342 protein-coding genes, 3 tRNA genes and 4 pseudogenes (2 of these 349 only partly in view) are annotated in these 461,373 nt (G+C 47.4%); 171 read left to right on the top strand and 178 right to left on the bottom strand.

The window, feature by feature from the left end; all coding sequences use genetic code 11:
- From BQ5591_RS18955 to hemW, 3 genes are all read right to left on the bottom strand, one after another.
- Nucleotides 1-319 carry the 5' portion of a hypothetical protein gene (locus tag BQ5591_RS18955; RefSeq protein ID WP_022162094.1) on the bottom strand. Its footprint begins 107 nt before the window's first position, so the window shows 319 of its 426 coding nt (coding positions 1-319); it begins with the start codon at nucleotides 317-319; the stop codon falls past the left edge of the window.
- 314 nt (nucleotides 320-633) lie between these two features.
- Nucleotides 634-1,191, bottom strand: coding sequence for an RNA polymerase sigma-70 factor (locus BQ5591_RS18950; protein ID WP_071150515.1), 558 nt, complete (start codon nucleotides 1,189-1,191; stop codon nucleotides 634-636).
- A gap of 116 nt (nucleotides 1,192-1,307) precedes the next feature.
- Nucleotides 1,308-2,444 (bottom strand): radical SAM family heme chaperone HemW, encoded by a 1,137-nt coding sequence (gene hemW, locus BQ5591_RS18945; protein WP_071150514.1) that lies wholly within the window; start codon nucleotides 2,442-2,444, stop codon nucleotides 1,308-1,310.
- Nucleotides 2,445-2,604: 160 nt separating this feature from the next.
- On the opposite strand from hemW, the gene BQ5591_RS18940 reads away from it, so the two are divergent.
- The 15 genes from BQ5591_RS18940 (at nucleotide 2,605) to BQ5591_RS18870 (ending at nucleotide 34,037) form a co-directional block, all read left to right on the top strand.
- A complete protein-coding gene (locus tag BQ5591_RS18940; protein ID WP_071150513.1) occupies nucleotides 2,605-6,786 on the top strand; it encodes a two-component regulator propeller domain-containing protein in 4,182 nt (1,393 codons plus the stop codon).
- A gap of 837 nt (nucleotides 6,787-7,623) precedes the next feature.
- Nucleotides 7,624-10,773, top strand: a complete 3,150-nt coding sequence (locus tag BQ5591_RS18935) for a SusC/RagA family TonB-linked outer membrane protein (RefSeq protein ID WP_071150512.1) — start codon at nucleotides 7,624-7,626, stop codon at nucleotides 10,771-10,773.
- A 26-nt stretch (nucleotides 10,774-10,799) separates the two neighbouring features.
- Nucleotides 10,800-12,713, top strand: a complete 1,914-nt coding sequence (locus BQ5591_RS18930) for a RagB/SusD family nutrient uptake outer membrane protein (RefSeq protein ID WP_071150511.1) — start codon at nucleotides 10,800-10,802, stop codon at nucleotides 12,711-12,713.
- Nucleotides 12,714-12,753: 40 nt separating this feature from the next.
- Nucleotides 12,754-15,792, top strand: a complete 3,039-nt coding sequence (locus tag BQ5591_RS18925; RefSeq protein ID WP_071150510.1) for a SusC/RagA family TonB-linked outer membrane protein — start codon at nucleotides 12,754-12,756, stop codon at nucleotides 15,790-15,792.
- A gap of 40 nt (nucleotides 15,793-15,832) precedes the next feature.
- Nucleotides 15,833-17,497, top strand: a complete 1,665-nt coding sequence (locus tag BQ5591_RS18920) for a RagB/SusD family nutrient uptake outer membrane protein (RefSeq protein ID WP_071150509.1) — start codon at nucleotides 15,833-15,835, stop codon at nucleotides 17,495-17,497.
- A 44-nt stretch (nucleotides 17,498-17,541) separates the two neighbouring features.
- Entirely contained in the window at nucleotides 17,542-18,435 is an 894-nt protein-coding gene (locus BQ5591_RS18915; protein WP_071150508.1) for a discoidin domain-containing protein, read from the top strand.
- A 20-nt stretch (nucleotides 18,436-18,455) separates the two neighbouring features.
- Nucleotides 18,456-19,970 (top strand): family 16 glycosylhydrolase, encoded by a 1,515-nt coding sequence (locus BQ5591_RS18910; RefSeq protein ID WP_071150507.1) that lies wholly within the window; start codon nucleotides 18,456-18,458, stop codon nucleotides 19,968-19,970.
- A 176-nt stretch (nucleotides 19,971-20,146) separates the two neighbouring features.
- Complete coding sequence (locus BQ5591_RS18905) at nucleotides 20,147-21,007, top strand: glycoside hydrolase family 16 protein (RefSeq protein ID WP_083381034.1); 861 nt, start codon at nucleotides 20,147-20,149, stop codon at nucleotides 21,005-21,007.
- 42 nt (nucleotides 21,008-21,049) lie between these two features.
- Nucleotides 21,050-22,303: a DUF2264 domain-containing protein gene (locus BQ5591_RS18900; RefSeq protein WP_071150506.1), complete on the top strand. Its 1,254-nt coding sequence runs from the start codon at nucleotides 21,050-21,052 to the stop codon at nucleotides 22,301-22,303.
- 38 nt (nucleotides 22,304-22,341) lie between these two features.
- Entirely contained in the window at nucleotides 22,342-23,649 is a 1,308-nt protein-coding gene (locus BQ5591_RS18895; RefSeq protein ID WP_071150505.1) for an alpha-l-rhamnosidase, read from the top strand.
- 52 nt (nucleotides 23,650-23,701) lie between these two features.
- Nucleotides 23,702-24,823: a glycoside hydrolase family 88/105 protein gene (locus BQ5591_RS18890; RefSeq protein ID WP_071150504.1), complete on the top strand. Its 1,122-nt coding sequence runs from the start codon at nucleotides 23,702-23,704 to the stop codon at nucleotides 24,821-24,823.
- 670 nt (nucleotides 24,824-25,493) lie between these two features.
- Nucleotides 25,494-27,425 (top strand): glycoside hydrolase family 43 protein, encoded by a 1,932-nt coding sequence (locus BQ5591_RS18885; protein WP_071150503.1) that lies wholly within the window; start codon nucleotides 25,494-25,496, stop codon nucleotides 27,423-27,425.
- A 39-nt stretch (nucleotides 27,426-27,464) separates the two neighbouring features.
- Entirely contained in the window at nucleotides 27,465-29,408 is a 1,944-nt protein-coding gene (locus tag BQ5591_RS18880) for a glycoside hydrolase family 97 protein (protein ID WP_071150502.1), read from the top strand.
- 29 nt (nucleotides 29,409-29,437) lie between these two features.
- On the top strand, nucleotides 29,438-31,954 hold the full coding sequence (locus tag BQ5591_RS18875; protein ID WP_071150501.1) for an alpha-L-arabinofuranosidase C-terminal domain-containing protein: 2,517 nt from the start codon (nucleotides 29,438-29,440) through the stop codon (nucleotides 31,952-31,954).
- A 148-nt stretch (nucleotides 31,955-32,102) separates the two neighbouring features.
- On the top strand, nucleotides 32,103-34,037 hold the full coding sequence (locus tag BQ5591_RS18870; RefSeq protein ID WP_071150837.1) for an alpha-L-arabinofuranosidase C-terminal domain-containing protein: 1,935 nt from the start codon (nucleotides 32,103-32,105) through the stop codon (nucleotides 34,035-34,037).
- Between the two features lie 225 nt (nucleotides 34,038-34,262).
- On the opposite strand, the gene BQ5591_RS18865 is transcribed toward BQ5591_RS18870, so the two are convergent.
- Nucleotides 34,263-35,549, bottom strand: a complete 1,287-nt coding sequence (locus tag BQ5591_RS18865) for an IS1380 family transposase (RefSeq protein ID WP_071147970.1) — start codon at nucleotides 35,547-35,549, stop codon at nucleotides 34,263-34,265.
- A 200-nt stretch (nucleotides 35,550-35,749) separates the two neighbouring features.
- On the opposite strand from BQ5591_RS18865, the gene BQ5591_RS18860 reads away from it, so the two are divergent.
- From BQ5591_RS18860 to BQ5591_RS18840, 5 genes are all read left to right on the top strand, one after another.
- Nucleotides 35,750-38,848 (top strand): beta-galactosidase, LacZ type, encoded by a 3,099-nt coding sequence (locus tag BQ5591_RS18860; RefSeq protein WP_071150500.1) that lies wholly within the window; start codon nucleotides 35,750-35,752, stop codon nucleotides 38,846-38,848.
- 150 nt (nucleotides 38,849-38,998) lie between these two features.
- Nucleotides 38,999-41,242 carry a S9 family peptidase gene (locus tag BQ5591_RS18855; RefSeq protein WP_071150499.1) on the top strand — a complete coding sequence of 748 codons (2,244 nt, stop codon included), beginning with the start codon at nucleotides 38,999-39,001 and terminating at the stop codon, nucleotides 41,240-41,242.
- Between the two features lie 117 nt (nucleotides 41,243-41,359).
- A complete protein-coding gene (locus BQ5591_RS18850; RefSeq protein ID WP_071150836.1) occupies nucleotides 41,360-42,499 on the top strand; it encodes a glycoside hydrolase family 43 protein in 1,140 nt (379 codons plus the stop codon).
- 552 nt (nucleotides 42,500-43,051) lie between these two features.
- On the top strand, nucleotides 43,052-45,856 hold the full coding sequence (locus BQ5591_RS18845) for a TonB-dependent receptor (protein ID WP_071150498.1): 2,805 nt from the start codon (nucleotides 43,052-43,054) through the stop codon (nucleotides 45,854-45,856).
- A gap of 223 nt (nucleotides 45,857-46,079) precedes the next feature.
- The gene (locus BQ5591_RS18840; RefSeq protein WP_071150835.1) at nucleotides 46,080-47,012 is read left to right on the top strand and encodes a metallophosphoesterase; all 933 of its coding nucleotides are present in this window, start codon (nucleotides 46,080-46,082) and stop codon (nucleotides 47,010-47,012) included.
- 419 nt (nucleotides 47,013-47,431) lie between these two features.
- Here BQ5591_RS18840 and BQ5591_RS18835 read toward each other — a convergent pair whose 3' ends face one another.
- Complete coding sequence (locus tag BQ5591_RS18835; RefSeq protein WP_071150497.1) at nucleotides 47,432-50,743, bottom strand: beta-galactosidase; 3,312 nt, start codon at nucleotides 50,741-50,743, stop codon at nucleotides 47,432-47,434.
- 315 nt (nucleotides 50,744-51,058) lie between these two features.
- On the opposite strand from BQ5591_RS18835, the gene BQ5591_RS18830 reads away from it, so the two are divergent.
- The 3 genes from BQ5591_RS18830 to rprY all read left to right on the top strand — a co-directional run bounded on the left by BQ5591_RS18830 (nucleotide 51,059) and on the right by rprY (nucleotide 55,993).
- Entirely contained in the window at nucleotides 51,059-53,215 is a 2,157-nt protein-coding gene (locus tag BQ5591_RS18830; RefSeq protein WP_022163957.1) for an elongation factor G, read from the top strand.
- A gap of 538 nt (nucleotides 53,216-53,753) precedes the next feature.
- Nucleotides 53,754-55,286, top strand: coding sequence for a sensor histidine kinase (locus tag BQ5591_RS18825; protein ID WP_022163956.1), 1,533 nt, complete (start codon nucleotides 53,754-53,756; stop codon nucleotides 55,284-55,286).
- Between the two features lie 5 nt (nucleotides 55,287-55,291).
- Nucleotides 55,292-55,993 (top strand): response regulator transcription factor RprY, encoded by a 702-nt coding sequence (gene rprY / locus BQ5591_RS18820; RefSeq protein ID WP_022163955.1) that lies wholly within the window; start codon nucleotides 55,292-55,294, stop codon nucleotides 55,991-55,993.
- An 84-nt stretch (nucleotides 55,994-56,077) separates the two neighbouring features.
- Here the strand turns inward: rprY and BQ5591_RS21635 are convergent, their stop codons facing one another.
- Both BQ5591_RS21635 and BQ5591_RS18815 read right to left on the bottom strand, forming a co-directional pair.
- Nucleotides 56,078-56,254 (bottom strand): hypothetical protein, encoded by a 177-nt coding sequence (locus BQ5591_RS21635; RefSeq protein WP_022163954.1) that lies wholly within the window; start codon nucleotides 56,252-56,254, stop codon nucleotides 56,078-56,080.
- Nucleotides 56,255-56,401: 147 nt separating this feature from the next.
- Complete coding sequence (locus BQ5591_RS18815; RefSeq protein WP_022163953.1) at nucleotides 56,402-56,848, bottom strand: MarR family winged helix-turn-helix transcriptional regulator; 447 nt, start codon at nucleotides 56,846-56,848, stop codon at nucleotides 56,402-56,404.
- Between the two features lie 159 nt (nucleotides 56,849-57,007).
- Between BQ5591_RS18815 and rpsF the strand changes: the two genes are divergently transcribed.
- From rpsF to rplI, 3 genes are read left to right on the top strand one after another with little or no spacing between them, the layout of a single operon-like run.
- Nucleotides 57,008-57,352: a 30S ribosomal protein S6 gene (rpsF, locus tag BQ5591_RS18810; RefSeq protein WP_005657357.1), complete on the top strand. Its 345-nt coding sequence runs from the start codon at nucleotides 57,008-57,010 to the stop codon at nucleotides 57,350-57,352.
- 2 nt (nucleotides 57,353-57,354) lie between these two features.
- Nucleotides 57,355-57,627: a 30S ribosomal protein S18 gene (rpsR, locus tag BQ5591_RS18805; RefSeq protein ID WP_022020414.1), complete on the top strand. Its 273-nt coding sequence runs from the start codon at nucleotides 57,355-57,357 to the stop codon at nucleotides 57,625-57,627.
- 15 nt (nucleotides 57,628-57,642) lie between these two features.
- Nucleotides 57,643-58,092 (top strand): 50S ribosomal protein L9, encoded by a 450-nt coding sequence (gene rplI, locus BQ5591_RS18800; RefSeq protein ID WP_022163952.1) that lies wholly within the window; start codon nucleotides 57,643-57,645, stop codon nucleotides 58,090-58,092.
- Between the two features lie 200 nt (nucleotides 58,093-58,292).
- Here rplI and BQ5591_RS18795 read toward each other — a convergent pair.
- Nucleotides 58,293-58,364 (bottom strand) — tRNA-Arg (locus BQ5591_RS18795).
- A gap of 253 nt (nucleotides 58,365-58,617) precedes the next feature.
- On the opposite strand from BQ5591_RS18795, the gene asnA reads away from it, so the two are divergent.
- Both asnA and ung read left to right on the top strand, forming a co-directional pair.
- Nucleotides 58,618-59,655 (top strand): aspartate--ammonia ligase, encoded by a 1,038-nt coding sequence (gene asnA, locus BQ5591_RS18790; RefSeq protein ID WP_022163951.1) that lies wholly within the window; start codon nucleotides 58,618-58,620, stop codon nucleotides 59,653-59,655.
- 51 nt (nucleotides 59,656-59,706) lie between these two features.
- Nucleotides 59,707-60,369 carry a uracil-DNA glycosylase gene (gene ung / locus BQ5591_RS18785; RefSeq protein WP_022163950.1) on the top strand — a complete coding sequence of 221 codons (663 nt, stop codon included), beginning with the start codon at nucleotides 59,707-59,709 and terminating at the stop codon, nucleotides 60,367-60,369.
- A 327-nt stretch (nucleotides 60,370-60,696) separates the two neighbouring features.
- Here ung and BQ5591_RS18780 read toward each other — a convergent pair whose 3' ends face one another.
- From BQ5591_RS18780 to BQ5591_RS18770, 3 genes are all read right to left on the bottom strand, one after another.
- Nucleotides 60,697-63,516, bottom strand: a complete 2,820-nt coding sequence (locus tag BQ5591_RS18780) for a putative LPS assembly protein LptD (protein WP_071150496.1) — start codon at nucleotides 63,514-63,516, stop codon at nucleotides 60,697-60,699.
- 81 nt (nucleotides 63,517-63,597) lie between these two features.
- A complete protein-coding gene (locus BQ5591_RS18775) occupies nucleotides 63,598-64,134 on the bottom strand; it encodes an HD domain-containing protein (protein ID WP_071150834.1) in 537 nt (178 codons plus the stop codon).
- Nucleotides 64,135-64,154: 20 nt separating this feature from the next.
- Entirely contained in the window at nucleotides 64,155-65,876 is a 1,722-nt protein-coding gene (locus tag BQ5591_RS18770) for an ArnT family glycosyltransferase (RefSeq protein ID WP_071150495.1), read from the bottom strand.
- Nucleotides 65,877-65,974: 98 nt separating this feature from the next.
- Between BQ5591_RS18770 and BQ5591_RS18765 the strand changes: the two genes are divergently transcribed.
- The 3 genes from BQ5591_RS18765 to BQ5591_RS18755 all read left to right on the top strand — a co-directional run bounded on the left by BQ5591_RS18765 (nucleotide 65,975) and on the right by BQ5591_RS18755 (nucleotide 68,717).
- A complete protein-coding gene (locus BQ5591_RS18765) occupies nucleotides 65,975-66,373 on the top strand; it encodes a GtrA family protein (RefSeq protein ID WP_394331813.1) in 399 nt (132 codons plus the stop codon).
- An 87-nt stretch (nucleotides 66,374-66,460) separates the two neighbouring features.
- Complete coding sequence (locus tag BQ5591_RS18760; RefSeq protein WP_071150494.1) at nucleotides 66,461-67,423, top strand: glycosyltransferase family 2 protein; 963 nt, start codon at nucleotides 66,461-66,463, stop codon at nucleotides 67,421-67,423.
- A gap of 202 nt (nucleotides 67,424-67,625) precedes the next feature.
- Nucleotides 67,626-68,717: a linear amide C-N hydrolase gene (locus BQ5591_RS18755; RefSeq protein WP_071150493.1), complete on the top strand. Its 1,092-nt coding sequence runs from the start codon at nucleotides 67,626-67,628 to the stop codon at nucleotides 68,715-68,717.
- Nucleotides 68,718-69,061: 344 nt separating this feature from the next.
- Here the strand turns inward: BQ5591_RS18755 and BQ5591_RS18750 are convergent, their stop codons facing one another.
- Both BQ5591_RS18750 and BQ5591_RS18745 read right to left on the bottom strand, forming a co-directional pair.
- Nucleotides 69,062-71,464 (bottom strand): TonB-dependent receptor, encoded by a 2,403-nt coding sequence (locus BQ5591_RS18750; RefSeq protein ID WP_083381033.1) that lies wholly within the window; start codon nucleotides 71,462-71,464, stop codon nucleotides 69,062-69,064.
- Between the two features lie 238 nt (nucleotides 71,465-71,702).
- Nucleotides 71,703-72,668 carry a transporter gene (locus BQ5591_RS18745; protein ID WP_071150492.1) on the bottom strand — a complete coding sequence of 322 codons (966 nt, stop codon included), beginning with the start codon at nucleotides 72,666-72,668 and terminating at the stop codon, nucleotides 71,703-71,705.
- 165 nt (nucleotides 72,669-72,833) lie between these two features.
- On the opposite strand from BQ5591_RS18745, the gene BQ5591_RS18740 reads away from it, so the two are divergent.
- The 3 genes from BQ5591_RS18740 to dnaA all read left to right on the top strand — a co-directional run bounded on the left by BQ5591_RS18740 (nucleotide 72,834) and on the right by dnaA (nucleotide 76,717).
- Nucleotides 72,834-74,060, top strand: coding sequence for an N-acetylmuramoyl-L-alanine amidase family protein (locus tag BQ5591_RS18740; protein ID WP_022163941.1), 1,227 nt, complete (start codon nucleotides 72,834-72,836; stop codon nucleotides 74,058-74,060).
- A gap of 16 nt (nucleotides 74,061-74,076) precedes the next feature.
- The gene (locus BQ5591_RS18735) at nucleotides 74,077-74,970 is read left to right on the top strand and encodes an MlaD family protein (RefSeq protein WP_071150491.1); all 894 of its coding nucleotides are present in this window, start codon (nucleotides 74,077-74,079) and stop codon (nucleotides 74,968-74,970) included.
- A 352-nt stretch (nucleotides 74,971-75,322) separates the two neighbouring features.
- Complete coding sequence (gene dnaA / locus BQ5591_RS18730; RefSeq protein WP_022163939.1) at nucleotides 75,323-76,717, top strand: chromosomal replication initiator protein DnaA; 1,395 nt, start codon at nucleotides 75,323-75,325, stop codon at nucleotides 76,715-76,717.
- 48 nt (nucleotides 76,718-76,765) lie between these two features.
- On the opposite strand, the pseudogene BQ5591_RS18725 reads toward dnaA, so the two are convergent.
- A pseudogene (locus BQ5591_RS18725) lies at nucleotides 76,766-77,670 on the bottom strand (IS982 family transposase).
- A 218-nt stretch (nucleotides 77,671-77,888) separates the two neighbouring features.
- Nucleotides 77,889-78,623, bottom strand: coding sequence for an NADPH-dependent oxidoreductase (locus BQ5591_RS18720; protein ID WP_071150490.1), 735 nt, complete (start codon nucleotides 78,621-78,623; stop codon nucleotides 77,889-77,891).
- A 342-nt stretch (nucleotides 78,624-78,965) separates the two neighbouring features.
- On the opposite strand from BQ5591_RS18720, the gene BQ5591_RS18715 reads away from it, so the two are divergent.
- The 3 genes from BQ5591_RS18715 to folB all read left to right on the top strand — a co-directional run bounded on the left by BQ5591_RS18715 (nucleotide 78,966) and on the right by folB (nucleotide 84,717).
- Nucleotides 78,966-81,503, top strand: a complete 2,538-nt coding sequence (locus BQ5591_RS18715; protein ID WP_071150489.1) for an adenosylcobalamin-dependent ribonucleoside-diphosphate reductase — start codon at nucleotides 78,966-78,968, stop codon at nucleotides 81,501-81,503.
- A gap of 132 nt (nucleotides 81,504-81,635) precedes the next feature.
- The gene (locus tag BQ5591_RS18710) at nucleotides 81,636-84,338 is read left to right on the top strand and encodes a 4-alpha-glucanotransferase (RefSeq protein WP_071150488.1); all 2,703 of its coding nucleotides are present in this window, start codon (nucleotides 81,636-81,638) and stop codon (nucleotides 84,336-84,338) included.
- A 1-nt stretch (nucleotide 84,339) separates the two neighbouring features.
- Complete coding sequence (gene folB, locus BQ5591_RS18705; protein WP_071150487.1) at nucleotides 84,340-84,717, top strand: dihydroneopterin aldolase; 378 nt, start codon at nucleotides 84,340-84,342, stop codon at nucleotides 84,715-84,717.
- 237 nt (nucleotides 84,718-84,954) lie between these two features.
- Here folB and BQ5591_RS18700 read toward each other — a convergent pair whose 3' ends face one another.
- Genes BQ5591_RS18700 through mtaB form a run of 3 tightly spaced genes read right to left on the bottom strand, consistent with a single transcriptional unit; the run spans nucleotide 84,955 to nucleotide 88,257 of the window.
- Nucleotides 84,955-85,992, bottom strand: a complete 1,038-nt coding sequence (locus tag BQ5591_RS18700) for a glycosyltransferase (protein ID WP_071150486.1) — start codon at nucleotides 85,990-85,992, stop codon at nucleotides 84,955-84,957.
- Nucleotides 85,985-86,884 (bottom strand): lysophospholipid acyltransferase family protein, encoded by a 900-nt coding sequence (locus BQ5591_RS18695; protein WP_022163933.1) that lies wholly within the window; start codon nucleotides 86,882-86,884, stop codon nucleotides 85,985-85,987. The genes BQ5591_RS18700 and BQ5591_RS18695 overlap by 8 nt, the downstream gene beginning before the upstream one ends.
- Before the next feature lie 53 nt (nucleotides 86,885-86,937).
- The gene (mtaB, locus tag BQ5591_RS18690) at nucleotides 86,938-88,257 is read right to left on the bottom strand and encodes a tRNA (N(6)-L-threonylcarbamoyladenosine(37)-C(2))-methylthiotransferase MtaB (protein WP_071150831.1); all 1,320 of its coding nucleotides are present in this window, start codon (nucleotides 88,255-88,257) and stop codon (nucleotides 86,938-86,940) included.
- An 89-nt stretch (nucleotides 88,258-88,346) separates the two neighbouring features.
- Between mtaB and BQ5591_RS18685 the strand changes: the two genes are divergently transcribed.
- On the top strand, nucleotides 88,347-90,020 hold the full coding sequence (locus BQ5591_RS18685; protein ID WP_022163931.1) for a long-chain fatty acid--CoA ligase: 1,674 nt from the start codon (nucleotides 88,347-88,349) through the stop codon (nucleotides 90,018-90,020).
- Between the two features lie 181 nt (nucleotides 90,021-90,201).
- Nucleotides 90,202-90,393: a PG1828 family lipoprotein gene (locus tag BQ5591_RS18680; protein ID WP_071150485.1), complete on the top strand. Its 192-nt coding sequence runs from the start codon at nucleotides 90,202-90,204 to the stop codon at nucleotides 90,391-90,393.
- A 264-nt stretch (nucleotides 90,394-90,657) separates the two neighbouring features.
- Here BQ5591_RS18680 and BQ5591_RS18675 read toward each other — a convergent pair whose 3' ends face one another.
- From BQ5591_RS18675 to BQ5591_RS18645, 7 genes are all read right to left on the bottom strand, one after another.
- Complete coding sequence (locus BQ5591_RS18675) at nucleotides 90,658-90,873, bottom strand: immunity 17 family protein (RefSeq protein WP_022163930.1); 216 nt, start codon at nucleotides 90,871-90,873, stop codon at nucleotides 90,658-90,660.
- A gap of 11 nt (nucleotides 90,874-90,884) precedes the next feature.
- On the bottom strand, nucleotides 90,885-91,310 hold the full coding sequence (gene tsaE / locus BQ5591_RS18670; protein ID WP_071150484.1) for a tRNA (adenosine(37)-N6)-threonylcarbamoyltransferase complex ATPase subunit type 1 TsaE: 426 nt from the start codon (nucleotides 91,308-91,310) through the stop codon (nucleotides 90,885-90,887).
- Between the two features lie 66 nt (nucleotides 91,311-91,376).
- Nucleotides 91,377-92,225, bottom strand: a complete 849-nt coding sequence (locus BQ5591_RS18665; protein ID WP_071150483.1) for a metal ABC transporter permease — start codon at nucleotides 92,223-92,225, stop codon at nucleotides 91,377-91,379.
- A gap of 97 nt (nucleotides 92,226-92,322) precedes the next feature.
- The gene (locus BQ5591_RS18660; protein WP_071150482.1) at nucleotides 92,323-92,754 is read right to left on the bottom strand and encodes a phospholipase; all 432 of its coding nucleotides are present in this window, start codon (nucleotides 92,752-92,754) and stop codon (nucleotides 92,323-92,325) included.
- Nucleotides 92,755-92,847: 93 nt separating this feature from the next.
- Nucleotides 92,848-94,107 carry a 3-phosphoshikimate 1-carboxyvinyltransferase gene (locus BQ5591_RS18655; RefSeq protein ID WP_071150481.1) on the bottom strand — a complete coding sequence of 420 codons (1,260 nt, stop codon included), beginning with the start codon at nucleotides 94,105-94,107 and terminating at the stop codon, nucleotides 92,848-92,850.
- A gap of 52 nt (nucleotides 94,108-94,159) precedes the next feature.
- Nucleotides 94,160-94,558 carry an A1S_2505 family phage non-structural protein gene (locus tag BQ5591_RS18650; protein ID WP_071150480.1) on the bottom strand — a complete coding sequence of 133 codons (399 nt, stop codon included), beginning with the start codon at nucleotides 94,556-94,558 and terminating at the stop codon, nucleotides 94,160-94,162.
- Nucleotides 94,559-94,582: 24 nt separating this feature from the next.
- Nucleotides 94,583-95,368 carry a TerB family tellurite resistance protein gene (locus tag BQ5591_RS18645; RefSeq protein ID WP_071150479.1) on the bottom strand — a complete coding sequence of 262 codons (786 nt, stop codon included), beginning with the start codon at nucleotides 95,366-95,368 and terminating at the stop codon, nucleotides 94,583-94,585.
- A 439-nt stretch (nucleotides 95,369-95,807) separates the two neighbouring features.
- On the opposite strand from BQ5591_RS18645, the gene tpx reads away from it, so the two are divergent.
- On the top strand, nucleotides 95,808-96,359 hold the full coding sequence (gene tpx / locus BQ5591_RS18640) for a thiol peroxidase (RefSeq protein WP_205410656.1): 552 nt from the start codon (nucleotides 95,808-95,810) through the stop codon (nucleotides 96,357-96,359).
- 23 nt (nucleotides 96,360-96,382) lie between these two features.
- Here tpx and BQ5591_RS21960 read toward each other — a convergent pair whose 3' ends face one another.
- A complete protein-coding gene (locus BQ5591_RS21960) occupies nucleotides 96,383-97,603 on the bottom strand; it encodes a transglutaminase domain-containing protein (protein ID WP_071150477.1) in 1,221 nt (406 codons plus the stop codon).
- 192 nt (nucleotides 97,604-97,795) lie between these two features.
- Here BQ5591_RS21960 and BQ5591_RS18630 point away from each other — a divergent pair, with 192 nt between their 5' ends.
- Nucleotides 97,796-98,599: an EFR1 family ferrodoxin gene (locus BQ5591_RS18630; RefSeq protein WP_071150476.1), complete on the top strand. Its 804-nt coding sequence runs from the start codon at nucleotides 97,796-97,798 to the stop codon at nucleotides 98,597-98,599.
- 84 nt (nucleotides 98,600-98,683) lie between these two features.
- Here the strand turns inward: BQ5591_RS18630 and BQ5591_RS18625 are convergent, their stop codons facing one another.
- Both BQ5591_RS18625 and BQ5591_RS18620 read right to left on the bottom strand, forming a co-directional pair.
- Nucleotides 98,684-99,385: a response regulator transcription factor gene (locus BQ5591_RS18625; protein ID WP_071150475.1), complete on the bottom strand. Its 702-nt coding sequence runs from the start codon at nucleotides 99,383-99,385 to the stop codon at nucleotides 98,684-98,686.
- On the bottom strand, nucleotides 99,382-100,725 hold the full coding sequence (locus BQ5591_RS18620; protein WP_071150474.1) for a sensor histidine kinase: 1,344 nt from the start codon (nucleotides 100,723-100,725) through the stop codon (nucleotides 99,382-99,384). Before BQ5591_RS18620 ends, BQ5591_RS18625 begins: the two co-directional genes overlap by 4 nt.
- A gap of 153 nt (nucleotides 100,726-100,878) precedes the next feature.
- Here BQ5591_RS18620 and BQ5591_RS18615 point away from each other — a divergent pair, with 153 nt between their 5' ends.
- Nucleotides 100,879-103,170 carry a TonB-dependent receptor gene (locus BQ5591_RS18615; protein ID WP_071150473.1) on the top strand — a complete coding sequence of 764 codons (2,292 nt, stop codon included), beginning with the start codon at nucleotides 100,879-100,881 and terminating at the stop codon, nucleotides 103,168-103,170.
- A gap of 267 nt (nucleotides 103,171-103,437) precedes the next feature.
- Here BQ5591_RS18615 and BQ5591_RS18610 read toward each other — a convergent pair whose 3' ends face one another.
- Together BQ5591_RS18610 and BQ5591_RS18605 are read right to left on the bottom strand one after the other, a co-directional pair.
- On the bottom strand, nucleotides 103,438-103,713 hold the full coding sequence (locus BQ5591_RS18610; protein ID WP_022161662.1) for a Txe/YoeB family addiction module toxin: 276 nt from the start codon (nucleotides 103,711-103,713) through the stop codon (nucleotides 103,438-103,440).
- Nucleotides 103,701-103,991 (bottom strand): type II toxin-antitoxin system Phd/YefM family antitoxin, encoded by a 291-nt coding sequence (locus BQ5591_RS18605; protein ID WP_071150472.1) that lies wholly within the window; start codon nucleotides 103,989-103,991, stop codon nucleotides 103,701-103,703. Before BQ5591_RS18605 ends, BQ5591_RS18610 begins: the two co-directional genes overlap by 13 nt.
- 418 nt (nucleotides 103,992-104,409) lie before the next feature.
- On the opposite strand from BQ5591_RS18605, the gene BQ5591_RS18600 reads away from it, so the two are divergent.
- From BQ5591_RS18600 to BQ5591_RS18555, 10 genes are all read left to right on the top strand, one after another.
- Nucleotides 104,410-105,660, top strand: a complete 1,251-nt coding sequence (locus tag BQ5591_RS18600) for a site-specific integrase (protein WP_071150471.1) — start codon at nucleotides 104,410-104,412, stop codon at nucleotides 105,658-105,660.
- 10 nt (nucleotides 105,661-105,670) lie between these two features.
- On the top strand, nucleotides 105,671-107,227 hold the full coding sequence (locus BQ5591_RS18595) for an RNA-binding domain-containing protein (protein ID WP_071150470.1): 1,557 nt from the start codon (nucleotides 105,671-105,673) through the stop codon (nucleotides 107,225-107,227).
- Entirely contained in the window at nucleotides 107,206-107,613 is a 408-nt protein-coding gene (locus BQ5591_RS18590) for a hypothetical protein (RefSeq protein ID WP_022352892.1), read from the top strand. The genes BQ5591_RS18595 and BQ5591_RS18590 overlap by 22 nt, the downstream gene beginning before the upstream one ends.
- A 244-nt stretch (nucleotides 107,614-107,857) precedes the next feature.
- On the top strand, nucleotides 107,858-108,208 hold the full coding sequence (locus BQ5591_RS18585) for a helix-turn-helix domain-containing protein (protein WP_022352893.1): 351 nt from the start codon (nucleotides 107,858-107,860) through the stop codon (nucleotides 108,206-108,208).
- Between the two features lie 3 nt (nucleotides 108,209-108,211).
- The gene (locus tag BQ5591_RS18580; protein WP_071150469.1) at nucleotides 108,212-109,423 is read left to right on the top strand and encodes a primase-helicase family protein; all 1,212 of its coding nucleotides are present in this window, start codon (nucleotides 108,212-108,214) and stop codon (nucleotides 109,421-109,423) included.
- 231 nt (nucleotides 109,424-109,654) lie between these two features.
- On the top strand, nucleotides 109,655-110,599 hold the full coding sequence (locus BQ5591_RS18575; protein ID WP_071150468.1) for a toprim domain-containing protein: 945 nt from the start codon (nucleotides 109,655-109,657) through the stop codon (nucleotides 110,597-110,599).
- 146 nt (nucleotides 110,600-110,745) lie between these two features.
- Nucleotides 110,746-111,099: a MobC family plasmid mobilization relaxosome protein gene (locus BQ5591_RS18570; protein WP_071150830.1), complete on the top strand. Its 354-nt coding sequence runs from the start codon at nucleotides 110,746-110,748 to the stop codon at nucleotides 111,097-111,099.
- The gene (locus BQ5591_RS18565; protein WP_071150467.1) at nucleotides 111,080-112,021 is read left to right on the top strand and encodes a relaxase/mobilization nuclease domain-containing protein; all 942 of its coding nucleotides are present in this window, start codon (nucleotides 111,080-111,082) and stop codon (nucleotides 112,019-112,021) included. Before BQ5591_RS18570 ends, BQ5591_RS18565 begins: the two co-directional genes overlap by 20 nt.
- Nucleotides 112,022-112,043: 22 nt before the next feature.
- Nucleotides 112,044-112,742, top strand: coding sequence for a hypothetical protein (locus BQ5591_RS18560; protein WP_071150466.1), 699 nt, complete (start codon nucleotides 112,044-112,046; stop codon nucleotides 112,740-112,742).
- A gap of 130 nt (nucleotides 112,743-112,872) precedes the next feature.
- Complete coding sequence (locus BQ5591_RS18555) at nucleotides 112,873-116,589, top strand: type IIG restriction enzyme/methyltransferase (protein ID WP_071150465.1); 3,717 nt, start codon at nucleotides 112,873-112,875, stop codon at nucleotides 116,587-116,589.
- Here the strand turns inward: BQ5591_RS18555 and BQ5591_RS18550 are convergent.
- The 4 genes from BQ5591_RS18550 to aroB form a co-directional block, all read right to left on the bottom strand.
- Entirely contained in the window at nucleotides 116,567-117,478 is a 912-nt protein-coding gene (locus BQ5591_RS18550) for a TaqI-like C-terminal specificity domain-containing protein (RefSeq protein ID WP_071150464.1), read from the bottom strand. The genes BQ5591_RS18555 and BQ5591_RS18550 overlap by 23 nt on opposite strands.
- Nucleotides 117,479-117,489: 11 nt before the next feature.
- The gene (locus tag BQ5591_RS18545) at nucleotides 117,490-118,098 is read right to left on the bottom strand and encodes a master DNA invertase Mpi family serine-type recombinase (protein ID WP_071150463.1); all 609 of its coding nucleotides are present in this window, start codon (nucleotides 118,096-118,098) and stop codon (nucleotides 117,490-117,492) included.
- Nucleotides 118,099-118,319: 221 nt separating this feature from the next.
- Nucleotides 118,320-118,394 (bottom strand) — tRNA-Pro (locus BQ5591_RS18540).
- 287 nt (nucleotides 118,395-118,681) lie between these two features.
- On the bottom strand, nucleotides 118,682-119,743 hold the full coding sequence (gene aroB, locus BQ5591_RS18535; RefSeq protein ID WP_071150462.1) for a 3-dehydroquinate synthase: 1,062 nt from the start codon (nucleotides 119,741-119,743) through the stop codon (nucleotides 118,682-118,684).
- A gap of 184 nt (nucleotides 119,744-119,927) precedes the next feature.
- On the opposite strand from aroB, the gene BQ5591_RS18530 reads away from it, so the two are divergent.
- From BQ5591_RS18530 to cls, 3 genes are all read left to right on the top strand, one after another.
- Nucleotides 119,928-120,341, top strand: coding sequence for a hypothetical protein (locus BQ5591_RS18530; RefSeq protein ID WP_071150461.1), 414 nt, complete (start codon nucleotides 119,928-119,930; stop codon nucleotides 120,339-120,341).
- A gap of 104 nt (nucleotides 120,342-120,445) precedes the next feature.
- Nucleotides 120,446-123,385 carry a TonB-dependent receptor gene (locus BQ5591_RS18525; RefSeq protein WP_071150460.1) on the top strand — a complete coding sequence of 980 codons (2,940 nt, stop codon included), beginning with the start codon at nucleotides 120,446-120,448 and terminating at the stop codon, nucleotides 123,383-123,385.
- 181 nt (nucleotides 123,386-123,566) lie between these two features.
- Complete coding sequence (cls, locus tag BQ5591_RS18520; RefSeq protein WP_071150459.1) at nucleotides 123,567-125,006, top strand: cardiolipin synthase; 1,440 nt, start codon at nucleotides 123,567-123,569, stop codon at nucleotides 125,004-125,006.
- Nucleotides 125,007-125,016: 10 nt separating this feature from the next.
- Here cls and rsmD read toward each other — a convergent pair whose 3' ends face one another.
- The 3 genes from rsmD to BQ5591_RS18505 are packed head-to-tail and all read right to left on the bottom strand — an operon-like array spanning nucleotide 125,017 to nucleotide 127,024.
- Nucleotides 125,017-125,553 (bottom strand): 16S rRNA (guanine(966)-N(2))-methyltransferase RsmD, encoded by a 537-nt coding sequence (rsmD, locus tag BQ5591_RS18515; protein WP_022162073.1) that lies wholly within the window; start codon nucleotides 125,551-125,553, stop codon nucleotides 125,017-125,019.
- The gene (locus tag BQ5591_RS18510; protein WP_071150458.1) at nucleotides 125,544-126,323 is read right to left on the bottom strand and encodes a DUF3822 family protein; all 780 of its coding nucleotides are present in this window, start codon (nucleotides 126,321-126,323) and stop codon (nucleotides 125,544-125,546) included. The genes rsmD and BQ5591_RS18510 overlap by 10 nt, the downstream gene beginning before the upstream one ends.
- 14 nt (nucleotides 126,324-126,337) lie before the next feature.
- On the bottom strand, nucleotides 126,338-127,024 hold the full coding sequence (locus BQ5591_RS18505; RefSeq protein WP_071150457.1) for a hypothetical protein: 687 nt from the start codon (nucleotides 127,022-127,024) through the stop codon (nucleotides 126,338-126,340).
- Between the two features lie 95 nt (nucleotides 127,025-127,119).
- Between BQ5591_RS18505 and BQ5591_RS18500 the strand changes: the two genes are divergently transcribed.
- Complete coding sequence (locus BQ5591_RS18500) at nucleotides 127,120-128,538, top strand: ATP-dependent DNA helicase (protein ID WP_071150456.1); 1,419 nt, start codon at nucleotides 127,120-127,122, stop codon at nucleotides 128,536-128,538.
- A 472-nt stretch (nucleotides 128,539-129,010) separates the two neighbouring features.
- Here the strand turns inward: BQ5591_RS18500 and alaS are convergent, their stop codons facing one another.
- Nucleotides 129,011-131,632, bottom strand: a complete 2,622-nt coding sequence (gene alaS, locus BQ5591_RS18495; RefSeq protein ID WP_071150455.1) for an alanine--tRNA ligase — start codon at nucleotides 131,630-131,632, stop codon at nucleotides 129,011-129,013.
- Nucleotides 131,633-131,866: 234 nt separating this feature from the next.
- Here alaS and BQ5591_RS18490 point away from each other — a divergent pair, with 234 nt between their 5' ends.
- Nucleotides 131,867-132,835 (top strand): M23 family metallopeptidase, encoded by a 969-nt coding sequence (locus BQ5591_RS18490; protein WP_071150454.1) that lies wholly within the window; start codon nucleotides 131,867-131,869, stop codon nucleotides 132,833-132,835.
- A 43-nt stretch (nucleotides 132,836-132,878) separates the two neighbouring features.
- Nucleotides 132,879-133,256, top strand: coding sequence for a MerR family transcriptional regulator (locus BQ5591_RS18485; RefSeq protein ID WP_022162067.1), 378 nt, complete (start codon nucleotides 132,879-132,881; stop codon nucleotides 133,254-133,256).
- On the opposite strand, the gene BQ5591_RS18480 is transcribed toward BQ5591_RS18485, so the two are convergent.
- The 8 genes from BQ5591_RS18480 to BQ5591_RS18445 form a co-directional block, all read right to left on the bottom strand.
- Nucleotides 133,253-135,511 carry a RelA/SpoT family protein gene (locus BQ5591_RS18480; RefSeq protein ID WP_071150453.1) on the bottom strand — a complete coding sequence of 753 codons (2,259 nt, stop codon included), beginning with the start codon at nucleotides 135,509-135,511 and terminating at the stop codon, nucleotides 133,253-133,255. The two genes, BQ5591_RS18485 and BQ5591_RS18480, sit on opposite strands and share 4 nt — an antisense overlap.
- Nucleotides 135,512-135,708: 197 nt before the next feature.
- Complete coding sequence (locus BQ5591_RS18475) at nucleotides 135,709-137,016, bottom strand: lytic transglycosylase domain-containing protein (protein WP_071150452.1); 1,308 nt, start codon at nucleotides 137,014-137,016, stop codon at nucleotides 135,709-135,711.
- 39 nt (nucleotides 137,017-137,055) lie between these two features.
- A complete protein-coding gene (locus BQ5591_RS18470; protein ID WP_022162064.1) occupies nucleotides 137,056-137,919 on the bottom strand; it encodes a DUF5683 domain-containing protein in 864 nt (287 codons plus the stop codon).
- Entirely contained in the window at nucleotides 137,916-138,806 is an 891-nt protein-coding gene (locus tag BQ5591_RS18465; RefSeq protein ID WP_022162063.1) for a ParB/RepB/Spo0J family partition protein, read from the bottom strand. Before BQ5591_RS18465 ends, BQ5591_RS18470 begins: the two co-directional genes overlap by 4 nt.
- 23 nt (nucleotides 138,807-138,829) lie before the next feature.
- Nucleotides 138,830-139,594: a ParA family protein gene (locus BQ5591_RS18460; protein WP_022162062.1), complete on the bottom strand. Its 765-nt coding sequence runs from the start codon at nucleotides 139,592-139,594 to the stop codon at nucleotides 138,830-138,832.
- A 276-nt stretch (nucleotides 139,595-139,870) separates the two neighbouring features.
- Entirely contained in the window at nucleotides 139,871-140,347 is a 477-nt protein-coding gene (locus BQ5591_RS18455) for a DUF456 domain-containing protein (RefSeq protein WP_113740932.1), read from the bottom strand.
- A gap of 168 nt (nucleotides 140,348-140,515) precedes the next feature.
- Nucleotides 140,516-140,716, bottom strand: a complete 201-nt coding sequence (locus BQ5591_RS18450) for a helix-turn-helix transcriptional regulator (RefSeq protein ID WP_071150450.1) — start codon at nucleotides 140,714-140,716, stop codon at nucleotides 140,516-140,518.
- Nucleotides 140,709-141,134: a hypothetical protein gene (locus BQ5591_RS18445; protein WP_071150829.1), complete on the bottom strand. Its 426-nt coding sequence runs from the start codon at nucleotides 141,132-141,134 to the stop codon at nucleotides 140,709-140,711. Before BQ5591_RS18445 ends, BQ5591_RS18450 begins: the two co-directional genes overlap by 8 nt.
- 206 nt (nucleotides 141,135-141,340) lie before the next feature.
- Between BQ5591_RS18445 and surE the strand changes: the two genes are divergently transcribed.
- The 3 genes from surE to BQ5591_RS18430 all read left to right on the top strand — a co-directional run bounded on the left by surE (nucleotide 141,341) and on the right by BQ5591_RS18430 (nucleotide 144,203).
- Entirely contained in the window at nucleotides 141,341-142,105 is a 765-nt protein-coding gene (surE, locus tag BQ5591_RS18440; RefSeq protein WP_071150449.1) for a 5'/3'-nucleotidase SurE, read from the top strand.
- A 69-nt stretch (nucleotides 142,106-142,174) separates the two neighbouring features.
- Nucleotides 142,175-143,317 carry a lipid-A-disaccharide synthase gene (gene lpxB / locus BQ5591_RS18435; RefSeq protein WP_071150448.1) on the top strand — a complete coding sequence of 381 codons (1,143 nt, stop codon included), beginning with the start codon at nucleotides 142,175-142,177 and terminating at the stop codon, nucleotides 143,315-143,317.
- Nucleotides 143,318-143,444: 127 nt separating this feature from the next.
- Entirely contained in the window at nucleotides 143,445-144,203 is a 759-nt protein-coding gene (locus tag BQ5591_RS18430) for a NigD1/NigD2 family lipoprotein (RefSeq protein ID WP_071150447.1), read from the top strand.
- A gap of 284 nt (nucleotides 144,204-144,487) precedes the next feature.
- On the opposite strand, the gene BQ5591_RS18425 is transcribed toward BQ5591_RS18430, so the two are convergent.
- From BQ5591_RS18425 to rsfS, 3 genes are read right to left on the bottom strand one after another with little or no spacing between them, the layout of a single operon-like run.
- Complete coding sequence (locus tag BQ5591_RS18425; RefSeq protein WP_071150446.1) at nucleotides 144,488-145,327, bottom strand: phosphatidate cytidylyltransferase; 840 nt, start codon at nucleotides 145,325-145,327, stop codon at nucleotides 144,488-144,490.
- 33 nt (nucleotides 145,328-145,360) lie between these two features.
- Entirely contained in the window at nucleotides 145,361-147,430 is a 2,070-nt protein-coding gene (gene ftsH, locus BQ5591_RS18420; protein WP_071150445.1) for an ATP-dependent zinc metalloprotease FtsH, read from the bottom strand.
- 15 nt (nucleotides 147,431-147,445) lie between these two features.
- Nucleotides 147,446-147,805, bottom strand: coding sequence for a ribosome silencing factor (gene rsfS / locus BQ5591_RS18415; protein ID WP_022162053.1), 360 nt, complete (start codon nucleotides 147,803-147,805; stop codon nucleotides 147,446-147,448).
- 218 nt (nucleotides 147,806-148,023) lie between these two features.
- Here rsfS and BQ5591_RS18410 point away from each other — a divergent pair.
- Nucleotides 148,024-148,097: transfer RNA gene (locus tag BQ5591_RS18410), tRNA-Gln, on the top strand.
- 313 nt (nucleotides 148,098-148,410) lie between these two features.
- Here BQ5591_RS18410 and BQ5591_RS18405 read toward each other — a convergent pair.
- The 3 genes from BQ5591_RS18405 to rsmA form a co-directional block, all read right to left on the bottom strand.
- A complete protein-coding gene (locus BQ5591_RS18405) occupies nucleotides 148,411-150,267 on the bottom strand; it encodes a DUF349 domain-containing protein (RefSeq protein ID WP_071150444.1) in 1,857 nt (618 codons plus the stop codon).
- A gap of 155 nt (nucleotides 150,268-150,422) precedes the next feature.
- Nucleotides 150,423-151,769 (bottom strand): magnesium transporter, encoded by a 1,347-nt coding sequence (gene mgtE / locus BQ5591_RS18400; protein WP_022162051.1) that lies wholly within the window; start codon nucleotides 151,767-151,769, stop codon nucleotides 150,423-150,425.
- Between the two features lie 60 nt (nucleotides 151,770-151,829).
- The gene (gene rsmA / locus BQ5591_RS18395) at nucleotides 151,830-152,624 is read right to left on the bottom strand and encodes a 16S rRNA (adenine(1518)-N(6)/adenine(1519)-N(6))-dimethyltransferase RsmA (RefSeq protein WP_071150443.1); all 795 of its coding nucleotides are present in this window, start codon (nucleotides 152,622-152,624) and stop codon (nucleotides 151,830-151,832) included.
- Between the two features lie 70 nt (nucleotides 152,625-152,694).
- On the opposite strand from rsmA, the gene BQ5591_RS18390 reads away from it, so the two are divergent.
- The 5 genes from BQ5591_RS18390 to meaB all read left to right on the top strand — a co-directional run bounded on the left by BQ5591_RS18390 (nucleotide 152,695) and on the right by meaB (nucleotide 164,943).
- Nucleotides 152,695-153,690 (top strand): lysylphosphatidylglycerol synthase transmembrane domain-containing protein, encoded by a 996-nt coding sequence (locus BQ5591_RS18390; protein WP_071150828.1) that lies wholly within the window; start codon nucleotides 152,695-152,697, stop codon nucleotides 153,688-153,690.
- A 509-nt stretch (nucleotides 153,691-154,199) separates the two neighbouring features.
- Nucleotides 154,200-155,657 (top strand): aminoacyl-histidine dipeptidase, encoded by a 1,458-nt coding sequence (locus BQ5591_RS18385; protein ID WP_071150827.1) that lies wholly within the window; start codon nucleotides 154,200-154,202, stop codon nucleotides 155,655-155,657.
- 1,036 nt (nucleotides 155,658-156,693) lie between these two features.
- A complete protein-coding gene (locus BQ5591_RS18380; protein WP_071150442.1) occupies nucleotides 156,694-162,426 on the top strand; it encodes an alpha-2-macroglobulin family protein in 5,733 nt (1,910 codons plus the stop codon).
- Between the two features lie 343 nt (nucleotides 162,427-162,769).
- Nucleotides 162,770-163,837: a DUF1573 domain-containing protein gene (locus BQ5591_RS18375; RefSeq protein ID WP_022162042.1), complete on the top strand. Its 1,068-nt coding sequence runs from the start codon at nucleotides 162,770-162,772 to the stop codon at nucleotides 163,835-163,837.
- A gap of 2 nt (nucleotides 163,838-163,839) precedes the next feature.
- A complete protein-coding gene (gene meaB, locus BQ5591_RS18370) occupies nucleotides 163,840-164,943 on the top strand; it encodes a methylmalonyl Co-A mutase-associated GTPase MeaB (RefSeq protein ID WP_022162041.1) in 1,104 nt (367 codons plus the stop codon).
- Between the two features lie 14 nt (nucleotides 164,944-164,957).
- Here the strand turns inward: meaB and BQ5591_RS18365 are convergent, their stop codons facing one another.
- The 8 genes from BQ5591_RS18365 to BQ5591_RS22065 form a co-directional block, all read right to left on the bottom strand.
- A complete protein-coding gene (locus BQ5591_RS18365; RefSeq protein WP_159434520.1) occupies nucleotides 164,958-166,463 on the bottom strand; it encodes a tetratricopeptide repeat protein in 1,506 nt (501 codons plus the stop codon).
- 196 nt (nucleotides 166,464-166,659) lie between these two features.
- Nucleotides 166,660-168,930: a hypothetical protein gene (locus BQ5591_RS18355; RefSeq protein WP_071150439.1), complete on the bottom strand. Its 2,271-nt coding sequence runs from the start codon at nucleotides 168,928-168,930 to the stop codon at nucleotides 166,660-166,662.
- A gap of 908 nt (nucleotides 168,931-169,838) precedes the next feature.
- Entirely contained in the window at nucleotides 169,839-171,587 is a 1,749-nt protein-coding gene (locus BQ5591_RS18350) for an ATP-binding protein (RefSeq protein ID WP_071150438.1), read from the bottom strand.
- Between the two features lie 94 nt (nucleotides 171,588-171,681).
- Nucleotides 171,682-171,975, bottom strand: a complete 294-nt coding sequence (gene tnpB, locus BQ5591_RS18345; protein WP_071150437.1) for an IS66 family insertion sequence element accessory protein TnpB — start codon at nucleotides 171,973-171,975, stop codon at nucleotides 171,682-171,684.
- Nucleotides 171,976-172,140: 165 nt separating this feature from the next.
- Nucleotides 172,141-175,416 (bottom strand): hypothetical protein, encoded by a 3,276-nt coding sequence (locus BQ5591_RS18340; RefSeq protein WP_159434519.1) that lies wholly within the window; start codon nucleotides 175,414-175,416, stop codon nucleotides 172,141-172,143.
- Nucleotides 175,417-175,464: 48 nt separating this feature from the next.
- Nucleotides 175,465-175,599, bottom strand: a complete 135-nt coding sequence (locus BQ5591_RS22070; protein ID WP_262483124.1) for a hypothetical protein — start codon at nucleotides 175,597-175,599, stop codon at nucleotides 175,465-175,467.
- Between the two features lie 1,433 nt (nucleotides 175,600-177,032).
- Complete coding sequence (locus BQ5591_RS18335; protein WP_159434518.1) at nucleotides 177,033-179,855, bottom strand: autotransporter outer membrane beta-barrel domain-containing protein; 2,823 nt, start codon at nucleotides 179,853-179,855, stop codon at nucleotides 177,033-177,035.
- A 65-nt stretch (nucleotides 179,856-179,920) separates the two neighbouring features.
- Entirely contained in the window at nucleotides 179,921-180,043 is a 123-nt protein-coding gene (locus tag BQ5591_RS22065) for a hypothetical protein (protein WP_262483123.1), read from the bottom strand.
- Nucleotides 180,044-181,247: 1,204 nt separating this feature from the next.
- On the opposite strand from BQ5591_RS22065, the gene BQ5591_RS18325 reads away from it, so the two are divergent.
- From BQ5591_RS18325 to BQ5591_RS18305, 5 genes are all read left to right on the top strand, one after another.
- Nucleotides 181,248-184,511 carry a SusC/RagA family TonB-linked outer membrane protein gene (locus BQ5591_RS18325; protein ID WP_071150433.1) on the top strand — a complete coding sequence of 1,088 codons (3,264 nt, stop codon included), beginning with the start codon at nucleotides 181,248-181,250 and terminating at the stop codon, nucleotides 184,509-184,511.
- Nucleotides 184,512-184,644: 133 nt separating this feature from the next.
- Nucleotides 184,645-186,201, top strand: coding sequence for a RagB/SusD family nutrient uptake outer membrane protein (locus BQ5591_RS18320; protein WP_071150432.1), 1,557 nt, complete (start codon nucleotides 184,645-184,647; stop codon nucleotides 186,199-186,201).
- A gap of 280 nt (nucleotides 186,202-186,481) precedes the next feature.
- Nucleotides 186,482-187,318, top strand: coding sequence for an AAA family ATPase (locus BQ5591_RS18315; RefSeq protein ID WP_071150826.1), 837 nt, complete (start codon nucleotides 186,482-186,484; stop codon nucleotides 187,316-187,318).
- 4 nt (nucleotides 187,319-187,322) lie between these two features.
- Nucleotides 187,323-188,327, top strand: coding sequence for a DUF4435 domain-containing protein (locus tag BQ5591_RS18310; RefSeq protein WP_071150431.1), 1,005 nt, complete (start codon nucleotides 187,323-187,325; stop codon nucleotides 188,325-188,327).
- Between the two features lie 28 nt (nucleotides 188,328-188,355).
- Nucleotides 188,356-189,615: a mechanosensitive ion channel family protein gene (locus BQ5591_RS18305; RefSeq protein ID WP_071150430.1), complete on the top strand. Its 1,260-nt coding sequence runs from the start codon at nucleotides 188,356-188,358 to the stop codon at nucleotides 189,613-189,615.
- Between the two features lie 150 nt (nucleotides 189,616-189,765).
- On the opposite strand, the gene BQ5591_RS18300 is transcribed toward BQ5591_RS18305, so the two are convergent.
- From BQ5591_RS18300 to BQ5591_RS18285, 4 genes are all read right to left on the bottom strand, one after another.
- Nucleotides 189,766-190,212: a hypothetical protein gene (locus BQ5591_RS18300; RefSeq protein ID WP_071150429.1), complete on the bottom strand. Its 447-nt coding sequence runs from the start codon at nucleotides 190,210-190,212 to the stop codon at nucleotides 189,766-189,768.
- Nucleotides 190,209-191,066: a hypothetical protein gene (locus BQ5591_RS18295; protein WP_071150428.1), complete on the bottom strand. Its 858-nt coding sequence runs from the start codon at nucleotides 191,064-191,066 to the stop codon at nucleotides 190,209-190,211. Before BQ5591_RS18295 ends, BQ5591_RS18300 begins: the two co-directional genes overlap by 4 nt.
- Before the next feature lie 83 nt (nucleotides 191,067-191,149).
- Nucleotides 191,150-192,802, bottom strand: coding sequence for an ABC transporter ATP-binding protein (locus tag BQ5591_RS18290; RefSeq protein ID WP_071150427.1), 1,653 nt, complete (start codon nucleotides 192,800-192,802; stop codon nucleotides 191,150-191,152).
- A gap of 325 nt (nucleotides 192,803-193,127) precedes the next feature.
- Nucleotides 193,128-196,286, bottom strand: a complete 3,159-nt coding sequence (locus BQ5591_RS18285) for a hypothetical protein (protein WP_159434517.1) — start codon at nucleotides 196,284-196,286, stop codon at nucleotides 193,128-193,130.
- A gap of 1,476 nt (nucleotides 196,287-197,762) precedes the next feature.
- On the opposite strand from BQ5591_RS18285, the gene BQ5591_RS22060 reads away from it, so the two are divergent.
- Nucleotides 197,763-197,897 (top strand): hypothetical protein, encoded by a 135-nt coding sequence (locus BQ5591_RS22060; protein ID WP_262483122.1) that lies wholly within the window; start codon nucleotides 197,763-197,765, stop codon nucleotides 197,895-197,897.
- Between the two features lie 63 nt (nucleotides 197,898-197,960).
- Nucleotides 197,961-201,089 (top strand): autotransporter outer membrane beta-barrel domain-containing protein, encoded by a 3,129-nt coding sequence (locus BQ5591_RS18280; protein WP_159434516.1) that lies wholly within the window; start codon nucleotides 197,961-197,963, stop codon nucleotides 201,087-201,089.
- 91 nt (nucleotides 201,090-201,180) lie between these two features.
- On the opposite strand, the gene BQ5591_RS18275 is transcribed toward BQ5591_RS18280, so the two are convergent.
- Nucleotides 201,181-202,563: a phage integrase SAM-like domain-containing protein gene (locus BQ5591_RS18275; RefSeq protein WP_083381030.1), complete on the bottom strand. Its 1,383-nt coding sequence runs from the start codon at nucleotides 202,561-202,563 to the stop codon at nucleotides 201,181-201,183.
- Nucleotides 202,564-204,225: 1,662 nt separating this feature from the next.
- Between BQ5591_RS18275 and BQ5591_RS22055 the strand changes: the two genes are divergently transcribed.
- From BQ5591_RS22055 to BQ5591_RS18265, 3 genes are all read left to right on the top strand, one after another.
- On the top strand, nucleotides 204,226-204,354 hold the full coding sequence (locus BQ5591_RS22055; RefSeq protein WP_262483121.1) for a hypothetical protein: 129 nt from the start codon (nucleotides 204,226-204,228) through the stop codon (nucleotides 204,352-204,354).
- 55 nt (nucleotides 204,355-204,409) lie between these two features.
- Nucleotides 204,410-207,340: a hypothetical protein gene (locus BQ5591_RS18270; protein ID WP_159434515.1), complete on the top strand. Its 2,931-nt coding sequence runs from the start codon at nucleotides 204,410-204,412 to the stop codon at nucleotides 207,338-207,340.
- A gap of 1,120 nt (nucleotides 207,341-208,460) precedes the next feature.
- Nucleotides 208,461-211,463, top strand: coding sequence for a hypothetical protein (locus BQ5591_RS18265; RefSeq protein ID WP_159434514.1), 3,003 nt, complete (start codon nucleotides 208,461-208,463; stop codon nucleotides 211,461-211,463).
- A gap of 95 nt (nucleotides 211,464-211,558) precedes the next feature.
- Here BQ5591_RS18265 and BQ5591_RS18260 read toward each other — a convergent pair whose 3' ends face one another.
- From BQ5591_RS18260 to BQ5591_RS18250, 4 genes are all read right to left on the bottom strand, one after another.
- Nucleotides 211,559-214,873, bottom strand: coding sequence for a hypothetical protein (locus BQ5591_RS18260; protein WP_159434513.1), 3,315 nt, complete (start codon nucleotides 214,871-214,873; stop codon nucleotides 211,559-211,561).
- A 56-nt stretch (nucleotides 214,874-214,929) separates the two neighbouring features.
- Nucleotides 214,930-215,055: a hypothetical protein gene (locus BQ5591_RS22050; RefSeq protein ID WP_262483120.1), complete on the bottom strand. Its 126-nt coding sequence runs from the start codon at nucleotides 215,053-215,055 to the stop codon at nucleotides 214,930-214,932.
- 628 nt (nucleotides 215,056-215,683) lie between these two features.
- Nucleotides 215,684-217,432 carry an ATP-binding protein gene (locus tag BQ5591_RS18255; RefSeq protein WP_071150420.1) on the bottom strand — a complete coding sequence of 583 codons (1,749 nt, stop codon included), beginning with the start codon at nucleotides 217,430-217,432 and terminating at the stop codon, nucleotides 215,684-215,686.
- Nucleotides 217,433-217,562: 130 nt separating this feature from the next.
- Nucleotides 217,563-217,832, bottom strand: a complete 270-nt coding sequence (locus BQ5591_RS18250; RefSeq protein WP_022161597.1) for a PqqD family protein — start codon at nucleotides 217,830-217,832, stop codon at nucleotides 217,563-217,565.
- Nucleotides 217,833-217,977: 145 nt separating this feature from the next.
- Here BQ5591_RS18250 and BQ5591_RS18245 point away from each other — a divergent pair, with 145 nt between their 5' ends.
- Nucleotides 217,978-219,114, top strand: coding sequence for a nucleotidyltransferase domain-containing protein (locus BQ5591_RS18245; RefSeq protein WP_071150419.1), 1,137 nt, complete (start codon nucleotides 217,978-217,980; stop codon nucleotides 219,112-219,114).
- Between the two features lie 970 nt (nucleotides 219,115-220,084).
- A complete protein-coding gene (locus tag BQ5591_RS18235) occupies nucleotides 220,085-222,685 on the top strand; it encodes a hypothetical protein (RefSeq protein ID WP_071150417.1) in 2,601 nt (866 codons plus the stop codon).
- Here the strand turns inward: BQ5591_RS18235 and tnpC are convergent.
- The 18 genes and pseudogenes from tnpC to dxs all read right to left on the bottom strand — a co-directional run bounded on the left by tnpC (nucleotide 222,651) and on the right by dxs (nucleotide 245,520).
- The gene (tnpC, locus tag BQ5591_RS18230) at nucleotides 222,651-223,592 is read right to left on the bottom strand and encodes an IS66 family transposase (RefSeq protein WP_262483134.1); all 942 of its coding nucleotides are present in this window, start codon (nucleotides 223,590-223,592) and stop codon (nucleotides 222,651-222,653) included. The two genes, BQ5591_RS18235 and tnpC, sit on opposite strands and share 35 nt — an antisense overlap.
- A 708-nt stretch (nucleotides 223,593-224,300) precedes the next feature.
- The gene (locus BQ5591_RS21955) at nucleotides 224,301-225,356 is read right to left on the bottom strand and encodes a hypothetical protein (protein ID WP_235817143.1); all 1,056 of its coding nucleotides are present in this window, start codon (nucleotides 225,354-225,356) and stop codon (nucleotides 224,301-224,303) included.
- A gap of 24 nt (nucleotides 225,357-225,380) precedes the next feature.
- Nucleotides 225,381-226,523: pseudogene (locus BQ5591_RS22125) on the bottom strand (hypothetical protein); the annotation flags it as partial.
- Between the two features lie 349 nt (nucleotides 226,524-226,872).
- A complete protein-coding gene (locus tag BQ5591_RS18220) occupies nucleotides 226,873-229,572 on the bottom strand; it encodes a TonB-dependent receptor (protein ID WP_205410649.1) in 2,700 nt (899 codons plus the stop codon).
- 511 nt (nucleotides 229,573-230,083) lie between these two features.
- Complete coding sequence (locus BQ5591_RS18215; RefSeq protein WP_022164100.1) at nucleotides 230,084-231,523, bottom strand: NADH-quinone oxidoreductase subunit N; 1,440 nt, start codon at nucleotides 231,521-231,523, stop codon at nucleotides 230,084-230,086.
- A gap of 58 nt (nucleotides 231,524-231,581) precedes the next feature.
- Nucleotides 231,582-233,060, bottom strand: coding sequence for a complex I subunit 4 family protein (locus BQ5591_RS18210; protein ID WP_022164099.1), 1,479 nt, complete (start codon nucleotides 233,058-233,060; stop codon nucleotides 231,582-231,584).
- Between the two features lie 27 nt (nucleotides 233,061-233,087).
- Nucleotides 233,088-234,974 carry an NADH-quinone oxidoreductase subunit L gene (nuoL, locus tag BQ5591_RS18205; RefSeq protein ID WP_071150415.1) on the bottom strand — a complete coding sequence of 629 codons (1,887 nt, stop codon included), beginning with the start codon at nucleotides 234,972-234,974 and terminating at the stop codon, nucleotides 233,088-233,090.
- Nucleotides 234,975-235,004: 30 nt separating this feature from the next.
- A complete protein-coding gene (nuoK, locus tag BQ5591_RS18200) occupies nucleotides 235,005-235,313 on the bottom strand; it encodes an NADH-quinone oxidoreductase subunit NuoK (RefSeq protein ID WP_022164097.1) in 309 nt (102 codons plus the stop codon).
- A 37-nt stretch (nucleotides 235,314-235,350) separates the two neighbouring features.
- Nucleotides 235,351-235,863, bottom strand: a complete 513-nt coding sequence (locus BQ5591_RS18195; protein WP_022164096.1) for an NADH-quinone oxidoreductase subunit J family protein — start codon at nucleotides 235,861-235,863, stop codon at nucleotides 235,351-235,353.
- A gap of 35 nt (nucleotides 235,864-235,898) precedes the next feature.
- The gene (locus BQ5591_RS18190; RefSeq protein ID WP_071150414.1) at nucleotides 235,899-236,432 is read right to left on the bottom strand and encodes a 4Fe-4S binding protein; all 534 of its coding nucleotides are present in this window, start codon (nucleotides 236,430-236,432) and stop codon (nucleotides 235,899-235,901) included.
- Nucleotides 236,433-236,460: 28 nt separating this feature from the next.
- Complete coding sequence (gene nuoH / locus BQ5591_RS18185; protein WP_071150413.1) at nucleotides 236,461-237,537, bottom strand: NADH-quinone oxidoreductase subunit NuoH; 1,077 nt, start codon at nucleotides 237,535-237,537, stop codon at nucleotides 236,461-236,463.
- Nucleotides 237,538-237,623: 86 nt separating this feature from the next.
- Nucleotides 237,624-239,219: an NADH-quinone oxidoreductase subunit D gene (locus BQ5591_RS18180; protein WP_071150412.1), complete on the bottom strand. Its 1,596-nt coding sequence runs from the start codon at nucleotides 239,217-239,219 to the stop codon at nucleotides 237,624-237,626.
- Nucleotides 239,220-239,244: 25 nt separating this feature from the next.
- Nucleotides 239,245-239,847, bottom strand: coding sequence for an NADH-quinone oxidoreductase subunit B (locus BQ5591_RS18175; RefSeq protein ID WP_022164092.1), 603 nt, complete (start codon nucleotides 239,845-239,847; stop codon nucleotides 239,245-239,247).
- Nucleotides 239,838-240,188, bottom strand: a complete 351-nt coding sequence (locus BQ5591_RS18170; protein ID WP_022164091.1) for an NADH-quinone oxidoreductase subunit A — start codon at nucleotides 240,186-240,188, stop codon at nucleotides 239,838-239,840. Before BQ5591_RS18170 ends, BQ5591_RS18175 begins: the two co-directional genes overlap by 10 nt.
- Before the next feature lie 158 nt (nucleotides 240,189-240,346).
- Nucleotides 240,347-240,715, bottom strand: a complete 369-nt coding sequence (locus BQ5591_RS18165; protein ID WP_071150411.1) for a hypothetical protein — start codon at nucleotides 240,713-240,715, stop codon at nucleotides 240,347-240,349.
- Nucleotides 240,716-240,830: 115 nt separating this feature from the next.
- The gene (locus BQ5591_RS18160; protein ID WP_071150410.1) at nucleotides 240,831-242,282 is read right to left on the bottom strand and encodes a TrkH family potassium uptake protein; all 1,452 of its coding nucleotides are present in this window, start codon (nucleotides 242,280-242,282) and stop codon (nucleotides 240,831-240,833) included.
- Nucleotides 242,282-243,622, bottom strand: a complete 1,341-nt coding sequence (trkA, locus tag BQ5591_RS18155; RefSeq protein WP_071150409.1) for a Trk system potassium transporter TrkA — start codon at nucleotides 243,620-243,622, stop codon at nucleotides 242,282-242,284. The genes BQ5591_RS18160 and trkA overlap by 1 nt, the downstream gene beginning before the upstream one ends.
- The gene (gene dxs, locus BQ5591_RS18150) at nucleotides 243,619-245,520 is read right to left on the bottom strand and encodes a 1-deoxy-D-xylulose-5-phosphate synthase (RefSeq protein WP_235817117.1); all 1,902 of its coding nucleotides are present in this window, start codon (nucleotides 245,518-245,520) and stop codon (nucleotides 243,619-243,621) included. The genes trkA and dxs overlap by 4 nt, the downstream gene beginning before the upstream one ends.
- A gap of 382 nt (nucleotides 245,521-245,902) precedes the next feature.
- Between dxs and BQ5591_RS18145 the strand changes: the two genes are divergently transcribed.
- The 14 genes and pseudogenes from BQ5591_RS18145 (at nucleotide 245,903) to BQ5591_RS18085 (ending at nucleotide 259,212) form a co-directional block, all read left to right on the top strand.
- Nucleotides 245,903-247,030: a BF3164 family lipoprotein gene (locus BQ5591_RS18145; RefSeq protein ID WP_083381028.1), complete on the top strand. Its 1,128-nt coding sequence runs from the start codon at nucleotides 245,903-245,905 to the stop codon at nucleotides 247,028-247,030.
- A gap of 26 nt (nucleotides 247,031-247,056) precedes the next feature.
- Entirely contained in the window at nucleotides 247,057-248,235 is a 1,179-nt protein-coding gene (locus BQ5591_RS18140) for a helix-turn-helix domain-containing protein (RefSeq protein WP_083381027.1), read from the top strand.
- 388 nt (nucleotides 248,236-248,623) lie between these two features.
- Nucleotides 248,624-248,857, top strand: coding sequence for a hypothetical protein (locus BQ5591_RS18135; RefSeq protein WP_071150822.1), 234 nt, complete (start codon nucleotides 248,624-248,626; stop codon nucleotides 248,855-248,857).
- Nucleotides 248,858-249,171: 314 nt separating this feature from the next.
- A complete protein-coding gene (locus BQ5591_RS20980; RefSeq protein WP_083381063.1) occupies nucleotides 249,172-249,438 on the top strand; it encodes an NVEALA domain-containing protein in 267 nt (88 codons plus the stop codon).
- A gap of 144 nt (nucleotides 249,439-249,582) precedes the next feature.
- Nucleotides 249,583-250,581 (top strand): hypothetical protein, encoded by a 999-nt coding sequence (locus BQ5591_RS18125; protein WP_071150406.1) that lies wholly within the window; start codon nucleotides 249,583-249,585, stop codon nucleotides 250,579-250,581.
- Complete coding sequence (locus tag BQ5591_RS18120) at nucleotides 250,571-251,581, top strand: BF3164 family lipoprotein (RefSeq protein ID WP_071150405.1); 1,011 nt, start codon at nucleotides 250,571-250,573, stop codon at nucleotides 251,579-251,581. The genes BQ5591_RS18125 and BQ5591_RS18120 overlap by 11 nt, the downstream gene beginning before the upstream one ends.
- Nucleotides 251,582-251,585: 4 nt before the next feature.
- The gene (locus BQ5591_RS18115) at nucleotides 251,586-252,455 is read left to right on the top strand and encodes a DUF1573 domain-containing protein (protein WP_071150404.1); all 870 of its coding nucleotides are present in this window, start codon (nucleotides 251,586-251,588) and stop codon (nucleotides 252,453-252,455) included.
- 141 nt (nucleotides 252,456-252,596) lie between these two features.
- Nucleotides 252,597-253,487: a hypothetical protein gene (locus tag BQ5591_RS21950; RefSeq protein ID WP_235817116.1), complete on the top strand. Its 891-nt coding sequence runs from the start codon at nucleotides 252,597-252,599 to the stop codon at nucleotides 253,485-253,487.
- A gap of 179 nt (nucleotides 253,488-253,666) precedes the next feature.
- Nucleotides 253,667-254,425 (top strand): hypothetical protein, encoded by a 759-nt coding sequence (locus BQ5591_RS21945; protein WP_235817115.1) that lies wholly within the window; start codon nucleotides 253,667-253,669, stop codon nucleotides 254,423-254,425.
- Nucleotides 254,426-254,431: 6 nt separating this feature from the next.
- Nucleotides 254,432-255,322, top strand: a complete 891-nt coding sequence (gene lepB / locus BQ5591_RS18105; protein WP_071150403.1) for a signal peptidase I — start codon at nucleotides 254,432-254,434, stop codon at nucleotides 255,320-255,322.
- 35 nt (nucleotides 255,323-255,357) lie between these two features.
- Nucleotides 255,358-257,070, top strand: coding sequence for an O-antigen ligase family protein (locus BQ5591_RS18100; protein ID WP_071150821.1), 1,713 nt, complete (start codon nucleotides 255,358-255,360; stop codon nucleotides 257,068-257,070).
- Between the two features lie 173 nt (nucleotides 257,071-257,243).
- Complete coding sequence (locus tag BQ5591_RS22120) at nucleotides 257,244-257,585, top strand: site-specific integrase (protein ID WP_071150402.1); 342 nt, start codon at nucleotides 257,244-257,246, stop codon at nucleotides 257,583-257,585.
- A gap of 80 nt (nucleotides 257,586-257,665) precedes the next feature.
- Nucleotides 257,666-258,070, top strand: a pseudogene (locus BQ5591_RS18090) (DUF1016 N-terminal domain-containing protein); the annotation flags it as partial.
- A gap of 80 nt (nucleotides 258,071-258,150) precedes the next feature.
- The gene (locus tag BQ5591_RS18085) at nucleotides 258,151-259,212 is read left to right on the top strand and encodes a DUF5700 domain-containing putative Zn-dependent protease (protein WP_071150401.1); all 1,062 of its coding nucleotides are present in this window, start codon (nucleotides 258,151-258,153) and stop codon (nucleotides 259,210-259,212) included.
- Nucleotides 259,213-259,309: 97 nt separating this feature from the next.
- Here the strand turns inward: BQ5591_RS18085 and BQ5591_RS21935 are convergent.
- Nucleotides 259,310-259,390 (bottom strand): annotated as a pseudogene (locus tag BQ5591_RS21935) (glycoside hydrolase family protein); the annotation flags it as partial.
- 999 nt (nucleotides 259,391-260,389) lie between these two features.
- Here BQ5591_RS21935 and BQ5591_RS18075 point away from each other — a divergent pair.
- The 6 genes from BQ5591_RS18075 to BQ5591_RS18045 all read left to right on the top strand — a co-directional run bounded on the left by BQ5591_RS18075 (nucleotide 260,390) and on the right by BQ5591_RS18045 (nucleotide 270,665).
- Nucleotides 260,390-262,012 carry a VapE domain-containing protein gene (locus BQ5591_RS18075; RefSeq protein WP_071150399.1) on the top strand — a complete coding sequence of 541 codons (1,623 nt, stop codon included), beginning with the start codon at nucleotides 260,390-260,392 and terminating at the stop codon, nucleotides 262,010-262,012.
- Nucleotides 262,013-262,176: 164 nt separating this feature from the next.
- Nucleotides 262,177-263,166 carry a GSCFA domain-containing protein gene (locus tag BQ5591_RS18070; protein ID WP_071150820.1) on the top strand — a complete coding sequence of 330 codons (990 nt, stop codon included), beginning with the start codon at nucleotides 262,177-262,179 and terminating at the stop codon, nucleotides 263,164-263,166.
- Nucleotides 263,142-265,640 carry a bifunctional UDP-N-acetylmuramoyl-tripeptide:D-alanyl-D-alanine ligase/alanine racemase gene (locus BQ5591_RS18065; protein ID WP_071150398.1) on the top strand — a complete coding sequence of 833 codons (2,499 nt, stop codon included), beginning with the start codon at nucleotides 263,142-263,144 and terminating at the stop codon, nucleotides 265,638-265,640. The genes BQ5591_RS18070 and BQ5591_RS18065 overlap by 25 nt, the downstream gene beginning before the upstream one ends.
- 311 nt (nucleotides 265,641-265,951) lie before the next feature.
- The gene (locus BQ5591_RS18060; protein WP_071150397.1) at nucleotides 265,952-266,176 is read left to right on the top strand and encodes a Sec-independent protein translocase subunit TatA/TatB; all 225 of its coding nucleotides are present in this window, start codon (nucleotides 265,952-265,954) and stop codon (nucleotides 266,174-266,176) included.
- 36 nt (nucleotides 266,177-266,212) lie between these two features.
- The gene (tatC, locus tag BQ5591_RS18055) at nucleotides 266,213-267,001 is read left to right on the top strand and encodes a twin-arginine translocase subunit TatC (RefSeq protein WP_071150396.1); all 789 of its coding nucleotides are present in this window, start codon (nucleotides 266,213-266,215) and stop codon (nucleotides 266,999-267,001) included.
- Nucleotides 267,002-267,248: 247 nt separating this feature from the next.
- A complete protein-coding gene (locus tag BQ5591_RS18045; RefSeq protein WP_071150394.1) occupies nucleotides 267,249-270,665 on the top strand; it encodes an AAA domain-containing protein in 3,417 nt (1,138 codons plus the stop codon).
- 243 nt (nucleotides 270,666-270,908) lie between these two features.
- Here the strand turns inward: BQ5591_RS18045 and BQ5591_RS18040 are convergent, their stop codons facing one another.
- The 3 genes from BQ5591_RS18040 to BQ5591_RS18030 form a co-directional block, all read right to left on the bottom strand.
- The gene (locus tag BQ5591_RS18040; protein ID WP_071150819.1) at nucleotides 270,909-272,456 is read right to left on the bottom strand and encodes an MFS transporter; all 1,548 of its coding nucleotides are present in this window, start codon (nucleotides 272,454-272,456) and stop codon (nucleotides 270,909-270,911) included.
- Between the two features lie 146 nt (nucleotides 272,457-272,602).
- The gene (gene kduI, locus BQ5591_RS18035) at nucleotides 272,603-273,559 is read right to left on the bottom strand and encodes a 5-dehydro-4-deoxy-D-glucuronate isomerase (RefSeq protein ID WP_022161843.1); all 957 of its coding nucleotides are present in this window, start codon (nucleotides 273,557-273,559) and stop codon (nucleotides 272,603-272,605) included.
- Between the two features lie 35 nt (nucleotides 273,560-273,594).
- Nucleotides 273,595-275,016 carry a PTS galactitol transporter subunit IIC gene (locus BQ5591_RS18030; protein WP_071150393.1) on the bottom strand — a complete coding sequence of 474 codons (1,422 nt, stop codon included), beginning with the start codon at nucleotides 275,014-275,016 and terminating at the stop codon, nucleotides 273,595-273,597.
- Between the two features lie 290 nt (nucleotides 275,017-275,306).
- On the opposite strand from BQ5591_RS18030, the gene BQ5591_RS18025 reads away from it, so the two are divergent.
- The 4 genes from BQ5591_RS18025 to BQ5591_RS18010 all read left to right on the top strand — a co-directional run bounded on the left by BQ5591_RS18025 (nucleotide 275,307) and on the right by BQ5591_RS18010 (nucleotide 280,812).
- Nucleotides 275,307-276,524, top strand: coding sequence for a glycoside hydrolase family 88/105 protein (locus BQ5591_RS18025; RefSeq protein WP_071150818.1), 1,218 nt, complete (start codon nucleotides 275,307-275,309; stop codon nucleotides 276,522-276,524).
- Between the two features lie 12 nt (nucleotides 276,525-276,536).
- Nucleotides 276,537-277,520 (top strand): pectinesterase family protein, encoded by a 984-nt coding sequence (locus tag BQ5591_RS18020; protein ID WP_071150392.1) that lies wholly within the window; start codon nucleotides 276,537-276,539, stop codon nucleotides 277,518-277,520.
- A 203-nt stretch (nucleotides 277,521-277,723) separates the two neighbouring features.
- The gene (locus BQ5591_RS18015) at nucleotides 277,724-279,493 is read left to right on the top strand and encodes a pectinesterase family protein (RefSeq protein WP_071150391.1); all 1,770 of its coding nucleotides are present in this window, start codon (nucleotides 277,724-277,726) and stop codon (nucleotides 279,491-279,493) included.
- Between the two features lie 8 nt (nucleotides 279,494-279,501).
- Nucleotides 279,502-280,812: an acetylxylan esterase gene (locus BQ5591_RS18010; RefSeq protein WP_071150817.1), complete on the top strand. Its 1,311-nt coding sequence runs from the start codon at nucleotides 279,502-279,504 to the stop codon at nucleotides 280,810-280,812.
- Nucleotides 280,813-280,846: 34 nt separating this feature from the next.
- Here BQ5591_RS18010 and BQ5591_RS18005 read toward each other — a convergent pair whose 3' ends face one another.
- Nucleotides 280,847-281,965 carry a dienelactone hydrolase family protein gene (locus BQ5591_RS18005; protein ID WP_235817142.1) on the bottom strand — a complete coding sequence of 373 codons (1,119 nt, stop codon included), beginning with the start codon at nucleotides 281,963-281,965 and terminating at the stop codon, nucleotides 280,847-280,849.
- A 273-nt stretch (nucleotides 281,966-282,238) separates the two neighbouring features.
- Between BQ5591_RS18005 and BQ5591_RS18000 the strand changes: the two genes are divergently transcribed.
- Complete coding sequence (locus BQ5591_RS18000) at nucleotides 282,239-286,726, top strand: hybrid sensor histidine kinase/response regulator transcription factor (protein WP_071150389.1); 4,488 nt, start codon at nucleotides 282,239-282,241, stop codon at nucleotides 286,724-286,726.
- 423 nt (nucleotides 286,727-287,149) lie between these two features.
- Here BQ5591_RS18000 and BQ5591_RS17995 read toward each other — a convergent pair whose 3' ends face one another.
- From BQ5591_RS17995 to BQ5591_RS17960, 8 genes are all read right to left on the bottom strand, one after another.
- Nucleotides 287,150-288,724 carry a DUF4957 domain-containing protein gene (locus BQ5591_RS17995; protein ID WP_071150388.1) on the bottom strand — a complete coding sequence of 525 codons (1,575 nt, stop codon included), beginning with the start codon at nucleotides 288,722-288,724 and terminating at the stop codon, nucleotides 287,150-287,152.
- Nucleotides 288,725-288,753: 29 nt separating this feature from the next.
- Nucleotides 288,754-290,631, bottom strand: a complete 1,878-nt coding sequence (locus BQ5591_RS17990; protein ID WP_071150387.1) for a RagB/SusD family nutrient uptake outer membrane protein — start codon at nucleotides 290,629-290,631, stop codon at nucleotides 288,754-288,756.
- 13 nt (nucleotides 290,632-290,644) lie between these two features.
- The gene (locus BQ5591_RS17985) at nucleotides 290,645-293,860 is read right to left on the bottom strand and encodes a SusC/RagA family TonB-linked outer membrane protein (RefSeq protein WP_083381024.1); all 3,216 of its coding nucleotides are present in this window, start codon (nucleotides 293,858-293,860) and stop codon (nucleotides 290,645-290,647) included.
- A gap of 244 nt (nucleotides 293,861-294,104) precedes the next feature.
- Nucleotides 294,105-295,652 (bottom strand): pectate lyase, encoded by a 1,548-nt coding sequence (locus BQ5591_RS17980; protein WP_113740900.1) that lies wholly within the window; start codon nucleotides 295,650-295,652, stop codon nucleotides 294,105-294,107.
- Between the two features lie 104 nt (nucleotides 295,653-295,756).
- Nucleotides 295,757-297,403: a glycoside hydrolase family 28 protein gene (locus tag BQ5591_RS17975; RefSeq protein ID WP_235817114.1), complete on the bottom strand. Its 1,647-nt coding sequence runs from the start codon at nucleotides 297,401-297,403 to the stop codon at nucleotides 295,757-295,759.
- 257 nt (nucleotides 297,404-297,660) lie between these two features.
- The gene (locus BQ5591_RS17970) at nucleotides 297,661-298,314 is read right to left on the bottom strand and encodes an HAD family hydrolase (protein ID WP_071150385.1); all 654 of its coding nucleotides are present in this window, start codon (nucleotides 298,312-298,314) and stop codon (nucleotides 297,661-297,663) included.
- 300 nt (nucleotides 298,315-298,614) lie between these two features.
- On the bottom strand, nucleotides 298,615-300,291 hold the full coding sequence (locus tag BQ5591_RS17965; protein ID WP_071150384.1) for a glycoside hydrolase family 43 protein: 1,677 nt from the start codon (nucleotides 300,289-300,291) through the stop codon (nucleotides 298,615-298,617).
- A 95-nt stretch (nucleotides 300,292-300,386) separates the two neighbouring features.
- Nucleotides 300,387-301,613 carry a DUF4861 domain-containing protein gene (locus BQ5591_RS17960; protein ID WP_071150383.1) on the bottom strand — a complete coding sequence of 409 codons (1,227 nt, stop codon included), beginning with the start codon at nucleotides 301,611-301,613 and terminating at the stop codon, nucleotides 300,387-300,389.
- A 255-nt stretch (nucleotides 301,614-301,868) separates the two neighbouring features.
- Here BQ5591_RS17960 and BQ5591_RS17955 point away from each other — a divergent pair, with 255 nt between their 5' ends.
- Complete coding sequence (locus tag BQ5591_RS17955) at nucleotides 301,869-302,726, top strand: enoyl-ACP reductase FabI (RefSeq protein ID WP_071150382.1); 858 nt, start codon at nucleotides 301,869-301,871, stop codon at nucleotides 302,724-302,726.
- Between the two features lie 113 nt (nucleotides 302,727-302,839).
- A complete protein-coding gene (locus BQ5591_RS17950) occupies nucleotides 302,840-303,544 on the top strand; it encodes an SAM-dependent methyltransferase (protein ID WP_022164223.1) in 705 nt (234 codons plus the stop codon).
- On the opposite strand, the gene BQ5591_RS17945 is transcribed toward BQ5591_RS17950, so the two are convergent.
- Nucleotides 303,510-304,628, bottom strand: a complete 1,119-nt coding sequence (locus tag BQ5591_RS17945; protein ID WP_071150381.1) for a hypothetical protein — start codon at nucleotides 304,626-304,628, stop codon at nucleotides 303,510-303,512. The two genes, BQ5591_RS17950 and BQ5591_RS17945, sit on opposite strands and share 35 nt — an antisense overlap.
- A gap of 301 nt (nucleotides 304,629-304,929) precedes the next feature.
- Between BQ5591_RS17945 and BQ5591_RS17940 the strand changes: the two genes are divergently transcribed.
- On the top strand, nucleotides 304,930-306,162 hold the full coding sequence (locus BQ5591_RS17940) for an MFS transporter (RefSeq protein ID WP_205410648.1): 1,233 nt from the start codon (nucleotides 304,930-304,932) through the stop codon (nucleotides 306,160-306,162).
- Nucleotides 306,163-306,230: 68 nt separating this feature from the next.
- Complete coding sequence (locus BQ5591_RS17935; RefSeq protein WP_071150380.1) at nucleotides 306,231-307,130, top strand: YncE family protein; 900 nt, start codon at nucleotides 306,231-306,233, stop codon at nucleotides 307,128-307,130.
- 32 nt (nucleotides 307,131-307,162) lie between these two features.
- On the opposite strand, the gene lipA is transcribed toward BQ5591_RS17935, so the two are convergent.
- The 3 genes from lipA to BQ5591_RS17920 form a co-directional block, all read right to left on the bottom strand.
- Nucleotides 307,163-308,023, bottom strand: a complete 861-nt coding sequence (lipA, locus tag BQ5591_RS17930; protein ID WP_022164220.1) for a lipoyl synthase — start codon at nucleotides 308,021-308,023, stop codon at nucleotides 307,163-307,165.
- A 55-nt stretch (nucleotides 308,024-308,078) separates the two neighbouring features.
- Entirely contained in the window at nucleotides 308,079-310,292 is a 2,214-nt protein-coding gene (locus BQ5591_RS17925; RefSeq protein WP_071150379.1) for a S9 family peptidase, read from the bottom strand.
- A gap of 193 nt (nucleotides 310,293-310,485) precedes the next feature.
- Nucleotides 310,486-311,427 carry a PD-(D/E)XK nuclease family transposase gene (locus BQ5591_RS17920; RefSeq protein WP_071150378.1) on the bottom strand — a complete coding sequence of 314 codons (942 nt, stop codon included), beginning with the start codon at nucleotides 311,425-311,427 and terminating at the stop codon, nucleotides 310,486-310,488.
- Between the two features lie 147 nt (nucleotides 311,428-311,574).
- Here BQ5591_RS17920 and BQ5591_RS17915 point away from each other — a divergent pair, with 147 nt between their 5' ends.
- From BQ5591_RS17915 to nagB, 3 genes are all read left to right on the top strand, one after another.
- Complete coding sequence (locus BQ5591_RS17915; protein WP_071150813.1) at nucleotides 311,575-312,513, top strand: tRNA modification radical SAM protein MnmL/YtqA; 939 nt, start codon at nucleotides 311,575-311,577, stop codon at nucleotides 312,511-312,513.
- A gap of 59 nt (nucleotides 312,514-312,572) precedes the next feature.
- Nucleotides 312,573-313,772 carry an FprA family A-type flavoprotein gene (locus BQ5591_RS17910; RefSeq protein ID WP_022164217.1) on the top strand — a complete coding sequence of 400 codons (1,200 nt, stop codon included), beginning with the start codon at nucleotides 312,573-312,575 and terminating at the stop codon, nucleotides 313,770-313,772.
- 153 nt (nucleotides 313,773-313,925) lie between these two features.
- Nucleotides 313,926-314,738: a glucosamine-6-phosphate deaminase gene (gene nagB / locus BQ5591_RS17905; protein WP_022164216.1), complete on the top strand. Its 813-nt coding sequence runs from the start codon at nucleotides 313,926-313,928 to the stop codon at nucleotides 314,736-314,738.
- Between the two features lie 116 nt (nucleotides 314,739-314,854).
- Here the strand turns inward: nagB and BQ5591_RS17900 are convergent, their stop codons facing one another.
- The 3 genes from BQ5591_RS17900 to BQ5591_RS17890 form a co-directional block, all read right to left on the bottom strand.
- Nucleotides 314,855-315,469 (bottom strand): L-threonylcarbamoyladenylate synthase, encoded by a 615-nt coding sequence (locus BQ5591_RS17900; protein ID WP_022164215.1) that lies wholly within the window; start codon nucleotides 315,467-315,469, stop codon nucleotides 314,855-314,857.
- Nucleotides 315,470-315,687: 218 nt separating this feature from the next.
- Nucleotides 315,688-317,448: an ATP-dependent DNA helicase gene (locus BQ5591_RS17895; RefSeq protein WP_071150377.1), complete on the bottom strand. Its 1,761-nt coding sequence runs from the start codon at nucleotides 317,446-317,448 to the stop codon at nucleotides 315,688-315,690.
- 75 nt (nucleotides 317,449-317,523) lie between these two features.
- Nucleotides 317,524-318,324, bottom strand: a complete 801-nt coding sequence (locus BQ5591_RS17890) for a Cof-type HAD-IIB family hydrolase (protein ID WP_071150376.1) — start codon at nucleotides 318,322-318,324, stop codon at nucleotides 317,524-317,526.
- Between the two features lie 103 nt (nucleotides 318,325-318,427).
- Between BQ5591_RS17890 and BQ5591_RS17885 the strand changes: the two genes are divergently transcribed.
- The 3 genes from BQ5591_RS17885 (at nucleotide 318,428) to BQ5591_RS17875 (ending at nucleotide 321,299) form a co-directional block, all read left to right on the top strand.
- Complete coding sequence (locus BQ5591_RS17885) at nucleotides 318,428-319,321, top strand: prenyltransferase (protein ID WP_022164211.1); 894 nt, start codon at nucleotides 318,428-318,430, stop codon at nucleotides 319,319-319,321.
- On the top strand, nucleotides 319,318-319,932 hold the full coding sequence (locus BQ5591_RS17880; RefSeq protein WP_022164210.1) for a CPBP family intramembrane glutamic endopeptidase: 615 nt from the start codon (nucleotides 319,318-319,320) through the stop codon (nucleotides 319,930-319,932). Before BQ5591_RS17885 ends, BQ5591_RS17880 begins: the two co-directional genes overlap by 4 nt.
- A gap of 200 nt (nucleotides 319,933-320,132) precedes the next feature.
- A complete protein-coding gene (locus tag BQ5591_RS17875; RefSeq protein ID WP_071150375.1) occupies nucleotides 320,133-321,299 on the top strand; it encodes a MalY/PatB family protein in 1,167 nt (388 codons plus the stop codon).
- A gap of 128 nt (nucleotides 321,300-321,427) precedes the next feature.
- Here the strand turns inward: BQ5591_RS17875 and BQ5591_RS17870 are convergent, their stop codons facing one another.
- The gene (locus BQ5591_RS17870; RefSeq protein ID WP_071150374.1) at nucleotides 321,428-321,616 is read right to left on the bottom strand and encodes a hypothetical protein; all 189 of its coding nucleotides are present in this window, start codon (nucleotides 321,614-321,616) and stop codon (nucleotides 321,428-321,430) included.
- A 96-nt stretch (nucleotides 321,617-321,712) separates the two neighbouring features.
- On the opposite strand from BQ5591_RS17870, the gene BQ5591_RS17865 reads away from it, so the two are divergent.
- Entirely contained in the window at nucleotides 321,713-323,842 is a 2,130-nt protein-coding gene (locus BQ5591_RS17865; RefSeq protein WP_071150373.1) for a cation:proton antiporter, read from the top strand.
- Nucleotides 323,843-324,322: 480 nt separating this feature from the next.
- Here the strand turns inward: BQ5591_RS17865 and BQ5591_RS17860 are convergent, their stop codons facing one another.
- The 20 genes from BQ5591_RS17860 to BQ5591_RS17765 form a co-directional block, all read right to left on the bottom strand.
- Nucleotides 324,323-325,507, bottom strand: a complete 1,185-nt coding sequence (locus tag BQ5591_RS17860) for a carboxypeptidase-like regulatory domain-containing protein (RefSeq protein ID WP_071150372.1) — start codon at nucleotides 325,505-325,507, stop codon at nucleotides 324,323-324,325.
- A 295-nt stretch (nucleotides 325,508-325,802) separates the two neighbouring features.
- On the bottom strand, nucleotides 325,803-326,534 hold the full coding sequence (locus tag BQ5591_RS17855; protein WP_071150812.1) for a YjbH domain-containing protein: 732 nt from the start codon (nucleotides 326,532-326,534) through the stop codon (nucleotides 325,803-325,805).
- A gap of 279 nt (nucleotides 326,535-326,813) precedes the next feature.
- Nucleotides 326,814-327,641 (bottom strand): YjbH domain-containing protein, encoded by an 828-nt coding sequence (locus tag BQ5591_RS17850; RefSeq protein WP_235817140.1) that lies wholly within the window; start codon nucleotides 327,639-327,641, stop codon nucleotides 326,814-326,816.
- Between the two features lie 56 nt (nucleotides 327,642-327,697).
- A complete protein-coding gene (locus BQ5591_RS17845; RefSeq protein ID WP_071150370.1) occupies nucleotides 327,698-328,450 on the bottom strand; it encodes a WecB/TagA/CpsF family glycosyltransferase in 753 nt (250 codons plus the stop codon).
- A gap of 7 nt (nucleotides 328,451-328,457) precedes the next feature.
- The gene (locus BQ5591_RS17840; protein ID WP_071150369.1) at nucleotides 328,458-329,429 is read right to left on the bottom strand and encodes an acyltransferase family protein; all 972 of its coding nucleotides are present in this window, start codon (nucleotides 329,427-329,429) and stop codon (nucleotides 328,458-328,460) included.
- Between the two features lie 49 nt (nucleotides 329,430-329,478).
- Entirely contained in the window at nucleotides 329,479-330,546 is a 1,068-nt protein-coding gene (locus BQ5591_RS17835) for an acyltransferase (protein ID WP_083381023.1), read from the bottom strand.
- 235 nt (nucleotides 330,547-330,781) lie between these two features.
- Nucleotides 330,782-331,948, bottom strand: coding sequence for a glycosyltransferase family 4 protein (locus tag BQ5591_RS17830; RefSeq protein WP_071150368.1), 1,167 nt, complete (start codon nucleotides 331,946-331,948; stop codon nucleotides 330,782-330,784).
- A gap of 209 nt (nucleotides 331,949-332,157) precedes the next feature.
- The gene (locus tag BQ5591_RS17825) at nucleotides 332,158-333,114 is read right to left on the bottom strand and encodes a DUF6625 family protein (RefSeq protein WP_071150367.1); all 957 of its coding nucleotides are present in this window, start codon (nucleotides 333,112-333,114) and stop codon (nucleotides 332,158-332,160) included.
- A gap of 446 nt (nucleotides 333,115-333,560) precedes the next feature.
- The gene (locus tag BQ5591_RS17820) at nucleotides 333,561-334,817 is read right to left on the bottom strand and encodes a nucleotide sugar dehydrogenase (protein WP_071150366.1); all 1,257 of its coding nucleotides are present in this window, start codon (nucleotides 334,815-334,817) and stop codon (nucleotides 333,561-333,563) included.
- 37 nt (nucleotides 334,818-334,854) lie between these two features.
- Nucleotides 334,855-335,739 carry a glycosyltransferase gene (locus BQ5591_RS17815; protein ID WP_071150365.1) on the bottom strand — a complete coding sequence of 295 codons (885 nt, stop codon included), beginning with the start codon at nucleotides 335,737-335,739 and terminating at the stop codon, nucleotides 334,855-334,857.
- Between the two features lie 10 nt (nucleotides 335,740-335,749).
- Nucleotides 335,750-336,640, bottom strand: coding sequence for a glycosyltransferase family 2 protein (locus BQ5591_RS17810; RefSeq protein ID WP_071150364.1), 891 nt, complete (start codon nucleotides 336,638-336,640; stop codon nucleotides 335,750-335,752).
- Nucleotides 336,637-337,926 carry an O-antigen ligase family protein gene (locus BQ5591_RS17805; protein WP_071150363.1) on the bottom strand — a complete coding sequence of 430 codons (1,290 nt, stop codon included), beginning with the start codon at nucleotides 337,924-337,926 and terminating at the stop codon, nucleotides 336,637-336,639. The genes BQ5591_RS17810 and BQ5591_RS17805 overlap by 4 nt, the downstream gene beginning before the upstream one ends.
- 89 nt (nucleotides 337,927-338,015) lie before the next feature.
- Complete coding sequence (locus tag BQ5591_RS17800) at nucleotides 338,016-339,140, bottom strand: glycosyltransferase family 4 protein (RefSeq protein ID WP_071150362.1); 1,125 nt, start codon at nucleotides 339,138-339,140, stop codon at nucleotides 338,016-338,018.
- Entirely contained in the window at nucleotides 339,137-340,282 is a 1,146-nt protein-coding gene (locus tag BQ5591_RS17795; protein ID WP_159434512.1) for a glycosyltransferase family protein, read from the bottom strand. The genes BQ5591_RS17800 and BQ5591_RS17795 overlap by 4 nt, the downstream gene beginning before the upstream one ends.
- Nucleotides 340,258-341,421: a glycosyltransferase gene (locus tag BQ5591_RS17790; protein WP_071150360.1), complete on the bottom strand. Its 1,164-nt coding sequence runs from the start codon at nucleotides 341,419-341,421 to the stop codon at nucleotides 340,258-340,260. Before BQ5591_RS17790 ends, BQ5591_RS17795 begins: the two co-directional genes overlap by 25 nt.
- The gene (locus BQ5591_RS17785) at nucleotides 341,418-342,626 is read right to left on the bottom strand and encodes a glycosyltransferase family 4 protein (protein WP_071150359.1); all 1,209 of its coding nucleotides are present in this window, start codon (nucleotides 342,624-342,626) and stop codon (nucleotides 341,418-341,420) included. The genes BQ5591_RS17790 and BQ5591_RS17785 overlap by 4 nt, the downstream gene beginning before the upstream one ends.
- A 4-nt stretch (nucleotides 342,627-342,630) precedes the next feature.
- The gene (locus tag BQ5591_RS17780) at nucleotides 342,631-343,356 is read right to left on the bottom strand and encodes a glycosyltransferase family 32 protein (RefSeq protein ID WP_071150358.1); all 726 of its coding nucleotides are present in this window, start codon (nucleotides 343,354-343,356) and stop codon (nucleotides 342,631-342,633) included.
- Nucleotides 343,357-343,359: 3 nt separating this feature from the next.
- Nucleotides 343,360-343,920 (bottom strand): serine O-acetyltransferase, encoded by a 561-nt coding sequence (locus tag BQ5591_RS17775; RefSeq protein WP_071150357.1) that lies wholly within the window; start codon nucleotides 343,918-343,920, stop codon nucleotides 343,360-343,362.
- Nucleotides 343,907-345,448, bottom strand: a complete 1,542-nt coding sequence (locus BQ5591_RS17770) for a lipopolysaccharide biosynthesis protein (protein WP_071150356.1) — start codon at nucleotides 345,446-345,448, stop codon at nucleotides 343,907-343,909. The genes BQ5591_RS17775 and BQ5591_RS17770 overlap by 14 nt, the downstream gene beginning before the upstream one ends.
- A gap of 234 nt (nucleotides 345,449-345,682) precedes the next feature.
- Nucleotides 345,683-346,660, bottom strand: coding sequence for a ComEC/Rec2 family competence protein (locus BQ5591_RS17765; protein WP_071150355.1), 978 nt, complete (start codon nucleotides 346,658-346,660; stop codon nucleotides 345,683-345,685).
- Between BQ5591_RS17765 and BQ5591_RS21485 the strand changes: the two genes are divergently transcribed.
- Entirely contained in the window at nucleotides 346,646-346,828 is a 183-nt protein-coding gene (locus BQ5591_RS21485; protein WP_159434511.1) for a hypothetical protein, read from the top strand. The genes BQ5591_RS17765 and BQ5591_RS21485 overlap by 15 nt on opposite strands.
- 10 nt (nucleotides 346,829-346,838) lie before the next feature.
- On the opposite strand, the gene BQ5591_RS17760 is transcribed toward BQ5591_RS21485, so the two are convergent.
- Nucleotides 346,839-347,591: a hypothetical protein gene (locus BQ5591_RS17760; protein ID WP_071150354.1), complete on the bottom strand. Its 753-nt coding sequence runs from the start codon at nucleotides 347,589-347,591 to the stop codon at nucleotides 346,839-346,841.
- A 424-nt stretch (nucleotides 347,592-348,015) separates the two neighbouring features.
- Between BQ5591_RS17760 and BQ5591_RS17755 the strand changes: the two genes are divergently transcribed.
- The 6 genes from BQ5591_RS17755 (at nucleotide 348,016) to BQ5591_RS17735 (ending at nucleotide 352,940) form a co-directional block, all read left to right on the top strand.
- Nucleotides 348,016-348,579: a BT4734/BF3469 family protein gene (locus tag BQ5591_RS17755; RefSeq protein ID WP_071150353.1), complete on the top strand. Its 564-nt coding sequence runs from the start codon at nucleotides 348,016-348,018 to the stop codon at nucleotides 348,577-348,579.
- A 279-nt stretch (nucleotides 348,580-348,858) separates the two neighbouring features.
- Complete coding sequence (locus BQ5591_RS17750; RefSeq protein ID WP_071150352.1) at nucleotides 348,859-350,736, top strand: DUF3987 domain-containing protein; 1,878 nt, start codon at nucleotides 348,859-348,861, stop codon at nucleotides 350,734-350,736.
- A gap of 206 nt (nucleotides 350,737-350,942) precedes the next feature.
- On the top strand, nucleotides 350,943-351,155 hold the full coding sequence (locus BQ5591_RS17745) for a DUF4248 domain-containing protein (RefSeq protein ID WP_071150351.1): 213 nt from the start codon (nucleotides 350,943-350,945) through the stop codon (nucleotides 351,153-351,155).
- A 347-nt stretch (nucleotides 351,156-351,502) separates the two neighbouring features.
- A complete protein-coding gene (locus tag BQ5591_RS17740; protein ID WP_071150350.1) occupies nucleotides 351,503-352,009 on the top strand; it encodes an HU family DNA-binding protein in 507 nt (168 codons plus the stop codon).
- A 287-nt stretch (nucleotides 352,010-352,296) separates the two neighbouring features.
- On the top strand, nucleotides 352,297-352,410 hold the full coding sequence (locus BQ5591_RS21480) for a smalltalk protein (protein WP_022162981.1): 114 nt from the start codon (nucleotides 352,297-352,299) through the stop codon (nucleotides 352,408-352,410).
- A 14-nt stretch (nucleotides 352,411-352,424) separates the two neighbouring features.
- Nucleotides 352,425-352,940, top strand: a complete 516-nt coding sequence (locus BQ5591_RS17735) for an N-acetylmuramoyl-L-alanine amidase (RefSeq protein ID WP_071150349.1) — start codon at nucleotides 352,425-352,427, stop codon at nucleotides 352,938-352,940.
- A gap of 135 nt (nucleotides 352,941-353,075) precedes the next feature.
- On the opposite strand, the gene BQ5591_RS17730 is transcribed toward BQ5591_RS17735, so the two are convergent.
- The 7 genes from BQ5591_RS17730 to BQ5591_RS17700 form a co-directional block, all read right to left on the bottom strand.
- On the bottom strand, nucleotides 353,076-353,762 hold the full coding sequence (locus tag BQ5591_RS17730; protein ID WP_071150348.1) for a tyrosine-protein phosphatase: 687 nt from the start codon (nucleotides 353,760-353,762) through the stop codon (nucleotides 353,076-353,078).
- Nucleotides 353,763-354,166: 404 nt separating this feature from the next.
- Nucleotides 354,167-356,563: a GumC family protein gene (locus BQ5591_RS17725; RefSeq protein WP_071150347.1), complete on the bottom strand. Its 2,397-nt coding sequence runs from the start codon at nucleotides 356,561-356,563 to the stop codon at nucleotides 354,167-354,169.
- Nucleotides 356,564-356,979: 416 nt separating this feature from the next.
- Entirely contained in the window at nucleotides 356,980-357,813 is an 834-nt protein-coding gene (locus BQ5591_RS17720) for a polysaccharide biosynthesis/export family protein (RefSeq protein WP_022163008.1), read from the bottom strand.
- A gap of 163 nt (nucleotides 357,814-357,976) precedes the next feature.
- A complete protein-coding gene (locus BQ5591_RS17715; protein WP_071150346.1) occupies nucleotides 357,977-359,104 on the bottom strand; it encodes an MraY family glycosyltransferase in 1,128 nt (375 codons plus the stop codon).
- A 399-nt stretch (nucleotides 359,105-359,503) separates the two neighbouring features.
- Nucleotides 359,504-360,061, bottom strand: a complete 558-nt coding sequence (locus tag BQ5591_RS17710) for a UpxY family transcription antiterminator (protein WP_071150345.1) — start codon at nucleotides 360,059-360,061, stop codon at nucleotides 359,504-359,506.
- A gap of 554 nt (nucleotides 360,062-360,615) precedes the next feature.
- Nucleotides 360,616-361,839, bottom strand: coding sequence for a tyrosine-type recombinase/integrase (locus BQ5591_RS17705; RefSeq protein WP_071150344.1), 1,224 nt, complete (start codon nucleotides 361,837-361,839; stop codon nucleotides 360,616-360,618).
- Between the two features lie 275 nt (nucleotides 361,840-362,114).
- Complete coding sequence (locus BQ5591_RS17700) at nucleotides 362,115-364,832, bottom strand: two-component regulator propeller domain-containing protein (protein WP_159434510.1); 2,718 nt, start codon at nucleotides 364,830-364,832, stop codon at nucleotides 362,115-362,117.
- 223 nt (nucleotides 364,833-365,055) lie between these two features.
- On the opposite strand from BQ5591_RS17700, the gene BQ5591_RS17695 reads away from it, so the two are divergent.
- The 16 genes from BQ5591_RS17695 to ccsA all read left to right on the top strand — a co-directional run bounded on the left by BQ5591_RS17695 (nucleotide 365,056) and on the right by ccsA (nucleotide 389,422).
- The gene (locus tag BQ5591_RS17695; protein WP_071150342.1) at nucleotides 365,056-368,019 is read left to right on the top strand and encodes a SusC/RagA family TonB-linked outer membrane protein; all 2,964 of its coding nucleotides are present in this window, start codon (nucleotides 365,056-365,058) and stop codon (nucleotides 368,017-368,019) included.
- Nucleotides 368,020-368,041: 22 nt separating this feature from the next.
- Nucleotides 368,042-369,673 (top strand): RagB/SusD family nutrient uptake outer membrane protein, encoded by a 1,632-nt coding sequence (locus BQ5591_RS17690; RefSeq protein ID WP_071150341.1) that lies wholly within the window; start codon nucleotides 368,042-368,044, stop codon nucleotides 369,671-369,673.
- 18 nt (nucleotides 369,674-369,691) lie between these two features.
- Nucleotides 369,692-371,965: a BACON domain-containing protein gene (locus tag BQ5591_RS17685; RefSeq protein ID WP_071150340.1), complete on the top strand. Its 2,274-nt coding sequence runs from the start codon at nucleotides 369,692-369,694 to the stop codon at nucleotides 371,963-371,965.
- 160 nt (nucleotides 371,966-372,125) lie between these two features.
- On the top strand, nucleotides 372,126-373,097 hold the full coding sequence (locus BQ5591_RS17680; protein WP_394331823.1) for a glycosyl hydrolase family 18 protein: 972 nt from the start codon (nucleotides 372,126-372,128) through the stop codon (nucleotides 373,095-373,097).
- A 120-nt stretch (nucleotides 373,098-373,217) separates the two neighbouring features.
- Nucleotides 373,218-373,898, top strand: a complete 681-nt coding sequence (locus BQ5591_RS17675; protein ID WP_148330942.1) for a hypothetical protein — start codon at nucleotides 373,218-373,220, stop codon at nucleotides 373,896-373,898.
- Nucleotides 373,899-373,913: 15 nt separating this feature from the next.
- On the top strand, nucleotides 373,914-376,421 hold the full coding sequence (locus BQ5591_RS17670; RefSeq protein WP_071150338.1) for a glycosyl hydrolase family 95 catalytic domain-containing protein: 2,508 nt from the start codon (nucleotides 373,914-373,916) through the stop codon (nucleotides 376,419-376,421).
- A 466-nt stretch (nucleotides 376,422-376,887) separates the two neighbouring features.
- Nucleotides 376,888-377,847: an SPFH domain-containing protein gene (locus BQ5591_RS17665; RefSeq protein ID WP_071150337.1), complete on the top strand. Its 960-nt coding sequence runs from the start codon at nucleotides 376,888-376,890 to the stop codon at nucleotides 377,845-377,847.
- 353 nt (nucleotides 377,848-378,200) lie between these two features.
- The gene (locus BQ5591_RS17660) at nucleotides 378,201-379,535 is read left to right on the top strand and encodes an alpha/beta hydrolase (protein WP_113740899.1); all 1,335 of its coding nucleotides are present in this window, start codon (nucleotides 378,201-378,203) and stop codon (nucleotides 379,533-379,535) included.
- Between the two features lie 24 nt (nucleotides 379,536-379,559).
- Nucleotides 379,560-379,790: a type II toxin-antitoxin system antitoxin gene (locus BQ5591_RS17655; protein ID WP_071150808.1), complete on the top strand. Its 231-nt coding sequence runs from the start codon at nucleotides 379,560-379,562 to the stop codon at nucleotides 379,788-379,790.
- Nucleotides 379,791-379,806: 16 nt separating this feature from the next.
- Complete coding sequence (locus BQ5591_RS17650) at nucleotides 379,807-381,072, top strand: S41 family peptidase (protein ID WP_159434509.1); 1,266 nt, start codon at nucleotides 379,807-379,809, stop codon at nucleotides 381,070-381,072.
- 94 nt (nucleotides 381,073-381,166) lie between these two features.
- Nucleotides 381,167-381,622, top strand: coding sequence for a hypothetical protein (locus BQ5591_RS17645; protein ID WP_022163131.1), 456 nt, complete (start codon nucleotides 381,167-381,169; stop codon nucleotides 381,620-381,622).
- Between the two features lie 46 nt (nucleotides 381,623-381,668).
- Nucleotides 381,669-382,439 carry a glycoside hydrolase family 16 protein gene (locus tag BQ5591_RS17640; RefSeq protein ID WP_071150335.1) on the top strand — a complete coding sequence of 257 codons (771 nt, stop codon included), beginning with the start codon at nucleotides 381,669-381,671 and terminating at the stop codon, nucleotides 382,437-382,439.
- Between the two features lie 309 nt (nucleotides 382,440-382,748).
- A complete protein-coding gene (locus BQ5591_RS17635) occupies nucleotides 382,749-384,110 on the top strand; it encodes a hypothetical protein (RefSeq protein WP_071150334.1) in 1,362 nt (453 codons plus the stop codon).
- A gap of 102 nt (nucleotides 384,111-384,212) precedes the next feature.
- Nucleotides 384,213-385,457 (top strand): imelysin family protein, encoded by a 1,245-nt coding sequence (locus BQ5591_RS17630; protein ID WP_071150333.1) that lies wholly within the window; start codon nucleotides 384,213-384,215, stop codon nucleotides 385,455-385,457.
- 52 nt (nucleotides 385,458-385,509) lie between these two features.
- Nucleotides 385,510-387,156, top strand: coding sequence for a di-heme oxidoredictase family protein (locus BQ5591_RS17625; protein ID WP_071150332.1), 1,647 nt, complete (start codon nucleotides 385,510-385,512; stop codon nucleotides 387,154-387,156).
- Nucleotides 387,157-387,178: 22 nt separating this feature from the next.
- Complete coding sequence (ccsA, locus tag BQ5591_RS17620) at nucleotides 387,179-389,422, top strand: cytochrome c biogenesis protein CcsA (RefSeq protein ID WP_071150331.1); 2,244 nt, start codon at nucleotides 387,179-387,181, stop codon at nucleotides 389,420-389,422.
- Nucleotides 389,423-389,897: 475 nt separating this feature from the next.
- On the opposite strand, the gene BQ5591_RS17615 is transcribed toward ccsA, so the two are convergent.
- The gene (locus BQ5591_RS17615) at nucleotides 389,898-390,524 is read right to left on the bottom strand and encodes a response regulator transcription factor (RefSeq protein WP_071150330.1); all 627 of its coding nucleotides are present in this window, start codon (nucleotides 390,522-390,524) and stop codon (nucleotides 389,898-389,900) included.
- Nucleotides 390,511-391,218, bottom strand: a complete 708-nt coding sequence (locus BQ5591_RS17610) for a hemerythrin domain-containing protein (RefSeq protein WP_071150329.1) — start codon at nucleotides 391,216-391,218, stop codon at nucleotides 390,511-390,513. Before BQ5591_RS17610 ends, BQ5591_RS17615 begins: the two co-directional genes overlap by 14 nt.
- Before the next feature lie 515 nt (nucleotides 391,219-391,733).
- Here BQ5591_RS17610 and BQ5591_RS17605 point away from each other — a divergent pair.
- The 9 genes from BQ5591_RS17605 (at nucleotide 391,734) to BQ5591_RS17565 (ending at nucleotide 402,944) form a co-directional block, all read left to right on the top strand.
- Nucleotides 391,734-392,096, top strand: coding sequence for a BlaI/MecI/CopY family transcriptional regulator (locus tag BQ5591_RS17605; protein WP_071150328.1), 363 nt, complete (start codon nucleotides 391,734-391,736; stop codon nucleotides 392,094-392,096).
- Nucleotides 392,093-392,854 (top strand): TlpA family protein disulfide reductase, encoded by a 762-nt coding sequence (locus BQ5591_RS17600; RefSeq protein WP_071150327.1) that lies wholly within the window; start codon nucleotides 392,093-392,095, stop codon nucleotides 392,852-392,854. The genes BQ5591_RS17605 and BQ5591_RS17600 overlap by 4 nt, the downstream gene beginning before the upstream one ends.
- 26 nt (nucleotides 392,855-392,880) lie before the next feature.
- Entirely contained in the window at nucleotides 392,881-394,722 is a 1,842-nt protein-coding gene (locus BQ5591_RS17595) for a TlpA family protein disulfide reductase (protein ID WP_083381022.1), read from the top strand.
- Between the two features lie 24 nt (nucleotides 394,723-394,746).
- Nucleotides 394,747-396,825: a M56 family metallopeptidase gene (locus tag BQ5591_RS17590; RefSeq protein WP_071150325.1), complete on the top strand. Its 2,079-nt coding sequence runs from the start codon at nucleotides 394,747-394,749 to the stop codon at nucleotides 396,823-396,825.
- A gap of 2 nt (nucleotides 396,826-396,827) precedes the next feature.
- A complete protein-coding gene (locus BQ5591_RS17585) occupies nucleotides 396,828-397,973 on the top strand; it encodes a TlpA family protein disulfide reductase (protein ID WP_071150324.1) in 1,146 nt (381 codons plus the stop codon).
- Nucleotides 397,974-398,737: 764 nt separating this feature from the next.
- Nucleotides 398,738-399,343, top strand: a complete 606-nt coding sequence (locus BQ5591_RS17580) for a hypothetical protein (protein WP_071150323.1) — start codon at nucleotides 398,738-398,740, stop codon at nucleotides 399,341-399,343.
- 5 nt (nucleotides 399,344-399,348) lie between these two features.
- The gene (locus tag BQ5591_RS17575; protein ID WP_071150322.1) at nucleotides 399,349-399,870 is read left to right on the top strand and encodes a hypothetical protein; all 522 of its coding nucleotides are present in this window, start codon (nucleotides 399,349-399,351) and stop codon (nucleotides 399,868-399,870) included.
- A gap of 28 nt (nucleotides 399,871-399,898) precedes the next feature.
- Nucleotides 399,899-401,611, top strand: a complete 1,713-nt coding sequence (locus BQ5591_RS17570; protein WP_071150321.1) for a M64 family metallopeptidase — start codon at nucleotides 399,899-399,901, stop codon at nucleotides 401,609-401,611.
- Nucleotides 401,612-401,738: 127 nt separating this feature from the next.
- Nucleotides 401,739-402,944: a hypothetical protein gene (locus BQ5591_RS17565; protein ID WP_071150807.1), complete on the top strand. Its 1,206-nt coding sequence runs from the start codon at nucleotides 401,739-401,741 to the stop codon at nucleotides 402,942-402,944.
- Nucleotides 402,945-403,014: 70 nt separating this feature from the next.
- On the opposite strand, the gene miaA is transcribed toward BQ5591_RS17565, so the two are convergent.
- The 6 genes from miaA to BQ5591_RS17535 all read right to left on the bottom strand — a co-directional run bounded on the left by miaA (nucleotide 403,015) and on the right by BQ5591_RS17535 (nucleotide 409,238).
- On the bottom strand, nucleotides 403,015-403,914 hold the full coding sequence (gene miaA, locus BQ5591_RS17560) for a tRNA (adenosine(37)-N6)-dimethylallyltransferase MiaA (protein ID WP_113740898.1): 900 nt from the start codon (nucleotides 403,912-403,914) through the stop codon (nucleotides 403,015-403,017).
- Between the two features lie 124 nt (nucleotides 403,915-404,038).
- Entirely contained in the window at nucleotides 404,039-404,602 is a 564-nt protein-coding gene (locus BQ5591_RS17555) for an IS1096 element passenger TnpR family protein (protein WP_022163148.1), read from the bottom strand.
- A 15-nt stretch (nucleotides 404,603-404,617) separates the two neighbouring features.
- Nucleotides 404,618-405,394 (bottom strand): acyl-ACP--UDP-N-acetylglucosamine O-acyltransferase, encoded by a 777-nt coding sequence (gene lpxA / locus BQ5591_RS17550; protein WP_022163149.1) that lies wholly within the window; start codon nucleotides 405,392-405,394, stop codon nucleotides 404,618-404,620.
- Between the two features lie 99 nt (nucleotides 405,395-405,493).
- A complete protein-coding gene (locus BQ5591_RS17545; RefSeq protein WP_071150319.1) occupies nucleotides 405,494-406,879 on the bottom strand; it encodes a bifunctional UDP-3-O-[3-hydroxymyristoyl] N-acetylglucosamine deacetylase/3-hydroxyacyl-ACP dehydratase in 1,386 nt (461 codons plus the stop codon).
- A 3-nt stretch (nucleotides 406,880-406,882) separates the two neighbouring features.
- Nucleotides 406,883-407,923, bottom strand: coding sequence for a UDP-3-O-(3-hydroxymyristoyl)glucosamine N-acyltransferase (gene lpxD / locus BQ5591_RS17540; protein WP_071150318.1), 1,041 nt, complete (start codon nucleotides 407,921-407,923; stop codon nucleotides 406,883-406,885).
- 85 nt (nucleotides 407,924-408,008) lie between these two features.
- On the bottom strand, nucleotides 408,009-409,238 hold the full coding sequence (locus BQ5591_RS17535) for an HD domain-containing protein (protein ID WP_071150317.1): 1,230 nt from the start codon (nucleotides 409,236-409,238) through the stop codon (nucleotides 408,009-408,011).
- 308 nt (nucleotides 409,239-409,546) lie between these two features.
- Here BQ5591_RS17535 and BQ5591_RS17530 point away from each other — a divergent pair, with 308 nt between their 5' ends.
- The gene (locus tag BQ5591_RS17530) at nucleotides 409,547-410,629 is read left to right on the top strand and encodes an alpha/beta hydrolase (RefSeq protein WP_083381020.1); all 1,083 of its coding nucleotides are present in this window, start codon (nucleotides 409,547-409,549) and stop codon (nucleotides 410,627-410,629) included.
- 113 nt (nucleotides 410,630-410,742) lie between these two features.
- Here the strand turns inward: BQ5591_RS17530 and pyrF are convergent, their stop codons facing one another.
- The 15 genes from pyrF to ubiE form a co-directional block, all read right to left on the bottom strand.
- Entirely contained in the window at nucleotides 410,743-411,570 is an 828-nt protein-coding gene (gene pyrF, locus BQ5591_RS17525) for an orotidine-5'-phosphate decarboxylase (RefSeq protein ID WP_071150316.1), read from the bottom strand.
- A 277-nt stretch (nucleotides 411,571-411,847) separates the two neighbouring features.
- Nucleotides 411,848-412,960 (bottom strand): peptide chain release factor 1, encoded by a 1,113-nt coding sequence (gene prfA, locus BQ5591_RS17520; protein WP_071150315.1) that lies wholly within the window; start codon nucleotides 412,958-412,960, stop codon nucleotides 411,848-411,850.
- 123 nt (nucleotides 412,961-413,083) lie between these two features.
- The gene (locus BQ5591_RS17515) at nucleotides 413,084-414,232 is read right to left on the bottom strand and encodes a Fic family protein (protein ID WP_071150314.1); all 1,149 of its coding nucleotides are present in this window, start codon (nucleotides 414,230-414,232) and stop codon (nucleotides 413,084-413,086) included.
- Nucleotides 414,233-414,257: 25 nt separating this feature from the next.
- Nucleotides 414,258-414,536 (bottom strand): hypothetical protein, encoded by a 279-nt coding sequence (locus BQ5591_RS17510; RefSeq protein WP_071150313.1) that lies wholly within the window; start codon nucleotides 414,534-414,536, stop codon nucleotides 414,258-414,260.
- Nucleotides 414,537-414,554: 18 nt separating this feature from the next.
- Complete coding sequence (locus BQ5591_RS17505; protein ID WP_159434508.1) at nucleotides 414,555-414,767, bottom strand: hypothetical protein; 213 nt, start codon at nucleotides 414,765-414,767, stop codon at nucleotides 414,555-414,557.
- Nucleotides 414,768-414,958: 191 nt separating this feature from the next.
- Nucleotides 414,959-416,128 (bottom strand): AIR synthase-related protein, encoded by a 1,170-nt coding sequence (locus tag BQ5591_RS17500; RefSeq protein ID WP_071150311.1) that lies wholly within the window; start codon nucleotides 416,126-416,128, stop codon nucleotides 414,959-414,961.
- A 107-nt stretch (nucleotides 416,129-416,235) separates the two neighbouring features.
- Complete coding sequence (locus BQ5591_RS17495) at nucleotides 416,236-416,916, bottom strand: CPBP family glutamic-type intramembrane protease (protein WP_071150310.1); 681 nt, start codon at nucleotides 416,914-416,916, stop codon at nucleotides 416,236-416,238.
- A gap of 326 nt (nucleotides 416,917-417,242) precedes the next feature.
- A complete protein-coding gene (locus BQ5591_RS17490) occupies nucleotides 417,243-417,830 on the bottom strand; it encodes a LemA family protein (RefSeq protein WP_071150309.1) in 588 nt (195 codons plus the stop codon).
- A 27-nt stretch (nucleotides 417,831-417,857) separates the two neighbouring features.
- Entirely contained in the window at nucleotides 417,858-420,539 is a 2,682-nt protein-coding gene (locus BQ5591_RS17485; protein WP_159434507.1) for a TonB-dependent receptor, read from the bottom strand.
- Nucleotides 420,540-420,667: 128 nt separating this feature from the next.
- Nucleotides 420,668-421,576, bottom strand: a complete 909-nt coding sequence (locus BQ5591_RS17480; protein ID WP_071150307.1) for a TPM domain-containing protein — start codon at nucleotides 421,574-421,576, stop codon at nucleotides 420,668-420,670.
- An 18-nt stretch (nucleotides 421,577-421,594) separates the two neighbouring features.
- Nucleotides 421,595-422,563 carry an alpha/beta hydrolase gene (locus tag BQ5591_RS17475; protein WP_071150306.1) on the bottom strand — a complete coding sequence of 323 codons (969 nt, stop codon included), beginning with the start codon at nucleotides 422,561-422,563 and terminating at the stop codon, nucleotides 421,595-421,597.
- Between the two features lie 55 nt (nucleotides 422,564-422,618).
- Entirely contained in the window at nucleotides 422,619-424,058 is a 1,440-nt protein-coding gene (locus tag BQ5591_RS17470) for a vWA domain-containing protein (RefSeq protein ID WP_235817111.1), read from the bottom strand.
- Nucleotides 424,048-425,634 (bottom strand): AAA family ATPase, encoded by a 1,587-nt coding sequence (locus BQ5591_RS17465; RefSeq protein ID WP_235817110.1) that lies wholly within the window; start codon nucleotides 425,632-425,634, stop codon nucleotides 424,048-424,050. The genes BQ5591_RS17470 and BQ5591_RS17465 overlap by 11 nt, the downstream gene beginning before the upstream one ends.
- Entirely contained in the window at nucleotides 425,613-426,359 is a 747-nt protein-coding gene (locus BQ5591_RS17460; RefSeq protein ID WP_071150304.1) for a shikimate dehydrogenase family protein, read from the bottom strand. The genes BQ5591_RS17465 and BQ5591_RS17460 overlap by 22 nt, the downstream gene beginning before the upstream one ends.
- Nucleotides 426,360-426,372: 13 nt before the next feature.
- Nucleotides 426,373-427,110 (bottom strand): bifunctional demethylmenaquinone methyltransferase/2-methoxy-6-polyprenyl-1,4-benzoquinol methylase UbiE, encoded by a 738-nt coding sequence (gene ubiE / locus BQ5591_RS17455; protein ID WP_071150303.1) that lies wholly within the window; start codon nucleotides 427,108-427,110, stop codon nucleotides 426,373-426,375.
- Nucleotides 427,111-427,351: 241 nt separating this feature from the next.
- Between ubiE and BQ5591_RS17450 the strand changes: the two genes are divergently transcribed.
- From BQ5591_RS17450 to BQ5591_RS17440, 3 genes are read left to right on the top strand one after another with little or no spacing between them, the layout of a single operon-like run.
- Nucleotides 427,352-427,579 (top strand): helix-turn-helix transcriptional regulator, encoded by a 228-nt coding sequence (locus tag BQ5591_RS17450; RefSeq protein ID WP_022161524.1) that lies wholly within the window; start codon nucleotides 427,352-427,354, stop codon nucleotides 427,577-427,579.
- The gene (locus BQ5591_RS17445) at nucleotides 427,576-427,914 is read left to right on the top strand and encodes a HipA N-terminal domain-containing protein (protein ID WP_071150302.1); all 339 of its coding nucleotides are present in this window, start codon (nucleotides 427,576-427,578) and stop codon (nucleotides 427,912-427,914) included. The genes BQ5591_RS17450 and BQ5591_RS17445 overlap by 4 nt, the downstream gene beginning before the upstream one ends.
- The gene (locus BQ5591_RS17440; protein ID WP_022161522.1) at nucleotides 427,911-428,849 is read left to right on the top strand and encodes a HipA domain-containing protein; all 939 of its coding nucleotides are present in this window, start codon (nucleotides 427,911-427,913) and stop codon (nucleotides 428,847-428,849) included. The genes BQ5591_RS17445 and BQ5591_RS17440 overlap by 4 nt, the downstream gene beginning before the upstream one ends.
- A 125-nt stretch (nucleotides 428,850-428,974) precedes the next feature.
- Here the strand turns inward: BQ5591_RS17440 and BQ5591_RS17435 are convergent, their stop codons facing one another.
- From BQ5591_RS17435 to BQ5591_RS17390, 10 genes are all read right to left on the bottom strand, one after another.
- Nucleotides 428,975-429,919 (bottom strand): phosphoribosylaminoimidazolesuccinocarboxamide synthase, encoded by a 945-nt coding sequence (locus BQ5591_RS17435; RefSeq protein WP_071150301.1) that lies wholly within the window; start codon nucleotides 429,917-429,919, stop codon nucleotides 428,975-428,977.
- A 70-nt stretch (nucleotides 429,920-429,989) separates the two neighbouring features.
- The gene (locus tag BQ5591_RS17430) at nucleotides 429,990-430,373 is read right to left on the bottom strand and encodes a four helix bundle protein (RefSeq protein ID WP_317042587.1); all 384 of its coding nucleotides are present in this window, start codon (nucleotides 430,371-430,373) and stop codon (nucleotides 429,990-429,992) included.
- A gap of 13 nt (nucleotides 430,374-430,386) precedes the next feature.
- On the bottom strand, nucleotides 430,387-431,421 hold the full coding sequence (locus tag BQ5591_RS17425; protein ID WP_071150300.1) for a PhoH family protein: 1,035 nt from the start codon (nucleotides 431,419-431,421) through the stop codon (nucleotides 430,387-430,389).
- A 61-nt stretch (nucleotides 431,422-431,482) separates the two neighbouring features.
- Nucleotides 431,483-432,115 (bottom strand): M23 family metallopeptidase, encoded by a 633-nt coding sequence (locus tag BQ5591_RS17420; RefSeq protein WP_071150299.1) that lies wholly within the window; start codon nucleotides 432,113-432,115, stop codon nucleotides 431,483-431,485.
- Nucleotides 432,112-432,780 carry a B3/B4 domain-containing protein gene (locus BQ5591_RS17415; protein ID WP_071150298.1) on the bottom strand — a complete coding sequence of 223 codons (669 nt, stop codon included), beginning with the start codon at nucleotides 432,778-432,780 and terminating at the stop codon, nucleotides 432,112-432,114. The genes BQ5591_RS17420 and BQ5591_RS17415 overlap by 4 nt, the downstream gene beginning before the upstream one ends.
- Nucleotides 432,781-432,877: 97 nt before the next feature.
- Nucleotides 432,878-434,146, bottom strand: a complete 1,269-nt coding sequence (locus BQ5591_RS17410; protein ID WP_113740897.1) for an acyloxyacyl hydrolase — start codon at nucleotides 434,144-434,146, stop codon at nucleotides 432,878-432,880.
- Between the two features lie 217 nt (nucleotides 434,147-434,363).
- Entirely contained in the window at nucleotides 434,364-435,176 is an 813-nt protein-coding gene (gene pgeF, locus BQ5591_RS17405; protein WP_071150296.1) for a peptidoglycan editing factor PgeF, read from the bottom strand.
- Complete coding sequence (gene obgE / locus BQ5591_RS17400) at nucleotides 435,173-436,354, bottom strand: GTPase ObgE (RefSeq protein WP_071150295.1); 1,182 nt, start codon at nucleotides 436,352-436,354, stop codon at nucleotides 435,173-435,175. The genes pgeF and obgE overlap by 4 nt, the downstream gene beginning before the upstream one ends.
- Nucleotides 436,355-436,384: 30 nt before the next feature.
- Nucleotides 436,385-436,999 carry a nucleotidyl transferase AbiEii/AbiGii toxin family protein gene (locus BQ5591_RS17395; protein WP_071150294.1) on the bottom strand — a complete coding sequence of 205 codons (615 nt, stop codon included), beginning with the start codon at nucleotides 436,997-436,999 and terminating at the stop codon, nucleotides 436,385-436,387.
- Complete coding sequence (locus tag BQ5591_RS17390; protein WP_022164306.1) at nucleotides 436,954-437,259, bottom strand: DUF6922 domain-containing protein; 306 nt, start codon at nucleotides 437,257-437,259, stop codon at nucleotides 436,954-436,956. The genes BQ5591_RS17395 and BQ5591_RS17390 overlap by 46 nt, the downstream gene beginning before the upstream one ends.
- Nucleotides 437,260-437,535: 276 nt before the next feature.
- On the opposite strand from BQ5591_RS17390, the gene BQ5591_RS17385 reads away from it, so the two are divergent.
- On the top strand, nucleotides 437,536-437,943 hold the full coding sequence (locus BQ5591_RS17385; protein WP_071150293.1) for an HU family DNA-binding protein: 408 nt from the start codon (nucleotides 437,536-437,538) through the stop codon (nucleotides 437,941-437,943).
- The gene (locus BQ5591_RS17380; RefSeq protein WP_071150292.1) at nucleotides 437,940-438,731 is read left to right on the top strand and encodes a hypothetical protein; all 792 of its coding nucleotides are present in this window, start codon (nucleotides 437,940-437,942) and stop codon (nucleotides 438,729-438,731) included. Before BQ5591_RS17385 ends, BQ5591_RS17380 begins: the two co-directional genes overlap by 4 nt.
- A 59-nt stretch (nucleotides 438,732-438,790) precedes the next feature.
- On the opposite strand, the gene BQ5591_RS17375 is transcribed toward BQ5591_RS17380, so the two are convergent.
- Genes BQ5591_RS17375 through BQ5591_RS17360 form a run of 4 tightly spaced genes read right to left on the bottom strand, consistent with a single transcriptional unit; the run spans nucleotide 438,791 to nucleotide 441,832 of the window.
- Nucleotides 438,791-439,363, bottom strand: coding sequence for an adenylate kinase (locus BQ5591_RS17375; protein WP_071150291.1), 573 nt, complete (start codon nucleotides 439,361-439,363; stop codon nucleotides 438,791-438,793).
- Between the two features lie 44 nt (nucleotides 439,364-439,407).
- Complete coding sequence (locus tag BQ5591_RS17370; RefSeq protein WP_235817109.1) at nucleotides 439,408-439,713, bottom strand: DUF2442 domain-containing protein; 306 nt, start codon at nucleotides 439,711-439,713, stop codon at nucleotides 439,408-439,410.
- 4 nt (nucleotides 439,714-439,717) lie between these two features.
- A complete protein-coding gene (hpt, locus tag BQ5591_RS17365; RefSeq protein ID WP_071150290.1) occupies nucleotides 439,718-440,257 on the bottom strand; it encodes a hypoxanthine phosphoribosyltransferase in 540 nt (179 codons plus the stop codon).
- Between the two features lie 39 nt (nucleotides 440,258-440,296).
- Nucleotides 440,297-441,832 (bottom strand): peptide MFS transporter, encoded by a 1,536-nt coding sequence (locus tag BQ5591_RS17360; RefSeq protein ID WP_071150289.1) that lies wholly within the window; start codon nucleotides 441,830-441,832, stop codon nucleotides 440,297-440,299.
- A gap of 361 nt (nucleotides 441,833-442,193) precedes the next feature.
- Between BQ5591_RS17360 and dnaK the strand changes: the two genes are divergently transcribed.
- The 11 genes from dnaK to BQ5591_RS17300 all read left to right on the top strand — a co-directional run bounded on the left by dnaK (nucleotide 442,194) and on the right by BQ5591_RS17300 (nucleotide 451,107).
- On the top strand, nucleotides 442,194-444,125 hold the full coding sequence (gene dnaK, locus BQ5591_RS17350; protein ID WP_071150287.1) for a molecular chaperone DnaK: 1,932 nt from the start codon (nucleotides 442,194-442,196) through the stop codon (nucleotides 444,123-444,125).
- A 209-nt stretch (nucleotides 444,126-444,334) separates the two neighbouring features.
- Nucleotides 444,335-444,895 (top strand): helix-turn-helix domain-containing protein, encoded by a 561-nt coding sequence (locus BQ5591_RS17345; protein WP_071150286.1) that lies wholly within the window; start codon nucleotides 444,335-444,337, stop codon nucleotides 444,893-444,895.
- On the top strand, nucleotides 444,892-446,148 hold the full coding sequence (locus tag BQ5591_RS17340; RefSeq protein ID WP_071150285.1) for a site-specific integrase: 1,257 nt from the start codon (nucleotides 444,892-444,894) through the stop codon (nucleotides 446,146-446,148). The genes BQ5591_RS17345 and BQ5591_RS17340 overlap by 4 nt, the downstream gene beginning before the upstream one ends.
- Nucleotides 446,149-446,431: 283 nt before the next feature.
- On the top strand, nucleotides 446,432-446,794 hold the full coding sequence (locus BQ5591_RS17335; RefSeq protein WP_071150284.1) for a helix-turn-helix domain-containing protein: 363 nt from the start codon (nucleotides 446,432-446,434) through the stop codon (nucleotides 446,792-446,794).
- 501 nt (nucleotides 446,795-447,295) lie between these two features.
- Entirely contained in the window at nucleotides 447,296-447,472 is a 177-nt protein-coding gene (locus BQ5591_RS17330; protein ID WP_071150283.1) for a ribonuclease P, read from the top strand.
- Between the two features lie 31 nt (nucleotides 447,473-447,503).
- The gene (locus tag BQ5591_RS17325; protein ID WP_071150282.1) at nucleotides 447,504-447,803 is read left to right on the top strand and encodes a hypothetical protein; all 300 of its coding nucleotides are present in this window, start codon (nucleotides 447,504-447,506) and stop codon (nucleotides 447,801-447,803) included.
- Between the two features lie 13 nt (nucleotides 447,804-447,816).
- Nucleotides 447,817-448,074: a hypothetical protein gene (locus tag BQ5591_RS17320; RefSeq protein ID WP_071150802.1), complete on the top strand. Its 258-nt coding sequence runs from the start codon at nucleotides 447,817-447,819 to the stop codon at nucleotides 448,072-448,074.
- Between the two features lie 741 nt (nucleotides 448,075-448,815).
- Nucleotides 448,816-449,196, top strand: a complete 381-nt coding sequence (locus tag BQ5591_RS17315; RefSeq protein WP_071150281.1) for a single-stranded DNA-binding protein — start codon at nucleotides 448,816-448,818, stop codon at nucleotides 449,194-449,196.
- A gap of 368 nt (nucleotides 449,197-449,564) precedes the next feature.
- Nucleotides 449,565-450,086: a hypothetical protein gene (locus tag BQ5591_RS17310; protein ID WP_071150801.1), complete on the top strand. Its 522-nt coding sequence runs from the start codon at nucleotides 449,565-449,567 to the stop codon at nucleotides 450,084-450,086.
- Nucleotides 450,087-450,487: 401 nt separating this feature from the next.
- Nucleotides 450,488-450,802 (top strand): hypothetical protein, encoded by a 315-nt coding sequence (locus BQ5591_RS17305; RefSeq protein WP_071150280.1) that lies wholly within the window; start codon nucleotides 450,488-450,490, stop codon nucleotides 450,800-450,802.
- Nucleotides 450,803-450,813: 11 nt separating this feature from the next.
- Entirely contained in the window at nucleotides 450,814-451,107 is a 294-nt protein-coding gene (locus tag BQ5591_RS17300; protein WP_071150279.1) for an LPD11 domain-containing protein, read from the top strand.
- A gap of 371 nt (nucleotides 451,108-451,478) precedes the next feature.
- Here the strand turns inward: BQ5591_RS17300 and BQ5591_RS17295 are convergent, their stop codons facing one another.
- Together BQ5591_RS17295 and BQ5591_RS17290 are read right to left on the bottom strand one after the other, a co-directional pair.
- Entirely contained in the window at nucleotides 451,479-451,847 is a 369-nt protein-coding gene (locus tag BQ5591_RS17295) for a hypothetical protein (protein ID WP_071150278.1), read from the bottom strand.
- 9 nt (nucleotides 451,848-451,856) lie between these two features.
- A complete protein-coding gene (locus tag BQ5591_RS17290; protein ID WP_071150277.1) occupies nucleotides 451,857-452,504 on the bottom strand; it encodes a ParA family protein in 648 nt (215 codons plus the stop codon).
- Between the two features lie 630 nt (nucleotides 452,505-453,134).
- Here BQ5591_RS17290 and BQ5591_RS17285 point away from each other — a divergent pair.
- The 4 genes from BQ5591_RS17285 (at nucleotide 453,135) to BQ5591_RS17270 (ending at nucleotide 456,170) form a co-directional block, all read left to right on the top strand.
- Nucleotides 453,135-453,365: a hypothetical protein gene (locus BQ5591_RS17285; protein WP_071150276.1), complete on the top strand. Its 231-nt coding sequence runs from the start codon at nucleotides 453,135-453,137 to the stop codon at nucleotides 453,363-453,365.
- 49 nt (nucleotides 453,366-453,414) lie between these two features.
- Nucleotides 453,415-454,248 (top strand): hypothetical protein, encoded by an 834-nt coding sequence (locus BQ5591_RS17280; protein ID WP_071150275.1) that lies wholly within the window; start codon nucleotides 453,415-453,417, stop codon nucleotides 454,246-454,248.
- A gap of 204 nt (nucleotides 454,249-454,452) precedes the next feature.
- On the top strand, nucleotides 454,453-455,301 hold the full coding sequence (locus BQ5591_RS17275) for a hypothetical protein (RefSeq protein WP_071150274.1): 849 nt from the start codon (nucleotides 454,453-454,455) through the stop codon (nucleotides 455,299-455,301).
- A 449-nt stretch (nucleotides 455,302-455,750) separates the two neighbouring features.
- The gene (locus tag BQ5591_RS17270; protein WP_071150273.1) at nucleotides 455,751-456,170 is read left to right on the top strand and encodes a DUF4313 domain-containing protein; all 420 of its coding nucleotides are present in this window, start codon (nucleotides 455,751-455,753) and stop codon (nucleotides 456,168-456,170) included.
- 349 nt (nucleotides 456,171-456,519) lie between these two features.
- Here BQ5591_RS17270 and BQ5591_RS17265 read toward each other — a convergent pair whose 3' ends face one another.
- Nucleotides 456,520-457,239: a TetR/AcrR family transcriptional regulator gene (locus BQ5591_RS17265; RefSeq protein WP_071150272.1), complete on the bottom strand. Its 720-nt coding sequence runs from the start codon at nucleotides 457,237-457,239 to the stop codon at nucleotides 456,520-456,522.
- A gap of 1 nt (nucleotide 457,240) precedes the next feature.
- Nucleotides 457,241-458,479: an aminotransferase class I/II-fold pyridoxal phosphate-dependent enzyme gene (locus tag BQ5591_RS17260; protein WP_071150271.1), complete on the bottom strand. Its 1,239-nt coding sequence runs from the start codon at nucleotides 458,477-458,479 to the stop codon at nucleotides 457,241-457,243.
- Between the two features lie 141 nt (nucleotides 458,480-458,620).
- Here BQ5591_RS17260 and BQ5591_RS17255 point away from each other — a divergent pair, with 141 nt between their 5' ends.
- The 3 genes from BQ5591_RS17255 (at nucleotide 458,621) to BQ5591_RS17245 (ending at nucleotide 461,036) form a co-directional block, all read left to right on the top strand.
- On the top strand, nucleotides 458,621-458,992 hold the full coding sequence (locus BQ5591_RS17255) for a DUF4377 domain-containing protein (protein ID WP_071150270.1): 372 nt from the start codon (nucleotides 458,621-458,623) through the stop codon (nucleotides 458,990-458,992).
- A gap of 41 nt (nucleotides 458,993-459,033) precedes the next feature.
- Nucleotides 459,034-460,146, top strand: coding sequence for a M12 family metallopeptidase (locus tag BQ5591_RS17250; protein WP_083381018.1), 1,113 nt, complete (start codon nucleotides 459,034-459,036; stop codon nucleotides 460,144-460,146).
- 470 nt (nucleotides 460,147-460,616) lie between these two features.
- Nucleotides 460,617-461,036, top strand: coding sequence for a DUF4313 domain-containing protein (locus BQ5591_RS17245; RefSeq protein ID WP_071150268.1), 420 nt, complete (start codon nucleotides 460,617-460,619; stop codon nucleotides 461,034-461,036).
- Between the two features lie 240 nt (nucleotides 461,037-461,276).
- Here the strand turns inward: BQ5591_RS17245 and BQ5591_RS17240 are convergent, their stop codons facing one another.
- Nucleotides 461,277-461,373, bottom strand: partial view of a hypothetical protein gene (locus tag BQ5591_RS17240; RefSeq protein ID WP_071150267.1) — the 3' portion only. 248 nt of this gene lie beyond the right edge of the window; only the last 97 of its 345 coding nucleotides appear in the window; the start codon falls outside the window, past its right edge; the stop codon is at nucleotides 461,277-461,279.

The raw sequence follows: 461,373 nt of genomic DNA, 5'->3' as shown, positions 1-461,373 counted from the left end.
CGGGATAGATTTTGATGCGTACGTTGGCCGACTTCTTTTTGGCACGAATCACCACCTTCTTTTCGGGGATGCTGAATACGGGTTTCTTGCCGGGAGGCGTTACGCCCTCGATTGTCACTTCGCGGTCCTGATCTTTCTTGTCGGCGGCGATGATTTTCACATCCAGTTCTTCGCTGCTCCTTCCCGGGTCGAAGGCATAGTCGAAGCTATGCTTTTCGAATCCGATGTAATCGTGTGGATACTTGGAGTCTTTGCTGCACGAGGCAAGCACGGACAGGAGCAACATGGCTCCGGTAGTCAGTTGGCAGATTGTTTTCATGTTGTTTATAAATATGTAAAAGAAACATTAAATGTATAGTCAGGCGAATCGGAGCAATCTGACTCCTCTTCTGGTTTTATCTAAATAGCTGTTTATCTGCTTGTTATTAAATATCTTTTCGCTTGATTACGGGGCCTTTGAGAGACACTTGCACGGCTCGCGAGCAACACTTGTACGGCTCGCGTTCGACACTTGTACGGCTCACGAGCCACACTTGCACGGCTCAAAGCCCCCGTAAGCTTGTTTGCTATAAAGACGTGAGTTGTCAGGAAATCCCCTACTGGAGATGTGGTAATAAAAGTTAATTTAGCGTATTATTCATCGCCTTCGTCGGGCAACAGCATCTTTCTGAGGCGGGTGGTGGCTTTTTGCAGTTGTGCGTCCACTGTCTTTACGCTGATGCCCAATGCCTCGGCCACTTGTGCATAGCTTTGCCGCTCTTCGCGGATGCGGATAAAGACTTCGCGGCAACGCTGAGGCAGGCGGTCCAATGCCTTGACGTAGCGGGCAAAAAGTTCTTCGCTGATCAGTGTTTCTTCGGGCGATGAGGCTGTGTCGGCCGGTTCGGGCAGGTGTTCGGCAGGCAAGGGGCTTTGCCGGTTTTCACGCTCCAGATAGTTGAGCGAGGCGTTCTTGGTGAGGATGAAGCAGTAGTCTTCGATGCTGTTCACTGCGGGCAGGCGGTCGCGCATCTGCCACAGGCGCATGAAGACGTCGAGCACTATCTCCTGTGCGGCGTCTTCGTCGCGGACATAGTAGTAGGCTATGCGGAACAGGCGGTCGTAAGTCAGGTCGTAGAAGCCCTTGAAGGCTCGTTCGGAGTCTTCTTCCTTCATCTGTCTCAAATAGCGTCTGACTTCCTGTTCGGTCATGGTCGGTTGGTTGGTTCGGACGCAAAGGTAATTGTTTTTGCGAACATCGGGCAACTGTCCGTTCGGAAAATGCGTGTGGCGTGTGCGGAGTCCAGGGTGACGACGAAAAACAGGATTCAGTCGTCCACATACATCAGGTCGCTCATGATGCCGTCCGAAACGAAGATGCCCCGACGCGTCAGCCGCAGAAAGCCGTCTTTCAGTTCCAGCTTGCCGTCAGTCAGGTAGGGAGCGGCCATGTCGAGGCAATATCGGTACAGCTTTTCGCCGTATTCCTGCCGTAACTGCTCCATCGGAATGCCCCACATGGTGCGTAGTGCGGTCATGACGCACTCGTTGTAGCGGGTGGCGGTGTCGCGGTATTCCGTTTCGAACGGACGGTTGCCGCTTTCCATGCCTTCAATATACTGCGTCAGCGACGATACGTTCCATTCGCGGCCGACGCCGTCGAACGAGTGAGCCGACGGGCCACAACCCAGATAGGGAATGCCTTGCCAGTAGGAAGTGTTGTGGCGCGAGTGCCGGCCGGGTTTGCAGAAGTTGGATATTTCGTAGTGCACGTATCCCGCTTTGCCCAGTGTATCTGTCAGGGCAGAGAAGAAACGCAGGCTGCTGTCCTCGTCCACCTGGCTGACGCGGTGAGCCTGTAGCATGTCGTACAGCGGTGTACCTTCTTCGTAGGTCAGGTGGTAGGCCGAGATGTGTTCCACGTCCAGAGCTACAGCCTGTTGCAGATCGTCTTGCCAGCGGCGGTCCGTCTCGCCCGGCAACCCGTAGATGAGGTCGATGCTGATGTTTCCGAATCCTGCCCGCCGGCAGCGTCCGACGGCTTCAATGGCCTGGCTGGCGTTGTGGCGGCGGTTCAGCAGACGCAGCATTTCGTCGTCGAACGTCTGTATGCCCATGCTGATGCGGTTGAAGGGGAGCCGGTCGTGCAGCATGGCGACATAGTCGTCAGTCAGATCGTCGGGGTTGGCTTCGAGGGTTGTCTCTTCGCAGGCTCCCAGCCCGTATACTTCTTCGAGGGTTTCGAATACAAGGGCAAAGTCTTCTTCGTTGAGTTGCGAGGGAGTTCCGCCGCCAAAGTAGACGGTTCGCACCGGTTCGCCTTTCAGGTACTCCTTTCGCGAGCGCAGTTCCTGACACAGGGCCCGGATGTAGCGTTTCTTCAGTTGGCTTTGGGTGGTGGAGTAGAAGTCGCAGTAGACGCATCGCGTCTTGCAGAACGGGATATGTATGTAGATGCCGGCCATGATGAGTATTTTATTGATTTATGGGACAAAGTTAGGGAAAAAATAACGATTTTTCCGACTTTATTCTCCTGCATCTTTGGAGCGACAGTTTTAGGTATTCATTTTTTTTATGTACATTTGCGCCATACATGAGAATAACAATAATTTAAGGAGACAGAAAATGCTTCACCGATTCATCCTCATTCTTTTCTGGTTTCTTATTCCCTTTATGTGCCGGGCAGCCGAGCCTGTAAGGGCTCCTTTGTCTTTTGAGTTATCTTTCATCCTGAACACTTTGCCAAACAAGGAAGTACAGTCCATTTATCAGGACCGTGACGGTTATCTGTGGATTGCAACGCGGAACGGTTTGTTTCAGTACGATGGTTACTCCATCGTAGCTTACAAATCCAATTTCGCCAATCCCGATCTGCTGACCAGTAACAATATCCTTTGTGTGGCCGAAGACAATAAGCACAATCTCTGGATCGGTACGTATAGCGGACTGAACGTGCTGGATAAGCGTACGGGGCAGATGAGTAAGATAAACAATCCTGAAATGAACGGAAATACGATTCCGCAGATTCTGGTAACGAAAAAAGGACGCATTCTGTTTGCAACAGACTGGGGACTGTACGAATATGATGAAAAAGCAAATACTTTCCGTTCTTTCGGTTATCCGGAAACCGCTAATGTGATGCCGAAAACTACGGTAAAAGCGTTGCTCGAAGACGACAGAGGGGATATCTGGATTGGGACTTGGGATCGTGGTCTTTATCGCTACGAGACTGCTACAGGCAAGTATTTTGCTTATCCGCGCCTGAACGAACAGAATTCGGCGCACGTCTTGTTTCAGGACAGTTATAAGAATATCTGGGTGGGTACGTGGCGTGGCGGATTGATGTTGCTGAAAGACGCTTACGAGCCGACTCGTACAACATGGGTCACCTATCGGAGCAATCCGGCCGATCCGACTGCTATTTCGGACGACATTATCTATAGCATAGCCGAAGATATCAATACCGGATCACTTTGGGTAGGTACCCGACGTGGGCTGAGTGTGCTGTCTCTGCATGGAGGCGACTATACCGGCCGTGAAGTTTTCAGCAATTACTATCCGGACGATTCCGAATACTCCATTGCCAGCGATGAAGTGACGTCGGTGCTGTGCGACCGCCAGGGACTGATGTGGATGGGGATGATTGGTGGCGGCATCACCAAGGCCAATACCCGCAAAGCAGATTTCGTATGGGATGGATTGCAGGAGTTGAAGCGTGTGATGAAAACCACTTCGGTACGCAGCATGCTGATCGATCGTGATAACTGCTTGTGGTTGGGGATGGGATCCTATGGGTTGGCCGTCAAGGACCGTAATATCGGGAAAACCGTTTATTATACCCAATTGCCGGATACGCATGGGTATCGCGATATTACTACAGTGATGTCCATTATGCAGAGCTCGCTCGACGGGCACATCTGGCTTGCTGCCTACGACGATGGTGCCTACGAAATAGAGAAAAAGGGGCTGGAACAATGGCATATAAAGCATTATTCTCCGCAGGAAGCGCCTTGGCTGGCCGGACATTGTGTCTATCATGTTTACGAAGATTCCAAGCACAATCTGTGGTTCTCTACCCGCAACGGTGTATCCATGCGCCGGGCCGACGGAAAGGCGGTCCGCTTCGATTCGCTTATGGTGGAGAATGACGCTATGCGTAGTGTTGTGACATTGGGTGTGGTAGAGGGGAGCGACGGTGACATCTGGGTAGCTTCGGGTACGCATGGGGTCATCAGGCTGCATTGTGATGCTTCGTCCGGCGAATGGAAGTTACAGGCCTATTCTTCCCGCAATCATAAACTGAACAATGATTATGTAGACTGTCTGCATCGTGACGCACACGGGCGCCTTTGGGCCGGTACGGGAGGCAGCGGACTTAACTATTATGACAAGGAAAGCGATTCTTTTTTACCGATGCATGCCCGATGGAATCTTCCGGGCGATGCTGTTGCCAGCATCAGGGACGATCAGGAAGGCAACCTTTGGTTGGGGACGAATGCCGGGCTTGTCCGACTTACGGTTCCTGACAATCTGAAAGATAATGCTTCTTTCCGTCTTTATACTACGATAGACGGCTTGCAGGATAACATCTTCCTGCGGGGAGCCGTGACGGTGGCCGGTAACGGAGAAATGTTTTTCGGCGGACACCAGGGTTATAACAGTTTCTATCCAGACAGTCTGGAGGTGCAGGTGCCACCTCCGGCAGTGAAGGTAACGGACATTAAAGTCTATAACCAGTCGTGGAAGTTGTTGCCCGATGCGGAACGCACGGACATCTCTCCTCTTTCGCCGAGTTTTGCCGAAGAAATCAGACTGGACTACCAGCACAACAACTTCAGTATCGAGTTCTCGGCGCTAGACTATGCTTCCCCCCAGCGGAACAACTATGCCTACAAGCTCGAAGGATTCGATGATGACTGGCAGTATACCGATGCTTCCAAACGTTTCGCTTATTATAACAATCTGGAACCGGGTACTTACACGTTTCTTCTGAAAGCTTCCAATTCAAACGGTGTTTGGAGCAAGGAACCCTATCGGATGAAAGTTGTGATATTGCCTCCGCCTTGGGAGACGTGGTGGGCTTACACCCTGTATGTCTTGCTGATAGTTGCTGCTGCATATGGCACATATAGGCAGGTACGCAACCGCATCCGCCTGCGCAACGCGCTCCATCTGCGCGAAATGGAAAAGGCCAAGGTCGAAGAAGTGAACCATGCCAAGTTGCAGTTCTTCACCAACATCACTCATGAGTTGCTTACACCGTTGACCATTCTTTCGGCTTCGGTGGACGAACTGAAGCGTGTAGCGCCCGAATACAAGGACCAGTATCGCGTGATGAACAACAACATTAATCGTCTGATAAGGCTGTTGCAACAGATACTGGAGTTCCGTAAGGCTGAGAGCGGTAACCTGAAACTGAAGGTTTCGCGTGCCGATCTGGCTTTGTTTGTACGTCGGAGCCTTGACAGCTTCCGGCCTTTGATGTCGCGTAAGGATATGCACTTCAGTTTGTCCTGCTCGCCCGAGCCAATGTCGGTCTATTTCGACCCGGACAAGCTGGACAAGATTCTTTATAACCTCTTTTCGAATGCTTCAAAGTACAATCGTCCCGGCGGCACCGTCAGTGTAACGCTGGAAGGCCGGACAGACGATACAGTGTGCCTCATTGTAAAGGACGACGGGGCAGGTATCCCGAAAGATGCGCAGAAGGAACTTTTCAAACGCTTTTATGAGGGTGACTACCGGAAGTTCAAGACCATTGGTACTGGTATTGGTTTGTCGTTGGTACGCGACTTGGTTGTGCTGCATCACGGAACCATCGAGGTAGAGAGTGAGGAGGGAAAAGGAACTGCCTTTATCGTAACTTTCCCTGCACGGCGAGATGCTTATGCCGAAGAAGAAATAGATGATTCGCTGTCGGAAGATACAGAGCGTCAGGAAGTAACGCCTCAGACTGATATCGTAGAGCCAGACGCTTCCGAAACGGCTGCTGAGGAGGAAACGGAACCTCTGTCGCCTGCCGTACGCCGTACGTTGCTGATTGTGGAAGACAGTGAGGACTTGCTGCAACTGATGACGAAGCTGTTGGGTACCGATTATAACATCTGTACGGCTGCCAACGGTAAGGAAGCTGTTGAGATAGTGGGCAACAGAGAAGTAGACCTGATTGTATCCGACGTCATGATGCCCGAAATGGACGGTATCGAGTTGTGTCGCTATATCAAGGGGCATTTTGAGACTTCGCATATTCCTATCATCCTGCTTACGGCAAAGAATAAGGAAGAAGACCGGGTAGAGGCTTACGAATCGGGAGCCGATGCCTTTATTTCCAAGCCTTTCAGCCTGAGTGTGCTGCATGCCCGTATCAGTAACCTGCTCCGTACACGCGAGCGGCGCAGCATGGACTTCAAGAAGCAATTGGTGTTCGAAGTAAAGGACTTGGACTATACAAGCATCGACGAAGACTTCCTGCAACGGGCCATCGACTGCGTGAACCGCCATCTGGCCGATGCCGACTTCGATCAGTCGGACTTCTTGGAAGAGATGCACACCAGCAAGTCTACCTGTTTCCGCAAGTTGAAGTCGCTTACAGGACAGACTTACGTATCGTTTGTCCGTAATATCCGCATGAAGGCTGCCTGCCGCATCATGGAAGAAAAGAAAAACATCCGAATTTCCGATTTGGCTTATGCTGTGGGTTACAACGACCCACGCTATTTCAGCAGCAGTTTCAAGAAAGAAATTGGTATGCAGCCCACCGAGTATATGGAACGCTTCACGCAGGGAGGCGGAGTAATCGAGGAATAATCTTGCTTGTTCGTCACTTGCATGGCTTGCGAGCCGTGCAAGTGTTGTTCGCGAGCCACACTTGTGTTGCTCGTGAGCCGTGCTTGTGTCGCTCGCGGACATTGCTTGTTACCTTTCGTGACATTGTTTGTTAAGGTTTCGAGCATTACTTGTTATGCGCTCCAGCTAACGTAGGTGTTTACGTTCACCATGTACTACTTGATGCTCGTAAAGTGATACTTTAGAATTGTACTGATGGATTGTAGGCAGACTATAGTCAGGTGAAACCTTCGCAGATGGTGAACAGAATTCCGGAAATAGCCTTCACGCTTTCACCCCTATCCTTTAATTGTTGATATACAGTGGCATACGGTGAAAGCTGAGACTTTACGGATGTTTCACCGTTTTCCCGCATACAGTGTGTACCGGATGCTTATCTTTCAACGTAATGTGTTTATATCGAACGATTTACGGTGAAACTTCACCAGGAAACTTGCTGCCGAACAGAGCAGTAGCCGGTGAAACATCCGTCAATCACTTTCTGTGCGGTTGGACTTCTCCGGTTGGATTTTGAAACGGAGGAGCATTTATCTTGCATTTTTCGACTGCATTTCGTTCAATTCTTAATTTATATGTTTTGTAACATTGTTTAAGTAAAAAGGAATATATCTACATGTTGAATAATGTTTCATTTCTTGTTGAATATTGTTTCATGGAACTAAATTCAACCTCTTTGGACCCTTTCAGAAGGTTTTTTGCATAGGGTAGGAATATTTTTGTAGCTGAATTCGATTGTGAAGAAACGCAAACAAATTCATTTTTTTTAATAATACATGTTTAATCTTAAAATTATTGCTAATGGAAAAGCAAGAAAACTTCTCAGGATGGCGAAATCCTAACGTTCGCCGATTGCTTCCAGCCGCAATTTTATTGTGCCTTTTCCTCTCGGCTCCGATAAAAGGATATGCAGAGGATAGACCTATGCCGGAGACGGTGCAGCAGGGTACGGTGAGAGTGACGGGTGTAGTGAAGGATATCAATGGTGAACCTGTGATTGGTGCCAACGTAATGGCTGTAGGTACGACGGTGGGTGTGATTACCGATTTGGATGGTAAGTTTACGCTTGATGTTCCTGCAGGAAGTAAGTTGAAGATTAGCTTTATCGGTTACAAAGATCAGGTGGTGACTTTGAAGAAAGCTGGCGCTACATTGAACATTGTGCTTGAAGAAGATTCGCAGATGCTTGGCGAAGTAGAGGTTGTGGCCTACGGTGTGCAGAAGAAAGTATCTGTGACCGGTGCCATTTCTTCAATGAAGGGTGACGATTTGCTGAAGACGCCGGCCGGATCGGTGAACAATATTCTTTCCGGTCAGGTGACAGGTGTATCTTCTGTACAATATTCCGGTGAGCCGGGTGCCGATGCGGCAGAGGTTTATGTACGTGGTATTGCAACATATGCCGATGGTGCTTCTACAACGCCGCTGATTCAGGTGGACGGCGTGGAACGTGACATGTCTCAGATTGACCCGAATGAAATTGAAAGTGTGACAGTGTTGAAAGATGCTTCGGCAACAGCCGTGTTCGGTGTACGCGGTGCCAACGGTGTTATCTTGATTACGACCAAACGCGGTGCCGAAGGTAAGGCTAAGATTTCATTTTCGACTTCGGTAGGTGTAAATGTCCGTACAAAGGATTTGGACTTTGCCAATTCTTATCAGTATGCCGATTATTACAATATGATGAGCATTAACGACGGTGGTTCGCAGATATTTACTGACGAGCAGCTTGCCGCTTTCCGCGATCATACCAATCCGATTCTTTATCCGGATATCAACTGGATTGATTACTGTATGAACAAAGCTTCTATCCAGTCGCAGCACAATGTGAACATTTCGGGTGGTACGGACAAGATGCGATATTTCGTTTCAGCTGGTATGTTCTCGCAGAACGGTATGTTCAAGCAGTTCAAGGCAGCCGATGACTTTAACTTTGATTACAAGCGTTACAACTATCGTGCCAACCTGGACTTTGACATTACAAAGACGACGTTGCTTTCGGTAAACATCGGTGGTCGTGTGGAAGTGAAACGCACGCCCGAGTCGGACGAAGACCAGAACCAGTTGTTCCGTAAGTTGTATTGGGCTGTTCCTTTTGCCAGTGCAGGTATTGTGAATGGCATGTATATCAAGTCGAACGGCGATTACCTGCCGTTTACGGGGACCGATGGTTTGGCTTCTTATTATGGCAAAGGTGCCCGTGTAAAAACCAACAATGTGTTGAACGTCGACTTGGTACTCGACCAAAAACTGGATTTCATTACAAAAGGACTTTCTGTCAAGTTGAAAGGTTCTTATAATTCGGCATACTCTAATGTAAAAAGATCGTATGCTTCGGTAGCCAGCTATACTCCGATTGTGGCTGACGACGGTTCTATTTCTTTCCGCAAATCAGGATCGGACAGCCAGTTGAGTTATAGCGACGGAGACTTTGGGAAGGCTCGTGACTGGTACATGGAGTTGGCTTTGAATTATAACCGTAAGTTTGGCGATCACAACGTTTCGGCTCTGGCTCTTTACAATCAGTCGAAGAAATACTATCCGGGTGGTGTTTATAACTACATACCTTCGGGTTACGTTGGTTTTGTAGGACGTGTGACCTACGACTGGAAGACTCGTTATATGGCCGAGTTCAACGTGGGGTACAACGGTTCTGAAAACTTTGCTCCGGGTAACCGATATGGTCTGTTCCCAGCCGGTTCGTTAGGATGGGTAATCAGCGAAGAACCTTTCTTTGAACCTTTGAAGGATGTTGTCGGCTATCTGAAAGTACGTGCATCATTAGGTTTGGTAGGTAACGATAAGAACGGTTCGGAACGTTTCATTTATTTACCTGGCAAATACGGATTTGGTCAGTATGACGGATATTATTTCGGCCAGAATGTAGGGAATAAGAAACCGGGTGCTTGGGAAGCTTCTCAAACCAATCCGGAGTCTAAATGGGAGACCTCGCTGAAACAGAACTACGGTATCGATTTCAATATTCTGAAAGACCGCCTGAGTGTTTCGGTAGACTATTTTATCGAACACCGTAAAGATATTCTGACCAAGCCCGATTACTTGCCCGGTATTTTGGGTATGGTGCTTCCTCCCGTCAATGTAGGTGAGGTGGAAAACAAAGGTTACGAATTGCAGTTGAAATGGAATGACCAGTTGAGTGAGGATTTTCGTTACTGGGCAACTTTCAATATGTCATATGCTACTAATAAGATTGTTTATATGAACGAGGTGAAACAGAATGAACCTTGGTTGTACGAAACAGGCCGACGTATTAATTCTCGTTTGATGTATAAATTCTGGGGATTCTACGATGAGACTGCCGATGCCCGCTATCAGGAGGAGTTTGGCCGTCCCATTGCCGACCATGGTATTACGTTGGCTCCTGGTGATGCAGTGTACGTCGACCTGAACGGTGACGGCAAGTTGGATGGTAACGATGCTACCCGCGATATCGGTTTTACCGATATACCAGAATATACAGCCGGTCTGACAGCAGGATTTGCTTGGGGCAAGTTCGACTTCTCTATGCAATGGACCGGTGCTTGGAATGTGGATCGTATGTTAAGCGAATTCCGTCGTCCGTTGGGTGATACCAACCAAAAGGGTTTGCTGCTCTATCAATATGAAAATACTTGGCGTTCTTCGGCCGATTCGTTTACGGCTAAGTTTCCGCGTGCATCGAGCAGTCATGCCAACAATAACTATGCCCAGAGCGACCTGTATTTGGTTAATGCCAGCTACTTGCGCTTGAAGAATGTGGAAATCGGTTATAACATGGATTTCCCCTTCTTGAAAAAAATAAAGGTAAACAACTGCCGTCTCTATGTGAACGGTTACAATCTGCTGACGTTCACGAACTTTATGTGGGGTGATCCGGAATCTCGTCAGAGCGACCGCCCTAACTATCCTTTGACGCGAGTATTTAACATAGGTTTGAAAGTAGGTTTCTAATCCTTTCATACGTAAATAGAAATAATATGAAAAAACTGACTAAATGGTTTATTGCGGCATTTGCAGGAGGCATGTTGTTGTTCTCCTCGTGTGTCGATCAGATAAAGTTCGGCGATAGCTTTCTGGAGAAAGCTCCGAGTACCGGTGATATGAACCAGGACACTATTTTTTCTAAGGCCGAATATGCACGTGCTTTTTTGTGGAAGACGTATAGCTATCTGTATTATGGTTTGGCAACAAACTGGAATGCTGTGGATGGGAAGATGAACACAGGTATGTTTGAAGTTCTGTCCGATTGCTGGCACAGCCACAATTCGTGGGATGGAGTGAACCGTAAATATTATTCGGGTGCTTACAAGGCAAGCGACGAAGATACGGGCGATGACACTCGTTTCAATTATACAAAAGAGAACTGTTGGGAAGCAATCCGGGCTGCATGGATGTTTATTGAAAACGTAGACCGTGTTCCTGATATGGATGGCGCTGAGAAATCACGTCTTGCTGCCGAAGCGAAAGTTATAATTGCATCACGCTATTTCGATCTTTTCCGTCATTTGGGAGGACTTCCACTTGTGAAACAGACATATGGCATCGAGGCTTCGTATGAGGTGCCTCGTGCAACAGCTGAGGAAACAGTGAATTACATGGTTGGCTTGTTGGATGAAGCTGCCGCCGTGCTTCCTTGGGATTTGGGTAGCGACGATGTCAACTGGCAAGGCCGCTTTACCAAAGCCGCAGCTATGGGGCTGAAGTGTAAGATTCTGTTGTTTGCAGCCAGTCCGTTGTTCAATGATAATGAACCTTATTGTACTGAGAATCCTCAAATTGCGGTCGAAAGCAAACAAGTTTGGTATGGGGGATATAGTGCAGATTGGTGGAACCGCTGCTGGACAGCTTGCAATGAATTTTTCACTGAACTGGAAAATAAAGGATATTATTCATTGATTGAGTCCCAATCGGCTACGTCTTCAGGCTATCGTTCTGCTTTCAACAAAGCTTATTTTATTCGTGAAAACAATACAGAATTGTTGATTTCTACCCGTATTATTGGTAAATACAATTGGGATTGGTGGTATTATTGGGGTGAATGGGTGACATTCGGCGGTTATACTCCTACTTTGGAATATATGAAGATGTTCCCTATGAGCGATGGAAAACCCTTTACCGAAGACTATCTGAAAGACGGTGCACACCCTTTCTTTGAAAATAATGATTACGACCAGCCTAACCGTGACCCTCGCTTGTATGAGACAATGTTGGTAAACGGCGCACGTTATGGCGACCATGCGGCAGAATTATGGGTTGGCGGACGTGAGAACATTGATGGTTCTCGTCTTGAAACTGGCGAGACTGCTACAGGTTTCCGTTGCTACAAGTTTTTCAAGGAAGGAAAAGGTAGTTTGGCAGGTAACTATTTGGAATGGCCTTATTTGCGGTTGGCAGAGATGTATCTGATTTATGCTGAAGCATGTCTGCAGGCAAAGGGCGATTTTGCAGGTGCTATAGCCAATGTTAACAAAGTGCGTGCACGTGTTGGATTGGGTGATCTGGATGCTTGCAATCCAGGTAAGAACCTGACAAGCAATAAAGAAGCTTTGCTTGAAGAAATTCTTCGTGAACGTGCTTGTGAATTGGGTTTGGAAGATGTTCGTTTCTTCGACCTGATCCGCTACAAACGTGCAGACTTGTTTAAACAGCCGTTGCATGGTTTACGTATTTATCGTAACGATGGTGGTGGTGATAAACCTTGGAGCGGAACCGATGGAAATAGGGATGAGTTCCCTGAAAAACCGGCTCAATTCCGTTATGAGATATTTACTTTGGGAAATATAGCACGCTCTTGGTGGACAAACTTCAGTACAAAATGGTATTTGTCTGCTTTCCCGCCATCCGAGGTGAATAAAGAGTATGGATTGACTCAAAACCCGGGGTGGAATTAATGTTTGTGTAGAAATATACAATTAATGAAGAAATAAAGATATGAAAAAATACAAGATATTAGCTTTGGCCATGTTGTCTTGTGTTGCCATGAAAGGCTTTGCACAAGGAAACAATGTGACCGGTAAAATTGTAGACAAGCAGGGCAATCCGGTAGAAGGTGCGTTGGTGTTTGTTGAAGCCAACCCGTTGGTACAGGTCGCCACAGATCGGAACGGATTGTTTGAGATAGCTGCCGAGCAAGGAAGTACCTTGAAAATACAGACTTGGAATGATGCAACCAAAGTGGTTCCGGTGGGCAAGAACGATAATAAGGTAATAACCATCGTCATGGATTTCTCTACTGAAGCTGTGAATTACGGTTTCGGTTTGAAGCAAACAAATGCCGAATCTACCGGAGCGGCATCAACTGTTTATGCCGATCAGATTGACAATCGTTCTTCCTTTAATATCGGTAATTCGTTGTATGGAAATGTTACAGGTTTGACGACCATGCAGAATACCGGTTCTGTATGGGATCAGATTCCTTCCATGTATGTCCGTGGACTTAAGACCCTGAACGGTAATAACGGAGTATTGTTAGTCGTAGATGGACTGGAACGGGATAACAATTGGAACGCCTTGAATTATATTACTCCAGAGGAAGTAGAGTCTGTAACCGTGTTGCGTGATGCGGCTGCTGTGGCTCTTTATGGTTATAGGGGCGTGAATGGTGTGATTAATATTGTAACTAAACGTGGTAAATACAGGACGCGTGAGATAAATTTCTCTTATGACCATGCATTCAATTCTCAGACTGATATTCCTGAGATGGCTGACTCTTATACCTATGCGAATGCTATTAACGAAGCATTGGCCAATGATGGCAGAACAGCACGCTATTCCCAAAATGAACTGAATGCTTTTCAGAGTGGAAAATATCCTTATCTTTATCCAAATGTCAATTGGGCAGATGAAGTATTTCGTGACAGGGGAACATCTGACATCGCTACGTTGACATTCCGTGGAGGTTCCTCAAAAATGCGTTATTTTACGATGATGAACCTGCAAAATAATCGCGGTTTTATCAATAATGCTAATTCAAATGCCGGATATTCAACCCAAGAAAAATATTCGAAGGCAAACTTCCGTTCGAATCTGGATATTGATTTGACTTCTACCACACGCATGCAAGCCAATATCATGGGTGTTTTGAATGAGTTTAGCCGTCCTGCATCAAGTGGAGAGAATCTGATATACAAGACTTTTATGGTTCCTTCTGCAGCTTTCCCCATCAGAACAGAGAGTGGTTTGTGGGGAGGTAATGCTACTTGGGGAGAAGGTTATAATCCTGTATATTTGGCTCAAGGACGTGGCTATACGAAAGGACATACCCGTGCTTTGTATGCCGATATGGCTTTACAACAAGATTTATCTTCAATTACTAAAGGTTTAGGAGCTACTCTGCGCATCGGTTACGATAACATTGCTTCTTATTGGGAGGATTACAGACAACGTGCCAAGTATGGTATGCAGACTGTTACCAAGTGGGAAAATGGTGAACCGATAGAATTCTCTAATTTTGAGGGCGGTGTTAATGACGGTTCTATTGATGCCAATAATTATTCAAAACTGGATTGGCAGCATCGTTCTTTTAATTTTCAAGCAAATGTTGATTGGAAACGTAGTTTTGGAGTACACGACATCTATACTATGTTGTTATATACTTATAAATACGACAATAAAAATGGTGTAGGTAATACTTTGTTTACACAAAGCGCATCGTGGTATACTCACTATGGTTATAAGAATCGCTATTTTGCAGATTTCACGTTGACTTCTTCTGCTTCTAACCGTTTGGATCCCGATAGCCGTTGGGGATTGGCGCCTACTATTGGTTTGGCATGGGTCATTTCTAATGAAAGTTTTATGAAAAATCAGAATGTGATTGATTTTATGAAGTTACGTGGTTCGTTTGGTATCATTCAGACAGACAATATTCCATCTAATGGATATTGGAATGAAACTGTAGTAGGTGGTAACAGCTATCCTATCAAGGACAACCATACGGGAAGTGATGGTGGTTGGCAGGAAGGGCGTTTGCCTTCTTTGAATGGAACGACAGAAAAGGCATATAAGTACAACCTTGGTTTGGATATGTCTATGCTGAAAGGACTTACATTGACTATTGATGGCTTTTATGAAAGGCGTTCGGATATTTGGGTAAGTTCAGCTGGACAGGTATCTTCTATCATTGGCGTTTCTGCTCCGTATGTGAATGGTGGTATTGTGGATAGCTGGGGCACAGAAATCGGTTTGGATTATAATAAGAATTTTGGTGACTTCCGCATTCGTTTAGGAGGTAATTTCTCTTATTATACCAGTGAAATCAAAGAGCAGATGGAAACTCCCCAAGCTTATGATTATCTTTATGCCAAGGGCAAACCTGTAGGACAGATTTGGGGATTGCAGGCTGTCGGCTTCTTTATTGATGATGCAGATATTGCCAACAGCATTCCGCAACAGTTTGGACCTGTAAAACCTGGTGATATTAAATATAAAGATGTCAATGGTGACGGTGTGGTTAATTCGAACGATGTGATTCCGATGGGGTATAATACAACCTGTCCTGAAATATATTATGGTTTCAATGTAGGCTTTGAGTGGAAAGGATTGGGCATTGACGCTTATTTTCAGGGTGTAAGTAATTATACGGCTGCCTTGAACTCATATGCTTTTTATTTGCCATTGATTGATAACACATCTATTGCAAACTATTATTATGAGAACCGTTGGACACCTGAAACTCCGAATGCTCGTTTTCCGCGTTTGAGTACAGAGCGTGTGGATAATAACTACAATTATAATAGTTCGATATGGTTGCAGGATCGTTCGTTCTTGAAATTGCGTAATTGCGAAGTTTATTACAAGATTCCTCAGGCATGGCTAAGTAAGATTAAGATGAAAACAGCCAAGGTGTATGTACGTGGTGTTGATCTTTTCTCGATAGATAACATCGAAATAACTGATCCTGAGGCGATGTCTCCTTACGATCATCCGGCAACTCGTTCTATCCATGTTGGTGTGTCACTTGGACTTTAATAATGGCTTATAAATATTGAACCAATAAACTAATAAATATATGAGATTGAAAAATATATGTTTGGTTTTCGCTTGTGTAGCAGGTTTATCGGCATGTACCGATAAAATGGACTATCATGAGTATACCAATTATAACAAAGACTATGTATTTTCGGATTTCGGACGTACAGCCGGTTTTGTGAACAATATCTATTCTTGGCTGGATTCGGATATGCCCAGTCTCACCTCGTTGGCTTCAGCTTGTGACGAGGCAGAAATGGCATTGACATATTCTTCGGTGCTTGATTTTACGAACGGAAACAGGACAGCACTTTATACAACTTCTTATTTTGGTTATTATACGCCTATCCGTGCATGTAACTATTTCCTGAAAGAAACTAAGAATCTGGATTTTTATGATTTGCGTTTTACGCAAGATTATCAAGAGCAGATGAAACGTTTCAATCGTTATCAGTATGAAGTGCGTTTGTTGCGGGCTTACTATTATTTCTTGCTTGTTCGTGCTTATGGTGATGTCCCTTTCACCACTGAAGTATTGACAGAAGAAGAGGCCAATTCTTTGGGACGTACTTCAGCTGACGAAGTTTTTGATTTTATTATTTCTGAATGTGATGCTGTTGCATCTGAGTTGCCGGTTTCCTATTATGGCCTGGAAGATGCAGCCGGTGGTGTGAGCAATCCGGAAACGGGACGTGTAAATCGGGGTACCGCTTTGGCGTTAAAGGCTCGCGCAGCACTTTATCGTGCTAGTAAGCTTTTTAACAAGAGTGGTGATAAACAACTTTGGAAAGAAGCAGCTTTGGCTAATCAGGAGGTAATTGATTATTGTGCAATGAACGACATTACATTGGGAAAATATACCGACCTTTGGGGAACTGATAATTACAAGGCTGGTGAAGTGATTTTTGCTCGCCGTTTAGGAGATATTAATTCTCCAGAGTATTATAATTTCCCTATTGGTATGGAGAACGGTCAATCTGGTAACTGTCCTACACAAACTTTAGTTGATGCTTATGAGATGAAGAATGGTGGTGAACCGGATCCACGTAATCCGTATGAAGGAAGAGATCCTCGTTTTAAGATGACTATTGCTTGTAATGGTGATGAGTGGCCTAATACAAATCCATTTCCGTTGGAAACCTATATAGGAGGACGTAATGGTGCTCCGATTTCATATGCGACTCCTACAGGTTATTATCTGAAAAAGTATTTGGATGGCACTATTGATATCAGTTCTGGTGAAGGTACAGGTGGAAAACGTCACAGTTGGATTACCTTCCGACTTGGGGAATTTTATCTGAACTATGCCGAGGCTCTTTATCAATATATAGGTTCTCCTGAACAAGTAACAGATGAGTTTTTTCTGACTGCTCGTGATGCTGTAAACAAAATTCGTACCCGTTCGGATGTGAATATGCCTCTTTTGCCAAAAGGATTGAGTGGAGCGGAATTTTGGGAACGTTATAAACGCGAACGTATGGTAGAACTAGCTTTTGAAGGGCACCGCTTTTGGGATGTACGCCGTTGGAAAGAAGGTGGATTTACAAGTATTTCACGTATGGAGATTACAAAGACAGGTGACAATATCTTTTCGTATAAGAAGACTACGAAGTCTTTAGTATGGGATGATAAGATGTATTTGTTCCCTATACCGGATAGTGAGATTCGTTTAAATCCGAATCTTACCCAAAATCCCGGCTGGTAATTATTATGATAATAATGTAGGATTCTTTTATAAAAACTAAGCATATGAGATATAGTTTAAAATATATGGTTGCATTGGCTTGTGCATTGGTTTGTACAGTTGGATGTGACGATAAATTAGAAGTGTTTGAATTGGAAGGCTCTTCGGCAGCTCCTATATCGTTCGATGTTTCCAAAGTGAAGGCAGAGGCTTTGCCGGGTTCGATTCAGTTGACATGGCCAGCAACGGAAGAAGGTTTTTCTTATATGAAGATTCGTTATACTGATCCTTTGCAGAAGAAAGAGGTTTGCAAATTGGTATCAAAAGGAGCAACTGGGTTGTTGGTAGAAGATACTCGTGCACGTTTTGGTGACTATACTTTTTCTTTTCAGACTTTCAACGCAGCTCATGAGGCGGGTATTGTAACAGAGATGAAGGCTAAATCAGGTCCGGCACCGGCTACCTTGACAGAAAAGAACCGGACAAAGGTAACAATTACCGAAGATCAACTTAGTACGGATAATCAAGAACCTTCTGAAGGACCTATCAAAAACTTGATAGATGGAGATGTGAACACTTTTTTCCATACTCGTTGGAGTCAGCCGCAGGTTGACCTTCCCCAGTATATCCAAATTGATTTCAGGGAAGAACATGAAAACTTTGCTATCAAGTATACTACTCGTAGCACAAGTAATACGGATGGATACCCTACTTCTGCTGATTTGCAGATTAGTGCAGATGGCGAAGTGTGGGAAACAGTGGCTTCTTTGGTGGGATTACCTGCTACAAGTGCAACTGATTATTCCTCAGATTTTGTAGCTCCTGGCAAAAAGTTTAAACATTTTCGCTTCAGTGTGACCACATCTTCACAGAATAAGAAATATTTCCATATGTCGGAGTTCTCTTTTTATGATGTGGATGTGGAAGTCTATGATCCTGAAACAGTTCCTTTGGATTAATTTAAAGAAAATAGTTTGTTATGAAAAATAATATGAAATGGATAGCGGTCTGTTGTATGACTGTCTTTTCTATCGGATTTTATAGCTGTAACAAAGAATATGTAGATTTGGAATATAAAGGCAATATAGATCTGAATCAACTGAATTTGGTACAGGCACGTGAGGTTTGGAACGGAGCCGAATGCAATATTAATGTTCCGGAACTTAAATATGACCCTGAAAAAACTTCAGAGAATTATTCCTATGCTTTAAGTGCTGCTCTTTATCAGGAGCGTGTAGCCGGGCAAGAAAATACTGTAGACTTAATAATAGATGCAGATTCATTAAATACGGCAATCGCTAAATCTTTGGAGGGAGGACTTTATGCGAAATATGTTGATGTGGAACTGTTACCGGAAGAGTTTTACCAATTGTCGGCCGATAAGTTGACATTATTTGCAGGTAATGTATTTTCAGAAGAGGCTTCCCTTTTGATATTTTCGCAAAATTTGGTCGATTACATTCAGAAAGAGTTAAAGCAATCTAAAACGTATGTATTGCCTGTTAGAATATTAAATTCTACTTTTTATCAGATCAATTCGAAAGTAAATACATTGATGTATTTTATAACTGTGACTTACGTGAAGGAAGAAGAGGAAGGACCGGAATATTTTCCTGTGACGGATGTTCCTGAAATAGGTGACGCATATGGGGAAACTGATCTGAAATTGGTATGGCATGATGAGTTCAATGGTACTGGTGCTCCCGATTTGGAGAAATGGCGTTTCGAGGAAGGATTTCAACGTAATGAAGAATTGCAGTGGTATTCCGATCAGAATGCGGTTTGCCAAGATGGTGCTTTGGTTATTACTGGAAAACGTCAACGTGTGGACAATCCAAATTATGAAGAAGGTAGCAGTGATTGGAAGAAGAATCGTGAATATGCCGAGTACACTTCGAGTAGTATTGTTTCTAAATTCCGTTTCCGTTATGGAACTATGGAAGTTCGTGCTAAGATTCCTACAACCAGAGGAGCTTGGCCTGCTATTTGGACAACTGGCATTAGTAATGATAGCTGGTGTTGGGAATGGCCGCTCGGAGGTGAAATAGATTTACTGGAATATTATTTGGTAAGCGGTACTCCGAGTATTCATGCTAATGCTTGTTGGGGAAGTGACACTCGTTGGAGTGCAAAATGGGATTCATATAATCGTCCTTTGAGCGACTTTACGAATAAAGATTCGAAATGGGCAAGCAAATATCATGTTTGGCGGATGGATTGGGATGATCAGTACATTAAATTGTATTTAGATGGAGAACTGATGAATGAGATTGATTTAAACAATACTTCTAATGGATCTGGTGGTCTGAATGATTGGTGGAGAGGATCTTGGCGTAATCCGTTCCGTGATGCAGGAAATAGTGGTGACGGAGGTTTAGGCCAGCAGATTTTCTTGAATTTGGCAATGGGAGGAAATGGAGGGGCGCCAGACCTTTCAAATCTGCCTATGGAATACCATATCGACTACGTACGGGTATATCAGAAAGCTGAATAAGGCCAACGCTTGATTTTCTATAATTCCCGTATTATTTATTCCTGTCAAGGGATTGAATAATACGGGATATTTTTTCTCTTTTGACTGATTCTTGCCCTTTTTTGGCTTATTTATGGCAGGTTTTATAGGGCTGAATGACGTATATTTGCAATAAATACGTAAACAAACATAAAGATATGCTGATACAATATTGTAAAAAAGGTGTTTTGTCGGTGCTTCTCGTTTGCGGAGCATGGGCAGGAGGATTTGCACAGGAGTGGAATCTGGTATGGAGTGAGGAGTTCGACCGTGACGGAAAACTGGACGAAGCGGTGTGGAATTACGAGAACGGTTTTGCACGCAACGAGGAAGCGCAGTGGTACCAGCCTGACAATGCTTATTGCAAGGATGGAAAACTGGTGATCGAAGCCCGCAAAGTGGAAGGACGGAAGAACCCTTTGTACGAGGCGGGCAGTAAGGACTGGCGCAAGAAACGTGAGTTCATCGAATATACGTCCTCATCGGTTACGACTGCCGGGAAGAAGGAATTCCTTTACGGACGCTTCGAAGTGTATGCCAAGATTCCTACAGCCGGAGGGGCATGGCCGGCTATCTGGTTGCTGGGAAAAGGGGTACAGTGGCCTTCGTGCGGTGAGATTGATGTGATGGAGTATTACCGCATCAAGGGTGTGCCACATATTCTGGCCAATGCCTGCTGGGGTACCGACCGTCCATATCATGCCAAATGGAACAGTGCCAAGATTCCTTTTACTCATTTTACTGACCGTGATGTCAACTGGGCCGACAAGTTCCACTTGTGGCGTATGGATTGGGACGAAACAAGCATCAAGCTTTATTTGGACGATGAACTGCTGAACGAGATTCCTTTGAGCGAGACAATAAACGGTAAGATAGGCCAGGGAAGCAATCCTTTCCGCAAGCCGATGTATCTGTTGCTGAATCTTGCCATCGGAGGCATCAACGGCGGACCGATAGACGATGCTGCTCTGCCAATGAAATACGAGATAGACTACGTGCGTGTCTATCAGAAGAAATAACTTATTATAATATGTAATCAATAAACCATTATACAAAATATCATGAAGACAAGAAAAAGCTTATGGCTACTCCTGGTAGTAGCTTTGTTGTTGCCGGCTCAGCTTGTTTCGGCAAAGAAGAAGAAAGAAAAAGAAATGACCGACCGCGAACTGTGGTGCGACGTGATGTACCGTATGGCGGCTCCTGTACTGAGTAACATGAGCGAAGGCCGCCTGCAGGAAAATATGCTGGTAGAGCTCAGTCCTACATGGGACGGACGCAATAAGAAGGTAACTTACATGGAATGCTTCGGCCGTCTGATGGCCGGTCTGGCACCGTGGCTTTCGTTGCCCGATGATGATACGGCTGAAGGTAAACAGCGCAAGCAGTTGCGCGAATGGGCACTGAAGAGCTATGCTCAGGCCGTTGATCCACAGGGTAAGGATTACCTGTTGTGGCGCAAGGAAGGACAGACACTGGTCGATGCCGCTTACGTGGCCGAAAGTTTCTTGCGTGGATACGATGCTTTGTGGATGCCGCTCGACAGCCTGACGAAGCAACGCTACATCGAAGAGTTCAGCCAATTACGCCGTGTCGATCCGCCTTATACCAACTGGTTGCTGTTTTCATCGACGGTAGAGTGCTTTTTGCGTAAGGCAGGAGCCAAGAGCGATACGTACCGCATTGTCTCTTCACTTCGCAAGGTCGAAGAGTGGTATGTAGGCGACGGTTTCTACAGTGACGGACCGGGCTTTGCCTTCGACTACTACAACAGCTTCGTGCTGCATCCTATGTACGTTGAGTGTCTTGAAGTATTCACCAACAGTGGCAAAAATAAGGTTTGGAATGCGCCCGATTGCAACTTCCAGCGTGCCCAGAAGCGTATGCAGCGCTATGGTTCTATTCTGGAACGTCTGATTTCGCCCGAAGGTACTTTCCCCGTATACGGCCGTTCCATTACTTACCGCACCGGTACGCTTCAGCCTCTGGCCTTGCTGGCATGGCGCGGATGGTTGCCGAAGGAACTGTCGAACGGACAGGTGCGTGCCGCCATGACGGCTGTCATCAAGCGCATGTTCAGCGACAACCGCAACTTCAACGAAAAGGGATTCCTCACACTCGGCTTCAACGGTTCGCAACCCAATATCTCCGACTGGTATACCAATAACGGTAGCCTTTACATGGCTTCATTGGCTTTCCTGCCGCTGGGATTGCCGGCCGATCATCCTTTCTGGACCGACGCTCCGCAAAGCTGGACCAGCAAGAAGGCTTGGGAGGGCGAAGATTTCCCGAAAGATCATGCTTATTATGAATAATTTTTCCGGTTTCTCTGTTTACAACCCTTATTCCTGATATGAGAAACTTACGAAATACATGTCTGCTGCTGGCATTGGCTTGCCTGCCCCTTGGAACAAAGGCGCAGGAGGCCGTGCCTGCCGCGAGGCTGGTGGAGGTAGGCGAGGGGTACAGCCAGACGTCGGTCAATACGGCGGTGTTCCGCAACAACTCGTTAGTGACCAGTGGCGACGGGCAGTACATAGCCTATTACGATGCCGACGGCTATCTGATGTTGGGCAAACGCAAGTTCGGTTCCGACCGTTGGACACTGCACCGCACACAGTACAAGGGAAATGTGAAGGATGCCCACAACGTCATCAGCATGATGATCGATGGTAAGGGCTATCTGCACGTGGCTTTCGACCATCACGGCCATCCGCTGAACTATTGTCGCAGCCTGAAGCCTTATTCGCTCGAACTGGGCGAGAAGGAACCGATGACCGGTGTCGACGAAGGCAACGTGACTTATCCGGAGTTCTACCTGCTGTCGGGCGGCGATTTGCTGTTTGCCTACCGTTCCGGTTCGTCGGGGCGGGGTAACTTAGTGCTGAACCGTTACGACGTGAAGACCGGACGATGGCATCGGGTGCAGGATGTGCTGATTGACGGCGAGGACAAGCGTAACGCTTACTGGCAGCTCTACGTGGACGAGCAGGGCACCATCCACTTGTCGTGGGTGTGGCGCGAAACGTGGCACGTAGAGACCAATCACGACCTTTGCTACGCCCGTTCCTACGACAATGGCGTCACTTGGTACAAGGCCAACGGGCGGAAGTACGACTTGCCCATCCGTCTGGGCAACGCCGAGTATGCCTGCCGCATTTCGCAGAATTCGGAACTGATCAACCAGACCAGCATGAGTGCCGATGCCGGAGGCAATCCGTACATCGCTACCTACTGGCGCGACCCTGACAGCGACGTGCCCCAGTATCGCATTGTGTGGCACGACGGGCTGGAGTGGCACAGCCGTCAGGTAGGCGAGCGCACTGCACCGTTCTCGCTCAAGGGCGGAGGCACGAAGATGATTCCCATTGCGCGTCCGCGTATCGTGGTGGATGGCGGCGAGATATATTACGTCTTTCGTGACGAAGAGCGGGGCAGCAAGGTATCGGTGGCCCATACTACTGATGTGGCCAACGGCAAGTGGCAGTTTGCCGACCTGACCGACTTCGCCGTAGATGCCTGGGAACCTTCGCACGACACTGAACTGTGGAAGAAACAGCATCGTCTGCACCTCTTCGTACAGCATACCCGCCAGGGCGACGGCGAACGTACCGTCGAATTTGCTCCGCAACCGGTCTACGTGCTGGAAGTCGGCCGCTGACCTGTTGCGTATCACATGAAATCATAAAACAACTCAAAGACATACAGACATTATGAAGAAAATTATTTTTGCATTGCTGGCTTTGGCTTTCTGCCTGGGAGGAACACCGTGCCTGGCACAGCGACCGAACGCGAAGAACGTGGTCAAGATAATCGACAAAGTGAACCGTCACTGGCAGGAGATGCATCCGAAGCACGGACGTGCTTTCTGGGACAACGCCGCCTATCACACCGGCAACATGGAAGCCTTTTTCCTGACCGGCAACCGCGATTACTACAACTATTCCGAAGCCTGGGCCAAACACAACGAGTGGAAGGGAGCCAAGAGCGACGACAAATCGAAGTGGAAATACAGCTACGGCGAGAGCGACGAGTATGTCCTCTTCGGCGACTATCAGATCTGTTTCCAGACTTACGTCGACCTGTACAACGTGGAACCGGCCGACTACAAAGTAGCCCGTGCCCGCGAGGTGATGGAATATCAGATGAGTACCGACAAGAACGACTACTGGTGGTGGGCCGACGGTTTGTACATGGTGATGCCCGTGATGACCAAAATGTATAAGCTGACCAACAATCCGCTTTATCTGGAAAAACTGCACGAATACTGGGAATACGCCAACAGCATCATGTACGATGCCGAAGAAGGCCTGTACTATCGCGACGGCAAGTACGTCTATCCCAAACACAAGAGTCTGAACGGAAAGAAAGACTTCTGGGCACGTGGCGACGGCTGGGTGCTTGCCGCACTGGCCAAGGTGCTGAAAGACCTGCCCGAAACCGACCGCTACCGTCAGGAGTACATCGACCGCTTTCAGACCATGGCCAAGGCCGTGGCTGCCTGTCAGCAATCCAAAGGCTACTGGACACGCAGTATGCTCGATCCTGAACATGCGCCGGGTCCTGAAACCAGCGGAACGGCATTCTTCACCTACGGCTTGCTGTGGGGTATGAACAACGGCCTGCTGGACAAGGCTACCTACGAACCCGTAGTGATGAAAGCCTGGAAATACCTGTCTACCGTGGCTTTGCAGCCCGATGGCAGTGTGGGCTATGTACAGCCCATCGGCGAAAAAGCCATACCGGGTCAGGTAGTCGATGCCAAGTCTACCTCCAACTTTGGAGTCGGAGCATTCCTGCTGGCCGCTTGCGAGATGGTGCGCTATCTGATGTAAATATTGTTTGTAGCCGCAAGGCTGTACCGACAACGATTTCTCGAATTTTTCTTTATTCTCGGACGTCCGCAGCCGCTTTTTTCGAAGGTGGTCTGCGGACTCTTTTTTATTCGGAAAACAGTTCTTTTATGGATTTACTATTCTTTTGGTAATCAGTGTTTTGTGAATATGTGGATTACCCGCTTGTTCTACACTTGTGTTGCTCGTGAGCCGTGCAAGTGTGGCTCGCGAGCCGTACAAGTGTTGCTCACGAGCCACACAAGTGTTGTTCGCGAACCACGCAAGTGTCTGTCTCGGACATTGCATCCGTGTGTTTCGAAATGGGCTTTCGCGCGGTGGACAAAGAGCTTTTTCTCTTTTTCTCAGTGTCAAAATAAAGTGATTCGTCGTGGATTGTGTGTCAGGATGAAATGCTGTGGCGGAAGGGGGGACGTCTCTTGTCGATTTCGGTAGAAAGTCAGGGCGAGGACGATGGGCATGCCAGAAGAAAAAAACGGTACTATTTGACTCGTCTGACAGGCTTGTGCATGGGGTACGACAGATTTTTATGCCAAATGAACCATTTCTGCCCCCATTTTGATTGATTTGTAGTTGCATATGTCTGTCTGATTGTGTATTTTTGACACCAAATAAAAATGTAAAAAATCCACTTAACAAAAGCGTCGTAACCATGAGAAGCACTTTTAAATCCATTGCAGTAGCAATCAGTCTGATTTTCTCAGTAGTTTTGTCTGCTTTTTCCCAGCAGAAAGAAGTTCAGGAAAAAGATTATGTAGCTTATTTATTCACTTATTTCACCGGCAATCACATCAGTGAAGAGGCCGTATGCTATGCCGTCAGCATGGACGGATATTCTTATTGGGCACTCAACGGTGGCAAGCCGGTGCTCGATTCCAAAGTTATCAGTTCGACGGGCGGCGTGCGCGATCCTCACATCCTTCGTGGCGAGGACGGCAAAACGTTCTATATGGTACTGACCGATATGGTATCGGCCAACGGCTGGGACTCCAACCGCGCCATGGTGCTGCTTAAGTCCAACGATTTGGTCAACTGGACTCATACCGTCATCAACATGCAGAAGAAGTACGAAGGTCAGGAGTCGCTGAAGCGCGTATGGGCGCCGCAGACCATCTTCGATCCGGAAGCCGGAAAATACATGGTCTACTGGTCCATGCAGTATGCAGGCGGTCCGGACGTTATCTATTATGCCTATGCCAACGACGATTTCACCGACTTGGAAGGCGAGCCCAAAGTCCTCTTCTTGCCCGAGAACCGCAAGTCGTGCATCGATGGTGACATTGTGTATAAGGATGGCGTGTTCCACCTGTTCTACAAGACCGAGGGACACGGCAACGGCATTAAAGTGGCCACTACCCGTTCGCTGACTTCTGGACAGTGGACCGAAGAGCCCGACTACAAGCAGCAGACCACCGATGCTGTCGAAGGCGCAGGAACCTTCAAACTGATAGGGCAGGACAAGTACATCCTGATGTACGACGTCTATATGAAAGGCCGTTACCAGTTCACCGAAACTACCGATCTGAAAAACTTCAAGGTGATAGATAACGACGTGAAGATGAACTTTCACCCGCGTCATGGTACCATCATCCCCATCACTCGCGACGAACTATTGCGCATCACCGAGAAGTGGGGCAAGCCTGCCGAGTTGGGACAGCTTCCCAACAACCCCGTGTTGCCAGGCTTCCATGCCGATCCCGAAATCGTTTACTCGCATCAGACGAAGAAATACTACATCTACTCCACCACCGACGGACAGCCGGGTTGGGGAGGCTGGTACTTCACAGCCTATTCGTCGGATGATCTCAAACACTGGACGTATGAGGGCGTCATTCTCGATTTGAAATCTGAACAGGTTCCCTGGGCCAACGGTAACGCCTGGGCACCCTGCATCGAAGAAAAACTGGTGAAGGGTAAGTATAAGTACTACTTCTATTACAGCGGTAATCCCAAGAACGGTCAGGGCAAGCAGATCGGCGTAGCCGTGGCCGACTCGCCCACAGGCCCGTTTGTCGATCTGGGTCATCCCATTATCACCGAGTCGCCCGTGGGTGGTGGCCAGCAGATTGATGTAGATGTGTTCACCGACCCCGTTTCGGGCAAGACTTACCTGTATTGGGGCAACGGCTACATGGCCGGAGCCGAACTGAACAAAGACATGGTATCCATCAAGAAGAAAACCCTCACCGTGATGACCCCCAAAGGTGGTACGTTGCAGGACTATGCCTATCGCGAAGCTCCTTACGTGTTCTATCGCAACGGACTGTATTATTTCATGTGGTCGGTTGACGATACGGGTTCGCCCAACTATCATGTGGCTTACGGCACATCCAAGTCGCCCTTGGGTCCCATCGAAGTCGCAGCGCAGCCCGTTGTGCTGAAGCAGAATCCCGAACAGCAGATTTACGGTACCGCCCATAATTCCGTACTGCAAATTCCCGGTACTGATGAGTGGATGATCGTTTATCATCGTATTAATAAATGGTATCTCAAAGATGCCCCGGGCGTACACCGTGAAGTGTGCATCGATCGTCTGCAGTTCAACGACGACGGTACCATTCAACCGGTAGTGCCCACTTTTTAAACATTATCCAAATCACAAACAAACATAATATTTTATACCATGAAACTAAAACTGATACCGGCTCTTTTCCTGTGTATGGCAACTTTGCCGGTAGTTGCACAAGATGCGACGGTAGCCGGCCCCGACGGTAAGTTGCAGCTTGCTGTCAATTGTTCGGGAGACAAAGGTGCTTCGTATTCCGTAACCTACAACGGCAAAGTGATGCTGCTCGACTCTCCTTTGGGGCTGAAAACCAATATGGGCGATTTTGCCGGACAACTGAAACTGACCGGACATTCAACAACGGCCATCGACACCGTTTATCAGCAGTCGCGCATCAAGGCTTCAAACATTCATTATCAGGCCAATCAGTTGGTCTGTTCATTCGAGACAGCTGAAGGAAAGAAGATGTCGGTCACTTTCCGCGTCAGCAACAACGATGTCGCTTTCCGCTATACGCTTCCCCGACAGAACGGTACGGGCAGTGTGCGCGTCATGTCCGAAGCCACCGGATTCCGCTTCCCCGAACAGACCACAACATTCCTCTGTCCGCAGAGTGATGCCATGATTGGCTGGAAACGTACCAAGCCCAGTTACGAAGAAGAGTATAAAGCCGATGCGCCGATGGATGTACGTTCGCAGTATGGTCACGGTTATACATTCCCCTGTCTGTTCCGTGTGGGCGAAGACGGCTGGGTATTGCTCAGCGAGACGGGTGTGGACAGTCGTTATTGCGGTTCCCGTCTGGGCGACTTCAAGGATGGCATGTATCAGATTGCTTTCCCTATGCCCGAGGAGAACAATGGCAACGGTACTGCCGAACCTGCTTTTTCCCTGCCCGGCAGCACTCCCTGGCGCACGATTACTGTGGGCGAAAGCCTGAAACCGATTGTCGAGACTACCGTTCCTTGGGATGTGGTGGAGCCGCGCTACGCCACGCAGCACGACTATCGCATGGGCCGTGGCACCTGGAGCTGGATTCTGTGGCAGGATGGCAGTATCAATTACGACGATCAGGTCCGCTACATCGACCTGGCTGCAGCAATGGGCTACGAATACGTGCTGATAGATAACTGGTGGGATACCTATATCGGTCGCGAACGGATGGAAGACCTGATCAAATATGCTCATAGCAAAAAAGTTGATGTATTCCTGTGGTACAGCTCCAGCGGTTATTGGAACGACATCGAACAAGGACCTATCAATCGAATGGACAACGCTATTCTTCGCAAACAGGAGATGCGCTGGATGCAGAGCCAGGGAGTGAAAGGTATCAAGGTAGACTTCTGGGGCGGTGACAAACAGGAAACGATGCGTCTGTACGAAGACTTGCTGAGCGATGCAGACGACCACGGACTGATGGTTATCTTCCACGGCTGCACCTTGCCCCGTGGATGGGAGCGTATGTATCCTAACTATGTGGGTAGCGAAGCGGTACTGGCTTCTGAGAACCTGATATTCAACCAACATTTCTGCGATAACGAGGCATTTAATGCCTGCTTGCATCCGTTTATCCGCAATACGGTAGGTTGCATGGAGTTTGGCGGTACGTTCCTCAACAAACGTCTGAATCGTGGTAACGACGGTGGTACTACCCGTCGCACGACCGATGTCTTCCAGCTGGCTACTGCCGTGCTGTTCCAGAATCCGATCCAGAACTTTGCATTGGCTCCCAACAATCTGACAGATGCTCCGCAGCTGTGCATCGACTTTATGAAGCAGGTGCCTACTACGTGGGATGAAGTCCGCTTCATCGATGGTTATCCGGGTAAGTACGTTGTGTTGGCACGCCGTCATGGTGATGCGTGGTACGTGGCTGGTATCAATGCCACACAAGAACCGCTGAAGCTGAAGTTATCGTTGCCGATGTTCGAAGGCCGCAAAACAGTTTCTTTCTACACGGACGACAAACAACTGGCACCGGTGCAGAAAGAACTGAAACTGAAGAAAGGTTCCGTGGCCGAAGTAACCATCGCGCCGCAAGGAGGAATCATTTGCATGTAATAATCTGATAAACTGATACCATTTGAAAAATGAAGAAGATTTTATTTTCATGTCTTCTGGCTATGGGAAGCGTTTCCCTGCATGCCGGAATCACAGGAGTAGCCAATGTGCCCGACTCGGTATACCTCTTTTCGTATGCTGATGCCAACGGTCAAAGTGGCTTGAAATTTGCCTGGAGTGGCGACCGTCAGTACTGGACGCCGGTGGCTGGAGGTTATAATTATGTAAGGTCGGACTTCGGCCCGTGGGGTAGTGGAAAGAAGATGTTCCGTCCCCGTCTGGTGCAGGGTAAAGCCGATGGAAAATGGCACTGCACGTGGGAGGCCACCCAAAGCGGTCAGGTAGTGGCACATGCCGCTTCGTCCGACTTGCTGAAGTGGGAGCGTCAGAGTTATTTTGTGCCTGCCGAACGCGCCCAGCATGTTCCGGCCGAGACATTTCCTGTTGCCGAGGCAAAGGCTACAATCGGCGGACGGGAAGAAAGCGGCTACGTACAACGCGTGCCCTATGCTTTGATCGAAGAAATGCAACGCTATGCCGATCACAAGAACTTCCGTGGCATGCTTTACGACGAACGCACCGAACAGGATGCTGTCCGTTTTGCCGGACTGAAGCCCGTTGAGGCCACCATTACCGTACAGACCGATCAGAAGAAAGCTATCAGCGAGCATCTCATCGGTATCTTCTTTGAAGACATCAACTACGGAGCCGACGGCGGACTGTATGCCGAATTGGTACAGAACCGCGACTTTGAATACTCGGAGAAAGATAAAGCCCATCAGCGCTGGGATCACAGCTATGCCTGGACAGTGCAGGGAGGCGATGCGGCTGCCAGCCTGGCCATTGCAACCGATGATCCCATCCATGCGAACAATGCCCACTATGCCGTACTCGACGTGAAGCAGGCGGGTGCTTCTTTGCAGAACAGCGGTTACGACGGCATTGCCCTGAAGCAGGGCGAGAAGTACGACCTCTCTCTCTTTGCCCGTGTGGCGCAGGGCAGTAAAGGCGGCAAGTTTGTGGTACGCCTGCTCGACGAGAAGGGCAATGAAGCAGCACGGACAACTGTAAACGTTTCGTCGAAAGACTGGAAGCAGCTGAAAGGTGTACTGAAAGTAACGGCCGACGTACGTGCCGGTGTGTTGTCGCTCGAACCTCTGTCAGCTGGTACTTATCATCTGGACATGGTTTCCTTGTTCCCGCAAAATACATTCAAAGGGCGGAAGAACGGTCTGCGTGCCGATTTGGCGCAAACATTGGCCGACCTGAAGCCGCGTTTTGTCCGCTTCCCTGGCGGATGTGTGGCACACGGCGACGGTGTAGACAACATCTACGACTGGAAAGGCTCCATCGGTCCGCTGGAAGCCCGCAAGCCTTTGCGCAATCTGTGGGGCTATCATCAGACGCGCGGACTGGGCTACTTCGAATACTTCCAGTTCTGCGAAGACATTGGCGCAGAGCCGGTACCGGTTTTGGCCGCAGGTGTGCCTTGCCAGAATTCGGGTACATGCAGCCATCATTCGAAAGGCGAACTGGGATGCAGCGGACAGCAGGGCGGTGTTCCGATGGAGGAAATGGATGCCTACGTGCAGGACGTGCTCGACCTGATAGAATATGCCAACGGCGATGCCAAGAAGACGGAGTGGGGACGGAAGCGTGCCGAAGCCGGACATCCGAAACCCTTCGGACTGAAATACATCGGGATTGGAAACGAAGACCTGATTACCGACGTGTTCGAGGAACGCTTTACCATGATATACAATGCCGTGCGTGCTAAGTACCCCGACATTACTGTCATTGGTACGGTAGGCCCCTTCTACGAAGGTACCGACTATGATGAAGGCTGGAAGCTGGCTTCCAAACTGGATATTCCGATGGTGGACGAACACTATTACGTGGCTCCGGGCTGGCTGATTCACAATCAGGACTATTACGACCGTTACGACCGCAGCAAGTCGAAGGTATATCTGGGCGAGTATGCAGCTCATTTACCGGGACGTCCCAACAACATCGAGACTGCATTGGCCGAAGCCCTCTACCTGACAGGCGTGGAACGCAACGCTGACGTGGTGACCATGACTTCGTATGCGCCTCTGCTGGCCAAAGAGGGACATACGCAATGGAATCCGGACCTGATCTACTTCAACAATACGGAAGTGAAACCTACCGTGGGTTACTATACCCAACAGATGTACGGACAGAATGCCGGAGACGAATACATCACCTCGACTGTGCAGCTGAACAACTGGCAGGACGGTGTGAAGAAGCGTGTCGGCGTATCGGTGGTGAAGGACAACGCAACGGGCGACTACATCGTGAAGCTGGTTAACATGCTTCCCGTCGAAGTAAATTCGAAAGTGAAGCTGGATGGCGTGACGCTGACAGCTCCTACTGCTGTGAAGACCGTCCTGACGGGCGATCCGAAGGATAAGACGGCGCGTCCCGTGACTTCCGACTTCGAACTGACGGGCAGCGATTTTGCTTACAGCATGCCTGCCTATTCGTTCACGGTAATCAGAATCCACCAGAATCTGGAAAAGAAATAATAAAGATGTGTCCGCAACAGGCAAAAAGGGGGCATTTGTCCCCCTTTTGTAGGACACTTGTACGGCTCGCGAGCAACACTTGCACGGCTCACGCCCCTTGCAAAACGTGCTTTTACAGAATGAACAACCGAAACTTAATATAAAGAAAATGAAACGATTGACTGCATTATTAGCTTTGTCATTGGCTTTGGGCGTACAGGCTCAGCACACAATGACGGTGGATGTCGCCAAACCGACAGCCAAGATACAGCCTACCATGTACGGTGTCTTTTTCGAGGACATCAATTTCGGAGCCGACGGAGGCTTGTATGCCGAACTGGTGAAGAACCGTTCGTTCGAGTTCCCGCAACCGTTTGTTGGGTGGGTTCCCTTCGGACAAGTAACGGTAGAAGACGAGAAACCTTGCTTCGACCGCAATCCGCACTACATCCGTATTGTCAACGACGGTCGCCTGCTGCGTGCCGGCATCGATAATGAAGGCTACCGTGGCATCGGCCTGAAGCAGGGCGAGGAATACCGCTTCTCGGTCTATGCCCGCACACCCGATGCTACGCCGGTGAAGTTGTCTGTCGAGCTGGTCAACTCCAATGCTGAAAACCCCGTAAAGAAGGAAATCGAAATCAAGGGACAGGAGTGGCAGAAGGTAGCAGTCGTGCTGAAGTCTTCCTTTACCGATGCTCATTCGCGCCTACGCATTGTGGTGCAGAGCAAAGGTACGGTCGATTTGGACCATATCTCCCTCTTCCCGGTTAATACTTGGAAGCAACGTGAAAACGGTTTGCGTGCCGATCTGGTACAGGCACTGTACGACCTGAATCCGGGTGTCTTCCGTTTCCCCGGTGGATGTATCATCGAGGGTAACAGTCTGGCTACGCGCTATCAGTGGAAGAACTCGGTCGGTCCGGTCGAAAACCGTCCGCTGAACGAGAACCGCTGGAACTATACATTCAAGCACAAGGCTTTCCCCGACTATTTCCAAAGCCTGGGTCTGGGCTTCTACGAATACTTCCTGCTGAGCGAGGATATCGGTGCCGAACCGCTTCCGGTAGTGAGCTGTGGCCTTTCGTGCCAGTACGAGAGCAACGAAATCGTTTCCCTCGACCAGCTTGATCCCTACGTGCAGGATGCGCTTGACCTGATAGAGTTTGCCAACGGTGATGTGAATACCACCTGGGGTAAGGTACGTGCTGACATGGGCCACCCTGCTCCCTTCAACCTGAAAATGATTGCCGTCGGCAACGAGCAGTGGGGCGAAGTCTATCCCGAACGGCTCGAAGTCTTTACGAAAGCCATCCGTGCCAAGTATCCCGACATTAAGGTTGTTGGCTCTTCCGGCCCCAGTGCAGGTGGCGAACAGTTCGACTATCTGTGGCCCGAAATGAAGCGTATCGGTGTCGATCTGGTGGACGAACACTATTACATGGCTCCCGATTGGTTCCTGACCAACGCAGCCCGTTACGACAGTTACGACCGTAAAGGTCCGAAAGTGTTTGCCGGCGAATATGCCGCACACGACCATGCCAGCGGTAAGGCTAACAATCTGTATGCCGCACTTTCCGAAGCAGCCTTCATGACCGGACTGGAACGCAATGCCGACGTGGTTCATCTGGCCACTTACGCTCCGTTGTTTGCACACGTGGATGCCTGGCAGTGGAATCCGGACCTTATCTGGTTCGACAACCTGCGTATGATGCGCACCCCCAACTACTACGTGCAGCAGATGTACGGCATGAATACCGGAACCGATGTGCTGAAGTTGCAGATGGACGGCAAGCCCGTCACCGGGCAGGACAGCCTTTACGCGACAGCGGCTTGGGACGAACCGACAGGCGAAATCATCGTCAAGTTGGTGAATGTGGCAAGTCATCCTGCCGAGGTGAAGATAGACTTTACCGGTTTGAAGAAGCGTCAGCTCGTTTCGGGTACTTGCACTTATCTGCACGACGGCGACTTGAAGACGGTCAATACACTGGAACAGGAAACACTTGTTCCGCGCGTTCGTCCGGTACAAGTGAAAGGTCAGACGCTCGAATTGCAGCTTCCGGAACACTTTTTTGGGGTCTATCGTTTGCAATTGAATTAAATTGCCCCTATTTTGAAACATATTTTTCCTGTTTGTAACAGCATTTCCCTTATCCCTCAAATCCGCAACCGCCCTCATAAGATGACACAGAGGTCAAAAAGGTAGCGACACTGTGGCAAAAGAGGGTGCAACGCAGCAAAAATCGCCACAAAGACGCATTAAATCCCCTTACCCCACCATGCGACTTGAGGCAATACGCAAAATCACGACCATAAGTTGTCGGTGTCATCCAAAGTCATTCTGGAACACATCAGCATAAGCGTTGTTGCATGAATAGATATTCAGCACATACTGCCTTGATGTCCTGACCCATTTGGCTGGCACAGAGATGAACTTGAAGACAAACGCCTTGATGCGGCTTGTTGCTTTGAGTCCGAACCTCTTCACGTCAAGCCTCGCCATGATGAATTTATAGAAGTTGCGTATGAGTGCCGTAAGCAGAAGAAACACCGTGTTTTCTCCCATGAAGGATTTTGGAAGCCTGTTCCAGCCGAATCCGTTATTCATGTCATCGAAGATGCGTTCCTTCCCTCCACGGAGGTTATAGAATTCGACAATCTCTTTCTCGGAAGACTCGTAGTCATTTGTAAGGATGCAGCGGTAGGTGTATTCTCCTTCCCACAGGTCGAGTTCGCCGTCTATCCGCTTCTGTCTTTGAATCACAAGACGGTATGCCTTCCCTTTCCATTTCTCGATGAGAATGGAGGCCAGCTCAAACTCAATGCCGCCCAATTCCACTTTCTTCCAACCTCTGAGGGCAAAGATGTCATTGTAGAGCGAACTGCATCGGTTGGCACGGATATAGAAGGTCTTGCAGTGTTTAGCAATCTCTTCCACTATCTCTTCAGAACACGAGCCGCAATCAGCTCTGAAACGGTTGATCATAAGCTTGTTCTTTTCAAACCTTTCAAAGAACCTCTTCAGCGTGTCCTTCTGGTGGAAACGGACATTTGTGTTGCCGTCGCTGTTCTCAATGCCGACAATCAAGTCGCCAATAACCGCCACGCCAGGACGGTATCCGAGAAACTTCTTGTATGTGGGTTTCGCATCAAACTTCTCAGCCTCTATGAACTGGTGGTCGAAGTCAACGTCATACCCCTCGCCATCTTTCAGCTGCCCTGTGGACAATAGGCAATTGAGGAGCAGTGTATTCAGCATGTCTGCCGTGTTTAAGTCGTAGGTCTTGCCAGTGTCGGATGTGTAGGAAATGTTATCCTGGGTCAGTTCCTTTATGGCTCTGAGAATCGTGTCGGCACTGCATGTGCGAAGTGTCGGATGAAGCGAGAGGTGATACATCAGATGAGTGGTGACATCCTCTATGCATGAGCCGCCACAGAAATAAACGCTCATAAGCGAACGGATGATTTCGCTGTATTGATAACCATACAGCCTACATCTCATACCGAGGGTTGAGTCGATTACAGATGAGAGATTGGAGTCAAATTGCTCCATTATTGAAAAAATTCCTCCAAAAGGAGAGAGTTTCTCAGATTTTATTGCTACCTTTGCCATGTCTGTCGGGTTTGATACATATTTTGATTTGCAACACTAAGATAGGTGAAAAATCTGACATGGCAAAATCCTGAGCAACTTTTTGTTGCTCAGGTACTTATAAAATAAGTTAAACTAAAATGCTGCGGAATTTAGGTTATCTTTGTAGCGGCGTGGAAAGAAAAACACTCCATGCTGCTACAAACATAAAAAATTATATCATGAAGAAACAACTTATTACAGGACTGTTTGCCGCCTTGGCCGTGAGCGGCAGTGCACAGTCTTTCAAGGAATGGCAGGATCCGCAGGTGAATGCAGTGAACCGTGCTCCGATGCACGCCAACTATTTTGCTTACGAGTCGGCCGACGCGGCAGCTAAGGAAAACATGAAGCAGTCTTCCAACTATATGACCATGAATGGGCTGTGGAAGTTCTTCTGGGTGAAAGATGCCGATGCTCGTCCTACAGACTTCTGGAAAGTCGGTTTTAACGACAAAGGCTGGGATGACATGCGAGTGCCTGCCATGTGGGAACTGAACGGTTATGGCGACCCCATTTACGTCAATGTAGGCTATGCTTGGCGCAATCAGTACAAAAACAATCCTCCCGAAGTTCCTACTGCTAATAATCACGTAGGTTCGTATCGTCGCGAATTTGTTATTCCCGCTTCGTGGAAAGGAAAGGACATTATTGCACACTTCGGTTCCGTTACTTCCAACATGTATTTGTGGGTAAACGGTAAGTACGTAGGCTATAGCGAAGACAGCAAGCTGGAAGCCGAATTCGACCTGACTTCTTATCTGAAGCCCGGTCAGAAAAACCTGATTGCTTTCCAGGTATTCCGCTGGTGCGACGGTACTTATCTTGAAGATCAGGACTTCTTCCGTTATAGCGGTGTAGGTCGCGACTGTTATTTCTACGCTCGCGACAAGAAACGTATTCAGGACATCCGTGTCACTCCCGACCTTGATGCCGAATACAAGAACGGTTCTCTGTCTGTTAAGCTTGACCTGAAGGGCAGCGGAACAGTCAATCTGGAACTGCTCGATGCAGCAGGTAAGCAAGTGGCTACAGCAACAGCCAAAGGTAGCTCGACCACAGTGCTCAATGTTGAGAACCCCAATAAGTGGAGTGCCGAGACACCTTATTTATATACATTGCGTGCCACACTTCAGGGCAGCAACGAAGTAATTCCCGTAAAAGTAGGTTTCCGTAAGATCGAACAGAAGAACGGACAGATTCTGGTCAACGGTCAGGCAGTGCTGTTCAAGGGTGCCAACCGTCATGAAATGGACCCCGATGGCGGATATGTCGTATCGCCCGAGCGTATGTTGCAGGACATCCAGATGATGAAGAAATTCAATATCAATGCTGTACGTACGTGTCACTATCCCGATGCCAATCTGTGGTACGATCTGTGCGACAAGTACGGTATCTACGTAGTAGCCGAGGCCAATATCGAATCTCACGGTATGGGATATGGTGAATCTACACTGGCTAAACGTGCCGATTATGCCAAGGCCCACATGGAACGTAACCAGCGTAACGTGCAACGTGGCTTCAATCACCCCAGTATCATCTTCTGGTCACTTGGTAATGAAGCAGGCTTCGGCCCGAACTTTGAAGCTGCCTATCGCTGGATCAAGTCGGAAGACACCAGCCGTCCCGTACAGTACGAGCAGGCACATGGTAATGAATTTACCGATGTTTACTGTCCGATGTATGCCGACTACAGACATATGGAAGAATACGCTAAGCGCAACGATCTGACAAAGCCGTTGATACAGTGTGAATATGCACACGCTATGGGTAACTCGCAAGGCGGATTCAAGGAATATTGGGACCTCATCCGCAAATATCCTCACTTGCAGGGTGGTTTCATTTGGGACTTTGTCGATCAGTCTGTACGTTGGAAAGGTAAAGATGGCGTATCCATCTATGCTTACGGAGGCGACTTTAACCGTTTCGATGCTTCCGACAACAACTTCTGCGACAACGGACTTATCAGCCCCGACCGTGTGCCCAATCCGCACATGTATGAAGTAGGTTACTACTATCAGAACATCTGGACCACACCGGCCAACCTTGCACAGGGCGAAATCAATGTCTACAACGAAAACTTCTTCCGCGACCTTTCTGCCTACTACATGGAGTGGGTTGTATTGGCCAACGGAAAAGCCGTTCGCAGCGGACGTGTCGAGAACCTGAACGTTGCACCTCACCAGACAGCTAAGATTAAGCTTGACCTGGGTAAGGTTTGTGAGTGCAAAGAGTGGCTCTTGAACGTGACTTATCGCCTGAAACAAAAAGAAGGTGTATTGCCTGCCGGATATGCTGTAGCTAAAGACCAGCTCGTGTTGAATGCTTACAAGGCTCCTGCGCTTGAACTGAAAAACGTAGAAACCGTCAATGTAGAAACCGTTGTTCCCCAAGTTCAGGAAAACGATTGGAATTATCTGATTGTAAACGGTGAAGACTTCCGCATGGAATTCAATAAACACAGCGGTTACTTGAGCCGCTACCGTGTAGCAGGTTTGGAACTGATGAACGAGGGCGCTGCACTTACTCCTAACTTCTGGCGTGCTCCGACCGATAATGATATGGGTGCAGGTTTGCAGCATAAATATGCTGTATGGAAGAACCCGGAACTGAAGCTGATTTCTTTCAAATGGGAAAGCAAGGACGGACAGATCGTGGTATATGCCGACTATGATATGAAGCAAGTATCTGCTAAGTTGAACCTGACTTATGTCATCAATAACAAGGGAGCTGTTAAAGTTACTCAGAAGATGACAGTAGATCCGCAGGCAAAAGTATCTCCGATGTTCCGTTTCGGAATGCAGATGCAGATGCCGAAGTCGTTCGAGACAGTTGAATACTATGGTCGTGGTCCGATTGAGAACTACAGCGACCGTAACCATAGCACCGATCTGGGCATTTACCGCCAGTCGGTAGACGAACAGTTCTATTCTTACATTCGTCCGCAGGAGAACGGAACAAAGACTGATATCCGTTGGTGGAAGCAGTTGAATGCAGCCAACCGTGGTTTGCAGATTGTAGCCGACGCACCTTTCTCGGCTTCTGCACTGCATTATACCATCGAATCGCTTGACGATGGTTGGGGTAAAGACCAGCGTCACTCTCCCGAAGTGGAAGAAGCTGACCTGACCAACCTCTGTATCGATAAAGCACAGATGGGCTTGGGCTGTGTAAACAGCTGGGGAGCATGGCCATTGCCGCAGTATCAGGTTCCTTATGCAGACTATGAGTTCTCGTTTGTACTGACTCCGGTGTGCAACAGTGTGAAAATGGATTATTAATAGCAGACTCTGATACAGAATAAGATCGTATCACCTGTTAACGTATAGTTTGAGGCACGGATCATACGGCATTTCACAGAATGGTTGATTGATACTTCTGTGGCATTCCGTAACATCCGTGCCTCTTTTTTATGTATAACGTATCTTTCTATGAAGTTATTTCGATTAATTTTATGGTTGCTCGGGGTGATGTGCTGTTGCGGCACAGCTCTGGCACAGGGTACGGCTGAGGACTATCGCCGTGCCTATTCGTTGAGGGAGAAATATAGTGCTAACAAAGTGTATTACTCCAACGTGGTTCCCAGCTGGATAGACGGGACTCACAGTTTCTGGTATGTGCGTCGTACGCCTGAAGGACGTATATATGTTCTGGTAAATGCCGATAAAAGCTCGCGTAAAGATTTATTCGACCATAAACGGCTGGCCGAAGCTCTTTCTGCTTCTTCCGGGCAGAAAGTCGAATCGACTGCTCTTTCGCTGGAACGGCTTTCGGTAAACAGTGGACTGGATACGCTTCGGTTTGCTTTTGCCGGACACAAGTGGATGTATGCTGTGCGGAAGAATCGTCTGACGGACCAAGGGGCTGTGCCTGCGCCGGGCAAACAGCGTCACTGGATGGAGGTAGACGATGAGAAAACGGCTGCTCCGGTAGTATCGCCGGATGGTAAGTATACTGCTTTCATCAAGAACCATAATATATATGTAAAAGAACAGGCCACCGGAAAGGAACGTCAGCTTAGTATAGACGGAACGCTGGGCAATTATTATTCAGCCTACATTCGCTGGTCGCCCGACAGCAAGAAGGTGGCTGCCTGCAAGATACGGCCTGTGGAGAAACGCTACGTTTACTACGTAGAATCATCACCTAAGGACCAGTTGCAACCCCGTTTGCATAAACAGGAGTATGCCAAACCCGGCGACGAACTGCCTTTCAAGGTGCCTTGTATCTACGAAGTGGAAACTGGGAAGGTCATACAGCCTTCGACCGAACTGTTCGATCGCCAGTACGACTTGTGGGGACCGCAGTGGGACAATGACAGCCGGGCAGTGACTTTTGAGTATAATCAGCGTGGACATCAGGTGTATCGCGTGTTGGAGCTTTCGGCCGAAACTGGAAAAGTGCGTCCGCTAATTGAGGAAACCAGTGAGAAGTACGTGAATTATCCCTTGCGCTACCGTTATGACTTGCAGGATGGCAAACACATCATTTGGGCAAGCGAGCGGGACAACTGGAATCACCTGTACATGTACGACCGTACAACGGGAAAAGTTGTCAACCAGATAACGAAAGGCGAATGGTATGTTCGCCAGGTAGTGCGGGTGGACGAGGCAAACCGTCAGATTTATTTTTCGGCCAACGGTGTACAGCCCGACGAAGACCCCTATCTGATACGCTATTATCGCATCGGTTTCGATGGTACAGGACTGACTTGCCTGACACCCGACGAGGGAATGCATCAGGCCTGGTTCTCGGACGATATGCGCTACCTGGTTGATGTGTATTCGATGGTAGATAAAGCTCCGGTGGCTGTGTTGCGTAGTGCAGCCGACGGTCGTGTAGTGATGCCGCTCGAACAGGCCGACATCAGCCGTCTTGTTGCTGAGGGCTGGAAGGCTCCAGAAGTGTTTACGGCAAAGGGACGTGACGGAAAGACCGACATGTGGGGCATTATCATCCGACCTACGAACTTCGACCCCAATAAGAAATATCCGGTACTGGAATACATCTATCAGGGACCGGGCAGCCAGTATGTGCCCAAGACATTTACTCCCTACAACTGGTACATGACCTCGATTGCCGAATTGGGTTTCATTGTGGTGATGGTGGACGGTATGGGTACTTCGTTCCGTTCACGCAGCTTCGAAAACGTCTGCTACAAGAACCTGAAGGATGCCGGACTGCCCGATCACATAGCTTGGATAAAGGCTGCTGCCGCAAAGTATCCTTATATGGACATCGATCGCGTGGGCATCTATGGCTGTTCGGCCGGTGGACAGGAGTCGATGACGGCTGTACTGTTCCATCCGGAGTTCTATAAAGCCGCTTACTCGGCCTGTGGCTGCCACGATAACCGCATGGATAAAATCTGGTGGAACGAACTGTGGCTGGGCTATCCTGTAGGCGAACAGTATCGGGAAGGCTCAAACGTTGAGAATGCCCACCTGTTGACCCGTCCGCTGATGCTAGTAGTGGGCGAGATGGACGACAACGTAGATCCGGCTTCGACCATGCAGGTGGTGAATGCGCTGATCAAGGCGAACAAAGACTTTGAACTGGTTGTCATTCCCGGAGCACGACATACGATGGGCGAGGATTTCGGCGAGCACAAACGTTACGATTTCTTTGTAAGGAACCTGCTCAAGGTAAATCCGCCTGCGTGGGACGAACTTTGAAACATTTCTTCGTATTTATGACACAATCCTATACCTCGAAATAAGGCATTTACAGCTAACTTTGTCCATGGTTATTGAAAAACATAAAGAAACTGAATGACAAAGACTGAAGTGCTTATGAAGAAGTATCTGTTATCCGTATGGATGTTGCTGGCCTGCCTGCTGGGCAGCTGCGCTCACACAAAAAACGGCAAAGCCGACGCAGCAGGCGGCACCATTGTGCCTGCCGGAGTTTGGAACGATGTGGACGGAACCTATATTAACGCTCATGGCGGCGGGGTTCTCTATTACGAGGGAAAATATTATTGGTTTGGCGAACACCGGCCGGACGAAGGATTCTCGACCAAAGTGGGCGTGAACTGCTATTCGTCCGATGATTTGTGTCACTGGAAGTACGAAGGCGTAGCTCTTGCTGTTTCCGACAAGGCAGGCGACGACATCGAGGTGGGTTGCATCATGGAGCGTCCCAAGGTGATATACAATGCGCGTACGAAGAAGTTTGTCATGTGGTTCCACCTTGAACTGAAAGGAAAAGGTTACGAGGCTGCCCGTGCCGCACTGGCTGTCAGCGATACGCCTGCGGGACCATATCGCTACGTCGGTTCCGGCCGTGTGAATCCCGGCATCTATCCGGAAAACATGACAGACGAAGAACGTGCGACGGAATGGAACATGGACGAATATAAAGAATGGTGGACACCCCGCTGGCGCGAGGCCGTGAACAAAGGACTGTTTGTGAAGCGCGACCTGGCTGGCGGACAAATGTCGCGCGACATGACTCTTTTTGTCGATGACGACGGAAAGGCGTATCACATCTATTCGTCCGAGGAGAACCTGACTTTGCAGATAGCCGAATTGACAGACGACTACCAAGGACATACGGGTCGGTATATCCGTATCTTCCCCGGCGGACACAACGAGGCGCCTGCCATCTTCAAGCACGATGGCCTGTATTGGATGATTACTTCGGGCTGTACGGGTTGGGATCCGAACGAGGCGCGTATGTTTTCGGCCACTTCCATCTGGGGACCGTGGACGCAGCATCCCAGTCCGATGGTGGGTCCGGATGCAGAGAAAACCTTCGGCGGACAGAGTACTTTCGTGTTGCCGGTAGGCGAAGGACAGTATATTTTCATGGCCGATGTATGGAAACCGAAGAGTCTGATGTATTCTGCTTACATCTGGTTGCCGATTCGCTTCAACGAGGCCGGAATGCCTGTAATTGAGTGGAAAGATCGTTGGAATTTGCAATTTTGAATGATTTTTGCCATAATCTGACCGATTTATGCTACTTTCGAATGAATAGTATATGTATATTTGCATAGTCTAAAGACATTAATACTGTATAGTTAAGATTGTATTTCATATAGGAATTAGTGATAAGGAAAAAGACTGTTAGTTTTAAGTAATCGTTTTTAATAGGTATTTTTAACTAAGGCAGGGCTGTCTCTCCCGCGAGGGGTTGAGACGGCCTTTTTTTATGCCCTTTTTTCTCCCTTTGTTCGACACAAGTGTTGCTCGCGAGCCGTGCAAGTGTTGCTCGCGAGCCGTGCAAGTGTCTCTCACGAGCCGTACAAGTGTCTCTCGCGAGCCATACAAGTGCCTCTCACAAGCCGTACAAGTGTCTCTCACGAGCCGTATAGGACCTCTTCCCGAAGGGGAGGAAATCGCAGGTTCGTGCATCTTCTCCGGCTGGATTGTCTGTAACGTTTTTGTCATATATTTGTTACCTTATCTTCAATGTTTCGCAAGATGCACGTAACGGAGTCCCTCTACTTTTGCGGCAAAATATTAACAGCGAAAACAAGTATGAAACAGATTGTAAAAGCGTGCTTATTTTTATTTATGTTTATGGGCGTCAGCAACGTGAGTTGGGCTGACGGAAAAGCAAATGAAACGAAACAAGGGACCATTCGCGGCCGTATCGTCGATGCGTCCAAACAAATTCTTCCGGGTGCTTCTGTCTATATTGAGAAACTGCACACAGGTGTGACGAGCGACGTCAACGGATTCTACACATTCTCCAACCTTGACCCGGGAACTTATACTGTCAAGGTGACCTACGTAGGCTATTCGCCGGTAGAACTGAACATCACCATTCCCGAAGGCAAGACTTTAGACCGGGACGTAGTGCTGCAGGAAGGAGTCGAACTGCAGGAAGTTGTCGTAGGTGGTGCCTTCCACGGACAACGCCGTGCCATGAGTTCGCAGAAGAACAGTTTGGGTATCACCAACGTCGTATCGGCCGACCAGGTGGGCAAGTTTCCCGACTCGAACATCGGCGACGCGCTGAAGCGCATCAGCGGCATCAACGTTCAGTACGACCAGGGCGAGGCCCGCTTCGGACAGGTACGCGGAACGAGTGCCGACCTCAGCTCGGTCACTATCAACGGCAACCGCATCCCCTCGGCGGAGGGCGACACGCGCAACGTCCAGCTCGACCTGATACCTTCGGACATGATTCAGACCATCGAAGTGAACAAGGTAGTGACTCCCGATATGGATGCCGACGCCATCGGCGGCAGCATCAACCTCGTCACCAAGAACTCGCCCTACAAACGCACCATTGCCGCTACGGCCGGAACCGGCTACAACTGGGTGAGCGGTAAGGCTGCCTTAAATCTGGGCTTTACTTATGGCGACCGTTTCTTCAACGACAAGCTTGGACTGATGCTTTCTGCTTCTTATCAGAACAATCCTGCCGGCAGCGACGACGTGGAGATGGCTTACAAGCGGAACGACAACGGCGATGTGGTCATCGACGAATACGAAATACGTCAGTACTACGTCACCCGCGAACGCCAGAGTTATTCGCTGGCTTTGGACTGGGAAATTAATGCCAACCACAAGATAGACTTCAAGGGAATCTTCAACAACCGTAACGACTGGGAGAACCGCTACCGCGTCACCTACAAGTGGGACGACGACACACCCAACGAATACGAAGTCATCTATCAGACCAAGGGTGGTACGCCCGACAACCGCAATGCCCGTCTGGAGCAACAGCGCACCATGGACTTCACCCTCGGTGGTGAACACCTCTTCGGTCGGCTGAAGATGGACTGGAAAGCCTCTTATGCACAGGCCGGTGAAAAACGTCCCAACGAACGATACATTGGCTTCAACCGCGAAGGCGTAGCCATGAATACCGACTGGAGCGACATCCGCCGTCCGTACATGTCGGCTGTGAATGCCGACGATCTGATTATGAACGCCGACGATTACGGGTTGGACGAACTGACCGAAAGCTTCGAAGACATCAAGGAGAAAGACCTGAAGTTCAGCCTGAACTTCGAGTTGCCGATGGCCAAAGGAAAGTATGCCAACAAGCTGAAGTTTGGAGCAAAAGTCGTTGACAAGGACAAGAAGAAAGACATCACTTTCTTCGACTACGAACCCGTAGGCGACTACGAAAGCACATTCATGACCGAAGCACTGGCCAACCTGAAGAACCAGAATCGCGACGGATACATGGCCGGCGACCGCTATAAAGTGGGCGATGCCTTTACCAAGGAATACTTGGGCAGCCTGCCTTTCGGTGACAGCAGCAAGTTCGAAGGCGAAGAAAACCTGGAAGAAGAAGGCGGAAACTTCAAGGCGCACGAAACCGTCAGTGCCGGATACATCCGCTTCGACCAGCAGCTGGGCAAACGCTGGAACCTGATGGCCGGTGTACGTCTGGAAAATACACACTTGAGATACAGCGGATGGGTCTATACCGAAAAGGATAAAGACCAGGGCATCAAGGAAAGCCTCGACCCCACGGGCGACTACACCGACAGCTACATCAACGTCCTGCCCTCCATCCTGCTGAAGTACGACGTCAACGACGACCTTAAGCTGCGTGCCTCGTTCACCAACACCATTGCACGTCCCAAATACTCCAACCTGATTCCGAACGTAGTGGTGAAGAGCAGTGACAACGAACTGGAGATGGGTAACCCCAATCTGACTCCGACCCTGTCCTACAACTTCGACCTCAGTGCCGAGTACTACTTCAAAAGTGTAGGTCTGGTCAGCGCAGGTCTGTTCTACAAGAAGATCAACGACTTCATCGTCGATCAGCGCATCACCAACTATACTTACAACAATCATACGTATGACGTTCTGACCCAACCCCGCAACGCCGGCGATGCTGACGTACTGGGCATCGAACTGGCTTATCAGCGCGACTTCGGCTTCATAGCTCCCGCACTGAAGTGCATCGGATTCTACGGCAACTACACCTATACCTACAGTAAGGTGAAGAACTTCAACTTCGAAGGCCGTGAGAACGAAGACCTCCGCATGCCCGGTTCGCCCGAGCACACGGCCAACGCTTCGCTCTACTTCGACAAGGCAGGATTCAACATCCGTCTGAGCTATAACTTTGCCAGCGACTTCATCGACGAAGTAGGCGAGGAAGCCTTCTACGACCGCTACTACGACAAGGTGAACTACCTGGACGTGAACGCCAGCTACACCTTTGGCAAGAAACTGAAGACTACCTTCTATGCCGAAGCTACCAATCTGCTGAACCAGCCCTTGCGCTACTATCAGGGAACTTCCGACCGCTCCATGCAGGCCGAATACTATGGAGTACGTGTCAATGCCGGTTTCAAAATCAATTTCTGATTCAGATAAGATTGAAAGATGACTCTATATCGCTCATTTGTTAAATAATTGCAGTTCAAGAAAGAGGGGGGAGGTGTCTGTGCTTTGACACGATTCCCTTTCTTTCTCGTTAAGCTGATATTATCCAGAATTCTTCCCAAAAATGGAATTATTTTTGCACTAACAAAAAGCGATAAAAAATGTGTTTAACCAGAATTATAAACTTTAAAGCAAAATGATGAAAATGAAGAAACTATTTCTGCTGTTTACTCTTGCCCTGTTGGGCCAGTGGGCCATTGCCCAAAACAAGATAGACTATTCGGTTTACGACGATAAGTTCAACATCTATGTAGCCAACGACCTGGGCCGTAACGGCTACTACGACCAGAAACCCATTGCCGAACTGATGGGCGAGATGGCCGAAGAAGTGGGACCTGAATTTGTGATTGCTGCCGGTGACGTACACCACTTCGAAGGCGTACGTTCGGTGAACGACCCTTTGTGGATGACCAATTACGAACTTATCTACAGCCATCCCGAACTGATGATCGACTGGTTCCCCATTTGTGGTAATCACGAATACCGCGGCAATACGCAGGCCGTGCTCGACTATGCTCGCGTAAGCCGTCGCTGGACGATGCCTGCCCGTTACTACACCAAGGCTTTCAACGAAGAAGGTACTACTGTGCGTATAGTATGGATAGATACTACTCCGCTCATCGACAAGTATCGTCAGGAGAACGACAAGTATCCCGATGCCTGTCTGCAAAACGTTGATGACCAATTGCAATGGCTGGACGGTGTTTTAGCTGCAGCCAAAGAAGACTGGGTGATTGTAGTCGGTCACCATCCCATCTATGCCGAGACGCCGAAAGACGAAATCGAGCGTCAGAACATGCAGCAGCGTGTCGACCCCATTCTGCGCCGTCATCATGTAGATATGTATGTATGTGGTCACATCCACAACTTCCAGCATGTGCGTGTCAATGGCAGCAACATCGACTATGTGACCAACTCCAGCGGTTCGCTCAGCCGTAAGGTGAACCCCATCGAAGGTACAGTATTCTGTAGCCCCGAACCGGGATTCTCCATCATCTCGGCCACGCCCAAGACGCTTGAACTGCGTATGATTGACAAAACGGGCAAAGTGTTGCATACCGTTACGCGCAACAAATGATGTAAGATTGACTTATCTCTTTCGTGTAATCTTTTTCTTTCAAAGGTGTACTTTCCTGTAATGGAGAGTGCACCTTTCCTGTTTTCATATATATAATGGTTTGCTGCGATGGAAGGAGGTAATAATGAAGTTTCTGTATCTTTTTACTGCTTGAATGCTAGGAGGAATGTACAGGCACGCTGTCGCTTATCAGAAATAAACAGTCTGTTTATTCGCAATAAACTGATAGTTTGATCAGGTTAAAGCAATATGAAACAGAAAACAGAGCTAACAACGGATAAGATATGGGGAATTTTCAAGCGACGGCAGGATGAAGGAAAGGAAAAAAAGAGAGTCCCGCAGAACTTCTGACGTAGCGGCAAGATGCTGCTGATCGGAGAAGTGTTCTGGGGGACTCGCTGTCTTTATTAGGGAAGTATTCAGTATTTGAATGTTTCTTTCTTCACGTAAACTTTGAAATCCTTAATGCCGCCCGGCACTTCGCTCTCCATGCGAGGCAAGTACTGGATGCCGCTTACGGTGTGGGTGGCGCCAAGGTCGATGACTACCGAGTGCGGGTAGGCTGTGCCCGGCGTCGTACTCCAGTAGGTAGATTCCTGCAGGTCGAACAGTTTGTCGGCCGAACGGTTGACGTGAGCTACGTCTTCGCTGTCGGCATACTTCACAATCCAGGGCTCACGCGACAGGCGTTCGCCATCCTTGTCGAGTACATACATTTCGGCAATGCAGGCCAGGTCTTTTCCGTCTTGCGAGCTGAGTGCTTCCAGACAGATGTAACGTCCGCTGACAGGCTGGTCGAATTTAACTTCCTGCCATCCGTTGCCGGGTTTGAAGCTGCCACTGAGTACGGGCTTCTCGGCCGTGAGGTCCAGATTCTGTCCTTCGGTGCGGTGAGTCAGCGGTTTGCTGACCTGCAACTGGTCGAGCAGTGGCTCGCGCAGACCTTCGCTCTTAGCTTCCTTCGGACCTACGATGTCGAATACCAGGATTTCGTTTTCGCCTTTCTTCAGCCAGCATCCCGGTACGTAGAGAGTCTGTTGCGGACCGATTTCCCAGATACGTCCCAATGCATATCCGTTCACGTAAACCAATCCTTTGCCCCATGTCTCGAAGTTCAGGAAAGTGTCGCTGGGCTTCTTCACGTTGAAAGTAGCGCGGTAGCAGCCCGGAATGCGTTGTCCCTGTTCGTCCTTCAGCGAGCGGATGGGTTCGAACTTCATGCCTTTGTAGAATTCGTACGTATCTTCGATGTTGAATACTTCCCAGTTCTTCAGGTCGCAGACGAAGGGATAACCGTTCATGTCGATGGTCAGTTCTACGTTCTTCGTGATGCCTTTGAAGTCTTTGATGGCACGTCCGAAGTTGATACGTCCCATGGCCTCTACCAGGATGTCGAGCTGTGCTCCCTTGCGGCAGGCGGGCAGGGTAATCTGCTTTTCGCCGTTGCGGCGGTCCAGCTTGCCGATGCACTTGCCGTCGATAAAGATTTGTGCATAGTCGTGCGCTTCGTTTACGGTGAGCAGTGCTGGAGCTTTGGTCTCAGGCAATGTAGTGCGGTACAGAATGCTGCCGAAGCCCTGGTCGTACTCTTCCATCGTGCGGATGTTTTCGTCTTTCTTGGCAGCAGGCAGGTTGGCGAAAAGCGGTGCCATCTCAGTGAACTGGAAGGCAGGAATGCTGATAGGCTTGATGAGGGCAGGAACTTTGGCCTGTTTCTCACCGTCCATGTATTTCTCCAGTGTCTTGCGCAGTTCCCAGTATTTGGGGGTAGTCTGTCCTGATTCACTGATGGGGGCGTCATAGTCGTACGATGTCACGTCGGGAGCAAAGCCCGGAGAGTTGGCTCCGGCCCAATGTCCCCAGTTGGTACCTCCGTGAGTCATGTAAAGGCTGAACGAAATGCCTTTGGACAACATTTCATCAATTCCGGCAATCATGTCGGCAGCTGGTCGTGTCTCGTGGTTGGCTCCCCACTTGTCGAACCACCCGCTCCAGAACTCACTACACATCAGCGGACTGTTGGGGCGCAGTCTTTTCAGGCGGGCAAACTGCTGATCGATGTTGGCACCCGTACCGAAGTTCATGGTCCAGATGAGATCGTGCAGTCCGTTCTTGGTGAAGTTGGAAGCCCAGTCGCATTGGAACAGGGTGACATTGCCGAAGTTCTTGCGTACGATGTCGCGTATCTGCGATACATATTGCTTGCTCTCGCCGTAAGAACCGTATTCGTTTTCGACTTGTACCATGATGATGGGGCCACCATTGGCGATGGTCAGGTCTTTCACTTCGTTGGCTACAGCTTCTTCGAAGATGGCTACACGTTCCAGGAAGTAAGGATCGGATTCGCGCAGGCGGATATCTTTCTTTTTAAGTAACCACCAAGGCAGTCCGCCCATTTCCCATTCGGCACAAACGTAGGGACCGGGACGCAGGATGACGTACATATCGTTCTGCTGGCACAGGCGGCAGAATTCGGCCAGGTCGTTCTGGCCTTCAAAGTTGAATACGCCCGGTTGCGATTCGTGCGCATTCCAGAATACGTACAGACAGATGGTATTCATGCCCAAAGCTTTGCACAGCTTGATGCGTTGATCCCAATAAGGTTTGGGGATACGAGGGTAGTGCAGTTCGGCTGCTTTCACGATGAATGATTTTCCGTTCAGCAGGAAAGTTCCTTTTCCAGCTTCGAAGCGTGGTTGCTGGGCAAATGAGTCAAAATTCCATTGGTCACGCCAGGGAATAGTGATTTTTCCGTTTTCGAACGAAATGGGTAACCATACGTATCGTGAGTTTTCCAGATCTTTCTTATTCCAGCGGTCGAACATGGCGATGTAACAGTCCTTCTTGCCCATGACTTGTTGTACGTAGGTGCTTTGGGCGTAGAACGTCTTATCGGCATCGGGGCCGGTGCAGGGATTGCCGATTACTTTCCACGGTCCCATGATGGAGTCTGCTACAGCCAGTTCAGCCTGATTGGGATCCCATCCTGTACAGCCTGACGACAGCATATAGTACTTACCGTTGTGTTTGAATACTGCCGGTGCTTCGCGGCTCTGCCCTATGAAGTTGCGGGTAAAGCGTCCGCTGGGACGCAGGTAGTCGTCGGTAAGTTCACTTATATATAAGGTAGCATTGTTCTCGGACGAATAGAACTGGTAGGCGCGTCCGTTGTCGTCGACAAATACGGTCTGGTCGCGGCTCATGGCATTGTTGGGGCGGAAGCTGCCGAGATAGGTGAACGGACCAGTGGGCGAGTCGCTGACGGCTACTCCGGCACAAGCCTTGCTGTAGTCGGCACTTTCTACATGAGCCCACATGACGAACTTGCCGGTTCGTTGGTTATAGATGACTTTCGGACGTTCCAGAACTTTGCTGGGATGCAGGTCGTGGCTGCTGTCGTCTTTTACGGCCGGTAGGACGATACCTTCGAACTTCCAGTTCATCAGGTCTTGCGAGGAATAACAACTTACGCCGGTCACGTCGGTGCGATAACATTCCCAAGTGGCCCATTTGGGCAAGATGGTTTTTCCTTTTTTGTACTCACCGTACCAGTAGTAGGTACCTTCATGGTAGAGGATTCCGCCTCCATGGGCGTTGATAGGGTTGCCTTCGGTGTCGTTCCATACTTCACCCGGCACAATGGCATTGTTCGTCGTTGCGGGTTGGGCTTTCAGCGAAGCCGAACAAACAATTCCGATAAACAGAGCCAAACTCCAAAATAACTTTTTCATCTTTGGTATTGTAGTATCAGATATTAATAAAATAAAGTTTCACTGCTACAAAGATAGCTGAAATAATGTGGAATGGGGGTAGACAAATCTGTCAAAGAATGACGAATTTTAGACCAAAATCCTCTTTATAACTAGTTTCTGGACGCTTTGGGAGGCTTTTATAAGTGGTGAAAGAAAAATGGTATGTTTCAAAACATAGTTTAGTAACACTGCCCGAATCGTTGTTTTTCTTTTTTATAATGCCTAATTTGCGCCACACAAAAAAACAAAGGCTTGCGGAAGCAGCTGATTTATTCACTTTAAATTCTATATATCATGAAAGTATATCAGACGAATGAAATTAAGAACATTGCTCTTCTTGGCAATGACGGCTCGGGTAAAACCACTCTCACGGAAGCGCTGCTCTATGAGAGTGGTATTATAAAACGTCGTGGCAGAATTACTGCCAAGAATACAGTCAGCGATTACTTCCCGGTGGAGCAGGAATATGGCTATTCAGTGTTCTCCACCGTTTTCCATGTAGAGTGGAACGGAAAGAAACTTAATATTATCGACTGCCCGGGTAGTGATGATTTTGTTGGTGCTGCTATGACAGCGTTGAACGTAACCGATACGGCCATTTTATTGTTGAACGGACAATATGGACCGGAAGTAGGTACACAGAATCATTTCCGTTATACAGAAAAGTTAGGTAAACCGGTCATTTTCCTGGTGAACCAGTTGGATAGCGAGAAGTGCGATTATGATATGGTTCTGGAGCAGTTGAGGTCTATTTACGGTTCGAAGGTAGTTCCTGTACAATATCCTTTGGCCACTGGTCCGAACTTTAATTCGTTGATTGATGTACTTCTGATGAAAAAATATTCGTGGGCTCCCGAAGGTGGTGCTCCCACTATCGAAGATATCCCGGCCGAAGAAATGGAAAAAGCTACCGAATGGCATAAAGCATTGGTAGAAGCTGCGGCTGAACATGATGAAACTTTGATGGAGAAATTCTTCGAAATGGATTCGCTGACAGAAGACGAAATGCGTGAGGGTATCCGTAAGGGATTGGCTTCTCGCGGCATGTTCCCTGTGTTCTGCGTATGTGCAGGCAAGGACATGGGTGTTCGTCGTCTGATGGAATTCTTGGGTAATGTCGTTCCGTTTGTTGATGAAATGCCTCCGGTACATAATACTCGTGGTGAAATTGTGAAGCCGGATCCTAACGGCCCGACATCACTTTATTTCTTTAAGACGGCTGTTGAGCCGCACATTGGTGATGTGCAGTATTTTAAGGTAATGAGTGGAAAGGTGCACGAAGGTGATGATTTCTCGAATGCCGATCGTGGTTCGAAAGAACGTATTGCTCAGATTTACGCTTGTGCAGGTGCCAACCGTATTAAGGTAGAGGAAATGGTGGCCGGTGATATAGGTTGTACTGTCAAATTGAAAGATGTACATACCGGAAATACTCTGAATGGCAAGGGAGCTGAAAACCGTTTCAACTTTATCAAATATCCGAACTCCAAGTACTCACGTGCCATTAAACCGGTGAACGAAGCGGATACTGAAAAGATGATGGCTATTCTGAACCGTATGCATGAAGAAGATCCGACTTGGGTGATCGACCAGTCCAAAGAATTACGTCAGACTATTGTTCACGGTCAGGGTGAATTCCATTTGCGTACTTTGAAGTGGCGTCTCGAAAATAATGAAAAACTGCAAGTGAAGTTTGAAGAACCTCGCATTCCGTATCGTGAAACTATTACAAAGGCTGCACGTGCCGACTACCGTCATAAGAAACAGTCGGGTGGTGCCGGACAGTTTGGTGAAGTTCATTTGATCGTTGAACCTTATTACGAAGGTATGCCTGCTCCGGATACTTACCGTTTCGGTGGTCAGGAATTCAAGATGAATGTGAAAGGAACCGAAGAGATTCCTTTGGAATGGGGCGGTAAACTGGTGTTCGTCAACTGTGTGGTTGGTGGTGCCATCGATGCCCGCTTCATGCCGGCAATCCTTAAGGGTGTAATGTCGCGTATGGAACAGGGACCGTTGACAGGTTCTTATGCCCGTGACGTACGTGTTATCGTTTACGATGGAAAGATGCACCCGGTAGATTCCAATGAAATCTCGTTCATGCTGGCCGGACGTAATGCTTTTAGTGAAGCCTTTAAGAATGCGGGTCCGAAGATTCTGGAACCGATTTATGACGTAGAAGTATTTGTTCCTTCTGATAAGATGGGTGATGTAATGAGCGACTTGCAAGGACGTCGTGCCATGATTATGGGTATGAGCAGCGAAGCCGGTTATGAAAAACTGGTAGCGAAAGTTCCTTTGAAGGAAATGTCTTCATATTCTACGGCTTTAAGTTCATTGACAGGTGGACGTGCTTCTTTCATTATGAAGTTTGCCAGCTACGAACTTGTTCCGGGCGATGTACAGGATAAGCTTATTAAGGAATTTGAGGCTAAACAAACTGAAGAATAATTGATGGACTGCATTCATTTTACGTAATAAGTAGGATGTACTGAATGAAATTATTATGTTCAGGGTTCCGATTGTGATAATTTTAGTTTGTCTTAGTCGTAACGGATGAACTGATAATATTAAAGTATATCTTAGCTGGATTTCGTTTACTGCTTTAGAGCACGAGTTATACAGACTTTAACAGATATGTTCTATCTGCTAGTTTTGTATGATTCGTGCTCTAACATTTATATGGATACCGATGGAGAATGTTAAAAATATCTGTGTAAGAGGCAGTATTTTTTTTCTTAGTTGGAGAAAAATATTTTCCCAAGTAGGAAAAAATATTTCTTCAGTTAGTCTTGAGGCACGATTATATGGGGAAATGTGAATATGAATATTTAATTTTTTATTAAATTTGCAAACAGAAGACCACTTTTGGTGTTGTAGTGTATATAGTGTAACTTAAAAAAACGCTTACGGTTAATTAACGAGAATGCCCGGTTAAATCAGGTTAACGAGTTAGGAATGTTAATTAGGGAGTGTTAATTTTGTCGCTATGAAAAAGTCTACGATATGGATATTGAGTGCCGTAATGGGTCTTGCTTTTCTCAGTTTGCTGTTTCTGCAGATCAGCTATATTGAGGAAATGGTGAAGATGCGTAACGAGCAGTTTGATGAATCCGTGAAGCGTGCTTTGATGGCAGCTTCAAAGGATGTGGAATCTGCGGAGGTTGAACGCTGGATACGTGAAGATATCTCCGAAGCTGAAAAGAAAGCGTGGGAACAGAGCTCGCAGGGAGCGATGGTGCAGACACAACGTTTTATGATTACTTCGCCGGATGGTTCGAAGATTGAGTTGAAGACGTTTACCAATAAGCCGTCGGAGTTACCCAGAGCTATGATTTCGCGCAAGCATGGTACGAAAACCATTCCACAGACATCGCGTTCGCTGGTAGATGCTGTAAAGAACAGATATTTGTATCAGCGTGCCTTAATGGATGATGTGGTTTGGCAAATGATCTATCACGCCAGTAATAAGCCGATTGCTGAGCGTGTCAATTTCAAGAACTTGGATCAATATTTGAAATCAGGTTTGATTGATAACGGCATTGATCTGGATTATCATTTCAAGGTAATAGACAGAGATGGCAGGGAAGTGTACCGTTGTTCGGACTATAGCGACGAAGGCAGTGAGAGTTCGTATGCGCAGCCATTGTTCTTGAACGATCCGCCGGCACGCATGAGCATTGTGAAGATTCATTTCCCAGGGAAGAATAGTTATATTTTCGATTCGGTCAGTTTCTTTATGATCCCGTCGATGATATTTACTTTTGTGTTGCTGATAACTTTTGTCTTTACCATATATATAGTCTTCAGGCAGAAAAAGCTGACGGAAATGAAGAATGACTTTGTCAATAACATGACACATGAATTCAAGACTCCGATTTCTACTATTTCGTTGGCGGCTCAGATGCTGAAGGATCCGGCTGTAGCAAAATCGCCTGCCATGTTTCAGCATATCTCTGGAGTGATTAATGATGAGACGAAGCGTTTGCGCTTTCAGGTCGAGAAGGTGTTGCAGATGTCTATGTTTGACCGCCAGAAGGCTGTCTTGAAGATGAAGGACTTGGATGTCAACGAAATGATAACAAGTGTTATCAATACCTTTGCTTTAAAGGTAGAGCGTTATAATGGTAAGATTGATTCCGAATTGGAAGCAACCGATGCGGTGGTTTCTGCTGACGAAATGCACTTGACCAATGTGATATTCAATCTGATGGACAATGCCGTGAAGTACAAACGTCCGGATGTGGATTTGCAACTGATGGTAAGGACTTGGAATGAATCGGGTAAGCTGATGATTTCGGTACAGGACAACGGTATCGGAATTAAGAAGGAGAATTTAAAGAAGATATTTGATAAGTTCTATCGCGTGCATACGGGTAATCTGCACGATGTGAAAGGTTTTGGCCTGGGTTTGGCTTATGTGAAGAAAATTATCACAGACCATAAGGGAACGATAAGGGCTGAGAGTGAAATGAATGTGGGAACTAAATTTATTATTGCATTACCTTTACTTAAAAAATGATTAATATGGACGAGAAATTGCGTATTTTGCTGTGCGAGGATGATGAAAATCTTGGCATGCTTTTGAGAGAATACTTACAGGCAAAGGGGTATGCTGCTGAATTGTACCCTGATGGAGAGGCTGGTTATAAGGCTTTCCTGAAGAATAAATATGATTTGTGTGTGTTTGACGTAATGATGCCTAAGAAGGATGGCTTTACGTTAGCCCAGGAAGTTCGTGCGGCTAATGCCGAGATTCCTATCATCTTCCTGACTGCCAAAACACTGAAGGAAGATATTCTGGAAGGTTTCAAGATTGGTGCTGATGATTATATTACCAAGCCTTTCAGCATGGAAGAGTTGACTTTCAGAATTGAGGCTATCCTGCGTCGTGTGCGTGGAAAGAAAAACAAGGAAAGCAATATCTATAAGATAGGTAAGTTTACGTTTGATACTCAGAAGCAGATCCTTTCTACTCCGGAGAAACAGACGAAGCTGACAACCAAGGAATCTGAATTGCTGGGCTTGTTGTGTGCTCATGCCAATGAGATTCTGCAGCGCGATTTTGCTTTGAAGACAATATGGATTGACGATAACTATTTCAATGCACGCAGCATGGATGTGTATATCACAAAGTTGCGTAAGCATCTGAAGGAAGATGACTCGATCGAGATTATCAATATTCATGGTAAAGGCTATAAGCTGATTACTCCCGAAGTTGAGTCTTGATGGCGTGTCTGCCAGAAGAGGGCAGAAACAAAAAGGGCGGTTGTTTATGCAACCGCCCTTTTTGTTTACCATTTTATTCTGATGTTAATCTGTAACTCGTTTATTGATGGCAATATAGGAAACCAGACCTATTACAATCAGCACTGCTGATGTGCCCAATATGGCATTGTTGTTAACATTGCCGGTGAAGGAGCAGGCAATCAGGATGACAACTCCTATCAAGATTAATATCAGTCCCAGACTTTTTAATAAACCTTTCATGTGTGTGTATTTTTAATAGATTATTATATGCTGTGTATTCTTGCTACAAAGAAAAGCATAATTCTTTAACAAGCGAAATTATTTGTGCAAAAAAACTATATTTTAATAAAGAATGAACGGTAAAGGGATGAAAAGAAAGCTTTTTGGTCAGTCTTTTGTATTGAAAAATATCTTTTTCAGCACTTCTTGCCCGATGCTGAGTTCTTCGACAGTGACTCCGTTCAAGGCTTCTCTCAGCGTTTTGCCTGCTATGATGCGTGCCTGTTCTTCCAGTTCCTTACCGTCTTTGGTCAGATGGATGAGGTTGGTGCGCCGGTCTCTTTTGTCGGAGATACGTACTACCAGATGCTGCCGTTCCATGTTGTCTATCAGGCGGGTCATGCTGGGCTTGTCCTTGAAGGTTGCATTGCATAGTTCCTGCTGGGTGACGCCGTCCTTTTCCCACAGGAAGATGAGGACAGTCCATTGCTCCGGAGTGATCTCCAGGCCGTTCTGACGGAAGTTGCGTGATAATTTGCGGTTGATGGCGGCAGATACTTTACCGTTTAAGATTGCAAAGATGAGGCGGATGTCGAAATTGAATTGTTCTATCATGAAATTATTGTTTAAACAACTTGGCAAAGATACTTCACTTCGGCGATAAATCCTATATCGACACATAAAAAAACATTAAATGTTTGTAGTTCAAAATAAAATGCCTACCTTTGCGCCGCATTTTTAAAACAAATAAATTATTTATTTAATTAAACGAGTATGAATCAATACGAAACCGTTTTCATTTTAACTCCCGTTTTGTCTGATGTTCAGATGAAGGAAGCGGTAGAGAAATTCAAAGGCATCCTTACTGCTGAAGGTGCTGAGATTGTAAATGAAGAAAACTGGGGACTGAAAAAGCTGGCTTATCCTATTCAGAAGAAGTCTACAGGTTTCTATCAGCTGATTGAGTTCAATGCAGAACCGACTGTTATTGAGAAACTGGAAATCAACTTCCGTCGTGACGAGCGTGTGATCCGCTTCTTGACTTTCAAACAAGACAAGTATGCTGCTGAATACGCTGCAAAAAGAAGAAGTGTAAAATCAACTAAAAAGGAGGATTAATCATGGCACAACAAGTTCAATCAGAAATCAGATATTTAACTCCGCCCTCAGTAGACGTTAAGAAGAAAAAATACTGTCGTTTCAAAAAGAGCGGTATCAAGTACATCGACTACAAAGATCCCGAGTTCCTGAAGAAATTCCTGAACGAGCAGGGTAAGATCCTTCCCCGTCGCATTACAGGTACTTCACTGAAGTATCAGCGTCGCGTGGCTCAGGCCGTTAAGAGAGCACGTCACTTGGCATTGCTGCCTTATGTAACCGATATGATGAAATAATAAGGAGGAGACAGTATGGAAATTATTTTGAAAGAAGACGTTATCAACTTGGGTTATAAGAACGACATCGTGACTGTTAAGTCTGGTTATGGTCGTAACTACCTCATTCCGACAGGTAAAGCTGTCATTGCTTCTCCTGCTGCCAAGAAAATGCTGGCTGAAGAGCTGAAACAACGTGCTCACAAACTGGAGAAAATCAAAAAAGATGCTGAAGAACTGGCTGCTAAGCTGGAAGGCGTATCATTGAAGATTGCTACAAAGGTAAGCTCTACTGGTACTATCTTCGGTTCTGTAGGCAGCATTCAGATTGCTGACGAGCTGGCTAAGCTGGGTCACAACATCGACCGCAAGATTATCGTTGTGAAAGATGCTGTGAAAGAAGTTGGCAACTACAAGGCTATCGTTAAGCTTCACAAGGAAGTTTCTGTAGAAATTCCTTTCGAAGTGGTAGCTGAAGAGGCTTAATCGCAGAAAGTTTATCTGAAACATATGTAAGAAAGGCGCATCGGCAACGATGTGCCTTTTTTTGTTTCTTTTCGTCGTAAGGTAAAGTGGGGGCTGTTGGTGTACCGGTCTGTAGCTGAAGGCAGGACACAATACTATAGCAGGACTTGAAAGCCTTGCACGTCAATAAGTCTGTAACGGGAAAATGTGAGGGGAAGTAGTACACCCGAAGGGAATCGAACCCTTATCATTGGAACCGGAATCCAGTATTCTATCCATTGAACTACAGGTGCTTGATACCTTGACGGCAGACACGGTGGTATTACCGGCGCCGTTTGCAGGGCAAAAGTATAAAAAATCTCTGCATAATCCTAACAATTTTCTTTTTTTATGTCGTTCTTTTTGTCTGCTTATGCTGTTATTTTGGAATGTATACAGCTAAATGTGTTTCATTTTGCTGTTTTTCTTGTGTAAATTGTAGCATGTATCAATATTATTTTTACCTTTGCCGGACAAATTTACAATTAAAGAAAGATATAAATAGTCATGAGTTACTTGATAAAACCTGAGGGCTATACTCCCTTGCTCGATTTGAAGCAGACGGAGCTTGGCATTAAACAGATTAAGGACTTCTTTCAGATGAACCTTTCGTCTGAATTGCGTTTGCGCCGTGTCACGGCACCGTTGTTTGTACTGAAGGGAATGGGTATCAACGACGACCTGAATGGTGTGGAGCGTGCTGTGTCCTTCCCGATAAAAGACTTGGGCGATGCGCAGGCCGAAGTGGTGCATTCGCTTGCGAAGTGGAAGCGCCTGACGCTGGCCGAATATTGCATTGAGCCGGGATATGGCATCTACACAGACATGAACGCTATTCGGGCCGACGAAGAGCTGGGCAATCTGCACTCGCTGTACGTCGACCAGTGGGACTGGGAACGTGTCATCACCGAGGCCGACCGCAACGTGGATTTCTTGAAAGAAATCGTTACCCGCATTTATGCTGCCATGGTGCGTACGGAATACATGGTGTACGAGATGTATCCGCAAATCAAGCCCTGCCTGCCGCAGAAGCTGCACTTCATACATGCCGAGGAATTGCGCCGTCTGTATCCGGACATGGAACCCAAGTGTCGCGAGCATGCCATCACGAAGAAGTACGGAGCGGTGTTCATCATCGGTATCGGTTGCAAACTGGGCGACGGGAAGAAGCACGACGGACGTGCTCCGGACTACGACGACTATACGACGCCGGGCCTGAACGACCTGCCGGGCCTGAACGGCGACCTGGTGTTGTGGGACGACGTGTTGCAACGCAGCATCGAACTGTCATCGATGGGTATCCGTGTGGACAAGAAGGCACTGCTGCAACAGCTGAAGGAAGAGGGACAGGAACAACGCCTGGAACTTTACTTCCACAAACGACTGATGGACGACACACTGCCGCTGTCTATCGGTGGTGGTATCGGGCAGTCGCGTCTGTGTATGTTCTACTTGCGGAAGGCGCACATTGGCGAAATTCAGGCAAGTATCTGGCCCGAATCCATGCGTCAGGAGTGCAAGGCTTGCGGCATACACCTGATTTGATGAAAAATATTTGTATCTTAGCTGCCGAAATGCTAATCGTACAAATATATTATGAATGTTCAGATAGAAGAGAGCTGGAAGGCGCGTTTGCAGCCTGAGTTCGAAAAAGATTACTTTCGCACGCTGACCGAATTCGTGCGCCAGGAATATGCCCATGGGCCTGTCTATCCTCCGGGAAAGCTGATTTTCAATGCTTTCAATCTTTGCCCCTTCGATAAAGTGAAGGTCGTTATCATCGGGCAAGATCCTTATCACGGACCGGGACAGGCCCATGGTCTTTGCTTTTCGGTGAACGACGGTATTCCTTTTCCGCCGTCGTTGGTGAATATCTTCAAGGAAATCAAGGATGACATAGGAACCGATATTCCTGCCACGGGCAATCTGACCCGCTGGGCTCAGCAGGGCGTACTGCTGCTCAATGCCACGCTGACTGTGCGGGCGCATCAGGCGGGTTCGCATCAGAACCGCGGTTGGGAAACCTTTACCGATGCTGTCATACGCCTGCTGGCCGAGCAGCGCGAGCATCTGGTGTTCATCCTGTGGGGAGCTTATGCGCAGCGAAAAGGTGCCTTTATCGACCGTAGCAGGCATCTTGTGCTTACTTCGGCGCATCCTTCGCCCCTTTCTGCTTATCACGGCTTTTTCGGAAACCACCACTTCAGTCAGGCCAATGCCTATCTGCGCGAGCATGGCGAGGCGGAAATCGTGTGGTAACATCAAGTATCTTTTGTGGAAACTGCTGACTGCAGAACTGCTGCACGCGGGTTGCAGTGTTACTGCAAGCCTGTTTGCAGCGTTACTGCACACCGCTTTGCAGCGATACTGCAAGCTTGTTTGCAGTGATACTGCAACCCGTTTGCAGTGACTCTGCAACCAGTGTGCAGCGTTGCTGCAACTTGTGTGCAGTGAGTTTGCAGCAAGTCATCAGGAGGCCGGTAACCCGTGTTACCGGCCTTTATGATAGGTGTGTATCCGATTTCTTCCGTATGTGTGCTGCCAGAGGGGCAGGCTGAAAGAATGCGCCGGAGCCTGTTGGCGGGATTAATACCACTGTATGTTGCTCTGCGTCTGGCTGCGTTGCTCCCACTTCAGGTCTTGCAGGATGCTGGCGTTGGCACGTATCGTGAAGTTGTAGTACTTCCAGCGTCCGAAGGGCGAGAGGCTGGCCGACATGCTGAAGCAGTGCAGGTCGCGCGTGATGTTGAAGGCCGTCTGTACGATTTCTTTGCTTTCGAAGTCGTAACCCGAGTTGAAGTTGATGGCCCACTTATTGGAGATCTTGATGTTTCCGTTGATGTTCAGCGCGTTCAGGCTTATCTTGTACGGGTAGCGCATGGTGTTGCGGTTGATAGGCTTGCTGGTATCCTCGCTGATGTTGAAACCGGTGCTGAGGTTGATGGACCACGGCATCTTGAACACCTGGTAGCCGTCGCTGTCGGCAGCGGCCTTTTCGGTCTTCTTTTCGTTGCGGCTGGATGTGTTTGCCTCGTTGCTGGCATCTCCGTCGGTGGTGTTGTCGCCTTGTCCCTCGCCGTTCTTGTTTTCGCCTTCATCGGCTTTTTCGCCGGTGAACAGGGCTCTCAGTTTCTTCCACGTGTCGTTGTTCAGGGTGTAGCTGAACGATGTACCATATCCCTGGAATCGTCCGAATCGTCCGTACGACCATTCGGTACGGTCGCTCTGCACCACGTTACCGTTCTTGTCGAAGGCATAGGCGTAGGTGGCGAAGGTGGAGCTCATACTGAATGTATAGTTCTTGCTGAGTTTCAGACGCAGGTTCAGGTTCAGGTTACTCCACGGACGTACTTTGGCAGCCGTGTTGTACGAGATGCTGGCACCCAGTTCGTCTATCAGACTGATCTTACGGATGGAGTCATTCTTATCCTTGAACTTCATTTCGATGTTGTTCGAAACGCTGAAGGAGATGTTTCCCGAACGTCCTTGGCTAGGTGGGCTGAAGGCCTGTCCGGCATAGGGTGAGTAGACTACGGTGTCCTGACGACCGTCCGAATTAGGCTTGATGTACGATGTCCAGTATCCGTAACGCTCGGCTCCGAAGTCGGGCGATGCACTGAACGAGATGGACGGCGTGATGACGTGACGTATCTGTATGGCTTTCTTCGGGAAGATGAGCGGTTTGTACATGCCGTATATCTTGGTGTTGACGCTCATGCTGGCGCTATAGTTGTACACGCGGTTGAAGCCATATATCGTATCGCTCACTTCTGCTCCGGTGCCGTTGGTTCCGGCTGTCGGGTCCCAGTCTTTCATCACTTTACGCGTGTACCAGCGTTCGGTGTAGTTCACGCTGGGAGTCACGTTGAAGTACTTGAACAGGGTAAAGGTGGCGCTGATGGGAATTTCGTGCTGCATACCGTTCTCCCAGTCTCTGATCAAGTTCGACTTGAAGAGCAGGTTGTCCTTGGTCTGTATGCTGTTCTTCAATCGTCCGGTGTAGCGTACTGAAATCTTTTCGTACCATTTCTCTTCGCCCACAGCTTTCTTTCTTTTGAAAGGGAAGATAGTGGTCAGCGAAATGTTCAAGTCGGGCAAAGTTACGTTGATCGACGAGTCGCGCATGTTCTGTGCAATGTTCGATGTAGCCGACAGCGTCAGTTTCTTGTCGAACAGGTAGCGTGTATAGCTGATACTGGAGGTCTTGGTGTTCTGCGACATGGCCTGCGAGTTGTACATGTTGTCGATGTTGGTACGCTCGTAGCTACTGGTGGCGAAGTTCACACTGGCCGAGAATGTCTGGTTGGGGTTGGCTTTGGCATCCTGGCGGTGCGACCACACAATCTTGAAGTCCTTGGCCACCGAATAGTCCGGCAGTCCCTTGTCGCCCGTCTTGGTCACCTGATAGCTGGCCTGCAACAGACCGGAGTATTTGTATCGCTTGATGTAGTTGGACTCTGCATTCAGTGCCCACGAACCTTTGGTGAAGATGTCTCCCCGTACTTTCAGGTCCATCTGGTCGCTGATGGCAAAATAGTAACCTCCGTCGGTCAGACCGAAACCACGGTTAGAGTCGTCCATATAAGTCGGCATCAGGAATCCCGACTGATAACTGCTTGAGAATGGGAAGAAGAAGAACGGAACGGCCAACGGCAGGGGTACATCCTCTACTACCAGATAGGCAGGACCGGTTACGACGTTCTTCTTGGGTCGTACCTTGGCATAGGTCATCTGCATGTAGAAGTGCGGATGCTCGTGGTTGTCGCACGTCGTGTAGCGTCCTTTCTTCATGTAAAGTTCGTCGTTGGTTCCTTTCTTGGCATTGTTTCCGGTCACGTATCCTTCGCCCTGCTGGCTCACCACGTTACTGATGAGTCCCTTCTTGCTCTTGAAGTTGTAGCGTATGGTGTTTGTCTCGTAGGGCGTTTCTCCGTCTTTGAAGACCGGCGTACCCGATACGTTTCCCAACGAGTCTTCCACGCCGTGGGCATACACCGTGCTGCTGTCCATGTTCATGGTGATGACATCGGCAGTCAGTTCGATAGGTTTGCGGGGCTGCTGATAGACCACTTTTCCTTCGCCGTACAGATGAGCGAATCCGCTTTGGGTGAATACGATGGAGTCGGTAGCTTCGTAGGTGACAGGCGCGTCCAGTCCTTCCTTCTTGGGAGCGACGGGTACACTGTCTGCTGCCAGCGAGTCTTTTCCGGAAAGGCCTGCAGTCAGCGAATCTGTTCTGAGAGAATCTGTCGTCAGCGAGTCGCCTGCAGCCTGCGAAGAGGTTGTCTGGCTCTTGGGGGGGATCATTTTTCCCCGGCGTCGTTGCGACACGGCCTCACCCGAGAGGAAAAGCAAGACGAACAGCAGTACGAACGATATGATTATTCTTGGTTTCAATGACGTTATTTACTAATTAGTTTCCGCTTTGAAGGGGCAAAAGTACGTATTTTATGCGTATAATTCTCTTTTTTAAAGAAATTTAGATTGCTACAAGAAGAGTTCGCACCAGCGGTCGAAGCGTTGCAGTCCGGCTTCGCCGTAGCGTTCAAGGCTCTTCCGGGCCTTTTCCACTGTCTTTTCTTTGTCCAGATGCGTCTTCGAATAGAATTTGTCGGCAAAGCAGATAATCTGTTCTTCCAGGCTGACGGGCACCATTTCCCGATGGGGCACAGGCAGGTTGTCGGCAATGATTCTGTCCAGCGACAGGCCGGCTCCCGTATGCCGTTCGCACACCAGAGCATGCTGCGGGAAGCCTTCGGCGCGTACCAGGTCGGCTCCCAGATAGCCGTGGCAGATGTAGGGCTTGTCGCCGAAGCAGTAAATGCTGTCGGCGTCTGTCAGGAAGATGCCTATGTCGTGCAGCATGGCTGCTTCGTAGATAAATTCTTTGTCCAGCTTCAGTTCCGGATGCTTCTCGGCCATTTGCAAGGCTTTGTCGGCTACCGAATGGCTGTGAGTCAGTAAGATATGTTTCAGTTCGTTCGGTTCAGGATAATATTTGTCAATCAACAGTTCGGGAGACATCATAAATCACTGTATAAATGTTATTGTTTCGAAAACTTGTAAATCAGTATTTCGGCCCGAAGGTCGCAACTGCGGTAGGGCGTATGGTATACTTCTTCTACCTGGTACGTACCGTTGCAGTAGTTCAGGAAGGATTCCTGGTCTTTGACCGACACGGCCACATAGCCTTCGCCTTCGGGATTTTCCAGGGTGAAGTTGCGCATACGGTCGTTCAGGTAGTAGTTGGCGCCGTAGAAACGTATCATGCGGTCGGTGTACGAGTAGATGTAGCCTTGGGGTACATACTGGTTGAAACATTCGGCCAGTTTCTTGTCCGACTTCTCGGCCAGCACCACAGGTTGGTAAACACCGTCAAGCGATACGAACAGGCATAGCATACAGCCTGCAGTGGCGTAGAGCAGCGAGCGCCCGTCAGCTTTTTTTGCCAATGCACGCAAGGTGCAGATGCCGGCCACAACAGGCAGGGCAACGATAAGCCACTTCACTACGGGCAGTGAGACGTTTTCGAGTGCGTGCATGAAGCCTATGTTTTCGGCTGCATGACGGCCACTTCCCCACACGCTGTCGGGGATCAGTCCCAGACGGACAGCAGCAAAGACCACTGTCAGCAGGAAGCACAACGAAGCAAAGATGTAGGCTGATATCTTGAACGCCTTGGCCCAGCGGCTTGTCAGCGCCAGCAGGTACTGGGCAATGAGCAGAGCCATAAACGGATAGATGGGCAGCAGGTATACACTGCGTTTGCTCTTGGGGATGCAGTAGAAGATAAAGATGAACAGAATCACCACCCATGTGAACAGTTGCAGAGGCGACTGGTTACGGAAAGCACTCCAAGCCTTGGCAAGGCGCTGCTTCAGCGAGTCACCGGCCGGCAGCAGGCGGATGCCTTTCCAGTTGAGGCCGAAGAGCGAAATAACCAGTACCAGCGTCCAGGGAATCCATCCCCAAATGATGGTCAGGAAGTTATACCACACGGGATTATAGTGTGATTCGTACGACATCGTTCCGGTAAATCGTCCGGTATTCTCTTCCAGCATCAGATCAACGAACGGTTGTCCGCCTTGCAGATAAGCGGCATAGAACCAGATGGCCATTGGGATAAGCGTCAGCAGGCCGATGACAAACAGCGAACCGAACGTTTTGAAGAATGCCCGTCCGCGCAGCAATTGGAAGATACCGATGCAAGTGCAGGGAAAGATGGAGCCGATAGGCCCTTTGGTCAGAGTGGCACAGCCCATCAGTAACACAGCCACCCAAGGTATTCCTTTTGCTCCTTTCTCATCCCAACGGAAGAGCAGGCACAACGAAATAACGATAAGTGATACCTGAAGCATATCAATCCGGCAGGCTACTGCCGCACGGTGAACTTCGAACGAAGTGAGTAGAAGCAATGAGGTAAGTACGGCCGTCCGTGTATCTTTCCGCTTGGCTACGAACCAGAAGAAGACCATTTGCATGGCCAGAAACGACAAGGCAGACGGTAGGCGTGACGTAAATTCGGTTACTTCGCCCGGTATCAGCGAAAAGGCTGCGATGCACCAGTACAGGAAGGGCGGTTTATAGGCAATGTCAGTGCCATAGTTCACGGGGAGTATCCAGTTTCCGCTTTCGAGCATGGAAACGGCCACGATGGCTTCACGCGGTTCTCCTTTGGAGTAGAAAATGGTTTCGCCAATGAAGGGGAGTATCACCAGAATGCTCAGTAGGGCGATAAACCAGAACGCTTGCTTTTTGTCCAGCATAATCTTTGTCTCTTATTTACGTTTTCCAGCCGCAAAAGTACGAATAATTCTGAAACAATACCTAACTTTGTACCAGCAATGATAGCATGAACCGAAATATGGATATAAAGAAGCTGAGACAATTACCCGAATTCTTTCGTTTTGTGATGGTGGGCGTGTTTGCCACAGCCTTGCATTACGGTGTTTATTTTGTCTTGCAGTGGGTCATCAATGTCAATGTGGCCTATACGCTGGGTTATGCCATCAGTTTTGTAGCTAACTTCTATCTGACGGCTTATTTCACGTTCGGACAAAAGCCTTCGTGGAGCAAAGCTTTCGGTTTTGGTGGTGCGCATCTGGTCAATTACCTGCTTCACATGGGGCTGCTGAATCTGTTTCTGTGGCTGGGCATTTCCAAAACGTTGGCGCCTGTGCCGGTGTTTGCCATTGCTATTCCGGTCAATTTTCTGCTCGTAAGGTTCGTCTTTAAAAATAAGCGGCTGGACGGAAAGTCGTAGGAAGCCTAAAAAGCGGCGGCGATAATTTGCAAATCTCATGTTTTCTTACGAATATTGCAGAAAGTAATATAAACTCTTGGTTTTGGTATGAAAGAAATCCCCTGCCTGGCGATTGTTGTGCCTTGCTATAAAGAAGAGGCTGTGTTGCATGAAACCCACAAAAGGCTGAGTCAGTTGCTTGACCAGCTGATAGAAGAAAAGCAGATAGCGTCTGACAGTTATGTATTGTATGTGAACGATGGTAGTACCGACCAGACCTGGCCCATCATTCAAGACCTGTATCAGCACGAATCTTATGCGTGCGGACTGAATCTGGCCGGAAATGTGGGACATCAGAATGCTTTGATGGCAGGACTTGATCTGGTGAAGGACTATTGTGATATTGCCGTTTCCATTGATGCAGACTTGCAGGACGACATCCTTGTCATTGCGGAGATGGTTCGCCGGTATAAGGAAGGCTATGACATTGTTTACGGAGTACGTAAGGAACGGAAAACCGATACCTGGTTCAAACGTGAAACGGCACAGGCTTTTTATCGGCTGATGAACATGATGGGCGTAAAGACGGTCTATAACCATGCCGATTATCGTCTGATGAGTAAGAGGGCGTTACAGCAGTTGGCCCGTTTCCGTGAGCGTAACCTTTTTCTTCGTGGTTTGGTTCCGTTGATAGGTTATCAGACTACGTGCGTCTATTATAACCGATCCAAGCGTTGGGCTGGAGAGTCTAAATATCCGCTAAAGAAGATGCTCGACTTCGCTATCGACGGAATAACTTCTTTTTCCGTCAAGCCGGTACGCATGATTTTCTGGCTAGGCTGTGTCTTTATACTTATCGGGATTGGGGTGACGATATGGACGCTGTACACTCATTACATTCACGATACGGTACCTGGCTGGGCTTCACTGATTATTTCAATCTGGTTAGTAGGCGGTTTTATCTTGGCTGCATTGGGGATTGTCGGCGAATATATTGGAAAAATATATATCGAAGTAAAAGACCGACCCCGATACAATATCGAAAGAACGCTTATGCGCAAAGATGCCTGATGCTTGTCGGCTCTCGGAATAAAGCCGCTGGTTTGTTGAAATGACTGAACATATTCTATTCTGATTTTGTTTCTTCTCAAATGACTTAAAACTGCACGAAGGGCAGAGGAAAACAGAACAGTAGCGATTTGAAAAAGTTGTATGTTTGTTTTCTGTCGATAAGGCATGGATAAAGTTTTAATATATAAATAAGTATAAGAGTATGAAATCAAGGATTTTGTTGGCAATTGCAATGGGCATAGGAAGCATGTTTGCCTATCCTTTACCTGCCGAGGCTTGCACGGGCATTACCCTGAAAAGTAAAGATAGTGTCACTGTCGTGGCACGAACCATCGAGTGGGGCGGAAGCGACCTCAACAGTCAATACGTCATTGTGCCCCGCGGCTATGAGCAGCGTTCATATACGCCTGCGGGTATAACGGGCATGACCTTCAAGGCGCGTTACGGATACGTGGGACTGGCTGTAGAACAGAAAGACTTTGTGGCCGAGGGGCTGAACGAAGCGGGACTTTCGGCCGGATTGTTCTACTTCCCCAATTATGGTGAGTACGAGAAGTTTGACGAGGCATTGCAGGACAAGAGTATTGCCGACCTGCAATTGGTTTCGTGGATACTGGGCCAGTGTGCCACCGTGGACGAAGTGAAACAGGCGGTGAGCGAGGTACACATTATTAATATAGATCCGCGTGCCTCTACCGTTCACTGGCGTTTTACCGAACCGTCGGGACGTCAGATTGTGCTGGAAATGATTGATGGAAAGCCCAAGTTCTATGAGAATCCGCTGGGTGTGCTGACCAATTCGCCCAGTTTCGACTGGCAGCTTACCAACCTGAACAATTACGTCAACCTTTATCCGGGTACGGCTCCGGCTCAGTCGTTGGGCGGTGCAAAGCTTGCTTCGTTTGGTGCGGGCAGCGGTTTTCTGGGTATACCGGGCGACGTGACACCTCCTTCACGTTTTGTGCGGGCAGCTTTCTATCAGGCTACGGCACCGGTGCAGGACACGGCACTGAAGACGGTGCTTCAAGGTTTCCAGATACTGAATAACTTCGATATTCCCGTGGGCATCGAGTTTCAGGCGGGCAAGATACCTGCCGACATTCCGAGCGCTACGCAGTGGACATCGGCAACGGACATGGCCGACCGCATCATCTACTACCGCACGATGTACAACAGCGCCATCCGCAGCATCGACCTGAAGACGATTGACTTCGGCAAAGTGAAGTATCGCGCCGTTCCGCTGGATGCGGAAAAGCAACAACCGGTGGTACCGGTGAAGATCGCCAATAAATAACCGGAGGCGATATTATACTGAAAAGTGTCGGAACTGGCTACAGATCAGACCGACAAATACAGATTCCCTTTTTCGGTCCTCTGTACCGAAAAAGGGAATCTGCTGTTATTGGATGGTTACTTTTTCGGAGGTTTGCAGGGTGAAGTTTCACCGTAATATTGGGATGGGGACGCACGCATTTTTTCTCAGTTAGGAAAAAATAACTATCCAGTTAGGAAAAAATATTTTCTTAACTATGAAAAAACGAAGGGCTGTACAACCTATTTTAGCCGCGTAACATAGGCAGTTGGTTGTTGCGAGGCAGGCGGATTGTGACGGCCGCCCCTGACGAAGAGCGGCTGTTGTCAGAACTCAAGCGTTACACCCAGTGTAGGCAGCAGGGTGCCGCTTTCCTGTTTCAGATACTTCATCTTGTAACGTTGTTCGGAAGCAGGTGCCGACGGATTCTCTATCACACCCGTGCTCATGATGACGTCGGGTTGCTTCAGCTTGTTGCCGGTGATGTTCTGGATGTCAAGGTAGAGGCCTAACATACAGCGGCGGAAGTAGAATGACTTATCCACACGCACGTCCAGCTGGGCAAACGAGGGCAGTCGTTCGGTGTTGTAGCGGCTGTAGTCGTAGTAGGGTTGTCCTTTGGCATCCCAGGCTTCGACGAGCGAGGACTTGTCTTCGTCGTAAGGCGTGTAGGGCGAACCACCGATGTAGCTCAGCTTGCCTCCGATGCTCCAGCGGCGAGGCAGGTTGTAGGTGCCGCTTAGGTTCAGGATGAAGCGGTTGTCCCAGGCCGAGGGAATGTAGGCATCGTTCTGTCCGTTGCGGTATTCGCTTTTGAAGAGGGTGAACGAAGATACTACATTGAAGCGACCGGGCACTTGCCAGCGGAACATGGTCTCCACACCATAGGCGCGGCCTTGGGCAGTGGAGGTCAGGGCTTCGTTGCCCACTACACCGTAGTCGTTGCCCTTGCACAGCAGGGGAATATCGTCGGTCAGCGAATAAGGTATCTGTCCGTAACGCTTGAAGAAGCCTTCGACCGACACCATGAAGCGGTCTTGCAGATGCCAGTCTACACCAAGAGCCGTTTCGCCTACCTGCATGTATTTAAATTGCTTGTTGATATAGGCACCGTCGTTGTCTTTATATCCCATCGAGGTGTAGGGCGGTAACTGGTAGTACAATCCGGCGTTGGCGCTCAGGCTCCATTGGTCGGTCAGGTTGTACGAGGCCGACAGCCGGGGCGAGAACTGCTTCCACAGTTGTTTCATGTCGCTATTGTAGTTGCTGCCGTCCATGCGCACGCCTGCCGAGAGGGAGAAACGCTTGTCGGGCGTGGTATAGTTGCCGGTGACGAAAGCACCGAAGCTGAAGATGCGCAGCCAGGTGTCGTATGTCAGCAGCTGTGCGGCGTTGGTGTAGAACCGTTGGCGCGAGTCGTTGCTGTAGGTGATGTGGTTCAGTTCGGCTCCGGCTTTCAGGGTCCACAGGTTCAGGTTGGTCTGGTTCTCGAAGCGGAGGGTTGTCTTTTGCTCGATGGAACGCAGGCGCAGCGTCAGGTTATCTTCCGACGAGTTGTCGTTGTTGCGATACTTCAGGTTGCGGTTGTTCAGGTAGTTGTGGCTCAGGGTCAGGGTCTGTACGTGCTGGCCGCTGTAGTGCTTGTAGGTAGCACCCAGCGTGAAGGTCTCCTGATTGATGGTAGGCAGGTAGCTCAGCAGGTATTTGGCATCCTCGCCTTTCTCGTCGGTATTCAGCTTCATCTTGTCGATGCCCACCAGACCGAGCAAGGTCAGCTCGTCGTGGTCGGAGAAGCGGGTCTTCACCTTGAACTGTCCGTCGATGAAGTTGGGCAGGAAGGGCAGCCCCAGCACTTTGAACAGCATTTGCAGGTACGACTGCCGTGCCGAGAAGAGGTAAGTGGTGCGTTTGCTCAGGTGTCCGGCACCGCTGAGCGAGACTTCCGAAGCACCCAGTGTGGCCTTGAACGTCTGCTTGTCGGGGTTGCCGTCTTTCAGCTGGAAGTCGAGCACCGAACTGAGGGCTCCCGAGCGGTTGGCGGGGAAAGCACCGGTATAGAAGGTAATCTCGCGTATCAGGTCGGCGTTGACAATGCTGACGGGGCCGCCCGAAGCGCCTTGTGTGGCAAAGTGGTTGATGTTGGGTATCTCGATGCCGTCCATGTAGAAACGGTTTTCCGAGGGCGAACCGCCTCGCACAATGAGGTCGTTGCGATAGCCGATGGGCGAGAACGACACACCGGGATAGGCACGCACGATGCGCGACACGTCGCGGTTGGCTCCCGGGCTTTTCTCGATCTCCTGCAGGCCGATGATGCGCATTCCCACGGGACTTTCGATGCTCTTGCGGAAGGGCGAGGGTTTGACGACGACGGCTTCGAGCAGATTGGCGTCTTCTTCCATTTCGATTTCGACGAAGGGAGTCGAGGCCGATACGATGTATTCGGGGGTAAGCACCGTCAGGTAGCCGATGCATGAGGCTTGCAGGCGGTAGATGCCCGGCGGCACCTGTTCGATGCGGAACATGCCGAGCGAGTCGGTCGATGCCCCTTTGCCCGGCAGGCCGTTGACGGAGACGTTGGCGTAGGCCACGGGCTGGCGCGAATTCTTGTCGATTACTTTACCGCTGACTGGGTAGGACACATTGCGCTGCTGGGGAGCGGCGGATAAAGAACCGGCGCACAGGTACAGGCCGGCAAGCAGTAGGACGATCCAAAGGTTTCTGGGCATGGCGTCAGAATTTTTGTGTATAGTTGTTTTCTACAAAGGTAACGGTTTTGTTTTATTTGCGGCACAAGGCGGTTCAAGAAATGAAAAGTCCCCCTTCAGAAGCCTTCTGGAGGGGGTGTTGAGAAACACTTGCACGGCTCGTGTTCGACACTTGTACGGCTCGCGAGCCACACTTGTGTTGTTCGCGAGCCGTGCAAGTGTCCCAGAAACGGGTTGCAGGCAATGTTTCGGAAGCCTTTCAGCAGGCTTGTTCTGCCTCTTCTTTTTTCCTCTTTTTCCAGAGCTGCCAGGAGTTGATGATGTTTTGCCACAGCACGTACGAGCCCGGACCTACCGACGACAATGGGTTCAGGTAGGTGTAGGCCATCCAGATGGCAAGCACGGTATTCTTCTGTCCCAATGCCTGTCCGCCGCTGATGCGTTCGTGGTAGTGTCCGCCTATGCGTTTGCCCAGATAGAACTGTACGCAACAGGTGATCAGTCCGGCAACGGCTATTAATATTTCTACAAAGACGGGTGCGTCACTGTTGACCAGCGAACGTACCGTCTGGCCCGAAACGATGGCCAGCGCTACGGCCCACAAGTAGAAGGCGGCATCGCGGAAGCCCAGCAGAATTTGGTGTACCTTCGGCACGAAAGCCCGCAGGAACCAGGCCAGGAAGAAAGGGCAGAGCAGCAACGGGAACACCTTGCCCAATATCTTCAGGAAAGCCGAAAAGAAGCTGATGTCGGCATGAGGCTCGACCAGCGGAAAGACCAGCGGCACGGCAACGGCAGCCAGCAGATTGGAGAGCAGCGTATACGTAGTCAGGCTTGAAGCACTTCCACCCAACTTGCCGGTGATAACAGCAGCGGCAGTGGCCGTGGGGCAGATGAGGCAGACCATGGCACCCTCGAACACTTCGCGGTAGACTTCGTCCATCGGACAACAGATGAGCAGAGCCGCTACCGCCAGACACGACGCCGTCTGAAACAGCAGCAACCATCCGTGCCATGCTTTCGGCTTCAGTTTGTGCACTTCTACCTTACAGAAAGTAAGCAGCAGTTGGGCAAAAATCAGGAAAGGAGTCAGGAAGGCAATCATGCCATTTACCACAGGTTTGGTGGGGGCTAGTAGGGGCACTCTGGCAAGGATGAAATACCCTATCGTTCCTGCCAACATTGCAACGGGCAGTGTCCAGTTCTTTAAAAAGCGGATAATCATAGTGCTTGCATTTCGATTTTCGGACGGCAAAATTACTGCCAATTTGCGTAAATTGTTCTTTTATACCCGAAAAACTGTGCTAAAAAGCTGTCTTCCTGATAAAACTTAAGCGAAAGAGTGAGTTTTCTCCAAATTTCCACTACCTTTGCAAACGATAGTTTATATATGAACGCATATCGACGATACATATTATTTATAGGTATTTGCCTAAGCCTGTTGTTTTTCCCCTTCTGCATCGGCAATGCGGAAGCGAAGGATTTTGTGGTAGTGATTGATGCCGGACACGGTGGTCACGACCCCGGAGCCGTAGGGCGCATCTCCAAAGAGAAAAACATCAACCTGAATGTTGCCCTTAAGTTGGGCAAACTGATTCAGAAGAACTGTTCCGACGTCAAGGTGATCTATACCCGCAACCGTGATGTGTTTATCCCCCTCGACCGCCGTGCCGAGATAGCCAATAATGCCAAGGCGGATCTTTTCATTTCGATACATACCAATGCGCTGGCCAACAACCGTACCGCCAAGGGTGCTTCGACGTGGACGCTGGGTTTGGCCAAGTCGGATGCCAATCTGGAAGTGGCTAAACGTGAAAACTCCGTCATCCTGTACGAAAGCGACTATCAGACACGTTATGCGGGGTTCAATCCTAACTCTTCCGAGTCGTACATCATCTTCGAGTTCATGCAAGACAAATATATGTCGCAAAGTGTACATCTGGCATCGCTCGTGCAGAAGCAGTTCCGTAATACTTGCAAGCGCAGCGACCGTGGTGTGCACCAGGCCGGTTTTCTGGTGCTCAAGGCAAGTGCCATGCCCAGCATTCTGGTGGAACTGGGTTTCATTTCCACTCCCGAAGAAGAACGTTATCTGAATTCAGAAACTGGTGCTTCCTCGCTGGCAGAAGGCATCTATCGTGCCTTCCTTACATATAAGCGCGAACAGGAAATACGTCTGAACGGTACTTCGGATACCGTTGTACCCGAAGCGCAGCCGCAGCCCGCGGTTGAAAAGCCTGCACTGGATGCGGCAGCCGACTTGAAAGAGAAAGTAGAAGAACCGGCGCAGCATCGTCCACGTCCGCGGGAAGCCATGCAGCCCGAGAAAACCAAAAGCAACGGAATTGTGTTTAAAATACAGATACTGACATCTTCGAAGCTCCTGAACAAGAACGATAAGCGTTTGAAGGGGTTGAAAGATGTAGGTCATTATAAAGAAAAAGGTCTGTATAAGTATACGTACGGTGATTCGCCGGATTATAATAAGGTGTTGCGTACCAAGCGCGCCATATCCGCGAAGTTTAAGGACGCCTTTATCATAGCCTTCCGCGACGGAGAAAAGATGGACGTCAATGCCGCTATTAAAGAATTCAAGCAAAATAGAAACAAAAAATAAGAAATCATCAAACGTCATGAAGTATATAACCAAAGAAGTCAGGATAGGTATTGCCGGTATTGCAGCGCTTTGCATACTGGTGTATGGCATCAATTATCTGAAAGGTATTCACATGTTCAAGCCGTCGAACTATTTTTATGTACAGTTTCAGAATATCAACGGACTGACTAAATCGAGCCCTGTCTTTGCCGACGGTTTCCGGGTGGGAATTGTGCGTGAGTTATATTACGATTACAATCAGGCTGGCAAGGTGGTGGCCGAAATTGATGTGGACCCTGAATTGCGTATTCCCAAGGGAAGTTCGGCTGAGTTGACTTCCGATATGCTGGGAGGCATCAAGATGACCCTGCTGTTGGTCAACAATCCGCGCGAGCGTCACGAAGTTGGTGATACCATTCCCGGACGGTTGAACAACGGCATAATGGAACAGGCTGCCGCCATGGTGCCGCAAATCGAGAAGATGTTGCCTAAGCTCGACTCCATATTGGCATCGTTGAATGCAGTATTGGCCGATCCGGCACTGCCTGCAACGCTGCACAATGTTCGCGATCTGACGGCCAGTATGGCTGTTACAAGCCGTCATCTGGAGACGCTGATGAGTAAGGATATTCCGCAACTGACCGGCAAACTGAATACCATTGGTGATAATTTTGCCCAAATCAGCAATAATCTGAAAGATATAGATTATGCGGCTGCCATGCAGCGTGTAGACTCTACGCTTGCCAACGTAAAAATGATTACAGACAAGCTGGGACGTACTGACAATACGGTAGGACTGCTGTTCAACGATCCTACCCTTTACAATAATTTGAGTGCCACTACGGCCAATGCAGCCAGCCTGTTGGAAGACCTGAAGGCGCATCCGAAGCGTTACGTTCACTTCTCTCTGTTTGGTAAGAAGGATAAGTGAAAAATAGTCACTATATAGATTTTGTCTAAATAGAGACGCTGCTTGCTCAGTATAAAACAGAAGCTCTGATATGCCTATAAAAGAACGCTAAACCCTTATTTACGGGTTTCTTTTCCGATAGTCGGATATACTGTCGGTAAGCATGTAAGCGTAGTGATTATCAGAAAGTTGAATATAAACAATAGCCTCTTTACGGAGGCTATTTTTATGCTTTTCTATAAGTGCCTGAAAGTAAAGTGTTTATTGTCCGATTGAAAAAAGCAAGAAAAAAGTGATTTGTTTTTCTCAAATAAGATTGCGAATTTTGCAATCGTAGAAGTTTCGCTTAATCAATAAATGTTTAGAAGCCGTTATGAGTGTAGTTGATCATGTCGGACTGTGGAACCGCTGTCTTGAAATTATCAGAGACAATGTTCCGGAGCAGACGTACAAAACCTGGTTCCTGCCTATTGTCCCATTGAAATATGAGGACAAGACTTTGGTTGTACAGGTTCCCAGCCAGTTCTTTTATGAGTTTCTGGAAGACAAGTTTGTAGACTTGCTGAGAAAGACTCTTTATAAAGTAATAGGTGAGGGGACAAAGCTGATGTATAATGTAATGGTAGACAGAAGTTCCCGTCCGCCTAAAACGGTGGAGTTGGAATCGACTCATCGTACCATTATTCCTCAGAAGCCTGTTGTAAACAAGCAGATTCCGCAGGTGCCTGTGTCCGACTTGGATCCACATCTGAATCCGGAGTATAATTTCGAGACTTTTATTGAGGGCGGAAGCAATAAGCTGTCGCGCAGTGTAGCCGAAGCAGTTGCACTCAATCCGGCTAAGACTATCTTTAATCCGTTGTTCTTCTACGGTGCGTCGGGAGTAGGAAAAACCCATCTGGCCAATGCCATTGGAACAAAGATTAAAGAACTGTATCCTGAAAAACGTGTGCTGTATGTGTCGGCTCATTTGTTTCAGGTGCAATACACTGATTCGGTGCGAAACAATACTACAAACGACTTTATAAACTTCTACCAGACAATTGATGTATTGATTATTGATGATATTCAGGAATTTGCCGGCGTTACCAAGACGCAGAATACTTTCTTCCATATCTTTAATCATCTGCATCAGAACGGCAAACAATTGATTTTGACTTCCGATAGAGCGCCTGTGTTATTGCAGGGTATGGAAGAACGTCTGATAACCCGTTTTAAATGGGGAATGGTGGCGGAACTGGAAAAACCGACGGTTGAATTGCGGAAGGATATTCTGCGTAACAAAATTCATCGCGATGGCTTGAAGTTCCCGCCCGAAGTAATCGACTACATTGCAGAGAACGTAAGCGACAGTGTTCGTGATTTGGAAGGTATTGTGATTTCCATCATGGCGCACTCTACAATCTATAATAAGGAGATTGACTTGGAGTTGGCTCAGCGCATCGTTCGCAAAGTGGTGAATTGTGAAAGCAAGGCAGTTACGGTGGATGATATTATCACGACTGTTTGTCGCCACTTTAATCTGGATGCTTCTGTGATTCATACGAAGTCCAGAAAGCGTGAGGTGGTACAGGCGCGTCAAATAGCCATGTATCTGGCTAAGAAGAATACGGATTTCTCTACGGCGAAGATTGGTACGCTGATAGGTAATAAGGATCATGCAACCGTGCTTCATGCCTGCAAGACGATAAAGGAACTGACGGAAGTAGATAAGTCTTTCCGTGCTGAAATCGATGAAATACAGGCAGACTTGAAACGGGGAAACTGATTGAAACGGAATATTCTTGATTCTTAATAACGTGAGCTCGATATAAAATTAGAAAATAGAAAGTTGTCCGTCATTGACAAAATTCACGTCAATGGCGGGCTTCTTTTCAAAAAAGCAGTATGCTGCGATAGCCGACAAAGAGTTGGCTATAAAATTATTGAAAGAACGATGTCTGGAGTGTTCTATCTGTGCAATATTCTTCAATTCGTCATTGACTGTTTCAATCAAGGCTCTTTTCTGAGCAGAATTTTGTCGGCAATACTCATCAGTGAGTTCTTCATGTTGTTTTTAACTTTAGTGACAAGTTGTATACCATTAAGGAAGAGGTTCTCAAACAGAGCCTGACCGATATACCCCTTGTCTGCACATAGCTTTCCTTTTATGTTCTCCAGAAACTTATCCTGCTTCAACGGTTCACGATCATCCACATTTCCAGGCGTGAACATAAAATTGAGAATCTCACCCTTGTCATTGATTATCAGATGCAGCTTGAATCCGAAGAACCATCCCATTGAACATTTTCCACGCTCGGCAAGTCCCTCAAATGTCTTATGAATAAGGATTCTTTGATTACGACAGACGCGTAAAGGAGTAGAGTCAACAAAACTGATACCGGTACAGGTTCCCAACAGTACTTTTTTGATAAAAATGGTCATGGGAAGCAATACTTCCTTCTCCAGTTCTACAAAACGGGTTATAGGAAACCTGACGCGGAAAAAGGTGTTTCAGATGTTTACAGACATATTCCTTGTAGTAATGTTTAAAACAACGGAAACCACCGGAGTGAAACAGGATTAGAATAACCATAATTTCAGCATCACTTATACGGTTGGGCTTGTTACGATGTCTGGTCTTCTTATCCTCAATCATATATTTTTCTGTTGCAACGCAAATTCCTTGCAAAAATCATCGGCCATACAATAAATCTCTGTAACTTTAGACTCTGGAAACATAGTGATAATCGTTTAAATGTTATAATTGGACACTATAAATTTAATGATTTTATCGCTATGTTTCTAATTTTCAACAAAATATATTTATTCTTATTTCGAACTCACGTTAATAAATTAATTCCCGCAAATTGCGATGAAAGTTATTGAAACTGTCTAAGCGTGATTTGCGGGAATTTGTTTTTCCTTCTTGTAAGAAGTTTGAAGAGAGTAATAGAAGTTTAGAAACCTTGTTGTTTCATTACTTCCCAAAGTTTTTTAGACATAGCTTCGGCGTCTTTCTTAGTGTAGCGTACGTCTGTAAATACTTGAGCCAGGGTTTCTTTTTTGTTTTCTTCTATATATTTTTTGTTCTCGTCCAGCGATTCCTTGTAGGCATACAGGCGGTCAATGTCGGAAGGAGTATAATCGTGGTAGACTTCTTCGTGTACGATGGCTTCGAGTGGCAGACGGTCGGTTTGTGCAGGCGTTTCGTCGGGCCAGCCTACAGTAATAGTAGTAAGCGGGAATACTAATTCCGGTAATTCTAAGGCTTCTACAATCATGTCGGGGTTGTAGGTTGTGGTTCCCAGATAGCAGATACCTAGGTCTTTTTCTTCGGCGGCTACACAAAAAGTCTGTGCTGCGAGCAGAGTGTCGACGGCTCCGGTTATAAACCATTCGAAGTTGTTGTAGCCAGGTTGTGCTTTGCGTTGCTCGCACCATTTGCTGAAACGGCGTAAGTCGATGCAGAAAGTTAGTACGACGGGTGCGTTTTGCACCATAGGTTGGTTGAAATGTGCCGGTGCCAGACGGGCTTTCCGCTCAGCGTCTCTTGTTACAATTACGCTGTAGACTTGCATGTTTCCAACAGTAGAGGCTCGAAAGGCTGTTTCGAGTAAATCATTTAACAATTCGGCGGGAATATCCTTTGGCTGGTATTTCCGTATTGTTCTTCTTTCTTTTAGGCTTTCCATATTTTGTCTTTTTTCTGCAAATATAAGAAAAGAATTATAGAAGTTGTTCACAGCTCCTGTTAATATCTTCCTCCTTTTTTAGAAAAGTATAATTATTCTTTGGCTTTATACATATATCTTTTCCTTTTTTGAAAACTTTTCTTCTTGTTGAAAAAGATAAGTTGTTTATAATCAGATGTGATTCTTCTCTAAATGGAAAACTTTTATTCTGTTGATAAAATGTTCGTTTTTTATTTTGCTGAATAGAAAAACATTCATAGCTTTGCATCCGCATTTGTTGACGATAAGTACGACTTCTACACAAATACTTATAGCAGATAAATCTAAGAAAATACAAATATAGTGGAAAAGAAAGTTTATTCTTATGAAGAAGCTTTTGAAGAATCTTTACGATACTTCCAAGGTGATGAGTTGGCTGCCAGAGTTTGGGTAAACAAATACGCAGTCAAGGACTCTTTCGGTAATATTTACGAAAAATCTCCGGAAGACATGCATTGGCGTATAGCTAATGAGGTGGCTCGTATTGAGGCCAAATATCCGAATGCGTTAAGTTTAGAGGAACTGTTCGCTTTATTCGATCATTTCAGATATATTGTTCCTCAGGGAAGCCCGATGACTGGTATTGGCAATAACTATCAGGTTGCTTCTTTGTCCAATTGCTTTGTGATTGGTGTGGATGGAGAGGCTGATTCTTATGGAGCTATTTTTAAGATTGATGAAGAGCAGGTTCAGCTGATGAAACGTCGTGGTGGTGTGGGACATGATTTATCACATATTCGTCCGAAAGGTTCACCGGTTAAAAACTCTGCTTTGACTTCTACGGGTTTGGTTCCTTTTATGGAACGTTACTCAAACTCTACACGTGAAGTTGCTCAAGACGGACGCCGGGGAGCCTTGATGTTGAGTGTCTCTATCAAGCATCCTGATTCGGAAGCATTTATAGATGCTAAGATGACCGAAGGTAAAGTAACAGGTGCTAATGTGTCTGTGAAGTTGGATGATGCTTTCATGGAGGCTGCTATTGAAGGAAAACCTTATGTTCAGCAATATCCTATAGACTCGGTTAATCCTATATTTAAGAAAGAAATCGATGCTTCGGCGTTGTGGAAGAAGATTGTGCACAATGCATGGAAGTCGGCTGAGCCTGGTGTGCTTTTCTGGGATACTATTTTGCGGGAATCGGTTCCCGATTGCTATGCAGACTTGGGTTATCGTACAGTATCGACCAATCCGTGTGGAGAGATTCCGTTGTGTCCCTATGATTCTTGCCGTTTGCTTGCCATCAACCTGTATTCGTACGTGGTGAATCCGTTTAAGCCTGATGCTTATTTTGATTTTGAATTGTTTAAGAAGCACGTGGCTTTGGCGCAACGCATTATGGACGATATTATCGATCTGGAGTTAGAGAAGATCGAAAAGATTTTGGCTAAGGTAGATTCAGATCCTGAATCGGATGATGTGAAGCGTACGGAGCGTGTGTTGTGGGAGAAGATTTATAAGAAGAGTGGACAGGGACGTCGTACCGGAGTAGGTATAACGGCTGAAGGTGATATGCTCGCAGCTTTGGGATTGCGTTACGGAACTGAAGAAGCTACCGAATTCTCGGAAAAAGTTCATAAGACTATTGCTCTGAGTGCTTATCGCTCTTCTGTTGAGATGGCAAAAGAACGTGGAGCTTTCGAAATATACGATACTGAACGCGAGAAGAATAATCCGTTTATCAGTCGTTTGCGTGAGGCTGATCCTGAATTGTATGAGGAGATGGCTAAATATGGCCGTCGTAACATTGCCTGTCTGACGATTGCTCCTACAGGAACAACCAGCTTGATGACGCAGACCACTTCGGGCATCGAACCGGTATTCCTTCCCGTTTATAAACGCCGTCGTAAAGTAAATCCTAATGATACGAATGTTCGTGTCGACTTTATTGACGAAACAGGTGATGCTTTCGAGGAATACATTGTTTTCCATCCCAAGTTTGTAACATGGATGGAAGCACAAGGATATAATCCGGCAAAAAGATATACGCAGGATGAGATTGATGCTTTGGTTGCCAAGTCTCCTTATTATAAGGCTACTTCTAACGATGTAGACTGGCTGATGAAGGTCAAGATGCAGGGACGCATTCAGAAATGGGTAGACCACTCTATCAGTGTAACCATCAATTTGCCCAGCGATGTAGATGAGGAACTTGTCAATCGTCTGTATGTAGAGGCATGGCGTTCCGGTTGTAAGGGATGTACGGTTTACCGTGATGGCTCTCGTTCGGGTGTGCTGATTTCTACAAAGAGCGATAAGAAAGAAGAACTTCCTCCTTGCAAACCGCCTACGGTTGTCGAAACGCGTCCTAAAGTGTTGTATGCCGATGTTGTACGTTTCCAGAACAACAAGGAAAAATGGGTGGCATTTGTCGGTTTGCTCGACGGGCATCCTTACGAAATCTTTACCGGTGTGCTGGACGATGATGAAGGAATTATTTTGCCGAAGAACGTTGTTTCGGGACATATTATAAAGAATGTCGATGAAAACGGAGTGAAACGTTACGACTTCCAGTTTGAGAACAAACGGGGATACAAAGTTACAATTGAAGGTTTGTCCGAGAAGTTTAATAAAGAGTATTGGAACTATGCCAAACTGATATCTGGTGTGCTCCGCTATCGTATGCCAATTGAACAGGTGATGAAACTTGTCAGCTCGTTGCAACTGGATAGTGAAAGCATCAATACCTGGAAGAACGGTGTGGAACGTGCTTTGAAGAAGTACGTAACTGACGGCACGGAAGCCAAAGGCAAGAAATGTCCGAACTGCGGTAATGAAACACTTGTTTATCAGGAAGGCTGTCTGATTTGTAAAACTTGCGGCGCATCGCGTTGCGGATAAAGAACCGGAATGAAGCAAACGTTTGCATAGGATTTTAAAAGGCTTGGATAACAATAGCTGCATGATTATGATTTATAATTTTTATACTTGCATAATCGAATGCAGCTATTGTCGTTTCTAAATCTAATATATATGACGCTATCATTTAATATTGAGTATCGCACCAATTGGGGAGAAGAAATCAGAGTCCTGGGCTCTGTCCCCGAACTGGGTGAAAACCGGCCAGAAGGAGCAATTCCCTTGAGCACGGTTGACGGCATTCATTGGACGGCAGAAATAGAAATCCGGATGCCGGAAAATGGCAGCGTGCAGTATGGCTATCATGTATATCGTGAGGGTAAGTCTGTACGTGCCGAATGGAACAGTCTGCCGCGTGTGTTACACGTGTCGGGCGCTGTTGCCGAAAAAGTTTATAATTTGTATGACTGTTGGAAGGATCTGCCCGAACAACAGTATTTTTATACTTCTGCATTTACCGAATCTTTGCTGGCACACAGAGAGCGTCAGGCTGCTGTAACAAGTCACGAGCGCAGTATCCTGATCAAGGCTTATGCGCCTTGTATCGATGCCGACCATTGCTTGGGTATTTGCGGCAATCAGAAAGCATTGGGCAATTGGGATCCTGATAAGGCTATCCTGATGACTGATGCTGATTTTCCCGAATGGCAGATTGACTTGGATGTCGAAAAGCTGACTTTCCCTTTGGAATACAAGTTTATTTTGTACAATAAGAAAGAACAGCGTGCTGTAGCCTGGGAAAATAATCCGAACCGCTATCAGGCCAATCCGAAGCTGGGACCGTGCGAGACATTGGTTGTAGGCGACCGTTACGTTTACTTCAACCTTCCGGCATGGAAGGGAGCAGGCGTAGCTGTGCCCGTATTCTCGCTTCGTTCCGAGCAGAGTTTTGGTGTGGGTGACTTCGGTGACCTGAAACGTATGATAGACTGGGTTGTAAAGACCAGTCAGAAGGTTGTGCAGATTTTGCCTATCAATGATACAACCATGACGCATACGTGGGTCGACTCTTATCCTTATAACAGCATCTCCATTTATGCTTTCCATCCGATGTATACTGACCTGAAGCAGTTGGGTAGTCTGGAGGATGCCGGACTGATGGCCGACTTCGAAAGACGGCAGAAAGAACTCAACGCTTTGCCTGCTGTGGACTACGAGGCCGTAAACCGTGCCAAGTGGGACTACTTCCGTCTGATATTCAAGCAGGAAGGCGAGAAGGTTTTGGCTTCGGACGAATTCAAATGTTTCTTCGAGGCCAACCGTGAGTGGTTGCTTCCTTATGCAGCATTTAGCTATCTGCGCGATACGTACGGCACACCGAACTTCCGCGAATGGCCCCGTTATCAGGTGTACAAGGCCGATGAAATCGAGGCGCTTTGCGATCCTGCTTCCGAGGTGTATGCAAGCATTGCCATCTATTATTACATACAGTTCAATCTGCATAAGCAATTGCTGGCAGCTACCGAGCACGCCCGTGCACATGGTGTAGTGCTGAAAGGTGACATTCCTATCGGCATCAGCCGCAACAGTGTGGAAGCCTGGAAAGAACCTCACTATTTCAATCTGAACGGACAGGCCGGTGCTCCGCCCGATGATTTTTCGGTGAACGGGCAGAACTGGGGATTCCCGACTTACAATTGGGATGTGATGGAGAAGGACGGTTATGCATGGTGGATGAAACGTTTCCGCAAGATGTCCGAGTACTTCGACGCCTATCGCATTGACCATATTCTTGGCTTCTTCCGCATCTGGGAGATACCGATGCATGCCGTACACGGGCTGTTGGGCCAGTTTGTGCCTGCCCTGCCTATGTCGCGCGAAGAAATCGAAAGCTACGGTCTGCCTTTCCGCGAGGATTTCTTCCTGAAACCTTATATACACGAGTATTTCTTAGGTCAGGTGTTCGGTCCGCATACCGATTATGTGAAGCAGACCTTCATCGAACCGACTGATACGTTCGAGATATATCGCATGCGTCCTGAGTTTGATACTCAGCGCAAGGTCGAAGCTTACTTTGCCGGAAAGACCGATGCCGACAGCATTTGGATACGCGACGGACTTTATTCGCTGATTAGCGACGTACTTTTTGTCCCCGACCGTAACGATCCGTATAAGTATCATCCGCGTATCGGCGTGCAGCACGATTTCGTTTACCGTGCACTGAACGATTGGGAGAAAGCTGCTTTCAACCGTCTGTACGACCAGTATTATTATCGCCGTCACAACGAGTTCTGGCATCAGCAGGCTATGAAGAAGTTGCCGCAACTGACGCAGTCGACCCGTATGCTGGTTTGTGGCGAGGACTTGGGTATGATTCCCGATTGCGTAGCCTGGGTAATGAACGACTTGCGTATCCTTTCGCTCGAAATACAGCGCATGCCGAAAGATCCGGCACAGGAGTTCGGACGTCCCGACTGGTATCCTTACCGTTCGGTATGTACCATTTCGACCCACGACATGTCCACCCTGCGTGGCTGGTGGGAGGAGAACAGCCAACAGACGCAACGCTACTTCAACTCCGTGTTGGGACGGTATGGCACGGCACCGGCCGAAGCTACACCGGAAATCTGCGAGGAGATAGTGTGCAACCATCTGTACGGCAACTCCATTCTTTGCATCCTTTCTTTGCAAGACTGGTTGTCGATAGACGGCAAGTTGCGTAACCCCAATGCGCAGGAAGAGCGCATCAACGTGCCGGCCAATCCGCGTCATTACTGGCGCTATCGCATGCATCTGACGCTGGAACAGCTGATGCAGGCCGACGGACTGAACGAGAAGATTAAGAGTCTGATTGCCAATACTGGTAGAAACTGTTAAGATGAAAAGTTATATTTTTCTCGACGACCTTTGCTTTTATGCCCATCACGGTGTGGGCGGACAGGAAACTTTGGTGGGCAATGAGTTCACTGTGAGTTTGCGTCTGAAAGTAGACATTACCCGTGCGGCAGCTACCGACGAGGTGGACGATACGGTCAGCTATGCCGACGTTTATCAGTCGGTGAAGGCCGAGATGGATGTCCCTTCCAAACTGTTGGAACACGTGGCAGGCCGGATTATAAAGCGGCTGTTTGCCGATTTTCCGCAGGTGGAGCAGATTGAACTGAAACTCGCCAAACGCAATCCGCCGATGGGTGCCGACATCAAGGCAGCAGGTGTGGAGCTGGAGTGCGGACGCGCTGACTGCCCGCTGCTCTGAGTGTTCAGAGGCTGGCTTTGAATGCCTGGAGAAAGCTATATCAGACTTTGTTTTTCAACCTATAAATACGGCTCGTGAACCATGCAAGTGTGGTTCGCGAGCCGTACTTGTGTCGCTCGTGAGCCGTGCAAGTGTCTCTCGCGAGCCGTACTTGTGTTTCTCGCGAGCCATGCAAGTGTCTCTCACGACCGTGTAAAACAGCCCCTGTACGTCGTGTCAGGAAGGGTAAGAACGCCCTTATGCCGGGTGGATATTCATCAGTCGGGCGAAGGTCTTTTTGCCTTGCAGGTAGAAGGCTTTCAGAATGCTCTGACCAATCCGTTCGTGAATCTGTGTCAGCACGGCTTTCTGCTGGTTCTCTTCGCGCGAAGCAGCAAAATCCTTGCGCAGGGCGTGGTAGGCACGGCGGGCACGGAGGACGGCCATTGCGTTGGGACCCTGCAGTTTCAGCAGGAAGTTCAGTGCGGCTACATAGTCGAGTAGGGTGCGGATGCGCATTATGTTCTTCAGTTCGCCTTCGGGCAGGTTCTTGTAAAGCATCAGCAGGTTGTTGCGGAAGTTCAGGAAGGTTTTGCGCGGGTTTTCCTTGGTCAGCGTGGCACCTCCAAGGTGGTAGACTACGCTCTGGGGGATACATACCAGTTCCCGGCCACGTGCACGTAGTCGCCAGCACAGGTCTATCTCTTCCATGTGGGCAAAGAACCGTCCATCCAGTCCGCCGGCTTCGCGGTAATCCTTCAAACGGATGAACAGGGCGGCACCGGTAGCCCAGAATACGGGAGCGATGGTATCGTACTGACCGTAGTCGGCCTCGACTGCCCCCATGATGCGACCTCGGCAGAAGGGGTAACCGTACTTGTCGATGTATCCGCCGGCGGCTCCAGCGTATTCGAACAGGTCTTTCTGCCGCAGACTCCTGATTTTAGGTTGGCAGCCCGCTACTTCGGGGTGGGCGTCCATGTACTCGGCCAGCAGGGCAAGCCAGTGTTCGGTGACTTCGACGTCGGAGTTCAGCAGGACGACGTATTCAGCCTTCACCTGCTTCAAGGCTTGGTTGTAACCGTCGGCAAAACCGTAGTTGCGGTCCAGCGTGATGAGGCGGACGGTGGGAAATTCGCGGCGTACCGTCTCAACGGAATCGTCCGTCGATCCATTGTCGGCCACGTAGACTGTGGCTCCGTCGGCCTCGGAATAGGACACTACGGAGGGCAGGTAGGAGCGGAGCATCCCGCATCCGTTCCAGTTCAGAATGACGACTGCTATTTTCTTATCCATGTTGTATGACGTCTTCACGTTTCAGTTTCCAGCGTTTGTGCGACCAGAACCAGTAGGGCGGGTCGCGTCGGATGGTTTGCTCCAGCCTTCGGGCGAAGCATTCGGTTATCTCGCCGTCGGCAGTTTGCTTGGGCGTTTCGGTGATCAGGTCGAAGATAACCCGGCAGTGTCCCCGCTTCTGGCGTATCAGTTCGCAATAGAAGACGGGAAAGCCCATCATCCGGGCAATACGTTCGGCTCCGTCCATGAACACGGTGTCCTGATGGAGGAACGTAGTCCAGTAGTGCGCTTCGCTGCGGTTGGGCGACTGGTCGGTAATCAGTCCCACGGCCATGCGCTTGTGTTCGCGGCGCAGCTTTATCATTTCGCGCGCCGTGGAGTGTTTGGGCACGTTGTATCCGCCGAAGCGCGAGCGGATGCGTTTGAACATTTCGTCCAGATAGGGATTGTGCAGAGGTTTGTATACTTGTACCGGAAGGTCGCCGGGTTGCATGATGGCTCCCATTCCGATAATCCATTCGAAGTTGGCGTAGTGGGGAATCAGGAGCACAATGCCTCCGTATTTGTCTATCATGTTAAGGTACTCTTCCTTGTTTTCGTAAGTCATGCGCCGGGTCAGCTCTTCGAAGGAGATTCGCAGGGTTTTCACTTCTTCGAGCATGTAGTCGCAGATGTAGTGGTAGAATTTGTTTTCTATCTCTTTCAGCTCTTCGGCGCTTTTTTCAGGGAAGGAGTTGCGCAGGTTGGTGCGGACCACCTTCCGCCGGTAGTGGATGACGTGCTGCATCAGGAAGGCAAGTCCGTCGGACAGAACGTAGATGGCTCTGAAAGGAAGCAGGGCCAGCAGCCACATTCCAGCATAGGTCAGCAGATATATAAGCTTCGATTTCACGGTTGGATGTTTCAGTTGTTCTTAAAATTCAGGTTCGAAAGCTGGCGGTTGGTTTAAAGTTTGATTTGTCCCAGCAAGGCGGTACCGTCTTCGTTGAAGTTGCCCAGCGTGATGGGAATCACCTGATTGTCGAGGCGATCGTCGTGGGGCACTTCCACACGTATGTAGTTGGCCGTGAAGCCATGCATGGGGGCACCGGCCTTGGAACGTTCCAGCAATACGGGCAGGGTTTGTCCGATGTGGCGTGCGTAGAAGGCATGCGTCTTTTCGTCCGACAGCTCCAGAAGTCGTTGGCTGCGGCGGTGTTTCTCCTCGGGCGGGACGATGTAGTCTATCTTCAAGGCCTGTGTGCCGGGGCGCTCGGAGTAGCTGAATACATGCAGCTGGGTGACGTCCAGACTACGGATAAACTCGTACGCGCGTTCGAAGTACTCTTCGGTTTCGCCACGCGTACCTACTATTACGTCCACACCGATGAAAGCATCGGGCATCACTTCCTTTATTTTCCGTACTTTGGCGGCAAACAAGGCGGTGTCGTAGCGTCGGCGCATCAGCTTCAGCACTTCGTCGCAACCCGATTGCAAGGGAATGTGGAAGTGAGGCATGAAGCGTTTCGAACGCGATACAAAGTCGATGATCTCATCGGTCAGCAGGTTGGGTTCGATGGAGGAGATGCGGTAGCGTTCGATGCCCTCTACTTCGTCCAGCGCTTTCACCAAGTCGAAGAAAGTTTCACCGGTCGACTTCCCGAAGTCGCCAATGTTGACACCGGTCAGCACTATTTCACGTCCGCCCTCGGCAGCGGCCTGGCGTGCCTGCTCCACCAGCGATGCGATGCTGCCATTGCGGCTGCGTCCGCGTGCAAAGGGGATGGTGCAGTACGAACAGTAATAGTCGCATCCGTCCTGTACCTTGAGGAAGAAGCGTGTGCGGTCGCCCCGCGAGCAGGAAGGGGCAAACGTGCGGATGTCTTTCAGTGCCGAGGTATGGGCTTCGCCGTGTGCATGTTTTTGCAGGTCACCCAGATAGTTCAGCACGTCTTTCTTCTGTTCGGCACCCAGCACTACGTCCACACCTTCGATGTCGGCCACGGTGTCGGGTTTCAGCTGCGCGTAGCATCCGGTCACCACCACAAAGGCACCCGGGTGCTGCTTGATGAGCCGGTGGATGGCCTGCCGGCATTTTTTGTCGGCCACTTCCGTCACCGAACAGGTATTCACTACACAGATGTCGGCCTTTTCCCCCTTGCGTGCGGTGCGTATGCCCGCTTCGCGCAAGATGCGGCCGATGGTCGATGTTTCGGAAAAGTTCAGTTTACAGCCCAGTGTATAGTAAACTGCTGTCTTATCCTGAAATATAGTTGTATCTATCATAAACTTATAAAAAATCACTTTCAGGTCGCAAATATACATATTATTCATCTAAAATCCCTATTTTTGCACACTCATCAATTATCTGTGCAATGATACAAGAAAATTTCATCAAGCTGTACGAACGCAGCTTCCGCGAGAACTGGGATCTTCCGTGCTACACCGATTATGGTGAAGACACAACTTATTCGTATGGCGACGTGGCTCGCGAGATAGCTCGTCTGCATCTGTTGTTCAAGTATTGCCAGCTGAGGCGTGGCGATAAAATAGCCATCATCGGAAAGAACAATTCGCGTTGGTGCATTGCCTATATGGCCGTCATTACCTACGGAGGAATTGTGGTGCCCATTCTGCAAGACTTCAGTCCGAACGATGTACATCACATTGTCAATCACTCCGAGTCGGTCTTCCTTTTCACAAGCGACCTTATTTGGGAACATCTGGAGGAAGAACGTCTGGCAGGGCTTCGGGGTGTTTTTTCACTTACCGACTTCCGGTGCCTGTACCAGCGCGATGGCGAAACCATCCAGCTCTTCCTTAAACATCAGAACGAAGAGATGGACAAACACTATCCTAATGGTTTTCATAAAGAAGATGTCATTTACACAGAATTGAGTAATGACAAGGTGATGTTGCTCAACTATACTTCGGGTACAACCGGCTTTAGCAAAGGAGTGATGCTGACGGGTAACAATCTGGCAGGCAACGTGACTTTCGGTATCCGTTCACAGCTGTTGAAGAAAGGCGACAGGGTATTGTCGTTCTTGCCCTTGGCACATGCTTACGGCTGTGCATTCGACTTCCTGACGGCTACGGCTGTCGGAACCCACATCACACTGCTGGGTAAGATTCCTTCACCGAAGATCCTGATGAAAGCATTCGAAGAAGTGAAGCCCAATCTGATCATTACCGTGCCGTTGGTCATCGAGAAGATTTATAAGAATGTCATTCAGCCCATCATCAATCGCCGCAGTATGCGTTGGGCACTTAACATTCCCTTGCTGGATAGTCAGATTTATGGCCAGATCCGTAAGAAGCTGGTCGATGCGCTGGGAGGACGTTTCAAGGAAGTCATCATCGGTGGTGCTGCCATGAATCCCGAGGTGGAAGAATTTTTCCATCGCATTAAGTTTCCTTTCACCATCGGCTACGGTATGACCGAGTGTGCGCCGCTCATCAGTTATGCCCCGTGCGAAGAATTTGTTCCGACCTCATCGGGCCGGGTACTCGATATTATGGAAGCCCGTATCTGGAAGGAAGATCCGGAGGCTAAATACGGAGAAATCCAGGTGCGTGGCGAAAACGTAATGGTGGGCTATTACAAGAACCCCGAAGCTACCCGCGAGGCATTTACCGAAGACGGCTGGTTGCGTACCGGCGACCTTGGTTTGCTCGACGAAAAGGGCAACCTTTACATTCGCGGCCGCAGCAAGACGATGATTCTGGGTTCGAACGGGCAGAATATCTTCCCCGAAGAGATAGAAGCACGCCTTAACAACCTGCCTTTCGTGTTGGAGAGTCTTGTAATAGAGCGCAACAAGAAACTGGTTGCACTGGTTTATGCCGACTACGAAGCACTCGACTCGTTGGGACTGAACCAACCGGATAACCTGAAAGCCATTATGGACGAAAATCTGAAGAGTCTGAACGAAAGCGTAGCCGCTTACGAGAAGGTCAGCCAAATCCAGCTTTACCCGACCGAATTCGAGAAAACACCCAAGCGAAGTATTAAAAGATACCTCTATAATAGCATTGCTGTAGAGTAATATGTTTTTTAACATATAAAGAATATCCTCATATACAGTCATTTGCGAAAAGTTACAGAAAAACTTCAAAAAAAACTCTAAAAAAAATGGGTGTTTGGAGAACAACATATTTAAAAAGTGCATACCTTTGCAGCGTTTTAATAAAGCAAATGATTGTATTACGTTTTAAAAAGTAAAGGAAATGAAAAAATTAGTTTTGATGGCAGCAGCTATCGTAGCAGTATCTTTCGCATCTTGTGGTAACAAAGCAGCTAACGCTGAACAAGCAGCAGCTGATTCTATCCGTATCGCTGATTCAATCGCAGCTGTTGAAGCAGCCGCAGCAGCCGCTGACACTACTGCTCAAGATAGCGCAGCAGTTGTAGCTGAATAATTTTAGCGCAACCTTAAGAGAGAATTGAAAGTCTGACGTGCGAAAGCACACCAGACTTTTTTTATTTTATATATCCTCGATGTAGCCCTGTCGGGACGATGCGGCGAAAAGGGCATATTTTTTCCCAGTTAGGAAAGTTTTTTTTCCTAACTGGGAAAAATTTTTTTTCTAACTGGGGAATTTTTTTTCTCTAACTGGGGAAAAAACGGGGGATTTCAGGGACGGGAACCGCACCGATAAAGAGGAACATCCTCAACCGGTTGGTCAGACCGCAGGCGTGTTCAGGTAGAAGAATACGGCAGTACCTATCAGGATGAGGCCCAATACTCCGTAGAACCAGCGTGCCTGTCGGCGTCCGACGTTGTTGACGATGAACTGCGTGTTGCGCGCCGTGAAGAACCAGTCCCAATTGAAAAGAGCAGCCAGCAGAGCTGTAACTCCGGCGGCCGCAAAAATGCCTTGTATGATGTATTGACTCATGGTGCGCGGTTTTATCCGAGTTCTTCCATGGTCACTTTACGGGCACCGTTTTCTACCTCTTCGATGGTGACTTTGATGGTGTTGCCGGGCAGCAACTCTTCGATGAGTTCGGGCCATTCGATGAAGCAGAGCGCACCGCTGTAGAAATAGTCTTCGTATCCCATGTCGTATACCTCTTCGAGCTTCTTGATGCGATAGAAGTCGAAATGGTAGATCAGTTCACCGGCAATGTCTGAACGGTATTCGTTGACAATGGCAAAGGTGGGCGATGTGATGACGTCCGATACTCCCAGCTCTTCGCAAATGGCTTTGATGAAAGTGGTTTTTCCTGCTCCCATTTTCCCGTAGAGGGCAAAGACGGTGTTGTCGCCCATGGCACTGATGAACTGACGGGCGGCGTCATGAATCTGATCTAATGACTGAATTGTTATTTCCATATCTGATATGTTTTAATTGAACGATGTATGTTTCCCGCCCTCTCGCTTTTGCTTCCGGCAACAGACTTACTGCTTTTTGCCTTGCGATGCGGCGGGTGTAGCTTTCTTCCGCAAATATAGCCAAAAACTCTTTCCTGCCTTGCAAAGTGCATAGATAATAATGGAAAAGAAGATGATGGAGGCTCCCGACGGCACGTTGAGGTAGAACGAAATCAGCAGTCCGCCCAAGCAGCTGAGGTAACCTATACCGATGGACAGCCAGATTATCTGGTGAAAGCGGTACGAAAACAGATTGGCCGTCATCTGCGGAATGGTGAGCAGCGAGATGACAAGCACAATGCCCACCATGCGCAGGCAGGCTACGATGGACAGGGCGATGAACATCATCATTGCGTATTCGAACAGTTGCACGGGGATGCCTTGTGAGCGGGCGAACTCGCGGTCGAAGGCTACGTAAACAATGGGCCGCAGGTAGAGCACAAAAAACAGCGTGAGCACGGCGGCCAGTGCTGCCAGCAGGGCTATGTCGGCCAGCGTGATGGTGAGGATGTTGCCAAACAGGTAGGCCGAGAGGTCGGGGGCAAAACCGGGCGAAAGGAAGGTGAATATGATGCCCAGCGCCATGCCCAGTGTCCAGAAGACGGCAATGGCCGAGTCTTCGCGCATGTCTTTCCGCTTGCTGAGCCATTCGACACCGAAGGCCGACAGCACTGCAAACAAGGCGGCGGAAAGGATAGGCGGGAAGCCGGTGTACAGCCCCAGTCCGATGCCTCCGAACGAGGCGTGGGTCAGACCACCGCTGATGAAAACCAGCCGACGGGTGACGATGTACGTGCCCACCATGCCGCAGACAATGCTTGCCAGCAGGCTGCCGATGAGGGCATGTTGGAAGAAGGTGTATTGCAACAGATCCATGATTTTTAATGGTAAATGATGAATGGTAAATGGTTGATGGTGAAGGTCTGTATTGGCTTTCGGTTCCTTCTTGTTCCATTTGCCTCCTTTTAACTCTTTACTTCTTGTGCGGGTTGGCTCTCAGTTCGCCGACAACGAGGAATACTTCGTCCTTCAGGTTGTCCGGCAGGGCGATGCCGCGCAGTTGCAGGCTGCGTACCCAGCCGGCCACGTCTTCGTCCTGCATGGTGTAGAAGATGTCGCGGAATTCATCTTCCTGCTGAGGCGTATAGGAGTCGGGTGCCACGCCGGCGTACTTGTCCAGTTCTTCGTCGTCGTAGTATTCTATTTTCCGGCTGACGGCTGCCAGCAGGCTTTCTTTCTCGCAGACTTCGTGCTGTCCGCAGCATTCACTGTCCACCTCGACCACTTCGGGCATGGCTTCGAGTTCTCCGCTTTCTAACTGACGGCGCAGGCGGCGGTTGCGTATCATTCCGGCTACGGCTGCTACCACGGCCAGGACTATCAGACTAACAATCAGTATCCACATACCTTATTCATATATAGAGTGCCGCAAAGATACATAGAATTTGGGTATGAAGAGGCATGACGGCCTTAAAAAAGCGGAAACACACCGGCCTTTTCAGCTTTCCGTGCCTTCGGTGATGCGGAAACCTGCCACTTGCAGGTCTTTCCAGTAGTTGGGGTACGACTTGGACACTACCTGCGGATTGTTGATGCGGATGTCGGGACGCACCAGGCAGGCCGGGGCAAAGGCCATGGCCATGCGATGGTCTTCGTAGGTGTCGATGGCGGGAGCGTCGGAGGCGGGGCAGCGTTCGCCGTCCCATGTCAGGATGCTGTCTTGCTCGGAGCGTACCACGTAACCCAGTTTGCGCAACTCGGTGATGAGGGCGCAGATGCGGTCGGTTTCCTTGATTTTCAGGGTTTGCAGACCTGTGAAGCGGAAGGTGATACCTTTCAGACAGCAGGTCACGACGAAGGTTTGTGCCAGGTCGGGGATGTCGGTCATGTCTTCGTCGAGGCGGTCGGCACAGGTGGATGTACGGGTCAGGCGTACGCCTTGTGCCGTGTATTCAGTGTGGATGCCCAGTCGGGCAAAGACTTCGGCTCCGCGACTGTCGCCCTGATGGCTGTGTGGCAGCAGGCCGGGCAGTTCGATGCAGGGGGCGGCGACGGAGTCGTCGGCATCACTACTCCAAAGGGCCAGCATTTCGTACCAGTAGGAAGCGGCGCTCCAGTCGCTTTCTACCGTGAAGGGGACGTCCTGGTAACTGCCCGGCTCTACCTTGATGCGGTCGGGGGCGGTCCATTGGGCGTTGGCTCCGAAGCTGTGCATCAGTTGCAGGGTCAGGTTGATGTAGGGGCGCGAGATGATGTCGCCCGTCAGGTGCAGTTCCAGTCCGCGGGGCAGTACGGGGCCTATCATCAACAGGGCCGATATGTATTGCGAGCTGACGTTTCCAGCCAGTTCGATTTCGTGTCCTTGCAGGCGGCTGCCGGTAATGCGCAGGGGCGGAAATCCTTCGTTGCCGATGTAATCGATTTGTGCTCCCAGTGTGCGCAGGGCGTCCACCAAGATGCGGATGGGACGTTGCTGCATACGCTCGGTGCCGGTGATGACACGTGTGCCGGGCGTCACACTGAGGTAAGCGGTGAGGAAGCGCATGGCGGTTCCGGCAGCCATGATGTCGATGTGTTGGGGATGTCCGTCGAGGGCACGAACCATGACGCGCGTGTCGTCGCAGTCGCTCAGATTGGCGGGCAGTGTCGTGCCGCCCGAGAGGGCGTGCAGGATAAGGGCACGGTTGCTGATGCTTTTCGAAGCAGGCAGCTGTATGGTGGCGTTCAGGCTGTCGGGGCGGGTCAGTAGGTATTGCATAGGGTTGTATTTGCTAAAGGGTTATCGTATAAAATGAGTGTTCGTTTGCGGATTACTGTGCGGCAGGTTGTAGCACCTCCCAAAACCTCTGTGGCAAGTGTATGTTTTCTACATCGACAGCATCACGGAACAGCGGAGCTATTTCGGCAGGACGGAATCCGGCAATGCCGCAGCCTATTTCGGTGACGAGGAATGTCAGTTCGGGATGTTGGCGGGCGAAGCTGATGAATTCGTCCACATAAGGCTTGATGCGGTCGGGGCCTCCGTGCATGGTCGGGATGCCGTAGGTCTGTCCTTGCAGGCCGGCGCCCTGACCCCAGATGGCTCCCCACTTTTTCCAGGCCAGCAGTGCGGCACCTCCGCCGTGGTGGCCTTCGAGGTTGCTTCCGAAAACGAATATTTCACCGGGCTGCAACTCGGTGATGCGGGGTGACGTGATTCTTCCGTTCATGGCGATTGTTTTTAAGGGTGTTGCTTATTTCATGCCTCGGGCTTTGTAAATCAGTTCCTTGGCATTGTTGATACTTTGGAATTTCTCTTCGGCTGCCTTCTTGATGTCTTCGCCCAGCGTAGCTACGCGGTCGGGGTGGTGCTTCAGGGCAAGGCGGCGATACGCGGCACGTACTTCGTCGTTGGAGGCCGATGGATCGATTTCGAGCACTTTGTAGGCTTCTTCCAGCGAAGTGCCGCCCATGTTGAGCATCGACTCCACTTCTTTCGCCGACAGTCCCATGTAAATGGCTACTTCCTTCAGTGCCTCTAACTCTGCCGTGCAGACGTGGCCGTCACTTTTGGCAATATTGGCCAGGAAGGCGAGCAGTTGCAACCGTTCTTCATAGCTCAGGTTAGCGGCTATCTGCTGTCCGCAGTCGTGTATCGTATTCTTGAAGGCCATCGGATCCTGACTGTCCATACGCTTGCGCTGTTCGAAGAGGTTCAGCAGAATCTGCTGTCCTTCGCTGACGGCTGCTTCGCCGAAATTGGTGCGCAGAAAGTTGCGTACGTACTCCATTTCGCTGTGCATGATGCGACCGTCGGCCTTGATGATGTACGACGCCATGACAAGCATGGAGAAGAGAAAGCTGTTGCGCTGTCCCCGGTATGTGTCGTTGGCCGTCTGATATTCGTCACCGTAATAACTGCCTTGTGTGGCGGGGCGGTCGAGGTCGAACAACGACCCTACTGCAAATCCTGCCAGTGCGCCCAGCGGTCCTCCGGCCATAAAGCCGATGATGCCGCCAATCCATTTTCCTGCTCCCATAGTTCTTTCTGATGTTTTTTAAATGTTCATTTTTCCTGTTTTCCGGTTCCGTTTCCCGATTCTTGCTTGATAGGACGTATTTAGTTGGTAAACAATCTGTTAACAACCTTGTCCTAGTACTTCCCTATAGGCCTTCTGAGCCGTGCAAGTGTTGCTCGTGAGCCGTGCAAGTGTTGCTCGCGAGCCGTGCAAGTGTCTCTCGTGAGCCGTGCAAGCGTCGTATATCGGCCTTTCGGGCGAGGGAATTTCGACTACGTTCCGTTGTCCCTTTTTCGGGTACGGGCGAACCGGTTTCTTGCTTTTTATTTTTGCAAATGTAGGTATTTCCTTTGTGGCATGCAACCAAATGGCGGGTGAGATTGTTGATAAAGGAAAAAACTATTTTATGAATATCTTTCAATTTATCGTAAGTATGGGAACAGCTTTTACATTGGCTTCAATGCCAGTTGATACTACAGCCGGAGTTAGAAATGGAAATCCGGAGGGAGAAAAAAGAGAAATTGTGATTTGTCGTGGGTTCGAGGCTCATACCTGTGGGCCGATGGTGGAAGTAGGTCAGGAGGCACCCGACTTCCGGGCGGTGAATGCTGCGCTGGAGGAAGTCGGCCTGTCGTCTTATCGCGGGAAACGTGTGATACTGAATATCTTCCCCAGCCTCGACACGCCGACGTGTGCCATGTCCGTCCGTCAGTTCAACGCTCGCGCTTCGGAACTGGAGAACACCGTGGTACTCTGTCTGTCGATGGACTTGCCCTTTGCACAGTCACGCTTCTGCACCACCGAGGGGCTGGAAAACGTAGTGCCGCTCTCGTTGTTCCGCAGCCATGATTTTGTAGAAGGCTATGGCCTTCGCCTGGCCGACGGTCCGCTGGAAGGGCTGATGGCCCGTGCAGTCGTGGTGATAGGCGAGGACGGCAAGGTGCGCTACACGCAGCTGGTCAAAGTGATTTCTGACGAACCTGACTACGAGGCTGCTCTGAAGGCGTTGTAGCGATAGGCACTTGAGCCTTCTTTTTATCGGGGAGCCTGCCAGAAGTACTGGTCGTCGTTGACGGACAGGTTCCTCGAATTCCGTTGACTGCTGTCGCAGCCGGTGGGTTGCAGGAAGATGTAGTTGATGAGATTCTCATAGTCGCTTTCCGTATTGAACCCGTAGCGTGTCCAGCTTTCCAGATAGAACAGGTTCTTGGCCATGTATTCGTACAGATAGTCTTCTGTCGTAGTCTTCTTTTCATTGTTCCAGTTGGCCTCTTCGTTCACCCGGACGGGCTGCCCACTTCTGAGGCGTGCACGCACTTCCTGCACGCTCAGCAGGTTGCCCTGTTCGTCGGTCACCCAAGCGTTGTTCGTGGGGTCTATCCAAAGCCACTTGCCGAGGGTGGACGAATAAACGGCGTTGATGACATGGCAGTCGCTGATGTACGTCTTCGGCATGCAGGTGATGACGCGCGATGGGATACCCATCGACAGGTAACACTCGTTCAGCACCGTGGCCAGTCCGCGGCAGTTCAGGCCCCGGCTGCCGTCCTTGCAGGCCTCGGCAAAGTTGATGGAGTTGTTTCCACCTGTCGGATTGCCGTTCCCGCCGTCGTGGCGTATCTTGTCGTGGATATAGGTCAGGATACCTTTGATGGTGGCCAGTTCGTCGCCCGCCACGGCCACGCTGTCCAGCCGGAAATAGTTACGGACGCGCTTCAAGTCGGGTTCGTCGGCCTGCGCATAGACAATCCGGGGCAGGCTGTCGGCCGGCTGCGTGCGGGTGTATTCCGGCGCATTTTGCAGGATATAGAGGTAATCGGTGGTCTCTTTCAGTCGCTGCAGGGCGGGCTGTAGTTCAGGTGCGTCCAGAATGTCTTTCAGGTCCTCATCATTGACTACCCTGTTGTAGCTGACTTCCATCTTATTGCTGTTCAGGGATTTGAGCAGGCTGCTGACGGCTTCTTGCTTTTTCCCCCGTATTGCCTGGACGCTGGCCATGTTATAGTAATAGGAGTATTTGACGTAAGCATAGCCTTCGGCCAGTTGCGACGCATGTGCGTCGTAGAGGTCAATAACCTTTTGGCAGAGGGCTTCGGCAGCCGGATAGTCCTTCCCGGTATATGCGTTGATAAACTGTGTGTTCAGCGAGTCGGTAGAGGCCAGAAACTTCCGTTCGGCATCGGTTTGTGCCGACAGGCTTGTGAAGCAGGCTAAACTTAAAAGTAAAATCAACAGGTTTCCTTTCAGTCTTTTCATTGTGGGTTCTGTTAAAAAATGGTTGTAAATAGGATTGTTCAGGCTACAAAGTAATCGATAATAAATGAAATGTTCAAGTATTCAGATGGATTAAAACTTGTTGGATATGTTTCTACAAGAATTAATCCTTATTTTTGTCGGCAGAAGTCCCGCGGATGAACGAACGGGGCATGTTGTTGTTATAGAAACGTTATGATACTCTATTTTTCTGCAACAGGAAACAGCCGTTATGTGGCGGCTATGCTGGCCCGGGAGTTGGGCGGTCAGCCGGTGATGGATATGGGCCTGTACATGAGGCCGGGAGCAGAACGGCTGACGGTGACGTTGGCTGAGGGCGAACCGCTGTTCTTCGTCTTCCCCGTGCATTCGTGGGGACTTCCCAAGTATCTGGCGGGCGTGCTGGCGTCGATGGACGTGCAGGGCTATGTGCCCGGGCGAAACTACGTCGGCCTGCTGGCAACCTGTGGCGACGATGCAGGCCGCCTGTACCGCATGTGGGGTGAAACGGTGAGTCGGGCAGGACTACGGGCTGATGCCGGCTTCACAGTCTTCATGCCCAATACGTACGTCCTCTTTCCCGGCTTCGATGTAGACAAGGCAGAAGTGCGCGACCGCAAGCTGGCTGCCGCTCCAGCCGCCGTCCGACAGGTAGCGGAGCAAATCAAGGCGGGAGTGCGGGGCGATTTTACCTGGAGAGGTACGTTGCCGGGACTGAAAAACAACGTAATTTATCCGCTGTTCGCCCGCTTCATGACGTCGGACAAGGCGTTCCGTGCCGACGCAGACGCCTGTATCGGTTGCGGCCGTTGCGCGGAGATTTGTCCCGTGGATAACATTATGCTGACGGCTGTGCATCCCCGTCGTGAGGGCAAACACATGCCCGTCTGGAACGGTCGGTGCCTCAACTGCCTGGCTTGTTACCATTATTGCCCCACGCATGCCATTGCCTACGGCTCGAAGACTCAGGGCAAAGGCTATTACACGTGCCCTAAATAGAGGTGTACAGTTCCTGTTCTTTATGTTTTCCTGACACAGTGTTTCGTGATCCTCATGCCGTACTTCGTTGAAGGGTGACGAGGCTTAGTCTTCTAGGCAGACACCAACACCTTTCAGCGATTTGAGTGTGACGGTGGAGTCTTGGGAAAGATACTTGCGGAGCTTGGTGATGAAGACGTCCAGGCTGCGCGAAGAGTAGAAGTCGGCTGTTTCCCATACGGTGGTCAGGATGTCGTCGCGCTGGACTACTTGTCCTTTTCGGCGGCAGAGCATTTCGAGTATTTTTGCTTCTTTGGGTGTCAACGCCTGGCGCTTCGTGCCGTGGCAGAGCAGGTGTTGCGAGGGCAGGAAACGATAACTGCCGATGGCATATCCTTCTTCTGCGGGAACGTCCACGGTCTGTGGGGCAGGGGCACTCTGTTTTATCTTCAGCACAGCCCGGATATGGGCATTCAGCTCTTCGGGCAGGAAAGGCTTCTTGATGTAGAAGTCGGCGCCCGACTGATAGCCGTTGATGACGTCGCGTGCAGTCGTCAGTCCCGTGATGAAGATGACGGCCAGCCGGGGATAGCGCTGACGGATGTGCTGCACCATGGTCATGCCGTCCATGACCGGCATCTCTACGTCGGACACAATCACGTCGAACTCCTTCTGCTCCAGCAGTTCCAGCCCCTCCCGGCCGTTGGGGGCGGTGGCTACTTCGTAACCGCCTATCATCTGCTCCAGGCTGCTCTTCAGGATGAAGCACAGATTCTTGTCGTCTTCTACCAGCAATACTCGTATCATAATTTCTTGTCTTGAACAGGCAGCGTCAGTGTGAATTCACTGAACTTGCCTTCTATACTGTTTACCGAAACGCTTCCGCCCATGGCCGTGATGACTTTGTAGACAAAGTTCAGCCCCAGGCCGAAGCCGGACACTTTCTTCTCTTTCTTGTATTCCAGTCCGCCGCGGTCGAACTTTTCAAAGATGTGCTTCTGCTGTTTCAGCGGAATGCCCCAGCCGTTATCCCACACCCGGATGAGGACGTGGCGGTTTTGCTCTTCGGCAGAGAGGCGGATGGTGACACATTCGTCGGAATACTTCAGCGAATTGTCTATCAGGTTGCTAAGGGCTTCCTTCAGGTATTCGGCATCGGCTGTTACCATGAGGGAGTCCGGGCAATGGGTTTCAAGGGGTACTTCCTTGTCGGTCTGGATCCGGTATTTCTGTGTCAGCTCGTCGAACAGGGCAGACAGGTTGACCGGCTCTTGTGCCAACTTCAGGCGCGACTGCTCCAGCTTGGCGATGGTCAGAATTTTCTCGGACAGATCGAGCAGGTGGGCACTCTCTTCGTGCAGGATGGAGAAATACTGTTTCTTCAGTTCGGGATTCCGGTCCAACAGACCGCTTTCCAACGTATGTCCGGTCATGGAGATGGTGGTGATGGGCGTCTTCATGTCGTGAATCATGGCGTAGGTGAAGTCCTGCCGCAGGCGGGCTATCCGGTCTTGGCGAATGATGATGCGTATCTGATAGACGATGCATCCGGCCACGAATACCAGCAGCAGGGCGGTAGCTACGAGCAGGACGCCCATCTGCCGGAAGGCAATCCAATAAGGGTTCAGGATGGTGGCCCGGACGGCTTGTGTATGTTCCCTGTTCAAATAGACAGGATTAGTCTGAAGCACCTTGAACGGATGTTTCCAGGCAGAAGCAATCTTTTCCTGAAGAGGCGCACCAAGAGAGTCGACCAGCTGGCATTTCACTTGGGCCTGATACCCTTCTTGCGCCAGACGGGCTGTAAAGATGGAGTCGGCCAGCGGCAAGGAGATGGATGAGTGGTAAATGGAGTCGGCATAATGGTTGGTGAGTACCGCCAGATATTCGAACAGCGTCTGGTCGATTTCTCTTTCATAGTCGAAATTCGTAGAAAAACTGAGGGTGATATCTTCATCTTGGGTATCGCTTAGCCGGTCAAGACGTGTTTTGGCCTCGTCTACAACAGCCTGCGGGAACAGACGGTTGCTGACCTGCAACAGTTCTGCTTCTATCATCCGGTAAGTGTGGACCAGCCACGAGCCTTGGATGGCTACGATGATAATCAGGCTCAGAAAGGTGAGTATTTTGATGTATTTGCCGGGCATAAGTGTCTTGATTTGTCGGCAAAGATATAACAATCTCTTAACAATCGGGTGTTTCCTAACAATAATATAAGGAAAGCATAACGAAGCCATAACCAGCTTTCTGCCGTAAAGGCCGTTACTTTGCGGCATGAAAACAAAATAAATGAATGCTTTATGAAACAGATTGTTATTCTGACGGTAAGTTTGATCGTGGCAGCTACTCGCTTGGCTGCGCAAGAGATAAGAGGAAGTGTGGCGGATAAGGACCAATGTCCGATTGAGGGTGCAACGGTAGTGATGCAGACACCGGACTCTGTATTTGTTGATGGCGTAACTACCGATTCGTTGGGCCGTTTCGTCTTTCATCGGGAAATGAAGCAATACCGCTTGATTTTCCAACACCTGCTTTATAAGAGTGTGGTGAAGGATTATGACTCGTCGGGCAATGTCGGCACGGTAACCATGGACGAACAGGATGCCTATGCCTTGAATGAAGTGGTGGTCAGTGCCCAACGCCCTTTGGTGAAAGCGGAGAACGGTGCCTTGACCTACGATGTGGAAGCCTTGGCCGAAAAGACGACGGCAAACAATGCCTACGAAGCCTTGACTCGCCTGCCGGGCGTATTGGAGCAGGGCGGAAGCCTGAGCCTGATTGGAGCAGGAAGCGTGACGGTGATACTGAACGGGCACCCCTCGTCCATGTCAAGCGAGCAACTGGTAAGTCTGCTGAAAAGTACGCCTGTCAGCAATGTGGAGAAGGCAGAGGTGATGTACAGCGCGCCAGCCAAATACCGGGTGCGAGGGGCGGTTATCAATCTGGTGCTGAAGGACCGGAAGTCCGAAGACACTTTCCTGCGCGGGGAAGTCGGAGCCGACTTTACACAAGCTCGCTATACGCAGGGCAACGGGCGCATGAACTTTTCCTTCGGAGGGCGAAAGGTGACGGCGGATGTACTTTATGCTGCTGACTATACCAAACGGCGGACGGGGTACGATTTTATCTCCCACCATACGCTGGACAACGTGGTACACGATGTGGAGCAATACAACACCGGGTTGAGAAGAAAGCTGACCCACAACGTCCGCACTTCCTTGGAGTACCGGATAACCGAGAACGATCATTTGAATATGGCTTATACGGCAGCCATTACTCCCAGTCTGCGGACGGTTGAAAACTCGGAGGGCATCTTGTCGGAATCGTCCAACGTCCGGAAAGGAGACGAGCAGATGCACAACTTTACCCTCTACTATACAGCACGTTGGGGAATGAACATTGGCGTGGATTACACCTGTTATTCCTATCCAAGTGTGCAGGAGTTCAGCAATCGGACAAGTGAGGACGAACAGAACTTTTCGGCCGACAGCCGTCAGCGCATCAACCGATGGAATGTCTATGCAGGCCAGACGCACGTCCTGCCCCAGGATTGGAGTCTGAACTACGGCATCAACTTTTCTTTTGCCAACGACGAAAGCTCCCAGTTCTATCACGCCCAGGAAGGAGGGGACATGTCACCACTGAATTCTGAGACGAAGCTGGACGAACGGACCTACAACTTCTATGCCGGGCTGGAGAAAGCCTTTGGCGAGCGTCTGTCGCTCTCTCTGTCCGCTGCCGGGGAATATTACCGCTTGGCCGATTACAAGCAGTGGGCTGTTTATCCCTCCATGCAGCTGAACTATATCCCGTCAAGTTCCCACATCTTCCAGCTTTCTTTCTCTTCAGATAAGGCCTATCCCGACTATTGGAGTATGCAGGACGCCACGAGTTACCTCAACGGTTATGCTAAGGTTGTAGGAAATCCCGGCCTGCGCCCTTCGACGGACTATACTGCCGACCTGACCTACATCCTGAAAAGCAAATACATCTTCAGCCTGTATTATACCCATGTAAAAGACTTGTTTGCCCAGTTGGCCTACCAAAGCCCCGACGAACTGACGATGATTTATCAGACGGTGAATTACGATTACGAGCAGAGCTTCGGTCTTTCGGTGATTGTTCCGTTCACGGTCGGCAACGTTTGGAACTCCCGTCTTACGCTGAACGGCTCCTACCTCAGGGATGCCTGCAAGGATTATCATGCCATCGGTTTCGATAACCGCATTTGGCGAGGAATCGTGATGCTGAACAATACCTTCCGGCTATCCTCAAAGCCGGCCATCAGTCTGGAGTTGAACGGATTGTATGTCAGTCCTTCCGTTCAGGGGAATTACGATTTGTCTTCTGTTTGGAAAGTCGATGCCGGACTGAAATGGACCTCTGCCGACCAGAAAGCCGAACTCCGCCTGACGGGTAACGACCTGTTCAACAGTGCGACACCTAATGCCCGTGTGAATGACAGAGGGCAACGGTTCGAGATAAACCAGCACGCGGACAGTCGCTTCCTATCCCTTTCGTTTACTTATAAATTCGGTGGCTACAAGGCGAAGGAACACAAGGATGTGGATACGTCGCGCTTCGGCTATTGAGAAGTTAAAGAGTGATTTTTCCTTGGCAGCTATGTTAGCAATATTTTCCCTTTTGTCTTCTCTGTTTCTCATAGTTGTGAGAAAGCCATTCTCATAGGTATGAGAAAACTCTTCTCACAGTTATGAGAATGCTCTTCTCATAGTTAGAGAATAAACGGAAATCTATTAAGAAAGTATTTGGGCTCAGTATAAAATCTTGAGGGTGTCAAAATGTACATGAACATACATTTTGACACCCTCTTTCTTTAATTGGAATATGTCTTGTTTCTATTTCTTTGTGTAATGATATCTCATGGAGAATATATAAACCTCTATTATATCATCATGCACGGAGTAAACAATTCTATGCTCGGCATTGATTCTTCTTGACCATTTTCCAGCCAGTTCATATTTAAGTGGTTCTGGTTTTCCTATCCCGGTATAAGGGTGTTCGGCTATATCTTCCAATAGGGTTTGAATTTTATTCAAGATAACCTTGTTGCCACTTTGCGTGAAGTATAGATATTCTTTCCGTGCCTGTTCTGACAATGTTATTCTGTACATGCTGCCCGTTTTAAGAAATCTTCTATGCTTTCACCTTCATTCTGGGATATAGAATTACCGTTTTTAATATCCTCTTCACCTTTATGTATTGCTTCCATTGTATCGGGCGACGACATAAGGTATTCTGTTTCTTTTAGCGAATTATATTCATCCAAAGAAATCATCACTACCCCTTTACCATTCCCGCGATTGATAACTACGGTATCATAATCATCAATGACTGCATCAATGTAGCTTTTCAGGTTGGCTCTTAAATCTGTGAAATTGGCTGTCCTCATAAATTCTCCTTTGTAAGTACGCAAAGATATGTACTTATTTGCGTACTTACAAATATAAATAGTTAATTATTAGATATAAAGAAAGAACACCTTTTTATCAGATCTCCCTTTCCTCGATTAAACCGCCGCTTACAGCAATATGCCTAAAAACAAAAAAGCATCGACAATCATCAGATTATCAATGCTTTTTTACCAGTCGGGGTGACTGGATTCGAACCAGCGACCACACGCCCCCCAGGAGCCGATTTTAAATCTTCATATTTTTCTATCTCTTTGATTTTCAGAACTTATACTACTGAGCATCAAATGCTTATTTTCTATTGATTTTCTTCTTTTTGTTGGTAGTTTCGGAAAAATGTGTCATATTTGTGTCATTCAAACAAAAGCAAAATCAATGAAACGCTAAAAGTATTGGAGTATGGCACATTATAAATTCATGTTGTTAGAGTATAATGCAGGCAAGGATGGAAAAACGGCTGTAACTTTACGCATTACTAAAGACAGAAAGCGAAAGTACATTAAAACAGGTTTGCTTGCAACTCCTGAGCAGTGGAATACTGCCAACGATCGTTTTGTTACAGACAAGAAACTTGTGCCTAAATACAAGGAGTATAATGCGAAGCTGTCTGAAATAGAAACTCGTGTAAATGCGGTCTTTCGTGATTTTGAGGTTGATGGTATTGACTGGACCTTGAATCAATTTGAAGATGCTTTTGTGGGGAAAATTTCGAAAGGAAATGTGAAAGATTATTTCAATACAGTGATAACTACATTGAAAGAAACGGGACATGTGGGTAATTCTGTTTGTTATAGTCGCACCCTGCATATGCTTGAATTGTTTGATAATAAGTTTGATAAGAAAGTATTTTCTGAGATTGACATTAAATATGTAAAGGCTTTCGATGTGTTTCTTCAGAAACGGGAATGTAAGGGAAATACCCGGAAATTTTATTTCAAAGCTCTGCGTGCAATCTTAAACAAGGCTATTCAAGATAAAGAAGCGTCGGAAAGCACTTATCCTTTTGGAAAAGGAGGTTTCAATGTGGCTGCTTTGGAAGAAGAAACAGCAAAGCGGTATTTGCCACATGAGGATATGGATAAATTGAAACACACGGTAGTTGAAAGTCCTGCCCAGGAACTGGCCAGACGTCTGTTCCTTTTTTCCTATTATTGCTATGGCATATCGTTTATAGATGCAGCATTGCTGACTAAGAAGAATATTGTCCGTTATAATGGTGGAAATTATATTGTCTATAAGCGGAATAAAACAAAAGAAGCCAAGAAAGTCAAACCTATCCAGATTAAGATAACTCCTGAAATTCAGGAATTGATGGATTGGTTTGCTGCTCATACTATATTAGTGGAAGATTATTTGTTGCCGATTGTTTCCATTGCCGGGTACAAGGGGGAACGACTATATAATCATATTCGTAGCCGTTTTGGACGTAATAACAAGAATTTGGCTAACTTAGCGCAGACTTTGGGGATTACGGACATGAAGCTGACCAGCTATGTGAGTCGTCATACAATGGCTATGACTTTACAGGACAATCAAGTACCACGTGAAGTTATCTCACAGATATTAGGTCACAGTGATTTGGCAACGACCAATACTTATTTGGATAGTTTTGCCAGTAGTGTAATAGACGAAGCGGTAAAAGTATTATAAAAGAAACTGTATGTTATCAACAGATAAAATAAAGGACTTGCTTTCGCATGGTGAGAATAAGCAAGTAGAATTTAAGAAATGCACGGATAAGGTTTCGGCTTCCGTGTATGAAACGGTATGTTCTTTTCTGAATGCAGAGGGAGGATATATCTTTTTAGGGGTGGATGATGATGGTACAATATTGGGAATTAACCCTAAATGCGTAACAGATATGACCAAAAGTATTATCAATACGCTGAATAATCCTGAACAGTTTCTTCCTCCAATGCCAATCACGCCAGAGCAAACAGAGATAGACGGTAAGATTATCTTGTATCTGAATGTGCCGGAGAGTGAACAGGTACATAGATATAAGAACCGTTTTTTTGACCGTTGGGGTGATGCAGACAATGATGTGTCAAAGCATACTTATCTGGTTAAGAACATGTTCATGCGAAAAGAAAAGGAATCTTCCGAGAATGAAGTATTTCCCGATGTAACATTGGAAGATATGGATGAAGAATCGTTCAAGATTATGCGCAGCCACATTTCCATTCATAACTCCAATCATCCGTGGCTGAGCATGACAAATGAAGAATTCCTGAAAAGTCTGTTTTGGGGTAAACAACGGGGAACAAACAGAGAAGGATATAAGTTGGCTGCCATTCTTTTATTTGGTAAGGAACAGACTATTCTAAATTGTTGTCCGTGGCATCGTACGGATGCCATTTACCGTAGCATATCTTACGAGCGTTTCTTGCATCCGCTTCCGACTGACCCTGATATCCGTTACAATGACCGGGATATGATATGCGTAAATTTGATTCAGTCATATATCCGTTTGCTGAATTTTGTGCAACGCAACATGCCTGATAAGTTCCGTTTGGCAGATAATGGTATAGACCGTTTGGATTTACGGGTAATGATATTCAGAGAAGTAATTTCAAATACCCTTCTGCACCGTGAATATATCAGTTCATATACCAATAAGTTTCTCATATTCCGTGACCGGGTCATAACGGAGAATTGGACAAAACCTTTCCAAACAGGGGATATAGATATAAATGACTGGCGTACCCGTACAAAGAATCCGCTAATAACAAAGGTATTCCGTGAAATGAAATGGGCTGAGGAGCTTGGATCTGGACAGAAAAATATTCGGAAATATGCTCCGTTATACTTTGAAAACTCTGAAATAGAGATTCATAGTGGAGAGGAGTTTGTCTTTTCCATTACTTATCGCGACCCTAAAGAATTTGAGTTTGCAGAAAATATACCGACAAGTCACCGACAAGTCGGCACTAAGTCGGCACTAAGTTGGCAGCAAGTCGGCACTAAGTTAGCATTAAGTCAAAAGGAGATAAAAACTATATTGGAAGCATGCTTGCTTGAAAATTCTTTAACTCAGATTATTGCTTTATTCAATTTTAGTGATAGAACAAAGTTTAAGAGGAAATATATAAATCCTTTGATTGCTGAAGGATTGTTGGCAATGACTGTTCCTGATAAGCCTAACAGCCGTTTGCAGAAATATTATACCACAGAAAAAGGAAAATCATTATTACTATGCCAAGACGGAAGCAATTAACATTCCATATTCAAGATTTGCGATGTGCTGGTCATATCATCGAAGAGTTATCCAAACTACCACAGTTGGCAAACTTCGACATGAATTCTATTGAACTGACCATCAAAGAAAACAGACCAGCACCTAAAATCATTAAAAAAGATATTGATATGTTGATAGACCGTTTACAGCGTGGCTTTTCAGCAAATAAACATACTGTTACGCAATTAAACGGATGTTACCTGATTACAAATGTTCATTTAGCCAAATGGATGAAGACAACCCAAGCATCCGTCAATAAATGGATAAAGGACGGTCTGATAAAGCCCAGCAAGAAATCATTCACCAATCTGGAATTCTTCGATATAGACGAGGTAATTGACCAGCTTCGCAAACAAAAACAATAAAATCACATTTTCTTTTATCATCTATATTAACTGTGCCAATTAGTGCCAATTCGAGCCATTTGTTGCCAAGCCTTGAAATGCTGTCTGGCAAATGTCTTCAAATGACATCAAATGTCCGCTGTTGGCATAGCTGATATAGATATTATCCTGTTTTATAAGCTCTTATTTTTATATTTCCTTTGCCATATCAACGTTGAGATAGCTGTGACGACAGCTTATTGTTTAACCCCTAAAATGTTTGATTATGGCAAATATCATTGTCGCAACAGAGGAGCAGATTCAAGAAGCTGTATTCAATGCGGTTTCAAAATTCTTTTCAGGAAATCAACAAGCAATATCCAGTTCCGATTTACCTGATACGTTAAGTATGCCCAATGCCTTGAAAGTGCTGGAGGATAACGGCTTTCCGACTTCAAAAGCGAAATTATACAAAATGACTTCGCAGGAACAGATACCCTTTATGAAGTATGGAAACAAACTTGTTTTTTCTCGGAAGGCTCTTATTGAATGGGCACACAAGCAATTGGTTTCTAACAGCAGTGAAGGTTGTGATTCAGCGACCAATATTCAGAAATGTTTTAAACGTAAACGCTAAGGTATGAGTACGGATGAAACATTGAGAAATGAGAGCCCGTTTGTTCGGGTTGGTACGACACTCTACAAAATAGTGAACCAACCTCGTTTGAACGGTGGTTACGTAAAGAAGCGTATTGTCTGGAACAATGAAACACTTCGTCAGGATTATGGTAAAGATTATCTGGCAAATGTCCCAAAGTATGACGGCTTTTGTACTGTACCTGATCATGTGAACTACCGTCAAGTGATTGATAATTTTCTGAATCTGTATGAACCGATAGGACACCAGCCAAAAGAAGGAGATTTCTCTCATATTCAAGCTTTACTGCACCATATTTTCGGTGAGCAATACGAATTGGGAATGGATTATTTGCAACTCCTTTATTTGCAGCCTGTTCAGAAATTGCCGATTCTGTTGTTAGTATCGGAAGAACGAAATACGGGAAAGAGTACGTTCCTAAACTTCCTGAAAGCTATGTTCCGCAATAATGTAACCTTTAATACGAATGAAGATTTCCGCAGTCAGTTCAATTCGGATTGGGCAGGGAAACTCATCATTGTAGTGGATGAGGTATTGCTGAACCGCAGGGAGGATTCGGAACGGTTGAAAAATCTGAGTACAACTTTATCCTATAAAGTGGAAGCAAAAGGCAAAGACCGTGACGAGATTGCCTTCTTTGCCAAGTTTGTGCTTTGTTCAAATAACGAAAGACTTCCTGTAATTATCGATCCGGGAGAAACACGGTATTGGGTAAGGAAGATTCATCATCTGGAAAATGACGATACACACTTCTTACAGAAACTGATTGAGGAGATTCCGGCATTCCTTTACTTTTTGCAGCATCGGACATTGACCACTCAAAATGTGAGTCGTATGTGGTTTTCACCGAAACAGACGGAAACAGCAGCCTTATTGAAAATTATACGCTGCAACAAAAGTAAATACGAGGTGGAAGCTGCAGAGCTGATAAAGGAAATCATGGAGTGTATGGAAATAGACAGTTTTTCTTTTTGTCTTAATGACTTGCTTATCCTGCTGAATCTTTCCCAAGTCAGAATTGACAAGCATTGGTTAAGGAAAATTGTGACCGAGGACTGGAAACTGGCTCCAGCTCCGAACGGATTGACTTATACCACTTATCTGTTTGCCTGTAACAAAGAAAGGAGATTTGAACCAATCAGACGGGTAGGACGCTATTACACCATTACCAGAAAACAACTGGATGAATTCTAATTCTTTTGTTGAATTGTTGAAAGATAATACTAACTTGCTGAGTATAAGAGAATAATATTCTCAACAAACATTCAACTTTTTAAAAGCACTGTTGAAAAGAGAAATAGTTATTTCTTTTTTCATCGGTCTTTGTTGAGTTGATGTTGAAGTGTCATTCTGTTGTTTTTCAGTAAGATAAGTTCGTCACTCAACAAATCAACACATTTCATTCACATTCAAATTCATAAGAAAATGACAATAGAAGAAGCAAAGAATATTAAACTGGAAGATTATCTGCATAGTTTGGGGTATAATCCGGTCAAACGACAGGGAATGAACCTTTGGTATAAATCACCATTTAGAGAGGAAGCAGACGCATCATTTAAGGTGAATACCGAAATCAATAAATGGTATGATTTCGGGCTTGGTAAGGGAGGTAATATACTTACCTTGGCTTCGGTACTGTATTGTTCTGAAAGCTTACCTTACATTTTGCATCAAATTGAGGAGCAGGCTCCGCATATTTGCCCCGTTTCCTTTTCTTTTCAGAAGCAGTCTCCTACAGAGCCGAGTTTTCAACGTATGGAAGTGAAACCTTTGGAATCACCAGTTCTGCTTTCCTATCTGCGTGAAAGGGGGATTAATACGGAACTTGCGAAAAGAGAATGTTGCGAAGTACATTTCGAGAACAACGGTAAGCATTACTATGCAGTCGGGTTCCCTAATGTGCGTGGAGGGTATGAAATACGGAACAAGTATTTCAAGGGGTGTATTGCTCCCAAGGACATCAGTCATATTCGGCATACGAACAGGCAGAATGAAGTCTGTTATGTCTTTGAAGGATTTATGGATTATCTTTCTTTCTTGACACTGAGATTGGACAGTTGTCCTCAATATCCGGAATTTGACAAACAAGACTATATGGTACTGAATTCTGTATCGAATGTTTCCAAGGCTCTTTATCCGTTGGGAAATTATCTGCGCATTCATTGCTTTTTTGATAACGACCGTGCAGGGATGGAAGCCATTCTGCAAATCCGAAAAGAGTATGGTAGTACCATCAATATCCGTGACGCATCACATCTGTATAGTGGATGCAAGGATTTGAATGAGTACTTGTGTAAACGGAATCCTCTCCGAGAAAAGAAATTCATACAAACATCAGTGCCCAAGAAGTCGAAAGGCAGGAGTCTGTAGTATTAATCAAGTAACATTGCTGTAGCAACGGAATATGTGCAGGCTAAGAAAGCAAGGTAATGGAAATGTATACATTTCCGCCCTTGCTTTGCCAGAAGGCAAAGACAACCTGCTCCCGTTGGTTGCAGTCCAAAACGAATTTCAGAATGGAAAAAGATAAACAACAATCACTGCAGACCAGGCGCAACAAGGTGCGTGTGGTTAGCGCAAGATTTACAGATATTGAGTACCAAGCGGTAGAGAAACGCAGGAAAGATGCAGGAGTTTCACTCAGTAGGTTCGTCCACTCCGTATTGCTTACGGGTAAAGTAGTACGGCGCATCAGCAAGGCGGATGCGGACGTGTTGCGGAAACTTGCCGGAGAAGCCAATAACATCAACCAGCTTGCCCATAAAGCCAATGCCGGAGGATTTGCTGGCGTAGCAACAGAACTTATGCTGTTGAAGAAAAAGATAGTACAAATCATTAAACAGTTGTCCGATGATTGGAAAAATAAGTAAGGGAGCGGGATTCAAAGGATGTGTCAATTATGTATTGGGTAAGCCGGAAGCAAGACTTCTGGCTGCCGAAGGAGTATTAACGGACAGCATTCAGACCATTACGGACTGTTTTCAAGCTCAGCGGATGATGAAACCGAATATTCGTCAGCCTGTGGGACATATCTCGCTCAGTTACGCACCTGAGGACGCTCCGAGAATGACGGATGAGATGCTGGTAAGTCTAGCAAAGGAGTATATGCAGAAAATGGGAATCAAAGATACCCAATATATCATTGCCCGGCACAATGACCAGAAGCATCCGCATGTTCACATTGTTTTCAACCGAGTGAATAACAACGGACGCACGATCAATGACAAGAACGACTGTTATCGGAATGTCAAAGTCTGCAAGGAACTGAAAGAGAAGTATGGACTTTATTTTGGTAAAGGAAAGGATAGAGTACGGACTCACCGTCTGAAAGGAAATGATAAGACGAAGTATGAGATTTACCATGCGGTCAAGAACTCGTTAAACAAATCCAATAGCTGGAAGCAGTTCATATCGGAATTATCCAGACAGGGAATAAAAACGGAGTTCAAGTATAGAGGCAGAAGCAATGTCATACAGGGCTTGTCATTGACTAAAGACGGTATTACGTTCAAGGCTTCGGACATTGATAGGAGTTTCAGTTATTCCAAGTTGGACAGAATGTTGGGAGAAACCAATAACCAATATCAACAGAATATCGGAATGGTAACTAACGGCAACCAACCTGTGATGCAGTATGAGAATACCTATAATTCAGGCAGCAATGTAGTAGAAAGCATTGTCGGGGCATTGGGCGGATTGTTCAACCCTACCCCCAATTATACCGATGAAAATGCGGAAGCAGCCTTTCAGCGGAAATTGAAAAAGAATAAAAAGAGAAGGATAAACTGGTAATAACTCAAAAACAGATACGAAAATGAAAGAAATGGAGAACAATGATTTTGTCCACACGCTGGATGCGGTATATAACCTTTGTTCCGAAATCAAGGAACATATAACTTCGGTTGAAACGACTGATGAAGAAGAAAACAATGAGGGACTTGTCCTGCTTTCCGACAATTTGCAACGGCTTCAAGCGGAGATTGCTGGAATGAAGTCCCAGCTTTCAGCCGGAAGAAATGAGTGGGAGCAGTTCCGTGAACTGACACTGGTTCATGTCAAGGAGATGCACAACCTATATGCCAACCTATGTGCCATTAACAAGGACATATTCTCGGAACAGGAACGCATCGCCAACGAGTTGCAGAGAATACAGCAGTTGGAAGTTCATCACACCAACAATCATATTTTGGACTTTAAAGCCTCACGGCCATTCTTGTGGCAGGTTGTTCTGTTGGGGATAATTCTGCTTCTTTTGGTCGGCAATGCTTGTCAGTTTAAACGGAATATGCAACTTTCTGACAATGATTTGAAGTACCGCCTTATCAAAATGTATGGTGGTATTTCAGGAAATGAATTGGATACATTGGAAGTGGTATTCCATCGTGACAGAGATAAAACTGTCATTAGGAATATCCGTAATGAGGTAGAAGATTTTGAATATCGTACACGGGTAAGGGCTGAGAAACTGGAAAAGGCAAGACTGTTGCAGCAGGAAGCGCAAGAACTTGAATAAAGAAGTTTTTTATATGCGAAAGGAAGTATAATCTGCAATATAGGGTTATACTTCCTTTTTTTATTGGTTATGAGGTATATATCAACAAATTAGATTACTTTTGCTTGTGATTTTATTAAAAAAGGACATTATGGGACAATTAAAGCCTAATCAAATATTGAATAAAGCGTATAGGCAGGTAGCAATAGAAACTGAAGATTTCAATCGTTTTAAAAAAGCTCTTCATACTTTATTATCTACCATATCAGATGGTCAAAGAGAAGAAACCCAAAAGGAACACTTAAGGAATTTCCTAAGTGATACTTTTTATAAACCATACTATATGGCTCCAGAAGAAGATATAGATTTGGCTGTAAGATTAGATAAAACAAGTAAGTCAAATATTGGTTTATTAATTGAGGTAAAGAGTACAACCAACAGAAACGAAATGATTTCTGTTGGTAACTTAAATAGGAAAGCTCTGCAGGAACTCTTGCTCTATTATTTAAGAGAAAGAATATCCAAGAAAAATTCAGATATTAAATATCTGATAGCTACCAATGTATATGAATATTTTATCTTTGATGCCCAAGAGTTTGAGCAAAAATTTTATCAAAATAAGAAACTGAAAAAAGAGTTTCAGGATTTTGAGGATGGTAGGAAAACAAGTCGCAAAACAGACTTCTTTTATTCTGAGATAGCTTCTTCATTTATCGAAGAAGTTGCAGATAGTCTTGACTATACCTATTTTGACATCCGCTCTTACGCTAAATATTTAGGTGAGAATACTGCTTCAAAAAAACTTATCGAATTGTATAAGGTATTCAGTGATGTGCATTTGCTGAAACTGCCCTTCCAAAATGACAGTAACTCTTTGAATAAGAAGTTTTATGCAGAGTTGTTGCATATTCTGGGTATTGAAGAGAAAAAGGAAAACAATAAGATTGTCATTGTACGTAAAGCTGTTGGACGGCGTAATGAAGCTTCTTTGTTGGAGAATACAATCAACCAACTTGATGCAGAAGACTGCTTGCGAAAAGTTCCCAATATCGCAATTTATGGAAGTGCCCAAGAAGAACGTTTGTTCAATGTGGCTATGGAGTTATGCATTACTTGGATTAATCGAATCTTATTCTTGAAATTGCTGGAAGCTCAAATGTTGAAATACCACAACGGAGAGCAATGTTACAAATTTCTTTCTATACAGAAAATACGTGATTTCGATGATTTAAACACTTTATTTTTTCAAGTTCTAGCACGAAGTGTTAATCAAAGAACGGCTTCCATATTGAAAGATTTCGAGTATGTCCCTTATTTGAATAGTTCACTCTTTGAAGTTACTGAACTGGAAAGCAATACAATAAAGATAAATAGTTTGTCACAGCGGTCTGAATTACCACTATTTACTAATAGTGTATTAATCAATCGTAAGGAAAAACAACAGTTCAGTAGCCTTCCGACTTTGAATTATTTATTTGCGTTTTTAGATGCATATAATTTTGCAAGCGAGGGAAGTGAGGAAGTACAAGAAGAAGCCAAAACTTTGATTAATGCTTCTGTTCTAGGACTTATATTTGAAAAAATTAACGGACATAAAGATGGTTCGGTGTTTACTCCCGGATTTATCACAATGTATATGTGCCGTGAAGCCGTTGCTAATTCTGTCTTGACTAAATTTAATAATTTTTACAATTGGAATTGTGCGTCTGTTGCAGATTTATACAATAAAATAGAAGATATATCACAAGCTAACCGGATTATAAACAGTATCACAATTTGTGATCCGGCAGTGGGGTCAGGGCACTTTTTGGTATCCGCTTTAAACGAGCTAATATGTTTGAAATATGAACTAGGGATTTTAGTAGATTCCGAAGGTAAGCGTATTAAAAAGTCAGATTACACATTCTCTATTGAAAACGATGAACTGATTGTAACGGATGCGGACAACAATTTGTTTGCGTATAATCCATTGAATGAGGAAAGCCGACGCATACAAGAAACATTGTTCAAAGAGAAAAAGATAATCATTGAGAATTGTTTATTTGGCGTTGATATTAATCCAAACTCTGTGAAAATATGCCGGTTGCGTTTGTGGATTGAATTGCTTAAGAATGCTTACTATACAGCAGAAAGTGATTATAAACAATTGGAAACCTTACCTAATATTGATATAAATATCAAATGTGGGAACTCTCTTTTGCACCGTTTTGATTTAACGGATAGTATTAAGTCCGTATTAAAAGAAACAGGTATTTCTATTAGCCAGTATAGAAATGCTGTGAGCAAGTATAAGAATGCTCAAGATAAAGCTGAAAAGCGGGAGTTGGATTCAATGATAGCTGAAATTAAATCTAAACTTACCACTGAAATCGGTGCAAAAGACCCTAAAAAACTTAGATTAAATAAGCGTAGGGCAGAACTGGTGAATTTACTTGCACCGCAGCTGTTTGAAATGAGTAAAAAAGAACAAAAGGATTGGCAGAAACGTGTGGATGCTGTTAAAAGGGAAATAGCAGAACTTGAAAGTTATTTTGAGGAAATCAATTCCAATAAGATTTATTTGGGTGCTTTTGAATGGCGTATAGAGTTTCCAGAATTATTGGATACAGATGGCAATTTTATAGGATTTGATTGTATTATTGGCAATCCTCCTTATATTCAACTGCAATCTATGGGAACAGATGCTGATGTCTTAGAGCGAATGAAGTATAAAACTTATGTTCGTACAGGGGATATTTATTGTTTATTCTACGAGCATGGGATGAATTTGCTTAAACCTAATGGCTGCCTATGTTACATTACTTCCAATAAGTGGATGAGAGCCGGATATGGAAAAGAATTACGCCAATATTTTATTGCAAAAACAAATCCTGTTTTGTTAATTGATTTTGCAGGGATAAAGATATTTGATGCAGCAACTGTTGAAACTAATATTTTGATAGCAAAGAAGGAAAGTTATACTCAAAATACATTAGCTTGTATTATTTCTAATACAGATGACTTAAATAAATTGAGCATTTTAGTGCAGCAACAGGCTGTGGAGTGTAATTTCGCTTCTTCTGATTCATGGGTGATACTTTCACCTATTGAGCAAAGTATCAAACAAAAAATAGATACTATAGGTACTCCACTCAAAAACTGGAATATTAACATATATCGTGGAGTCCTTACTGGATATAATGACGCTTTCATTATATCTACAGAGAAGAGAAATGAGATATTGGCAAATTGTCAAACAGAAGACGAACGTACCAGAACAGCTGAATTAATACGACCGATTTTAAGAGGACGTGATATAAAGCGATATAGTTACGACTGGGCGAATTTGTGGCTAATTAATACTCATAACGGCATAAAAGGTAAAATACCTCGCATTCAAATAGAGAATTATCCAGCTATAAAGGCTCATTTAGACCAATATTGGGAGAAAATCTCTACAAGAGCTGATAAAGGTGATACTCCTTACAATCTGCGTAATTGCGCATATATGGAGGATTTTTCTAAGCCAAAAATCGTATGGGGTAATCTGAACTTGACTCCTAATTATGCTTTAGTAGAAAATAATAGTTTTATTAACGCACCATCTTCCATGATTGTTCCAGCAAGTAAATATTTATTAGCTATTCTTAATTCCAAAATAGCAGATTTTTATATTAAGCTACTTGGAGTCACTCGTAATGGGGGATATTTTGAATATAAACCAATGTTTATTGAGCAGCTTCCTATTCCACAATTAAAAATCGAAAATAAGGAGCTGGCTCAAATTGAACGGTTAATCGATAATAATAATTATACGGAAATTGAATATATCGTATATAATTTATATGGCTTAACACAAGACGAAATTAATTATATAAATTCTCTATAGCACGTATTTCTTCATTAGTTAATTCATAAATCTTGTACATCAATTTATTGCTAAAATCTTTAAAATCAGAGACAGACATCTTGCCAGCCTTTAAATTTTCAAAGGCGGCAAGGTGTTCTTTCTGTTGCTCATAGTTGGGTTTTGCTACAATTAATTGTTCTATTGTGTATTTTTTCCATCGAATTGTACCAACACCTGTAGTTGTTCCTGTTTTAGAGAACAACCATTCTGAAACAGATGAGTTTAAGGCTGTTAATAAATATTCTATATATTCTCCATTAAGATAAAATGTAGTAGCTTCTGGTATATATTCACCTGAAAAGTCAAAAGCAAATTTTGATTTATCGGAGATTTCACCCCATACGATTTTTGGCTTAGAAAAATCCTCCCAATAGCTGATACTATCTTGAATTTCAAACCACTTGTTATTAGTCTTTTTACGAGCCTTAATTTTTTCACCATTAACGATATAGGTCTTTCCAGTCTGTTCAAGCTTTTCAATACCAAATGTCAAAAGATACTGTTTAACCGCTGGATACATTTCTATGTCATAGTGGCGGGAAGGAAAAGTCGCAATAAGATATAAACCAGCCCAATTATAAGCATAACGTTTAATATCACGTCCTCTTAAAATCGGTCGTATTAATTCAGCTGTTCTGGTACGTTCGTCTTCTGTTTGACAATTTGCCAATATTTCATTACGCTTGTCGGTAGTGATAACAAACGCTTCATTAAAGCCTGTTTTTATTCCGTAGTTAATTCGAATATCCCAATCTTTAAGTGGAGTGCCAACTGCTTCTATTTTACGCTTAATACTTTGTTCAATCGCAGATAATATAATCCAGCTATCATTCTCAGCGAAGTTACACTCCACAGCCTGTTGCTGCACTAAAACGCTCGTTATGTTTCTACCAAAAAGGTTTTGATATAGCGTGCTAATGTATTTCTATCAACTTTACATATTACAGCAATTTTCCGCTTAGATATATTTGCATTTAAAAGTTCCTGAATCAAGTTCCTTTTTTTATATAATTTGTATTTTTCAGGGGAGCTTTTCTTTCCTTTTGGACGGCCTAAAATTACACCCTCTGCTTTTTTTCGTGATAATGCTTCTTTGGTGCGTTGGCTAATTAGATTACGTTCAATTTCTGCCGATAAGCCAAAGGCAAATGCTAATACTTTGCTTTGAATATCCTCGCCTAAACGATAATTGTCTTTGATTGTCCAGACCCTACATTCTTTACTCATGCAAAGGTTAAGAATTTCCATTATCATAAAAAGATTTCTTCCTAAGCGTGAAAGTTCTGCACAAATTATAAGATCGTCCTTTTGGATTTGCTTGAGTAGTTTACCTAACTCTCTTTTGCTATAGGATTTTGTACCGCTGATGGTTTCTTCTATCCAACCATCAATTTTTAAATTTTCACGTTCGCAGAAATTATTAATTTCGAAACGTTGGTTTTCTACAGTCTGTTTGTCACTGCTTACTCTAATGTATCCGTAAATCATATTAAATTGTTTTATTCAATATGCTACGAAAGTATGTTATATGTTGAATAAAACTATGGTAAACCTAAATAAAGAAAAATAAATAATCCCCAGTTATTTTATTTTTGTTTCTTAATCGAAGTGATATAGTGATGGAAAACATCTTGATTTGTGTCATAAATGTGTCATATATAAAAGAAAAAGGAGCTAAGTTTGTCACTTAACTCCTTGATTTTCACCAGTCGGGGTGACTGGATTCGAACCAGCGACCACACGCCCCCCAGACGCGTACTCTAACCGGGCTGAGCTACACCCCGAATTGCGGATGCAAAGGTAGCGCTTTATTTTGAATTGGCAAGCGTTTCGGCAACTTTTTATTGAATTATTTTCTATTTCCTTTATTGATAGCGAGTTACGAAAACACTTTTTTATTGGCTTACGTGTCGGGGACACTGCGCGGGCAGAAGAGGGGATGGAAAAGACTGTTTGCGGGCCTTCTGAACCATACAAGTATGGCTCGCGAGCCGTGCAAGTGTTTCTCGTGAGCCGTACAAGTGTCTCTCACGAGCCGTGCAAGCATGCTTCTGAGAGGGTATGGAAGGGGTCAGAGCCCCATGCACTCCCGATAGAAGTCGAGGGTTTCGAAGATGGTGTCCTTGTCAGCAGTCTGGTTCAGGCAGATGTCGCCCACGTCTTTCAGCAGGGTAAAGTTGATGATGCCTGCGGTGTTCTTCTTGTCGTGCAGCATCAACTCGTAGAGGCGGTCGTACTGCTTGCAGGTGAAGGAGAAAGCACCGTAGTTCTGGCGGACAAACTGAACTACCTGGCGCATGCGTTCCTTGGGGAAGCCGGTCTTGAGGTGAGACAGGTAAAGTTCGCACACCAGTCCCCACGCCACGGCGTAACCGTGTAGCACGGGGCGGTTCTCGGCCAGGGCCAGGCTTTCGAAAGCGTGTCCGATGGTGTGGCCCAGGTTGAGGGCTTTGCGGATGCCATGCTCCTGCGGGTCTTGGGCTACGATGTCTTCTTTGACCTGCACGGAGCGGCCTACCATCTCCTTCAGCAGGCGGTAGTCGGGGCATTCGGTGTCGAAAGCCAACAATTCGTCAAGATGTTGCGGGGTACTGATGAGGCCGTGCTTCAGCATTTCGGCATAGCCGGAGAAGAAGTTGTGGGCGTCGAGGCTTCGTAGAAACTCTGTTTCGAGCAGCACACTGGCTGCGGGTGCGAAGGCTCCGATTTCGTTCTTCAGTCCGTTGAAGTTGATCCCCGTTTTTCCGCCTACCGAGGCATCGACCATCGCCAGCAGTGTGGTAGGAATGTTGATGTAGGCGATGCCGCGTTTGAAGGTGGCAGCAGCAAAACCGCCGAGGTCAGTCACCATGCCTCCGCCCAGATTGATGAGGAGCGAGTGGCGGGTAGCACCTTGTTGGCTCAGAGCTTGCCACACCGAGGCCAGCGTTTCCAGTGTTTTGTGCACGTCTTCGGCGCCAATTGTGATTTCGGTGGCTTCCTTCAGGGCTTTAATGTCGGCCAGCAGCGGTAGGCACAAGCGGTGGGTATGTTCATCGGTCAGGATGAAAAGTCGGTCGTGCGGACATTTTTCGATGGCGCCAGTCAGTGCGCCGTTCAGTTCTTCGCAGAGGATAACTTCTTGTTTGTTCATACGTTGATTTGTAATGGTTGATTGCTAATATCAGGTGGCAAAGATACTTTTTTGAGTGGACAAAGCATCGGTTTGCAGAGGGAAAAGCGGTTTTCCCCGACATTTTTTGAGCGGAATACGAAGAAAATGCGTAAGTTTGTCCACGGAAAACTCTATTATACTTACTTAAAAACAAAAATACGCTATGAAAGCTTTGCTGCCCGTGTTCTGTCGCCCGTTGGGCTACTTTGTGATTGCCCTTGCCTTGTTTCTGCCTTTCCTGATGCTGATGATGGGGCGCGTGACCGATGCTAACCTGCTCTTTTACAAGGAGTGTGCCAAACTGCTGATGATGATGGGCTGTCTGATGATCATCTTCGCCCTGACAAAGAACGAAACAGAAGAAACTGTTCGTGTGCGCAACCAGGCTACACGCAATGCCATGTTTCTGACTGTGCTTTTCATCTTTGGCGGCATGCTCTACCGTGTGGCCAAAGGCGACATTGCTTCGGTCGATACTTCCTCTTTTCTGATCTTTTTGATACTGAATGTGCTTTGCCTGGAATTTGGTATAAAAAAAGCGGCAGTTGATAGATTATTTAAGCGGAATAGTCGATAAAATCGAAAATCAGCGTGTCACGCATTAAACCTTTTGCCTATTATTCTGTCAAATGAAGCAGTGTAAAAAAAGACATTGTTTACATTTAGAAGAAGAATAGACACATGAAAAGAATTATCATTGGTGCGGTGCTGTTGCTGACAACAGCTGTGACCGCATTTTCGCAAACAAGAAGCATTACCGTGTCGGGCCGTGTGATGGAAGACGATACCAAGCAACCGGCTATGCAGGCTACTGTGCAGTTACTTTCTCTGCCCGACAGTGCGCAGGCGGCTGGTGTCGCAAGTTCCAATCAGGGATACTTTAAACTGCCCAAGGTGAAACCGGGCAAGTACACCCTGCGTATTTCTTACATCGGCTATAAGAGTAAGTTCATTCCCATGATTCTTACAGCCGCCGTTCCCGAGAAAAACATCGGTACAGTAACGCTAGAGTCGGATGCCGTGATGTTGTCCGAAGCTGTAGTCGTGGCTGAAGCTCCCCAAGTGCAGGTAGTTGAGGATACCGTTGCATTCAACTCGTCGGCCTATCGTACGCCCGAAGGAGCCATGCTTGAAGAATTGGTTAAAAAGTTGCCAGGTGCTGAGATTGACGAAGATGGAAATGTGAAAATCAACGGAAAAGATGTGAAGAAGATTATGGTGAACGGAAAAGAGTTCTTTGGCGGTGACGTGAAAACTGGTTTGAAGAACCTTCCGGTAGACATGATCGAGAAGTTGAAGACATATGATAAGCAGTCCGACTTGGCGCGGGTAACCGGTATTGATGACGGTGAAGAAGAAACTGTGCTCGACCTTACAGTGAAGAAGGGTATGAACAAAGGTATTTTTGGAAACGTAGACCTGTCGGGTGGTACGGAAGACCGTTATATGGGACGTGCCATGATGAACTACTTTAACGATAATACGCAGGTGACCTTCATTGCCGGCGCCAATAACGTGAACGATCAGGGTTTCTCGGGCGGTGGAGGCGGTCCCCGCTGGCGTAGGAACAACGGTTTAACAGCTTCTAAAAATATCGGTCTGACTTTCGCTACTGAAACTGAGAAATTGGAATTGGGAGGTAGTGTACGTTACAACTATAGAGGTAATGCCGCTTACAGCGACGGATATACCGAGAACTTCCTTTCAAGTGGGGCAAGTTCGTCGTTCAACAATTCACGTTCGCTCAATAAGAGTAGTAATCAGAATATCAATGCAGATTTTCGTCTGGAATGGAAGCCTGACACACTAACAAACATTATTTTCCGTCCTAACCTTAGTTATGGTAAGACTTGGAGTGCTTCGAATTCTATGTCCGGAACTTTTAACAGCGATCCTTATGCGATCGTTGAACGTCCGAACGACTATCTGGATATTACTCAACTGGCAAAACTCGATTTGTCGAGTGAAACTTTTGATGGTGAAATAAATGATCCGTTGCAAGACATTCGTGTCAATACATCGAACAACCTTTCCAGCAGCGATGGTAATTCGCTGTCGGCCAATGCCACTTTGCAAATCAACCGTCGGCTCAGTTCGAACGGACGTAATATTACTTTCCGTGGAACGGCTGGTTACAATGACTCGGAAAACGACCAGTACAGTGCTTCGAACACTCGTTACTTCCAGGCCGGAGAAGACGGCACTGTCAAGCCCGAGGATATCATTCGTCGCTATATGACTACTCCTACCGATGGTTATAACTACAGCCTGGAACTGACTTACAGCGAGCCGCTTTGGAAGGCTACTTTCCTGCAGTTCCGCTATCGTTTCAGCTACAGCAACAGTAAGAGTGATAAGAAGACTTTCAATTTGGGTAACGATTGGAACATGGGCGATATGTTGCCCAGTGATTATGAAGACGGTTATGATGCTGAGCAAAGTAAGTATGCTGAATATGAAACTTATACTCATCGATTCAGTCCCAGTTTGCTCTTCAATCGTGAAAAGTATCGTCTGAGTGTTGGTGCCGATTTCGAGCCACAAAACACTTCGTTGTCCTATGAAAAAGGTTCGTATGTGACCGATACGACGCGTAGTGTGTTCAATGTAGCTCCGAGCATCGACTTCCGTTATCGCTTCTCGAAGGTAAGCCAGTTGCGTATCACTTACCGCGGACGTAGTTCGCAGCCTGGTATGGAGAACCTGTTGGATATAACCGATGACTCTAATCCGTTGAATATTACTAAAGGTAATCCGGGTTTGAAGCCTTCATTCAATCATAACTTCCGTATGTTCTACAATACTTATGATCCCGATCGTCAGCGAGGTATTTTTACTCATGCTAACTTCCAGATGACGCAAAACAGCATCAGCAGTATGAGAACTTACAATGAACAGACCGGTGGTTGGGTAACCAAGCCTGAAAATATTAATGGCAACTGGAGTGCAATGGGTATGTTCGGTATCAATTCGGCGTTGAAGAATAAGAAGTTCAATATCGGTTCGTTTAGTAATGTGTCTTATAATAATAATGTAGGTTATCTTTCGGTAGGTGAAGTTTCTCAGAAAAATACAACTACTAACTTGAGTTTGCAAGAGCGTCTGACCGGTACTTATCGTAACGACTGGTTTGAATTCGGCTTGAACGGCTCTTTTGCTTATTCAATCGAAAAGGACAAGTTGACTCCTACTAACAATCAGAAGCCTTACAACTTCTCGTATGGTGCTACTACGACCATGACAGCACCTTGGAATATGACCCTTTCTACCAACATAGCTAACCAAAGCCGTCGTGGCTATCTTGACAGTAGCATGAACCGTGACGAGCTTATCTGGAATGCCCAGCTTTCGCAGACTTTCCTGAAAGGTGCCGCTACTATCAGTTTCGAAATGTACGACATCTTGAAGCAGCAGAGCAATATCAGCCGTTCGCTGACAGCGAGTGGACGTTCGGTATATACCTATAATGGTGTCAACAGCTATTGCATGCTTCACTTCATTTATCGTCTGAATATCTTCGGAGGTAAGAATGCCCGTCGTGATAGAGGTCCCGGTATGGGATTTGGCCCTGGTCCTGGTCACGGTCCTGGTGGATTTGGCGGCGGTCGCCCCCGTTTCTAATGTTTTTAGAATATAACAGGTATAAGTTTTATTATGCAAGCCTGAGGCGGAATGCTTTCCGCCTTGGGCTTGTGTCTTTTATGTAATATGGTTGCCGGTAATATGCAGAAGCTGTCCTTTTTCAATACATTTTCTGCTGGAAGAAGAAGAGTATTCTGAAAAAAGCTTTATATTTGTTTGCATGATTGACTGGAACCTTATAGCAGGACAGATAGCCACGGTAGCATTCGACATTGTTTATTTTGGCGCAATTATCGGTACGATTATCGTCATAGTGCTCGACAATCGTAATCCGGTAAAGACTATTGCGTGGATACTGATTCTGATGTTTTTGCCCGTGGTGGGTCTGGTATTCTATTTCTTTTTCGGGCGCAGCCAGCGGCGTGAACGTATTATCGGGAAGAAACTGTATAGTCGCCTGATGAAGAAATCGATGGCTGAATACATGGCGCAAGGTTCATGTCGTCTTCCGTTGCACTACAGCAGGCTGATTTCGCTGTTTCGTAATGCCAATCAGGCGTTTCCTTTCGACGGCAATCGGGTGTTGGTGTACACCGAGGGGCTTTCTATGCTGCAGGCTTTATTGCGCGAGTTGCAGAAGGCTACGCAACATATTCACATGGAATTCTATATCTTCGAGGATGATGCCATCGGCCGGCTGGTGCGTGATGTGTTGATAGACAAGGCGCGTTCGGGCGTCGAAGTAAGGGTGCTTTACGACGACGTAGGTTGTTGGCATGTTCCCAACCGTTTTTTCGATCAGATGCGTGAGGCGGGCATTGAGGTACGTAGTTTCCTGAAAGTCCGTTTCCCATTGTTCACCAGTAAGGTGAACTATCGTAATCACCGCAAGATTGTTGTCATCGACGGGCGCGTAGGTTTTGTAGGTGGCATGAATCTGGCCGAGCGCTATATGCGCGGTGTTGCGTGGGGCATTTGGCGCGATACACACCTGTTGCTGGAGGGGAAGGCTGTACACGGTTTACAGACGGCTTTCCTGCTCGACTGGTATTTTGTAGACCGTACACTGATAACTTCGGCGCGTTATTTCCCTAAGATAGATTGTGCGGGATCGGCTTTAGCACAGATTGTGACGAGTGAACCTGTGGGTCCTTGGCGGGAAATCATGCAGGGGCTTTGCATGGCTTTGATGGGGGCGCGTAAGTATTTCTACATGCAGACGCCTTATTTCCTGCCTACCGAGTCGGTATTGGTGGCTATGCGTACGGCTGCACTTGCCGGGGTAGATGTACGGTTGATGATTCCGATGCGTGCCGACAGCCGCCTGACGCATCTGGCTTCGTGCTCTTATCTGGCTGATGTGTTGCAGGCGGGTGTGAAAGTCTATTTCTACAAGAAAGGTTTTCTTCACTCCAAGCTGATGGTTTCGGATGATGAACTGTCGACGGTAGGGTCTACTAATATCGATTTCCGCAGCTTTGAGCACAATTTTGAGGTAAATGCATTTGTCTACGACGTAGAGACGGCGTTGCAGATGCGTGAGATTTTTCTGCAAGACCAGCGCGACTGTGTACAGGTATTCCTGAAGAACTGGGTAAAGCGTCCGTGGCACCGGAAGGCAGCCGAAAGTGTAGTCCGTCTCTTCTCGCCGGTGCTATAACCGGAAACGTTCAACGGAAGAAGCTGAAGTTGACGCTGCCGTATACTCTTCTTTCCACAAAGTGTGGATGTGTTTCGAAGTTGTTTTTCTTGCCGTGTTCAAGCACGAACAGGCAGTCTTCTTTCAGCAGGTTGTTTTCGAAGATGAGGTCGGGGAGAGTCTCCAGACCGGGCAGTTCGTAGGGAGGGTCGGCAAAGATGAAGTCGAACTGTTCACGGCTTCCCTGAATGTACTTGAATACGTCGCCACGAACGGGGAAACAGCGGTCAGTCTTGACTTCTTGCATGATTTTGCAGATGAAAGCGTAGTGGTCGCGGTCTTTCTCGACGCTGACTACCTGGTCGCATCCTCTGGACAGCAGTTCGATACTGATGCTTCCTGTGCCTGCAAAGAGGTCGAGGGCACGTATGCCGCCTTCTTCAAAGTCGATGTAGTTGGACAGGACGTTAAACAGGTTTTCTTTGGCAAAGTCTGTAGTAGGACGTGCCTTGAACGTGCGTGGCACGTCGAAGCGTCTTCTTTTGTATATTCCGCTGATTACTCGCATAAGTTGATGGTTTGCAGGTCTAAGTTGTTGGCCGGATTCATGACGAATACCCGGCTGATGAATTTTCGCAGTTCGGCCAGTAGGTCTTTCTTTTCGTTCAGGTTACCGCTCAGGTGCAACTCGTCGCGTTCCTGGTCCAGACCAAGTTCTTTCCAGATGTAAAGAAGGTAATAGATACGGTCGGCATTGACTTTGCAGTCGAAAGAGTTGGCCAGTAGCAGGCGTCCGCGTTCGTATGCATATACGTTTAGACTGCCGGTTTGCAGGTAAACGTACATCTTCCGGTTGTTGCCCAACCGACTCTTGGCGGCATAGTACTCGATAAGCGGGCTGGACTGTGCGTGAAACTTGATGTCGGCATACTGTTCGCGCAGGAAGGTGAAACTGGTTTTGTCGACACCGTACAGCACGACGATGTTATTGTTGTGCAGGATGTCGTATTGCACCAGCTCGTTGTCTTTTTTCGTCAGATTGTGGTAGAATACGGTTTCGGCCTGTTCGTCTTCGAAGAATTCGAGTGGCACGAAGGTGAAACGTTTGTTGGCTATCAGTGCATTGACTCGCCTGTAGGGGCGGTTCAGCCATTCTACCTCGCGGAAGGTTTGTTTCAGGTTGGCGGTCAGCGAGAGCGACTCGTCTACCTGCCGGTCGTAGAAGGAGTATTCCCCTTCTCCCAGAGGGTTGAATACAGAAAAAGAAAATCCATCCGTACTAAGACGGATGGATAATGTATACTGTTCCGATTTGTTGAAATCAGTGTTTTCTATCATTTAAACTCAACGTATTATTCCCAGTTACCGGCATTGTTGTTAGCTGTTTCCAAGCTACCGATCATCAGACCGCAGTACTTGTTCAGCTTAGTCTGTACGTCTTTCAGGTTAGCAATTTCTTGCTTGTCCAGACCGTTCAGATAAATGTCGTACGGAGCCTTAACTTCGAGCAGGCAGAAAGGAGCACCAGACTTGGCTGTATCGTTCTTGATAGCCATTTCGAACTGTGCACCGTTTCCGTAAGGAATGTATCTCAGAGAATCGGCATTGAAGCCTTTCGGGAAGATAGTATCCAATACGGCTATCCACAAAGTATCACGCTTGAAGTTTTCCAAACCCCATTTCTTTACTTCAGCATAGTTACCGCTTTTCTTTGCTTTTTCGATGATGTTGATGGCTTTCTTTTCAGTCAAACCGTCTTCCAACTGCTTGTCGGTCAACTCGCCTTGCTTGTAGATGAAGGGGAGCTTCTGGTTCTTGACGAAGTCAATCAGCGTATCGAAGCTGGCCGTGTACTGCTGGTTGTTCAAGTTACGATACTCACTTTGAGCCTTGCGGATGTCAATCAGACGGGCAATGACCGCTGCATCTCTCTGTTTCTTGGCATTCTCAAAATCGATAGGCCCCATGATGCTGGCGTAGCAGATGTAAACCAACGCTATAATGCACAAGCCTAAAACGATATTAAATACTGTTTTCATGATAAATATGTTTTTTAGTTGTTATATTCGCACCGCAAAAATAAAAGAAATAAATTTAAAAATGACTGTTCCTCTTACTTTTTTCTGTTACAAAAATGATAAATAACTATTTAGAAAGGCAAATTAAGGAAAATTTTCCTTATCAACCAACTTCGGAGCAGGAAAATGCAATAAAATATTTGTCGGAATTCCTTTGTTCGGCCTCGTCCGATGTGGTTTTCCTGTTGCGGGGATACGCGGGAACCGGAAAGACTTCGCTGGTGGGAGCACTGGTGCGTACCCTCGACAAGCTGCAGCAGAAGTCGGTGCTGATGGCTCCGACCGGGCGGGCGGCTAAAGTCTTTGCCGGCTATGCCGGCCACGCGGCCTTTACCATTCATAAGAAGATATACAGGCAGCAGGCTTTTTCGAACGAGATGAGCAATTTTGCGCTGAACGACAACCTGACGACGCATACTTTATATATAGTGGACGAAGCTTCGATGATAGCAAACGACGGACTGTCGGGGTCGGCTTTCGGTACGGGCCGTTTGCTCGACGACTTGGTGCAGTTTGTCTATTCGGGCATGGGATGCCGCCTGCTGCTGTTGGGCGACACGGCACAGCTTCCGCCGGTGGGCGAGGAGCAGAGTCCGGCGCTCTGTGCCGATGCGTTGCGGGGGTACGGGCTGGAGGTGATGGAGACGGACCTGACGCAGGTGGTCAGGCAGGAGCAGCAGTCGGGCATCTTGTGGAATGCTACCCGCCTGCGTCAGCTGATTGCAGAGGACGATTGCTTCAGTCTGCCCAAAATCCGTGTGAGTGCTTTTCCCGACATCCGGGTGCTGCCCGGAAGCGAACTGATAGAAGCACTGGAGACTTGCTACGGTCGAGACGGAATGGACGAGACCATCGTCGTGTGCCGCAGCAACAAGCGTGCCAACCTTTATAATAAGGGCATACGGGCACAGATTCTGTGGCGTGAGGAGGAACTGGAGTCGGGCGACTGGCTGATGGTGGCCAAGAACAACTATTATTGGACGGAGAAGAACAAGACGATGGATTTCATTGCCAACGGCGAGACGGCCGTAGTGCGGCGTGTACGTCGTACACGCGAGATGTACGGATTCCGTTTTGCAGACGTTACGCTAGCCTTTCCCGATTACGACGATTTCGAGCTCGAAGTGAACCTGCTGCTCGACACCTTGCACAGCGATGCTCCGGCTCTGCCGAAGGCCGACAACGACCGCCTGTTCTACACCGTGCTCGAAGACTATGCCGACATCCCGCTGAAGCGCGACCGCATGAAGAAGATGAAGGCCGATCCTTACTACAATGCCTTGCAGGTGAAGTATGCCTACGCCGTCACCTGCCACAAGGCGCAGGGCGGACAGTGGAAAAACGTATTTCTGGATCAGGGTTACCTGTCGGACGAGTATCTGACGCCCGATTATTTCCGCTGGCTATACACTGCCTTTACCCGTGCCACAGGCACGCTTTATCTGGTAAACTATCCCGAAGAACAAGTGGAATAAGTAGGGTTGGCCGAGGGAATCACAAGTCTTCCTTTCGGCCATAACCTGACTGCAAAGTACTGCATACTTGTTGCAGCGTTACTGCAAACAAGTGTGCAGTGCTGCTGCAAACGCCTTTGCAGTGCCGCTGCAACGGGCTTGCAGTACGTCTGCAACCAGCTTGCAGTAACACTGCAACAAGTTTGCAGCGACAGTGCAGCCTGCTTGCAGTCGTTACGACGCCTGCATCCGTCGTTTTTCTCCCGATATAATTGTACGCTTTTGAGCTTTGTAGACTGCCACGATAGACAGTTGTCGGGAACTGTTCCAGCTTAGCTATACACTTTGTTAAATGCTCTTCTGGCTTGCTTGTCTGTTCTCGGTGTGCCAGGTATACATGATGTTCTTGTATCAATAGATACAAAAAAACAGGAAGTACGGCCCTGTATAGCCGACTTCCTGTTTCGGGAATATTTTTTCAGAATGCTTGTAATCAGATGCCAGCCAGTTCCAGCACTTTGTCTACAGCGGCACTTACGCCGTCGGGGTTCTTACCGCCGGCAGTTGCGAAGTGAGGCTGTCCGCCGCCACCGCCCAGCATCAGTTTGGCAGCTTCTTTCACCAGTGCACCAGCTTTCAGTCCGCCGGCAACCAGATTGTCGCTCAGCATGACGGTCAGTGTAGGTCTGCCTTCGAAGACGGTTCCAGCTACGAAGAACAGGTTTTCTGTCACTTCGCCGCGCAGCTGGAAGGCGATGTTCTTCACCGTTTCGGGCGGAGTCATGGTAGCACAGAACTTGATGACTTTCACGCCGTTCACTTCCTTCATGCTTTGCAGCAGTCGTTCCTTCAGTTGGGCTTCCTTCTCCTTCATGTACTCTTCGATCTGCTTCTTCAGTCCGGCATTCTCTTCGATGTACTTGCGGATGGCGCCAGCCAGGTCGGGAGCATTGTTGAACAATGACTTCAGGTCGCGCATAGTGTCCTGGAAGCTGTCAATCATTTCTTCTACCTTGGCTCCGGTTACAGCCTCGATGCGTCGTACGCCGGCAGCAACGGAACTTTCGGACAGAATCTTCACCATACCGATGTTACCCGTAGCGGCTACGTGCGTTCCGCCGCAGAACTCGATGGACGAACCAAACTGGATGACACGTACGTGGTCGCCGTACTTTTCACCAAACAGGGCGATGGCACCCAGCTCTTTGGCCTCTTCAATAGGTATATTGCGGTATTCTTTCAACGGAATATTAGCGCGTATCTTGGCGTTGACCAGATGCTCTACCTGACGCAACTGTTCGTCGGTCACCTTCTGGAAGTGCGAGAAGTCGAAACGCAGCGAGTCGGGTGTCACAAGCGAACCCTTCTGCTCTACGTGGTCGCCCAGTACGGTACGCAAAGCCTCGTCCAGCAAGTGTGTGCACGAGTGGTTGGCAGCACAGGCTGCACGCTTGTCGGTATCTACGCAAGCCATCATCGGTGCGTCGAGGTGTTCGGGCAGCTTCTTTGTCAGATGGATGGGGAGGTTGTTCTCCTTCTTGGTGTCGATGATTTCGATAGTCTCGAATTCGTTGACCAGCACACCGGTGTCGCCCACCTGACCACCGCTTTCGGCATAGAACGGAGTCTTGTCCAGCACAATTTGGTAAAGAGTCTGGTTCTTTTGTTTGATTTGGCGATAGCGCAGGATGCTTGTTTCGTATTCGGTATAGTCGTAACCTACAAACTCGGTAGTGCCTTCTTTCAGCGTAATCCAGTCGCCGGTCTCAACGGCGGCGGCGTTGCGGGCACGCTGCTTCTGCTGCTGCATTTCGGCATCGAACTCCTTCAGGTCGGCAGTCATACCGTTTTCGCGCAGAATCAGTTCGGTCAGGTCGAGTGGGAATCCGAACGTGTCATACAGGGTGAAGGCATCTTTTCCGCTGATTTCAGTCTTGCCTGCTGCTTTGGTGTCGGCCATGGTCTTGTCCAGCAGACGGATGCCGGTTTCGAGCGTGCGCAGGAATGCTTCTTCCTCTTCCTTGATGACTTTGACAATCAGTTCTTTTTGTGCCTTCAGTTCGGGATAGGCTTCGCCCATGTTGTCTATCAGCACGGGGATGAGCTTGTACATGAAGGCTTGCTTCTGTCCCAGGAACGTGTAACCGTAGCGTACAGCACGGCGCAGGATACGGCGGATGACGTAACCTGCCTTGGCATTGCTGGGCAGCTGGCCGTCGGTGATAGAGAAGGCGATGGTACGGATGTGGTCGGCAACGACGCGCATGGCGATGTCCGACTTCTCATCGGTGCCGTATGCCTTTCCAGCCATGTCGCCTACGGCTTTCAGGATGGGTTGGAAGACGTCGGTGTCATAGTTGGACGTCTTGCCCTGCAAGGTACGTACCAGACGCTCGAAGCCCATACCGGTGTCGATCACCTTGGCGGGAAGCGGTTCGAGGCTGCCGTCGGCCTTGCGGTTGTATTGCATGAACACGAGGTTCCATATTTCGATAACTTGCGGATGGTCCTTATTTACCAGCTCACGTCCGGGCACTTTGGCTTTCTCCTCTTCCGAGCGCGAGTCGATATGTATCTCCGAGCACGGTCCGCAGGGGCCTGTATCGCCCATCTCCCAGAAGTTGTCGTGCTTGTTTCCGTTCAGGATGTGGTCTTTCGGCAAGAACTGCTCCCAGTACGAGGCAGCTTCGTTGTCGCGTTCGAGTCCTTCCTCGGCACTTCCTTCGAAGACGGTGGCATAAAGGTTTTCAGGATTGATTTTCAGTACATCTACCAGGTATTCCCAAGCCCACGAAATGGCTTCTTTTTTGAAGTAGTCGCCAAACGACCAGTTGCCCAGCATCTCGAACATGGTGTGGTGGTACGTGTCGTGTCCCACTTCTTCCAAGTCGTTATGCTTACCGCTTACACGGAGGCACTTCTGCGAGTCCGCGACTCTTTTGTTTTTGGCCGGGTGGTTGCCCAGGATAATGTCTTTGAACTGGTTCATGCCCGCGTTGGTAAACATCAGCGTGGGGTCGTCTTTTATCACCATCGGGGCCGAAGGAACAATCAGGTGTCCTTTGCTCGCAAAGAAACTCTTGAATGAGTCTCTGATTTCGTTTGCTGTCAACATATTCTATTCGAGTTTTTTAATATCCGGATTTATAAGTTTTGAGTTTTCAGTCTGCCTTTTGTCCGGCAGTAGCACCTGCCCGACGAACCCACTACTGAGGAACATCAGCTTCGTTTGTCGGCTAAAACAAACAAAGTCAAAAGACTAAAGAACTTAAAAACTCAAAAAAACAGCGCAAAGATAGCTTGTTTTTATTACTTTTGCCCCATCGACCAGCGAAAATATTTCCAAAAGATGCGCAAAGTATACTACATATATAATCCTCGGACACAGACGTACGACCGTATTTATCCTACTGTCCGCCAGCGGATGATGAGTTATGCCCGTCGTCTGTTTATCGGCATGGGGCTTGGGGCAGGTTGCTTCATTGTTCTGTTACTGATTTTTGGTTCTCCCTCCGAGAAAGAGTTACGCCAGGAAAACAGCCGTTTGCAGGCACAGTACAATGTGCTTTCGCATCGGATAAACGAGGCGATGGGCGTGCTTCAGGACATTCAGCAGCGCGATGACAACCTGTATCGTGTTATCTTTCAGGCCGACCCCATTCCTTCAGCCATTCGTCAGGCCGGTTATGGCGGTACCAACCGCTACGAGCATCTGATGGGGATGGCCAGCTCTGAACTCGTTATCAATACCACGCAGAAGCTCGACATGCTGACCAAGCAGCTCTACATCCAGTCGCGCTCGTTCGACGATGTGGTGGAGATGTGCAAGCAGCACGATGAAATGCTGAAGTGTATTCCGGCCATTCAGCCCATATCCAATAAGAACCTGAAACAGACAGCTTCGGGTTATGGTACACGTATTGACCCTATCTATGGTACTACCCGTTTCCATGCGGGCATGGACTTTTCGGCTAATCCGGGTACGGATGTATACGCTACGGGCGACGGTACGGTGGTAAAGATGGGCTGGGAAACGGGATACGGCAATACGATTGTCATTGACCACGGTTTCGGTTATCAGACGTGGTACGCTCATCTGAAAGAGTTCCGTACCAAGCTGGGCAAGCGTGTAGTGCGTGGCGAAGTGATTGGAGGTGTGGGCAATACGGGTAAAAGTACCGGTCCGCATCTGCATTACGAAGTCCACGTGAAAGGTCAGGTGGTGAATCCTGTCAACTACTACTTCATGGATCTTAGTGCTGAAGATTACGACCGTATGATTCAGATAGCCGAAAATCATGGAAAGATGATGGATTGATGGCTAAACAGGTTTTGTTGTATGCTAAATTGAGGAACAAATCATGCTGAATACCGATAAGAATCTGAAATTGTATTATTCCATTGGCGAAGTAGCCGAGATGTTTGGAGTCAATGAGTCGTTGCTCCGTTTCTGGGAACGCGAATTTCCGCAACTCAATCCCAAAAAGGCAGGACGCGGCATACGTCAGTATCGCAAGGAAGACATCGAGACACTGAAACTGATTTATTATTTGGTCAAAGAAAGAGGTATGACCTTGCCTGGTGCCCGTCAGCGAATGAAAGACCGGCGCGAATCGACCTTGCGCAATTTTGAAACTGTAGAGCGTCTGAAGGCTATCCGTGAAGAACTGATAGGCATGCGCGATGCCCTCGATGCTTTCACCGAGGGGCAGACGGATATGCAAAAGGATAATGACTAGTCCTCGATGCGCGATACCTGCTTGATGTTCTTTACTTGTTTCAGGTTGTTACAGATGGTGCGTACGTCGTCTACATCGTGTACGTAAAGTTGTATTTTTCCTTCGAAGATGCCGTCGTTGGTTTCAATATTCAGTTTGCGGATATTCACGTTCAGTTGGCGCGAGATGATTTGCGTCACTTCGTTCAGCAATCCTACGGCATCTATACCTTTTATATATATAGTTACCAGGAAAGAGAGTTCTTTGTGGGTGTCCCATTGGGTAGCAATGATGCGGTTTCCATAGCTGCTTTTCAGCTTGATGGCGATGGGGCACTGCCGTTTGTGGATGATGACCTGATTGTTTTCGTTGATATAGCCAAGCACGTCATCGCCCGGTATGGGGTGGCAGCAGGGAGCCATGAGGTATTCTTTGGAGATGGCCTCTTCGGTCAGCTTCAGAATCTTTTTGGTATCGATCTTTTCCTGCGTATTCTTTTCGGCAGATTTTTCCTCATTAGGCTCTTTTTCTTCTTTACTACCTCCAAACGAGAAGGAGAGTAGCTTCTTCCAACTCTTTCCTTGTTTTGCTTTGAATACGTTTCTGTCGGCATCGCCCAGTATCAGCTTTTTGCTTCCGATGGCAATAAACAGTTCCTCCCGATTGTGGAAGTTGTGCAGATGGGTTAGCTTGTCGATGGCAGAATCGTCCATACGTACGTCTTCTGCTTTCAGGAAATCGGCCAGAATGGCTTCTCCGGCTTTTTGATTGGCTTTCGCTTCTTTACGCAGGATAGAAGCTATCTTGGAGCGTGCACGTGCAGTGGTAGCAAAGTTCATCCATTCGGCTTGTACACGCTGGGCTTTGGACGTCAGAATCTCTACCTGGTCACCGCTTTGCAGTTTGTGGCTTAACGGTACCAGTTTGTGGTTCACCTTGGCTCCGATGCAATGGCTTCCTATGTCGGTATGCAGGGAGAAGGCAAAGTCGAGTGCCGTACAGTTCTGCGGCATGGTTTTGAGTTCTCCCTTGGGGGTGAATACGAATATCTCCGAAGCAAAAAGGTTCAGTTTGATGGTATCGAGAAAGTCGATGGCGTCCGGCTGAGGGTCGTCGAGAATTTCCTTGATGGTACGCAACCATTTTTCCAGTTCGCCTTCGTCTTCGCTACCTCCGCCTTCTTTGTACTTCCAATGGGCGGCGAAACCTTGTTCGGCAACATCGTTCATCCGTTCGCTTCGTATCTGTACTTCAATCCATTGGCCGTTGTTGCCCATTAGGGTGACGTGAAGTGCCTGATAGCCGTTGGCTTTGGGATGGCTTACCCAGTCGCGCAGGCGGTCGGGATGAGGCTTGTATATCTTCGAGATAGCTACATAGATGTCGAAGCAGTCGTTCAACTCTTCATCCATATTGCGGGGAGTGAAGATGATACGCACGGCCAGCAGATCGTAGATTTCCTCGAAAGGAACATGCTTGGTCTGCATCTTATTCCAAATGGAGTAAATGGACTTGACGCGTGCCAGAATGCGGTATTTCAGCCCCATCTTGTCCAACTGTGCGCGGATAGGGGTGGTAAATTCCTTGAATACCTTGTCGCGTTCGGCAGCTGTAGCGGCAAGCTTGTCTTCTATTTCCTTGTATTCTTCTGGATGTTCGTATTTGAAGCTTAGATTTTCGAGTTCGGTTTTGATTTTGTACAATCCCAATCGATTGGCCAATGGAGCATAGATGTAGAGGGTTTCACCTGCAATCTTGTATTGTTTGTTGGGCAGCATGGAGCCCAGTGTACGCATGTTGTGCAGTCGGTCGGCTATTTTGATGAGAATGACGCGTATGTCGTTGCTCATGGTAAGCAGCAACTTCTTGAAGTTTTCGGCTTGTGCCGAAGCCTGGTCACCGAAAATACCGCCTGATATTTTGGTCAGACCGTCTACGATCTGGGCTATTTTGGGGCCGAATATGTTTTCGATGTCTTCTACCGTGTAGTCGGTGTCTTCTACGACATCGTGCAGCAAAGCGGCACAGATGGACGTGGAGCCAAGTCCTATTTCATTACACACAATTTTGGCTACGGCTATGGGGTGCATAATGTATGGCTCTCCCGAACGCCGTTTAATGCCTTTGTGTGCTTGATTGGCAAAATTGAAAGCTTTGGTGATGATTTCGACTCGTTTGCGGTGTTTGGTTGCCAGATAGTCGTTCAGCAACTCTTGAAACGCCTGTTCAATCATTTCATCCTGTGCTTTTTCTTTCATGGTTGTATTTTCGTCCATACAGTGTTCCTCCTTGTTTCACTCTCTTTTTTGCAAAAATAAGTATTTTTCAAAAGCTTGCAAGTGTTTTGGTTGTTAAAACACGAATATTTGCAAATGACGAGTTAAAGGTAAGTGCTTTCGGTCGCTTAATTGTAGGTTAGAAAGTATTGGGATAAAATAGTTCAAGTTTCTCATTTGAGAAACTTGAACAAGATTTATTTGTATATCTTCAGGGTCTTCCCAGCTCGTATATTGTTGTTCCTGAGTCCATTCCATTCTCTCAACCGTTTTACACTTACTCCGTACCGCTCAGCTATACCTCCCAGGGTATCACCGTTTTTGATGCGGTAGTAGGTCACGTCTCCATTGGCTGTACTGCTGCTCTTTGATGAACGGCTGGTGCTGGCTACAGATACAGTACGGCGATTTTTGAACAGTTCTGCCTGGCGGTGTGTGTAGATGGTGTCCTGACGGTCAATGAATGTACTGATGGCAGTAACAGGCAGGCGCAGGGTTTGAGGTTTGCTTTCGCCGGGGATAATGCTACGTTTGTATTGAGGATTCAGACTTTTTATTTCATCCAGCGGCACGCCACAAATATCGGCTATCTGTTCAAAGTGCAGATTGCGGCTTACTTGCACGGTGTCGGTGGCATCAGGAATGTTGGTCTCCATGGGACAGATGTTGTGCTTGCAATAGTAAGTCATCACATAATTGGCTGCAATAAAGGCGGGTACATATCCGCGTGTTTCGCGAGGCAAATAGTTGTAGATGGCCCAGTAGTCGGTTTGACCTCCCGAACGACGGATAGCTTTGTTGATAGTGCCGGGACCGCAGTTATAAGCGGCTATGACCAGATTCCAGTCTTTATAGATGTCGTACATGTCTTTCAGGTAGCGGGCGGCGGCCCAAGTTGCTTTGATGGGGTCACGGCGTTCGTCTACTAGGCTGTTACTCTCCAAACCGTAGAGTTTGCCTGTACTGATCATGAATTGCCATAGGCCTGCTGCACCTGCACGCGATACGGCCGAAGGGTTGAGGGCTGACTCGATGATGGGCAGGTAGCGCAGTTCTAACGGTAAGTTATAGGCATCGAGTGCTTCTTCGAAAATGGGCATGTAGAAATTGCAGGCACTGAGCATAAAAGCTACTTGTGAACGCAGGCGGCTGGTGTACATGTCGATGAACTTGCGTACGATTTCATTGTAAGGCATCTCCATAATAGTTGGCATCTTGGCCAAACGATCCATGTATACAGAATCGCTGAACAGCGGATTGTCTGGTGAAGTGCTGCAATCCTTTCCTAAGTCGATGTATGTTTTGGCTTTCCAGTCGTTTAACAGGCTGTCTAGCGGATAGGTCATACTTACAGGCAAATCAATTGTTTCCTTACGCTCGGTCCCGTTCTCGTGTATCAGCACGTCTACGCTATTCTGTGCGTGGGTGGTGGTAGGCAGCAGGGTGCATAGAAGCAAGGCGGAAGTTGCTATGATTTGCTTCAGACGTATATTTTTTGTTATCATGGTTATCATTATAATGTGCTTTAATAAGATTGTCTTTTCTTAGAATCGGAAGCTGCATTGTACTCCAAGCGATTTGCTGGAGAAACTACTGCTCTGATTGTTGTTGATGATGGCCGGTTCGACACGCATGCTCAGGTCGGGGCTGATGTCGAAGTTGGACAATTCGGCGTCGACGTATGCATCGACTACCGATAGCAGATATACTCCGATAAATGCAAAGATACTCATATCACGGTATCGGCGGAAGGTGTCTTTTCGTTTCCGGAGGGTTTCTGTCAATTGGGTTTTCGAAACGCGGTCCAAATATCCTGGTGGCAATAAGTCCAAAATGCTGTTCGAATCCCATTTTTCGTTGACGGCGTCTTTATAGGCATTCGAATAGTCTTTGTACATCTTGCTGTTCCATGTCAAGGCATAGGCACATCCGGCAAATCCTCCATAGAAGATGGGGAGTTTCCAGAATTTTCGGTTGTATATCTGTCCGCCACCTGGGATGACAAGGGCAAGCCATGTAGCTTTGGTCGGATTGGGAACCCAAACTTTTCGGTTGAGGTCTTGTTGCAGGCTGTCGGTTGGGGTGGGCTTGACCTGCGGGCTGGTAGCCGAAGTCATTTCAAGCATTTTTCTTCTGTTTTCGGCAGCGATACTGTCTGCTACGGATAATGAGTCGGGGGTATCGGCCACTTCGGTCAGTGTGGAGTCTGTCGGTACGATGCTCAGACTGTCTGCTGCTAATCCGATGGCCTGTGGACGTACTGAATTGGTGGTATCAGCTGTCAGTGAGTGCATTCTTTTGGAAGCGGCTCGCGGACGGTTTTGCCCATACACGGCAATCCCCGCCATTTGCAGGGTGCAAAAGAGCAGGGCAATAATCACGTGATATGTAGTATTTCTTCTTGTCATTTATTTTTTAGAGTATCAAGAATACCGATGATGCGTTCCAGTTCTTCTTCGTTGTTGAACGGGATGCTGATTTTCCCTTTTCCTTTCTCTGAACAGGTCAACTGCACTTTGGTATTGAAGAAGCCGGACAGTTGCTGTTTCAGCATGTTGAATTCTTCGGGCAGCTTGGCTCGTTTGGGGGCTATTTTGCGACTTCCGCTTTTGACGGTTTCGCCTTCGCTGAGCGATTTTACAATTTCTTCGACTTTGCGTACGGAGTAGCCATGTTCCAGTATTTCTTCGAATATCTTGACTTGTAACTTCGGGTCGCCCAAGGTTACCAGTGCACGGGCATGCCCCATGTCTATCAACTTGTTTTGCAATCCTATCTGTACAGGGGCAGGTAGTTTCAGAAGTCGCAGGTAATTGGCTATGGTGGTACGCTTCTTGCCGACGCGTTCGCTGAGACGCTCTTGTGTCAGCCCGTATTGTTCGAGCAGGTGCTGATAGGCCAAGGCTATTTCGACGGAATTCAGGTCCTCACGTTGGATGTTCTCAATGAGGGCCATTTCCATTACATTTTCGTCGTCGGCAGTACGGATGTAGGCGGGTATGCTGGTGAGGCCTGCCATCTGTGAAGCGCGAAAACGACGTTCGCCGGCGATGATTTGATATTCGTCGTCGGATAGCTTACGCAGGGTGATAGGCTGGATGATACCTATTTCGGCGATGGAGTCGGCCAGTTCCTGCAAGGCTACGGGGTCGAATTCGCGTCGCGGCTGGTTGGGGTTGACGACGATTTTCGACAGCTCGATCTCGTTGATGGAGGAGGAGCCTTCAGTCTTTACGTCGTCCATGGAGAGCAAGGCGTCCAGGCCGCGTCCTAATGCATTTCTTTTTTGTGCCATATTTTACAAATTCTCTTTTCCTGTTATTTTTCTCTTTCTATCAGCTCTTTGGCCAATGCCATGTGATTTTTGGCTCCGGTCGAGTCGGCATCGTAAAGGATAGTTGGCAAGCCATAACTGGGTGCTTCGCTCAGTTTGACGTTGCGTTGTATGACGGTTTTGAATACCAGTTCTTGGAAATGGCGTTTAACTTCGTCATATATCTGGTTGGCCTGTCGTAGACGTGAGTCGTACATGGTCAGCAAGAAACCTTCTATTTCCAAGGCCGGATTCAGTTTCGACTTGATGATTTTAATAGTGTTCAGCAGTTTACTGATTCCTTCCAGCGCGAAATATTCGGCTTGCACGGGGATGATGACCGAGTCGGCAGCGGTAAGTGCGTTCACAGTAATCAGTCCCAGCGAAGGAGAACAGTCGATTAAAATATAATCAAATTCATTCTTTAGTGGTGAAAGCACTTCCTTCAGTATCCGTTCGCGGTTCTTCAGGTTGAGCATTTCGATTTCGGCGCCTACTAAATTGATGTGAGAAGAGATAACCTTGAGCGTTTCAATCTCGGTGTCATGGATTGCTTCACGCACATTGGCACGATCGATAATGCACTCGTAGATAGTGCATTCGGCTTGTTTGATGTCTACTCCAAGTCCCGAAGAGGCGTTGGCCTGCGGGTCGGCGTCTACAACGAGCACTTTTTTCTCAAGGGTGGCCAGCGATGCCGCCAGATTGATGGTGGTAGTTGTTTTGCCTACTCCACCCTTTTGGTTTGCCATTGCAATAATTTTTCCCATATTCTCAATATTTTTATCGGCGGCGAAATAAGTGATTATTTCTGATAGCGCCTGCAAAAATCCGGAGGAGATTGCAAAAACGGTTGATAAGTCGCCCTTTTTGTTAATAACTTCGGAGGTACTTGAAATGATTTTGTCAAGCCTGCCGCTTTCGTCGAGTACTTTTCTCCATCAGGGGGCAAATATACGGAATTATATTGGAAATCTTTGAGTTTTGCCTTTGCGCTTGGTGAAGATTAAGATTTATTTGAATGCTTGCAGGGAGGATTGAGGGAATCAGAGCAGGGCTATGGTAAACTTCCAGATGAAGTATCCGCACAGGGCGCACTTCAGGGCAGTGCCGAGCAGAAAACCTATCAGAGAGCCAAGGCCTGAACGTAAGGCGTCTTTGGTTTCGCGCCCTCCCAGCAATTCGCCTACAAATGCGCCTAAAAACGGACCAAGGATAATTCCCCAAGGCATGAAAAATAGGCCGACAAGGGTACCTGCCAGACAGCCACGTGTGCCCCAACGTGTGCCTCCGCTATATTTAGCACCTAATAGGGGCACGAAATAGTCGAGTACTTGGATGAGGATGACCAGCACGAGCCACACTACTAGCTCGATGGTGCTGAACTGGGCACGATCGGTGAAATGGAGCAGAAGCATGCCGATATAAGCCAACGGAGGGCCTGGTAAGGCAGGAAGAATACAGCCGGCCAAGCCTACCAGCAGGCAGATGATGCCGAAGACGATGAGTAGAATGTCTGCTATCATTTGACTTGTATATTTTTAGATCGTTGCGAAGATAGTAAAAATCATGTTTGCAGACAAATTCGGATGTTTACATCTCCATAAGCAGACAGAAAGCCGAGGACAAAGCGCGGCTTATTCGAGACTTTGTCTTCGGTTATCTGGGGCATAGGTACTGAAGAGGGGAGATTATTCACCTTCTTCAAGTTGAAATACTTCCTCAACAGGTTTGCCAAATGTACGGGCTATTTTTAAGGCCAGTACGGTAGAGGGGACGTATTTTTTGGTTTCGATGGCATTGATGGTCTGCCGGCTTACGCCGACCGCTTCAGCCAGCTGCTGTTGGGTCATGCCTATGATGGCACGTTGCACTTTTAAGGTATTATTCATGGTTGTCCTTTCTGAAACGATAAAGTTTCCATTGGAAGATAAACAGAAAAAGCACGGGTATCGTAAACATGTTGATGAATACGAACGAGAGATACTCCGAACTGTAGAGGCTGAGTGTGCCTACTATCAGTATCAGGTAGTTGACGGCAATGGCAAGTGTCCAGGCTTGCATACGTAGGTGGGCGATGCACTCGTCTTCGTCTTTTTCGCGCGAAAAGGCTGTTAGCAACAGGCTGGCAGACAGGCCTATGATACAAATTTCGTCGAAAGCATTGTTGATGCCCATCTTGTACAGGAGTTCTCCGAAGAGGTCGTTTTGTTCGCTGAACAATACGTAGAGGCAGCCACATGCAAAGAGCAGGCTCAATACCATTCCTGGTGTTTTGTAGGATGGCGGTAACAAATAGTTTGTTTTCATAATATATATGTATTGGTTGATGATTGCAAAAGTAATGTATACTTTACATTTATGCAAGGTTATAAGATTAAAAGTAATGTATACTTTACATGATTTAACGAAAGAAACTATTTGTAGAATAAGAAATGTATTTACTTCCGTTTTTTAATTTTACTTTTCCATACGAAATCATTATTTTTGCGTCATTGTTTTAATAAGGAATAAGTATGGAAAATCAAAGACCTTTAATATTGATTTCGAATGATGACGGCATCATGTCGAAAGGAATCAGCGAGTTGATAAAGTTTCTTCGTCCGTTGGGCGAGATTGTGGTGATGGCTCCCGATGCTCCACGTTCGGGCACGGCTTGTGCGCTGACAACAAATGAACCTATTCACTATCAAATTGTTCGCAAGGATGTCGGCCTGACTGTTTATAAATGTTCGGGTACGCCGACCGATTGTGTGAAACTGGCTTTCGAGACTGTACTCGACCGTAAGCCCGATCTGGTAGTAGGTGGTATCAATCATGGTGATAATTCGGCTACCAATGTTCATTACTCAGGCACAATGGGCGTTGTGATTGAAGGATGTCTGAAGGGAGTACCCGCTATCGGTTTCTCCTTGTGCAGTCACGAACCCGATGCTGATTTCACTGCTGCAGGACCTTACGTGCGCGACATTGCCCGCATGGTGCTGGAGAAAGGCTTGCCGGCGCTGACCTGTCTGAATGTGAACTTCCCCGATGCGAAAGAACTGAAAGGAGTGCGCATCTGCGAACAGGCTAAGGGGCAGTGGACAAACGAGTGGGAGAATTTTGCCCATCGCGGTGATAGCCACTACTATTGGCTGACAGGCGAATTTGTTGATACTGACGCCGATAACGAAAAGAACGATCATTGGGCGCTGGCCAACGGCTATGTAGCCATAACTCCTATTACTGTCGACGTGACAGCTTATGGTCTGATTGACGAACTGAAAACCTGGTTTTAATATTTAATGCGGAGGATGAAGAGTGGATGCCATTGATAGCCTCCATTCTTTATCCTTTATTCTTCATTTATGAAGTATTATCTGATCGTTGGTGAAGCCTCGGGCGACCTTCATGCGTCGCACTTGATGGCGGCTTTGAAGCAAGAAGACGCGCAGGCTGAATTCCGTTTTTTTGGCGGTGACCTGATGTCGGCAGTGGGCGGTACGCGGGTGAAGCACTATCGCGAGTTGGCTTACATGGGTTTTATACCCGTACTGATGCACCTGCGCACTATCTTTGCCAACATGAAGCGTTGTAAGGATGACATTGTGGCCTGGCAGCCCGATGTGGTGATATTGGTCGACTATCCAGGTTTCAATCTGAACATCGCCAAGTTTGTGCGTGCGCATACGCATATCCCTGTTTATTACTACATTTCTCCCAAAATTTGGGCATGGAAGGAGTATCGCATCAAGAATATCAAGCGCGATGTAGACGAACTGTTTTCCATTCTGCCCTTCGAAGTCGATTTTTTTGAGGGGAAACACCAATATCCTATTCATTATGTTGGGAATCCTACGGTCGATGAAGTAAGTTCGTTTTGCAAGGGCTATACTGAAAGTCACGAAGCCTTTTTGCAGAAGAATGGCCTTGATGCCCGTCCCATTATAGCTTTGCTGGCTGGTAGCCGTCGTCAGGAGATAAAAGATAATCTGCCCGATATGCTTCGGGCAGCCTCTGATTTTCCTGAGTATCAGTTGGTATTGGCAGGAGCACCAGGCATTTCGCCCGACTACTATGCGCAATACATAGGCGGGGAGAAAGTGAAAGTCATTTTCAATCAGACATATCCTTTGCTTCGTCATGCGCAGGCGGCATTAGTTACTTCGGGTACAGCTACGCTCGAAACAGCATTGTTGCGTGTTCCCCAGGCTGTGTGCTATCATACACCTATCGGCAAGGTGATAGCCTTTTTGAAGCGGCATGTGCTGAAGGTACCTTACATTTCGCTGGTTAACCTGATAGCCAATCGCGAAGTCGTGAAAGAACTCGTGGCCGACCTGATGACTGTCGATCAGATTAGAGAAGAGTTGCATCGTATTTTGTACGACGAAACATATCGCAACCAGATGCTTGCAGGTTATGATTATATGGCATCACGATTGGGTGAGCCAGGGGCGCCTGCACGAGCTGCTCACCTGATGGTGAAGTTATTGAAGCAGAAAGGATAATTGTCGCAGATGTTTAGAATTTGTTAAAAAGTACGGGAGCTGGTGCAGTAAATAGCCGGCTCCCGTATTTTTATGAGTGAACGTCCGTTGATAAAAAGACTTTTTAGAAACTTAATAAACTTTGATTATGAAAAAGATACATTGGTTGCTACTTTCATTGTGTATGGCCCTGATGCCCATACTCCAATCGTGCGATGATGATGAGGGGTATTCAGTTGGCGATTTTACTCCACCCCTGTGGGCCACTGTGCGTACTACGGGAAATGCTTTTTACTTGGATTGTGATGTGTGGGGCACGTTGTGGCCTGTCAACGTAGATTTAGGTTGGTATGAAGCGGTGGATGGGCAGCGGGTAATAACTGTTTTCAACCCCTTGTCCGATGAATATGCAGGTTATGACCATGCGGTGAAAATTTTGAGTATGACAGAAGTTCTGACCAAGAGTGTGGAAGTGCTTACCCCCGAGAATGAGGAAGAATTCGGTAACGATCCTCTTCTTATATATAAAGGTGATATCGGAGTGAGCGGTGGTTATCTCAATCTTTTTTTCTACCAAATACTGCCGAAGGATGATACCAAGCATCGCATCAGTCTGGTAAGACCTCAAGATGATGCCGAGTACTACGACGAAGAAGGCTATATTCACTTACAATTGCGTTACAACGACTACGATAACCTGTCGGGCTATCGTAATCCTTATCCCAGCATTGTGTCCTTTAGTTTGCAAAGTCTGGATATACCTTCCGAAGCCAAAGGTATGAAACTGACTTTAAACTCGGAGGTGAACGGTGAAGTGGAGCTGACATGTGATTTTTCTACTCCTCAGGCGGTTACAGTACCTGATAATTTTGAGCAAAAGAGTTTAGAAGAGGTTCAGCTACGTTAATTCTTTTAATTGAGTCCCTTGTATTTATTTCCGAAGCCATCCTATTGTAACTTTGTCTGTGATAGGCAAAGAGTGTAGAATGACTCCACTTTATTTATGGAGAATCGATGAATATATACTCCAAGCAGATGGCGTAATGGAAAGCGCAGATTGTCACGGAGCTAAAATGCTTTTGTGCTAATCTGCGCTTATTTTTTGTTATTTTCTTTGGAGCAGTTTTTTCTTCTTTGAGGAAGTTCTTAGGCAAAAAGGGTGGATGCTTTGTTATGTTGGCTCCTCTCTTGTCAGCAGATAGTCAGTATGTAGAGGTAGACGACACTGGCCGGTATTGCCATCAGCGCACTGTCGAAACGGTCGAGCATACCACCATGTCCGGGCAAAATGTTGCCCGAATCCTTTACGCCCAGTTGGCGTTTCATTAACGACTCTGTCAAGTCACCCCACGTGCCGAATACAACGACCACCAATGCAAGTCCGATCCATTGCCATACCGACATGAAGGAGAAATAGTGGGCAAAAACCAGCGATGAGGCTATGGAGAAAACTCCGCCGCCGATGCTGCCTTCCCAGGACTTTTTAGGCGAGATGCGCTCGAAAAGCCGATGCTTTCCTATTAGCGAACCGACACAATAAGCTCCTGTGTCGCTTAGCCAGATGAATACAAAGATAGAAAGGGGCAGGATGGGGTTATAGCTGACGCTACTTGTTGTAGGCGAATTATGATAGGCCAGCACACTAAGCAAGGCGAAAGGCAAAGCTATGTAAAGTTGGCTCAGCATGGAGCAGGCCCAATTGCCGATGGGGTTCTCCTTTTTCAGATACAACTCGGTTATCATCAGATACAGCAACAGTCCCAAGTAGGGGAGGAACACGTAGGTACCGGCCGCCTGTGTGCAAAAGCTCATCAAGGCCAGAACCAGATAGGCGGCGCCCAGCGAGGTAATGGTGCGGTTGATGCTGACTTTACCGCTTTGGTTAAGCAGGTATCCGAACTCGTGCACGCTAAGTGCGGCAATCAATGTAAACAACAAGCCAAACGTAAGAGGGCTGTAAAGGATACAGCCCACTAATACGATGACGAATAACGCGCCTGTGACAGCACGTTGGATGAAATTGCTTTTCACAACGTTTTTCGTTTAAGTGATTAGATCTTTTAGTTATTTGTCCGAAGAAGAGTTGTTTTCCGAAGCATTGTTTTCTTTCTCTTCCTTATTTTTGTTTTCTTCGGCTTCTTTCTCTACTTCTTTTTTAGCTTCCAAGGCTTTTTGTGCTTCTTCTTCCTCGGCTTTCTTCAGCTCGTCGGCACGCTTGGCGTTGATGATTTCTTCCGAGCGCGAAGCCCACGGGCGTTTTCCGAAGATGGCTTCTACGTCCTCGGCAAAGATGACTTCTTTGTCGATCAATATTTGCGCCAGGCGGTTGTGTCCTTCCTTGTGCTCGGAGAGGATGCGTTTGGCACGTTCATACTGTTCGTTCACCATGTTCTTCACTTCTTCGTCGATCAGTTCGGCTGTCTTCTCACTATAGGGACGATTGAAGGAATATTCTTCGTTGTTGTAGTAGCACAAGTTGGGCAGTTTTTCGCTCATACCCAAGTAAGCTATCATGCCATAGGCCTGCTTGGTTACACGCTCCAAGTCGTTCATGGCGCCTGTCGAAATTCTTCCGAGGAAAAGGTCTTCGGCAGCACGGCCGCCCAGTGTGGCACACATCTCGTCGAGCATTTGCTCTTTAGTCGTGATCTGTCGTTCTTCGGGCAGATACCAGGCGGCGCCCAAGGCACGTCCGCGAGGCACGATGGTAACTTTAATCAGTGGGTTGGCATACTCCAACAGCCATGAGATACTGGCGTGTCCGGCTTCGTGGATAGCGATAGAACGACGTTCGGCTTCGGTAGTAATCTTGGTCTTTTTCTCCAATCCACCTACAATACGGTCGACAGCATCGAGGAAATCCTGCTTGCCTACAAACTTCTTACCGTGGCGGGCTGCTATCAGGGCAGCTTCGTTGCATACGTTGGCAATGTCGGCTCCAGAAAAGCCTGGTGTCTGACGAGCCAGCAGATCAACGTCAACCGTATCGTCTATCTTGATGGGGCGCAGGTGTACGCCAAATACTTCTTTGCGTTCGTTCAAGTCGGGCAGGTCGACGTGTATCTGACGGTCGAAACGTCCTGCACGCAACAAGGCTTTGTCGAGCACATCAACACGGTTGGTAGCTGCCAGAATGATGACACCGCTGTTCGAACCAAATCCGTCCATTTCGGTGAGGAGCTGATTCAGGGTGTTCTCGCGTTCGTCGTTGCCTCCCATGGCGGCGGCTTTGGCGCGTGCGCGTCCTACGGCGTCAATCTCATCGATGAATACGATGCAAGGGGCTTTCTCTTTGGCCTGGCGGAAAAGGTCACGTACGCGCGATGCTCCTACGCCGACAAACATTTCGACGAAGTCGGAACCTGCCAGTGAGAAGAAAGGCACGTTAGCTTCACCAGCCACAGCCTTGGCCAGCAGGGTTTTACCTGTGCCCGGAGGGCCTACAAGAAGAGCTCCCTTGGGGATTTTTCCTCCCAGGTCGGTATATTTCTGAGGTTGTTTCAGGAATTCAACAATTTCTTCTACTTCCTGTTTGGCTTCGGCCAGTCCTGCTACATCCTTGAAGGTGACCCGTGTAGACGAACCTTTTTCGAAAAGCTGTGCTTTCGACTTGCCCACGCTGAAGATGCCTCCTCCGCCTGCACCTCCGCCACCGCTCAGACGGCGAGACATGAAAATCCAGAAGCCGATGAGGAATGCAAACGGCAATACCTGCCAGAAGAAAGCCAGCAAGAAGTTGCCTTTCTTTTCTTCGTACTTGACAGTGCCGTCGAAGTGTAGTTCGTCCTTCTCTTTTTGCAGGAAGGCGTCCATGCTTTCGAGCGAAGGCACTTTGGTGGTGATGACGGGAGTCTTGCCTACGCTATTTGAGTCTTCCTTAAAGACGTCGGCTACGTGTTGAGGCTTGATGTAGACTTCGATGGAGTTGTCGTCGTAGCCTACTACTTTGCTGACGTAGCCGTTGCGTACGTATTGCTGAAATTCGTCGTAGCTCAGGTCCTTGGTTGGGGTTGTGCTCTCGTTGGTGAGGTACAGTCCCAGCAAAGCCATGGCAATAAGCATGTACAGCCAGTTCAGGTTGAACTTGGGTACATTCATTTTTGGTTTTTTATCAGTATTATTGTTATTGTCCATACGTTTGTTTGCTTGTTAATCGAGGTCGGGGATTTGGGTTAGTTTGGCATCGGCCCACAAATGCTCCAGGTTGTAGAATTCTCGGGCTTCGGGCAAGAATACATGTACCAGTACGTCGGCATAGTCCATGGCTACCCATTCGGCGTTGCGCAGTCCGTCTACAGCAAAGGGGCGTGCGTTGGCTCCCTTGCGTGCGAATTCTCTGACAGATTCTACGATGGCTGTCACTTGGCTGGGTGAATTGCCCTGGCAGATGACGAAATAGTTGCATATTGTATCGTCTATCTGGGTGAGGTCGGCGATGACGATTTTCTTTCCTTTCTTATCTTGGATACCTTCTGTAATTTGCTGAATTAGATTTTTTGCTTCGTTCATTATACATTATTATATTAAAACTGTTGACAAATATACGGTGATTTCTTCTATCAAACACGCAAAAGGGGAAAAAGTCTTTCATTTTTGATGTTTTTTAGGTATATAATTGGGGTGAAATGGGGATTTTACCATTTTTTCGAAAAAAAATATTCGTTTTTTGTTTGCGATTAAAAAAAAGTCCGTATCTTTGCAACCGCAAAAAGGAAATAAAGTTCCACTGGGCTATGGTGTAATGGTAACACTACAGATTCTGGTCCTGTCATTCCTGGTTCGAATCCAGGTAGCCCAACCAAAGAAAATGAGATCCTGTCAGACGATGATGTCCGGCAGGATTTTTTTATGCTTTCTTTTTTTTCTGTAGGGGCGCGGGGCTGGCTCAGATTGCTGTTAATAAGGCTGCTTCATCTCCCCATTTTTTCCCTAGTTAGGAAAAAATTTTTTGTTAACTGGGAAAAACTTTTTTCCTAACTGGGGAAAAATTATTCTCTAACTGGAGAAAAACAGAAGAGGTTGTATCTGGAAGTATGCTCCTGTCTGTGTAATGACGGGAGGCTTCCGGATACAACCTCTTTCAGTTTGTCTTTATCGGTCGGTTGGTGAGAGGGTTAATCGCCGTTCTTGATGTTTTCGTCGATCACTTTGATTTTTTGCTTCACCAGTTCGATGTCGTTTTTCAGTTTTTCTACCTTGCGGTTCAGTTCAGTCAGCAGGCTGTTTCCTTTCTTCGACGATGCGTTCAGGAAGCCCAAATTGTTCTCGTAGGTTTGCAGTTCGGCCTTCATGTTGTCGCAGGTGCGTACAAGTTTCTCGCGTTCGCGGTAGAGGGCTTGTGAATTGCCTTCGGAGATGCTGCTGATGCTCGTCTTGAAGTTGCTCAACTTCTTGTTGGAGGCGCTGATGTCGAAGCGGTCGAACAGCTTGTCTATCTGGGCATGATATTGCTTGTATATCTTGTCCTTATCTTTGAAGGGCACAAAACCGATGGCGTTCCATTCCTTCATCAGGTCTTTGACGAGCTGAGAAGCTTCGTCTGTATCCATATCTTCGCCGATGGCGTCCAGTTTGGCGATGATTTCTTTCTTCTTTTCGAGGTTCTCCAGCTCGACGGTGCGTTGCGAGGAGGTTGCCTTGTTCTTTTGCTCGAAGAAGTAGTCGCATGCGCCGATGAAGCGTTTCCATACGGCATCGGAGTATTTCTTGGCCACGGGACCGATGGTTTTCCATTCTTTCTGCAGTTTGGTCAGCTCGTCGGCTGTTTTCTTCCAGTCGGTGCTGTCCTTCAGGGCTTCGGCTTTTTCGCAAAGGGCACGTTTCTTTTCGAGGTTCTCGCTCATGCCTTCTTTCAGCGACTTGAAGAATTCGGCTTTTTTCTTGAAGAATTCGTCGCATGCCTTGCGGAAGCGTTCGAAGATTTTCACGTTCATCTTCTGGGGAGCGAAGCCGATGGTTTTCCACTTGCTTTGCAGGGCAAGGATTTCCTGTGTCTTGTTGTCCCATGCGGCAAAGCTGGTCAGTTCGTTGAAGTCGATGGCTTCGACGATCTCGCAGATGACGGTCTTTTGGTCAAGGTTGTTCTGTTCAGTCTCTTTCAGGGCTTCGAAGTGCTGCTGGTGACGTCGGTTGACAGCTGTCGAGGCGGTCTTGAAGCGTGTCCAGATCTCTTCGCGCAGTTCTTTGGCTACGGGGCCTGTATCGCGGAATTCCTGATGCAGTTTTTGCAGTTGGTGGAAGGCCGATACAACGTCTGGTTCGTCGGCCAGCTTTTCGGCAGCCTCGCACAGGTGTGTCTTGATTTCGAGGTTTTTCTTGAAATCGTATTCACGGAACTCGTTGTTCAGCTTGAGCAGGTCGTAGAATTTTTCGACGTAGAGCTGGTAGTTCTTCCAGAGTTCGTTGATTTTGCCCTGCGGCACGAGTTTCACTTCGTTCCATTGCTGTTGCAGGCGTTTGAATTCGGCGTACGATTTGTTGGCGTCGTCGGGCGAGTCGATGAGGTCTTTCAGTTCTTCGATGATAGATAGTTTGACCTGCAGGTTCATTTCCTTCTGTTTTTCGAGCTCGGCGTTGGCGGCGCTTCTTTTTTCTTTGATGACGGACATGGCGTTTTTGAATTCTTCTTCCACGGTGTCGGTTTGCGGCACAAAGTCCTCTGCGGCTCCACCATTTTCGATGAATTGCTTTTTAGCGGCTTCCTGCTCGGCGTTGTGCAGCTTGTAGAATGCCTGCTTTAATCCGTCGATTTCTGTTTTGGCTACGTTTTCCACATCCGTGGCAAGTTCTTTCAGTCGGGCCAGTATTTCTTCCTTGGTCAGTAGTTTCGGGGTTGTTTCTGCCGGCTTTACCGAAACGTTTTCTTCAGCGGGAGTTTCTGTTGTCGCCGGTTCAAAAACCTCTGCTGCTTTTTTTTCTTCTTCTAATTCCACGGTTTTTTCGGGGAGATTAGTGTCATGAGTGTCCGTCATTGTATTTACTTTTTTAGAAACGGGTTGTTCCCGTCGGTTTTACACATTAGGCTACAAATAAATGAAATAAAAAGGTTATTTCATACTTTTTTGCTGATTTTTTTTTGTTTTTATGGCATTTTTTTACCGATTGTACGGTTAGTTTGTTTCTGTTGTCAGGCCAGCAGCACGGTTATTCCCATGTAGAGCATCATGCCGATGATGTCGTTGGTGATGGAGATAAAGGGACCTGTGGCGATGGCGGGGTCTACCTTCAGCTTTTCGAGCGTCATGGGCACCAGGGTGCCGAAGATGGAGGCGAACATCACGACGGCAAACAGACTGATGGACACCGAGTAGGTGACGGTGGCGGCGCTGCCGAAGCGGATGAAGTTGTACAGGTAGACCAGCAGCGAGATGATGGTGGCGTTGATGCTGGCCACGACGGCTTCTTTGGCTACTTGCTTCAGGGTGTCTTTGGCGTCGAGCGAGCTGTTGGCCAGGCCTTGTACGATGATGGCGGACGACTGTGTACCGACGTTTCCGCCCGTACCACCGATCAGGGGGATGTAGAGGGCCATTTCGGGGTGTGCGGCAAAGGTGGCGTCGAAGTTGCCCAATATCATGGAGTTGCCGATACCGCCCAGCATGCCGATGAGCAGCCAGGGCAGGCGGGCGCTGGTTTGGCGCACAAGGTTATCGTCAGTTTCGACGTCTTGCGAAAGACCCGAAGCCAACTGGTAGTCGCGTTCGGACTGCTCGCGCACTTCGTCCATGACGTCGTCGACGGTGATCTGGCCGACAAGTCGTCCGATGCTGTCGACTACGGGGACGGCCACGAGGTCGTACTTCTCGATGATCTGTACCACTTCGTCGATAGGTGTGTCGACATGTACCGAGATGGGGTCTTTCTTCATCACGTGCTTCACTTTCGATACCGAAGGCGAGGTAATCATCTTCTTCAGCGGGAAGACGCCTTGCAGACGCTCGTCGTCGTCGATGACGTAGACGTAGTAGATTTCGTCGAGCTGTTCGGCTTGCAGGCGCATCTCCTTCAGGCATTCGGGCATACTCCAGTTTTCGTTGACGGTTACCATTTCGGTACCCATCAGACCGCCGGCGGTATCTTCGTCGTACTTCAGCAGGTCGACGATGTCGCCCGCCTGTTCGATGTCTTCGATGTGCGACAGGACTTCTTCCTGCTTGTCTTCGTCGAGGTCGCGCATCAGGTCGACGGCATCGTCGGTGTCCATGTAGTCGACGAACTTCTTGGCGATGGTTTCCGAGGGGAGCAGTTCGAGGAACTCTTTACGGACGTCCTCGTCCATTTCTACGAGCACGTCGGCCGCCGTTTCGTTGTCGAGCAGGCGGTAGACGAAGCGTGCCTTTTCGGGTTCAAGGTCGTTGCACAGCTCGGCTATGTCGGCGGGGTGCAGGTCGGCCAGCAGGACTTTGACGTTGTCGGCGTCTTTCTGTTCGATCAGACTTTTGACTTTGTCGATATATTCTTCGTCTATTTCCATTATTTTGATTGATAATTGATAATTGGTAATTGAAAATTCTTCGTTCTCGGTTAATGAACATTATTCATTTTCCATTCTCAATTCTCCATTTACTAAGTTTGTCAGCTCTACGAACTCCTGAACGGAGAGCTGTTCGGGTCGGCGGTCGAAGAGAGGATCGGCCGTCAGGGGACAGTCTTTTCCGACGAGGGGTTTGATGGAGTTACGCAGGGTCTTGCGCCGCTGGTTGAAGGTGGTTTTCACCACTTGCTTGAACAGGTGTTCGTCGCATCCCAGGTCCCGGGTATCGTTGCGGGTCATGCGGATGACGGCGCTTTTCACCTTGGGCGGCGGGTTGAAGACGTGCTCGTGGACGGTGAAAAGGTATTCAACGTCGTACCACGCCTGTATCAGCACGCTCAGTATGCCGTAAGTCTTGCTGCCGGGACCGGCGGCGATGCGTTCGGCCACTTCTTTCTGTATCATGCCCGTACAGCAGGGGATGAGGTCTTTGTTGTCGAGCATCTTGAAGAAGATCTGGCTCGATATGTTGTAGGGATAGTTGCCGGTCAGCACGAAGGGGTTTCCGTCGAACACGCGCCGCAGGTTCATCTTCAGGAAGTCGTCTTCGATGATGTCGTCTTCCAGTTGCGGGTAGGCTTCGCGCAGGTAGGCCACGGATTCGTAGTCTACTTCGACCACCTTCACCGGCCTCTCCTTGGATAGCAGGAATTGGGTGAGTACTCCCATGCCGGGTCCTACTTCGAGTATGGGCAGGGCGGGGCAGGCGTCGACGGTGTCGGCGATGTCCTGTGCTACTTTCAGGTCTTTCAGGAAGTGCTGTCCCAGAAACTTTTTAGGCTTTACTAATCTCATGTATCAAGTTTATTGTTACTTTTGTGCTCCACAAAGGTAGTTCTTTTTAATGAAGAATGAAGAAGGAAGAATGAAGAATTTTAGCTCTCGATTGATAAGAATCCTGTTGCCCCTGCTGTTGGGGGCTTTTATCCTATATTGGGTCTATCGCGATTTCGATTTCGAACGTGCTTTCCAGGTGCTTCGTCACGGCTTGCGCTGGGATTGGATGGCGTTGTCGCTCTTTTTCGGTGTGTGGAGCCATGTGGAGCGCGGTTTGCGCTGGCGTCAGACGCTCGACCCGCTGGGTGTGTATCCGCGTAAAAGCCATCTGGTCGATGCCATCTACCTGTCTTACGCCACCAGTCTGGTGGTGCCCCGGCTGGGCGAGGTGTCGCGTTGCGGGGTGCTGTCGCGCTACGACGGGGTGCCGTTTTCGAAGTCGTTGGGTACGGTCGTTACCGAGCGCATGGTCGACGCACTGTGCATGCTGCTCATTGCGGGTGTGACGTTGCTGCTCGAACTGCCTGTCTTTCTCACCTTTTTCCATCAGACGGGGACGAAGGTGCCTTCGCTGGTGCATCTGTTTTCCTCGCCGTGGTTCTACGTGGCGCTGTTCAGCGTGGTAGGCGTCGTGGTGGTGCTGGTGTGGATGGTGCGTGCGCTGTCCGTGTTCGAGCGGGTGCGCGGGGTAGTGCTCGACGTGTGGCAGGGCATCATGTCGCTGCGTCGGGTGCGCAATGTGCCGCTTTTCGTGCTTCACACGGTGCTGATGTGGCTTTGCTATTTTCTTCACTTCTATCTGACTTTCTTCTGCTTCCCCTTTACGGAGGGGCTGAGCATTGAGGCTGGTCTGGTGATGTTCGTGGCGGGTACGTTTGCCGTCATTGTGCCTACGCCCAACGGGGCGGGTCCGTGGCATTTCGCGGTCATTACGATGATGATGCTCTACGGGGTCGACGCGGTCGATGCCAGTACGTTTGCCCTCCTGGTGCATGGGGTGCAGACGCTGCTTGTCGTGGTGCTGGGCTTGTGGGGCTGGGGGCATCTGGCGATTGGCGGTAGGAGTGGCAGGACGGCCGCCTGACGTCGGCAGGCAGGTGCTTTTCTTCCTCCTGAGTGTGGCCTGTGCATGAATGAATCAGTATTTCAAATATCGCTTTCCCTGTTTTTCGTTTTTCTTTTGCTGTCTATTTGCTGCTCGTGTTTTGCGCATCTCGCGTGCTACGTTAGCAAAGGTAGGGCATCGCTTCGAGGCGGCCAAAAACGGGGTATGTTGAAATGGTGAAAATATGTTAATGAAATACGAATTATGTGTTAATAAACCTAGCTTGTTGTTGCTCAGGCGGAAATAGCGCATTTTCAGAAGTCAGTGTAGTTCCTTCTTTAGGGCGTTTATGTGGCTAGTGTCCGACGAGCCTCTATCTTGTGTCTGTAATGTAACGCCATAATTGCCGAAAAACGGCCTGTCCGTAGATTGTCCGGCATGTGAAAAACAGCGTTTGTTGCAGTGTCGAAAAACCGTGCAAGGGGGTATTGTTTTTCAGGAAGTTTTTTATTATCTTTGCAGAAACCAATTTTTCGTTTTATACTGCTATGAGTGATATCTTACAACTTGCTCCACAGAACGTGTGGAAGCATTTCTATTCGTTGACTCAAATCCCCCGTCCTTCCGGACATATAGAAAAGGTGACCGAATTTCTGGTCAATTTCGGTAAGGGGCTGGGGCTGGAGTCCTTTGTCGATGAAATAGGCAACGTCATCATCCGCAAGCCGGCCACGCCGGGCATGGAGAACCGCAGGGGCGTCATCCTGCAAGCCCACATGGACATGGTACCCCAGAAAAACAATGATACGGTACACGATTTTACGAAAGACCCTATTGAAACCCGCGTCGACGGCGACTGGGTGAAGGCTAAAGGAACAACCCTTGGTGCCGACAACGGTCTGGGCGTGGCAGCCGCCATGGCTGTGCTCGAAGCCACCGACCTGAAGCACGGACCGCTGGAAGTGCTCATCACCAAAGACGAGGAAACGGGCATGGTAGGTGCTTTCGGGCTGAAACCCGGAACCTTGGAGGGCGACATCCTGCTGAACCTCGACTCCGAGGAAGAAGGCGAACTGTACATCGGTTGCGCCGGCGGTATCGACTTCACCGCTACGCTGGAATATAAGGAAGAAGCGCCCGCCGAAGGCTTCGTAGCACGCAAGCTGACGCTGAAAGGACTGCGCGGCGGACACTCAGGCCTCGAAATAAACGAAGGCCGCGGCAATGCCAACAAGCTGCTGGTGCGCGTCGTTCACGACCTGCTGCTTGAGTTCGATTGCCAGTTGGCTTCGTTCGAAGGCGGTAACATGCGCAACGCCATCCCGCGCGAGGCTCATGCCGTGATGCTGTTCAACCCCGAAGATATGGACGGTCTGGACGACTACATCCGCGAGTACGAAGCACAGATCGCTGCCGAATACGCACCCATCGAGCAGGGTATCAGCCTGAAGATGGAAGAAGTTGACGTGCCCGCTACCGTTGTGCCCGAAGAGATTCAGGACAGCATGGTCAATGTGCTGATGGCCTGTCAGGACGGCGTGATGCGAATGATTCCTACCGTGCCCGATACGGTCGAGACTTCGTCCAATCTGGCCATCGTCCTCATCGGAGGCGGAAAGGCCGACGTACGCATCCTGGCGCGCAGCTCGTGCGACACGATGAAAGACTTCTTGGCCGACAGCCTGACCGCTTGCTTCTCGATGGCAGGTATGAAGGTCGAACTGAGCGGCAATTATTCTGGCTGGCAGCCCAATGTCGACTCGCCCATCCTGCATGCCATGAAGCTGTCCTACAAGGAACAGTTTGGCACGGAACCGGCCGTCAAGGTGATACACGCCGGCTTGGAGTGCGGCATCATCGGAGCCATCTACAAGAATCTCGATATGATTTCCTTTGGCCCCACCTTGCGCTCGCCCCATTCGCCCGACGAACGTGCCTACATTCCTTCGGTCGGCAAGTTCTACGACTTCCTGGTGGCTACGCTTGAGAAGACGCCCGAAAAGTGAAAAAGACGGCGGTAATAGAAAAGAAAGACTAATACTTCAAGACAACGGGGACAGGCTACGGTCTGCCCCGTTTTTTTGTACCCGTACTTCTGCCATTTTGTCCGTACGGACATTCTCGCAACACGCTTGTCAGTACAATATGGCAGTCTTTTAATGTCCGAACTTACGAAAAATTGACCCATATCAAGAAATATGTTATATAACATGTTTTTCTACCTTCAATCGCTTGCCATCTCAAATAATGGCTCTATTTTTGTGCTGTAAAACATGAATTCAATGAGAATTCAACAGGATAACACATTATTTATAGGAGGATAACAAAATGAAAATGTTAAAGAAAATCATGAATCGACTCGGCCAGAACAATGCCGATGTTTGGGGCTACGTGATGCTGGGTGCACACAAGTTCTAAGATTCGAAAAAGCAAAGAGAGAAGAGAAACAAATTAGGTTTTCAGGTATTAGTTTTTATTTGATTTTTCAAGTTTCGCGGAGGCGGAATTTTTCGGAAGTCCGTTCTCGGACGGAACTTGAACTAAACTTTTAAAGCAATGAAACAGAAATTTGTTAGTACACTGAAGCACATTCTTGCCGAGATGGGAAGAAGCGAGATGCAGAAAAGAGGGGTTTATCTTTCTTGAAAAAGAAAGGATCACCCTCTCACCACAGAGAGAGAAAACTGAAGACGGAAACACCGCGTATACATCCGTACGTTTTTAGGATAACGTTTTAATTTTTAAGGTTATGAAAAAGAAGATTGTTAATTCATTTAAGCGCGCCATGCTGTTGGCTGGCAAAAACTGGATGGAGGCAATGCGATATTATAGCCTTCAGATGTAAAGCACAGTAATTATTAGTTAATCATACACACCAGGGGGATATCTCTTTTCATTGAGGGATATCCCTCTTTTTTTGTCCGTGCAATATTTTTTCAGTTAAAAGATACGCCCGTTAACATTTTATTCTCTTATTTTGTTATAAAGGAAGAATCGAACCTTCGATTCGGCATAATGAAACCTACAAATAGAGAGAAGAATATGAAAACAATCCGAAGAATTTGCACCGTTATGTTGCTCGTGCTGATGGCTTTTCCAGCCCTCCACGCGCAATCGTACGACAACCTCTGGAAGCAGCTCGAAGAAGCACGCGAGAAGAGTTTGCCGCAAACCGTGATTCGACTGGCCGACCAGATCTGGCAGAAGGCCCAAACCGAGAAAAACGCTCCGCAGATGCTGAAAGCCTACGTCTGTCGGCAGGCCTGCCAGAAACGTATTACGCCCGACAGCCTTTACACCAGTCTGGCCGCAATGGAGCGCTGGGCGCAGGAAGAGGCAGACGAGACGAATCGCGCCATTCTGCACTCGCTCTTGGCGCGTCAGTATGCCGACTTGCTCAGCACCAACCGCCGCACGCTGCTCAACTCTCCCTCGCTCCTTGTCGACGAGGCTCCTGCCGACGTGCGCGAGTGGAGCCTTAACCTCTTCATCGACCGCATCGACGCCCACCTGCAAGCCTCTTTGCAACCCGTCGAAGCCCTGCTGCGTACTACCGCTGCCGACTACGACCCCTTCGTCATCCAGCAGGATGGCAGCCGATTCTATGCCCACGACCTCTACCATCTGCTGGCTTGCCGTGCCGTCGATACGTATCAAGGGTGGAGGGGTTTCAACGTCGATTCGCTGATGGATCGCCGCATCAAAAATGTCTATCAGACGATGATTGCCACCTATCGCCAACGCCCCAATGCGGAAGATGCTGTCGTAATGGCCACCCTCGACTACGAGCAATGGCGTGCCGATATGCAGTCGCCCGACGGCTATCTGCAAACCCTCGACAGCCTCATCGCCGCCTATGGCACACGCGACGTCTGCGGCGAAGTCTACATCCGCAAGGCTCAGTGGCTGAACGACAAGCGGCGCTACGCCCAAGCCCTGCGCGTATGCGACGAAGGTTTAAAGCGCTATGCTACCTACAAGCGCATCGGCGAACTGAAGAACATCCGTGCACGGATCCTGCAACCGGCTCTCAACATCTATACAGCCGAAGGCTATCCGTCCGATTCGGTCAGCATGCGGGTCAACTATCGCAACCTCAGTGGCTTCACCCTCAACGTCTATGCCACCGACTACGACGAACGCCCCTGGCTGGACGATGGCCTCACGTCCGCCGTCTGCCGCCGCCACGGTCGTCTGCTGGCTTCGCACCGCTTTGCTCTCCGTCCGCTGCCGGGTAAGGATAAGGCCGCTGAAGACGTGCCCTACCATTCTTGTGATACTACGTTGCACTTCCGTCTGCCTGATGACGTAGGCGTATATATTCTTCAGGCAGTGCCCGAAGGTGAAAAGACGCTTCACCAGTCATACAATTTTCTGTGTGTCAGCCGCTTTAAGGTACTTTCGCTGAACGTCGACGAACAGACTACCGAATTCATCACCCTCGACGCCCTTACCGGCCATCCGATAGCAGGTGTACAGCTCAGCTTCTATTCCGACGATAGCAAAAATCGCCGTCTGCTGACTCAGCTGACCACCGACTCCGAAGGCAAAGCTCTGCTCACTGGCCAGCCCAATGCACGCTATTACGTGGCGCGCAAGGGTGACGACCGCGCCATGACGCCTCAGTATTTTCGTCAGGGCATCTCCAGAATCGTTGATTCTGATACAGCACAGAAAATGCTGACCCTGCTCATCGACCGCGCCATCTATCGCCCGGGGCAGACAGTTTATGTGAAAGGTATCGCCTACGAACAGACAACCGATGCCGCTCGTGTGCTCGAAGGTGCCGACTACGAACTGCTTCTGCTCGACGCCAACCGCAAGGAGCTGGCCTCCCGCAAGGTGCGCACCAACGACTTCGGTTCCTTCTCAGCCGAGTTCGTGCTGCCTTCGGCATGTCTCAACGGTGCTTTCTCCATCACCACCCGCAAACACGAGGACTCAGCTTCGTTCCGGGTCGAAGAGTATAAGCGGCCGACGTTCGAAATCAGTTTCACCCCCGTGGCCGAAGCCTATCGCCTGGGCGACCGTGTGATGCTGCGTGGTAACGTCAAGTCCTTCAACGGCATGTCCGTGCAAGACGTTCCTCTGGCTTTTACCGTGACGCGCCACGATCTGCTGAGAAGCTATTTTGTTCCTTCGACGAAACCTTTGCTGGCCGATACCGTCCGGCTCGATGCCGAGGGTAATTTCTGCATTCCTCTGACGTTAGAGGCTCCTGCCGATACTTCAATGGGAGGCTATCGTTATTATCATTATCAGGTCGAAGCCTCCGTAACCGATGATGCGGGCGAGACACAGACAGCTTCCTATGGCATTCAGGCAACGACAAAGGCCTATTCTTTTATGGCTGACATGCCGCAGGTGATTTGCAAGGAAGACAGTTTGCTCTTCACCATTAGCGTTGCCAACGGCGTACAGCAGCCTCAGGCAGTGAAAGGCCGCTACCTGCTTCGCCCAGCCGATGCCGATCGCATTGTCCTCGAAGGCGATTTCGTGGCCAACCAACGTCAGGACTTCTCCTCCTTGAGGTCAATCCCCTCGGGCAAGTACCGCATGACCTTTGTCGTGACCGATAGCCTGGGGCGTGAAGAGAATAGCGATATACAGACTCATTCGATCGTGAACTTCACCCTCTTCTCGGAGCACGACACACGCCTGTCTCAATTCACCGAGCTGTTCGTACATCAACCCCTCGATGAGTTCGACGAAACGCAACCCGCCGATTTCTTCTTCGGCACCTCCTTCAAGGATGCTTATGTGCTGATGGACGTTTTCACTGGTCGCCGCCGCATCGAGGCCCGTGTACTTCAGCTCAGCGATAGCCTGATGCACTTCACTTTGCCCTACCGCCCCGAGTATGGCGAAGGGGTGACGCTGACTTTCAACTTCGTGAAACAGGGCTTACACTACTCTCACCAGCTATTCTTTAAGAAGCGCCAACCCAACCGCACCCTCGACCTGAAGTGGGAAGTCTTCCGCGACCGCTTGCGCCCGGGGCAGGAAGAAGAGTGGAAGCTCGTTATCAAGACACCTCAGGGTTTGCCTGCTTCGGCCGAAATGCTGGCTACGATGTACGATGCCTCGCTCGATAAGCTTTTCCGCCACAATCAGTTATTGAATATATATTTCAGCAGTCGTCTGTATAGCAGCTATCGCAATGCCAGTCGCTATGCCGATGCCTACTTCAATCTTCGCTTTCCGCTCGATAGCAAGTGGGTACCTGCGTGGGCATACGACTACTTCTATACTTATTTCTCCGCTGTTGGCGAAGTCTTGTCCATTAGCGAAAATAGCCTGGTACTGAGACAGAAAACTGCTGATGCCCCCATGGCTCGTGGAGTGGAAGAGAGTGCTGATGCGGTCGAAGTGAAATATGTACCGGCAGCTGTGTTCGAAGAAGATCGTGAAGAATCGTTCATCACAGGTGCTTTGCCGGAGGCTCAGTCCGAGCTTCGCACCAATTTTGCAGAAACAGCCTTCTTCTATCCGCACTTGCGCACTAACGAGCAGGGCGAAGTAACCATTGCTTTCACCATGCCTCAAAGTCTGACTCGCTGGCGTTTCCGTGGTTATGCCCACACCAAAGATATGCTGACTGGCCAGTTGGAAGCATCGGTCATTACATCTAAGGAGTTTATGCTGACGCCTAATCTGCCGCGTTTTGTGCGGGTGGGCGACCATACTCAGATAGCTGCTACCATCGCCAATCAGACAGACAAGGCTGTGAAAGGCACTGTTCGTTTCGTCTTGTTCGATCCCCTGACGGAGAAGGTCATCGACAGTCAGAAGCAGAAGTTTACAGCCGATGCCCGTCGGACCACTTCCGTATCGTTCGCTTTCGACGTGGACGAGCGCTACAGCCTGCTGGGTGTGCGTATCGTAGCCGATGGCGATTCGTTCAGCGATGGTGAGCAACACCTTGTTCCTGTGCTCAGCAACAAGCAGTACATTACCGAAACGTTGGCTATGCCTATCCGTGGTGGAGAGAGTCGCACCTTCGACCTTAGCCACCTGTTCAACGGCGACAGTTCCACGGCTACCGACCGCCGTCTGACGGTTGAGTTTACCTCTAACCCAGCCTGGTATGCTGTTCAGGCGTTGCCGGTGCTGGCTCAACCTACTACCGACAATGCTATCGACTGGGCTTCTGCTTTCTATGCCAATTCGCTGGCGGGCTTCATCGCAGGTAGTCAGCCGCGTATCAAGGCTGTGTTCGACGCCTGGATGGCCGATGGTGGCAATAAGGAAACTTTCCTCAGCCAACTGGAGAAGAATCAGGAAGTGAAGAACATTCTCTTGTCTGAGTCGCCTTGGGTACTCGAAGCCGCTACCGAAAGCGAGCAACGTAGTCGTATAGCCACACTGTTCGACCTCAATCAGCTGAACAACCGCAATCTTTCAGCTTTGACCAAACTGAAAGAGCTGCAAGGCACCGACGGTTCGTGGAGCTGGTACAAAGGTATGTCGGGTAGTTCCTACATCACCAGCTACGTGGCCGAATTACTTGTCCGCCTGCCACAGTTGACTGGCCAGCCCCTCGCAGCCGACGCACAGACCATGAAGCAAGCAGCTTTCGGCTATTTGAACAACCATGCGCTGGAGGCTTACCGCTCGATGCTGAAGGCCGAAAAGCAGGGTAGCAAGGTATCTTCCTTGTCCGACGACCTTGTACAGTACCTCTACCTCGTAGCTTTGTCCGGTGAAAAACTACCCGATGCGAACCGCAAGGCGCAGGCTTACTTCCTGACGAAGATAGGCGGTAATCTGACGACTGCCTCCGTCTCGTGCAAGGCGCGTGCGGCCATCATCCTTCTGTCCGCAGGCAAGAAGACCGAAGCCGACCGCTTCATAGCCTCGTTGAAGGAGCACCTGGTGCAAGAAGACGAGATGGGTGCCCACTTTGCTTTTCTCGACGCTCCCTACAGTTGGTCGATGATGCCCGTGCCCGCCCATGTCAAAGCGATGGAAGCCTTGCGTAAGGCTGGCGGTAACGATGCTTTGGTCGAGGAGATGAAACTCTGGCTGTTGAAGCAGAAGCAAACCACTTGTTGGAAATCATCGGTCGAGACAGCCGATGCCATCTATGCCTTGTTGTGTCAGGGCAATGATTTGCTGGCTACGGCAGGCGATGTGCGTATCACTTTGGGGCGTGAAGTCATCGAAACCACTTCGCCCGCTGCCGATGCTACACCTGCTTTGGGCTATGTGAAGGAAACCTTTACTGAAGATCATCAGGCGCTGAAAGCCCGTCAGGTAACCGTTGAAAAGCGTGATGCAGGCATCGCTTGGGGAGCCGTGTATGCCCAATATCTGTCGCCCATCGCCGATGTGAAGCAGCAGGGCGGCGAACTGAATGTGGAGAAACGCCTCTATGTAGAGCGCTTGTCAGCCGATGGCCAACGTTCGTTGCAGCCCCTTGGTCAGGGTGAAGCCCTGACGGTGGGCGATAAGGTTGTATCGCGTCTCACCATCCGTTTGGATCGAGCCATGGATTTTGTTCAGCTGAAAGACCAGCGTGGCGCTTGTTTCGAGCCGCTCAGTGCCTTCTCAGGCTATCGTTGGAGCAATGGCTTCGGCTATTATGTCGAGGTGGAAGATGCCGCAACCAACTTCTTCTTCGACCACTTGGGCAAAGGCGTCTATGTGCTCGAATATAGTTACCGTGTGGCTCGTGGAGGTACCTACGAGGCCGGACTTGCTACGCTGCAATGTGCTTACGCGCCCGAATATGCTTCGCATTCGGCAGGAAGAAAATTAATAATTAAAAATTAAAAATGAATAGTTGGAGTGGGGTGAGGAGAGTTAGAGGTAATCTTGTTTGATGCTCCCATCTTCCTCCCACACCCTCTAACTATTAATTATTAATTATTAATTATTAATTTTTAATTCTAAAGAAATCGCCCTACATTTGCCCTTGTAATTTAGAATCCCAACTTTCGCAAGCTCAAGTTGCAGTTGACAAGCAACAAGTTGACGAGTTAACAAGGCGTTTGTAGCGAGCCGTTTCAAACGGCATTTTATCAAACAGGGTGTTCCAGCCTAGTAGACTTGTTAACTGAAGCCTTGTCAACTAATAAGTTGAGCACTTGCGAAACTTAAGTTAGAATTAAAATAAATGAAGCGAATCATAACCACTTTATATGTATGTATGGCGGCTTTGGGAGCTTTGGCTCAGCCGCGTTTTACGTCCAATACCGAGATGCACAGCTTAGGGCAAATCGAGTGGAAACACCCGGCCACCGTGCAATACACCATCACCAACACCGGCGATGAGCCGCTGGTGCTGACTGATGTAGAGCCCGATTGTGCCTGTACGGTAGCCCAGTGGACACAGACGCCGATAGCCCCCGGGGCGAAAGGTATGGTCAACGTCACCTTCGATGCCGAAGCGTTGGGTACCTTTCAGAAGTCGGTAGCTATCTACACCAATGCCGAACCTCATATTGTCTACTTGCGTTTCAACGGTGAAGTGGTGCAGGAAATCAAGGATTATACCAAGACTCATCCCTACTTGATCGGCCAGATACGTATCGACAAGAATACGCTCGACTTCCCCGATGTCCACTTGGGTGAGCATCCGGTGATGCATGTCGGCGTGGTAAACTTGTCCGACCGCCCCTACGAACCCGTGCTGATGCACCTGCCTCCCTATCTGGATATGGAGGTGAAGCCCAATGTGCTTCAGAAAGGTGAAAAGGGCATTATCACTCTGACACTGAACCCTGAAAAACTGACCGACCTTGGTTTGACGCAGGCTTCCGTCTATCTGTCGCGTTTTGCAGGCGATAAGGTGACCGATGAAAGCGAAATACCTGTATCGGCCATTCTCTTGCCCGACTTTTCAGACATGACCGAAGCCCAAATGCAAAACGCACCTGGTATCCAGCTTTCGGCTACCGACATCGATCTGAGCAAGGTGCTGGCCAAACGCAAGAAAGCCAAACAGGATATTGTAGTAACTAATACCGGACGTTCACCCTTGCAGATCAGTAAGTTGCAGGTATTTCATCCGGCTGTGGGCGTCAGCCTGAAGAAGACCGTGTTGCTGCCGGGCGAATCGACCCGTTTGCGTGTGACTGTCAATAAGAAAAATATCGGTACCCGTCGGCGTCATTTGCGTCTGCTTATGATCACCAACGACCCGATGAGACCCAAAGTAGAAATTAACATTAAAGCCAAATAATCATGGAACATCCCGAGAATAACGAAGCATACAAAGGATTGGTAGTCAACGCCGGAGTCGAACAACCTTCGACCGTAAGTCCTTATTTGAAGAATCGTCCGAAACGTAAGAAACGCGAACTGACGGTAGCGGAGTATGTGGACGGCATTGTGAAAGGTGACGTGACGATACTCAGTCAGGCCGTGACGCTGGTCGAAAGCGTACGCCCCGAACACCAGGTCATCGCTCAGGAGGTCATCGAAAAATGTCTGCCCTATTCGGGAAGCTCCATCCGTGTGGGCATCAGTGGTGTGCCGGGGGCAGGAAAGAGTACTTCGATTGATGTCTTTGGCTTGCACGTGCTCGAACAGTATGGCGGCAAGTTGGCTGTATTGGCTATCGACCCCAGTAGTGAGCGCAGCAAGGGTAGTATATTGGGCGACAAGACACGTATGGAGAAACTGTCCGTACATCCCAAGTCGTTCATTCGTCCTAGTCCATCGGCTGGTTCGTTAGGAGGCGTGGCCCGCAAGACGCGCGAGACCATCATCTTGTGCGAAGCCGCCGGCTATGACAAGATCTTTGTCGAAACGGTCGGAGTAGGGCAGAGCGAGACGGCCGTACACTCTATGGTCGATTTCTTCCTCCTCATTCAGTTGGCAGGTACGGGCGACGAGCTTCAGGGCATCAAGCGTGGCATTATGGAGATGGCCGACGGCATCGTTATCAACAAGGCCGATGGCGACAACCTGGAGCGTGCCAAGCTGGCAGCAGCCCAGTTCCGCAATGCCTTACACCTGTTTCCTGCGCCCGAAAGCGGCTGGACACCTCAGGTGCTGACCTATTCGGGCTTCTACAACCTGGGTGTGAAGGAAATCTGGGACATGATTTACCAATACATGGACTTTGTGAAAGCGAACGGCTATTTCGAGTACCGTCGCAACGAACAAAGCAAATACTGGATGTACGAAAGCATTAACGAACAGTTGCGCGACAGCTTCTATCACAATCCGAAGATCGAAGCCATGCTGGCCGGTCAGGAACAACAGGTGCTGCAAGGCAATCTGACTTCGTTTGTAGCGGCCAAGTCGCTGCTTGACACCTACTTCGACGATATGAAACGTTGAGGCTGCCCGTTGCGTCAGAAGGAGGCGACAAAGTCGTCGAAGCTGAGGTCGGTGATTCCTATCTTTTCTTTTAGACGCATCTTTTTGCGCGATATGCTTCCCTTGGCTATGTGGTAGATTTCTGCCAGTATGGCCAAGGGAAGTTCCATTTTCACCAGGCAGCAGAAGTCTATTTCTTCATCGCTCAGCTGGGGATAGGCGGTTTTCAGCCGTCGGGTAAAGTTGTCGAAGCAGGCGTCAGTGTTGTTGCGCAGCGTTTGCCAGTCCTCGGGCGAGAGGTGCAGGGCGCCTGCCTGATTGCGGCTTCGCATCAGTAGGGGGATGGTGATTTCGTTCAGTTGCTTGAAGTATTCCAGACGCTGGTTGAGTTGGGCGTTTTCAAGCTGTTCTTTGGCTTCCTGCTCGCGCAGGTAGCGTATCTCCATCTCCTGCTTCGAAAGCTGGGCTTGCATCAGGTCACGGTTGAGCAGCGCCTGGCGGCGGCGTGTGTAGATGTAGTAAGCACCCCACAGAATGATGAGTGCGCATACCACTGCCGCGAGTCTGTACACCTGAAGCATCCGGTGGGTCAGCTGACGTTCGCTGTCTTCGATCTGTTGCTGTTGCTTGCGATATTCGCGTATGGCATGTACTTTCTCCAGCAGTTCAGCTTTCTTGTCTGCATCGAGCGAGTCGCGGTAGCGCACGTGTTCGCGCAGGAAGTCAATAGCTTTATCATACTGTCCGCGGCGGTTGAGCACTTCGGCCATGTAGCGGTAAGCATCCGTCTTGCGGGCCAGAGGAAACATCTCGGCTATGCGGCGGAAGTAGGGAAGGGCCGAGTCGTTGCGGGCAATGTGATAGCGCACACCTTGGCGTAGGGCATGGTAGTATTCTTGTCGACCGGCTTGGGTGGCAATGGCACGGTCAAGGTGGAGTAGGGCAGAGTCAGGCTGTTGCAGGTATAGGTGTACGACAGCCATTTCAGCTTGCAGTTCGGCACGCCGTTCGGGCGTTATGGCGTAGGCATAGCGATAGGCCGTGTGCAGTTCGTCGAGGGCTCGGGCGAAATCCTTTTTGCTTTTCTCCCGCTGGCAGCGGAGGAGGCAGATGCGTATCAGCATCAGGCTGTCCTGCTGTTCGGTGGCCAGTTGTTGGGCATTGTCCAGCAACTGGTTTTCTCGTTTCTCAAAATGATTGAAGCGACAAAGGTCAGCTTGTGCAATGTCCAGTTCCATGCGGAGTCGTGGGGGCGCCTGGGCAGGCAGATAGCGCTGTGCCTTTTCGTAACGCTCTTGTGCACGAAGCAAGAAATACCCCTGATGAAGTTTCTTCCCCTGAAAAAAACAGATCATGCTGACATGCAGCGAGTCATCAGCTTCGATGGCCTGCTGGAGGCCGGTTTGAAGCAAGCTGTCGGACAGGTGAACAGAGTCGTGCAAGGCGATGCTGTCCCAAACTTCATTCGGGATGTCGTCGTGGCGCTGGGTGCACGCGGTGAGCCACGAGGCAAGCAGGAGGAACAAAAAGGCGTATTTCATATGTAAATTGCAAATATAAGCAAAGGAAACCGCCGCAACAAATGAAAATCTTGTTTTCTAATGGGAGGAGGATAAAGAGGAGGGATTTTTTCCTAACTGGGAAAAAATATTATTGTTAGTTAGAATTAGTTGATAATAAAAAAAGAGGATGTATCACATCTGATACATCCTCTTTTTTTATTAATTTAAACCCTATTTATTGTCCGGAATAGATCACATTTGCATTATCAGTAGCTGCACCACCCAAATAACCATCATAGTCAGTTGTTGTTAACGTTCCAGCATTGTAGATTCTACCTTTGAGGTAAGTAGTCGTTGCAGTTAATGTCTTACCTTTAGGAATATTAATGGAGTAACCTTCATCAATAACAAGTCCTTTAATAGTTATATTTGTATTAAATACAACGCGCTTATTGCTTTGAACTTCAATGTATTTATTAGCGTCACCAGCATAAGTACATTCTGTACAATCACCAGCAATTACCACATAGTTAGCAAAATCACCAACTTTATCTTTATCAACTTTAGCTGCTGTAGTAATGACTTTGATAAAGCCTTGATTATTCTTAACTACAGTATTGTAATTACCTGTTTCAAATAACAAGATAGTACCAATCTTATTGTTGGATTTATTGAATGCAGCTGTAAAACCAGTACCTGTTGCATTATTTGTTACATAGGTATAAGCATTGGCATTCATCTGCTGGATAAATCCATAGTTTCTAATTTCACCAGTTGAACCTTGACGGATACCTAAGTTGCCTGCATTGTAAATCTTACCATATTCTTCCAAGGAAGTTGCTTCATTAGTCAAATTAACTGCTCCATTAACAAAGAATTCTGCACCTTCTGGAATATTGATAGTTCCGTTATTAGTCAAAGGTAACTTCATTTCTACAGTTCCTTCTACATTAACAGTACCATTATTGATGATAGAGAATCCATTAGAAGATGTGAGTTTTGCATCCACAGTACCAGCTAATTTCATAGTAGCATTTTTATCAACGATCAGATTGCTAATCAATTCGTAGTTGTTCTTAGCTGTGAACTTCCAAGAACCAACAAGTTTAACATCAACTTTGTCTGTTCCAGTGGCAGTAGCTACAGGTTTCATGATTACTGATGGAACTTCTGTTTCTACTGTGCTGACAAATTTCAAAGTTGTACATACAGTTCCTGTTTCTTGACTACGCTTAAAGCTAATGTTATTGTCTTCATCTGCAATACGAGCTTCATAAGCAGCTGCAGCATCAGCATTCAATACAAATTCACCATTCTTATCACCATCCAAATAGAAAGTAACTTCTGCATCATCTGCAATAGCATCATATACAGTCAAAGCATCCATCAGGTGTTGTTCGTCTGTAATGTGCAATCCATCCATATCGATATTTTTAACATCTACATCAATAGAACGTTGTGCATAACCTGCTACTTTTTGACCAGCAAAAACAGAAGTAGCAGGAGCATCAGTCAGTGTATTTGCCAAAATGAAGTTGATTCCTTCAAGTACCTTTTGTGCAGTAGCGCCAGACTTACTCCAAACTTCAGCATCTTTATTCAAAGTTACTGTACCATAATTGGTGTAGACTGTTACATTAGCCTCATCTGCTTGTTGAGCTACGCTTGTTTCAGTTTTTGTTGGAAGCAATGTGAAAATAGCAGCATTGTCAGTGATATCAGTAGTTGATAGAGTTTCAGACTGTGCACTCACATTTTCTTGGTCAACAGTAGATTGATATTTCCATAATGGATATTCTGTTTTGTTTATTTGTGTTGCAGGGTTAGCAACAGAAATTTTTGTTGTAAACAATCCATTACCAGTTTTTGTAGCCTTTAACTCTACCTTAGCTACCTTTAAAGGTGTTACATTTAAGCTGTTGATATCATTTGTGTTTTTAAGATTAGAAGTCAATTTCAAAGTTGTACCAACACGCTTTAAAATGATTTCATAATTCTTACCATATCCAGCTGTATTATCTTCGTTTGCATCATAAGTCGGAATACTTAATATTTCTGACATGTGCGGTGTCAATTCTTTGGTTTGAGCATTCTGTGCAACTGGAATTTCTAATACAGGAGCAGCGTTTCCTTTATTTGCAAATGTTGTATCTGCTGGATAAACCATGATGGCACCACCCTCTAAAACCATTGATTTGGTTGTAAATGTAAAAGCTTGTCCATCTTTTGCAGAACCTTCATAAATGGCATTTTGATAGCTAGTAAAGCCAGACGTAATATTACTCCAATTAACTCCATGAAATAAAGACATTAAATCGCCAGCTTCAAAATTCACTTTCATATTAGAAGTGATTTCTGCTCTTGTTGCTTTATTAGTTTCATCAAATGCTACAGAAAATTGAATAGGTGATTCTTGAGAGAGCGGTTGTGTTATTTCCTCATCAGCTGTACAGGATGCTAAAGCTAACCCACCCATTAAAGCTGTAAATAAAAATTTAGATCTCATACTTATTTTTTTTAAATGTTTGATAATAATAATGTTTTTTTAAATCTCAGGTGGAACTTCGGTCCATTCATCTCCGCCACTTCCTGCGAAGCCCTTCTCTACTTCCACCTCCAGAACTTCCACTTCCGGAGCTACATAAAACTTTTCCATTTCCATAATTTTAGTTTTTAATTGTTAGTAAATAAATTAATGTTTATTAGTATTTCGTTCTCGTTTTTCATTCAGTTGTCATCGTATGTGGTGCGACATACCTTATTATAAAATTAACTCTTTTTAGCGTATCGCACGCTGTATATTGTTAAGCCATGAAAATTATCGTAAATCCTTTCTTCTTGTATCGAGCCATGCTCTATATATAATAAGGTGTAAATTCCAACCTCTTTTTACTGTTTGATTTATCTTCGGATTTTATTCGTTTATTATATGCTAATTTGTTGTATATCTGTATATTATAATACTACACAACAGCGCATAATTCAGGCTGCAAAGTAACTAACTTATTTCCTAAATAGGTTTCAGGCGTATTCTGCTGATAATCAATAGAATATAAATAGGGAAGGAGAGAATAAACGGGAAATATGCGCGTATAGTGTGTTTAAGGAGGATGACGTAATCCGTTTATAATTAGTGAATTAGAGTGTCCTTCATTATAGAGCCTGATCAATCCCAAGTACATTTAACACCACTTCATGACACCAGACAGGAATATTGTAAAACGTTGATTCTGAGTATAAATAGAAGGGAAAAGAGCAGTGGATGCGATGGTGTTGACACCTATAATTGATACTTTTGGGTAAAAAAGTGTAAGGAAATTAGATAAAAAATTCCCGCTTACCGATGAAGCATCAGTAAACGGGAAAATATGAAGTTTAATGCTATACAATGGTAAACTGGATTAGGAAACAGCTTTACAACCTTACTTCAAAGCATTCCAGTTCCCATCCATGGAAGATTAAAGTGATAAGACGTAACTCTGTATTCCCCTTCGTTTTCTGCACTTTCTCATCCGCAGCATACTGATGAAGTTGTTCGGCAGCTTGTGTTTTCAGATTGGCTATTTCGACATCCGTGGCATTGCGACGGGCATATTTTACTTCTACAATGTAGCTGTAGGCTATTTCCGGCTGGCGAACCAGATCAGGCATCATGTAGAAATCGGCATAGCCTTTCGAGGATTCGTGCTCGGGGAAAATGATATATCCTTTGGTCAGTCCTAAGTATGCCAACAGGAAACCTTTTATGTGCGCTTCTCCTTCAATAAATTCACGGATGGCACTTTGACGTTCCAGTTCTTTGGCAAAGTACTGAAAAACCGGTTGCCAATCACCGTTGTAAGCCATCTCTTCCACCAGATAGGAGAAATGCTCCATATCCACATTGAAAATGGACGAATTGCGATACGCTTCTATCAAGTAGGTGTACAGTTGTTCGCGCACTGTTAAATTAGGAATGCCAAGCAGAATGCTGCCGCGGTATACACCTTGTATAGACAGCATTCCGAAATAGAAGAGCAAGCTCTTGAAATTCTCCGTGTCGACCATTCGTTCAGCAGGGAAAGATTGCGCAATGTTGGCCGTCACCTTTCCCTCCGCCACTAATTGCTGAATGACAGAAGTATTAACACCTAACCGTTTGTCTATCTGCACTAAGTGGCGAAGTTTGTTGTAGTCGGTGCGGATGTTGGTATCGACCATAGTATCCGGAGGAAGCTGTTGCTGCACATAGTTGTTGAGAAAATACAGTGCCATGTCCGAATTGAACATGTGCTCATCTAATTTACGTGAAGAAAAGCAGTAGTTGTCGTACCACGGCCGCATCTCTTCTAACAGATCATCCACCGTAACTTTTTCCGGAAGTGCCCCTTCTGACTTGTAGTAACCAAGCATCTGACGTACTTCTTCCGTGCTGAAACCGATAATGCTGTTGAATTCCGGTTTCATGCTGATGTTTGTCCCGATATTGAATCCGCTGGTTACGTCATCCATCGTAACGGGGCTGACACCGGTAATGAACAAACGGTCAATCGCCGCATCGGGTCCGGTAGTAGCTGCTTTGATGACATTGAAAAATTCACGGATGAAACCTTCGCCATGTGTCGTCTTGCGGTAACGCTCCGTGCCGTAAGTGGCCAGCAGGGTATTGGTGAAGTTGTCGTACTCGTCAATCAGCAGGTAGATATGCGGGCAGTTGTTGTCGCTGATATAGCGGGCAAGCGCATCCAACATCAGACCGGGAGAATCATTGGAAATACTCAATTCACTCCAAATCTCACTACCCAACAGATACTCGTATTTCTTCACAAAACGAGTGATTGTGGAACTACAGTAGGTTTTAAACGATTGTTCCATTTCATCAGGATTGGAACTGACAATGGAGAAATTGAATCTGAGCACCAGATACTTATTATGCGCCTTTGTGGCATGCTTTCCGATATACAGTTCACCGAACAGTTCTTCGAAGCGGTCGGCATAATCTATGCTGTAATATGTCTCCAGCATGGCCAGAAACAGCGACTTGCCGAAACGGCGGGGACGAAGCAGGAAAAGGTAATTCGGCTGGTTTTCCAGTAACTCTATGTAACGGGTTTTGTCCACATAGTAATAGTCCTCCGAGATAAGCCGGGGGAAGTCCGATAATCCGTATGGCAGCTTCTTCATGACGATGATGTTTTATCTGATTGATGCAGAAGCAAAGATAGTGGAAAGAAAGGGAAGTTCAAAGGGGAAACGAGTTTTTTGGTTTATAAGCCATTCAAAGCATAAGTTCATCCCAGCGCAAAGAACGGAAGCCGATTCCTTCACGCAGAAAGATTTTAGGATGGAAACGCTCTATGGCCAAACGTTTATAATATAAGGTATAACCGCCGCGCTCCCAATGGAGAAGCTTCAACACAGTACGGTTCCGGTTGGAAAACACATAAACATCTCCGTTTGAGGGATCCAAATGACAGGAACGGATAGCGCCATACCGGCTGTCGACGCCCTTGCGCTGGTCTATGGGATTGCAGCTCATCACAAAACGGGTGATTTCATTCAAGTTAAACATGGCTTTTTTGAAGCAAAGGTCGGAACTTTTGCTAATATAAGAAACACGGCTGATTTCGGATGGTTACGTTACGAATTATCGTTGTGTTGTAAAAAAAGAGGGTATGCATTGGGCATACCCTCTTTGACTATTAAACTCTAATTAGTTGATAAGCTATCCTAATTATTAAAGGCTTACCCATTTAAAGTTCTGGGCATCCCATTTTAACAAAGCATCATCTCCACCAGTCTTATCTTTGTTGGTGGTTACAATAGCACCACCGCCAAGACTCTCGTAGTTATCTTTGTTACCTCTAATCTTTGTAGAACCAGCACCTATTTGTGCTTCACCGGTCAGTTGGATATAGCCATTGGAAATATACAGAAGTCCGGCTGTATAATCAATCTCATCAACTGTTAAGATAGTAACATTCGGCTGATTTGTATCACCCTTAATATAGCTTTTGCTTGTATCCCTACTGTTCTTCATTGTCAGCTTGCCGAATGCCATTCCCATTGAGCTCTTAAGTTCAGCAATCAGACCATCACCCAGAATGACTTCCTTACCGGCAGCCAGATTTTTCAGGTATACATAGTAGAAATCGCTATCCTTTGTCTCTTTCACCCAAATCGCTCTACTGATAGTAATGCTTTCCTTAATTGAACGGTCTGTATTATTTTCATTCATATAATTATACATCGCTTTCAGAGTAGTGAACTGACGGGTTCCACCAACCTCTTGTCCTTCGGCAGTAACACTTGAAACCAATTCTACATTAAATGATTCCGGTGTCGGTTTTACAGGATCAGCAGGCTTCGGAGTATAAGGATTTCCGGATGTCTTTACACCATTAGCATCGGTATTTTCCAAAGTAATAACACCTTGGTTCTCTACTTCAGCATTACCAACCTTCAAACCGCTGGCTTTAGTGATTTCTTTCGCATACAATTTGTCTGTTGAAGACAAAAGTTGAAGCTTTGCATCATAAGTTACATACTTCTTGTCATCGTAGCTGGCCAATGTGATAGTAGAGTTTTCTGCATCTACTGTACCCTTGATGGTAGTAGTTCCGGCTTTCACTTCAATGTTACCACCGATAGTCAAATTCTGCAATGTGGCATCGCCATTGATTTCAAACTTGGCAACAGTGAATGCACTTGCAACGTCACCACCTATGTTGGCGCCATTCTCGGTTACAATAACTTTTAATACGCTAGTAGCTGTTGCAGCAGTTGCGGTTGTTGCGGAAGTTACATTACCGCCGTCTACGGTCAGATCAGTAATCTTGGCATCAGCAACAGCTTTCATGGTTACAGCTGCAGCTTTGGCTACTGTATAGGCAATTGTACCCTCTTTCTTATTCAAGTCAGCCTTGATGTTAGCTGAGATGTCGATGATACCGGCATTGCTATTTACATTTGTAACGATACCTTCTTCTTTACCTACGATAACTTTACCATAATAGTTGTTCTTAAGGTTGTAAATCTTACCGTTGTTGTAGATAACTGCGTATTCTTCTACCTCATCAACTTTTTTTCCTTCATTGGTCAAGTTGCCTGCACAAGCCAGATTACCATTAGCACCAATAGTCAAAGTTGCGTTCTGCATATTTGTGCTGGAAGCTACAAGAGTTACGGCAGCATTAACTTCCATTTCGCCTCTGTTAGTTCCGGCATCCAGCTTGTTGACATTGGCATTGATGATAAATTTGCCCTTGTTTTCCTTAACTGTCAATTGCTTATTCAGGTGATTGCCAGTTGTCTTATTTTCGATGGCGCTTGATACGGTTATGGAAGCATTTTCGGCAATCTTGATTTCCTGTTTATCAATCGTAACACTGCCTGCAATCCAGTCAAATCCCTTGAATTCACCGTTAACATAAGAGTTGGAACCGAGTACCAGGTCGTTTTCAACTACCACTGTTCCGTTTACCATTACGTAGTCAAGGATATTGGCTGCAGCATCGCTGGCAATAGTCAGTTTCTTAGTATCGGTCGTAATCATCAACGTAGTTCTAGCCCATTCACCAGCAGTCAGCATGTCACTCATTTCCTTGGTCAGGGTGATGTCGTTCATCAGAGTAGCTGTGTATTGACGACTCATACCCTTATTCCACTCAATAAGTTGTACAAGATCTTCCTCATTGTAGATGCTCATAACATCCGGATCCTGAACTGAGTTATCATCAATTTCCAATGTAACCTTGTTCATCTTGTCAGGAGCGATGTTGACAATCGGGTTCTCAGAGATAACAGTAACGCCCTGATTTGAAACTTCACCCTTTACATTTGAAATGACAACGCCATTAACAAGACCTCTATCAGTATAAATATAAGCAGTAATTGCTGCATTATTTTTAGCGTACTCATAAATGTTGGTCATAATGATGAAATTGGCGGACTGCTGGGTCTTCAATACGGGTGAATTCTCTACAGTCAGTTCAACGCGATGGTCTGTTCCGTCAACCGGATTGATGACAGCGCGAAGAGCGTTATCACGGTTATAGTTTACAGACTTTTCTGTATTGTTAACCAACGCACCATCCTGCTCATATCTTTCTGTGAACTTGTCGTTATAATTCCATGCTGATCCGTCGAAGTTCATTTCCTCATAGTTGGCATAGTTGAAGTAATAATTGAGAGGCCAACCAGCTTCAGTTACATCAACATTATAATATGGGAGTTGCATGGTGTTAGCAATATTATCATCCTCACCCTTGTATTCAGCCTTCGTCGGATCCACTTTGATGACAGTTGAGAAATCATCAGATTCCAGTACAATCTTCTTTACGCTGAATTCGCCCGTACCGACATTCTTCACTGTAATACCTACAGCACCCAGAACCGGAGTCATTTTCAAGTTGGCGCTTACTACATCTTCGCTTTCAGTACCCGCTTTAATTCTTGCATAGCCGATGAAGAAATTATTCTTGGCGTATGCTTCCTGCAAAGACTCTGTAGTAACACCGTCCTGAACCTGTTCGCTGAGGTTGTGCAGAGCCTCACGCTTTCCGTCATAAGAAGTGAAGGGGAATACAAAGAAGTAGTTACCTTCCTGCATCTTGGTATCACAGCTCCAAGTGCCGTCATCCTGGCGTTTGAAAGGATAGTCAGTATGAATCTGGTCAGAAAGAACATATCTTTGAGTCCATGAGTAATCCGCCCATTCTTCTTTATGATTCACCTTACTTGGACGGTCACCATTCAATTTATTATCATTCCAATCATCCATCAGCAATGCGCCGAGCACATCATCTTTTTCCCATACATAGCCGCCCAGACCATAGCCAAGACGAGTCTCTGCGCCATCTTCAACAAGGTTCAGAACCACATTGTCCACAGTGGGGCGTTGTGCATCCTGTGTACCAGCCACGTTTTGTACATTGTCTAAGAAGTCCTCGTTAGAACAAGCCGCAAACAGCGCAGCAAACGCTGTCGTCATTAGTACATGTTTTGTTCTCATTTTAAAAATAATTAATTAATTGTTTAGTGTTTCATTGTTTATCCAGCATCAGAAGGGGAATCCGCTTGTACCGTCATCACTGAATCCCGGATCGTTATCAGTGTTGCTTCCTGCGAAGCCCTTTTCTACTTCTACCTCCAGAACTTCCACTTCCGGAGCTACATAAAACTTTTCCATTTCCATAATTTTAGTTTTTAATTGTTAGTAAATAAATTAATGTTTATTAGTATTTCGTTCTCGTTTTTCGTTTAGTTGCTGTTGCATGTAGTGCGACATACCTTATTATAAAATTAAGTTTCTTTAGCGTATCGCACGCTGTATATTGTTAAGCCATGAAAATTATCGTAAGTCCTTTCTTCTTGTATCGAGCCATGCTCTATATATAATAAGGTGTAAATTCCAACCTCTTTTTGCTGTTTGATTTATCTTCAGATTTATTCGTTTATATTATGCTAATTTCTTGTATTTCTGCATATTAGAATACCATACAACAGCGCATAATTCAGGCTGCAAAGTAACTAACTTATTTCCTAAATAGGTTTCGATTATATTTTACTGATAATCAATAGAATAAAAATCAAAGAAAAGAATGTAAACGAGAAAACATGTGCGTGTGGTGCGATTAAGGGAAATAATATAATCTATTTATACTTAGAGGATTAATACATTTCGTATTATAGAGTTTGATCAATCAAAAGTTCAATTAACACCACTTCATGACACCGGACGGGAGTATTATAAAGCGCTGATTTTGAGTATAAATAGAAGGATAAAAAGTAGTGGATACGATAGTGTTGACACCCATAATTGATACTTTGGGGTAAAAAGGTGTAAGGATATGAGAGAGGAAATTTCCGTTTTCAAGTTGATGGTTGAGAAACAGGAATGTATGTTGTTGAGGGATATATTGAGGGATGAAGAGTAAAATGATCCTTTACAAAGGGGGGGGGTAATAAGGAGGTTAACAGAATAAGAATAGGGATATTAATCCGTTAGTTATTCACTTGTCGAGCCGTTAACTAACGAGTAGTACAAGCCGTTAACTGTTCAGTTGACAAGCCGTTAGTTATTCAGTTGGTAAGGCGATAATTGGAACTCATTTAGGGATAGATAGTGAATACCAAAGTCAAAATTGTTAAATCAGTAAGAGAAAAATAGAGAACTTTCTCATATTATCATTAGAGTTTATACAGAATAATAAACAGGGCTATTGGTTATCAGTACCCTAAAATCTTATTCTATATAATGTCTATTTTTCCTGTTGCCCATATAGAAGTTATGCAGCTTAGTATATCTGCATGTATTTAATGTCGTTTTGTAAACATCTCTGTTTAAGGAGACTAAATGGAGGAATGGATAGTGCCACACAGGTTGTCAACGCCCTTGCACAAGTTTATAGGACTACGGCTCATCACAAAATGGTTACTGTCATTCAAGTTAAACATGACTTTTTTGAAGCAAATATCAGAACTTGGTCAAATACAAAGAACACGGATGATTTCGGATGGTAACGTTAGAAGACGTTCGTGCTGAGGGAAAACTAAAAGACGGTGTAAAACCCGCTTGGTATTTTACACCGTCTATCTTTTGATATAGTTAGCTAATTGTTCTGACCATTATTTGATAGTACCACCGGAAACAACGATGTATGTAGCATCGTACTTGTCAGAAACTTCAGTAGCAGTTATAGTAGCACCTGTCTTAATCTTGATAGTGCTGCTGACTTTCTGATCTGCAGTAAACTTCTTAACTTGTACTGCTGCATTGTTATCCGCAGTCAATGTTACGGCATTCAAATCTACAATTGCATACCCATTCGTTGAATTGTTGTAAAGACGAACATCTTCTGAGAAGGTTATGTCTTTTTCGCCTTTATAACTTTCAAGATAAACACAAGTTACGTCAGATGTATTATTCAATACAGGAACAGAATTCTTAACGGTTGAATTTCCAAGAATCTTGATAGTGTTATTTTTACCGTTATTCCAAGCTGCGCTTGCAACAGTTCCACTAGCTGGACTTGCAAATGTGAGGCGACTTTCTGTATTAGTAGAAGTTGTACCATCCAATGTAGCTTTAATCATTGTCAAGTGACGAAGAGTAGTAGTTTCATCTTTTGTAAAGCTCAATGTAGCTCCTGTGATGACAAAGTCTGTTACATGTGCTTTAGTCAAAGCGGCAACAGTTGTGTTAGAAGTTGCACTGTACTCAAACATACCCTGTACATAATCATCATCACTGACTACTACGGCTTCTGTAGGAAGTACATCATAAATAACCTTACCTGCGTTGGTAGACAAAATAGTCTGAGCTTTTACATCCGTAATCTGAATACGTCCCGGTACTATATTTGCCACCTGATTTGAGTTTGCAGCCAAATTATTGTTGACATTGTACAATTCTCCGGCATTGTTAATAACACCATAGTTGTCAATGTTTGCATTGGTAGTTCCAGACAATTCACCACCATTTGCTACAACAATTGTACCCTTAATGGTATTCTTGCTGTTAGGAGCCAGAATAATCTGTGCACCGTTTTCTACATTAAATGTACCTTCTTCGTTAGTCAGTCTGATACCTGCATTCTTGGACACTTCAGCTTTCACATTTACTGCACCATTGTTGGTCAGAAGAACATCGCAATATTTGCTCAGGTCAGCCGAACCCCAGCCGCCAACACCGGGTTTGTTGGAGTCAACAATATTCAACACACCACCTTTGTCAACCAAAATATTCAGCTTGTTCTTTTGGCTTGTGCCTGCATTCACAGCTTTGTAATTGTGTGCAGCTTGTGTCAAAGATACGGTAGATCCTGCTACAATTTCTACTAATGTGTTTTCGCTGGCGTCAATGAATTCCAGAATGTCAGCCTGTTCTTCTGTCTGGATGTCAAGTCGGATATTTTTTGTTTCATCACTGCTTCCTTCAATGTACAGGATAGCATTGTCAACACCGGCATCTTTTTTCATCAATTTGATTTTTGCAGCCAAATCATCATTGATTGTAACATCATTGGTCAATGTTACAATCAACTCTGTGGAAGTTGAGTTCTTGGTTGCCCAATCTACATAGTTTACCAAATCGTCTGTGTTGTTGACCTTCATTCCTGAAGGAAGAATCTGCAAAGCATCATCACTGAATTGAACAGTAACAGTCTGCATTTTCTTGGTCGGATCTGCACTTTTAATCTCATCCGTGGTAATTACACCACCCTTATCAAGTTTAGTGCCAAGATCTACCGGACCTACAACACCGCGGTTTGTGTAGATGTATAAGTTCAAATCACCTGTAGTAAAAGAAGGTACCATAGCGATAACGCCAAGAGTATTATCATCTCCACTTTCTAATGTATAAGGAGTTTTTCCGTCTTCATTATAAGTATAAACTTCCACATAATTTGTAGTATTTTCTGTGTAGTTATCCTTATTCAGCGGTTTTACTGTGGCACGGATAGCATCATCAAAATAGTATGTATCTGTAGCTCGTTGATCTCTGTGCAACAGATAGTTTCCGTCGTTCTTTTCTGCATTGAATACATAGTGTGCAGCATTCACAGAACCGAAATGATTGTTGTTGTAAAGTTCTTTTCTCCAATCTATTGAAGCTGTAATAGGCTGTACTGCCAAATAGTTGGCATAATTGAAGTATGTAGAAGGATTTACTGTTTGATCATTGGCATCATTAACCATCTTGGTCAGATTCCATTGTCCATAAGTTGCTTCTGTCGGATCAATGGTGTATTGAGATGTAAAATCATCATGCATCAGAACAATTTTGGTAATCTGCAATCCTTCCTGCCCCGCATTGTTGATTTGGCTGCGTACATTAATACGTACCGGTGCCAAAACTTCCATCATATTGACTTGCAATTTTGATTCTCCAGCTGTCGCATCGAGTTTTGCATAACCAATAAAACGTTGGTTTTTAGCATAGGCCGTGCGTCTTGATTCAGCTGTATTACCGACTTGTGACTGCTTGGAAATATCAAAATAGGCCTGACGTTGTCCTGTGAATGAAGCATACGGATAAGCTAAGAAATAGTTACCTTCCAACATGTTGGCAGCAGTAACGAAGCTTCCGCTGGATTTTTCGTATACGAACGGATAGTTCGTATGTACATAATCCACTAAATGGTATCTCTGCAGCCAACTTAATGCATTCCAATCTTCGGTTTGGTCTGCAGAACCATAACGTACACCTGTGTTATTCTCATCCATCAACATAACGCACAAGCTATCGCCTTCTTCCCAAACAAAGCTTCCTGCATTATTAAATTCCAAACGTGTATTAGCTTCGCCCATTTCAATAGAGACATTTGCCAATGTAGGTCTGTCTGCATTTTGAGCCGATTGAGCAATACCGTTTACATACTCTTCGTCGGTACAAGCCGCGAACAATCCGGCCAGTGCCACACTGTAAAGTAAATGTTTTGTTTTCATTTCGGTTAAATAGTTAAATGATTAAATAGTTAATAATCCTATTGATAGTAAGTTAATGGTTGGGCTTATTCAAAAGCACCAGGATCTTGTGGTGATTCAGGAGCTGTTATACTACCTGCAAAACCTCTTTCAATTTCTACCTCCAGAACTTCCACTTCCGGAGCTACATAAAACTTTTCCATTTCCATAATTAATTGTTTTTAATTGTTAGTAAAATAAGTGTTATTAGTATTTCGTTTTATTTTTCGTTCTGAATCGCTATATATAATAAGGTGTAAATTCCAACCTCTTTTTACTGTTTGATTTATCTTCGGATTTCATTTGTTTATATTGTGCTAATTCGCTGTATTTCTGCATATTAACATACTATACAACAGTGCATAATTCAGGCTGCAAAGTAACTAACTTATTTCCTAAATAGGTTTCGATGGTATTTTGTTGATAATCAGTAGAATATAATTATGCAGAAAGAGATTCTAGTAAGTGTGTTGTAGAAAAAATAGATTTGAGCCAATGAGTAAGTGTTTAATATTCAAAGCATTCTATTTTTACTGAAAGAAATAGAAATAGTGCAGAACTGTATCTGACACCACTTTCCGATACCAGTAAAGAAGAACGTAAAGTATTCATTATCTGTGAGGATAAGTACTAAAAAGAAGGGTAATATAATGTGATTGACACTTCAAATTAACACCAATACCTAAAAGGATGTAAGGATATAGGATGAAGAGTTCGTTTGTTTGCAGACTCTCTATCGGAATGATAGCTAAAAAGAAGAATGTAGTAATATTCTTTGCATAGCCTAACTGGTTGGACTTATAAATTTAGGGAGGGGTAACAGGAGTAAACGATGTTATTGGACAGTTACCATTCAATGCTTTGATGAATGTATTTGTGATGAACCTTGTTCTCCTTTTTAGTTTCTCAGTAGAGAGATTTGCAGAATATCCGGCTTTATATTTATATAATGAAAAGAGTAGATTCTCCAATCTGGCCGGGCATCTTGAAAAGAAGAGAAATGTCGATAAGCAGAAGGTGATATCAATGGCTTTGTCGGGTCTTTAACTGCGTTTGTACATGGTGTGTACATCTGTTTTTTATTTTAAACCATTGATTATTAGATTGTTTACGACTTGCTTGATGTACATCAAGTATCCTTGGTGTCTTGTGCTTTATACCCTATTTTTGCCACCGAAAATTGCTACTGCATACATGGCTTGTGAACAACACTTGCACGGCTCGCGAACAACACTTGTACGGCTCGCGAGCGACACTTGCACGGCTCACGAGCGACACTTGCACGGCTCAAACCACTTACAGACATCGTAAAACAGGGACAAACAAGGGCATGGAAAACATACTAATTAACCATTATACGTTATGTGATTTTTTATGAAAGAGAGAGTTTTGTTATTGATCCTGTTTGTATGCCTGGGAGCGGGAATGCTTCGGGCACAAACTAAGCAGGTGACGGGTATTGTCACCTCGGCCGAGGACGGACAACCGGTAATCGGCGCTTCGGTATTGGTGAAAGGAACTTCGCAAGGGTCTATTACCAATGTGGAAGGAAAATTTCAGTTGGACGGCGTATCTGCATCAGCACAGACGCTGGTCGTTTCGTTTGTGGGCATGAAGACGCGCGAAGTGCCTGTAAGTGAGTATGTAGAAGTGGTTTTGGAAAGCGATCAGCAAGTACTGGACGAAGTACTTGTCACCGTGGCCTATGGCACCGCCAAACGTTCGTCGCTGACGGGAGCTATCTCGTCCGTCGACCAGAAACAGATTGAAATGCGTCCTACGTCGAGCGTCACTTCGGCACTCGAAGGAAGCACTTCGGGAGTGCAAATCAACAGCACGTACGGCGCACCGGGCAGTACGCCCGACATCCGCATCCGAGGCATCGGAACGGTGAACGGCTCCAGTTTGCCCCTCTATGTGGTGGATGGAGTACCCTTCAGCGGAAGCATTGCCGACATCAATCCTGCTGATATTGAAAGCCTTTCGGTGCTAAAGGACGCTGCTTCGTGCGCCCTCTATGGTAACCGTGCTTCGAATGGAGTCATTCTGATTACCACCAAACGGGGCACAGCTGGCAAACTGAGTTTCGAGCTGAAAGTCAATCAGGGTATTTACTCGCGGGGCATCAAGGAATATGCCCGCACCGATGTCCGCCAGTTTATGGAAGCCAGTTGGCAAAACCTGCGCAATGCACGTATTTCGGCTGGCGACGATCCGGCCAAAGCAGCACGCTATGCCAGCGAAAACCTGATCAGCGAGCAACTTTACCTGAATATTTTCAATAAACCCGATAAGGAACTGTTTGACGCATCGGGCCGTCTGGCCGAAGGCGTACAGATGCTTCCCGGCTATGCCGACGACCTTGATTGGTATAAAGCAGCCATTCGCAACGGTTACCGTCAGGAGTATATGTTCAGCGGAAACGCTGCCGGCGAAAAGAGCGACTATTACTTCTCACTGGGCTATCTGGACGAAGAAGGCTATGTGCGCAATTCAAGTTTCGACCGCCTTTCGGCACGCGTATCGGTTAATCTGAATCCGGTAGAATGGCTTAAAGCTGGTGTTAACCTGTCGGGCAGCCATCAGAATTCGAAGATTACCACAGGCGACGAAGGTGCCTCTTTTACAAACGCCTTTATGTATTGCCGTCAGATAGCCCCCATCTATCCCGTACATCTGCACAACCCTGACGGCTCCTACCGCCTGGTCAATGGTCAGCGCCAGTACGATCCCGGTTATTATACCAACGAGCAGGATGTGGAAATAGCCACACGCAATCAGTACCAGGACCGTCATGTGGTATGGGAAAACGAGCTGGACAAGAATCAGACAGTACGCAACACCCTGCAGGGCATCGCCTATATGGATGTCAAGTTCCTGCGCGACTTTACTTTCACCGTAAAAGGGGACATGAGTCTGAACCATTCGGAAAACAGTTCGTACGATAATGCCATCATCGGTAACGGAAAAGGCAGTAACGGACGTGCCAAGCGTAAATCTTATCGTTACAAGAGCTACACCTTCCAGCAGCAACTGAAGTGGACTCACCTTTTCGGCGCGCATCTGTTCGATGTGCTGGTGGCTCACGAAAATTTCTCGTATAACTACGATTATACTTATGGCTTCAAGACATCGCAGATATTCCCCGACCGTCCCAACTACAGTAATTTTACCGAAATCACCAGTCTCGATGGTTACGAAAACAATTATCGTACAGAGAGTTATCTGGGACGTATCCGCTATAACTTCCGCGACCGCTACAACCTGGAAGTATCCTTCCGTCGCGATGGTTCCTCACGCTTCCATCCCGATAACCGTTGGGGTAACTTCGGCAGTGTGGGAGCCAACTGGATAATCAGCGAAGAAGACTTTATGAAAGACGTACGCTGGGTAAACGACCTGAAGCTGCGTGCCAACTACGGTCAGGTAGGTAACGATGCAGGAGCCGGCTACTATGGCTACATGAGCCTTTATTCGGTAGCGCAGAATGCTCACAAAGGAGCCCTTTTCCTGAGCCAGAACGACTCTTACGACCTGAAGTGGGAGACGGGCGAGGCCTATGGCGTGGCTGTCGAGACACGTTTGTTCGACCGTTGGAACCTGAGCGTAGAGTACTTTGACAAGCGAAACAAAGACCTATTGTTCGACATTTATCTGCCCCTTTCGGCAGGAGCCACCTCTTCATCGGCAGCCGAAGCTACCGTGACGCGCAATCTGGGTACTATCTCCAACCGTGGTGTTGAGATCAATACTGATGTTGACGTCTTCCGTAACAAGAACTGGACCGTTAACCTGGCTGCCAATGCCACCTTCCTGAAGAACGAGATTGTGAAACTGCCCGACCAGAACAAGGACGGTATCATATCGGGTGCATACAAGATTGTGGAAGGGCGCAGCCGTTACGAGTTCTACACTTATACATTCGAAGGAGTAGACCAATTGACCGGTAATTCCCTCTACAAAGCCAATCTGGAGGACTATTACGTCAAACTGTCCGACGGTACTACACTGGGTAACAAGCAGACCGGTACTGACATTACCAGCAAGGTAACTGTGATAAACGGAGTGCCTTATGTCACCAACACCACTTACGGTCAGCGCGAATTTCACGGTTCAGCTCTGCCTACCGTATATGGCAGCTTCACGGGTACGGTCAGCTACAAGTCGCTCACGCTTTCAGCCCTCTTCACCTATTCGTTGGGAGGTAAGACGATGGATAGCGTTTACCAGTCGCTGATGAGCACCGGTACCAGCCCCAGCAACTACCACTCTGATATCATGAAGTCGTGGACACAAGCGCCCGAAGGCATGGACGAAAATTCGCCCAACCGTATTCGGAAAGACGGTATACCGCAGATCAACAGCATGTTGAGTTCGGACAACAACGCCGTTTCTTCCCGCTGGCTTACTTCGGCCGACTATCTGGTAGTGAAGAATCTGACCCTGTCTTACCGCTTGCCGCAGGCTTGGGTCGATCATATCGGCCTGCAGGCTGTAGGGTTGAACGTGACTTGTGAAAATCTCTGGACCTTTACCGCCCGTCAGGGTATGAATCCTCAGCAGTCGTTCTCCGGCGGACAAGGTAACTACCTGGTAACGCCGCGTATCTTCTCGGTAGGAGTAAGTGTGAAACTTTAATAATGTATATTCATTACACAGAAGATGAGTTAAGGAGTCGGGCCTTTACATCCTTGATTGATAATTTCTTATTGCTTTTTGAAAACAGCCGGCTTGACTTCTTAACCTTCTTCAGATAAAAAACATATACGATATGAAACTGAAAAATATTCTCTGCATATCCGTAGCTTCGGCCCTGCTTACCGCTTGTTCGGCCGACTACCTCGACACGTTGCCCCAGTCGTCTACCGATACGGGCACCGTCTTCGAAACGACCGAAAATGCCCGTATGGCCGTTAACGGTCTTTGCCTGATGATGACCCAACAGTACCTGGGTCAGCAAGGAGTCAACGGCGAAGGTACTATCAAAACCTGGTATGGCAACTATCCGGGCAACGACTTCCAGAAGTGTAACCTGACGGGCTGGGCCGACATCATCAACGCTACCTATATGGAGCGCAGTACTTCGCTCTATTGCTACTATCCCTGGTTCTATTATTATAAGCTGATAGGCAATGCCAACCGCATCATTGTCAACATAGGCAATGCTGCCGGTACAGATGCCGAACGCGACTTTATCCGCGCACAGGCACTCACCATACGGGCTTACTCGTATCTGATGCTCAGCCAGCTCTATTGCCACCGCTGGGCCGACAGTAATCAGGGAGCTTCGCGTGGACTACCATTGAGGCTCGATACGTCCGACGGCGATCTGCCAGCATCAACCCTGGCACAGGTTTATCAGCAGATATACACCGATCTCGATGCCGCTATCGACGCTTATACCCGCAGCAAGCTGACGCGCGACCGTGGCGACAACCATAGTCCTGACCTTGCGGTAGCTTATGCTGTCTATGCCCGTGCTGCTCTGACGCGTGAAGACTGGGCTTCGGCTGCCAAGTATGCTCCACTGGCCCGTAAAGACTATCCGCTGATGAACAATGCCGACTATGTGGACGGCGGCTTCAGCACCCCCAACAGTGAGTGGATATGGAGTAGCTATAGTGCTCCCGACCAGACACTTTACTATTTTTCTTTCTTTGCTTTCCAGGGCAGTAATTCCAGTGCCAGCATTTGCCGTGCATACCCTTGTGCCATCAGTAAAGAGCTCTACGACCGCATCCCCGAAACCGATGTACGCCGTAACATGTTCCTTGCTCCCCGCGAGGGCGATGTTTACAATACAGCCAACGGCAGCGCCACCAGCGGACCTATGCTGGAACGTGCCCGCAAGGAGTATGCCGACAAAATCTACTCTACCAGCCAGATATTTGCCTATATGCAGTTCAAGTTTCTTTGTACAAGTCAGCCCGGAGTGGGACAACTCAACCATTTCCGTTCGGCAGAGATGTATCTTATTGAAGCCGAGGCTAATTGTCATCTGGGAGGAAAAGATAAAGAGACACAAGCCCTTCTGCAAGCCTTGATAAAGGACAGTGGCCGCAATCCGCAATACACCTGCGACAAAAGCGGTGACCAATTACTCGAAGAGGTGAAACTTTATCGCCGCATTGAGCTTTGGGGCGAAGGCTTCGACTGGTTCGACCATAAGCGCTGGCGTCAGCCGGTAGTGCGCCATGCCTATCCCGAAGGCAGCTTCTATGCTCAGTTTGCCATAACTCTGAAGCCCGAAGACAGCAACAACTGGACGTGGGTCTATCCGGCCAAAGAAGTGGACTACAACGGTGCACTGGACAGCTACATCGAATAAATCTTATACTTTAACCAATTCATATTCTTTACCTACAATTCTCTCTGAAGTCTGTTCGGGAGGCTCGGTTTCTTCGGAGGCCGTTGCCTCCCGGCTTTCGTTGTATATAGGGCATCCGGACATCTTTTCTCAATAAAATCATTGTCAGGTTAATAACTTTATTAATCTCTTTCATTATCTTTAGGTAAGTTAGGATGCGTTTCTGTAAAAAAATCGAGCAAGCTTGTTTTTTCTGTATTCGACTTTCACTATCTTTGTTTGCAATAAAACAGAGAATATCATGGAAATACCTGCTGACTATATACGACGTATCGAAATCCACGGCCTGTGGCACCGTTACGACATTGCCTGGGACCTTCGTCCCGATGTCAATATCCTTTCGGGCATCAACGGTGTAGGGAAAACGACCATCCTGAACCGTTCGGTAGGCTATCTGGAGCAAACCTCCGGAGCCATGAAGACGGACGAAAAGAATGGAGTGCGCGTCATTTTCGACAATCCCGAAGCTACTTACATCCCCTACGACGTCATCCGCAGCTACGACCGCCCGCTCATCATGGGCGACTTCACCGCACGGATGGCCGACCCGAATGTGAGGTCTGAACTCGACTGGCAGCTGTATCTGCTGCAACGCCGCTACCTGGACTATCAGGTAAATGTGGGCAATAAGATGATCGAACTGCTGAGCAGTGACAACGAGCAGCAGCGCAACCAGGCTTCCCTCCTGTCGGTGCCCAAACGTAAGTTTCAGGACCTGATAGACGAACTGTTCAGCTATACCCGAAAGAAGATCGACCGTAAAAGCAATGAAATCGTGTTCTATCAGGACGGCGAACGGCTTTTGCCTTACAAGCTGTCTTCCGGCGAGAAACAGATGCTGGTCATCCTGCTGACGGTATTGGTGCGTGGAGGCAGCCATTGTGTGCTGTTCATGGACGAGCCCGAAGCTTCGTTGCACGTAGAGTGGCAACAGAAACTCATCGGAATGATCCGTGCGCTGAATCCCAACGTACAGCTGATTCTTACCACCCATTCGCCTGCCGTCATCATGGAAGGCTGGCTGGATGCCGTGACCGAAGTGAGCGAGATATCTACCGAAACCCATCAAAACAGTTGAGACCGTGGCTACTTCGTTACGACATAATCTGACTTCCGCCTATCTGGATGCAGCCACGCGGCTTTCGCCTAAAAAGAAACGCCGCCGCATTGTGGCCTATGTCGAAAGTTACGATGATGTAGCTTTCTGGCGTACCCTGCTTTCGGAGTTCGAGGACGATGAGCACTATTTCCAGGTGATGTTGCCCTCGCAAACGTCTTTGTCGAAAGGGAAAAAGATGGTGCTGCTCAATACGCTCAATGCCGACGAACTGGGTCGGAGCCTGATAGCCTGCGTAGACAGCGATTACGACTTCCTGATGCAAGGCAATACGGCTGTGTCGCGCCGCATCAATAAAAATCCGTTTGTGCTGCAAACCTATGTTTATGCCATCGAGAACTACCTGTGCTATGCCGAGAGTTTGCACGAAGTCTGTGTGCAGGCCACGCTGAACGACCGTGTGCTGATCGACTTTCCCGAGTTTCTGAAGCGCTATTCACGCATTGCTTACCCGCTGTTCTTGTGGAATATCTGGTTTTATCGTCAACACGATACCAAAACATTTCCGATGCACGAGTTCAACCAGTGTGTACGCATTCAGGACGTTACGTTACACCAGCCTTACCGTTGTTTGGACGAAATGAGGCAACGTGTAGACAAGAAACTGAGCGAACTGGGCACCCGTTTTCCGCAACTCATTGAGCAGGTTGATGCGTTGCGCGAAGAACTGGAGCCTTTGGGCGTAACTCCCGACACCACTTACCTTTATATACAAGGACATCACATTATGGACAATGTCGTGATGAGGCTGCTTACTCCGGTTTGTACCCAGCTCCGTCGCGAACGCGAGAAAGAGATCAAGCGGCTGGCACGTCACGACGAACAGTTCCGCAACGAACTGACCAGTTACGAGAACAGTCAGGCCGCTGTGCAACTGATGTTGAAAAAGAACGAAGGTTACAAGTCACTCTGGCACTACCAGTGGATGCGCGAGGACGTGGAAAGGATATTGGCGGCCTCCTCCTTCTGATTTCCCTAACTCCTTTAACTTAAACAAAATGGATTTACTGAATAATATTGATAAATTGCTGGTAAGCTGGGGCATGAATCCGCAGACGGCCGACTGGCTGGATCAGTTCATCGCTTTTGCCCTGGTGCTGATATTGGCTTTTGCTGCTGATCTGATTTGCCGTAAGGTGTTGCTCAGAGCTATTGCCCGCCTGGTTGCAAAGACCAAAGCGACGTGGGACGATATTCTGTTCAACCGTAACGTAATGGTCTACCTGAGCCACATGGTGGCACCTGTTGTCATCTATCTGTTCATACCGATCGCTTTTGCACAAACCGATTCGGTGACTTTAAGTTTCATCCGGCGTTTGTGCTTCATTTATATTATATTTGCTTTCTTGCTGTTTATCAACTCTTTCCTGAAAGCTGCCTATGCAGTATACAGCGAGAAAGAGTCCATGCGCGACCGTCCGCTAAAAGGCTTGCTTCAGACGTTGCAGGTATCTTTATGGTCCATCGGTATCATTATTGTGGTAGCCGAACTGTTGGGTAAATCGCCTTTCTCACTGTTGGCAGGTCTGGGTGCGTCGGCAGCCATTCTGATGCTGGTGTTCAAGGACAGTATCATGGGCTTTGTCAGCGGTGTGCAACTTTCGGCCAACGACATGCTGAAGGTAGGCGACTGGATTACCATGCCCAAGTACGGTGCCGACGGCATAGTCATCGAGGTGACATTAAACACAGTAAAGGTTCGTAATTTTGATAATACCATCACTACCATACCTCCCTACCTGCTGGTGAGCGACTCTTTCCAGAACTGGCGCGGCATGCGCGAGAGCGGCGGGCGACGGGTGAAACGAAGCATCAACATCGACATGACCAGCGTACGCTTCTGTACTCCCGAAATGCTCGAAAAGTATCGTAAGATTCAGCTGTTGAAAGACTACATCGAACAGACCGAAGCTGTAGTCGAAGCATATAACAAGGAGAACGGCATCGACAACGAAGTGTTGGTAAACGGTCGCCGGCAGACCAATCTCGGTGTGTTCCGTGCTTATCTGACTGCCTATCTGAAGAGTCTCCCTGTAGTAAACACCGAACTGAACTGCATGGTACGCCATTTGCAGCCTACCGACCACGGCTTGCCTGTCGAACTTTATTTCTTTTCCACCATCAAGGATTGGATTCCTTACGAGGGCGTACAGGCCGATGTATTCGACCACGTGTTGGCTATCATTCCCGAATTCGACTTGCGTGTCTTCCAGTCTCCTTCCGGAGCCGATTTGCGCCGGCTGACGGAAAGCAACTAAAGAATCGTACGTTTATGGGAGATTCATACATGGATGATACCGAAACTACAGATGGTTTTATTCGGACAAAAAGCAAGTTGACAAAACTACAGATACTCCTTTGTTGTCTGTAGCCTTGTCAACTTGTTAACTAAACATTCAGAAAAATGCTTATCTGATTATTCTGAACAGCGGCAGCAATATCCTTCTGATCGGCTTCAGCTTATACCACAAAGCCCCGCGCTTCAGCCATCGGCTGTCGGTACAGTCCTGCACACTGCCGTCGGGACGATAGATGTAGCGCAACAGTCCCAGTACCTCGCTACGCTTCACACGCTCTATCCGGTACAGATTGCCGTCGCCCAGCATCAGACATTCGTCGCCTTCACGTCCGATGTAGCGATGCACCATGTATTTTCCTTCCCACTGGTAGAAAGGGCAGCACCAGGCAGGCAGTTCGCTGTCGGCAGGCAGTGGATCAATCTCTACCACATCTTTCCCGCCGATGATGAAGGGGAACATGCTTTGTCCGTCGATGCGTACTTTCACCCTCTTTCCCTGTCGCAGCACTTCGGCGGCTTCGGCCAGAAAATCGTTGGCTACAACCAGTTTCCTCATACTCCGAAGATGGTTTTACACGACAGGTGGGCAGCTTCGGCATTGGGCAGGCAAGCCAGGTGGTAAACCGGTACCTTGACCAGTATGTCGTTCAGTATCTGGCTGATACAGTCGTACAGTTTCTCGTCGTAAGCAAAGTCGGGCGGGCACGAGGGGTGAAGGGCAGCATAGGCTTGCATCACCTTCAGTTTCTTTATTTCGTTGTAAGGAGCCTGCGACAGGCGCACACAGCCCACCAGTTCGTACGAGTTCGTCTTGTAGCACGGTGTCTTTCCGCTCCACGGACTGCCATATACGTAGGGGATTCCGTTGTGTATGCGCACGATGGGGCTATCGTCGTTCAGCAGTGTAGCACCTTCAATATTTTCGCGCCACAGGCGGGTGTGGGTGCTCTTTCCGGTACCGCTCTCGCCCAGGAAGATGACAGCTTTGTCGTGGAAGACAATGGTGCTGGTGTGGATAGCCACAGCCTTCTGGGGAGCAATCAGCACACCGAAAGCAATCCAGCAGGCAAAACGCAGCAGACTGACATCGAGGTTTCCGCTGAAATAGGCGGTACGTGATCCTTCGGCTATCCAGACTGTGAGTGTCTGATCGCTACCGATGTAAGCTGTTTCGAATATATATCCTTTTTCGTAACGTCCGAAACGGTTGTGTGTCAGTACCGGATCGTTACGGTATAGCTCGGCAGTAAAGGCAGGAGCCTTTTCTTCGCTCCATACGAAGCGGAAATTAGGTTCGGCAGTCGAGTCGATAGCAAATACACCGAATCCGCCGATGTTAGCCACAGCCTTCACCAGTGGCTCACCTTCCATACGCAGGCGAAACCCTGCAATCATATAGTCTTGTTCCATAATTAAATATGTATTGTTTTCATTTCCAAATCTATATACCCTCAAGCTTAAACCCTCAGCTCTAAACCCTGAATCCACCTTCATCACGCTCCTCCCCTCTCATTCGGAGAGGGGTCGGGGGTGAGGCCCCATATCCTATCGCACACCCGCAGCGATGTCTCCCTGTGGGCAATGATAATCATGGTCAGTTCGCGGCACTGTTCGGACAGTTCCTCCAGTGCGCGGTTTATCTCGCTTTCCGTGCGGCTGTCCAATGCCGACGTGGCTTCGTCGAAGAACAGCACTTCCGCCTCTTTGTACAAGGCACGGGCTATGCCGATGCGTTGCTTCTGTCCGCCCGACAAGCGACTGCCATATTCACCCAGCGGTGTGTCCAGTCCTTGCGGAAGCGTCTCCAGCCAGTCTTTTAGGCGTACTTGTTCCAGTACTTCCATCACTCGCTGACGGTCGGGAGAGGGATGTCCCAAGGCAACGTTGTCGAGCAGCGAACCTTCTACGATGAAGATTTCCTGCGCCACGTAGCCCACCAGTTTGTGCCAGCGGTTGCGGTTGGCAGTTGTCAGCCGGCGTCCGTCTACTAATATTTCGCCTTCGGTCGGTGTCAGGAAACCCAATAGGAGATTGAACAGTGTCGATTTGCCCGATCCGCTGGGGCCGCGTATACCGATGCGTTCGCCCCGGTGGATGGTCAGGTTCAGGTGACTGAACAGCTGTTCTCCGTCGGGGAAAGCAAATCCCAAGTCTTTCAGTTCCAGTGTGTGCTTGAAGGTAAAGGGCTGTTCGCTGCTGTCATCAGCCGTTTGGCTTTCGGTCAGTCCTTCGGTCACCACCTGTATCGAGTGCGAAGCGTTCTGCAGAGTCACCCAACTGTTCAGGATGCTACGCATGGCAGGAATCAGACGAAACGCCGCTACGGCAAACACACCGCTCACGATACTCAGGTCACCACGTCCGGCTCCTATCAGCAGGGCTATACCCACTACGATGGCAGCTTCGCTCAAAAACTGCGGAAACAGCTGGTAGCGCTCCATGCGCTGACGGCTGTGTACGATGCTGTCCATGCCTTGGTCGAACGAGGCAAGCGAGGTGCCGAATGCCTGAGCTATCTCCAGTTCGGCATAGCCGCGGAAAGCTTCTACCACCGTACGGCTCTGCTTGCGGCGTGCTTCCAGTTCCTCCTGGCCATACTTGCGCAGACGACGGCGCACGGCTACCGTGTAAATCAGTGACAACGGCACGAAAGCAGCACACAGCAACAGACCGGCCAGTGGCTCCCAGATCACGAGGGCAGCCATCATGAAAAGGATGAGCACAGCATCGCCCACAATGCGGAACAGCGGGGCAAGCACACAGAGGCAGAAGGTGTAGCACACGTAGTTCACCTCGTGCCCCAGCTGCACACTGCTTTTACTCTTCAGGAACAGCAGTCCGCGCCGGTAGTAATTGACAAACATACGCCGGCTGAAGTCGCGATATATTTCCAGTTGAAAGGTGCTTTCCACCCGTGCCAGGGCCACTACCAATGCATTCTTCAGCACCACAAAGCCCATCACAGCTCCGCAGAGCAGCAACATCTCGCCTCGCGAACCTCCGGGGCGCAATACAGCCAGCAACAACGGTATCAGTGCGGCCACACCTGCAAAGTCGAGTACAGCGCGCACCAGTACGGCCAGTGCCACGCGCCAACTGCGGCGGCGGGCCTGCGGGGGAAGCAGAGAAATGATTTCCTTTACCATATCGGTGGGCAAAGGTAGTGCAGCCGTGCGGTTTATGCAAATTTGGCAGGATTTTTTTACAGGGAAAATGGAGAGAGGGAGAAGGGGAGGATTTTTGCCTAGTTAGGGAGGAATTTTTTCCTAACTGGGAAAAAATATTTTGGTAACTGGGGAGGAAATTTTTGGTAACTGGAAAATAGTAGTGTTTTACGTAAAATAAGTACGAGTATAGATAACAAAAAGTTCTCTAGGCAGTTATGTTTGGTAAAATTATCGTTGTATTGTAAAAAAAAGGGTGTGCACTTCAAAATGCACACCCTTTTTTATATTATCTCAGTAATCTATATTATTTAAGATTAGCCCATTTCTGATTAGCAAAATCCCATTCAAGGAGCTCACCAGAAGAACCTAATTTAGTAATAACAAGTTTACCGTTAGTTCCACTAATTGATGTAATATTATTGGTTACACCGACACCATTCTTTCCGTTTAATTGAGCTGTACCGGCTACTTGTATATAACCATTATTTATTGTCAATGTAGAACTTGCTTCCATACCAGAATAATCAAACTTGCTTACATTCAAGAATGTCTTAATGTTAGCACTATCACCACTACCGATTGTAACAGTGGTACCCTTCACATACAGCTCACCCATGCTGATACCATAAGAGGAATTGCAACCTATTAATTTTGCATTTTCCAAAGTCACTTTCTTGTTAGCAACAACAGCCTTGAAGTCATCGTGACGGTATTTGGTTACTTTGTTTTCTGTATATGATACACCGAACAGATTCGTGTTATTCAGATCTGACTTAATAGTAATATCTTTAATGGTATAACTATAGTCTACATCATCATCTGTATCAGGATCTGCTAATCCTTTAGCTAATGTTGTCCAGCCTGCTGCGTCTTTAATAGTATAAGTAATTGTTTCTTTACCATTATTATCACTATCAGCTGGCTCTAAGCCATTTGTTCCCATAAATGTTGCATCAAATACAACATTAACCTCTACTGATACTTTCTTATTAGGAGTAGGATCTGTCGGTTTTTGCTTGATAGGATTACCAGCAATTACTGTATAATTGGTGTTCGAACTAGTTACATATTGGAACGTACCCAAGTTAGTGATATTATTAGCATTCCAAGTCACATTGTCCACTGTTACAGTTGCACCATTAGCTACGTTAACGGTTGCACCCTTGATAAAGGTTACATCGTTGAAGTTAACCTCTTTGTTGAAGCTCAATGCACTTTCAGCTTCGAATGTTACATCAGAAGAACCTTCAATACCAGCGTTAGTGAATGTCACATTACCATTGATAGAAGCTTCTGTTACACCTGTAAACTTATGGTAAGTAGATACACGCGGAGTTGCATTGTTCCAGCCTTCAACAGATACAGTACCATTAATTGTCAGTTCTACAACAGAGTTGTTGTCACAGTTGTCGAAATCAATGGTACCACCTGTTACCAGCAGTTTAGTAACACCGACAGTTCTCTTGTTCTTAACAGAATTAAGATCACTTACTTTCACACCTTCGGCAGTCTCAAAGTAAATGGTACCACCGCTAACGCTACCAGTTACTTCGTCTTCGATATTCATCAGCTGGATAGTAGCATCAGCAGCATTGCTAGCAAAGTGGTTCTTCTTACCAGTCTTCACCCAACCCTTGGATTCACGGTCTGCATCCACTTTGTTGTTCAGGTTGTAGAATTCACCATCGTTTACTACCGTGCCATAGTTGTAAAGTTTAGTGTTGCTAGAAGTACCATTCAGCTTAGCGCTTTCTGCAATATTGATAGTACCGTAGTTATTCAACTCAACATATGTAGTTACGTCTTCGTTAATAGCCATTGTACCGATGTTTTCAATGGTCAAACCACCGTTTTTCAGCTTGTCAGCGATATCCTTGGTCAGTTCACGTTCACCATCCAATACAACAACTATGTCAGTCGCGTTCAGATCAAGAACATTCAAAACATCTGTCGGTACATCATTATCAACGAGAAGTTTAGCCTTGTTCTTATCAGATCCTGTATATTTGATAGCAAGTCTACCCTTATAGCTATCAGCAGTCAAAGCATCGTACATTTCTTTAGTGAAGCGTACATCTCTTTGCAACGTTGCAGTGTTCAGACGAGTATTTTCGGCATTCCAGTTGATGAAAGCCAACAGTTCATCCTCGTCTTGAATGTTCTTCGTAGAAGACTTCACTACAGAGTTGTTATCGAATTGGATGATCAGTTCGTTCTTTGTACCCGGTTTCAAAGAAGTGACAGCCTTATTCAGCAATACAGTATTGGGATCGAGTCCTGCTGCACCAACTTCCTCTTCTTTAGCTGTAGTCAAATCGATATTTGTAATTTGACCTTGAGTAGTGATGATATCCATTGTTAAATTTTCAGAACCCTCGATCTTTTCTAAAGTATTAACCATTACAGCAAAATGGATTTCACCACCATTAGGATTAACCTTTACTGGAGAAGTGAAAGATAATACTGCTTGCTTCTCATACTCAGGTGCAGCTGCGGCTGTAGATTCTGAATAACTGGGGTGTACAATTTGGCGTAAAGCATCGCCTTTATTGTAATCTGTTGCTCCAGATGCAATGTTATATACAAACTGCTTTCCAGCTACTGTATATACATCTTCTTCAGCATCAATCAAGTTAGCATAATTAAAGTTATTATCGTTCGTAATCCAGCTAACACTTTTGCCTGTTTCAAGATTATAAGCATTACCTGCTTTAATAGAACCATCTTCGTTAGTACCACCATACTGTGCATCAGTCGGATTTACAGTCAAAGCTGTAGCTACATTAGTACCACGGATAATGATTTTTTCTACATCTTTAGCTAATGTACCAATGTTACGCAGAGTAACTTTTACCGGAGCCAAAACTGGAGTCATAATTACGCTCTTTAACGCTTCTTTATTTCCGGTACCTGCCTTTACTTGTGCATAACCAATGAAATATTGGTTCTTAGAGATGGCTTCATTCATACTTTCAACACTACCACCGGTCTGAGTTTGACCATCAATATAGTGTACCAATTGACGTTCACCATTATATGTTTCATAAGGTGCAGCAAAGAAGTAGTTACCTTCTTGCAGTTTGGAAGGTGCTACCCATGCATTTTCAGTTGTACTCCATGAGAAAGGATAGTCTGTATGGATATAATTCACTAGTTTATAGTGTTCCAACCAAGTTTCTTTTTTCCAAGCCTCTGCAGTAGAGCCAAAAGGACGGTTACTAGAAGCTATTTCATCCATCAGGAATGCGCCGATTGAATCAGTGCTTTCCCAAGAATACTTAGTGCCATCATAATCGACACGAGTATTGGCATCTCCCTTTTGGAAATCCAATTTTACTTCAACGAGGGGACGTTGATCGCCACCAATCTCGGGTTGCCCGTTCATGGATTCGAAATCCTCGTTTGTACAAGCAGCAAATGCCAGAGGCAAAGCTGCCGCAAAAAACAAATGTTTTGTCTTCATAAATAAATATTAATTAATTAATAATGTTAAGAAATGCATTGTTGTTTTCACCATTCTTATTTTCCATGGTGATAATAGCATTATGCCTATTACATCACAATTTCAGGTCCATCTTCATTAGGACTTGCAGCAAACCCATTTTCAACTTCTACCTCCAGAACTTCCACTTCCGGAGCTACATAAAACTTTTCCATTTCCATAATTTTAGTTTTTAATTGTTAGTAAATAAATTAATGTTTATTAGTATTTCGTTCTCGTTTTTCGTTTAGTTGCTGTTGCATGTAGTGCGACATACCTTATTATAAAATTAAGTTTCTTTAGCGTATCGCACGCTGTATATTGTTAAGCCATGAAAATTATCGTAAGTCCTTTCTTCTTGTATCGAACCATTCCCTATATATAATAAGGTGTAAATTCCAACCTCTTTTTGCTGTTTGATTTATCTTCGGATTTATTCGTTTATATTATGCTAATTTCTTGTATTTCTGCATATTAGAATACCATACAACAGTGCATAATTCAGGCTGCAAAGTAACTAACTTATTTCCTAAATAGGTTTCGGGTGTATTCTATTGATAATCAATATATTAATTAAATGAGATAAATAGGTTGAAAAACCGGAAATTGAAGGATAAGACAGTTGAATATTATGTAAATGTCATGAAATCAATTAGTTAATAAATCTATGCTATGATAAAGAATTGAATCAAATAATAGTAAGCACTATTTTTTGACACCAATTCTGAGTAACATAATGTATTGATGCTATGTATATATGATATACAAGAAAGTAATAATTATAGCATATATGACACCACAAACAGACACTAGTACTTGAAAATGTGTAAGAAAATATAACTCAGAAGTTTTACTATACAATTCTTGGATTTCACTTAGTTCATTGCTCTTCCAATATGTCTTTACTTACTCTTCTTATTCTTTACATATCTTTACTTACTTTTATGTACTAGTGTCAATTTTCAGTGTCTTGAATATTGCAAATATTATTTTTCAATGTCTTATCAATACTCAATACCAATATGTTATTATATTTTTTACTAGTGTCAGAATATGGTGTCTGACCATTTCTTTAAAAAAGTCATTCTACTACAAAGTGGAGTATAATATATTGAATATAAGTAGATTATGATAAAACGATAAATCCTTTAGTTTTTCCTTTCCAAATTCAATATTGATCTTTATTGAATATATAACTTTGATAATCAAATAGATAGCATCGAAACCTATTTAGGAAATAAGTTAGTTACTTTGCAGCCTGAATTATGCGTTGTTGTATAATATGTTAATATGCAGAAATACAAGTAATTAGCATAATATAAACGAATAAATCCGAAGATAAATCAAACAGCAAAAAGAGGTTGGAATTTACACCTTATTATATATAGCGATTCAGAACGAAAAATAAAACGAAATACTAATAACACTTATTTTACTAACAATTAAAAACAATTAATTATGGAAATGGAAAAGTTTTATGTAGCTCCGGAAGTGGAAGTTCTGGAGGTAGCTATTGAAAAGGGCTTCGCAGGAAGTACTGTAGAAGGACCGGATTTCGGTGATGATGGTACAGGTGGTGTTGATCTGCCGTAAGGATGAAACATTTGCCTGAAAACTGATTAGTAATTAAAATCCAATAATTAATTAATTATTAAAATGAGAACAAAACATTTACTTTACACAGCTGCAATTGCAGCAATGTTTTCTGCTTGTACCAATGATGACTTCATGTTGGATACACCGCAGAATAATGTAGCTAACGAAGGAAGACCTACCGTTAGTGATGTAAGACTTAACTTCATCGGAGACGATGCAGAAACCCGTGTGGTATTTGGCAAGAACGGTTATGCCTGGGAAGCCAACGATACTATCGGCGCACTGTTGATGGATAATGTTAAGCAGACATCAGGAACATGGCTTGAGAAGTATAGCTTGCTTTCTAATATCCATACTTCTTATCCATTCACTTACAGTACTGCAGACGAAACTTGGGGATGCAATACCAAAATGCTTGAAGGTAACTACTTCTTCGCTTATCCTTGGGAAAACTACGACGGACGTCGTGAAGTAGTTCATTCTCTGTTGAACCAGCAACAGGAAGGTGTGGCTAGTAATGTTGTGGCACAGTCATATGCTGATAACCAATTCTTTATCGGTTATTCTCAAATCATGGCCGGTACACACAATACAGATGTGCTGAACGACGTCGAAATGGTTCCTGTTTTGGGTGCTATCCAATTACGTATCACTAATACTGGTACACAAACTTACCATATTAATAAAGTTGTTCTGAGTGGTAATGATAACATTGCTTCTGTATTAACTTTTGATCCGACAAAAGCTGTATATGGTAATAACGGAAAGTGGAATCTGACAACAGACAACACTTCATTCAATTACGCTAACTATACCGGTAATCAGGAAGATTTATATGCCGCTGGTGGAGATTATGTTTACAATATTGAAGAAGGTGACAATTACGACCGTATCGAAGCTTTACGTGCTGTAGTTAAAGAACATTCTACACTCAGCATTGAGAACTCAGCCCAGCTGACTATCAATGGTAGCAAGGAAGATAGAGCTTTGACCAAGGATAAGGTAGCATATGTATTGATCATGTGTAATCCTTTTGAAATTGGTGTTGACAAACTGAATCTCTCTATCTATACAGATGAAGGTATGGTAAGCGGTGTTGATTTGTCTAAAATCCATGCTGAATCTACCGGTTATTCTGTAGTTACAGATTCTAAGGTAGTGAAGATTGCTCCGAATGTAACAAATACTATTGGTATCCAGATTGATGATAACTCATTCGTGGTTCCTGAAGAAATGGAGATCTTCAATGCTTCCGACCTGTTACAGTATATCAAGTGGAATACGCAGATTGCTGGTGCACGTGATGTAAAAGCTGTATTGAAACAGGACGTTACCTTTACGAAGGAAATGCTTGATATGCTTCAGACTAATAGCAAGACTATTCTGGAAATTACCAATTATGATGGTACAAATTATTCTAATGTGAAGCTGACTCTTGCCAAGGATGTACCTGCTACAGTATTGGACGATGCACAGCTGACAATTGCAAACACAATTCCAGTTGTGGTTGAAGGTGAACTTGCATTGACAGAAAAATCTGACAAGGTAGCTTCTATCACTGTTGCCGAAGGTGCTAAGCTGACAATCAACGATGCCAAGGCTGTATTGCCGACTACCATTAAAAACAACGGTACACTGGAAATCGGTGAAAATGCAGCTATCGCAAAAGGTTCTACTGCTATTACTAACTATGCCGTAATCAACGTTGCTAAGGATGCAGATAGCAAGGCTGCTATCACCAACGAAGCTAATGCTGTGATCAACAACAACGGTTATATGCAGAATGTAACTAACGAAGAAGACGGACAGATTGTTATGGGTACAGGTGCAATCCTGATGGACGTAACAAACAGTGGTTTGATTCAGACTGCAGCCAATGCACAGGTAAGTGGTACAAATAACGGTGAAATCATTTACGTAAACGGTGCAAAGATTGTAGCTGGCGGTACTATCTCTTATGAAGTATCTGGAGCTACTATCAACGATGCTACAGTAAAAACTCTGACTGAGGCCAAAGTTAATAAGTTGGTTGTGAAGAAAGGCATCTCTGAAATCACTACATCACAAAGTGCGGGCGCTACTGTTAGCTTATTCAAGACAATTGTTGCCGAAGATGGTTCAAGCCTGAGCGTTGGTAACAAGGTTACTTTGAACGTTACAGACCTCGTTGTTGAAGGTGCAACTACATTGGATGGTGATATCACTGTTACGAATGTGGTAGTTAAGAAAGAAGGTGTGCTGACCAACAATGGTGACATCTATGCTTCTGCTAAATTCGAGAACAACGGTACAGTTAATAACAACGGAAGTGTAACACTGGCTTATGGTGTAAGTGTTACTGGTAACAATGGTACTTGGAAATATAATGAAGCCGTAAAAGAAGAAGCACCTCAAGTCCCTGATACTTCTAAGCAAGATACAATGAATGACGCTGTTGCTCAATGGGCTAATTATTGGGGTAGCTATTTAGCTTTAGGTACTTATTATAATGCTAATCCTTACGATGTGGACAAGTTTATTGCAACTGTAACAGCTTGGGCTGCTCTTCCAACAGACGAAGCTTATGTGAAGGCTGCTAAAGCTCTTGAAACAGTTTGGATTGCCAACACAGGTAAAACTTTTGCTGAAGTTCTGAAGTCAGGCAATAACGCTGTAAGTGAATTCACAACTGCTGTTGATGCTATTCTGAATGCCAATGTTGCTACTCTGAAAAAGACTATCATTGCTACTAACGGAGGTTTCCGAGGTGTTACTATATCTCAAGAAGCTACGCTTTTTGATACAGAGGCTAAAGCATACGATGATTTACGTAAAGTACTGGCTGGAGAAATGTCTTTGGATGCAAAGGTTGCAGCTGCTGCTTGGAAGCTTTCTGACTCTGAAATTGCTACTGCATTGAGCAAGTCTGCAGATGCTACTCCTTACGCATACATCTGGGTAGGCTGTAAGCTGGATGAAGTGATGACAGTTTATCGCAATGGCGAAGGTAGTTGGAATGCTACCCTTGGAACTTCTGATATACGAGAAGTTAAGAATATGGATACCCTCAAAGCATGGATGAAGGCTATTGCAACTACTACAAAAGAAAGCTTGTTGATCCAAAGTGCTCAGGAAGTAGTTAAGAAATATCTGACTGAGTACCAAAGCTGGCAATATACTGATGGTCAGATTGCAAACTGCGGTAATTAATTGAAATTCTACAATTAACTATTGCTATATAATAAAAGAGAGGGTATGTCACGAAGACGTACCCTCTCTTCATTTATAGGTAAAATGTTGATTACTTATTATAAGCCTGATCAGCTACAATAGCCTTAATAATCTTATCATCATATGTCCAAGACTTGCTTACAGAAAGCAGATTGTTGTCTGTGATAAACTTCTTAGCAGCATCCAGAATCAAGGTTGATTTAGTGCTAAGAGATACAGCATTAATCCAATTCTGTACTGTATTTAACGTCCAATTTTCAGCATTTCCATCAGTTGCATAACGTTGATTAAGCAATGACGACCAATCCTGTGTCAAAGCAATAGCATCTTCACTAAAGATTGTGTAGATAACATCAGTTACAAATACTTGGCTACATGCAGGAGCATAGTTGGTAGAAGATGTGCAGAGTGTAACTTTATCCAATGTATTAGCAACTGAAATTGTTCCATCTGCTACAGCAGCTTTAAAGTCATTCAATGCGGCAGTTTCTGCAGAAACATTACCTTCTTGTGTATAGATACGCTTACTACCATCTGTTACAGTCCATGTCAACCCTTTCACTACAGTTTGGAAAGCAGTTGCCTTTTCATTTTCAGCAACAACAGCTTTCACAGCATCTGTATAATAATCAAGAATGTCTGCTGTGGTTACTACCGCTTGATAATCATTGAATGCGTTAGTCAAAGCTACTTGTTCTGTAGTTGTTAAATTGGCCTCACGATATTGTCCGAACAGCTCTTTTGCAGTTGTCTCACCTTTCTTACCGTTCAACAAATCGTAATTCAAATTATTAACTGTCAGAACTTTCAGCGTGTTGACAACCGTATTCTGGGTGTAGTTCTTTTCCAGTTTCTTTCCGAACCTGTAATTGTAAAGATAATTAGTAAAGTCGATAAAAAATCTTCGGTCGAAATCATTGAACGATGTGATCGGCACCTTTCGCGTCCGATTATAGTCTTCCAGACGGGCTACGGCTGTCAGATAGGTATTCTTCGAACTCTCGTTGCCATGCTTTCCCCGACGGTTGATTTCGTTCATGTAGTCTTGGGCCAACCGACGGAGGTATTGCAACGGATGTTCGCTGGTGAACGACTCCGACCGCACTTCGTCTATCACCCGCCGCAGCACACTTTCCGTCAGATACTCGCCACAAGTAGCCAGGTGTTCGTCCGCGTCGCTCAGCGCCCGTTCCATCCGGTTGATCTGCCGGTTGATGTTTTCCAGCCCCAAGCGGTCGCGCTTAGTGATTCGTCCCTCGGTCACGCAGCGGTACGATTCCTTGTCCCAAAAGCGCGGCTTCACCCGCAATCCTGTATACATCCTGACTCTGCGTCTGTTCAATGTCATCACCAGCATGATCTGAGTCAGCTGATCTTTCTCTCTCATTTGCTTCAAATTGAAATGCACCTTCAATTCATCGCTACATTTCAGATACAAGAAGTTTTTCTTCATGGCATTTGAATTTAGAGTTAATATAATAAGGTATGCCTGCAGCTCAAAACCTGCTCCGTTAGAACCCGATTACAACTCAGGTCGCTAGTCCGGGAGACAGGCCGCCAGGCATAATCCAAAGACAAAGATAAATAGGCAAGTTTATTCGTTTGTACGTTTTTTAGTATTTAAGTTAAAGTAAGACAATTACTTATGGCTTCACAGACTTATGAACTCAAAAACCGAAGAACTCATCACGGTGTCATCATACAGAAAACATCTATCAGTGGAAGTGAAGATTTACCGACGTTTACAAGGTCGAAATAACCTTTCACCAGCCGAAAGCGTGAAACATTTTGCCCCGTTCACGGAGCCTTAAACCTTTCACAAAGAATAAACACATCTTCCATCGGTGAAGTTTCATCGTAAAGCACTTACCGTTAACCTGTTACGGTGAAAGATGTAAATCAGTCATTATTTGCTTTCACCTATAGTGAACCGTGCTTGAAGCCTTATCTTTCACCGTATCTATCTGTCATTCAGGTGACTTCTTCAGAGGTGAAGGCGTGAAGCCGAATTCGCACAAACCAATTCTAATGATTGCTTGTTCAGGTTATCTATCCGGACCATAAACAGATATTGCACTTCACCAGGTGGCACATTACGTCCGTCAAGTGGCACTTGGCGAACAAAAACATCTACATTAGACAGAAAAAGTAGGTAGTTAGCACGTCATAATGAAATACTGCTCTCTCCCCAAATCGCCGAATTACTAAAAATCGACATGGAGATTGCGGTCAATCGCCGGATTCAGCTCTCAAAGTCGATTCGGGTATCCATCCCCCTAAAGCCAGCATGACTCGTGAGCGACACAAGTGTGGCTCATGAGCCGTGCAAGTGTTGCTCGCGAGCCACACAAGTGTTGTTCCGCAACCATACAAGCGTTACCCGTATAAGAAATCTACTTAACAAATACCATATCTTGACAAGAAGAAAAAATCGGGTTACATTTGTGTTACAAAACTGGAAGAAGTCAGTAATCGGAATATTTGGGCGACAAAATGAAGGGTAAACCCAAAGAAATGAGTCAAAAAGACGAAGCAAAAAATGCACAAAATCCCGTTAGGAAGCTTTAGATACGCCTAAAACAGTCTTCACACAAAACATTTTTTAGACTTTCAAAAGAAAAAACCACAAAAATGTTTGTAGTTAATGAGAAAAGCCCTATCTTTGACCCTGAAAAAGCATAAATATTTTGACGAAAGATATAAGAAAGGAGTAAATAACAACCATGACAGGAGGAAGGTCGTTGAAAGAAACTAGTCCAGCAAGGTTGAAAAAGCTTAGGAAGAGTAATCTTGGAGGGCTTAAAAGTGACTTTAACTTTTCGATGAGTACAAAAAATACGAAATTTATTTTGTATTTAGGAAATAAGTTAGTTACTTTGCAGCCTGAATTATGCGCTATTGTATAGTATGTTAATATGCAGAAATACAGTAAGTTAGATGATTTTAGGCGAATGAATCCAAAAGTAAAATTGAACACCAAAATGGAGATATCAAAATTTACACCTTATTATATTATATAACTATTCGAAACGAAGAATAAACTGAAAGGCTCATAGCACTAATTTTACTAATAGCACTTATTTTATTAACTATTAACAATTAAAAAATTAAATTTATGGAAATGGAAAAGTTTTATGTAGCTCCGGATGTGGAAATTCTGGAGGTAGAAGTAGAGAAGGGGTTTGCTGCAAGCCCTGGTGATGGAAGTGATCCTGACTTCGGAGGTGGAGATCAAGAAGTTTGATGATTATTATTTGTAGACGAATAACTTTATTTTTAATTAATTAACTAAAACAAGAATGAAAACAGGTAGATTTTTATCAACTATGGCTATCACAGCATTATTGGCTGCTTGTTCTAATGAAGATTTTCTGAATGAACAGGCTCCGGTGGTGGTTGATGGCAACAGACCAACTGCTAAGGTTGCTTTGGCATTTGACGAAGCAAATACCCGTTTGGAGTATGACAAGGGGGGCGATGGTTGGCAATGGTATTTCGCTGATGGCGATAAGATTGGCGCTTTACTGATGGATACATGGGACGAAGTAGCAGACGGTATCGATCATTATACGTTTACAGATTATGTACACACTAACTATCCGTTTGTTCGTACTACAAAAGACGGTGTGACTACATGGAATACACCCGAAGATGCGGCAGTTTGCGAAGGTAACTATTTCTTCTACTTCCCTTACGATAAGAAGTTTACTCATCGCGGTCTTGTCGGATGGAGCGTAAATCCCGTACAGAAGAATTACGACCCTGCAACTGGCAAGTATTTCCAAATGCAGTCTATCAAAGACAACCAAAAATGGTTGGGCTATAAGTTTATTGAGGCAACAGACGAAGGCGTAAATAAAATTGGTTTCGATTTTGTACCTTTGTTCGCGACTCCTGCCTTCAAGATAGCCAATATGACTGGTATGAAACTGAAAGTTACTAGAATGGTAGTTCGTACCAATAGTAATCCGGATAATGATGGAATCGACTTGGATGGTACTTCTCATCTGATGGCTACAACAATGATGTTAGCGCCAAAAACTGCTAAATTTGACAAAGTCAATAAGTCATGGGAAAGTATGAATTTTACAGAACATACTCGTGACATGTGGTTGCGTGCTCAACGTTATATCGGTGTAGATGGTGCTACTCCAGAAGAAAAAATTGATCCGCGTAAAGCTGATGGAAGCTCTCTGCTTATAGATCCGTCTACTACAGTTCACGGATTGTCATCAGAATTCTGGAAAACAGACATGGAGATTGCCCCGACTTATGAGTATGAAGTTCAGTTTGGTAACGAATACATTGTAGAAGGTGGCGATTACGCAGTAGGCCGTATTGTAATGCCTGGTGGCGTTTATAACCACGATATGCCTGAAACTTTTGAAGTATTGATCTTTGTCGAAAAAGTAACTTCTGGTAACGGTAACGGAGAACAGATGGTAGCTCGCATCGATATGGGCAGACCTCAAACTCAAGGTGGCATTGATGGCTCAGTTTGGGATGACGTGGTTAGTGATGCTGCTCATAAGTTCCTGAAGCCTGGTGCAACACAAGTATTCCAAGCAAATCTTGATGCAGCTGCTCTGCAAAGCTATAGCATCAGTGACTTCAAGATTTCATCTACCGAAAGACTGGAATGGATATTGGCTCAGGCTAATAGCGAAACCGGCGTGAAGGATGTTACACTGAAAACTATTGGCAAACGTGTAGAATTGAGTAAAGCCGCTTATGACATGTTAAAAGCTAAACCTAACATTCGTTTGCATATCAATGGCTACATCACTTTGCCAGCAGGATTGCCAGCAAATGCTATCAACAAACTTTATTTCCACTATCCGATAGGCGATCCTACAAGTGCTAAGACTATCTTGAATATCGAAAGCAAGCAAGTGAAAGCAGAAGAAAAATTGGCGAACTATGTAGATCCAAGTAGTCCATATAAGTATAAAGTACTTGAAAATTGCGAAATTATCGTTGCCAAAGGTGGTGAACTTGACACTAAGACTAATGATATTACAATTAAGTCTAAGATAATGAATGCAGGTACAGTCAATGCTGCCGATGTTGAAGGCACTATTGAAAACAGTGGTGATTTCACAGCTGATAATGTAGACGGTCTTGTAAATAATACCGCTACTGGTAACTACACCGTTAAGCTTCTGCAAAAGCAAAAGGTAACTAACGCCGGAACTGCTACTATCGCAAATGCTGATGATGAGTTGTTGAACAATGGTACTATGACATTAACTGGTACATTATACAAGGAGAAAGTTACCAATAATGGTGTCATGAACATTAATGGTGATTCTGAGTTTGCATATGAGAATACAGCTATGACTGAAGGCGAGCAAGCGTTGAACAATCATGGAACATTGAACATCAATGCAAATGCTATAGCAACCGGTATGCAACGTCGCTTCTACAATGATGGAACCGTAATTATAGCTGAAGGCAAGACTGTTAACTTCTCGTATATTAGAAACTATCTTGGTGGTAAGATTACTGTAAAAGATAACGCCATCATGATAACGAAGCAGAATACACTTGGAGGTGTTGTAAATGAAATTGAATCTACCATTGAAAACGCCGGAACTATTCATAATGTCAATAACAATGGCTTTATCAAGGTTCTGGATGAAGTATCTGTTACTAATGTGACATCAGGTGAAGGTATTATCGACAATTCAGAAATGGGTGACGTTTCTTATAATAACGATCAGACTTGTCAATATATTGAAAACAATATCTCTGATATGACTTTGGAACAATTGAACGACAATGTGAAGAAAGCTGACGCTAATCAATTGATTATCAATGGCGGAACATTGAAGTTCGAAGATACATTCAGCTTGAATGGTGGTTCTATCACATGCGAAAATAGAGGCTACTTCGGTAAAGGTGTTGTATTGAATGGAGTTAATTTGGAAGGAACGATAGGCAAATATCTCATCCTTTACACAAGTACCTTGAGCATCGAAGGTGTAACTACAATCAATCACGGTGAATTGGCTGTATTGCAACAAAATACTACCAGCGCTACTGCTACAGTTAATGGAGAACTGAATGTTAGCAATTATGGAACATTCCGTGGAGGAAACAGTGCTAAATTGACATTGAATGTACCGGGTTATGTACACAACAGTGGTACGATCAAAAACATTCAGAACTACACTGATTGCTCAACTGCTGCTAATAATCACTGGACTGGTAATGCTGCTCAGAATTAAGTAGTTCTATAATTAATTAAAGAAGGTGAAGCTTTATGCTTCACCTTTTTTATTGTCAATAGAGAGGGGAAGGTGAACGAACGTATTATCTCATTGTAATACCATAAAGTATACAGCCAAATACAATCACCTTCTTATTAGAATAAGGTATTTTGATTCTATATCTACATATCCTATCCCAAATGAGCTTTATTTATCGCCTTACAAACTGAATAACTAATAGTTTGTCAATAAAATAATTTACGACTTATATTACTCGTTAGTTAACGGTTCAGACAGTGAATAACTAATGACTTATTACATCCAATTCTGATTCTATATCTGCCCCTATTTTCAATCTCTTTGTAAAGGACCATTTTTACTCTCCATTCCTTAACTCATCCCTCAACGATATATATTCTGCTTCTCAACTATCAGTTAGAAAGTAAGATTTTCTATCTTATATTCTTACACCTTTTTACTCCTAAGTATCAATTATAGGTGCCAACACCACCGCATCCACTACTTTTTCCCTTCTATATACACTCAGAATCAACGTTTTATAATACTACCTTCAGGTGTCATGAAGTGGTGTTAATTGAACTTTTGATTGATTAAACTCTATAATGCGGAATGTATTAATCTGCTAATTATAAATAAATTACAGAATTTCCCTTAATCGCACTATACGCATATATTATCTCGTTTACGTTCTTTTCTTTAGCATGTATTCTATTGATTATCAATAAAATACCATCGAAACCTATTTAGGAAATAAGTTAGTTACTTTGCAGCCTGAATTATGCGCTATTGTATGATATGTTAATATACAGAAATACAGCGAATTAGCGCAATATAAACGAATAAATCTGAAGATAAATCAAACAGCAAAAAGAGGTTGGAATTTACACCTTATTATATATGACAACTTATGACGAAAGATTAAATGAAAAACTAATAACACTTATTTTACTAACAATTAAAAACTAAAATTATGGAAATGGAAAAGTTTTATGTAGCTCCAGAAGTGGAAGTTCTGGAGGTGGAAATTGAGAAGGGCTTCGAAGGAAGTGTAGATTTTGGTGGTGATGTACCAGCTTAATTAAGTTTGGATGTATCTATTAACATTAAATTATTAAAAATGAAAACAAAGTATTTGTTGATGACAGCTGCATTGTCTGGATTGTTTGCAGCTTGTACACAAGAAGATTATCTTAATGCACCTTCTTCTACAACAAATGATCCGTTAGCCGGACGTCCTGTTGTGGGAGTTGTGGATTTTGTGACAGGTGAGCCTGAAACACGTTACAATCCTGAAACTGCTACACCTGATGCCGGTGATAACTTGGGACTCTATCTGATGGACGAGTTCAGAGGCGGAAATGATGGTAATACTGTCGGTGAATTGGATAATGCCAATGAAACCCTCTGGAAATACCAAAGTAATTGGTGGCAGATGTATGAGCCAACCAATAATATTCAGTCTAATTACGGTTATGAGCTGCAAGAAAATGGCAAGTGGATTAACCGTGCTTCGCAGTTGGTTGAAGGAAACTATATGATTATGTTCCCCAAAAACGAAAAGGCTACTAACCGACGTGACTTGTGGTACTACATTAATCCGAATGTTACGATGGAAAAACATAGTGATGCTTCCAAAGGTAATTACTATGTAAACCGCGAAAACCAGTTCATGCTGAGTTACAAGCAGATTTATCGTGATCAAAAGAAAGATGGCGAAAACCTGACTATTGATGTTAAACTGTGGCCTATTCTTTCGTATGCAAAATTTGTATTCGAAAATGTTGCTACTAATCCTTTCATCGCTGAAAAGATCGTTTTTAAAGCACACGAAGGGCAACCGTTACCAACTGTAGCTTATGTAAAACCTGACGTAAGAGAAAAAACTTGGTGGCCTGTTGAAGATCTTAAGGCAACATATACTTATCAGGCACCCGGATTTATTGCCGATTCACTCCAACAGCTAGTTAATGATAAGATGTTCGAAGATCAAATCGTATATGATGAATGTGGCGAAAAGATTCTCGGTGCAGGTCTCTATAACGATGCATGGTTCACACAGGGAATTGCCCGTAGCATGGTTCATTACGAAACTACCCAAGAGCGTGTTCCTTATGGATTAAACGATTCAGAAGCTACAGTAGCTTATGAATATGTGTTCAACTTCCCAGAAGGTGGCGTTCGTTTGGAAGGTAACGAGACTTCAGGCGGTGACTATCAGAAAAGAATTGCAACCGCTTCGATTGCTTTGCCTGCATTTGAAGGATGGAAAGAATTGGAAGTTGTAGTTTATGGTAAGATGTTTGATCCAAAAGTAGGAGCATGGCGTAACGGCGTTATGAGAAAACTGGGTAAAGATAATGCGGATTTCAAACTTGATCAGTTGATGTTGTGGGAAAGCGGCAAAGAAATCCCGACAGCAACCTTGACCTTTGATGACCAATACTTCTATCAAGAAGAAGAAGTACGTGTATCAACGACAGAAGACCTGTTGAAACTGATTTCCGCAAGACTTACATCTGCCACTACAACCGAAGATATTCAGTTCAATGTAACAGCTTATGGAAATGGTCTGGAAATTACAGATGACGTGGTTAGCCTGATTAAGAACTACACTGACAAGCAAAATGTAGAAGTAGGTGTAACATTCTCTGCTGAACAAGAAACTCCGATTATTTTGAAGGCTGCAAACAGCATCAACATGTTCAATTACAACGGTGTAAATGTTGTTTTGGAAGCTGACCAGACATCAGATGAGGCAGTACGTGGGATCAAGGATTTGAATATCTTTAATACATTGACACTCAAAGCTGATTTAAACGTTGCCGGCACAATTACAGTTGAAGAAACTGGTGTATTGGATGTACAAGGTGGTGAATGGGATAAACCGGCTATTAACTTGGATGCTACTAAGATCGTAAATGAAAACATCTTAGCGTTTGTCAAGAATGTAGCAGTAGATGCAAATATCGAGAATGCCAAGAATATGTCTGTAACGGGTGATGCAGACCTTGAAAAGGAAACTGCAACAACTGTTGATGGAAACATCATAAATAGCAACGACTGTGTAAATTGTGGAAAAGAAGCTGCAACATTGACAATTAACGAGAATGCCACGTTGACCGTAAGCGGAGATTTGACGAATACTGATTCGGTTATCAATAACGGAACATTAAATGTTGAGGGTACATTCACCAACAAAGATTATCAGACTAAGAGAGCTGGTAACTTCACAACAGAAGGTGAAGCTACGATTGCTAAACTTATCAATAACCGATTTGATAGTGGTGAAGTAGATGCAGATAACAATAGTATTTACAAGGATTGCTACATCTATATCAATGGTGGCTCTGTTGTACTCACAGAAGTTAATGGCAGCGTTAATGATGGTTATATTAATATTGCTGCCGGTGCCAAATTAATAGGTACTAATAATGATACTTATAGTGTGTATATCTATAATCAGTTTGGAACTATTGGCAACTTCGGAACATTGCATCAAGTAAGAAATGATGGATTTATTGTAACCGGTGCCGGTTCTTATACAAGAGAATTGAATGGTAATGGTGTTATTAACAATAGTTCTAAGGCAGATGTTGTTTATGGAGCAGCTCAGACATGCCAATATGTAGTAGATGATGTTACAGGCAAGAAGATTGCAGATTTGAATGCCGATATCGCAAAAGCTAAGGCAAATCAGCTGATAATCATGAAGGGCACATTGGCTCCTGAAACTGACGGTCTTTCACTTGTTGGTGTAGGTGGTAAATTCTCGAAAGGTGTTGGATTGGGTGCTGTTGCATTTGCGGGCAAACGACTGAATGTATATACCAACACATTGAGCGTAGGCCAACCTTCTACTATCAAGAGTGGTGAATTGGTAATAGTAGATCTTGAAGATAATAATGGTGCATTGAAAGGTGCAACACTCATCGTAGCAAAGACTGGTGATCTTACTATAGAACAAGGTGCCACATTGAGAGGTTCTAGTGATGCAAAATTGACAATTACAAATTATGGTACTATTCATAATAGTGGTAATGCAACTGCCATTGCAAATGTTGATGATTGCAAGGAATCAACCAATGGAAGTCACTGGAGTGGAAATGACGCTACTAACTAAAGAAATATTATTCTGAGTAGTTTAATACGAAAGAGGGTATGCCTTGGTGGCATACCCTCTTTACTTATTAACTTACAACTTATTAACTTACAGGATTATTGAATCTTTACCCATTTAGCATTTGTGAAGTCCCATTCAAGCAGTTCGCTTGTATTTACTTTATTGGTAATGACAAGCTTACCATTACCTGCCTTCGTTACAGCTTTATTGTAAGTAACACCACCAGAAAGACCTACTTGAGATTCACCAACAATTTGAATATTACCAGAATTGATAGTGAGTGTTGTGGTAACCTTAGAATAGTCAATGCTATTTACAGTCAAGAAGGTTCTTGTTTGATTCTGATTTCCGCTTCCAATTTTGATGTCAGTACCTTCTAAAATCAGATCACCCATGCTGATATTATAAGCAGGATCGCAGTATATAAGGTTATTTTTCAATGTAACTTTCTGACCAGCTACAAGAGTTCTGAATTGAGCGGCATTAGTTGCATCATTGTTAAATGACAATTCGTTTTCAATAACAACCTCTTTAACCACATACTTATAATTTATCTTATTGCTCTCGTCTTTCCAACCTTTTGCAACAAGTGAATTTAAAGTCTTAAACCCAGCATTACCTGTAATGATGTAATTGCCATCAGATGTGGGGTTACCTGTAGTAGCGGTAGAACCAGTATTGTATACTACAATTAAGTTCACTGTTTTATCTGTATAAACAGCATCTTGATTAGTTGCGTTGTTACCAGTCCATACTACAGTACTAACATTAGTATTAGCCAGTTTCACAGAACCTTGGTTGCTAACCTTAGCTTCACCAGCTTTAGGCTGACCTGAAACCTTAGCAATAGAAGCTGCAATCAAAGTATCAGTAGAAGTTGCGACGTTGAGGGTAGCATCGTAAGATACATACTTCTTGTCATCATAGCTAGCCAAAGTGATATCGCTATCCTTAGCGTTTACAGTACCTCTGATGGTAGTTGTGCCGGCTTTCACTTTAATGTTCTTACCGATAGTCAGATTGTACAGAGTAACGTCACCGTTGATTTCGAATGCGGCATTAGAGAATGTGCTTCCAATCTCTTTGATGCCCATAGCACCACCGTTTTCTGTTACAATTACTTTCTTTACAGTTGTAGCATCAACAACTCCGTCAGTTTTTACAGAAGTTACGCTACCGCCATCTACTGTCAGCTCAGTGATTTTAGCTTCCTTAATAGACTTCATAGTTACGGCTGCATCTTTAGCTACAGTATAGGCAATTGTACCTTCATCTTTCTTGTTGATATCAGCTTCAATGTTGGCAGAGATGTCAATGATACCTGCATTGCTGTTTACATTTGTAACGATACCTTTTTCTTCGCCTACAATAACTTTACCATAAGCAGCATTTACAAGATTGTAAATCTTACCGTTGTTGTAGATAACAGCGTATTCTTCTTGTGCAGCTAAACCTTGGTTGGTCAATTTTCCAGCACATGCCAGATTACCGTTTGCACCAATTGTCAGAGTTGCATTTTGCTTGTTTGCGCTTTGACCTGCAATTGTTACAACAGCATTTACCTCCATTGTACCTCTATTCTCTGTAACAGTCAGTTTGTTTACATCAGCGTTGATGGTAAGTGCACCCTTGTTTTCGCTGATTACCAGTTCTTTCTCTTTCTGTTCACCAGTAGACTTGTATTCGATAGCGCCAGATACAGTTACAGAAGCGTTTTCTGCGATCTTGATCTTTTGGTTCTTTGTAGAATGGCTATCTGTAGAACCGATTAATCCGGTATATGTACCCTTTACATAAGACTTAGAGCCAAGTACCAGAGCGTTTTCAACTACTATTTCACCGTCTACCAGAACATAGTTAAGGATATTGGTTGCGGCATCCTTAGCGATAGTCAGTTTCTTAGCAGGATTTGCATTTTCATCATTCTTTATAATCAATGTAGAGTTTACACCTTCTTTAGTCAGAAGATCGCTCATTTCCTTAGTCAGGGTAATGTTATTCTTCAGTGTTGCAGTGTAAGGACGACGCATCGTCTGGTTCCATTCAATGAACTGTACCAAGTCTTCTTCGTTGAAGATGTTCATTTCATGCGGAGCCTGAACAGAGTTGTTATCAATTTCCAAAGTCACCTTGTTCACTTTATTCGGAGCGATTTCTACGATCGGGTTTTCAGAAATAACAGTTACACCCTTGCCAGCAACCTCGCCTTTTACATTGGAAATTTCCACATCCTTAATCATACCTCTATCAGTATAAATGTCAGCTGTAATGGTATTATCCTCATTAACAGCATCATATTTATAGATATTAGTCATAATAATAAAGTTTGCAGACTGTGTGCTCTTCAATACCGGAGAGTTTGTTACTGTCAGTTCTACGCGGTGATCAGTTTTTTCAACCGGATTGATGATGGCACGTAAAGCATTGTCACGGTTGTAGTTAAGAGACTTTTCAGTGTTGTTTACTAACTCACCATCCTTGGTATATCTTTCGGTAAACTTATCGTTATAATTCCATGCTGTTCCATCGAAAGTCATTTCTTCATAGTTAGCATAGTTAAAATAAGTTCCTAAAGTTGAATTAGCCCATTGTGCTGTTTTCTCGTTAACATTATAATATGGTGATGTCATGGCTATAGAAGCATCCTCACCTTTGTATGTAGCTTTTGTCGGATCAATCTTAATAATCGTACTGAAACCGTCATCAGCAGTATCAGGAGTTTTCAGAACAATTTTCTTAACAGTAAATGATTCAACACCTACGTTCTTCACTGTGATACCTACTGCACCCAAAACTGGAGTCATCTTCAGGTTGGTGCTTACTACATCATCACTTTCTGTACCGGCCTTAATGCGTGCATAACCAATGAAGAAATTATTCTTAGCGTATGCTTCCTGCAGAGATTCAGTTGTAACACCGTCCTGAACCTGTTCGCTGAGGTCGTGCAGCGCCTCACGCTTTCCTTGGTATGAAGCAAATGGGAAAGCAAAGAAATAGTTACCTTCCTGCATCTTGGTACCACAAGTCCAAGAACCGTCTTCCTGACGGGTGAAAGGATAGTCCGTATGGATCTGATCTGAAAGGATATATCTTTCAGTCCATGTGAAATCAGCCCATTTTTCCTGATCTACAGTACTGGGACGAACCCCTCTAAGTACATTATCGTTCCAGTCATCCATCAACAAGGCTCCGATAACGTCACCTTCTTCCCATGCATAGCCATTTAATCCAAATCCCAAGCGGGTTTCAGCATTGTCTTCCACGAGATTCAGGAAAACATTATCCACAGTGGGGCGTTGCGCATCCTGAGTACTTGGTACATTTTGTACGTTATCCAAGAAGTCCTCATTAGAACAAGCCGCAAACAGCGCAGCAAACGCTGTCGTCATTAATACATGTTTTGTTCTCATTTTAAATTAATTAATTTAAGTAATTGTTTAATGTTCATTCTTTTGTTTCGTTCACATCAATTGAAAGGGAATCCACCTGTTCCATCATCGCTGAATCCAGGATCACTACCAGCAAATCCCTTCTCAATTTCCACCTCCAGAACTTCCACTTCCGGAGCTACATAAAACTTTTCCATTTCCATAATTTTAGTTTTTAATTGTTAGTAAAATAAGTGTTATTAGTTTTTCATTTATTCTTTCGTCATGAGTTGTTATATATAATAAGGTGTAAATTCCAACATCTTTTTGCTGTTTGATTTTATCTTCGGATTTATTCGTTTATATTATGCTAATTCGCTGTATTTATGTACATTAACATACTATACAATAGCGCATAATTCAGGCTGCAAAGTAACTAACTTATTTCCTAAATAGGTTTCGATGGTATTTTATTGATAATCAATAGAATACATAATAAGAAAAGAACGTAAACGAGAAAACATGTGTGAATGGTGCGATTAAGAAAGAAAATGTAAATTATTTATAATCAGAATATTATCTGATTTTGCATTATAGAGTATTATCAACCAAAAGTTCAATTAACACCACTTCATGACACTGGACGGGAGTATTATAAAACACTGATTTTAAGTACAAATAGAAGGAAGAAAAGTAGCTGATGCAATGGTGTTGACACCTATAATTGATACTTTTGGGTAAAAAGGTGTAAGGAAATTAGATAAAAAATTCCCGCTTACCGATGAAGTATCAGTAAACGGGAAAATATGAAGCTTAATGCTATACAATGGTAAACTGGATTAGGAAACAGATTTACAACCTCACTTCAAAGCATTCCAGCTCCCATCCACGAAAGATTAGAGTGATAAGACGCAATTCTGTATTACCTTTCGTTTTCTGCACTTTCTCATCCGCAGCATACTGATGAAGTTGTTCGGCAGCTTGTGCTTTCAGACTGGCTATTTCGACATCCGTGGCATTGCGACGGGCATATTTTACTTCTACAATGTAACTGTAGGCTATTTCCGGCTGGCGAACCAGATCGGGCATCATGTAGAAATCGGCATAGCCTTTCGAGGATTCGTGCTCGGGGAAAATGATATATCCTTTGGTCAGTCCTAAGTATGCTAACAGGAAACCTTTTATGTGCGCTTCTCCTTCAATAAATTCACGGATGGCGCTTTGACGTTCCAGTTCTTTGGCAAAGTACTGGAAAACAGGTTGCCAGTCACCTTGTAAAGCCATTCCTTTAACAAGCATAGAAAGCTGTGACATGTCCATATCAAAAACTGAAGCATTGCGGTAGGCTTCAATTAGGTAGGTATACAGCTGTTCGCGAACAGTCAGGTTGGGAATGCCTAAAATAGGACTACCAAAATCCGTCCCTTGTATAGACAACATACCGAAATAGAACAGCAGACTCTTGAAATTCTCCGTGTCGACCATCCGTTCGGCAGGGAAAGATTGTGCGATGTTGGCCGTCACCTTTCCCTCTACTACCAGTTGCTGGATAACGGAAGTATTAACACCTAATCGTTTGTCTATCTGCACCAAGTGGCGAAGTTTGTTGTAGTCTGTGCGGATGTTGGTATCGACCATCATCTTAGGCGGTTTATGCCGTTGCATATATTCATTAAGAAAGTATAATGTCATGTCTGAGTTGAACATGTGCTCGTCTGACATATCCTCTGAGAAACAGTAGTTGTCATACCATGGCCGCATCTCTTCTAACAGATCATCCACCGTAACCTCTTCCGGTAATGCTCCTTCTGACTTGTAGTAACTGATCATCTGACGTACTTCTTCCGTGCTGAAACCGATGATACTATTGAATTCCGGCTTCATGCTGATGTTTGTCCCGATATTGAATCCGCTGGTTACGTCATCCATCGTAACGGGGCTGACACCGGTAATGAACATACGGTCAATTGCTGCATCGGGTCCGGTAGTGGCTGCTTTGATGACATTGAAGAACTCACGGATAAATCCTTCGCCATGTGTCGTCTTACGGTAGCGTTCCGTGCCGTAAGTGGCCAGCAGGGTATTGGTGAAGTTATCGTACTCGTCAATCAGCAGATAGATGTGCGGGCAGTTGTTATCGCTGATATAGCGGGCAAGCGCATCCAACATCAGACCGGGAGAATCATTGAAAATGCTCAATTCACTCCAGATCTCACTACCCAACAAATACTCGTATTTCTTCACAAAACGAGTGATTGTAGAACTACAGTAGGTTTTAAACGATTGTTCCATTTCATCAGGATTGGAACTAACAATGGAGAAATTGAATCTGAGCACCAAATACTTATTATGCACCTTTGTGGCATGCTTCCCGATATACAGTTCACCGAAAAGTTCTTCGAAGCGGTCGGCATAATCTACGCTGTAATATGTCTCCAACATGGCCAGAAACAACGACTTGCCGAAACGGCGGGGACGGAGCAGGAAAAGATAATTCGGCTGGTTTTCCAGTAACTCTATGTAACGGGTTTTGTCCACATAGTAATAGTCCTCCGATATAAGCCGGGGGAAGTCCGATAATCCGTATGGCAGCTTCTTCATGACGATGATGTTTTATCTGATTGATGCAGAAGCAAAGATAGTGGAAAGCATGGGAAAAACAAAACTGAAAATAAAAAAGCCACTCCTATAGGAATGGCTTTCTTGCAGATGGAATGGAAAAGGGGGGAGCTTATTCGGCAATCACACCGCAACCGACCAAGCGCTCTACCCACGAACGAGCGTCGGCTTCGGCACGGGAACGGTCAATTCCAAAATGAGTCACCAATACTGAAGCAGCATCCGCCAATGTAAAATCGCGTCCCTGCAACTCGTTCCATAACAGCAGTGCTGTAGAATTGAGTGAAATCACTTTGGTCATGTCGGCATGTATGGCACCTTGCCCCACAATAATGTTTTCGCCAGCTATTTGGCGAACTTTATACGTGTCTTTTATGTGCATAATTCAATAATAATCATTTGTATATATTCAGCGGACAAAAATACAGATATTTTTTTATAATCGAACGTTATTTCGAAAAAAGAATTGATAAAACATGCACTTTATGCTATATTTGCACCCCAAACTGAAATAATCGACTGCTAATATGACCATATTACAAAAACAATTCTTTGCATTGGTACGTTCGGGACTGTGGGGAAACGAGGTTGACGCCACATTGTTTGATGCTTCAACTGATTGGGCTAAAATCTACCAGTCGGCACGTAAGCAAGCACTGTTGGGCATTGTGTTCGACGGTGTACAAACTTTGCCTAAAGAAAAACAGCCCCCTCGTAATATCTATTTGCAATGGTGTAATGCGATGCTGCATATCGAAGAAAACAACCGTGTGCTAAATCGCGAATTAGCCAATGTATATGCCCTGATGCGTGAAAATGGTATAGAACCGGTACTAATGAAAGGACAAGGTGTGGCGCAGAATTATCGCTATCCATTGCATCGGCATTGTGGTGATATTGATTTGTATATCGGTCCCGAGAATTATGAAAAAGCTAATGCACTGTTGCGAAAGGAATCAACATGCGAGCATGAAGAGAACTATAAACATACCAGTTTAACTTGGCATGGCATAACGATAGAAAATCATCAAATTTTAACACAACTCAGTGCACCAGCAGCAGATCGGCGTTTACAAGCAGAAATCAATCGGTGGCACGAAACCTCTGAATGTCGTAAAAGGTTAATTGGTAATGTTGAAGTAACGCTTGCTCCTTTACCTTTTGATACTGCTTTTGTGTTAATCCATTCAGTACAACATTTCTTGAACGAAGGAATTGGACTTCGCCAAATATGTGATTGGGCTTGTATGCTTCATGCTCAACGTGATTTACCAGGAAAAGAAGAAATTGCATTGCTACTTAAAAGTTTTGGTTTAGAAAAAGCTGCAAGAGTGTTCGGAGCATTAGCTGTACGTTATTTAGGACTCTCTATAGACGTTCTTCCTATTGTATATCAACAGAAGGATATACAAACTGCAGATTGGCTGCTCAATGACGTTTGGCAAGGTGGGAACTTTGGACAATATGATGAGGAACGTAAAAAAAGACCAAAAGGTTATTGGCAAGGAAAATGGTATACTTTTTCACGTGCACTTAGTCGTTGCCGTGAGTTAGGTGCTTTAGCGCCAGGAGAGGCACGTTGGTATCCATTAATATTGATGAAGCATTCTATGCAGATGCAGTGGAAGAAACGTTTTTCGGGAAATTCTTCACCGCATGACTAAAGAAATCATGTAAAGTCGTTATTTATTTTTAATTGTAAAAATCCATTTATTTCCTAACTGAGATATTGGAATATATTTAATAATCTTTTCCCCGTTTCTTGATGAAAATCTAGAGTCGGGGATTTTTATTTATATATCTTGACATACTCTGAGATATTGGTGTCAATTTGAAGTGTCATAGTCACTCTGTTTGTCGCCCTTTTGTATTCCATTTATTCATAATATCAATCTTTTACGACATTTGCTATTGGTGACAAGTTTCAGTGTCAATCTGTTTTATATTGTTAGAGATTTACGCTAGTTGGATATATAATTATTTATATATCAGAATATTATATCCTATTCAAACACTTTTCTATTACTCCTATATTTCATCTTATATAGAATCATTGGACTTATATAGATCTGATTATCAACAAAATACCATCGAAACCTATTTAGGAAATAAGTTTGTTACTTTGTAGCCCGAACTATGTTCTGTTGTGATGTGCGCTAAGTTGCAGATATACAACGATTTAAGCAAATGAAAGAAACAGAATCTGCAGCAACAAAATGGGTCACAAAAATGAATGGATTTACACCTTATTATATATAGGCACACGCAAAAAGAAAAAGGAAAAAGAAAGGAGATACAAAAGACAGAAAGAACTTCATGGATTGGGTCAGGCTTGCAACGTACGGATCGTCGGTCACAAGCGGTTCGGCAGGAAGCGAGCCAGACAAATGATAATATAAAAAGGAAAAGGGAAGAAAGATACAAAAGAGAAATATTAATAATCAATTTTATTTATTAACAATTAAAAACTAAAATTATGGAAATGGAAAAGTTTTATGTAGCTCCGGAAGTGGAAATTCTGGAGGTGGAAGTAGAGAAGGGATTCGCTGCAAGTCCTAACAGTGAAGGACCAGTTCTTGAATAACGGATTGGACTGAAAAAACTAACGAACTATTAAATTAAAAATTTTATTAGATGAAAACAAAATTTTTATTTTCGGCAGCATTGGTCACTACAATGTTAGCCGCTTGTACAAACGAAGACTTTGTTGAAAGTAGCAAAGTTAACGTAGTGAACGATGGAAGACCTGTTGCGGGAAAAGTCGTATTGGATTTTGGTGATGCAAACACCCGTATGGATTATGATTCTGAAACTGACAAATTTACTTGGGATGGTAGCGAAACTATAGCTGCACTTCTTATGGATGAAGTAGATGGCACAGATAACAACTATCGCCCTTATAATAATCCAGAAGAATGGGCTAACTTGACTTGGTATCAGAAATACAAATTGGTGAACTACATTAACACCAACTATCCTTTCACATGGGATGAAGAAAGAGGTGCATGGACAACTCCTGCTAAGATGCTGGAAGGTAACTACTTTTTTGCCTATCCCCGCGAAACTTACAATGGCGAACGCCAATTAATACATTCGCTGGCTAATCAGGTGCAAGAAGGTAGCTCGAAAGAGGCTATGGAAAAAGCTTACGCACGTAACCAATACTGGATTGGTTATTCACAGATTAAAGCTGGTGCCGAAAACGAAGAAGTGTTAGCTAGCGTGAAGATGGCACGTACACTTTCTCCTATCAAGTTCAAAATAACCACAGTAAGTACCCAGACAGAATACACAGTTGAAAAGGTAACCGTACAAGGTACTGACTTGAAGACTCTTCTGACAATTGATCCTACCAAAGCAGGATACAATGGTAAAGCAGAACCCAAAGCTAATAATCAGAATGGCATTTACAATTTGAAGAATGGCTCAAGTTTAGATGCAAGTACTACAGTGTTTAATTATGCCAACTTCATCGAAGCAAAAGATGATTTGTACAATAACGCTAATAGTGCTACTGCAGAAAACACTGTCTATAATATTGAAGAAGGCAATGAAAGCAATTATTCTTGGGGTGATGCTATCCGTGCAACGGTACATGCAGGAAATCAGCTGAGTGCCGATAAAGAATATGCAGAGTTGTACATCAAAGATGCAACTCCTATCAGCGGTCAAAACCAAAAAGCTGTTTGGGGAGTAGTATTTGTAAACCTTGACGATCAAGTTACTGAAGGACAGCTGACTATGAGCATCTATACAGATAAAGGTATAGTGAAAGATATTGACTTGACTAAAGTAAACGATGGAAGCGGCAGCAAGTATGCAGTAATAACAGACCATGCTATCACTTCATTGACATCGACAGGTAATGCCAAGGAAATCACCATCCAGATTGATGATAACTCGTTCGACATTCCGCAGGAAATGACAGTAAACAACGTAGATGATTTGGAACGTTTCATTACATGGAATAGTACCAAAAATCGTGTTAACACAGTTACATTGGCCAACAACGACACATTGACTGCTGATATGGCAAATACCTTGATTGCTTCTCAAAATGCAATAGCTACATCTGAAAACAGACTTAAAGTAAAAGCAGAAAGCAATCAAAAACTGTTTATCGAAGCTGGTGTAAATTCAGATATCTTTAATTACATTGATGTCAAGGAAACAGATGTTGTCGTATTGGGTGAACTTAACCTGAACGAAGAGAAGCTGAAAGAAAATACCGGTCTGCCCGCAGGTACAAAAGGAATTACTGTAGCGGAAGGCGGTAAACTCAACATCGAAGCATGGTCGGAAGCAGCTCTGGCTGTAGATAACTACGGTACTTTGGAAGTCAAAGGTGAGACTTCTAATATTAAAGTGGTGAACAAAAAGAATGCAGAGCTGAATGTTAACAGCACTTTAACAGTTAATGCAGGTAGTGAAAATGAAGCCGAAGGTACAGTTAATGTTAATGGCATCCTCAGAGGTACAACTGATAAGAACTTTACCAATAAGGGTATGCTGGTTAACAACGGTGAGATCTACAATATGAAAAATGACGGAGAAGACGCTGTTATCAAAACATCCGACAAGATCAACCATATTGAAGAAAACAGCAATGATGCTACTATCTTAAAGACCAATATTGATGATCCGATTTCAGGTATCGATTTGTCTGCGGGTGACCAAGGTGTTGTTAAATATGCATCAACAACAAATGTTGATATGAGTGACGTTACTTCAAACTTCATTACAGCACTCGAGATTAATGGTGCCGACTTGCGTGTAGAAGGTGGTGCTTCAGTTTTGAAGAAACTGGAAATTAAGAATGGTAGAATTGAAGGTGGTTCTTATATTGCAAAAGTTTGGACTCCTTCTTCTAAGTTACTGAATATGGCTGATGGTGCAGAAGTAGAAATGTCTGGCGAGATGGAACTCAATTGGGTAACAATTAAAGCTACTGCCGGAGTTAAAATATTGGATGGCGTAGTAACAATGACAAACAAGGTTCAAATTGCCAATGACGGAACTGCCACTAATAAATATGCTTTGACCTTGGGTTCTATTGATGGATATAAGAAGTATAGCGTAACTATCCGGAATTCGGGAAATGTTGTCGTTGGTACTTTGACTACGGTTGCAGGTACTCCCAAATCTACAATCTATAACAATGGAACATTCAAATGTTCAAACGATAGTGATTTAAGTAATATTAATGTAAATGGTACTGGATTAGTACAGGAATAAATAATATACTATCAAGAAAGATGAGGGTGAGCTCAAATGGCTCACCCTCTTTTGTGTATGCTCGGCATGAATATCGTAACCATTCGAAATCCGCCGTGTTTCCTACGAAGTTACAAGGCAGTAACTTTGCAAGTTCATCTTCCGGGTTCTCTGTTTTTAGATTGGTGAGTGCGTATTCTAACCATTTGACCGGATTCGCCCCTACGATTTCACAACTTCCCAGAAGGAAGTATATGACTGCATTGTCTTCAGCTCCCTCATTGGTCTTGCTGAAGAGAAAGTTCTTCCGCCCCATAACGGTGGGTCTCTGTCCCCGTTCCACAGGATTATTGTCAAGCTGGTACCTTCCGTCATCGGCATACCTTCTGATTCTCGGCCAAAGCTTGTAGGCATAGTCCAGTGCCCTGCCCAACGGGGCATCCGGTGTGCACTGGTTCTGTATGCTTATCATCCAGGCCTCCATCACATCCAGCACAGGTAGTGCTTTCTCACGCCGCTGCACACGGATCTCTTCCTCAGAAGCCCCACGGCTTCTGAGGTTCTCTTCCAGCATGTACAATGTTACAATGTCTTCGAGCGCCTTCGCGGCGTGTCGAGGATGACTCTTCTGTGCTTCAATGAACTTACGCCTGATATGTGCCATACAGGCTAAAGTCACAATGCCGGGAACGGATTCGAAATAGTCGTACACCTTGTAACCGTCAGTCTGAACGGCTCCCTTGAAATGCCTCAGCTGAGCCCTGGGGATCTCACCGGCCCGGCTCCCTTTCAGATAATAAAAGTAGGTACCGTGGCTTTGCGGGCGGGCGTCCCTGAACTGCCAGGCGTATCCGTGGCGGCAGCTTTGTCCCGGGCGGTCGGCTATGCGCCAGAGGACTTCATCCACCTGCAGGTAATCACTTTGCAGGATATCTACACCTGTTATTTTTCCCCAGTTAGGAAAAAATTCCTTCCCAGTTACCCAAAAACTTTTCCCCAGTTAGGGAAAAATCCACGTCCAATAGGCTATGAAAAAGGGGCAAAACAAAAGTATCTGAAACCCTCCTTCTTCCTGTAGGTTGTTCTTCTTTGATAACGGTGGGGTTTAGAGTGGGAGAAGAACCGAAGGTGACGGTGATAGGTAATATATAAGGTGTTGATTATGGAATGTCGTAAAACCTACCACCCCGCCCGTTGGGCATTTACCCCCTCTTAACTCCCCCGTTATCGGGGGAGAACAACCTTCAAGAAGGAGGAGAGTTTCAGCTACTTTTATTTCGACACACCCTCAGTCAGATACTATCACTGAGTTTTGATGCTGCTTCTTGTTTCCTATTCACCACCTTTTTATGCTTTTGTAGCCCTATGCCGTACATACGAGATGTTTAGTCTCCGCTTTGCTCCATTCAACATGACAGGATGAAAACGGCAGTTTTCCTTTGCTACGGGTTGATAGTCAACTTTTGATTGGATGAGAATGGTCGGTGTTGTTCGTATTAGCGCATCACTGAAACCAACAAAAAAAACTGTACCGGAATCAGGTCCTTCGTCTTCCCTCTACAGAGGGAAGCGATCAGGAAACCTGTTCCGGTACAGTCTGTTATGGTGATGGCTGTGCGTCAGCCGGCGGGGTAGGTTAGTCCACCCAGCTGCCGGTCATCCAGTCGCAAGCCTTTTTGATGTCTTCCAGTGAAGCGTAAGACAGGTTGGCGTCTACCTTGTTGCCTGTGGCGGCAGCGAAGACGTCGTTGGTGTAGATGCCTTTTTCGCTGTTCACGTTGTTGCTGATGGTGGTGTTGGTGATGCTGGAAGTGCCGTTGACCAGTGCGTTTTCTGTTTCAGTGCTTTCTACCGTCAGTGCCTTGCCTTTGCCGCAGATCTGTGCGTTGTCCATTGTCACCTGAGTACCGCGACGCAGACGTACACCTTGTTTTGAGCCGCCGTTACCTACCAGAATCAGGTTTTTCAGCGTGGGGTGAGCCACCGGAGTAGCTTCGTAATTGTTTTCGTTGTTGTCGGCTTCGATCAGGCAGTCGCAGTCGTAACCCAGTGTGGCTTCGGGTTCCTGATAGGCTACGATGTCGGTAGCTGTACCGTTCCAACCTTCAGTCCAGTCGAAAGAGTCGTCGCTGCAGCTGATGACTACCATGTTGCTGACGTTGACCGATCCGCCGAAGAACTCGAAACCGTCGTCCGAACCCTGATAGGCTACACAGTGGTCAACCGTTGTTCCGCTGCCTACACCGTAGAAGCTGATACCGTTGGCTTCGTGCTCTTCGTCGAAGGCATAACCGGTGTATTCCAGACGTACGTATTGCAGAACGCCCGAGTTGTCTTTGTCGTCGCTGCCACCGTATTCGGCACCGCCAATTTCAGAACTTCCTTTACCGCCCTCGGCGTTGGTATGAGCGCGTCCGCAGATGTGGATACCGCCCCATGCGCCGGCCGACTGTTTTTCGGCAGTCATTACGATCGGTGCGTCGGCTGTACCGGTAGCGTTGATTTTGGCTCCCTGCTTGATGAGGATGTAGTCTACGTTGTCATCGTATTTGGAGATGATCTTCACACCTGCCTGAATGTGCAGGGTAGCTCCGGCTTCTACTGTATAGGCACCGCTCAGATAGTAAGTGTTGCCGGCTCCCAGCGTGATGTCGTTGGTGATGGTTCCTTGCAGGGTGCTTTCGTTGGCCAGTACGTTGTCGCTTTCGCTCCAGTTCTTGGTCCATCCGGCAGCCCAGGGACATTTGGCAATGATGTCTTCGTACGAAGTGTAGGGGTTGGCCTGATTGGCTTTGTTGCCGTCGGCTTCGAATTCGGCATTGGTATAGATGCCTTCTTTGCTGGTCAGGATTCCGCTGATGCTTACGTTGCTCATGCTCGATGTTCCGTTGACCAATGCGTTTTCTGTTTCAGCGCTTTCTACGTAGATAGCGTTCTGCTTGCCGTAGATTTCGGCATTTTCGATGGTTACCTGAGTACCGCGGCGCAGGTGTACACCTTTACCGGCTGCACCGTTACCTACAAGGATGAGGTTCTTCAGCGTAGGATGTGCTACAGGAGTGGCGCTGTAGTTGTTTTCGTTGTTGTCGGCTTCGATCAGACAGTCGCAGGCATAGCCCAGTGTTTCTTCGGCTTCCTGAATGGCGATGAGGTCGGTAGCCGTACCGTTCCAGCCTTCGGTCCAGTCGAAAGAGTCGTCGCTACAGCTGGTGACAACCATGTTGCTGACGTTGACCGATCCGCCGAAGAATTCGAAACCGTCGTCCGATCCTTGGTAAGCCTGGCAGTGGTCAACCGTTGTTCCGCTACCCACGCCGTAGAAGCTGATACCGTTGGCTTCGTGCTCCTCGTCGAAAGCATAGCCGGTGTATTCCAGACGTACGTATTGCAGAACACCCGAGTTGTCCTTGTCGTCGTTGCCACCGTATTCGGCACCGCCGATTTCAGAGCTTCCCTTGCCGCCCTCGGCATTGGTGTGGGCACGTCCGCAGATGTGGATACCGCCCCAGGCACCCGATTCTTCTTTTTCGGAAGTCATGATGATGGGAGCCGATGCCGTACCTTTGGCGTTGATTTTGGCTCCTTGCTTTATCAGGATGTAGTCTACATTGTCATCGTAAACGGCTACAATCTTTACACCCGGTTCGATGTTCAAGGTAGCGCCTTCTTCTACGGTGTAGGCACCGCTCAGCTTGTAGGTGTTGCCCGATTTCAGGGTTACGTCTTCGGTGATTGTACCGCTCAGCGTAGTGCCGTCGGCTATTCCGCCGTCGTTGTTTGTTGTTTCGTCATCGCTGCATGATGCACTGAGAAGTGCCATGCCGGCCAAAAGGGCCATTGAAAACAATTTTCTGCTCATAATTTAAGTTTTAAGTTTAGTGTTTTGTTGACAAGGAACAAGGCTTCAGACCACGAGGCTTACCCTGTCCTCTTGTCAACTATTGGATTATTACTCTTTATTTTATTGGGTTTACTTTAAACAAGTCTGTTTCCTATGAGTTTCTTTATAGTTACTATCACTTTGCTTTGTCATCCTGAACGAAGTGAAGGGTCTGTTATCACATAGCCTTCGAAAGAGATCCTTCACTACGTTCAGGATGACAGAATGATAACTATGTTATGTACTAAGACAAAAAGTGTACTTTTTAAAGCGGACTCAGTTATTTTCTTATTAACTTGTCCCCTCGTCAACTTGTCAACTTGTTAACTCAAAAATTATAGCTGACGCCCACTTCGAAACCCGTACCTTCCTTGAAGCGTTCCACTTCGATGTATTCGCCCGTCTTGGGCACTTCCTGTTTGAATACTACGGCGCGGTTCAGCAGGTCGGTCACCTGAAGCTTGGCGCTGAAGTGGCGGCTGAAGTTGTAGCTGGCGTTGAAGTTCAGCGTGTGGACAGCCATCTGGTCGATGTCGCCCAGCTGTGATACGCCGACGGCATGGATGCGTTTGCCCTGCAGGTTGTAGAGGAGCGACAGGTTCAGCTGGCGTTCTTCGCCGAAGCGGGGCGAGTAGGTGAGGTCGGCATTCAGCAGGATGGGCGAGGCGCCTTGCAGCGAACGGTCCTTGTTGGTGTAGGCACCGCCTTCGGGCAGCTTCACGTTGGTGTACATGTAGGAGACGTTGGCTCCCAGTCGCAGGTCGCGTATCAGCTGTTTGCGCAGTTCTACTTCTATACCGGCTGCCATACCCTGGTCGGCATTCTGGAAGGAGTGCATCGTGGCACCGCCTTGCAGCTTCTGGATGCGTTCGATGGGTTTGTCGAGGAACTTATAGTAGACCGTTGCCGAGAGCATGTCGCCGTTGGGGCTGAAGCGTTCGTAGCGCAGGTCGAAGTTGTAGTTGTAGCCGTTCTGCAACTCTTCGTTACCACGGATCTGTGCCGAACCGTAGGATTCCTGATAGAGGAAAGGAGCCATTTCGATGAACGAGGGACGGGTGATGGTGCGCGACAGTGACATACGCAGGTTGTTCCGGTCGTTCATGGAGTATTTCAGGTTGACGGTGGGGAAGATGTCATTCTTGTTCAGGTCGCGGCGGCGCTGGTATTTCTGGTCGCCCTCGATGGCATATTCTACCCACTGTTTGGTCATTTCGTAGCGCAGGCCGACGTTGACAAGCAGGGAGCTGAGCGGATAGAAGTCCGTCTGTGCGTAGGCAGCGTAGATGTCCATTCCGGCACGGTAGGTGTCGTGGGGTTGCATCTTGCGTTCGATGACGATGTTGCCGTTCTCTACGTTCTCCTGGTTGAGGAAGCCGTCGGTGTCGTAAATGTTGTCGATGGTGGGGTTCAGCTTGTTTACGTTGTAGTAGAAGCGGGTACCCATGTAGTCGCGGTCCTTGTTCTTGTAAGCCAGACCCATCTTGACGAAGTTCTGTTCCGACCAGTTGTATTTCAGGTCGAGGTTGCCCACCCATTCTTCTTCGTTCAGTTCGCCGAAGTAGCGCATGGTTTCCTGTCGGTTCAGCTTGAAGAGTTGCAGGTTGCCAGCATCGTCCTTGGTGAACATTACCTGACGGCGGTCGGGCTCTTCGCTGCCTGTCTTGCCGTAGGAACCTGCCCAGTTCAGCTGCCAGCGGGTGCCGAACTCATGGTGTCCGTTCAGCTGATGGTTTTGCAGGGTGTAGATGTGCGTGATGTCGTTGCTGCCCCACAGGTTGTGGCCTTCAGCGTCTATACCTTCGCGGCTCTGGTACGAGTCGCTGGCGTTGCGGGCATAGAAGAAGGTGTAGCCGATGCGGTCGTGCTGGCGCAGGGTGTAGCCTACGGATGCCAGTGCGGCCATCTTCAGCGTAGCGGTATATTCGTCGTAAGTAAAGTCGTTCTGTACGTTGCCTGTGGCTTCGAGCGTTTTATAGAAAGCATCGTCCATGCGTTGCGTTTCGTTGCTGAGGCTCAGCGAGGCCAGCAGGCTCAGGGTCTGGTCGCCAATGCCGAAGTTGCGTCCGAAACCCAGGTTTCCGCCAAATTCGGGCAGGGCAGTACGCTTGTCCACATCGAAGGTGGTACGGAAGATATTGTTCTTGGTGACGTACTCGTCGAAGTCGAGCAACGGCATGTCGTATATCTTTTCGTCGAGCGAGGGTGTCTTGAACAGGGTTCCGTCGCGGTCCATCTGGTAGAAGTCGCGTCCCAGTGTGTTGAACCGTCCTCCTACGTTGAAGCTGACGTTCAGGAACTCGTCCGTCACGTTCTCCTTGGTACTGATGTCGATGTGCGCGCCGCTATAGTCGGCAAAGGCGCTGGCATCGTACACCTTGCTGACGGTGATGTTCTGTACCGTGCTCGAAGGGAAGAGGTCGAGTGGAATCAGTTTATTGTCCGGGTTGGGCGAGGCGATGGGCAGTCCGTTCAGCGTAGTGCTGCTGTAGCGGTCGCCCAGTCCGCGAACGATGAGCTGGCCCGATTCGGCAATGGAGATACCGGTCAGTTTCTTAACTCCTTCCTGCACGTTGCCGATACCTTTGATACCCATTTCCTTGGCACCCAGGTTCTCGATGGCCAGTGTGGCTTTTTGTCTTTCTACCTGCAGGGCGCGTTCGCCTTCCAGGTTCTTCTTGGCTACTACCGATACTTCGCCCAGTGTCTGCGCATCGGTTTCCATTTCGAAGTTCAGTACGGTTTCTCCGCTCACCTTTACCTGGCGGGCGTTGATGTCCACGTAGCCTACGTAGCGTACTACGAGGTCGTACGTGCCGTCGGGCACACTGAGCGTGTAGTTGCCGTCAATGTCGGCTACGGCTCCCGACGTACTGCCGGCTACCTGTACGGTGGCTCCGGTCAGCGGTTCTTTAGTCTGTTTGTCAGTAACTGTTCCCTTGATAGTGCCTGCCAAGGCAGTCATGGCAGATAGGGTAAGGAATAAAACAAGGAAGAGAATCTTTCCTAAATCTACTTTCATACTCATCTTTTATGCATTTCTTTTTTCCGCTGCAAAGGTGAGAATAGGGCGTTACATGCGTGTGTCGTCCAAAGTACATGTCTGTTTCGGAAACGTTACGTAGGTATTACAGAAGATGAGGGAAAGTGGGGAGTATACCTCGCTCCAGAAGGCTCTGTACGGGGGCTTTGAGAGACACTTGCACGGCTCGTGAGCGACACTTGTACGGCTCGTGAGCCACACTTGCATTCCAGACGAGCCGTACAAGTGTTGTTCAGAAGGGGAAGAAGCAGGGGGATTGGGAGGGTTGGGAGTGCGGTAAGTTAGGGGGATATAAAACACAGATTCGCGCAGACCTCCGCCAAGACTTGTGTACGGTTTCACTTCCGTAGGAATAAAGTCTGCGCGGGTCTGCGCGAATCTGTGTTTCGGTGACTTGTTATTTTTCAGGCACGGATTACATGGAAGTTCACAGATAATAATTCTTCTTTCTCTGCGTTTTCCGTGTAATCCGTGCCTAAAAGAAAGTGCTTCCTTTTTACATGCCGAAAGCGTAGTTGCCAATCGACTCGTAAGAGGCGCTGACGATGCTAAGCACGGTGATACCCAGCGTACAGATGAGCAGGGCGGCACGCGTATAGTTGTCGCTTTGGAAAGGGGCAATCGGCTCGTCGCTCTTGTTGATGTACATGGCCTTTACGATCTTCAGGTAGTAGAACAGGGAGATGACTGTGTTGAGCAAGGCGATGAATACCAGCAGGTGGAAACCACTGTGGAAAGCGGCGGCGAAGATGAAGAACTTCGAGAAGAAACCTGCGAACGGCGGAATACCGGCCAGCGAGAACAGAGCCAGCGTCATCAGGAAGGCCAGACGCGGATTGGTGCTGTAGAGGCCGTTGTACTCGGTCAGCGTGAACTTATGCGAACGGATGGCCACGATGGTGATGATGGCAAACACACTGAGGTTGGCAAACATGTAGATAAGCACGTAGTAGACCAATGCCGTCATACCCTGTGCCGTACCGCTGATGACACCCAGCATGATGTAGCCTGCCTGCGAGATACTGGAGTAGGCCATCAGACGCTTCAGGTTCTCCTGACGTATGGCAAAGATGTTGGCAACAGTGATAGAAGCGATGATGACCCAGTAGAGGGCTTCCTGCCATTGGTCGACCATCGGAGCGAACACCTTGAACACGGTAGTCATCAGCACGAATGCTGCCGCACCTTTCGAAATGACACTGAGGTAGGCGGTTACCGTACTCGGTGCGCCCTGATAAACATCGGCTGTCCACAAGTGGAAAGGAACCAGTGAAATCTTGAAGCCCATGCCCGCAAAGAAGAACACGAAAGCCATCACCTGCATGGGGTTACCCTCCAGATGAGCGGGAATGTCTTCGAAGTAGAGCGTACCTACCGTACCGTAGATCAGTGACACGCCGTAAAGCAGCAGACCGCTGGCAAACAGGGCAGTCAGAATGTATTTGGCTCCGGCCTCGGCCGAGTAGTGACGGTATTTGTCGAATGCCACCAGGGCAGCCATCGGGATACTGGCAGTCTCCAGTCCGATGAAGAACATCAGGAAGTGTCCGGCCGAAATCATCAGGTACATACCCAGCAGCGTACACAGCGTGAGGAAATAGAATTCGCCCTGCTTGATAAACGTGTCGGGCAGCTTCATCCATTCGTGAGCCATCATGAACACAATCAGCGTACCGATGCTGAGGATGGACTTCATGATGTGCTGTATCGGCGAGTTGTGGTACATGCCTCCGAAAGCGTCGGCAACCGGACCGGGAACGATGGTGATTATGGTATGGATAGCCAGCAGGATAACCGGGAACATGGTGTTCAGCACCGGCTTTCCGCCTTCCTTATGTGCGTCGGGGCTCATGAAGAGGTCGGCAATAAACAGTATGATGATGACTGCTATCAGCGAGAGCTCTTCTTTCATCAGTAGGAATTGAGAATAATCCATTTTATCTATTAAAAGTTAAAAGTTAAAAAATAAAAGTTGGAGCGTGCTTGGTTTCATATTAAAACACACTGACTATTGGCAAAACACTTTCGCTGATCATGCCGCTGATCCACCACGGAGCCATACCCAGTGCAGCTACACAGACAATCAGGATGATCACTGCCGTACGTTCGTCCCACGTAGCGTCGGTCAAGGCCAGGTGATGTTCGTTCGTGCAGGTGCCGTACAGAATCTTTCCGACCAGTCGCAGGATGTAGACTGCCGTAATGACGATGCTGCAGCAGGCAATCACCGTCCATACACGGTGGAAGGTGTCAGGTTCCTGGAACGAACCGGTGAAGATGGTCATTTCGGCTACGAATCCGCTCAGACCCGGCAAACCGAGGTTGGCAAGACCGGCAATGACGTAGCATACCGAGAGGAAAGGCATGATTTTCATCAGTCCTCTCAGTTCGCGGATGTCGCGGGTGTGTGTACGTCCGTATATCATACCGATCAGCGCGAAGAAGAGGGCCGTCATCAGACCGTGGCTCAACATCTGCAGCACAGCACCCGTGCAGGCCGTCTGATTCATCATCAGGATGGCAAAGAGCACCAGTCCACAGTGGCTCACACTGGAGTAGGCGTTGATGTATTTCAAGTCGGTCTGTACACAAGCCGAGAAGGCACCGTAGACTACCGAGATACCTGTCAGAACGAGGAAGATCCATCCCAGTTCGTTGGCAGCTTCGGGCATCAGGAACATGGCAATGCGGAAACAACCGTAACCTCCCAGTTTCATCAGCACACCGGCGTGAAGCATGGACACAGCTGTCGGTGCCGAAGCATGACCGTCGGGGCTCCATGTATGGAAGGGGAACAAGGCACCCAGCACACCGAATCCCAGGAAGGTGAGCGGGAACCAGATGCGTTGCTGCTCAATGGGGATGTTGTGCATTTGGGCAATTTCGAGCAGATTCATGGTCGTTCCGCCCGAACCGTAGAAGATACCCAGGATGCCAATCAGCAGGAAGGCTGAACCACCCATCAGCATCAGTGTCAGCTTCATGGCCGAGTATTCCTTGCGGCCGCTGCCCCATACGCCGATAAGCAGATACATTGGGATCAAGGCTACTTCGTAGAACATGAACATGGTGAACAGGTCGGTCGAGATGAAGAATCCGAACACACCCAGCGAAAGCAGCGTGAACCACAGGAAGTACTCCTTGGTAAGCGGTTGCAGGCGCCAGGAAGCGAAGGTACCTGTGAATACGATGATGGCCGAAAGCAGCAGCATGGCTACGGAGATGCCGTCCACGCCTACTGAATAGTGTATGTGAAGTGCCGGATACCAGGCAACATCGGCGCAGAACAACATTTCGTCCGTGGCACCGGCCTGCCGTGCATTGAGGTAGGCTATCGTCAGCCCTATGGCCGTAATCAGCAAAGCCGAAGCTCCGGTTACCATCACCGCACGTATCTGTGCGATGTTCCGGCTCAGCCAGAGGCCGAGGAGCATCAGCAATGGAATCAGAACAAATAATGATAAGAAATTCATTTTATTTAATGGATAATTGAATTTGAATTATATAGTTAACATAAGTATCAGTATCAATGCTCCCAGCAGGAATACCAAGGCGTATTGCTGTACACGTCCGCTTTGCAGGCCACGGATTTCGTCGCTTGTGGCATCGGTGCTCCAGGCCAGGAAGTTGAAGAAGCCGTCTACTACGTGACGGTCCCACCAGGCAATGGGGCGGCTGATGCAGCCGAAGATAATCTTGTGGGTGATGAACTGATAGATTTCATCGATGTAGAAGCGGTGGTAGGCTGCTGTCCACAAGCCGCGGAAACGGCTGGCCAGTGCATCGGCTACCGGCTGCTTGCTGCGTGCATAGATGCTGACAGCCAGTGCAATGGCTATTACGGCAATGACGATGCTGGTCAGCATGACTTGCGTATCCAGATGGATGTCGTAAGCATGTCCGTTGGACGAAACGAAGTGACCGAAGGGGATGAATCCGGCTACTACCGTAACGGCAGCCAGGAACATCAGCGGGAAGGTCATGGCCAGCGGGCTTTCGTGCGGTGTGTGTGCGGCGTGAAGTTCTTTGTTCTCCTTACCCCAGAAGATGCCGCAGTAGAGGCGGAACATATAGAAAGCTGTCATGGCTGCAATGATTGTCATGATCCATCCCATCGCGGGGCTGAACTGGAAGCAGGCAGTCAGAATCTCATCCTTCGAGAAGAATCCCGAGAACGGAGGAATACCCGCAATGGCCAGACAGGCGATGAGGAAGGTCCAGTGAGTGATAGGCATATACTTGCGCAGACCACCCATGGCCGACATCTCGTTGCTGTGTACGGCGTGGATGATGCTACCGGCACCCAGGAAGAGCAATGCCTTGAACATGGCGTGAGTGAACAGGTGGAACATACCGGCCATGTAGCCCAGTCCGCCTTCGTGCGGGTCGCTCGACGTACATACGCCCAGGGCAACCATCATGAAGCCGATCTGCGAAATGGTCGAGAATGCCAGCACACGCTTGATGTCGCTCTGTACGCAGGCTACGCTGGCTGCATAGAATGCTGTGAAGGCACCTACGTAGGCCACAATGTGAAGCACGTCGGGAGCAAAGCTGATGAACAGCGGGAACATGCGCGCTACCAGATAGACACCGGCTACGACCATGGTTGCCGCATGGATCAGGGCGCTGACGGGTGTCGGGCCTTCCATGGCATCGGGCAGCCAGATGTGCAGGGGGAACATGGCACTCTTACCGGCACCACCGATGAACATCAGTCCCAAGGCCAGCGGAATCATGGCACTGCCTTTCATCAGGGTCATTTCATCGGGAGTGAAGGTATAGGTTCCGGCGTAGTAGCCATAGATCAGGATACCAATCAGGAAGCCCAGGTCGGCAAAACGCGTCACGATGAATGCTTTCTTCGAAGCGGCAATGGCGGCCGGCTTGGTGTAATAGAAACCGATCAGCAGGTAAGAAGATACACCCACCAGCTCCCAAAACAGATACATCTGGAAGATGTTGGTAGCTACGACCAGTCCCAGCATGGACATGGTGAAGAGCGAAAGGAAAGCGTAGTAGCGCTGGAATCCGCGTTCGCCTTTCATGTAGCCGAAGGAGTAAATGTGTACCATCAGTGATACGGTGCTGATGACGATAAGCATCATTACCGAGATGGGATCGAGCAGGATGCCCATGTCAATGCTCAGGTTCTGTGTGAAGGGCAACCAGCGGAAGTTGTAAGGCATCAGTGTTTCGTAAGTGCCGTCGGCCAGACGGGGAGCGGTGAAGTAGCTCCATGCGGTGGCGTAGGAAAGGATGGTGACCAGTCCCAGCCCGATGCTTCCGATGAGTCCGGCCGTGCGGTGTGACATCCATTTGCCTCCGATTCCTGTGATGAGGAAGGAGAGGAACGGAATGAGTAGGATGAGAATCGTAAGTTCCATTATCGTTTGTTTTTTAGTTTTTTCTGTTTATTACCATTTCAGTTGGTCTATTCTGTTGACCTGGATGCTCCGTATGTTACGGTAGATGTTGATCATGATAGCGATGGCTACTGCCGTCTCGGCTGCCGAAATGGCGATGGAGAACAGGGCGAAGAAATAGCCTTCCAGTGCGCCGGGGAACAGGAAACGGTTGAATACGGCAAAGTTGATATCGGTGGCGTTCAGTATCAGCTCAATCGAAATCAGGATGGCCAGTGTGTTGCGGCGGGTGAAGAACCCGTACATGCCGGCGAAAAACATGATAGCCGAAACTATCAGATAATATTCCATGTGAATCATAACTAGTTCAGATTTCAGTGTTCGTAATTGATGTTTCCTATCGCTTGCGGGCTATCAGCAGACCTCCGACGATGCACGCCAGCAGCAGTATGCTGACAGCTTCGAATGGCAGCAGATAACCGTACTTGTCACCGCTCAGCAGGTGGTTCCCGATAGTGTTGATATTGATCTCTACCGGATTGACGTCGGTCGTGGCAAGGAATTTATGTTTCAGGGTGATGAACAACACGATGATGGCACCTGCCACAGTCGTTCCAAGTCCAGCCAGGAACTTGCTGCGTTTCAGTTTGGCTGCTTTGTCGCCTTCGCCGCTGGTCAGCAGGATGGAGAATACATAGAGCACGACGATACCTCCGGCGTAGACCATAATCTGAACGGAACCGAGGAAGGTGTAGCCCAGCAGAAAATAGATGCCTGCCGTACCGAAGAGGACGAACAGGAGGTACGTGGCCGAGCGTACCATGCGGGTTGTAGTCACCGTAAGCAAGGAGAATACGGTGATGAAAGCCGCTAAAAAGTAGAATACTACTGTTTCGAGAGTTATTTCCATATATTTTCTTTAATGAGTGGTTACGATTAATTTGATTATTCAGCCTTTTCTTTAGGGGCAGCCGCTTTGTCGGATGCCGGTTTCTCGGCCGCAGGGGCTTTCTTGGCTTCGGCTACATGACTGCCCGGATGATTGAGCGTCAGGAAAAGCTTGGAGCGGTCGAAGACTGCATGTTCGAAGTTCTGGTCGAAAGTGATGGCACCGTGCGGGCAGGCATTGACGCAAAGCTGGCAGAACATGCACGATCCCAGGTTGTATTCGTACTTGGCCAGTATTTTCTTTTTCTTCCCTTCTTCGGTCGTGATGGTTTCCGATGTCACTTTGATGGTGCCGTTGGGGCAAGCCATCTGGCAGAGTCCGCAGGCCACACAGTGATGCTCGTTCTGTTCGTTATGGGGCATTACAAGCGTGCCGCGGAAACGGTCGAACATCTTGAGCTCTTTCCGGTTTTCGGGATATTGCTCTGTGATTTTCGGGGTGAAGAACTCTTTCATGGTGGTCTTTAAGCCAGTGGTCAGACTGGCCAGACCTTTGAAAAAGCCTCCGAAGTATGTGTTCTTTTCTTCCATGTCTCTTATAAGAATTAAAAATTAAAAATTAGAAGTGCAGTCCGAAGGCCACAATCAGGCTCATCAGCACCAGGTTCACCATCGACAGCGGTACGAGGTATTTCCATTCCAGTATCAGTATCTGGTCGATACGGAGACGGGGGAAGGTCCATCGCATCCACATCATGAGGAATACTACAAAGAAAGCCTTTGCAAAGAACCAGACAAAGCCGGGAATATAGTCCATGACCATGTTGAAACCGTCAAGTCCCGGTATGTGGAGCGGCATCCAGCCTCCTAAGAATACGGTGGCTGCTACGGCTGCTACAATGAACAGGTTCAGGTATTCGGCCAGGTAGTAGAAACCGAAGTGCATACCACTGTATTCCGTGTGGTATCCGGCGGTAAGCTCGCTTTCTGCCTCTGGAAGGTCGAAGGGGCCACGGTTACACTCGGCGTTACCGGCTATCAGGTAAATGATGAAAGCAATGATAGCGGGGATGTGGCCTTTAAAGATGAACCATCCGTCGGCCTGTCCTTCTACAATCTGCGAAATTTGCATGGTGCCTGTCAGCACTACCATGGTAAGAATGCTGAGGCCGACAGAGAGCTCGTAACTGATGATCTGTGCACCGCTTCGCATGGCACCGATCAGCGAGAACTTGTTGTTGGAGCTCCATCCGGCCAGCAGGATTCCCACTACGCCGATACTACTTGCCGAAAGCAGGAAGAAGATGCCGACATTGAAGTCGAGCACTTCCATACCTTTATTAATAGGAAGGCAGGCAAACGTAAGGAAAGAAGCGATCAGCACCATGAACGGAGCCAGGTTATAGAGAAACTGGTCGGCGCCTTTGGGGTTGAATATTTCCTTGGTGAGCATTTTGAACACGTCGCAGAATACTTGCAGCGTTCCGTAGGGACCCACGCGGTTCGGGCCCAGACGGCATTGGAAGAATCCGCAGACCTTTCGTTCCATATAGATAAGTATGATGGCCAGAATGGCATACATCAATACGATACATACGCCTATGACGACACACTCGATGAACACGGCAAGTCCTTCGGGCATGACCGATGTCAGCATTTGGTGTATCCAGTTTGTTGCAATACTAAAGTCAAACATTTATTTAATTGATAATTGATGATTGATAATTGAGAATGGACAACAGGCAAATCATTTTCCATTCTCCATTTCCCATTTTCCATTGATTATCTGTCGATGTCAGGTACGACATAGTCCAGCGTTCCGCCTATCGCGATGAGGTCGGCAATCTTGGCTCCCCGGGTGATGGTGTTGATGGTTCCCACAAGCGGCAGTCCGGTAGCACGGTAGTGCAGGCGGTAAGGTGTCTTGTCGCCACGGCTTTCCAGATAGACTCCGAATTCGCCACGGCTTCCTTCGACGGCAGCGTAGTAAGAACCTTCGGGAACGCGGATGATAGGCTTCATCTTTTCCTGATAAGGACCTTCCGGAATGTTGTCGATCAATTGTTCGATGATGTGCAGACTTTCGAGGATTTCGTCCATACGCACCAGATAACGGGCCATACAGTCACCCTCGGTACGTACTATTTCGCGGAACTCTACCTTGTCGTAGGCTGCATACGGCATACGCTTGCGCACGTCGCAAGCCCATCCGCTGGCACGTCCGGTACCGCCGGTAGCTCCGAACGAGATGGCTTCTTCGCGGCTCAGCACACCGATGCCTTTCAGACGCTGTTGAGCGATGATGTTTCCGGTAAATATGTCGTGATATTCTTTCAGGTTGCGGCGCATGTAGGGGATGAATTCTTTTACCCGATGCACAAAGTTGGGATGCAGGTCGGCCTGAACACCGCCGATGGTGTTGTAGTTCAGGATGAGGCGTCCTCCGCATGTCTCTTCGAAAATGTCGAGCAGCTTTTCACGGTCGCGGAATCCATAGAGGAAAGCGGTCGTGGCACCGAGGTCCTGACAGAGGCAGGAGAAGAACAGAATGTGCGAGTCGATGCGTTGCAGCTCGTCCATGATGGTACGTATTACCTGTACACGGGGGCTGACTTCTACGCCCATGGCCTTTTCGATGCACATGCACAAGGCATGGCGGTTCTGCATCGCTCCCAGATAGTCCAGACGGTCGGTCAGTGCCAGTGTCTGCGGGTAAGTGAGGCTTTCGTTCATTTTCTCGATGCCCCGGTGGATATATCCGCAATTCACATCGATTTTGTGAATATTCTCACCTTCCAGTGATACGCGGAAGCGGAGCACACCGTGTGTGGCAGGGTGTTGGGGGCCGATGTTGACAACGTATTCATCGTCGCCGAACAGCACTGTTTCACGTTCTTGATAATCGCCTTCGGGAGTAATTTCTACTTCGCGGGTAGTGTCGAGTGTTTCTTCGTTGCTCATGCGCAGCGGATTTTCTTTTTCCGGGTCGTTGTCCTTGCGCAACGGATATCCTACCCAGTCGTTACGCAGAAACAGACGGCGCATATCCGGATGTCCGGTAAACACGATGCCGAAGAAGTCATAGACTTCGCGTTCCGGCAGTTCGGCGCCTTTCCAGATCGGAGTTACGGAAGGCAACTGGGGGTGTTCGCGGTCCAGTGTCGAGGTCGTTACCACCAGCCGTTTACCGCTGACGGTCGATTCCAGATGATATACCACTCCTAAGCCTCTCAGTTGGTCGGGGGTATCATTTTCAGCAGGTTCGCCCCAGTCCATACCTGTCAGGCTTTCGAGGAAGTCCATCTGTTCATCCTCCCGCAGGCGGCGCATTTCGTCACTCAGCTGTTGTGGGGCTATGTATATTGTTTTTGTTTCCATTTGCAGTTCTCTTTTTTAGGGAAAGTCACTTTTGGTCCGTTTCGTCTTTGGGAGCTTTCTCCTTGCGGTTTACACCTCCAAAGAATTTTTCAATCTTCACTTTACGTTGCAGTTGCATCATGCCATAAAGGAATGCTTCGGGGCGTGGAGGACAACCTGGAACGTAAACGTCGACAGGCAGAATCTGGTCTACGCCCTGCACTACGTGATAGGATTTGCGGAACGGGCCGCCGCTGACGGCACATCCTCCTACTGCTACTACATACTTCGGATCGGGCATCTGGTCGTAAAGACGCTTTAATACGGGAGCCATTTTGTGGGTGATGGTACCGCTTACCAGAATAACATCGGCCTGACGGGGACTGTTACGCGTTACTTCGAAGCCGAAGCGCGCAATGTCATAGCGTGCGGCACATACGGCCATAAATTCAATACCACAGCAGCTGGTTGCAAACGTCAATGGCCAAAGGGAATTGCTGCGTCCCCAGTCTATCAGGTCGTCCAGAGCGGCTACAATGACATTGGTACCACCAGCATTCAGTTCCTGTACCAGCTTTTCAAGAGTCTCGTTGTCGGTGAATTCCTCGTAAGGAATCGACTTAATCCGGGGTTTCTTGTTTATTTCCATTCCAACGCTCCTTTCCGCCAGGCATAAGCAAGTCCCAGCACAAGAATGAATAAGAAAAAGGCTACGCCAAGCAATGCGGAAACGCCAGACTGGCGAACACTGATAGCCCACGGAAAGAGGAATACCGTTTCTACCTCGAACATGAGGAAGAGGATGGCAAACAGGTAGTAACCAACACGGAATTGCATCCATGAACGTCCCCGTGTAGGAATACCGCATTCGTAAGGCTCCATCTTTTGTGGGTTGTACGAACGTGGAGAAATGGCATGCGAGATGGCAATGACCAGACCCACGAAGATAATTGCCGTCAACAAGACGGTCACTAAAAGAGTAAAGTTCATAAAATAAAGAGATTTTTTACGATCAAGTATATAAAGGGGAAACTCTATTTCCCGCAAAATTTCTGTTCTCTCTGTGCAGAAAATGTATGTAGAACATTTACGAAGAAAACGGTTTATGTGCTATTATTAAGGTATTCCGGCACACAAACCGGCAGACTTTATACTACAATTTTCCGTAGCCCGTAGACGTAATAATCCACTGAGTGTGATAAGGCATTCGGGGCAGACCATCCTTTATGGAAGGTTGCTTTATGAGTAGTTTCCGGTCGTATCCGATTGATGGGGAGCGTGACTGATTTACAGCCGGGAACAGAATTCTGACCGATATAGTCAGCACAAAAAGGTAGAGATAGCAGATAATCGTAAAGATGATGAATGAGATGGGTCGTTTCTGTCGTTTGTGCTTGAAAAGCAGATTCGGTATAATCGATATTTTTGGTGCATAATTCGCTTGCCGCTTCGAGGACACCACTGTGTAACGATGCGGCCAGCAGGATGATCATTAAATATTTTATGCACTGTTTCATATAACGATTCTCTCAATCTCTCTTTTTCGGACGTGCAAAGGTACAATAAATAATTCTGCTTTTTGTTAGGTGGAGATTACAAAAAACAGCCGTTTTAGCACTTTTTTGCCATTAATCAATTCTTTTTCCAGAAATCGGGAGTGAAGAGCAGCAAAACAGTGAACAATTCCAGACGTCCCAGCAACATCAGAAGAGAGAGCAGCCATTTGGCTGCATCGGGCAGTGCGTTCCACGAATAAGCGGGACCGGTATCTCCCAGGCCGGGGCCCATGTTGCCGATACTTGAGATGACACATCCTATTGATTCTTCGAATCCTACTCCCATAGCCATCATAAGCAATATACTGATAATGATAATGACCAGATAGAGGAAACTGAATGCCAATACGGTAGAAACAATGGAGGTGGACAATACCTGCTTGTTGATACGTACCGGAAGCACTGCATTGGGATGGAGAATATGCTTAAATTCGTTTTTCGACACTTTGCTCAGAATGACCAGACGGATGCACTTCAGACCGCCGGTGGTACTGCCGGCGCAGGCTCCTATCACCATGACGATTGTCAGCAACCCCCAGGTGACCGATGGCCATAGCATATAGTCGTCGGTAGCAAAACCTGTTGACGTATGAAGACTGGTGACCTGAAACAGCGATTTGCGGAAAGCTTCTTCCGCATCCATCGGGCTGGTATAGTAAAGGATGGTTGCTATTATTCCGGTGAACAGTATTACTGACCAGAAATACCATTTCAGCTCTACATCATGAAACGCTTTCTTGAATTTCCGGTTGACAAGAAGTAGCAGCAGTGTAAAGTTGATACCGGAAATGAACATAAAGGTAGATATGACGTATTCTATATAGGGCGAATGATAATAGGCTATGCTTGCCTGTTTGGTTGAAAATCCGCCTGTTCCCGTAGTGGCAAAAGCGTGGCAGATGCTGTCGAACCAGCTCATCCCCCCCAGCATAAGCAGTCCGACGAGTGTTGCCGTAATCCCGGTGTATACCGACCATATCCATTTGGCTGTGATGCCGATGCGGGGGTGTACTTTGTCGTGCGTAGGTCCGCTGGCTTCGGCGGCGAATACCTGCAGACCGCTGACACCGAAAATGGGGAGGACGGCAATGGTGAACATGATAATTCCCAATCCTCCAATCCATTGGGTCATACTCCGCCAGAAGAGCAGTCCGTGCGGCAGAGACTCTATGTTGTCCAATATCGTCGCCCCCGTACTGGTAAAGCCCGACATGGTTTCGAAAAAGGCATTGGTGATGTCGGGAATGTAGCCGCTGATGTAGAAGGGCAGCATTCCGAAGAAAGAAAACGCTATCCAGGCAAGGCTGACCAGCACATAGCCGTCGCGGCGTGTCAGCACACCGTCGCTTCCTTTACCTAAAAGGAACAGCAGGATACCTACACCCGCTGCGATTCCGGCCGATTTCCAGAAATCGGTCAATGCTTCGTCCTGATAATATAAAGATATGCCGGAACATGCCAGCAGCATGGCGGTCTCCAGTAGCAGGAGGATGCCGATAATTCGCGTAATCGTTTTAAAATTGACCATTAACTAAAGTATTTCTCAATCTTTTTGATCATCATGCTTAAACAGAATACCACTACATGGTCGCCCGGCTGTATGAGTGTGTTACCGGTCACCACGACACCTTCTCCTTGCCTGATCAGTCCTCCGATTGTGGTTCCTTTGGGCAATCCCAGGTCCTTTACCGGATGTTTGGTGATTTTTGAGTCAGCTTTTACCGTAAATTCAGCCACATCGGCGTTGGCCAGTGTCAGGCATTTCACGTTGCTTACGTCGGCATCGAGCATCATTTGGTAAATATGGCTGGCGGCGATCATTTTTTTGTTGATCACAGTCCCGATGTCCAGGCTTTCAGCCATACCGATGTAGTCGATGTTTTCGACTTCGGCCACGGTTTTGCTCACTCCCATACGTTTGGCAGCGAGGCAGGCCAGAATGTTGGTTTCGGAACTTCCGGTCAGGGCGACGAAAGCTTCGGTGTTCTTCAGTCCTTCCTCGATGAGCAGGTCCATGTCGCGTCCGTCTCCGTTGATAATCATGGTCTTGTCATCCAGCAACTCTGTCAGCCGGTTGCATCGTGCCAGGTCGTTGTCGATGATTTTCACCTGCATGTAGTCGGGTACGTATTGGGCTGTGCGCACGGCAATCCGGCTTCCGCCCATAATCATGACGTTGCGCACGTCGGCATAATCTTCTTTTCCGGCTATCTTTCGGATGTAGGGTATGTACTTTCGGGTTGTCGTAAAGTATACAATGTCATGCAGCTTGATACTGTCGTCTCCCCGTGGAATCAGCGTTTCACTTCCCCGTTTGATGGCTACCACGTGATAGGGCAGTTCCGGTCCGCCCAACTGGTAGAGCGGAATGTCCAGTATTTCGGCTTTTTCGCGCATTTTGGTACCTATCAGTATCAGGGCACCTCCGCAAAACTCCCACCATTGGCGTACCCAGCTCATACGGACAGAGGAGACAATCTCTTTGGCAGCCAGCATCTCAGGATAAATCAGCGAGTCTACCCCCAGCTTCTGGAAAAACTCTTTGTGCTTGGGCAGCAGGTATTCGTAGTTGTCGATACGTGCTACCGTTTTTTTTGCACCCAGATTGCTGGCCAGCATACAGGCTGTCATGTTGCGGCTTTCGTCGGGGGTAACGGCTATGAACAGGTCGGCCGCACCCGCACCTACTTCTTTCAGTCCACGGATGGAGGTAGGTGATGCTGTGACTGTCATCAAATCGAAGTTGGAGCTGAGTGTGCTCAACTTCTCTTCGTTGTCGTCCAGCAGAATGATGTCCTGCTTTTCGCGCGACAACAATTTGGCTAAATGTGTGCCTACTGCACCGGCACCGGCAATAACTATTTTCACTTTATTAATTGACTATATATTCCTTCTTCATCCATTCCGCACAGGTGGTATAGTTCCTGTACGCTTCCATGTTCTATAAACTGGTCGGGCACTCCGATACGTCTGACGTTTGGCGTATAGTTGTGGTCGGCCATAAACTCCAGCACGGCACTTCCCATTCCTCCTTTTATCACTCCGTCTTCCACTGTAACGATTCGCTTGAATGTCTGCCCTATTTCGTGCAGCATTTCTTCGTCTATCGGTTTGACGAAGCGCAGGTCATAGTGGGCGATGGAGAGTCCTTTGTCTTTTTCGGCACGCCTGATGGCCTGTGCGGCAATGTTCCCTATCGGTCCCAGGCTGATGACAGCCATGTCGGTACCGTCTTTCAGTTTGCGTCCTTTGCCTACGGGGATTTCCTTCAACGGACACCGCCAGTCTACCAGTACCCCGCGTCCGCGTGGATAGCGGATGACGAACGGCCCTTTGTCCGGCAGTTGTGCCGTATACATCAGGCAACGCAGTTCGTGCTCGTTCATGGGCGACGACAGGGTCAGGTTGGGGATGGGGCGGAAATAGGCCACGTCGAATATGCCGTGATGCGTGGGGCCGTCTTCACCTACCAGTCCGGCACGGTCAAGGCAGAGCACTACCGGCAGTTTCAGCAAGGCAATGTCGTGTATCACGTTGTCGTAGGCACGCTGCATGAAGCTCGAATAGATATTGCAGAATGGTTGCAATCCCTCTTTGGCCATTCCTCCGGAGAAGGTGGCTGCGTGTCCTTCGGCTATGCCTACGTCGAATGCCCGTTGCGGCATGGCCTGCATCAGTTTGATCATGGAGCAGCCTGTAGGCATAGCGGGGGTCACTCCCACAATACGGGGATTCTTTTGGGCCAGTTCGACCAGTGTCTCGCCGAAGACGTCCTGATAGAGCGGAGGCATATTGTGTGTATCTACCGTAAAGCGTTCTCCTGTTTCGGGATCGAACTTGCCGGGGGCATGCCAGATTCCCGGTGCCTTTTCGGCCGGTTCGAATCCTTTGCCTTTGACGGTATGCAAGTGCAGAATCTTGGGTCCCTGCATGTCTTTGATGTCCTTCAGCACACGTGCCAGATTCTTTACGTCGTGCCCGTCTATGGGGCCGAAGTAGCGGATGTTCATTCCTTCGAAGATGTTTTGCTGCTGGGCGGCTATCGACTTCAGGCTGTTGCCGAAGCGGATGAGAGCCTTGCGGCGTTCTTCGTTCAGAATCCCCATCTTGAACAGAAGGCGCGATGCCTTGAACCGCAGTTGGTTATAGCGGTTGGAAGTAGTCAGGTTGAACAGATATTGCTTCATGCCTCCCACGCTGCGGTCGATGGACATATCGTTGTCGTTCAGGATGATAAGCAGGTTGTTGGGGGTGGATGAAGCATTGTTCAGCCCTTCGAAGGCCAGTCCGCCACTCATGCTTCCGTCGCCGATGACGGCTACTACATGTCGCTGCTGTTCGCCTTTGAGCGATGCCGACACTGCCATTCCCAAGGCTGCGGAAATCGAGTTCGAGGCATGTCCGCAGGCGAAAGTGTCGTATTCGCTTTCTTCGGGCGAGGGGAAGGGGCGTATACCTTTGAATTTACGGTTGGTGGAAAAGGCTTCGCGCCGTCCGGTCAGTATCTTGTGGCCGTAAGCCTGATGGCCCACATCCCAGACGATGCGGTCGTAGGGAGTGTTGTAGACGTAGTGCAGGGCGACAGTCAATTCCACAGTTCCGAGGCTGGCTGCGAAGTGCCCCGGATTGCGGGATACTTCTTTAATGATGTCTTGCCGCAATTCTTTGCAGACTTCCGGCAGTTGGTCTACGCTCAGACGTCGTAAATCGTTGGGGGTAGAAATCGAGTTCAGCAAGCTATATGTCGTTATTTCTGTTTTTTCCATCTTACGTCTGGTAATTACAAAATGCAAAAATAGCAAAAATAAAGTGGATGGGTGCATGTTTTCGGGGAAAACTGTGCTGAATTGTATAAAAGTGAGTAAAAAATGAGGCCTTAAATGGAATTTATGATTGCGGGAAGAGGTTGTTTGGTGATTCCTCAGTTACGTTTGTATTTCATTCTATTGACCTTTAACTACTAAGAGGCTGTCAAAACGAAGAAGTATGAATTTCATTTTACAACACTACAAATTTGATTTTTTAAACATTATCCTTAATTTTGCTTCGTTAATCTTAGAAACATTTACTGCATCCCTTCACCATAGAGAGAGTACACAGAATTTCATGGAGCAGAGGAGTGCAATTTATTCTTAAATAAGAAACGCGATGAAAACTATTATTTTAATCTCTTTTCATCGGACTTTCGCCTTTCCGGCGTTTCTGTCCCGACTGTCTGGCGGTTTGTCCGCTGTGTTTGTCCTTTTATGGCTCGCTGCCTGTTCCCGTCCTCTACGCGAGGGGGTGACTGTTTACGACGGGTTCCCGCAGACGGTGGAACTTGCAGGCACACCGCTGCCTCTCGATACCGCTGTGTTCCGCTATCCCTTCCGCATCCGCGTGCAGACAGACCGTGCCGTGGTGATGGATCTTCATGGTACGGACCATTTCTTCCACGCCTTCAGCCTTCCCGACTTCCGTCATCTGGCTTCTTTCGGTCGCCGTGGCGATGGTCCTGACGACCTGATTTCCGCCGAAAACATGCGTTGGACAGGCGACACGCTCCATGTCCTCGATTCCGGCAAGTCGCAGGTCGCGCATTTCGTGTTTGCTCCTGCTGCCGACTCGCTGCTTCGCGTAGGTACGGTCAGCCTCGACCGTCAACTGCTCCGTGTGCTCGATTTTGTCAGCATCAGCGACTCCACCTGCCTCGTTCCCGACTACTCGGGCGACAGCCGCTTCTGCGTGGTGAACCGCGACGGCCGCCTGTTACGCCGGTTCGGCTCCATCCCCACGGCCAACGAGGATGCTTTGCTCCACTCCCGTCCGGCGTTGGCACAAGCCTGGCGCAGCTTCATCGACTACAATCCCCGTAACGGTGTGTTGGCTGCCGCCACCCAGTTGGGCGAGGTGCTTGAGTTGTGGAACCTGCGCGACAGTACGCATACGGTGCTCATGGGTCCCGGTGGCGAACCGCAGTTTCAGGTGCGTCAGGGGTATGGTATCCCTACGGGCATCATGGGATTCATCGACGTACAGGTGGCAGACAGTGTCGTCTATGCTGTTTTCCAGGGAACTTCGTTCAAGGAAATTGGCCGAAGCATCCAGCAAGGCAAAAGTCTGCCGGATGGTGGCCGTTACCTTTATGTGTTCAGCCTGACAGGGAAACCCTTGCGCGGTTATGTACTTGACCGTCATGTGTGTGGCATTGCGGTGGACGAAAAGCGGAGGATATTATGGACTACAGATGTAAACAGTGATGAACCGTTAGTGAAGTTTAATCTATGGCAGAAATAAATTAGTTTAAGAAAGTGACATTCATTATGAAATACGACTATCAAAAGGAAATTATTATGAATTGGATAAATAGAATAATAAGGAGGCCTTTGAACGTGAAAAAAATAAATCCAAAAGTATGGATATTGTTTGTTGGCACATTTTTAACTGCAATGTGTGCTGTCCATTTATGGAAAGCATATTCACAACAGAAGCAAAATTGGAATGAACAGGCAAAAACAGCTTTTTTTCATGCGATAAATTTAGAAGTGGAGCAGATAACGCTCCCTCTTCATTATACTCCAATTCCTGCTCAACGGCAGATATCTGTAAAATCCTCCATACCGGATTCGATAAAACTGATAACAGAGAATGGGGTGCAAGTTTTCCATCTTCCTACGTACAAGCGCAAACATGCCTATGTGAATGATGGCACGAAAAATGCGCTTCTAAGTTTGTCTCTGAGGGAGCAGCCACTTCTTCCAGAACCGTTGCAAGCTACTTGGGATAGTTTGCTGGTTGCTCATGACATAAAAGCTGATACAAGAGTGTTTTGCAGAACGACAGATATGTCCGGGCATATCAATGCTGTCTGTTCTGAAACCGAGGGAATGACGCAAAAAGCCGATAGCTTGGTTTCTACTTATTTAGGCTATCGTCTGGAATTAGAAATAGCCGGCTATATTTCATATAATTGGTGGAGCCTTGTATCATCAGGTCAAAATATATTGTGCATATTGTTAGTTTGTATCGTATGGTTTTCCTTATTATACCGCAAACTATTCCATTTTTTACTTCCAGATGCCAATGAAACAAAGAATAACGAAAGGACAACACGCAAGCGTATAGTGTGTAAACCTCAAGTACGAGGTAGAAACGATCGGCTTTACAATTTGGGTATGGAAATCTATTTTGACGCTGAGCAAAACGTACTCTGTAATGAGAATGACAAGACGATTGTTACCCTGTCTGCAACCATGTCTAATTTGTTAGAATGTTTTCTTAAATCTCCTCATCACACTTTGTCTAAACATGATATTTATCTGGCTATCGGAAAAGAGCTTGAAACCTACTCTTTGGATAGTTTTTATAAGATGATAGGACGCCTTCGGGATAAGCTCGAAAGCGTATCGCCTGCTACTATATCTAATGATAGAAATGGCTTTTATCAGCTTGTTCTGCCTTCTTCGATAAACAAAACAGAAAAGAATGAATCATTCGGATGAAAACTCCAACTGATATCAACTGACATTTTTCGATTTATAATATTATGATAGACAGTTGTTTACAATTAATGTCAGTTGATGTCAGTTGACATGATGGTTTATTTCGATGGTATTTTTTTAATTTTATCGGCAAATTGAAATGCAGACAATCTGAACTTGGAGGAACTATAAATAAAAGTTTTAAGTTTCGCAAGTGCTCAACTTACCAGTTAACAAGGCTTCAGTCAACAAGTCCACAAGGTTGGAATGTCCTGTTTAATAAAGTGCTGCTTGAAACGGCTCGCTACAAACGCCTTGTCAACTCGTCAACTGCAACTTGAGCTTGCGAACTGAAAATCGACGAAGTCAAAGTTGAGGTATTAATAAATAACAACTAATGAAATTGAAAATGAAAAGAAAAAGAATCTTATTGATCGGAAGCATTGTATGTGCCTGTGGAATGTGGATGGGGTTACATTCTAAAACGGAAATAGAAGATGATCTTCTGCTGTTAAATGCGGAAGCTCTGGCAGATGATGAATATGTAGAAGTTGGACATTGCCTTGAAGTGGGGAATGTCCCATGTCCATTAACGAATATAAAAGTAAAATACGTATTTATGGGATGGAGTCTGAATGAATAATAATAGCAGGAATGAGGGGAAAATGCCCTGTGTTAGAGAGCGAGGCATCCCCGCTCATTCCCTAACCCACTTAAAAGAAAGGAGGTCAAGGAACAAAGATAGCAAAAGTCTCAGCAAAAAAATAAGCTTGCTTAATTTTTTTGCTAAGGCGCATCCTATCTTATTTAAAGCTACAAATTATTATTTTGCGGCTATACGTTTGCCGCATCCGTTGAAAGGATAAATACGGAACAAAGGTATTATACTCTTCTTCTGTATCCCTGAGGAGGAGGGCATATATAGATAATAGAACAGGGAATAAAATGATTAAAACCATGAAACATAATTTTTTTAAAATAGCCCTTGTGGCAGCTGTTGTAGTAACAGTCGGTTATGGCGTTTATGAGAATCAAAGACAAAATTTGGTGTCTAATATTATGTTAGCGAATGTAGAAGCATTGGCTGATGATGAATTATCAAATGGTAGATGCTGGGCATCGTGGTATAATGAATGCTGTGTATGTGGAAACGCTCATTTTACTTATGCATATCCTACATCAGGTGGAGGTTGTGATTATAGATATGGTTGTTCACATTATTAATTAATAATGTAGATTTGTACAATAAATTTATAGCATTTTTCAGACGCAGATGACGAAGGATTTTTGTATAAATCCGTGTCTTCTGTGTCTTTTAATGCTAAGATTTTGTAACCATTAATTTTTTATCACTTAATTCTTATTCGCATGAACAGAAGCTTTATTTATTTATTTTTCCTTTTATTTTTATACGGTTGTCAGTCCGTGAAAAAAAGGGAGGTTGTCCGTGAAAAAGCAACAGCCCAAATATTACACAACGACATCATGACCCGTATGCCGGGTACGATGATAATCGTTGGAAATTATGTGGTATGGGAAGATCCGTTTGCCCGTGATTATTTTGTGAATGTACACGATGCTGTAACTGGAAAATTGGTTGGTAAGATGGGAAAAGTTGGCGAAGGTCCTAATGAATTTGTGACAGGCAGCCTTAGTTCGCATTGTGTAGGAAACCGTCTTTTTGTTTCAGATTTGAATGGGAAAAGTAAAGGGTATCTCTCTATTGACAGTCTGGTAGCAGGGATGGAACCTTTTAGTCCCTTAAGTTCGTTAGAAAAGGAAAATCGTCCGTCAATGATTGAATTGCAGCATGATGTCTTTGTTCAGCAAACGGCAGATGGGGATGAAAATTATTTTAATGCTCGCATATATGGCCGTGAAAAGAAATTTGGTGTTTATCCGGTGAAGGACGTACGTGAACATTTAGGTATGACGTTGGTATACGACTCCATCAGTGGCATGCTGGCATGTAGTTCTTTCCACATTCCTTATTTAGCTTTATACCAGAAAGAAAACGATAATTTTAAGTTGTGTTGGGAGAAAGAAGCCGATACCGGATACGAGGTTTCCCGGGGACGTATCGTGCCTGATGCACGTATAGGTGGCATTTTTGGCCTTTCAATCTGTAAGGATTATATCGTTTCACTGCATCGTGATTGGGAGAACGAACCACTTGATGCCCCTATTCGAGGCAGGGATGAACGGCTTCTTCCTCATTTGGTTTATCTTTATGACTACGATTCTTCTTTGGTGAAAGTTGTCGATCTGGGCATGCCGGTTGTTCGTATTGCTTCAGATACCCGTACCAATACACTTTATGCTTTAGTGTTGAATCCTGATTACATGTTGGTAAAGTATGAGTTGTAAAGGGTTCGGAATTTGTGCAGCGTGGATATTTCTCCTTTTATTGGCTGCCTGCCAGCAACCAGGCACGGAAGAGGTTAAGTTAAAATATAAACAGGGTTTTCTTGTTGACACGGTTGTTTCTCCTTCGGAAATAACGATGGGGATTAGTGTCCGTCCCGCTTTCCCCTTACGCTTAGATGACCGTTTAGTCGTGTTTGGCAGTTATGATATGGTTCATATTTATTCATACCCTCAATTGCAGTATCTTCACAGCCAACAGCTTCCTCGGTATGTTTCGCAAGAGGTTGTAAACGGTGAATTGTTTCTGGAGTATCAAGGCAAGGTTGATGTTTATCGGTTAGACAAAGCAGACTCGCTTTATCAGTCACGTTCGTTTCGGGTGGCAACTGTTCCTTATACTACAGGGAGAGTGCAATCGTTGGGGGAAGATGAATATATTTTCCCCGACAACTACGATATGAATGGTCTCTGTGAGTTCCATCGGGTTTTTCCGGGAACAGGGCGCTGGAGTTCTGGCGGACAATATCCGGAAACTCCGGAGCGTTTCAAGCGTTTGCGTGATTTCAAGTTGGCTTATGCGCACATTCTTGCTGTCAGACCCGATAAAACGGCTTTCGTGGTGGCTTATTGTAATTTACGTCGTATTCATATCTATAATAAGAAAGGGCAGTTACTTCATGCCTTGCAACTTGACTATTCTCCCGGCAATAATCATTTGGTAGAACCAAAGTTTGAATCTCGTTTGTCTCATTGCAGCGGTGTGATTGCCACAGATCATTATATATATACTGTCAATCCCGAACAGTCTATGGAGCGTGCGGTGCCTCATGGCGATATATTGGTACTGGATTGGGAGGGGAACCTGAAAGCACGGTACCGATTGGATATGTACATAGATGGCATTGTTGTAGATGAAGAGAGAAAAATGATAGTGGGGTGTGGTGACAAAGGGAAAGGAAGAGGAAGACAGTTTTTTAAATTGAAACTTATAAATGAGTAGTGGTATGAGATTATTTTATGGCTTAATCTTTTTATTGTTTTTATTTTTGTTTTCATGTCAGAGAACAGGGAAGGTAGAATTGATCTTGCAGAAATGGCAAGGGAAAGAAATCTTATTTCCTGATTCAATGGTGTTTACTATTCGTGGTAATGATACAGTAGACTTTTTATTTTCAAATGAGTATAAAATATTATCATATATTGATTCTACCGGATGTACCAGTTGTAAATTGAGATTGGGCGATTGGAAAGAATATATATCGGAAATGGATTCTTTACTTTCAGATTCAGTTAAATTTTTGTTTTTTTTCTTTCCAAAAGACGGTATGGAAATATATCAAACGCTACGGATTAATAGGTTTGGGTATCCTATTTGTATGGATTGTAACGATGAATTAAACCGGCTGAATCATTTTCCCTCCGATGAAAGATTCCAGACTTTCCTCCTCGACAAGGACAACCGTGTGCTGGCCGTCGGCAATCCCATCCACAATCCGAAGATAAAGGAACTTTACCTGAAAATCATTCGGGGAGAAACGGTGCAGAAGGAAACGGGTACTTCCGAGCCACTGACCAGCATACAAGCTGACCGGACGTCGGCTGACCTGGACAGTTTTGCACGGAGCGAGGAGCAAAAGGTCGTCTTCAACCTGAAGAATACGGGCAGGCATCTGCTCGTGGTTCACGACGTGACTACTTCCTGCGGCTGCATCACGGTGGACTATCCCAAGGAACCGGTCCGTCCGGGCGACGTGCTGCCACTGACCGTGACCTATCGCGCCGATGAGGCCGGCTATTTCAGCAAGACGGCTACGGTACACTGCAATGCGGAAGGGGCACCGTTTGTTCTGAATGTGAAAGGATTTGCGGAATAAAAATACTGTAAAATAAGTGATAATAATGGAAGTATGGCAAATAATGTGAAGAATAAGTTAAGGACCTGTATATTTTACGTATGTAATTTACTTCTCCTGTTTCACTGTATTTCTTGTGTGCAGGGAAATTTGCAAAATCGTGTGGAGACAGTTTTGGAGCAAGCTGGGAAAAATAAATGTGAGTTGGAGAAAGTGCTGTCCCATTATCAAGGAGAAAAAGAAAAGTTGGCAGCTGCTCGGTTCTTGATAGCCAACATGCTTCCACATCATTCGTTTATAGGAAAAGAATTGGACAGTTTGAAACGTTTGAAAAAGGAAAGCATCCTGAAGGGAAGAATATCCGATGAGGTTGTGAAACAATGGAAATCATTTGATTATAGAAATTTACATAAAATAAAAGATGTAGAAGTTATAAAAGCGGAAATGTTGATAGATAATATAGACTTAGCTTTTGACGTATGGGAAAAGAGGAGCTGGAGTAAATATTATTCTTTTGAAGATTTCTGTGAATATATTTTACCTTATAGGGTCGGCAACGAACCTCTCGAAAATTGGCGTAGAGTTTATTATGAACGTTATGCTCCGGTTCTTGATTCATTGTATCGGGGTAATGATGTCGTAAAAGCAGCCCAGGTTCTTTCCATGTATTTAAAGAAAGAGGGTTTTGCTAATTATACAGATTTTAATCTTCCTCACTTAGGGGCTTTGTTCTTGCTGGAAAACAGGGTGGGATATTGTCGAGAAAATTGCGACATTGTTACTTATGTAATGCGTGCTTTGGGCATTCCGGTCGCAATGGATTTTTATGAAGTGTCGCCAAGTTATAATAGTAGGCATTTTTGGTCGGCGTTACTTGACACTACAGGTTTGGCCATTCCTTTCAATTACACGGAGCAGGTTCCTTCGCGACACCCTGAAGGGTTACGTAAAATGGGAAAAGTATATCGTAGCTGTTATGGAATTCAGCTAGAAAAATATGTAGGACTTTACGCTGATAGGCAGGTGCCTCATTTTTTTGACATCCTTTACTGAAAGATGTTGGCAATGAATATTTTCCTAATAATTCGATTAAGTTACATTTAGCGGATATTTCAGGAGATTGGGCATATTTATGTGTTTATACAGGACGCGAGCTGTATCCGATTGATATTTCGAAGATTCTAGGTGATGAAGTGGTCTTTTATAATGTAGAACCGGAACTTATTTATTTTGTGGCATTTTGCTGGGATGGAAATATGGTGCCGGCAGATTATCCTTTCTTTTTCACAGGAGAAGTCGTGAATTTTCTGATACCCAATGAACAGGAGCGTGAAGAAGTGGTACTGACCCGTAAATATCCGATTGGGAAAAATCCGCTTTTTCTGTCAAGCGCTGTGGGAGTGAAGATTGAAGGTGCCAACCGGCCAGATTTTAAGGATGCAGAGTTATTATATATGGTGGCTGATACTCCAACAGTTAATTACAATGTACTATATCCATTGCGAACAAAGAAATATAGGTATGTTGCCTATTCTTCACCACAGGACAAACGAATACAATTGGCCGAATGGCATATGTATGGCTTGGGGGATTATCCACTTATGCCTGAAAGAATTTGGGCAAACCATGCTTTAAGTAAAACACATCGGGGTATTCTTGATTTGATGAATGATGGGGATTGGAGCTCTTTTTATATGTCGGCTGTGGAGGGGGAAAAGCTCTATTTTGATTTAGGAAAGCCGCAAGTACTGACGAAGTTTACGCTTATTCCCCGGAATGACGACAATTATATTCATTTGGGTGATGAGTACGAATTGTATTATCATGGAGGCATTGCCGGTTGGAAGTCATTAGGAAGGAGAGTAGCAGAAAGAACAGAACTGCATTATGATAATGTTCCGCAAGGAGCTTTGTTATGGTTGCGTAATCATACGAGAGGAAAGGAGGAGCGTTGTTTTTATATAGCAGCTGGCAAACAAATATTTCAATAAAAGGGTATGAGAAAAGAGATTGTACAATTGAAGAAATGGCTGGGATATATACTAAACATAATGTTCATCCTTTGTATAATCGTGTTACTGATGGTGTTGTTGCAATTGTTTGTATTTGCTTCGTTTAAGATTCCCACCGATTCCATGGAACCTATACTAGTATCAGGAGATTATATTTTAGTTGATAAATGTTCTACTGGAGCAAGAATTTTCAATGTCATGAAAGCATTAGATGATAAAGAAGTGTCAATTTATCGTATGCCTGGCTGGAGAGATTTCGAACGGAATGACATAATTGTTTTCAACTTTCCCTATCCGAGAAAAAAGGATAGTATAGGTTTTAATGTAATGAAATATTATGTGAAGCGTTGCGTTGCCTTACCGGGAGATACTTTTGAGATAAAAGATGCGACTTATTCAGTACGCGGATATAAAGGCTTTTTAGGAAATGTACGTTCGCAAGGAATATTAAAAAATATAATAGAAAGAGGTGATGAAAACTATTATGGAATAGTTTTTAAGGGACGCATGTTTGGATCATTAGGATGGAGTATTGCAAATTTTGGTCCTTTTTACGTCCCGAAAAAAGGGGATTGTATACCAATGTTCGGCAAACATGCGCTGCTCTACCGCAACCTGATCGAGTGGGAACAGCGGAAGAAGTTGGTATGCCGGGGCGATACGGTGTGGTTGGGCGACAGCATCATCCGCCGTTACCGTTTCCGCGAGAACTATTATTTTGTGGCGGGCGACCGTGTGGCGAACTCGCAGGACTCCCGCTACTGGGGCCTGCTGCCCGAACCCTTCATCGTGGGCAAGGCGGTCAGAATCTGGAAATCGGTCGATCCGCTGACGGGCAAGGTGCGCTGGGATAGGGTGTGGAAAAGGATAGAGTGAAAACTTAAAAAGTATATTGGAACAAAATGCAGCGTATGAAAACACAGGAAGAGAACAGAACAGAGAAACCTGGAAAGGTTTACGTCCAGATATGGCGGGAACAGGTGGCACAGGGCGTGCTGTACGTGTCGCTCTGCCTGTTTCTGAGCGTGGTGTGCATCAGTACGCCCGAACTGCCCGAGGGCACGACGGCGGGGCAGTGGCTGGCATGGAGGATTCCGGCCTGCGTGTCGGCGGCGGGCATCGTGCTTGCCTTGCTGATACAGGCTTCCTGCAACGGCTGTCAGCGGTCGTACTTCGTTTACGGCGGGATGGAAACGGCTGTTCCGTGGGCGTTGATAACGATGGGCGTGATACAGGCCGTGTGGGGGCTCTGCCAGATGTTCGGCCTTCTGCCGTCGGGACACTCGCACTATGCGCTGACCGGCTCGTTCGCCAACCCCGGCCCGTATGGGGGCTACCTTGCCTTAGTGTTGCCGCTTTGCCTGAACCGCTATTTAGACCTGTTTCCGGCTTACATGAGCGCAGGATTCATGACCGACGCAAAGCGGCGTGGCAGGAAGCTGGCCGGGGCGGCGGGACTGCTGATACTGATGGTGCTGCCTGCCACGATGAGCCGCAGCGCCTGGCTGGCTGCCGCCGTAGGGTGCGGCTGGGTAGGATGGTGGTGGTTCTCCTGGTACCTGGTGCGGTGGTGGCAGGTCGTGTGGCGGCGCTGGCGCGGCAGGTGCATTGCCTGGTGTGGGGTGGCCGTGGCAGTCGTGGTAGTTGCCGGGGTGGGCATCTTCCTGCTGAAACCCGATTCGGCGCTGGGGCGCCTGTTCATCTGGAAGATGACGTGCCGCGCCATCGCCTCGCATCCCTTCATGAACTTCGACGGTTTCCCCGCCTTGTACGGCGAGGCGCAGAGCAGCTATTTCGCTTCCGGCGACTATGCTGCCTGGGAGGAGCGTGTGGCGGGTACTCCGGAGTATGCCTTCAACGACTATCTGGACTTTACCGTCATGCTGGGTATTCCTTTCCTCGTGGTGCTGCTGGCCGTTTTGTCTTACCTGCTCTGGCGCGGCAGGTATGTGTCGCTGACGGGACATAACGGGGCGTTGCTTTCGCTGATAGTCTTCGCCTTCTCTTCCTATCCGATGCATCTGCCGGCCTTCATCGTGGCGGGTTTCCTGCTGGTGATGTCCTATTTCCCCGGACGGATCCCCATGGTTTTGGTCATCCTGATGGCGATGTGGCAGTGCTTTGGGATGGGTAACGACTGGAAAAGGCAGACGGACGATTGCCGTTTGTGGGCGGAAGCCCGTATGCTCTACCGCATGGGAGCCGACGAAGCAGCCGCCGAGAAGTACAACGCGATTTGGCGTTCGGAAGGTTTGCAGGACGAGGGCGCCTTTTACTTTGAGTACGGCCATTGCCTGCACCGCCTCAAGGAACATACGTGGTCGAACTACATGCTGAAGGAGGCCGCCCGTCTGACGGCCGACCCGATGGTGCTGAACATCATGGGGAAGAACTGGCAGGCGGTGAAGGAGTACCGGAAAGCGGAGGAATGCTTCTGGCAGGCCGTCCACCGGTTGCCGGGCCGCATCTATCCTTACTACCTGCTGGCAAAGCTCTATGCTCTGCCCGATTACCGTCATCCGGACAAGTTGGAGGAGATGAAGCGGATTGTGCTGACGAAGGAGCCCAAGGTGATGTCGACCGCCATCCGCGAGATGCGCGAGGAGGTGGAGAAACTGGAGTGAGCGGTGCTTGTTGCGCCGGCTAACTGCCCATATTACGCGGCTAAAGTAGAGATGAAAAAACTGTTGGTTTTATTCTCTGGTGACTCTTAGATTTTGTCTTTTTAATCAGAAAAAGTATTTTTCTACTTTCTGTGTCCTTGTTTACTATGCTTGTTGTTAGATGGGAAAAATGTATGCAGGAGCTTGTCGGCAAGTATTCGGAAGACAGCCCCAGTCCTTGTCTTTTGCCGGTATTGAAATATCTTTTAAGGATACGCACAAGCATTACAGGAAGAATAAACCGGAACTTGAAAGAGATAGCCAAACTGGCCGATATATCCGTTCTTCTAAGCATGTGCTGTGTCCGTCATTCATGGGCAAGTACGGCCAAAGGCAAGAACATTCTGATTTCGGTAATAAGTGAAGGAATGGGACATGATTTCGAAGCGACCACGCAAATTTATCAGGCTTCGTTGGACAATGTGGCAGTAGGTAAGGGTAACTATCAGATATTGAAGGATTTGTTGGGCTTTTAAAACATAATCATCTTAATATTATATGAATTTGATGTACAATCGAATAAAAAACGTAACTTTGTGAATATATCAAAGTGACTATGGCTAAAAATACAGATAAACAGACAATTGATAAATTGGCAGATGATTTTCGTGGCTATGCGGCATTGCTTCGCAAAATCAAGCAACGGGTACTGATAGCTCAACAACGGGCGATTTATGCTGCTAATGAAGAAATGCTTAGGATGTATTGGGATATTGGTGGCATGTTGCAACAAAGCCAGGATGCAGACGGTTGGGGCAAGAAAACCTTGCAACGGCTGGCAGCGGATTTGAAGAACGATTATTCCGAAATAAAAGGATTTACTGTACGCAATATGCAATATATGGTGCAGTTCTTCAACGAGTACAACCAAGAGCTTACGATGGTAAAAGGGGGTGTTTCTCCAATTGCGAAATCACTGATTTCGCAATTGGAGGAATATAATTTCACCCTTTCCATCAAGCTATAGATAAAATATGAATCTATTCATAGCAATAATTGTATTTTTCTCTTAGAAGAAGTATCAGTTTTATATCAATAGTCATGAAGAAAATATTAGTCTTTCTGTTTTTAATAAAATGCTCATTTTCGTTTGCACAAAATGTTGATTTAACATCAGTAGATGAGTTTTTCAAAATAGCCGATTGCCTTAAAAATGGCAAGGAGGTCAATATGGAACAATGGCATCGGTTTAATAGTTCTGCTGCATATTCTATCTTTTCCGATTACAAAGACAATAGGATTAGCAATATAGTAAAGTCAACCATGCAGAGTGTTTTTGGGGATCTGAATAGAGATAAGGAATCAGAGAACATCATTTCACTGGAATCATTGGTAAGAGCCAACTATGAAGAAATAAACGAGAATTACTTGAAAATAAAGGAATTTCGTCATAGCTATGACTTCGGATCATTGATTTCAAATGCAAAATCGAGACTCCAGTCTTTCTTGGGATGTGATAGTCTGGATACATCGGTGAAATGGAAACCTGTCTATTTCCTGTTTCTCAGTGCTGACGGAAAGGATATGGACGATGCCCTTGTGATTGATTTCAATCTGATTTATAAAATGACTGAAGAACAGAGAATCAATTTTCTGGCACACGAGTTCTTTCATGTATATAGAGGGCACTTTGAAAACCATGAGTTCAACTATGCAAATGACATCAACTTTGCGATTGATATGATAGCGAATGAGGGGATAGCTGACCAAATCGATAAATATATGGGTTATAGAGAATATTATTCGAGTATAATCGGTTCAAAAGAACTTGCTGAAGAGTTTGTATCACTTTATAGTAAAGCTGAACAGGATATCACCACTCTTCAGACAATACTGTTGCAGTATGCGGATAAACAAATAGATAAGAATACATGTATTGATAAATTGCTTGAAATCTATAAATATAACGGCCACGCACTTGGATTTTACATGTCCAACCAAATCATACTTGCCGGACTTAAGCAGGAAATGCTAAAATCATTCCACAATCCGTATGAATTTTACAGGCTGTATCTTTTGGCTACCAATAAAAATAATGATAAACTGTTAAGTAGGAAATTTTTGAACTATTTGAAAAAGACTACGGAACAATACTATCAGTAAGAGTCGTATATGAAAGCTGTTTTGATATTATTATTTATTGCGATAGAATTTAAGAGGAAACCTGACGATGATGTACCGAAAGATTCTTCCTTTTCTTTTACTCTTCAAAAAGTAACAGATATTCCACCTTTCTTCTCCACTCGATGCTCGGAACTACTTTACCTTTATATATTGAATAATGTAAGCAAAATATGCAACCTTTGCTATCGGCTTAAACAACGTACTAAAACAAGAAGTGGAATATTGGATACGAATAGTAGACTTGTCATATTCAAGTGGATATAAAATATCTGATTATATAGGATCTATCAGTTATAAATGGGGATTGACTGATTGGAAAGTTTGTGCTGACGAAAGAGCCCAAGGTGATGTCAACCGCCATCCGCGAGATGCGCGGGGAGGTGGAGAAACTGGAGTGAGCGGTGCTTGCACGGCTCGCGAGAGACACAAGCACGGCTCGCGAGCAACGCTTGCAATACTCGTGGGAGTTGCAAGCAATACTCACGGACTTTACTTACCCAACCCGTGGACTTTGCAAACAAAACCTGACAGGATTGCTTGTAAAACTCGGTGACATTGCTTGTTATACTCGGCGGGATTGCTTGTTACGTCGGCTAACTACCGATGTTACGCTGCTAAAGTAGGTGGTTACGAATGAAAAGTGAATAATGAAAAATGAAAAACGGGTGAGGGATGGATACGCGGACGACGCGGAGAGGACGGACGAACACGGATGAAAAGGAGAAAAGGAGAAATTGGGTTCACGCTTTCAACAAGGAAAATTAGTGCTGAAAATCAGACGGATGTGGTGAAAGATAAAGCTTCACGTTGGTTCAATGAAAAATTAAAAATGAATAATTAAAATCCGCGTTCATCCGCTCATTCCGTGTATTCCGCGTATCCATCTTTCACCACAAATAGTTCACCCACAGAATATTACGGTGAAACTTCACCCTGCAAACTGCTGAAAACTCTGTGTCCTTCCGTGGTGATTGAAAAAGAAGTTGATTTTTGTTGATTATTTCACCCTTATCCACTTGACAAAGGCCTTCCGATTTTGTATCTTTGGGGAACAGTTAATGAGTTGACAAGTTGACGAGTTAACAAGGGAACAAGGTGCCTCGGAGTCTGTAGCCGCGTCCCTCGTCCCTATTCACACTTAAACCCAAAAATCGCTATGAACCTGATTACGAACCTGAAAAGCTGGTTCCTTCCGTGGAACGCACGCAAGGACAACACGACAAACGAGACAACTAACACGACTGGCACAACGACAGCCGCCTCTGCCGCTTCCACTTACGAACAACTGTTTACCGACCTGCAACACGTCTGTACCCGCCTGCCCGGAGGTGAAATATTCGTAGTGATGGGCGGCGGCGAATTCAGTGTCCGCATGACGTGGACACCCGACGACCGTGCCAAAGGTGAACAGAAACGCATGTTCAGCCTGAACGGCGGGAACGAAATCATTGAATGGGTAGATGCGCAACCCGAAGAAGCCGATGAAGCACGCATCCGGACAATGGAGCAACAACCTGTCATTGAAAAGGATACGGTGAAGGATGCGCTAAAAAACACACCCAAAGAAGAGGTCGCTGCACCTGCTGAAGAATCTCCTGCCCAACCCGAAAAGCCCTCGCGCCAGCAACAGATGATGCAACGCCTGACGCGCTACCTGAAGCTGCACTACGCCTTCCGCTACAACCTGCTGACGGAACGCACGGAGTGCGCTCGTGTGAATAACGACCTAACGAACGATCCGCACCACCTTATTTATACCCCCGTGGACAGCCGCACGCTGAACGGCATCGCCCTCGACGCCATCGACAGCGGCGTAGACTGCTGGGACCGTGACGTGAAACGTTACGTGGAGTCCGACCACGTGCAGGCCTATCACCCGTTCGACCTCTACTTCAAGCACCTTCCTGCATGGGACGGCACCGACCGGGTGACAGAACTGGCCAAGCGGGTGTCCGACAACGACCTTTGGACACGCGCCTTCCACCGCTGGATGCTGGCCGTCACCGCCCAGTGGACGGGCCGTGGCGGAGAGGGACGCCGTGCCAACAGTGTGGCGCCGCTACTAGTCAGCACCGCACAGGGTTTGGGAAAATCTACCTTCTGCCGCCTGCTGCTCCCGCCCCAGCTGCGTGACTACTTTACCGAAAGTTTTGACCTGACCAACGCCACGGCGGCGGAGAACAAATTAGCTTCGTACGGACTCATCAACCTGGACGAGTTCGACCGTCTGCCTGCCAGCCGGATGCCCCAATTGAAGAACCTGATGCAGATGGAAGCCTTACGCGTGCGCCGTGCCTATCGTCGCACGGCAGAGCCGCTGCCCCGCATCGCCTCCTTCATCGGTACCAGCAACCGCCGCGACCTGCTGACCGACCTTTCGGGCAGCCGTCGCTTTATCTGTGTGGAGGTGGAACGCCCCATCGACTGCACCACGCCGATAGATTATGAACAGCTTTATGCCCAGCTGCTGCACGAGTTGGAGAACGGCGAACGCTGCTGGTTCAGCAAGGAAGAGGAAAACGAAATCCAGCAGGCCAATCGCCCGTTCTACCGCGTCACGCCTGCCGAAGAACTGGTCAGCTCGTGCTTCCGCTTCGCCGAGCCGGGCGAGCAGGGTGCAAGATTAATGTCGGCGGCGGATATCTATGCAACTGTGAAGAAGAAGAATCCTGCTGCTCTGAAGGACTGTTCGTGTACGTCGTTCGCCCGCCTGCTGGCGCAGTTGGGGCGCAGGGTACATACGAAGTATGGGAATGGGTATTGGGTGGGGCAGGAGTAAATCTGGCTGGGGAATATTTGCCTCTGCTCTCACCTTTCGCTATCTTTACATAATATAGGATTCGGTTCGGCATAGTCAAATTGAAAACTTTGGTTTTCCATTTGCCTCTGCTCTCACCTTTCACTATCTTTGCATCGTTTATGTTTTTTGTCAGATAGAACATGATGAATTTGTATACTCCGGTAGAGATACCGTCCGACTGGCCCCGGCTGACCCATCGGGACCACCTGATGCTGATGGGTTCGTGCTTTGCTTCGAACATTGGTGCAAGGCTGTTGCAGGCTAAGTTCGCTTGCGAAGTCAATCCGTATGGCGTACTTTACAATCCGCTTTCCATCTCGGCCGCTTTGCGTGAGATTGGTTCCGGCAAGCAATATACCGGAGACGATTTGTTTCGGGCAGGCGGTTGCTGGCACAGCCCCATGCACCATAGCGACTTTTCGGCTGCCGATCCGGACGAAGTATTGCACAATATCAATGCCCGGCTGTCTGTCGCCCGCCAGTGGCTGTCTTCGCTCGACGTACTGCTGCTGACGTTCGGCACTTCGTGGGTGTACGAGGACGGGCAGACGGGGGGCATTGTAGGCAACTGTCACAAGCTGCCGGAAAGCTGTTTCCGCCGTCGCCGGCTGTCGGTGGAGGAGATTGTGGACGACTATGTGGACCTGTTGACAACTTTGTGGAAGCAGCGTCCCGGGCTGCGGGTGATTCTGACGGTCAGTCCCATCCGCCACGTGCGCGACGGCCTGCATGCCAACCAGCTCAGCAAGGCAACCTTGCTGCTGGCCATCGACGCTTTGCAACAGCGGTTTGCCGGACGCATCTTCTATTTTCCGGCTTACGAATTGCTGAACGACGAGTTGCGCGATTACCGTTTCTATGCCGACGATCTGGTCCATCCGTCCGACCTGGCGGTGGGCTACGTGTGGCAACGTTTTTCGGAAGCCTGCTTTGCAAAGGAAACGTTACAGATTATAGAAGAAAGTGAAAATATCGGCAAGATGCTGCAACATAAGCCTTTCCGTCCCGAGTCTGAAGAGTATAAGCGTTTTTTAGGACAAATTGTGTTAAAAATAGACCGACTTAACAGAAAATATCCGTACTTAGACTTCAAAAATGAAAGAGAGATATGTCATACACGATTGAAAATATAGCAGAGGTGACAGGTGCCAGACGCGTAGGAGACGTGCCTGCCACCATTGACTGGCTGTTGACAGACAGCCGTTCGCTGAGTTTTCCCGAAGAAACTTTGTTCTTTGCACTTACTACCAAACGGAACGACGGTACGCGTTACATTCCCGAACTGTATGCACGGGGCGTGCGCAATTTTGTGGTCAGCGAAGAGAAGTTTCAGCAACTCGAAAGCGAAAAACTGGCGGGATGTAATTTTCTGGTGGTTCCGAATACGCTGAAGGCGCTTCAGAAGCTGGCAGAAGTGCATCGCGACCGTTTCCAGATTCCGGTGATAGGCATAACGGGCAGTAACGGAAAGACGGTAGTCAAGGAGTGGTTGCACCAGTTGCTCAGTCCCGAGCGTGCCATTGTGCGTTCGCCGCGCAGTTATAATTCGCAGATCGGTGTACCTTTGTCGGTATGGCAGATGCACGAGGCTGCCGACCTGGCCATTTTCGAGGCCGGTATTTCCGAACCGGGCGAAATGCGTGCCTTGCAGAACATGATTAAGCCTACCATCGGCATTCTGACCAATATCGGAGGGGCGCATCAGGAGAATTTCTTCTCTTTGCAGGAAAAGTGCATGGAAAAGCTGACCCTGTTTAAGGACTGCGATGTAGTGATATACAATGGTGATGACGAGTTTATCTGCAACTGCGTGGCCAAGTCGATGCTGTCGGCCCGTGAGATAGCCTGGAGTTGCAAGGACATGGAGCGTCCGCTATACGTCAGCAAGATTGAGAAGAAAGACAACTGTACAGTGATTTCCTACCGTTACCTGGATATGGATAACAGCTTTACGCTGCCTTTCATCGACGATGCGTCGATCGAGAACTCGCTGAACTGTCTGGCTGCCTGTCTGTACCTGATGCTTCCGGCCGAACAGATTACCGAGCGTATGGCAAGGCTGGAGCCGGTGGCCATGCGTCTGGAGGTGAAAGAAGGTAAAAACGGTTGCCTGCTGATTAACGACAGTTACAACAGCGACTTGAGCTCGCTGGACATCGCCCTCGACTTTTTGGACCGTCGTTGCGCCGTCAGTGGTGGGGAAAAAGGAACACCGCTGAAGAAAACCCTTATCCTGTCGGACATACTGGAGACGGGACAGAATACGCCTACGCTGTACAGGCAGGTTGCCCAGTTGGTAAACCGGCGTGGCATTGAACGCATCATCGGGGTAGGAAACGACATTTCTTTGTCGGCCGACCGCTTTAACGTGGAAAAAGCTTTCTATCCCGATACGCAATCGCTGATAAAGGCTGTCGGCCAACGCGAACTCCGTCTGGAAAATGAAATCATACTGATAAAGGGAGCGCGGAAGTTTGGCTTCGACGCACTGACCGAAGTGCTGGAGAAGAAGGTGCACGAAACCATTCTGGAAGTTAACCTCGGAGCAATGGTGGCCAACTTGAATCATTATCGTAGTTTCCTGAAGCCTGAGACGAAAATGGTCTGCATGGTGAAAGCCTCGGCCTATGGTGCCGGGTCGTACGAAATAGCCAAGACCTTGCAGGAACATCACGTCGACTACCTGGCTGTAGCTGTGGCCGACGAAGGTTCCGACTTGCGCAAGGCGGGTATTACCTCGAACATCATGATCATGAATCCGGAAATGACCGCTTTCAAAACCATGTTCGACTATGCGCTTGAGCCCGAAGTCTACAGTTTTCACCTGCTGGATGCCCTGATAAAAGAGGCTGAGAAGGAAGGTATAGCCAACTTCCCCATCCACATTAAGCTGGATACCGGTATGCACCGTCTGGGATTTGCCCCTGCCGACATGCCCCGGCTGATTGAACGGCTGAAGGAGCAGAATGCGCTGATTGTCCGTTCGGTGTTCTCGCATCTGGTGGGTAGCGACGGTGCGCAGTTCGATTCGTTTACCCGTCATCAGATAGAAACGTTCGAGAAGGCTTCTGCCGAACTTCAGGCAGCTTTCCCGCACAAGATTCTTCGTCACATCTGTAACTCGGCGGGTATTGAGCGTTTTCCCGGTGCGCAGTTCGATATGGTACGCCTGGGCATAGGGTTGTATGGCATTGATCCGTTCGACAATTCCATTATTAATAATGTAAGCACGCTGAGGACGACCATCCTGCAAATTCGCGATGTACCGGCCGAAGATACGGTAGGGTATAGCCGCAAGGGACACCTGACCCGTGCTTCGCGCATTGCAGCCATCCCCATCGGCTATGCCGACGGACTGAACCGTCATTTGGGCAACGGACATGCCTATTGTTTAGTCAACGGACAACGTGCCCTCTATGTGGGTAACATCTGCATGGACGTCTGCATGATCGACGTGACGGACATCGACTGCAAGGAAGGCGATACGGTGGAAATCTTCGGCGACCATCTGCCTATCACAGTGCTGTCCGATGCACTCGACACCATTCCTTACGAAGTGCTGACCAGTGTATCGACCCGTGTAAAACGCGTATATTATCAAGACTAAAGTAAGGAAGCTTTTCGCTAAAAAGCAAGTTTTGGAAGGTGCCAAAGGAATTTTTGCTATTTTTGCAGCAGAATTAAATAAATAACTCAACTTTCGCACTTGCGAAACTTGCAGGAGTTAAAGGAGTTAGAAGAAGTTATCGCCCACTAAGGTGGGCTTAGAAGTTAAAGGCCAATAGACCTGTTACTGCGAATTTCCCTTTTTGCAAGACTATCGGCTTTAACTTCTAACAGAGCAAAGCGGAGTGATAACTTCTATAACTTCTTAACTTCCAAGAAAGTATTACATGTGAAACTTAAATAAATAAATATATGACAAGTTTATTGTTAATGAGTTTCTTGCCCAGCGGATCCGAGTGGTTAATCATTCTTCTGGTGATTCTGCTGTTGTTTGGCGGAAAGAAAATTCCCGAACTGATGCGCGGATTGGGCAAAGGCGTGAAGAGCTTTAAGGAAGGAGTCAACGAAGCGAAGGAGGAAATCAACAAGGCGAAAGAAGAAATAGACGAACCGGCGGACAAGGCAGAGAAGAAATGAGGGGAAAAGTTGTCCCTGATAGCGGTAGAATAGCGTATGGCGGATAAGGAGTTGACTTTCTGGGATCATCTGGACGAACTGCGTCGGGTGCTGTTTCGTGTGCTCGGTGTGTGGTTCGTGCTGGCCGTAGGTTATTTTATTGCGATGCCTTATCTGTTCGACAAGGTCATCCTGGCTCCCTGCCACAACGACTTTGTCTTCTACGACCTTCTGCGCTGGATCGGGCAGGAGCTGGACCTGCACGATGACTTCTTCACGCAGGAGTTCCACGTCAAACTGATCAATATCAATCTGGCGGCACCTTTCTTCATCCACATGTCTACGGCATTCTGGATGTCGGTAGTGACTGCCGCTCCCTACCTGTTTTACGAAGTGTGGCGCTTTGTCCGTCCGGCCCTTTATCCCAACGAGGTGAAAGGTGTGCGGAAGGCGTTGGGCATCGGGACGGTGATGTTCTTTGTGGGGGTGTTGCTGGGCTACTTTATGGTCTATCCGCTGACGTTGCGTTTCCTGTCCACCTATCAGTTGAGCAGTGCCATCGAGAACCAGATTTCGCTGAATTCCTACATCGACAACTTCATGATGCTGGTACTGTGCATGGGTCTGGCTTTCGAATTGCCTTTAGTCACCTGGCTGCTTTCACTGCTGGGAGTGGTTCACAAGGATTTCCTGCGCAAATACCGTCGTCATGCCATTGTACTGATTGTCATAGCGGCAGCCATCATTACGCCTACGGGCGATCCTTTCACGCTGACGGTGGTAGCCGTGCCGTTGTACCTGCTCTACGAGTTAAGCATCCTGATGATACGGGAGAAGAAAGAGTGACATAGTAAAGTTTAACTGTCATCGATACGCTTTGGCATGTTCTTTGCTACGGGGTGCGTGATAATATTAATGTTTCACTTTTAAATATGGAGGTCTTGATATATGGGAGCTGCAGGTAACAAAAAACCGAAAAAGCCGAAAGATAAACATCATGTTCCGGCTTACGAAATGGCAGAGGCAATGAACGAAGCAAATAAGAAGCCGAGAAGCCAGAAAAAGTAAAGCGTTTTTTCCTTACCTTTGCATCATGGAAAACGATGTAAGGGAATATTATGATTTATTGCTGGAGGTGACAAAAGCACCCGACGAGGCATTGGCGATGGCGTATCGTCAGTTGCGCGAGTTGCTGGAGCAACTTTGCCGTACACAAATGCCCGACAGCAGTTTACAGATGACCGACCTTTCCGCCCGTATCAACTTTGTGGCGTCAAAAGTCGGCCTTTCTGTTGTTGAGCAGAACCGGCTACACACTTTCCGGTTGACCTCCAATGCCATTCTGAACCGGCAGGCCATGCCACAGCGCGACCAACTGTTGCGCGATGCCAAGACGCTGGCCTTTTTTGTCAAACGACTGTATGGCACGGAAATTCCTCCCCTGTTGTATCATGCCTTGCCGCGTGCCGACAGTACCTACATCATAGCTCCTCCTGCCCGCGAGCAGAAGCGGCGGATGCGTGTCAGCTTCCAGTATGCCGATGATGATTTTCTGTATGTACTCCCTACCGATATGGTGGCCGACGAGCCTCTGAAGGTGCGCTACAATGTGCCCCAAATCAACGAAGAGTTTGCCGAGACCTGCCAGCTGCTGTGGCGGAACGCACAGGTGAACCTGCTGGACGTACGGATAGACGAGGACGGCGTACTGACCCCTTCCTTCATCATCCTTGAACCCGACTATCTGATTGACATCAGCTCGCTGGCCGAGTGTTTCCGCGACTACGGCCATCATCCGGCCAACTACATGCTGGCACGCTTGCAGGTGCCCGACAATACCCGTCCGCTGTTGCTGGGAAACATCGCCAATCTGTTCCTCGACGAATGGATTCACGCTGACGGCACGCCCGACTATCTGGCGTGCATGAAGAAGGCTTTCCGGTCGTACGCCGTGGAGCTGGCAGCCTGTGCCGACCTTCGCGACCGCGAGAAGGAAAAGGCTTTTTTTGCCGACTGCCAGCTGCATTTCGAGAACATCCGGAAAACGGTGACCGAGACTTTTCAGGCCTCGGGATATGCGCTGGACAAGACGGATGCCGTGCTTGAACCTTCGTACATCTGCGAGGCACTGGGCTTGCAGGGACGTCTGGACTACATGCAGCGCGACATGTCGGCCTTTATCGAAATGAAGTCGGGTAAGGCGGACGAGTACAGCATTCGCGGTAAGGTAGAACCGAAAGAAAACAACCTGGTGCAGATGTTGCTTTATCAGGCGGTACTGGAGTATTCGATGGGGATGGACCACCGTCGGGTCAGGGCATATCTGCTCTATACCCGTTATCCGATGCTTTATCCGGCCCGCTCTTCGTGGGCCATGGTGCGCAGGGTGATGGATGTGCGCAACCGTATTGTTGCTACCGAATACGGCATTCAGCTGCGCAACAGTCCTCATTACACAGCCGAACGTCTGCAGGACATCTGCCCTGACACACTGAACGAACGGCAACTGGACAATACATTGTGGAAACGTTTCCTGTATCCGCAGATTGAGGCCGTGGCGGGTAAGTTGCGTGCCCTGTCGCCGCTGGAGCAAAGCTATTTCTATACACTTTACAACTTCATCACCAAAGAACTGTATACTTCCAAGTCGGGCGATGTAGTCTATCAGGGGCACTCGGGAGCTTCGTCGTTGTGGCTTTCGACCCTGACCGAGAAGTGCGAGGCGGGAGAAATACTTTACGACCTGACCATTGTCGAAAACCATGCTTCCGACGAACACAAGCCATTCTTGCGCTTTCAGTTGCGGACACCCTCTTCGGCCGAGACCGAGCGGGGAGAGGCGCTGCCCAACTTCCGGCAGGGCGATGTCATTGTTCTGTACGAGCGGAATGCCGATACGGACAATGTGACAAACAAGATGGTGTTCAAGGGGAACATTGAATGTATGACCGATCATACGATTACCGTGCGTCTGCGTTCTACCCAGCAGAATGCCGGTGTGCTGCCTGCCGGCAGCCGCTATGCCATCGAGCACGATTATATGGATACGTCGTTCCGCAGTATGTATGCGGGACTGGCGGCATTCCTGTCGGCCACGCAGGACAGGCGCGATCTGCTGTTGGGTCAGAGGATGCCCGGATTTGACAGTGCACTGGATGGGGCTATCGCTGCTGCCGGTGACGACTTTGCCCGTGTAGCCTTGAAGGCGAAGGCTGCACGCGACTATTTCTTGCTTGTCGGGCCTCCGGGAACGGGAAAGACTTCGCGTGCCTTGCGTCGGATGGTCGAGACATTTCATGGAGAGGGGAAGCAGATTCTGTTGCTCTCCTATACCAACCGGGCGGTGGACGAAATCTGCAAGATGCTGGTTTCCATCGCTCCGGCGGTCGATTTTATCCGGGTGGGCAGCGAGTTGTCGTGCGAAGTGCCTTACCGGCCCTACCTGATGGAGAACGTGTTGGACAGTTGTGCCAACCGTCGGGCAGTGCAGGAGCGTATTGCCCGCTGCCGTATTTTTGTGGGAACGGTGGCTACGCTTTCTTCCCGTACCGAACTTTTCCGCCTGAAAACGTTTGATGTGGCACTGATTGATGAGGCCACACAGATACTGGAACCGCAACTGTTGGGCTTGCTGTGCATGCGAAGCGTGTCGGGGGGAAACGCTATCGGCAAATTCATCATGATAGGCGATCACAAGCAGCTGCCGGCAGTGATATTGCAGTCGTCCGAGCAGTCGGAGGTATGCGATGAGGCTCTGCGTGACATTGGGTTGCGCAACCTGAAAGATTCGTTGTTCGAACGTCTGTACCGGATGCTGGCGGGACAGGAGGGAGAACAGGCGGCTGTGTCGGGACACTTTTATGACATGCTTTGCCGGCAGGGACGGATGAATGTCGATGTGGCGGCTTTTCCCAACCGTGCTTTTTATGGTGGCAAGCTGGTGCCCATCGGGCTTACCCATCAGTTTGGCGAGTTGAATCTGGCGGAAGGGCTGGAGGATTCTGAGTTTGCCGATATACTGGTACGCCGTGTTGCCTTTCTGCCGTCCGAGCCCGAACCGGCTTTGCAATCGTCGAAGGTGAATCATGCTGAAGCACGCATCGTTGCACGTCTGGCAGTTGCGGTCTATCATCAGTATGACCGGACTTTCGGGTTCTGCCCGTTGTCTACTTTGGGCATTATTACTCCTTACCGTAGCCAGATAGCTCTGATACGGAAAGAACTGGCTGCTACGGGTATTCCCCAGCTGAATGATGTGCTGGTAGATACGGTGGAGCGTTTTCAGGGTAGCGAGCGTGATGTCATCATCTATTCGTTCTGCGTGAACCGTGTCTCTCAACTGAAGTTCCTGGCGAACATGACCGAAGAAAACGGAGTGCTGATAGACCGTAAGCTGAATGTGGCATTGACCCGTGCCCGAAGGCAGATGTTTATGACGGGAGTACCGCAATTGCTCGGACAAAATCCGGTTTATGCCGATTTATTGGACGAAATTCAGGGCTTCTTATAACTTTTTTGCACAATAAAGTAACTTTATAGTGTTTATTAATATCAAATTATCAGAAAAAGCATTATCTTTGCCCCACGTTTTTTTCATAGAGATTTAGATTTAAGGTTAGAAGAATTGTGGAAGTCGTGAGACTTCCCTTTTTTTTCCATGGAATATGGGTACAATTTTCCCCAGTTAGGAAAAAATATTTTTCCAATTGGGGAATTCTTTTTTCCTAACTGGGGAAAAATAAGTCAGCTTCCTTTAGTCTAAAACAATGGGTTTGTATTTCGGTACCAATATCTTCATGATGCACCAGCCAATCAGATAGGACACGGCGCAGACGCAGAAGATGATGAAGTAACCGGCCGGTTTGCCTTCGAAGCCCATAAAGTGCATGGCGGGCTGTACGTATTCGGCACCCTGAGCAAGGAGAGCCTTGCTCATTTCTACTTCCTGGCCGTCGACCATGGTCGTACCGGCAGCATAGGTGAACAGCATTCCCGAGCATTTGTTTATGAGGTAAGCGCCAATACCGCCTGCCATACCGCCTAAACCGATAATGGTGGCTACGGCACTCTTGGGGAACATGTCACTTCCTACGGAGTAGATATTGGCCGACCAGGACTGGTGGGCAGCACCGGCTATACCGATGATGATGATGGGGAACCAGTAGGAATACTCACCAAGCGGCTGGGCAAACAGAGCCAGCAAGGGGAACAGGGCGAAGATGAACATGGCGCGCATACGGGCAGCATAAGGATTCATGCCTGTCTTGTTGATGATGATGGTAGGCAGTTTGCCACCGTAAATGGACAGCATGGTGATGGCATAGAGTACGAAAATCAGCAGCTGAGCCGTTCCGCTGTCCGAAGAGAAACCGTAGACATCGGAAATATAGGCAGGAGTCCAGAAGAGGAAGAACCACCATACGCCATCGGTCATAAACTTACCTACAGCTACAGCCCATGCCTGAGGATATTTCAGACATTCCCAAAGGCTCATTTTGCGTTCTTCTTTCTGATTGGCAGTGTCTTGTGGCTTTTCGTTCTGTTCAGCCTGTTTGTCCAGGTTGATATAGGCCAGTTCGGCTGCATTGACATGAGGATTGTTTTCTGGTTTCTTGTATGCAAATACCCATACGCCCATCCATACGAAACCTAATACACCGATGACGATGAAAGCCATTTCCCATCCGTTTCCGATGCCAAGGCTTTGAAAATATCTGGCCAGTGAGGGAATGGTGACTGGAGCAACAAGAGCACCTACAGTGGAACCGGCGTTGAAGATGGATGTAGCGAATGCACGGTCTTTTTTAGGGAAGTACTCAGCGGTTACTTTAATAGCGGCGGGGAAGTTACCGGCTTCACCGATACTGAGCACAATACGTGCGGCAATAAAGAAGTAGACACTGGTAATGGCGATGGTAGTGGCAACAGCTCCGGTAGCCGCAATCATTTCAGCAGCATCGTGAATGCCTACTACATGTTCGGTAGCCCAACCGCAGACGGCATGGAGGCAGGCACCCATGGACCAGACGAAGATAGCCCAAAGATATCCTTTCTTGGTGCCCATCCAGTCGATGAAGCGTCCGGCAAAAAGATTGGCTACGGCGTATACAAGTGAAAAAATAGCGGTAATGTCTCCGTAATGTGCATCGGTCCAGTGGAATTCGGGAGCGATGAAATCTTTCCATGTCAGTGAGAGAACCTGACGGTCAAGGTAGTTTACGGTTGTCGCGAAAAAAAGCATGGCACAGATGGTCCAGCGATAGTTGGTCATCTTGCTGACAGCATTCTGATAATTGTTCATGATAGTAGATTTAATATTTGTTCCCTGCAAATATACGGATTTGTGGTTTTTCTTGGGTGTAAAAATTGGTGGAAATCCTAAATAAAATGACAAAAACGGGCATAAATGATTAACATTTATGCCCGTTCAGGTGTTTTCGGAGTATTTTATCTCATATCCGTATACTTGATTTCGTCTTTGTCGCTGTACTTCAGGTTTTCACCGCCCATACCCCAGATGAAGGTATAGTTACGTGTTCCGGCAGCAGCGTGGATGCTCCATTCGGGAGAAGTGACAGCCTGTTCGTTGTGCAACCAGATGAGGCGTTCTTCCTGCGGTTGGCCCATCAGGTGACAGATGGCGTTGCCTTCGGGAACGTTGAAGTAGAAGTAGGCTTCCATACGGCGAGTGTGGGTGTGAGCCGGCATCGTATTCCATACAGAACCCGGAGCCAGTTCGGTAAGACCCATCTGCAACTGGTTGGTACCGCCATTCTTTACTCTTTCCAGTACATCTTTCACGATCAGCTGGTTTACAACGCGGTCGTTGCTATCTTCCATCTTGCCATAGTGGTCTGAGATGGCGAGGGCGTATTTCTTGGGATCGGCTTTCTGAGCTTTCACATCGGTTGTGATCAGCTGTGTAACGTAAGGCTTGTAGGCCGGTGCCGAGTTGATGTAGAACTTGGCAGGCTTGCTGGCATCGTTGCTCTTGAAAGTTACTTCCTTGTTACCGCAACCTACGTAGAGGGCTTCTTTGTATTTCATCGGATATTCCTTACCGTCTACTGTCACTACGCCATCGCCACCGATGTTGATGACACCCAGCTCGCGGCGTTCCAGGAAATAAGTGATTTCCGGACCCAGTTCGGGGAATACTTCCAGTTTCAGAACCTTGTTGACAGGCATGGCACCACCATAGATGAGGCGGTCGTACAGTGTATAGGTTACGTTGATTTCGTCCGGAGCCATAACTTTTTCCATGATGAAGGCACTGCGCAGACGTTCGGTGTCGTAGTGCTTCACGTCATCCGGATGGCAGGCTGTCTGCACTTTGTAATTCACTTGGGCATTGGCTGCTATGGCAGCGGCTCCCAACATAAATGCGAATGCTAATCTTTTCATATTACTCCTTTTTTGATGTTTTATTGTTTTCTTTTTTATTTCTCAACCGGTTCGCTGGCAGCTTTTTTCTGCAGCTTGATGATGGCACGGCGGTTCCAGATCATCAGAGCCAGTGTGCACAATACCAGAATACCGGCACCTATATATTTAAAGGTATAAGTCAGGTGGAAGATAATCCACGAGAAGATGCTTGATGCGAAGTCGAGTGCACCACCTTCGAATCCGTCGGGGATTTTCAGGGCACCGTCGGGACTGCCTTTGGCTACTGTTGTGGCATAAGCGTCGTTGGCTGCCTGAGTGAAGTGCGGAGCCATATCGGTTACGAAGTACAAACCTACTGTCAGGGCTACGAGACCGATGAGGAACGATTTCAGCACGTTACCCTTGGTGATGGGCAATACCAGCGGGAATACGTAGAACATACCGGCCAGAGATGCCAGTGGCAGGAATTCGTTGCCCGGCAAGATAACAGCCAGCAGGATGGTTACGGGAATCAGCAGCAAGGAAACGACCAGTGTGGTAGGATGGCCGATAACCAATGCAGGGCTCATACCGATGTTCAGGCCTACGGCTCCCTTGAACTTGCGGGCAATCAGTTCGCGTGTGGCGTCGGAAATGGGTTTCAGACCTTCGATGAAAAGTCCGGTGATACGCGGAATCAGCTCCATAACGGCTCCCATCTTGATACCGAGTCCTAATATATAAGGTATCTTGTCTACCAGTTCCTGACCGTTGTGGCAGGAGAGGGCAGCGATACCGCATCCGATTACGATACCCAGGAAGAGAGGTTCGCCCAGCAGACCGAATTTTTTCTTCATACCTTCGGCGTCGATGTACAGCTTGTCGAATCCGGGGATTTTGTCCAGTACCTTATTGATGGCTACGGCAAAGGGAATGAATCCGGCGCAGAACGGTTGCGGGATGGAGATTCCTTCCATGCCGGGATAGAAGTTCTGGAACTTCTTGGCGGTATAGTCGGCCGAAATCAGGGTAATGATGTAGCAGATGATGGCTGCGAAGAAACCCCACAGGATGCTGTCGCTGGCGAAGTAGACTACTGCGCCGATGAAAGCAAAGTGCCAGTAGTTCCACAAGTCGATGTTGACCGTACGGGTAGTTTTGGTCAGAAGCATCAGGATGTTTACTCCCAGACAGACAGGGATGATGAAAGCACCTACCGTTGTGTTATAGGCTACGGCTGCTGCTGCCGGCCATCCCATATCGAATATTTTCAGTTGGAGACCATAGATTTCGACTACCTGGCTCAAGGCCGGGCCAAGGCTGCTGGTCAGCAACGCTGTGACAACGGATAAACCTACAAAACCGACACCTACCAGTAAACCGCTTTTCAGTGCCTTGCTGAACTTAATGCCAATGCAAACTCCTAAGATTGTAAAAATAATAGGCATCATCACTGCTGCTCCTAAGCCGATGATATAGCCGAAAACTTGTTCCATTCTTTTCTGATTTAATTATTAATAAGGTTATGTTTTTCGATTGGTACAACTTGAAAACTGTGCCAAAATTAAGACCTTTTCTCAATTAATCAAACTCCAAAGCCATAATTATTAGTAAAATGGACGATTTTGGACTAAATTTGTCGTTATCGTGCACAAAAAACTCCGTTCTCGCACACGAATACCAAATATTGCACATACTATACCCAAAAATACACGCCGTTCTTGATGGAATGTGCTATTTTTGTTTTGGAAAATGATAGGTCTGATATCTATAAATGAAGAATCCCATGAAAAACTCAATTATTTGTAAGATTTTAGTATGTTCCCTGTGGATGGTTTTCCCTTGGGGAATGTCGGCTCAGAAAGTGAGCGACAAACAGCCCTGGTCGGTACGGATGGCCGAGTCGGAAATGATACGTTGTCCGGAGTCGTGGCAACTGGACTTCCAGCCTAAACTGAAGTGGGACTATTGTCACGGACTGGAACTTCAGTCGATGCTCGACGTTTACGACCGTTACGGCGACCGCAAGTTCTACGATTACGCCCTGGCCTATGCCGACACGATGGTGAATGCCGACGGCACAATAAAAATGTATAAACGTCAGGAGTTCAGCCTGGACCGTGTGAACTCCGGCAAATTCCTGTTCCGCATCTACGAACAGACCAAGGACGAGAAATACCGGAAAGCCCTCGACCTGCTGCGCAGCCAGTTCGACGAACATCCGCGCAATGCCGACGGCGGCTTCTGGCACAAGAAGATTTATCCCAATCAGGTATGGCTGGACGGCGTTTACATGGGGGCTCCTTTCTACGCCGAATATGCATTCCGCAACAATCAGGTAGAGGTTTATCCCGATGTAGTCAACCAGTTTCTGATGGCCGCACGCCATACGTACGATCCTGCCAACGGACTTTACCGCCATGCGTGCGACGTAAGCCGTAAGGAACGTTGGGCCGATCCCGTGACCGGTCAGTCGCAACATTGCTGGGGGCGTGCGCTGGGCTGGTATGCCATGGCGTTTGTCGATGCGCTCGACTTTATTCCGAAGCACGAGGCGGGGCGCGATTCCATGCTGGTCATCTTCAATAATATAGCAGCCCAGGTGAAGCGTCTGCAAGACAGTAAGACGGGTGTGTGGTATCAAGTGCTCGACAAGAGCGGCGCTAAAGGGAACTATCTGGAGTCTTCCTGCTCGGCTATGTTCGTCTATGCGTTGTTTAAGGGGGTACGCAAGGGGTATATCGATCCCTCTTATCTGGAAGTAGCCGTTAAAGGATACAAGGGCATTCTGAAAGAATTTATCCGTGTCGATAAGGACGGACTGGTCAGCATCACGCAGGCCTGTGCCGTGGCCGGACTGGGTGGAAAGAACTATCGTTCGGGCGATTACGACTATTACATCAACGAGACCATCCGCGACAACGATGCCAAGGCCGTGGGGCCGTTCATCCTGGCAAGCCTCGAATGGGAACGCCTGCAGGAAGTAAAAGCCATCGTCAAATAAAGCCGTCGCAGGATGAAACGTGAGGTGCTGATACGTTTTTGGCTGTTGCTGCTGTGTCTGATCTGTGCAGGAAGCGCATGGTCGGCCGACGGCAAGTGGAAAGACACGCTCGTGGTGGACGGCAGCGGCAACGGCGATTACCGCACGCTGACCGAGGCCATGGAGGGCATACGTGCTTTTATGGACTATCGGGTGACGGTGCTCGTCCGCAACGGTGTGTATCGGGAAAAGCTGGTAGTGCCTTCGTGGCTGCAGAATGTCGATTTTGTGGGCGAGGATGCCGAAAAGACAGTGATATCGTTCGACGACCACGCCAATATCCGCCGTATGGGTACGTTCCGCACTTATACGCTGAAGGTGGAAGGCAACGGTATCACTTTCCGCAACCTGACGATAGAGAACAATGCCCCTCCCTTGGGGCAGGCCGTGGCCTTGCACACCGAGGGCGACCGGCTGGTGTTCGTCGGCTGCCGCTTCCTGGGCAATCAGGATACTGTCTATACCGGTGCTGCCGGTACCCGCCTTTATTTCAAGAATTGCTACATCGAGGGAACAACCGATTTTATCTTCGGTCCTGCGACCGCCCTGTTCGAGGACTGTGTTATCCATAGCAAACGTAATTCGTACATCACGGCAGCCTCTACACCACCCGGTGTGGAAGTGGGCTACGTGTTTCTGAACTGTCGGCTGACAGCGGCTCCGGATGTGGACAAGGTCTATCTGGGGCGTCCGTGGCGACCGTATGCCGCTACCGTGTTTGTGGGGTGTGAGATGGGTGCCCACATCTGTCCCGCCGGATGGGACAACTGGCGAAACGCCGACAACGAGCGGACAGCCCGTTATGGCGAATACGGCAACCGTGGCCCGGGAGCCGATACCTCGCGGCGTGTAGGCTGGGTAAAGATACTGACTAAGGAAGAGGCTGTCAAATATGCTGACTGGAACCACATCTTCAGCCAGTGTCGGACGTGGACACCCTCCGAAGCACAAAAATAAGGCTCCAGCCCCCCTTCAGAAGCCTTCTGGCGGGGGATGTGAGCCACACTTGCACGGCTCGTGTTCCACACTTGTGTTGCTCGCGAGCCGTACAAGTGTCTCTCGCGAGCCGTGCAAGTGTCCCGGAAACGGGATGCAGGTGAGGGCTGAAAACGCCCTCTGCCAAATAGATATGAACCAAGAAACTGTAAAAAAAGAATAATATGAAAAACAAACTGATTTTGCTGCTGGCCTTGTTTCTGGTCTTTACGGCGTTCAAAGCCGACAAGCCAGCAATCACCATTTTCATGATTGGCGATTCGACCATGGCCGACAAGGACCTGACCGGCGGCAACCCCGAAAGAGGATGGGGACAGATGTTGCCCGGATTCCTGTCCGAAGAGATACGGGTAGACAATCATGCCGTGAACGGACGCAGCACCAAGAGTTTCATCGACGAAGGCCGGTGGGACAAGGTGCTTTCGTTGCTGAAGAAGGGCGATTACGTCTTTATCCAGTTCGGCCACAACGACGAGAAGACCGATCCCAAGCGGCATACCGATGCCGGTGGCGGTTCGTTCGATGCCAACCTGAAACGTTTTGTCACCGAGGCACGTACCAAGGGAGCCATCCCCGTATTGTTCAACTCCATCGTACGGCGCAATTTCGGTACGGCCGACGGCAGTTCGGTAGCAGCGGCTATCAGCCAGGACGACATCCGCAAGGGCGTCAACCCCGATGCCAAACACGAGGCACAGGCCGAACATTCAGCCGAGGGTGACCGGCTGATTGATACCCACGGTGCTTACTTAGAGTCGCCCCGCAACGTGGCGCGCGAGCTGGATGTGCCGTTTGTCGACATGAACCGGATTACCCACGAACTGGTGGAGGGACTGGGACCAGTCAAGTCGAAAGAACTCTTCATGTGGGTACCTGCCAATACGGTGCCCGCCATGCCCAAGGGGCGTGAAGACAACACGCACCTCAATGTACGGGGTGCACGCATCGTGGCAGGACTGGCCATCGATGCCATTGCCGTGGCGGTTCCGGCACTGGCGCCTTACGTCCGTCATTACGACTTTGTGGTGGCCAAGGACGGAAGTGGCGATTTCTTCACCGTGCAGGAAGCCATCAACGCCGTGCCCGATTACCGGAAGAACGTGCGCACCACCATTCTGGTGCGCGAAGGCGTCTATCGCGAAAAGATTGTGATTCCCGAAAGCAAAATCAACCTTTCGCTCATCGGGCAGGAAGGTACCGTGCTGTCTTTCGGCGACTATGCCTCCAAGCCGAACCGCTTTGGCGAGAATACGGGAACCTCCGGCTCTGCCTCGTGCTATATCTATGCTCCCGATTTCTATGCCGAAAACATCACTTTCGAGAATACTGCCGGCCCGGTCGGCCAGGCCGTAGCCTGCTTTGTCAGTGCCGACCGTGCTTACTTCAAGCAATGCCGCTTCCTGGGATTCCAGGATACTCTGTACACCTATGCGAAAGGCTGCCGCCAGTACTACGAAGACTGCTACGTGGAAGGAACGGTGGACTTCATCTTCGGCTGGTCGACGGCTGTCTTCAACCGTTGCCGCATCCACAGCAAGGGCAAGGGGTACGTGACGGCTCCTTCTACCGATGAAGGACAGTCCTACGGCTACGTGTTCTACGACTGTCGGCTGACGGCAGACGAGGGAGTGGACGGTGTCTATCTGTCCCGCCCGTGGCGGCCGTATGCACAGGCGGTGTTTATCCGTTGCGACTTAGGCAGCCACATTCTGCCCGCAGGCTGGCACAACTGGGGCAAGAAGGAGGCCGAAAAGACCGTCTTCTATGCCGAATACCAAAGTAAGGGTGCGGGAGCAGCGACGGAGGCCAAGCGTGCACCTTTCTCCCGTCAGTTGAAAGACTTGCAAGGTTATTCCATCAAGGAAGTATTGGCTGGCAACGATGGATGGAACCCGGTGAAGAACGGCAATGCTTTGTTGGACATAAAACGATGAAACGACGTATGAAACAGGCTTTTTTCTTACTTCTCTTTCTGTGTTTGCCCCTGCTTCCCTTGCAGGCCGAGAACAACCCTTACCGCAGCGATGTGCTGTGGGTGACAGTGCCCGACCATGCCGACTGGCTGTACCGGACGGGCGAGAAGGCGACAGTCGAAGTACAACTGCTGAAGTACGGCATGCCGCAGGACGGGGTCACCGTTCACTACGAGATGGGCGGCGACATGATGCCGGCCGATGCCCAAGGCAGCGTGCAGCTGAAACACGGAAAGGCAGTGATAAACGTGGGCACCATGAAGCAGCCGGGTTTCCGCGACTGTCGCATGTGGGCTACGGTGGACGGGAAGACGTACCGTCATCACATCAAGGTAGGCTTCTCGCCCGAAGAGATCCGCCCCTATACCACGAAACCTGCTGATTTCGAGGAGTTCTGGGAGAAAAACAAAGCCGAACTGGCCAAAGTTCCTCTGAAATATACGAAGGTGCGTGCTGAACAGTATTGTACCGACCGGATAGACTGCTACCTCGTCAAGTTGCAGGTCAGTGCGCGCGGACAGTCCGTTTACGGCTATCTGTTCTATCCCAAGCAGGCGGCCCAAGGGGCGTGTCCCGTGGTGCTCTGTCCCCCGGGAGCGGGCATCAAGACCATTAAGGACCCCTTGCGCCACAAGTATTATGCCGAAGAGGGATGCATCCGTTTCGAAATCGAGATACACGGCCTGAATCCGGAAATGAGTGCCGAAACTTTCCGTGAAATCAGTGATGCCTTCAACGGACGCGAGAACGGCTATCTGATGAATGGACTGGACAACCGGGACCATTACTACATGAAGCGCGTCTATCTGGCCTGTATACGCAGCATCGATCTGCTGACTTCCTTGCCCGAGTGGGACGGGAAGAACGTCATTGTGCAGGGAGGCAGTCAGGGCGGAGCCTTGGCGCTGGTCACTGCCGGACTGGACAAACGCGTCACTGCCTGTGTGGCCAATCATCCGGCACTGAGCGACATGGCGGGCTACAAAGCCGGGCGGGCAGGCGGATATCCGCACTTCTTCCGCACCGAAGGCATGGACACTCCCGACAAGTTGCGGACGATGGCCTACTATGACGTAGTCAATTTTGCCCGTCGCATTCAGGTTCCTGTCCGTATGACGTGGGGATACAACGACGACGTATGCCCGCCCACTACCAGTTATGCCGTTTACAATGTACTGTCGTGCCCCAAGGAAGCCTTGATAACACCCGTCAACGAGCATTGGACTTCGGACGACACCGAGCGCAGTCACTGGGAGTGGATAAAGAAGCAACTGAAGTAAGCGGTTCTGCGTTCGCGGCAGTCGTTTCTGTCAGTCACGGCTTTAGATGCCGGTCGAAGAAGTCGAGGGTAGCCTGTTGCATGTCTTTGCTGAAGAAGTGTTTTTCGTCCCATACGCGGGTGACAAGATTCTCGGCGGCATGCTGGCTGTTCCACACCTGCTGCATAGTGGCGAAAGCATCCTCCACGCCTTCAAGAGGAAACAACTTGTCCTTGCTGCCGCAAAAGAACAGGGAAGGCTTGGGACAGGCGATGGCGGCTACATGCGGATAGTCCAGGTAGCGTCTGATGCCCGGAATGAGCATGGCGAAGGCCGAGCCTCCTTTGTTCTGATTGTTGGTCAGCGTCATCAGGTGCTCGGTCGTGTTCATCCAGCAGACCGAAGCCGCCGCTTTGACCGTATCGGTCAGCGCCGCAAGCATCCACGAGCGGTAGGCACCCATCGAAAATCCCATACAGCCTATCCGTTCCTTGTCGACACACGGAAGCGAAGCCAGAAACTCGGCGCTCCGTACATCGTCGGCACTGATCAGCGCGCCCCACGAAGTACCCATTTGCAGAAAGTTGGAAGCCAATGCCTGCTGTACGTCGTAATCGTCTCCTTCCCGGCGGCCCCGTTCGCCCCAGAGCAGGGCATCGACGGCCAGTACCACATAGCCGTGTCGGGCAAAGTAGTCGCCGGTGTATTGTCCGTCGTAGTAACGCTGTACCCATTGGTCGGCATCGGCAGCCGTTTCGGGGCTTACCTGGAAGGGGCGCACCAGTTTCTCCTTGCCGATGCTGAAGTGGGCACCGTGGTCGTGCAGCATGACGATGGCAGGGAAAGGACCCGTACCGTCGGGCACCAGCAGATAGGCCGTCACACGATACCACGCGGACAGATTGAACGCTACCTTGCGTGCCTCGTAGCCGTTGCGCCGTTCGGTGGCAATGACGGTCATGTCGTAGGCATTAGGGGCAGGGGGTAGGTTTTGCATACAGGTTTGCAGCATGTCGCGTGCCTGTAGGCGCCACTGGCCGAAGTCGCGGGTCGGAGCGTTTCCCCAGGCCATGGGGTAGGTGAGCTGCTGTTTGAGTTGTGTGTAGAAGGAGGGCATGTTGCCCGCCACGCCGTAAGACAGGGAATCGCCGTTTTGTGCGGCGGCGTTCAGCATCCAGGATGCGGCGCATAAAAGCAGACTGAGGAATCGTTTCATGGTTGTATATCTGATTGGGAGAATTTCGTAAGCAAAACTTGGCAACGCAGCTGCTTGCCGGATTTCTTGTCCGGGTTTTGGAAAAAGGGTTTCCTATGCAAAGATACAATTTGTAGCCTGATTCTTGCTGAAAATAGGCTTTTTTCACTTTTGTAGCCTGCAAGTTTTTTTGATTTGCACTGTCTGTTCTTGTTGAAATCCGTATCTTTACGGCAAAGATTGATTGTGCTTATGAAAAACCTTTTATACACTGTTGTCGGATGCCTGTTGTGTTTGTGGGCATTGCCAGTAAGCGGGCATTCCGATTGTCTGTTCACCCATTACTCGTCCGAGGATGGGCTTTCGCAAAATACCATCATGTCTATCCTGCAGGATAAGAAGGGGAATATGTGGTTTTCCACGTGGGACGGCATCAACAAGTTTGACGGATATTCGTTCAAGACTTATAAGGCACGTCCGAACAACCGCATTGCACTGACCAACAACCGTGTGGACTACATGTACGAAGACGAGTACGGATTTATCTGGCTGCTGACATACGACAATCAGGTGTTCCGTTTCGATCCGCGGACAGAAGTCTTTGAACGTGTTCCGGCAACAGCGGAAACCGGTGCCGACTGTGATGTGAGGGCCGTCAAACTGTTGCAGGGAGGAATCGTATGGCTGCTGGCCGACAAGGGAGGAGCAGTCAGGGTAAGTACCGATGCGACGACATGCCGTTTGTCGTGCGAGTGGTATCGGGAATTGTCGAAACATTTTCCGGCAGTACGGATGAACGATGTCTATCGTGATTCGTCCGGACACGAATGGCTGTTGACAGACAACGGACTGGGGTTGTTGTCGGCCGATGGCAAGGAGCCCGTATTCTATTTTTCGGGGACGGCACAGGAGGAAGCCACGAAGGAGCAACCGTTCTACGTCTGTTGCGAGACGGGCAAGGAACTTTTTTTCGGTTCGGACAACGGTCGTGTATGGCGATATCAGAAGGGGGACGGACAGTTCCGTCTGTTGCAGCTTCCCGTTCCTTCGCGGGTTGTGTCCATTCACAGTCTGGGAGGGGATGATTTGTTGCTTGCTACTGCCGGTGACGGTTTCTTTGTATGCAATTTGGCTGCCGGAACAAGAAAACATTACGAGGCTTCCCGACTTCCGAAGGCGCCTGTCCTGTCGGCCTATCGTGACAAGACGGGAGAAGTCTGGTTCGAACAGGAAGTCTCGGGAACTGTGGCGCACTTCAATCCGCAGACCGGTCAGCTGAAGACCGAAGTTATTGCGGTAGAGCCTACCAGTACCGACCGTTCGCGTCCGGCTTTCCACATTCACGAGGATGTGTACGGAACGGTGTGGGTACATCCATACGGTGGCGGATTCTCTCGTTTCGACAAGCAGGCCAACTGTCTGCGGCCTTTCTACAACAGCCTGTCCGACGGTTGTTGGCGCTTTTCCAATAAGATACATTCCGCTTTTTCCGACCGTCAGGGCAATCTGTGGATGTGTACCCATTCCAAGGGGCTGGAAAAGATAACTTTCCGTCCGGCCCAGTTCAGCCTGTTTACTCCGGTCGCACATAGTTATGAGTCGTTGAGCAACGAGGTGCGTGCCATCTGCGAGGACAGTGAACGCAACCTGTGGGTAGGACTGAAAGACGGCAAGTTGCGGGTGTACAACGAAAAACGTATATATCAGGGCTATCTGACCGAGACCGGTACCGTTTCGACCGTGGGAAAACCGATGGAAGGCAATGTCTATTTCCTCTTGCAGGACAGCAAGGGCTGTCTGTGGATAGCGACCAAGGGTGACGGCCTTGTCAAGGCTGAGCCGCAGGGCGGAAAGTACCGACTGACGCGCTACCGTTACAGCAAAGACGATATTTACAGCCTGAGCGACAACAATGTATATTGTGTATACGAGGACAAGCAGGGCCGCATCTGGGTGGCTACCTTCGGTGGAGGAGTCAATTACCTGACACGTGACGAAAGTGGCAGAGAGGTGTTCATGAACCATCGCAACCACCTGAAAGGCTATCCCATAGACAACTGTTACAAGGCACGCTTCATCACAGGCGACGGTAAGGGCAACATCTGGATTGGCACTACACTGGGTGCTTTGGTTGTGAAAGACGACTTCAAGTCGGCCGATGAGGCGGTGTTCCATCACTTCCAGCGCATTCCGGAGGACGAGCATAGCCTGAGCAACAACGATGTGCACTGGATTATCTCGACCCGGCAGAACGAACTGTATCTGGCTACCTTCGGCGGCGGACTGAACAAACTGTTGTCGCTCGACGGACAGGGAAAGGCGCAGTTCAAGTCGTACAGTGTGGAAAACGGTCTGCCGTCGGACGTGCTGTTGTCCATCCGCGAAGACGGGTCGGGCAACCTGTGGATGAGTACCGAGAACGGCGTCTGCAAGTTTGTGCCTTCGGATGAACGGTTCGAGAACTACAGCGATAAGTCCATTTCTTTCCGGGTGCGTTTCAGCGAAGCGGCTTCGGCCTATACTTCGCAGGGAAAGATGATGTTTGGAGCAAGCGACGGCATTTTCTTTTTCAGTCCCGATTCGATACGGAAGAGTGCTTTCGTGCCGCCTGTCGTATTCTCCAAACTGCTGATTTCGAATAAGGATGTAACTCCTTCGGCAGGCAGCTCCGTGCTGAAGCAAAGTCTGGACGACGTGAGCGAACTGGTATTGTCGCACCGGGAGAACATCTTTACTTTGCAGTACGCGGCACTCGACTATTCGGCTCCCTCCGAGATACAGTATGCCTATATCCTGGAAGGCTTTGAAAAGGCGTGGAACTATGTGGGTACGCAGCGCACCGCCACTTATACCAATCTGCCGAAAGGACACTATACGTTCAAGGTACGCTCGACCAATGCCGACGGAGTGTGGACGGACAATGTGCGTACACTGGAGATAGAAATCGAGCCTTCCTTCTGGGAGACGCCGCTGGCCTACTTCCTGTATGTGTTCTTCTTGCTTGCCGTAGTGGTAACGGCCGTCTACATCCTGTTCACCATCTACCGGCTGAAGCACAAAGTCTCCATCGAACAACAACTGACGAACATGAAGCTTCGCTTCTTTACCGATATATCGCACGAACTGCGTACTCCGCTCACACTGATTGCCGGCCCTGTGGAATATGTGTTGCAGAACACACCGCTGCCCGACGATGCCCGTGAACAGCTGAAAGTAGTGGAACGCAACACCAACCGGATGTTGCGGTTGATCAACCAGATATTGGATTTCCGGAAGATACAGAACCGGAAGATGAAGATGCAGGTGCAGCGGGTGGAAGTGGTACCTTTTATCCGGAAGATTATGGAGAACTTCGAGTCTGTGGCCGAAGAACATCACATCGACTTCCTGCTTGAGGCAGAGAAGGACGACCTCTACCTGTGGGTCGATGCGGACAAGCTGGAAAAGATTGTGTACAACCTGCTATCCAATGCCTTTAAATACACGCCCGAGGGCAAGATGATTTCTGTCTTTGTGCGCGAGGACGAGAAGACCATCTCCATCGGAGTGCAGGACCAGGGCATCGGCATCGACGAGAACCGGCGCAAGTCGCTCTTCCTGCGTTTCGAGAATCTGGTGGACCACAAACTGTTTGCCCATGCCAGCAGCACCGGCATCGGGCTGTCGCTGGTGAGGGAACTCGTCGAGATGCACAAGGCAACCATTACCGTGGACAGCAAGCTGGGCGAGGGCAGCTGCTTCAGGGTGGACTTCCGCAAAGGGAAAGAGCACTATGATGCAACCACCGAATTCCTGCAGGACGATGCTACGGCCGGCATGGCAACGGCCACAGCAGAGCGCAGTGACACACCGGTTGCAAGCGCAGTTCCATCCGAAACGGGAATTGCTCCGGACGGTACAGTCGAGGCGGAAGACGACAAGGCGGCTGCCCGCGAGACAATGTTGCTGGTGGAGGACAATCCGGAACTTCGCCTGTTTCTGCGCAGCATCTTTGCGGCTGATTATCGCGTGGTGGAGGCCGAAGATGGTATACAGGGATTGAACAAGGCATTGCAACTGTTGCCCGACATCATCATCAGCGATGTCATGATGCCCGGCAAGGACGGCATCGCCATGACGAAAGAGCTGCGTACGGACATGACCACCAGTCACATTCCCATTATCCTGCTTACGGCAAAAACTTCGATTGAGAGCAAGCTCGAAGGACTGGAGTATGGTGCCGACGACTACATCACCAAACCCTTCAGTGCCACTTACCTGAAAGCACGCGTCAAGAATCTGCTGGCCCGTCGGCACAAGTTGCAGGAAGCCTTCCGTCAGGAGTTCATGTCGGCCACAGCCACCGTTTCGACTGCCGGTACCGAGACGGTAGCCGAAGAGAAGCCCAAAGCCGAGATGTCGCCCAACGACCGCAAATTCATGGACAAACTGGTAGAACTGATGGAAACCAATATGGACAACGGCGATCTGGTTGTGGACGATCTGGTGCGCGAACTGGCAGTCAGCCGCTCCGTCTTCTTCAAGAAGCTGAAGACACTGACGGGACTGGCGCCGGTGGAATTCATCAAAGAAATGCGCATCAACCGTGCCGTCCAGCTGATAGAGACGGGCGAATACTCCATGACGCAGATTTCGTATATGGTCGGCATCAACGATCCGCGCTACTTCAGCAAGTGCTTCAAGGCCAAGATGCAGATGACTCCTACCGAATATCGTGACAAGGTGATGCAGCAGAAATAGACGTTTCCGCCTGCATCGTCCTTTTGTTTTCCTCATAACTCCTTACTAAACAGCATCTGTTGCTGGTTGTTGGGTGGGTATATGCCGGTTGTTACAGCCTTGTATGCTGGTTGTAGCGACTGCATCAACCTTTGCAGTGACGCTGCACCAAGCTTTGCAGTGTTACTGCATTAAGCTTTGCAGTGACACTGCAACCTGGATGCAGCCATTCTGTAACTTAGGTGCAGTAGCTCTGTAATCTGGGTGCAGCAACTCTGTAACCTGGGATTTGTAATCGGACTACCTGCCTTTCTTTGCCGCACTTCGGCTGTTGTCCGTCCGTATGCTTTGTGTTTGTCCTAAAAATAAAGGGAGTACATCGTCCGATGTACCCCCTTTCGTCAAACAGGAATCTATATGCTATAGAAGCCTAACAAGTCTTCATCAGTACCAGCGCGGGTCGCCTACCTGATTGTAGATAAGGTCTTCGTTGGTCAGGGTGAAGTCACCGTTGGCGGCATCTGCAAATGCCGGATCGGCTTCGGTGGCTACGGCTGAATGATCGTCTTTGTAAAGGCTTGCCCACAGGTTCGGACAGTTATAGTAATAGTTGTTGCTGTATTCGGCACTAGCTTTGAACTTGGAACTTCTGGCCCATGTTCCCGATTCCGTAGCACTTGGGCTGTCAGTTCCTACACCGTATACAAGGCAGCTCTTAACGGTGAGCAGACTGCTGTCGTTGGTCTTGTCCATTTGGAAGAGTCCGCTGTTGTTCGAGTTGTCCAACGTACAGATGTTGTAGAATGTACAGTTCTGGAAGGTGACATTTACCGTGTTGGCTACCTGGCAACGCAGCAGGGTTCTGACTCCGTTGCTGATGGTGGTATTAGTGACAGTGAGCGATTGCAATGAGCCTCCGCGAATGTCGAATCCGTCGCCACCTCCGTCATCGATGCCGTCGATGATACAGTTATTGATGATAATGTCGCCAAATGTACCTTTCGCATTGTTGTACATGATGTGTTTACCCATGTTCCGTATTTCGCATCCTTCGATGGTCAGTGTTCCCAGGTTGGCTGCTGCATCTTTCAATTCCAAGATGTTGTCCGTATCGCCTTGGCCGTCGAATACGATGTTGGCAAGGGTTATTGAGCTTACCGGTGCGCTTACTGTAAAGCGTCCGTGTACGATAGCCGGACTATTGGGGTCGAGTGATGTCAGCGAGAACGACTTGGTAACGGCATAACTTCCTAACTCGTAGTTTGTTCCCATCAGGACAAAGCTTTCTCCCTCTTCGGCTGCATCCAAGGCTGCGGCCAAGTCGGCGTCGGCAGCGATTTGAGTCATGTCGCCGGTATCAATGGCTGTCTTGAAGGTAACGGTGCCACGTGTGCGGCCATTCAGGGTCATTATAGCGGTGTATTCAGTCTGTTCTGTCAGTCCTTCGATGACGGCATATCCGTTGGCTACGTCTTCGGCAGTGACGTTGTAGGTCACAACCGGTGCTGTAGAACCCTCAGCAGGTGTCAGTGTGATAAGGTCGGCAGCCTCTCCGGCCGGCCAGCGCAGTGTAACAGACAATGCGGCAATGTCGGCAGAAGCTACGCTATTGAAGATCTGTTCGGCCAGTGTGGTGGTCGTAAGTTCGGCCCATTTCGAGTCTTCAATGCCTTCGGCCACTGCTTTTACACGCAGCAGGTAGGTGGTTTCGCCCATTGTTCCCGAGCTGATGGTGTACGTAGTGCTCGTAATTCCGCTTTGCTGTACGACGGGAGTACCTTCGGCTGAAGTTCCTTCATACAGTTCCAGCGTATAGCTTTGGGTGCGGTCATCCACTACGCCCCAACTGGCTTCGATGTTCACTTGGTTGCGAATACGTACACTCAGGTCAGTGGGTGACAGAACGCGGCTCAGGTTCAGTTCCTGCACCGGGTCGATGTCTTCGCAAGACGTTATCAGTGTACCGCCCATGGTCAGTAAGCTTATCATGAAGGCGGTGTATATTATATTTCTTTTCATTGTAGTTTATTGTTTATTAGTCCGTTTATTTAATACCATGAATAGTTCTCAAGCAAGGGGTTGGCATCCAGGTTGTATTGGAAGATCGGCCAGTATGTATATTTGTCCGGGTCGCGTGCATAGAGCGATTCTATTTTGTCGTCGGGCAGGTTGCTGGTACTGATCCATTTGGAAACTTCGCCTTGCGAGTTGGACGAGGTATATTCGTAGCCTTCGGGGTTCTCTTCCGTTTCACCGTGGTTCAAGCCATATATCTGCAGAGCCGTTTCGGCATAGGTCTTTCCGTCTGCTCCGTCGCTGTAGTCCACCATGTTGTAGTACAGGTAAGGATTCAGATCGGCATATTCACCTTGCAGTTCGCGTAAACGGTACATCTTTTCTTTGGCTTCATCCATTTTGGCTTTCAGCAGGTTCCAGCGGATGAGGTCGGCTTTGCGCAGCATTTCGCCACAGAATTCATACGCACGTTCGTCGACGATTGCATCGAACATGGCTTGTTTGCTGGCACTGGCATTGCTGACATAAGTTTCTACTTCGGTAGCCCAATCAGCTGGGTCGAAAGCACGTTGACGTATCTGTTTCAGGTACGGAGCAGCAGCATCGGGGCCATTCAGCTCATTCTCCAGTTCGGCACGCATCAGTACCACGTCAGCATAACGCATGTAGATTTTGTTGATACCGTCATCGGTGGAACTGATAGAAGCGCCTCGTGTCATCCATTCGTAACGCATCTTGCCGAAATACCAGCTTTTGAGTGTGCTGAGCTCTTGTACGGCTACTCCGGAGCCGGCATTCTTTTCTACCCACGTGTAGGGAACGCAAGTCACGTCGCGGCGTTTGTCCTTGATGGAATAATCGAAGAATACATTGGGCAGAGGACCTACCTGTCCGCCTTGTTTGGCTTTTACAAACTGGTCGATTGCTTCGTGTTTGGTGCCGTAGGTGTAAACCATACGTCCGCGTGCGGAAGGAGAATTTGCATAAGGCACTTCCCAAAGCGATTCACCGCCGGCAGCGATATCATCCTGACAGTTGCCTTTGAATACATCTACAAAATTGCTTTTCAGTGCCACATATCTTCCTTCCTGATCCATAACTTCCTTACAAGCCTGCAAGGCAATGGGGTAGAGTACGGATACTGACAGATCGGGATCAGAACTTTGGCGCACTGTACCGTCGGAACGAAGCGAATAGCCTGCGGCCTGCATGCAGACACGTGCCAGGAAGCCTTTTACGAATGCCTTGTTGATACGTTCTACTGTTTGCGTATCGCTACGTTCGTTGGGCCATGCTACATATTCCTGTGCGGTTTGCAGATCGGCTATGATTTGTTTGTAGATGACATCCCGGTCTTCACGTGGCAGGTTGATTGTCTCAGGTGTAATGGCTACGAAACGTGCCGGTACGTCTCCCCAGGCATTGATCAGGTCAATATAGGCAATGGCGCGTAAGGTCAGTGCCTCGCCATACAGCTGGCGCAGACCTTCGTCGTTTTCCAAGTCGGCGTATGCCTGTAAGCCTTCGATGGCCAGATTTGCTTTCTCGATGCCTGAATAGATATTCGACCAGGGCTCTTTGGCATCGGCAATGTTTAATTGGCCGTTATTGGGCAACGTATTGTAGTTGACCATATTGGCTTTGTCATCACCTCCGTCCGAGCCGTTCAGCCATTCTATGTCGGAATTCATGCCATAGTAGCAGAAGTAGCGTGCACGGTGGTTTTGTTCGCCATAGTAAGTATAGATATTGTTGATGGTACCGATGGCCAGGTCGTAGATTGAGAATATGTTTTTGTCATCCATGGAAGAGGGTGACTGTGTATCCAGGATATTATCACCGCAGGCCGACAGCAGGAGTCCTCCGGCAATGAATGCGGTTGCAAAGGTTGTATATAATTTATTTTTCATGACAATATGTAGTTTAGAAGTTCAAGTTTACACCGATTACAAACTGACGGCTTTTGGGGTATGCCGAGTAATCCACTCCCGGTGTCAGAGCAGTTTTTGTTCTGGTCGATACTTCCGGATCGAAGCCTGAATAGCCTGTAATGCAGAGCAGGTTGTATCCTGTGGCATAGAAACGCAGATTGTTGATGCCTACTTTGCGGGTCAGTGATTTCGGTAAAGTATAACCTATGGTCAGTGTGTTGAGACGTAAGAACGATCCGTCTTCTATGGCCCAGCTTGTCAGAACGTTCTGGTTCATCCATGGTGACCACATGGTGGTATTTGCATTCATTTCGGCCAGTTCCACCGGGTCGTTACTGATGGTACCATCGGCACGAAGGTTAGTCCAGCGTTTGCCGTCGGCCATGATGTCAATCATGTTACGGTAGCTGGTGTTGTTTCCGGCTGTGGTATATTCTATCTTGTTGGCATTATACACGTCGTTGCCAATGCTGTAAGTAAAGTTGGCCGAGATATCGAAATTATAGACTCTGGCGTTCAGTCCGAAACCACCACTGGCCACGGGATTGGTATCGCCGATAATGGTGCGGTCGGCTGCGGTTACCTTTCCGTCCTCGCTTCCATCAACGTTTTTCAGCTTCAGTGCGCCCGGACGGAGCATCTTCTCACCGATAACTTCGCTGTCGTCCACTATGCCTTCTTTAAGAATCCACTGGTTACTTGCAGCATCGTATCCTTCAAAGTCATCAACCTCGTAACGTCCGTCACATACGTATCCGTAGATCTGTCCGATGGGGGAGCCCGGACGGACTACAAAGTCTGAACCGATTTCGGTAGAGGCCCAATTGGAGGCTGCCGCATATTCGCTCAGCGAGCCTAAGGAAACGACTTTATTCTTGTTGAAACCGATATTGCCGTTGAAACTTAAGCCGAAGTTTTTCTTGTTGACAACGTCCCAGTTCAGGCTGACTTCCCAACCTTTGTTTTCTGTTTCGCCTAAGTTGCGCCATTGGTAACTGTATCCGGTACCGGAAACCGGGAACTCGATGAGCAGGTCTTTGGTACTGTTCCAGTAGTATTCAACCGTACCGTTCAGACGTCCTCCAAAGATAGAGAAATCGAGTCCGATGTTACGCGTATGCGTCGTTTCCCATTTCAGGTCGGGGTTCGACATGTACGAACCGGTTGTCCAGAAGCTGGAAACGTTGTTGATCCATCCCAAAGCGCTACCGCTTCCTGCCGACCAGATTGTACGCATCTGATCGCTGTCGATGTCATTGTTACCGGCGGTACCGTAGCTGACGCGCAGTTTCAGGTCGTCCAACCAGCTACGTGTGCCTTCCATAAAATTCTCCGAAGAGATGCGCCATGCAACGGCTGCCGAGGGGAAGAAGCCCCAGCGGTTGTCTTTTGCAAACTTGGAAGAACCATCGGCACGGAACGTGGCTGATACGAGGTATTTGCTTTGATAGTCATAATTGACACGTCCGAAGTAAGAGAGGAGTACATCATCGGCATTGATGAATTTGTTGGTGCTGTAAGCTGTTCCCTGGCTGCTCAATGTGAAAGCCTGGCTGGATGTGAATTGCGTAGGATAGTAGCGCACTTCGTCTGTATCGGTATTGCTTTTCACCTTGATAAGCTCTTGTCCTACCAACAGGTTCAGATGATGGTCTTCGCTTTTGATCAACTTCTTAAAGTCGTAGCTCAGTGTATTTGCATTGCGGAATGTTTCACGGCCATTTTCAGTAAAGACAACAATGGGCTGATTGTTTCCGTTTACGCGGGCGTTATAGGTCGAAATACCATAAAAACGTTTATCGTCGTTTGTATAGTATTGCAGACCGAATTCAGTCTTGAACTTCAGGTTGTCAATGATTTCCCAAGTGAAACTTCCGTTGTAGTCGAATGTCCGGCGGTCTTGCAGACGGTCATTGTCATACACCGAAGTCAGAGGCTGGGTCAGGTTCATGTCCGGGTCGTATCCTTCGCTTAAGCTTGCATAATTGAACGGTGAGAAAACCATCACATTCTTCATACGCGAGTCGGCAGTTGAAACTTCTGTCTTCGATTCGTTGGCACCAGCTCCACTGATGTGGGTATCGGAGTAGCGGGCTGAAAAGTCGAGGCTAACCCTTTTCACCGGTTTGTAATTCAGTTTCAGGCTCAGGTTGTCTCGCTTGTAACTCGAACCCAACATGATGGCTTTATCGTCCATATGTGCATAGTTGAACGTAAATTTCATCTTGTCGCTACCTCCACTGATGCTGAGGTTGTGGTTGAAAGTATGTCCCGTACGGCCGAATACCTGGTCTTGCCAGTTGTTTTCGGGTACGTTCTGGTACAAGTCGATGTCCTGATAGTTACCAAAGATATCGGTATAGGTTGAAGGATTGATCTGGTCAGGTTTTCCGCTTTTCAGCATGGCAAATTCGTATTGCCATTTAGCATAGTCGGCACTGCTTAGGGTGTTGAGCTGCTTGGCCATTTTCTTCCAGCTATAGTAAGCATTGTAGTTGACGCTGACTTTGCCTTCCTTGCCCGACTTGGTAGTTACCAGAATTACACCGTTGGCACCACGCGAACCGTAGATGGCAGTCGAAGAAGCGTCCTTCAGTACGGTGATGTCTTCGATTTCGGAAGCAGGGATGTCGGAGATGGATTCCACGGGGAAGCCGTCAACGATGAACAGAGGTGTGTTGTCACCGGTGATGGAGCCGCCACCACGTACACGGATCTTCATTTCGGCATCGGGTGAACCTTCTGTTGTGGTGATCTGCACACCGGCCATTTTACCGGTCAGGGCTTCAGTGGCCGAGGCAACGGGTACTGCTGCCAGTACATCGGAGCTGACGGTAGCTACCGAACCGGTCAGGTCTTTCTTCTTTACCGAACCGTAACCGATGACCACTACTTCTTCCAATGCCTGGGCGTCGTCGGACATTACTACCTGAATCTTTGTTTGTCCTTTCAGGGGGATTTCCTGCGTTGTCATTCCTACATACGAGAATACCAACGTTGCGTTGGAGGGGACAGAAAGGGTGAACTTGCCGTCGATGTCGGTGATGGTACCGTTGCCGGTGTTCCCTTTCTCAACTACGGAAGCTCCGATCACGGTTTCTCCCGTCTTGTCTTTCACTGTACCAGTTACGGTCACATTCTGCGCGGATACGCTGAGCGATATCAGGGTTACTAATAAGGATAGTAACACGGCGCGCATGTTTCTCATCTTGTTAGACTTGTTTTGCATGGTTATTAATTAAATTATGTTTTATTCCTTAAGTGTGTTTGAACACACTGTTAATTCCTTATTGCAAATGTATATGGATGTAAAAAGCAGAATGTGCAAAATTTGTTTTTAGGTTGGTACTTTTTGTTATTCTTCCATTTTTTGTGTTCCCAGAAAAGATGTGGCAGGAGCTGTACGGCACGAAGCTGACAATCTGCCTGCCCGTCTGTTACCAGCCGTCCTGTTATTGGCCTGAAATGCCTGTTTCGGCAATGTGGCTGACCAATTCATTCAGGTAGACTTCCAGGTTGGTGTACTGGGAACTCAGGTTGTAGGCACTGCCGTCGGCTGCATCGGGGTTCAAGCCGTGTGCTTTCTCCCATTCGTCGGGCATGCCGTCGCCGTCGCTGTCTTTGGGGGCATCGGCCGATTGGTATTCGGGCCATCCGCCTACGTCGGCAGGCTGGTCGATCATGCCGTTGGTACTACCATTCGAACCTTCGTAGGTATAGGTGCCCTGGCGTACTTCTTCGACAATGCGGGCATCGCAGGCATCGCGCTTCAGCGAGGCACCGGCCAGGCGAAGAACTGATTCGTAGGCTTCGGCAGTCGGTTGCAGCGAGGTGTGCTCGGCTATGTTGAAGGAGCTTTTAGCCAGTACGTCGTCCTTGGAGGCAAAATCGTTTTTCAGGATGAGGCCTGCGGTGTTGTCGGCGTTGACTTTGGCCATGGCGGTGCGCTGCTTGTCGCTTAGCTTGGAGCAGGTGGCATCCATGTAGTTTCCGTCGAAGTAGAAGTGGCCGTACACACCTTTGGCATTGGTGTTGGTGCCGTCGTCGGCATAGGCGGTGAACAGACGGTTGTACGAGCTCTTGGTGGCCGTATAGGGTCCCGGCTTGTAGTAGTTGTTCAGGAAGTTGTACGAGCCGCCCTCTCCGGCATAGGCACCTTCGCTGCCGTAGTTGTAGATGACGTTGTTGAAGAGTTCTACTTTCTCCTCGTCGGGCTTGCCGGTGTAGCGGCTGCCGCAGAGGCGGGGCGTGCGGTTGGTGTGGTGGGCCAGCAGATTGTGATGGAACGAGGCGGGTTGTCCTCCCCAGATGCCACCGTAGCCGTGTGCGCCTTTCTCGTGTATGGAGTTGGCCAGACTTTCGCTGATGATGCACCATTGCAGGGTCAGGTTACGGTTGTCGTAGAACGTGGCACACTCGTCGGTGCTCCAGCTCAGCGAACAGTGGTCGATGATGATGTTGCGGTGCGACTGATAGGCATTCATGGCGTCGTCGCCTTTCTGCACGATGTCGGCTCCCATGCGCGAGCGGATAAAGCGGACGATGACGTTGTCGGCCTGTATATTGAACGTATAGTTCTTCAGGCAGATGCCGTCGCCCGGTGCGGTCTGTCCGGCGATGGTCAGATCGCCGTTGCGCACCTTGAGCGGCTGTTGCAGTTCGATGATGCCGCTGACGGCAAAGACGATGGTGCGGGCTCCTTTCTGGTTGATGGCCCAGCGCAGGGTGCCTTGCGAACTGTCGTCCTTGAGCGACGTTACGGTGTAAACGGTTCCGCCTGCCCCTCCGGTGGTGTATTTGCCTGCTCCGTCGGCACCGGGAAAGGCCGGGATGGTGGAGCGGTCGGGCGTGGGATAGGTGGTCAGTGTTTCCTCGTCGGAAGGGGGCTCCGGAGTTGTCTCGGGGCTGTTTCCGTCGGAGCATCCCAGGCTGAGCGAGGGAAGTGAAGCGATGATGGCGGCCAGTGTGAATGCGGCCACTTTGGAGTTTATCTTGCTCATATTGCAGTTTTAATGGATTGTATGGTTTGTACAGCAGGAGGCAGGCTGGTTGTCTGCCTCTGCGGCGGTTACTGTCTGTTGTTACGCGCCGTTATCGGCGGGTTTTACATCTTGACGGGCATGGCTTTCGGGCCGGGGTTCTGATAGGTCTGGCCGTCGACGCGGATGTCTTGTGCATTCTTTATCTGCATGGCCTCGCCCGGTGTACCGATGTGTACGTTCTCCAGGGTGACGTTGCGCGCCTGGCTGATGACGATGCCCTGCTTGGCGTCGCTGATGGTGACGTCGCTGATGGTGACGTTATCGATAGGCATCTCGGGCAGTCCGTTGAAGAACATGGAGCGTCCGGCACCCTTGCAGGTGACGTTGGAGATGTGGATGTTGCGGAAGGCGGGTGTTTCTTCCGTGACGGGCGGTATCTCGGCCTTCATGCGTCCCTGCAGGTCGTCTTCGGTCTCCTCGCCGGCTGCCTTGCCGCCGTAGAAGAGGTCGAACAGCAGTGGTTCGTAGGGGATGTTGATCATCTGGATGCGGTCGATGTAGATGCCTTCTACCACTCCGCCGCGTCCGCGGGTGCTCTTAAACCGCAGACCCACATCGGTGCCGAGGAAGGTGCAGTCGGCCACGTAGATGTTCCTGACTCCGCCCGACATTTCGCTGCCCACCACGAAGCCTCCATGTCCGTGCAGGACGATGTTGTTGCGTACAATGACGTTCTGGCAGGGTTCGCCACGTTTTCTTCCATCCTCGTCCTTGCCCGACTTGAGGCAGATGGCGTCGTCGCCCGCGTCGAAGATGCAGTTGGTAATTACGGCGTTGGTGCACGACTCCAGGTCGAGGGCGTCGCCGTTCTGCGAGTACCAGGGATTGAATACTTTCACGTTGTCGATGGTGACGTGCTCGCACGACAGCGGATGCAGGCACCAGCTGGGCGAGTTCTTGAAGGTGACGCCTTTGAGGAGTACCTTCTTACACTGGGCGATGCTGAGTAGTACGGGGCGCAGCCAGGGGCGTATTTCGTTCCACTCTTCGTCGGTCTCGATGCCTTCGGGATTGTTGAATTCCTTGCAGGCCTGCGCGCCTTTCAGCGAGCCGGGGGTGGGGTACCAGATGTCGTTATCGACCACGCCGCCCGACTGGACGAGCGCTTTCCACTGCGAGGCGGTCAGTTTGCTCTTCTTGACGGGGCGCCAGCTGTCGCCCGAGCCGTCGAATACGCCGTCGCCGGTGATGGCGATGTTCTCGGCGTTGCGTGCCGAGATGGGCGACTGGCAACGGCGGGTGTTCAGTCCTTCGAACGAGGTTTCGATGATGGGATAGGCCTCGAAGTCGTCGGTGAACAGGACGAGGGCATTCTTCTCGGTATGCAGATTGACGTTGCTCAGCAGTTCGATGGGACCTGTGAGCCAGATTCCTTCGGGGATGATGACGGTTCCGCCGCCTTTCTGACTGACGGAGCGGATGGCGTCGTTGATGGCGCGGGTGTTCAGCGTGATACCGTCGTTCTTGGCACCGAAGTCGGTGATGTCGGCTTCCAGTTCGGGAAAGGTGGGACGTTCCACACGGGGCATTTCGAAGGGAAGGCCTTCGTAGATGTCGGCGACCGGACTTGCAGACGGACGGGGCGAGCCGTTACCTGCACAAGCATTGCCGGTCAGTAGAAAAGCGGTCAGGGCTGAAAGCGAAAACAACTTCCTGAAGAAGCCTGCCGGCCGGTGCGAAAGGGGGGATGTCTGGTGATTCATGGTCATGTAATAATTGATAAAAGGTTGTATTTTTTCCCGGCAACGCTGACGCCTGTTCGACGCGAGGGTTGCCGATGACAAAAATACATCCCTTGATCCGGACCGATGTGCAGAATTTGTCTGTTTGGGTGTATTTTTTGGCTTATCGGCCATCGAATGGGGAAAAGACGAGGGTGTTTGTGCGTTTTGCTCCGGATGGACGGGGGTGTCGGCCGACTGCGGTCGGGGTCGCCGGCTACAGCACCGGCCGCCGGCCGTGGCTGCTACTTGTTGGCTATTTTCAGTATGTCGGATGCGTGGTCCACGATGTAGGCGGGATTGAGCGCCTCTAACTCGGTGCGCGGACGGAAGCCCCAGGTGACGCCGCAGGCGGTGACACCGGCGTTGAGGGCGGTCTGCATATCGACGGCCGAGTCGCCTACATAGAGCACGTCTTCGGGTTGCACACCGGTGTCGCGCAGGATGTCGGCCACAACGGTGGGGTCGGGTTTGGTGGCAATGCCTTCGCGCTGGCCATAGACGGCGGCAAAGCGTATCTGCGGGAAGTAGTGGGCAATGAGCTTCGTGGTGGCAGCGTGATACTTGTTCGAGGCCACCGCCAGCAGTATGTGCTGCGACTGCAGCTGTTCCAGCAGTTCGGCTATGCCGGGGTAGGGGCGGCTGCGGTCGGCATTGTGGCAGTCGTAGTAGGGGATGAATTGGGCACGTACCCGCAGGACGTTCTCTTCGGTTTTTTCTCCTTCGGGCAGGGCACGTTCGAACAGCTTGTTGATGCCGTTGCCCACCATGAACTTGTACGAGGCTTCGTCGTGGGTGGGATAGCCTAAGGCGCTGAGGGCGTGATTGGTGCTTTGTGCCAGGTCGGCAATGGTGTTGAGCAGTGTGCCGTCGAGGTCGAATATAATCAGTTTCTTCATTTTCACAGGTTTTATGTTCCGGCGGCAAAGGTAATACTTTTCGGGCACATCTGCAACGTGTCCGCCCCGTGCGGGCAGTGGCCGGGAAGGGGAGGAGGTTTAGGATAATTATTGACAGCGCGGACGGCTTCCGGTCACAGTCCTATACCGAGGGTACCTAAGTATAGGACTGAGGTAGCCTCGGTCCTATACTTAGACCCCCTCAGTCCTATACTTAGATAGCCAACATATAAGGCTTCTGATTATCAACGTTTTATGATTTTCCTGTCTGTTGGTTATAATGTTTTACAAAAACTCTGCTTACGGGGTGATGCGGAACCAGTCGATATCGGCCCATCCGCCGTCGTTGGCCCTGATGGCGGGGCGGGTGCAGAAGGTGCCCACCTTGGCGCCTATCCATTTGCCTTCACGCGCCCGGAAGGTGGTGCCAAGTGGGCTGAACGTCCGGCCGTCGGTGCTGTAGCTGAAGTTGCACGTCACGAGCAGGTCGTGTCCGCCTTCGCTTTGGGCTATCTTCCGACCGTCGCACCCGAACCTGACGCGCAGATAGACGGTACCTCCGGTCAGTCCGACCGATGCGTTGACCTGCTCGGGCTGTCCCTTGTCGGCACTGATGCACTCCACCTGCGACAGGGTCAGTCCGTCGGCCGTGTTTTCGAGCATCAGCGCAGCATAGTCCATGCCCATCACCACTAATCCGGTGCGTTCGCCCCTGTACTTGTCCGTGGGGCTGAAGGTCAGCTTCATCGTGGCGGTGAAGTTGGGGGCAGGCGTCTTTTGCAGCAACAGATTGGCCACATCCCACAGGTTTCTGCACTGCGGCACCACCGGGTACGAGTACAGGCGGACGAAGCCGCGGTTGCCTGCATGGTAGGCCCACTTCTCGTTGATGTTGGCATGCCACTGCCACTGGGGCGAAAGGGTGTAGCCATCGAACTCGTCGCTCTCCTGCGGCGTGCGGACGGGATACGTGCGGCCTACGTCGGGCTTGCGGTGCGACAGTACGGGTTCGCCGCACCCGTCGCCGTCGGGATCGGTGCCGATGACGGGCCAACCGTCCTTCCACTTCATGGGTTGCAGGTGCACCACCCGCCCGTAAGCCCCTACGTCCTGGAAGTGCAGGAACCAGTCCTCGCCGGTCGGGGTGTCCACCCACGCGCCCTGGTGCGGCCCGTTGACCGAGGTGTTGCCCTGTGCCAGCACGGTTCTGCACTCGTAGGGGCCGTAGACGTTCTTCGAGCGTAGCACCACCTGCCAGCCGGTAGGCACTCCGCCCGCCGGATGGAAGATGTAGTAATAGCCGTCTTTCTTGTAGAACTTGGGACCCTCGCACGTGGCGTGAGCCTCGTGCCCGTCGAAGACGATTCGCGAAGGGGTGACGGCCTGCGTGGCCTCTTCATTCAGCCGGCAGACGGCGATGACGCTCTTCAGCTGGGCGCGGCTGCCGGCATAGGCGTGCACCAAATAGACCTGTCCGTCGTCGTCCCACAGGGGGCAAGGGTCGATGATGCCCTGTCCGGCCTTCACCAGTACGGGCTCGGTCCACGGCCCCTGCGGGTCGCGGGCCTTGGTCATAAAGACTCCCTGGTCCGGATCTCCCCAGAAAATGTAGAACTGTCCGTTGTGGTGGCGTATAGCGGGTGCCCATACGCGGTTGCCGTGTTCGGGGCGTTCGGGGGTGCGGACGGGAGCGAGGCTGTAGGGGATGGCTGCGCCGATGATGTGCCAGTTGACCAGATCGTTGGAGTGCAGTATCTGCAAGCCCGGCAGGCAGTTGAAGCTGGAGCTGGTCAGGTAGAAGTCATTGCCTACGCGGCAGGCATCGGGGTCGGAATAGTCGGCATAGAGGACGGGGTTCTGATAAGTGCCGTCGCCCCGGTCGGCTACCCATACTTGCGATACGTACTCTTTCTGCTGGGCCGCCATTGGCAGGGCTGCCAGCAACCCCAGGCTGAATAGTGTTTTTACGATGTTCATGGAAAACAGACTGTTTATGTTTGGTGAATGGACAGCCGGCAGCGTGTGTGCGCCGGTCTGCCTTACGTAAAATTCGGATGTATATCAGGTTCGGATCATGGCAGCAGACGGGTTTCTATGGGATGCTGAAGCCTGTCTTTCCACTCCTGCATGTAGCCGAACCAAGCCTCGGCATCGGGGAAACCGAAGGTCTCCTTGCGCGAGGTGAACATGGTGTAGTGGCAGAAGCCCCGTTCGCCGGGAGCCGCCAGCGTATACAGGAAGTTATCCTTGTCCGCCACTTCCTGGCGGACGTATCGCTGGGGAATGCAGGTGGCAATGCCGATGGTCTCTTTGGCGTATTTCACGGTGTCGTTCACGGGCCAGTGGCGTCCCCAGCTTCCCACCAGTCCGTGGTGGTCGCTGTAGGAAACGGTCTCGTTGCCCATGATGTTCTGTACGCCGGTGCAGAACACTTCTTCGTCCAGCGGACGCGAAAAAGAAGTCTCGATGCGCAGGTCGCGGTGTCCGGCATACAGCAGGTAACGGTGGGTCATGTCGAGGCGGCTGCCCTGATACTCCCATCCCTGCACCTCCACCTCGACAACAGCACGCACCGGTCCGCACGCCAGGATGCGCTCCGTGCGATAGGCCACCGGGGCGATGTGGACAGCTTTCTGCCCGTCCCATCCCTTCAGGGCACCGATGCCGCAACTGTTGCCCACCATCAGCACGTCGTCGCCGAAGCCTCGTGCCAGCTGTTCGTCGGTGGGATAGAATTGGCTCTCGGTCAGCTCCAGCCTTGGGGTGAACTTTCCGTAGGGGTCGATGGTCTGCTTCTCGTTGAAGTAGATGCGGTAGCCCACCAGTTCCGATTCGAACATGGGGCCATGACCGTATACCATATTATAGAAATTAGTCGTGCCTGGCACGGTGACCGACTGTATCGGGGCGTGTTTCCCCTTCTTGGCGTCGCGTATCAGCAACTGAGCCGATACGCGGGGCGTATAGGTCTTCTGTACCGGAGCTGCGGACAAGGTGATGCCGATTTGTCGGGTACTTTGGGCAGGCATGTCGATGACGAAAGCCAACTCGTCGGCTTTCCGGTCGCCATCCAGGTCGTCCAGCTGGGACGGTATTTCGCGTACGCCGTCTGTCACCGTGGCCGACAGTACGTCGAAGCCGGTTTTCAGGTCGCTCAGTTTTACGACGACCGGTGCGTCCGTCTGTTCGTGCGTCCACGTGTTTCTGACTTCCAGTCGGAAACTGCGGCTTTCCTGGGCAGCCGAGTACAGCGATGTGCCACACAGAAGGCACAGTAGAATCAGTTTTCTTCTTTTCATGGTATCGGATGTATAGTGTCAGTTACGGTCTTCCTTTGCCGGGGCATCCTGCACTTTGGCCTGTTTTTTCAACGGCTTGCCGGTTGCCCGTCGCATGGAATCCTGTTACAAAAGTATCATTATCCGCACAGTTTTAGGTGGATAAATTGAAGTTTTAGGTGGATTTTTTGTCTTTTGGTGCTTTCTTTCAATAATTTTCGTCAGACTTACGGATAAACTTCCTATCTTTGTGCCCTCAATTTAATTAATGTAAGTATGAGTTACAATTTGTTGAAAGGAAAAAGAGGCATTATCTTCGGTGCTCTGAATGAGCAGTCCATTGCCTGGAAAGTAGCAGAAAAAGCAGTAGAAGAAGGTGCTGTTATTACGTTGTCGAACACTCCTGTTGCCGTGCGCATGGGCGAAGTGTCCGCACTGGCCGAAAAGCTGCACTGCGAAGTGATTCCCGCCGATGCCACGAACGTGGAAGATCTGGAAAATGTTTTCAAACGTTCGATGGAAGTATTGGGCGGTCAGATTGATTTTGTGCTGCATTCTATCGGTATGTCTCCCAATGTGCGTAAAAAACGTACGTACGACGACCTGGACTACGACATGTTGAGCAAGACGCTGGATATCTCAGCCGTCTCTTTCCATAAAATGATTCAGGCAGCCAAGAAGATGAATGCCATAGCCGAATACGGTTCGATTCTGGCATTGAGCTACGTGGCTGCACAGCGTACATTCTACGGCTACAACGACATGGCCGACGCCAAGGCTCTGTTGGAGTCTATCGCCCGTAGCTTCGGCTACATCTACGGTCGCGAGCATCATGTACGTATCAATACCATCTCGCAGTCGCCTACCATGACTACAGCCGGTTCGGGTGTGAAGGGTATGGACAAACTGTTCGACTTTGCCAACCGCATGTCTCCGCTGGGCAACGCTTCAGCCGAAGAATGTGCCGACTATTGTATTGTCATGTTCTCCGACCTGACCCGCAAGGTGACCATGCAGAACCTGTATCACGACGGAGGTTTCTCCAGCGTAGGTATGAGTCTGCGCGCCATGGCTACCTATGAGAAGGGCCTGGATGAGTATAAGGACGCAAACGGAAATATCATCTACGGCTAAACGCCGGATGTTTCATAACAAGGGTGTGTCAGTGTGCGGTGCGGCCGGTGGCCGGTGTCCGTCCTGGCACAGCCTTTTTTCTTATTATTATTCTTTATTTCAGTTGAATCAGAATGGATACAGCGCTTTATCTTTTGCCCGTCACGCTGGGCGATACACCGGTCGAGACCGTGTTGCCGGCTTATAATAAGGAGATTATCTTGCAGATACGCCACTTTATCGTCGAAGATGTGCGTTCGGCACGCCGTTTTCTTAAAAAGGTAGATAAGGGTATCGATATCGATTCGCTGACATTCTATCCGCTGAACAAGCATACATCGCCCGAAGCCATATCGGGCTATCTGAAACCACTTGCCGAAGGGCAGTCCATGGGAGTCATTTCCGAAGCCGGTTGTCCGGCTGTGGCCGATCCGGGAGCCGACGTGGTAGCCATTGCCCAGCGCAAGGGGCTGAAGGTGGTTCCGCTGGTAGGGCCTTCTTCCATCATTCTGTCTGTCATGGGCTCCGGATTCAACGGTCAGAGTTTTGCTTTCAACGGCTATCTGCCCATCGAACCTGCCGAACGGGCCAAAAAGCTGAAAGCTTTGGAGCAGCGGGTATATGCCGAACACCAGACACAGTTGTTCATCGAGACCCCTTACCGGAACAATAAGATGGTCGAGGATATTCTGCACAATTGCCGTCCGCAGACGAAGCTCTGCATCGCAGCCAACATTACCTGCGAAGGCGAGTACATCCGTACACGTACCGTGAACGAATGGCGCGGCAAGGTGCCCGATCTGTCTAAGATTCCTTGTATTTTTCTCTTGTATAAATAATGCCTTTCAGGTGCTCGTATTCGTATTCGAAGCACTCGCTGAAGTAGTTCATTCCCAGATTCTGCTCTATTTGGGACAGTGTCCATAGCTTGGCTCCCCTGAAATTGCTGTCGCACAAGGCCGAGTCGTCTTCTACATCGAGCAGGAAGAGGTAGACCAGACGGTTGGTCTGATGGTTTTCATAGTGATACTTCAGGTTGAAGCAAAGGTGTTTCTTCCAGGATTCCGGAACGTTCTTCTTAAGAATGCGTTGCACACACTGTTCCAGTGTCTCGCCGTATATCAGGTAGTCTTCCATCAGCAGGTCAGTCTTGTTGGCATCGTAGTTGCTGCATTGCGGACGCGGACGGAGGAACAGCATCCCGTGCGACGCTACGGCTATACGCACTACGGGGACAATGAAGTCGCGCCGGCGGTTGACTACATCGGCTGCCTGTATTTTTCCGGTTACATCGCCCCGTATGTTGACAATGGGGAGGAAAATAGTATGCTGCATCATTCTGTTGAAATAGAGGATGCCGAACTGGTTGAACAGCATACCGGCTATGAACACGGCCGGAGGAGTGATGTGTAGCAGGAAGAACCCTGTGGCACTGTGGGCCGGACTGTTTAGCAGATAAGCGGCAAACAGACCAAGAAAATGCAGAAAACCGAAAAGCAGAATGACTCTGGAGGATACGATGGCGGCTTCGGCTCCTTGCGCATAAAACTGTTTGCAACATTCTGACGACTTGCATTGATAACGCCTCAGGAAACGTTTGCGGTTCAGAAATATGAGGAAAGGAACTAGCAGGCAGCATCCTTCGATCATGAGTGGGAATAAAAGGTCGGAACAATAGTCGGCAGTAAAAATACCGATAACGGCCAACAGTGTCAGCATGGTTGTGGTAGCATATAATATGATTTGAGGAATATACGCTCCCTTCCGGAAATAGCTGTGCAGACTGGCAGCTATTCCCATTGCAGCACCGGCGTATACCGATATGTCCTGTGAGGCGAAGCCGCTGAGCAATATGGCTATAACGGCTGGAAGAAATCCTACGGACATGTTGAACTTGGATGATAAGACTCTTTGTTGACCCATAACTCGTATGATTCTGCTTTTTACGTATAACACAAGCAAAGGGACAATTGTTTTTTCTTTTTCTCTGTTTAGACTGCATCAAAGTAATTTTTCATAAGAAGATACTTGTTCTTTTTAGGATATTGTAATATATGGATGCTGGTGAGTATCTTTCCTCTATTGTTTTGGGTGCGTGTTGTTGTATAGGCTTATCGTTATTACCGATAGATTCTATCGAAAATATGAGTTTTTCAGATATATTCCTTTTTTGTTTTATGGTTTACTTTTGCTGCATCAAAACTTGAAAAGAGGAGGACATAATATGAAAGCCATGCTTCGCACACCTATAGCTACGGATAGCCGTAAGAGATTCCGGACCATACGAAACTGTATGTTCCTGTCCGGCTTGTCTGTCTTTGCACAGTTGTATCTTTTTCAGCCGATGCTCTCCGAGTTGTGTGTGTTTTTCCATACCGATCTTGCCAACAGCAGTCTTGCGGTGTCAGCTTCTACGTTAGGGATGGCTGTTGGTCTGTTTTTGTTTGCTTTTAAGGCGGATGACTTTGTACGTGAGCGGCTGATGGGAATCGGATTACTGGTTTCTGCCGTTCTGACTTTGGCATCTGCCTTTATTACCGTATTCCCCTTGCTGCTTGTTGTCGGTTTTCTGAAAGGCATGGCTTTGTCTGCTGTGTCGGCTGTGGCTTTGGCCTATCTGACGGACGAGGTGGACAAACCGATGATAGGACTGGCAATCAGCCTATATTTAAGTGGTAATACCATTGGGGGCATGTCTGGGCGTGTGGCAGGAACTCTTCTGTCCGGATGGGTTGGGTGGCAGTATGCAGTGGCTGTGATTGGAGGAGTAAGTTTGGTATTAGGGTATTTCTTTATCCGCAAGATTCCTGCATCCGGTCATTCGACAGTAGTTCCTGTATCCTTTAAAGAGAAAATCAGGCAAATGAAGTCTTTGCTGCTTCATCCGCAACTCATCTGCATGTATTTAGTTGCTGCATTGTCAATGGGTACCTTTGTCAGTGTGTACAATTATTTGTCGGTTTTGCTTGTTTCACCTGCATTCGGGCTTTCGCACGAGGTGGTGGCCATGATATTTATGATGTATACGGCAGGGGTAGCCGGTTCACTCGTTACCGGCCGTTTGTCCGACAGGTACAATCCGGGGATGTTGTTGCAATGGGCACTCTTGCTGATGTGTGTAGGGCTTGTACTGCTGTTGGTGATGCACCTGGGCGTGCTGATCCTGGGATTAGGACTGTTTACGTTTGCTTTTTTCGGTACTCATACGATGGCTAGCCGTATAGTATCGGCTCATGCTGCTTTTGCCAAAAGCACTGCTACCAGCATTTACTGGCTGTTCTATTATGCAGGTTCCAGTCTGATTGGTTCGCTGACGGGTATCGTATTTACCCGATATGGATGGAACCTGTTTGTCGAATTGTTGCTGGTGCTGATCGTCATAGCATTGGTCGTTGCCCTTATTCCGGTTGCACACGTATGGTATTCGCGATTTCGCGTACAAGTAGTTCGCAATTAATGATTCAGTATATGATTAATCGTTTGAGAAACAGATTGTTTATTACCAATTTAAAAAATGAATTTTATATGAGAAAAGGATTTTTATGGATGGCTCTGATAGGGCTGTCGGTGAATTTACAGGCGCAGGCCTCACGCGAAAATGTATCTCAGGAAATCGAACCAGTTGCGATAGTGCAGGATGGCATACGGTTTTGTGAAAGTACGTATCCCTATAACGGTGGTATTTTGATCGCCAATTTTGGCACGTCAGAATTGAATCCGCTTAATTCGGAAGGAAAGGGATATATTGTCTGGCACAAGGATGGAAAGACTGAAATAATTGTTCCTGCTGATGGAAACCTATCCGCACCGAAAGGCATGTTCGAGAGAGACGGTTATCTTTTTGTCTGCGATGTCAATAAGATTGTAGTTTACCATTTGTCTGTTCCCGGTGAACATCCTCGGATTATCCGTCTTCCCGAGGGAGATTTGTTTGTCAACGACCTGGCTGCTTCGGGCAATATGCTGTACGTTTCTGTAACCAATACAGACAAGATTTACCGGATAGATATCAGCGATCCTGCCAATCCGGGTGCTCCGGTAGAATGGACGTCTATTCCTGGTCCTAACGGTTTGCTGGTAGACAGCGGAGTGATGTATGTAGCGTCGTATCCAGCAGACGGCAAGACGCAGGACAAACATATCATTTATCGTATAGATAATTTAGATACTCCTCAACCAGAAAAATTTGTTCAGACCCCGGGACAGTACGATGGGATAGCTTTCTCTTCCGACAAAAAATCAATCTATATAACCAATTGGACACCTGCACAGCTGAGTAAGATTGACCTCCGGACACGCCAGATAGTACCCGTCCAGCTGAAGCTTGCCAATCCATTGATAGGACCAGCCGATATTACTGTCGATGGGGAAAAAATTTATATCCCGGATTTACCCAATAGCCGGGTATTGGTTGTTGAAGAATAAGATTGAGGGTGGAAAGTGGTTTCGTGGTACTTTCATCGTTTCTTCATAGCCAATATCTGTTTTTCGGCATGATAAGACGAACGTACCAGCGGAGCGCTTTCTACCTGCGTAAATCCTTTATCCAGTCCTGTCTTTTTGTATGCGGCAAATTGCGCCGGTGTGACGTATTCGGCCACCGGATAATGTTTATGGCTGGGTTGCAGGTATTGGCCGATGGTAAGGATATGGCATCCGATGCGGCGTAGGTCGTCCATCAGTTCTTCTACTTCTTGCGGTGTCTCTCCCAAACCGACCATGATACCCGATTTGGTAGTGATGCCGCTTTCGGCTATCTGATGCAATACCTCCAAGCTCGTGTCATAACGTGCTGCACTGCGTACCAGTGGACTGATACGCCGTACCGTTTCCATGTTGTGTGAGATGATATCGGGCTGGGCTTCTATGACCTGTTCTACCAGCTCTCTTCGTCCCTGAAAGTCAGGAATCAGCACCTCAATGGTTGTCTCCGGATTCTGTCGCCTGATTTCCCGAATGGTTTTTGCCCAATGAGCAGCTCCAAGGTCGGGCAGGTCATCACGGTCTACCGAGGTGACAACTGCGTGCGACAGTTTCATCAGCGAAACAGATTCGGCTACGTGTGCCGGCTCACCTGGGTCAAGGGGCAGAGGCTTCCCGGTCAGCGTATTGCAGAATTTACAGCTTCGGGTACAGATGTCGCCGCCTATCATAAAAGTGGCAGTCCCTTTTCCCCAGCATTCGCCCATATTGGGACAACGGCCGCTACTGCAGATGGTGTGCAGGCAGTGGGATTCTACAATACGTTTGGTTTCGGTGTAGCGTTCGTTGGCACCGATATTTATTTTCAGCCATTCGGGCTTGCGTACTCTTTCCATTTCGATGATTAAGATTGATGATAGATAATGGAGAATGATTCATTCTCCATTAATCTTAAAGGTTATTTTTGAAGAAATTAGTCAGTTTGGTGTACAGGTGCAGACGTGTATTACCGCCGAAAATACTGTGGTTCCGGTTGGTGTAGATTTGCATGTCAAACTGCTTGCCCAGCTGAACCAGCTGTTCGGCATATTCAGCACAGTTCTGGTAGTGTACGTTGTCATCGGCCATACCATGTACCAGCAACAGGTTTCCGCTCAGTTTGTCGGCACGTGTAATGGCCGAAGAGGCTTTGTAACCTTCTCCGTTTTCTTTGGGAGTACGCATGAAACGTTCGCCGTAGATGGTATCATAATAGTTCCAGTCGGTGACGGCTGCTACTGCTACACCCGCTTTGAACACCGGTCTGCCTTCGCTCATGCTCATCAGTGTCATGTAGCCTCCGAAGCTCCATCCCCAGATGCCGATACGATTCTTGTCTACATACGGCAGCGTACCCAGATAGAGGGCTGTTTCCACTTGGTCGCGAGCTTCCTTTACACCTAAGTTCAGGTAAGTACATTTGGCAAATTCAGCACCGCGTCCACCTGTGCCACGTCCGTCTACACAAACTACGATGTATCCTTGCGAAGCCATATAATTCTCCCAACTGATGTTGAAGGCATCCTTCACCTCTTGCGATCCAGGGCCGCTGTATTGGTATTGAATGACAGGATACTTTGTGGAAGCTGAGAAATTGGCGGGTTTCAGCATCCAGCCATTCAGTTTCACTCCTTCCGAAGTCTGGAAAGTGAAGAACTCCTTTTGTGGCATCTGGCAGGCTGCCAGTTTCTTCTTCAGCGAAGCATTGTCTACCAGGGTGGTCAGTACTTTTCCTGTATTGTCGTTCAAAGTGATTACGGTAGGAGTATTGGCATTCGAATAGCGGTTCATGAAGTATTTCATGTCCGTACTGAATTGTGCACTATTGGTTCCTTCTTTAGTAGACAGCTTGATTTTCTTGCCCTTACGGTCTATTTTGTAGACTGCTGTACGCATCGGACTTTCTTCATTGCTTGTGAAATAGAAGGCTCCCTCTTCGGGTGCATAACCTAAGAATTCTTTTACTTCATATTGTCCGTCGGTCACCTGTTTTACCAGATTACCTCCCATACTGTACCAATAGAGGTGGTTGAAACCGCTGCGTTCGCTGACAAAGCTGAAGTGTTCGGGGTAGAAAACAATATTGTCGAATACGCTTTCGTTGATATAGGTATCACTTTCGTCACGCAAAGCCAGTTTACAGACCGTACTGCGCGGATCGCCGAAGTACAGGTCAAGACGGTTCTGGTGACGGTTCAGTGTCATGATGGCCAGTTTGTTCGGGTCTTGTGTGAAGCGGATGCGGGGAATGTATCCATCTTCGTCCAATGGAACCTGCATCTTACGGGTTACTTTCGTCTTGATGTCGAAAGTGTGTACGCTTACTTTCGAGTTAGCTTCGCCTGTCTTGGGATATTTGTAGGTGTATTCACCCGGATATTTTTCGAAAGCACTGATGTGCGGAGCCTGTCCGGCAAAGAGGGGGAAAGAGTAGGAGGGTACCTGGCTTTCATCGAAGCGGATAAAAGCCAACATTTTGCTGTCGGCACTGAATTCCAATGCACAGTTGAAGGCAAACTCCTCTTCATAAACCCAGTCGGGGATACCGTTCAGTATTTCGTTGCGTTTGCCGTCCTTTGTCACCTGGCTTTCGCTGTTGCCGAAGTAACGTTTCACGAGGAAGATGTTGTTGTCGCGTACAAAGGCTACCATACTTCCGTCCGGCGAGAATACGGGTACCTGTTGCGGTCCTCCGTCCGAAAGGCGTTCTACAACGTTGTTGATTTTACCGTCGATGTTACGTTTCAGACTGTACAGATAGTGTACGGCTGTGTACGAACGGCGATATATGGGAGTCGTTTCTGTAGCAATGAGCAGCATACTTCCGTCTGGCGAGAAGCTGTAACTGTCGAATGTCTTGAACGGACACTCACGTGCAGTTGTTGCGTCAAACAGTACTTCTACCTGTTTGCCGGTTTTAAAGGAGTATTTGATGATTTGTGTCCGATCAGCATTCATCTGCGAATAGTGTTCGCCATCACCCGGGATGGGGATAACGCCATAAATATTTTCGGCGCGATATTGTCCGGACACGATATCTTTTAGTTCGATATTTGTTTGGCCGTTTTGGGCAAAGCCTGTCAGTGTGAGCAGGCAGAGGAGAAATACGATACTTATTTGTCTCATGATAGTTTTTCCTTTAGGGTTGACAAGGGCAAAGGTACACATTCTTGGCCGAAAAGCAAGCCGCAAAGCTCCTTTTTGGCAAAGATGCTCTTTTGAAGTGTTATCTCCTGTTGAATATTTATGGGATGGAATACGTAAATTCTATCAATGATGATATTGGCTTCCTTTATTTGAGTCTGTATCAGATTTGTAACTACAAACCTTCTACTTCCTGGGGAGATAAACCTGTGGCTTGACAAATAGCTTCTGTGTTTAATCCTAGTTTTTTCAGGTTACGTGCTATTTCCAGTTGTTTTATTCTTTCACCTTCAACCCTTCCTTCAGCTCGTCCTTCAGCCCTTCCTTCAGCCCTTCCTTCAGCCCTTCCTTCAGCTCTTCCCTCAGCTCTTCCCTCAGCTCTTCCCTCTTCTCTTTCTGTAAAAATATTATCTCGTAAAATGACAATGTTGTCCAGATGGCGATAATAAGCATCCAGTTCTGTTTTGGTCATACGATCCAGTTTCAATCTTTCTTTGACTTCTTCCAATCCGGGTGCAGAGGCACCTTCAGGCACATCTCCTGTATTCAGATAGTAAATCCATTCTTCTAATGGCGTTTTGGCTACACGGTTGAAGTCATTAACTTTTAAAATATAGTATTCTGGATACAGCTGACTGACTTCGTTCACTTTGAAAGTCTGTTTCTGAAACGGACTTAGTTCCAGTAATTCACCATTATGTATCCCTCTGAATTCAGTTTTTCCGTGATATACTATATCTGTTCCGTGGCCTAATGTGAAATATACAATGTTTACACTGTATACTTTGCGCACTTTGTCATATCCGTCTCCTCGGTTGATATATTCTGTTACGAGTTTGGAGGTGCCGAATAACATACGTTGGAAGTAAGCATATTCATTGTTGTTTTGTACTTCTATCAGTATAATTTCTCCTTTAGAGTTTTCGGCGAGGATGTCAACTCTGTTATATTTATCGTATTCGTCAGCCTGATTACTTTCGCTTTCTAGCAGCTTTTGTATGGTGATGCGTTCTCCCAAAAGAGTGGTGAGTAAACCTTCGAGTACGCCGAAGTTCACTTTATTGCGTAACAGGCGTTTCATAGCCCAGTCAAAACGGATATACTTGCTTTGTGCCATACGATACGTTTTTTAGTTTTTTGCAAATATACTGATTCCCTCTGATAAATACAATCATTTTATAGTAAGCTTGCATGCGATGAATAACAACACCGCATGCTGAAGGTTGCCTGTTTGCAGGGTATTTCTTACATTTGTCCGCAGATAATGAATAATACAGAGAATATGCCAGTCCTTTATAATGATTTTCCCACGTTTCTGAAGCGTTATTTTCCCTATAAGGTACAGAAAATTTCGCTGAATGCCGGCTTCACTTGTCCCAACCGTGACGGAACGGTTGGCTATGGCGGTTGCACTTACTGCAACAACCAGACGTTCAATCCTGAGTATTGCCGGACAGAGAAAAGTGTTACCCGGCAATTGGAAGAAGGGAAGGTGTTTTTTGCGCATAAATATCCCGAAATGAAATACCTGGCTTATTTTCAGGCATATACCAACACGTATGGCGAACTGGACTCACTGAAGTGTAAGTACGAGGAAGCCTTGTCGGTGGATGATGTAGTAGGGCTGGTGATCGGTACCCGTCCCGACTGCATGCCCGATTCTCTGTTGCATTATCTGGAAGAATTGAACCGTCAGGTGTTCCTGATTGTTGAATATGGCATCGAGTCGACGTCCGATGTCACTTTGCGTCGCATCAACCGCGGACATACGTTCGAGGTGACTTGCAATACGGTGGAGCGTACGGCTGCCTGTGGCATCCTGACCGGAGGGCACGTCATTCTCGGTTTGCCAGGCGAGACGCATGCCGACATTGTAGCCCAGGCGGCAGCCGTGTCATCTTTGCCTCTCACTACACTGAAGATGCATCAGTTGCAGTTGATACGCGGTACCCGTATGGCAGCTGAATACGAACACACACCCGAAGACTTTCATCTGTTTGATGTAGACGAGTATGTGGAGCTGGTTGTCGATTATGTAGAACATTTGCGTCCCGACCTGGTACTGGAGCGTTTTGTTTCACAGTCGCCCAAGGAACTGCTGGTAGCCCCCGATTGGGGGCTGAAGAACTACGAGTTCAACCACCGCCTGCAAAAAAGAATGCGTCAGCTGGGGGCTTATCAGGGAAAGAAATATGATATATGAGAAAATTTTTGTATTTTTGTGGCATTTTGAAGGTAGAATTCATCTAATTATATAATGTTATGAATCAGAAAACATTGATTAAAGGAAAAGTTCATTACGTAGGAGTGAACGACCGCAACAAACATCTTTTCGAAGGTATGTGGCCGCTGCCTTACGGCGTTTCTTATAACTCTTATCTGATAGACGATGATATCGTGGCACTGGTCGATACGGTAGATGCCTGTTTCTTCGAGACTTATCTGCGCAAGATCCGTTGTATCATAGGCGACCGTCCTATTCAATACCTCATCATCAATCACATGGAGCCTGACCATTCCGGTTCGATCCGCCTGATCAAGCAACATTATCCCGACATTGTGATTGTGGGCAACAAGCAGACGTTCGGCATGATTGAAGGCTATTACGGCGTGACGGGCGACCGTTACGAGGTGAAAGATGAGTCATACCTCGACCTGGGACATCACAAATTGCGTTTCTATCTGACACCAATGGTGCACTGGCCCGAAACGATGATGACGTTCGACGAGACTGACGGTATTCTGTTTGCCGGCGATGCTTTCGGCTGTTTCGGAACGCTGGATGGCGGTTTCCTGGACACACGCATCAATCTGGACCGCTATTGGGACGAGATGGTACGCTATTATTCCAACATTGTGGGTAAGTACGGCAATCCTGTGCAGAAAGCACTGGCCAAGCTTGGTCATCTGCCCATCACCACTATCTGTTCCACTCACGGACCGGTATGGACAGAAAACATTGCCCGTGTGGTAGGCGTTTACGACCGTCTCAGCCGTTACGAAGCTGAAGAAGGTGTTGTCATCGCTTATGGTAGCATGTACGGAAATACAGAACAGATGGCCGAAGCCATTGCAGCCGAACTGTCCGCACAGGGCATCAAGAACATTGTGATGCACAACGTCAGCAAGAGCAATCCTTCGTACATCCTGATGGATATATTCAAATACCGTGGTCTCATTGTCGGCAGTCCTACGTACAGCAACCAGATATATCCCGAAGTCGATTCGTTGCTTTCCAAAATATTGCTGCGTGAGGTGAAAGGCCGTTATTTCGGCTATTTCGGTTCGTTTACCTGGGCCGGTGCTGCCGTAAAACGTATGGCCGAATTTGCCGAGAAGAGCAAGCTGGAGATAGTAGGTGACCCTGTTGAGATGAAGCAGGCCATGAAAGACATTACTTACGAACAGTGCGAGAACCTGGCGCGTGCCATGGCCGATCGCCTGAAGAAGGACAGAAAATAATCGGTAATGGTTAATGATCAATGGTAAACGATCAATGAGAGTGGCCCTTTAATTTAGTGCACCTCTTTATCCACCATCATTCATTAACCATTAGTCATTAATCATTAACCATTAATTTTTGATATCATTACTAACCTTATAAATTAATCAGACATGAGACTAATCATTCAGCCGGATTATCAATCCGTATCGAAGTGGGCTGCTCACTATGTAGCCGCTAAAATCAAAGCTGCCAATCCCACACCGGAAAAACCTTTTGTTTTGGGTTGTCCTACAGGTTCGTCACCGCTGGGCATGTACCGGGAACTGATTGACTTGAACAAGAAAGGACTGGTTTCTTTCCAGAATGTTGTTACGTTCAACATGGACGAGTATGTAGGCCTGCCGAAAGAGCATCCCGAAAGCTATTACTCTTTTATGTGGAACAATTTCTTCAGCCACATTGACATTAAACCTGAAAATACCAATATACTGAATGGCAATGCTGCCGACCTCGACGCCGAGTGTGCCCGTTACGAAGAGAAGATTAAGTCGTACGGAGGAATCGACCTCTTTATGGGCGGTATTGGTCCCGACGGACACATTGCTTTCAACGAGCCGGGTTCGTCATTGTCATCGCGTACACGCCAGAAGACACTGACTACCGACACCATCATTGCTAACTCCCGTTTCTTCGACAATGATGTGAACAAAGTGCCCAAGACGGCTCTTACTGTAGGTGTCGGCACCGTGCTCAGTGCCCGCGAAGTAATGATTATCGTCAACGGTCACAACAAGGCCCGTGCCCTGTATCATGCCGTTGAAGGTCCTGTCATGCAGATGTGGACCATCAGTGCGCTGCAAATGCACGAAAAGGGTATCATTATCTGCGACGATGCCGCTACCGACGAACTGAAAGTTGGTACATACCGTTACTTCAAGGATATCGAAGCCGATCATCTCGATCCCGAGTCACTGCTGAAGTAAAATATTTAATGAAGAATGAGGAATGAAGAATGAAGAATTTCCTGCGGGATAAAATTCTTCATTCGGAGGCGAAGCCGACATTCTTCATTCTTCATTAAAGTCGGTTCTTCATTTTTTTATCCCTCTTCCAGCCATCCCGCTCCCTGGCGGACAATCTCGGCTTCTCCCTGCGTACAATCTACTACGGTCGAACCTTCGGTTCCTCCGATACCACCGTCAATCACCAGATCGACGATATCTCCCCATTTTTCATCGATCAGTTCTGGATCGGTAGCATATTCTATGTCTTCATCCTCGTCATACGGCAGGGTAGCAGTCATGATGGGTGCATCAAGCAGACGGGCTATTTCCTGAATGATAGGATTGTTAGGCATACGGATACCCACTTCTTTCCGGTTACGGAAGATCTTGGGCAGACGTGTCGTCCCGTTCAGGATGAAAGTGAACGGCCCCGGCAGATTACGTTTCATCAGTTTGAAAGTCGCATTATCCACCTTGGCATATTCACTGATGCTGCTCAGGTCGTAACAGATGATGGAGAGGTTGTTCTTTTTCGGATCAATGTCCTTCAGGCGGCAGATGCGTTCGATGGCACGTTCTTTCAGTCCGTGACAGCCGATGGCATACATGGTGTCGGTCGGATAGATCAGGAGTCCCCCGTCGTTCAGCAGGTCGACAACGCGTTGCAGATCGGCAGGATTGTTGTTCTTGTTATAAAGCTTCAGAAGCATAAACAGATGTTTTTTAAGTCTTTGGGCAAAGATAGTGAAAGGTGAGCGCAATACAAAAACAAGCTTGCTTATTTTGGGGATTGCCGAACCGTATCCTATCTTATCCAAAGATAGTGAAAGTCGAATGCAAAAAAATAAGCTTGCTTAATTTTTTTTGCTGAGCCACCTCCTATCTTATCAAAAGGTGATGAAAGATGAGTGCCGAGACAACCTATCGGTTAATTCTCCTTTTCTCCTTTATTGTTTCTCATCTCCTTATCCAGCTTCTTTATTTTCTTCCAGGCTTCCTTGAACTTGGGGCAGAGGGTAACCGCCTTTTCATAGTTACGCATGGCAGCTTCCTGCATACCATGTTTCAGGCATTCGTCCCCCATGGTGATGTATTCCCGGGCATATTTCACCAAGGCCTTTTCTTTCTCCAGGGCAGCAGCCTTCAGTGCACGGTTTTCCTCACGCAGCGTGTTGATGATGTTCAGCTTGCGGCGGATGAGGCGTTGCGAAACCGGACGCTCGATGTCATAACGCGAATGGATAGCCTTGAAGAATTCGTTCAGAAAGGTTTCAAAGTCTCCTTTGTCGAAAGCCTTGGCCGCAGCAGCATATTGCACATCGGCCTGTGCCTGCTTCAGGGCGCGGTCAATGGCCTGGCGGTTGTTGAAACGTTCGGCAAACTGTACGATTTCGGGACGTACAAAGATGTCGGCACGGCTGATAGGCTTCTTCAGTTGGATACCTTCGAGCGAAGTGCATCGGCTCAGTGCCACATACGTCTGTCCGCCGGCAAACACCCCACCGGTAAAGTCGATGACTACACGGCTGAACGTCAGTCCCTGGCTTTTGTGTACCGTAATGGCCCATGCCAGTCTGACGGGAAACTGGCGGAAAGTGCCCAGCTCCTCTTCTTCTATCTCTTTCTTCTCCTCGTTGTAGTGATAGCGGATGTTGCGCCACACCTCCTGCTTGACGTCGCATTCCGTACCGTTGTCCGTTACGACGTACAGCGTACCTTCCAGCGGATCAAAGCCGCTCACCACACCGATTGTTCCGTTCACCCAGCGGCGGTCGTAGTCGTTTTTGATGAAGATGACCTGTGCTCCGGGCTTCAGTACCAGTTCCTTCGGAGTAGGTAGACTGCTTTCAGGAAATTCGCCTGTTATCTCTCCATAGAAGGTCATAGGTTCACCGGGCAGTTCGGCCAGCTTACGGTCGTTGATGTAGTCCACGTTGTCGCGGCGTGTGGCCAGGGTAATGTACATGTCGGCTTCCGACTGGACAATCGGCGTACCGTATCGGGTGTTCAGCAGTTGCAGGTCAGCAGCTCCGGCCGTATTGCTTCGTATGTGGTCCAGTACCCCGATAAACTTCGGGTCATTCTGCCTGTATACCTTTTGCAGTTCGATGGACACCAGTTCTATCTGGCCGAATACCCGTGCAGAAAAGAAATAAGGAGTAGGGTAGAAACGGTTCAGTATTTCCCGCTCATCCCCCTTGACGACTGGCTCCAGCTGAAAGACGTCGCCCACCAGCAACACCTGTTTACCGCCGAAGGGTTCGCGCAAGTTGTGACTGTAAACCCGCAGTATCCGGTCCACCGCATCAATGATGTCAGCCCTCACCATCGAAATCTCATCAATAATGACCAGTTCCAGCTCCTGAAGCAGTTTGCGATGAGGCTTGGTATACTTGAAAAATTCGTGAATACGGCCTTTCTGCAGACTCAGGTTCGGATCATCGGGCAACAGCGGATGAAAAGGCAGCTTGAAGAAGCTGTGCAGCGTGCTGCCTCCGGCATTGATGGCTGCTATCCCTGTAGGAGCCAACACCACATGTTTCTTGCGTACATTGTCGCAGATGTAGCGCAGGAAGGTCGATTTGCCCGTACCGGCCTTCCCCGTCAGGAAAAGCGACTGGCGGGTATACTTCACGAGGTTCAGTGCATCCTGAAACTCACGGTTGCTGGTGTCGGGAACGAAGGTCAATGCGGGATAAACGGATAATTAAAAATTAACAATTAAAAATTAATAATGAATAACGTTGAATGAGGGTAAAATTCATCATTTACCATTTTTCATTACCCATTGTTCAATCGCTTTGGCTATTCCGTCGTTGTCCACCGTATCGGTCACGTAGTCGGCAGCAGCTTTCACGTGGTCGGCAGCATTGCCCATGGCTATACCGATGCCGGCATGGCGCAGCATGGAGATGTCATTACCACCGTCGCCGAAAGCAATGGTATCTTCCAGCCGGATGCCGAAGTGGCGGATAATCTCATCAATACCTTTCTGCTTCGTATTTCCCTTTGCCGTCACATCCACAAAGGCCGGATGCCAGCGTCCCATTTCGCAGTTAGGCGTATACGGGCTGACTTCCCGTTCCTGGCTTTCCACCAGAAAAGGAGTCAACTGGTAAATCTCTTTTCCCTCTACAGCATCAGGCAGTTGGCGTGTCGGGATGGGCACTGTCACTTTCAGATGCTCGTAGAACACTTCCTGCACCCGTTCGTCGGGTTGGCAGGCACAGATGTCGTTCTCACCCACCACGATGCAGGGAATGTCCCGCTTTGCGCAGTAGTCCGTCAGTGTGCGAACGTCTGTTACAGGTATGGGACTCTTGTAGATCACTTCGTCGCCCACAAAACAGTAAGCGCCGTTCATGGTGATGTATCCGTCTATCAGTCCTCGTTCCTGCAAGGCACCTAAGTTACTGATGATGATGCGTGGCCGTCCGGTAGCAATAAAGATGCGGTGACCTTCAGCCTTGGCGGCTGCCAGTGCCTCTACGGCCGATACAGGTATTTCATGAGTTTGGAAGCTGACCAGCGTTCCGTCAATATCGAAAAACAGGGCTTTCGTCATACATTCATTCTTTTATCGGGGTGCAAAAATATAAAAAAAAGGTGAGTGGAGAGGCAAATATATTTCGTACATTTGCCACAATCTAACCAAAAAATATTCTTTTATGAACAAACATTCCTTGAAAGACTGGCTGGTGGCTGTGCGCCCCTGGTCGTTTCCTGCCTCGGCCATGCCTGTGGCGGTGACGTTGGCCTACCTCTATTGGGCGGGCTATGAGGTGAACTGGATCAATGGTGTATGGGCGTTGCTCAACATCATCGTATTTCATGCCGCAGGCAATACGTGGAGCGATTATTTCGACTACAAGCATCGGGTCGACCGGGAAGATACCCACGGTGTACGTACCCTGACCGGAGGTCTTTTCCGTCCGCAGGAGATCTACCGCCTTTCCCTTTCGCTGCTGGCAGTGGCTCTGATTGCCGGCATCGGTCTGCTTCTCCGTACAGGACTTCCTTTGCTTTATATCGGCATCGGTGGTGCGGCCTGCACCTTGCTCTATCCCACACTGAAGTACCGCGCTCTGGGCGATGTCGTCATCTTCATAGCCTATGCCCTGCTGCCCATGCTGGGTACGGCTTACGTAGCCACCGGCGTGACAGACTGGAATACCATGTGGGCAGGTGTTCCCGTAGGACTCATTACGGTAGCCATCCTGCACGCCAATAACACGCGTGACATCGAGACCGACGTACGTGCCGATATCTCCACCCTTGCCATGACTCTGGGTGGCCGTGCCTCCATGTACCTTTACTGTGCCGAAGTGCTTTTCCCCTTCGGCTGGATAGCCGGTTGTGCTGCTGGTGGCCTGTTCCCCTGGTGGACCATGCTGGTATGGATTGCCCTGGTTCCCGCTTTGGGCAATGTCCGTATGATGTCCCGTTATCCCGTTCTGGGCATGGAAGGCATTTCCCGCCTCGACGAACTGACTGCCAAGCTCCAGCTCATGTTCAGTCTGCTTTTCACCCTGTCGTTTGTTTTAGCCCGTCTGTTCTCGTGAAAAAACTGATATTTACCCTCATACTGGCAGCCGTGCTGTGGACGGTGATGTTCTCCCCCCTCACGGCTCCTTACGTCAATTTCTGGTGGATGATGACCGCTTCTGCCCTCACACTCTCCGTTCTCTCCACATGCTTCAATCCCGGTTGGTGGCATGGAGTCAGGTGGAGCGCAAGCGAAGTATTGCTGGGCATCCTCATAGCCGTTGTCCTGTGGTGCGTGTTCTGGACAGGCGATAAAGTCTCCTCCTGGCTTTTCGACTTTGCCCGTCCGCAGGTCAACCTGATCTATGGCATGAAGGAAGGCGAGTCTCCCTGGCTGCTATCTGCCCTCATGCTTTTCCTGATAGGTCCCGCCGAAGAAATCTTCTGGCGTGCCTATGTGCAGCGTACGCTTTCCAGCCGTTGGAATCCTAATACCGGTTTCCTGGTCGCCACGGCGTTCTATGCACTGGTCCATGCCGGTTCGTGCAACTTCATGCTGCTGATGGCAGCTCTGGTAGCCGGCATTGTGTGGGGCGGCCTTTACCGCCTGTTCCCCCAGCGTTTGGGAGCCATCATTGTCTCCCATGCCGTGTGGGATGTGGCCGTGTTTATCTGGTTCCCAATTTGATAGAGTTGAGGGTTCAGTGTGGAGGGTTTAGGGAATAGACACGGATAACGCAGATTTATATGTTTAGTTGTTGATAATCAGTGGAATCTGTGTTCCAAACAAGGCATTCCCGGCCTTGTATACTTGTTGACTGAAGCCTTGTCAACTAATACGTTAATAAACTTGCGAAACTTAAAACGAATGATCAAACCTATAAATATATGACTTACAATTTCGATGAATTGATAGACCGCCGTCACACCGGTTCAGTGAAGTGGGACGGCATGAAGAATGCATTTGGACGTGACGATCTGACCGCCATGTGGGTGGCCGACATGGATTTCCGTACGCCTCCTTTTGTAATGGATGCCTTGCGTCAACGTCTCGAACACGAGGTACTGGGCTATGCCATGCCCTGTGAAGGTTGGGACACCACCATCTGCCACTGGCTACAGAAACGCCATCAGTGGGAAGTACGCCCCGACTGGCTGACCTTTGTTCCCGGCATTGTGCGCGGACAGGCTTTTGCCTTGCTCTGCTTCACCAACCCCGGCGACCGTGTCCTGGTGATGACCCCTGTCTACCACCCCTTCTTCCTCGTGACCGAACGCCTCAAGCGTGAAGCAGTCCGTTCTCCTCTCGACCTGCGCGACGGACACTACCACATCGACTTCGACCGCCTTCGTCACGACCTGCAAGGCTGCAAAGCCCTCGTCCTGTGCAATCCTCACAACCCCGGCGGACGTGTCTGGACCGTAGACGAATTGCGTCGCATAGCCGAACTTTGTCAGGAAAGCGGTACCCTTGTCATTTCCGACGAGATCCATGCCGATCTTACCCTGCCGCCTTACAAGCATCATCCCTTTGCTACGGTCAGTCCGGCAGCCGCTTCCAATTCCGTCACCTTCATGGCACCCAGCAAGACGTTCAACATGCCGGGCGTTCAAAGTTCCTTTGCCATTGTGCCCGACGACACCCTGCGCGCCCGTTTCCAGCAGTTCATGGAAGCCGGAGAATTCTGCGAAGGCCATCTTTTTGCCTATATCGGCTGTAAGGCAGCCTTCGAGCATGGCGAGGAGTGGCTCAACCAGTTGCTAGCCTACATTCAGGGCAACATCGACTTTACCGAATCCTATCTGCGCCAGCACATCCCTGCCATCGGCATGATACGTCCGCAAGCCTCCTTCCTCGTCTTCCTCGACTGCCGTCAGTTGGGCCTGGAGCAAGAAGCACTGGAACGCCTCTTTGCCGACAAGGCACGCCTGGCACTCAACACCGGCACCACCTTTGGCGAACCCGGCCGTGGCTTCATGCGTCTCAACGTAGGCTGTCCCCGTGCAGCATTGAAGCAGGCACTCGATCAGTTGGCGGAGGCGGTGAATTGTTAATGGTTAATGGTTAATGATTAATGGTTAATGGTTAATGATTAATGGATAATGGAGAATGGATAATTGAGAATGGAGAGTTGAAAAGTTTAAGGTTGAGCGTTGAACGTTTAGTGTTTAGTGTTTAGGGTTTAGGGTAGTCTATGTATTGGCTCTAACTTCTCTAACTTCTCTAACTTCTCTAACTCCTGTAACTTCTCTAACTTCTCCAACTTCTCTAACTCCTTTAACTTCTCTAACTTCTTTAACTCATTTAGCTTCTCTAACTTCTTTAACTTCTCTAACTTCTCTAACTCCTGTAACTTCTCTAACTTCTCCAACTTCTCTAACTCCTTTAACTTCTCTAACTTCTTTAACTCATTTAGCTTCTCTAACTTCTTTAACTTCTCTAACTTCTATTCAAAAACACACACATTATGGAAGAATTCTCATTTCTCATGCCCCTGCTGCTTGCCATCGGCGGTCTTCTGGTCGGTGCCTTGCTGAAGTCGTTGCTGCGCCATTCGCGTGTTCCCTACACGGTAGCCCTGTTTGCAGTCGGTCTGTTAGTCGGTCTGGCCGACCGTAACGGTCTGTTCCACGCCATTCCCCGCCTGGAAGAAGCCCTGGTCGGTGTAGCCAACATCAACCCCGACTTTATCCTCTACATCTTTCTGCCCGTACTCATTTTCGATGCAGCCTACGAACTCAATCTTCACATCTTCAAGAAGACCCTTGCCAATGCAGCCCTGCTGGCCGTTCCCGGACTGATCATCTGCATGGTGCTTACCGCCCTGCTGCTGGTAGGCATCCGTTACGTAGTGCCCGGTTACGAGCAGTGGACGTGGGCCTTTGCCCTCATGTTCGGAGCCCTGATCAGTGCCACCGACCCCGTAGCCGTGGTAGCCCTGCTTCACGAGCTGAAGACCAGCAAACGCTTTTCCACCCTGGTCGATGCCGAATCCCTGCTCAACGACGGCACCGGTATCGTCTGCTTCATGCTCTTCTTCGGAGTCTACACCGCAGCCGGACAAAGCGAGCTGTCTCCCGTCATGCAGTTCATACAGGTTGTGGCAGGCGGTGTCCTGCTGGGCTATATGGCCGCCCGTCTGGTCATCTGGTTCATCACCCGTGTCAATTCCGAAGAACTGGTGCAGAACAGTGTCATCATTCTGGCCGCCTACCTGGTGTTCATCCTTTCGCAGTACTACCTGGGCCTCTCGGGTGTCATCGCCCTGGTAGCCTTCGGACTCACCGTGACCTACATCGGCAAGCCCCGCCTGAAACCCCGTGTCAACGAGTTTATGGAAACCTTCTGGGAACTGCTCACCTATATGGCCAACACGCTGGTGTTCATCATCGTAGGTGTAGTCATCGCCGTCAAGGTCGATTTCTCATGGTCCCATTTCGCCATCCTGCTCCTCCTTTACGTTGCGCTCAACCTGTTCCGCTTCGTCATGATCATGTTGCTTTACCCGCTGATGAAGCGTCTGGGCTATGGCCTTAACCGTCGCGAGTCCTTCATCCTTACCTGGGGCGGTCTGCGCGGAGCACTTGGCCTTACCCTTGCCCTCATGGTGTCCTACACTCCCGCCATCCCCGAGTCCATCCGCAGTCAGGTACTGTTCTTCACAGCCGGCATCGTTACGCTGACCCTCTGCGTCAACGCCACCACCACCCGCTGGTTGCTCGGCAAACTTGGCCTGACACACGTTCCTTCCGCCCGCATCCTGATGGAACGCCTGGTGCAGGAACGCATCCGCGAGAGCTCCGAGAAGTATTTCGACCGTCTGCAGGGACGCGAACCCCTGGCCGGTGCCAACTGGAAGAAAGTCGCCCGCTACATCGCTCCCCAGCCCGATACAACCCGTCTCGAAAAAGCCCGTACCCAGGACGTATTGGCCGAACTCCGCCTGCGCTTGCTCGACCGCGAAAAAGCATTCAGCCGCGAAATCTACGAAGAAGGCATCATCTCGCAAACCGCATTCCGGCGCCTGATGAACTCACTCGACGAACTCTACGACCACGACGGTTCCTATCCGCTCGACGTGCGCCACTCCATCTTCAATTTCTGTAGCCGTACGCGGGCACTCTACCGGGTGCAGAAGTTACCCTACTTCAGCCGTTGGGCAGGCTTCTATTTCCGCGAACGCATCATGGTCATCTACGACCTTGGCCGTGGCTTCATCATCCTGCAGCGCGAAGACCTGAAACTGCTCGACGAACTCGTCTCCTCCGGAGTCGTCCAGTCCGGACAGGCTGCTCTTCTGCAAACCCTCCGCCGCGAGATCGAGCACAACATCGAGAGCATGAACCGCGTCATCAGCCGTCTGTCCGCCGACTTCCCCAAGGCCTACAACCATGCCCTTACGCAGAAAGCCATCCGCATGATGCTCAGCAACGAACGCCGGGTCATCCGTCAGATGCAGACCGACGGTGTTCTGTCCGACAAGGATGCCGCCCAGTACTATGCCCGTGTCGACGAACGTAGCGACGAGGTCAACTCCTTTACCCACACCATACCTGCGTCCATCCTCCGCTGGCTCTTCCACCGGCAGAAGTCCTGACAGGGTAGGGTAGTACCGATACAAAAAGTGCCCGAAACAGGCCGAAGACATGTGTCAGAACACATCTTCCGTCCGTTTCGGGCACTACTTTATAGGGGGGCTTAGGGGGGAGGGAGGTTTAGGGTTTAGGGTTGAGAGTTTAGGGTTGAGGGTTTAGGGTTTAATGTTTAGGGGGTAATGAAAAATGGTTGGGGTGGTGGGGGAGAGATATTTTAGACGCGGATGGCACGGATTTTTATATTTTTAATCTGCGACAATCCGAAGCACATGTTGCTCTCTTCAGCCTTCGCCATCTGCTCTCTCAATCCTCAACTCTCACCCCTCATCCCTCAACCATAAACCCTCAACTCTCAACCCTCATCTTTCAACCATAAACCCTCAACTCTCATCCCTCATCTCTCAACCATAAACCCTCAACTCTCACCCCTCATCTCTCAACCATAAACCCTCATTTTTCACCCCCTCATCCTTCACTCCTCATTAATTCGTACCACCGTTATGCTGACGGTTGTAAGTGTTGGCTGTTACGCTAACCTTACCATAGCTCTTACCCGATACAGTAGTCGAACCGGCAGCAATCGAAGTCGTTTCTACAGCCTGCTTACCGCTCAGTGTCAGAGCAGTACCTATCGGCAGAGTTACGTTGATCTCATACGAACCGTTCACAGTCTTTACAGTCGAACCCGCCATCTGCTGTGCCAGGATTTCTGCCAGATAAGCACCCAGCAAGTTGCTGTGCTGTCCGATTTCCGATCCCATCTTGTACGTATAAGTAGCTGTACCTACGCTCATTTCGCTTGCACCATACAGGTTGTCATACTCAGCCTGTACAAAGCTGATTGCTTCAGTCGATGCGTTCTGGTTCAGTGTAGCGTTGATAAACAGCGAGTAAGTCGTGAATGCATCTACCGTGAACACCACCTTTTCACCTTCTTCCGTAACTTCAGCCTCTACCCAGCTTCCGTTTACTTCCTTCATCGGCTTGATCTGAGCTATAACGTCGTCAGTCAGGTCGAAAGTCAGTTTGATAGGAGCCTTCAGCACTGCATTCGGATTGCTGCAACTGATGTTGATACCCATCACCATGAAGTCCTTGGTAGTAGCAGCCTTTGTAGCCACATAGTCCGTGCTGTATACCGGTGTTACGATGATTTCCTCACCCTCCTCTACAGCAGCAGCCGGAATAACGGTTACAGTTGTCACCTGAGCCTCTTCGTTATTCTCCAGAGTTTCCGTTACTATTTCCACGCTGGTCTCTTCCGTCTGGCTTACGCTGACAGTTGTAGCCTCGTTAGACAGTCTGGTGTTCCATGCAGCAGTTTCGCCTTTGTTCACAGTCACACTGCCAGTCACGCTTTGCTTACCACTAGCCGTAGCTGTCATGGTGTACGTACCGTTTTCAGCCAGTCCTTCCAGCGTATACTCACCGTCTGCATTGGTTGTTGCGCTCAGTGTAGTGTTACCCAGTTTGGCAGTCACTTCAGCACCAGCAATCGGTTTGCCTCCTATGGTGGTAACCATACCACTTATGTTAGCCTTAGCCAGTTCTACCGTTGGCGGAGTCACGTTGCTGTAATCCGGATCATCGTCACTGCATGAGGTCATACCGAACGTCAGTGCCATTCCCAGGAGTGTCAGCACTCCAAAATTCATAAACTTTTTCATGTTGTTTGGTTTTAAAAAATTAGTAAATAAACAGTTAATTGTATTTATATATTGAGATGTATGTTTCTAAGTTTTGCAAGTTGATTAATGGAGAATGGAGAATGGAGAATGGATAATGATTAATGGTTAATGATTAATGATTAATGGTTTTTCAGGCACGGATTACACGGAAAAACATGGATTTTTAATCTGCGATAATCTGCGTAATCTGTGTTGAATAAAGGTTTAGCGTTGCTAGTAGCCTATGTATTAAAATTCTTCATTCTTCATTCATCATTCTTCATTCTTCATTTTCTCACATCAACTGTATCTTGAAGCACATCCCTCCCGAGAAATACTTCCCATTCAGCAGCGATGCCTGCAGGAACAGATACTTCCACAGCTTGCAGTCCACCGCCATATTCACCTCGTTACCCGTATATTCAGCTATGGCACGCCAATTCCTGGCAAATGCCGGCCGGTACGTGATGCCTCCCGCCACTCCTTTCCATTTCCGGTTGGGAGTCGTGTCGCGGAAGTAGCGGTAAGCCAGGTGCACCCCCAGCTCATGCCCGTGCTTCACGAAGTGCTTGCTGGCCGTCACGTAGTAGTTCTGGAAGTACGTCAGGTTCCCTTCATACGATTCGATGGTTCTTCCCGGGTCCTGCGTACCGATGGCCACTGCCGGCCACCATTTTCCCTCCTTCAGCGGTCGCACCTTTACCGAGAAGTAACGGTCCTTCATGTTATAACCCACTTCCCCCGCATTGCTGATACCCTTCATCAGCGTACAGGTGTACGACAGCTCAATCCACGGAAACGGCGTGATGGCCAGAAAATAATCAGCCGTATGATACTTCGCTCCCTCGCATTTCAGGTTGTCCGGCGTAAACTCCCTGTTCAGGAAGAACACGCCTATCCGTGCCTCTCCCTCCGGAGCCATTTCCGCCGTCGGCACATGCACCATGCCCGTAATGCCGCTATATTCCTGTGCCCCCGCCGTCTTTCCCAGCATCAGCAGACACAGCCCTATCACTATTCTATAGATATCTATTTTTTTCACAATCGTTATTTTAAGGAGTTAAGGAGTTAAGAAGTTAAGGAGTTAAGAAGTTAAAGAAGTTAGAGCCAATACATTGACTACTCTAAACCCTAAACCCTCAACTCCAAACTTTTAATTTTTCACTTTTAATTTTTAATTTAAGCCTCCCTCAACCTTAATTCACCACAGAGGACACAGAGTTTCACAGAGGAAAAATAAAACCTGTGTTATCCGTGTCATCCGTGCCTAATTTAATTTATCACAGATTACTCAGATTATCACAGATTAATCCTCAATCCGCTCCTCCCCCCTCTCCTTGGGAGAGGGGACGGGGGTGAGGCCAAACCATCCTTCCCTTTCGTTCTCCTCCGGATCCGTCCGATACATGGCGTTGGCATACGCATCGCCCTGCTGGTTATACGTCAGTCGGAAGTTCGTTGCCGGTCTTACGTTTACCTTCCGTCTCTTCAGCTTATAGGGTGGAATCATCATGATCACCTTGAATCCTCCGTTCGCCTTTCCTTTGTCACTATATTGTCCGTACACACCCACTGTGCAGTGCCTGAAGTGTCTCATCACCTCTGCCACCCCCCCATAGTCCTCGTACAGAAACCGTCCGCCCCGCGCCCTGAACTGCGTGTTCCAGCGGTTCAGATACACATTCGCACCCACCAGTGCGATCACCCGTTCCGGCGTGCTGGCAGCCCATCCCGTAGCCATCGAGCAGAAACCCGTCAGGCCCGCCTGCGCCTCCAGTGCCAGTGCCCGGTTCACCACGTACATGCCCTTCGCATCCACGCCGTAGCGTTCGTCGTCAAACAGACCACCCGTCACCCTCAGGTACCACCGTTCCCCCCAGTGCGCTTCCTTCGACAGGGCCGCCATGTTCAGCCTCACCCGTTTGTAGTACGCCCCATACTGGTTCACCACCGGCACCATCGCCTGCGCCGTCGCCTGCCATCCTTTCCCCATGTTCCATTTCACGCCCGGCGTCAGGTTTATCAGAAAGTCATACACCCTTCCGTTGTGAAACAGATCCCGGTAGTTGAAGTCCACCCCCATAAACAGGTCCACCTGACCCGCCGGGATGGCCGGTTGTGCCACTGCTGTCATCCGGCATAACCCCGTCAGCACAGCCACGATGCAAGCCAGCCTTATCAGTTCCTTCCTCATGCCCTTACCTTCGGTTGCTTCTTGCTCCTTCTCCATTCTCCCCACAGCAGTCCGGGCAGTGTCGACACAATGCCCCAGCAACGTTTCAGCTGCTTCTTCGGTTCCTTGTAGATGCGGTGCACAAACTCCAGATGATGCTTCACCATCCATTCCGGTGCCCGCTGCACGTCTGTTCCGCTGTAGAACTTAAAGGCAGCCCCTACCGCTATCATCACCCCCCGTTTCAGGTGCGGTTTCAGCAGACTCATAAAGATCTCCTGTTTCGGTGCTCCCAAGGCCACCCATACGATGTCCGCCCCGTCCTCCTCGATGGTGCGTGCTATCTCCGGGTAGTCAAAGTCCTCCACCTTTCTGAAGGGCAACTCTATAAACTTCATTCCCTTCACCTCCGGATTCATCTCCGCCAGCTTGTTGCGCAGCCCGTCCAGTGTCTCCTGCGAAGTCCCCATGAAAATCATGCGATACTTCCGTCCCGCCACGATGTCCCTGAAGATCTGGCTTCCGCAGTACTGTTCATACCTTTTTCCATAGATCCACTTCAGGTACAGCGGCACATAGCTGCTGTCGCAGATGGCGAACATTCCCCCGTTCACCACCTTCAGGTATTCCGGGTTCCGGTTTGCGTGGTCCAGAATCACTCCGTCCGCCACGCAGATGTAGTCCGCCTTTCCATCCTTCACCTGTCGGTCGATGCGTTCCCACACCGTCTTGCGGTCAAATTCATATCGGATGTTGAAATACGTTTGCATATTGTAATTATTTTATTAGATTTCCTTTCCCTACAAGGGCTGGTATATATTTATTTGAAAACTTGATGATGAAATACAAAACAATTGCAGTCAATATAGAACAAGGCAAACCTATCAGATAAGGATATACCTCACCTCCACTTATTTTGTGTGACAATCGAGATAGAGGTATCAGTATAAAAAAATGGTATCCCAATATCGTCAGTGTGTTTTCTCCCATAAATTTCAGTGGAGCCAGATATTTCGTTCGAATGAAAGAAAATATCAGGATGGTGAAGATAATCAGTGAAAGACGTTCAACATGCGTGATTGCATTGGGTAAAAAGTCCGATTCTATCTGTGCTTCTGCAATATACAGTATAAGCCCCAATAATCCTGTTATTCCAATGGCACTTATCTTACTCTTTTTATTTTCTGACGTTAACCACTTGGATGATAGATTACCTACGATGAAGAACCCTAACCAATAGGCTGCATTGTTTATCATAAAGGGTGTTGCTATCGAATTAATTTGTTCGCGTAGCATGAATAAGAGTATGGCTATGCCTAATAGAATCCATTTAGGAGCTTTACATATCAGCCAATAGTAATATCTGACGAAGAATATACATAAAATGAACCACAAGGGAACATTGATAAATAGATAGTCAGAACGGCTTGCAGAATCAAAAATATCAAGGATGCATCCCCAGTCAAAAGATTCTAAAGTTCTGAAATCCCAATAATGCAGCACAATCCGGAACGGATAAGAAATCAGGTAGAAAAAAATAAAGGGGATAAGCAAACTGTTGACTTGTTTGGTTGAAAATGTCCCAAACTCATATTTTTTGAAAAACAGTCCCGATAATAGGAAGAATGCTGAATTGACAAAGTCTACAGTTACCCATGACGGATGATCGGTATGTACCCAAATCACTAAGAAAATCACCCATCCTTTAACTAAATCGATAAAATCAATTCTTTGTTTTGCTTGTATCATATTTTTCTTTTTCTAAACTTTTGAAATTTAATTCTTTGAATAGAGTGTGTTAAGCATTATGGCACGTAAGTGAAGCGGATTTTTTTCGGGTAAACAGTAAATTAATCCACTCTTTCACTTGTGCAGTTAGCAGAGAGGCCACAAATACCAGTGGAACTATTACAAAGAAATAGATGCCGAATTGAGCCTGATCGACAAAATGCCGATCGATAAAGTATGGGTAAAATATTTTGTCGAAGATATAGCAGCACAGATACATGTCTAATGAAAGCAGCGAAATACGTGTCAGCACCTTTTTTGTCCATACGTTCCGGATATCAATCTTATAAAGCAATATAAAAGTCAGTACCGCTACAATGGTTCCGAAAACTCCGTTCGATCCTCCTGCTATCTGAATCATGGTATGTTCTTTTACAAAAAGCAAGTTAAATAACGGATTAATAGCGCATATCGCTAAAATGGCTATAATGGCTACTAGTATCTTTTTCCCTTTCAATTCAGGCTCATATTCTCGTATGTATCTGCCGATGAAGAAGTAAGTCAGCGGAAAGACCGATTGCCAGAATCCCGGTACCAGATGTAGCCCGTATCGGTTCAGTAAGTCCGGTAAGGCTGTCAGTACATATAATGTCACCAATAAAATGAGCTTTTGTTTTTGAGTCGGGATAGCCTTGTACAGCAGGTTTAGGAACGGTGTTAACAAATACAGGCCAATCCACATCTCGATATACCAACCGTAGGGAATTGCTGAGAAGTCCAGAATTTTCAGACCCCACTGAATCCACGATAAATTTTCATGCAGATAATACTTCCGGAATAGGATGGTAATAACTGAAAACAGCAGATACGAGATCAATGCTCTCCCCATTCCCTTATAATACTTCCGGTTACATTCTACTTTATGTGCATTCAGATAGCCTGTCATCATAATGAACAACGGTACTCCTGTTGCATTAAACAACAGATAGACTAATCCTTGTCCAAACATCCCAGAAACGTCAAAAATGGTTTCCCTAAAAGGTGTGTTTAACACAAAGAAGTGTCCTGCTATTACCGAAAAAATGGCAAAACACCGTATAATATCAAGCCCTGCTAATCTGTTAGTTGTTTGTTTCATTATTTATAAAATCCTTTATATAAGCTCTGTGGTGATCTAAAGTTTATGGTTTAGTGTTTATGGTTTAAGGAACGAATTGCACGGAATTCACTTGGATTTATATTTTACTCTGTGCAACTCTGTGGTATATAAAAGTTTAAGGTTTAGTGTTTATGGTTTAAAGCATCTATCATTCATTATGCTGAATTATCCCTCAGTTCTCAACTCTAAACCCTCAACGCTCATCCCTCATCCCTCATCCTTTATCCTTCAACCTTAACCCCTCAACCAATTCATTCCATTTCCCATACACCACCTCCGTCGCATACTCCTGTTGCAACTTCCGAAAAGCCTTTTCTCCTAATTCTTCTACCATTTTCGGCTGTTCCCAAAGTGTGGCAATCTGTTGTTCCAAGTCAGCCATATCATTCGGAATAAATAGCCGTCCGATAGCCTTTTCTCCCTTCCCGATGATTTCTGTAAATCCTCCATGATCCGGTCCAATACTTGGTTTGCCATATTGGGCAGCCTCCAGAATAGCCATGGGGAAACCTTCATAACATCGGCTTGGCATTACTATAAAACGGCTGTTGCGAATAAAGTCTTCCAGTTCTTTTCCATGTAGATACCCCATGAAATTGACATTTTCCGGAATCTCTATATTTGTAGCACTTCGTTGTGCTCCGGCAAAACGGAATGCTATTTCCGGATGTCTGCGTGCCACTTCTATCAGCAGATCAAATCCTTTTTCATAACTCAAACGTCCGATGTATGCCACATAGTTTCCTATTGAAGGAGTATAACTAGCAGGAGCCTCCATGCTGTTAGGAATAACGGTGATCCTGTCTGCTGCAAATCCCGCTTCTATCAGCTTCTTTCGTTGAAATTCAGTGATACAGGCAAACTTATCTACACATCCAATGTATGCTTTAGTCAGCCGTGCCACCGCATTACGGGCTGCATAGCCCACCGATTTCAGTAGTGAGCGTTCGCAGTTATACCGCACGCATCCCCATTCATTTCCCTTCTCTAAGCATAGTTCACAAGGCCTTCCGTTCCGCATAAACAGTCCTGTTGGGCAGACCAGTCGGAAATTGTGTACGGTCATCACTACCGGAACTCCTGCTTTCTTACATTCAAACAGCGCAGCCGGGCTGATGAAAGGATATAGGTTGTGTACGTTCACCACATCCGGCTTCTCCCGTTGCAGTGCCTCCCGCATCGCTTTCACTCCACTGGGACAATACAGTCCTGCACAGAATCCTCGTATTTTGCCCGTCAGGCTTTCTCGGCTACCAGCGGTTGATTGACGCAGTTGCGCTACTTCATATCCGTGTGCAGCCCACATAGCCGCCAGTCGGTCAACCACGGCTTCTTCGCCAGAGTATTTCCCGTAGTCGTTATGGACGAGTAGAATTTTCATAATGATTATTCTTCATGATGTTATCCAGATTCAAATGCATAATAAATATTCAATTTATTAATCTAATTTGTAATTTTTTCTTTGACGATATATTTTTTATTCATATAGTAATCAATTATTGTATTAATATTCAATATGATAAATCTTAACTAATTTTTTATTGTAGACTATTTTTGATTCAATAGGGTGGCTTAATATCAAAATACAATTTATTCTACTAACTTATTCATTTCTGATATAAGGGTTCTTACAACCTTATTTTTATAAATTCTAAAAATAAGCCTTTCTTTAAAGTTATGCCATCTAAAACTATTTTTCCAATAGGATATAAACAATCCATTTTTACAGTATTTTCTATAAAGTTTTTCATATCCATCGGAAGAATTTATTATTGTGTTTGGTACTATAATAAAAGATTTGTAATCCGTAACCTTATTCGTTATTGGTCTTTTTAGAAAATGAACATATGCATATTCTCTTACTTCAAAATCATCATTATTTTTACTGATTGCAAATAAACCTTTGGTGTTATCCCAACTAAAAATATTCTTTCTAAATATACCAGTTTCTTTTTCAGATGTTATATAGAAGTTCTTTAATCTGGGATATAAGTTGGCGATTTTTAAGTTGAATGTAGTTAAATGAAGTTTTGAACATATTATATTGAATGTTACTTCATCAAAAAATAATGGTAAATCATTGGAAAATGCGATTTTATAAGCATCTTTATATCTATAAATTCTATTATTCTTATACGTGTTTTTTATAAGTGAAAAATGGCCATAAGATCCGATTTTATCAAAGTCCATATTTGATGGTAGAAAGTGTCTTATATTTCCCCATATAAGATCCACATCACAAAACCCCCAATAATCATATTTTTTTATTTTATCCTCAAATATTTCACCATATGCCGGTTTAAAATTACACAATCTATATGGAGTATTTAACGAGATTTTAAAGTCGTATAATTTTTGAATCTTATTTCTTAGCTCATCAAAAGAATACTTTATAATTTTAACGTTGGCAGGAAGATTATAATTAACTTGAATATCTGTAATAATAATATAATCAATACTACTATTTATCTTACAAGACTCCAACCATAAATCAAAAATATTATCAAACTTTCCAAAATAAGGGATAATGAGTACTATAGAATACATAGTTATATTGTTATCTAATTTGACTATAATAAGAATTTATTTATATAGTATTATATAGATTGGAATTTCATTTTAAGATGGCATATATCTTTAAAATGAACTATCTGTATAGTCCTATTATGATTTTTACTTGATTTATTGTTTAAAATTTATTGAATATGTTCTTAAATGTCGTTTTTGCATGTAAACGATACAATTGGTAAAGTGAAGAGCAAATTCCCATTCGTTTTTGAGTTTCCTGCATGATTATTATTTTGAATTATACGGTTCTGCATTGCTTCGTTTTATATCAGTTTGGTTCTTCTTGCTTTCTGCTTCGTTTGCTGTAATTGTGCCACTTCGTGCCCATATGTAGCTTACATTGTGCCACTAATTGGTTAACCACGGCTTCTTCGCCGGAGTATTTCCCGTAGTCGTTATGGACGAGTAGTATTTTCATACATTCATTAGTCTCTGCTGAAAAGATCCCGTGTATAAACCTTTTCTTTTACTTCATTCAGACAATCATCCAAGCGATTCGCTATGATAACCTGAGAATTCGATTTAAATTCATCCCAATCATTTACTACTTGCGATCCGAAGAATGTACTTCCGTTTTCCAATGTCGGTTCATAGATGATAACTGTTGCTCCTTTCGCCTTTATCCTTTTCATTACTCCCTGAATAGACGATTGCCGGAAATTATCACTGTTTGATTTCATAGTAAGCCGATAGACTCCTATCACACATTTTCTTTCTTCATCAGGAGCATAATCTCCCCGGTTGTAATAATCATAATATCCCGCCATATTCAGTACCCGGTCTGCAATAAAGTCTTTGCGTGTCCGATTACTTTCTACAATTGCCTGTATCAGGTTTTCAGGTACATCTGCATAGTTTGCCAACAACTGTTTGGTATCTTTGGGTAGGCAATAGCCTCCATATCCAAAACTGGGATTATTGTAGAAATTACCAATTCTAGGATCTAAACATACGCCGTTGATAATGGATTGGGTATCCAATCCTTTCATTTCTGCATATGTATCCAGCTCATTGAAATAGCTGACACGGAGAGCCAGATAAGTGTTGGCAAATAATTTCACAGCTTCTGCTTCTGTCAATCCCATGAATAGCGTATCAATATTCTCTTTGATGGCACCTTCTTGTAGCAGAGAGGCAAAAGTATGAGCTGCTTCGTCCAATCGTTTATCTCCTTCCGGTCTTCCAATAATAATTCTGCTGGGATGCAGGTTATCATATAGCGCACGGCTTTCCCGTAAAAACTCAGGTGAGAAAATAATGTTATCTGTGTTCATTTTCTGCCGTATACTCTCTGTGTAGCCAACCGGAACTGTACTTTTAATTACCATGATGGCTTCCGGATTTACCCGTTTCACCAATTCTATCACATTTTCAACACATGAGGTGTCGAAAAAGTTCCTTTTTGGATCATAATTGGTCGGTGCAGCAACCACTACAAAATCCACATCTTTATAGGCTTCCTCTGCCAGAGTTGTAGCTTTAAGGTTGAGGTTTTTATATTTCAGGAACTCTTCTATCTCTTTGTCTGCGATTGGAGAAATCTTATGGTTGATTTTCTCCACCTTTTCCGATACGATATCGACCGCTATTACTTCATGGTGTTGGCTTAACAAGGTAGCGATACTCAATCCCACGTAACCGGTACCGGCAACCGCTATTTTTAATTCATTGAATGCTCTCATAACGTCTTTATTTTTTTGTGTATTCCCGATTCATAAATTAGAATCGAAGCATATTTCTAATCTTACTGTATATTCTCATCTTTATAGAATGATAGTGATAACATTCTTTTTCAATTTGTTTGTTTGGCGAAATCTGTGGATCAAACAAAAAATCGGTGCTTCCTGATTGATCAATATTCACTTTAAAACGTGAATATTGTTGCTTACAGTTCGTTGCTTCTTCGCCAAAGCCTTCATTGTTGACCTTGGATAAAAAGGGACAGACCGCATATTTCCCTGATTTAAATTGATTATAGCAGAACCGTATAGCCCAGGATTTATTTCTTCCTTCCATGTAATCTTCCAGCATAGAAAACATGTCGCTGCCGTTTCTATTAAATGCTTTGATTCTTTGTGGGTTTGAAGAAAATTCCTTCCAGTCTTTCATGTTCCAATCAATTTGCTCCCATCTGTCTTTCCAGGTAGCCCATCCCCATGAAGAAGATCTACCGGATAAATAAACATCTCCTACATAATTCTTCGGACGTTTTATTTTCAGTCCATAACCACAAACAGAAATAATACGGTCATCTTTCTCATAAAAATCCAAAGCTTGATTCATGTAAGATAGGAAATTGGGAGTGCATATAAGGTCATCTTCCAATATGATTGCTTTCTCATATTTTTGAAGAACTGAGCTTACACCGGTAATAATAGAAGTTCCTAACCCTTTATTGGCTGTAGAGACAGTCACATTTGAAGTAATTGTTTGGGCTATTTCTACAACAGCATTTATTTTATTCTGATCATTCTCGTTACGTGGGCCATCTATAAATACAAATTTCTCTGATTCTTTATATAAGAAGTTTGAAACTAATGATTTTTTTAGCCTTTTCAACGCTTCAGGTCGATTAAATGCAAAAATGATGATAGGTGCTAACATCTTTTTTAAATTATATTTTTACAGGAAGTAGATTTAATACTATATATATATATAGTTTATAATTTAAGGGATTATACCTGATAGAGATAAGTGCTTCCCGAATACTTTGTTTACGCATTTTTAATCTCAGGTAAATTGAACTTCTCATCTTATGCCACAATGCGTTGTATAATCTTAATCCCTTACTTGGATGTGCTTTAAGTAATGCTTTCAATTCCTGTCCTACAATATCCTGCTCGGCAGGTATCCTTTTAGGTTTTTCACTTATAGAATATCCTTCTACATTAAAGATTGCATAAGCCTGTTTATTATAGGCTATTTCCCCATTAACAGCCAATCGGGCCCATGTTAATAAATCCTCTCCGGATTTAACACCGATAGGAAAACCACCAATAGATTGTATGACTCTTTTTTTTACCATAATAGTAATAGAACAAATGGGCGGATGGGAACAACTGGCTACTTCAAAGTAATTGGAAAGAATGCCATCTTTACCTTTAAAAGGGAGCTTTCGGATAATGGTGGGCGTCACTTTCCCTTTTGCATCTTTAAATTCATAGTTACAGGCAAATACACTGCATTCCGGATATTTCTGTGCGAGTTCGTATTGAGTCTTCAAATAATCTGGCTTCCATTCATCATCTGCATCGAGGAAAGCAATGAATTCTCCTTTCGCTTCTTCAATTCCCCGGTTGCGTGCAGCCGATACGCCTGCGTTGGTTTGGTTAATCAGGCGGATGCGAGAATCGGTTATTTTACTTACCTCATCTATACTGTGATCCGTTGAACCATCATTCACAATGATAATCTCGAAGTCTTGAAAGGTTTGGTTCAGTACCGTTTGGAGTGTGGAAGCAATGCTATGCTCTTTATTGTATAAAGGAATTATAATTGAAATCATTTTTTCTCATTTTGTTTAAGTCCTAACATCATTCCGTAAAAGCCGAATGGCATAGATAAGGTGGCCATTGAGTAATTGACTACATTATCAGAATATAAGGTTACAAATACTCCCATCATGGATGCTCCGGCTACAATCGAACATATTTTTACACCTGCACTGTTAGTGGAATGATGGGTTCTGAAACAGTCATAAAAAACTAATAATACAATCATCGCATATAATATAAGGCTGATTAGACCATTATCACAACGCATTTGTACAAAATCACTATGGGGAACTTTAAGTCCACCAAATATACGGTTAGTATACATGTAATGCTGTACAGAACCTGTCCCAGAACCTGTTATTTCATGGTCTTGATAAAATTTGTTTTCCAAATGTTCCCACATAGCTGCCCGTGCATTGGTGTTTACATCGTCCATACTGACACTGCCACTTTTGAACTGCTCAATATTGGTTGAACTGTCTTTAAACATTTTCTGGTGTAAGGAGGGGATAAAGAATACTGCCATTACACCGGCTATCAGTATCCCGGCTATGATGGGTAAAGAGCGCATCCTATATTTGATGAAATAGAATGCCATAATGGCAACTAAACTGCCCATAATAGAGGTTCTGAATACCCAGATAAAGCAAGGAATCATAAATAAGATGGCGTAAAAAAGGTTTTTCTTTTTTTCATCCGTATAGTAAAAAAGAGCCAGCGAGAATACGCACATGGATATAAAGTTAATAGCTTTTGCGGTTCCATACCAGAATACCCCTGGAAATAGTATCCATTCTAACATGGGAATAAAGGCTACCACTATGGAAACTATTGCCACCATACGTGCTCCTAGTCCTGCTTTTAGGAATACTTCTGTATCACGTACTGCCGCTGATGCAAATAGCATGATGAGTAAGGGATAGAGGTATTTAAGGATGACCCGGAAACCGTATCCGGGTGAGGGGCTGTAAGTTACCCCAATGACTAACCAAAGAATGAACACAACATAAATAATGGAAGCGGCTGTCCATTGAGACTTGCGTTTACAGATAAATATTCCAATCAGGCAGAATATCTCCAATACTAATAGTCGGATTGCCATTAAATCTAACCCTGCCGGGGCGGAAAGAGCGAGTAAACCTGTAGAAAAGGTCAGTACCCAGAATCTTTCGGGACCGTCCAGCCACATTTGTTCCTGTTGGTTTAATGGGTTCGTCATGGTTCCTCCCGAGGAAGTCAACCATTTGTAACCGATAAATGTGATTATCAGGAAGTAGAGATAATTGAGTAAAATCATAATGTGAGTTTGTAAGTTTTTGAGTTTTTAAGTTTCTTAGTTTTGAGTTGAAGTATGACAATAAATAATGGACTCAAAAACTAAAGAGCTTAGTACTTATATCCTATTTTTTGATATAAGTTATTAAATAATTGACTAAAACGTTCGAAGCTGAATCGTTGTACGTACGTGGTTGCTTTATTGGAGAACTGTTTCCAAAGGGCTGGCTGTTCTATCAATCTATTGATTTGGGCAGCCAAATCCTCTACTTGTTCCGGCTTGTGAAGCAAGCCCACTTCTCCATCCCGTATCACTTCCGGTAAACCGCCGGTATGAGCAGCTACGACGACGCAACCACGTGCCATGCCTTCAATGGCTGTCAGTCCAAAGCCTTCGCTTCGTGAAGGCATCAGCAGGATATCTATGCGGTCGTAGTAGCTTACTAACTTTTCTTGTGGTTGCCGTCCTGCAAACTCTACAGCCTCTTCCAATCCTGCTTTGTGCGCCTGCTCCTCCATCTGTTTTCGCAGACTTCCATCACCGACTATCAGCAGTTGCATTTCCGGGTGACATGCTTTTACTTGTGCAAAGGCAGGCACCACCAAATCCATTCCTTTGATGCCTTCCAAGCGGCTGACGACACCAATTGTCAATGGGTGGTTCTGGCTTTTAGATTGTTTGGATATGGAAATACCCATAGGCAGAGCATTATATATCGTGAAGTGATTTCGTTTTTTCAGTTGAGTTTGTTCGGTATAAAGCAGGGAAGTTCCGAAGAATGAACGTTCCGCCAACTCTGTGATGCAGGTAAATACCCGTACACAATATTGCTGAATGAAGTGTACCAGTCGCAGGCTCGAATAAATGTCGGCTGCCGTATGTGCGGTTGCTATGATTTGACGCATGCCTAACAGACGTAACAGCAGAATCGGAATTGCTCCCGGTGCCATGTATTGTACGTGTGCCACCTCCGGGCGGTATTGCTTTAATACCTTTCGCAGCCCTTTGTAGAGGAAGATGATTCCTTTCCAACCTCTGATGCGTCTTCCTTCTTTACTCAGACAAACCACTTCACTTCCTGCCTCTTGGAATCGAGTAACCATTTCCAAACTGTACTCAAAATAGCATACAGTTACGACTCGATGACGATCTGCAGCCAAGGCCCGTATTAGGTTAAGGGTCTGTATTTCTGTACCGCCTGTTAGTAAGCAGGGAATGCTTATAAGAATGGTCATAATAATTCCTTTTGTATGATTGATAGGTACGTTTCTGGATACCATAACTCCCGATAACAACGGTAAGCATTCTCAGAATACATATTTCTATTTGATATAATTACATTTATAGCATTTGCTATATCTTTTTCACATTCAATTAAGATACCACATTGGTATTCTTCTATATAAGTTAAAGATGGTAATTTGGTTGCTATTACTGGTACTCCACATTTTAAATAATTACCTATTTTCCCAGCTGCTAATCCCATATATGTTGCTCTATATCCCAAATCTTTTTCTGAATATAAGGCAATGCCAATATCAGCCGAAGCAACTAATTTATCTAATTCGAATGTTGAAACAGGATTTAAAGAGTATAAAACTTTTCCTCCGTAATTTGTTTGGTATATTGTTTCAAAATAGGGGTCTCCTTCTAATTTATGGCTTATATGGAAAACTAACTTAATATTGTCATTCCAGCTTTCTGTAGATTCTGCAAGTTCTTTACACTTAAACCATTTCCCAAATCCACCGGAATGCAGTACTATCCTTTTATTAGAAATATTAAGTCGTTCTTGGAGAAAATTACTATTAATACATACTTCAGGTGTGAATGATGAGTTCGGAAGTAAGAGTATGCTATCTTTGTTGAGTTTAAAATGTTCTAATAGAAATTGCTTATGCCATTTATCGTGGGTAATTATATAGCTGGATTTCTCAATAGCCTTGTTTTCTAACTTTTGTAATCTATTAAGAAATGGGTGCTTCTCTGTTATTATTTGCGGATATTCTAACTGAAAGTTAATATGTTTTTTTCCGAGTAATGAACACAACCTTGATGAGATAATATTGCCTATAGAGTCACCTCCTATTATATAATCGATTTTATGAGTAAAAGAGAATAATAAAGATTTAATATATACTTTTATAGATGTTGGTAATTCAAAGAGAGTACTTCTTTCCTTAACTTTGTAGAAGAAAATATTCTTGTGACTAAAAGAATTTACTGTAAATTTTTTGGATTCAGATGTTATGATTGAAACCTGTATTCCGTTTTCTGCCAAAAACATTATTAATGTTTTTAAGCTTGGTATTCTGTCAAGGAATGGTTCCTTCAATATTAATAGTATTGATTTTATCTTTCTATTTCGCTTGTCCATAATTTTAATATATTGTCTATGTTGTATTTATTGACACTTTCTTTAGCTTTTTGTGACATAAACATTCTTTTATCTTTATTGCACATTATATTTCGAAGTTCTTTTCTATATTTTATTTTATTAAATGGTTTGACTATTACTCCACTTTCTTGGTCCTTAATTATATCATATGCAGCAGGAAATGAACCAAAAATTATAGGAACGCATCCGTTCTGCATAGCTTCTGTCAAACTCATTGGAAATCCTTCAAAAATAGAAGTCATACAAAAAATAGATGCTTTTTTGTAATATTCATCCGGTACTTTAAATCCTACCATTTCTATATTTTTTATTTTATTAGCTTTCTTTTCTACTTCTTTTTTATCGGGACCATCTCCTACAATAACCAATTTCCAATCATCTATATCTATATTTTCCCAAATATCCAAAAGAGTGAAAATTTTTTTTGATCTATTGTCTATACGTCCAACAAATAATACGGTATTCTCTTTCTCATTCATATTTAGATTCAAATCCAAATATGTATTAGGATTGGGTATTGCAAATGAAAAATCTCCATATTTATATCTTTGGTCTATTGATTTTAAAACATTTTTATATGAATCTGATAAAACACAAACTCTATGTTTATTTACTAATAGAAAATCATGGTGATTTTTTATTGATTGCCAGATTTTATTTCTTACATATGGATAAATTATACATCTAACTATCCTTTTTATCTTTTCTTTAAATGTATTATTTCTTAGTGTACTTAAATCATTGTATAGATATTTAAAAGATTGTAGAGGGTTGCTATGTAGAACTGATATAATTTTAACATTGCGTCCATTAATATTATTAACAAAATAAGTACCTTCATACAAACCGTGTTGATTTATTACTACATCAATATTGTTCAGATCAAGTATATCTTGATAGAATGTTATGTTTTCTTTACAAAACAAATCCTCCTTAATTGGTAGGTAATAAATCTTATTAACTCCAGAAATTTTGTATTTGTATGAATTATATCGATGTAAGCAAATTATTTTGTATCCAATACTTGTTAAACCTTTAATCAAAGAATACGAAACTCTCTCAACACCTCCCATCTCGGGGATAAATTCATGAGGGTAGAAAAAAAGTATATTTCTCATTTGAATAATTTCTCAAGTTTTCGTTTAATTATAGGTGTAATTATTGGAACAAAATTTGGTATATTAAGCTCACTTAAACTACAGGGACCTGATTCTGGGTATTTAATTTTGCCATTTAGAATATCACTAGATAAAGTGATCAATTTTTTTGCAGCGTTTTGAGGCGACCATACATCATACATTGTTCTATAAGCATTAATAGCATATTTGGTTCTTAAATTAGGGTTATAAATTAAACTTTTTGTTTTATTTAAAAGATCAGAGAACTTCCCAAAACGAAAGGTGTAACCATTGTAGCTATCTTTAACTAAAAATTTTGTAGCACCCGCAGCATCTGAAGCAATAACACAGCATCCATTTCCCATTGCTTCACTCAAAACAGCTCCCCATCCTTCACCATAATCACTCGTAAATAAATATATCTGATGAGATTGCATGATTTTTTGCATTTCAATATTGCTCACGTTACCACACAAATTGACAACATCTTCGACATCAAAACTTTTTATGAGTTGTTTTATCTCTGACATTATTCCTCCATCATTGCCATACATATCAATTGAAAAATCTATTTTTTCTATTTTCAATTGATATGCTAATTTTATTACTAATTCAGGATGCTTGACTGTTGAGAAAGTTGCGCACCATAATATAGATATTTTTTCACTTTGCTGCTTTTTTTGGATCTGTTCAATATTTAAATTAGGTACTTCAATAAAATATCCCCACTTTAATACTTTTCCAGGGTACGATCCAATTATTTTAGTGTCAAATCTTTGAAAGGCATTGGCCGCTAATACATAAACATTATTATTTTTAAAAATAGTATGTTTATTATATAAATCCTTCCAATAATTTAAACTTAATACTCTTCTATCTATTTTTTTTATAAATCTCTCTGTATAACGGAAGACCAATTTGTTTAATTTGATTCTGTCATAAATTAGTTCTTCTGGTGCATCCCCCCATACTATGACATCATATGTTTGGATGATTTTTTTTGCAAGATTTAAATTCTCTTCATTTAGGTACGCCTTTAAAAGATATACTTTATCAGAGTAATCTATATATCCTCTTTTTAAAAACTTTTCGGGAACTTTTTCGAAAGTAACCATTGTATAATTCTTTCCTAAAATCGAATATAATTCGTCTGCAAGAGGGGTTTGATGATGGTTTATAAAATTTGTGAAGAATGCTAGTTTCATCTTTTTAACATTTTAGTTTCTTTTTTAATTTACCTAATTTAAAGTAAGTACTTTCACCAAATATGTTAACAAACCACCTATGCTTTTTGGGGACAGTAAGGCACCAAGTTCCAGAATAGTAATGTATACAAACTGTGTTATCAGTTAATTTGATATTATCATCTGGGTCTTTAGGACAAAAATAATCCTTTGGATAAATATGGATTAAATTATTGTAATTGATATACTTGTTATCTAATATAATGCCCTTTGATGTTAAAATGTTGCTTATTATTACTACGTTAGTTGTATCATTGTATTCTGTTAGATTTTTAATGAATGGAATATTTTTATAATATGCTAAAAATTCTCCTATTAACGGATTATGGATACAACTTCCTATAACTGCGGTTTGAAGGCATATCATATTTCTATTATCTTCATAGCCGATAAAAGCTTTCTTATCTAAAAAAGGATCAAATGTTTTGATTACTTCAACATCTGTGTCTAAATAAATACCTCCATAATGGTATAATGCATATAATCGTGCAACATCTGCGACAAATGCATATTTACCAATGCGATAAGCTTGTGCTGTAAATTTTAATGCGTAAATATTAAAATTTTTTTCGTTCCACTCTATAATCTCATAATCTGGTAATTTCTTTTTCCATGAATTAATGCATTTCATGACAAGTTCGCCTTTGGGCTTTTTCCCAAACCAACAATAATGTATTTTCTTCGGTATCATTTTTTATCTTTTATATGGATTTCCTACTTCTTTTATTTTTTTTGCTGGTATTCCGGCAATTGTAATATTACTTTCTAGAAAACTTTTATTCACTACGGAATTGGCGCCAATTGCTATTTCATCTGCGATTCTTATTTTCCCAAATATTTTGGCTCCAGGGCCTATCCAGATATTATCGCCTAAAATAGGAACCTCGTCGGGTTGAATATTTTGTCCGATATTCACACCAACATGAATATCACAGTATCTACCTACTTTTGCTTTTTCATTTACGATTATTGGACCGCAATGGTTTATCTTTAATCCTTCTTCAAACACGTTAATTGGAATTTCAAAACCTAGTTTTAAACCATAATAATGATGTAGTTTACTAAAAAAGCTAAGCAGTAATCTATCAAATTTTGATTTGTAACAGTTATTGAAATATTCGTGTAACCTCAAGATTATTAGGAACTTCCATATCTCATCTCCATAGAATTTGGGCCTCTTTCTATTTTGTGGAATACCCAATGTCGCTTTATCTATTTGGAGATAGCGTTTTAGATCTTCTTTATTTGTTATCATATTTTATAAATAATCTTTGTAATGTCCTTTTTGAACCTCGTGTAAATAATAGGAATAGGCTACATGCTATTATTGAATATATGAGTATACTAATAAATCCTTGCTTTATCATATTAATTAAGTTAACTGGATAGTTAGATGGAATGATTGATTCACTTATATAATTAGAACTATACAGTGCTATGCAAATCAAAAGAATATGAGTCAGTATATTTTTTAAATAATCATAGAAGCTATGTTTAAATCCTGATCTGTAAAGAAAATAGGGCTTCCATATCCATCCTATTATGAACTGACTAACTATACCTGCTAATACTATACCACTTAATCCTATGTAAAATCCTCCTAAAATTGAAACAATTAAATATATTATTGTCTCAAAAAAAGGAGATAAAGTATCACTAAATAGTCCAAAACCATATAAAAATGTTTCAGAAAGTCTAGTTAATGTTATAAATAAGTTGATTAGTAACAATAACAACACTGTATTGTCAAGAAGATATTCTGTTCCTAACCAGAATGTTATAAATGGTTGTACTAATTTATATAGTAAAAATACTAAAAGGCCTGCAAATATAAACCTATGGGATATTAGCTCCCAGTATAATGACATTATTTTTGTTTTGTTCCCTTCAGCTATTAGATTGCCAACTCCTGCTGAAATGCTACCAAAGACATTGTTAAATAGAACGGATATTTTTTCTATTATTATAGAATAATTGCCGTAATAAGCGACTAGTTGAAGTGAAACAAACGAATATATTAATATAGGAGACATCTGGAATTGTACAAATCCCCCAATTTTATGCAGAAATAGTTGCTTCGTATATTTCATCACCTCCGGATACTTCTTAAACAACAGCTTCCCCTGTTTTACCTCACTCTTTAGCCACGGATAAACCTGATTAATCTTCCAATTAAGAATGAACGAATAGATGATGCCAAATGCTAACTCAATAACTACCCACAGGTAGTAACTACCGGTGTAGTAGGCACTCGCCATCTGGATAAGGGTCTTGACAATGGTAGCTGTCTGGAAGTAGGCGGTAACCACATAGTTCTTCTGGTCGGCACCCAACAGAGTTTGCTTGTAGTTGGCAAAGTAGCCGATGAGTGATGATGTCAGGAAGGCGAAGTAGGCAAAGAAGATGATGCCTAATTCGAACTGGGTGTCGGGGAAGATGAGGGGCAGGAAACAAGCTAAGATACAGCCTGCACCCAGGATGATGCGTCCGATCCAGCGGTACAGGTAACCGAAGACGGAGATGATTTCGTTGATCTTTGCTTCATCGTGGTCGAACAGGGGTTTGTAGAGTACGTAGCCGATGGCAGTACTAATTCCTAACTCCGCCAGATTAAGGAAACCCAACAAATTTTGCAGGGTTCCCGTCAGACCCACAAAGTCGGCTCCCAGACAGTCCAGGAAGATTTTACGGGAGAAGAAACTCAGGGCCAGTGTCAGGAAATAGAAAATCAGGTTGACACGGGCGTTGAGCAATGATTTTTTTACACGTGATTCTTGAGCCACTTTGATAGTTAAAAATTAAAAATTAATAATTAAAAGAATGGAGAAGTTAGGGAGTTAAGGAGTTAAGAAGTTAAGGAGTTAAGCCAATACATTGACTACGCTCAACCTTCAACGCTCAACCTTCAACTATTATTCAACGCAGATAACGCAGATTATCACAGATTAACCATGTTTTTCCGTGTCATCCGTGCTTGAACTTATATTTTAAAGCAATACATCATTTTAGAAGATTTATTATACGCATACTTGGGCATTTCCGCTTAGCTTGACATTGCAGGATAAATCTCGAATGCTAAAGTCTGTTTCAATGCAGCCGTATTGATGAGCTCCTTCCGAGGTTGAATATACACTTTCACAGAACGATTGGTACATACGGATAACTCTCTTTTCCGGTAAGTTATACCTGGAAAAAGTGGTTGTTGCAGCTATCGGAGCAGTGACATTTTGCCTCTTCATCAATTGGGGTAATTGATGAGTACGTGATGAACCGTGATGAGGTATCTTGATGAATGAGACATTCTTAAGAAAATTTTTATCCAAAAACTGCACGTCGTCTCCCATTAAGTCACCACAGAATAGATAATCAAAATAGTTGATTCTTAGGGCAAACATGATGGATAACCGGTTGAAGTCGAAACTGTTGTTGGCGCAGGTGTTTCGTAAGAGCCTAGCACCGCAAGGAGCCAGAAAATATAACTCGGCGGTGATCTCCCGTCCGCTTCGATGCTCTTTGAAGGTCAGTTTCTGATCGTAATGAGTCTCCGGTTGATTTTTCACGACCATGCTCATGTTGTATGTTCGTTTGTTGTTATAATGCTTAAACAGATAATCCATACCTGCACGTGCATCATCTGTCATGTCCAAATTCTTGTTTAACATGGCGGGTAGAAAAATCTGTGCGCGAGCTTCACTGTCTGCTTCGGACAATAGTTCCTGTATACCAGTCGAATGGTCTGTGTCCGGATGTGTCCAGATGAAAGCGTCAATCGAAGAAATTTTTAATTCCTTGATTTTCTCAAGCGTTCCGTTGAATGTACTATTATTATTGTTATTAATCTGAAACGAATCAATCACGAATGAATATAGATGCCGGTCACCGTTGTCAATCACACCCAACACCGATTCACCTTCTGAAGCATAGCCAATAGTGAAAATCCGGAACTTTAAGTTACGGAAATCTTCAATTAAGAACTTCTTGTGGCAACAGTTCATAGCTGGAACAGTTTGGCTTATTTGCGGAAGCCCCGTGTGCCGTTTGCTGATTTATGGGCAGATACGGTGACGCGAACACAGCGTGTAACCCCCGTGACAGAAGGATTCATCGTGCGCACATATTTTACGTTTACTGTAGAAGCACGTTTGGCAGATTGGGCTTTCTGAAATGTCGGCATTATTGGTATAATTTTTCTGAAAAACATAAGGTCGTTTCTGCTTCGGCAGCATGTATCGCACGTTCCAGATACGCATGAGTATGCTCCCAGACCTGAGGAACCGGAAGATATACCATGGTCATAATGTGCGAAACATATTCTTCTTTGCCTGTATCATTTGTAACTTTTCGTAAATCCCGATTCAAATCAATGTCAAAGCCGTCGTCATGGTATGTTTCCGACAATTGTCTGTTAATGGTATTGGTTCCTACATTGGTGAAAGCTTCTGCATCCAGAACAGACCATAGGCTTTCCTCAGGAACAAGCACAGCATGAAACATCCGGCAAGTATAAGATGTGATATCCAGTAGCTGCATAAAAGATGACAAATCGAGTAAAGATGCTATCCCTTTGATATGTTCCTCTTGGAAATTCTGCCCTTTGAGGCGGAAAATGAGAGCCGTGAAATAAGCGCCGACATACAATTTCGCTTCATAGTCGGCAAAGTCGGCAAAATCATTTATCACATACACCTTCTGGCTGATAATGTCCTCGATGGTGATATCCAGTTCTACAGAGATGTCATCCACGTTTATGATTTGAGCTTCCTCTTGCGTAATAATACGTTCACGAAAAGAACACCCGGCATAATTTTCCCGGATGTGAACCATATACCGATCCTTAAAATCTGGCAAGCTTGAATATACGATTCTGATATTCAAATCTTCTGCAAACTGACTGATTACATCTGTATATGCTTTCTTTTGGCACATGAGCGTTCTGGTTTTATTTTTGATTTAAAAAATAACGTGTTTACAAAAATAAATGATTTCGGTGGCTTTACCTAATTTTTCTTGCTTTTTTGTGAAAAATATCCGTAAATGAAGAGGCCAGGTGGGGTGCGATGGATTTGCGGTAATACTAAAATGATTACCATACATGTATTGCACCGTACCAGATGCCGTTGCTGCAAAGATAACACTGTCTTTGTGTATGCTGGAAGTGTTGTTCTCTTTGCAATTTTCTAAATTCAACTATTCGTTACTTTTATCATTCAATTTTGACTATATTATTCAATAAATAAAAAGCTGCTATAAAACACCTATCAATCCGTGAATCAATATAGTTAAAATGTTTGGTAGATTCAGATTTTTATTGTAATTTTACCGCGGAAGTTAACCGTAAATCATTACTAAAATGCTTAACAGTATTATGTCTTTTTTTAATGCTCCTGTCAGCAATAAGGTCCCGACCGGAGTCTGCAATGTTCAGGGACTTTATGAGTATATCACAACAAATCCGAGGCTTCGCGAACTGACCGAACAGGTACGGAGTGTGGCCGATGACAAGCAGGAATATCGTCGGCGCAAACTGGCGTGGCTGCCTTACGTGACACCTGCCGGCGTGTTCTCTTATTGCAAGGGATCCGGACTGCTGGTGCCTTCGGGACTGCTGGTCGTTGACATCGATCATCTGGCTTCGCTGAAAGAGGCGGAGGACTGTCGCGACCGTCTGGCTGCCGATCCCATGCTGAATCCCGACTTAGCTTTTGTCAGTCCCGGAGGACGGGGTGTGAAACTCTTCCTTTCGTATCGCATCATGCCCGAAGAAACGCTGTCGCAAACCTTCGGAAACGCCGTTCAAGCTGCCTGGAGTTATCTGGAACTGCAGTATGGACTGCAACCCGATAAAGCCAACAAGGATCTGTGTCGCGGATGTTTGCTGGCGTATGATGAGGAAGCGAAGAGAATGAAGAATTAATAATTAATAATTAAAAGTTAGGGAGTTGGAGGAGTTAAGTCAATGCATTGATGGCTCTCAACTCTAAAACCTAAACCCTCAACACTCAACCCTCATCCATTATTCATTATTCGTTTTTAATTTTTCATTTTTCATTTTTAATTCTTGATTCCCCTCTCCTTCACCCGTTATTCATTTTTCATTTTTAACTTTTAATTCTTGATTCCCCTCTCCCTCATCCATTATTCGTTTTTAATTTTTCATTTTTAACTTTTAATTTTTTATCGATCCTATATTCCAATGGAAAGTATTGAACTATTGCAGCGGCTGGTAGACGCTGTTGAAAAATCGGGAGCAGACATCGCTCCGACCTACCAGGAATACATGTCGATGGCTTTTGCCATAGCCAACAGTTGCGGCGAACAGGGCCGAACCTATTTTCACCGCTTGTGCCGGATATCGGAGAAGTACCGGCCGACGGATGCTGACAAGTTGTACAACAACGCCCTGAAAGACGGACACCGGAAAAATTCGCTGGGAAGCGTCTGGCATCTGGCCGAACAGGCGGGAGTGACAATCGACATGAATCTTGCAATCTTGCAATCTTGCAACGTCCCTCACACACACCCACGCGCGCGTACGCGCGAGGAGATACCGGCGAACCCGAAGGAGGAGGTGATGGAGCAGTCGCCTGTGAAAGGTGAACCGCCGACCTGTTTCCCTAACCATGACTGGCCTGCTTTCATCCGGCAGATGATGGACTGCGGTGAAACGTCTGCCCAGCGCGATGTGCTGCTGTTGGGCGGACTGACCGTGATCGGGTCGACCCTCAACAAACTGTTGTACACGCCTTATGGCAAAAAAATGAAATATCCCTGTCTTCAAACATTTATCATTGCGCCCCCCGCTTCGGGAAAGGGCGTTATATCGTGGAGCCGGAGGCTGGCGGAACCTTTGCACAACACCTGCATGGCCAACTACCGCAAGGCGATGGAGACCTATCAGCAGGAACATTCGCAATGGGAATGTCTGGGCAAGGAAAAGGCCAATAAGGCCGAACCGCAAAAACCACCGCTGAAACTCTTTATTATCCCCGGTAACAACTCGGGAACCGGTGTCGTGGAGAACCTGATTGATTCCGACGGCATCGGACTGATCTGTGAGCCGGAAGCCGATACGGTGAGCTCGGCCATCGGCGCCGATTATGGTCACTGGAGCGATACGCTGCGCAACTGTTTTGATCATGAACGCCTGGCTTTCAACCGGCGTACTAACCATGAGTATCGCGAATGCCGCTCATCGTTCCTCAGTGTGCTGCTCAGCGGAACACCGGCGCAGGTGCAACCGCTGATTCCTTCGGCAGAGAACGGCCTGTTCTCGCGTCAGGTGTTCTACTACATGCCGCCCATCGAGGAATGGGTGGACCAGTTCGACACTTCCGGACAGGATTACGACCGGAAGTTTATCGCCTGGGGGCAGCAGTGGGAGCGTCTGCTTGCGATGTTGCGGACAGCAGTGTGCTCCATTCGTTTTGAACTGACGGACGGGCAGAAGCAGGCGTTCAACAGCCATCTGTCGCAACTGTTCAGTCACGCGGGGGCGACGCATGGCGACGTGATGAAGAGCTCGGTGACCCGTATTGCCGTCAACCTGTGCCGCATGATGAGCATAGTGGCGCTGCTGCGTTCGCTCGAACCGATGATGCAGGACAGCGAAACTGCTGATACTGCCGCCGGCGAGGCAGACGAGAAGCAACGATTGCGCGATTTCATGCGTCGTCTGCTGGCCTGTCCGGGGCTTGCTGCCGAGGAAGGCACGCCGCAGGAGAACGTGGCCGACGGTGTGGTGTCGCGCTTAGTGCTGTCCATCAGTGAAGCGGATTTTGAAGCTGTACTGGCGCTGGCCGCTCCCCTTTATCGTCATGCCTGTTATATCCTGGAGTTCCTCCCCACTGTAGAGGTGAAATCCGTGCAGGTGCGCAGGCCGGAAATGCTCTTCAATCTCTTGCCCATGTGTTTCAGCCGTCAGGACCTACTGGTGCAGGCCGAACGGTATGGCATCCCCGAGAACACCATCGACTCGCTGCTGAAACGCTTCACCGACAAAGGGCTGCTGGCGAAGACCGGCCGGGGCGAGTACGAATTTGCCTCGCGCGTACGTGCGCGTGGGTGTGTGTGAGGGACGTTGCAAGATTGCAAGATTGCAAGATTTGTTTTTCCCAGTTGGGGAAATATTTTTTCCTAACTGGGAAAAAAAGGATGCGTTAAAATGAAGAATTAAGAATTAAGAATGAAGAATGAAGGAGTTATGTCAATACATTGACGACTCTCAACCCTCATCCATTATCCATTATCAATTATCCATTATCAATTATCAATCCCCCTATGTTCCAGATCATATCTTTAACCAAGAGCCGGCTGGCCCGGCATTATTTCCCGGAAGCATCGGCTGTGGTGGCTACCAATCATCTGATGCGCTGGGTACACGGCTGTCCTCCACTGATGGAGGAGCTGGAGGCAGTAGGCTACTGCCGTTCGCAAAAATGGTTGACCGCACGTCAAGTGGCACTCATTGTTCGTCACCTGGGTGAGCCGTAACCCATAGAAACCCATCAAAACCCATAAGGGCCCGATAGAGAGGATGTATCTTTGCATCGTGAACGAGAAAAAGATGAAGAATGAAGGAGTTAAAGAAGTTAAGAATGAAGGAGTTAAGAAGTTAAGAAGTTAAGCCGATACATTGGCTACTCTCAACCTTTATTCACCACAGAGGACACAGAGTTTCACAGAGGAAAAAAATAACTTTGTGTAATCCGTACCTCAAACCTTAAACTTTAAACTCTCAACTTTTCACTTTTAATTTTTCACTTTTAATTAATCATTAACCATTAATCATTAACCATTAATCATTAACCATTAATCATTAACCTTTAACCTTTACTATTATGGCAATTAAAGTAAAAGCACGCCAGATGAAGCTGGCAGTCGGGCCCTCGAAAGGGCAGTATCGTTTTATCATGTCCACCGAGATCTACAGTACGCTCAAGGAGGACAAGGTTGTTGCAGAAGCCGCGATCCGTTCGGGCATCTCCAAAGGAAGCATCAATGCTGCCTGGGAAGCCATAGGCGACGTGATACGTGCCTGGGCGACGGAAGGTCACTCGGTTGCTATTCCCGGACTCGGTACGATGCGCTTCGGCGTACAGGCCACTTCGGTGGAGAACGTCGAGGACGTGGGTACCGGACTGATCACCACCCGCAAAGTGATTTTCACACCCAGCACCGTGATCAAGGACGAACTGAAGAATACGTCCATCAACATCACTTGCTATGACAAGGACGGCAACGTCATCAAGCAGGTCACTTCTACCGACCCGGGTACCGTGGACGAAGGTGATCCTGAAGTGCCCGGTGGTGGCGGTGGCGGAGGAGGTGAAGATCCGCTGGGCTAAGGCCTCACCCCTGGCCCCTCTCCCAAGGAGAGGGGAAAGGGGAAGATACCACTGAGGATAGTTATTTAGTTAAAAATGAAGAACAAGAAAATGAAGAATTAAGAATGAAGAATTAAGCCAATACATTGGCTACGCTCAACTCTAAACTCTTTACGCTCAACCTTAAACTCTCAACTCTCAACTCTCAACTCTCAATTCTCAATTCTCCATTCTCCATTATCCATTAAATTCACCATTCACCATTAATCATTAACCATTAATCATTAACCATTAACCTTTTTCTTACTATGGACGAACCTAATTCTCAAAAAATCACGTGGAAAACAATTATTCATGCCATTATTCAGGCGGCTATTGCGGCGCTGACGGCACTTGGCATCAGTAGTTGTGCCCAACTCTAACTTTTGTTGACCTTATGATTACCGAATCTTATCCTTTGATGTCTGGCGGAGAAGAAGTGCGAAACGAGCGCGAACTTCTTCGCCGGGTGGAGGACGGCACGTTGATGAATGGGGCGGACTCGGTCCGCTTCATTGTCATTCACTGCTCTGCCACCCGTTGTGACCGTGACTATACGGTGGAACAGCTGATGCGCGACCATAAGGCGCGTGGCTTCCGTACCATTGGTTATCATTTCTATATCCGTCGCGACGGGACTGTGACCCGTCACCGGGGTTTGCTGGAGGTGGGGGCGCATTGCCGACCCTACAACCGTTGCAGCATCGGTATCTGTTACGAGGGCGGACTGAACGAGCAGGGACGTCCTGCCGATACCCGCACCGCGGAGCAGAAAATGCAGCTGATGGAGCTGCTGCTGAAACTCCGTAAACTCTTTCCGCAGGCAAAGATCGTGGGGCACCGTGAGCTTCCCGGGGTGAGGAAGGAGTGCCCGTGTTTTGATTGCGGGGAATACGGGGGGATTGATAATTGATAATTGATAATTAATAATTAATAATTAAAATTGGGTTTACCACAGAGGGCACGGAGTTTCACAGGGTAAAAAATCAATCTGTGTTTTCCGTGTAATCCGTGCCTAAAATGTCTTTAAACCCTAAACTTTCAACTCTCAACCCTCAACGCTCAACCCTAAACTCTTCTTCTTCACTTTCTCCTTAATTACCGCTTCGAATGCGTGGAGGCGGTGGAGGTCGGTGCCCCAGAAGTCGATGAGCTGTTGTTTCTGGAGCCATTCCACTTTCTTCCGGGCGGCGGGGCCATAGGCGCCTGCCAGGGAGGAAAGGTTCGACTGGAACTTGATGCCCCGTTCCTTCAGGTGGCGGTAGTCGTCGCGGTCCATGTAGCCGTAGCGTTCGGGGTGGGCCAGGACTGGGTAGTAGCCGTGCGACTTGATGCGTTCCAAGGCTCCGTTCAGATCCATCGGCGGGTTGAAGTAACTGGTTTCGACCAGCAGGTGGTTCTGCATCAGGGGCAGGACATCGCCGGCAGCCAGCCGTTCTTCGAACAGGTTGTCGAGCATGTGCTCGGCAGCCAGGTGCAGCCGGACGGGACCGGTATAGGCTTCCTGCAACCGGGCAAAGCACTCGCGCAGGAAAGACGGGCTGTTGGGGATGTCCTCCATGATGTGTGGGGTGAGCCACACGGCAGCGATACCCAGTTCTTCGTAGCGACGAAGGACGGCCAGTGACTCGTCGAGGCTTGGCACACCGTCGTCCACTCCCGGCAGGATGTGACTGTGACAGTCGGTGAAGCCGCGCAGGAGAGTGCTGAGGGGGGATTTGGGGAGGAAGAACATTTACTAATTAATAATTAAGAATTAAGACTATTCCTCAGCGTAAATATTAAAAGAGGTTTTGAGCGAAGCTAATGAGGGAGTTAAGGAGTTAAGCCAATACATTGACTACTCTTAACGATAAACTCTCAACGCTCAACTCTAAACTTTTATTCAACGCAGATTACGCAGATTAACGCAGATTGAAAATTTTAAATATCTGTGTGATCCGTGTCATCCGCGTCTAAAAAAATTTTAAACTCTAAACCCTCAACGCTCAACCTTTATTCAACGCAGATTACGCAGATTAACGCAGATTGAAAATTTAAAATATCCGTGTTATCCGCGTCATCCGTGTCTAAAAAATCTTTAAACCTTCAACCCTAAACCTTCCCCCCTCTCTTTTGGAGAGGGGACGGGGGTGAGGCTTACTTTGAGCCATAATAACTTCCTGAACCGTAGCCGTAGTGATAGCCGTAGCGGTAGCCATAGCGGTAACCGTAGTGGCCGCCACTGCCGACGGTGCCGTTCAGGATGAGAGCCATATTCTTGTACTTCTTTTCGTCGTAGATGCGTTGCAGTTCGGGAAGCATGCTGCGTTCCAGCAGACCGGTGCGTACGACAAAGAGGGTACGGTCGGCCAGCTGCTCGATGATTTGCGTATCGGCTACCATCTCGATGGGCGGACAGTCGATAAATATATAGTCGTACTGGCTGCGGACAGTATCGATGAGCTGCTTGAGGCGATCGCTGAACAGCAATTCGGTGGGGTTGGGCGGGATGGTGCCTACCGGGAGGAATTGCAGGTTGGCGTGGCGTGCATCGGTGACGATGATGTCCTTCAGGTTGTTGACATGGCCGCTCAAGTAGTTGCTCAGACCGGTTTGCGGAGAGCCGACGTAGGCCGAGGTAGAACCGTGGCGCATGTCACCGTCGATAACCAGCACTTTTTTCTGCTTGATGGCCAGACTGACCGCAATGTTCATGGCCAGGAAGGACTTGCCACTGCCGGGATTGAATGATGTGACAACGATGACGTTGGAATGCTGTTCCTTGTCGGTCATGAATTCGAGGTTGGTGCGCAGTACGCGGAATGCCTCGTTGATGATGTCGCGGCTGCCTTCGTGTACGACAATGGGGTTGTTTTCTGTTGATTTCTTGTCCGACGTGCCTTTTTTCTTTGTCGCTGCCTGCGGAATTTCGCCGACAAACGGCAAAGTCAGAGCTTCCAGATCCTTGCGGCCACGGATGCGGGTGTTCATGGACTCGCGCAGGAAGATGACGGCGACGGGGACAATCAGGCCGATGACAAAGGCTATCAGCAGGATATTCTTCTTAGCCGGTGCTGTGGGAGCCATGCTGCCCGAGGGAGGCATGATGACACGGGTGTTGTAGGCGGTAAATGCCTGGGAAAGCTCGTTCTCCTCGCGCTTCTGGAGCAGGAAGAGGTAGAGGGATTCCTTTACCTTCTGCTGACGCTCGACGGACAGCAGGTATTTGCCCTGTGAGGGGTTGGCGGCGATACGGGCCGTAGTCTGGCGGGCACTCTGCTGCAAGGCACGCAGCTGGGTGTTGAGCGTGGTGACGTAGTTGTCGAGGGTGCGGATGATGGCATCGCGCAGGGCATGGAGCGAATGGTCCATGTCGACTACCAGCGGGTTGGTCTCGCTACTGTTGGCTACCAGGTCGTTGCGGCGCAGCTGCAGGGTGTTGTACTCGGCAATCTGCTTCTCGATGCCGGAGTTCTCGATGCCGGAGTTGGCGGGAAGCAGCTGGTTGCGGCTGGAGGCACCGGTGAGGTAGCTGCGGACGTAGCGGGTCATGGACAGCTGGGTGTTCAGGGTCTGGATCTTGGCATTGGTCTCACTGCTCTCGGCCATGTACATGCTGGCGGCAGCCTGTACGTCGGGCAGCAGGTTCTCGCTCTTGTAGGAGGAGATGTCTTCGTCGACATTGCCCAGTTCGCGCTCGATGACGCCCAGACGTTCGTTGATGAACATGGAGGTGCTGACGGCAATCTGGTTCTTGTCTTTCACCCAGTTTTCGTTGTAGACGGAAATCAGCGTGTTGAGCACGTCTTCGGCACGCTGGGTGCAGACATCCTGCAGGGTGAGGTTGACTACGGTAGACTTTTCGTCGTTGAGGGCGACGGACAGCCGGGAAGAGTAACTGGCGGTGGCATCCTGCATGCTGATACGCGATACAAAGACCGTCTGCTGGGCGGCAGTGGAACCGGGGCGTGCATTGACGAGAAGGCGGCCCACGGGGGTCTGGACGGTGTCGTTCAGGGCAGTGACGGCGTCGCCGTCGGCTTCTTCACCGTTGCGTGTGAAGTCGGTGAGCTTCACCTGTCCGTCTTTGTCGGGACGGAGGGTGAAGGAGGCGCTTTCGGCATCGCCCAGGTCGAAAAAGCTGACTTCGTAGGGATTGTCGCTGCCATAGATGACGGGATCGTAGAAACGGCCGTCGGTGGTATAGTTGACATCGAGATGCAGGCGACGGACTACTTCGTACATGACGGCAGGCGACTGCATGGAGAGCATTTCGTTGTTGATGTTGGTGCTGGTGCGGAAAATGTCGATATCGCCCAGCACGCCGGCAGCTTCGTTGCCTGAACCGCTCTTGCCGTCTTCCTTGATGAGCAGGGAGGCGGAACGGGTGTAGACGGGCGGGGTTTTCAACAGATAGATGGTGGCAGCTCCCAGCAGAATAGCCAGGGAGATGACAAACCAGTACCACTTGGCTAAACACAGGATGAACAGATCCTGAATGCGCAGGAAATCATCGTTTCCCGCAGGCTTGTTTTGAGTTGGTTGTATGACCACGGTTGGAAGTTATAAATTAAGAATTAAAAATTAATAGTTAAAAATTAAAAGTTGAGGGTTTAGCGTTGAGGGTTGAAGGTTTAGAGTTTAGGGGTTAGCGTTTAAAAATTTTTTAGACGCGGATGACACGGAGCACACAGATATTTTAAATTTTCAATCTGCGTTAATCTGCGTAATTTGCGTTGAATAAAAGTTGAGAGTTTAGGGTTTAAGGTTTAGCGTTGAGAGTTTAGGGTTTAGCGTTGAGAGCAGTCAATGTATTGGCTCTAACTTCTCTAACTCCTTAACTTCTTAACTCCTTAACTCCTTCATTCTTCATTAGCTTTGTTCAAAACCTCTTTTAATATTTACGCTGAGGAATAGTCTTCATTCTTCATTCCTCATTTTTCATTCTTCATTTTAAAGCGTTCTTCATTTTATTTGAATACCAGCACTGCAATGGTTGTGAGGAACGAGGCGAGTGACAGCCAGAAGGCAGTGGAGCGCACGTTGTTGCCATTGACGGTGGACTGGCGGGCTTTCATATCGTTGGGCTCGATGTAGACTACATCGTTCTGCTGCAGGTAGTAGGCCGGTGAGGTGTAGACGTATTCGCCGGAGGTGAGGTCGACACCGTAGACACGCTGCTTGCCGTTTTCCTGACGCATGACCATGACTTTCTTACGATTGCCGTTGATGGTGAGGTCGCCTGCCATGCTCAGGGCATCGAGCAGGGTGACGTGGTCGCGGTCGATGCTGAAACGTCCGGGGGTGTTGACTTCGCCCAGGATGGAGAAGCAGAGGTTCATGTATTCGACGGTGACAACGGGATCTTTCACCAGGTTCTGGCGGAGCAGTTCGCTCTTGATGTAGGCGGCGATTTCTTCGCGGTCCATGCCGGCTACCTTGATCTTACCGAGTACGGGGAAGTCGATTTCACCGTTGCGGTCGACAGTATAGCCGGAAACGCCTTGGGAACTGCCTGTGGAGGAACCGGAACCACTGCTGACTGAACTGACCTGGTTGAACTGCATAGAGACTGTAGGCAGATTGAACAGCATGGCGAGTTGCGGGTCGCGGCAGCTGACGATGATAGAGATCTTGTCCTCGGGACCGATCTTGATGGCAGGAGACGACGCAAGTGCTATTTCGCTCTCACCGGGGGTGAGGTCCTGAAAATAGACTACGTTTTTGGAGGCATTGCAGGAACTGAGCAGGAGCATGCCCGGCAGGAGCAGGAGCATGATCCAGGATAATGAACTTTTTTTCATGTCTCTATTGAGCGGGAATTAAATTGATAATGGATAATTGATAATTGATAATTGAAAATTGAAAATTAAAAGATGAATGGGGTTCAGGCACGGATGACACGGATAACACAGAATTTTAATTTTTTCCCTCTGTGAAACGCTGCGTCCTCTGTGGTGAATCGGATTATTCATTTTTAATTTTTAATTTTTCATTATTAATTGCTTTAATTTTCTTTGTCAGCCATATGTTGGCTATTGTCCAGATGAAGAAGTCGCCGAACAGAATCCAGTTGATGTTGAGGAACTGTAGCAGCAGGAGGTTGGACAGGGTGAACAGCAGGGAAACCAGAATGATGGTGACCATGGCTGTGCGCTGCTTCATGCCGATGGCGAGCAACTTGTGATGGATATGGTTTTTGTCCGGCAGGAACGGATTGCGGCCGTTGCGCACCCGGTGCAGGTAGACCCGCACTACGTCGCAGCAGGGGATGAGCAGGGGAGAGAAAAAGCAGACCATGAGGAAAGAGTCGTCGACACCGCTTTCCGACGGTTCCAGAGACAACAGTTTGAAACCGAGGAGAGCGAGCATCATGCCGACGGTAAGGCTGCCTGTGTCGCCCATGAAGATCTTCCGCTGTTTTTCGGGGTTGCCGAATACATTATAATAATAGAAGGGGATGAGTACGCCCAGTGTGGCGAACGAGAACATGGCATAGATGTATTGCCCGCAATGGAAGAACATGATTCCGTAGACCAGCAGGGCGATGCTGCACAGACCGGAAGCCAGACCGTCGATGCCGTCGATGAGGTTGATGGCATTGATCAGGAAGACGACTGACAGCACGGTGAGCGGGTAGCCGATGAAAGCCGGCAGGGCATGGATGCCCAGAACGCCGTCCAGATTGTCGATCCAGATACCGCCGGCGATGAGCATCAGTCCGCACAGAATCTGGATGACGAACTTGGCACGGTAGCGGACGCCAACGAGGTCGTCGGCCATGCCGGTGAGGTACAGAATCATGATGGTACAGAATCCGAACGTCAGCGTACTGGCATTGCGTTCGGCTTCTACCAGAATTTCAGTATGGCCCAGTAGCAGATTGATTCCCAATACTAAAGCGAATGAGAAGAAAACTACAGGCTTAAAGGCAATGCCTCCCAACCGAGGGACGACTCCCTGGTGGATTTTTCGTTCGTCGGGCATGTCGAAAAGCCGACGCCGGAAGGCAATCAACAAAATCTGTGGGATGACGATTCCCGCACAGAAAATACACAGTAAAAGAACTGATAAACAGTTGAGTGTCCAAAGCATAACTGTAAATGTTTTGTTTTAGGTTAAATGCTTAACTTTCGCTGGGGCTCAAGTGGGAGTTGACGAGTCTACGAGTTGACAAGTTGACGAGTCGTGAGTTGACAAGTTGACGAGTTGACGAGTTGACAAGTCGTGAGTTGACAAGTTGACGAGGTGACGAGGTGACAAGTAGGCAATCCTTGTGGTCTTGTTAACTCGTCCCCTTGTCTCCTGAAAGCAGTAAGCAATCCTTGTGGTCTTGTTAACTTGTTCCCTTGTCAACTAACCTTGTGGTCTTGTTAACTCGTTCCCTTGTCTCCTAATAAATTGAGCACTTGCGAAACTTAATTTAAATATATGACGGAGGCTGCTGTACCTGTTATCCTGATTGCAGCCTTGCCCGCAGGCAATAGGCTGCTATTAGTGAGCCTCCTTGATTGGTTCTGACACTGTGGGTTTCTTCGATATTATCTCTAAAAAAGAACGTGGAATATACGACGTAAGGACGGCGCACACTCCCTGAATGGAGACCACCAGTCTCCGGTTTTTCTTAACGCGACAGATATACCCTTCGGCACCCTTGAACTTGCCGTCGGTCACCCTTACGCGGTCGCCCTGATGGAACTTGGGGGCGTCGTCGTAATATTCGATGCCTTTTTCGCCGGCAGAAGTGACCAGCATGAAAGTGTTCATTTCCTCGTCGGGGATGACAAGCGGGATCCTTTTCATATCCTCCAGTCGGGTATAAAGGATGACCTTGTCGGTGAACATCTTCTGGACCTTCAACGCATCGGCTGTGGTGGCACGGAAAAACATGAGGGAACTGATCATCGGCTTGCGCACCGTTTTTTTGATTCCGTTCCGGATGACTAACGTTTCTTCGCAAGGGATATACGTCTCGATGTGCTCTTTCTCCAAAGCCTTTTCGATGTCGAAGACTTTGTTATAAAACACTTTTAAAGCAAACCAGTGCATCATGGGGCCGTTTGAATTGTTTTTTATTTATAGAAGTAGCTCTCTTATTTTTGATTTTTACTTCCGTTTTTATGGTTCACCTATGCGAAGTTTGGGTATATACTCTCCATTCCTGCACTTCCTGAACTGTTTGTCCGAGAAATGCAGCACTTAGAGTTAATTCGCTTGTTCTCAATGAGAAACTCCGAAATCCGGGTCACCCCTAAACACAGTAGGCGACTACCGTAACCCTGCCTTTCTGCCGTTTCTATGTAGGAGACGTTAGAAAAGCGTGCAAATGTAGGTATAATCCAATAAACGAAAAAGTATTTTATATGTTTTTTTTATTAAATGCCTCTTTTGAGCAAAAAGAAACGTGGCATGGAATCAAAGGTTTACAACCTTGTTACAGAGAAGCTGTTTAAAGGGTGTTGAAAACAGCAGAAAGAAAAAAGCAAAACAGACAACCGGCAAAAAAGGGGTTTTCTTCGGACCCGAAAATGAACAAACCGAATATAAATGTGTTTTTAGTTAGCCTATGCGTATGGTTATCAATGGTAAGATAAACTACACGTCTCCTACATAGAAACGGTAAGGTTGAAATCCCGTAATATTCCTCTGTTTGCATCATCTATAATTGTATTGTTCAACGAATCCAGGTAGATCCGGGTGGTCTTCTCGGAGGTGTGTCCCATGCCGGCGCTGATGACGGAAAGGGGGATGTCGTGGTTGCGTGCGGCAGTGGCCCAGCTATGGCGCGAGGTGTAGGAGGAGAGGCGGAGCGTCTCGCTGACGAGCGCGCCCAGCTGTTTCAGCTTCTGGTTGTGGTAGTTCAGTCCTGTCTGGTACTGCCGGTAGGCCTGTTCGGGGTCGGCCGACGTGATGACGGGGAAGATGTAGGGACTGTCGGGGCGGGCGGGCAGGTAGCGTTCCAGGATGCTGCGGATGCAAGGCTCGATGCGCAGTGTCAGGCGCTGGCCGGTCTTGTGGCGGTAGTAGGTGATGGAGCCGTCGGCAATATCCGATTTTTTCAGATAAGCCATGTCGACGAATGCCATGCCACGCGTACAGTAACTGAATATGAACAGGTCTCTTGCAAGGAGCAGGGACGGGTGGCCGGACAGGTTGAGCCTTTGCAGCTGGAGGATGGTCTCTTCGCTGACTGCCCGTTTGGGGGTAGGGGCGATGCCGGTGTAGACCTGGGCGAACGGGTAGGACTGTTCGGTCAGTTTTTCGCGTACGGCCTTGTTGTAGGCGGCGCGCAGGATGCGCATGTAGAACGAGCTGCTGTTGCGCCGGACGTTGCGTTGGGCCAGCCACTTCTCGTACCGGCCGATGAGGGTGGCGTCTACGGCGGGGAGGGGGACATCGGTGCCTTTCAGAAAGGTGGAGAAGCTGCTCAGGGTGCGCCGGTAGTTGCGGGAGGTGCCATACTGGTTGTTGTCCTGAAGCCGGAGGATTTCTTTTTGCAGATACTCCAGTATGCCGTTGGAAGCCAGGTCGGACTGGAAGAGGCGGACGACATCGGTCAGGGTGTAGGGTTGGGCGGTGGCATCCAGCTGTCGGACGATTTCGCGCAGTTTGTGTACGTCCTGTTCGATCTGTCTGCGGTAGGCCGAGACGGTGGTGGCGTTGTCGGGTGTGGTGATCAGTTCGCGTTTTTGAGGGTTCCACCAGTGGGGGAAGATCCGCATGGAGGTGGTAATCTGTTTGTTTTCCTGTCTGTGGCAAAGCTGGTAGCAGACCGCTCCTGCTTTCCCGTTGACCGCCGACGGGCGGAATTTTACTTTGATTGTTGCCATACTATTTTGTTTTTGGGATTTACATTGCGAAGCTAATGAAGAAGCGAGGAATAATTAAGAATGAAAAATTAAAAATTAATAGTTGGGTTTAGCGTTTAGCGTTTAGTGTTTAGGGTTGAGAGGGAGGATTTTTTAGACGCGGATGGCGGGGATGAGGCGGATTTACGATTTAATCTGGGTAATATGGCTGGATTGGTTCCGCTGAACATTTCTTTTATTTAGTGCCAAAAGAAATAGAATAAAATATTTTTCATATTGATATAATAATACAGGTTTTACTTCAAACTGCTTTGATGGCGGAATTGCGAGGGGGACAGCCCTGTCGTTTTCTTAAAGATGGTGCTGAAATAGCGTTGATAGGTGAAGCCCAGGCAGTCGGATATTTCGGAGATGCTGAGGTTGGTGTTCGTCAGCAGCTTTTTCGCTTTTTCTATCTTGCGGTGGTTGATGTATTCGCTCGTTCCCATGCCGGTGGCCTGCTTCAGCTTGTTGTAGAGCGATGTGCGCCCCATGGCCATTTCGTTCTGCAAAAAGTGGTTGTCGAGGTTGGGGTTGTCGATGTTGTTGTCAATCACTTCGTTCAGGCGGGCGATGAAGCGCAGCCTTTCTTCCTGCTCGCGCTCGTTCTTGGCGATCAGCAGTTTGTACTTGTGCGCCATGCGCTTTTGCAGCAGCCATATTCCGCCGGTGAAGAGCATAATGAATATGAGCAGACAAAGGCCAATGAACCAGGGTCTTTGCCAGATGGGGGCCTGGACGTGGATGTGGAGCAGCTCCATGGGCTTGCTCCAATTGTTGTTGGTGTTGCAATTGGCCAGCAGGGTATAGTTGCCGGGATTCAAGTGGCCCAGTTCTACGCTTCGCGAGGCGCTTTGGATTTTCCTCGGTTCGTCTCCCTCAAGGATGTAGTTGAAGAGGTGCTTGCAGAAGGGCACACTTTCGTCAACAATCACTTTGAAGTTGATGGACGAGTGTTGGTACGGCACTACCAGCTTCCGGTGCGGCAATACGTCGCGGGTGATGTCCTTGCCGTCCAGGTTGATGCTGAGCAGGTTTACGGCGGGGGCATAGTCATCCACTATTTCGATGTTCTGGTTGATGACCGTTAGCCCTTGTGTCCCGCCCATGTAGATATTCTGGCTGAGCGACCTCGGCATGGGGGTGAAAATGTACTCGTTGGGCTTCACGCCGTCCGTCTCGTCCAATATCATGGTCCGCTTCTCGTGGATGAAATAGACCAGCAGCATGTTGTTGGCTCCTATCCAGATACGCTCCTTGGAGTCTGATGTCAGGCTCTGGATGTTCTGGAACAGTATGTTTTGCACCTTTTTAGACAGCTTGCTTGCCGTGTCATAGTAGTACAAAGCGTAATCGCTGCCTATCCAGAAGTTGCCTTGGCTGTCAATGCAGGCCGAGGTGAGCGACTCGTTGTCTGAAACGCTGAAGAGCAGGGTGATGCTTTTCGAGGCCTTCTCAATTTGCAGCAGTTCTTTATAGCTCATGATGTAGATGTAGCGGTCGTCCTCATGCACAGGTTGCGCGTTCATGAGCTGGTAGTTTTCCACGTTGGGCGGGGTGGAAAGCCGGTAGGTTTCATGCGTATGCCGGTTGTATATATAAATGTGGTAGCCGAAGATGTAGATTTCGTCGGGGGTGGCATACAGGTTTACCAAGTCGCCTTTGGCAAACTCTTCCCGGGCTGTATGGCTGTCTATAAGTGGGTAGGGAGTAATCTGGGCCGTGCGCTTGTCGAAAAGATAAAACCCATCGTTGAAGCATGATATGAGCAGCTTGTCGGGTGAGAATGAGACGATGGACACCACTTTCTTGCCGCTTGTGGAGGGAAAATGCCGGAACAGTGTGGTGTGCTGGTCGTAGGCATTGAGGCCACCTCCGTCCGTGCCAATCCACAGTAAGGTGTCTGCCTCCTCGTGCAATGCGGTGATTGTCGGCTCGCTCAGGCCGTATGGAACGTTTGGCGGTGTGTCTTTGTACGTCTTGATGTGATTCTTGATGATGGCGAACAATCCGGCATGCACGCTCCCTCCCCAGATGTTTCCTTTCCTATCCTTGTAAAGGCAAAAGATGGAGTTGTTCGGCAGGGAAAGAGGGTCGCTCGGAATGTGCTTTATACATTTTACCTCATCGGTATGCAAGTCCAGCAGATTGATTCCCCCTCCGTCTGTGCCCATCCAGATGATGCTGTCCTTTTCTACAAAGTCAGAAACCACGTTGTGTGTAAGCTTGCCGTTTTGCACGGAGAAGTGCCCGTCGGGAGTCCCGTCGTGCCGGTATCTGAAAACTCCATTGCCATAGACCGATACGTACAGGCGCTTTTGGCTATCGACAAAAATGCTGTTGACATTGTGCTTCTGCACAAACGGGCAGCGCGACATGGTTTGCCGCTTCAGGTCGTATATCCAGATGCCGTCGTGTTTGCAGGAGGCGATGTAGGTTTGGTCATCCCAAAGGGCAATGTGCGTGATGCATTTGTTTAGGTCTCCTTTTACTTCATTTATCAACGGGGCGAGTGACCGGCTCTGGTAATGATAGCTGTAAATCGTGTTGCGGCCACCTAACAGCAGGACACTGTCGGTATGCAGGCAACTCCATGCTTCGAATGGCTTTCCTTCATACAGAAGTGGGCTGAACTGTTTAAGCGCCGGGTCAAACGTTCCGACCCCATGGTTGGTGGATAGGTATAGTTTTTGGTCGGCCCCTTCGGTGATGAATTTAATGTAGTTGTCGGGCAGCGATTTCGGGTCGGAGGGATTGTGAAGATAGTTTTTCAGTTCAGATTGGTCCCAGCTGTTGAGTCCGTTCTTCGTCCCAATCCATACGATTCCTGCATGATCGCAGAAGATGCATTGCACTCTGGTATGTGTCAGTCCCTCGTTAAGCGAGAAGGGGATGAAAGAAAGTGTCTCCTGGATGGCATGTAAGGGCAGACACAGAGTAAACGCAAAAAGTATGGCAACTATGATGTGTCTCATGATATAAATGATTAATCCGGTCTCAAATATAGAGATTATTTGGATAAAAATAGCCAAAATGAACATTTATTGATGTCTTAAGATTATTTGTTGACTTATCCAAATCTAAATTTGATACTTTATAACTATTTGTTGAGCAGGATAAAAAGCTGTTTATTTAATTTTGGTGGTCAGAGAAATAAACCTATATTAACAGTTATTTATTACTTAATCCTATTTTAATATGAGTAGTATAAGAAAAGTTGCAAGATGCTTGTTTTTGTGTATGCTTGTATCCGTATCTTCCACATGGGCACAAGTTACGCAAAACTATAGCGGTGTCGTAGTCGATGCTGCGAGCAGCGAACCTTTGATTGGGGTGAATATCACTCAAGAAGGAACAGAAACCGGTACAATTACCGATGTGGATGGGAGATTTGTCATTCATGCTGCCGAGGGGGCCATGTTACACATCTCTTATATTGGTTATGAGACGCAAGAGGTGCAGTTGGGGAAGGAGACCAATTTGCAGATTCTTCTTAAAGAAGACCTGACCCAGCTGGACGAGGTGGTGGTAATCGGTTATGGTGCGGTGAAGAAGTCAGACCTTACGGGGTCCGTTTCGTCTATCTCGACTAAACAGTACAAGGAACAGCCGGTGAAGCGTGTGAGCGATATTCTTCAAGGCCGTGCCACAGGTGTGCAGGTCACCAATACCGATGGTATGCCCGGTGGCGGTGTGAAAATTCGTGTGCGTGGTACTACCTCTATTAATACCGGGTGTGAGCCGTTGTATGTGACAGATGGTGTAGTGGGCGGCGGGCTTGACATGAACCCCGACGACATTGCTTCCATCGAGGTGTTGAAGGACGCATCTGCTACGGCCATTTACGGTTCGCGCGGTGCCAATGGCGTTATCCTTATCACGACTAAAAAAGGAGCAGAAGGCAAACCCAGCATTTCGGTTGAGGCTAATGTCGGTATCTCGAATATCATCAAGAAGTATGACTTGCTTTCGCCTTACGAATATGCACAGGCCCTGAACTATTATAGAGGAGGTGCTACTATATCGGCTGAAGATATGGAGGCATACCGCACAGGACAGAAAGGTATTGATTGGCAGGATATAATGTTGCAGACCGGGGTGAGCCAGGATTACAGAGTCAGTGTTTCGGGCGGTAATAAGAAGAACCGGTATTACATATCTGCCAACTTCCTCGATCAGACAGCCATCACCATTACTACCAAGAACCAGCGGGCACAGATGCGTGTCAACCTGGACAACGAGCTTACAGACCGTCTTACTATGTCGACGAAACTCAGCATGAGCTATTCGCATCGTCATAATGGCGATATCGACATGATGACTTTCCTGAACTACTCGCCTACCATGGAGATGCGCGATCCGGAAACGGGAATATATAATAAAGACCCGTACAATGCCGTTGACGCTAACCCTTACGGTCGGCGTGTGGAAAACTATGAGGATAGCTACAACTATAATTTTGATGGAAATGTAAACCTTACCTACAAGATTATTGACGGTTTGACGTTTTCTGCACAAGGCTACCTTAATTATAGCCATTCGCCCAGCTATACCTTCACTTCTTCATTGACAGCTCCCGGTGAGTTGAGCGGAATGACGAATAGCGGTGTTCATGGGGTGACGTGGCAAAACATTGAGAACGTTACTTACGACAAGACGTTTAATAAAGACCACCATCTTACTGCTACGGCAGTATTTGAATTGAGCGGCTACGAGGGTAAGAACATTTCAATAGCAGGTTCAGAGTTGAACAACGAGTTTGTAGGATATTGGAATGTGAACAATGCCGCAAATATTACGGCAAACAACGGATATTCCGCTTCATCCATGGTGTCGGCTTTAGGTCGTGTGATGTATAGCTATAAGAGCCGTTACATGGCTACCGTTACTCTGCGTGCCGATGGTTCTTCGAAATTCAGCGAGGGCAATAAGTGGGGCTATTTCCCGTCTGCCGCGTTGGCTTGGAATATAGCAGAGGAAAATTTCATGCAGAATCAAAATATATTTGATCAATTGAAACTGCGTGCCAGCTTCGGCGTGTCGGGTAATTCCGGTATTTCCTCTTACTCTACTTTGGGAATGCTCGCCGAAAAGAATTACGACTCGTGGGGAAGCGGACAAATATGGAACGGCTATTGGAGCGGCTTGCCCGCCACTCCCGATGTCACTTGGGAGAGCACTTATCAGTATAATGTAGGTGTGGATGCTTCGGTACTGGACGGACGCTTGAGCTTTACCGCCGAATGGTTCCGCAAGGATACCAAGGACTTGTTGCTGCGGAAACCCATTCCGGCTTATAACGGCGGTGGCAGCTTCTGGGTGAACCACGGCGAGATTCGTAACCATGGTGTGGAATTCAATATAGCAGCCACCCCGGTAGCTACTAAGGACTTGCGTTGGGATACTTCGTTCAATGCTTCTTGGCTGCACAACGAGGTGATAGACTTAGGTGGTGACGACTTTATTGTGGGAGAGAATCTTACAGGATTTGGCGCCGGCCCTATCGAGATTAAGAAGGTTGGCTATCCCATCGGTTCGTTCTATGTGTATGAATGGCAGAACTTCAGCAAAGATGGTCTGAACCTTTACAAGCATCAGGCAGATGGTAGTTATACCTCCACTCCTACAAGTGACGATTTGGTGGTGAAGGGTCAGGCTGAACCGAGCTGGACATTTGGCTGGAACAATACTGTGACTTGGAAGAATTGGACATTCAACTGTTTCTTCAACGCAGCTTTGGGAGCCGACCGTCTTAATATGAGCCGCTTTGCCATGTCTTCCATGGTGGGTAAATATAAATTCATCACCTTGGCCGATGCTTACTACAAGAGCTGGGACATGGTGGAGAACAAGGCCGATGCCCTTTACTCAACCCATAGTAACAGCAATAACAAGGATTATCCCGATTCAGATTTCTATCTGGAAGATGCTTCTTACATTAAGCTGAAAAATATCACTGTGGCTTATACAATCCCGCGTAAGTGGGCGCGCATAGCAGACTTGCAGCTCTCGGTAAGTGCCCAGAATGTCTTTACTCTGACCCATTATACCGGTATGGATCCGGAAGTAATCAATGCAGGCCCTTACGGACTCAATGGTGTGGATATGGGTGCTTATCCGGTTCCCCGTACCTTTACATTCGGTGTGAAACTTAATTTCTAAGTAACATAAAAAAACTCTCAATATGAAAAAGATATATCAATTATTGACGGCAGCCGGCATGGTGCTCTTGCCATTTACAATGACTGGTTGCCAGGATTTTCTGACCGAAGACCCCAAAGGACAAATGGCGGTAACAAATTTCTTTCAGACTAAAGGCGACTTGGATAAGAGCCTTAATGCCCTGTACGGCGTTTTGGCTAATGCCATGTATGCCAACAATGCCATAGGCTTTGATGCGGTACGAGGCGATGACATGAGTACCCACCCTGCCAGCAACAAACAGCCTATCCGTGAAGTGGATACTTATGATGTGTCTGATAACAATACTTGGGTGGATGAGTTGTGGACACGGCGTTGGGAAGTGGTGAAGGCAGCCAACTTCATCATTGAGAATGCTGGACGTACTCCCGTAGAAAAAGAGTATGTGGATGCTACGTTAGGGCAAGCTTATTATTGGCGCGCTTATTCATACTACTATCTGGTCACTACTTGGGGACGTGTGCCAATGGTAGTGAAAGATGAGGTGGAGTATAATATGCCCTTGGCTGAGGTGGAAGACATCTATGCCCTTATTGTGGATGATTTGAAAAAAGCAGAAACCATGCTGCCGGATAATTATACCAATGAACCTTATGCGCGTAATGGTGTGAACATAGCGGTGAATAACGCGGCTGCTAAAGCTACTTTGAGCTATGTCTATATGACTATGGCGGGATGGCCTTTGAATCTGGGTGTAGAATATTACAAACTTGCTGCCCAGAAAGCAAAAGAAGTGATTGACGGTGTGGAAGACGGTACGTGGAACTACCGCTTGCTGGATGAGTACAAGGATGTTTATTCGATGAAATGGAACGAAAACAATCCCGAAGTGCTTTTAGGAATACACTATAATCTTTCTTCGGGTGCGTTGACCAACGCCGTGGTGTGCGACTTTATGCAAGATATGGCTTATGGCGGCGGTTGGGAAGACACGCATGGTGAGATAAAATTCTGGAAAGATTTCCCGGACGGTCCCCGCAAGGAAGCAAGTTACTTCCCGAAAATTATTTTGCAAAGCGAAGCGAAAGAAGGTACGCTGCGCGACTGGTGGGAAGATCCCGACCCGGCATCTCCTCGCGTATCTCTGGCTCCGTGCTTTATGAAGAAAGTGGAAGGATTGAATGGTGCAGAATTTGACTATACCAATCCTGCAGCTCTGAGCTTTGAGGGTCAGAAACAACATCAGGTAATCCGTCTTTCGGAGGTATATTGCTGGTATGCTGAGGCTGTAGGACGTGCTAAATTGGGTGGAGCCGATAAGACTGAAGCTATACGTCTGCTTAATGAGGTGCGTAATCGTGCCGATGGTGCAGAGAGCAATATTTATAGTGCTTCGATGAGTGATGAGGAATTGGCCGAAGCTGCTTATAACGAGCATGGCTGGGAGATTGGCGGTTATTATTGGGCAAATATTGCTACTCGTGCGCGCGACATGTTCCGCATGAACCGCTTGAAAGATCACTTTGAATATCGCAAGGAGAATCCTGAGATAGAGGTCGCTCCCGGTGTGTTTGTCAAAGAGGCCATACCCGTTACAGGTGTGTGGGATGACAGCAAGATGTACTTCCCCTATCCGGCACGCGATGCGGCGAACAATCCTAACTTAAAAAACTAATTCTAAGGAGCAAATAATATGAAGCTGAAATATTTCTGTATAGCTATTGCTGCTGTTTGCATGTCTGTGCTCACGGCATGTAGTGACTTCATGAGAGAGAAAATGGATGTGGTCGATATGAACCTGTCGGGCAATGTCATTTCTTTTGAGGCAGCCCCGTCAACAGATCAGGATCAGACCATCCAAGTGGAAACCGATGCGTCATGGAAAGTGACGATTACCCAAGGCACGGAGCAATGGCTTACTGTGACTCCGATGGAGGGTACTGGCAATGCCACCCTTACTTTCCATGCAGACAAGAATACGGGGCCTGCACGTAGTGCCATAGTGACGGTGTCTGCCGTGCAAGCAGAATTGCTGGATATTACCGTCAAACAAAAGGCTCAAATGGAAGGGGATAAGTATAATCTTGACAGCTTTGACGGCCTGTTCTTCACCGGCTTGAACGATGCTCCCAATCCTATTACGTTGGTGGATCATGAAGGCTGTGAAGACGGTAAGGGTATTCGTATATATACCCGTCCGGGAGAAGAACATATGGGTACCAATGGTGACCGCTTCAAGGTGAACACCAATAAAATGTATTACTCTGGGCGTTACGAGTGGCGTGTGTATATTCCCAAGCTGGGCATGAACGATCGTACCAGTGTGGCAGGATTCATTTATAATGACGACCGGCACGAGCTTGACTTTGAGATTTCTTCCGGAACTGCCGAAAATCGTGCTACGTATGGTGCTGCTGATGATGAGCTGCTTTGCCTTATCTCCAGCCAGGCCAACCCGTTTGTGGGAGTGACCACCGTCATCAAAGCAGATGCATGGCATACCATTGCCATAGACATGAAGTTGAATGACGAAGGTAAATATGTGGCCGAGTGGCTGGTTAATGATGAACCTATCACTTCGCAGGTTATGGATTTCGGAGAAGAAATTGCTTTCCGTCCAATCTTTAGTGTGGAGAACCTGATGGGTATGGGCGACCATGCTGCCACGCAAGAGAATTATGCTATCTTTGACTGGTTCGAGTACATTCCTTATGAGTATTCGAAAGATCCTATTGGTGGCGATACCGACGAACCCGAGCCTGACGGAGAGACTGTAAGATGGGACTTTGATGACAATATGGTTCCTGCAGAGTGGGTATCTCCTGGCACCGCAACTGTTACCGATGGATGGCTGACGCTTCCTATGCCTAATTGCCATACTTTGATTAACGAGGATATGGGAGCCGGAAAGGTGACTTTCGAAATTGATGTTCCTCAAGTAAGTGTTGGCGAGAAGTACGTGGCAGGGCCTAATATTTCTGTAAACAATGTTCCCGGTGTGGAGCGTTCCTTCTCCATGTTCGTATGGGCCGGAAGCCAGGCAGACCGTGATGCGGTAGGTGCACTGCCGGGTCAGATGTTGGTACGTTGCTATACCGAAGCTTTGGGAGTGTTCAATTATCCTATTGATCCGGGCAAGCATACCTTTACGCTTGATTTGCGCCTGAATGCCGACGACCAATATTATTGTACCTGGATAGTGGATGGCGTGGATGTGACGACATTCCAGACTTGGTACACCTCGGCTGAAAACAAGTTCAACTTGCAATTCAGCACCATGTCAAATGGAGGTGGCTGGCAAGGTAGTACAGAGTGCTCGCGTGACTATGAAACCAAGTACAACTATATTGAGTATAAGAAATATGGTGAATCCGGGAGCGGGGAAGACAATACGGTTGCTTTCGAATTCGATGAGGCTCCGGCCGGTTGGACGTTAGGCGATGCTGTAATCAGCGATGGTGCCCTGAACGTTTCTAACGGACAGGTGGTGACTACCGATATAGTTGCCGGTGCTGCCAAGTACGCTTTTGAGCTGGATGTGCCTGAAGTGCCAGCCGGCGAAAAGTGGCTGAACGGAGTCAACATCTATGCCACCAATACGGAGGAGCGCACCTTCTCGATCTACGTTTGTCCGGGTGCGCAGGCTTGGCGCGATGCTGCCGGTGCCATTCCGGGCCAGATGCTCATACGTTGCTATACCGAGCAGATGGATCCTTTCTTCTTGGCCATTGACCCGGGCGTACATACGTTCGAGTTGGACTTGCAGCTTAACGAAGACGGATACCTGCCTATATGGTATGTGGACGGTCGTGAGATAACACGCAAGCAAACGACATATACTTCCGAAGACTTTACATTCGGGCTGGAATTCCGTAACTTTGTTGATGGTGCTGCTTGGCAGGGCGATAGCAACTGCACCAACACTTATACCGGCAAGTACAACTGGTTTAACTATACTCCTTATTGATATTATTAATTTAACACTTATGTAGATTCTGCTGCACTTTTTATCCGCCTGTTTCCTGTCGTAGGATGGGGTGTGGCGGAATCTACCTCTACAAAAAAGAATAATGAAGAAGATGATTTGTATGAAGAAATTCGTGTGTGTGGTATTGGCCGCATTTGGCTTGGCCGCTTGCAGTGTGAAGCAAACCGAGACTGTGCCAACCCCAAGCAAACAGCTACACCCTTGGGTCGTATACGGAGAGGAAAGTTCGTTTGCAGATCTTGAACCAGTGAAAGACATGATTGCCTCCGTTAGTGTTTTTGGCAATCCCCCGCGTGAGTATATCGATAAATGTCATGCGGCTGGCATTGAAGTGTATCGTGCCGTAGGCGGTAATGAAGAGTCAATCAATACTCCCGAAAAGATTGCCTCTTTGGTGGAAAGTTACGTAAATGACTGCCAAGCCAATGGGTATGACGGAATAGACCTCGACTTCGAGCATCTTTCGCCTTCTGTCCGTGCCACTTACTCGGATTTCCTGCAAAAGGCATCTGCCGCATTGCATGCCGCAGGCAAGAAGATGAGCCATTGCGTGGGCTTTTACCCGGCTCTTTATGCCGATGAAAACACGCAGATATTTTATGACCCGGCTGTATTGGAGAACACCTGCGACCTTGTGCGCGTCATGTGCTACGATATGTATTGTGCTCCCTGCATAGGCGTGAAAGAGCTGGCTCACCGTGATGACTGCCAGGGCGTGGGACCCACATCCAATTACCTCTGGACGCGCGAATGCATGCTTTATTGGAAAGAGCGTATCAGCGCTGACAAACTGGTAATGGCACTTCCCGCCTATGGCAACGATTATAAACTCACAGGCGACATTGCCGGTACGCAGATTTATGCCCCGAAGCCCGATAAAGCTGTTGGGGAACTTCCTGCTCCTACCTGGCTGTGCTATGAGAAGGTGAACATGTACCTTTACGACCACGAGGACGGATGCCGCCATCTGTTCTATGCGGCCGATGCCCGCAGCACCGAGTGCCTGCTTCAGCTGGCTGACGAGTTGCAGCTGCCTAAAGTCGGTTTCTGGCATTTCAGCAGCGTATCGCCCGATACGTGGAAAGTGACGCGTGACTGGATGGAGAAATAACGGTAGAGTCGCTATTAAGTAGGGGTGTACCAAAATGCAGATTTTGCTACACATCTATTAAGGTGCGTCAGATTACCCATTATGACGCACCATTATTTTTATCAATTAATCAAGTTGGATATGAAAAGAGCAATAGGGCTGTTCCTGCTTTTGTTGTCTGTTCAGTTGGGACAAGCGCAGGAGGCAAATAACCATAGATGGAATTTTGATGATTTGGAAGGGTGGAGATACGGGCACCAAGATGACAACCCGGCCAACCAATGTGAAATTAAGGATGGCATATTGAAGATATTTACAAGAGCAGAATCAAGGGACAGGAAGAAAGTCCGCACGGTTGATAAGATATACACTTCTGGCAGATATACATGGAAGACGTATATACCCCGGATGGGGAAAGGTGACCAGGCAAGTGTGGGCTCCTGGATATATTGTGACGACCATCATGAGCTTGATTTTGAGGTAGGATACGGTACCTCCAAGGCAAGGAAAGAGGTCGGGGCGGAAGACGATGATATGCTGGCATATATGACGAGCCAGGATTTTCCGTTCACGTCGGTGCCTGTCAAAATTAAGCCGGGATGGCATCTGTTCGAGATAGATCTTAAGCTGGTCGATGGCAAATATTATGCTACATGGTTCATTGACCAGGAGAAGCGGCATGAAGTGCAGCTTCAGTTCGGCAATGAGATATCATTCCATATTTACTGTAGCGTCGAGAACCTTGTATTCTTGGGGGATCAGATTCCGCAGCAGGAGAATTATGGACTGTATGATTATGTGGAGTATAAGTATCATAAATAAGAGAGGCACAAACAGATGAAGAATGTATTTCTTTTCTTGGGTATTTTTTTATGTTTCTCTTTAGCAGCCCAAGAAAACAGGAGCTATAGCCACCTGAATATGGCTTCTTCCCCGTTTGTCGTGGAAGATAATTACCTGTCGAAGCATGATATCGTGTATCTGTCGCCCACCCAGCTGGAGGCGGAAGGTTTTCCTATGGGGAATGGGGACATGGGAGGCATGATATGGAACCATGAGAATGGCATAGAGCTGCAAGTCAATAAGAACGACTTATGGACTTCGTTGATGCCCGAAGAGGAAAATGCTTCGGTTCTGAAACATGCGGCCCGTCTGAAGATTGATTTTGGCCTGCCTGTGTTCAGCTGGATTCACTTGAAAGATTTTGAGGGCAGGCTGTCGTTGAAGAATGGGGAAGCGGGCTATCGTGCCGATACTCCTTTCTCCAGAACTTGCATCAAGACGTGGCTGGCCCATGGCAAAAACGTATGGGTCATTGAGTGCGAAAACCTGCCCGATGCTGCAGGAACAGAGGGAAACTCGGTTGCTACCATCACGCTTGAAAGGCTTGGTAGCCGTGCTTTTGCCAGGTGGTATTCGGGAGGATTCCCTAAAGATCCTGCGGTTGGCATAGGCGAGACCGAAGCTGGCAAAAGAGGCAACGACATGGTGATTGAGGAAAAAGGCAATGGCCTGCATTTTGCCGTGGCTTGTAGAATCGTGCAGGGAGACATGGCGCCGGCATTGCTGAATACCCATACGGTAGAGCAGAAAACCGATAAGGAGTGCTTTTCGGTTTTGCTGAGTGTGGCTACTGACCGTGAGAGTGCTAATCCGGTGGTGGAGCAAGCCGTGAAACTGTTGGACGAGGCCGAGAGCACAGGGCTGGAGCAGCTCAAGAAAGAGAAAGACGAGTGGTATAGTGCTTTCTGGTCGAATAGCTTCATGAAGCTGGGCGATGACTATCTTGAGAATATCTATTATCTGCGCCGCTACCTCATGGCTGCGGGTTCTCAGGGTGAGTTTCCTGTGACCTTCAATGGCGGATTGTGGCGTTGGAACAGGGACGTGATGAACTGGATTACCCCGCATCATTGGAATACCCAGCAGCAATATTGGGGATTGTGTGCGCAGAACGACTGCCAGTTGATGGTTCCGTATCTGGATACATATTTCAAGATGATTCCTGCTGCCCAGGCCTTGGCTAAAGAAAAAGGTGCGTCCAATGATGCCTTGCAGATAACCGAGGCGCATTGCTTTACCGGCGAGCAACTGAGCACGGATTGGGAAAGCATGAAGAACAACTTTACTCCGGCCTCGCAAATAGCATCCTTGTTCTGGGACTATTACGAGTTTACCGATGACGAGGATTTCTTGAGGGAGAAGGCTTATCCCTTTATGAAGAAGGCAGCCAACTTTTATTTGGACAAACTCCAGTGGGATGAGCGGAAGAAGGAGTATTACTTTCTCTCTTCCCTTTACGAGTCTGAAGCGATTGAATATGTGAAGAACTCCATGAGCGACCGCAATTGCATAGAGCAGCTTTTTGGTAATTGCATAAAGGCGGCCACGATATTGAAGGCCGATAAAGACTTGGTAAAGCGATGGAACTATGTGTTGAACCATCTTTGGAAACGGGGGTACGAACAATTGGAAGGGGCAGGGGAGGTGCTGTCTCCTGCGGAAGAATATTATTCGGAAGCACGCTATACACCCTGGATATGGGCGAATGGCGGCTTAGTGGCTTTCCCCGCGGGCTTGATAGGCATTGACGACAAAGACACGCGAATCGGCAAGGCGGTGATTAATCTGGCCAGATGGAAGAAAGATGCCAATGCTCACTATCCTATTCCGGAAGTTGCGGCACGCATGGGTCTGGGCGATGAGGCGTTGGAATATGTGATGAATGGTGTGAAGATTCATCAAATGTATCCTCAAGGCCTGATGCACAATGTAACGGGCTATCCCGACAATATATATGACCTGGCATCAAAGCACGACCTTCTGGGAGGGAAATATGTAATCCGTTCGCACGATTTCTTCCAATGCGGCATGGAGGCCATGAGCAATTATGCCACCACGATGAATGAAATGATGCTGCAAAGCAACGAGGGCAAGATCAGGGTCTTTCCGGCAGTTCCTTCTGCCTGGAATTCCACCAGGCTTGCTTTTACGCTGTTGGCACGTGGGGCATTTATTGTGTCGGCCGAAAGAAACGAACAGGCACGTGTAGGGCAGATAGGCATCAAAAGTCTGAAAGGAAACAGGTGTTTCTTGCAGAACCCCTGGGGCGATGAGGCCAAGATTGAGGTCATTCAGGTGGATAACGGTGCGAAGATGAAGTATAGGAAGAGTGATGACAATGTTATTTGCTTCTTGACTAAGCCCGGGAAAGAGTATATTGTCAGACTTGCAGATGATGTGCGGAAAGAGCGGACTGTTTTCACGGGAAGCCCGAATAAGCAAGTCAAAAAATTAGGCAATCGCATGTTGGGGAAACTGAGCGGATGGAATGATTTCCATTAAATCATAAGCCCAATCTAATGCGAATCGGAAGTTTTACGGTATGAGTATAACTTATTGATTATCAGTTGTTGTTTCGGGCGGCCTCCGAACAGCTTGCGAACGCGCTTCGTGCAGCCTTGGAACAAACGCCCCGGTAGCGGGCAAAAAATCCCCTCCTGCGTTCGCGCGTGGGAGGGGTTGATTGGTTTATAAAAAAGCCCATTATGGTTGAGGAATTTTAGGCACGGAGGACGCAGATTATCACAGACTGAAAATAGAATCTGCGTCCTCCGTGTTATTCGCGTCTAAAGAATCCCCCTCAACCCCCACCGCTCACCCCTCAACTTTTAATTTTTCATTGATTTTCCTCCCCTCCCTACTAAAAAAATCTTTTTTTTGCTTGTTTTTCTCGTTTCGGAACTATATCTTTGTGATATCAAAATGATATTATGATTTTTGTGAAACTTATATCTAAAACTGAAATAGTATGGAAACGAAAGAAGTGAATTTTACAGGTTTCAAGATGAATGGGTTTCTGGCCCTTTTCCTCTTTTTGTTTGTGTGGGCAGGACTTACGGCATGGTGCTTTGTGACGGGCGGTCTGCTGTTCTATGTGCTGGGAGCAGTGCTGGCAGTGCTGTGGATTATCCTGAACTGCGGGTACATGATGCTGGAGCCGAACGAGGCGCGGGCAATGGTGTTCTTCGGAAAGTATAAAGGAACGTTCCGCGAAACGGGATTTTTCTGGGTCAATCCGTTCATGGAGGCAAAGAAACTGTCGATGCGTGCCCGGAACCTGGACGTGGAGCCTATCAAGGTGAATGATAAAATCGGTAATCCTATCCTGATCGGGTTGGTGCTGGTGTGGCGACTGAAGGATACGTACAAGGCGATGTTCGAGATTGACGCACAGACCATGGCGAGCGAAGGAGCAACGTCGGGTGACGGAAAGACGGTGAGCGCGGGCAGTACCGTGGCGAGCCGGATGAATGCATTCGAGAACTTCGTGAAGATACAGAGTGATGCAGCCTTGCGTCAGGTGGCCGGACAGTATGCTTACGATGACAATGAAAGTACAGGCGGTGAGATGACCCTCCGCTCGGGTGGCGAGGAAATCAACGAGCAGCTGGAACAGAAATTGAACGAGCGTCTGGACATGGCGGGTATCGAGGTGCTGGAGGCAAGGATCAACTACCTGGCTTATGCGCCCGAGATTGCGGCTGTGATGTTGCGTCGTCAGCAGGCATCGGCTATCATCAGTGCCCGTGAGAAGATTGTGGAAGGTGCCGTGTCGATGGTGCACATGGCGCTGGACAAGCTGTCGAAGGACGAGATTGTGGAACTGGACGAGGAGAAGAAGGCAGCGATGGTGAGCAACCTGCTTGTGGTGCTCTGTGCCGACGAGGCTGCTCAGCCGGTGGTGAATACGGGGACGTTGAATCATTAAAGACTGGCCTCACCCCCGGCCCCTCTCCCAAGGAGAGGGGGAGTTTATTGACGGATTGTAGTTAAGAATTTAAGGAGTTAAGAAGTTAAGCCAATACTTTTTATAACGACTATATACTTGAACTATCGGCTTTAACTTCTTAACCCGCTTCGGTGGCCGATACTTCTTTTAACTCCTTTAATTCTTACAAGTTTAGATAAAACCGAAATATGTGTTTTTAATCTGTGTAAATCTGCGTAATCTGTGGTGAATAAAAGTTTAGGGGTTAGGATTCAGGGTTTAGCGTTTAGTGTTTAGCGTACTCTATGTATTGGCTTTAACTTCTTAACTTCTTAACTCCTTATATATAAAATATGATGAAAAAAATACTTTTGTTATGGCTGATGGTCTGCACTGCATGGGCAGGATATGCGCAGGACGGGGAACGGAACCGTGCGGAGCGCATCTATGAACACCTGATGGCCGGTCGAGGTGACAGCATTTATGCGGTGCTGAACGATGAAGGACGACGTCAGCTGTCGCCAGCCTTGTTTAATGACACCTGGAAGCAGCTGGAGGCACAGTTTGGAAAGCTGAAGTCGGCCGGGGCGTGGGGCGAGGATGAAGCACAGGGCGTGAAGCTGTGGCATCGCGACCTGATGTTTGAACGCTATACGCTGCGCCTGTTGCTATCGTTCGATGCCGACGGACGGATGAACACCATCCGGGTGGTACCAGCTCCGGTACCGGTAGGTACGCCGGCGGTGGCATTCGACCAGACGGTGATGGAAGAGCGGGACATAGTGGTGGAGACCGACGGTTATCGCCTGCCGGGTACGCTGACCCTGCCACGGGTGGAAGCGGGCAGGAAGGTGCCTTGTGTGGTGCTGGTGCACGGGTCGGGACCGAACGACCGCGACGAGACCATCGGACCCAACAAACCTTTCCGCGACCTGGCGTGGCTGCTGGCACGGCGGGGCATCGGCGTGATCCGTTACGACAAGCGTACGAAGGTATATGGAGCCGATGTGGTGCCGAAAGGGAAAAAACTGGATATGGACGTGGAAACCTGTGACGATGCGGTGGCGGCAGTGAAACTGGCGGCGGCATTGCCCGAGGTGGCAGCGGACAGCATCTTTGTGCTGGGGCACAGCCAGGGAGGCATGATGGCGCCGCGCATAGCCCGGCGGGCAGAGCCGGTGGCGGGTATCGTCATTGTGGCCGGACTGGCACGACGCTTCGAGGATGCGTTGTTGGAGCAGTCGGAGTATATTGCTACCCTGTCGGGGACGGTGAACGAAGCGACGCGTGCGCAGCTGGACGAGCTGAAGCGGCAGGTGGAGAACGTAAAGCGACTGGGGACGGATGCCTTCAGTGACAGTATTCCATTGCCGTTGGGGCTTCCGAAAGAGTACTGGGAATTCTTACGGACGTACGACGCTGTGAAGGAAGTATCGGCCCTGACCTGTCCCGTACTGGTGCTTCAGGGCGAGCGTGACTATCAGGTGACGATGCAGGACTACGGCCTGTGGCTGATGGGGCTGATATCGAACCGGCAGGCCCAGCTGAAGTCGTATCCCGAACTGAACCATGTGCTGCAGGAAGGGAAAGGAAAGTCGACCCCGTTTGAGTATAACGAGGCACGTCCGGTACCAGCTTACGTGGCAGATGACATTGCCGGATTTATCCGGAGAAAGGATGTAAGATAGAATGAACGGTTGGATGAAATAGAAATGGCAAGCAAGAAAGAAAATACAACCAAGAGCTTTGTGCTGCGTGTGGACGCTGCTACGATGGATGCCATCGAGAAGTGGGCGGCAGACGAATTTCGCAGTACCAACGGCCAGCTGCAGTGGATTATCAACGAGGCGCTGCGGAAGAGCGGGCGGCTGAAGAAGCCGAAAAAGGGAACGGCTGGAGAAAGCTCGGATAAAGTGGATGATAAAGTATCGAAAGAAGAATAAATGAGAGGGAAGAGAAATGAAAAGACTGATATTACTATGTATAGGAATGTTCTGGCTGATGTTAGGAGTGAAAGCACAGCCGGCGACACATGTAGACTGGCAGCGCGATCTGGATTCGCTGGCCTGTTGGCTACCCCGATTGCATTACAACTTTTTTACTGTTCGTAGCAGGGAAGATTTTGAGAAAGGCATAGAGAACTGGAAACATCAAGGAAACAATGGCTTGTCTGACCTGCAGATGGCTTTGAAGCTGCAGCAGTGGATAGCTACATTCGGCGACCTGCATACTAATCTGAATTTTGTACCGTTGCTTGACCGTAATCGCTTATTGCCTTTGGGACTGAAGTGGATGGATGATGGTTTGTATATCGTCACGGCTCCTGTGGGGAAGGAAGGCATGTTAGACTGCAGGCTGATGGAACTGAACGGTACACCTATAGAAGTAGTGGCTGACAGCCTAGGTACGCTTTTTTCAGCTGATAATGAGGCTGTACGCAAGTCGATGGTTCCTAACTACTTGTGTTTCGTCCAACTGCTGGAGCATTTTGGATTCGTGCCGGACGGTAAAGTCATGTTCAAACTGGCATCGGCAGACGGTAATATGCAACTGCATGAGCTGACTCCTGGCAGTGTAAATCCTCAAAATCTGGTTTCTTTCCGTCCTGAAGGAGTGGCTCTTTGTTATCGGAATGCCCGCACTCTTTTTTCTGTACATTATGAAGCAGCAGATAGTCTGCTTTATGTTCAATATAACAAGTGCTGGAGCAGGGAGTTGGAAGAAGAATATGGTAATAGGGAACAGGCTTCCCGACTGCCTTCGTTTGCCGCACTGGAAGACAGTGTGTTCGCTACACTCCGTCATCGGCCGGTCAGTAGACTGGTGTGGGATGTCCGTTTCAATGGAGGTGGAAATTCGATACCGGGTACACGTCTGGCTGAGAAACTGGCTGGCTTCATGCACCAACAAGACGTTCCACCCCGTGTTTATGTAGTATTGGGAGCTGCTACTTTTTCGTCTGCCATTTTGAACGCGCTGGATTTCAAGCGACTGCTGGGGGCTTGCTGGGTAGGGGAGGAAACTTCAGGAAAGCCTAATCATTTGGGCGAAGTGCGTAGCTTTACCCTGCCTACTTCGGGCTTACAGGTGCAATACTCTACGAAATATTTTAAGAATGTGGATGAAGAGATGAACACGTTGGTGCCCGATGTAAAAATTCCGATGACTTTTGATGATTTCAGACAGGGAATAGATCCTGTTTATGAATGGATTAAAAAGCAATAACGATTATAGTAAGAATGACAAATTTCAATCAGTTTACTGTGAATCCGCTTCTGGAAGGACGGGTTTAGCAAAGAAGAAAAGGAGGAAACAAACGATGATTAACTTGGGACATTATTCGGGAAACGGGCACGACCTGCGTTACAGGCGGGCGAAAGTAGACTATATCCTGACGGGTATTGCGCTGATTCCAGTGCTGGTGGAGTGGGGCATCATTGCGTATCGGGCCGGTGCGGCAGGCATGAGCTTCGGTGCGGCGGGAGCCGTTGAAGGTATTGTGGCACTGCTGGTATTTCTGGTACTGGGGAGCAGTATGTTTCTGCCGGTCCGGGTGTTCAACTTTCCTTTCCGCATCACAGAGGCGAACCTTGCCCGACAGTATGTGCTGGCCATCCGGTTGTGTCAGGTGCTGAACATTGTGGCGGGCTGCATGAATCTGGGCGGAGTGCTTGGGAAAACGGTTCCGTGGGCTGCGTATCTGTATGCCGGCGGTTTTGCACTGATGGTGGTGGCGGTAGTCTGCTATATGTTACTGGCTTTCAGGATGCGATGAAGAAATCTGTTTTAAGAATACTTTGCAGGAACTAAAGAAGAATAGCATGAAAAAATTACTTTATGGATTCTGTGCCTTGTTGCTGTTGGTTTGCAGCAGTTGTCGGGTGAAGGAACAGTGGGTTTTGACCTGGGAAGAGAATTTCAATGACTGGAAACTGGATACGGCGGTCTGGTCTGTAATTCCCCGTGGAGGAGCGTGGTCGTCGTATATGGCTCCGTATGAGGAACTGTATCAGTGGACAGACAGTACCATTCAGCTGATGGCTGTCCGGAATACGCTTCATCCGTCTGATACCGCTACATATCTGACGGGAGGAATATGGAGCCGTTATAAGAAAGAGTTCAAGTTCGGCCGTATTGAGGTGAGGGCGAAGGTAAAATGTGCGCAGGGATTCTGGCCGGCTATATGGATGTGTCCGGATCCGATTCCTTATCCGTACGGAGGCGAAATAGACATTATGGAACATTTGAATTTTGATGATTTTGTCTATCAGACCTCGCATTCACATTATACCATTAATCTGAAGCGGAATGATCCTCCCAAATATGCTACGGCACCTATTGATAAAGACGGCTTTAATGTATTTGCGGTAGAGATGTATCCCGACAGTCTGGTTTATTTTACTAACGGGAAACGTTCCATCTGTTATCCGAAGGTGAACGGAGGAAAGCACGGACAATTTCCTTTTGCATACGACCCGTTTCATCTGCGATTGGATTCGCAGTTGGGTGGAAACTGGGTAGGACCGGTTGACTCGTTGCAATTGCCTGTCTATATGGAAGTAGATTGGGTGAAGTATTATGAAAAACGTTGAAGCTGTTTGTGTATATACCTATATTTAGTGAAAGAAGGACGTAATTATACTTAATTCATGCGATTGCACCATCTGTGCCGATGCGCTATTTTTGCAGTATCAGATTTGAATGAATTAGTTAGTCATAATTACGTAACCACTTTTATGAAGATAAAAGGATTCCCGCCTTCCGATGTGACATCGCAGGGCGGGAATTTTATTACCTACTTCTACTTATTTCTCTTCGTACAATACCCGTTTCTGGGTATTGTCCTCCTCTGGGGCTCCCCGTATCTTTGCGTCAACAAAAAATTATAAAAAATAAGAAAAATGAAACAAAAGGTATGGGGCGTGTCGCTCGGCCTGATGCTCTGTGCGGGAGCACTTTATGCCGGGAATGAGACAAAGCCTGCACAGAAGGCCGGAGAAGAGGCCAAATTGAAAAGCATAGAAGCGGTGGAGAACAACCGCACAGTGGAGAATGAGCCGAAGAAAAGCCGTTTAACACTGGGTGGATACGGAGAGGCGGTCTACTCGCGCAACTTCTACAGTGACCATTATTTGAGGTATAAGAGTCCGGAAGCGTATAAAGACGCGAAGAGTCACGGACGTTTTGACTTGCCGCACGTCGTCATCATGCTGGGGTACGACTTCGGCAAGGGCTGGACGATGGGCAGCGAGATTGAGTTTGAGCACGGCGGTACGGAAAGTGCCATCGAGATAGAGGAAAGCGAAGGAGGCGAATACGAAAGCGAGATAGAGCGCGGCGGCGAAGTGGCGCTGGAACAGTTCTGGATTCAGAAGTCGTTCTGTCCGGCATTCAACATCAAGCTGGGACACATCATTGTGCCGGTGGGCGCAACCAATGCCCATCACCTCCCCACGGAGTTTTTCGGGGTGTACCGTCCCGAAGGAGAGAATACCATCCTGCCCTGTACGTGGCACGAGACGGGTATCAGCCTGTGGGGAAAGGCCGGTGACTGGCGTTACGAAGCCATGCTGTTGCCGGGATTGGACTCGGACCGTTTCGGACGTCAGGGATGGATACACGACGCTGCCGGAAGTCCGTACGAATTCAAGATAGCCAATGCGATGGCGGGAGCTTTCCGGGTGGATAACTATTCGGTGAAGGGACTGCGCCTGTCGGTCAGCGGATACGTGGGCAATTCGTTCAGTAACAGCCTGATGCGAAGCACGTCGGCCAAGTATGAGGGCGTGAAGGGAACGGTGACGATCGGTGCCTTCGACTTCGACTACCACGGACATAACTGGATTGTGCGCGGCTATGCGGACTACGGTCATCTGTCGGACTCGGATATCATTACTACTTGGAACAAGAATCAGCAGAAAAGTTCTCCGTCGAAGGCGCAGGACGTGGCATCGGATGCCATTGCCGTTGGCATAGAAGCGGGGTATGACCTGTTTTCGCAAATCGCCAAACTGCGGGAAAAGGAACAGAAACTCTACGTGTTTGCCCGATATGACTATTACGACTCCATGTATAAGGTGGAAACCGGTGTGTATCAGTACGACTGGTGCGGACGTACGCGCCTGGCGGCGGGTGTCAACTATTATCCCATCAAGGACATTGTGGTCAAAGGAGAATATTCCATCGGCTTGCTGAAAAGCAAGTACAACAACGAGCCTTCCATTTCGCTGGGAGTGGCGTATGCGGGGTTGTTTGGCAGATAAGAGGAGGGAAGAGGGTATCTTTAACTGCTCTGACTCCTTGAAAGAGAATACCTCCATTTATACACGAAAATAGAATGAATAACCAATAATAAATAAACTGATATGGAATTGAAGAAATTTTGGAAAGGAACTGCCTGCCTGATGATGGCGGCAGCATTGGGACTGAGTAACGCTGCCTGCAGCGACGACGACAACACGGGCGATCCGGGAGAACTGACTGGCCAGGAACAAGCCTTGCAGCTGGTAGCCAAGGACTACATTGAGAAGACGGTAGTGCCGACGTATCGTGGCATGGCCGATGCTACGATGGAACTGTATGAAAAATGCCTGGCACTGCGCAATGCCGGTGCAGGCAATCTGACCAGAGCCATGGTGCAGGAAGCCTGTGACTCGTGGGAGAAAGCACGCCGCTACTGGGAGTTGAGCGAGGCATGGCTTTATGGGCCTGCTGCCGACTACAACATCGACCCGCATATTGATACCTGGCCATTGGACCGTACCGCCATGGAGAACATGCTGAGTAACGAGCAGCAGATGGCAAACATGGACGAGGACGGTGTGTTTATCTCGACGCTGGGCGAGAGTCTGCTGGGATTTCATGCCGTGGAATACATGCTGTACGGGGTAGGTACCGACGGTATCGGTACGGGAGAACCACGTGACGTGAGCCTGTATACCAAACAGGAACTGATTTACCTGACTGCCGTGGCTGCCGACCTGCGCAACCAGTGCATCCGTCTGGAAGTATCGTGGGCAGACGGAGTGGCCGACATTGATCAGGAGAAGCGCGACCTGCTGGCCGAACTCGAACTGGAGCCTACCCGTAAGTACGGATATGAGATGATCAACTCGGGACAGCTGGGGTCGACGTGGGTGAGCTATGCCAACGCCATTCAGGAACTGCTGGTGGGAGCACAGGACATTGCCGACGAAGTGGGTGGTCTGAAGATAGGCAATCCGACCGGACACGGCGAGGAGGATGATCCCGACTACATAGAATCGCCTTACAGCCTGAATTCGATTGAAGACTTTACCGACAACATCAAGAGCATACAGAATGCGTACGAAGGTTATCAGGTAGGCAAGAACGGAAATGTGACCGACGGTTACATTCAGCCGGTGGACCATTCGCTGAGCGCTTACGTAGCTACTATCAGTCCGGAGGCGGATACCCGCCTGAAGAACGCCATCCAGGCTGCCATCGATGCCATCGGAAAGATGCAGGAACCTTTTGCCAAGACGGCACGCGACCCGCAGTACGATGCCATTAACCAGGCCGCCATTGCTGCCTGCAATGAGGTGTCGGACGCATTGAGCGCGGTGATGAACGCAGTGGCACAGAATTGAGCAGGCAGGAGAATCGTAACAACGGAGTTAAATGTCAATATCTGAGGAAAAAATGAAATGTAACTATTTTTACCTGATGGCTGCGCTGGGCTTGTGCCTGACCGCCTGCCAGGACGACGGACCGGCTGTCCCGTCGACGGACGGAGGAGCCACGGAACTGCCCGAATGGTATTATACAGGGGGAGAACTGGGAACTTCGTTCCTGCAGACCACAACAGCATTTGAGCAGCCTACGGCTGTTGTGGAAGAAAACTTCTTTGAGGAATTCAAACGGGGAGAACAGCTGTTTGAAAAGTCGTTCAACTCGAACAACGAAGGGGTGCGTCACGGCTTGGGACCGCTCTATATCCGTACTTCCTGCATGCACTGCCATCCCGGTTACGGTCATGGCAAGAGTCAGAATAACGGTACGTTCAACACCAGCGAGATAGGAAACGGCTATCTGCTTGTTGTCTACAATCCGGCGACCAATGCCTATGTGCCCTGGCTGGCCGGTATGCCGCAGACGAAGGCAGTAGCTCCCTTCAAGGCACCGGTTGACGAGTCGCAGATCCGCATCACGTGGCACGAGTATACCGATGCTTTCGGTAATCAGTTTCCCGACGGGGAGACTTACCGTTTACGCTATCCGGAAGTGACGATTCCGAAAAGTGCGATCTATGTGGCCAACCGGGGATATGACGTGGGTGAGTACGAAGTGCGTCTGGAATCGACCATCGGTATATACGGAACCGGTCTGCTGGATGCCATCAGCGATGCTGACCTGAAAGCCGAGTATGCCAGGCAAGAACAGGACGGCTTTTTGCCCAACGGTCTGAACCCGAACATTTTTGCCAACGGTGAGTGGACGGGACAGTATGCCAACACGGCTCAGGGAGGTGACGGTACGAAGTACCCTTACCGCTATACGTATGCCTTGAGCCGCGGGCCCCTGCAGGATGCTGCCGGAGCCAATGCCTTCTGGAACATTACGAACGTGACCCGCAGTGACCGGCGTTTCCATTACCTGGATGCGGCAGGTACGTATGCCACGTATGCTTCGCAGGATCCGGATATTCAGGCCGGATTTCCGGCATACATTGCCAAGGTATCTACTGCCGAGGAGCATCCCGAATGGTTTACGGACAACGTAGCCGATAACATCTATAATTATCTGACATCGAAGAACCTGCCAGTAGAAATCAGCGATCAGGACTACATTGACCTGATGGTGTGGCACCGTGGTCTGGCCGTGCCTGCCGCACGCAATGTAGACGACGAAGCTGTGGTGCGCGGCAAGGAACTCTTTTCGGAAATAGGCTGTGCCTACTGCCACAAGCCCAGCTGGACGACAGGAGAGGACGAGATACGCGACCCGGCACGTTTCTTTACGGGCGAACGGGCCAACCTGTTGCCACGCTATCCCAATCAGAAGATATGGCCTTATACGGACATGGTACAACACAAGCTGCACATGGTGAACGACATCCGTACGGGATGGTGCCGTACTACACCGTTGTGGGGACGTGGCCTGCACCAGCGTTGCACCGGTGCCGAGTATGCCGACCGCCTGCACGACTGCCGGGCACGTACGACGCTGGAGGCCATCATGTGGCACGGTACGAGCGAGCAGAGTGATGCCTACTATAGCGTAAAGAAATTCCGCGAGCTCTCGAAGGAGGATCGCGACGCGATCGTGAAGTTCATTGACTCCATCTGACGGGTTCTCTTTCTTTTTAGTTATGGCAAAGAAACATTTACGAAATCTTTCTTTCGGTCTGCTGGGGATGTTGCTGGGGGTGCTGATGGCAGCCACGTGTGTGGAGAAAGTGTGGGGCACTGGTTGGGTGATCCGGTATGTATACGGAGCCTCGTGGTTTGCTGTCTGTTGGGCCGTGACGGCTGTCGCAGCCATCCTTTATCTGATAGGTCGCCGGGTGCAGAAGCACCGGGCGACTTTTTGTCTGCACCTGTCGTTTGCGGTGATTCTGCTGGGAGCATTGGTTACCCATGTGTGGGGTGTGCAGGGCAGGGTACACCTGCGGAAGGGTGGAACGGAAAGTTCTTTTACCGCTTCGGACGGCCGGGTGGTACCCTTGCCTTTTGCACTGGTGCTGGATGACTTCCGGGTGGAGTATTATCCGGGTACATCGGCACCGAGCGACTTTGTAAGCCGTTTTGCACTGGTGGCGAACGGGGAGCGGCAGGAGGCAGTGGTGAGCATGAACCGTATTTTCCGTTACGGGCCTTACCGGTTCTACCAGTCGGCTTACGATGCCGACGGGCAGGGCGCTACGCTGTCGGTGGCATGCGATCCGTGGGGTATCGGCATCACGTATGCGGGCTACCTCGCTCTGCTGTTTTCGGGGCTGATGTTCTTCTTCAGTCCGCACAGTACGTTCAGGCAGCTGCTTCGCAGTGCTCGGGGAATGCGGGGAGTAGGGCTGGCGGCGGTACTGTTGCTGTCGGTTCCGTCCGTTCGGGCACAGGAGGGACTGCCACGGGTACTGCCTCGGGAGACAGCGGCTGCTATGGGCGAAATGTACGTGTACTATCGTGACCGCATCTGCCCTTTGCAGACGCTGGCCAGGGACTTTACGGTGAAGCTGTATGGCAAGCCGGAATACAAGGGACTTTCGGCCGAGCAGGTGCTGACTGGCTGGTTCTTCTACTACGACGACTGGAAGACGGAGCCGTGCATCCGTGTGAAGAGCCGGGAAGTGCGCCGTTTGCTGGGAATTGACGGAAGCTATGCCAGCCTGCAGGACTTTGTTGGGCCGGAAGGCTATAAGCTCGATGCCGACCGGCTGGCCGGAGCTGCGGTGAAAGACACGCATGGCGCAGGTGAGGCAAACGAAAAGTTCAGTCTGGTGAGTGCGGCAGCTGCCGGAAGTCTGTGGAAACTGTTTCCGTATCGGGTTATTAGTGACACACAGCATGGTGGTCGCTACCGGTTGGAGTGGTTGTCGCTGGCTGACCGTCTGCCGAAGGACCTGTCGTATGAGAAAGGAGCCTTTGTGCGGGGAGTGATGAACTACGTGGCCGAGCAGGTGGCACGGAAAGACTATGCCGAAGTGGAGCGGCTGGTGGAGAAGATACGCACCTATCAGCGGCGTGAGGCAGCCGGAATGTTGCCTTCGGACCTGCGCTTTCGTGCCGAACGGCTCTACAACCGGCTGAACAACAGTCTGCCTCTGGCAGTGACGTTGGTGCTGTTGGGACTGGGAACGTTTGTTTACTATGTGCGTTGCCTGATACGTTGCAGACAGGCAGGGAAGACCGTTGGCCGCGGACTGACGGGAGTGATGGGAGCCGTTGTATTGTGGCTGTTGGTACTGATGGTGCTGCGCGGAGTGGTGAGCGGGCATCTGCCGATGTCGAACGGGCACGAGACGATGCATCTGCTGGCCGTATGTGCAGCGGTACTGACACTGTGCTTTCGGAGACGTTTTCCGCAGGCTTTGCCTTTCGGTTTTCTGGTGTGCGGGCTGGCGCTGATGGTGTCGATGCTGGGCGAGCGCAATCCACAGATCACTCCGCTGATGCCGGTACTTGCTTCGCCGTTGCTCAGTATTCATGTGGCGGTCATCATGATAGCCTATGCGTTGCTGGCTTTTGTGATGCTGAACGGTGTGGCAGCCCTTTTGCTGAGGGCGATGCGGAAAGATTGCGGAGACGAAATGAAACAGTTGCAGACGGTGAGCCGCCTGATGCTCTATCCGGCAGTGTTCCTGCTGGCGGCAGGTATCTTTGTGGGAGCGGTGTGGGCCAATGTGTCGTGGGGACGTTACTGGGGATGGGATCCCAAGGAAGTGTGGGCACTGGTGACGATGCTGGTCTATGCCCTGGCTTTACATCCGGCTTCGTTGCCCTGGTTCCGTTGTCCGGTGTTCTTCCATGCGTTTTGTGTGGCAGCTTTCCTATGTGTGCTGGCCACGTATTTCGGAGTCAATTTCCTGTTGGGAGGAATGCACAGTTATGCCTGAAAGAAGAATATCCAAGCTCTATTACTTATATTTGATGAAAGGGAGACGGCATTATACCTAATTCATGCGATTGCACCATCTGTGCCGATGCGCTATCTTTGCAGTATCAGATTTGAATGAATTAGTTAGTCATAATTACGTAACCACTTTTATGAAGATAAAAGGATTCCCGCCTTCCGATGTGATATCGCAGGGCGGGAATTTTGTTTGTGGGGAAATGGAGGTTTAGGGTTGATGAATAATTAATAATGAATAATGGTTGGGAGGTTAGGTTTGAGGCACGGATGACACGGAAAAAACATGGATTTTTAATCTGTGACAATCTGTGTGTTCTGTGGTGAACAGAATCATGGTGTATACGTGCATAGAGACGCAAAATTTTGCATCTCTACTGTAGCGGATTAGTTTTGCTTAAAACCTTATTTATTCGAACACCAAGGAATAATCCTCATTTTTCATTTTTAATTGAATAGTACTACAGCTTCTCCTTGATGTCGCTCAACTCGACCAGTTTGTTGACGATGGCGTAGATGGTGAGGCCGGCGGGAGAGTGGATCTGCAGCTTGCGGGCAATGTTGCGGCGGTGGGTGATGACGGTGTGGATGGAGAGAAAGAGCTTCTCGGCAATGGCTTTGTTGGTCATTCCCTTTACGACGCAGGTGACGATCTCCTTCTCGCGCTGGCTCAGGGTATCTGATTCGTTGTCCTTTTCCTCTTCTTCCTCTTCGTCGTTGCGGAGCAGGCTATTCAGTTTGGCGGTGATGATGTCGAGGTCGTCGCAGATGGAGAAGCGTTCGTCGTATTCCTTCAGCACGTTGTTGTTGGTCACCAACGAAATGAGGGCGATGTATTTGACACCCGCCAGCCGGGGATGTTCGGCCTTGAAGGCAGGCAGGTTGAACCACCCGTCGAGGGCAGGATTGATGATAATGATGTCGGGTTGGTGCAGGTTGGCATAGTGGCCCAGGCCCTCGGCAGAGTTGACCTCTACGGGGTGGATGTCAAAGTTGGGGATGCGGCGAAGTACGGCCGACACACCGCTGCGGATAATGACAGAGCTTTCGGCTACCACTATTTTCAACGACAGGTTATTGCTGCTCATCTTTCAGTCTCCTTTCCATTTGTGCCACGGCGGGTACAAACATATAGTCTTCTACCTGACAGTGTGAAGCAAGGTCCTGTTCGCAGTTGAAGATGTCGAACAGAACGGCGTTCAGCAGGTTGTTGTTATCTTTTTCGGGATAGTATTTGATGATAATATTCTTCAGTTCGGTCAGTTTGCTGTCTATCTGGTTGTGATGGCTGGCGAAGGTGGCAATGTCGTACGTGGCGGACAGATGGCCTTTCAGCAGTTCGTCGACGTAGGTGAAAACGGCCTGATTCTCGTACTCCATGTGGCGGCGTACTTCCTTGGCATACTCGTCGAAAAACTTCAGGATGAGGAAAGATACGTCTTCCGTACCCGAGCAGTCGATGGCTTCGATGAGCTTGCGGCGGATGGCGGGCAGGTTGAAGTCGAGGAAGTAGGTGTGTGCCCGCTTCAGGTAGTCCATCAGGGCAGTGAGCGAGAAATCTTCTTCCTCGTTGCTATAGGTGTAGGGTTCGTGGCTGATGAAGTTGGCCACGGCCAGAAAGGTGCGGTAGTCCACTCCCTGTGTCTGGCAGACATCTTTTACCGTCTTGTCGCCGAAGCCCAGTGACAGGCCGAATCGGCTCATCACCATCAGTAGGGAGTAATTGTCGCAGATGAGGTCGCTCATCTTGTCCGTAGCACGGTATTTATGCGGTTCGTTCATAGGCGTAAATGCTTGTTTTAGTGTAATAACTGCCTTGTGGCGGTCATTGTTTTCTTCCGGGCGCAAATTAACGATTTTTGGGCAGATGGTGCAATCCCTATTTGTAGGTATTTTGAAAATGAATAATCCGCTACAGTAGAGACGCAAAATTTTGCGTCTGTATATACAACCACAGAGGACACAGAGTAAGAATTTTAAATCCGTGTTATCTGTGTTCTCCGCATCTGAAAAATCTCCCAACCCTCAATCATTCACCATTTTTCATTCACTCTCTTCCCCACTTTTCAGGCAAACTAAAACTTTTAGTTCTTATTAACTATGAAAATTAGTTTATGAACTAAAATATTTCGTTATTTGCGGATGGAAGAGCTACGAGTTATGAGCTACAAGCTACAAGCTACGAGCTACAAGTAAGTGGCGGGTTGCAAATTCGTAATTCGTAACTCGTAGCTTGTAGCTTGTAGCTTGTAGCTCGTAGCTCATAACCCGTAGCTTATTGTAACTAAAAAATAGATATGAAAACACTGACTGCAAAAGAAGAAGAAATCATGGGCTTTTTCTGGGAGAAAGGTCCGTTGTTTGTGAAAGAAATGTTGGCGTTCTATGACGATCCGAAGCCACACTTCAATACCTTGTCTACCATTGTGCGCGGGCTGGAGGAGAAAGGCTATCTGGCGCATAAGGCTTTTGGCAACACCTATCAGTATTATGCCACGGTGACTCGAGACGACTTCAGTCGCCGTACGTTACGGAGCGTTATCAGCAAGTACTTCAATAACTCGTATCTGGGCGCCGTATCGTCGCTGGTGAAGGAGGAGGACATTTCGCTGAAAGAGCTGAAGGAGCTGATACAGAAGGTAGAGGAGGGACGGTTATGAAGAAGCGGTTGCTGCTGACGGTGTGGCTGCTGTGTGGCCTGACCATGCTCTCGTGGGGACAGACGGACGGGAAAAAGGAAGCGAAACTGCTGGTGGACGGCTGCTTCTTTACGGAATCGCCCTCGGAGCTGCAGGGAGCTGCCTATCAGATGTCTATCCTGAAGAACGATGAAGGGCGGATGATGCTGCTGGTGACGGGCATCAAGCTAAGCGAAGAATCGAAGAAATATGCCATCCCCCTGTCCGAAGTGAAGGATGCCGACTATTGGTTAGAGAAGGCGAAGGAAAACAAAAAGTTCCTGTCTATCATCGACCACGCCCCCAAGTCGGCCCTGAAGGAGGGCGAGCGCATCAAGCCTTTCAGTGTGCAAGCCACGGACGGTAGTCGCTGGACCGACATCAACACGCAAGGGCGTCCGCTGGTATTGAACTTCTGGTACACCGGTTGCGGTCCCTGCATTCGCGAGATGCCCGAGCTGAACGGGTGGATGGACGTCTGTCCCGACGTGAACTACCTGGCCGTTACCTGGAATACGCCCGAACAGATTGAGAAGATCATAGAGCGTCGCGGTTTCCACTTTCATCAGGTGGCAGGCGACTCGGTGCTGTGGAAGATGTTCGGTGTGCAGCAGACACCTACCACGGTGGTGCTGGACAAGCAGGGCGTGGTGCGCAAGTTGGTAACAGGCACCAGTCAGCAGAAGCGCGACGAGCTGCTGGAGGCCATCCGGCAGGTGTCGGACGAGAAGCAAAGATAAGTTGGATCATTTAATATAGAATCCGTATGAAAAAGATATTATTGGTAATGTTGTCCGTGCTGTGCTGGCTGAGTGGGTACGCACAACTGAAGGTGGTGGAGAAACCCTACTTCCTGGGCGGGGAGACAAGGCTGGAAGTGAGTCGTGTATCTCTTTATGATGACCGTACGGTGGTCGACGTAGACTATTATGCCGGAGCCATGGGTGATGCAATCAGGTTGTCCCCTTCGGCTACCTTGTCGGCCGGAGGCAAGCAATATGCCTTGAAGAAGGCTGAAGGCATTTCGACTACGGAGGATCTGGAGGTAGCCGCTAACGGGAAAGTCAATATGCAGTGGACATTTGAGCCTCTTCCGGTCGATGTAGCCACATTCGATTTTCAGGAAAATGTGGACCGGGGGTGGACGCTGAATCAGATACATTTGGACGGCAAAAAGCCCGAAATAGACGTGCCCGAACGTTTGGTCCATCATCGGCCTGACTACGACCGCCCTCTGCCGGCGGCGCAGCCCGTCTTCGGAAAGTTCCGCATCACCGTCCGTTTCCTGGGCAAGGTGTCGCCGGGCAGTATCCGTTATGGTTTGAGCGAATGGGGGGCGCAGTCGTTACTGCCTGTTTCTGTCGAAGAGAAGGACGGCGTTTGTGTGATAGACGATTATCTGACCCATCCGGGACTGAAGTCGTTCTACGTGGGCAGGCAGAAGTATTCTGTCTTTGTGGCGCCGGGCAGTGAGGTGACGATGACCATCAACTACCATGCTATACAGATGGCTACTACGCATCTCTTTGGCGAAGAATACAAGGACGTGCAGAAAGTATGGTTCGAGGGCGATTACGACGGGCTGAATACTGCCTTGAACAACGGCCCTTACAGTCTGGATGCGACTGACGAACTGGACGACATCGGTACCATGTCGGTGGACGAGCTGAAAGAGAAGGTATTGGCTTATTATGACCGGGTGAATCAGTGGTTGGAGAACGATGCTTCGTTCAGTGCCCCTGTGAAGAGGCTGCTGCACTTGGAATTGCAGGCTCTTACATTCAGCAATGTTTCCTCTGCCAAGTACACCATAGGTTTTGCTCTGCGGGCCAAAGGACAGGAGCGGGGCAGCCTGACCGAGGGTCCCGGCTTCCGCGATGAAATCATGGCACTTGATTCCCTCCGCTCACCGACCATGATGATGACTACGCGCTATCCGAGCATTGTGTCGGCCTTGAGTAAGGCTCACGATCCTGCCGCAGACCATTCCTGGTGCAAGGATTTGGAAAGCATGGTCTTGAACGAGATGGCGCGCCGCTACTTAGGACGCATGGCTCCGTTGCCCGATACGTTGCTGGCCAAGGTGGACAGCTTGCAGACGCCTGCCATCCGCGAATATGTCCTGACCCAACACCACGAATACGCAGAGGCTCTGAAAAAGGCTGCCCATGGAGGAGACGGTTACACCATTGCTACGCTGGACGCTTCCGTCAGGGGCGACAGCCTGCTGCCGGCCATTGCTGCCCGACATAAGGGACGGGTGGTGTTGATAGACTTCTGGGCCACGTGGTGCGCTCCTTGTCGTCAGGCCATGAAGAGCATGAAGCCGATGAAGGAGGAACTGAAGGGCAAGGATGTGGATTTTGTGTTCGTGACCGACGAAACCTCTCCGCAGGTTTTGTGGAAAAAGATGATTACCGACATTCACGGCGAGCATTATTACCTGACCAACGCACAGAACGCCGACCTGTTGAAGAAATACCAGTTCACAGGTATTCCTGCTTACCTGATATTGGACAGGGAAGGCCGGGTAGTGTGCCAGCATGTGGGTTTCCCCGGTACGGAGGTCATGAAGCAGGAATTGGAGAAGGCATTGTCAACTCATTAACTCGTCAACTAAAACATAAATTATATGGGAATCTTTTTAGTCTACATACTTAAGTCTGCTGCCTGTCTGGCGGTGTTCTACCTGTTCTATAAGCTGCTGATGAGTCGCGACACGTTTCATCGGTTCAACCGCTTTGCCTTGTTGGGACTGCTGGTGCTGTCGTCCGTGCTTCCGCTGGTGGAGGTCAGTGTGAACGAACCGGTGGGAGTGCAGGAAACGATGCTTACGCTGGAACAGCTGCTTCTGCTGGCCGATGTGGAGGAAGGGCAGGAGACAGTCGTGGCACAGCCAGCTACGGCACTGTGGGTACGTGTGGCATTGCTGGTCTATCTGGCAGGGATTGTTTTCTTTGCCGTACGCAATTTGTGGTCGCTTGGCAGGCTGGGCGCGTTGTTGCGCCGGGGCCGGTTGGAGCGGGTATCGGATTATCTGCCGGGTCGTGCGGAGCATGTAAGGCTGGTGGTGCACGATCGCGACATCGCCCCTTTCAGCTGGATGCGCTACATCGTCCTGTCGCGTAAGGATCTGGAGGAGAACGGCCGCGAGATATTGATTCACGAGTTGGCGCACATCCGCAACCGACATTCGTGGGACCTGCTGCTGGCCGACCTCTGCATCTTTGTGCAGTGGTTCAATCCCGCCGCATGGCTGTTGAAGCAGGAGTTGCAGACCCTTCACGAGTACGAGGCCGATGAAACCGTGCTGCGCGAGGGGGTGGATGCCAGGAAATATCAGATGTTATTAATAAAAAAAGCTGTCGGCACAAGGCTCTACTCTATGGCCAACAGCTTTAATCACAGTTCACTTAAAAAACGTATCACTATGATGTTAAAAGAAAAGTCCAATCCGTGGGCGCGGGTGAAGTATCTCTACGTACTCCCGCTGGCGGCACTGGCTGTAACGGCCTTTGCCCGTCCCGAAGTGTCGGCTGTGACCGACGAGATTTCAAGTGCCAAAGTTAATGATTTGGCCGAAATGGTGAAAACAAATCTGCCGGAAAGTGTGGTCGAAGCAGTGAAAGACACGCTGCCGCCGGGCGTAACCCATGTGCCTCAGGAAGTGAAAGACGACCTGAAAGGCACGCCCGTCTTCGAAGTGGTGGAGCAGATGCCTGAGTATCCTGATGGTGGCATGGCCGGGCTGATGGAGTATTTCAAGAAGAATATGCGTTATCCTGAAGCGGCCAAGGAGGCCGGTATGCAGGGACGCGTAACGGTTCAGTTTGTAGTGAATAAAGACGGAAGCATCAGCGGTGCGAAAGTGCTGCGTAGTGTGGAGCCCGATTTTGATGCCGAAGCCATCCGTCTGGTGAACGCTATGCCCAAGTGGAAGCCGGGAATGCAGGGCGGAAAGCCGGTGCCGGTGAAGTTTACCGTACCTGTCAAGTTCATGCTGGATGAGGGCAATGAGAAAGTCGCTTCAAAGAACCAGCCCCTTATTATAAGGGGGGCAAGTACTACCGACCATGCGGACATACTGATACTGGTGGACGGACGGGAGGTGACCCCCGAAATACTTCAGGCTCTCAATCCCAGCCGCATCCAGTCTTTCAGCGTGCTGAAGGAACCGTCCGATATAGCAAAGTATACGACGGACAAGAGCAAGAAAGCCGTCATGCTGGTCACGCTGAAGAAGGAGGAGCCGAAACCTTTGGCTGGTACGGTGGCTACCATCCGCGTGTCGGACAATGCTCAGAAGGCGTTGGTGGTGATTGATGATAAAGTGTCGGATGAAGCTACCCTCAAGAGTTTGTCGCCCGACCAGATTGAGTCGGTTACCGTATTGAAGTCTCAGGCAGCTGTCTCACTTTATGGCGAGGCGGGAAAGAAAGGTGTTCTTTACGTCCGTACCAAAGCTGCCACGGCTGGTGTGCAGGATGGCGAGGTGAAGGTCAGCGGGCTGGTAGTAGACCCGCAGGGCGAGCCCGTCATCGGCGCTTCGATTCTGATTGAAGGTACGAACAAAGGTACCGTGACCGATGTGGACGGTAAGTTCTCGTTGCCCGCTCCCAGCGGCGCCACACTCAAGGTGGCCTTTATCGGCATGAAGGAGGCCAGCGTGAAGGTATCTCCGATGATGGTAGTAACGTTGGAAAAAGAATAAATATGTCGGTGATGAGGTGCATGCCATGGCTGCTCGTTTGGTTTGTTTGCTCCGTTTGGGGGGCTTCCCCTTCCGATGGGAAATTCGTCATTCGTTGGAACTTGAAGAACATGCCCGACAGTGTGAAGGGGGTACTTTATGATTTTAATCCCCGTATGGGTGTCGGCAAAGCCATTGCTGAGTTTCCCCTGCAAGACGGACAGATGGTTTATGAAGATACGATTTCCCGCCCTCGTCATCTGAGGTTTTTCGGTTGGGGAAAAGGCTTTCCCAACTGGGTACTCGACTTGTGGGTGGAGCCTGGCGGTTGGATTGACTTTCAGGGCGAGGACAAATGGTTGAACCGGTGGATGGTGACGACCAACGTCGGTCTGCAGAAAGACATGTTGGGTTATGAGGCCTGCGTTGCCGCCGAAGTGGAAGAAATCCTCCGTCTGGACGCAGAAACCGAGCGAGGGGACAGCTTATCTTCGAAACGCTTGCGTGAGCTGAACAACCGTATTGTCAGCAAGGGACTTTCCTATCTGAAGACGATACCCGTAACGGAAGCATGGTTGGATAAGTTTCTGGAAATCGCCTGGTATGCCACAGGCCAACAAGACTTCCTGGCCTCCTGTCGTCCCGACTTTCAGCAGCTCTATGCCCGTCTTCCCCTCGATTGGCAGAATACGGAAAGGGGGAAACTGATGGAGTCGTACGCTTTTCCCGCTCCCACGGTGGAAGAGGGTGACGAGATGGTGGACGACCTACTTTATGACGCTGACGGCGGGAAACATCACTTGTCCGAGCTGAAAGACCGCTACATCCTGCTTGACTTTTGGAGTATAACTTGCGGGCCTTGTCGCATGGCAGAGCCGGAATTAAAGGAAATAGCCGAAATCTATGCGGGCAAGCTGGCGCTGGTAGGCATTTGTACCGACGATAAAGAGCGGTGGACTACTTTTCTGTCCGAACACGAGATGCCCGGCCACCAGTGGAACGAACTGAAAACTGGCGGACGGACGCTTGCCTCGCGTTACAAAATGAGCGGAATCCCTTATTTTGTACTGATAGCTCCCGACGGGAAGATACTGGAGATGTGGAAAGGCTATCGGAAGGGAATCTTGAAAAAGAAGTTGGAGAAACGGATATCTGCGTTGTCAAAATGACACTTTGATTCCCCAACCCCGCTAGAATCGCGTATTTCGGACGCGAGGCGGACTCGGTGAAAAAAAAAGGAGCGGAGAATGTCTTTCTGCCTTATTTATAGACGTATAGCGAAAACTTTACATTTGAAATAGAATAAAAACAGGCTCCGGAAACGGAAAAAACGGAGCCGGAAACATGGAAACGGTACTTCCGGAATGCGGAAGTGCCGTTTTTTTTCGTCGGACATGCTTTTTCAGGGCTATTGACAAGCAATCTGGGGCCGGATTGCAAGCATTGTTGGCGTTCCGCACAAGCATTGTTCGTGTTCGGTACAAGCAATCCGGCGGAGCGGTGCAAGCGTTGCTCCGGCTTTTATAACGTTTTTTACATGGTTTACTCTTCCGTTAGTCTTTTCTGAAAAACGGACGTGTCACTTAAATACTAAGAATACTTTCATTTTGCTGCATGAATAGCGTTTTCACCTGTAGATTTGCTTTTTTCAGAAAGGCAGGAGTTGTTTCTTGGTGTTTTGGGGGATTTATGCGATATAAGCCTTAAAAAAAGAGTTCTTCTATTGTATTGTATCGTAATTATTGTATATTTGCTGCATACAAAACCTTAAAATTTATAAAAGATTACATTATGGAGAGTATTTTTTTAACAAAGAAATGGCACACAATGTTGCTTGTGTTGTCTACGCTGTTTGTTTTTAGCGTCGTGTGATGATTCTTCTGACGAAGGAGGAACAGTTACAACCCCAAAAATCATTCAAAGCGAAGAGATTTTGGATAACCCTATTACGCTGGCCTTTTCGTGGGAGGCTGTAGAAAATGCGGTTGAATATACCTATCAGCTGGAGGCTGTGAAGGAACCCGAGAACGAAGTTATTGTAACTGGCAAGACAAAGAGCCTGAACGTAGAGATTGCCAGTACGAAAGAAGCCGAACTGTTTTATTCATCTGAATATTTATTCACTTTGAAGGCTGTTTCATCGGATGCATCGGTGGTATCTGAAGCGGCAGAAGCACGTGTGACCACCAGCAGCGGCCCGATTGCATTGTCTATCGAGAACCTGACTTACCGCTCGGCTTTGATGAAGTCTGTGCCCGAAGACAAGGACATGTACTATCAGCTGGCACAGATTCCTGTCGAGACTTATACAGCCTATGATTCGGATATGGAGTTTATCGAAGGTTACGACTTCGGATATTATAAGAAAGTGGGTTCTGCCATGCCTTGGATACCTTGGTACGCCTTTATGCAGGAAGGTTCGGATAAGGGTAATGTTGAATATGAAACCCGTATGCTGAAACCTAATCAGAATTATCTTATGTATGCTTACGGTGTGGAATTTGACATGGAAATCCTGATGATCCTGTCAAGATCGTGACTCCGATGATCAAGTACTTCTTTACAACTCCAGAATGGCAGGTTACAAGCAATGGTACATTCACGTTGAGTGTAGAAAACCAGGAATTGGTAGAAGTTGCAGAAAACGATTATATCGTCAATATCAAGCTGAAAGTGACTCCTTCGAATGCTAGCGAGAGATATTATATTGCATTTGTTGAAAACAGCATGCTGGATGACAACTATACCATGTATGACTTTGCCTTCGATGCCATTTATTCGGAAGAAATTTATGGAGGCGTGAGAGACTGGGGAACAGCTGAAATATTGTCTTCGGGCGAGAAAGTGCTTGCTTCCATGGATTATGGATGGGGCATTTATCCAGGAACAGACTATAAGATACTGGTATTCGGTGTGGATAGCAAAGGCTTGGTTACTACAGAAATTGCAAGCATTGACTGCGCTACAATTGGCGACGCTGCAACAAAGAATACTGTACGTACTAGTGCTGTAAAGAAGAATTTCAAGACAACGAAAGCGCCTGTAAGCGTGATTGATAGAATGTAATATTCAGTAATTTCAAATCTGTATTGATATGAAAAAAATATATTATCTATCTTTGTTCTTTCTTTGCGCACTGTTCGTTCTTTCTTGTTCGGACGACGATAACGAAAACTTACCAGACATTTCGGTAACGTCTTCGATAGAAAATATCTTGTTGCCGGCAGCTAAGAATGCACAATATACCATCGAATTTGTAGCTGGATCGACTTGGAAAGCTGAAACCGATGTAGAATGGGCTACTGTATCGCCCCGTTCGGGTAATGCAGGTGAAGTGAAAATTTCGCTGATTGCGAAGGAATCCAATAATACCGGTTTGGATCGCTCCGGAGTACTGAAACTGACCGGAGCCAACGGAACTCCCGTAGAAATTGCTTTCACCCAGTTTACTTCGGATGTTGTCCTCTTGAAACAGGCCAAATTTGATGTGCCCTGCGAAGGACAGGACCTGGTACTGGAATTTGCTACAAACGTGGATGGTAAGTACAAACTGATGGTTTATTCCAATGTTAGCAGCTGGATTAAGCCTATCAAGGCACCCGAATCGCGTGCTTTGACCGAAGGAGTTTTCGAAATTCGGGTACTTCCCAACGAGACACGTGATGTACGCGAAGCTACCTTCCAGATATATATCGTTGACAAGAACAACACAGACAATGTGCTGATGGAATCAGAAAAAATCTACATCCGTCAGGAAGGTGAGCCGGTAGAAACTTCGACCGATTATTCGGCTGACAAGCTGGTAAAAGTATTGCAGTCACACTCGAAAGGCAATGGTGTACCTATCGTCATCATGGGTGATGGCTTTGTGGATAAAGAAATTGCCGAAGGCTACTACGATCAGGTGATGGACAAGGCTGTGGAAAACCTCTTTACGGAGGAGCCTCTGCGCTCGTTGCGCGAATATTTCGACATCTGGTCGGTGACGGCTATTTCCAAGAACAATGCTTTTGGTGAAGGCTACAGCACCGTTTTCGAATCGGAACTCGCAGGAAACGGTAGTTCGGCCATCTCTGGAAACATGGAGAAAGTTCTCGAATATGCTTCTGTAGTTGACGAGCTGAAAAACCTGGAAAAGATGGAAGAGACTTTGGCGATTGTGTTGCTTAACACCAGTGTGTATGCCGGTACTACTAACATCGGTTATCGGTTGAACGGCGACGAAATGTCTGAGCTTGCCATTGCTTACTGTCCGGTGATAGAGAATCTGGAAAGCGAAACTTTCCGCCAGGTACTTTGCCACGAGAGTATGGGACATGGTCTGGCTAAGCTGCTCGACGAGTATTCTTACCAGACAATGGGTGAAATACCATTGACACAGGTTAGTGCGTATCGTGAGTTCCAGTCCTATGGATGGGCCATGAACGTAGACTTTACTGGCGACAAGGACAAGATTCTTTGGAAGCACTTCCTTCAGGATCCCCGTTATCAGGGAGTGGATGCCTTTGGTGAAGAGCTGGGCGCATACGAAGGTGCCTGCACCTACTGGACTGGCGCATGGCGTCCGACCAACGAAAGCATGATGCGTAATAACATCAATGGCTTTAACGCTCCTTCACGCGAAGCCATCTATAAGCGTGTCATGTCTACCGCCTATGGCGATTCGTGGACGTACGATTACGAAACGTTTGTAGAGTTCGACCAGGCTCACTTACCGCAACCGATGACACGTAGCGCAGCCAGCGTGAAACCGCTGAAGCCGCTGCCTGCTCCGCGCTTTGTGAACAAGACGGTCTGGATAAACTAAACAGAACTCAGGTATATTAATTGAAGAAGAGAAGGGTGTGCATTGAAATATGCATGCCCTTTTTCTTTCTGGCATTGAAAACTTCTTTATCTTTGCCGGGTGTGCATATTGTATTTTCTTTTTGTATATGAAGAATTTTGTTTTCTTGTTGGTAGGGCTTTGGGGCCTGATACTTCCTGCTCTGGCCTGTACTTCTGCTGTTGTGTCGGGACGTGCTACGCCCGACGGACGCCCTTTGCTGTGGAAACACCGTGATACGGATTTCCTGAAGAATCATGTAGAGTTTGTCCGTGGGGAGAAGTTCGACTTCATTGCTGTGGTGAACAGTGAGGATTTCCACCGGAAGCGGGAGGCGTGGATCGGTACCAATTCGGCGGGATTTGCATTGATGAATACACAGAGTTATAATCTGGTAGAGGTGAAGGACGGTGAGGAGCGCGGTGAGGCTAACGGACGTGCCATTTACCGGGCATTGGAAATTTGTGCTACGGTGGATGATTTCCGTCACTATCTTGACACACTTGCAAAGCCCAGCAGGATAGAAGCCAATTTCGGCGTAATCGATGCACAGGGCGGAGCGATGATGTTCGAGGTGGATTACTATACGTATAAGATATACGATGCCAATGATCCCGAGGTGGCACCAGCGGGTTATGTAGCCCGTACCAACTTTTCTGTTTCGGGACAGTACGGACCGGGAGCAGGCGTGGTGCGTTATCAGGAAGCAGTCCGCGTGCTCGATCCCTTGGCTGCCAGTCATTCGGTTACTCCCCAGCGTATATTCAACGACCTGGCACGTTCGTTCCACAACTGTGTGTTGGGCATCGACTTGTGCCGTCCGCCTTTTACGGAGGCAGGAGCTTCGGGATGGTTTGTCGATCAGGATTTCATCTCGCGCAGCAGCACTTCGTGTTCGGTGGTGGTGCAGGGAGTGAAACCGGATGAGTCAGCCTCATTAACCACCATGTGGACTGTGTTGGGCTATCCGCCTACGGGTGTAGCCGTTCCGTTGTGGGTAGACGAAACATTGCCACCGATGGTTTGTATGGACAATAGTCTGGGCACTTCACCTCTGTCTTATGAATCGTTGCAGCTGAAGGATAAAGTATTCAGCCTGAAGGTTGGCATGGGCAGCGAACGCTACATGCACTGGGCGTTGCTATACAACGAAAAAGGAGATGGCTATATGCAACGGTTGGCTCCTGTAGAGGAGGAAAACTTCCGGCTGGCGGAGTCTTTGTTGGAGCAGTGGCGACGCAAAAACAAGGTGGAGCGGGAAGAAATGCAAGCTCTCTATCGCAAGTTGGGCAAGTCGATGGATTTAGTAAACTAGTTGACGAGGCTATAGGCCACAAGGCTTTTTTAAACTCATCACCTCGTCCCCTCGTTAACTTGTCAACTTGTCACTTCATCATCTGTGAGCGAAGATATGCCAGTATCTCCGTTTCCTGTTCGGGATGAAACCAGCGGATATCCGTGTCGCGCTTGAACCAGGTCATCTGTTTGCGGGAGTAGATGCGGGAATTCTGCTTGATTTTCTCTACGGCAAAGTCCAGTGTCCATTCGCCGTCCAGATACTTGAAAAGTTCTTTGTAGCCCACGGTGTTCAGCGAGTTGTAGTCCTTATGGGCATAGACGCTGCGGGCTTCTTCCAGCAGTCCGTCGGCCATCATCTGGTCGACACGGCGGTTGATGCGGTCGTAGAGTTCCTCACGATCTCGGGTCAGACCCACCTTGACAATGCGGAAGGGACGTTGTTTAGTCTGCCGGGTGCGGAAGGAAGTATAAGTCTTGCCCGTCATGTAGCAGATTTCGAGGGCGTGGATGACACGTTTGGGATTCTTCAGGTCCACAATCTGATAGTATTCGGGATCGAGCAGACGAAGCTCGGCACACAGACGTTCGAGGCCTTCTTCTTCGTAGCGGCGCAGCATCAGCGAGCGCGTTTCGCTGTCGACGGTAGGAATGTCATCGATGCCTTTGCAGACGGCGTCGACATACATCATGGAACCTCCAGTCAACACTACGGCATCTTTTTCCTTGAACAGGGTTTCGAGCAGTTTTATGACTTCGGCTTCGTATTGAGCGGCACTGTAGTAGTCGGTCAGTCCCAGTGTACCCACAAAATAGTGTTTCACCCGTTGTAGCTGTTCTTCGGTGGGGGCTGCTGTGCCGATTTTCAGGTCGGCATACAGTTGCCGTGAGTCGGCCGAAATGATGCACGTGTTGAACGCTTCGGCCAGCCGGAGACTAAGTTCCGTCTTGCCAACACCGGTAGGTCCTATGAGTACAATGAGGGTCAAGGGAAATGAAAAAATGAAGAATGAAGAATTAAGAATGAAAATAAAGAATGAAGAATGAAGAATTGCAGCTTGTGGATAAATTCTTCATTCATCCGCAAAGCAGAAATTCTTCATTCTTCATTTTTTAGTATCTGTCTTCGTCGTAAGGATTGCCTCCTCCGCCTTCGTCGAAGCCACCAAAACCATCTTTGTCGAAGTCTTCCATGTCGAAGTCCTGATCGCCATAGAAGTTCTCGTCGAGGTCGAGGGCAGCACTGTTCTTGGCTTCGAACTCGTTGAAGTCGATAGTCTGTTTGGGTGCATCGCCTTCGCTCTTGGTACATTTGGCACCTTTAATGGTCTTGCCGGTGATGATTTCAGTAAGTTCGATGAAGAAGCAACGTTCGGTCATGTAGTCGAATACGTACAGCAGTTTCTGCTTTTCGTCTTCTACCAGTTCGCTGATGCGGGTGTCCTTCATCACCCAGCTGTCTATTTCCGGATTGTCATCCATTTCTTCCAGGGTGACTTCCTTTTCCTTTTCCCAGTCTTCATCGCAGATAAAGAACGAGGTCATCTGGTCGTTGGTATATCCGGTCGATTTCAATATTGCTTCGTGGAAGTCGTAGAAAGTTGCTTCCGGGTCAATCTGTATTTCTCTGACAAAGTCCTCCACCTCATCGGAGATGATAGTAAATCTGTAGATCATAATAGGTACTTGTTATTATTTTCCGCCGGGGATGATGCCGCGGGCTGATTCGCGTATAAAGGTTACGATGTAATTGATTTCGGGTGTCATTTCCATTTCCTCCTCGATCTTCTTCAGGGCATCGGTGGTATTCAGTCCGCTCTGATAGATGATGCGGTAGGCATTGTGGATCTGTTCGATGGTTTCGTTCGAGAAACCGCGACGACGCAGGCCTACAATGTTCAAGCCTGCATAGCAGATAGGCTCACGACCGGCAATGATGTAAGGAGGAATGTCTTTGCTGAAACGGCATCCGCCCTGTATCATTCCATATCCGCCTACACGGCAGAACTGGTGCATCAGTACGTTGGCGCTGATGATGGAGTTGTCGTCAATGATTATCTCACCGGCCATCTTGGTAGAGTTTCCGATGATACAGCCGTTTCCGATGATGGAATCATGGGCAACGTGTACTCCTTCCATCAGCAGGTTGTTACTGCCTACAACAGTCTTCCCTTTGGCTGCTGTACCACGGTTAATGGTTACGTTTTCGCGGATCAGGTTGTTGTCTCCGATTTCGGCTGTCGTTTCTTCGCCTCTGAATTTCAAATCTTGAGGGACTGCACCAATCACGGCTCCCGGGAAAATGGTATTTCCGTTGCCGATGCGGCTTCCGTACATAATGTTGGCATTGGCCATAATTTTGTTATTATCGCCGATTACCACATTCTTGTCGATGAATACGAAAGGGGCAATCTCTACGTTTTCCCCGATTTTTGCTTCGGGATGGATATACGCTAAGGGACTGATCATAATATGAATGAAGAATTAAGAATAAAGAATGAAGATTTCTGTTTGCACACCGGAACACGTCACAATAGATTCTTCATTCTTCATTCTCCATTATTAATTTTATTTGTTCTTTACTATTTGCGCCATGAATTCGGCTTCGCAAACTACCTTTTCTCCAACAAATACATATCCTTTCATGGTCGAAACACCACGACGGATGGGGGCCAACAGCTCTACACGGAATATCAGTGTGTCGCCGGGTACAACTTTCTGACGGAATTTTACACCGTCTATTTTCATAAAATAAGTAGAGTAGCGTTCTGGTTCATCTACCGAGTTCAATACCAGCAGACCACCAGTCTGTGCCATTGCTTCTATCTGCAGCACACCCGGCATGACGGGTTCTTGCGGGAAGTGACCCTGGAAGAACGGTTCGTTGGAGGTCACATTCTTTACACCTACAATGTAATTGGCACCGATTTCGATCACCTTGTCCACTAGTTGCATGGGGTAGCGGTGAGGCAAAAGTTCGCGAATGCGGTTTACGTCCATGATGGGAGCGCGGTTGCAGTCGTACGAAGGTGCCTGAATTTCGTGCAGGCGGATCTCTTTACGCATCTGGCGGGCAAACTTGTTGTTGATGGTATGTCCCGGACGGGTAGCGATGATACGTCCTTTGATGGGCTTTCCGATCAAGGCCAGGTCACCGATGACGTCGAGCAATTTATGGCGTGCACATTCGTTGGGCCACACCAGCGGTTTGTGGTTGATGTATCCCAGCTGTTTGGCATCCATGTGAGGAACGCCCATTACATCGGCCAGTTTGTCGAAGCTTTCCTGTGACATTTCACGTTCGTAGATGACAATGGCGTTGTCCAGGTCGCCTCCTTTGATGAGGCCTGCCTGAAGCAGCGGCTCAATTTCGCGTACGAAGACAAAAGTACGGCTGGCAGCCACTTCGTCTTTGAATTTGGCCATGTCTTCGAGGGTAGCAAACTGGTTGGGAAGGATGTTCGAGTCGTATGAAACCAGGACGTTCAGACTGAAGTTTTCGTCCGGCAATACGATGATGGACGAACCGGTGGCTTCATCGCGGAATTCAATCTTGGATTTGATGATATAGAAATCCTTCACGGCATTTTGTTCGACGGTGCCGACCCGTTCTATTTCGTTGACGTAGTATTGCGAACTGCCGTCCAGAATCGGAAATTCAGGACCGTTCACTTGTATCAGACAGTTGTCTATCCCCAATGCGTAGAGGGCTGCCATACCATGTTCGATGGTGCTGACTTTTACTCCGTTTTTGGAAAGTACAGTACCACGTGTGGTCTCTGTTACGTTGTCGGCTACAGCATCAATAACGGGTTGTCCTTCCATGTCGATGCGTTGGATTTTGTACCCGTGATTGTCTGGGGCCGGATTGAAAGTAACAGTCAGGTCAAGTCCCGTATGAAGTCCTTTTCCGCTGAGCGAAAAACTGTCTTTCAGAGTCTTTTGTTTCAACATGAGTTACTTATTTAATTGTTGTTTCAATTCATTGAGTTCTTTGCGGAGTGCATTCAGTTCGAAATACATATCCGGCAGTTTGCGGAATACAGCCTGTGCCTTGAAGTAAGGTTTCAGTTCCATGGGAGGCGTACCTATCAGTCGGCTACCGTCTTTCAGGCTGCCGGGGACACCCGACTGGGCACCTAAATCTACCTTATTGCCGATATGAATGTGTCCGGCAATTCCTACCTGGCCACCGAACATACACCATTCACCCACTTTGGTGGAGCCGGCGATGCCTACCTGGGCTGCCATAACGGTGTGCGATCCGATCTCGTCGTTGTGGGCTATCTGAACCAGATTGTCGAGCTTTACGCCACGGTGTACGATTGTTGCTCCCATTGTGGCACGGTCTACACAGGTATTAGCGCCAATTTCTACGTCGTCTTCCAGGATAGTGATACCGATTTGTGGTATTTTTTCATAACCTTCGGGAGTCGGTGCAAAACCGAAGCCGTCGGCTCCGATGACGCAACCTGCGTGCAAGATGCATCGATTGCCTATCCGGCAGTCGTGATAGACTGTGACGTTGGAATAGAGGATACAGTCACTGCCTACCTTGGCTCCGGCACTGACGGTAGCATGCGGATGGACGGCGGTGTTGTCTCCAATTTCCGCGTAGTCGCCTATGTAGGCAAAGGGACCGATGTAGACGTTTTGTCCAACCTTGGCGGTGGGTGCGATATAAGCCAGCGAGTCGATTCCTGTCAGTTTGGGCTTGCTCTGTTCGTAGAGTGTAAGCAGCTTGGCAAGGCTCTCGTAGGCATTATCTACCTTTATCAGAGTGGCTTTGATGTCATGCTCGGGTACGAAGTCTTTGTTCACCAGAATGATACTGGCTTTCGATTCGTAGATGTAAGGAGTGTACTTGGGATTGGATAAAAAAGAAATGGCTCCCGGTATACCTTCTTCAATTTTGGCAAAGGTATGTACGGTTGCGTTTTCGTCTCCTACAATTTCTCCCTGTATGTAGGCAGCTATTTGTTTGGCTGAAAATTCCATGTTTTCTTCTTGCTAAATGGTTTTCAAAACACAAATAACGGACTTTTTTTTTATATTTCCTTGTCCTTGGGTGAATATTTTATACTTACTTATGTGCCCGAATGTAGCAAAGGTAGTATTTTTTTACCTTTTTCGAGAGCAGGGAAATGTTGAGCATATCCGAAGCTTCGGCAATGTTTTTGATGGTGCCGTCCTTATAAACAATGTCGATGCTGTCATCGGCCGGGTCGTACATGTTTTTTTCGATGCCTGGCGTTGAGATGAAATAGGTGGCTTCTTCGGACGTCACTCCCAACATTTCGCTGATCTGTCGGGTCAGTTCGGCTTTCCGCTCTTCGGTAGCCGGTTCGGATGATATTTCTACTTTGAACAGGCGGCGGTTTACCATGCCTGCACTGAGGGTAGACAGCACTTTATCCGGATGGTTGCACCATACTTTCAGTGATGTCCAGATGTCGTTGTCGTCCAGTTGGATGAAGTTTTCCAAACATTCGGGCCGACTGTAGAAGATGTCTCGGTTGATGTCGTTGTAAAGGAAGAAGCGCAGCGCGGGCGAAGCAAATACTTCGATGCCTTTGGCAGCCAACTCCTTGGCACGCAGCAGTGCGGCAATGAGCATTCGCTCGTAGGCCACGGATGCCTTATGCAGATATACCTGCCAGTACATCAGGCGGCGTGCCATGAGAAAGTTTTCGATGGAGTAGATGCCTTTCTCCTCGACGACCAGGTGGTCGTCCTTTACATCGAGCATCTTGATGATGCGGGCTGAACCGATGTTGCCCTCGGTTACACCTGTGTAAAAACTGTCGCGTCGCAGGTAGTCCAGGCGGTCCATGTCGAGCTGACCGCTGACCAGCTGGTGGAGGAAACGTTTGGGATACTCGTCCTTGAATATCTGGATGGCCAGTGTGAGCTGTCCGTTCATTTCGTGGTTGATGCGTTCCATCAGCAACAGGGAGATGTCTTCGTGCGAGACACCACGGACGATGGTGTCTTCCAGCACATGCGAGAAGGGGCCGTGGCCGATGTCGTGCATCAGGATGGCTGCCTTGACGGATTCGGCTTCGCTGTCGAAGATGAAGTTTCCCTTGGCCGTCAGGTGCTGGATGGCTTCGGTCATCAGGTAGTAGGCGCCGAGCGAGTGCTGGAAGCGCGTATGCTGTGCGCCGGGATAGACCACGGACGACAGGCCCAGCTGGCGGATGCGCGTCAGGCGTTGCAGCAGCGGATGGCACACGAGGTCGTAGAGCAGTCCTTTCGGTATGTTGATGAACCCGAAGACGGGGTCGTTGATGATTTTGCGTTCGTAGCTCATGGTTAATTCTGCTTTTTGCAAAGTTCTTTATAATGTTTACGGTCAAAGGTAAAATATTTCAAGCAGATAAGCAAGAAACGGAGGAAAAGAGTGTGGGGAAAGGTGTGTTTCTCAAACCGTAATCTCCGTTATTCCTTCTGTAATTCATATACAAACGCTCGTTATGATTTGCCGTATCTTTGCATTCAGGACAGAGCCGGGTACTATTCCTCCGAATGCTCCGAGCAGCCGAACTTGCAGGGAGGATAGGTATCGGACAATGGAAAGGGAGGAGAAAATTTGCATAATATATAAATAGGTATATCGATATGGTGAACGGACAGAAAAAACTTTCGTGCCTGTTGGCGGCATTCCTGCTGGCAGGCTTTACCGCAGTAAGTGCGGAAACTATAACAGATAAGTATAACTTTTCAAACGAAAATGATATGGAAAAACTGGAACTGACCAACGAGTGGGACAAGGTGTTCCCGCAGAGCGACAAAGTGAATCATAGTAAAGTGACCTTCCACAACCGTTACGGCATCACGCTTGCGGCCGACCTCTACGTGCCGAAGAACGCATCGGGCAAACTGGCGGCCATTGCCGTGAGCGGACCCTTCGGAGCCGTCAAGGAGCAGTCGTCCGGCCTCTATGCACAGACACTGGCCGAGCGCGGCTTTCTGACTATCGCTTTCGACCCCTCGTTTACGGGCGAGAGTGGCGGCCAGCCCCGCTATGTGGCTTCGCCCGACATCAATACGGAAGACTTCTGTGCGGCAGTGGATTATCTTTCAACTCGCGACGATGTAGATCCCGAGCGTATCGGCATCCTTGGCATCTGTGGTTGGGGAGGCATGGCCTTGAACGCCGCCGCCATCGACACGCGCATCAAGGCGACGGTCACCTCGACCATGTACGACATGAGCCGCGTTACGGCCAACGGTTACTTCGACTCAATGGATGCCGACCAGCGATATGAACTCCGCCGCCAGCTTAACGCACAGCGCACTGTGGATTACCGTAATGGTTCGTACGAACGTGCCGGTGGTGTCGTTGACCCGCTACCTGCCGACGCGCCCCAGTTTGTGAAAGACTATTACGCCTACTACAAGACTCCGCGCGGCTATCATAAGCGTTCGCTCAACTCGAACGACGGTTGGAACAAGACTTCTGCCCTGTCGTTCCTCAACATGCCCATCCTGACCTACAGCAACGAGATACGCAGCGCCGTCCTGATGATTCACGGCGATAAGGCCCATTCGTGTTACTTCAGCCGGGATGCGTTCAAGAAGCTGACGGGCGACAACAAGGAACTGCTCCTCATCCCCGGTGCCAATCACACCGACCTGTACGGCAACCTGAAGGTGATTCCGTTCGACAAGATTGAGAGTTTCTTCAGGAAGTATCTGTGATTCTTTAGTTAACAAGGGACGAGTTGACAAGACTACAAGGACATGTCCTCTGTAGTTTATAATCTTGTTAACTCATCCCTTGTTCCTCGTCAACTTGTCTCCTCGTTGGCTCGTCAACCAAGAATAGCCTTCAGCTGTTCGGCCATCTGTGCCTGCACCTCTTGAGCTGCCTTGCGGCTGGCAGCGGCGAAGTTCTCTGTCTTGTCCACATAGATGATGCCGCGGCTGGAATTGACGATGAGGCCGCATTCCTTCGTCATGCCATACTTGCAGACTTCTTCCAGCGATCCGCCCTGGGCACCTACACCCGGCACGAGCAGGAAGTGGTGGGGCACAATCTTGCGGATATCCTCGAACATGCGACCTTGCGTAGCACCTACCACGTACATCATGTTCTCGTCGTTGGCCCATTCCTGGCTTTTGCGTAGCACTTTTTCGAACAGACGTTCGCCATCCTTATCTTCCGTCAGCTGGAAGTCGTGCGAACCTTTGTTGCTGGTCAGTGCCAACAGGATGACCCATTTGCCCTCGTACGTCAGGAACGGTGTCACGCTGTCTTCGCCCATGTAGGGAGCGACGGTCACGGAGTCGATGTCCAGTTCCTCGAAGAAGGTGCGGGCATACATGGCCGACGTGTTGCCGATGTCGCCACGCTTGGCATCGGCGATGATGAACTGGTCGGGATAGTTCTGCTTGATGTAGTTCACCGTCTTCTCGAAAGCCATCCATCCCTTCACGCCCATGCTCTCGTAGAAAGCCAGGTTGGGCTTGTAGGCGATGCAGAGGTCCTGCGTTGCGTCGATAATGGCTTTGTTGAAGGCAAAGATGGGGTCTTCTTCCTTCAGCAGATGTTCGGGAATTTTCTTGATGTCCGTGTCGAGTCCTACACAGAGGAACGACTGCTTCTTTTTGATGTTTTCAAAGAGTTGTTGCTTGTTCATGTCTTTTTATAGTTATGAGCTACAAGCTACGAGCTACAAGTGTCGTAGTGTTGTTGCTCAGGTTTGTTTATAGTTATGAGCTACAAGCTACGAGCTACAAGTGTCGTAGTGTTGTTGCTCAGGTTTATTTATAGTTACGAGCTACAAGCTACGAGCTACGAGTATGTAGCGTGCGGCTTTGCAGCTCTTGGTTATTGTTAGAGTTTTACACATGATGACGGAACTCGTAGCTTGTAGCCCGTAGCTCGTCACTCGTAGCTCATCACTCGTAGCTGCCTTACAGCTCGCTTTCCTTCAACCGTTCTGCATTTTCGGCCACGATGAGGTGGTCGATGCAGTCCTGTATGTCGCCGTCCATGAAGGCGGCCAGGTTGTAGATGGTGTAGTTGATGCGATGGTCGGTGATGCGTCCCTGCGGGTAGTTGTAGGTACGTATCTTGGCCGAGCGGTCGCCGGTAGAGACCATTGTCTTGCGCTTGGAGGCAATGTCGTCGATGTACTTCTGGTGCTCCTTGTCGTAGATGAAAGTGCGCAGACGCGACAGGGCACGCTCCTTGTTCTTGGGCTGGTCGCGCGTTTCGGTACACTCGATGAGGATTTCCTCTACTACGCCCGTGTTGGGGTTCTTCCAGTTGTAGCGCAGGCGTACGCCCGATTCTACCTTGTTTACGTTCTGACCGCCGGCACCGCCGCTTCGGAAGGTGTCCCACTTGATTTCGCCTTCGTTGATGACTACGTCGAACTCTTCGGCTTCGGGCAGTACGGCTACCGAGGCGGCCGAGGTATGCACACGTCCCTGTGTCTCCGTGGCAGGCACGCGCTGTACGCGGTGCACGCCCGATTCGTACTTCAGTGTGCCATATACATTATCGCCCGTGACGGAACAGATGATTTCCTTGAATCCTCCCGCGGCTCCTTCGTTGGCGCTGGACACTTCGAGACGCCAGCCTTTGATGTCGCAATACTTGGAGTACATGCGGAAGAGATCGCCGGCAAAGATAGCTGCTTCGTCTCCGCCCGTACCGCCACGTATTTCGAGGATGGCGTTGCGGCTGTCCTGCGGGTCGGCCGGGACGAGCAACAGCTTGATGTGTTCCTCCAGTTCGGGCAGGCGCGTCTGGCAAGCATCGAGTTCCTCGCGTGCCATGTCGCGCATCTCTGCATCGGTTTCGTTGGCAATGATGTCCTTTGCTTCATCGATGCCGTTCAATACCTGTATGTATTCTTTGCGGGCGTTCATCAGGTCGCCCAGTTCCTTGTATTCTTTCGTCAGCTTGACGTACCGCTTCTGGTCGGCAATGACTGCCGGGTCGGTTATCAAGGTTGATACTTCCTCGAAGCGGGCCACAAGGCCGTCGAGCTTTTCCAGTATGGTGTTGTTTTCTGCCATTTATTACTTATATAGTGATTATATCTTTTTTATATTTTCATGTACCCAAAAACAACAATTCGGGTACATGATTGATTGCTCATGTACCCGAATTGTTGTTTTTGGGTACATGATGTACGGTTGTTATAGCGTTTCTTTCTCATAAACAGATTCTACCACTGTCTGGGGATTCATCTCCGGTGTTTCCTGGCTGGTAAACAGATGGACGAGCGGTGTATTGATATAATAGTTAGTCTTCCATATCTTCACTTTTTCCAATAGTCCTTCTTCTACCATTGTGTCCAAATACTTGGTGGCGGTTTTTCTCTGTACCATCATATCCCGTTCTACAAACTCAATCTTTGTATAAGGATGGAAGAACAGGTTGTTCAGCAACTCGTGTTTATATTGTTTGCCGAACAAAGGACGTAACCGCTGCTTGTATTGCTGCATGAGTGAAGAGATGTTCTTCACCAGTCTTATGGTTTCGCCTGCGGTTTGTTCCACTCCTTTCAGCATGAATAGAATCCATTCCTCCCATTGCTCCAAACTGTTGTTGTTGCGTATGGCTTGTAACAGACGGTAGTACTCTCCTTTATTGCGTGTGATGTATCGGCTCAGATAGAGAATCGGGATGTCCAGCAGGTCGTTGATAACCAGATACAGGATGGAGATGATACGTCCCGTGCGCCCGTTTCCGTCATAGAACGGATGAATGCTTTCAAACTGATGGTGAATGACGGCCATCTTTATCAGAGGGTCGCAAGATGACAATGCAGGGTCGTTGATGTAGCACTCCAAGTTCGCCATCAAATGTTCCACTTCATTTTTGTCCTGCGGTGGCGTATAGACAATCCTTCCGTCAGAACTTTTCAGCATGGTGCCGGGGACTGTACGAAAACCTGCCGAATTGCATTCCAACTGCTGTTGTATCTCTTTGATGATGTTATTGGTAAGCAGTTTGTTGTGGCGAACCAAATTAAAGCCCCGTTGCAGAGCTTGCCGATAGTTCAGCACTTCTTTGGTGGAAGCATTGATGACGGTTTCTTTCAAATCCAAGTCGGCTTTATACAAGTCGTCCTGGGTCGTGACGATATTCTCCACGGCGGAACTTTCACGCGCCTCTTGCAGGGTGAGGGTGCTGATAAGGATATTCTCATTCGGTATGGTCAGAGCAACACCTTTCAACTCGGCCAGTTTCTTGTTGGCTAAGTTCAGCTGCTTCAACACGGCTTTTGTCTCCAAGTCGAATGCAAGCGGGAGTTCCTTTATATTATATTGTCTGTTCGCCATAGTTATTTAATCCAATATTAATGTATTACCACAACCTCCCCTCAACCAGCCAGGACAACAATGCCGCAAGCACGACCACTCCTACGATGCTCAGTATCCATTTCCTGGAAGTCATCCGATATTTCTCCTTATCGACTTCGGGAGCGAGACGGGGACCTGCATAGATTCCAGAGGCTGCACCGATGATGGCGTAGTTCAGGAATCGGAGAACGGGAGCATCCCACCGGTCGCTGAGGACGTAAAGCCCGAAGCAGAAGGCAAGGATGATGATGGCTATGATAATTACTTTTACTGAATGCTTCATATTTCTCATACGTTTTTGTCACACACATTTCTCAAGCAGCCAGAACGCAGTGGTGACTATGCCTATCAGCAACACCAACCGCCACCACTGCAACCGGCGGCCCTTCTCCTCTCTGCCGTCGAGACTGGACAGGTAACCTACCACCATGGGCGGACCTATGACAGCCAGACTGTGCAGATAATCAGAGCCGATGTGCGTGGCCAAAACGCTCAGTAAGACGCCTGCTGCCACGCACAGTGTGAGATACAGAATGAGTTTTCCAAGAGTTTTCTTCATGACCTTGGAGTATTATTTATCTCTTTTACCATGTTGTTATTCCCTCTTCCGGCAGGTATTGTTCCGGTAATATTGCCTCCAAGCCAGTGCACACACCACAATCAGAACAATGACTACATAGCCCATAGTACGCAGGAGCGTTCCAATCAGTACTTGAACTCTCCGAACTCCGAGCGGATGATCAGCTCGCGCTTGTCGCTCTCTTCGATGCGGCCGATGACCTGTGCATCGATGTTGAACGACTTGGAGATGGCGATGACTTCCTCGGCATGTTCGGGCGAGAGATAGACTTCCAGACGGTGTCCCATGTTGAATACCTTGTACATTTCGGCCCAGTCCGTGTCGCTCTGCTCCTTGATGGTGCGGAACAGGGGAGGTACGGGGAAGAGGTTGTCCTTGATGACGCGGCAGTTGTCGCCCACGAAGTGCAGCACCTTGGTCTGCGCGCCGCCCGAGCAGTGTACCATACCGTGGATTTCGGGGCGCAGGGCATCGAGCAATTTCTTTACTACCGGCGCATAAGTACGTGTGGGCGAGAGGACGAGCTTGCCTGCATCCAGCGGGCTGCCTTCTACGGCATCGGTCAGCTTCAGCTTGCCGCTGTACACCAGTTCGTCGGGCACGGCATGGTCGTAGCTTTCGGGATATTTCTCGGCCAGATACTTGGCAAAGACGTCGTGACGGGCCGAAGTCAGGCCGTTGCTGCCCATGCCGCCGTTGTATTCCTTCTCGTAAGTAGCCTGTCCGTAGCTGGCAAGGCCCACGATGACGTCGCCCGGACGGATGTTGGCGTTGTTGATGACATCGCTGCGCTTCATGCGGCAGGTCACGGTAGAATCCACGATGATGGTACGTACCAGGTCACCTACGTCGGCCGTTTCGCCACCTGTGGCATAGACGCCTACGCCCATTTCACGCAGTTCGGCCAGCAGTTCGTCCGTACCGTTGATGATGGCCGAGATGACTTCGCCCGGCACCAGCAGTTTGTTTCGTCCGATGGTCGAAGAGACCAGTATGTTGTCCACTGCTCCTACGCAGAGCAGGTCGTCGATGTTCATGATGAGTGCGTCCTGTGCAATGCCTTTCCAGACGGACAGGTCGCCCGTTTCCTTCCAGTACATGTAGGCCAGCGAGGACTTGGTGCCTGCGCCGTCGGCGTGCATGATGTTGCAATACTCCGGGTCGCCGCCCAGTATGTCGGGGATGATCTTGCAGAAGGCCTGCGGGAAGATGCCCTTGTCGATGTTCTTGATGGCGTTGTGAACGTCCTCTTTCGATGCGCTTACGCCGCGCATCATGTATCGTTGGTTACTCATGAGATAATAAGTTTTTGTTCAATTGAATATGCAAAAGTAGCATTTTTTTGGCAGATAGCCTACTGTGCGGCTGGCATTTTCCTGTTTCTTCTTATGAACAGCAAGAATCAGAGGGCTGCGGGCAGGTTGGTCAGGATATGTAGCAGGATACACAGTAGAAAACCATGCTTAATACGTGCATAGCCCAGTATCAGTCCGCCTGATATCTGATAGATGGAGTAGAGAAGGAAGAATGCTGTTGTGCCTGCCGTTGTACCGCTACCAGTAAATGAATTGCTCAGGTGGGCAAAGCCGAAAGCGATGGCAAGCAGGTAGAAGTACCAGCTGAATTTAATGTTCCTCAGCCACTTCCACCCCTGAAACCAAATGCCGACCGTGACGGCAGCACAACCGATCAGCCGCTCTGTCAGATAAGACGTTTCGTATATTTTGGTGCTTAAAGCCATACTTAGCAGGATGTAGGACATAATTCCTGCCCAGACAGTCAGTATCCAGCGTTTGCGGCGCAGGGGGAAACGGAAAGCCAATTCTTCTGCTATAGGCAGAAAAAGAACTACTCCCCATACGGGGATGTGACGATCGGAATCGGTAGTCGGTGATAAATCCAATGTAATCAGTATGGCCATTCCTATTACAAGGATAAGGCTGGTGCTGAAATACCAAAGGATGGTACGTAGCAGACTTAGAGGAGAGTTGTCACGTGTCACGTCTTCCGAGGGATGGCGAAGAAAGGCGAACAGTCCTTTGTTGCTGCTTATAGCGGAGGTATGATTGTCGGATGCTTTCATGGGAAACGGGGTGGTACGAAGTGAAATGCAGGGGCGGTTTGTCCGCCCCGCTCGTGAGTTTGTTACTGCATACAGGGTTGCAGCATCACTGCAAGCCCGTTTGCAGCGTCACTGCATCCTTGTTTGCAGCAGTACTGCAAGCCTGTTTGCAGTAACTCTGCAACCTGTGTGCAGTAACTCTGCAACCTGCGTGCAGCAACTCTGCAGCCTGTGTGCAGTAACTCTGCAGTCTGCGTGCAGTAACTCTGCAGTCTGCATACAAAAAAAACGGCCCTTGCAGTTGTGTGCAAGGAGGCCGGTGATTTGTGTGGCAGGGGCGGCAGAACTTAGAACTGCACTTGCGGAGCCTGTTCGGCACCTTCGGCTGCTTCGAAGTAGGCACGCTTGTCGAAACCGAACATGCCGGCAAGGATGTTCTTGGGGAAACGGCGGATGGCGGTGTTGTAGGCCTTGGCCGAGTCGTTGAAGTTCTTGCGGGCCACGTTGATGCGGTTTTCTGTTCCTTCGAGCTGGGCTTGCAGTTCCAGGAAGTTCTGGTTGGCCTTCAGGTCGGGATAGTTTTCGGTGATGGCCAGCAGTTTGCCCAGTGCGGTGGCCAGTTGTCCCTGCGCCTTCTGGTATTCGGCCAGCTTTTCGGGTGTCAGGTTCGTCGGGTCTAACTTGATTTGGGTGGCCTGGCTGCGGGCGGCGATGACGCCTTCCAGTGTTTCCTTCTCGTGGGCGGCATAGCCTTTGACGGTATTCACTAAGTTTGGGATGAGGTCGGCCCGGCGCTGGTATTGCGTCTCTACGTTGGCCCACTGGTTGCTGACGTTTTCGTCCATGCCGACGAGGCTGTTGTAGCCGCTGATGGCCCATACGGCGATGACGGCCACAATGGCCACAATGATGATCGTAATGGTTCCTTTTTTCATTTTCTTTTCTTGTTTTTGTTTTTATGATTAATGAATGTTTCTATTAGGTCTTCTCATATTCTTGCCTCTTCCTCCGCCGCCACCCAGGGTGTTGAAGCGGTAGGTGAAGTTGACGATGCAGTAGCTTGTCAGCATGTTGCTCGTCGTATCGGTGATGCCGTTGGCACTGATGCTGCGGCTCTGGTTGTTCTGCTGCTGCAGGATGTCGAACACGCGCAGGCGGATCATGGCCTGTTTCCGCTTCAGGAATCGCTTGGAAATCTGTGCGTTCCACAGCAGTTCGTCGCGGTTGGCATTGCCGCTGTAGCCTTCGCGTATGTGCCACCTCATGTCGGTCGAGATTTCGATGTCCCACGGCAGTCGTATGTGCGCGTTTCCTCCCAGCGTATAGTCGAAGGTCTCGCGGTTGCTGTTCTGCTGCTTGGCGTTGTCGGCCTTGTTGTAGCGGAAGTTGCCGTCTAAGGCGATGTCCAGCTTGTCGCTGCGGTACGAGGCCCTGAGGCGTTCGGTGCTGACGAGGCTGCGTGTGGTGCTCAGTTCGGCATCGGCTCCCTGATTATTAACAGATATGTAGCCCACTTGGTTGTTGTAGGAGGTGTTGATTCCTGCACTGAGGTTGAATTTTTTGTTTTTCAGCGGGGTGTCGAACGAGGCATTCAGGCTGGTTTGCCAGTTTCCGTTGATGTTGACCTTGTGGTAGGTGCGTGCTCCGTTGGTCTTGTCATACGTCATGCGGTTGGCAATGGAGTTCAGCGTGTTGTTGAAGGTCATGCGGATGCGGAAGCTGCGCATGGTTTTGGTGGAATAGCGCTCGTAACTGGCGTTCAGGTTGTTGGTGAACGAGGGTTTCAGGTTCGGGTTTCCGTAGCGCAGGTTCATGGGGTCGGTGATGTCGATTACTTCCTGCAGGTCTTCGATGCCGGGTGCGTTGCTCCGGCCGTTGTAGCGCAGATTGATGCGTTCGCGGCGAGAAAAGTAGTAGTCGGCCGTCAGCGTGGGCGACCAGTCCAGCGTATGTTGTCGGGGGAGGTCCTTGCCTGTATTGGGACCGATGGTCGTATGGCTTTCGGTAGTCTGCGGATTCAGCGAAAGTCCGATGTTATAAATCAATCCCCGCTGCAGGGAGTCTTTTTTCAAATGGTCGCCCTGAATGGACAGGCTGATGTTGTGGTTGGCATACCGGTTATTCACTTTCGAACTCAGGTCGTCGTTATAGCTATAATTGAATCGGTCGGCATAGTTGATGCTGTCGTAAACAAGCGATTGTGAAAGTCCGTTCGAATGCGAGTACGAATAGTTCATGCTGAGCCGGTAGTGCTTGGACAGGGGCTCGATGTAGCCCACGGAAAGATTCCAGTTGGTCGAGTTGTTATTGCTCCGGGTATTCCGGTCGATGTCGGATATACTGTCCTGCATGAAGAATTGCGAGTATGTCCGGTTGTAGTTGTCGCGGTCGTTGTTGTTGCGGCTGAAGCCGAATGACATGAACAGGTTTCGTCCTGCTTTCCGGAAACGGTGGTAGAAAGCTGCCCCACCATTCAGGTTGTAGCTTTTGCCGTTTCCTATACTCGACGTGGTTGTCTCGTTGATATCGTCTCTGTTATTGTCCGATGTCTTGTTCCAGTTTTCGCTTTGCGAGTCCGATTGACTGTAGCTCATGTTGAAGTAAGCATTCAGGGTATTCAAGCTGTCAACTTTCCATTCTACCCGTGTATTCCCGTTCAGGGTGTGATTGCCGTTTTTACTGTCGGACCGTCGGTTGGCATAAGTCGATTCATCGCCCAGGAAAGTTTCCGAGGAGGTTTCGGTATTGGTTTCATTGACGTTGTGGCGGTAATTGACGTTTCCGCGGATGTCAAGCGTATTGTCCTTTTGTGCATAGGTGATGCCGGCGTTCTGCTGGGTGCGTTGTCCGTTGCCTTGTCGCCGGGTGTTGTTGGCTGCGCCTACAAACGACAGGTTCATGTTGTCGGTGAAGTGGTTGATGTTGGCATTGCCTTCGTAGCGGTCTTTCGTTCCGTATCCTCCGATCAGGTTGCCCATCCATCCGCTGTTCTTTTTCAAGGTCAGGTCCAGGACAGGGGTTTCGTTTCCGTCCTTGATGCCGGTCATACGTTCCTGGTCGCTCTTCTCCTTGTAGGCCTTCAGCTTTTTGACGGCGTCGGCCGGCAGGTTCTTCATCGACATTTCCGTATCGTTGCCGAAGAACTCTTTTCCGTTGACCATGATTTTTTGGATTTCCTCGCCGTTGAGGGTGATTTTTCCGTCTTCGTCCACCTCGACGCCGGGCAGCTGCTTGACCAGTTCCTCAAGCATGTCGCCCGCTGCCACCCGATAGGCCGAGGCATTGTATTCCGTTGTATCGGCATTGACCACCACAGGCGGTGCTTCGGCCGTGATGACCGTTTCGGACAGCAGGACGGCGTCGGTCTCGAGAGTCAGATTGCCTAAGTTCTTTTGCGGGCCCGACTGGGCATTCAGCGTAACGGGTTTGTACAGGGTGGCGTATCCGATGAAAGATACTTTCAGCAGGTATTTTCCTGCTTTGACCCGTGACAGACTGAAGTTTCCGCTTTTGTCGGTTGTGTTTCCGGCCGTTTGCGAACTGTCGGGCAGGGACAGAAGCTGCACGGTTGCAGCCTCTACCGGTATTTCTCCGTTCTGCTCGGTCACCCTTCCGGTGACGGTGATGGTTCGTTTCTGTGCCATGACATTTCCAAACATTAGCATTAGTAGCAAAGATGTAATAATAGCGCTTTTCATGTGTGTTTATTGTTGAAGTGTTTTTATAGGACAGTCGTAGAGTCAGAAGGTTTAATGCTGTCCTGAGGATAGCGTCAGAATCTTGATCCGGCGCCTCCTCCGCCTCCCATGCCTCCTCCGAAGCTGCCTCCACTAAAACCTCCGCCACCACTGAAGCCTCCTCCGCCTCCGAAGATGACCGGACCGCTGCCTCCACGTCCGCGATAGTTTTCGTCGTACGATTGCTGTTGGCGCACAACTTTATGTCCGCAGTTCTGGCAGATGTAAGTGACGTTTTCCGTCCGTACACCGTTGCGGCGCGAGATGAGCTGGCTGGAGCTGCGCTGTAGCTTGTGCTGCCCGCATTTGGGGCATTTGCTGGCATGACGTACGGCAATGTAAGCCACCAGAAAACTTACAGCGATAATGCCGAAAAGAAGTAATACATAAGTCATTCCATTGTTACCTCTTTCATCTGCCGACGGATCGTTTTCCATCGAGCCGTCCAGCCGGCCGCAAGTGGCACGTACACCGGCTACCATTCCTTCGCTCCATCGGTTATCCTTCAGATAAGGAATCATTTCGCGTGTCTGGATGCGTTTGCAGATGGCATCGGGCAGAGGTCCTTCCAGGCCATAGCCGGTATAGAACTGGATACAACGCTGGTCGGTGACAAGCAGGATGACCAGTCCGTTGTCTTTGCCTTTCTGTCCCACGCCCCACGAGTTGAGCAGACGGTGGCAGAAGTCGAAACAGTCTTCATCGCCAATGCTGGGAACAACGGCTACGACGCTTTGTATGCCTGTCTGTTGCTCCAGCCGGTAAAGCATACGGTCGATGCTGTCGCGGGCAGATATGTCGAGGATGTTCTCGGGGTCGGTGACGTAACGGGTCTTGTCCTGTAAGTGTACTTTGGGTAAGTTGTCGGGAGTATACACTGTTTGTGCCCAAGCCATCAGTCCTAACAGATGGCAGAGCAGAATAGACGTGAATATTCGCTTCATGAGTGGATATACTTGTTTTTAGTGAATGTATTTTCTTACAAAATCGCAGACCTTGCGGGTATAGGCTTCGGGGTTCTCCTTATAGGCTACGGCATGTTCGGCACCGGGCACTATCCAGAGTTCCTTGGGTTGAGGCTTGGCCTCGTAAAGGGGATGTACCATCCAGGTGGGCACAAACGTGTCGGCATCGCCATGGATAAAGAGCATGGGGAGGGTACACTTCTTGACCTGTTCCAGCGGAGAGGCTTCCTGGAAACTCCAGCCGTACTCCATCTTGCATAAGGCACTGGCCACATTCAGCAGTGGAAAGGCTGGCAGACTGAACTGATTCTTCAGCTCTCCTTTGAACTCGTCCCAGGCGCTGGTGTAGCCGCAATCTTCGACAAAGCATTTCACGAAAGGCTGCTGGTGCATGCCGTGCTGCACTTCGCCCGATACGCACATGGTCGTAGCAGCTCCCATCGAAATGCCATGTACGACCATCTGTGTGTTTCCTCCGAACAGATGGTTGGCTTCGTCGGTCCACAGCAATACGTCGAGCCGGTCTTTCCAGCCCATCTGTACTTCGGTACCTTCGCTCAGCCCATGTCCGTAGAGGTCGGGCAACAGGATGTTGTAGCCCAGCTGGCGGTTGTAAAGGTAACCTATCATCATCATGCGGATGGAATTGTCAGTATAGCCATGGACGATGACAGCCGTGTGGCGGGTGCTGTCGGCGGCAGGAACGTAGAGGGCATGGAGTCGCCGGCCTTCGTCGTTTTCGATGTAGAGATCGTGCAGGGCACCGACGTTCTGCAGACTGTCTATCCAGCGGCTTACGTCGGGATAGTTTTCGGCCATGTACTTCAGCGAACCTTCTATGTCGCGGCTGCGGGTGACAAGTTCAGCGGGCTTTAGCGCATAGCCCAGCATGTAATAGCCTGCGCATAGCAGCAGTGCGGCCAATGCGATGATGGCCGTCAAACTGTATTTGATGGTTTTCTTCATTTTCCTTGTTTTTGTCTGTTGGTGGACAAATGTACGATTTTGTTTTGATATACAATCAATAACGACGGGGAGAATTGTAGCCTATCCTCCAGATACGGTCGAAGTAGGGTTGCCATTCGTTTTCGGCAATGCCTGTTTGCAGTCCGTAGAAGCGTGTACCGTTCTGCCGAGCTTCCTGCAACTGATGCAAAAGGGCAGGAGACGAAAGCGGTATGCGGAAATCGCTGATCCAGAGTACATCAGCGTTCTGGTAGCTCTTGCCGGACTGTAGTAATTCGAAGGTTTTCTTCATCATGCGGCTGGCATCTGTATCGCCGCATGCCGTACGGCTAAAAAAACTGAGCAGATTGGCCCTTTCTTTGCGGACGTCAATAGGCTGGATGGACACAGAGAAGGCAATGAGGAAACAATCGCGTTTCTGGCGGTCGGCAATTTCCAGCAGTCTGATTAAAGTAGAGTGTGCTACTCTTTCGGGTACCCCCGTCATGCTGCCCGAAGTGTCCAGGCAGACAATCATCGGTCCCTTTCGCTGGGCAGGGCGTGTTTGCAGGCGGCGTGCGGGTTGGGTGATTTCCGATTGGTAGCGGAATGTCTGCAATTTTTGAGTCAGAAATCTGTTGAGGAAGATTTTCTCCAGTTCCTTGTCGGAACAATAGGCTATCTCGATGGGGAGAAGGCTGTTCAGGTCGTTGCTGATGGTGATGCCTGCTATGTCGCACTGTGAGGCATGTTCCAGTTTGCTGTCATTGCCTTCGGTTATATGGATACGCTCCTTACCGTCGTCGTGGGCGGTTCGTCCCATGGCATCGGCCACTTCGGCAATCTGCGGGAAATCTTTCTGGATGCGTACGATTTTACGTATCCGTTCGAAGTCGCTGGTGTTCCACAGTCCGTTCATCATGCCCCATGCCTGCATGAATTCGTCCTTCTCTATCCGGTTCCTTTGCAGATAAGAAGGGATGTTCTGCAGATTGGAGGAGATGCGTCGTTCGAGGCTATCCCGATAGTTCTCTATTTCAGCTTCTTTCTTTTCGTTCAGTTGACGTTGTATGGCTTCCTTCCAGTCTTCGGCCAGCTTTTCCCATAGAATGTCGTCGTCCGTCTGCCCTTCTTTACCGAATGCCTGCCGGTAGAAAGGGGCGTTGAAGCCGTATCGTCCGTACTGGCAGTCCAGTTCTTCTACCAGGGCTTGCCAACCGTCACGTTTGCGGTCGTGTGTCCATTGGGTAATGAGCTGCCTGCTTTTTTCTTCCGACTGTTTACGTTGATAATTGTATTTCTCGCGTTCCAGATTTTGCAGAATAAACTGGCTCAGTGTGTCGTACAGCACGCGTGCGCAAACCTCGTCGGACAGGACTTGTACCTTGATGATAGGATTTTCCAGAATCGAACGCAGGTATGTGTAGAGCGGTTCGCTGCTGCCGGTCTCCAGAAATTCGCCTGTGGCAAAATAGTGGTCCAGCACTTCGGTATAGAACGACTGTTCATGCCTCATCGCCGTATAGCAGTTTGCGGGCATCTACTCGGGCGAATGCAATCAGTTTGCGCAGATTGGCCACGTGTTGTTCTATCTCCTTCTTGTCTTCCTCGCAAAGGAAAATGTTGGTATACAGCTTGTAGGCCAGGCTGTTGATGGCATTGTTTGCCTGTTCCAGCTCCGTTTCGTAGTCGCGGTTAACTGTCGGTCTGGTCGACTGACTGACAGCCAGTTTCTCTCCCGGACGCAAACGGCGCATGCTGTATCGCACTCCGTCGATGTACAGGTAATGATTGTCGCGGTAGAGGCGGACCTGTCTGGCATTTTTTGCCTTCATCTGACTGCTGTCTGCAAAGGTACGGATTAGGGTTCGTTCCGGATGAAGCGGGTCGGTGTACATCACGCCGGTTTGTGGAGCATCCTGTGGCTGGTGATTCTTCATTCCCATAAAGTCTGCCAGAAAGATGAATGTGTTGCCTGTGCCGTGGTTTTCCAGCTGGAAATAGAAGTGGTCGACTATCAGCAAATCGTCGTCCCGATGGTTTTGGCTATGTCTGGCTTTTTCCAATGCCTGATGGGCGGAGTAAGCTTTCAGGTCAGCTTTCAGGGTCTGTGCAGCGGACTTAATCTGTTTCTCCTGTAAGGCAAAAAGTGAGTGAATGACGAGTTGGCGTACGGCTGGCAATTCGTCGGGTTCATTCCAAAGGCTGTGGTATGTCACAATAAGGTCATCGGAGCAGACTTCGGTACGTCCGTGCATGAAAGCAGATGCCTTCAGCAATCTGGCGATGTGTTTCCAGCGGCGGTCGCTGACGTAAATGCTTCTTCTCAAGTCGCTTTCCGGAATCTCTACACTGGACAATCGTTGCCGTATCTCGGTGATGCTGTCTAATATTTCAGTTGGTATGCTGATGGCTTTGATTTGCTGTTGCCATTCAGCGTATTCGTTTTCTGTGATTTGCAGGTGAGAAGACACTGGTACCGTGTCCATATCCGTCTCGTCGAGCAACATGCGGTGGAACGTGGCTTCTTTCTGGATATTGCGGCAGATGACACGTATCAGGAAACGGTCCCATAAGGCTTCCAATCCTTCGCCGTGAGCCGGAAGCTCGTTGCTTGCCACAACCAGCAGTTTCAGGGGGAGTTTCAGTTCGTTCTCTCCGTTGCGGAATATTTTTTCATTGATAGCCGTCAGTAGTGTATTCTGTATGGCAGGACCGGCTTTCCATATTTCGTCCAGAAAAACGATGTCGGCCGAAGGCAAATATCCCTGTATGATGCGTTCGTATTTGTCTTCTTCCTTCAGACGGCTGATGCTGACCGGACCGAATATTTCGTCGGGGGTGGAGAAACGCGACATAAGGTATTCGAACGCCCGTGCGCCGGCAAATACCAGCTTCAGGCGTCTTGCCACCATTGACTTGGCCACTCCCGGAGGGCCGAGCAACAAGATGCTTTCGCCTGCCAGCGAAGCCAACAGGGAAAGCGCTATTTCGTTCTCTTTTTCATAAACCCCTCTGCTGATTTCAGCCAGTAACTGGCGTATACGTTCTACCATATCCGGATGCAGCTTTATCTGTTCCAGATTTCCCATGCGGCAAAGGCTTGCAACAGCAGCATTTCCAGACCGTTTTTGACAGAAGCTCCGTGTTCTGCTCCCTTTTTCATGAACAGGGTTTCGTTGGGGTTGTATAATAGGTCGTAGAGCAGGTGGTCAGGTGTCAGCAAATCATAGGGAATATCCGGGCAGAAATCCACTTTCGGATACATTCCTAATGGGGTAGTGTTGACAATGACGGTGTGTTCTGCCATCACTTCCGGTGTAAGTTCGGAGTATGTCAGTATATCGTTATTTTTTTTGGTGCGTGATACATAGGTGCTCTGCACACCCAAATTGGCCAGGCCATGATATACGGCTTTCGATGCACCGCCCGTTCCCAGTATAAGGGCTTTGGTGTGATGGGGTTGCAATAAGGGTTCAATGGAACGTGTAAATCCGATGATGTCCGAATTGTATCCGACCAGTTTTACTTTCCCTTTGGGTTGGCGAAGGATTTTGATCACATTGACCGCTCCAATTTTGGCAGTATCCTTATCCAGTTCGTCCAGATAGGGGATCACTTTTTCTTTATAGGGGATGGTGACGTTCAGTCCGCACAGGTCGGGGTTTTCTTCGATAACTTCCATAAAGTCTTCGATACGTGGAATTTCGAAATTCACGTATTCGGCATCAATATTCTCGGATTGGAATTTTTCGTTGAAATATCCTATAGAAAAAGAATGTTTCAACGGATAGCCTATTAAACCATACTTTTGCATAATTGTCAGTTTTTTATTTGGTTGCAACATAAAGGGTACAGATGCCAAACGTCAGTCGTTTGAAATAAACATGGCTGAAGCCGGCATTTTGGATAGCCTGCTGCATCACTTCGCCCTGAGGGAAGGCACGGATACTTTCGGGCAGATAGGTGTAGGCACTGTTGTCCTTTGATATGAGTTTGCCGATGAGGGGCATTACGATCTTGGAATAGATAGCAAACAGCTGCTTCATAGGGAAGCGGTCGGGAGTGGAAAGTTCAAGAATAACCAGATGTCTGCCAGGGCGGAGCACACGGCACATTTCGCCGAGGGCTTTATCCAGATGTTCGAAATTGCGGATGCCAAAAGCGACGGTCAGTGCATCGAAAGTAGAATCGGCAAAAGTGAGAGCTGTACAGTCCTCACGGGCGAAAGAAATACGGTCTGCAAGTCCTGCCTGGCGTACTTTTTCACGTCCGACGTTCATCATACCTTCCGAAATGTCAGCACCTATCAGCGATTGCGGTTGCAGTTCGCGGCACGCCAGAATGGCAAAGTCGCCGGTACCGGTAGCTATATCCAGCATCTGTTGCGGGTGGTAAGGACGGAGTGTGTGGATGGCTTTCCTGCGCCAGCTGCGGTCGATACCCAGTGAAAGGGTGTGATTCAACTGGTCGTAGGTAGGAGCGATGTGGTCGAACATCTGTTCTACCTGTTCGCTTTTCTTTCCTTCCTTGCCGTAAGGCATGACTTTTTCTTGTGGGTACTCCATAATAATTGCTATGTTCTTTTGCGCAAAGTTAAAAAAATAACTATTTCAGTGTGCTAATTGGTGTATAAATTCCTTTTGTGGCATACGCTTCTTTTCAGTTAGTTTCAAGAAATTGTGAAATTCTTGTTTTTTTTGCTATACCCGTTTGGGTATAAATTTAATTAAATACAGATAAAATATACCCTATAAGGTATAATAGATGGAAACTTATGTTATATTTGTACCCGAAAGGGTATAAAATATGGAACATACAGTAATTGCAGACTTTGTGAAAGAGATGCGCCGACAGTTCGGACTGACTCAGGTAGACTTGGCTGACAAATCGGGTGTGGGTCTGCGCTTTGTGCGTGATTTGGAGCAGGGCAAGCAGACCTTGCGGATGGATAAGGTAAATCAGGTACTCAGTCTGTTCGGCCGTCAGGTGGGACCAGTAGAAATAGACGTAAAAACAAGGGAGGATAAATCATGAAGAAGGCAAAGGTGTATCTGCACGACCGATTGGCGGGCAGGTTGGTAGAAGATGAGAACGGTTTTACTTTTACGTACGATGCCGCTTATCTGGCTTTGCCTGATGCGACAGCTATTAGTCTGACACTACCACTGACTGAGAAACTTTATCATGATACGGTACTCTTTCCCTTCTTTGACGGACTGATACCCGAAGGTTGGCTGCTGGACATTGCCGAACGAAGCTGGAAAATCAACCAGCGCGACCGCATGTCACTTTTGTTGGCCTGTTGTAAGGACTGTATTGGAGCTGTTAGTGTAGTACCCGATGACGAAACGGAGGAGGATAAATTATGAACCGGTGTCTGTATTGCTATAAAGAATTGGGTGAGGGGATGAAGGACTTTCATCCGGCCTGTGCCCGCAAATTTTTCGGTACCCGTACAGTGCCCGAATTGCCATACGTGCGTGGGCAGTTGGGCGACCTGGCCCGGGAAGTAGTGCGTAGCCAGACTACCCTTACCGGGGTGCAGGCCAAGCTTTCGCTCGACATTAATCGGGGCGGACGCAACGAGCCTGACCGTTTTACCATTGTGGGCCTGTGGGGACGCTTTATTCTGAAGCCACAGACACAATCCTATCGTGCTTTGCCCGAACTGGAGGACGTCACCATGCACCTGGCCGAAGCTGCTAAAATCAGTGTGGTACCCCACAGTCTGATACGTTTCAGTGACGGTGAACTGTGCTATATAACCCGTCGTATCGACCGCTTGCCCGATGGGCATAAAGTGGCAATGGAAGACATGTGCCAACTGTCCGAGCGGTTGACAGAGTACAAATACAAAGGGTCTTATGAACAGATAGCCAAACTTATCCGTCGCTATTCTTCTACGCCCCAGCTGGATGTAATCAACTTCTGGGAGGTAGTAGTATTTTGTTGGATAACAGGCAATGCAGACATGCATCTCAAGAACTTTTCACTTTATAATCTGATGGGCGGATATACGCTTACTCCGGCTTATGACATGTTGTCTACTGCGCTGGTGATGCCCGAAGATACCGAAGAACTGGCTCTTACCCTTAACGGGAAGAAGAATCGGTTGCGCAAGACGGATTTCTACAAGGCCATTACAGCTTCGGGAGTAGAAGAGAAGGTGATTGAGAATCTGGCTCGCCGCTTCAGTCGAGCTTTGCCTAAGTGGTTTGAACTGATAGACCACTCTTTCCTGCCTGACGACATGAAGAGGCAATACAAACAACTTATCTTGCGCCGCGTGGTGATGCTGCGCTGACAGTCCTGCAGGCTGAACAAAAACAGACGCGGATTACATGGAACAGGGATGATGATATCCGCAGTATTCCGCGTAATCCGCGTCAGATGTATTTCAAAAGCAAGTGTGCTCTCTGTATTTCTGCATTACTTGCTCAGGTATTCTGTTACATTCTTTTCGATACGGGCAGCAATGTCTTCGGTTGCCTCACGGACGAACTTCTCGCCGGTGATGTGTTCGTACAGTTCGATGTAGCGTTCGCTGATTGAAGTGACAATTTCGTCGGTCATTTCTGGTACCTGCTGGCCTTCCTTACCCTGGAAACCATTGTCCATCAGCCATTCGCGTACAAACTCTTTAGAGAGCTGCTTTTGAGGTTCGCCTTTCTCGAAGCGTTCTTCGTAGCCTTCGCTGTAGAAGTAACGGCTGGAGTCGGGTGTATGGATTTCGTCCATCAGGTAGATCTTACCGTCGTGCTTACCGAATTCGTATTTTGTATCTACCAGGATGAGGCCGCGTTCGGCAGCAATCTCTGTACCACGTTTGAAGAGGGCCAGTGTATATTTTTCCAACAGGGCATATTCTTCAGGAGTAGCCAGACCACGTGCCAGAATTTCTTCCTTGGAGATATCTGCATCGTGTTCACCGATTTCGGCTTTGGTAGTCGGGGTGATGATGGGTTCGGGGAACTTCTGGTTTTCCTTCATGCCTTCGGGCAGACGTACACCGCAGATTTCGCGTACACCGCTCTTGTAGGCACGCCAAGCTGATCCGCAGAGGTAGCCGCGTACAATCATTTCTACCGGGAAACCTTCGCACATAACACCAGCGGTCACCATCGGATCGGGTGTAGCCAGTTTCCAGTTAGGGCAAATGTCGGTAGTAGCATCAAGGAACTTAGCTGCAATCTGGTTCAGCATCTGTCCTTTGAAGGGGATGCCTTTGGGCAGGATAACGTCGAAGGCCGAGATACGGTCGGTTGCTACCATGACGAGTTTTTCACCGTTGATGTTATACACGTCGCGTACTTTTCCGTGATAGACGCTCTTCTGTCCCGGAAAGTTGTAATCAGTTTTAGTTAACGCTTTCATATCTTTTAGTATTTAGTTGTTAGTTTATTCGTTTTTAGTGAGCTACGAGTTACGAGCTACAAGCTACGAGTTACGAGCTACGAGTGGGGTTTAGGGAATTTAAGGAGTTTATGAGTCCGCAAATCATTTTTATGATTTCGTTCAGGGCATTCATTATTTCATCGTACGAGTTGCTGGATAGGAATCCAAGTCTCTGTGAAATAATTAAATGAGTTTCAAGTTCGCTTGCCGAGCCGAGTGCGATGTGCAGAAACTGTATAAATTCAGCCTTATTCTTTCGCCCAGACCCTTCTGCAATATTGGCAGGGATAGAAACAGCACAGCGTCTCATCTGATTGGTGATGCCATAAAGTTCTTCTTTGGGAAATTGTTTGGTAAACTTATAGATTTGTTCTACCAAGTCTATACTTTTTTTCCAAACGAGCAAGTCTTTATGTGTCTTTATCTCTGCCATGACTTTTATTTAGTTATGAACGGGGGACGGTTGTGGTTGCCTCTCCACTTGTTCCTTCTTTTTCATTCATTATATCTTTTTTGCTTGTAGCTCGTAGCTTGTTGTAGCTTGTAGCTGCTTCAAACTTTTCGTACGCTTCTACAATTTGAGTAACTAATTTGTGTCGCACAATGTCTTTCTTGTTCAGTTCGATGAAGCTGATGCCTTTCACTCCTTTCAGTATCTTCAGGGCTTGTACGAGGCCGGAGGTTTGTGAAGAGGGGAGGTCAATCTGCGTCATGTCGCCTGTTACAATCATCTTGGTGTTCATGCCCATACGGGTAAGGAACATCTTGATTTGGGCGGTGGTGGTGTTCTGTGCTTCGTCGAGGATGACGACCGCATCGTTCAGCGTACGTCCACGCATGAAGGCCAATGGGGCTATCTGTATGATGTTCAGCTCCATGTATTCCTTCAGTTTGGCAGCGGGTATCATGTCCTGCAAGGCATCGTATAGCGGTTGCAGGTACGGATCTATCTTGTCTTTCATGTCGCCGGGCAGGAAGCCGAGTTTTTCGCCAGCTTCAACGGCGGGGCGACTGAGGATGATTTTTTTGATTTCCTTGTTCTTCAGGGCACGCACAGCCAGGGCGATGGCGGTATAAGTCTTACCCGATCCGGCAGGACCGATGGCAAACACCATGTCGTTCTTATGGAAGGCATTTACCAGTTTCTGCTGGTTTTCGCTTCGGGGAATGATAGGCTTGCCCGTGACGCTGAACACGATGACGTTGCCGCTCTTTTCGGCTTGTGGGGCATTGCCTTTGATGATGTCGATGATGACTTCTTCTTTCAGCGAATTATATTCGGAGCAGTATTTTTCCAGTTTGGTAATGTTTTCCTCGAAGGCGCACATTTCTTCTTCGTCGCCCAGCACTTTGATGACGTTGCCGCGCGCTACGATGCGCAGTTTGGGGTAAAGGGCTTTTATCAGTTGCATGTTGGTGTTGTTCACACCGTAAAAGATGACCGGGTCGATATCTTCAAGGACAATCAGTTTTTCTATCATTGATATGTTTTAATGTTCATGAAATGCAATGCAAAGTTAGTGAATCGTTTGGAAAACCCTATCACTTTGCTGTGTTATTTTTCAATACAGGCTTGACGACGATGCCGTTCGCATTCTTGGTGCAGCGGATGCATTCGTGCCGCAAGGCTTCGGTCTTCATATTGAAGAGGATATTGGGGTTGAAATGCTGTCCGTTGATGCGTGTCTCGAAGTGCAGGTGTTCGGTCGTTGCCCGACCCGTGCGTCCGGTCAGGGCAATGGCTTGTCCGGCTTTTACGGTGTCGCCGCTCTGCACCAGATTCTTGGAGTTGTGGCTATAGACGGTTTCCAACCCTGAAGGATGGCGCACCACGATGACGTTGCCATAGGCGCTATATGGCTTTGACATACGCACAATGCCATTGAAAGCGCAACGGATGGTGTCGTTGGCACGGGTCTTGATATCGATACCCGTGTGTCGCCCGCCGCCCCGTCCGTAGGGCGAAATGACTTTGCCGCCGGGCAGAGGGAAGCTGTAGTCGGTTGGCGCCAGACTGTCCAGATGAATATGGATGCTTTTACTTTTGTCGAACAGTCCCGGAGTGGCCACCCGGATGTGGTTCTTCTCCATGTTCGAGAACACCGGAGGTTTTTCCTGTGCGTGGACGTTCAGCGTCAGCAGTCCGATAAGGATAATGAATAGCGATGTTTTCATTCGAAGTAGCAGATGCTTCCCCCATCGGAAGAAGCGTATTTTCTTAAGAGTTCTTGTGTCATTTCGGCAGCCTGTTGCAGACGGGCCGTGTCGCCGTCGTAGCCGTTGATGACGGCCAGTATGTGGCGGGTACCGACATCCATCTTGGTGCGTTCGTTGTCGCTGGTTGGGGTACCGATGCCTCCCACGGTATCGCGGAAGACGGGCAGTCCTTCGATGTTGAGTACGCCACGTCCGATGCCTTCAAACGGTTCACCGGCACGTCCGATGCCTAAACAAAGGTTGGTGCCTTGTATCTTGTCGGCATCGAAGCCGCCGATGCTGTAGCCTGTGCGTAGCGAGACGAGGTTGATGAGATCGACCAGCGTATCAATGCGGTACAGTTCGAGTCCGCGGAGCAGACGTCGGCGCAGGGCTTCAGCCGAGGGACGGTAGCGGCTGGGATCTTTGCCGCATCGGCGGTAGGCCTCGCGGGTGGCGGCAATGGCAGGTTGCTGTTTGATGCCGTCGGTTGTTTCGTTAGCCCTCAGTTCTTGGGTGAATATATCGATTTCCTGCCAAAGTCCCTCGCTGTAGGGCGTGTTGATGACTTCGGCATAGACGGCTGCTCCGCGGTATTCGGGGCAGCGCGATTTCAGTTCTTCGGATAATGTGAGTTGATACATGATGTATTCTGATGTTTATGTCATATTTATTTCTCAAAGTGCAAAAGTACGTTTTTATCGGCTATGTTCTTCCGGCGGGCCTCACTTTTCTTTTCGTTTATCTGAATCGCCATCCCAAGCCCAGCATCAGGTTGTTGGGGTCTTTGAACTTGCTGAGCTGATAGCCCGTATGAAGGAAGAGGTTGCGGGTAAGGAATGTCTTCAGTGCCAGTATCTGATAGAAGCCCCTGGTGTCCTTTCCTTTGTAGAGCACGTTGTGCCCGATACCGATGTTGACTGAGAAAATGGGCATGACCAGTTCGGCACGTGCCGACAGGCCTACGGCAAACTGTTCGCGGAAGGGTGGCCGGTAGAATTTCGGATCGTCGTCAGTCCCTCCGGCATAATGTCCCTGCAGGTTGGCGCTTTCGTCAAACTGGGCATCGAGCGAGATGCCTGCCCGGAAATACTTGTTGAAGTCGTACATCGGGTTGAAGTTGAGGCCGACAATGCCGAACGAGCCGGGTATCAGATGTCCCATGTTGTAGTCGTCGATGTATCCCCGTTTGCGTGTCGCTCCATATACGACGAGGTCGTAGCTGAAGTGGGGGTGGAAATCGTTCGGCAGAAGCTGTCCGGAGTTGCCTGTCGGAGTACTGTTTTCTGCTCCGAAGGTCCGTACCAGGCCGATTCGCCCGCCTACAGGGTTCACTCCGCTGTTCGGGTAATGGGTGTTTCCGTTGGAGTAGTGGGTCAGGTCGATTCCCGCTGTCAGGTTCCATTGGGGATTGATTTGCCAGTTCAGGAAGAAGCCCAGATTGATGTAGGCATTGATCTTCGAGCCTACCACGTCGTTGTAGCCCAGCACTTGTGATCCGTCCTCGGGTACGTGATACTTCTCCCACCCGAAGGAAGCGCCGAAGTTCCATTCGTAGTCCAGCGAGAGAGTGGGCGACAGTCGGGCGATGCGTGAGCCTTGAAAGGCGTAGACAGCGACGGGGCTTCCGATGGGCGGACGGTTGTCGAAGTGGTTGTACGACACGCCGATGCCCTGATAAGCGTGCGGATAAAGCCGTCCCATCCTTGAATCCTTATTAAAGCGGAAAGCGTACTTCAGGTGCACCGACCACACGTTGCGTATGGGTTGCCCCGTGGAGTTGTCTCCGTCGAAAAAGTCGTTGGTAGGTACTACGTAGGCAGGGCGGAAGTCGATGCCGAGCTGATGGGTGAGCTTTCTGGATACGCTCGGTTGGCTACAAGCGGACGTATCCGTCGGGAGGGTATGGTTGCCGGTATGTTGCGCGGCGAGCGGCATTCCTGTCACGAGGCATGCGATAAGGCCTATGCAAGTGCAGAGTACTCTCGTCCGGTTTGTTTGTCTTTTCATCTTTTCTGGTTCAATGATGTTCCGATTCTATTGTTTGCAGCTCTGTAGCAGTGCGATAGGACCTTGAGGAACTGATGTCCGCCGGTTGCCAAAGGCATACTGCTTCAGCCTTGTTCGATAAAGGAATTCAAAAGTACGTAAAAAACTCCAAACCGGACTACTATTAGTATTTATTATGATTGCGGCTTGCCGCACGGGCGGTTGGGCAAAGCTGTTCTTACGCTTTCAGCATGATGCCCGACAGCATACGCCCCGACTTGATTCCCAACCGGCGGGCGGAGAAGAAATCTTCGTGACGGGTGTAGGTGCAAATGCCGGCAGTCTCTATCTGGGTGGCGGGTAGACCGAAGTCCAGCAGTTGCAGCTGGTTGGCAGCCCACAGGTCGATGTGATGCTTGTGGGTGTCGTTCCTCCATTCGGCGATGTAAGGCATGGGGAAGCCGGCAGCGCGGAAGGCTTCGTACACCTCTTCGCCCACCTCGAAGGCGGCGAGCGAGATACCGGGGCCGATGATGGCATGCACGTCTTTGCCCTCGGTGCCGTAGAGGGTCTGCATCCGCTCCAATGTGTGCAGGGCGATGCGGCCTACTGTGCCCCGCCAGCCGGCATGGACGGCAGCGACGACACGATGTCGGCGGTCGTATAATAAAATAGGTATGCAGTCGGCCGTCGAGATGCAAAGGCAGATGCCCGGCTCGCGGGTGATGAGGGCGTCGATGCCTTGCAGGCGGTCGTGCCGTGTCTGCGGGTCGGCCTGCAGATAGTCGGTGTCGATGACGAGGGAGGCTGTGCCGTGTGTCTGCCAGGGGATGATAAGTTCCTGCGGGCGTTGCGGCATGGCTTGCAGAAGCAGTTCCCGGTTGCGGCAGACGTTCTCGGCAGTGTCGCCTGTGTAGGGCGTGCAGTTCAGCGAGGCGTATGTGCCTGTGCTGATGCCGCCGTGACGGGTGGTGCTGAATGCAAAAATGTCGGGGCATGCACTGTTTAGTGCATACTCCAACATTCGCTTGTCGGGGCTGAGACGGCTCATTGCTTGTCGTCCTCCCAGTCTTCTTCTTCGTATTCGAAGTCTTCGAGGTCTTCCACGTCGTCCTCGTCCACGTATTCGATGCTGAGGTCTTCGTCTTCGCCTTCGTCGGCCAGTTCTTCCTTCAGGTGGCTCATGTCCTTGGGACGGTGGGCGATGCTTTCTATCTTGCCCTCAATCTTGTTGCTTTCCTTGTTCAGTTCTTCCCACAGGATGTCCTTCAGCACGTTGATGCCGAGACCCGAAATGGCGGAGATGAACACGTGAGGCACGTCTTGGGGCAGGGTCGGCTCTATCTCGTCCATCAGTTCCTGGTCCAGCATGTCGCACTTGGTGATGGCCAGTACGCGCTGCTTGTCCAGCATTTCGGGGTTGAAGTTCTTTAGCTCGTTCAGCAGAATGTTGTATTCACGGGTGATGTCGTCGCTGTCGGCGGGCACCATGAACAGCAGCAGCGAGTTGCGTTCGATGTGGCGCAGGAAGCGCAGACCCAGTCCGCGTCCTTCGCTGGCTCCTTCGATGATGCCGGGAATGTCGGCCATGACGAACGACTTGCCGTCGCGGTAGGAGACGATGCCCAGATTGGGTTCCATCGTGGTGAACGGGTAGTTGGCTATCTTCGGTTTGGCCGACGACAGGGCCGAGAGCAGGGTTGACTTGCCTGCGTTGGGGAAGCCCACCAGTCCGACGTCGGCCAGCAGCTTCAGCTCCATGATGACGGTCATTTCCTGCATCGGTTCGCCGGGTTGCGCAAAGCGTGGTGCCTGTCGGGTGGCTGTCTTGAAGTGCCAGTTGCCCAGTCCGCCGCGTCCGCCCTTCAGCAGGATGACTTCCTGCCCGTGTTCGGTGACGTCGCAGATGTACTCGCCCGTCTCGGCGTTGTACACCACGGTTCCACAGGGCACTTCGATAATCTTGTCCTCGCCGTCCTTGCCGAAGCTGCGGTTCTTTGATCCGCTTTCGCCGTGTCCGGCCATGATGTGGCGGTCGTAGCGCAGGTGAAGCAAGGTCCAGTAGTTGCGGTTTCCGCGCAGGATGACGTGTCCGCCGCGTCCGCCATCGCCGCCGTCGGGTCCTCCGTTGGGCACGTACTTGGCACGGCGCATGTGTGTGGAGCCCCGTCCGCCCTTGCCTGAGCGGCAATATATCTTTACGTAGTCTACAAAGTTCGATTCTGCCATAATGTCTCGATATTAATGATTATTATCTATTTAACGGGAATAGGCTTCTACTTGTTTTTGTATGTCGGCCTTCATTTCTTCCCAGGTGGTCTGTATAAACATCTTGGGCATCAGTTGTGTATCGGCATCCTCGAAGTAGGATAGACTCATCAGTGCCCGGAAGATGGAATGTTCGGGATATTTCTGCTGGTAGAATTTCAGGATTTCTTCTAATGTATAATGCTGTAACAGACTATACATGTCAATGAAATCTTTTTTCGTTCCACGCCCTTCGATGGCATTGACTTTCATTGCGGCGATGTCCTCGGGAGATGCCAGGCGGATACCATCCTCTTCGATGCAGGGAGCAATCCATGGATAGGCATAATGGATGATATCCAACTTGATGCGGTCTATGACATAGATTTTGATGTCTTTAGATTCCTTCAGGATGGTCAGTTGCCCCGCTTGGCGCAGAACGTCCTTAATGGCTTCATCGTTGTCTTCCATTTCCCCGAACAGATCAATATCTACCGACATGCGATGTCCGTACTGGAGGGCAAGACCGGTTCCGCCCACCAACCTTGTACCCGACAGGCATTTGGCTGCCATCAGCTTCTTCAGCAATTCCAGGGTGTGGGGTTCGACTGTGCGGTATGATAACATCTGTATTCCTCCTTCCTTGTGTGCGATATGCAGCAGATGAACGACAACGCTACGGGGTCGAGCGAACGTGCCTGCTTGCAGCATTCAACGATTTTGTCCAGTCCATAATAGGAACGGATGAGGCGCCAGTCCTCCAGTGTGCCGTATTCCAGTACGCGTACGATAATCTGTTGCGGACAAGTGTCCATGTCCGCTTTTTCGGGATCAATATCCCACAGGAGTACGGGCGAGAGTCGTTCGATACAGTTCTTTCCGTTCATATCGCATTCTTGTTTTCATCTGCAAAGATACAAATAATTTCCTATAATGCTATGATACTGACTCATCCGTCTTGCATATCTGCCTTTCGTATATTATCTTTGCAAGTGAAGAAGGAATCATCCGGGATGATTCCTATAATCATTGCGGATGATTCTACCAATCATCCCGGATGATTCCTATTAAAGGTATAAGGAAAGCCCTGTACGGTCGGCAGGCGGGGATGGCCAAGCCGGCGGTGGAGGGGGAGTGGACAATAACATTTAAATGATAAAGATATGGCTTTTTACAAGAAACAGAAGATGAACGGCAAGTGGTATCCGCGTTCGTTTACGGTAGGAACCATGGATACGGATCAGGTGGCCGAACGGCTTTCGCGCATTTCGACCGTTAGCAAGGGCGATACGTACGCCGTGCTGGTGGGGCTGGGCGAGGTGCTTGGCAGTATGCTGGAGGCAGGCTATTCTGTGAAGCTGAAAGGGGTAGGCACGTTCTACCTGACCGGTCGTGCCGAAGGGCAAGGGGTGGATACGCCCGAAGAAGTATCGGGTCAGCAGTTCTCGAAACTGCAGGTGCGCTTCATCCCCGAATATCAGCGCGAGCAGAACGGCAAGGTGACGGGGCGCACGCTGGTGCCTGACAGGGTGGAGTGGACGGAGCTGAACATTGAAAAGAAAATAAGATGATGAAACTGAGGATAGTTTTTTGTTTGTTGTTGAGTTGTTGTCTGTACATGGCACAGGCTCAGAAGAAGACGGAACTTTGCATTGTGGGTACTGTTCACAGTCCCCGTTCGTATTTTGATAGCGACACCGTCTATCGGATTCTTTGCCAAGCGGATGCTGATGTGGTACTGATAGAATTGGACACTGCATTTTTTGACAGTGACTTCCGTTTCGACTTGGAGCGTTTTCCCGATCTGCTTTCCACGAATGAAAACATTGCTGCACATCGTTATCAGACGGAACAAGGAGCTTTGTTGCGTCCGTTTGACGTGTCAGGGCGTAATGCGTGGTATCGTGAGCATCGCTATTTTGAAAGGCAGGATAGTATGTGGCTTGATGTGTTGGCCTGTTATCGAGAAGGCAGGCTGGATAAGCGGGCGCAAGAGGACGTAGAATTGGTGCTTCAAGTAATGGATTACAATGGTATGAAATTTGCTTCGGCAAGAGATATGAATTCCAGCATGACGATGGGTTATCTTTCTCTACGTGAGCAGATTCTTTATCCCAAACTGGTGTCCGTGGTGGAGCATACACCAAATCTTTCTCATTGGTTGGATTTTGCCAAGCTATGGGCAGCACATTGGTGGAAACGGAATGAGATAATGGCCGCTAATATACGACGGACGGTTGTTACTTTCCCTGGCAGACGGGTAGTGGTGCTCGTGGGCATAGAACATAAACCTGCCCTGATGAGGCTACTTAAAAGTGAGTCGGATGAATGGGGGTTGAAAGAATATTGGGAGTATTGACGGAGAAGATATGAATAGGGGCTGAATATTAAGTATTCAGCCCCGTATTTTGTTTCTTTTTACTTCACAGCATCGATAGCCTTGCAGATATCAGCTGTGATAGTCTCCAGTTCGCCCAGTCCGTTGATGTGGGCGTAGAGGCCTTCCTGCTTGTACCAGTCGATCAGCGGAGCGGTCTGGCTGTGATAAACGGTGAGGCGCTTCTTGATGGTCTCTTCGTTATCGTCGGCACGGCCTGACTGCTGTCCGCGCAGGATGAGGCGTTTCATCAGTTCGTCTTCGGGCACGTCGAGGTCGAGCATTATGCTCACCTGTTGTCCGCGCTCGGCCAGCATCTTCTTCAATGCTTCGGCTTGTGCGATGGTACGTGGGAAGCCGTCGAAAATGACGCCTTTCGAATCCTTGAAGCTATCGAGCGTGGAAGCCAGGATGTCGATAATCAGGTTGTCGGGGAGGAGTTGTCCCTGGTCGATGTATCCCTTGGCTGTCTTTCCCAGCTCGGTACCGTTCTTTATTTCGGCACGCAGCACGTCCCCCGTGGAGATGTGGTTAATGCCATACTTAGCTACAATTCTCTCGCTTTGTGTGCCCTTACCGGAACCGGGGGCACCGAAAATTACAATGTTCAGCATTGTTTTTGATTAGTGATTAAATGTTTATAATGTAATTGTAAATATTAACTGATTGTATCCAGAGGATTCCGTTTCATAATGAGCGGATAGCGTTCGGGATGTTTCAGGCTTTCTATTTCCAGATCAATTCCCAAGGCTTCCCATTCGATGGCAGATTGTCCGCACATCTTGACATTCAGTACGTCTGATATACGTGCATCTTTCAGCCAGGGTACACGGTTGTACGAAATGAAGTAGTCGTTACCCAAGACCGAGAGCATGATGCCTTGCGCATTAATCATTAATACGCTTGCCGATGTGTTCTGCAAATTGAAGCAGAAACCTTCTTCTCTTTTGAAGATAGGACTCATACGTTTATTCGTTTACTACCGTATAAATGTCCTTATAGTTTCGTCCGAATCCGTCGTAATCCAATCCGTATCCCACAATGAAGTCGTTGGGGATGCTCATGGCGGCATACTCTATATTGAGGTTCACCTTCAGCTTTTCGGGTTTTACCAGCAGGGTAGCGATATGTATCTCTTTGGGCCCGCGGGTGCCCAACGTCTCAAGCAGGCGTTGCATGGTGAGGCCTGTGTCCACAATGTCTTCCACGATGACCACCGTGCGGTCGCTCAGGTCTTCGTTGATGCCGATGACTTCCTTGACGGCGCCTGTCGATGCGACTCCCTGATACGAAGCCAACTTGACGAACGATATCTCGCAGGGGATGGTGATGCGTTTCATCAGGTCGGCAGTGAACATGAACGAACCGTTCAGTACGCTCAGAAAGAGCGGATTCTTGCCGGCCAGGTCACGGTTGATTTCGTTGGCCACGCGGCTCACTTCTTTCAATATGTCCTCCTCCTTGATGGAGACGGTGAACTTCTTGTCTTTAATCTGTATGCTATCCATGGGGCTTGTGAATCTTAAATTGATGCAAAGGTAGCGATTTTATTCCACTCCATGCATCATCTTCTGCAATTTCTTCGACAGCAGGAAGAGGATGAGCGATGCCGCGGCCGACATGACAACGAACACCATGAAGAAGTCGAACATCGTCTCGATGCGATAACCCAGCAGCGTTTTCACCTTTCCGGCTTCGGGATAAAGCCCCGACAACGTACCGGCAAACTTATTGGCCGTGGCCGTGGACAGGTACCAGATGCCCATCATCAGCGAAGCGAAACGGACGGGTGTCAGCTTGTTCACCATCGACAGCCCGATGGGAGAAAGGGCAATCTCGCCCATCGTATGGATGAAGTACAGGCCCGTCAGCCAGATGAGGCTTACCTTAACGCCGGGTTGTACGTCTTTCACTCCGAAGCAGATGACCAGATAGCCCAACGACAGGAGCAACAATCCGATGGCCTGCTTGGTGGGTGAAGAAGGCTCCATGTGCCGGCGAGCCAATGCTCCCCATACGCCCGGCATGATGGCTGCCAGAATGACGACAAAGAAGGGATTGAACGACTGAATCCACGAGGCAGGCATCTCCCAGCCGAAAATGACACGGTCGGTCTGCTCCGAAGCAAACAGCGTGAGCGAAGCGCCGGCCTGCTCGTAGGCTGCCCAGAAGAAGATGACGAAGAAGGCGATGATGTAAATCACCCAAATGCGGTCGCGCTCTATCTTGGTGAGCGAACCGTCCATCAGGATGCTGGCCGGGAAAACAATGCAGGCTGTAAAGATGCCGATGCTGATCCAGTCGTTGCCGAAGCACCAGTAGAAGAACAAGGCAAGCACAACGGCCATCGCGCAGCATATCCACAGGTTGCGGCGTTTGCGTCGGGCCTCTTCCGGCGTCGGCGTTTGGGTCTTTTTGCCTTCCGTCTCCTTGCGTGCATCGGGCACGATGCCCAATGGCTGTCCGTCGGGACCGTTGAGGTATCTGCTCTTCTGCGACTCGAACAGCACCACAGTGAATACCGTGACGATGGCAGCAATCAGGAAGCCCCATTTGAAGTCCTGAGGATTGCCCGTTTCGCCGAAGTAACCACAGACAAGCGGAGCGAGGAACGAGCCTACGTTGACACCCATATAGAATATGGTATAGGCCGAGTCAAGTCGCCGGTCACCAGGCTCGTACAACTGTCCGACGAGCGACGATACCGTAGGCTTGAAGAATCCGTTTCCTAATATAAGAAATGTAAGTCCGCCGTACATCAGTCCGTGCGATAACTCTTGCGCATCGAGCATCGAAGCGCTGAAGAACATCAGGAACTGTCCGATAGCCATCAGCATGGCTCCCCAGAAGACGGAGCGCCGGATACCCCAGTACTTGTCGGCTACATAGCCGCCGATAAGCGGTGTCAGGTAAACCAGCCCCGTATAGCTGCCATAGATGGAGGCAGCCCTTTCGGTATCGAAAAGCAATGCTTGGGTAAGAAACAGAATGAAGATGGCACGCATGCCATAGTAGCTGAAGCGCTCTGCCGTGCTGGTAGCAAAAATCAGGTAGAGCCCTTTGGGATGTTTGGATGTACTCATTGTTATTATATTATTATGCCTTTTTAAAATTTTGCTGCAAAAGTAGTGATTCTTCGTGACAGCACGCACAGTTTCTTCTATTTCCTTTGGATAAATGATGCTAATTTCGTCTTTTCTCTTGCCAAGTGGAATGAAATGGCGGCAGCTCTCCCGGCCGTAGGGTTGCTGCCGCTCAATGCCCGTAACAGCTTTTTCGTCAGTCTGATAGTCTCTCTTTCTGCCAAAATGACCGTAAAACGTGACACAAAAGGAGGTCTGGTATCTATTTCCCCCTTTGGCACAACGTTTGTCCTTTAATAGGCGTCTGCCGATGAGGCGGACAGAAATCAACTGAATAATAACAAATAAAAAAATAACGATCATGGGAAAAATTATTGGTATTGACTTAGGAACTACAAACTCTTGTGTTGCTGTATTCGAAGGCAACGAACCTGTAGTAATCGCCAACAGCGAAGGTAAGCGTACAACTCCTTCCGTAGTGGCATTTGTAGATGGTGGTGAACGTAAGGTAGGTGATCCTGCCAAACGTCAGGCTATCACAAACCCGAAACGTACGGTGTACTCCATCAAGCGTTTCATGGGTGAAAATTGGGCACAGGTACAGAAAGAAATCGCTCGTGTACCTTATCCGGTAGTGAACGACAACAACATGCCGCGTGTTGACATCGACGGACGTCACTACACTCCGCAGGAAATTTCAGCAATGATTCTTCAGAAGATGAAGAAGACAGCCGAAGATTACCTGGGACAGGAAGTAACAGAAGCCGTTATCACCGTTCCTGCTTACTTCTCCGACTCACAGCGTCAGGCTACGAAGGAAGCCGGTCAGATTGCAGGTCTGGACGTTAAACGTATTGTAAACGAACCGACTGCAGCCGCCTTGGCTTACGGTGTGGATAAGGCCAACAAGGATATGAAGGTTGCCGTATTCGACCTCGGTGGTGGTACGTTCGATATCTCTATCCTGGAATTCGGTGGTGGTGTATTCGAAGTGCTTTCTACCAATGGTGATACTCACCTGGGTGGTGATGACTTCGATCAGGCTATCATCAACTGGTTGGTACAGGAATTCAAGAACGACGAAGGTGCCGATCTGACAACCGACCCGATGGCAATGCAACGTCTGAAGGAAGCTGCCGAAAAGGCGAAGATCGAATTGTCTTCTTCTACTTCTACCGAAATCAACTTGCCGTACATCATGCCGGTAGGTGGTGTGCCTAAGCACTTGGTTAAGACTTTGACTCGTGCTAAGTTCGAGCAACTGACTCACGACTTGATTCAGGCTTGCTTGGAGCCGTGTAAGAAGGCAGTCAGCGATGCTGGTTTGAGCACTTCCGATATCGATGAAGTAATCCTGGTAGGTGGTTCTTCTCGTATCCCGGCCGTTCAGAAACTGGTTCAGGACTACTTCGGCAAAGTTCCTTCGAAGGGTGTTAACCCCGATGAAGTTGTAGCCGTAGGTGCTGCTATTCAGGGTGCCGTATTGAATAAGGAAGCCGGTGTGGGCAACATCGTCTTGCTGGATGTTACTCCGTTGACATTGGGTATTGAGACCATGGGTGGTGTAATGACCAAACTGATTGATGCCAACACAACTATTCCTTGCAAGAAGAGTGAAGTCTTCTCGACGGCTGCCGATAACCAGACCGAGGTAACCATTCACGTACTGCAGGGTGAGCGTCCTATGGCTGCTCAGAACAAGTCAATCGGTCAGTTCAACCTGACAGGTATTGCTCCGGCTCGTCGTGGTGTTCCTCAGATTGAGGTTACATTCGATATCGACGCCAACGGTATCTTGAAGGTATCTGCCAAGGATAAGGCTACCGGTAAGGAACAGGCCATCCGTATCGAAGCTTCCAGCGGTTTGAGCAAAGAAGAAATCGAACGTATGAAAGCCGAAGCCGAAGCCAACGCCGAAGCAGATAAGAAGGAAAAGGAACGTATCGATAAGCTGAACCAGGCTGACTCAATGATTTTCACTACCGAGAATCAGTTGAAGGAACTGGGCGATAAGCTTCCTGCCGACAAGAAAGCTCCTATTGAAGCTGCCTTGCAAAAACTGAAAGACGCTCACAAAGCTCAGGATTTGGCTGCTATCGACAGTGCAATGGCCGAACTGAACACTGCTTTCCAAGCTGCCAGCGCTGAGATGTATGCACAGACTGGTGCTCAAGGTGGTGCACAGCAAGGTGCAGGTTTCCAAGGTGGTGCCAACGCCGGCCAAGGAAATGCTCAAAACAATGGCAAACAGGATGATAATGTTCAGGATGCTGATTTTGAGGAAGTGAAATAAGTATCGATAAACAACGATAAATATCCATAAGAAAAGAGGTGTAACTCAATAAGTTACACCTCTTTTCTTTTTTTTGTTTTTTTCTTTGATTTTGTTTGTTTGCTGTTTTTTTATTGTATATTTGTACCATATTTGTACCGCGATAAAAAAGTAGGAAATCTGCGATAAAATATAAATAAGTTGAATGCAAACAGTTAAAAATCAGCATTATGCCAGTAGCAAAGTTCGAGATAAAGCGTAAATGCCAAATATGCGGTCAGGAGTTTATTGCTAAAACCATAGAATCATGGTATTGTTCTAAACGCTGTTCCAATATAGCATATAAACGCAGGAGAGATGAGGAGAAGAGAAACCTACGCTTGGATGAAATCGTGAAAAACATTCCGGATAACCAAGATTATATCAAAGTATCAGAAGCCTATGCCCTGTTCGGTATCAGTATAGATACTCTATATCGTCTGATACATAAAGGCGCAATTTCGCATATAAATCTTGGGGTAAATCAAATCCGGGTTAACAAAGAGGAGTTACTGAAACTTTATCCACTACGAAGAAAAGCTTTGACTAAATCAAAACCTGTGGCAAAGCTTTATAGTTTGGAACCGGAGGATTGCTATACTATTGGTGAAATTGCAGAAAAATATCACTTAAATGATTCCACTGTATATTTACATATCCGTAAATACTCTATTCCTACAAGACAAATAGGTAATTTCGTTTATGTACCTAAAAAAGAAATTGATGAACTATATAAAGGCGCAAAGAAATGAAAAAAGCTATGGCAAATACAAGAGTTTCTGTGAAACTTAGAAAAACTGATTATCGGGAAGAATGGTATCTTTATATTGAGGCATATCCAGTATTTCAGAAAGGCTCTTCTACTCCGCAAAGAGTACGAGAATATCTTAATCGTACAATTTCTACTCCGATATGGGATAAATCAAAAAAATCCCGAACGAAAGCAGATGGGAAAAATACTTATAAGCCAAAACGCGATATGAATGGTGTTATACAATGTAAATCGCAGTTGGATCAAGAAAATTGTATATATGCAGACAAGGTCAGAAGCCTTCGACAAAAGGAATACGATAATGCAGCTCTCTATTCAGACACAGATGCACAACAGGCAGAAATGTTGGAACGTTCTCGTTGTAATTTCATCGAATATTTTAATCATGTGCAACAAACTCGTCATGTCCGTGGGTCTGAATCAATCATTGTTAACTGGAGACGTGTACATGAACTGCTGAAAATATTTGCTGATGGTGATACTATTACTTTTGCCCAAATTGATATGCATTTGGTTGAGTCATTCCGTAATTTTATGATGACGGCACCACAGGGAGGTGGTAAAAGTGGTACAGTGTCACAGAATACGGCTGCAACTTATTTCTCAATCTTCAAGGCTGCATTAAAACAGGCATTTATAGATGGATATTTGACAGTTGATATTTCCGCAAAAGTCAAAGGTATTCAGGAAAAGGAAAGCCGACGTGAATTTCTTACCGTTGATGAACTCAATCGTCTTGCCCAAACTCCATGTAGCCCAATACTCAAACGTGCAGCTCTATTCTCGGCCCTTACAGGCATTCGCCATTGCGATATTCAGAAAATGAAATGGTCTGAAATTGAAGAGTTTAATGGAGGTTATCGTATCAATTTTACACAGCAGAAGACAAAAGGTGTTGAATATATGCCTATTTCCGAACAGGCTTATCAACTCTGTGGTGAACGTCAGGATTCAAACTTGCTTGTTTTTGCCGGGCTTCCGGATCCGGCTTGGATAAGCCGGCCGTTAAAGAAATGGATAGAGGCTGCTGGTATAAAAAAGCATATAACATTTCACTGCTTCCGCCATTCATACGCTACCCTACAACTTGCTGGAGGAACAGATATATATACTGTAAGTAAAATGCTTGGGCATACAAATGTTAAAACTACTCAGATATATACAAAGGTTATTGATGCAAAAAAGGAGAAGGCAACCGAAACCATTAAATTAGATTTGTCATCTACGGAATAGAGTTATAGGTATGGACTTATCTATCTTTACAGTTGGTATTGTGGCTGATATAATTTATGAGTTTTTATGTCTTTTATTTATGGATGGCTTATGATTTTCTTATGATACTATTCATAAATAGAAAAAAACGATAATGGATTGTATCATTATATGTTTTGATAATCAATGATGTATGTTTATGTACTCAATGAATCGTCTATGCTTTTTTATGTGCTGCTCTGCATTGATAAATCAGCAATAAAAATCCTTTTTTCTTTGCAGCCATAATAACTGAAAGGAAGACATGGACGAGAAAAGAAACATTACATTTGAAGATTTGCCAAAGGCATTATCGTGGGTAATAGATAAGCTTATTCAGCTTGATTTAAAGATAGACAATCTAGCAAGTACATCCCAACTACCCCCTGCTGAACAGTGGATGAATTTAAAGGAATTATGTGAGTACTTGCCAAGTCATCCAGCAGAACAAACAGTTTATGGATGGACTAGTTGTCATCTGATACCATTCCATAAGAAAGGAAAGCGGATCATGTTCTTGAAATCAGAGATTAACTTGTGGTTACGAGAAAGCAAAATGAGATCATCGTATGAGCTTGAAAGAGATGCAGAGCAATTTGTTCAGTCCAAGAACGCGCGTAAATTCTGATATAACAGGCTTTGTTTTGTCATTGTTGACACTATCGGAAATATTATCTCTATCGTTTCACATCCATTTTAACTTATACAGTCAGGTTTTTATATTTGCTTATATGTGGTTTAGTTTAGTTTAGCATATATAAAGCTAACAAACCAAACTAAACTACTTTTTAAGATAATAATGCAGCCAAAAGAGAAGATATTTTTTCTTTTGGCTGCATTATTTTTATTCTCTTTCTTCTCCCTTTTATATGTTGTTTGTTCCCGTGTATCAGACTTTCGGGGCTTATGAATAAAATTAAGGTGCAAAGGTATATGTTATGGTAACTATTAAAGCAAGTTCATGTCTTTTGATTCTCGTACAAATCTCCACGCTCCTTTCTGGAGGTTGTATTTGTACACGAAAACTTGCATGAATAGCCATAACACCTTTTGAGCACCCGAATTTTAATCAACCCCGAAGTAGTTGATACTACATAAGGGAAATAATAACAATCAAAACGATAGCATTATGTTTGAATACGAAGAACAGACAGAAATCATTGGTGCAAGATGCACTTTGCACGAAGCGTACAAAGGCTATACAGAGGGAACGGTTGTAGGAGACTTCGGACTCAGAATTGTAGTACAGCTCGATAACGGTAAGGAGGTTGTCGAATACCGTGATGAAGTAACGATTTACGATTGATTGATTGATGATCGATTAAATATATTGGGATATGGGAAATTTTAGATTTTATCAGGATTGTAAAGTTACGTGCTGGGAACGTGATTATTTTACCGTTGAAGCAGAGAATTATGAGGAAGCGGCAGCTATCGTGCGTTCCTGGAAATGTGATGATGTTACTAATGTCACTGACAAGCGCATTCACCTGGAGAGAAATGAAGTCCTTCGTGATACTTCTGAACGTATATTTCCTGATGAGAATGGTGGTTGTCCCACTATGGAAATATATAATACTGATGGTTTGGCTGTTATAAATGACGCTCCGGATTTGGAGCTAAATCTTGAATCTTAAATCAATTGTCGAAATGGATGTGATAATAGAACATATATTTTGTCAATATAGCGACGAAGCTACAGCCCTGTATTTACGGATAATCAATGTGATACTTTTGTCTTCCGATGAAGAAGAACTTCGTGCAAGTATGGAAAAACTAAGGCATACAACCAATTTTGATAAATACTTCATTTATGGTTTTGGTAAGCATCATATTTGGGTGTGTCTGCGCAAGCCAAGCGACAGGAATAAGGTATTTGAAAATCGGGTTTTAATGGCCCAGTTCTGAATTGGTCAGGTTTCTGGAATATTCCTTTCAGAAACCTGATTCCTTGTTATAAGCGGCATCCGCATAAATCCTGTTTTAATGCTTTCGTATCCGTTTATATCTCTGTCGTTTTCTTTTGGCTGTGCCTCTGCCTTTTTTACGTTATTAGCGCTATTGATGCGGGCCTGAGAGGGCCAGATGTATAATTCATTACTTTCCTATTCCTTTTCTCTTTTTTATTTCTCCTTTTCAAGGCGGATATGGTGTCCTCCGATGCATTTCCATCACCGTCCTTCAGACCATTCCCGTATTCAGGCAGCCTTTTGTCTGCTGCATTTTTTCCAAGCCAGATTCTCCTGGTGTTATCGTATCCTCCTTATACTCCATATCTTCGGAGCCGATGCTTTCTGTCCTGTCTTCATAAATCTGCCAGCTCCAATTTTTATGATGTACCTTGCCGGTTAGTACGAATTTATATTTCCATCCTTTTCCAACCTGTTTTTGTTGTTTGTTCCCGCTTTTTCATTATTGCTTTTGTCCGAAGTCGTCATCATTTTCCGATGCAAAGATAGTGTGCAGCCGGGAGTGGCCTATGGCCTCTGCCAATGGCGTGTATGCGAAAATCTTCCTTTATCAGGCCTTCGGTTTGGCATAAAGCCAAAATAAAGAGTATTTGCGCTACATCCTTGGCTTGTCCCTTGAACAGCACCTACTTTTTCATGCAGCGTAAAATTGATGTTTAACTTCTAAAAGCAATTGATTATGAAAAAGGTAGAAAACAACTTCATCGTAACAGGTTATGTAGGTAAGGATGCTGAAATCCGTCAGTTCACCACCGCAAGTGTAGCACGCTTTTCAATAGCGGTCAGCCGTCAGGAAAAGAATGGTGAGGAAAGCAGCTATGTATCGGCCTTCATGAATATTGAAGCATGGAGAAAGAACGAGAACACTTCTTCGTTCGAGAATCTGACCAAAGGAACGCTGCTTACAGTTGAAGGCTACTTCAAGCCTGAAGAGTGGACTGACAAGGACGGTGTCAAGAAGAACCGCATTATAATGGTGGCCACCAAGTTATATCCGGCCGTTGAAAAGGAAGAAGAAGCTCCTGCGGAAGCTCCCAAAGGCAAAAAGGGCAGGAAATAAATCCTGCCTTTACATACACAGGCGGCCTTCAGGCCGCTTTTTTTATATCTCTACACACTTTCAGAAGTTCCATTTTTATCACGTCATTCCGGGTTTCTACCACCGCAGATATTGAATTTGTACGTGCAAAATTAAGGAGGAGGTGAACCGTCAAGGAGCTTATCATTTTCTGTTAAGAATCATCAACTCGTTTACTCGCCAACAATTCTTAAACATAAATGATCCAGTATCCTACTTATTCGCTTCTTCCTTGGCTTGTTCACCTCTTTTCTCCTTTGTCAAGGCACGTCAATTCAAAATCCTGCCGGTGAGGTAAGACCTCAAAAGCAGGGAAATGAAGCAGAATGTATAACTTATATTTTTATATCATGAAACAGATGTTTATTTGGTCAAGTGAAGTTGTTTTTGATGAACAGACGAAATCAGAAATGCAGGAGTCTAAACGTGAATTGTTGGGCGATGATTCTTATGTACTGTCAGAGGAAGATATAGCCGACGAACTTCGCCGGGAACTTGAAGACGAACGCAGTAATCTTAACAAGATTATCGACGGCGTTATTATAGTATTTGGTGACCTCGGTCTTTGGAATGGCCGGCGGCAAGGGTTTCAGATTTTAGGAAATAATATTGCCAATATACTGTATAGTCAATGTGAGATAGCTGAGTGGTACGGAGACGGCTATAATATCAGGGGACGTATGTCGCACCACGATGGTACGAACTATACTCTTTATCGCATCGCTAAAGACAGAGAAGATGCAGAACATATTGCAGAAATGATTTATAACCATGAGATTGATGAAGCCGGTTTCAGACGCAGAACACGTTCCCTATATCCGCACGTGGCAGAGGTGTACGGATGGAAGATACGTGGGCGTAGAAATCTATAAAACTGACAACTATGATGGACGTTGCAGCATGATTGATGTATATTTTGCTGCAGCGTTCATTTTATAACACCCCCGGTACTTTCCCTTTGTAGTTCAATTGCCTTTTATATATTCCGGCCATACCGGCATATCCGCTTATAAATCTTGACCAGCATCTTCCTTGATGTGCAATCCAATCCGAAACGCGGTTATTTTGTCTGCAAAGTTCGATTGACTTCTCTTATTCCTGCCAAGGCCTGCTTCGAGCGTGCTGCTGAAAAATCTTCCTTTCGTTTTCTCGAAAGCGTATTTTTCGCATCATCCTTGTCCGGACTGTTTGTCAATCTGCGGGCAGAAAAATAATCAGCCTTCGGTCTAGGATGCGACCAGAGGGAAAATAAAACAACTTAAATTTCATAGTTATGACATTCAAAGAATTTATGCAGGAGAACGGTTACGAGTTGCAGACGACCTTTTGGGAAGACTTTACAATAGCTGACAGATTTGGTTTGTCAGCTATTCAGGACACATTCAATCGTGCTTTTGAAGAGTGGAAAGAGCATTACAAGTATCTTACCGAACTGATTCTTGTGCTTAATCATAAGATATGGCAATATCATGAGAAATGCCCTGAGTTTGCAACGCTGTATAATAGCCTTTGGGAACAGGCTGACCTTTATGCTCAAGAAAACCTTAAAGGTGACGAATTGGACTATTTTTATGAAGTAACTGATTAATTTACAAGGAAATGAAATCAAGTACAGAGCAGACAAATGAAAATGGCCGTTTGACGGTTGAAGAGTTAGTCAATCGAAACAAGACATTCCGGTATATGTTATTATCACGTCTTCAGTCTGATTGTGATTATTATCTTCACTATGGTGGCAGGCACCCCAAGGTCTTGTGGGCTGGCGATGAAACACGCCAGATAGAGTTTATGACAAAACTTCATGAAAGTTTCGGTGCAGGCGAAAAGCCTGAATGGCTGACAATGGAACAAATCCGGCACTATGCTGCCGAAATGTTGGGCGCAGACTCATAAGGTTTCCGACGGTTGGCATATATGCAATCGCCTTTTTATCAATGCTGCACGAACTTTTATGGTTTGGCAGCATTGATTGTTACCAATGTTGATGACTCCAGGTTGCTTGTGCAACAGGGCACAAAGATTCCATTTATACTGTTACCTGTCATCCTTGAAATTACTTTTTCCATAACCTCTCAGCAAGGCTTTTACTATTTTAGCGAATATCCATACTGCTGCAATGACTATTATAATTTCCATACTTATTATATTATTATACATTTATATTATTATATAATTACATGATTATATAATTCAATAATTATATAATCATGTAATTATACAATTAATGCCGTCTTGTTGACTAATATAGGCTGTTGGCCAATCAGTTACAGATTTTCAAGCTTTTCCTTGTTTTCTTCAATATACGTCATAATAATCGCCGATGCAAGAGTTCTCAGAGGAATATTCCTGTTCGAGTTAACACGGATTTTTTCTAATTCCTTTTTTACTTCTTTTGGTAGCCAGATTGCTTCTCCTTGTCCCCCGACACCGGTATATTTGACTATATTTTCTTCAAAGAGTTTTTTGCTCGTTCTTTTTGTTTTAGTTTTCTTTTCGGGACTTTCCTTTTCATCTTGCGCCTGTTCCTCTTTTATATCTTTCAATGTTTTCGGCTGTGTTATGCCGCGCACTATCTGGTCAAGCCCCATATTAGCCAAAGGATTGTCTATTGTAGGTCTCTCATTTCTTTTCATACTCATCTTTTATTTGATAATTTCCATAATCTTGTTGAATGCCGGTTTTACAATATCCAGTTGGGCCTTCTCCAAGGGGTACAAAGTTGTATAGCGTTTCACAGTGACACTTTGTTTTATTGTCGGCGTGACGGTTCCCACCAGACCAAGAAGTTCTGTAGTTTGGGCTCTCTGCCTCAATTCTTCTGATTTTCTTTCCGAGGTGATAATGCGGTTAGGCATAAACACAAGTTGGGCTTCCGATATACTTTTCAGGGCCTTTATGAAAATGCCGGTTGCATCTACGGTGTCGGGATCAAATGAAATCGGAATTACAGCTGTGTCAGCACTCTTATAGATATACTCAAGGTTGCGGTCGTTCAGGTTTCCGGGACAATCAATTAGGACAACGCCGGGAACCTTTTTAAGCTGTGTCATTACCTTTTTTAGTTGTTTGCTGTCCGTAGTGTCAAGCAAATCGACATTCCATGGAGCCTGTACTCCGACAGCTACATCTTGTTCTCTTTGACGGTGGCGATAGAGTGACGCCTGAAGGTCGGCATCTATGGCAATTACCGGAATACCGTTTTCTGCAAGATAACTTGCAAATAGTGCGCAGAGGGTTGTTTTCCCTACGCCTCCTTTGATGTTGCTGAATAATACAATTCTATTTTCCATGCCACTTTAGGTTTTAGTTTTTTTGCTGTTTGCAAATATAAATAATACTCTTATAATATCAAAATATTAATTATACAATTATATAAATATTGCAAGTATATTTATATAATTGTATAATTAATAAATTTATATAAACTAATGATATATAATACTATATGATGAATATTGTATTTTCAATGTTATTATATTACTTATCTTCATTTCGTTATATAATTATATTATTGAATAAAAGTATAATTATATTATTTCGTTCTACAAAGCTTTTTTATCTTGCCAATGCAAAGATGGTGGGTGGCCTGGAATGTTTTCCAATATCTGCCAATGACGTGTCTGCAAAAATCTTTTTTATCATACGAATCTCTTATATCTCTATTGCATTATACCCGTTGTCGCCCGTTAGGTGATGTCATTTTATCTGCAAAGTTAGTTTGCCCCTGAACGTTTTGCCAAGTGATGCTTTGCTTTTCATTTGAAAAATCTTCCTCCTTTGGAGAGTATTTTTCAAGAAACACTTGTCTTCACTATAGTGCAAACTTTGGGGCAGAAAAATCGACAATTTCCTCCGGGCGGAGTAAGCCGGGACATAAGGGAAACAAATGTTTTTAATTAACTTCTTAAATATTATTTGTTATGAGTATCTTAAAACAAGCTGAAAAAGTGCGTCCTCTTTCCGAACGTGGAGTTTATGCTTATCCTGTCAATCGTTTTAGCCGCGATGCGTCTGATGAGGATATTCTTTCCGATTATGAGAATAGTACCGACAATGAAGATTCGGTCAGGAAATATACCGTTGAAGAATTTCTGTCTTGCGTCAACGACGAGAGTTTTAACAGTCTGGACTATTGGGTTCGTTTGATTTAGTAACCTTGGTGATTCAATGTTCGTTGTTTTATATTAATCGGATAATTTTATGAATTTAGAGAATATCGACAAGAAACAGCTTTTTAGGGGGATTACTGAACTCATGCAGCCGTTGTATTTCCCTGTACCTTATAGTGAAGATAATATTCAGAAATTAGCTCAACACGAATACGAATTGTTTTGTAAGGTAATATCCGTAAAGTATGGTTTCGACAATGATAAGTATGTCTTTGAGCATGATGGCCATTCCCCGTTTGATGTCATATACAACGATGTCATTTGCGAACTGAAATCTCGTATGCGTAAGGACCCTTTCTTGCTTCAGAGTGAAGCCATTCGGCAGCATCTTGCCACGCTGGTGCGTCAGGCCGTTGTCAGAGTCGGAGGATGTCTTGGAACGTTTTACAAGAATGTGGGGATTCACCACATGGAACACGATTCCGAAGATATGTATGATGATGTTCCGGCTGTTGTTTTCAAGAGAGGTATGGCTTGTACTGCCGGTGGATATGAGAGTGCCATGCTGTACGATATTTATCTTGCACAGGATGACAGGCTGATGTGTACTGTTGATGACAAGGATTGTAGCGAGTATGATGTTCCACTTGATACAATTCTTCTTGAAAGCTTATTGGGGCTTGTTCATTGGTTACGTCTTAATAACTTTTTGCCGGATACAGATGCTCCAGATTGGGTGTGTGAGGAGTGCGGTTCATCAGATGTCGAAACTCTTGCTTGGGTCAGGCCAAACGAAAATAATAAATTCGTCGATTATCTTGGCATTGATGACAATGGCAACAACTGGTGTCACCATTGTGAGGAGCACACAGATATTATACAGTTTACAGGTGACGAGAGCTGTAAGCCCTCTTCACGGAATTAATGTTTATGGATAGTATTTGTATCAATAATTTCAATGTTAAAGTGACACACCGTTACAATATGACGTGTTCACATTGTATGATATTAAGCTGTGTCTGTGGTTCACAGCATCATAGTTTTAAGACGATGAGATACATTCTTTCTCACCTCAAACATTGTGAAATACCTTTCGCTTTTATCGTTATTTGAAATCAGATATAAAATAATGAAGACAGTAAACAGTTTGTCTGGAGGAAAAACATCTTCCTACATTGCCGTACATTACCCGGCAGATATCGAAGTCTTTGCGCTTTGTTGCATTGATTGTCACAATGCCGGAGCAACCATTGACAAGCGCATGAAGCAGATGGTCAATGACAGGTTGCAGAAGTATTGCTCACATTATCCCGAATTTGTGGCCACTTCAGAGGACCCGAAAGTCCTCAAGGTTATTTTCGACCTCGAACAGCGAATAGGGCGAGAGATTATCTGGTTACGCGGTATGGGCTGGGAGGAAATGATACGCCGTAAGCGTGCTATTCCCAATCGGACCAAACGTTTTTGTACAACCGTCTTGAAAATGCAGCCTATTTTTGAATTTTTGTATTTTTACCACGAACTGCCCGTTCGTATGAGGATAGGCTACCGTTACGACGAACAGGAACGGGCATTGCGTTTTACCGAGAATTTCAAGTTCGCTTATATGGCCGAGTGGCAGGAGCGGTCCTGCCGCTGGATTAACCGTTGGCAGGATATTCATTGGCGTGTGGGTGAGTTTCCTCTCATAGAAGACCGTATCACCCACTATGATATCCAGCGTTACTGGCAGGACAAAGGTATTGACTTCCCGGAAGATTCCAACTGTCTTAACTGTTTCTGGAAGGCTCCGGCACAGTTGCGCAAGAATTTCGATACATGTCCTCCCGTTATGTGGTGGTCAGCTATACAGGAGGACCTTCAAGGTAATACCTTCAAGGACAAAATGAGTCTTTCATCCATATCCAGGTTGCCGCTTCAGCTCGACTTTTTTTATGGTACAGGTTCAGGCTGTCAGGCAGGCTTCTGTACAGATTGATTTCGTATTCTTCATTGGACCTGCCGGCTGCCTGTCAGTGGGCCTTTCTTAACATTTGTATGCCGTTGTCCCCATCTCGGAAGTTCCCCATATACTTCTTTGCCGGTTAGTATCATCAATGTCGGTGGAAATTATTATACCCCTTTGTAGGTTTCATCTTCTCTTTTTATTTCCATGATTACTCCAATTATAGCTGTTGTTCCAACATTCATTGTTTACATAGGGAGTAGCCATTCATTTCACTGCAAAGTTTTATTGATGCCAGCCATATCTTTACAAGGTTCCCTTCCAGTTATGTCAGAAATCTTCCTTTTTCCTAAAGAAAAAGAGTATTTCAGTCATAAACCTTGCAGATATTGGCATCCATATATTAAGCAGTAAAATTGAATTAATTACTCCCTATTGATAAACAATGGATTATAATAGGGAAAAGTTGAACTTAAAATTTTATGATTATGGTTAAAAAAGTTTTTAAAGTAGGTGGTTGCAAATTCTTTTTATTAAAATGGTGTGATAAGTGGGTGTTTCCTCTTATTTCATATTATTTGGAGGGTAAAGATAGCCCTATTTACATGGCCCTTTTCTCGTGGAACCTGAAGGAAGGCATATTCGTAAAGGAAACTACTGTTACTATTAATTTTCCTAAGCATCCGCGTGGCTTTTGTTGCCAGTTTGTTGATCTCCAGAATAATGGTTCTTCAATGATTGATTGGCTTGTAGATAATGGCTTTGGTTTAGAGACGAAACGTTCTGTAACATCAGGTTTCACCTCTTATCCCGAATTCTACTTCGTAGGTGGCATTAATTTTCATAAGTACAGGAGGTTTTGTGATGAGCATCCGGAGATTTATAAATTTTTCCGTATTTGATTTTCCATCTGTTTTTCAGCCCCATAATCGGGGCTGGAATTTTTAAACAGACTTTCCATCCTGTTATATTTTCTTTTCTCCACTTATACGTGTCTCCCTTTTCTTTTATTGAAATATTAAATTCTTGTTAGCTATTCGGAATGTACTTTTTTATTTTTTCAGCAGCAAAGTCTCATTTTTGAGTAGATACCATTCTTTTATTTTGAAAAATTATTTTGTTAAGTATCGAAATGTTATAAGCCTTTTACAAAAAGACGTTTCTCGGTATGGGAAAATATCCATTTTGTGAAATGCAGATTGATATTAATATTGTTCGTCCAATAGATAGTCATTCTATTGGACGAATTTTTTAGATAGAAATAATCATTTCCTTAGTGAAGCCAGTATAATACGCTATCTTTTCAATAGGAATATTGTCTTTCTTCATTTTAGTTATAATATCTATGTCTTTTAGGGTCAGAGAAGATATAGGTTCAAATAATATATCTGACAATTTACGGATAGCTTCAATAACTTTTTTCCTGTCAGATTCTATTTTTAAATTGATTCCACTAAACGGAGAAAGTTCGTCATGTAAGATAAGATAATATATTCCCCCTACTATTAAAGCTGATATAGAAACGATATCAATATCTGAGTTGGAGAATATATCTGAGAATTTTTTATTCAATGGTAACGTATGCAGCTCTCGTAACTGGGCAGTACGTTGACTGGTATCATTGTTGCTAAACAGTTCCCATTTCAGAAGCTCTTGCATGACCTTATTTCCCGATAGAGATTGAAACAAACCTATGAGGATGTTTATATACAGTTCTTTATCGTTATGTGACTGTTTTTGTGACTTTACAATATCACTAAACCAATAGTCATATTTCTTTACATACTCGTCTATAAAACTATTCAAATCATCATATCTATTATAGAATTGTACAGGCTCAATTTCAGCTTGTCGTATAATACCTGTAACTGTTAAATTAGAGAACCCTCCATTTTCAATTAAACAGGTTGCTGCATTAATAATACTTTCCTCTATGTCCTTTGTACTTCTTCTCTTTCTTCGAACTTTCATTTTATTGTTTTATTTTTATGATTTTATTTATATCATTGAGAGCATTGACTAAAGCGTCTAACTGTTCAAATTTATGTGTTGCAAGTACACTGACTCTTAATCTTGCTTCTTTTGTCCTTACTGCAGGATATACAATGGCAATGGTAAAGATACCTTTTTCTTGCAATATTTTAGCTATTTCATAAACCTTTTTATTATCTCTTATCATGATAGGAAAAATAGGGGAAACGGATTTTCCTATGTCGAATCCGTCTTCTATCAATCGCCTTCTGAGATAATTCGTGTTTTCCCAAAGTTTGGCTCTTATTTGAGGCTCTTTTTTTATAATCTCTAAAGCCTTTAATATGGATGCTGTAACTTGTGGCGTAGGGGCTGCTGAAAACACATTGCTGTCCGCATAAAATCTCAAATACTGTATTACCTTCCTTGAAGCTGCTGCAAATCCTCCTACACAGCCAAATGATTTGCTGAATGTGCCGGTAATAATATCTATTTGACCTAAACAATTATAATGTTCTGCTGTACCCCTGCCATTAGCTCCCATCACACCTATGCCGTGTGCATCATCCATCATTAGCATAACTTCATATTTGTTGCATAATTTAATGATTTCCGGAAGTTTGGATAAGTCTCCATCTTGTGAATACACTCCATCGATTATAACCAACTTGGTCTGGTACTTGTCTTTTACATCTTTGAGAACCATCTCAAGGTATTCCAAATCATTATGCCCAATCCGTTTTACATTCGTGCCTTTCAATCCTGCCATTGCACTTGTGTGGATATAAGGGTCTATTAATGCAATATCATTTTTACCTAACAAGGCTCTTAAGATACCGGAATTTGCTCCAAATCCTGAAGAAAATAATATGGCGTCTTCTTGTCCTATGAATGAAGCAATTTCCTTTTCTAATTGTTGATGAATATCAAGATAGCCGCCAATTACCTGTGCTGCGCAAGCACCGGTTCCATATTTTTTAATAGCATCTATGCCGGCCTGTTTGGTTTCGTCTCTTTGTGACATACCTAAATAGTCATTGGATATAAATGCAATGACAGATCCATCGAATCCTTCTATGTTCATGGTCGCTCCAATGCCAGAATTTGAAGTTATCCAATAACTTTTACATCCAAAGGCATTTAGTTGTTCAATGTACTGTTGAAAGTCATCTGCTCTTTCAATAGCATTTTTCCCAAAAGATAGCTCAAAGTCTTTTAATGAGTAATAAGTTTTTTTCATATAATGTATAGTTTAGATTGTATATTACAAATATACGAAAAGAGTTATGTTTCTGAACATAAAGTAAAAAAATACCTATAAATTTTATTGGATATACAATATAAATTGTATATTTGCATTGGGTAATTAAATAAGAAAGATATGGGAATGAAATTTAATTTGAAATGGATGAATCTGATAATTCTTTGTTTCTTTGCTGCACTATGTTCAAGTTGCTTAGATAATGAAGATGATGAGGATTGGAGTGAAGTCGTAAATTTATATGTTGCTTCTGAAAAAGGGGAGTATTATCCTCAAGAATATCCTAATGGACTTGCACCGTTGGAAGGTATAAAGATAAAGGAACATCCAAATGATGAGTGGACTATAATATCTATTAATGGTATTAAAGGATTTGTATATGAAGAGGGATTTGAGTATTATTTGAGGGTTGAAAAAACGCATTTGGGTAATCCTCCGGCAGATGGTATGGATGTAATATATAAGCTTATAGAAATTATATCGAAAGAGTAATTGTTTTATTGTTTTTAACCTTAACTTTGAAAAACTGCTTTATGAGAAAGAATTGCTTAAATTTCATGGGAGTGGCAGCTTTATTGCTGTTGGCTTCATGTGAAAATGATGAGTTGTGTAAAAGTACAGTAGATTTGGCGAAAAATACATCTACTGAAAGTGAGATCATAACTCTTAAGTCGGGTTCTACCGTTGAATTGAAAGACGGGAAATATTTTTGGATGGGAGATGTCATGCTGTCAGATGCACAATTAAAACAACTTGATAAGACTGGAGATATTTTCCAAGAGGATCAAGAAATCGGACGTGACAGAGGTACATTATTATCCAGTCCTATGACAGGATATGCTTCTGTTCCTAAAGATGTCAATTCACGTTCTACAGCTATATATCCTACTCCATATAATTTATGGGCTATGGTAAGATTTACTTATGCTAAAAGTGGTACGGGTACGACATTAAATCCTTATACGAAGTCTCTTATTAGGGAAGCACTTGAGTATTGGGAAGCTCATACGAATGTGAGATTTTATAATGCAACAGACCAACCAACAGTTGATCCTGATTATGGTTTTGCCTATCCTTATGTTAATTTTTGCGACGGAGATGCTAATGCTTCTTATGTAGGGCGTATTGATGGAAGACAAGATTTGACATTAGTACCTTATGGATGTACAGTAGGAAGTGTAATACATGAAATAGGCCATGCTATAGGATTATTACATGAACAATGCCGTTATGACAGGGATAATTATGTCACGGTTAATATAAATAATGTAAGTTCTGATAACAGACATAATTTTGAAAAGCGAACAAGTAACTATTTATGTACAGGAGCTTTTGATTTTGAATCAATAATGTTGTATTCATCTTATGATTTTGCTGTAGATCCTAGTATTCCAACAATGACCAAGAAAGATGGTACTACATTTACTGCTCAAAGAAATGGCTTGAGTGATTTGGATAAACGTTTCCCAAATACTTATTATTTACCATATACTGCACGTTCTGATGTGTATCGGGAGTTAGATGATGTCGTTTATGATAGTAACAATAACAGATTGACAGAAGAACAAAGAATACAGTTACAAGCACAACTTAACAACGGTAATCCCAATCCTCCTGCAGGTGGACGTATTCCAAATGAATTTTAATGTTTTAAGAGTATAATTAGTAGAGGCTGAATTTAAAATCAGGGTAGCCTCTCAGATTCAAGATTACGCCAAACAGATGATACCCGTCTGCTGAATAATTCACATACGATCCTCTATTTAATCCCGCAGGCATTGACATAAAATCAATGTCTGCGGGATTCATTATGCCCCGTTCAATTTTCCATTTTTATTTCCAGGGGTACTCTCATTATGGCTGTTGTTCCAACATTCATTGTTTACATAGGGAGTAGCCATTCATTTCACTGCAAAGTTTTATTGATGCCAGCCATATCTTTACAAGGTTCCCTTCCAGTTATGTCAGAAATCTTCCTTTTTCCTGAAGAAAAAGAGTATTTCAGTCATAAACCTTGCAGATATTGGCATCCATATATTAAGCAGTAAAATTGAATTAATTACTCCCTATTGATAAACAATGGATTATAATAGGGAAAAATTGAACTTAAATTTTTATGATTATGGTTAAAAAAGTTTTTAAAGTAGGTGGTTGCAAATTCTTTTTATTAAAATGGTGTGATAAGTGGGTATTTCCTCTTATTTCATATTATTTGGAGGGTAAAGATAGCCCTATTTACATGGCCCTTTTCTCGTGGAATCTAAAGGAAGGCATATTCGTAAAGGAAACTACTGTTACTATTAATTTTCCTAAGCATCCGCGTGGCTTTTGTTGCCAGTTTGTTGATCTCCAAAATAATGGTTCTTCAATTATTGATTGGCTTGTAGATAATGGCTTTGGTTTAGAGACGAAACGTTCTGTAACATCAGGTTTCACCTCTTATCCCGAATTCTACTTCGTAGGTGGCATTAATTTTCATAAGTACAGGAGGTTTTGTGATGAGCATCCGGAAATTTATAAATTTTTCCGTATTTGATTTTCCATCTGTTTTTCAGCCCCATAATCGGGGCTGGAATTTTTAAGCAGACTTTCCTTTTGTATTTTTTCCCTTTTATACATTCCTTTGAATGTATGTTTGTGTATCGTATAGTTTTTATCGGTTATATTTGAATCTACAGTTTTTATTATCCACTTCTAAAACCTCACTTTTGGCTTTTAGATGAAAAGAAGAATGTTATCAAAGTTGTGGTCTGTAAGTTTATGTTAAGTTCTGTTGTTACAAGGTTCTATTCAATGCTAAAGCTAATGGATAGATATATTTGTTATATGTTTTGAGCTTTTCCAGATCTACGCCATATCCTGTATATGGATTG

The sequence above is a fragment of the Bacteroides ndongoniae genome, from assembly GCF_900108345.1.
Classification (GTDB): Bacteria; Bacteroidota; Bacteroidia; order Bacteroidales; family Bacteroidaceae; genus Bacteroides; species Bacteroides ndongoniae.
The sequence above is the reverse complement of the archived record's forward strand: the minus strand, read 5'-3'. Positions and strand labels throughout refer to the sequence as shown.

What these genes read in the sequence shown, in the direction of transcription:
- BQ5591_RS18950 (WP_071150515.1), bottom strand. Translation starts at nt 1,191, where the DNA reads ATGACCGAACAGGAAGTCAGACGCTATTTGAGACAGATGAAGGAAGAA.
- hemW (WP_071150514.1), bottom strand. Translation starts at nt 2,444, where the DNA reads ATGGCCGGCATCTACATACATATCCCGTTCTGCAAGACGCGATGCGTC.
- BQ5591_RS18940 (WP_071150513.1), top strand. Translation starts at nt 2,605, where the DNA reads ATGCTTCACCGATTCATCCTCATTCTTTTCTGGTTTCTTATTCCCTTT.
- BQ5591_RS18935 (WP_071150512.1), top strand. Translation starts at nt 7,624, where the DNA reads ATGGAAAAGCAAGAAAACTTCTCAGGATGGCGAAATCCTAACGTTCGC.
- BQ5591_RS18930 (WP_071150511.1), top strand. Translation starts at nt 10,800, where the DNA reads ATGAAAAAACTGACTAAATGGTTTATTGCGGCATTTGCAGGAGGCATG.
- BQ5591_RS18925 (WP_071150510.1), top strand. Translation starts at nt 12,754, where the DNA reads ATGAAAAAATACAAGATATTAGCTTTGGCCATGTTGTCTTGTGTTGCC.
- BQ5591_RS18920 (WP_071150509.1), top strand. Translation starts at nt 15,833, where the DNA reads ATGAGATTGAAAAATATATGTTTGGTTTTCGCTTGTGTAGCAGGTTTA.
- BQ5591_RS18915 (WP_071150508.1), top strand. Translation starts at nt 17,542, where the DNA reads ATGAGATATAGTTTAAAATATATGGTTGCATTGGCTTGTGCATTGGTT.
- BQ5591_RS18910 (WP_071150507.1), top strand. Translation starts at nt 18,456, where the DNA reads ATGAAAAATAATATGAAATGGATAGCGGTCTGTTGTATGACTGTCTTT.
- BQ5591_RS18905 (WP_083381034.1), top strand. Translation starts at nt 20,147, where the DNA reads ATGCTGATACAATATTGTAAAAAAGGTGTTTTGTCGGTGCTTCTCGTT.
- BQ5591_RS18900 (WP_071150506.1), top strand. Translation starts at nt 21,050, where the DNA reads ATGAAGACAAGAAAAAGCTTATGGCTACTCCTGGTAGTAGCTTTGTTG.
- BQ5591_RS18895 (WP_071150505.1), top strand. Translation starts at nt 22,342, where the DNA reads ATGAGAAACTTACGAAATACATGTCTGCTGCTGGCATTGGCTTGCCTG.
- BQ5591_RS18890 (WP_071150504.1), top strand. Translation starts at nt 23,702, where the DNA reads ATGAAGAAAATTATTTTTGCATTGCTGGCTTTGGCTTTCTGCCTGGGA.
- BQ5591_RS18885 (WP_071150503.1), top strand. Translation starts at nt 25,494, where the DNA reads ATGAGAAGCACTTTTAAATCCATTGCAGTAGCAATCAGTCTGATTTTC.
- BQ5591_RS18880 (WP_071150502.1), top strand. Translation starts at nt 27,465, where the DNA reads ATGAAACTAAAACTGATACCGGCTCTTTTCCTGTGTATGGCAACTTTG.
- BQ5591_RS18875 (WP_071150501.1), top strand. Translation starts at nt 29,438, where the DNA reads ATGAAGAAGATTTTATTTTCATGTCTTCTGGCTATGGGAAGCGTTTCC.
- BQ5591_RS18870 (WP_071150837.1), top strand. Translation starts at nt 32,103, where the DNA reads ATGAAACGATTGACTGCATTATTAGCTTTGTCATTGGCTTTGGGCGTA.
- BQ5591_RS18865 (WP_071147970.1), bottom strand. Translation starts at nt 35,549, where the DNA reads ATGGCAAAGGTAGCAATAAAATCTGAGAAACTCTCTCCTTTTGGAGGA.
- BQ5591_RS18860 (WP_071150500.1), top strand. Translation starts at nt 35,750, where the DNA reads ATGAAGAAACAACTTATTACAGGACTGTTTGCCGCCTTGGCCGTGAGC.
- BQ5591_RS18855 (WP_071150499.1), top strand. Translation starts at nt 38,999, where the DNA reads ATGAAGTTATTTCGATTAATTTTATGGTTGCTCGGGGTGATGTGCTGT.
- BQ5591_RS18850 (WP_071150836.1), top strand. Translation starts at nt 41,360, where the DNA reads ATGAAGAAGTATCTGTTATCCGTATGGATGTTGCTGGCCTGCCTGCTG.
- BQ5591_RS18845 (WP_071150498.1), top strand. Translation starts at nt 43,052, where the DNA reads ATGAAACAGATTGTAAAAGCGTGCTTATTTTTATTTATGTTTATGGGC.
- BQ5591_RS18840 (WP_071150835.1), top strand. Translation starts at nt 46,080, where the DNA reads ATGAAGAAACTATTTCTGCTGTTTACTCTTGCCCTGTTGGGCCAGTGG.
- BQ5591_RS18835 (WP_071150497.1), bottom strand. Translation starts at nt 50,743, where the DNA reads ATGAAAAAGTTATTTTGGAGTTTGGCTCTGTTTATCGGAATTGTTTGT.
- BQ5591_RS18830 (WP_022163957.1), top strand. Translation starts at nt 51,059, where the DNA reads ATGAAAGTATATCAGACGAATGAAATTAAGAACATTGCTCTTCTTGGC.
- BQ5591_RS18825 (WP_022163956.1), top strand. Translation starts at nt 53,754, where the DNA reads ATGAAAAAGTCTACGATATGGATATTGAGTGCCGTAATGGGTCTTGCT.
- rprY (WP_022163955.1), top strand. Translation starts at nt 55,292, where the DNA reads ATGGACGAGAAATTGCGTATTTTGCTGTGCGAGGATGATGAAAATCTT.
- BQ5591_RS21635 (WP_022163954.1), bottom strand. Translation starts at nt 56,254, where the DNA reads ATGAAAGGTTTATTAAAAAGTCTGGGACTGATATTAATCTTGATAGGA.
- BQ5591_RS18815 (WP_022163953.1), bottom strand. Translation starts at nt 56,848, where the DNA reads ATGATAGAACAATTCAATTTCGACATCCGCCTCATCTTTGCAATCTTA.
- rpsF (WP_005657357.1), top strand. Translation starts at nt 57,008, where the DNA reads ATGAATCAATACGAAACCGTTTTCATTTTAACTCCCGTTTTGTCTGAT.
- rpsR (WP_022020414.1), top strand. Translation starts at nt 57,355, where the DNA reads ATGGCACAACAAGTTCAATCAGAAATCAGATATTTAACTCCGCCCTCA.
- rplI (WP_022163952.1), top strand. Translation starts at nt 57,643, where the DNA reads ATGGAAATTATTTTGAAAGAAGACGTTATCAACTTGGGTTATAAGAAC.
- asnA (WP_022163951.1), top strand. Translation starts at nt 58,618, where the DNA reads ATGAGTTACTTGATAAAACCTGAGGGCTATACTCCCTTGCTCGATTTG.
- ung (WP_022163950.1), top strand. Translation starts at nt 59,707, where the DNA reads ATGAATGTTCAGATAGAAGAGAGCTGGAAGGCGCGTTTGCAGCCTGAG.
- BQ5591_RS18775 (WP_071150834.1), bottom strand. Translation starts at nt 64,134, where the DNA reads ATGTCTCCCGAACTGTTGATTGACAAATATTATCCTGAACCGAACGAA.
- BQ5591_RS18770 (WP_071150495.1), bottom strand. Translation starts at nt 65,876, where the DNA reads ATGCTGGACAAAAAGCAAGCGTTCTGGTTTATCGCCCTACTGAGCATT.
- BQ5591_RS18765 (WP_394331813.1), top strand. Translation starts at nt 65,975, where the DNA reads ATGGATATAAAGAAGCTGAGACAATTACCCGAATTCTTTCGTTTTGTG.
- BQ5591_RS18760 (WP_071150494.1), top strand. Translation starts at nt 66,461, where the DNA reads ATGAAAGAAATCCCCTGCCTGGCGATTGTTGTGCCTTGCTATAAAGAA.
- BQ5591_RS18755 (WP_071150493.1), top strand. Translation starts at nt 67,626, where the DNA reads ATGAAATCAAGGATTTTGTTGGCAATTGCAATGGGCATAGGAAGCATG.
- BQ5591_RS18750 (WP_083381033.1), bottom strand. Translation starts at nt 71,464, where the DNA reads ATGCCCAGAAACCTTTGGATCGTCCTACTGCTTGCCGGCCTGTACCTG.
- BQ5591_RS18745 (WP_071150492.1), bottom strand. Translation starts at nt 72,668, where the DNA reads ATGATTATCCGCTTTTTAAAGAACTGGACACTGCCCGTTGCAATGTTG.
- BQ5591_RS18740 (WP_022163941.1), top strand. Translation starts at nt 72,834, where the DNA reads ATGAACGCATATCGACGATACATATTATTTATAGGTATTTGCCTAAGC.
- BQ5591_RS18735 (WP_071150491.1), top strand. Translation starts at nt 74,077, where the DNA reads ATGAAGTATATAACCAAAGAAGTCAGGATAGGTATTGCCGGTATTGCA.
- dnaA (WP_022163939.1), top strand. Translation starts at nt 75,323, where the DNA reads ATGAGTGTAGTTGATCATGTCGGACTGTGGAACCGCTGTCTTGAAATT.
- BQ5591_RS18720 (WP_071150490.1), bottom strand. Translation starts at nt 78,623, where the DNA reads ATGGAAAGCCTAAAAGAAAGAAGAACAATACGGAAATACCAGCCAAAG.
- BQ5591_RS18710 (WP_071150488.1), top strand. Translation starts at nt 81,636, where the DNA reads ATGACGCTATCATTTAATATTGAGTATCGCACCAATTGGGGAGAAGAA.
- folB (WP_071150487.1), top strand. Translation starts at nt 84,340, where the DNA reads ATGAAAAGTTATATTTTTCTCGACGACCTTTGCTTTTATGCCCATCAC.
- BQ5591_RS18700 (WP_071150486.1), bottom strand. Translation starts at nt 85,992, where the DNA reads ATGGATAAGAAAATAGCAGTCGTCATTCTGAACTGGAACGGATGCGGG.
- mtaB (WP_071150831.1), bottom strand. Translation starts at nt 88,257, where the DNA reads ATGATAGATACAACTATATTTCAGGATAAGACAGCAGTTTACTATACA.
- BQ5591_RS18685 (WP_022163931.1), top strand. Translation starts at nt 88,347, where the DNA reads ATGATACAAGAAAATTTCATCAAGCTGTACGAACGCAGCTTCCGCGAG.
- BQ5591_RS18680 (WP_071150485.1), top strand. Translation starts at nt 90,202, where the DNA reads ATGAAAAAATTAGTTTTGATGGCAGCAGCTATCGTAGCAGTATCTTTC.
- BQ5591_RS18675 (WP_022163930.1), bottom strand. Translation starts at nt 90,873, where the DNA reads ATGAGTCAATACATCATACAAGGCATTTTTGCGGCCGCCGGAGTTACA.
- tsaE (WP_071150484.1), bottom strand. Translation starts at nt 91,310, where the DNA reads ATGGAAATAACAATTCAGTCATTAGATCAGATTCATGACGCCGCCCGT.
- BQ5591_RS18665 (WP_071150483.1), bottom strand. Translation starts at nt 92,225, where the DNA reads ATGGATCTGTTGCAATACACCTTCTTCCAACATGCCCTCATCGGCAGC.
- BQ5591_RS18660 (WP_071150482.1), bottom strand. Translation starts at nt 92,754, where the DNA reads ATGTGGATACTGATTGTTAGTCTGATAGTCCTGGCCGTGGTAGCAGCC.
- BQ5591_RS18655 (WP_071150481.1), bottom strand. Translation starts at nt 94,107, where the DNA reads ATGCAATACCTACTGACCCGCCCCGACAGCCTGAACGCCACCATACAG.
- BQ5591_RS18650 (WP_071150480.1), bottom strand. Translation starts at nt 94,558, where the DNA reads ATGAACGGAAGAATCACGTCACCCCGCATCACCGAGTTGCAGCCCGGT.
- BQ5591_RS18645 (WP_071150479.1), bottom strand. Translation starts at nt 95,368, where the DNA reads ATGGGAGCAGGAAAATGGATTGGCGGCATCATCGGCTTTATGGCCGGA.
- tpx (WP_205410656.1), top strand. Translation starts at nt 95,808, where the DNA reads ATGCCAGTTGATACTACAGCCGGAGTTAGAAATGGAAATCCGGAGGGA.
- BQ5591_RS21960 (WP_071150477.1), bottom strand. Translation starts at nt 97,603, where the DNA reads ATGAAAAGACTGAAAGGAAACCTGTTGATTTTACTTTTAAGTTTAGCC.
- BQ5591_RS18630 (WP_071150476.1), top strand. Translation starts at nt 97,796, where the DNA reads ATGATACTCTATTTTTCTGCAACAGGAAACAGCCGTTATGTGGCGGCT.
- BQ5591_RS18625 (WP_071150475.1), bottom strand. Translation starts at nt 99,385, where the DNA reads ATGATACGAGTATTGCTGGTAGAAGACGACAAGAATCTGTGCTTCATC.
- BQ5591_RS18620 (WP_071150474.1), bottom strand. Translation starts at nt 100,725, where the DNA reads ATGCCCGGCAAATACATCAAAATACTCACCTTTCTGAGCCTGATTATC.
- BQ5591_RS18615 (WP_071150473.1), top strand. Translation starts at nt 100,879, where the DNA reads ATGAAACAGATTGTTATTCTGACGGTAAGTTTGATCGTGGCAGCTACT.
- BQ5591_RS18610 (WP_022161662.1), bottom strand. Translation starts at nt 103,713, where the DNA reads ATGTACAGAATAACATTGTCAGAACAGGCACGGAAAGAATATCTATAC.
- BQ5591_RS18605 (WP_071150472.1), bottom strand. Translation starts at nt 103,991, where the DNA reads ATGAGGACAGCCAATTTCACAGATTTAAGAGCCAACCTGAAAAGCTAC.
- BQ5591_RS18600 (WP_071150471.1), top strand. Translation starts at nt 104,410, where the DNA reads ATGGCACATTATAAATTCATGTTGTTAGAGTATAATGCAGGCAAGGAT.
- BQ5591_RS18595 (WP_071150470.1), top strand. Translation starts at nt 105,671, where the DNA reads ATGTTATCAACAGATAAAATAAAGGACTTGCTTTCGCATGGTGAGAAT.
- BQ5591_RS18590 (WP_022352892.1), top strand. Translation starts at nt 107,206, where the DNA reads ATGCCAAGACGGAAGCAATTAACATTCCATATTCAAGATTTGCGATGT.
- BQ5591_RS18585 (WP_022352893.1), top strand. Translation starts at nt 107,858, where the DNA reads ATGGCAAATATCATTGTCGCAACAGAGGAGCAGATTCAAGAAGCTGTA.
- BQ5591_RS18580 (WP_071150469.1), top strand. Translation starts at nt 108,212, where the DNA reads ATGAGTACGGATGAAACATTGAGAAATGAGAGCCCGTTTGTTCGGGTT.
- BQ5591_RS18575 (WP_071150468.1), top strand. Translation starts at nt 109,655, where the DNA reads ATGACAATAGAAGAAGCAAAGAATATTAAACTGGAAGATTATCTGCAT.
- BQ5591_RS18570 (WP_071150830.1), top strand. Translation starts at nt 110,746, where the DNA reads ATGGAAAAAGATAAACAACAATCACTGCAGACCAGGCGCAACAAGGTG.
- BQ5591_RS18565 (WP_071150467.1), top strand. Translation starts at nt 111,080, where the DNA reads ATGATTGGAAAAATAAGTAAGGGAGCGGGATTCAAAGGATGTGTCAAT.
- BQ5591_RS18560 (WP_071150466.1), top strand. Translation starts at nt 112,044, where the DNA reads ATGAAAGAAATGGAGAACAATGATTTTGTCCACACGCTGGATGCGGTA.
- BQ5591_RS18555 (WP_071150465.1), top strand. Translation starts at nt 112,873, where the DNA reads ATGGGACAATTAAAGCCTAATCAAATATTGAATAAAGCGTATAGGCAG.
- BQ5591_RS18545 (WP_071150463.1), bottom strand. Translation starts at nt 118,098, where the DNA reads ATGATTTACGGATACATTAGAGTAAGCAGTGACAAACAGACTGTAGAA.
- aroB (WP_071150462.1), bottom strand. Translation starts at nt 119,743, where the DNA reads ATGAACAAACAAGAAGTTATCCTCTGCGAAGAACTGAACGGCGCACTG.
- BQ5591_RS18530 (WP_071150461.1), top strand. Translation starts at nt 119,928, where the DNA reads ATGAAAGCTTTGCTGCCCGTGTTCTGTCGCCCGTTGGGCTACTTTGTG.
- BQ5591_RS18525 (WP_071150460.1), top strand. Translation starts at nt 120,446, where the DNA reads ATGAAAAGAATTATCATTGGTGCGGTGCTGTTGCTGACAACAGCTGTG.
- cls (WP_071150459.1), top strand. Translation starts at nt 123,567, where the DNA reads ATGATTGACTGGAACCTTATAGCAGGACAGATAGCCACGGTAGCATTC.
- rsmD (WP_022162073.1), bottom strand. Translation starts at nt 125,553, where the DNA reads ATGCGAGTAATCAGCGGAATATACAAAAGAAGACGCTTCGACGTGCCA.
- BQ5591_RS18510 (WP_071150458.1), bottom strand. Translation starts at nt 126,323, where the DNA reads ATGATAGAAAACACTGATTTCAACAAATCGGAACAGTATACATTATCC.
- BQ5591_RS18505 (WP_071150457.1), bottom strand. Translation starts at nt 127,024, where the DNA reads ATGAAAACAGTATTTAATATCGTTTTAGGCTTGTGCATTATAGCGTTG.
- BQ5591_RS18500 (WP_071150456.1), top strand. Translation starts at nt 127,120, where the DNA reads ATGATAAATAACTATTTAGAAAGGCAAATTAAGGAAAATTTTCCTTAT.
- alaS (WP_071150455.1), bottom strand. Translation starts at nt 131,632, where the DNA reads ATGTTGACAGCAAACGAAATCAGAGACTCATTCAAGAGTTTCTTTGCG.
- BQ5591_RS18490 (WP_071150454.1), top strand. Translation starts at nt 131,867, where the DNA reads ATGCGCAAAGTATACTACATATATAATCCTCGGACACAGACGTACGAC.
- BQ5591_RS18485 (WP_022162067.1), top strand. Translation starts at nt 132,879, where the DNA reads ATGCTGAATACCGATAAGAATCTGAAATTGTATTATTCCATTGGCGAA.
- BQ5591_RS18480 (WP_071150453.1), bottom strand. Translation starts at nt 135,511, where the DNA reads ATGGACGAAAATACAACCATGAAAGAAAAAGCACAGGATGAAATGATT.
- BQ5591_RS18475 (WP_071150452.1), bottom strand. Translation starts at nt 137,016, where the DNA reads ATGATAACAAAAAATATACGTCTGAAGCAAATCATAGCAACTTCCGCC.
- BQ5591_RS18470 (WP_022162064.1), bottom strand. Translation starts at nt 137,919, where the DNA reads ATGACAAGAAGAAATACTACATATCACGTGATTATTGCCCTGCTCTTT.
- BQ5591_RS18465 (WP_022162063.1), bottom strand. Translation starts at nt 138,806, where the DNA reads ATGGCACAAAAAAGAAATGCATTAGGACGCGGCCTGGACGCCTTGCTC.
- BQ5591_RS18460 (WP_022162062.1), bottom strand. Translation starts at nt 139,594, where the DNA reads ATGGGAAAAATTATTGCAATGGCAAACCAAAAGGGTGGAGTAGGCAAA.
- BQ5591_RS18450 (WP_071150450.1), bottom strand. Translation starts at nt 140,716, where the DNA reads ATGAATAATACCTTAAAAGTGCAACGTGCCATCATAGGCATGACCCAA.
- BQ5591_RS18445 (WP_071150829.1), bottom strand. Translation starts at nt 141,134, where the DNA reads ATGAAAACAAACTATTTGTTACCGCCATCCTACAAAACACCAGGAATG.
- surE (WP_071150449.1), top strand. Translation starts at nt 141,341, where the DNA reads ATGGAAAATCAAAGACCTTTAATATTGATTTCGAATGATGACGGCATC.
- lpxB (WP_071150448.1), top strand. Translation starts at nt 142,175, where the DNA reads ATGAAGTATTATCTGATCGTTGGTGAAGCCTCGGGCGACCTTCATGCG.
- BQ5591_RS18430 (WP_071150447.1), top strand. Translation starts at nt 143,445, where the DNA reads ATGAAAAAGATACATTGGTTGCTACTTTCATTGTGTATGGCCCTGATG.
- ftsH (WP_071150445.1), bottom strand. Translation starts at nt 147,430, where the DNA reads ATGGACAATAACAATAATACTGATAAAAAACCAAAAATGAATGTACCC.
- rsfS (WP_022162053.1), bottom strand. Translation starts at nt 147,805, where the DNA reads ATGAACGAAGCAAAAAATCTAATTCAGCAAATTACAGAAGGTATCCAA.
- BQ5591_RS18405 (WP_071150444.1), bottom strand. Translation starts at nt 150,267, where the DNA reads ATGACGGACACTCATGACACTAATCTCCCCGAAAAAACCGTGGAATTA.
- mgtE (WP_022162051.1), bottom strand. Translation starts at nt 151,769, where the DNA reads ATGGAAATAGACGAAGAATATATCGACAAAGTCAAAAGTCTGATCGAA.
- rsmA (WP_071150443.1), bottom strand. Translation starts at nt 152,624, where the DNA reads ATGAGATTAGTAAAGCCTAAAAAGTTTCTGGGACAGCACTTCCTGAAA.
- BQ5591_RS18390 (WP_071150828.1), top strand. Translation starts at nt 152,695, where the DNA reads ATGAAGAATTTTAGCTCTCGATTGATAAGAATCCTGTTGCCCCTGCTG.
- BQ5591_RS18385 (WP_071150827.1), top strand. Translation starts at nt 154,200, where the DNA reads ATGAGTGATATCTTACAACTTGCTCCACAGAACGTGTGGAAGCATTTC.
- BQ5591_RS18380 (WP_071150442.1), top strand. Translation starts at nt 156,694, where the DNA reads ATGAAAACAATCCGAAGAATTTGCACCGTTATGTTGCTCGTGCTGATG.
- BQ5591_RS18375 (WP_022162042.1), top strand. Translation starts at nt 162,770, where the DNA reads ATGAAGCGAATCATAACCACTTTATATGTATGTATGGCGGCTTTGGGA.
- meaB (WP_022162041.1), top strand. Translation starts at nt 163,840, where the DNA reads ATGGAACATCCCGAGAATAACGAAGCATACAAAGGATTGGTAGTCAAC.
- BQ5591_RS18365 (WP_159434520.1), bottom strand. Translation starts at nt 166,463, where the DNA reads ATGAAATACGCCTTTTTGTTCCTCCTGCTTGCCTCGTGGCTCACCGCG.
- BQ5591_RS18355 (WP_071150439.1), bottom strand. Translation starts at nt 168,930, where the DNA reads ATGAGATCTAAATTTTTATTTACAGCTTTAATGGGTGGGTTAGCTTTA.
- BQ5591_RS18350 (WP_071150438.1), bottom strand. Translation starts at nt 171,587, where the DNA reads ATGAAGAAGCTGCCATACGGATTATCGGACTTCCCCCGGCTTATCTCG.
- tnpB (WP_071150437.1), bottom strand. Translation starts at nt 171,975, where the DNA reads ATGTTTAACTTGAATGAAATCACCCGTTTTGTGATGAGCTGCAATCCC.
- BQ5591_RS18340 (WP_159434519.1), bottom strand. Translation starts at nt 175,416, where the DNA reads ATGAGAACAAAACATGTACTAATGACGACAGCGTTTGCTGCGCTGTTT.
- BQ5591_RS22070 (WP_262483124.1), bottom strand. Translation starts at nt 175,599, where the DNA reads ATGGAAATGGAAAAGTTTTATGTAGCTCCGGAAGTGGAAGTTCTGGAG.
- BQ5591_RS18335 (WP_159434518.1), bottom strand. Translation starts at nt 179,855, where the DNA reads ATGAAAACAAAACATTTACTTTACAGTGTGGCACTGGCCGGATTGTTC.
- BQ5591_RS22065 (WP_262483123.1), bottom strand. Translation starts at nt 180,043, where the DNA reads ATGGAAATGGAAAAGTTTTATGTAGCTCCGGAAGTGGAAGTTCTGGAG.
- BQ5591_RS18325 (WP_071150433.1), top strand. Translation starts at nt 181,248, where the DNA reads ATGAAAGAGAGAGTTTTGTTATTGATCCTGTTTGTATGCCTGGGAGCG.
- BQ5591_RS18320 (WP_071150432.1), top strand. Translation starts at nt 184,645, where the DNA reads ATGAAACTGAAAAATATTCTCTGCATATCCGTAGCTTCGGCCCTGCTT.
- BQ5591_RS18315 (WP_071150826.1), top strand. Translation starts at nt 186,482, where the DNA reads ATGGAAATACCTGCTGACTATATACGACGTATCGAAATCCACGGCCTG.
- BQ5591_RS18305 (WP_071150430.1), top strand. Translation starts at nt 188,356, where the DNA reads ATGGATTTACTGAATAATATTGATAAATTGCTGGTAAGCTGGGGCATG.
- BQ5591_RS18300 (WP_071150429.1), bottom strand. Translation starts at nt 190,212, where the DNA reads ATGAGGAAACTGGTTGTAGCCAACGATTTTCTGGCCGAAGCCGCCGAA.
- BQ5591_RS18295 (WP_071150428.1), bottom strand. Translation starts at nt 191,066, where the DNA reads ATGGAACAAGACTATATGATTGCAGGGTTTCGCCTGCGTATGGAAGGT.
- BQ5591_RS18290 (WP_071150427.1), bottom strand. Translation starts at nt 192,802, where the DNA reads ATGGTAAAGGAAATCATTTCTCTGCTTCCCCCGCAGGCCCGCCGCCGC.
- BQ5591_RS18285 (WP_159434517.1), bottom strand. Translation starts at nt 196,286, where the DNA reads ATGAAGACAAAACATTTGTTTTTTGCGGCAGCTTTGCCTCTGGCATTT.
- BQ5591_RS22060 (WP_262483122.1), top strand. Translation starts at nt 197,763, where the DNA reads ATGGAAATGGAAAAGTTTTATGTAGCTCCGGAAGTGGAAGTTCTGGAG.
- BQ5591_RS18280 (WP_159434516.1), top strand. Translation starts at nt 197,961, where the DNA reads ATGAGAACAAAACATTTACTTTACACAGCTGCAATTGCAGCAATGTTT.
- BQ5591_RS18275 (WP_083381030.1), bottom strand. Translation starts at nt 202,563, where the DNA reads ATGAAGAAAAACTTCTTGTATCTGAAATGTAGCGATGAATTGAAGGTG.
- BQ5591_RS22055 (WP_262483121.1), top strand. Translation starts at nt 204,226, where the DNA reads ATGGAAATGGAAAAGTTTTATGTAGCTCCGGATGTGGAAATTCTGGAG.
- BQ5591_RS18270 (WP_159434515.1), top strand. Translation starts at nt 204,410, where the DNA reads ATGAAAACAGGTAGATTTTTATCAACTATGGCTATCACAGCATTATTG.
- BQ5591_RS18265 (WP_159434514.1), top strand. Translation starts at nt 208,461, where the DNA reads ATGAAAACAAAGTATTTGTTGATGACAGCTGCATTGTCTGGATTGTTT.
- BQ5591_RS18260 (WP_159434513.1), bottom strand. Translation starts at nt 214,873, where the DNA reads ATGAGAACAAAACATGTATTAATGACGACAGCGTTTGCTGCGCTGTTT.
- BQ5591_RS22050 (WP_262483120.1), bottom strand. Translation starts at nt 215,055, where the DNA reads ATGGAAATGGAAAAGTTTTATGTAGCTCCGGAAGTGGAAGTTCTGGAG.
- BQ5591_RS18255 (WP_071150420.1), bottom strand. Translation starts at nt 217,432, where the DNA reads ATGAAGAAGCTGCCATACGGATTATCGGACTTCCCCCGGCTTATATCG.
- BQ5591_RS18250 (WP_022161597.1), bottom strand. Translation starts at nt 217,832, where the DNA reads ATGCACATAAAAGACACGTATAAAGTTCGCCAAATAGCTGGCGAAAAC.
- BQ5591_RS18245 (WP_071150419.1), top strand. Translation starts at nt 217,978, where the DNA reads ATGACCATATTACAAAAACAATTCTTTGCATTGGTACGTTCGGGACTG.
- BQ5591_RS18235 (WP_071150417.1), top strand. Translation starts at nt 220,085, where the DNA reads ATGAAAACAAAATTTTTATTTTCGGCAGCATTGGTCACTACAATGTTA.
- BQ5591_RS18220 (WP_205410649.1), bottom strand. Translation starts at nt 229,572, where the DNA reads ATGAGTATGAAAGTAGATTTAGGAAAGATTCTCTTCCTTGTTTTATTC.
- BQ5591_RS18215 (WP_022164100.1), bottom strand. Translation starts at nt 231,523, where the DNA reads ATGGATTATTCTCAATTCCTACTGATGAAAGAAGAGCTCTCGCTGATA.
- BQ5591_RS18210 (WP_022164099.1), bottom strand. Translation starts at nt 233,060, where the DNA reads ATGAATTTCTTATCATTATTTGTTCTGATTCCATTGCTGATGCTCCTC.
- nuoL (WP_071150415.1), bottom strand. Translation starts at nt 234,974, where the DNA reads ATGGAACTTACGATTCTCATCCTACTCATTCCGTTCCTCTCCTTCCTC.
- nuoK (WP_022164097.1), bottom strand. Translation starts at nt 235,313, where the DNA reads ATGATTCACATGGAATATTATCTGATAGTTTCGGCTATCATGTTTTTC.
- BQ5591_RS18195 (WP_022164096.1), bottom strand. Translation starts at nt 235,863, where the DNA reads ATGGAAATAACTCTCGAAACAGTAGTATTCTACTTTTTAGCGGCTTTC.
- BQ5591_RS18190 (WP_071150414.1), bottom strand. Translation starts at nt 236,432, where the DNA reads ATGGAAGAAAAGAACACATACTTCGGAGGCTTTTTCAAAGGTCTGGCC.
- nuoH (WP_071150413.1), bottom strand. Translation starts at nt 237,537, where the DNA reads ATGTTTGACTTTAGTATTGCAACAAACTGGATACACCAAATGCTGACA.
- BQ5591_RS18180 (WP_071150412.1), bottom strand. Translation starts at nt 239,219, where the DNA reads ATGGAAACAAAAACAATATACATAGCCCCACAACAGCTGAGTGACGAA.
- BQ5591_RS18175 (WP_022164092.1), bottom strand. Translation starts at nt 239,847, where the DNA reads ATGGAAATAAACAAGAAACCCCGGATTAAGTCGATTCCTTACGAGGAA.
- BQ5591_RS18170 (WP_022164091.1), bottom strand. Translation starts at nt 240,188, where the DNA reads ATGAACTTTACTCTTTTAGTGACCGTCTTGTTGACGGCAATTATCTTC.
- BQ5591_RS18165 (WP_071150411.1), bottom strand. Translation starts at nt 240,715, where the DNA reads ATGAAACAGTGCATAAAATATTTAATGATCATCCTGCTGGCCGCATCG.
- BQ5591_RS18160 (WP_071150410.1), bottom strand. Translation starts at nt 242,282, where the DNA reads ATGGTCAATTTTAAAACGATTACGCGAATTATCGGCATCCTCCTGCTA.
- dxs (WP_235817117.1), bottom strand. Translation starts at nt 245,520, where the DNA reads ATGGAAAAAACAGAAATAACGACATATAGCTTGCTGAACTCGATTTCT.
- BQ5591_RS18145 (WP_083381028.1), top strand. Translation starts at nt 245,903, where the DNA reads ATGAAAACTATTATTTTAATCTCTTTTCATCGGACTTTCGCCTTTCCG.
- BQ5591_RS18140 (WP_083381027.1), top strand. Translation starts at nt 247,057, where the DNA reads ATGAAATACGACTATCAAAAGGAAATTATTATGAATTGGATAAATAGA.
- BQ5591_RS18135 (WP_071150822.1), top strand. Translation starts at nt 248,624, where the DNA reads ATGAAAAGAAAAAGAATCTTATTGATCGGAAGCATTGTATGTGCCTGT.
- BQ5591_RS20980 (WP_083381063.1), top strand. Translation starts at nt 249,172, where the DNA reads ATGAAACATAATTTTTTTAAAATAGCCCTTGTGGCAGCTGTTGTAGTA.
- BQ5591_RS18125 (WP_071150406.1), top strand. Translation starts at nt 249,583, where the DNA reads ATGAACAGAAGCTTTATTTATTTATTTTTCCTTTTATTTTTATACGGT.
- BQ5591_RS18120 (WP_071150405.1), top strand. Translation starts at nt 250,571, where the DNA reads ATGAGTTGTAAAGGGTTCGGAATTTGTGCAGCGTGGATATTTCTCCTT.
- BQ5591_RS18115 (WP_071150404.1), top strand. Translation starts at nt 251,586, where the DNA reads ATGAGATTATTTTATGGCTTAATCTTTTTATTGTTTTTATTTTTGTTT.
- lepB (WP_071150403.1), top strand. Translation starts at nt 254,432, where the DNA reads ATGAGAAAAGAGATTGTACAATTGAAGAAATGGCTGGGATATATACTA.
- BQ5591_RS18100 (WP_071150821.1), top strand. Translation starts at nt 255,358, where the DNA reads ATGAAAACACAGGAAGAGAACAGAACAGAGAAACCTGGAAAGGTTTAC.
- BQ5591_RS22120 (WP_071150402.1), top strand. Translation starts at nt 257,244, where the DNA reads ATGCAGGAGCTTGTCGGCAAGTATTCGGAAGACAGCCCCAGTCCTTGT.
- BQ5591_RS18085 (WP_071150401.1), top strand. Translation starts at nt 258,151, where the DNA reads ATGAAGAAAATATTAGTCTTTCTGTTTTTAATAAAATGCTCATTTTCG.
- BQ5591_RS18075 (WP_071150399.1), top strand. Translation starts at nt 260,390, where the DNA reads ATGAACCTGATTACGAACCTGAAAAGCTGGTTCCTTCCGTGGAACGCA.
- BQ5591_RS18070 (WP_071150820.1), top strand. Translation starts at nt 262,177, where the DNA reads ATGAATTTGTATACTCCGGTAGAGATACCGTCCGACTGGCCCCGGCTG.
- BQ5591_RS18065 (WP_071150398.1), top strand. Translation starts at nt 263,142, where the DNA reads ATGTCATACACGATTGAAAATATAGCAGAGGTGACAGGTGCCAGACGC.
- BQ5591_RS18060 (WP_071150397.1), top strand. Translation starts at nt 265,952, where the DNA reads ATGACAAGTTTATTGTTAATGAGTTTCTTGCCCAGCGGATCCGAGTGG.
- tatC (WP_071150396.1), top strand. Translation starts at nt 266,213, where the DNA reads ATGGCGGATAAGGAGTTGACTTTCTGGGATCATCTGGACGAACTGCGT.
- BQ5591_RS18045 (WP_071150394.1), top strand. Translation starts at nt 267,249, where the DNA reads ATGGAAAACGATGTAAGGGAATATTATGATTTATTGCTGGAGGTGACA.
- BQ5591_RS18040 (WP_071150819.1), bottom strand. Translation starts at nt 272,456, where the DNA reads ATGAACAATTATCAGAATGCTGTCAGCAAGATGACCAACTATCGCTGG.
- kduI (WP_022161843.1), bottom strand. Translation starts at nt 273,559, where the DNA reads ATGAAAAGATTAGCATTCGCATTTATGTTGGGAGCCGCTGCCATAGCA.
- BQ5591_RS18030 (WP_071150393.1), bottom strand. Translation starts at nt 275,016, where the DNA reads ATGGAACAAGTTTTCGGCTATATCATCGGCTTAGGAGCAGCAGTGATG.
- BQ5591_RS18025 (WP_071150818.1), top strand. Translation starts at nt 275,307, where the DNA reads ATGAAAAACTCAATTATTTGTAAGATTTTAGTATGTTCCCTGTGGATG.
- BQ5591_RS18020 (WP_071150392.1), top strand. Translation starts at nt 276,537, where the DNA reads ATGAAACGTGAGGTGCTGATACGTTTTTGGCTGTTGCTGCTGTGTCTG.
- BQ5591_RS18015 (WP_071150391.1), top strand. Translation starts at nt 277,724, where the DNA reads ATGAAAAACAAACTGATTTTGCTGCTGGCCTTGTTTCTGGTCTTTACG.
- BQ5591_RS18010 (WP_071150817.1), top strand. Translation starts at nt 279,502, where the DNA reads ATGAAACAGGCTTTTTTCTTACTTCTCTTTCTGTGTTTGCCCCTGCTT.
- BQ5591_RS18005 (WP_235817142.1), bottom strand. Translation starts at nt 281,965, where the DNA reads ATGCTGAACGCCGCCGCACAAAACGGCGATTCCCTGTCTTACGGCGTG.
- BQ5591_RS18000 (WP_071150389.1), top strand. Translation starts at nt 282,239, where the DNA reads ATGAAAAACCTTTTATACACTGTTGTCGGATGCCTGTTGTGTTTGTGG.
- BQ5591_RS17995 (WP_071150388.1), bottom strand. Translation starts at nt 288,724, where the DNA reads ATGAAAAGAAATATAATATACACCGCCTTCATGATAAGCTTACTGACC.
- BQ5591_RS17990 (WP_071150387.1), bottom strand. Translation starts at nt 290,631, where the DNA reads ATGAAAAATAAATTATATACAACCTTTGCAACCGCATTCATTGCCGGA.
- BQ5591_RS17985 (WP_083381024.1), bottom strand. Translation starts at nt 293,860, where the DNA reads ATGAGAAACATGCGCGCCGTGTTACTATCCTTATTAGTAACCCTGATA.
- BQ5591_RS17980 (WP_113740900.1), bottom strand. Translation starts at nt 295,652, where the DNA reads ATGAGCAAGATAAACTCCAAAGTGGCCGCATTCACACTGGCCGCCATC.
- BQ5591_RS17975 (WP_235817114.1), bottom strand. Translation starts at nt 297,403, where the DNA reads ATGACCATGAATCACCAGACATCCCCCCTTTCGCACCGGCCGGCAGGC.
- BQ5591_RS17970 (WP_071150385.1), bottom strand. Translation starts at nt 298,314, where the DNA reads ATGAAGAAACTGATTATATTCGACCTCGACGGCACACTGCTCAACACC.
- BQ5591_RS17965 (WP_071150384.1), bottom strand. Translation starts at nt 300,291, where the DNA reads ATGAACATCGTAAAAACACTATTCAGCCTGGGGTTGCTGGCAGCCCTG.
- BQ5591_RS17960 (WP_071150383.1), bottom strand. Translation starts at nt 301,613, where the DNA reads ATGAAAAGAAGAAAACTGATTCTACTGTGCCTTCTGTGTGGCACATCG.
- BQ5591_RS17955 (WP_071150382.1), top strand. Translation starts at nt 301,869, where the DNA reads ATGAGTTACAATTTGTTGAAAGGAAAAAGAGGCATTATCTTCGGTGCT.
- BQ5591_RS17950 (WP_022164223.1), top strand. Translation starts at nt 302,840, where the DNA reads ATGGATACAGCGCTTTATCTTTTGCCCGTCACGCTGGGCGATACACCG.
- BQ5591_RS17945 (WP_071150381.1), bottom strand. Translation starts at nt 304,628, where the DNA reads ATGGGTCAACAAAGAGTCTTATCATCCAAGTTCAACATGTCCGTAGGA.
- BQ5591_RS17940 (WP_205410648.1), top strand. Translation starts at nt 304,930, where the DNA reads ATGAAAGCCATGCTTCGCACACCTATAGCTACGGATAGCCGTAAGAGA.
- BQ5591_RS17935 (WP_071150380.1), top strand. Translation starts at nt 306,231, where the DNA reads ATGAGAAAAGGATTTTTATGGATGGCTCTGATAGGGCTGTCGGTGAAT.
- lipA (WP_022164220.1), bottom strand. Translation starts at nt 308,023, where the DNA reads ATGGAAAGAGTACGCAAGCCCGAATGGCTGAAAATAAATATCGGTGCC.
- BQ5591_RS17925 (WP_071150379.1), bottom strand. Translation starts at nt 310,292, where the DNA reads ATGAGACAAATAAGTATCGTATTTCTCCTCTGCCTGCTCACACTGACA.
- BQ5591_RS17920 (WP_071150378.1), bottom strand. Translation starts at nt 311,427, where the DNA reads ATGGCACAAAGCAAGTATATCCGTTTTGACTGGGCTATGAAACGCCTG.
- BQ5591_RS17915 (WP_071150813.1), top strand. Translation starts at nt 311,575, where the DNA reads ATGAATAATACAGAGAATATGCCAGTCCTTTATAATGATTTTCCCACG.
- BQ5591_RS17910 (WP_022164217.1), top strand. Translation starts at nt 312,573, where the DNA reads ATGAATCAGAAAACATTGATTAAAGGAAAAGTTCATTACGTAGGAGTG.
- nagB (WP_022164216.1), top strand. Translation starts at nt 313,926, where the DNA reads ATGAGACTAATCATTCAGCCGGATTATCAATCCGTATCGAAGTGGGCT.
- BQ5591_RS17900 (WP_022164215.1), bottom strand. Translation starts at nt 315,469, where the DNA reads ATGCTTCTGAAGCTTTATAACAAGAACAACAATCCTGCCGATCTGCAA.
- BQ5591_RS17890 (WP_071150376.1), bottom strand. Translation starts at nt 318,324, where the DNA reads ATGACGAAAGCCCTGTTTTTCGATATTGACGGAACGCTGGTCAGCTTC.
- BQ5591_RS17885 (WP_022164211.1), top strand. Translation starts at nt 318,428, where the DNA reads ATGAACAAACATTCCTTGAAAGACTGGCTGGTGGCTGTGCGCCCCTGG.
- BQ5591_RS17875 (WP_071150375.1), top strand. Translation starts at nt 320,133, where the DNA reads ATGACTTACAATTTCGATGAATTGATAGACCGCCGTCACACCGGTTCA.
- BQ5591_RS17865 (WP_071150373.1), top strand. Translation starts at nt 321,713, where the DNA reads ATGGAAGAATTCTCATTTCTCATGCCCCTGCTGCTTGCCATCGGCGGT.
- BQ5591_RS17860 (WP_071150372.1), bottom strand. Translation starts at nt 325,507, where the DNA reads ATGAAAAAGTTTATGAATTTTGGAGTGCTGACACTCCTGGGAATGGCA.
- BQ5591_RS17850 (WP_235817140.1), bottom strand. Translation starts at nt 327,641, where the DNA reads ATGACAGCAGTGGCACAACCGGCCATCCCGGCGGGTCAGGTGGACCTG.
- BQ5591_RS17845 (WP_071150370.1), bottom strand. Translation starts at nt 328,450, where the DNA reads ATGCAAACGTATTTCAACATCCGATATGAATTTGACCGCAAGACGGTG.
- BQ5591_RS17840 (WP_071150369.1), bottom strand. Translation starts at nt 329,429, where the DNA reads ATGATACAAGCAAAACAAAGAATTGATTTTATCGATTTAGTTAAAGGA.
- BQ5591_RS17835 (WP_083381023.1), bottom strand. Translation starts at nt 330,546, where the DNA reads ATGAAACAAACAACTAACAGATTAGCAGGGCTTGATATTATACGGTGT.
- BQ5591_RS17830 (WP_071150368.1), bottom strand. Translation starts at nt 331,948, where the DNA reads ATGAAAATTCTACTCGTCCATAACGACTACGGGAAATACTCTGGCGAA.
- BQ5591_RS17825 (WP_071150367.1), bottom strand. Translation starts at nt 333,114, where the DNA reads ATGTATTCTATAGTACTCATTATCCCTTATTTTGGAAAGTTTGATAAT.
- BQ5591_RS17820 (WP_071150366.1), bottom strand. Translation starts at nt 334,817, where the DNA reads ATGAGAGCATTCAATGAATTAAAAATAGCGGTTGCCGGTACCGGTTAC.
- BQ5591_RS17815 (WP_071150365.1), bottom strand. Translation starts at nt 335,739, where the DNA reads ATGTTAGCACCTATCATCATTTTTGCATTTAATCGACCTGAAGCGTTG.
- BQ5591_RS17810 (WP_071150364.1), bottom strand. Translation starts at nt 336,640, where the DNA reads ATGATTTCAATTATAATTCCTTTATACAATAAAGAGCATAGCATTGCT.
- BQ5591_RS17805 (WP_071150363.1), bottom strand. Translation starts at nt 337,926, where the DNA reads ATGATTTTACTCAATTATCTCTACTTCCTGATAATCACATTTATCGGT.
- BQ5591_RS17800 (WP_071150362.1), bottom strand. Translation starts at nt 339,140, where the DNA reads ATGACCATTCTTATAAGCATTCCCTGCTTACTAACAGGCGGTACAGAA.
- BQ5591_RS17795 (WP_159434512.1), bottom strand. Translation starts at nt 340,282, where the DNA reads ATGGACAAGCGAAATAGAAAGATAAAATCAATACTATTAATATTGAAG.
- BQ5591_RS17790 (WP_071150360.1), bottom strand. Translation starts at nt 341,421, where the DNA reads ATGAGAAATATACTTTTTTTCTACCCTCATGAATTTATCCCCGAGATG.
- BQ5591_RS17785 (WP_071150359.1), bottom strand. Translation starts at nt 342,626, where the DNA reads ATGAAACTAGCATTCTTCACAAATTTTATAAACCATCATCAAACCCCT.
- BQ5591_RS17780 (WP_071150358.1), bottom strand. Translation starts at nt 343,356, where the DNA reads ATGATACCGAAGAAAATACATTATTGTTGGTTTGGGAAAAAGCCCAAA.
- BQ5591_RS17775 (WP_071150357.1), bottom strand. Translation starts at nt 343,920, where the DNA reads ATGATAACAAATAAAGAAGATCTAAAACGCTATCTCCAAATAGATAAA.
- BQ5591_RS17765 (WP_071150355.1), bottom strand. Translation starts at nt 346,660, where the DNA reads ATGAACTGTTGCCACAAGAAGTTCTTAATTGAAGATTTCCGTAACTTA.
- BQ5591_RS17760 (WP_071150354.1), bottom strand. Translation starts at nt 347,591, where the DNA reads ATGTGCCAAAAGAAAGCATATACAGATGTAATCAGTCAGTTTGCAGAA.
- BQ5591_RS17755 (WP_071150353.1), top strand. Translation starts at nt 348,016, where the DNA reads ATGCTTAACAGTATTATGTCTTTTTTTAATGCTCCTGTCAGCAATAAG.
- BQ5591_RS17750 (WP_071150352.1), top strand. Translation starts at nt 348,859, where the DNA reads ATGGAAAGTATTGAACTATTGCAGCGGCTGGTAGACGCTGTTGAAAAA.
- BQ5591_RS17745 (WP_071150351.1), top strand. Translation starts at nt 350,943, where the DNA reads ATGTTCCAGATCATATCTTTAACCAAGAGCCGGCTGGCCCGGCATTAT.
- BQ5591_RS17740 (WP_071150350.1), top strand. Translation starts at nt 351,503, where the DNA reads ATGGCAATTAAAGTAAAAGCACGCCAGATGAAGCTGGCAGTCGGGCCC.
- BQ5591_RS21480 (WP_022162981.1), top strand. Translation starts at nt 352,297, where the DNA reads ATGGACGAACCTAATTCTCAAAAAATCACGTGGAAAACAATTATTCAT.
- BQ5591_RS17735 (WP_071150349.1), top strand. Translation starts at nt 352,425, where the DNA reads ATGATTACCGAATCTTATCCTTTGATGTCTGGCGGAGAAGAAGTGCGA.
- BQ5591_RS17730 (WP_071150348.1), bottom strand. Translation starts at nt 353,762, where the DNA reads ATGTTCTTCCTCCCCAAATCCCCCCTCAGCACTCTCCTGCGCGGCTTC.
- BQ5591_RS17720 (WP_022163008.1), bottom strand. Translation starts at nt 357,813, where the DNA reads ATGAAAAAAAGTTCATTATCCTGGATCATGCTCCTGCTCCTGCCGGGC.
- BQ5591_RS17715 (WP_071150346.1), bottom strand. Translation starts at nt 359,104, where the DNA reads ATGCTTTGGACACTCAACTGTTTATCAGTTCTTTTACTGTGTATTTTC.
- BQ5591_RS17710 (WP_071150345.1), bottom strand. Translation starts at nt 360,061, where the DNA reads ATGATGCACTGGTTTGCTTTAAAAGTGTTTTATAACAAAGTCTTCGAC.
- BQ5591_RS17705 (WP_071150344.1), bottom strand. Translation starts at nt 361,839, where the DNA reads ATGGCAACAATCAAAGTAAAATTCCGCCCGTCGGCGGTCAACGGGAAA.
- BQ5591_RS17700 (WP_159434510.1), bottom strand. Translation starts at nt 364,832, where the DNA reads ATGAGACACATCATAGTTGCCATACTTTTTGCGTTTACTCTGTGTCTG.
- BQ5591_RS17695 (WP_071150342.1), top strand. Translation starts at nt 365,056, where the DNA reads ATGAGTAGTATAAGAAAAGTTGCAAGATGCTTGTTTTTGTGTATGCTT.
- BQ5591_RS17690 (WP_071150341.1), top strand. Translation starts at nt 368,042, where the DNA reads ATGAAAAAGATATATCAATTATTGACGGCAGCCGGCATGGTGCTCTTG.
- BQ5591_RS17685 (WP_071150340.1), top strand. Translation starts at nt 369,692, where the DNA reads ATGAAGCTGAAATATTTCTGTATAGCTATTGCTGCTGTTTGCATGTCT.
- BQ5591_RS17675 (WP_148330942.1), top strand. Translation starts at nt 373,218, where the DNA reads ATGAAAAGAGCAATAGGGCTGTTCCTGCTTTTGTTGTCTGTTCAGTTG.
- BQ5591_RS17670 (WP_071150338.1), top strand. Translation starts at nt 373,914, where the DNA reads ATGAAGAATGTATTTCTTTTCTTGGGTATTTTTTTATGTTTCTCTTTA.
- BQ5591_RS17665 (WP_071150337.1), top strand. Translation starts at nt 376,888, where the DNA reads ATGGAAACGAAAGAAGTGAATTTTACAGGTTTCAAGATGAATGGGTTT.
- BQ5591_RS17660 (WP_113740899.1), top strand. Translation starts at nt 378,201, where the DNA reads ATGATGAAAAAAATACTTTTGTTATGGCTGATGGTCTGCACTGCATGG.
- BQ5591_RS17655 (WP_071150808.1), top strand. Translation starts at nt 379,560, where the DNA reads ATGGCAAGCAAGAAAGAAAATACAACCAAGAGCTTTGTGCTGCGTGTG.
- BQ5591_RS17650 (WP_159434509.1), top strand. Translation starts at nt 379,807, where the DNA reads ATGAAAAGACTGATATTACTATGTATAGGAATGTTCTGGCTGATGTTA.
- BQ5591_RS17645 (WP_022163131.1), top strand. Translation starts at nt 381,167, where the DNA reads ATGATTAACTTGGGACATTATTCGGGAAACGGGCACGACCTGCGTTAC.
- BQ5591_RS17640 (WP_071150335.1), top strand. Translation starts at nt 381,669, where the DNA reads ATGAAAAAATTACTTTATGGATTCTGTGCCTTGTTGCTGTTGGTTTGC.
- BQ5591_RS17635 (WP_071150334.1), top strand. Translation starts at nt 382,749, where the DNA reads ATGAAACAAAAGGTATGGGGCGTGTCGCTCGGCCTGATGCTCTGTGCG.
- BQ5591_RS17630 (WP_071150333.1), top strand. Translation starts at nt 384,213, where the DNA reads ATGGAATTGAAGAAATTTTGGAAAGGAACTGCCTGCCTGATGATGGCG.
- BQ5591_RS17625 (WP_071150332.1), top strand. Translation starts at nt 385,510, where the DNA reads ATGAAATGTAACTATTTTTACCTGATGGCTGCGCTGGGCTTGTGCCTG.
- ccsA (WP_071150331.1), top strand. Translation starts at nt 387,179, where the DNA reads ATGGCAAAGAAACATTTACGAAATCTTTCTTTCGGTCTGCTGGGGATG.
- BQ5591_RS17615 (WP_071150330.1), bottom strand. Translation starts at nt 390,524, where the DNA reads ATGAGCAGCAATAACCTGTCGTTGAAAATAGTGGTAGCCGAAAGCTCT.
- BQ5591_RS17610 (WP_071150329.1), bottom strand. Translation starts at nt 391,218, where the DNA reads ATGAACGAACCGCATAAATACCGTGCTACGGACAAGATGAGCGACCTC.
- BQ5591_RS17605 (WP_071150328.1), top strand. Translation starts at nt 391,734, where the DNA reads ATGAAAACACTGACTGCAAAAGAAGAAGAAATCATGGGCTTTTTCTGG.
- BQ5591_RS17600 (WP_071150327.1), top strand. Translation starts at nt 392,093, where the DNA reads ATGAAGAAGCGGTTGCTGCTGACGGTGTGGCTGCTGTGTGGCCTGACC.
- BQ5591_RS17595 (WP_083381022.1), top strand. Translation starts at nt 392,881, where the DNA reads ATGAAAAAGATATTATTGGTAATGTTGTCCGTGCTGTGCTGGCTGAGT.
- BQ5591_RS17590 (WP_071150325.1), top strand. Translation starts at nt 394,747, where the DNA reads ATGGGAATCTTTTTAGTCTACATACTTAAGTCTGCTGCCTGTCTGGCG.
- BQ5591_RS17585 (WP_071150324.1), top strand. Translation starts at nt 396,828, where the DNA reads ATGTCGGTGATGAGGTGCATGCCATGGCTGCTCGTTTGGTTTGTTTGC.
- BQ5591_RS17575 (WP_071150322.1), top strand. Translation starts at nt 399,349, where the DNA reads ATGATCAAGTACTTCTTTACAACTCCAGAATGGCAGGTTACAAGCAAT.
- BQ5591_RS17570 (WP_071150321.1), top strand. Translation starts at nt 399,899, where the DNA reads ATGAAAAAAATATATTATCTATCTTTGTTCTTTCTTTGCGCACTGTTC.
- BQ5591_RS17565 (WP_071150807.1), top strand. Translation starts at nt 401,739, where the DNA reads ATGAAGAATTTTGTTTTCTTGTTGGTAGGGCTTTGGGGCCTGATACTT.
- BQ5591_RS17555 (WP_022163148.1), bottom strand. Translation starts at nt 404,602, where the DNA reads ATGATCTACAGATTTACTATCATCTCCGATGAGGTGGAGGACTTTGTC.
- lpxA (WP_022163149.1), bottom strand. Translation starts at nt 405,394, where the DNA reads ATGATCAGTCCCTTAGCGTATATCCATCCCGAAGCAAAAATCGGGGAA.
- BQ5591_RS17545 (WP_071150319.1), bottom strand. Translation starts at nt 406,879, where the DNA reads ATGTTGAAACAAAAGACTCTGAAAGACAGTTTTTCGCTCAGCGGAAAA.
- lpxD (WP_071150318.1), bottom strand. Translation starts at nt 407,923, where the DNA reads ATGGAATTTTCAGCCAAACAAATAGCTGCCTACATACAGGGAGAAATT.
- BQ5591_RS17535 (WP_071150317.1), bottom strand. Translation starts at nt 409,238, where the DNA reads ATGAGCTACGAACGCAAAATCATCAACGACCCCGTCTTCGGGTTCATC.
- BQ5591_RS17530 (WP_083381020.1), top strand. Translation starts at nt 409,547, where the DNA reads ATGGTGAACGGACAGAAAAAACTTTCGTGCCTGTTGGCGGCATTCCTG.
- pyrF (WP_071150316.1), bottom strand. Translation starts at nt 411,570, where the DNA reads ATGAACAAGCAACAACTCTTTGAAAACATCAAAAAGAAGCAGTCGTTC.
- prfA (WP_071150315.1), bottom strand. Translation starts at nt 412,960, where the DNA reads ATGGCAGAAAACAACACCATACTGGAAAAGCTCGACGGCCTTGTGGCC.
- BQ5591_RS17515 (WP_071150314.1), bottom strand. Translation starts at nt 414,232, where the DNA reads ATGGCGAACAGACAATATAATATAAAGGAACTCCCGCTTGCATTCGAC.
- BQ5591_RS17510 (WP_071150313.1), bottom strand. Translation starts at nt 414,536, where the DNA reads ATGAAGCATTCAGTAAAAGTAATTATCATAGCCATCATCATCCTTGCC.
- BQ5591_RS17500 (WP_071150311.1), bottom strand. Translation starts at nt 416,128, where the DNA reads ATGAGTAACCAACGATACATGATGCGCGGCGTAAGCGCATCGAAAGAG.
- BQ5591_RS17495 (WP_071150310.1), bottom strand. Translation starts at nt 416,916, where the DNA reads ATGAAAGCATCCGACAATCATACCTCCGCTATAAGCAGCAACAAAGGA.
- BQ5591_RS17490 (WP_071150309.1), bottom strand. Translation starts at nt 417,830, where the DNA reads ATGAAAAAAGGAACCATTACGATCATCATTGTGGCCATTGTGGCCGTC.
- BQ5591_RS17485 (WP_159434507.1), bottom strand. Translation starts at nt 420,539, where the DNA reads ATGGCACAGAAACGAACCATCACCGTCACCGGAAGGGTGACCGAGCAG.
- BQ5591_RS17480 (WP_071150307.1), bottom strand. Translation starts at nt 421,576, where the DNA reads ATGAAGCGAATATTCACGTCTATTCTGCTCTGCCATCTGTTAGGACTG.
- BQ5591_RS17475 (WP_071150306.1), bottom strand. Translation starts at nt 422,563, where the DNA reads ATGAAGAAAACCATCAAATACAGTTTGACGGCCATCATCGCATTGGCC.
- BQ5591_RS17470 (WP_235817111.1), bottom strand. Translation starts at nt 424,058, where the DNA reads ATGAGGCATGAACAGTCGTTCTATACCGAAGTGCTGGACCACTATTTT.
- BQ5591_RS17465 (WP_235817110.1), bottom strand. Translation starts at nt 425,634, where the DNA reads ATGGGAAATCTGGAACAGATAAAGCTGCATCCGGATATGGTAGAACGT.
- BQ5591_RS17460 (WP_071150304.1), bottom strand. Translation starts at nt 426,359, where the DNA reads ATGCAAAAGTATGGTTTAATAGGCTATCCGTTGAAACATTCTTTTTCT.
- ubiE (WP_071150303.1), bottom strand. Translation starts at nt 427,110, where the DNA reads ATGGAGTACCCACAAGAAAAAGTCATGCCTTACGGCAAGGAAGGAAAG.
- BQ5591_RS17450 (WP_022161524.1), top strand. Translation starts at nt 427,352, where the DNA reads ATGGAACATACAGTAATTGCAGACTTTGTGAAAGAGATGCGCCGACAG.
- BQ5591_RS17445 (WP_071150302.1), top strand. Translation starts at nt 427,576, where the DNA reads ATGAAGAAGGCAAAGGTGTATCTGCACGACCGATTGGCGGGCAGGTTG.
- BQ5591_RS17440 (WP_022161522.1), top strand. Translation starts at nt 427,911, where the DNA reads ATGAACCGGTGTCTGTATTGCTATAAAGAATTGGGTGAGGGGATGAAG.
- BQ5591_RS17435 (WP_071150301.1), bottom strand. Translation starts at nt 429,919, where the DNA reads ATGAAAGCGTTAACTAAAACTGATTACAACTTTCCGGGACAGAAGAGC.
- BQ5591_RS17430 (WP_317042587.1), bottom strand. Translation starts at nt 430,373, where the DNA reads ATGGCAGAGATAAAGACACATAAAGACTTGCTCGTTTGGAAAAAAAGT.
- BQ5591_RS17425 (WP_071150300.1), bottom strand. Translation starts at nt 431,421, where the DNA reads ATGATAGAAAAACTGATTGTCCTTGAAGATATCGACCCGGTCATCTTT.
- BQ5591_RS17420 (WP_071150299.1), bottom strand. Translation starts at nt 432,115, where the DNA reads ATGAAAACATCGCTATTCATTATCCTTATCGGACTGCTGACGCTGAAC.
- BQ5591_RS17415 (WP_071150298.1), bottom strand. Translation starts at nt 432,780, where the DNA reads ATGTATCAACTCACATTATCCGAAGAACTGAAATCGCGCTGCCCCGAA.
- BQ5591_RS17410 (WP_113740897.1), bottom strand. Translation starts at nt 434,146, where the DNA reads ATGAAAAGACAAACAAACCGGACGAGAGTACTCTGCACTTGCATAGGC.
- pgeF (WP_071150296.1), bottom strand. Translation starts at nt 435,176, where the DNA reads ATGAGCCGTCTCAGCCCCGACAAGCGAATGTTGGAGTATGCACTAAAC.
- obgE (WP_071150295.1), bottom strand. Translation starts at nt 436,354, where the DNA reads ATGGCAGAATCGAACTTTGTAGACTACGTAAAGATATATTGCCGCTCA.
- BQ5591_RS17395 (WP_071150294.1), bottom strand. Translation starts at nt 436,999, where the DNA reads ATGTTATCATACCGCACAGTCGAACCCCACACCCTGGAATTGCTGAAG.
- BQ5591_RS17390 (WP_022164306.1), bottom strand. Translation starts at nt 437,259, where the DNA reads ATGAACGGAAAGAACTGTATCGAACGACTCTCGCCCGTACTCCTGTGG.
- BQ5591_RS17385 (WP_071150293.1), top strand. Translation starts at nt 437,536, where the DNA reads ATGGCTTTTTACAAGAAACAGAAGATGAACGGCAAGTGGTATCCGCGT.
- BQ5591_RS17380 (WP_071150292.1), top strand. Translation starts at nt 437,940, where the DNA reads ATGATGAAACTGAGGATAGTTTTTTGTTTGTTGTTGAGTTGTTGTCTG.
- BQ5591_RS17375 (WP_071150291.1), bottom strand. Translation starts at nt 439,363, where the DNA reads ATGCTGAACATTGTAATTTTCGGTGCCCCCGGTTCCGGTAAGGGCACA.
- BQ5591_RS17370 (WP_235817109.1), bottom strand. Translation starts at nt 439,713, where the DNA reads ATGAGTCCTATCTTCAAAAGAGAAGAAGGTTTCTGCTTCAATTTGCAG.
- hpt (WP_071150290.1), bottom strand. Translation starts at nt 440,257, where the DNA reads ATGGATAGCATACAGATTAAAGACAAGAAGTTCACCGTCTCCATCAAG.
- BQ5591_RS17360 (WP_071150289.1), bottom strand. Translation starts at nt 441,832, where the DNA reads ATGAGTACATCCAAACATCCCAAAGGGCTCTACCTGATTTTTGCTACC.
- dnaK (WP_071150287.1), top strand. Translation starts at nt 442,194, where the DNA reads ATGGGAAAAATTATTGGTATTGACTTAGGAACTACAAACTCTTGTGTT.
- BQ5591_RS17345 (WP_071150286.1), top strand. Translation starts at nt 444,335, where the DNA reads ATGCCAGTAGCAAAGTTCGAGATAAAGCGTAAATGCCAAATATGCGGT.
- BQ5591_RS17340 (WP_071150285.1), top strand. Translation starts at nt 444,892, where the DNA reads ATGAAAAAAGCTATGGCAAATACAAGAGTTTCTGTGAAACTTAGAAAA.
- BQ5591_RS17335 (WP_071150284.1), top strand. Translation starts at nt 446,432, where the DNA reads ATGGACGAGAAAAGAAACATTACATTTGAAGATTTGCCAAAGGCATTA.
- BQ5591_RS17330 (WP_071150283.1), top strand. Translation starts at nt 447,296, where the DNA reads ATGTTTGAATACGAAGAACAGACAGAAATCATTGGTGCAAGATGCACT.
- BQ5591_RS17325 (WP_071150282.1), top strand. Translation starts at nt 447,504, where the DNA reads ATGGGAAATTTTAGATTTTATCAGGATTGTAAAGTTACGTGCTGGGAA.
- BQ5591_RS17320 (WP_071150802.1), top strand. Translation starts at nt 447,817, where the DNA reads ATGGATGTGATAATAGAACATATATTTTGTCAATATAGCGACGAAGCT.
- BQ5591_RS17315 (WP_071150281.1), top strand. Translation starts at nt 448,816, where the DNA reads ATGAAAAAGGTAGAAAACAACTTCATCGTAACAGGTTATGTAGGTAAG.
- BQ5591_RS17310 (WP_071150801.1), top strand. Translation starts at nt 449,565, where the DNA reads ATGAAACAGATGTTTATTTGGTCAAGTGAAGTTGTTTTTGATGAACAG.
- BQ5591_RS17305 (WP_071150280.1), top strand. Translation starts at nt 450,488, where the DNA reads ATGACATTCAAAGAATTTATGCAGGAGAACGGTTACGAGTTGCAGACG.
- BQ5591_RS17300 (WP_071150279.1), top strand. Translation starts at nt 450,814, where the DNA reads ATGAAATCAAGTACAGAGCAGACAAATGAAAATGGCCGTTTGACGGTT.
- BQ5591_RS17295 (WP_071150278.1), bottom strand. Translation starts at nt 451,847, where the DNA reads ATGAAAAGAAATGAGAGACCTACAATAGACAATCCTTTGGCTAATATG.
- BQ5591_RS17290 (WP_071150277.1), bottom strand. Translation starts at nt 452,504, where the DNA reads ATGGAAAATAGAATTGTATTATTCAGCAACATCAAAGGAGGCGTAGGG.
- BQ5591_RS17285 (WP_071150276.1), top strand. Translation starts at nt 453,135, where the DNA reads ATGAGTATCTTAAAACAAGCTGAAAAAGTGCGTCCTCTTTCCGAACGT.
- BQ5591_RS17280 (WP_071150275.1), top strand. Translation starts at nt 453,415, where the DNA reads ATGAATTTAGAGAATATCGACAAGAAACAGCTTTTTAGGGGGATTACT.
- BQ5591_RS17275 (WP_071150274.1), top strand. Translation starts at nt 454,453, where the DNA reads ATGAAGACAGTAAACAGTTTGTCTGGAGGAAAAACATCTTCCTACATT.
- BQ5591_RS17270 (WP_071150273.1), top strand. Translation starts at nt 455,751, where the DNA reads ATGATTATGGTTAAAAAAGTTTTTAAAGTAGGTGGTTGCAAATTCTTT.
- BQ5591_RS17265 (WP_071150272.1), bottom strand. Translation starts at nt 457,239, where the DNA reads ATGAAAGTTCGAAGAAAGAGAAGAAGTACAAAGGACATAGAGGAAAGT.
- BQ5591_RS17260 (WP_071150271.1), bottom strand. Translation starts at nt 458,479, where the DNA reads ATGAAAAAAACTTATTACTCATTAAAAGACTTTGAGCTATCTTTTGGG.
- BQ5591_RS17255 (WP_071150270.1), top strand. Translation starts at nt 458,621, where the DNA reads ATGGGAATGAAATTTAATTTGAAATGGATGAATCTGATAATTCTTTGT.
- BQ5591_RS17250 (WP_083381018.1), top strand. Translation starts at nt 459,034, where the DNA reads ATGAGAAAGAATTGCTTAAATTTCATGGGAGTGGCAGCTTTATTGCTG.
- BQ5591_RS17245 (WP_071150268.1), top strand. Translation starts at nt 460,617, where the DNA reads ATGATTATGGTTAAAAAAGTTTTTAAAGTAGGTGGTTGCAAATTCTTT.